Origin of the sequence: Noviherbaspirillum sp. L7-7A (assembly GCF_019052805.1) — a bacterium.
GTDB lineage: Bacteria > Pseudomonadota > Gammaproteobacteria > Burkholderiales > Burkholderiaceae_D > Noviherbaspirillum_A.
This window is the reverse complement of the sequence record NZ_JAHQRJ010000001.1, coordinates 1,945,427-2,405,137: the sequence shown is the minus strand read 5'-3', so window position 1 is coordinate 2,405,137 and position 459,711 is coordinate 1,945,427. Positions and strand designations below refer to the sequence as shown.

The following is a 459,711-nucleotide window of genomic DNA, read 5'->3' as shown; positions in this document are numbered from 1 at the left end:
AACATTCAAAACATTCTGACAGTCACCGAACATACGCAGCAGGGTACGCAGCAGACCGCGCAATCCATTCAGACGCTTTCCCAGCTGGCTGAAGAACTGAAGAATTCCGTATCCCGCTTCCGTGTCGCGTAGCGCCATGCCGACGGTGTCGCAGCCGGGCAATGCACCGTGCGCGGGCGCATCCGGGGCATCCAATGCAGGGGCGCGCATCGCTACCATTTGAAACCATGAGGCATTCATGAGCAGCCATTCTTCCAATCCGGGTGCCCTGGATCAATTCGATACCGGACCCTTGTCGTGGGTGATGGAAGAGATCCGCGCCAGCCTGACCCGCGCCAGCGCTCTGGCCCTTTCGGCCAAGGGGCAAGAGGCCGATGCCGGGTCCACGTCGCTGCGCCAGGCCGGCGCGTTATTGCATCAGGCGCGTGGCGCATTGCAGATCGTCGACATAGCCGGCGCACCGCAGCTGATCGAGGCCATGGAAGAGCTGCTGGCACGGACTGCCGAAGCCAACGCAGCGCCGGAAGGCAGCGGCCTCGCCGCAGTAGCCGCCGGCTGTCACGCGCTGATCGAATATCTGGATGAAGTGCTGGCCGGCGTGCCACCGCAAGCGCTCAAGCTGTATCCCTATTTTCGCGACCTGCAACGGGCACGCGGCATTAGCCGGGTACATCCTTCCGACCTGTATCTCCCCGACCTGACGATCAGGCCCCGGCTGCCTGCACCGGCGGTGCCTGCAAGCGCAGCGGACGTGGCGCAGTTGCGCCAGCGGTTCGAGAAGGCGTTGCTCCCCTTGCTCAAGAGTACCGAAGCGCAGGCCGAGAAGAGCAGCGCTGCGGCACTGGCCGAGGTGCTGGCCGATTTCGTGCGGCGTGCGCCGGGCAGGCTGGGGCAGGCTTACTGGTGGGTGCTGCATGGTTTCGCCGCCGGCGTGGCAGGCGGGGAGATCAGTCCCGCGGTCCATGTCAAACAGCTGTTCGGGCGCATCAACATGCAGTTGCGCAAGCTCGACGATGCGCCTTCCGAAACCAGCGAACGCCTGCTCAGGGATGCGCTGTTCTTCATTGCGGCAGCCCCGAACCCGTCACCGAAACTGCAGCAGATCCGCCAGGTGTATGGCCTTTCCGCCATCGACACTGATGATCTGGAAAAAGCCCGCTATGGCCTGGTTGACAGCGCCATCATGCGTGGCGCGAGGGAGCGGCTGCAGGCGGCCAAGGCGGCATGGGACCGTGTCGCTGCAGGCGATGCGCAGGCCGGCGAAACCTTCGCGCAGGACATCGCCGCCCTTGCCGGACTGGTGGCTGGCCTGCAATCGGCGTCTCTCGACGACTTGACCCACCAGGTGCAGCGCAGCACCGATCAGCACCGTACAACACAGGAAGAAGCTTTGGCACTGGATGTCGCCGCCAGCCTGCTCTTCCTGGAAAACGCATTGCGCCACGGCGCGCGCTCCAGTGCCAGCATGCATGCCACTGCCGCCAGCCTGGCTGCGCGCCTGGCGGCGCGGCTAGATGGCATTGCCCTGGCTGGCCAGGCGCAATGGCTCGACGAGTTTTCCCGCGATGCCCAGCAACGCGATACGGTCGCCGCGCTGGCGGATGAAATGCGCGGCAACCTGGGACAGGTGGAAAAGCTGCTGGATGAATTTTTCAGCAATTCCGCCAAGCGGACCGCGCTGGCGCCCATCGACGGCATCCTGCACCAGATCGAGGGCGGGTTGTCCATCCTGGACCTTGACCAGGCCGTGCTTGCGGTGCGCAGTGTGCGCGCGCGGGTAACGGAATTTGCCCTGCCCGAATTCGAAGGAGAGCCTGGCCGGCCGGAATTTCAGCAGGTGGCGCGTAATCTGGGATTGCTCAGTTTCTTCCTGGAGAGCTTGCGGGTGGATAGCGAGGCGGCGAAAAGCCGTTTCGTGTTCGACGCCGATAGCGGCCTGTTCAGAAACGTCACCGTTTCGCGAGGCCAGGGCAGGGAGGTTGATGTCGCTGCCGTAGCCGAGGCATCCGGCGCCGCCGTGCAGGCGGCCCAGCCTGTGCCGGCTGAATCGCCAGTTGACGATGCTCGCATGCCAGCTGCGTCCCTGGGAACGGAGGCCGCCGGCCTATCGGCGAGCGCGTTGTCAGAGCCGTCAGGTCATGACCATCCATCCCAGCCGGAAACAGAGACAGCCCCGTCTCCCTTCGTAGCTGAAGTCGCTGTTCCTGACGTGGAAACGCCAACTGCCGCAGCGATACCGATGGCGGCAGCCGTGATCGCAGAGGGCGAGGAACAGGGATTCACCGCCACCAGCCACCTGCCGGCATCTGAACCTTTTGCGACAAGCCAGGCGCCTGCGTCCGTTGCTACACCAGCACCGGCGGCCCAAACCACATCGGATGACGCGGTCGACGCCGAATTGCTCGACATCTTCCTCGGCGAAGCCGAGGAGGTACTGGAGAATGTTGCGGTCACTCTGCCGCTGCTGCGCATGGCGCCGCAGGATCAGGCCAGCCTGACCACCTTGCGTCGCGCTTTCCACACCCTCAAGGGCAGCGGCCGCATGGTTGGACTCAATGCATTCGGCGAAGCGGCATGGGGACTGGAAAAGACCCTGAACCTGGCCCTGTCGGACGGCACGCCCGCCAGCACCGACCTGTGCGACCTGATCGAACGGGCGCATGGGGAACTGGGTGCCTGGGTCCTTGAGCTGAAGGAAAACGGCACATCGGCGCGACGCCCTGACGCACTGGTATTCGCAGCGGAGGCAGTGCGCGACGGTGGGAAGTTGCCTGCCGAAGAAGCGATCGCATTGCCCGCGCCTGACGTGACAGCGCCGGTGTCGTCTTACCAGCCGGAGGCTGCCGCCGAGGCGCAGTACCCTCCCGAGACGCTGGAAAATGTCGACACGATTGGGTTGACTCTCGACGCCGTGCCTGCCCCGTACGCCGCGATCGAACATGTCGAACTGGATGCATTCAACGCCGAAGATCATGCAAGCAACGCAGATCAGGCAGATCAGGCAGACCAGGCAGATCATGTCGCGATCGCACAGCCTGAACTGATGGATTCCTTGTCTCCTGAGCTGCTGCAGGCGGATCCGGAAGAAGCAGTGCAAGCGCATGACGATCTGTTGCCTGACGCCGGGGAAATGCAGTTGCCCGAACTACCAGCACTGGACGACGCCGGTGTTTTGGCAATCCAAGCGTTGCCGGACGACGTCCGGGACCCGACGCTTCCCGGTCAGAACCCTGAGGCGATGCAGCCCACTGAATTGGAGATGCTTGACGACACGTTGCAAGCGCAGGAAGACCTCGCCGCCATTGACAATATCGCGCCGGCGGCTCCGGCCGAAACCGCGCCGATGGCGCAAGTGATCAGTTTCCCGGAAGTGCATCCGGTGGAAACCCGGCTGGACGACAGCATCAAGCGCATAGGCGATGTCGAAATCAGCGTGCCCCTGCATAATATCTATCTGGCCGAGACCGACGACCTGGTGCGGGTGCTGGCGCAGGATCTGTCCGAATGGCGCCATGAGGCCGGCCGCACCGTCAATACGGTTGCGGTTCATGCGGCGCATTCGCTGGCTGGCAGTTCGGCAACGGTCGGCTTTGTCCCCCTGCAGGAAGTGGCGTATGCGCTGGAACGGGTGCTCCAGGCACTGGCGCGCAAGCCGGTGCCCCTCAGCGTGCAGGAATTCGATGTCCTTGACGCTGCAGTCAGCGAGCTCAGGCAGATGCTGCGGCAGTTTGCATTGGGCGACATGCCGCCAGCCGCGCCGCACCAGGTCCGTATTCTCGAAGAGCTGCGCCAGCAGGTCATGGCCCGCGCCGCCACGGTGATCGCGGAGGTGCAATCCGCCTTGCCTGCGTTCATTGCCGAGGAAGTCATACAATCTCGCGATGCCGTTGTGGAAGCGAACGGGCTTGCCGAGCCGGATCCGGTTGACACAGCAGACGCAAGCGTTCCCGGCGCCAGGACGCGGCCGCTGGCGGGCTTTGGCAGCCAGGCGTCAGCCAGTGCCGACCTCGCCCCGGCGTCGGAAACCGGCGCAGCCGTCGAGCCTTCCGTCGACACCGGCCGCATGCCGCGCGATGAACTCGATCCGGATCTCCTGCCGGTGTTCCTGGAGGAGGCAAGCGAGCTGCTGCCCCAGGTCCAGTTGCTGTTGCGCGCCTGGCAGGCGGAGCCGGCATCCAGGGAGCCGGTGCAGGGCCTGCTGCGGCTGCTGCATACCGTCAAGGGCAGCGCCAGGATGGCTGGCGCAATGCGCCTCGGCCAGCAGATGCATGACATGGAAAGCCGGATCGAGCAGGTCAGCGCAGTCGGCATCCCGACGCCGGCCGTGTTCGAGGACCTGCTGGGCCGCTTCGATGTTGGCCTGTACCTGCATGACCAGTTGCAGAATCCGGAAGCCGGCAAGCTGGCGCCGGCTATGGTTCATGGCACGGTATCGAGCGCCGTCGTCGCCGAAGCGCCCGCCGAGAAGACCCATGCTTCCGCCAGCGCGCCGCTGTTGCGAGTGCGCGTGGACATCATCGACCGGCTCGTCAATCAGGCTGGCGAAGTGTCGATTTCCCGCTCGAGGGTGGAAAACGGCGTCGGCAGTCTCAATCAGTCGCTCTCCGAATTGACAGACAACGTGGCCCGCCTGCGTTCCCAACTGCGGGAGCTGGAAATCCAGGCGGAAAGCCAGATGGCTTCCCAAATGGCGCATTCGGCCGAGCGCGGATTCGATCCACTCGAATTCGACCGTTTCACCCGGCTGCAGGAACTGACCCGGATGATTACCGAAACCGTGAGCGACGTCTCCTCGGTGCAGCAGAACCTGGTGCGCGGCGTGGAACAGGCCAGTGCCGACCTGCAGCAGCAATCTCGCCTCACGCGCGACCTGCAGCAGGATCTGATGCGGGTGCGCATGGTGCAGTTCGGCAGCGTGGCCGAGCGGCTGTACCGGGTCACCCGCCAGGCGGCCAAGGAACTCGACAAGCGGGTCAACCTCGACATACGCGGCGCCGCCGTGGAAATCGACCGTGGCGTGCTGGAAAAGATGGCTGGTCCGTTCGAACACCTGCTGCGCAATGCCATCGTGCACGGCATCGAGGGCAGGGAAGAGCGGCTGGCGGCGGGCAAGAAGGAAATCGGCGAACTGACGGTGGAAATCCGCCAGGAAGGCAATGAAGTCGTCATCCAGTTTTCCGACGATGGCCGAGGACTCGACCTTGACCGGATCCGCGCCCGGGCCGAAGCCGCGGGCTTGCTGGAACCGAATGCCTCGCCCAGCGACGCCGAACTGCGGGAACTGGTCTTCCATCCCGGTTTCTCCACCGCCCAGGACGTGACCGAGCTGGCCGGACGCGGCATCGGCATGGACGTGGTGCGCTCCGAAGCCGCCGGTCTGGGCGGCCGCGTGGCGATTGACAGCCAGCCCGGCCAGGGCGCCACGTTCATGGTCAGACTGCCGCTGACGCTGGCGGTGACCCAGGTCGTGGTGCTGACCACGGGCGGCAATACCTATGCAGTGCCTTCGGTGCTGGTGGAGCAGGTGCAGCAGCTGAAGGCCGGCGCGCTGGCCGAGGCCTATGCCGAAGGCGCCGTTGCCTGGCGCGGCGAGCAGGTGCCGCTGTATTACCTGTCCGAGTTGCTGGGCGACAGCAAGGCGTCGCCGGTAACCCAGCAATATTCGCCCTTGCTGATCCTGAAAAGCGGCGAGAACCGGGTGGCGGTGCATGTGGACGATGTGCTGGGCAACCGCGAGGTGGTGGTCAAGAACGTCGGGCCGCAACTGGCGCGGATGGCCGGCGTTGCCGGCGCCACGGTGCTGGGCTCGGGCGACATCGTACTGATTCTCGACCCGGTGCCGCTGGCGCAGCGTCTGCTGGATGCAGCGCCACACTCCCGCCCGGGCGCAAGGCCGGCATCCGAGCAGTCATCCCATGCGCCGCACAGCCAGCCCATCGTGATGGTTGTGGATGATTCATTGACAGTGCGCCGCGTGACCCAGCGTTTTCTCGCGCGCGAAGGCTATCAGGTAATGCTGGCCAAGGACGGCGTGGATGCGCTGGAACAGTTGCAAACGGTCACGCCCGACCTGATGCTGGTGGATATCGAAATGCCGCGCATGGATGGCTTTGACCTGACCCGCAATGTGCGTGGCGACAGCCGCACCCGGCATATTCCGATCATCATGATCACCTCGCGCACCGCTACCAAGCATCGCAACTATGCTATGGACCTTGGCGTGAACGAGTATCTGGGCAAACCCTATCAGGAGGCCGACCTGCTGAAGTTCGTCCTTGCGTTCACCGGGCGCGAGATGCCGGCTGCCGCTGGGTAATGAACGGGGCCCAAGTGGGATACCTTCCTTGGTCGACCAATCGCGGAATGCCCCTTCGGGGTATTCCGCCCTACGCGCCATCCGTCTGGTAGGGTGCAATACCCAAAGGGTATTGCACCATTCGTCGCACACCGGAGTGGTCATGCCGGACACTTTCCTTGATTGACCAATCGCGGAATGCCCCTTCGGGGTATTCCGCCCTACGCCCTGCCTGAGGCTTCACATAGCGCGTAGCCTTTTCAGGCTGCCTCCGTCGCCTCCTTCTTCACCACCGCATAGCGTTGCAAGGTCAGTTCGCGCGCTTCCTCGTGGCGCACCGGCGGCATCGGGTAATGTTCGCCCAGCGTCACGCCAGCCTGCCGCAATGCCTCGGGCGTCGCCTTCCATGGCGCATGGATGTCCTTGGCGCTCAGCCTGGCCAGTTGCGGCAGCCAGCGACGGATGAAGGCGCCATCGGCATCGAATTTCTCGGATTGGGTGACCGGGTTGAAAATCCGGAACCAGGGCTGGGCGTCGCAGCCGGAAGACGCTGCCCATTGCCAGCCGCCATTGTTGGCGGAAAGGTCGAAATCGTTGAGCTTTTCAGCGAAATAGCGTTCGCCGCGACGGTAATCGATGCCCAGGTCCTTGATCAGGAAACAGGCGGCCACCATCCGCAGGCGGTTATGCATGAAGCCGGTGCGGTTGAGCTGCAACATGGCCGCATCCACCAGGGGATAGCCGGTGCGGCCCTCGCACCAGGCCTGATAAGTATGGTCGGCATGCGGTCCGGTCTCCCAGGAAATACGATCGTATTCCGGCTTGAAGGCATGCGTTGCCACATGCGGGAAATGGTGCAGGATGCTGAAGTAAAAATCGCGCCAGACCAGTTCCGACAGCCATACCGCCGCGCCCGGGCCGCCCTCGCCATTGTGCATCGCCTGCAGCGCGCGCCGTGCCAGCGCCCTGACCGACACGGTGCCGAAGCGCAGATGCACCGACAGATGCGAAGTGCCGCGCACGGCCGGAAAGTTGCGGGCAGTGTCGTAGTCGCGGATGCGGTCCATGAATTCGTCAACCAGGTCTTGCCCGCCGCTCATGCCGGCGGCAATGCCAAGGCTGGCCAGGTCGCTGGTTTCGAAACCGAGATCGGCAAGCGACGGCATGCCGGCCGGCGCCGCGGCCAGGCGGCGGTAGTCTGGCGCCGCTGCATATTTGTGCAGCAAGGGATGGTCCGCATGCGGATCGGCCGCCGCCATCAGGGTCTTCATCCAGGCATTCTTGTAGGGCGTGAAAACCGAGAATGGCCGGCCGGCCTGGGTCAGCACTTCCGATTTCTCGAAGATCACCTGGTCCTTGCAGAGTATCAGGCGTCGCCCCTCGGCCATCAGCGCGCCGGCGACCGCGGCATCCCGCGCCACCGCTGCCGGCTCATAGTCTTCATTGCTGAACACGGCTTCCACGCCCAGTTGCGCGGCCAGCCGCGGAATCTCGGTCGACGCATGGGCATGGCGCACGATCAGTCCGCCGCCGTGCAGGCGCAATTCGGCATCGAGTTCGGCCAGGCTTTGATGGATGAAATCGACCCGGCGGTCGGCCTTGTTGCCTTGCGCCTGCAACGGATCGAGAATTTCACGGTCGAAAATGAAAACGCAGTGCACGGTGGCGGACAGGCTCAGTGCCTCGTGCAGTGCGGCCTGATCGAAAGTGCGCAGGTCGCGCCGGAACCAGACGAGTGATGTATTGAATAAGCTCATGACGGGGAAAATGCGGAAGATAGAGCAGGGCGGCCAGGCCGCCCTGCAAAGAGTTGCCATGATGCCAGATCGGGCATCCGGCTGGGCAAAACTGATAAAATGCGCGGATTATGGCCAAGCAAAGCGATACTCCAGACCCCTCTTCCAGATCGCGCGGCACGGCACAGGCCCGCAGCGATGCAGCGTTCGCGGCCGAGCCCGGCCTGCATCTGGCCAATCACTTCCTGATCGCGATGCCGTCCATGCTCGACCCGATCTTCGGCGGCGCCGTGGTGTACATGTGCGAGCACAATGAAGACGGCGCGCTGGGCGTGATCATCAACAAGCCGACCGACATGATGATGCCGACGCTGTTCGAGCGCATCGACCTTTCCCTGGACATCGACGCCAGCCAGATGGCTGACAAGCCGGTGCTGTTCGGCGGCCCGGTCCAGGTCGAGCGCGGCTTCGTGCTGCATGCGCCGTTCGGCGACTTTTCCTCGATGATGAAAGTCACCGACGACATCGTGCTGACCACTTCCAAGGACGTGCTGGAAACCGTGGCCGCCACCGGCGGGCCGCGCCATCTGCTGGTCACGCTGGGCTGCGCCGGCTGGGGCGCCGGCCAGCTCGAAGAGGAAATCACCCGCAACGGCTGGCTGACGGTCAAGGCCGACCCGGCCGTCATTTTTGATCTGCCGGTGGAAGAGCGCTTTGCCGCCGCCCTGAAACTGCTGGGCATCGACCCGATGATGCTCAGCGGCGAGGCCGGGCATGCGTAATCGGCCGGGTACGGCGCCGCTGAGCACGGCGGCCGCGTGAAGACGGTGCTCGGCTTTGACTTCGGACTCAGGCGGATCGGCGTCGCGGTAGGCAATACCGGCCTGCGCCAGGCCCAGCCGTTGTCGATCATCGATGCGCCCACCAATGACGGCAAGTTCGCCGCGCTCGGCGCGCTGATCGCCGAATGGCAGCCGGCGCTGTGCGTGGTCGGCCTGCCCAGCCATCCGGACGGCGCCGAACATGAAATGACGGTGCGCTGCCGCCGCTTCGCCAACCAGATCAACGGCCGCTACGGCGTCGACACCGTGCTGATTGACGAGCGCTACTCGTCGGCGGTGCTGGCGCAGCGCCGCGGCGAGCGCATCGACGACCAGTCCGCCGCAATCATCCTGCAACAATACTTTGACGAATATGCCCCATCATGAACTCGACGCCGAGGCGCTGTACGCCGCGCTCGCCCGGCAGGTAAAAGACGCGCTGGCCAATGTGGACAAGGTGGCGCTGGTCGGCATCTATTCCGGCGGCGCCTGGCTGGCCGACCGGCTGGCCACGGAACTCGATGTCGATGGCCGCCTGGGCTATATCGACGTCTCCTTCTACCGCGACGACTATGCCGAAAAAGGCCTGCCGGCGGATGTGAAGCCCAGCCAGATTCCGTTCGACGTCGATGGCGCCACCATCCTGCTGGTCGACGACGTGCTCTACACCGGCCGCACCACGCGCGCGGCCATCAACGAGCTGTTCGACTATGGCCGCCCGGCGCGCATCATGCTCGCCGCGCTGGTGGACCGTGGCGAGCGCGAGCTGCCGATAGCCGCCGACTTTGTCGCCCACACCCTTGCGCTGGCCCCTGGCGAGCGTCTCGTACTGCAACGCGCCGACGACGGCAAACTTTCCTTCACCGTAGACCATGCATAATCCGCAACTGAACAAGAATGGCGAGCTGCAGCACCTCCTGACCATCGAAGGCCTGCCCAAGGCCATCGTCAACCAGATCCTCGATACCGCCTCTTCCTTCGTCGGCATCAGCGACCGCGAAGTCAAGAAGGTGCCGCTGATGCGCGGCAAGAGCGTCTTCAACCTGTTCTTCGAGAACTCGACCCGTACCCGCACCACCTTCGAGATCGCCTCCAAGCGCCTGTCGGCCGACGTGATCAACCTGAACATTTCGGCCTCCAGCGCCAGCAAGGGCGAGTCGCTGCTCGACACCATCGACAACCTGGCGGCGATGCATGCCGACATGTTCGTGGTGCGCCATGCGCAGTCGGGCGCGCCCTACCTGATCGCCAAGCACCTGACCGACACCGGCCGCTCCCACGTGCACGTGGTCAATGCCGGCGATGGCCGCCATGCCCATCCGACCCAGGGCCTGCTGGACATGTACACCATTCGGCACTACAAGAAGGACTTCAGCAACCTCACGGTCGCCATCGTCGGCGACATCCTGCACAGCCGGGTGGCGCGCTCGGACATCCATGCGCTGACCACGCTGGGCGTGCCGGAAGTGCGGGCCATCGGCCCGCGCACGCTGCTGCCCAGCGGCCTGGAGCAGCTTGGCGTGCGGGTCTTCACCGACATGCGCGAAGGCCTGAAGGATGTCGACGTGATCATCATGCTGCGCCTGCAGAACGAACGCATGAGCGGCGCGCTGCTGCCGTCCGCCCAGGAATATTTCAAGAGCTACGGCCTGACCACCGAGCGGCTGGCCATGGCCAAGCCGGACGCCATCGTGATGCATCCCGGCCCGATGAACCGCGGCGTGGAAATCGAGTCCGCCGTAGCGGACGGCGCGCAGGCGGTGATCCTGCCGCAGGTCACTTTCGGCATCGCGGTGCGGATGGCGGTGATGAGCATTCTCGCCGGCAATTGATGCCCGAACCGGCACACCTGAACAGCAGAGCAGAAGAACAGAAATCGCCAGGCATGCCTGGCCGCAGAACTAGGAACTTATGAAACTCCATATCAAGAATGGCCGGCTGATCGATCCGGCCAACGGTATAGACGCCAGCCGCGACCTCTACCTGGCCGATGGCAAGGTCGCCGCGGTCGGCTCCGCGCCGGCCGGTTTTCAGGCCGACCAGACCATCGATGCGCAGGGGCTGGTGGTGGCGCCCGGCCTGGTTGACCTGTCCGCGCGGCTGCGCGAACCCGGCTACGAGTACAAGGCCACGCTGGAATCCGAATTGCAGGCGGCAATCCAGGGCGGCGTGACCAGCCTAATCTGCCCGCCCGACACCGACCCGGTGCTGGACGAGCCCGGTTTGGTGGAAATGCTGCGCCACCGCGCCCGGAGCATGAACCAGGCCCATGTCTATCCACTTGGCGCGCTGACCGTCGGCCTGAAAGGCCAGTCGCTGACCGAAATGGCCGAGCTCACCGATGCCGGCTGCGTTGGCTTTTCCCAGGCCGATGAGCCGATACTCGATACCACGGTGCTGATGCGCGCAATGCAATATGCGCAGACCTTCGGCTACACCGTCTGGCTGCGTGCGCAGGACGCCCACCTGGGCCGTAACGGCATCGCCCACAGCGGCCCGATCGCCTCGCGCCTGGGCTTGTCCGGCGTGCCGGTGATGGCGGAAACCATTGCGCTGTATACGATCTTCGAACTGATGCGCTCGACCGGCGCCCGGGTCCACCTTTGCCGCATCTCCTCGGCCGCCGGCGTTGCGCTGGTGCGTACGGCAAAGAAGGAAGGCCTGCGACTGACTTGCGACGTATCCGCCCACCATGTGCACCTGACCGATGCCGACATCGGCTTTTTCGACTCGAATGCCCGCCTGACGCCGCCGCTGCGCTCCCAGCGCGACCGCGACGCACTGCGCCAGGGTTTGACGGATGGCACCATCGATGCCATCTGCTCGGACCATACGCCAGTCGACGACGACGAGAAGCTGCTGCCGTTCGGCGAGGCCTCTCCCGGCGCCACCGGGCTGGAACTGCTGCTGTCGCTGGCGCTGAAGTGGGCCGAGGAAGACGGCAAGGGCGATGGCTTGTCGCAAGCCATTGCCAAGATCAGTCCGGCACCGGCGCAGCTGGCCGGGCTGGCCGGCGGCCGGCTGGAGGCGGGCGCGCCAGCCGATCTCTGCATTTTCGATCCGGAAGCGCGCTGGACCGTGAAGGCCGGCGCGCTGGCCAGCCAGGGCAAGCACACGCCTTTCCTCGGCTATGAATTGCGCGGCCAGGTGCGGCATACCATCGTCGCCGGCCAGGTCGTGTTCAGCCGCGCATGATCACAGGCGGCCAGCCGGGAAAGGGCATGGCATGAGAATGCTGCACCTGGCGCGGGTGGTGCTGCACCTGCTGCAGGGACTGGCGACCTGTGCGCTGGTGTTCCCGCTGGCCGGCCCGGCGCTGCGCGAGCGCTGCATACGCAGCTGGTCGGGGAAACTGCTGGGGATTTGCGGCGTGCGGCTGTCGGTCAGCGGCTTGCTGTCGGATACGCCGGCGCTGATCGTCTGCAACCACGTATCCTGGCTGGACATCTTCGCCATCAACAGCTTGCGGCCCTGCCGCTTCGTTGCCAAGTCCGACATCCGTGACTGGCCGCTGGTCGGCTGGCTGTGCGAGCGTTCCGGCACGATTTTCATTGCCCGCGGCCGCCAGCGGGATGTTCGGCGGATTTTCCAGGGTTTGGTGAACAGCATCCACGCCGGCGAACGGGTGGCATTTTTTCCTGAAGGCACGGTGTCGCTGCAAGGCACGGTGCTGCCATTCCATGCCAACCTATTCGAAGCCGCGATCGATGCCGACGTGCCGGTGCAGCCCTACGCGCTGCGCTACCTGGACCGCCATGGGCAGCCGCATCCGGCAGTGGAATACGTGGGCGACACCACGTTCGTGCAAAGCATGCTGACCATCCTGCGCCATCGCGACATCCGCGCCGAATTGTTGCTGCTGCCGACGCTATCGAGCAATGGCGCCCACCGCCGCGAACTGGCTGCGGCGGCGCACGACGCGATCGCCGGTTCGCTGGGTGCGGAAAAGGCGTCCGCCTGAATCATGTTCGGCCTGGACTGGTCGGTCGGCCAACGATGCGCTAGCCCGGTTGCTGGTACTGCGGACAGTCGACCTGCACGATCTCCCTGTCCTCCAGGCATACTGCGGTCAACTTGCCGCCCCAGACGCAGCCGGTGTCGAGCGCAATGAAGTTGGGGCGTACCACCAGCCCCAGCGTGGACCAGTGCCCGGCCACGACAGTGACGTCGGCCGAACGCCGGCCCGGCACGTCAAACCACGGCATGAAGCCGGCCGGCGCTTCTCCCGCGCCATCCTTGGTATGGAAATCCATGGTGCCGTCGGCGCTGCAGAAGCGGATACGGGTCAGCGCGTTGACGATGCAGCGAAGGCGGTCGGCGCCTTGCAGGCTGTCGTCCCAGCGCGCCGGTTCATTGCCATACATGCCTCGCAGGAAATCCTGCCAATGCGGGCCGCGCAGGGCTGCTTCCACTTCCTGCGCCAGCAATAGTGCCTGATCGGCTGTCCATTGTGGCAGCAGGCCGGCATGCACCATCAAATAATTCCCCTCACGCAGCGCAAGCGGACGGTGCCGCAGCCAGTCAAGCAGCTCGGCGCAGTCGGGTGCTGACAGGATATCGTCGAGCGTATCGCCACGGCCGGGCTTGCGGATGCCGATTGACACGGCAAGCAGGTGCAGGTCGTGGTTGCCGAGCACCATCTCGGCCCGGTCACTCAACTCACGCACCAGCCTCAGCATGGCAAGGGATTGCGGGCCGCGGTTGACGGCATCGCCGACGAAAACGAGGCGGGCGTCGGGAGTGCGGGCTCGGAGCTTGTCGATCAGGTTGATGGCGCTTGCGTGGCAGCCCTGGATGTCGCCGATGGCGTAGGTGGTCATGAATAAGGAAGAGCCAGAAACGGCACAAGTTGAGCTAAATGCGATTTTATACAGCAACACTGAGCTAGATTTAGATTCATCTGGCCGAATCTATCATCTTCGTGTTGGTTGAATTGCAATCTACATAGCGTAAAATCCCTTGAATCTTGTGTTAGAAAAATTTCCAAAGGTTAATAATTATGATATTGGTCACAGGCGGAGCGGGCTTTATAGGATCTAACTTCGTACTCGACTGGCTGGCTGACAATGATGAAACCGTCGTCACTCTCGACAAACTGACTTACGCTGGCAATCTCAATAATCTTGCCTCCGTTCGCGACGACTCTCGTCATCTCTTCGTCCATGGGGATATTGGCGATGCCGACCTTGTGTCCAGCCTCCTAGCGCAGCACAAGCCGCGCGCAATCGCCCATTTTGCTGCTGAGAGCCACGTCGACCGGTCGATCCACGGCCCTGCGGCATTTATCGCCACCAACGTCAATGGCACCTTCAACTTGCTGGAGTCGACCCGCGCATACTGGGCGGCTTTACCTGAGAACGAGCGGGCTGCTTTCCGCTTTCTGCACGTGTCCACCGACGAGGTGTACGGATCGCTCTCTCCCGAGGATCCGCCATTCACCGAGACGACGGCATACCAGCCCAACAGTCCGTATTCGGCTTCCAAGGCTGCTTCAGACCATCTGGTGCGTGCCTATCATCACACCTATGGCCTGCCGACGCTTACCACCAACTGTTCCAATAACTACGGTCCCTATCACTTCCCGGAAAAGCTGATACCGCTGGTCATCGCCAATGCCCGCGCAGGCAAGCCACTGCCCATCTATGGCGACGGCCAGCAGATCCGCGACTGGCTTTACGTCGGCGACCATTGCGCCGCCATCCGCCGGGCGTTGGCTGACGGCCGTCCGGGCGAAACTTACAACATTGGCGGATGGAATGAAAAGGCCAATCTGGATGTGGTCGGGATGCTGTGCGACATCCTGGACGAACTGGCGCCGCGGTTACAAGGCGGCAGCTATCGTGAGCAAATCACCTATGTCGCCGACAGGCCCGGCCACGATCGGCGCTATGCAATCGATGCGCGCAAGATCGAACGCGAACTGGGCTGGAAGCCGGCCGAGACCTTTGAAACCGGCATACGCAGGACCGTGCAGTGGTATCTTGCCAATGAAGAATGGGTGCGGAACGTGCAGTCGGGCGACTACATGAAGTGGATGGAACGAAATTACAGCCAGCGGGACGCCGAAAGGAAAACAGCATGACAGCGCAATTGCAAGCCGCCCGTAAGGGCATCATCCTGGCCGGCGGCTCCGGCACCAGGCTGTACCCGGTGACGACGTCGGTGTCGAAGCAGTTGCTGCCAGTGTATGACAAGCCGATGATCTACTACCCGCTGGCGACCCTGATGCTGGCCGGGATACGGGACATCCTGGTCATTTCGACGCCCCAGGACACGCCACGCTTCGCCGAATTGCTGGGCGATGGCAGCCAGTGGGGGCTGTCCATCCAGTATGCGCAGCAGCCGTCTCCGGATGGACTGGCGCAGGCATTCATCATCGGGCGTCAGTTCATTGGCGGCGCGCCATCGGCGCTGATCCTCGGTGACAATATTTACTACGGACATGACTTCGAGCCCCAGTTGCGCAATGCCAACCTGAACCGGGACGGCTCGACCGTATTCGCGTATCACGTCACCGACCCTGAGCGTTACGGCGTCGTGGAGTTCGACGACCACCGGCGCGCGATCAGCATCGAGGAAAAGCCGCTCACCCCGAAATCCAATTACGCGGTGACGGGTCTGTATTTTTACGACACCAATGTGTGCGACATTGCCGCCGACATCAAGCCCTCGGCGCGCGGTGAACTGGAAATCACTGACGTCAACCGTACCTATCTGGAACGCAATGCGCTGAATGTCGAACTGCTGGGGCGCGGCATGGCTTGGCTTGATACCGGCACCCATGAATCGCTGCTGGACGCTTCTCACTTCATCGCCACAATCGAACGCCGGCAAGGCTTGAAAGTCTGCTGCCCGGAAGAGATCGCCTTCCGCCGTGGCTACATCGATGCGGCGCAACTCGAGCGGCTGGCCGAGCCTTTGAAGAAAAACGGCTACGGAAAATATCTGCTACAGCTCCTGAATAACAAAGTTTATTGATTACATCACATGCAAGTACATCATACCGATTTGCCCGACGTACTGATTGTCGAGCCCAAAGTGTTCGGCGATGATCGGGGTTTTTTTTATGAGAGTTTTAACCAGCGTCGTTTCCAGGAACTGACAGGCTCGAATCCGCAGTTCGTACAGGACAATCATTCCCGTTCCGCACGAAATGTACTGCGCGGCCTGCATTATCAGATCCGGCAGTCGCAGGGCAAGCTGGTACGGGTGGTGGCAGGAGAGGTATTCGATGTCGCAGTGGACATGAGGCGCACATCGAAGACTTTCGGCAAATGGACTGGCGTGGTCCTTTCCGCGGAAAACAAGCGGCAGATGTGGGTGCCGCCGGGCTTCGCCCACGGCTTCTTGGTGCTGAGCGAATCGGCTGAATTCCTTTACAAAACCACCGATTATTACGCACCGGAGCATGAGCGCGCGGTGCGCTGGGACGATCCCGATATCGGTATTGCATGGCCCTTGCAGGGTGCGCCGTTACTATCGGCGAAAGACGAGGCGGGGGTGTCTCTTGGTGAAGCGGAGACCTTTCCATGAAGATCCTGGTGACAGGCAAGAACGGGCAAGTGGGATATGAACTGGTGCGCAGCCTGCAGCCGCTGGGCGAGGTGATCGGCGTGGACCGCAGCGTGATGGACCTTGCGGATCTTGACCAGGTCCGGGACGTGATCCGCAGGATCAAGCCTGACCTAATCGTGAACTCCGCTGCATATACCGCAGTGGACAAGGCCGAGAGCGAACCGGAACTGGCGATGCGCATCAATGGTTTGGCGCCGGGCGTCATGGCGCAGGAAGTCGCGAGGCTGGGTGCCGCGATGGTCCACTATTCCACCGATTATGTCTTCGATGGTTCCAAGGATGGTCCTTACACCGAGGACGATATTCCTAACCCTTTGAATGTATATGGCCACACCAAACTCGCCGGAGAGCAGGCTGTCCTGGCTGCGGGCGCCTCTTGCCTGGTTTTTCGCACCAGCTGGGTGTACGGATTGCGTGGCAAGAACTTTTTGCTGACCATGCTGCGGCTGGCTGAAGAAGGGAAGCAACTGAACATTGTCAACGACCAAGTTGGCGCGCCCACTTGGAGCAGAAGTATTGCTGACACGACAGCATGCATTCTCGGCCAAGCGCGGCAAGCTCGCGGTTCGCAGCAATGGTGGCAGCAGCATTCAGGGATTTACCATCTTTCCGCGTTGAACCACATTACATGGTTTGGGTTTGCGTCGGAAATCTTCAATGGCATGGCTTCCCGTCCGACTCTGATGCCGATCCCATCGGCAGGCTACCCTACTCCAGCACAGCGGCCCAAGAACTCCACCTTGGATTGTCGGCGCCTGATACATACTTTCTGCGATTTACCTGACTGGCGTCTTGCGCTCAGCCTTTGCATGCAAAGATAAATCATAGAGGCAACTACGCTTCGGAAGCATGCGGTCACAACCTGACAGGCGATAAATCATAGGCGTTGCTGCTCTGGGCAGTTATAATAGCAAGTTTCCCTTGAGGCGATATGTGCATTATGGCATCGCATCTCTTCAGAGCGGTCCGTTGGACTCGCCTTCCTGTTTTTATATTTCAAAAAATCTTGCCAGTATTTTGCGGTACGAGGTGCAGAAATATTGAATGCAATGATCTTGCTGCAGTTCAGTTTAGTAATGCGTTTATTCGGGCAGTAAAGGCCGTTAATTTGAAATGAATCCTACCGTCTCTGCCTTGCTTGCTTTTTTGTGAACGCATGAAATTCTGTGCTAATAAATGTGATTGATGATGGAACAGAAATTGTTGTGGGGGAAGCTGATTGATGTAATGGAATCCAAGTCCGGAATTGATGTATTTCCTGAATTGGCATTCACTTTTTATCTGTTCACCAGGCGCCTGTACACTGAGCTTTGTAATAACGGAACAAGTGATGTTTTTTTCATGTCAAGAGAAGGTCAGCCTTTGCTTGAGATGTTCAAACGATATGCAAGGCATCGGCAAAAGATAGTCCCCAAGGAAACAAGGGTGCATTACCTGGAAGTATCCCGGCGTTCCACATTGCTTCCTTCCCTCAGGCCTTTGGAGAAAGAGGATTTTGAAACCCTCTTCCGCCAATATCGTTCCATTTCACTGTACGAATTTCTTTCCAGCCTTGGGTTGGGAGCACATGCCAATGATGTGGCTGCAATGCTCGGATCGGAAATGTCCGCAATCCAGTCCAGACTTGCAGATTTGCCGACCGATCCGGATTTCAAAAGGCTGATAGGCCATCCGGCTTTTCAACATTTGTATGAAACCGAGCGTTCCAGCAGGAAAGCGGCATTTGTTCAATATCTTTCCGACTTGGCGGGCGGCATCATTCCCAAGCGCCTTGCCATTGTTGATGTAGGCTGGAAGGGCACGATACAGGACAATCTGTTCAATCTCCTTTGTTGCGGGGATCCGCGTATTGTCGATCATATTGATGGTTATTACCTCGGCCTGGTCGCGCAGGGAAGCGTTCATCCTGATAACCGGAAGCGGGGCCTGGTTTTTTCATCCGTGGGCGAGCGGACCAAGCGATTTCATGTCTTCAATGAAAACCGTGCTTTGTTCGAGGTAATGCTTGCTGCCGATCACGGGTCGATTGTCTCCTATGCGAGCGGCAGGGAGGGTAAGGCATTTGCAATACGTGGATCTTTCGAAGAAGAAGAAATGGTCAGGAACAAAATCTGGCCAGTTCTGAACATCATTCTGGATCGATTTGACGAACTCCTAAGCATGAGTGAATTGCAGGAATTGTCAGATGAGCAGTTGCTGGAGATCGCGGCGGAATTGCATTTGCGGATGGTATTCAAGCCGACCGAGTCAGAGCGGAACTGGTTTGAATCCGTATTCCACGTGGAGAATTACGGATTTTTTGAAAATACCATGTTCGATGCGGCTGCTCAAAGGACAAGCCACGTCGCGAAATTGAAGTTCTGCATCGATCTTGTCAGGAAAAAAGGCAGGGCGCCCTTGGGATTTTGGCCTTACAAGACGCTTCAGGAAAAGGGTGGCAAATTGGTTGCTGGCGTGTATAGCTATCTTCGCCGGACCGCGCTTTAAAGATGGAAAAAAATTAATGAAAATCTGTTTTCTGGTTGGCTCGATGAATATAAGCGGCGGGACATACGTAATCGTCCAGCATGCCAGCTATCTGCAACGGGCCGGCCACCAGGTAACGCTAGCGGTGCAGGAACCTTTTAATGATGCGACCCTGCGCTGGCACGACGAGGCGCCTAAATTGCGTTGCCTGCCAATTGGCGAAGCAAAAGCCGAGACTTTCGATGTTGTTATCGCAACCTGGTGGAAAACTGCTCTTGAAATAGCGGACTTCGACGCCGGCCACTATGCCTATTTCGTTCAGTCGATAGAATCACGTTTTTACCCGGAATCAGAAGTGCCGCTACGTGCTCTGGTGGATTCCACCTACCGCCTGCCGCTGAACTTCGTCACAGAGGCGGTATGGATCAAATCACATCTAGGAAGCAAATTCGGCCAGTCGGCAGCGCTGGTGCGGAACGGCATCCGCAAGGATGTCTACACCACGGTTGGCAATACCGTCTCTGCCCGGCCGGCCGGATCGCAGCCGCGGGTGCTGGTGGAGGGGCATTTCGGGGTCAAGTTCAAGAACACGGCGCTCGCGATCAAACTGGCGAAGCAGGCCGGCGCAAAGGACATCTGGCTGTTGACCGGGTCGCCGCTGCAGTGGGTGCCTGGAGTGCCGCGCATATTTTCGCGCGTTCCGATGGTGAAGACTGCGGAAATCTATCGTTCATGCGACATCCTCATCAAACTCAGCACGGTGGAAGGGATGTTCGGGCCTCCGCTGGAAATGTTCCATTGCGGCGGCACCGCCGTGGTGTTTGACGTCAGCGGACATGATGAATATATCCGGAATCAGGAAAACGCAGTGGTCGTCCCGACTGGCAATCTGCGCGGCGTTGTCGATGAAGTGGCGGATCTGATCCGCAATACCGGGCGTCTGAATCGCTTGAAGGAAGGCGCGCTGGCCACAGCGGCGGACTGGCCTTCATGGGAGGCGTCTTCGATGGAATTTGCGACCTGGCTGGAATCGGATGCGCTTCGCGTTCCTGCTGACAGAAAGGGTATTGCGGGGATGAATGCTCAAGCTTTCAGTCGCTACGACATCGATGAAAAGGGACGCTTGCAGAACAATCCTGGCATCATCCGGCGTCACAAGCTGAGCGGACTGGCGGCCAAGCTGCCGCCCACCCTGCTAAGAAGGCTAAAGGCTTTCGAAGCAGCAGGGGAAATGATTTTTGGCGGTAACAAGGTGCATTGATGTACAAGCTCCGAACCGTGGACGTATGGGACACCCTGTTGCGCCGGGATTGCCATCCCGAGTGCATCAAGCTGTCGACAGCCCTGCACATTCATCTGCGCTTTTATCCGGAGCTGGCCGACCGGTACAGGGACCACTGGGAAATATATCGTTGCCGGCTTGATATCGAGTCATCGCTGGGAAGGGCGGCGCGCGCCCGGGGCGAAGATGATGAATATGCGATCGACAAGGTTGCGGCAGCCTGGTTGTCCCGGATTCTCAACCGCGAGCCGCGCCGTGCCGAGATTGATGACATCCTGGAATATGAGCTGCAGACTGAAATCGCTCGTTCATTCCCCGATGAGGACATCGTCCGCTTTCTGGAGCAGCACCAGGGGGAAAAGACAATTTTTCTCTCCGACTTTTACATGAGCGGCACGATGCTGCAGCGCCTGCTGCATAGCAAGGGCTTATCTGAGCTGGTTTCGGACGGGCTCAGTTCCTGCGACATTGGAAAGAACAAGCGGTCCGGTAATCTTTTTCATCATGTACTCGCGTCTTACGACATCCACCCGACCGAGCATTTTCATGTCGGCGATAACCAGCATTCCGATGTTGTCGCACCTCGGAATCTGGGCATTTCGGCTGAGCATTTCCTGCCTGAAAAGGCGCATGAGAAGCGCTTGGCGAGGGAGATGCTGTTTACCTCCCGCAATGTGCTGTTCGATCATGTCAGGCAAGAGACTCTGCTTGAAGCCAATGAGACGATCCATGACCTTTCCGAGGAGCAGGCCATTGCATTTCGTCTCGGCCTGGATGCTGCGCCCTTGTTTATAGGCTTCGCGCTGTACGTGGCTGAGCAGGCCTTGCTGACAAGGCAGCAGGAAATCTGCTTTCTGACCCGGGAAGGCGAGTTCTTTCATCAGGTGTACACGGCCCTGCATGATAAGGGCACGTATTTTGGTCATGCTCTGCCAAGGAGCTCTGTGCTTGAAGTCAGTCGGCTTTCCACCTTTGCCGCCTCAATGGAAACCGTATCGGTTGCTGAATTGCAGAGAATATGGCGGCTTTACCGTACACAAAAAGTAGGTGGCCTGTTCGCGACCCTGGGCTTGAAGTTGGAAGACTTCGCCGCCCTGCTTGCGAAGATCACGCTTTCGCCTGAAGACGTCATCGAAAAACCGGAATCGGATACGAGGCTTGCCCAACTCCTGTCGGCGCCGCAATTCCAGGCCGCGGCAAGCGCAGCGATTCAATCGAAGAAGCAGTTGCTGAAAGATTATATAGCGGCAAAGGGAGTTGTGGCTGGCGGCTCGGTAGGCCTGGTTGACATAGGTTGGCGCGGCACTATCCAGGACAATATCGCTCTTGTGTTTCCCGATACCGAATTTCACGGCTGTTATCTGGGACTGCGTCCCATGGTGAATCCTCAACCCCGGAATGTGACAAAGCACGCCTATTGCGTCGACGAGCGCAGCGATGCGAGTGCGGCGAACTATTTCGAGGCGTTCGCTGCGTTGGAAATGCTTTGCGGCTCACCCAACGGCAGTGTGGAAGGTTATGAGCGCAAGGGCGCGAGCATCGTCGCCAGCAGAAACGTGTCGGAACAGGAAAACCATTCCTACTTCAGCTTTACCAAGTTTTTTCAGCAAGGAGTGCTGGCGGCAGTCGGCGTCTGGCAACCGTATGTTGAACGGTATGCGATGTCTTCAAGCGATCTGCGGGAAACGGCACTGCATATCTGGAAACAGTTGGCCAGCACGCCTCCGGAGTCCATGGTGGACGCATTCGTCAATTCTCCGCAGCACGACGTGTTCGGATTTGGCGACTTCTATCATCGCAACAATGTGCCGTCATTGCGGACTATCGCTGCGGGCGTCATCAAGCGCAGAGCGCGTCGGGAAGTCATCGAGTTCGTGCAGCGTGTCCAATGGACTTCCGCCATTCGCGGCATGAAGGGTGTCGGACGAGCGCATCGCAGCGTGTTGACCTTGGTGTTCATGGCGGCCCACGTCGTCAAGAAAGTCAGGCGGCGGGCGCATATGCCTGGGAAGAAATAAGGTGCGGCAGGGCGCAAAAACCAACCATGCGCGATGGCGTCAAATGCCGCTTATTTTCGTCCCAGGGCACGCTCAAAGAAGGCGGCAAACTTCTCGGCTTTTATCTTCCAGTCCCAATCCTTGATCATTTCCAGATTCTCCTGCGACAGGGCTTGCAACTGGGCAGGCTCGGCAATCAGGGACTTCAGCACGGCTGCCACGGCATCGACCGAGCGTTCCTTCAAAATGAAACGGCTTTGCAGCGGCCCGAACGCTTGGGAAACGATGCCGACATCAGTGGATATTACGGGAACGCCGCATGCCATGGATTCGAGCACCGGATTGGGTGTGCCTTCGATCTTGGATGTGCAGACATAAACGTCGATATCGGCATAGTAAGCCGGCATCTCGGCGTGCGGAATGAAGCGTTCCTGTCTATCCGCAAAGTGGGCGCGTATGGGCAGGCCTTCCGCTCGCAATTTTTCGATTGCTGGCTTGAGTATGGTGTGAACGCCCTTGAAGTCTTCAATCTCGGAAGCCCATTTGCTATTGCCCACCCAGCCCACTACCAGTTCTCGTCCCGGCAATTCATCAAGACGGCCTAGCCTTGCAGGCTTGAACATGGTCAAGTCCACGCCGTCCTCCAGAACGGCAGACGGGGCCGGGTAACCTTTCGCCCCGGCGTAAATATCCCGCAATTTTTCCGACCCTACGCTATATCCAGCCAGCATCGAGTTGTAGAGAGACGCTCTTTCGGTCAGCTCGTCTTCTTCCAGCAGCAAATGGTCATAGATGCTGGTGGTGATTTTTTTGTTGATGATATAGCGCTTTTCAAAATCCGCGTACTGACTGCAAAACATTTCGGCCCAGCTGCGGTAATAAGGGGTGCCGATCAGGCGGAGATGCTCTCGCCAGAAGAAGTGGATCAGGTCGCAGTCCGCCGTCATCATCAGCACATGGTTGATGTTGTCTATCACATCCATCGGAATGATGGTGAAGTCATAGCGGTCCGACAGATACCTTTCCAGTTGCTGGGAAATGTTGGAGAAGGCCCAGCCATGAGTATCGATGATGAGGGCGATCTTTGGCTTCCCCTCCGACTGGGCCACGTTCGCATCGTACGGAGGCGCATGCTGGAATTCCAAGCTGAGCGCGTTATGCCGCGATGCTAGCCAGTGGTCAACGGCATCGCTCCAGATCCGGAAGCCATGCTTGTCTTCCATATGACGTGCGGACTCGCGCAGGAGATTCCGGGAAAAGCGTTCCTTTTCATAGTCCCGATCTACGTCGGAGCTTGGATTCGGATGGTCATGCACCAGCGCCAAAATGGATGATGAGCCTATCTTGTAACCCTGCTGGAAAAGCCGTACCGAAAAATCGATGTCCTCGAAGCCGATGAACATGGCTTCGTCATAGCCGCCGGCCTTTTCGAAAGTATGCCGATTGAACACGCAGGCACCGCCGAAAAGAAAGGTGGAAAGGAAGGCCTCACCATCTAGACTCTCGGGAATTTCCTGCTTGCATGCGCTGCCGGCCCCGATATGCAGTTCCCCGTGTTCGAAGCTGACGTAGAGATGGCCACCCCGGGCAAAAATGGTTTTTTCATCCGAGTCAAGCAAAGGCAAGCTCATGAAATGGCACCCAAGCCGAGCAAGATCATGCTGGATCTGGGGTAGGGGATTGCGGGTGAAATAGATGTCGTTGTCCAGGCACATCAGCCAGTCGGTACGGACATGTGGGATTGTACGGTTGCGGCCGCCGGCCACGCCATAATTCTTCCCCAGTTCAACCAGCCGCCAACGATAGCTTTGCTTTTCACACAGAGCGCGCAACTGGCTGGCTTCCTCGGCTGTAGAGCCGTTGTCCATAATGAGAACTTCGCCGGCAAAATTCGGCAGATGTTCTGAAATAGACTGAAGCAGACGGGCCGACAAGGTTGAGCGGTTCAGCGACAGGAAGCTGATGGTAAGGTTGGCGCCCCATTCACCGATATTGGGGCCGTCATTGCGCCAGGCGTCGCTTGCAAGCAGTGTATGGCCGACGTCAGACAAATAGACATTCTGCTGCAAGCCGTCAATGAATCCAAGCCGGCTCATCGGGCATTTCCCCTTATGAGATTGCGCACTGCTCGTGCCGCCCGGAGCAGTCCGGGCGGCACCATCCTGCGCAGTCGGACATAACGATTGTATACGATGTGCAGTTCGTGTTGTTCCAGTTCGGTCCACTGCTGTCTTTGCATGGCCAGTTCAGCTTGAGTGTCTTTCAACTGTATTCTGAGTTGATGGACTGTGTCATGCAGAAGCTTGTTTTCTGCGAGCGTAGCTCGGCGTAACAGGCCCTGCCTGCGTTGCTCACTTTCTAAATCCCGGCTTTTCAACTCAGCTTGCTTGACTTGCTCTTCCAAGTGGGCGACGCGGGAGGTTGTGGCATGCAACTCGTTCCTGACAGTTTCCTGTTCTGTGAAGTGGCCTTGAAAAACGCCTTTCTTGAATGCGTCCATGGACAGAGGCAGCAGAGCGGCAGTCTCGCTTATCGGCAAGGTTTGCTGGCCCCAGATACCGACGAAGTAGCTTGCATTTTCGTCTCGCGGGCCGGCGTCTGGCTCTGCCGGCACCAGTTGCGCCAATGACATCTCCTTGGTTTCCATCATCGACATTTGGCTGCAGGCCGCGCTTGCTTCTGGCACAGCACTTCGAACCGTGTTGAGAAAGCCAAAAGTTGGAGCGCCCAGCATCCAGGAAACAGCCGGGCCCAGTATGGATTCCGTCATTTCGCGAAACTCGTCGAAATGGTACTTCCTGAGGTGGTAAGGATTGCGTTCTCCCTCGGTCGGAAAATACCACCAGTCGTTTGGGCAACTGATGATGATTGTCCCTCCCGGGTTCAACAGGGAGCGCAGATTGCCAAGAAAGGTTTCGGGGCTCTGAAGATGCTCAATGGTCTCAAGAGAGACAATCAGGTCGAATCCCTTTCCTGCCAACAGCGACAGCAGGTCCTCGCCTGAGGAACGGAGGAACTCAATGCCGTCGCCTGCAAAATTGCGCCGAGCATTGGTCAGCGCTTCTTCGGAAATATCCACGCCATGAACTTCGGTAGCGCCCCAGTCTTTTAACATGCGACTTCCGTAGCCCTCGCCGCAAGCGATATCAAGCACCCGACGTTGGCTGCAATGGTTTTTTGCAAGCAAATAACGCGCAATATGAATGCTTGCTTCCAGTCCGTCGTAACGGCCGCCGCCGTTGAAACTCAATCTTTCCATATATCTCTTCTAAGTTAGTCCATGCGAATCGAATGCCATACCCTGGGCAAATTAACCAGTCCGACAGCATTGAAATCATCCACCACGCGGAATTCGCAGACGTCTTTTGCTTCGGCATGCACGATGAAACCGCCATCATCGTTAATGGCTACACGCCATTTGTAAAGACCTCCCAGCAAAGGAAGGCTGGGAAACTTGATGATGACTTCACCCGTCTTTCCTGCCACGTAGGGAGCAATGCCGTCCATTACGGTTGTGCTTCCGCAGATATAGAAATCGTCATGCCGGTACAGGTTAAAGACGAAGCTGATCCGACCGGGTATGAAGTCGGATGTGGCTTGGAAGCGCATCCTGAGATAGACATCCTGGCCGCAAACCACATCAGCGACCGGAGCCCCGGCCGCATCTAGCAGATCGGTTTCGACGATACGGTACAGGCTGTCAACCTGCGGCTGGGCTGTGCTTTCCATCGCGTTTCGCGGCGCGGATTTGGATACTGCCTCCGTCTCCGACACTGCGCTGGCCTCCGTTTCCGCGTCGCTGGCTTGTGCCAGTTCGACTTGTTCTTCCTGTCTTCCCGCGTCTGGCGCATTCGAAGTGAATTGCGCTACCGAACGCTCTGTATCGATCACATATTGGTCTATGACGCGGCCTGCCGGGCCAAACACCTTCTGTTGCCCATGTTCGAGATAAAGCGCACGCTGACAGACCGATTTCACCTGATACTGGTCGTGAGAAACAAACAGTATGGAGCATCCCGATTGGCGGATCTCATAGAACTTTGCAAGGCAGCGACGCTGGAAAGCGGCGTCGCCGACAGCCAGAATTTCGTCGACGATCAAGATATCCGGATCGACGTGAATGGCGACGGAAAATGCAAGACGAGCGAACATCCCGCTGGAATAATGTTTCACCGGGCTGTCGAGAAATTCGCCAATGTCAGCGAAAGCAGCGATCTTGTCGAAACGCTTGTCGATGTCCTCCTTACCCATTCCCAAGATGGTGCCGTTCAGATAAACGTTTTCCCGTCCTGTGAATTCCGGGTTGAAGCCCGATCCCAGTTCCAGCAATGCGGAAACCCTGCCTCGTTTCTGAACCTCTCCCAAAGTCGGCGTCACCGTGCCGCAAATAATTTGCAACAGGGTAGATTTGCCGGAGCCGTTGCGTCCAACAATGCCAACTGTTTCGCCCTTGCGTACGTCGAAATTAACGTCTCGTAGCGCCCAGAATTCTTCATGATATTTTCGGCGCGCGCCAAAAATCATCTGTTTCAGCCTGTCATAGGGGCGATCATAGATTTGATAGGCCTTGGAGACATTGCTGACGGAAATAGCGATATCAGAGGACATCTGCAAACCCTTTGCGCGTTTTTTGGAAGAACCAGAAACCCAGCCATGCCGTCAATCCGCCAGCGGCCATTGCAACGCACCATCCTGTCCAGGAAGGAGGAATGCCATAGATCAGGGAATTTCTGCCTTCTTCGATAATGAATGTGAGCGGGTTCAGCTTCAGGTAAATTTGATAGGCTGGCTGCAAAGTCGAAACTGGATAGAACACTGGGGAAAGGAACATCAGCACTGAAGTGAAGACGCCGGTGACCTGCCCAATATCGCGCGCATACACGCCAAAAGCGGAAAGAAACCAAGCAAAGCCCAAGGATCCCAATATCAATGGAAGCAGGATTGCAGGGAAAAAAACGGCCGTCCATGGCAGATTCTGGCTGATGGCCAGTTGTATCAAAATGAGAACGAACAGCCCTATTGCAGAATGAAATAATGCGGAGCCAACTGTGATGAAAGGGAGAGTTTCCAATGGAAAGACCACTTTTTTCACGTAATTGATATTTGATAAGATGAGTGTTGGCGCGCGATTAATGACTTCGCTAAAAAAACTGTGTATTAACATGCCGACGAAAAGGATAACGGCGAAAGATGCCTTGCTGTCATCCGCCTCGGTGCCCCAACGGGATTTGAATACCACCGAAAAAAAGAAGGTATAGACCGCGAGCATAAGCACAGGGTTGAAGAAAGACCATGCCAAGCCCATGATTGAACCCTTGTATCTCCCAAGGATTTCGCGCTTGGTCATTTGCATGATCAACTGCCGGTTTTGCCAAAAGCTTGCCACAGACTCTTTGGGCGAAGTTAAATGGCGTTTGTAATTGCTCATCTCGATCTTAGTTAATTTTTTACTGTTAAAAAGGGTTTGCGCAAAACATGTCATCCGACTTTTTTATCATCGGTCCATACAAAATTTTTTTCCAGATCATGCGAAATCGCATCGCCGATGGTTTTCTTGTTTGCGCGGGGAGTAAGCATATTTTTGAATGCCGAAAAAACGGCGATCAAAATGCAAACAATGCTGATTAAGTAGCCATAATAAAGGTAACGATAATCCGCGGCAGGCGTGATGAACAAGTGAGGGAGAATGAAAGCCCATGCGGATCCGCTAAAGAGCAGGATGAATATCTTGTTTTTTTCAAATGCGATTAGGGTAGCGGCTGCGGCGATCAGGCCGGCGAAATAAATCCATGGGAAAAACATCCATGGATGTTTTTCCGGCTGAGAGCCCAGCCAGTCGGAGAAATTATTTTTTACAAAGCTGAAATTATAGGAGTTTGCCACTGTGCCTGGAAACGCGACCATGGCCGGCGTATTTTCTCCCAGACGAAGTAACACGCCGAAGTTTTCGATGCGATGTGTCAAGTAAGCGCGCGGATTTGACTGGACTGCTTTCCACCACAGGCGACGTAGTTCCTGCAAATCTGCCTTGTCCGTGGTCGTGAGGTTGCCGGCGACATTATAGAAAAGAAGATTATTTCCTCCTGGAAAATACAATGACTTGAGCTTTTCTATATCTGTGCCAATATGCTTGCTTACGTAAGCGGGCATTTCATTGCGGCCGGTTTTGACCGAGATGGCAAGCAGGTCGTAGGTTTGCGTGTACTGAAATGGAGACGTCGAAATTATTTTCGAGTTCGGCACAATGACATAGGGCACCATAGCTGCCAGAGCAGTGAGCGCCAAGCAGATTGCAAACTGCCTGGGACGTGAATCTGTGCGAAGATTTTCAGTATAAATCCAGAACCCGAATAGAAAGGGAAGGACGACGATCCCGTTTGTTTTGACGCCGTACCCAAATGCTGCGAGAAGGAAAATGGCGACTTTTTCAATGATTCTTGGTTTGCGTCCCTGTGAAAATACGTAAGCCAGAATGCCCCATGCAAGCAGCATTGCGGATCCGAAAGCGATGTCTTTCCATATCTGACCAAGCGGGAATGCCACCCCCGGCCAGAAACCGGCGAGCGGAAACAAATAAGCTGCCCGGCCGAGTCGGTATCGGGCGGCCGCCGCAAACAAACCGAAGGCGCCCCAGTACATGAGAACGTTCTGAAGTAGAAACAGCCCTGGTCCTGCATATAACCTGTCCAAGCGCTGCCACCACCAAGCCATAAAGACGGGATGCCAGTCTGAAAATATGCCTCTTTGAGCATCCTGATATTGTGCGACTGAATCCGGGCTCATCCATCCCGGAAAGAAGGCAAGTAAGGATAGCAGTACGCCAAGAAAGACCAATGCCGTAATGGGCCATAGGCTAGGCGGCAGTCTGCGCAGGTAGCCTGGCTGGTTATATCTCCCCATGCAGGCCATGAACAGCGTGTGAAGCACTTTCAGGTTGCCTCTTACTGCACTGATTTTGGTTGGCACCTCTCCTCTGGGATAACGCCGTGCCGTGCCGATTTCGATGCATTTGAAGCCCATCTGGGGAGCACGATGGGAGAGATAAGCCAGCAATTCATATTCTTGAAATTCATCGCGAAACGGATTTATTGCGTGATCCAATAACAAGCGCTTGCTGTAGGCACGGAACCCCTGTGTCGTGTCGGTCCAGTGGAAGCCTGAACTCAAGGAAAGGAGAGGTGCATGGAGCAAACGGATAGCCAAGTTACGCGAAGCGGGAGTGTTTTCCGCTACGCCGCCCGAAATGAAGCGTGAAGCTTGCACAAAGTCGTAACCTGCATCCAATGCTGCAATAAATTGGGGAATTGCCGCCGGATCATCCTTGTCGTTGCCATCTATGGTCACGATGCCTTCGTATTTTTGGTCGAGAGCAAACGCATATGCACAGCGCAATTGCGCGCTCAGCTTGCCAGGGCCGGTCTTCACCAGCAATCCGCGGACTCCATATTGCATCAATGCGTTCAACTCCAGCGACCCATCCTTGCTGCCGCCGTCGACGATGATGATATCTGCCACTGCCTCGATGTTCAGGACCGCCATCCGGCTAAGCAGATTGCGAATGCGTTCTCCTTCGTTGATAACTGGTATGACGATGCAGCAAGGATGCTGCCTCCCCTGCCAAAGAGGTATCGTGTAGTTAGGAATTTGCCACTTGGAACGGTTATGCGGTGAAGCGTTGGTCATTTCGTTCATGTCATTATGCAATTCGTCAGGCTGTGCGGAGCGTAATGAGCGCCACACCCGCAATCACCAGAAAAATGCCGGCGCCGGTGGTCCAATGAAACGGCTCGCGAAATATCAGGATGGAAGATACAGCGACGGTCGCGATCGCGCCCGAAGTCAGGACCGGATGGGCTACGTTAAGAGGCAGGCGGGCCAGGGCAGCAGCGTAAAGCAGAAACGCTGCTCCATATAGACCCAGTCCAAGCCAGAACGGGAAGTTGGCAAGAGCCGCCATGGGATCGGCCAGTGAGGGAAACTTGCGAGGGGGCGTCATGGCTATTTTGATCAAGACGCTTGCTGACGCGTTTGCAGCGATACCCAGTATCAGTATCAACCACTTCATTGATTCACCCCGGCTTCAGGGCAGTAATTGCGGACGGCGGTGGAAAGCGCTCGCTCGATTGCGACCAAGTGAGGTTCCTGTTTGGCCGCAAGCATTTCGATTGACACTACGCATCCAGGAAGATGGCGCAGTAATGCCGCATGCATCTTCCGATGGTCCGTCAGCCCGTCACCCAAGGTTAGAAGATCAGGCTCGCTTGCATGGACATGACCGATGAGATGCGCGCTTTCAAGCAGCACTGCGTCAACATCTTCGCCATTTATAGTCAAGGCGCCAGTATCTAGTTGCATTCGAATCGCCGGGTGCGAAACCGCTTCGACGATTCGGGACGTTTCTTTGCTATCAGTCATGAAGTTGGCGCCGTAGCAAGGCGGATTGGGCTCCAGACAGATCGAAACGCCGGCGGACTTGGCAATAGCACCCAAGCGCTTGAAGAACTGGCAGGCGAGATCCATCGTCTCCTGGTCTGTCAGGCCGGCGCGGTCCCGATTTTTCGGCGATCCAAAAACGAGGCGTGTAGCGCCCAAGCCTGCTCCGATCCGGCAGACGGCTCCAAGGTGCGCAAGCATTGCCTGCTGAACCTGCTCGCTGCCAAAAACATTCAGTCCATTCGTGCCAAATAGCAAAGCCTGCATTCCGCTAATCTCGATGCCGCGGTCTGCCCACCAGTTCCTGACGCGCGCGATGTCTTCTTCGGTGGCGAGAAGCGGGTTAGGAAAATACTTGCCAGGTGCAACATCAATCGCATCGATGCCATGCCGGTAAAGTATTCCCGCTACCTGTTCGTCCTCTGCCGTGTCCCAAGCAATATTGGAAATGGCCAGCCTCATGTTGGAACTCCTGCCTGCGGCTTTACAAGCGGCGATTCAGATTGAGCGTAAGCCCTCACTGCCTGAATTGTTTCTCGGCTGTTGTATTGATAGCCCCCTTCGACGCCGAAAGCGGCAGCATGTCTGGAGCGCATATCGTAATATGCAGGCGTGCCGGCCAATTGCTGGTCGAAAGTCTTGCCGAAGCCCAATCGCGCCACTTCGGCCACACTGATTGGCGCAGCGGTCAGGTGAACCAGCTTCAGGCCTGCCTGCATCGCGATCTGGATGTCGCTCCACAGATTGACCATGGGATAAAACTGAAAAACGCCGCGGCTCTCGATGGCGTGCAAGTTGTTATCGTTCAAGAAATCGAAAATTACGTTCTTGCGCAAGCCAGGGCCAACCAAGCCGGGGAGCCGTACGATCAGGTGGTTGGGGAAATGTTTCTCGACAAATTTTTCCAACAACCGGCGATGCAGCCCATAAGCGTGCAGCCCGGCTTCTTCCACCGGCGTTTCTTCATCCACGCCAATTGCGTTCTTGAACACGTCGACTGTGCTGATCAGGATGAATGTACGGCAGTTGACAGTCCTTAAATGGCCGATCAGATCTTCAATATTTTTGCGGTCTGCCTGCGGTTCACGATTTGCGATCCATTTCTGGGCGGGCGCACCTGCACAGACGACCGTGTCGAATGTCCTGCCTGCGATATCGCCTATATTGGTGGAACGATACAGCGCATCGAACGCAGCCTGCCTCATCAGAGTGGCGCCAACAAATCCGGAATAGCCTATCAGTGCGTTTGCCATTTGTTTTTCAGGTGATGGTATGTTGACTGGATGTGAATTTCTCGGAATCCAGTTTTTCGAGAACATCGTAGATATTGTCAATTTTGCCGCCAAGAACCGAATAGCATCCCGGCAGACTAGTATGTTTTTCGAACAGAATGGGTCTGCCGTCATCCCCCTCGTTCTTGACGAGAACAGTCTTGATCTCGAACAGCGAGTCAATGTGCCGCGCTTTAAGGATTGCTGGAAGATAGCGGCTTACATCGCGCACCATTCTATCGGCGCGCGTCTGGCGTTCGTACCGGGCTAGTTTTTGGTACGGATCGGCGCCGTGCTCATCCATCCAATGGAGATGAGGCGTGTATCTGACATGGGACAGCGTGTGCAGTCCGCGAGCGGGAAAGGGCATCATGGAAAAGAAAGGACCATCCATAACGGTTATTCCCACGTCCTTCAAGGCTGTTGGCATTTGCATCAGAGCCATCTCAGTGATTTCATGCTTGAGCTTGGTATGACTGCCAGGAAAGCTTCCGCCGAACTGGTTCAGGCCGCTATAGGTGCAGTTGAACAAATATTGGCACGAGATCTGCACGGGATTGCTTGCCCGCGGCTGCATCGAGACGGTTAGGGTATTGTCTGGGCCCACCGCAATTGTCGTCACCCGTGTATCAAGTCGCTGCCGCACACCGCTTTCCTGCAATTCGCGCTTGGCCCACTCCGCCAGCTTCGTGGAATCGAATGCATATTCTTCAACCAGAAATACTTCTTCGATCAAGGCGGGCGCGAACATGTTCTTTAATGTCGGCGGCGCCGGCCTTAAGCTGGCGCCAATGTCGCGACAGAACCGCTCGAACTGCTTCCCAGTTACCTTGGAATTGCGACGGGCGATCGCATACAGTTTGGAAAAATCCTGTTTGACAGCGGCTGGCCACTGTTGAACGAAGCGGGGCAAGTTTATACGGCTCCGGTACGCGGTGGTGAAGCTGCGTGGATAGTGATAACCATTGTGCACTCGCGCTTGGTTGTTATAGGAGGCCCTCGTCAATATGGCTGACTCGCGCTCGACCAGAAGCACCCGTCTTAAACCGCGTTGCCTGGCGAGATAGATTGCAATTGCAGCGCCGTAAAACCCCCCGCCTATCACAACAGCATCGTAGAAGTCATCGCCATAAATCATGGAGCAAACCGCTTGTCAGTATGCGCCGGTAGCACGCTTGCCGTTGCATTTACTTCCTCAATGTTGAGTTTTTCGCGTCGGGTCATGCGTGCGCTGGTGAATTCCTGTCCCACATGATAGGCCGGCCCTTCGTTTGACAACGCCGCCATCTGGAGAATGTATTCGCCAAGCACCAGCAATACCAACGAGATGAGAAAGAACATGCCTGACTGCTGGAGGGAGAGGCTGATCCAGCCTGGTGCGACGTCTGGTTTCACCATGCCGACAATTACCACATATACCGAATAGAGCAGGTTGGCGCCCGCGCCAAACATCGAAAGCCATGTGACGAGCCTCATGGGAGCCCTAGTAGTCGACACCAGCAAGCGCATTCCACGATCGATGCTTTCTGAGATGCGCTTCACGTGCGCGACCCGAGGAGTTGCATCGTAATTGAGTATGGTTCGAGCGAATCCCCCGGTCGCCGGCAGGTAGCGATAAGTCAGCGCCGGTTGCGGGTGCTGAAGGATGAAGTTGACAATCCGTTTGCTTAGCAAGCGGTATTGGGGCGCTTCCTTGCCGAGGTCAATGCCGTTTGCCACCCTATAGATACGGTTGAATACTGAAAATGCCATGCGATACGCAAGAGTTTGCGCAGCTTTCTGGCCGTTCATGGCAAATACGACGTCCGAACCGCTGACGGCCTTGTCCAGCATGTCTGGAAGAAAGCCAATATTGTCCGTAAGCGGGTCCAAAACCGCAACAAAATCGCCGAGCGCATTTTCCATACCCACCCAGGCGCAGGTGTCGGCGTCGACCTCCTTCGTTAACGCGTAGACCTGAAGGTTCGGAAAACCGTTTTCTCCTGTAACTTCCTTCAAGACTGTAACGCTATGATCATCGGAGGCATTATCGACAACAATAATTTCGTAATCGCTGACGAGCGAAGAGATATTTGCCGTTACATCCTGCAACAGCATCTTTAAATTGTCAGCCTGGTTGCGAACGAGAATAATTACCGAAAGAAAAACTGGAAAGAACATTAACAAGTATTCCTCGACGCCTGCGATTCGCCGCTACGCCTGTGTTGGACAAAGTCCATCATTTTAATCGACCGCACAGAAACTTCTGCAAAAACGTCATTTGAGTTTTGAAAAAGACTTTCACGGCCGAGGCTCAGTCTCCGTATCCATTCTTATCCTGAGGTGGTGCTCAAGCCGTGAGTCGAGTGCAGCAACCGGCTTCAGGGTTGCTTCTTCCCAAGCAGCGATCGAAGTTTGAGCGTCAGGTAAGCTTGCGATGTGAAGAACTTAAACGCGCTTTTGACGTGCCAGCTCAGGAAGCGAAGATCACGATGGCTTTCCCGGCGCGCATCATGGATCGCATAGGTATCTGAAGTTACCAGAATTTCTATTCCCTTGAGGCGTGCGCGGGCACAAAAATCCACATCCTCGTAATAAAGGAAATACCGTTCCGATAGTCCGCCAAGATCTCTGTAGATGTCGCGCGGGATGACCATGAACATGCCGGCTATCCAGTCGGGGGATAGGAGATTCTCCTTCTTTGGTACAGAGCGCAGAGTGAGCTTAGCCCCGCATGCTTTTGCAACGGCTTTCTTAACCAGCATCCAAGGTGTTGGAAAAAATCTGGCGCTATCTTCCGGCTCTCGGTCCGGATTGAAGATCATCGGCGCGCACACTACGCCGGGTTGGACGCGCAAAATGTTCAGCAGGATATCGAATGGGTCGGATGGCAGCCTGATGTCAGGATTGAGAATGACAAAATTTTCCCCGCCGCTGCGTTGGAAGGCCAAGTTGTGATTCTCCGCGAAACCATGCGGGGTCGTGTTGAGAATAGTGATTAATGGCAGGGAGTGGCCCATCGCTTCTACCGGGTAACGATCTTCATCCGCGAGGTTCCAAGTGAGAATGACTTCTACGTCGTGCCTTCTCGCATCTGCCAAGTCTTTAAGCAGCAATGCAATCAAACGGCCATGCCCATGGCTGACAATGGAAATGGAGAAGCGAATGTGACGATCTGGCAACATCTATAAGATTATTCATTCATGGTCCCGCGGCACCAGCAGGGGCATCGAGATTTTATGGTGGCTCTATGTCTTGATCGAGTCGAGTCGGACCGCAGCGTACAATGACGCTCTCCTATCAATGTATGCGCGAAATTGAAAAAGATATTTGTCACGGGAGCAGCAGGATTTGTCGGTGCGGCATTGTGTACTGAAATGCAGCGCCGCACCATACCCTTTGTTCCAGCGGTACGCAAGGCGACATGCCAAGCAGAAAGGGCCACGGGTGATCTTGCCACTCCCATCAACTGGGAGCCGCTACTGGCCGACTGTCACGCAGTGATCCACCTCGCAGGGCGGGTACATCAGATGCGGGAGGCGAGTGTCGATCCGACCGCCCTGTACCGTAAAGTCAATATAGAGGCGACTGCGGCCCTGGCGCGTGCGGCTGCGCGTACAGGGGTAAGGCGATTTGTATTCGTCAGCACAATTAAGGTTAACGGCGAATTTACTTCGCTACGGCCATTCCGCAGCGATGATATTCCACAGCCCAGCGACGCTTATGCCCAATCGAAGTGGGAAGCGGAACTAATTTTGCAGGAGATCTGTTCAGCGACGGAAATGGAGCTCGTAATCGTAAGGCCTCCATTGGTATATGGGCCTGGCGTAAGAGCAAATTTCCTAACATTGATGAAATTAGTGCATTCGGGCATGCCACTTCCATTCGGCGCTGTACATAACTTGCGTAGCTTGGTTGCTGTAGAGAATCTCGTTGACTTTCTGCTTCTATGTGCATGCAGCCAAGCGGCAGCAAGTCATACATTTCTTGTGTCTGATCAGGACGATATCAGCACGCCAGACTTGATTCGCATGATCGCCAACGCAATGAACAGACCCGCTCACCTGTTGCCCGTCCCAGCGTCATGGTTGTCAACCATTGCTGCAATGATTGGCAAGAAAGAGGCAGCTGCGAGGATACTCGCTTCGCTGCAAGTGGATACAAGTTTGGCAAAGCATTTGCTGAACTGGACACCGGTTTTCAGCATCGACCAAAGTGTGCGACGTGCTGTTCAACACTTTCTCATAAACCGTTGAGATGAAACGTTCATTTGATCTATTCTTGGCATTTGCATTTTTCTTGCCTATCCTTTTCCCTTTGTGCGCTATCGCCCTTGCTGTAAAACTGACATCTCCCGGCCCGGCCTTCTACTGGTCCGACCGCGTCGGCCGGAAAAACCGCATCTTCCGCATGCCCAAGTTCCGCACTATGCGTACGGATACTCCCGCCGTCGCCACCCATCTGCTCGGCAATCCCGACCAGTTCCTCACCCCCATCGGTTCCTTCCTGCGCAAGACCAGCCTGGATGAACTTCCCCAGCTCTGGAGCATTCTGAAGGGCGACATGAGCTTCGTCGGGCCGCGGCCGGCGCTGTTTAACCAGTATGACCTGATCGAGTTGCGCACCCGCCACCATGTGGACGAGTTGCTTCCCGGGCTCACCGGTTGGGCGCAGATCAATGGTCGGGATGAACTGGCCATCCCTGACAAGGTAAAACTCGATGTCGAGTACTTGCAACGGCAATCCCTGCTGTTCGATCTCAATATCCTTTTCCTCACCTTCCTCAAAGTGGTGCGTCGCGAGGGCGTGACGCATTAGATAGCGAGTTTTGAATCAGGCTGGACAAATCGGCAAGCCTTTGCAGACAAGCAAAAGGCGGTGTGCCGATAAGTGCTATCTTGTGCTGCCCGGTGACTCCGGGTTCTTCCAGGCAGTCGACCGGCGTCGGTGACTTGTCCCGTGGTGTCGCTCATGGCGTAATCAAGCCGGTTCAGCATCTTGCATTGAACGCAGGAAAGGGCGTGTGCGGTGCATTTGCCTTGGTGAATGCACTGGATACGCAGCACTCATCATGATCAACAATACAACATCATTTCTAACCGGTTCCAGGCCGGAGATCGGCGAATTTCCGCCTGAACACGAAACTCCCGTGCGCCGCATTGCGGTTGTCATTCCAAGCTATAAGGTGACCCGCCATATTCTCGGCGTCATCGACTCGATTGGCCAGGAAGTGGCAGCCATCTACGTGGTCGACGACAAATGCCCCGACGGCAGTGGCGACCTGGTGACGGCGCAGTGCCGCGACAGCCGCGTGGTCGTGCTGCGGCATGAAGTGAATCAGGGCGTCGGCGGCGCAGTCATGACCGGCTACCGGGCGGCGGTGGCCGATGGCGCCGAGGTCATCGTCAAGATCGACGGCGATGGCCAGATGGACCCGAACATGATCTCGTCCTTCGTGCAGCCCATCCTGGATGGCGAGGCCGATTACACCAAGGGCAACCGCTTCTTCAATCTCGACGAGATCGGCAACATGCCGCCGGTGCGGATGTTCGGCAATGCGCTGCTGTCCCTGATGACCAAGCTGTCTTCTGGCTACTGGGATATCTTCGATCCCACCAATGGCTATACCGCGATCCACGCCAATATCGCCGGGCAATTGCCGTACGCAAAGATCAGCAAGCGCTATTTCTTCGAGACCGACATTCTGTTTCGCCTGAACACCCTGCGCGCCGTGGTGCAGGACGTGCCGATGGATGCCACCTATGGCGACGAGGTCAGCAACCTGAAGATCTCGAAGATCGTCGGGGAATTCATGGGCAAGCACATCCGGAATTTTGGCAAGCGGATTTTCTACAACTATTATTTGCGCGACATGTCGCTGGCTTCGCTGGAGTTGCCGCTGGGGGTGATTTCGCTGCTCTTCGGCCTGATTTATGGCGGCTTGCGCTGGGCCGGGTCGAGCGAGGCGGGCGTTGCCACGCCGGCTGGCACCGTGATGCTGTCAGCGTTGCCGGTCATTATGGGCATCCAGTTGATTCTTGCCTTTTTCTCGTACGATATTGCGGCCGTGCCGTCGCGGGCAGTGCATCGCAGCGCCAGGTTCGCGAGGAGGCGCTCGCGTGGTGCTTGATCAGCGGTTTCTCATCTATCTCGCTGGCGGTGCGCTGAGCGCGGCCATCGATGTCGGTATCTTCCAGGCACTTTTGACAGTTGGCGCCAGCTTGATTGTGGCCACGTCAACCGGCTTCTTCGTCTCGCTGGTGGTGAATTATCTGTTTCATGCAAGGTTTACCTTTACCACCAGCGCGCGCACCGCATCGTTCGGAAAATATCTGGTCGTTGTAGCTTTCAACTATTGCATTGCACTGGGCATGGTGACACTTGCGGCGTCCTTGATAGGTAGCCCGCTGGCAGGAAAAATTCTTTCATTGCCTGTGATTGCCGTGATTGGATTCTTTGCCGGGAAATACTGGATTTTCAAGTAAAGTGTCTTGAAGGAAATGGAAAGAGGCTGCAAAGCTCGTTTGTAGATTAATTAACAAAACCTGCGACTGATCAATTAATTCGAAGACCGATCATGGTCACAATGCTGCAAAGCGGCATGGCCGGGTAAAATGCTGTTTTTATTGCATAAACCGGCGTCGATGAGAGCCATTCTCGAATTATCCCGTTTCAAAAAGCAACTTCTGGCAGCCAGCATTGACGCGGTCATGCTACCGCTCACGCTTTTCTTTGCCATCTGGCTGCGTTACGACCATATCGACCCGTTGCTGATCAGGCAGTACGCCTGGCTGCTGCTGGCTGCGCCGCTGGTGTCTATCCCGATCTTCATTCGCATAGGACTGTACCGGGCCATGATCCGGTTTATCGATCCGAAAATCGTCTATGTGGTGGTGCTGGGCGTATCGCTGTCGCTGGTGGTGCTGGTCACGATGTCGGCCATCATCACCCGCCTGGAAGGCCTGTCGCGTGGCGTGTTCGGCATTTACTGGGTCAGCGCCATCCTGTACATGGTGGCGGGGCGGTTCATTGCGCGCGGCTACTTCATCCGGGCCATGGGGCCGCTGGACGGCACTCGGGTGGCGATCTATGGCGCCGGCAATGCCGGGGTTCAACTGGCCAGCGCATTGCGTATGGTGCCCGATTACACCCCGGTGGCCTTCATCGATGACAACCGCGATCTGCAGGGTGCCACCATTGCCGGCATCCGGGTTCATGGATCGGACAATCTGGAACGACTGATTGTCCGCCGCAGCATCAAGGAAGTGCTGGTGGCCATGCCCAGTCTGAGCCGGGCTCAGCAGAAGACCATCCTGAACCGGCTGGAACCGCTGAAGGTCAAGGTCAAGATTACGCCGCCGGTAGGCAGTTTGTTGTCCGGCCAGTTGCGCCTGCAGGATGTGCGCGACATCGAGATCGAGGACTTGCTGGGGCGTGACCCTGTTGCGCCGGACATGGGCCTGCTGGCTAGCTGCATTACCGGCAAGTCGGTGTTGGTGACGGGCGCGGGCGGCTCGATCGGCTCGGAACTGTGCCGCCAGATCGTGCGTTTGAAGCCCCGCCGCATGCTGCTGCTGGAAAGCGCGGAATTCAATCTCTACAGCATCGAGCAGGAGCTGCAGGGCATGCGCCAGTCGCTGGGCGTCGAACTGGAACTGATCCCTTTCCTGGGCTCAGTGCTGGACCAGCAGAAATGCACCCGCATGCTGCAGACCTTCAATGTCGACACTATTTACCACGCCGCTGCCTACAAGCATGTGCCGCTGGTGGAGCACAACCCGGTCGAGGGCATACGCAACAATGTATTCGGCACGCTGGCCATTGCGCGTGCAGCGGTCGATGCCCGGGTCGGCCGCTTCGTGCTGATTTCCACCGACAAGGCAGTGCGGCCGACCAATGTCATGGGCTGCACCAAGCGCATGGCCGAACTGATCCTGCAAGCCTTTGCACGCGAGCAAAAACATACCCGCTTCTGCATGGTACGGTTCGGCAACGTGCTTGGTTCCTCGGGTTCGGTGGTGCCGCTGTTTCATAGCCAGATCATGGCGGGCGGCCCGATTACCGTGACCCATCCTGAAATCACCCGCTACTTCATGACCATTTCGGAAGCCGCGCAGCTGGTGCTGCAGGCTGGCGCGATGGGCGAGGGCGGCGACGTGTTTGTTCTGGACATGGGCGAACCGGTTAAAATCATCGACCTTGCCAGGCGCATGATTCACCTGAGCGGCCATGAGGTCAAAAGCGATGCCACGCCGGAAGGCACGATCGAGATCCGGCAGATCGGCCTGCGGCCTGGTGAAAAGCTGTACGAGGAATTGCTGATCGGCGCCAATGCCCAGGGCACCGGGCATCCGCTGATCATGCGGGCGCAGGAAGCTGAGCTGGCATGGCCAGCGCTGCAGCGCATCCTGGACCGGCTCAATGAGGCATGCAACCGCTTCGACGTGGAGACCGTGCGCGAGTTACTGCTTGAAGCGGTGTCGGAATATGCGCCGCAATGCGGGATCGAGGATTTTATCTGGACCGCGCGCACTGCGCGCAACAAGCCGGAGGCGGCACGTATCCATGCCGTGAAATGAGTATTGCGCGATGGTTCCGTGCCGATTGCCACTGCTCCTGACAAGCGCGGCGCTGGCTGAAAAGCCGGCGCTTTTGCCAACCGAGACAACGAAAAGACAAGACAACATGCTCAATCTCTCTCCTTCCATTTTCAAGGCCTACGACATCCGCGGCATCATCGGCAAGACGCTGGACGAGTCCGTGGCGCGCCGCATCGGCCAGGCCTTTGGCACCGCCGTGCGGGCCAAGGGTGAAACCACGGTTGTCATCGGCCGCGACGGCCGCCTGTCCGGGCCGGGCCTGGCCGCGGCGCTGGCCGAAGGCCTGCAGGCCGCCGGCGTGGACGTGATCGACATCGGCGTGGTTGCCACGCCCATGGTCTACTTTGCTACCAGCACGCTGGATGCGCGCTCCGGCATCATGGTGACCGGCAGCCACAATCCGCCGGACTACAACGGCTTCAAGATGGTGCTGTCGGGCGAGGCAATCTATGGCGACGCCATCACCGCGCTGTACCGCACCATCGACACCAACGGCTATGCAAGCGGGCAGGGCAGCTACCGGCAACTGGATATCCGCAACGACTACCTGCAGCGCATCATCGGCGACATCAAGCTGGCGCGGCCGATGAAGATCGTCATCGATGCCGGCAACGGCGTGGCGGGCGCCTTCGCGGGCGACCTGTACCGCGGCCTGGGCTGCGAAGTCACCGAGCTGTTCTGCGAGGTCGACGGCAACTTCCCGAATCACCATCCGGACCCGGCGCACCTGGAAAACCTGGAAGACCTGATCCATGCGCTGAAGACCTCCGATGCCGAGCTGGGCCTGGCCTTCGACGGCGACGGCGACCGGCTGGGTGTGGTTACCAAGGATGGCCAGGTGATCTTTCCCGACCGCCAGCTGATGCTGTTTGCCAAGGACGTGCTGGCCCGCAATCCCGGCGAAAAGATTCTCTATGACGTCAAGTGCACCCGCCACCTGGCGAGCTGGGTCACGCAGAACGGCGGCGAGCCGCTGATGTGGAAGACCGGCCATTCGCTGGTCAAGGCCAAGATGCGCGAGACCGGCGCGCCGCTGGGTGGCGAGATGAGCGGCCACATCTTCTTCAAGGACCGCTGGTATGGCTTTGACGACGGCATGTATGCCGGCGCGCGCCTCCTGGAACTGATGAGCCGCGAGAGCAACCCGTCGGCGGTGCTGAACGCGCTGCCGCAGTCGACCAGCACGCCCGAGCTGCAACTGAAGCTCAACGAAGGCGAAAACTTCGCGCTGATCGAGAAGCTGCAGAAGGAAGCGCAGTTCCCCGGCGCCGACCAGGTCATCACCATCGACGGCCTGCGCGTGGAATATCCGGACGGCTTCGGCCTGGCGCGTTCGTCCAACACCACGCCGGTGGTGGTGATGCGCTTCGAGGCCGAGAACGATGCGGCGCTGGCGCGCATCCAGTCCGAGTTCAAGCGGGTGATCCAGGCTGCCAAGCCGGACGCCGTGCTGCCTTACTGACGCGTCGTCATGCATCTGGAAGCCCGGCGCGGCGCCGTCATGAAGATATTGATCGTGCGGGTTTCCTCGCTGGGCGACGTGGTGCACAACATGCCCATGGTGGCCGACCTGCGCCGCCATCTGCCCGATGCGCAGATCGACTGGGTGGTGGAAGAGGCCTATGTCAGCCTGGTGCGCCTGAACGACGGCGTGCGCAATGTGATCCCGGTTGCCTTGCGGCGCTGGCGCAAGAGCCTGGCCTCGGCCGCCACGCGTGCCGAGATCCGCGCCTTTCGGGCGGCCCTGCGCGAAACCGACTATGACCTGGTGTTCGACACCCAGGGCCTGTTCAAGACCGGCCTTCTGATGCGCATGGCGCGGCTGGCGCCGGACGGGCGTCGCATCGGCCTGGCCAATGCCACCGAAGGCTCGGGCTATGAGGCGGTGTCGCGGATCTTTCATACGGCCAGCATCGCCGTAGGCAGGCGTACCCATGCGGTGCAGCGTGCCCGCGAGGTGGCGGCCGGCGCGCTGGGCTACCAGGTCAGCGGGCCGGCCGACTTCAATCTGCAGGCGCCGGCGCTGCGGCCGGACTGGCTGCCGCGCGAGCCGTATGCGGTGTTCTTCCACGGCACCGCGCGCGAGGCCAAACAGTGGCCGCAGCAGAACTGGATCGCGCTGGGTGCATCCCTTGCCACGCAAGGGCTGGCCGTGCTGCTGCCGTGGGGCAGCCCTGCGGAACGCGAGGCGGCGCAAAGGATCGCGGCCGGCATTCCTGGCGCCCGGGTGCTGCCGGCGCTGCCGCTGATGGAAGCGGTGACGCTGGCCCAGCGCGCGACGCTGGCGGTGGGCGTCGACACTGGCCTGACCCATATCGCCGCGGCCTTCTGCCGGCCCACGGTGGAGCTGTATTGCAATTCGCAGCGCTGGAAGACCGAGGGTAACTGGTCGCCGCGCATCATCAATCTCGGCGACCAGGGCATGCCGCCCGGCGTAGAGGAAGTGGAAGCGGCGGCGCTGTCCCTGCTGGAACGCCAGGCCATTCGTCAGCCTGATACCGACCCGACACGGCATAATACGGCTGATGGAACAGCAAATCATTGATATCGACCGGCGCGACTGGGACGCCGGCTCCGAACCAGCCAACCCCGAATGGATCGCCGCGCTGGAAGCCGGCAAGGTGCTGCACTTCCCGCGGCTGCCGTTTGCATTGCAGCCGGGTGAAGAAGCCTATCTCACCCCCGACGTGCGCGACCCCAAGGTGCGCAACATCAGCCTCGACGCGGCCGGCAAGCTGAAGGGCACGGTGCTCGATGCCGCCGGCCAGGCCGGCATGGCCCGCATGGTCGGCCGCTTCCGGCAGCAGGCGCAGACCCTGGTGGCCCAGCTGCTGCCGGCCTATACCGGCAAGCTGCGCAGTGCGCCCACCAGCTTTCGCCCGTCGCAGGTCGAGACGCGGGCGCAGTCCTGGCGCGCCGACGACCGCCGCCTGCATGTCGATGCCTTCCCGTCGCGGCCCAATTACGGCGAGCGCATCCTGCGCGTGTTCACCAATGTCAATCCCGAGGGGCAGCCGCGGGTCTGGCGCGTGGGGGAGCCGTTCGAGGACGTTGCGCGGCACTTCCTGCCGCGCATGAAACCCTATTCGCCGCTGCAGGCGCGCCTGCTCCGCGCGCTGCATGTGACTAAGTCGCTGCGCAGCGAGTACGACCACCTGATGCTGCAGCTGCATGATGCGATGAAGTCGGACCTGAACTACCAGCGCGATGCGCGCCAGGTCACGATGCCGTTCGCGCCGGGCGCGGTCTGGGTCTGCTTTTCCGACCAGACCTCGCATGCGGTGATGTCCGGCCAGTACATGCTGGAGCAGACCTTTCATCTTCCCGCTGATGCCCAGTACGATCCGGCAGCCAGTCCCCTTGCCATCCTGACGCGGCTGACCGGCCGCACCCTTATCTGATGCGTCTGCTTTATTCGTTGTTGTGGTGGGTTGGCCTGCCGCTGGTATTGATGCGCCTGTGGTGGCGCGGCCGCAAGGAGCCGGGCTATCGCCGGCATATCGGCGAACGGCTGGGCTTTTACACGGATGCAGCGCCGGCGCCGGGCAACCAGCTGATCTGGCTGCATGCGGTATCGGTGGGCGAGACCCGCGCCGCCGAGCCGCTGATTGCCGCGCTGCTGGATGTCTATCCCGACCGCAGCCTGCTGATGACCCATATGACGCCCACCGGCCGCGCCACCGGGCGCGAGCTGTATGGCCATTACGGCGAGCGCTTCCACCAGGTCTATCTGCCCTATGACACCGGCTGGATGGTGAAGCGCTTCCTGAAGCATTTCGCGCCGCGCCTGTGCATCCTGATGGAGACCGAGGTCTGGCCCAACCTGATCGCCCAGTGCAATGCCCGCCATGTGCCGGTGGCGCTGGTCAATGCGCGGCTGTCGGCCCGTTCGCTGGCCCGTGCCGGTCGCTTCGGCGGCCTGCTGCAGAAGGCCGCGCAGGGCATTGCCTGCATCGCCGCCCAGACCGAGGCCGATGCCCAGCGGCTGCGCCAGGCCGGCGCCAACAGCGTGGAAGTCACCGGCAACATCAAGTTCGACGTCAGCCCGACGCCGGCCATGCTGGATGCGGGCGCGGCCATGCATGGCCGCTTCGGCAAGCGTCCGGTGCTGCTGTGCGCCAGCACGCGGGAAGGCGAGGAGGCGATGATCCTGGATGCGCTGGTGCAGACGGAAACCCCGCTGGGCGAGGCGCTGCTGGTGATCGTGCCGCGCCATCCGCAGCGCTTCGACGACGTGGCGCGCGAGATCGAGGCGCGCGGCCTGGCCTACCGGCGCCGTTCGTCCCTGGGATACGAGGTGCCGCCGGAAGTGCGGGTGGTGCTGGGCGACTCGATGGGCGAGATGTTTGCCTACTACGTCGCCGCCGACCTGGCCTTCATCGGCGGCAGCCTGGCGCCGCTGGGCGGGCAGAACCTGATCGAAGCCTGCGCCGTCGGCACCCCCGTGCTGATCGGCCCGCATACCTTCAACTTCAGCGCCGTCAGCGAAGACGCCATCACCGACGGCGCGGCCATCCGCGTTGACAGCGCCGCGGCCATGCTGCAGCAGGCGGCAGCGCTGCTGGCCGATGGCGACGCACGCAAGGCCATGGGCATGCGGGCCCGCGAATATGCGCTGCAGCACCGCGGCGCCACCGCCCGCACGGTATGGCTGCTGGCGCCCCTGCTGGGATAAAGACGATGGCGACCCGTATCTCCCACGACCCCCGTCCGCAGCCGCCCGAACAGCCGGGCGACGATGAATGCTGCCGCAGCGGCTGCGACCCGTGCATCTTCGATCTTTACCAGCAGGAGCTGCAGCGGTACCGGGAGAGCCTGGCGCAGTGGGAAGCGCGCCAGGCGGCAAGGCAAGGCAGCGAGGATACGGCGCAATAGACGGTGGCCGGGCCCGTGCTATATGCCCTGCACGGTTCGCCGCAAGCCCCTGGCCAGCAGCATCAGGATGACGCTTGCCGCAAGCGACAGCGCAATCATCAGCGTGAAGAAGCGCTCACTGCCGATGCGCTCGTAGTAGCTGCCCAGGTAACCGGCCATGTAGTTGCCGAAGAAGCTCGACAGCAGCCAGATGCCCATCATCATGGCGATGATCTTCCGTGGCGCGATCTTGCTGACAAAGGACAGCCCGATCGGGGACAGATAGATCTCGCCGACCGTGAAGAAGAACACGCAGGCAAACAGCCATAGCCAGTGCAGCTTCTGGCCGGCGGGCAGGCCCTGCATCAGTGCCAGCAGCAGCACGAAGCCCAGGCTCATGATCACGCAGCCCAGGCTCATCTTGACGATGCTGCCGGGTTCGCTGGCGCGGCGCGATTGCCATCCCCAGAAGCGGTTCAGGAACGGCGTCAGCACGAAGATCAGCAGGGGATTGAAGGACTGAAACCAGCTCGACGGCATTTCCCAGCCAAGGACATGCCAGTCGGCCTGCCGGTCCGCCAGCAGTTGCAGCGTATTGCCCTGCTGTTCATAGATGCCCCAGAAGATGACGGTCACGGTGCATACCGCGATGAGCGCAACCACGCGCCGCCATTCTTCGGCTGTGAGCCGTTCCGGCTTTGCTGCACCGGCATGGCTGCGCTGCGGGCGCGCTGGCAAGCTGGCGGGCGGCAGCTGATGCTGGCCGAAGTGGTACACCGCCAGCCCGATGCACATGCCGACGCCGGCCGCGCCGAAACCCCAGTGCCATCCCACCTTCTGGCCCAAGGTGCCGCAGACCAGCGGCGCGAGGAAGGCGCCCAGGTTCACGCCCATGTAGAAAATCATGTAGGCGCGGTCGCGCCGCATGTCGGTCGGGGCATAGAGATAGCCGACCTGGGTGGAGATATTGGGCTTGAAGAAGCCGTTGCCCACGATCAGGAACAGCAGCGCCAGCAGGAAGAAGCGCTCGCTGGCCATCAGGAAGTGGCCGATGCCCATCAACAGTGCGCCGTAATAGATTGATCTCTTCTGGCCGATGTACTGGTCGGCAAGCAGGCCACCGAACACCGGTGTCAGGTACACCAGCCCGGTGTAGAGGCCATAGATCTGGCTCGACAGCGCCTGATGGCTCAGGGGGCCGAACATGGCTTCGATACCGGATTTGAGCGTGGCAAAGCCTATCACTTCCGCACCCTGCTCGATTTGCGCAAGCAGGTGCTTGGTCATGTAGAGCACCAGCAGCGCCCGCATGCCGTAGTAAGAAAACCGCTCCCACATTTCGGTGAAGAACAGCACGAACAGGCCTTTGGGATGGCCGAAAAGGGTATCGGCGGTTGCCGGTGCTGCGGTAGCAGAGTGCTGCATGACATCTCCAATGAAACGAGAACGGCGATAGCTATGTAACGCGAGCAAACGGCTTTGCATCCGCAGGTATGCCTTGCGGTCTGTACTCCAGTACAACCGCGTTGCGCCACCTGCCAATGCACGGGCGGAACACGATCGCCTTTACTGCTTTCCAGTCCCGCCCTCAACTCACAGTTGCTGTATCTGAATTGCATCACGGTGCACGGCGTGCCGCATGCGTAAGGCGCGATTACTAAAGTACATGCAGCGCGGGCATTAGAACCACGGGCATCCGACCGATTTGTAACTTCAATAATCTCTGTCTGCCTTTATAGGAACCAGTCCTCTTTTGACGTGGCGGCCTCAAATATGAAGTGCAACACCTTTTCTTGTAAGGTGTGCCCATGCAGAAACCGACCATTTACCAGCAGCTTCAGCCTGAGGACCGAATTACCATTGCCACGATGAGACAGCGCGGCTTCAGTGTGCGGGCTATTGCCCGTACTCTGGAACGAGCGCCATCGACTATTGCTCGCGAGGTGGCTCGCAACACCAGTGCCGGGCAGAGCTATGGTTCCCACCATGCGCAATTGCGGGCGGTCGCTTGCCGGCGCAATGCTCGTGGCAGAGGCAAACTGGATGGGCAAACCGTGTGCTGGGGCGTGGTACGCACCATGCTCGGCTGGAAGTGGTCGCCGCAACAGATATCGGCTACCCTCAAGCGGGTCTTTCCTCACCAACGCGAGTTCCACGTGTCCCACGAAACGATCTATACCGCTATCTATGCCCATGCCCGGGGCGAACTGCGCCGCGAACTTATCGCCTGCCTGCGTCATGGCCACAGCACGCGCCTGCCACGCAGTCGCGGCACCGATCGCCGGGGGCAGATCCCGGACATGGTTAGCATCCACGTGCGCCCGCCGGAAGTCGAGGACCGCATCATGCCGGGCCACTGGGAAGGCGACCTCATCAAGGGCGCTGGCAACCAGTCCGCAGTCGGGGTGCTCGTTGAGCGCACAAGCCGTCTGGTGCTGCTGGCGCGCATGGAAGATGCGACTGCGGCCTCGGCATTGGCGGCCTTCACGGCCAAGCTCAATGCCATCAGTGCACCGCTGCGCCAGAGCCTGACCTATGACCAGGGAAAGGAAATGACTCGCCATGCCGACTTGGCGGCCAATACTGGCGTGCGCGTCTACTTCTGCGACCCGCATAGTCCCTGGCAGCGCGGTACTTGCGAGAACACCAACGGCCTGTTGCGCCAGTATCTGCCCAAGGGAACGGATCTGTCGGTCTATAGCCAGGAACAGCTCGATGCCATTGCTGACAGCGTCAATACGCGGCCACGCGCAACGCATAACTGGCTCTCGCCATTACAGGTTTATGCCGCCGCCTTGGCGAGTGCCCATCAACCTGATACGTCAATTCATTAACAGCCGTTGCACTTCAGACTTGAAACCGCCCGTTAATTAATATAGGGAATTTAACTTGATGCACCGATAAGAATGGAATGAAATAGGTGTTGGTGCATCACAATTTACAGTTCTCAATCATAGCAGCTGGTCGTGGCATTTTCTCTTGTGCCAACTGATATTTAAATCGAAATCCAGGAAAATAATGAATTCTTCGCCCGCTTCGATCCGAAATAATTTTTCGGTAAATACAAATAACCTTGCGCTTGATGCTCCGGAGGTCGATATGGACCGCGATTTGATCATGAGCAAAAAAACTCCACCGTTGCGAAAGCATCCATCTCAATATCGAAATTTTTATATAAAAGATTTTGAAAAATTATGCAGTGGTGCTGTCATGCCAACCGAGCGTCAATGTGATCGGCTTGTTGAATGGTGTATAGAAAACAATGAAAAAATGCCTTGGTATGGTGGCTGGAAAAAGGGCAGGCAATTTCTATAACAGTCGCGGAAAACCATCCCAACAGCATTCCTACACTCGCATATGTACTCTCCAGAAGTTCCATTATTTCGTGGATTGATCTTCAGAATCTGAAATTTACGGATGAATTGGCAAAAAAGCTTGGTGATGCGTTGAAAGAAAGGCCCAAACTAGCAACTATCGGATTATGCAGGATTGAATTTGACTCAAACGTCTTGGGATATTTAGTAGAGGCGCTGAAATTACAAAATGGACTAAGAGAGCTGAAAATATGTGAAAGTAAATTGGCTGATCAGGACATGCGTAGCTTGATATATGCGTTACCAGATCATAAAGAACTAAAATTGGACCTCCGTAATAATGAATTGGAGCCCGTAAATATTCAGGATCTTTTTTCGGCGTTGCAAGAAAAGGATAATGTCCGGCACTTAGCTTTCTGTGAGGAGGAGATTAATCAGAAAAGCATGCGGGCTATTGGTGATTATCTCAAAAAATGTTCAAACCTGAAAAACCTGATTTTTTATAAAAATAAATGTGCGCCTGAAGGCTGGCGTATTTTTGCGGATGCATTGACAGAAAATTGCAGCATGAGCGACGTGACTTGTGACTACAATAAATTTGGTTCCGACCTGGGGGCTGGTTTAAAAAATATTTTGAAGAATAATCGAACTATTTTAAAATTCCATTTCGTCGATAATGGTTTGGGGCCGAAGGATCTTGTGGAAATTTTCAGTGGACTTAAGGAAAACAGTCAATTGAAGAAAATTTACTTGTCCTACAGTAAATTTAATAAGGAGGCTGCACTCGCTCTTGTAAGCGTTTTGCAAAAAAACACAAGTTTGCACTACCTGTGTCTTTGTCACAGCGTCTTTGAATCCCCCGAGGTGGGAGAAATGTTGTGCAATGCCATGAGTGGCAACACAACAATCAAGGAGTTGTCTTTTTATGGCAGTGATTTAAGCCCAGAGCATCAGACGAGAATTGAAGACTTATACACGCGCAACCGCGCAGCCAAGCGTTCGATGGAGGAAGCTGCCTTCGTGTACAGTCGTATCCAGCCTTCCGTGGCGTTCCCGACAGAACTCGGCGCGTTGCTGGCCAACCATGTGTTAATGCTTTCCCGCAGCGAGACCGAATATGAATCGGTAACGACCGACGTGGCGCTGTCAATCCGGGCGCTCGAAACTGGCACACAACATGGCCAACAGTCAGGCGGCGCTTCGGAAAGCAGGACGCAGAAAGTGCCGGAGGGCTGCGTTCTGGTATAGAAGGACAGGCCTGTCACTATCCGCGTGATGTACACCATTGAGCCAAATGGCCATCTTCCATACGGTCACACGATGAGAGACGGCCATTTCTTAATGCATTCCGATCACGCTCCAACTGCGTTGGCATAGTGCCGCGTAGCGTGGCTATACACGCCGCATAAGATTTGCCAGGCGACTGGGACATGCTTTGGGCAGGAGTTATTCAAAGCGGTTTTCCGCTGATCCCAAAATCATATCCATGCACTGCAACGACGATGACGTGGATCATGCACCTTATCAAGCGCCGCGCCTGTCTAGTCGCACCGCCTACATCTCGCCCACCGCAACAATGAGACATCCATGCAGCCTACTTCCAGTCGCTTACGCAGTGGCCTGCCTGCCTGGCTATTACGCGTGGAAGGTCCATTTTTCCAAGGTATCTGTTGACGTGCCAATGCTATCCGGCCTGGGCAAACATGCGTCCGCCTGTGCCGCGCATGCCTTTCAAGCACAGCGGAACATCACTTGAGTAAGGGTTACCCAACGCTGCTTTTTGCTGATTGCGCAAATGTTATTTGGACTGTGCCCTGCTGCGGCGTGGACAAGAGCGCAATTACGCACCCGTCATGTCTCTTCCTAGCGCTTCTATCCCGCTCATCTTGAAAAGGAAATTTTATGCAACCTGCTTTTTCGCGCTCTCTTGGCCACGGTCAGCCTGGTTCAAGCTACGTAGGTGTAGTAAACAATGGCCCGCAAACGACGGTCGAACGGACCAGTGCTCCTGAACTGTCAAAGCCATGCCCAAGCTGTCCCAACAACATCAGCCATCAGGTATTCCAGAACTTTATCGAACAGGGCAAGGTGCCGGACGATCTGGCAGACGTCGTAAAACTCGGCATCTGGTGCATGCGCAACGGCGAACCCAAGGCATTGGCCCATCTGTTCGAGCATGGTCATATCAGCACAGCAAGCTTCAAGTTTGGACAGTGGAGCGATGCGGAAATCGGCGTGGTCATCGATGCGCTTCGCACCACGGTTTGCCTCACCAGGGTCAGTCTGGCTGGGAACAAGCTATCCTCGGCAAACATCGGGGAGTTGTGTGATGCATTGCAGTCCGGCATCGGGCTCAATTCCCTTGACCTAGACTACAACCACCTTGGCGAAGAAGCCGTAGCAACCCTCTCCAGCATGCTGGCTGCCAACACGAGCCTGACCGAACTTGATCTATCGAGTTGCGACCTCGACGGCGCAAGTGGCGTTATGCTGGGGCACGCCTTGAGCACCAACAGCACGTTGACCGCACTGAACCTGTTCTGCAATTCTTTGGGTACGGGCGGCGCGCAGGAAATATTGCTTGCCTTGAAGACCAACAAGGCGTTGCTTACCTTGAATCTCAGCGGCAATCAAATTGACCACGACATTGCGGAAACGATAAGCCAGTTGCTTAAGCAAAACAGCACGCTGACAGCACTTCACCTGACCAGCAACAAGATCGGCATGACGGACAAGTTTCGTCGCTCCCGAACAGTCGAGCACATAGTTGACGGATTCCAGTGCAATCCTGTGCTGCTACATCTGAGTCTTATGAATAACAACCTAGACTAGTTCATCGAACCCTCAATACCTTACCTGTTGGGCGGGCGGCTCGATGACCTCCAGCAGAGAAACCGTACGCTGGCTTCTCTTTCGATGCAGGACGGTGAGATGTTTGCGCAGTCATCTCTGCCGGTTGCTTTGCCCGCAGAAGTTGGACACGTGCTGTCCCGATACCTGATTCTCGTCTCCAAAAGTACGGAGCACTATGAGGACACCATCGTGGACGTGCATGCTGCACTTAATGCATGCGCCCGGGAAGCCGAAGCGGAGCGGGCAAGGCAAAATACGGCGCGTCGCCATAGGTTGCATGGGACGCTGGACTGGCATGCAGCCAGCTTCCCTGATTCGTCCAGTTCCGCGTATGCGCCGGGCTTGCCGTACGCGCCGATACCGGCGCCGTCGTTGCAGCAGCAGGGCACAGGCGATAATTCCTCTGCGGCGCAAAACGCAGCGAGCACCGCATCCGCGCCTGTCCCTGATTGCTGCAGGCTGGTTTGACTGGCAACCTTGCAGAGACCTGCTAGCCATCCTGTTCGAATGCTCGCGTCGTCTATCCAGCATGCGTAGTGACCATGCATGAATTGGCAGCCATAGCCGCCCGCTCATCCAGCCCATAAAAAAGCGCGCACCGGCCAAGCCTGATGCGCGCTGCATGAATCGTTGCCAGCCTAAGCCGGCAAGGTTTCACTCCACCGTCAACCCACCCCCCAGCGTGCGATACACATCCACCGCATTGGTCAGACGCAGCAGCCGGGTCTGCACCAGGTTCTGCTCGGCGGTGAACAGTTCGCGCTGCGCATCCAGCACATCGAGCGAACTCGATACGCCAGCCCGGAAGCGCTGGTCGGCCAGCTTCAGGCGGTCGGCCTGGGCTTCGCGCACCAGGCGCTGGGCTTCCACCTGCTCCTCCAGCGTGCCGCGGGCGACCAATGCGTCGGCCGCTTCGCGGAAGGCGGTCTGTATCGTGCGCTCGTAGTCGGTGACGGCGAGGTCGCGGCGCACGACGGCCAGATCCAGGTTGCCGCGGTTGCGGCCGGCATCGAAGATCGGCAGCGTCAGTTGCGGCGCGAACGACCACGACATCGTGCCCGAGTCGAACAGGCCCGACAGCGCGGTGCTGGCCGTGCCCAGCGCGGCGGTCAGCGAGATGCGCGGGAAGAAGGCCGCACGGGCCGCGCCGATGTTGGCATTGGCCGCCACCAGGCGCGACTCGGCGGCGCGGATGTCGGGCCGGTTGGCCAGCAGGTCCGACGGCAGGCCGGCCGGAATCGAGGTGACCACATTCTGCGACGACAGGTCGGCGCCGGCCGGCAGATTCTGCAGCGGCGCGCCCACCAGCAGGGTCAGCGCATTGCGGGCCTGGGCCTGCTGGCGCTGCAGCGTCAGCACAGATACCCGCGCCGACTGCACCAGGGTTTCCTGCAGCCGCAGATCCAGCGCGGACGAGGCGCCGACATCGAAGCGCTGTTTGGCCAGCTTGTAGCCTTCCTCGCGCGACTGCAGGGTGCGCTGCGCCAGCACCAGCTGCTCGCCGGCGCCGAGTTCGCTCAGGTAGGCCTTGGCGGTTTCGGCGATCAGGCTGATCTGGGCGGCGCGCTGGGCTTCCTCGGTAGCGAGGTAGGCGGCGAGCGCGGCTTCATTGAGGCTGCGCACCCGGCCGAAGAAGTCCAGCTCGAACGAGGCCAGGCTCAGGCCAACCTGGTACGCCGTGGTGTTGACGGCCCGGCCCACCGGCGACACATTGGCCGGCGTGCGGGTCCGGGTGCCGCTACCGACACCATTGAGGTTGGGCAGCAGGTCGGCCGACTGCACGTTGTACTGGGCGCGCGCTTCCTCGATGCGCAGCGCGGCGGTGCGCAGGTCGCGGTTGTTTTCCAATGCAGACGCAATCAGCGACTGCAGGCGCGCATCGGTGAAGAAGTCGCGCCAGCCGATGTCGACGGCGGCGCGCGCCGGCGTGAGGCCAGGCGCAGCCGCGGCATGCGGCGGAAAGGCTGGCGCCACCGGCGCTTGCGGCCGCACCAGTTCAGGCGTCAGCGAGCAGCCGGCCAGCACCGCCGCGGCAATGGCTGTAACAGCCAGGCGGGCAGGGGACGGGATCATAGTTGTTCCTCATGGGTATGGATGCGATGGGAGGCGTAGAACTCGCGCTGGCGCTTGCTGCCCTTGAACAGGCTGCGCACCACCACGAAGAACACCGGCACCAGGAAGACCGCCAGCACGGTGGCGGTGATCATGCCGCCCATCACGCCCGTGCCGATCGCGCGCTGGCTGGCCGAGCCGGCGCCGCTGGCGATCACCAGCGGCAGCACGCCCAGGATGAAGGCGAGCGAGGTCATGATGATGGGGCGGAAGCGCAGATGCACCGCTTCCAGCGTGGCGTCGATCAGGCTCATGCCTTCTGCCTGCAGGTCCTTGGCGAACTCGATGATCAGGATCGCGTTCTTGGCCGACAGGCCGATGATGGCGATCAGGCCGACCTTGAAGTAGACGTCGTTGGGCATGTCGCGCATGGTCGCACCCAGCAGCGCGCCCAGGAGGCCCAGCGGCACCACCAGGATCACCGCCAGCGGAATGCTGGTGCTTTCATACAGCGCGGCCAGCACCAGGAACACTGCCAGAAGCGACAGCGCAAACAGCGCCGGCGCCTGCGAGCCGGAGGTCTTTTCCTCCAGCGACTGGCCGGTCCATTCGTAGCCGAAGCCGGTCGGCAGCTGCGATGCCAGGCGCTCCATCTCGGCCAGCGCATCGCCGGTGCTGCGGCCGGGCGCGGCATTGCCGGCCAGCTTCATTGCCGGATAGCCGTTGTAGCGGTTCAGCTGCACCGGGCCGGTGTTCCAGGAGGTGCTGGAGAAGGCCGAGAACGGCACCATGTCGCCGGCGCTGTTCTTGGCATACAGCTGGCCGATGTCTTCCGGCTGCAGGCGATCCTCGGCATCGGCCTGGACGATTACCCGCTGCAGGCGGCCTGCGTTCGGGAAGTCGTTGATGTAGGACGAGCCGAAGGCGGTGGTCAGCGTGGCATTGATGTCGGCGAACGACACGCCCAGCGCATTGGCCTTGTCGCGGTCGACATTGACCCGCAGCTGCGGCGTGTCTTCCAGGCCTTCCGGACGCACGCCGGCCAGCACCTTGCTCTGCGCCGCCATGCCCAGCAGCTGGTTGCGCGCCGCCAGCAGCGCGTCGTGGCCGAGGCCGGCGCGGTCCTGCAGGCGGAAGGTGAAGCCGGTCGCGTTGCCCAGTTCGGGAATCGGCGGCGGGTTGACCGGGAAGATGATCGCGTCCTTGATCTGCGACAGCGCGCCGAAGGCGCGGCCGACGAAGGCATTGACCGAATGTTCCTCGCCCTTGCGCTCGTCCCAGTGCTTCAGCGGGGTGAAGGCAAGGCCCGCATTCTGGCCGCTGCCGGAGAACGAGAAGCCGCGCACCGCGACGATATGGGCCAGGTCCTTCTGCTTCATGTAGTAGTTCTCGACCTGCTCGATCACCTGCTCGGTGCGGGCGGCGGAGGCGCCCGGCGGCAGCTGGATGTTGGTGACCGCATAGCCCTGGTCCTCGGCCGGCAGGAAGGAAGTCGGCAGGCGCGCATAGAGCAGGCCGACGCACAGCAGGATCGCGCCATACACCAGCATGTAGCGGCCGGCCTTGGTCAGCATGCGGCGGACAAAGCCCTGGTAGCGGGTGGCGGTGCGGCCGAAGCCGCGGTTGAACCAGCCGAAGAAGCCGCGCTTCTCGACATGATGGCCTTTCTCCACCGGCTTCAGGATAGTGGCGCACAGCGCCGGCGTGAGCGTCAGCGCAAGCAGTGCCGAGAACATCATCGACGACACCATGGACACCGTGAACTGGCGGTAGATCGCGCCGACCGCGCCGCCGAAGAAGGCCATCGGGATGAACACCGCCACCAGCACCAGCGTGATGCCGATGATGGCGCCGGTGATCTGGCTCATGGCCTTGCGGGTGGCGTCGCGCGGCGACAGGCCTTCCTCGCTCATGATGCGCTCGACGTTCTCCACCACCACGATGGCGTCGTCGACCAGGATGCCGATCGCCAGCACCATGCCGAACATGGTCAGCACGTTGATGGAATAGCCGAAGGCGGCCATGGTGGCGAAGGTGCCCAAGAGCGCCACCGGCACCACGATGGTGGGGATCAGGGTGTAGCGGAAGTTCTGCAGGAACAGGTACATCACCAGGAACACCAGGATCACCGCCTCGACCAGGGTCTTGACCACTTCCTCGATCGAGATCTTGACGAAGGTCGAGGTGTCGTAGGGGATTTCATAGATCACGCCCTGCGGGAAGAACTTCGACAGCTCGGCCATCTTGGCTTTCACGAGGTCAGCGGTCTGCAGCGCGTTGGCCGTTGGCGACAGCTGCACGCCGATGGCGGCGGTGGGCTTGCCGTCGAGGCGGGCGGCGGTGGCATAGGCCTGGCCGCCGATCTCGATGGTGGCGACATCGCGCAGGCGCACGGTGGAGCCGTCCGGATTGGCGCGCAGCACGATCTGGCCGAACTGCTCGGGCGAGGTCAGCTGGCCGCTGACCACCACCTGCGCGGCGATCTGCTGCCGGTTGGGCGCGGGCAGGTCGCCCAGGGTGCCCGAGGCCACCTGCGCGTTCTGGGCGCGGATCGCATTGGAGACGTCGGCGGTGCTCAGCTTGTAGCCAACCAGCTTGGCCGGGTCGATCCAGATGCGCATTGCGCGCTCGGTGCCGAACAGCTGGGCCTGGCCCACGCCCGGCACGCGCCGGATTTCATTCAATACATTGCGCGACAGGTAGTCGCCCAGCGCGATCGGATCGAGCCGGCCGTCGGTGGAGGCCAGCGTGGTGAACAGCAGGAAGTTGGCGCGCGACTTGGTCACCTGCACGCCCTGCTGCTTCACCGACTCCGGCAGGCGCGGCTCGACCCGCTTCATGCGGTTCTGCACGTCCACCGCAGCCAGGTCCGGATTGGTGCCGGGCAGGAAGGTAGCGGTGACCTGGGTCTGGCCGTTGGACTGGCTCTGCGACTCGATGTACTGCAGGCCGTCGGCGCCATTCAGTTCCTGTTCGATCAGGCTGGTGACGCTTTCGTCCAGCGTCGCGGCGGAAGCGCCCGGATAGGTGGCGGTAATGACGATCTGCGGCGGCGCGATCGTCGGGTACTGGGAGATCGGCAGCGTGCGCATCGACAGCAGACCTGCCAGCATGATGAACAGCGCGATCACCCAGGCAAAGACCGGGCGGTCAATAAAAAACTTGGCCATGTGATGGCTTCCTTATTTCTGATTGGCGGCGGCTGCCGGGCCGGCAGGCGCGGCAGGGGCGGCGCCGGCGGCGGCAACCGGCGTGCCGGCCACACCGGCCGGCTTCCAGGGCACGCCCTTGGCCGGCGCGCCGGGCTTGACCTTCTGCAGGCCTTCGACGATGACGACATCGCCTTCCTTCAGGCCGTCGGTGACGATCCACTTGTCGCCCTGCACGCTGCCGGTCTTGATCGGGCGCGGCGCAACCTTGCCGTCGGCGATGGTCATCACCGAGGCGCCGTTGTTGTCGCGCTGGACCGCCTGCTGTGGCACCGTGATGGCCGACTCGGCCACCGCCTGCTCCAGCCTCGCCCGCACATACATGCCGGGCAGCAGGAAGCGTTCCGGATTGGGCACGATGGCGCGCAGCGTGATGGCGCCCGAACTCTGGTCCACCGCCAGGTCGGAGAACAGCAGCTTGCCGCTGCGCGGATAGGGCGTGCCGTCCTCCATCACCAGCGACACGCTGGCTTCGTCCTTGCCCACCGTCTTGAGCTTGCCGGCGGCAAGCGCCTGGCGCAGCCGCATCAGTTCGCTGGACGACTGGGTCAGGTTGACGTAGATCGGGTCGAGCTGCTGGATGGTGGCCAGCGGCGTGGCTTCGCCCTGGCCGACCAGCGCGCCTTCCGTGACCTGGGCGCGGCCGATGCGCCCGGAAATCGGCGCGGTGACGGTGGCATAGCCGAGGTTGAGGCTGGCGGTCTGCTGGGTGGCGCGGGCCGCTTCCAGGTCGGCCTGGGCCTGCTTCTGCGCGGCCAGCGCGTCGTCGTATTCCTGGCGGCTGATCGCATTGGTTTCCACCAGCGGCCGGTAGCGCTGCACCTTCAGGTTGGCCTGCGCCAGGTTGGCCTCGACACGGGAGCGTGCGGCCTGGGCGTTGGCCAGCGAAGCCTGCAGCGAAGCCGGATCGATGCGGAACAGCACCTCGCCTGCCTTGACGTCGCTGCCTTCGGTGAACAGGCGCTTCTGCACGATGCCGGGCACCCGGGCCCGGACCTGGGCGGTGCGGGTGGCTTCCAGCCGGCCCGGCAATTCATTGGTGATGGCGATGCGCTCGGCGGCGACGGTAACGACCGACACCTCGGGCGGCGGCATGGCCGCCGGCTGGGCCTGGGCATCGGCCTTCTTGTCGCCGCAGGCGCCAAGCGCCAGCAGCGCCAGGGAGGCGGCTGCCCAGGAGGAACGTTGGAAAGCTGTCATGGAAATCTCACACAAAAAGACCGCGCTGGCACACGGCGGGTTGTCATTGGAAACAGTGGATAGGGAATTCGGGTAACGGTGCGATGAACAGTGCTCGGTAACGAAAACCGTCAATGTGGCCGTCAAAGTCTGCTAGTATATATACATTCATGAATGTATGTATGACGCGCCGATGAAGTTTTTTGTTTTGCAATAGAAACTCATCAATAGTGCGTCTCCCACCGGACCATCATGGCCAGATCAACCAAGGAAGAAGCGCTGGAAACCCGCAACCGCATCCTCGATGCGGCCGAGGAAGTGTTCCATGCCAATGGCGTGTCGCGCACTTCGCTGGCGGACGTGGCACAGGCAGCCAGCGTCACCCGCGGCGCGATCTACTGGCATTTCAAGAACAAGGGCGACCTGTTCGACGCGATGTGCGAGCGGGTACGCCTGCCTATGGAGGAAATGGCGGCGGCCGGCCTCGACAACCGCGAAGAAGACCCGCTGGGGCAGTTGCGCAAGACCATCCTGTTCGTACTCAACGACGTGCGCCACAACCCGCATTCGCGCAAGGTGCTGGGCATCGTGTTTCACAAATGCGAATTCGTGGAAGCCGCCGGCCCCATCGTCGAGCGCCAGCAGGATGTGTTCCTCAAGGGACGCAGCGACCTGCGGCGCATCCTCGACAATGCGGTCGCCAGGGCACAGCTTCCCGCCGACCTCGACACCGAACTGGCCAGCATCATGATGCAGGCGCAGATCGACGGTCTGATCAATATCAGTCTTTTCACGCCGGACAGCGCCGACTTCGATGCCCATGCCGAACCCATGGTGGATGCGGCCATCGAGATGCTGCGCTGCGCGCCCTCGCTGCGCGCAAGCCGCAACCCGTAGCGCCTGCAGCAGTGCGGCCATGCCTGCTGCCGCCATCACGCCATTCTCCTTCTTTCCCTGTACTGCATTGCCTGGCCGGTGACATGCCGGCGCGCGCGGTTCGATACAGCCGCTTGAGCCTTCCCAAGGCGGTACCGGCGGCCAGGCCTTACTGTCGCTTTCCTTCATCGACCCCGAAGCAGGAAAGGCCGCCATGCATCAAGCAACCACGTTTTATTCCGATGGGCTGGACACCGTAGCCGAGTTTCTCGCCTGTTCCAGGCCCGCCGCCGACGGCATCGTCGCCGTCTACCACGATCAGCCCCAGTGGGACCATGCGATGCGCCAGCTGACGCGCTGGAGCCGCGGCCACGGGCTGGTCAGCGGCGACGAAACGGCGCTGCGCATCAGCGTCGGTACGAGCACATGGAATGGTCTGTACGCTGCCGCGCTCAGCATGGGCCGTGCTGCCACGCCGGATGCGCTCGGCATGGCGGTACGAGGCGCTGGCGGCATGCTGGCCGAGCTTTCAGCCGTGCCCCTGATGGCCGATGCCTTGCAGCCTTGCGACATCCACCCCCATCTGCGCAGCGCCGATCTGGGCGCGGGGCATGAGGATGGTCCGTGGCTGCAACTGGCCTGGCAGCCGCTGCAGAGGCTGTTGCTGCGCGACCGCCTGCTGGAACAGGAGGTCAAACGGCCACGCCCGACTGTCGAGACCATGCCGCAGAGCTGCGCAAATCTGGACGCCGATACGCTGGCGCATGGCTTCGTGCTGCAGGCGCCAGGTCAGCCGCCGCAGCTCGTTTGCGCGCCCGGCTGGCAGGATCGCATTGCGCAAGAAGTGGGCCGTCACTTCAAGGCATCAGTGCTTCTGCTGTTCAGGCTGATATTCCATGACGCCGGCCGGGGCTGGGGCTGGGAGGCCGATTCGGCGCAGTGCCGTGGCTTGTCCATGTTGATGGCGCAGGCCGAAGATGCCGGGCTGACCGATTTCAATGGCATGAGCGAAACCTGCATGTTGCTGACCGATGCTATCGACAAGACAGCCGCTGGCGACGCTCTGGAAGGCGATCTGTCGGCTGCCGTGCTGCTGTCCCATGCGGTAAGTAAGCTGGCGGCAATGTGGCCGCAGGAGATGCTGCATCTACGCCATCCGTCGGCCCGCTTGATGGCCGGATGGATGGCGCAGGTAGGTGACAAGGCCCAGGTGGCGCCGGATGCGCTGCTGGGGCCGGGCGTGAGCATCGGCAGTGGCAGCGTGGTGGAAAGCGGCGCCATCATTCATGGCGGCGCCGAAGTCGGTGCCGGCGTGCTGATCCCCGAGGGCGTTGTGGTGGCTCCTGGCGCCCGGGTCACGGTCCTGGCGCTGGAAGGGGTATCGCTGCCGCCCGGTACCGTGCTGTGCGGCAGCGCGCGCCTGCAGCGCGGAATGCGCGTGGGCAGGCAGGTCACTCTGGGCTCGAACGTGGAGATTGGCACCGGCGTTCATCTGCCTGACGGCATCGTGGTGGCCGACCTGGCGCGGGTACGGCGGATTTACCTCGGGCGGGGCGTCGTGATGGCGCCGGGCACTCGGATCGAAGGCAGCCTGTCCATAGGCAGCCGCAGCCGCATCGGCAACCATGTGTGCTTCGGTGCCGACGTCGAGGTCGGTGCCGAAGCAGAGATAGGCAACGGGGTCTATCTGCCGCGCGGCATCATGGTTGCCCCCGGCGCCAGGATAAGCCGCTGCAGCATCGCCGCCAGCACCAGCATACCGCCCGGCACCGTGCTGCATGGCGACCTGACGCTGCGCCGGAACTGCGTGGTTGGCATCGGCGTGGTGTTCGGCTACGGCGTCGATGTCGGCCCGGACGTCATCATTCCATCCGGCGTCACGTTGATGGCAAATGCGCGCGTCGAGCGCCTGCAACTGAACGGATGCCAGCTGCCGCACCAGACCATAATCGGTGGCAACCTGACGCTGGGGCGTCAGTGCCGGGTCGGGCGCAGTGTCGTGTTCGAAGGAGACAACCGGATCGGTCCGGCGGTGCAACTGCCAGCCGGCATCCATGTCGCCAGAGGTGCGCGCATCAACTACCTGAGGCTGCACGCGCCGCTTCCGCTTCCGCTTCGCACCGTCCTTCATGGCAATCTCATCGTCGGTCCGACTGCACGGATCGGGCGCGGCGTGATTCTGGGCGCGGACGTCACCGTGCGTGCCGCGATCCCGGATGGCATCTCGGTCGCCAGCGGCGCGGTGGTGCGCAAGTGCGATGTGGCCGGCGCGCTGCTGGGATGGGATACCCGCATCGAAGGCGATCTGTACCTTGCAAGCGGTGTCGAGCTTGGCGACCATACCCGGTTCGAGCACGGCGTGCGCATCAAGACCGCCTGCCGGGTTCCGGATGGCCTGGTATTTCGCGCCGGCGCCCGGGTGCGCTTCTTCGAACTGGCGCCTGACGTGACGCTCCCGCCCGGCACCCGGATCGGCGGAAGCCTGCGCCTCGCGCAGGGCGTGCGGGTCGGGGCGGGCGTCGAGTTCGGGAGCGATGTGGAGGTTGGGCCGGGCGTACGCATACCGGATGGCGCACGCATCGCCGATCAGGGACGCATCACTCAGCTTGACATTGCGTCGGACGCGCATCTGCCGAATTGCTTTCATCTGCACGGCAATGCCGTCATCGGCGCCGGTGCCTGCATTGGCGACAACGTGATGCTGGGGCGGGACGTGGCGATCGGTCCGGGCATCACGCTGCCGCCTGGCGTGATCCTGTGCGATGGCGCTCGCCTGACCGACCTGCGCCTGGGCGAGGGCGTGGTGCTGCCAGCCGGAACGCGCATCGGCGGCAACCTGCTCGTGCGGCGTGGCGCTGTGCTGGGCAGCGATGTTGAATTCGGTGCCGACGTGGAAATCGGACCGCATCTGCGCCTGCCGGAAGGCCTGCAAGTGGCGCCAGGCACTTGCGTGCGTGCGCTCTGTATCGCAGGCAATGTCCGGATACCCCCTGGCACACGGATACATGGCGACCTGTCGATCTCGAGCGGCGTGGAACTCGGCCAGCAAGTCATACTCGGTGCCGACATACGGCTTGGGCCAGGGGTGTCTATTCCCAATGGCGCCATTATCAGCAATGGCGCCTGCATAGACCGTCTGCGTATCGCCGGCAATGTCACGCTGGGCCGCGAGGTGGTATTTACCGGCAATGCAGTGATCCAGACCAGCGCCTGCATCGGTGATGGCGTGCTGCTGGGGAAGAGTGTGGTGATCGGGCCGCGCGTGCGTTTGCCTTATGGCGTAGCAGTGGCCGACGGCGCCCGGGTGCGCCGCTTCTGCATTGGGCCACGCGCCACGCTGCCGGCGATGTTCATTGTCGAAGGCAACCTGTGCCTGGGCCAGGGCGTTGTGGTCGGCCATGGCGCGCGCTTTGGTGCCGGCGTGCAGGTGGCGCCAGGTGCAGTGATCGACGACTATGCGGACATACCAGCAGGCACGCGGGTGCCGGCGCCGATACGCGCTGCGGGCAGCGTTGCGGTCGCACCGCCGCCTGATGCCAGCCTGCCTGTCTGGCAGGCCTATATGGCGCAGCTGTCGCTGAACAGACAGCAGCAGACGGCCCCGGCCGAAGCACGCTCGCCTGAGCCGGAGATGGTCCAGACAGCGGTAAGCGCATTCCCGTCAGCCGATGCCGAACCGGCGCAGGCGCCTGACGGTTTGCCAGGACCGGTGTCCGCGCCTATCCCGATACCGGTCGCCGCAGCCGCCTATCCGGCGCCTGCGCCGGGCTTCCGGCCGCTCTCGCCATTTGGCTGAATCCGCAACGGATGCAGGCGTCATCAGCAGGCTGCATTGCCCCATTGTGCATGTTGGATTCGATAGCAGAACGGCCTGCAAACTGGCCTTACCGGCCGTCGCCGTTTTCCTGCCATTGCGCCAGACGCGCTTGCCTTTGATGGGCAGGCGCAGCAGCATCGCAGTCCTGCCTTGCCTTATGTTGCGGTAGCGCCCGGGCGCAGGCCTGGGCTGGCACCTGTTGGTACCGCATCAGTCTTGCGTCTTACCCGACTTACCCGACTTGCCCGTATCGCCTTCCTTTCCCGCCTGCGACGCAGCGCGGCAGCCCGTGGCCGGCAACTAGCCCGCCGCGTCGATTGCCTTGATTGTTTGCCGATCGCTACGCCATGCGTGCATGCCTTTGCCGGATTCTTCCGATTGCCTTGCTGCTGCTTGCCTGCGTTATTGCCAGCCCCGGCCGGGCCGCCGAGCCGTCCGCCTGCGGGCCGGATGTCGTCGGCTCTCCCTGTGGCGAGGCGCAGGTCGCCGGGCTGCCCGCCACCGGCGGCGTGCCGCAGGGCGTGGGTAATCCAATCAATCTCATTACCGGCAACAAGCACCAGCGCGAGACCGACATGGCGGCGCTGCCCGGCGCGCTGGGCCTGGAACTGGTGCGCCACTACAACAGCGAGCTGGCGCGGCCTGGCATGCCGCTGTATGGCATCGGCCGCGGCTGGCAGTTTTCCTATGACACCCGGCTCTTCGTCCAGGGCCGCACGCTGCAGATCGTGCAGGCCGACGGCGCTCGTCGCACCTTTGCGCGCAGCGCGCTGCGCACCACGCTGTTTGCCAGCGCCAATCCGGCCGAGGGCATGGTGCGCGTCGCGCGCGACGACGATGTCCTGCATTACCGCTGGCGCTGGCCGGATGGCCGCGAACTCGGCTTCGACCACAACGGCCGGCTGCTGCGCATCATGCTGCCCGGCGGCGAGACATTAATGATCGAGCGCCTGGCCGATGGCCGCCTTGCCAGCGTCACCAATCCGCAGGGCCGCAGTCTCACCTTTCATTACCTGGCTCAAACAAGCTTCAAGCCAAGCCGGCTGAGCGCAGTCCGCCATGTGGATACGCCGGTCGGCCGCATCCTCTACGACTATGGCGATACTGCACCGGGCGGCGCGCGCCAACAGGCGGAAAACCTGCTCGCCGTCCATTTGCCGACCCACCACGAGCCTGGCAAGCTGCGCTCGCTCGACGGTCGCGGTGATCGTCCCTCCGACTACAGCCGCAGCAGCCTGCGAAGGCGCTATCACTACGAGGACCCGCGCTTTCCCGCGCTTCTGACGGGCATTTCCGTCTCCGGCGCCGGCAGTGACGACCGCCAGCTCGACCAGCGCATTGCCCGCTGGGCTTATGACCGCAACGGCCTGGCGGTGCTGTCGGCCAGCGGCAAGGCCGCGCAGGACGCGGCACCGGGCAACCGGCCGCATGGCGGCGCCGGCCTGATCATGCTGGATCGCCGCACACCCGGCCGCACCACGCTCACCGATGGCGATGGCCGTGTCACCGTCTACCGCCATGCCATCGTCAACGGCGCCTTTCGCCTGCTGGAAGCACGCGGCGCCGGCTGCGAGCGCTGCGGTCCGGTCAATCTTCGCTATGGCTATGACCGCCTCGGGCGGCTGCAGGAAGTCACCCGGCTGGATGCGCAGGGCGTGCCGGTCGAAGGCCGGCGCGAGGAGCATGATGCATGGGGCCGGATGTATGCCAGCAAGACAGTGCAGTATGTCCATGGCCGTGAGATCAGCCGCAGCCTGGTGCTGCGTCAGCTGTACCGGCCGGCTGGCATTGCGGCTGTCGGGGCCGCGACATCGCCTGCAACGACGCTGCCGGCCAGCCAGCATGGTCCCAGGCAGATCGCGATGCACAGTGTGCTGGCCGGGCAGGATCACAAGACCGTCATCGAGTACAACCAGCGGCAGCAGCCGCTGACAGTGACCGAAACCGGTTACCACCCGGTGGATGGCAGCATGCAGTCGCGTACGACTCGCTACCGTTATGCAGAGATCGCGGGGCGCAGCCTGCTGTCGGAAATCGACGGCCCGCTGCCCAACGGCCCGGCCGGCACGCCGGCCGACTCCGACATCACCCGCTATGAATGGGATGCCGGGGGTACCTACGTGCGCCGCGTCCGGCATCCGATGGGCGCCACCAGCGAGATGGAATACGACCCGCACACCGGCCGCCTCACCGTGCTGACGCTACGCTGGGAGCGCATGGTGCGGCAACTGCGCTATGCCTACGATCCGCTGGGGCAGGTCGAGCAAGTGCGGGAACGGGCGCTGGATGTGGATGGCGTCACGGTGCTGGCCGAACGGGAACTGGGGCTGCGCTGGAATGCGCTGGGCCGGCCGAGCGCGCTGGTGGAAGCCGATGGCAAGGTGCGGGAGCTGGATGACGGCGGGTTGGCCGGGGTGCGGGGCTCCATGGCATCCGCAACTGCCGCGATTTCCTCGACTTCCTCGACTTCTGCGGCCCCCACACCGTCCATGACGTCAGCAGCAATGCCACCTGCCGTCGCTGCCAGGGCGCTTGCGGCATCGCTGGCAGGCGCGGCGGCCAGCCCGGCCCTTGCCGTGCCTGGCATGTTGCCCCTTCCAGACCAGACCACCGTTCCGGTTGCCGCCACCGGTGCGCTCTGGCTGACCCGGTACGGCGACCCGCTTACCGCAGCCGCCCATGAAGCGCTGCGTTTCGATGCCAATGGCCGTTCCGCCGAACGCCGCATCGACGATTTCGGCCAGGTGGTGGCAATACGCAATCCCGGCCAGGGCTGGCAGCATGGCCGCTACGACGAAGCCGGCCGCCTGGTCGAGATCCGCGACGCCCGCGGCGCCGTCACGCTGGCCCGCTACGACGCCGCCGGCCGCCTGCTGCAGTTGGAGCGGACCATGCCGGGCGCGTTGCCGGAGCGGGTGGACATTGCCTGGCGCGGTCCCGAGCGTGTGACTGAAACCGTGCGCATCGCCGGCCAGCAGACGCATGCCACCCACTACCGCCACGCGCCCTGGGGCCAGGTCAGCCAGATGCAGGTGGAGATCGCCGGTGCCGGCAGCGGCGCGCCGGTCAGGATGAGCCTGCAGTCACGCTATGACAGCGCCGGCCGCCTGATCTCGCGCACCCTGCCGGGCGGCGAGCGCCTGGCCTGGCGCTACTACGCCAGCGCACCGTATCGCAGCCAGCAGGCGGCCATCGAGCAGATCCACTGGCCGGTATGGATGGATGGGCTGATGACCCGATTGCCTGAAACCTGGCTGGACCGCTGGCGCTTGAAAACCCGCATTGCGGTGTTTGCGCCGCGGGAAGCGGAACAAACGTTGGCGGCGGCATCGGGCGCGGCGGTGATGACGATGCCAGCGGGATTGCCTGCGGTGAGGGCAGGAGCGGCAGCAGCGGCCGGAGCGAGGGGAGCGGCGGGATCGGCCGGAGCGGGGGGAGCAGCAGGAGCGACCGGCAGGGCAACCGATGTCGAAACGGGCTTGAGCGCACAGGCGCCGGGCGCCGACCATGATGCAGCCGGCTTGCCGCACCGCCTGTCCGCCCCCGGGGGAGAACTACTGCTGCGCTGGAATGCCGCCAGCCAGCTGAGCGAGGTGGGTGCCGTTCCCGGTGCTGACCAGTCCGGATCGCAACCCGTCGCCCGCTACCGCTACGACGCCCGCGGGCGCCGCGCCAGCAAGCACACCGCTGCTGGCGATGAGTATTACCTGTACGAAGGCACCCAGCTGGTTGCTGCGGTAAAGATCAATCCGAAGGGCCGTCGCAGCCTGAACCAGTACCTGTACGAGGGTTATCGGGCAGTGGCCTGGCTGCGCGAGGGCGTCGCGCATGCGCTGCAAACCGACAGCCGCGGCGCACTGAGTGAAGTTCGCGCCCTGGCAGATGATGGCAAGCCGGCACAAACCCTGTGGCGCGCCGAGTTGGACGCCTGGGGCCATCGCCCGAACAGCGCGCCGTCCAGCCCGCACGACCCCAGGCTGCGCCTGGTGAACCAGTATGCCGACGATGAAACCGGCCTGTCCTATCACATCGCCCGCTACTACGACCCGTCGCAGGGTCGCTTCCTTAGTCCCGACCCGGCCGGCATCGCCGACACCCTTTCCGCCGACGTCCCGCCCGCGCTGCGACTGGACCTCACCGCCTACGTCGCCGGCCAACCTTGGCACTACATCGACCCCGACGGCGCCGCCCGCCTGATCTATTACGCCTTGACGACCGACGCCAAGGGTAAGCAGCTGGGCGTGACCCAGGGCTTCACCCGGGCTCGCTGGGCCTTCAGCATCGACGGCATCGAAGCTAAGGGCGACGGCGGCAGCGAGGCGATCAACCAGCTAATGGAAAAGTACGCGAAAAACCAGACGGGGCTGCTGTTCGACGGTAGTGGGGATTATTTAACGGGTGGGAAGAAAGCGGTGTCGTGGAATGGAGCGGCGGATGAAACGGTGGATGGGTTCAGGAAGCATTACGGGAAGCATCTGATTGGATTGCCAAATTTTACGATTGGGAATTTTAGTAATCGGGATGCGGCGTTGTTGGTGGCGGGGTTAGCCGGCAATAGCGAAGATGCGAAACTGTGCCCTAGTAAAAATATGCTTCTTCCTGCAATAAAGTTTGCTGCAGATGAAAATCCGATATCGCCTATTGAAAATAAGATTCCGCAGAGAATTTTGAATTGCGGTGATATATCGCTCAGCGGAAATGAAGTGGAGACAATAAGATTCAGAAAATTTTTAAGGCTAAATCAGGCGATTTCATTAAATGAAATAACTGAAGTTTATAAAGACTGTGCATCGAAAGGTTGCCCATCTAAAGCTGGTATATTTTTGAAAATTCCAAGTGAGTACAAGAATAGAATACCTGCTGCGTTCAGTCATCTTCAATTTGCACCAGAAACTTTTACTGAAATTATTACGGAAAATGTTCTTAATGATTCTGCGGTCAGAAAATACAAAATTAGCACAGTATTAATTGATAGAATATTCGATAGTAATACTAATAAGAGTGACATTAATTTGGCATCGACGCGTGCCAGATGGGCCTATGTATACGCTGATTGTTTGAGTGGTAAAAAAAGTCGTTATCTCTATAGAAATATGGATTGCCCTTCGGGATTGGACAGTTCAAAGCAATGGGAAGATTTAAAAGTGACTGTTAGAGAAGAGTTTTCCATGAAAACAGGTCTTGAAAGCGATGCTTGGAATTTTTTGGAAAAATTCGTCAATGGTGAACTTAAGTCAAAAGTAGATTATGTTAATGGAACTAATCCAAAGGAGCTGTTGGATTCACTTTCCTGGTATGCATGGAATACAGTTTCCAATGCAGAAACATGGTTTAGGAATCTTGTTAGTGATAATTCGGCCGGCGGAAAGATGGAGGCACTTGCTATTTTGTATTTTCAAATTCGGGAGCAGCAGTTAATAAATGACAAAGAGCATGGCCTTAAGTACAGTGAAGACGATCTCTATCCGTTGGCAAAAGAAAAACCCGCGGAAAACCAACTGAGTATAAATTTAGAGATGGCTCTGCGTCTCGCACGTAGACACAACGGCGGCGCTTGGTGGTCTAGCATTCAAAATTTAAAAAAGAACGATGCACATGATTACGTAAAGAAAATGGCTGGTTCTCCAGGCTTCGATGAATATGGCAATTACTCTTCGCTGCGGTGTGCCAGAAAGTCAGATATTAGTTTGAACAGTTTGCTTCTTTTGCCTTTAAATCTTGGTTGAATCATGAAGAAAATCTATATTTTTTTTCTAGGAATAGCTATTTTAAAAAGTTCAGTAGCAGCTGATTTTGGCAAACCACAGCAGCCTGATAAATTTAAAGAAGATTTTTTGTGGGTGAATGCTGGGAAATGCAATAGGCCATCGGCAAAGCCTATTCCACCAATATTTTTCCTCGATCCAGAAAAAAATAGGCATAAGATCTTTATGCGGCGTTGGCTTGATGCTGATGGTGATGGTATGTGTGAATTATATGATGTTGGTGAGATGGAGACATCAAAGTTCACTAGCAAAATTTATGGATATCCAATACGGATTTCAAAATACATCGGAGGGCGATGGAAAGTTTCGCCTATCATGACTGGAAGCTGGATACCGCTAATTTTACTGCATAAGGTTAGTGGAGAAAGAATGCAAGTGGATTATGTTTATGGGAATGCAGGTTACAGTGCCGCTGCGGGATTTGGTCCCGTCAATTGTGAAATTGCGAGAAAATATTTAGCCATAAGCTATATGCTTCTATTTCATTTTCCTGAATTCGGGAAAAATGATCCATTGACTGATCCTAAGGGATATTGGAATGATGTGATTTCTGGGTGGCTAAATGCAACATACACCGATCCATTGGAGCTTCGTCAGCTTGAATTGCCTATTGAATGCAGGAATCGTTATCGCTCGGTTGTGTCGGCCATAATTGAAGAACTTAGTCGGTAACAATTCGTTCTTTGCCGAAGAGAGCAGGGTTTGATGAAATTTTTATTTCTATATATTCTATTTTTTATTTCTTCGGATTGTAATGCTAGGCAAGAGGATTTTGATCGGGAAATCACAAGCCGCTTCGTTGTTGAGCCGGAATCTATATGTAAAAGAATCAAGGCTTCTGAGCCAAAAAGGCCAAATACCCCGTTTTCCTCGAGACGATACTATTTATCTATTGATGGGAAAGAAAACTGTCAAATCCTCGATGTATGGATTCAGCGGATTACAAATTTTTCGACTGACAATAGAAGAGAGATATACTCAATAATTCACCGTTTTGATGGTCACTTATGGTTCAAAAAATTTGGATTGGATGATAGGTCTTTGTTGAGAATAAAAGATAAAAAGACAGGTATTATCTATTTTTTTACTGAGTTAAATGAAGATCTTTTTTATAGAAAGGGAATAATCTACTTTTCCGGTGAGTGGGGAGATAATGACTGGAGAAAAATGAATGCAGGTTTGCAGTCATTGTATACATGTCAAAATGTTCCTGTTTTTGAATGCAAATTCATTCAAGCGGCTATAGAAAGAATTATTTGGCTCGAACTAGGCAAGGAGGCATCTTAAAAAGCAGCCATCGTAGCCTGGGTGGAGCGCTGCGAAATCTGTGCCCACCTACCAAAAACTGCAAATAACCTCAAAAGCCATGGTCCAATACCGTTGCAATTTCCTTCCCGGCGCCAGTTATTGCTTTAATGGCGCCTTGCTAAACCTGATTTTCTCTTTGCTGATTGAGCACATCGCAATCTTGGGCAAGGCATTGCAATCAGTGCGCGCCCAACGGCCCTTCATCTTGGATGCCGTTGTCGTCCTGCCTGTGTCGCGCGTGGTGCAGTGGACTTATTCCTCATTTCACCGGTTTGTGCGCCAGGTGATTTATCCGGTTGACTGGGGTGGCGGGGAGGCTTGGAGCGGAGGTTCTGGTGAGTGAGGCAGGGATGGCCCGCGTTTCGCCGCGCTCAACCCAGGTTACGGGTGCTGACCCCACAACCGGTCTGCATACCAGCTCTGGCTTCAAGCCCTTGAATGTCCGGACCGCCGACAACTTCTGGCACCGCCTGCGAGGGCTGATGTTCGCGCACCCTTTGGTCCCTGCGAACGCCTTGCTTCTGACCCGTTGCGCCAGCATTCATACCGCCTTCATACGGCAAACCATCGACGTTCTCTATCTCGACGCTCACGGCGTGGTCCTGCGCTGCGTCGCCAACATTCCCCCGTGGCGCGCCAGTGCCGCCCCCCGCGCAAAACATGTGCTGGAAATGGCCGCCGGCAGCATCACGCGACTGGGCATCACGCGTGGCCACCGCCTGGCCCATCCCTTTTTCAACAAGCAAGCCGCGCTACCCTCCCATCCCCAGCGCGGCGCCTCGATGACCGAGTTCATCATCGTCGCCCCGGTATTGCTGCTGGTCGGCCTGGCGCTACTTCAATACGCACTGCTGTTCTTTACCAAAAACCAGGTCAACCATGCCGGCTTCATGGCAGTGCGGGCAGGCAGCATGCACAATGCGACCGCCGAGTCCATCAGCGCGGCCTACCTGCGCCACCTGGCGCCGCTGTATGGCGGCGGAAGCAATGCCGGGGAAGTGGCGCAGGCGGCGGCGCGGGCGGCGGTCGACATGCAGGGTAACTTCCGCCTGGAGCTGATCAATCCCACCAAGGCCAGCTTCGATGACTTCAGCGAGCCGGAACTCAAGGAAAAGCACAATACCAATGCCCGCGTGCTGCCCAATTCGTCGCTGGCGCTGCGCAATCCCGCCATCATCAAGGCCAGCTCAGGACAAAACATCTTCGACGCCAATCTGCTCAAGGTGCGCATCACCCATGGCTACCGGCCGGGCGTGCCGCTGGTGGCCAAGGTGTTCGCCGGCGGTTTGCAGGCGGCCGACGATGGCAAGGACAGCTTTGTCAGCGCCTTGCTGGCCAAGGGCAGGGTGCCGGTGGTCACCGATATCACGCTACACATGAACAGCGATGCCTTCGAGTGGGCGAACCCAGTCTGGGTGTCGCCGGAAGGCAGCAGGTCAGCCGATCCCGCCGGGCCAGGCGGTTCCTCGAATCCACCCGCATCACAGCCGCCCACCTCGTCCGACCCGGCCGGCAACAAGGGCAGTGGCGATCCGCCGGCGCCACCCGCCAACGGCAACGATCAACCCGCGTCCGGCAATGACGACGCCAATACGCCAGGCAATGGCACGTCCGACAGCGGCACCGCCTGTGGCGGGGCGCCGTGCCCGGTTTGCAAGGCGGATGTGCCGGCGTCGGACGATCTGGACTTGCCGTCCGATGTGCTGTTCGACTTCGATCAGGCAACGCTGAAACCGGAGGGCAAGGAAGAACTGGACAGTTTGATCGAGGAAGCGAGAGCGTCAGTGGAGGATGGCGAGCGCATTGCCGGCCTGACCATCAGCGGCTATACCGATCAGCTCGGCAGCGATGCGGTCAATCTGAAGCTGTCGCAGGCGCGGGCGGAAGCGGTGCGGGATTACTTGAAGGCGAACGGTTTCCCGGACGTGCCGATCACGGTGCGCGGCATGGGCGCGGCCGATCCCAAGGTGCCGCTGTCAAGTTGCGCGGGCAGCGGTCAGGAGCAGCAGGATTGCCTGGCGCCAAACAGGCGGGTGGTGATAGGCGTGAGGCGGGCAGGGCAGGCCTGACGCCGAATTGTATCCATGACAGCGCCTGACACTGCAGATTTACTGCACCGCGGTTTCGGCCCTTTCGCCTGTGACATGGTCGGTAGTGAAACGGTCCAAGCACAAGAAGCGCTGATCGTGCCGATCGTGCCGAGCGCGTCGGCACTGGCCTATGGAGCGCCCGCGTACCGAACTAAGGCTCAGAGCGACTGCAGCAGCGCATTCACCTGCGCCAGATCTTCCTCGCGCAGCACGCCGGCCGCCGATTTCAGGCGCAGGCTGTTGACCAGGGTGTCATAGCGGGCACGCGCCAGGTCGCGCCGGGTGGCGTAGAGCTGCTGCTGCGCATTGAGCACGTCGATATTGATGCGCACGCCCACCTGGTAGCCAAGCCGGTTCGATTCCAGCGCCGACTGGCTCGACACTTCCGCCGCCTGCAGCGCCCGCACCTGGGCCAGGCCGCTGTTGATGCCCAGGAAAGCCTGGCGCGCCCCCTGTGTGGCAACGCGGCGGGCATTCTCGAGGTCAGCCCGGCTGCGCTCTTCCAGGGCGATGGACTCCCGCACGCGGCTGGTTACTGCAAAGCCCGAGAACAGCGGAATATTCCACTGCACGCCGATATTGCTGGTATTGGAAACGATGCCGGCCGCCTGGGTCGCCGCCGTGGGCAGCACGCCGCTCTGGTTCGAATGGGTGCGGCTGGCGACCAGGTCCAGCGTCGGATAATGACCGGCCCGGTTCTTGCTGATTTCGCGCCGCGCCACTTCCAGCGAGAGTTGCTGCGCCATCACGCCGTAGTTGCGGGTCTCGGCACTGTCTATCCATGGCTCCATGCGTTCCGGGTCCGGCTTGGGCAGCAGCAGGCCAGGCTTGAGCGTGGCCAGGTCGCCGGCCGGGCGGCCAATGATCTGCTGCAGCGCGCTGCGCTTGACTTCCAGGTCGTTCATGGCGGCCGACTCCTGCGCCTCGGCCAGGTCGTAGCGCGCCTGGGCTTCCTGGCTGTCGGTGATGGTGGCGGTGCCGACTTCGAAATTGCGCTTGGCCGAGGCCAGCTGCTCGGTGATCGCAACCTTCTGCGCCTGCACCGTGGCCAGCACATCCTGCGCCGCCAGCACGTCGAAATAGGCCTGCGCCACCCGCACGATCAGATCCTGCTGGGCCTGAGCGAACTGGGCTTCGCTCACCGCCGTCAGCAGCTTGCCCTGCTGGTAGGTTTCCCAGTTGGCCCAGCGCAGCAGCGGCTGCGCCAGCGACACCGTATAGCTGTTGACGGTGGCGCCGCTGTCGCGCCTGACATTAAGGCTGGAGATATCCACCGTGCCGTCGGTGCGCACATAGCTACCGGTGACGCCGACGGTGGGGAACAGTCCGGCCAGGCCCTGCGGCGCGCGTTCCGCGCCGGCCGTCAGCGCCGCCCGGGCGCTGGCAAACACCGCGTCATTCGCCAGCGCCTCCCGATAAACCTGCAACAGGTCGGCAGCCTGCGTCTGGCAGGCGAAGAGGGTGGTGGCAAACAGGGCGGCAAGGCGGGATAGGCGCATAGATTCTCCAGCGTGGATCTCAGTAAGTGGGCATGTTGTTGTCGACCTGCAGCGCCCAGGCATGGATGCCGCCGGTCAGGTTGGACACTTCGTAAAAGCCGTGCTGCTCCAGGAAATTGGCGACCTGCATGCTGCGCGCGCCATGGTGGCAGATGCAGACCACCGGCGCATCCTGCGGCAGTTCGGCCAGCCGCGCCGGCACCGTGCGCATCGGCATCTCGGTCGAGCCGGCGATCTGGCAGGTCTGGAATTCCCAGGGCTCCCGCACGTCCAGCAGCAGCGGCTTCTCGCGGGCCGGGTCGGCCAGCCATTGCGCCAGTTCAGGCGCGCTCAGATGTTGCATCGCTGGTCCTCAGAACTTGAAGTGGGAAGGGTGGGCCGCCTGGCGCAGCGGCGTGACGCTGGTTTCGAACAGGTTGCGGGTGTGGTAGCCGGTTTCCGAGGTGCGGGTGATCAGGCGGGCTTCCATCACCGGACGCTCGCCAATCACGCACAGCAGCCGGCCGCCAACCTTCAGCTGGCGCAGGAAGGCGTCGGGCAGCATGGGGAGCGAACCGGAAATGACGATCACGTCATACGGCGCGGTGAACTGGCCGCTGCCTTCCCAGCCGAACGCGCCATTGCCCAGCACCACGTCCACATTGCCCACGCCATAGTCGGCCAGGTTCCTTTCCGCCATTGCCTTCAGTTCGGGCGAGATTTCCACGGTCGTCACATGCAGCGCCCGGTGGGCCAGCAGCGCGGCCATGTATCCGGTGCCGGCGCCGATTTCCAGCACGGTTTCGTGCTTCCTGGGCGCGACTTCCTGCAGCACGCGCGCTTCGAACTTGGGCGGCAGCATGTTTTCGCCGCCCGGCAGCGGGATTTCGGTGTCCACGAAGGCCAGGCTGCGGACGGCCTCGGGGACGAAGGCTTCGCGCCTGACCACATGCAGCAGGTCCAGTATCTCCGTATCCAGGACGTCCCAGGTGCGGATCTGCTGTTCGATCATGTTGAAGCGGGCTTGCTCGATGTTCATGGGGAAGGCTCAGTATCAGGAATGGAAAAATGGCGCAATTTTATCAAAGCCCGTCATCGCGATGACCGGCTTGCGGCGCGACGATCGGCGCCGCACCCTGGCCGACCGTCCCGGCAGGGCGCCGCCGCCGCATGGCCCAGGCGGCGAAATCGTCGAGATAGGTATAAATCACCGGCACCACCACCAGGGTCAGGATGGACGAGGTGATGATGCCGCCGATCACTGCCTGGCCCATCGGCGCGCGCTGCTCCGAACCTTCCGAGAGGCCGAACGCCAGCGGCACCATGCCGAACACCATCGCCAGCGTGGTCATCAGGATGGGCCGCAGCCGCACATGGGCCGCTTCCAGCAGCGCCGCGCCGCGCTCCATGCCGGCCTGGCGCGCCTGGTTGGCAAAGTCCACCAGCAGGATCGCGTTCTTGGTCACCAGGCCCATCAGCATGATGAAGCCGATGATGGAGAACATGTTGAGCGTGGAGCGGAAGGACATCAGCGCCAGGAACACGCCGATCAGCGTTAGCGGCAGCGCCGACATGATGGCCACCGGCTGCAGGAAGCTGGCGAACTGCGAGGCCAGGATCATGTAGATGAAGATGATCGCCAGCGCCAGCGCCGACAGCGCATAGCCGAACGACTCCTTCATGTTCTTGGCGGCGCCGCCGATCTCGTAGCGGTAGCCGGGCGGCCAGTGCATCTCGTCCAGCGCCTGCTTGATGTCGGCATTGACCTGGCCGGCCGAGCGGCCGACTGCATTGGCCGAGATCTCGACTTCGCGGTTCAAGTTGCGCCGGTTGATCTGGTTGGCGCCGAGCGAGGGCGCCACGGTGGCGATCTGGCGCAGCGGCACCATGCGCGGCGAGCCGTCGGCGTTGAGCTGGGAGCTGGTCAGCATCAGGCGCGACAAGTCTTCGCTGCTCCCCCGGTCGGACGGCGCCAGGCGCACGGTGACGTCGTAGTTTTCATCGTCAGGGCCGCGCCAGCTGCTCGCGGCCTCGCCGGCCAGCAGCGGCCGCAGCGCATTGCCGATCTGCGCCACGCCCACGCCGAGATCGGCCCCGATGTCGCGCCGCGGCTGGATGGAAATGGTGGGCTTCTGCGCCTTCATGCTGGAATCGAGATCGACCACGCCCGGTATCTTGCGCAGCCGCTGCTGCACCTCGTCCGAGATGCGCGCCAGCTGCGTCAGGTCGTTGCCCAGGATGGAGAAACGCACCTGCTTGTTGTCGCCGCCGACGTCGTCGAGGCTGCCGACCAGGGTGACGGTAATGCCGGGAATGCCGGCCAGGCGCTGCCGCAGCGGCATGGTCAGCTGGGCCGCGCTGCGGCTGCGCTCGGCGCGCGGCTTCAGGCGCACGAAGGTGGTGGCGAAGTTCTTGCCGGCGGCATTGCCGGTATTGATCGTAGTGTACAGGTCCAGCACTTCCGGGAATTCGCGCAGCGCCGCTTCCACCTGGCGCGCCTTGGATTCGGTCAGCTCCAGCGACGAGCCGACCGGCGTGTAGAAGGCCACGCCGGTTTCGGAATAGTCGGCCTGCGGCACGAATTCGCTGCCGATCAGCCCGGAGGCGGGCAGCGCCAGGCCGGCGAAGAAGGTGACGATGGCCAGCACCAGGGTAGCCACGCGATGGCGCAATGACCATTTCAAGAGCACCTGGTAGAGGCGCGACAGTGACTGCACCCAGTCCTCGAACTTGCCGGTGACGCGGCCGATGGTGCGGTCGTAGAGGGTGCGCTTGCCGGCGCGGCCATGGGCATCGGGGTCGGGCCAGACCGAGGACAGCATCGGGTCCAGCGTGAAGGAAACGAACATCGAGATCAGCACCGCCGCCACCACCGTGATGCCGAACTGGTGGAAGAAGCGGCCGATGATGCCGCCCATGAAGCCCACCGGCAGGAACACCGCGACGATGGAGAAGGTGGTGGCCAGCACCGCCAGGCCGATCTCGGCCGTGCCTTCCAGCGCCGCCTGGCGATGGCTCTTGTAGCGGCCGTTGATGCGCATGCCGGCATGCCGCACGATGTTCTCCCGCACCACGATGGCGTCGTCGATCAGCAGGCCCACGCACAGCGACAGCGCCATCAGCGTGATCATGTTGATGGTGAAGCCGAAGGCATACATGAACAGGAAGGTGCCGATCAGCGCCACCGGCAGGGTGAGCCCGGTGATCACGGTGGAGCGCCAGGAGTTCAGAAACAGGAACACGATCAGGATGGTCAGCACCGCGCCCTCGATCAGGGTCTTGCGCACGTTCTCCACGCCCACCCGGATCTGGCGCGATCCGTCCTTGATCACTTCCAGCCGCACGCCGGGGTAGAGCGCGCGCATGGTCGGCGCCATCTCGGCCAGGGCCTGGCGCAGGCCATCCACCACCTCGATGGTGTTCTGGCCCTGCGCCTTCAGGATGTCCATGGCCAGGGTGCGGCGGCCGTTGTACAGTGCCAGCGTTTCCTGTTCCTGCTGGCTGTCCACCACCGTGGCCACCTGCGACAGCAGCACCGGCTGGCCGCCGCGGCGGGCCACGATGATGCGCTTGAATTCGCCCGGGTCGCCGATGCGGCCCTGCACCTGCACCACCTTTTCATTGTCGGCTGCGCGGATGGCGCCGGTCGGCAGTTCCTGGTTTTCATTGCGCACCGCGGCGATCACCTGGTCCACGCCCACGCCCATCGCTTCCATGTCGCCGGGCCGCACATAGATCTGGATTTCGCGCTTGACGCCGCCCACCAGCGTCACCGAGCCCACGCCGCGCACATTTTCCAGCCGCTTCCTCACCACCTGGTCGGCGATCGTGGTCAGCTCGCGCAGGTTGCGCTGGCTGCCTTCCTCGGCCGAGACCGAGATCGAGAAGATGGCCCGGTCGGCCGGGTCGTAGCGCATGATGCGCGGCTCCTTGACCTCCTTGCGGAAGGCCGGCTTGACCAGCGCCACCTTTTCCCTCACGTCCTGCGCCGCCTGCGCCGCGTCCACCGTCAGCAGGAAGCGGATGATCACCACTGAGTTGCCCTCGTAGGAACGCGAGGTCAGGCTGTCGATGCCGTTGATGGTGTTGACCACTTCCTCGATCTTGCGGGTGACGTCGGACTCCACCGATTCCGGCGATGCGCCCGGATACTCGGTCTGCACCACCACGATGGGGAAGGTGATGTCCGGGAACTGGTCGACCTGCAGCCGCTGATAGGAAAACAGGCCGAGGACGACGAAGGCCACCATCATCATGGTGGCCAGCACGGGATTGGCTATGCTGATGCGGGTAAACCACATGGTCGCCTCCCTCTAGCGCGCCGACGCGTCGATCGGGCCGGCGGCGGTCTGCAGCACCTTCACCGTCGCGCCGGTGGGCAGGTTGCCGAGATTGCGGCGCACCACCTGCGCGCCCGGCGCCAGGCCGCCGGTGATTTCCACCAGCACCGCGTCGCCGTCGCTGCCGGTGATGCCGGTCTGCACCGTCTTGCGTTCCAGCTTGTCGCCTTCGATCGCATAGACGAAGAAGGTGTCGCCATTGCCCTGCAGGGCCGACTGCGGCAGCGCCAGTACGCCGGATTTCTTCGACAGCGTCAGCCGCGCCTCGCCGAACATGCCGGAGCGCAGCAGGCTTTGCGGATTGTCCAGCTGCAGGTAAGCCATGATGGAGCGCGAGCCGGCCTGGGTCGCCGGATTGATCCTTGCCACCCGCGCCGGCATGGGCTGGGCCAGGCCTTCGACCTTGACCGCCACTTCCTGGCCGGGCGCGATGCTGAGAATGTCGCTGGTGGGCACCGCCACTTCCATTTCCATCTTCGACAGATCGACCACGTCCAGCAGCTTGCCGTCGACCGCGACCTTTTCGCCCGGCTGCACGCTGCGGCTGGCAACCAGGCCGGCAATCGGCGCGCGGATCACCGTATCGGCCAGCGCCTTCTTCGTGACCGCCAGCGCGCCCGCCGCGGCGTCGACATTGGCCAGCGCGATGTCGTACTGGCTGGCGGTGGTGTCGAATGCATTCTTGGAGATGAAGCCGCGCTCCAGCAGGGCCCGGTTGTTGTCGCGTGCCTTGATGGCGATGTCGAGCTGGCCGCGCGCCGCCACCAGTGCCGCTTCCGACTGCGCCTGCCGCGCCCAGTAGTCGCTTTCGTCCATGCGCACCAGCACCTGGCCGGCAGTCACCGCCTCGCCCTCGCGCACCAGCACTTCCCGCACTTCGCCCGCCACCCGGGCCTTCACCGCGGCCTGGTTGATGGCCCGCAGCGAACCCGTCACCGACAGCGTCTGCCGCAGGTCGCGCGGCGTGGCCGTCAGCAGGTCGGAGGCCAGGAACTGCAGTGGCGGCGCTTCGGTCCGCGCGCTGGCTTGCGTGCTGGCGGCAGCCTGCCGCGACTTGACGAAGCCGCGTGCGCCGACCGCTCCGAGCAGCAATACGATGGCAATGATCCAGAATGACCGGCGTCTGAGCATGACTATTCCGTCGGAGAGAGAGTGTGAGGGGAGGAAGGGAGCAGACCGTGCATCATCAGGTCGATGACGGTATCCAGGTAAGCGCCTACTGAAATTGGTTCAGGCCGACACAAATCGAACGAATGCCGCCACAGCATCAGCATCAGTATGGGCGACACAATCACCAGCCGCGCCTGCGCCGCGTCCACTTGCCGGAATTCGCCGCGCGCCATGCCGCGTTCCAGCATGCGCACGATCAGCGCGTCGCTGCGGGAAATGATTTCATCGTGATAGAACTGGGCGACTTCGGGGAAGTTGCCCGACTCGGCCATCATCAGCTTGGTCAGGCCGGCCAGCGGCGTATCGCCGATGCGCTGCCACCAGCCCAGAATGAATTCGCGCAGCAGGTTGGCGCTGTCACCGGCATAGCCATCGATGATCTGTTCCGCCTCGTCCAGCACCGGCACCAGGTTTTCCCGGACCACCGCCCGGAACAGTTCTTCCTTGCTGGCGAAGTAGAGGTACAGCGTGCCCTTGGACACGCCGGCGCGGGCTGCCACATCGTCGAGGCGGGTAGCCGCATAACCGCGTTCAACAAACAGCGTCAGCGCGGCAGCCAGCAGTTCCTGGGGCCGGGCATCCTTGCGACGCGTCCAGCGCGGTTTGTTTTTGAACGGGCATTGCATCTAGGCACTTCTTATAACTTACTGACGAGTCAGTAATGTAAGTGCCGTTCAGGTCAGCGTCAAGCGAAACTGTCGGTTACCGCCAGGGCTGTGGGCTCCGAGAATTGCATTGCGGTGGCATGCATCCGCACCGGCCCGATTGCGCAGGCGCCGTCGGGCGAAAACAAAAGACTTCCGCTAAATCTGATGCTGGCAGGCATGAGTGCGCTGGCTTCGTGCTCATCGTAATCTTCAATGCCGACCAGCATTGCGCGGTCAAGGCCATCATCCCGGGCGGTGTAACGCACCTGCACCTGGCCCTGCTGGTTGCGCGCGATGTCGTATACGGTGCGCAGATTCGGCATCGGCTCAACCCGGCGTTGGCCCACGTGTCCAAACAGGGAAAGGGCAGGATTGTATAGATAGGTCTGGCAGAGGAAGTTATGCAGCTGCGGTCCTGCCACGTGGAGTATGCGTTCGGGCAGGTCGCCGGTCTGGACAGCATCGACAAACTTGGCGAAATCCGGGTAGTCGCGGCATTGCCGCGATTGGCCGTCCGGAGTGATCAGATAATAACTGCCATGTTCAAGCTGCCGTTGCTGATGGGAGGGAAGGCGGCTGGGCCAGGTGTTGGTGAAATGCCGGGCTACATTTATTTTGCGTTGATCGACTATGCGTTCATCGCCGGGGCGCTCATCGAAGGCATGAATGTTCCGCGTTTCCTCCAGCAGGGTGCCTTGGGGCCGTAATGTCTCCACGCGGCCGCTGTTGTTGGGGAAATCGGTTTGCGGGTTGTACATCCTTTCAAACGGCATCCAGCGCATGCCTGTGTTCTGGACGCTGGTCGTGCTTACTGCCTTGCCTGAACATTCCTTTGCTTGCATCAGCTTCGCCATGCTCTCCGGCCTGGCCTGCAGCTTTGGCGGTGTCAGTTGTATGTGCGCATTCCCGTGCGTGACAACGTCATGCCATGCATAAGGCATTTCATCAAGTTTCTTGCCATCGATCTTCATGGGGCGCCTCTGACAAAATAAAAGAATGGACCGGTGGGTACCGCTCGGTCAAAGCTGGTTCCTTATTGGCTGGAACTTCTTGGCGGCGAGGGCTTGATGTCTCTTGCCTGTGTTCCAGGCATTGTCATCGTTGCGCCTGTAGACGTTGTTCCACGGTGCGCTTTACGGTTGTAAGGCTGTAAGGCTGTAAGGCGATGCCCTATGCGCAATGAGTGTATTGGCGTGTGACGAGATGTCTATACCCCTCACGATGGCAACGGTTCGAGTCTGCTCCGCTTTTTCAGTACAATCCCCCGATGACCCCCGCCATGTCCTGCCGTCCCGGCTGCGGTGCCTGCTGCACCGCGCCTTCCATCACTTCCGCCATTCCCGGCATGCCCGACGGCAAGCCGGCCGGCGTGCGTTGCATTCAGCTTGACGAGGCCAACGGCTGCCGTATCTTCGGCAGTCCGGCCCGGCCGGCGGTGTGCGCCAGCCTCAGGCCTTCCGTCGAGATGTGCGGCTCCAGCCGCGAACAGGCAATGGCTTGGCTGGACAGGCTGGAGAAGGAGACCATGGCATGAAGCGGCTGTTTTCCCTGCTGGCCTTGCTGGGCCTGCTGATGCTGGCGTCCTGCGCCGGCCTGATCGGCCCGCGCGACGTGGAAGTGCCGGTGTCACGCCTGCAGCAGGGCCTGGAGCCCCGGTTTCCGTATAACCAGCGTTACCTGGGCCTGTTCGATGTCACCGCGGTCAATCCGCGCCTGGCCATGCAGCCCGAGCTGAACCGGATTGCCACCAGCGTGGATCTGTCAGTAGCGCCGGTGCTGGCGCTGGGCAGGGGCATCCGCGGCAGCCTGACCCTGTCGGGCGTGCCGCGGGTGGACATGTCGCGCGGCGTGCTGCTGCTGGGCGACCCGCGGGTGGATGAATTGCGCATACCGGGGCTGGACCAGGCATTCGGCGGCCAGCTTGCCAATATCGCCAGTTTCCTGGCCGCGCAGCTGCTGGGCGACCTGCCGGTGTACAGCTTTTCGCCCGGCGACCTGCGCTATGCCGGCGTGCAGTTTGCGCCCCAGAAAATCGTCACTCAGCCGGATCGCCTCGTGGTAACCTTTGCGCCGGTCAACTGAACCGATCTGTCTCGGGGGCTACCTACCGAACCCGCCTGTATCATCCCGGCGGGTTTTCCTTTTTCAACGCGCAGGCTCCCGCAGCGCATCTTTTACCCAAGAAAAATACAAGCATGGATCTGGTATTACTTTTTAAAGCATTCATCATGGGCATCGTCGAGGGATTCACCGAATTCCTGCCGATCTCTTCCACAGGCCACCTGATTCTGACCGGCAGCCTGCTCAATTTCACCGGCGACAAGGTCAAGGTGTTCGAGATCGCCATCCAGGCCGGCGCGATGCTGGCCGTGATCTGGGAATACCGCGTGCGCATCGCAGCGGTGCTGACCGGCATGTTCAGCGAGCGCCGCGCGCAGCTGTTCGTGCTGAACCTGATCGTCGCCTTCGTGCCGGCAGCGATGCTGGGCTTTATCTTCAGCAAGAGCATCAAGGCGGTGCTGTTTGCGCCGGTGCCGGTGGCGCTGGCCTTCATCCTCGGCGGCTTCGTGATCCTCTGGGTTGAAAAGCGCCAGCGCGCTCAGGACCGGCCGGCCCGGGTCGAGTCGGTGGACGACATGACGGTGCTGGATGCCTTCAAGGTGGGCTGCGCCCAGGCCTTCGCGCTGATTCCGGGCACCAGCCGCTCCGGCGCCACCATCATCGGCGGCATGATGTTCGGCCTGTCGCGCAAGGCGGCCACCGAGTTTTCCTTCTTTCTGGCCATCCCGACCCTGCTGGCGGCCACGGTCTATTCGCTGTACAAGGAGCGCGCGCTGCTGTCGGCCGCCGATCTGCCAATGTTTACCGTGGGCACCATCGCCGCCTTCGGCTCGGCTTTCCTGTGCGTGCGCTGGCTGCTGCGCTATATCAGCACCCATGACTTCACCTTCTTTGCCTGGTACCGCATCGTCTTCGGCCTGTTCGTGCTGCTCAGCGCCTACAGCGGCTGGGTGGTGTGGGCCGACTAACCGGAAATAAGCGAAACACAGAACCATGTCCGACCTTCGCGAACGCGCACTCGACCTGCTGCAAACCATCTTTGGCTATCCGGCTTTCCGCGGCCAGCAGGCCGAGATCGTCGATACGCTGGCCAATGGCGGCGACGCGCTGGTGCTGATGCCGACCGGCGGCGGCAAGTCGCTGTGCTACCAGATTCCGGCGCTGCTGCGCGACGGCGTGGGCGTGGTGGTGTCGCCGCTGATCGCCTTGATGCAGGACCAGGTCGATGCGCTGGCCGAGGTCGGCGTGCGCGCCGCCTTTTTGAATTCCACCCAGAACTGGCAGCAGGCGTCCCGCATCGAGCAGCAGGTGCGCGACGGCGAGCTGGATCTGCTTTATGTCGCGCCGGAGCGTCTGCTCACGCCACGCTGCATGGAACTGCTGGAATCGTCGAAGATCGCGCTGTTCGCCATCGACGAGGCGCACTGCGTGTCGCAATGGGGCCATGACTTCCGGCCGGAATACATCCGCCTGTCCATCCTGCACGAGCGCTTCCCCAATGTGCCGCGCATTGCGCTCACTGCCACGGCCGACCAGCAGACCCGGGAGGAAATCGCGCGCCGGCTTCAGCTGCAGGATGGCCGCCAGTTCGTTTCCTCCTTCGACCGGCCCAATATCCGCTACCAGATCGTGGAAAAGGGCAACGGCCGCAAGCAGCTGCTCGACTTCATCGAGGCTGAGCATCCGGGCGAGGCCGGCGTGGTGTATTGCCTGTCGCGCAAGAAGGTGGAGGAGGTGGCCGAGTTCCTGAACCAGAACGGCCGCACCGCTCTGGCCTATCACGCCGGCATGGACCTGGACACCCGCACCAGCAACCAGGCCCGCTTCCTGCGCGAGGAAGGCATCGTGATGGTGGCCACGATTGCCTTCGGCATGGGCATCGACAAGCCCGACGTGCGCTTCGTCGCCCACCTCGACCTGCCCAAGAGCATCGAAGGCTATTACCAGGAAACCGGCCGCGCCGGCCGTGACGGCGCGCCGGCCAATGCCTGGATGGCCTATGGCCTGCAGGACGTGGTGCAGCAGCGCCGCATGATCGACGAGTCCGAGGCGGACGAGACCTACAAGCGCATCCAGAGCCAAAAGCTCGATGCGATGCTGGGCCTGTGCGAAACCATCGGCTGCCGCCGGGTGCGGCTCTTGAGCTATTTCGGCCAGGAGTCCGGGCCGTGCGGCAATTGCGACACCTGCCTGCATCCGCCGGTGTCGTACGACGCCACGGTGCCGGTGCAGAAGCTGCTGTCGGCCGTCTACCGGGTCGACCAGCGCTTCGGCGCCGGCCATGTGATGGATGTGCTGCGCGGCATCGATTCCGACAAGGTCAAGCAGTGGAAGCATGACCAGCTTTCGGTGTTCGGCGTCGGCTCCGAGACCGGCGAGGCGGAGTGGCGCGCCATCCTGCGCCAGGTAATCGCGCTGGGCCTCCTGACGGTGGACCATGACAGCTACAACGCGCTCAAGCTCACCGCCGAAGCCAAGCCGGTATTGCGCGGCGAGCGCCAGATCCAGCTGCGGCGCTATGAAAAGCCGGTCAAGCAGAAGCGCAGCGCGTCGGCCAAGCCCCGCGGCTATGTCGAGGCCGACCTGTCGCGCAGCGAGCAGCAGATCTTCGAGAAGCTGCGCTGGTGGCGGGTGGAAACGGCACGCGCCCACAATGTGCCGGCCTATGTGATCTTCCACGATGCCACCATGCGCGAGATCGCCAAGGCCAAGCCGCTGTCGCTGGACGACCTGCGCGGCGTCTCCGGCGTGGGCGAGAAGAAGCTGCAGACCTATGGCGAGGAAATCGTCGCGCTCATTGCCGAGCTGGTTTGAATTCGCATTCTCCCTGCCTGTCCCGGGCGCACAACGGCATGCATTGACACACACAGACACTGTTCCAGATCCGGTCAACTGTTCCATTCCGTGACAGTCGTTGATCGTATCGGCATCGCCCGTTCTTCAAGCCCCGGCCGGTTTTGCGTATGAACAAGGCTGCATAAGTCTGTCGCCCTGGCCTGGCTTGCTTTTTGCACATCACTCTGCGTTTTGCCCAAAGCGCGCCGTCGCTTGCCCGCCTTGCCCTGCGCGGCGCATCGCAGCGAAGCTTCCACCAGGAGGAGACCAGAGTGCAAAAGTCGCTACATATCGAGCCGGAGAAATGCACCGGCTGCCTGCAATGCGAAATGGCTTGCAGCTACGAGCATTACGGGATGTTCAACCCGTCCAAGTCCGTCATCAAGGTGTTCGAATTCCATGACACCGGCAAGAAAGTGCCTTACACCTGCACCCAGTGCGCCGAAGCCTGGTGCCTGCATGCCTGCCCGGTGGACGCCATCAAGCTCGACCTCTCCACTGGCGCCAAGCTGGTGTTCCAGGATATCTGCGTTGGCTGCAAGGTCTGCACCATCGCCTGCCCGTTCGGCACCGTGAACTATGTGCAGGACACCGGCAAGGTCCACAAGTGCGACCTGTGCGGCGGCGACCCGGCCTGCGCCGATGCCTGCCCGACCGGCGCCATCACCTATGTCGACGCTGACTGGACCGGCCTGGACCGCATGCGCCAGTGGGCCGACAAGCTCGGCAACAGCAACGCTACCGCACCCGCGGCCTGAATCAGCGAGGAGAGCACATCATGTCGTGGACTGGAAAAATACTGCGTGTCAACCTGACGGCCGGCACCTGTGTGGCCGAACCGCTGAAGATGGAATGGGCCAAGGAATACCTGGGCCAGCGCGGCCTGGCAACCAAATATTTTGTCGATGAAGTCGACCCGACTGTTGCGCCGCTGTCGGCCGAGAACAAGATCATCTGGGCCACCGGCCCGCTGACCGGCACCATGGCCTCCACGGGCGGCCGGTATTCCGTGATCACCAAGGGCGCGCTGACCGGCGCCATCGCCTGCTCGAATTCGGGCGGCTATTTCGGCGCCGAACTGAAGATGGCCGGCTGGGACATGATCATCTTCGAAGGCCGCGCCGCCAGCCCGGTCTACCTGTCGATCACCGATGACCATGCCGAGCTGCTGGATGCTTCCTGGCTGTGGGGCAAGTCGGTCTGGGAAACCGAGCCGGCGATCAAGACCCGCCACCAGGACCCGCTGATCCGCGTATCCACCATCGGCCGCGCCGGCGAGACCGGCTGCCTGTATGCCGCGGTGGTCAACGACCTGCACCGGGCCGCCGGCCGCTCCGGCGTGGGCACCGTGATGGGCAGCAAGAACCTGAAGGCCATCGCCGTGCGCGGCAAGAAGGGCGTGGGCAATATCCGCGATCCGCGCGCCTTCATGAAGGCCACCGTCGCCGCCAAGAAGGTCCTGGCCGACAATGCCGTCACCGGCCAGGGCCTGCCAACCTATGGCACCCAGGTGCTGATGAACGTGATCAACGAGATGGGCGCCATGCCCACCCGCAATCACCGCGAGGTGCAGTTCGAAGGCGCCAAGGACATTTCCGGCGAGGCCATGCACACCCCGCGCCCCACCGACGGCAAGAAGAACCTGGTGACCAACCAGGCCTGCTTCGGCTGCACCATCGCCTGCGGCCGCATTTCCAAGATCGACGAGAACCACTTCACGGTGCAGAACAAGCCGCAGTACTGGGGCGCTTCCGGCGGCCTGGAATACGAAGCGGCCTGGGCGCTGGGTTCGGCCAATGGCGTCAACGATCTCGAAGCGCTGACCTATGCCAACTTCATCTGCAACGAGCAGGGCATGGACCCGATCTCCTTCGGCGCCACCGTCGGCGCGGTGATGGAGCTGTATGAAATGGGCGTGCTGACCGCGGAGCAACTGGGCATTGATGCGAAGTTCGGCAGTGCCGAGGCGCTGACCCATTTCGTCGAAATCACCGCCAGGGGCGAGGGCTTCGGCGTGGAAATCGGGCAGGGTTCCAAGCGCCTGACCGCGAAGTACGGTTATCCGGACCTGTCGATGTCGGTCAAGGGCCAGGAATTCCCGGCCTACGACTCGCGCGGCATCCAGGGCATGGGCCTGGCCTATGCCACGTCCAACCGCGGCGCCTGCCACCTGCGCGGCTACACCGTGGCTTCGGAAGTGCTGGGCATACCGGTCAAGACCGATCCGCTGGTCACCGAGGGCAAGGCCGAGCTGGTCAAGGCCTTCCAGGACGCCACCGCGGTGTTCGACTCGGCCGGCGTGTGCGTCTTCACCACCTTCGCCTGGACCCTGGCCGACCTGCAGCCGCAGCTGCATGCCGCCTGCGACGAGTCGTTCACGATGGAAAAGCTGGGCGAGATCGGCGAGCGCATCTGGAACATGGAGCGCGACTTCAACAACCGCGCCGGCTTCACCAACCTCGACGACACGCTGCCCAAGCGCCTGCTGACCGAAGCCGCCCAGACCGGCCCGGCCAAGGGCCTGGTCAATGGCCTCGACAAGATGCTGCCGGAGTACTACCGCATCCGCGGCTGGAATGCGGAAGGCCAGCTGACCGAGGAAACCCGCAGCCGCCTGGCGCTGTAGGCCACGTCTTTCATGCAGGGCGGTGCGCCGCCGGCAATGCGCCGGCGCACCGCCTTGCCTGCTTACCGGAAACCATCATGAAACATCTGATCATAGGCAACGGTCCGGCTGGCGTGATCGCCGCCGAGACCATCGTCGGCCATGCGCCGCAGGACCAGGTCGTGCTGCTGGGCGACGAGCCCGAACCAAGCTATTCCCGCATGGCCATTCCCTATCTGCTGATGGGCAACATTACCGAGCAGGGCACCTACCTGCGCAAGGACCCGCAGCATTTCAGCAGCCGCGGCATCCGGCTGGAACACGGCCGCGCCAAAAGCATCGACACCGCGGCCAACATCGTCCACCTGGCCGACGGCCGCGGCCTCGCCTACGACAGGCTGCTGCTGGCCACCGGCTCGTCGCCGGTGGCGCCGCCGATTCCGGGCATGGACAGCCCCGGCGTGCACACCTGCTGGACCATGGAAGACGCGCGCCGCATCATGCAGCTGGCCCAACCCGGCGCGCGGGTGGTGCAGATGGGCGCCGGCTTCATCGGCTGCATCATCATGGAAGCGCTGGCCGCGCGCGGCGTGGATCTGTCCGTGATCGAAATGGGCGACCGCATGGTGCCGCGCATGATGGGCGCCGGCGCCGGCAACATGATCAAGGCCTGGTGCCAGCACAAGGGCATCAAGGTTTACACATCGACACGGGTCAACGCCATCGAGCCGGGCACGCCGCTGCGGGTGACCCTTTCCAGCGGCGAGGTGGTGGAAGCCGACCTGATCATTTCCGCCACGGGCGTCAAGCCGCAGATCGGCATTGCCAGGGACAGCGGCATCCATTGCAAGGACGGCATCCTGGTGGACGCCACCATGCAGTCCAGCGTGCCCGGCATCTATGCCGCCGGCGACTGCGCCGAGGCATTCGACCAGGCCACCGGCCACACCGTGGTATCGGCCATCCAGCCCAATGCCGCCGAGCAGGGCCGCTGCGCCGGCATGAACATGGTCGGGCGCGCGCTGCGCATGACCGATGTGCCGCAGATCAATGTGCTTGACACCCTGGGCCTGATCTCCACCTCGTTCGGACGCTGGGACGGCGTGCCCGGCGGCGAGCATGCCGAACTGATCGACGTGCCGGCGTTCCGCTTCCTGCGCCTGGAGTTCGAGGGCGACCGGCTGATCGGCTCCAATGCGGTCGGCCATACCCAGCATGCCGGCGTGCTGCGCGGCCTGATCTCGCAGAAGGTCAGGCTGGGCGCCTGGAAGGAAAGGCTGAAGGAAGATCCGACGCGGCTGATGGAAGCCTATATCGCCTGCGCCCAGCGGCAGGAAGTGTGGCGGCATGCAAGTTGAGTCCGTGGCATGAGGATCACCTTCAAGCTGTATGCGACCCTGTCGGACTACCTGCCGGCGGGGCAGCGCCATAACGCGGTGGAACTCGACATCGATCCGGCCACCACCATCGGCGACCTGATCGAGCGATTCAACCTGCCGAAGAAACTGGTGCATCTGGTGCTGGTCAACGGCGTCTATGTCGAGCCGTCGCAGCGCATGGCGCGTACGCTGGAAGCCGGCGACGCGCTGGCGATCTGGCCGCCGGTTGCGGGTGGATGACGGCCGACCACGAACTGTACCGGGAGATGGGCTGCACCCGGGATGAATTCCTGCGCTGGCTGCCCGGCGCAACCCGCAACGCGCCCATCATCAGCAATGGCGACCTGCATACGGTGCTGTCGGACCAGGGCACGGTGGAGATTGCCCTCAGCGAACTGCCGCCGCGGCGCATCGCCAGCATCACGCTGCCGGTGCTGGGCGTGCGATTCCGGTTCGTCTCGATGGAGGAGGCGCAGTGGTCGGCGTTTCTGAAGTATTTCGATCATTACACCCGGCGCGGGGGAGGCTAGGCGATGCAGCCTTCGAGCCTCCACGAGGCCGGAGCGGGGGCGTCAGGTAGTACAGGCTGAAGTTGTTTGTTACGCGTGCACCGTGCAATGCCCCTGCGGGGTATCGCACGGTGCGAAAGCGGCGCCTTGTCCGACCCAAGGATCACTGCCACGGCGCATTCAACGATGCAACGGCTTTTGTAGGGTGCAATACCCGAAGGGCATTGCACGGTGGTCGCAAACCGGAATGCCATTGTCGGCCGTTTTCCCTGATTGACCCATGGTGCAATGCCATGCGGTTCATCGAAGCATCAGCCCGCGCCCGATTTCTCATGAGCCCCGTTGCAGAGGCTTATCAAAATGAAATGGCGTGCCGCCATCGCCGTACAACTCCACGCGTTCCCAGGCCTTATTCATGTCCGGCTTCAGTGCCGTACGCATAACTTCGGATTCGGCATTGAATTGCGCCACCATGTCCCGCCAGCCGGCATGGAAAAATGTGTTGGGCAGGGTGTTGACGATGCGGCATAGCTCTTTGAGGATCGCTTCGCGTAATTGGTCAGGCAGCCCGGTCGCTGTTTTCACGCAGTGCAGACCTCTTCTAAACGAGAGCAGCCTGTCTTCTTCCTTCGGAAATTTTTTGTAATCGGCGGCCTTCAGCACTTCAAGGAGTGCCTCGGCAACCGTTTTGAATTCAAATTTGATGCCACCGTCGCCGTAAAAATCCAGGCGGGCCTTGACCTTATTCATGTCCGCTCTCAGTGCCAGCCGCATGGCCTCGGGTTCAGCATTGAATTGCGCCGCTATGTCCTGCCATCCGCCAGCAAGATAGTCGTTTGGAAGGGTGTTGACGATCCGGCATAGCTCCTTGAGGGCAGCGTAGCGGAATCTGTCAGGCAGGCCGTTCGTGCTTTGTACGTAGCTTAGATATTTTTTAAACGCGCCCAGCCTGGCTTTTGGGTCCGGGAAGTTTTTCGAAATGACTGCCTTCAGTTCCATGATGACTGCGTTCGCCAGAGGAATGCGCGACGCCTGGAAAAAGTCCTGGTTCACGCTGCGCACGCGGACGATGGGAGCGGAGCCGCTCGCGGCGACATGCTCGCAGATCCTGCTTGTAGAGACGATGGGCAGAGCGGAATAGCTTATGGGCGTACTGCTGGTCATCGGTTGCATAAGTTGCTCCATGATGTTGTTGGGGTGCCGTCAGTACCGGGGCGCGAATCATAGTTCAATCCTGCTGCCTGCTATGGCACTATCGTCTGCCAACCTGCACCAGGTCCAGGCAAGGACAAGGCGCGGACGGCAAGCCGGGCCGACAACTGATGATTGCTGCAGGAACCGGGCTAACCTTTTCATTACTTGTATTGGTTCAAGCCAGATCAACGGTTAAGCCAACACTGTCCTTTGATCGGCAACGCGTCAAGCAATCCAAACTCCAGTCAATTTTCCGAAGGACTTCCTGATGGAACCTTCAACCGCGGCTCGTATTTCCGGTGCGCAGCTAATGAGCACATGCCGCGGCGTCAGTCAGCCTCCGACAATCACCGCATCCCAGTGCGGAGCCCGGCATGAGCAACGGGGATAGGGAGCCTGGTGCCGGCGCATCGTCCACGCCAGCGGAAAGGGCCGGCGTGCATCTCGATGGCTTCATGGGCGGTGGCGTGCATGCTCGCAAACGCACGGTTGCCGAGCAAAATTGGGAAAAACCGATATCCGGATACCTGCTCGTTTCTTCCCATATGGACCATGCCGTTGCCGAGGCACGCTGCGATGAAATGTATGACGATCCCAGCGGCGCGATCGCCAACAAGCTCCTCCGCCAGGCTTTCGACCATTACCAGCAGGCTGCGGCGTCAGGCAATGCCCATGCCCAGTTCTGCGCGGGACTGTTGCATGAAGATCTTGATTCCGTTTATGGCAACAGCGAAGAAGACTGGGAAGACACGTTTTCGCTCGACATCAAATATGAAGCAAGAATGGCAATCCCGCTCTGCGAAAAAGCCGCTGCCCAGGGTCATACTGAAGCGCGATTCAGGTTGGGGATGCTTACCTGGATGACCTGATTGTGCCCCAAGCCCTGGATCAGGCTTTCACTTGGCTCTCTTCCGCCGCACAGGACGGACGTCGTGTCGCCGCTTGCCTGCTTGGTGAAATGTATCTGAAGAGTGAGGGCGTGCCGCAGGATTTTGCGAAGGCGCCCTCCTGGCTGGAGCAAGCGGCCGGGCAGGGAGGCATGTTCGCCTGCTACTGTCTTGCGAGGATGTACGGCGCAGAGCTGGGTGCGACCAGGGATGCCGCCCGCCGCGACTTCTGGCGGAACATGGCGGCCAGGGCAGATATCGACGAATGATGGATGCGGCGGGTGCCATCCGCCGCGCATCCGCCCGCCGCCGCTTTTCGCGTAAAATCGCGCGCTATTCCCTTTCCTTCCAGATAGCACGCACATGACCATCAAATCCGACAAGTGGATACGCCGCATGGCCGAACAGCACGGCATGATCGAACCCTTCGAGCCGGGCCAGGTGCGCACCGCGGCCAATGGTCAGAAGATCGTGTCCTACGGCACGTCTTCGTATGGCTACGACATCCGCTGCGCCGACGAATTCAAGATCTTCACCAACATCAACAGCACCATCGTCGACCCCAAGAATTTCGACGAGAACTCCTTCGTCGACATCAAGAGCGACGTCTGCATCATTCCGCCGAATTCCTTCGCGCTGGCCCGCACCATCGAATACTTCCGCATTCCGCGCAGCGTGCTCACCATCTGCCTGGGCAAGTCGACCTATGCCCGCTGCGGCATCATCGTCAACGTCACGCCCTTCGAGCCGGAATGGGAAGGCTACGTGACGCTGGAGTTTTCCAACACCACGCCGCTGCCGGCCAAGATCTATGCCGGCGAGGGCTGCGCCCAGGTGCTGTTCTTCGAAAGCGATGAAGTCTGCGAGACCTCCTACCGCGACCGCGGCGGCAAGTACCAGGGGCAGCGCGGCGTGACCCTGCCCAAGACCTGAGCCACACTACCATGCAGCAGGAATGCTGGGTCCTGCTGGACGACTGCAATGCCAGCGAACAGGCGCCGGTCTCGCGCCTGTATAGCGGCTATCGCGAGACCCTGGAATGCGCCGACGCCGCCGGCCTGAACGCCTGGGTGGCACAGGTCCGGCAGGCGCTGGAAGGCGGCCGCTTCGCCGTGCTGCTCTGCGATTACGAGCTGGGCGCCGGGCTGCACGGCATTGCCGCCCGGCCCGAAGCGGCGCAGCGGCCGGCTGCGCGGGCGCTGCTGTTTGCACAGTGCCGCAGGCTGTCGCGCCAGGAGGCCGACGACTGGCTGGCCGCGCAGGCCGGCGACGCGCCGGCCGGCATCGCCGCATTGAAGGCAGCTGAGGACGCGCAGCATTTCGCCGCCGCCATCGGCCGCATCCATGCCTGGCTGGAAGCGGGCGACGCCTACCAGATCAACCATACCTGGCGCTTCCATTTCGATGCCTGGGGCGAGCCCGCCGCCCTGTATCGGCGCCTGCGCGCGCGCCAGCCGGTGCCTTACGGCGCGCTGGCGCTGCTGCCCGACGGCGCCGCCGTGCTGTCGCTGTCGCCTGAACTGTTCATGCGGCAGGAAGGCCGCACACTCACCGCGCAGCCGATGAAGGGCACCGCGCCGGCCGCCGGCGACGCCGCGCTGGACGCCGTCACCGCAGCGCAGATGCAGGCCGATACCAAAACCCGGGCCGAGAACCTGATGATCGTCGACCTGCTTCGCAACGACTTCGGGCAGGTGGCCGAGACCGGCTCGGTGAAGGTGCCGGCGCTGTTCCAGGTCGACCGCTATGGCGCGGTGCTGCAGATGACCTCCACCGTCAGCGCCACGCGGCGCGCCGATGCCGGCTTTGCGCAAATTCTGTCGGCGCTGTATCCCTGCGGCTCGGTCACCGGGGCGCCGAAGCGGCGCGCCATGCAGATCATCCGCGAACTGGAAGACACGCCGCGTGGCATCTATACCGGCGCGATCGGCTGGCTCGATGCGTCCGGCGACTTCTGCCTGTCGGTGCCGATCCGCACCCTGGCGCTGGACGCGCCCCAGGGCGGCGTGCGCGCCGGCGTGCTGGGCGTGGGCGCGGGCATCGTGCATGACAGCGTGGCCGGGGACGAATATCAGGAGTGCCTGCAGAAGGCGCGCTTCCTGACTGGCCTGCCGCAGGAATTCACCCTGTTCGAAACCATGCATGCAACCCGTGATGATGGCTGCCGCCATCTGGAACGGCACCTGGCCCGGCTGGCTGCTTCTGCCCGCTATTTCGGCTTCGGCTGGGACGGGCAGGCACTGCGGGCGAAGATTGCCGCCGCCTGCGCCGGGCTCGGCGAGGGCGAGCATGCGCTGAAGCTGGTGCTGTCCTTTGCTGGCGAAGCGACGCTGGCGGCCAGCCCGCTGGCGCCCTGGCCGCAGCCGGTGAAGGTGCTGCTGGCGCCGCAGCCTACCGCTTCCGACGCCCTGTTCCTGCGCCACAAGACCAGCCTGCGCGAGCGCTACGACCAGGCCTGGCGCACAGCCCAGGAGCAGGGCGCATTCGACATGCTGTTCCACAACGAAAGGGGCGAGCTGACCGAAGGCGGACGCAGCAATGTGTTCCTCCTGCTGGATGGCCATTGGCTGACGCCGCCGCTGACGGCCGGCGTGCTGCCCGGCGTGATGCGCGGCGTGTTGCTGGATGATCCAGCCTGGGGGGCGCGCGAGGCGCGTTTAAGCATGGCGGACCTGCGGCGTGCCGAGCAGGTGTTGGTATGCAACGCATTGCGCGGTGCGCTGCGGGCGCGGGTTGTAAGCGAGGACGCGTAGGGTGCAATACCCGAGGGGCATTGCACGGCACTTGGTGGCAAAGCGGCGAAGGCCGCGCATCGACAGGGTTGGCGACGTGGAATGCCCCTTCGGGGCATTCCACCGTACGACCATTGCAAGACGGCGCCATATCATGCCTGCCGCGCCGCCGGACGCTATCATTGGCGGCGTCCCTCCTCTTTCGCATCACACTGCAAAGGAACCGTCATGCCTCCCATTACCCGTTCACGTCTTCATGCTCCGCTGCGCGCCACGGGCGTTCAGGCAGCGGGAAGCCTGGCGCTCGGCGCCGCGGCCGCCGGCGCGCTGGCGATCGGGGCATTGGCCATCGGCGCCCTCGCCATCGGCGCGCTGTCGGTCAACAAGGCCCGCATCCGCCGCCTGGAAATCGAGGAACTCGTGGTGAAAAAGCTCAGCGTGACCGGCTCCCTGGACCTGCCTGAACGGGCCTGAGGTCCTGAACGCCGGGACGCAACCTGCCGCTTGTGCAATCTCAAGGTCGCCATCCCAACCTGCCGTTAGGGTAGGGCAACGACTTTTCCAGCTGGTGCCATGCCCCATGCCGATGCCCTGAATCACGCCGACAGCGCCGAGAATGCCAGCCTGCCAGAGCCAGACTGGCAGGTCGCCGCGTCCGCGATGGCGCATGACGACCCCTTGCTGGCCTGCCTGCTGGCACTGGCGCGGCTGCATGAACGCCCGATCAGCGCGGCGGCGGTGCTGGCCGGCCTGCCCCTGGTGGACGGACGCCTGACGCCGGAACTGTTGGTGCGCGCCGCGCGCCGCTTCGGCCTGGATGCGGCGCTGTCGCGCCGGCCGCTGGACCAGGTCAGCGCCGGCATGCTGCCCGTGGTGCTGCTGCTCGATGGCCGCGATGCCTGCGTGCTGACCCGCCTCGAAGGCGACAGCGCGCACCTTATCCTGCCGCTGGAAGGCGCCGTGGAGATGCCGCTTGCGCTGCTGCGGCAACGGCATGCCGGCGTCGTGATCCTCGCCCGGCCGCTGGTGTCGGCCGACGCCCGCAGCCACGCCAGCGCGCCGCCGGCCCGCGCGCAGTGGCTGCGCGACGCGGTGCTGCCGCTGTGGCCGCTCTATGGCGAAGTGCTGGCGGCCTCATTGATGATCAACCTGTTCGCGCTGTGCATGCCGCTCTACTCGATGAATGTGTATGACCGGGTGGTGCCCAACCAGGCCGAGGCCACGCTGTGGGCGCTCTCCGCGGGCATGGCCATCGTGCTGGCGTTCGACTTCGGCATGCGCATGCTGCGCGGCTATTTCATCGACATCGCCGGCCGCCGCATTGACCTGCAGCTTTCCTCGCAGGTGTTCCAGCGGGTGCTGGACATGAAGATGGCGGCCCGGCCGCCGTCGGCGGGCGCCTTCGCCAACAACCTGCAGGAATTCGAAAGCGTGCGCGACTTCGCCACCTCCGCCACCATGGCCGCACTGGTGGACCTGCCGTTTGTCGCGCTGTTCCTGGCAGCGATGTTCTGGGTCGGCGGCAGCCTGGGCTGGATACCGGTGCTGGCCATTCCGGTCATTGTCGGCGTCGGCCTGCTGCTGCAATTGCCGCTGGCGCGGCTGGTGGCGAGCAGCAGCCGCCTCGCCGCGCAGCGCCAGGCCGTGCTGGTGGAAAGCCTGGTCGGCCTCGAAGCCATCAAGGCGGCCGGCGCCCAGGGCATGCTGCAGCGGCGCTGGGAAACCCTGGTCAGCCAGCTGGCGAGGATGGGCCTGCGGGCCAGGCTGCTGTCAGCCTGCGCAGTCAATTTCGCGCAGTTTGCACAGCAGGTGGCGTATCTGCTCGTGATTGTCTGCGGCGCGCTCCGGATTGCGGAGGACAGGCTGACGCTGGGCGGCCTGATCGCCTGCACCATCCTGGCCGGACGGGCGCTGGCGCCATGGTCGCAACTGGCCACGCTGCTGACCCGCTATCACCAGGCGCGCAACGCGCTCTATGCCACCGGCAAGGTGATGGCGCTGCCGGTGGAGCATGAGGCCGGCCGCCAGTTCCTGCAGCGCGGGGCTATCCGCGGCGAGATCGAACTGCGCAATGTGCGCTTTGCCTATCCCGGCCAGCAGGCCGAGGCGCTGGCCGGCGTGTCGCTGCGCATCGCCGCCGGCGAGCGTGTGGCCATCATCGGCCGCATCGGTTCGGGCAAGACCACGGTCGAGAAGCTGGTGATGGGCCTGTATGCGCCGGACGCCGGCGCGGTGCTGGTCGATGGCACCGACGTGCGCCAGCTCGACCCGGCGCTGCTGCGGCGCCAGATCGGCCATGTGCCGCAGGACATCAACCTATTTTACGGCAGCATCCGCGACAACATCGTGCTTGGCGAAAGCGGCGTGGACGAGGAGGCCATGCTGCGCGCGGCCGCCATCGGCGGCGTGGCCGACTTCGTCGCGGCGTCGGCCGAGGGCTATGACCAGCAGGTGGGCGAGCGCGGCGTCAATCTGTCTGGCGGCCAGCGCCAGGCGATCGCGATTGCCCGCGCCGAATTGCTGGCGCCGCCCGTCCTGCTGCTCGACGAGCCCAGCAGCGCGATGGATGCGCGCTCCGAGCAGCTATTCAAGGAACGGCTGGGCGCGCAACTGGCGGGGCGCACCCTGGTGCTGGTGTCGCACCGCGGCTCGCTGCTGTCATTGGTCGACCGGGTGCTGGTGATGGACCAGGGCCGCCTGGTGGCCGACGGGCCGCGCGACGCCGTCCTGGCCGCGCTGGCGGCGGGCAAGATCCATGTCGCGCGCTGAACAGAAGGCGCGCCCGGTGTCGGGCTGGGAACCGGTGACGGCAACGCTGCCCGAGCCGGTCAATGATGCCGACTATCTGCATGGCGTGGCCGGCATGCTGGCGCATGGCCCGCGCCGCATCACCCGCTGGGCGTTCTGGCTTGGCCTCCTGTTCTGGCTGGTGGCGCTGGCCTGGGCGGCCGTGGCGAAAGTGGATGAATTCACGGTAGCCGAGGGCAAGGTGATCCCGTCGTCGCGTGTGCAGCTGGTGCAGAACCTGGAAGGCGGCATCATCGCCGAGGTGCTGGTGAAGGAGGGCGACAGCGTGGCCAGGGAACAGCCGCTGCTGCGCATCGACAAGGTGCGCTTTGCGTCGCAGTCGGAAGAGGGCAGGGCCAAGGACCGGGCGCTGCTGGCGCGCATTGCCCGCCTGTCGGCCGAAGCCAACGGCCTGGCGTTCAGCGCGCCCGTGCAGCTTGCCGCCAGCCATCCGGCGCTGGTGGCGCAAGAGTCCTCCCTGTATGCCAGCCGGCAGCAGGCGCTGCGCGCCAATCTTGCTGTGCTGCGCCAGCAGCTGGGGCAGCGCGAACAGGAACTGGCCGAGAAGCGCGCGCGCCAGCAGCAGCTGCAGCAAAGCCATGCGCTGGTGACCCGCGAACTGGGCATGGTGCGGCCCATGGCCAATCAGGGCTACATCACCCAGCTCGACGCGGTGCGCCTGGAGCGCCAGGCCAACGATATCCAGGGCGAGCTCGACGCCGCCCGCCTGGCGCTGCCGCGCCTGGAAGCGGCCCTGCGCGAGGCGCGCGAGAAGGTCGATGAACTGGCATCGCGCTTTCGCGCCGATGCGATGAAGGAACTCAGCCTGGCGCGCGCCGAGCAGCAGGCGCTGGCCGCGGCCAACACCGAGCTGGAAGACCGGCTGCGCCGCACCGAGGTCAGGGCGCCGGTGGCCGGCGTGGTCAAGCAGCTCAAGGTGCATACCGTGGGCGGCGTGATCCAGCCCGGCATGGACCTGATGGAAATCGTGCCGCGCGAGGACACGCTGCTGGTCGAGGCGCGGGTGCGGCCAGCCGACATCGCCTTCCTGCGGGTCGGACAGGAGGCCACGGTCAAGCTCAGCGCCTACGACTTCACGATCTATGGCGGCTTTCCCGGCACGCTGGAGCATATCGGCGCCGACACGGTCATGCCGGAACGGCCGGGCGAGCGCGCGGAAAGCTATTACCCGGTGCAGGTGCGCACCCGCGGCAGCACGCCCACCGGCGCCAGCGCGGCACTGTCCATCATGCCCGGCATGGTCGCCAGCGTGGACATCCGCACCGGGCGCAAGACGGTATTGCACTACCTGCTCAAGCCGATCGTGAAGGTCAGGGACGGCATGTTGCGCGAACGCTAGCGCGTCTCTCTGATCGGCGCCAAACCTGGCGGCAGCGCGCTTGATCCATATCGTCATTGGTTTGCGCCGATGCTTTAGCGTCAGAAGATTGTGAAAGCATCCGGCGGCCTGCCCGCGGGGTGGAAGTTTGCGGGGATTTCAGCATGGCTACCATCAACGGCACCAATGGTGCGGACAACCTGGTCGGCACCACCACTGCCGACACCATCAGCGGGCGCAACGGCAATGACACACTGCGCGGCAACGGCGGCCGCGACACCCTGACCGGCGGCGCGGGCAACGACACCTTCGTCTACCTGGCTGTCACCGATTCGCCGGCCAGCGGCAACTGGGACCTGATCACCGACTTCACCCGCGGCGCCGACCGCATCGACCTGACTGCACTGCTGGGCACGACTGACCTGTTGTGGGGCGGCACCACGCCCACCGCCAACGGCGTCTGGTACACCGTCAACGGCACGACGATCTCGGTTTTCGTCGATACCAATGGCGCGCCGGCAACGGCTGAAATGCGGATCGACCTGCAGAACATGGCCAGCGGCACAGTGCTCACCGCCAGCGATTTTCTGGGGGTGGCGGCGCCGCCCAACACCGCGCCGGCATTCACTTCATCCAGTGCCTTCAACGTGGCGGAGAACGGCACGGCGGTCGGCACGGTGGCGGCCACCGATGCCGAGAGCCAGGCTTTGACCTACAGCCTTGTTGCAGGCGGCGATGCGGCGCTGTTCACGATCAATGCCACGACAGGCGCGCTCAGTTTTGCGGCAGTGCCCAACTTCGAGGCACCGGCGGATATTGGCGCCAACAACGTCTATAACCTCACGGTGCAGGCCAGCGACGGCACGTTGAACGCCACGCAGGCGATTGCAGTGACGGTGACCAATGTCAATGAAGCGCCGGCATTCACCTCGCCGCAGGCTTTCAGCATGCCCGAGAACGGCACGGCGGTGGGCGCGGTGGCGGCGACCGATCCGGAAGGGCAGGCACTGACCTACAGCCTCGTGGCGGGCGGCGATGCGGCGCTGTTCAACATCAATGCCACCACCGGCGCACTGAGCTTTGCGGCCGCGCCCAACTTCGAGGCGCCGGCCGACATTGGCGCCGACAACATCTACAACGTCACGGTGCGCGCCAGCGACGGCACGTTGAACACCACGCAGGCCGTTGCCGTCACCGTCACCGACGTGAACGAGAATCCGACCGGCGCGGCACCAGTGTTCTCCTCACCCACTGCGGCCTACAACGTGGCCGAGAACAGCACCACCGTCGCCACCATCACCGCCACCGATGCCGACAGCCCGACGCTGACCTACAGCATCGCCGGCGGCGCCGATGCCGCCCGCTTCGCCATCAACGCCACTACCGGCGCATTGCGTTTCGTGACCGCGCCGGACTTCGAGGCGGCCGCCGATGCGGGCGCCGACAATGTCTACAACGTCACGGTGCAGGCCAGCGACGGCGCGCTGAACGCCACGCAGGCCGTCGCAGTGACGGTGACGAATGTGGTCAATGAAGTGCTGACCGGCGACGCCAATGCCAACACGCTGGTGGGCGCCGGCGGCAACGACACCTTCACCGGCGCGGGCGGTGCCGACACCCTTACCGGCGGTGGCGGCAGCGACCTCTTCGTGTACCAGACCACGACCGAGTCCGCGCCCAATACCAACTGGCAAACGCCGCCGGATGCCACGGTAACGCGGACCTGGGACGTGATCACCGACTTCACCCAGGGCACGGACCGTATCGACCTGTCGGCCCTGCTGGGCCCGACCGACCTGGCCTGGGGCGGGCAGGCGGGCAACAGCAACACGGTGTGGTATGCCAAGTCGGGCACCAGCACCTTCATCTACGTGGATGCCGGCGGAGACGGCCAGCCGCCGCCGGAACTGATGATCGAGCTGCGCAACACCCAGGCGCTGGCGCCGGTGGCGACCGACTTCATCGGCGTGATCGGCGGCAGCCCGGCGGGCAGCAACACCGCGCCGACCTTCACGTCGCCAGCTGCATACACGGTGGCGGAGAACGGCACGGCGGTCGGCACGGTGGCGGCGACCGATGCCGAGAGCCAGGCCGTGACCTACAGCCTTGTTGCAGGCGGCGATGCGGCGCTGTTCACGATCAATGCCACGACAGGCGCACTCAGTTTTGCGGCAGCGCCCAACTTCGAGGCGCCGGCGGATATTGGCGCCAACAATGTCTATAACTTCACGGTGCAGGCCAGCGACGGCACGTTGAACGCCACGCAGGCGATTGCAGTGACGGTGACCAATGTCAATGAAGCGCCGGCATTCACCTCGCCGCAGGCTTTCAGCATGCCCGAGAACGGCACGGCGGTGGGCGCGGTAGCGGCGACCGATCCGGAAGGGCAGGCGCTGACCTACAGCCTCGTGGCGGATGGCGATGCGGCGCTGTTCAACATCAATGCCACCACCGGCGCACTGAGCTTTGCGGCCGCGCCCAACTTCGAGGCGCCGGCCGACATTGGTGCCGACAACATCTACAACGTCACCGTGCGCGCCAGCGACGGCACGCTCAACACCACGCAAGCCGTTGCCGTCACCGTCACCGACGTCAACGAGAATCCGACCGGTGCGGCGCCGGTATTTTCCTCGCCAAACGCGGCCTACAGCGTGGCCGAGAACAGCACCACCGTCGCCACCATCACCGCCACTGACGCCGATAGTCCGACGCTGACTTACAGCATTGCCGGCGGCGATGATGCGGCCCGCTTCGCCATTGACGCCAGCAGCGGCGCACTGCGCTTCGTGACCGCGCCGAATTTCGAGGCGCCGGCGGATGTCGGTGCCAACAATGTCTATAACGTCACCGTACAAGCCAGCGACGGCACCCTGAACGCCACGCAGGCGATTGCAGTCACGGTGACCAACGTCAACGAGGCGCCGGGGTTCACTTCGCCAGCTGCCTTCAGCATGGCCGAGAACGGCACGGCGGTGGGCACGGTAGCGGCGACCGATCCGGAAGGGCAGGCACTGACCTACAGCCTCGTGGCGGGCGGCGATGCGGCGCTGTTCAACATCAATGCCACGACAGGCGCATTGAGCTTTGCGGCCGCGCCCAACTTCGAGGCGCCGGCTGACATTGGCGCCGACAACATCTACAACGTCACGGTGCGCGCCAGCGACGGCACGTTGAACACCACGCAGGCCGTTGCCGTCACTGTCACCGACGTGAACGAGAATCCGACCGGCGCGGCACCAGTGTTCTCCTCACCCACTGCGGCCTACAACGTGGCCGAGAACAGCACCACCGTCGCCACCATCACCGCCACCGATGCCGACAGCCCGACGCTGACCTACAGCATCGCCGGCGGCGCCGATGCCGCCCGCTTCGCCATCAACGCCACTACCGGCGCATTGCGTTTCGTGACCGCGCCGGACTTCGAGGCGGCCGCCGATGCGGGCGCCGACAATGTCTACAACGTCACGGTGCAGGCCAGCGACGGCGCGCTGAACGCCACGCAGGCCGTCGCAGTGACGGTGACGAATGTGGTCAATGAAGTGCTGACCGGCGACGCCAATGCCAACACGCTGGTGGGCGCCGGCGGCAACGACACCTTCACCGGCGCGGGCGGTGCCGACACCCTTACCGGCGGTGGCGGCAGCGACCTCTTCGTGTACCAGACCACGACCGAGTCCGCGCCCAATACCAACTGGCAAACGCCGCCGGATGCCACGGTAACGCGGACCTGGGACGTGATCACCGACTTCACCCAGGGCACGGACCGTATCGACCTGTCGGCCCTGCTGGGCCCGACCGACCTGGCCTGGGGCGGGCAGGCGGGCAACAGCAACACGGTGTGGTATGCCAAGTCGGGCACCAGCACCTTCATCTACGTGGATGCCGGCGGAGACGGCCAGCCGCCGCCGGAACTGATGATCGAGCTGCGCAACACCCAGGCGCTGGCGCCGGTGGCGACCGACTTCATCGGCGTGATCGGCGGCAGCCCGGCGGGCAGCAACACCGCGCCGACCTTCACGTCGCCAGCTGCATACACGGTGGCGGAGAACGGCACGGCGGTCGGCACGGTGGCGGCGACCGATGCCGAGAGCCAGGCCGTGACCTACAGCCTTGTTGCAGGCGGCGATGCGGCGCTGTTCACGATCAATGCCACGACAGGCGCACTCAGTTTTGCGGCAGCGCCCAACTTCGAGGCGCCGGCGGATATTGGCGCCAACAATGTCTATAACTTCACGGTGCAGGCCAGCGACGGCACGTTGAACGCCACGCAGGCGATTGCAGTGACGGTGACCAATGTCAATGAAGCGCCGGCATTCACCTCGCCGCAGGCTTTCAGCATGCCCGAGAACGGCACGGCGGTGGGCGCGGTAGCGGCGACCGATCCGGAAGGGCAGGCGCTGACCTACAGCCTCGTGGCGGATGGCGATGCGGCGCTGTTCAACATCAATGCCACCACCGGCGCACTGAGCTTTGCGGCCGCGCCCAACTTCGAGGCGCCGGCCGACATTGGTGCCGACAACATCTACAACGTCACCGTGCGCGCCAGCGACGGCACGCTCAACACCACGCAAGCCGTTGCCGTCACCGTCACCGACGTCAACGAGAATCCGACCGGTGCGGCGCCGGTATTTTCCTCGCCAAACGCGGCCTACAGCGTGGCCGAGAACAGCACCACCGTCGCCACCATCGCCGCCACCGATGCCGACAGCCCGGCGCTGACCTACAGCATCGCCGGCGGCGCCGATGCCGCCCGTTTCGCCATTGATGCCAGCAGCGGCGCGCTGCGCTTCTTGACTGCGCCCGATTTTGAAGCCCCGACCGATGTCGGCGCCAACAATGTCTATAACGTCACCGTGCAGGCCAGCGACGGCGCGCTGAATGCCACGCAGGCAGTCGCGGTGACGGTGACCAATGTGGTGGTGGAACCCATTGCCGGCACCGCTGGCAACGACATCCTGAACGGCACCGCCGGCGCCGACATCTTCGATATCAGCGCCGGCGGCAACGACACGGTAACCGCAGGCGCCGGCAGCGACACTATCCTTGCCGGCGCCGCCTTTACTGCCACCGACCGCGTCGATGGCGGCTCGCCGGCCGATGACACGGTGGAAACCGACACTCTGGTGCTCAACGGCGACTACACGGCAGGCGTCACGCTGGCCGCAACTACCCTGCTCAATGTGGAAGAGGTCACGCTAAGCGCCGGCAACAGCTACAGCCTGACTTTCAACGACGCCAACGCAGTGGCAACCACCGTCACCGTCGATGGATCGGCCCTGGGCGCGGCCAATACCATGACCATCAATGCCAGCGCCGAGACGGAGTCGTCCTATACCATCAACGGCGGCGCCGGCAATGACGTGCTCACAGGCGGCGCCTGGTCGGATTATTTCGACATCAGCTTCGGCGGCAACGACATCGTTACCGGCAATGCCGGGCGCGACTCGGTATTCGCCGGCGCGGCAATGACCGCGGCCGACCAGTTCAATGGCGGCGCCGGCGTCGACACGCTGTACCTGAGCGGCGACTACAGCGCCGGCCTGACCTTTGGCGCCACCACCCTGGCTGGTGTCGAGGTCATCGTGGCGCAGGGCGGCAACAACTACAGCCTGACGCTGAACAACGCGATGCTGGCCGGTACCCAGCAGGCCAGCGTGGAAGGCTTCGGCCTGGGCAGCGCCAACAGCCTCACCGTGAACGCCTCGGCCGAGACCGACACCGGCACCGTCTATACCCTGAGCGGCGGCGCCGGCAATGACAATCTCACCGGCGGCGCCGGCAACGACGTGCTCAATGGCGGTGCCGGCAATGACATCCTGGTGGGTGGCGCGGGCAATGACATCCTCACCGGCGGCGCCGGCAACGATACGCTGACCGGCGGGCTGGGCAATGATGTCCATGACTACAACACGCTGAGCGATCGCGGTACCACCGGCGACATCATCACCGGCTTCAGCAAGACCGGCACGAATGGCGTCGACTCCCTGAACCTGCATGACCTGCTGCTCACCTTCACCGGCTTCAACGGCACCAATGCCTTCACCGGCGGCTATCTGCAGTTCGATACATCCTCGGGAGCCAATACGGTGGTGCGGGTCGACAGCACCGGCGGCGCCAACAGTTTCGTGACGCTGGCTACGCTGAACGGCACGCTGCTCCTGCAGTCCGACACCGCCAATTACGTGCTGTGAATGCAGCGCGCCCGGCGGGCTTCGGCCTGCCGGGCCTTCAACTCACGCCCGACGGCCCGGCCAGCACTGCCTTGACACGCCGCGCCAGTTCCTCGCGGCGATAGGGTTTGTTGATGATGTCGAACTCGGCATGCCCGGTTTCATTGCGTTCCAGCGCCGGGTCGGCATAGCCGGTGGTCAGCAGTATGCGCAGGCCCGGATGCTGCCGTTTCGCCTCGCGCGCCAGCATCACGCCATTCATGCCGCCGGGCATGATCAGGTCGGAAAACAGCATTGAAATGCTGGCTGTGCCCTGCAACGCCTTGAGGGCATCGGCCGGGCTGGTGACCACGATGCTGCGGTAGCCCAGGCTTTCCAGCATTGCCTGCGCCAGTTCGGCCACTTCCAGCCTGTCGTCCACCACCAGGATGGTTTGACCATCCCCGGCGTCCGCCTGGAAGGAAGGAGCGGAGGAAGGCGCGGCCAAGGCGTTTTCCGTGGCGGGAAAGTACAGCCGCACCGTGGTGCCGACGCCCACTTCGGAGTACAGGTAGACGGCGCCGCCGGACTGCTTGGCGAAGCCGTATACCATGGACAGGCCCAGCCCGGTGCCCTTGCCTTCCTCCTTGGTGGTGAAGAAGGGATCCATCACGCGGTTGAGCAGTTCCGGCGGGATGCCAGTGCCGGTGTCGGTCACGGCGATCGACACATGGCGGCCGGCGCGCAGGCCGGAGAAGGCATGCAGGTCTTCCTCGCCGATGACTTCATTGCGGGTGCGCAGCGTCAGCAGGCCGCCGCCCGGCATGGCGTCGCGCGCATTGAGCAGGACGTTGAGCAGGGCCACTTCCATCTGGGTCGGATCGACCTGGCAGTTCCAGAGGTCGGGCGCGGGCTCGGTGCGCAAGGTGATCTCGGTGCCCAGCGTGCGGCGCGCCAGGTCGGCCAGGTTCTCGGTCAGCGAGTTGAGATTGAGGGTGCGGCCATACAGCCGCTGCTTGCGCGCAAAGGCCAGCAGCCGCTGTGTCAGCACCGATGCCTTGGTGACGGCGCTGCGCACGCTGTCGACATGGCGGCGCATCTGGCCCCGGTCCGGATTGGGCGTGGTCAGGCTCAGGTCCATCATTTCGAGATAGCCGGCCATCACCTGCAGCAGATTGTTGAAGTCATGGGCGATGCCGCCGGTCAACTGGCCCAGCGCTTCCATCTTCTGGGCCTGCCCCAGGGCTTCCTCGGCATCGCGGCGCCGGCTGACATCGAGCTGGGATCCGAAGAAATAGACCAGCTCGCCATTGGCATCGAATACCGGCGAGACGAACAACGCATTCCAGAAGGTCGAGCCATTCTTGCGGTAATTCAGGATTTCCAGCGCGACGTCGCGCCGCTCCCTGATCGCCTGGCGCATCTCGGCCACGGTGGCGGGGTCGGTTTCCGGGCCCTGCAGGAAGCGGCAGTTGTTGCCCACCACTTCCTCCATCGAATAGCCTGTCATTTGCAGGAAGGCCGGATTGGCGAACACGACCGGGTTGTCGGGCTTGCGCGGGTCGGTCACGATCATTGGCATGCGGGTCTTTTCGACCGCAGCAAAAAAGATATCGCGTTCGCCCAGCGCATCGTTGGCTGATGCACTTGTCTGGCGTTGGCGCTGGGTTTCTGATGCAGGCATGGTATTAGGCGTCGCCAGTGGAGCCAGGCGTTCCTTGTCGCATGGCTTCTGATGAATTACCGTTCATAAATAATGCACTGTAGGCAGCTTTTCCATCGCTGTCTGTAAGCGCAGCGGCCGGATATGTGTAGGACTTTGACCTTGCAGGCGGGGCACCAGCGCACATGCGCGCCGGCCCGGTTTTGCCTGCCTGCGTCCGGATCAACATCGGGCGCCGCCGGATGTGGCATAGTCGGGCCGTTACCTCACTTCCTTTCGCCATGGACAGCATAGACCTCGATGTTTTGAAGACCTGCGGGCAGTGGATCGCGCAGGGCCGACCATGCCAGCTGGTGACGGTGATCCGCACCTGGGGATCCAGCCCGCGCCCGGAAGGCGCCACGCTTGCCTTGTCGGGCGACGGCCAGGTCATCGGTTCGGTCTCGGGCGGTTGCGTGGAAGACGACCTGATCGCCAGGGTACGGGCCGAGGGCATTACCCATACCCGGCCCGAGATCGTCACCTACGGCATCACTGCCGACGAAGCGCATCGCTTTGGCCTGCCCTGCGGCGGCACGATTGAGCTGGCGATCGAGCCGCTGTCGGCGAAGAGCCGCATCGGCGAATTGCTGGCGCAGCTCGGCAGGCACCAGCTGGTTGCGCGCCGGCTCGACCTTGCCACCGGCGACGTTACCCTGAGCCCGGCCAGCCCCGGCATGAGCATGCAGGTGTCGTCGGCGGCGCTAACGACGGTGCATGGGCCGCGCTGGCGGCTGCTCATCATTGGCGCCGGCCAGCTGTCGGCCTTCCTGGCGCAGATCGCCGTCGGCATGGAATACCAGGTAACCGTGTGCGACCCGCGCGAGGAATACCGCGGCAGCTGGAACGTGCCGGGCGTGGACGTGGTGCATGCGATGCCGGACGACCTGGTGCTGGAGATGCGCCTCGATGCCCGCAGCGCGGTGGTGGCATTGACGCATGACCCCAAGCTCGATGACCTGGCGCTGATGGAGGCGCTGAAGTCGCCTGCCTTCTATGTCGGCGCCATCGGCTCGCGCGCCAACAATGCCAAACGCCGCGAGCGGCTGAAACTGTTCGAAGTCAGCGATGAACAGCTGGCCCGGCTGCATGGCCCGATTGGCCTCTACATCGGCAGCAAGACGCCTGCCGAGATCGCCATTTCGATACTGGCCGAACTGACGGCGGTGAAGAATGGCGTACAGCTGCCGGCCGAAATGCAGGTCGAGGCCGCCAAGCGTGCCGCGCAGCAGACGCAGAGCGCGGCCTCCTGCGGCGTTACCGGATAGGTTTTTGCGCAGGCGGCGCATTGGGCACGTTGCGTCGATTGTGCCGCCGGCGGCATGCTGTTTCCCGCACGGACGGTCTTCACGCCATGGCGCTTCGTCCCAATCATTGCTGACTGTGCCCCATGCATGAAAGGATACCCCATGAGCAGCAAGACACTGCGGCGACAGCATGAAGCGCTGCGCGACGATATCGGCGACCTGGTCACGCGCCGCCCCTTGCCCGGCCCCAGACTGGACATGCGCCAGCTGGACCCCTTCCTGTTCCTCAATCATCACGGACCGCAGGTCTATGGTCGCAACAACCACGGCCTGCCGTTTGGCCCGCACCCGCATCGCGGTTTCGAAACCGTTACCTTCATCCTGCAGGGATCGCTGGCGCATCGCGACAGCGGCGGCCATGAAAGCGTGATCAACGAGGGCGGGGTGCAGTGGATGACGGCCGGCAGCGGCCTGATCCATGAGGAAGTGTCGCCGCGTGCCTTTCTGGAAAGCGGCGGGCCGCTGGAAATCCTGCAGCTGTGGGTCAACCTGCCGGCGCGGCTGAAGATGACGCAGCCGCGCTATACCGGCCTGCAGAAGGAGGCGATACCGGCGCTGCCCACCGAAGACGGTCGTGGCACGGTCAACCTGATCGCCGGAAGCTGGCATGGCCGGCAGGGACCGTTCGAGTCGCTGACAGGCGTGTTCATGAGCACAGTGAGCCTTGCCGCCGGCGGCAGCGTGCGCTTTGAAGGCCTGGCCGGGCGCAACGTGTTCCTGTATGTGGTGGGCGGAACGGTTCGCATCGGCAACGACAGCGCGCAGCAGCACCGTCTGCTGCAGCTGAGCGACGAGGGCGACACGGTCGACATCGCCGCCGAATCGGATGCGGCACTGCTGTTTGGCCATGCCGATCCCATCGGCGAGCCGGTGGTGGCGCATGGCCCGTTCGTGATGAACACCCGCGACGAGATCCAGCAGGCCGCCCGCGACTACATGGACGGCAAGTTCGGGGCAGCGCTATAGCGGGCGCTACGGAAAGGCAGCATTTTTGCGCGGCAGGCATGCGACTGGCAGGTATTGTCGTGCAGACCCCGTGCCAGCGCGCCGCCTGCCAGCCGCGATCAGGCCGCGATCCTGCCAGTCCGGTCGCACAGCAGACGCCTGCCCTGCTGGCTGCAGGTCGTCATGACCTTGCCGCCGGCGGTATAGGCCTTGTAGATCCATCCGGTGCCGACGCGTTCCATCAGCACGAAACCGAAGGTGCTGCTGTGGGTGATGCGTTCCAGCGTCACGCCCGGCGCCGGCGCCAGCGGCGGCAGGGGCGAAGGCAGGGACAGGCTGACATCGTCGCCGCCATTGCCGCTGATGATGGTGGCCGGATGGTCCGAAGCGAAGGTGAGCGCCTGCAAACTATGCACATGGCCATGCAGCGCAAGCTGTATGCCAGCCGGGTAGTAGGCAGAGCCGTTGACCTGCGCCATGGCGTCCTGCAGCGGCAGGTTGCCGCCGATGAGCCTGCCGTCATCCAGCATCTCGTAGCCCAGGACCGGATGATGGCTGGCGAAGAAGCTGCCACCGCGCACGCCGCCGGCTAGCCGGGCCACGCTCATCATCTGCAGCTGGTAGTTCAGCGGCTTCGGATCGTCCACCGGCAGCCTGGCCCATCCTGCATTCGCCGAGTCGAACACGATGAACTGGTTATCGCCGCCGAGCGGCACGGCATATGGCGGCGACAGATTGGCAACGGCATCGTTACGGGCATCATTGCAGCTGCGTGCGGGGGTATAGGGCTCGGGTGCCAGGAAACGGAACCAGCCCTGGCCGGCGCGTGCGCATTCCTCGTGATTGCCGCGCACCATCACCCAGGGCGCTGCCGCCATGAGAGGCGCGGCCGGCCTGAACAGATCCGCCTCCCACGCATCCCAGCCATAACCCCAGGGGCTGTCCTTGCAGCCGGCAAGGCCCTCCGGGCAGGCGGTTTCTCGGTAATGATAGTCGCCGACATGCAGCACCAAGTCGGGTTTCAGGCTGGCCGCGGTGGCGGCGATGCGTGACAGCGGCCATCGGTCGATGTTGTTGCAGTCCTGGAAGGCATTGTCCGACTTCCTCATGCGGCAGCCGGTATCGCCCAGGATGACGATGCGTTGCGGCTGCGCCTTGGGCAGGGGCAAGGGCTCGCCGCCAATGCTGGCGCTGACGGCATCTGCCGGCAGGGTCGCTTCGCAGGTAATCACCGGAAAGTCGGACGGCTTGGAATCATTGGGCTTGCTGGCGGTGGGACGCTGGGGCATGGTGCCGCTGCCTGCCCGCAACTGCATGCGAAAGCGGGCATTGCCAACGTTGATAGCGGGGCAGGTGTCGGAGGTGCTGATGGCACGGGCAATCGCCGTGCCGTTGGGACCGAGCACGACCCAGCTGTACTGCACATGGTCAGGCTTACTCGCCTCGTCATCTCCCGGAAGGCCGTTGCAGCCGGCGATGAGCATGGCAATGGCCAGCCCGATGAATTTTTGCATTGCTTGTCCTCGGTTGGGTCCGGCCCGGGCGAACGAAAAGGGGTGGCATGCTGAATGGAAGCCACGCGGGCAGTTTTCTGTCACTGCTGCCGCTGCCAGGGTTCATTTCCGTTTGCGGCACTGAAACCGGACCGCACGCGCCCGGCGGGACAAGCTCCGGGCCCGCAAAACGCAAAATTTCTGCCGCGCCGGGCGTGGCAAATCGACACCGCCGCGTGGCTGCCGGGCCTATTCTTCAAAAAGTTTATGTTAATGTTTCACGTCGTCAAAAAGACGCCGCAACGAACTCAAAACAATCCATGGCCGCGATGCCTGGCGCACGGGCGCCGCGAGCCTCACGGGAGACCAGGAGACAGCATGAAAATCCGCTTCAAGAAATTGGCCGCCATTGCCGGCATCACTGCCATCGGCATCCTCGCCACCAGCAGCAGCGCCTGGGCGCAGGCATTGGAAAAGCAGAAGGTATCCATCGCCGTTGGCGGCAAGAACCTTTTCTACTACCTGCCGCTGACCATTGCCGAGCAGCTCGGCTATTTCAAGGACGAGGGCCTGCAGGTGGAGATCAGCGACTTCGCCGGCGGCGCCAAGGCCCTGCAGGCTCTGGTGGGCGGCAGCGCCGACGTGGTGTCGGGCGCTTTCGAGCACACCATCAACATGCAGGCAAAGAACCAGATGATCACTGCCTTCGTGCTGCAGGGCAGGGCGCCGCAAATCGTGTTCGGCGTCTCCAACAAGACCATGCCCAACTACAAGTCCATCGCCGACCTGAAGGGCAAGAAGATCGGCGTGACCGCGCCCGGCTCGTCGACCAACATCGTGGCCAACTTCGTGCTGGCCAAGGGCGGCCTGAAACCCAGCGACGTTTCCTTCATCGGCGTGGGCACTTCGGCCGGCGCGCTGTCGGCGCTGCGTTCCGGCCAGATCGACGCGATCTCCAACCTCGATCCGGTCGTCACCATGCTGCAGCAGAAGAACGAGATCAAGGTGATCGCCGACACCCGCACCCTGAAGGACACCAATGAACTCTTCGGTGGACCGATGCCCGCCGCGACCCTCTACACCACGGAAGCCTTCCTGAAGAAGAACCCCAACACCTCGCAGGCGCTCACCAATGCGATGGTGCGCGCGCTGAAGTGGCTGCAGAAGGCCGGTCCGTCCGACATCGTCAAGGTGGTGCCGGAGAGCTATCAGCTGGGCGACCGCGCGCTGTATCTGGAAACCTTCACCAAGGTGCGCGAGGCACTGTCGCCCGATGGCCGCTTCCCGGAAGCCGGCGGCCAGACCGCGCTGAAAACCCTGAAGGCATTCGAGCCTGAGCTGGAAGGCAAGAACATCGACCTGTCCAAGACCTTCACCAACGAGCTGGTCGCCAAAGCGAATGCCAAGTACAAGTAGGCAGGGCCTGGCGCCGGCATTGCTGTTGAACGACATCAGCTGCACTTTCATTTCGAAGGAAAACCGGGCGCAGCGCTACACCGCGGTGGCCAACACCACGCTGGCCATTGCGCCCGGCGAGTTCGTCTCGGTGGTGGGGCCAACCGGTTGCGGCAAGTCCACCCTGCTCAACGTCGGCGCCGGCCTGCTGCAGCCGTCCTCCGGCGAGGTAAGCGTATTCGGCGAGCCGCTGGATGGCATCAACCGCCGTGCCGGCTACATGTTCCAGGCCGAAGCGCTGATGCCATGGCGCAGCGCGCTGGAAAACGTCATTGCCGGCCTGCAGTTCCGCGGCATGCCCGATACGGACGCCCGCGCGCTGGGCGAGCAATGGCTGGCGAGGGTAGGGCTGCAAGGCTTCGGCGACCGCTATCCCCACCAGCTGTCGGGTGGCATGCGCAAGCGGGTGGCGCTGGCGCAAACCCTGATCCTGGACCCGGACATCATCCTGATGGACGAGCCGTTCTCGGCGCTGGACATCCAGACCCGGCAGCTGATGGAAAACGAAGTGCTGGACCTGTGGAGCGCAAGGCGCAAGGCGGTGCTGTTCATCACCCATGACCTCGACGAGGCCATCGCGATGTCGGACCGGGTGGTGGTGCTGTCGGCCGGCCCGGCCACGCATCCGATCGGCGAATTCATCATCGACCTGCCGCGGCCGCGCGATGTCGCCGAAGTGCGGGCGCATCCGCGCTTTGTCGAGCTGCACAGCCAGATATGGGCCGTGCTGCGCGACGAGGTGCTGAAGGGCTATCAGCAACAGAAGAGGCTGGCGTAGAGCATGTGGAATATGATCAAGCCCAATCACAGGAACATGCGGGTATGGCAGTTCCTGGTGCTGGTGGCGGTGCTGCTGGTCTGGCACGTCGCCACCCGCAATCCGCAGGCCGCGTTCTTCTTCGGGGAACCATTGAAGGTGCTGGTGCGGATCTGGCAATGGTTTACGGTGGGCAGCGGCAAGCTCGAAGTGGGCACCGGCGACAACACCTGGTTCACGCTCAGTTTTCCGGCCGAGATCTATCCGCACCTGCTGGTCACCCTGACCGAAACCCTGCTGGCGTTTGTGATCGGCACCGCGCTGGCGCTGGTGGTGGGGTTGTGGCTGGCGCTGTCGCCGGTGGCCTCCGCCATACTCGACCCCTACATCAAGGCCGCCAACTCGATGCCGCGGGTGATCCTGGCGCCGATCTTCGCGATGTGGTTCGGCCTGGGTATCTGGTCCAAGGTGGCGCTGGCGGTAACGCTGGTGTTCTTCATCGTCTTCTTCAACGTCTACCAGGGGGTGAAGGAAGTCAGCCCGGTGGTGCTGGCCAATGCCAGGATGATGGGCGCCAATGCGCGCCAGCTGCTGCGCTCGGTGTATCTGCCCTCGGCCACCTCGTGGGTGTTTTCCAGCCTGCATACCTCCGTCGGCCTGGCCTTTGTGGGCGCCATCGTCGGCGAGTACCTGGGCTCGGCGCGAGGCGTGGGTTACCTGATCCTGCAGGCCGAAGGCACCTTCGACATCAATACGGTGTTTGCCGGCATTGTGGTGCTTACCCTGTTTGCGCTGGCGCTGGACGGGCTGGTGGGCGCGATCGAGAGGCGGCTGATGAAGTGGCAGCCGAAATCCGGTGAAACCGAAAGGCTGTAGCGCGGCGTCCGACCCAATGAAAAAGCCGCCCTGATGGCGGCTTTTTCCGGCGGCGGGCTGTTGACAGCCCGTATCGCGGCCTGGTGCTTATGCCAGGTAGGCAGCATAGCTGCAGGACTCGTCCGATTGCGCTTCACGGAAGTCGACCATGAACAGCACGGCAAAGAATGCAGCCAGTTTTGCCGGGATCTTTTTCGCTTCTTCGAACGGGACGTACAGGGAAGGCATTGTTGCGGTGGTCATTGCGATGGCTCCTGAAGGTGAAATTTTTCTATGACGGGAAGATAAGGCCAGCCACGCTGCAAATCCAATTGCAATCCCTGATGTGAGGTATCACTTCAATGAATGCCAGAAACTCTCTCATTCTTCGCAAGGATGGTAGTGCAGCGTTGGCCATGTAGCGCTGAGCGGCAAGCCGATGATCCTTTGTGGTGCGTCCGAGACATCGGGCCGTTATCCTGGTGACGTTTCAGACTCGCAATGGGCCTTCGCATGCGCCTTGCCATTGCACGAAAATTGCTGGACAAGACTGCAGCGAGCGACGGTGTGCCGCGGCGACTGTCCGTCGCTCGCCAAATACCGGTATAGTGCCGCCCGAAACAGCCAGCAGAACCGTCCCGGGCTGCAAGCAGCCCGCGGACCATCGATCAGGAAACCGCATGCCTACATCCACTTCAGCCTTTACCGAATCCGACCGTCGCCTAATGCGCGCCGCGCTCACCGTTGCCGAGCGCGCCAAGGCCGCCGGCCGCCATCCCTTCGGCGCCATCGTCGCCGATGAACAGGGCAATATCATTGCGGAGGCCGGCAACAATTCCATGCCGCCGCAGGGCGACCCGACCCAGCATGCCGAGCGCGTGGCCGCGGCGCTGGCGGCGCAAAAGCTGGCGCCGGAAGCGCTGGCCCGCTGCACCCTCTACACCAGTGCCGAACCGTGCGCAATGTGTGCCGGCGCCATCTACTGGTGCAACATTGGCCGCGTGGTATATGCCATGTCCGAGGAAAAGCTGCTGGAACTGACCGGCAGCCATCCGGAGAACCCGACCCTGGCGCTGCCTTGCCGGACCGTGTTCGCCAGCGGCCAGCGGCCGACCGAGGTCGTGGGCCCGCTGCCCGAGATGGAGCAGGAGGCGGCCGCTCCTCATATCGGCTTCTGGGAGTAGGCGATGGAAAACATGGATCCGGTACTGTGGAATGACTGGCATCCGGTTGCGGCCAGCGCCGGTCTTGCCGTCGGCGCCATGCAGCCGGTGCGGCTGATGGAGCAGGAGCTGGTGATCTGGCGCAGCGGCGATGGCGTGGTGCAGGCCTGGGACGACCGCTGCCCGCATCGCGGCGCGCGGCTCTCCCTTGGCTGGGTGAAGGATGACCGGCTGGTCTGCGCCTACCACGGCTGGCAATTCGATCATGCCGGCGCCTGCCGCCTGCAGCCGGCCCATCCGCAGGACACGCCGCCGCGCACCGCCTGCGCCACGCGTTTTCAGGCGAAGGAGGCCTATGGCATGGTCTGGGTCTGCCTGGGCGAGCCGGCACGCGCACTGCCGCCGTTTCCGGAGCATGGCAACGGCCAGTTGCGCCATGTGCTGTGCGGGCCTTACCCGGTGCATGCCTGCGGCCCGCGCATCATCGAAAACTTCCTCGACATGGCGCATTTCCCCTTCATTCACACCGGCATCCTGGGCGACCCGCAGTTCACCGAAGTGCCGGACTACCAGGTCGACCCCTATGACGACGGCCTGGGCGCGCAAGGCATGGAAGGCGTGATCGCCACCGGCTGCCGGGCCTACCAGCCGCAGGCCAACCTGCTGGCCGCCGACGGTGCGATGGTGGAGTACACCTATCGCGCGGTGCGCCCCCTCACGGCCATCCTGACCAAGCTGCCGCAGAGGCCGGATGGCCTGACCGAAGCCATCAGCCTGCATGTGCAGCCGCTGGACGAAGACCATGCCCATGCCTGGATCGTGCTGGCAATGCACAACGACAGTTCCAGCGACGACGAGCTGCGCGCCTTCCAGGACCGCATCTTTATGCAGGACTTGCAGATACTGGAGTCGCAGCGGCCGAAGAAGGTGCCGCTGGAGCCGGGCGTGGAAGTGCCGCAGCGGGCCGACCGGCTGTCGGCGGCGTATCGCCGCATGTTGAAGCGCATCGGGCTGCGGTACGGGGTGCTGTAAGCCGGGCAGGGCCGGTATCAGTCCTGCGCCTTGCGCGTCAGGCCCAGATAGGTGTCGATCACCTTGGGATCATTGGCCAGCTGCTGCGCAGGGCCTTCCAGCGCGATGTCGCCGGTCTCCAGCACATAGGCATAGTCCGCCACCTGCAGCGCCGCGCGCGCATTCTGCTCCACCAGCAGGATCGCCACGCCGGTTTCCTTCAGGCCGACGATGATATGGAAGATTTCCTTCACGATCAGCGGCGCCAGGCCCAGGCTGGGCTCGTCCAGCATCAGCAGGCGCGGCTTGGCCATCAGCGCGCGGCCTACCGCCAGCATCTGGCGCTCGCCGCCGGACAGGGTGCCGGCTTCCTGTTTGCGTCTTTCCTTCAGGCGCGGAAACAGGCGGTAGACCTCGTCGAGCTGGTCGTTGTAGTTGCTTTCGCGCGCCTTGTAGCGGCGGTAGCTGCCCAGCTGCAGATTGTCTTCCACGGTCATGCTGGCAAACAGCTCGCGCTTCTCGGGCACCAGGCACATGCCGCGCGCCACCCGCGACTCGATCGCCACGCCGGTCATGTCGTGGCCGTTCAGCATGACCCGGCCACGCGCCGCGCCGGCAGCCGGCAGCGCGCCGGCGATGGCGTTCAGCATGGTGGACTTGCCGGCGCCGTTGGGGCCGATTACGGTGACGATCTGGCCCGCGCCGACGGTCAGGCTGGCGCCATGCAGCGCCTCGACCTTGCCGTATCCCACATGCAGGTCGCTTACTTCCAGAATTGGTGTGCTCATTGTCTTTCCCGCCGCTTCAGTCGCTTCAGTCGCATCAGTCTATGCCGCCGAGGTAGGCTTCCAGCACCGCCGGGCTCTGCTGCACCTCGGCCGGCAGGCCTTCCGCGATCTTGGTGCCGAATTCCATCACCACCAGGCGGTCGGTCAGGTTCATCACGAAGTCCATGTCATGTTCCACCAGCAGGATGCTCATGCCCTCGGCCTTGAGCCTTTTCAGCAGCTCGGCCAGCGCCTGCTTTTCCTTGTAGCGCAGGCCGGCCGCCGGCTCGTCCAGCAGCAAGAGGGTAGGGTCGCAGCACAGCGCCCGCGCAATCTCCAGGATGCGCTGCTGGCCCAGCGCCAGGCTGCCGGCTTCCTCGTGCATCAGGTGGCCCAGGCCAACCCGCTTCAGCTGGTTGCTGGCTTCAAACAGCAGCGCCTGTTCCTCGGCCCGGTTGGCGCGCAGGATGCTGGTCGCGATGCCGGCCACGTCGCCGTGGGTGCCGCGCAGATGGCCGCCGATGGCGACGTTTTCCAGCACGCTCATGGTCGGCATCAGGCGCACATGCTGGAAGGTGCGGGCAATGCCGCGCCGCACGATCTCGCGCGAGGCCAGGCCATCGATGCGCTGCAGCTGGCCGCCGCTCCTGAAGCGGATCTCGCCGCGGGTGACGGGCAGCACGCCGGTCACCAGGTTGAACATGGTCGACTTGCCGGCGCCATTCGGCCCGATCAGGCCCATGATCTCGCCGGCCCGCACGTCGAACTGCATGTCATTGACCGCGACCAGGCCGCCAAACTCCTTGCGCGCCTTGTCTACTTCCAGCACCACTTCGCCGCCGGTCTGCTTCGCGCGCATCGGCAGCGCAGGCGCCGTGGCCGGCGCCACCGCCTGCGGCTTCTGCGGGAAGCGGCGGCGAATGAAGGGCCACAGGCCTTCGCGGGCGCGCTGCAGCAGCAGCACCATCAAAATGCCGAACACGATCACTTCAAAGTTGCCGCTGGCGCCCAAAAGCTTGGGCAGCAGCGACTGCAACTGGTCCTTCAGCACCGTCAGCACCGTGGCGCCCAGGATTGCGCCCCACAGGTGGCCGGCGCCGCCCACCACCGCCATGAACAGGTACTCGATGCCCTGGTTCAGGCCGAACGGCGTCGGATTCACCGCCCGCTGCATATGGGCATACAGCCAGCCCGAGATGCAGGCCAGGAGCGCGGCGATGACGAAGATCACGATCTTCATCCAGGCGGTGTTTACACCCATTGCCTCTGCCATCACGCCGCCGCCCTTGAGCGCGCGGATGGCGCGCCCTGGCCGCGAATTGAGCAGGTTCTGCAGTGCGACGACGGTGACGAGCACCACAAACCAGATCAGGTAGAACATTGCGCGGCCGCTGCCCAGGGCCATGCCGAACAGCTCGATCGGCGGCACGCCGTTCAGGCCGTCGTACTTGCCGAGGAAGTCCAGATTACCGAACAGGAAATACAGCGACAAACCCCAGGCGATGGTGCCCAGCGGCAGGAAGTGGCCGGACAGCCGCATCGTGATGGCGCCGATGAAGAAGGCCGCGCCGGCGGTCACCAGGAGGCCGGCCGCCAGGCCCACCCAGGGCGACAGGCCGAACTGGGTGGACAGGTAGGCGGTGGCATAGGCGCCCAGGCCGACGAAGGCCGCCTGGCCGAAGGAGGTCAGGCCGGCCACGCCGGTGAGCAGCACCAGGCCCAATGCGACGATGGAATAGAGGCCAATGTAATTGGCCAACGTGATCCAGAATTCCGGGGTGGGCAGCAGCGGCAGCGCCGCCATGATCAGGGCAAACAGCAGAAAAAACTTGTTCATTATTCTTCCTCCTCCTCGACATGCTTGGAGGTCAGCGAGCGCCACAGCAGCACCGGGATGATCAGGGTGAAGACGATCACTTCCTTCAGCGCGCTGGCCCAGAACGAGGAATAGGATTCGAGCAGGCCCACCATCACCGCGCCGGCGGCGGCGATCGGATAGCTGGCCAGGCCGCCGATGATGGCGCCGACAAAGCCCTTCAGGCCGATCAGGAAGCCGCTGTCGTAATAGACCGTTGTCAGCGGCGCGATCAGCACGCCGCACAGCGCGCCCATGGCAGCGGCCAGGGTGAAGGCCAGCCGGCCGGCCTGTGTGGTGCCGATGCCGACCAGGCGCGCGCCGAGGCGGTTGACCGCCGTGGCGCGCAGCGCCTTGCCCGACAGGGTGCGCTCGAAGTAGAGATACAGACTGACGATGAGCAGGATGGACACCGCGACGATCACCAGGCTCTGGCCGGAAATGGCCAGCGCGCCGATCTCGATGCGTGCATCGGAGAACGGCGTGGTGCGCGAGCCTTCGGCGCCGAACATCACCAGGCCCAGGCCTATCAATGCGAAGTGCGTGCCCACCGATACGATCAGGAGCACCAATGTGCTGGCCTCGGCCAGCGGCTGGAAGGCCAGCCGATAGACCATCGGCCCCATCGGGATCACGATGGCCAGCGCCAGCGCCACCTGGGCCAGCATTGGCGCCTGCGCCGCGGCCACCGCTTGGGTGACGACGTACAGCGCGATCGGGAAGGCGAGGAATTTCAATGCCGCTACAGGGATGCTGCGCGCCGCGCCATGACGGCGCTCGGCATTGCGCATCGTGCCAACCACTTCGACCAGGAAGCAGGCCACGCCCAGCGCCACCAGCAGCGTGGCCGAATGGGGAAAGCGGCTGGACTGCAGCGCGGCCACGGTCAGCGCGCCAAAGGCGACGAACTCGCCCTGCGGAATGAAGATCACGCGCGTGACCGAGAACACCAGCACCAGCGCCAGCGCCAGCAGCGCATAGATCGCCCCGCTGGTAATGCCGTCCTGGGCCAGGATGGCGGCGATTGATAAATCCATGTTTGATTCCCCGGATGGAGGACGTTAAAAAGGCGCGATTATAATCGCGCCCCGGTGATCACGATGCGAAACGGGATTACTTGGCGTCGCCGCCCAGCTTCCACTTGCCGTCGACGATCTGCACCATCACGCGCGAGCGCTGGTCGAAGCCCAGGTGGTCGGTCGGGCTCATGTTGAAGATGCCATGGGCGCCGGCGACTTCCTTGGTGTTTTCGATCGCATCGCGCAGGCCCTTGCGGAAGGCCGGCGTGCCCGGCTGGCCGGCCTTGAGCGCGGCCGGCACGGCATTGGCCAGCAGCGCGCCGGCGTCCCAGGCATGGCCGCCGAAGGTGGAGACGGTGCCTGCGCCATTGGCCTTTTCATACGCGGTCTTGTAAGCCAGCGCGGATTTTTTCACGGGGTTCGAATCAGGCAGCTGCTCGGCCACCAGGATCGGGCCGGATGGCAGCCAGGTGCCTTCGCAGTCCTTGCCGCAGACGCGCAGGAAGTCATTGTTGGCCACGCCGTGGGTCTGGTAGATCTTGCCCTTGTAGCCGCGCTCCTTCAGGGTTTTCTGCGGCAGCGCGGCCGGCGTGCCGGAGCCGGCGATCAGCACCGCGTCCGGATTGGCCGAGAGGATCTTCAGGATCTGGCCGGTGACGGAAGTGTCCGGACGGGCAAAGCGCTCGTTGGCCACCAGCTTGATCTTGCGCACGTCGGCCAGCTTGGAAATCTCGCGGTACCAGCCTTCGCCGTAGGCATCGGAAAAGCCGATGAAGCCCACGGTCTTGACGCCGTTGTCGGCCATGTGCGACAGGATGGCCGTGGTCATGTGGGAATCGTTCTGCGGCGTCTTGAACACCCAGCGGCGCTTGGCGTCCTGCGGCTCGATGATGGAAGCAGACGCGGCCATCGAGATCATCGGCGTCTCGGACTCTGCGGCGACGTCGGTCATGGCCAGCGAATTGGGGGTGACGGTGGAGCCGATCAGCAGGTCGACCTTGTCTTCGCTGACCAGCTTGCGGGCATTCTTCACCGCGGTGGTCGGGTCGGTCGCGTCGTCGAGCACGATGTATTCGACGGTCTTGCCGGCGATGGTCTTGGGCAGCAGCGAGATGGTGTTCTTTTCCGGGATGCCGAGCGAAGCGGCCGGGCCGGTGGCCGAGACGCTCACGCCGACCTTGATCTGGGCAGCGGCGGTGCCGGCATAGGCCAGGGCGATCAGGGCAGGCAGCAGGGCGGCGGCGAAGGTTTTTTTCATGTTGGGTCTCCGGATTGGGTATGCGGTTTGCGGGGTGGTCCCGTCGGTTGTTGGTTGCGTTGATCCTGGGTGGGCTGGGCGCCTGGGCCGAACGGCCGGCGGGTTGATGCTGGCTGTGACTCCGGGATTTTTGCTCGCCGAACTATAGCATTAAAGAGGGTGGGAAAGCCCGGTTTTGCCTCCGAGTAGAGAAGGCTGCGTAGCACGATCGGAAAGGAAAGGCGCATCAGCCGGCAGTGTCGTCAATCTTGTCAAGGCTCCGTATTGCGTGATCCTTCTTGGCTCTTCTGGTACCGAACCACTGGCAATGCAGCAGGCCGCAATAGCCCAACAGGTCTTTATCATCCCAAAAGGATCGAAATATGAGTGTGATGGACATCCGCTTTACCATGCAGGACGATTGCGTCGCTTTTTCCGATGTCGCAAGGTGTTACGCCAGCACGGGCTTTGGTTGCGTGGCCGACAATCTGCAAGACAGCGGCCTTGCGGCGGCTTTCCTGGCGCCCGGTAGCTACAGGTACTTCGCTCTGGACGGCGACAACAACCTCGTTGGTCTGGCACGGGTGCTTACCGATGGCGGAATGTGCTCATGGATTGCCGAATTGTGCGTTGCGCCGTCGTGGCGCAAACGCGGAATCGGAAGCAGGCTGATGGCGCTGGTGCTTGAAAAGTCCGGACACACGGATATCTACGCGGATGCGTTGACGGGAGAGGAGCGTTTCTTTGCCAAACATGGCGTAAAACCAAGGGCAAGCCTGGTTGCCTGCAGCCGGGCATTAAGGTAGAGCGGCAATTTGCCAGGGTAGGAACGGCGATGCGCCGCCACCGTGCACTGGCAAAAGCCTAGCAGCGTTTGACTGCCAGCCCGGCGTGGCCGACAACCATCGCTGCGCGATTTCAACGCATGCGGCGCGCCTACACCCCCAGGTACCGCGTCAGCGCCTCATGATCCTGCGCCAGCCCCGCCGACTCGCCCGCCAGCACGATGCGCCCCTTCTCCATCACCGCCGCCAGGTCCGTATTGGCCAGCACCATCCGGTAATTGCGGTCCACGATCAGCGTGCTGATGCCGGTCTCGCGTATCTGCCCGATCACGCGCCAGATTTCCTGCACGATCAGCGGCGCCAGGCCCTCGGTGGCTTCATCGAGGATCATCAGCGTCGGGTTGGTCATCAGCGCGCGGCCGATGGAGAGCATCTGCTGCTCGCCGCCCGAGAGCTGCGCGCCGCCGTTGTCCAGCCGCTCGGTCAGGCGCGGGAACAGCGACAGCACCCGGTCGTAGGTCCATGCGTTGCCGCCGTCCACGCCGGGCCGCGCGCTCATGATCAGGTTTTCCTTCACCGACAGGTTGGGGAAGATGCCGCGCCCTTCCGGCACGTAGCCGATGCCCAGCCGCGCCATCTTTTCCGGCGGCCAGCCGGTGACGTCGCGCCCGTTCCAGACCACCTTGCCGCCGGCCATGGGCACGTAGCCCATCAGCGAGCGGATCAGCGTGGTCTTGCCCATGCCGTTGCGGCCCAGCAGGCCCACGGCGCGGCCGGCGGGGATATGCAGGTCCACGCCCTGCAGGATGTGGCTGTCGCCGTAGTAGGTGTTGATTCCGGTGAGTTCTAGCATGGCGATATCAGTGGGCCTCGCCCAGGTAGGCGGTCTGGACGTCGGGATTGGTGCGGATGTTGTCGGGAATGTCGCTGGCGATGACTTCGCCGTTGACCATCACGGTGATCCTGTCGGCCACGCGGAACACCGCGTCCATGTCGTGCTCCACCAGCAGCACCGCATGGTCGCGCTTGAGGCGTTCCAGCAGCGACAGCATGCGCTCGGATTCCTCGGCGCCCATGCCGGCCAGCGGCTCGTCGAGCAGCAGCACCCGCGGGCGGGTCGCCAGGCACATCGCGATCTCCAGCTGGCGCTTCTGGCCATGGCTCATGCTGCCGGCCGGGCGGTCGGCAAAGGCCGCCAGCCCCGCCACTTCCAGCACCTCGTGCGCTATGCCCGTGCTGTGCGCGCAGTCGCGGGCCGACTGCCACAGGTGCCAGGGCCGCTGCAGCGCGGCCTGCGCGGTCAGGCGGCAGTTTTCCAGCACCGAGAACTGCGGGAAGATGGTGGTGCGCTGGTAGCTGCGGCCGATGCCGGCGCGCGAGCGCCTGGGCTGCGGCCAGGCGGTGGCATCCACGCCGTCGAACTTCAGCACGCCTTCGGACGCCGGGATCTCGCCGGAGAGCATGTTGATCAGGGTGGACTTGCCGGCGCCATTGGTGCCGATCACGGCATGCAGTTCGCCGATGTGCAGGTCGATCGACACATTGCGCACGGCGGTCAGCCCGCCGAAGCGGCGGGTCAGCGATCCGGCCTGCAGCAGGGGCGTGGCAGCGGTTTTTTCAGTGCGCATGATGCGACTCCGGTGAGCGTTTGAAACGGCGCGTCAGGCCGATCAGGCCCTGCGGCAAGAGGGCCACGAACAGGATCATGGTCAGGCCCAGCGTCAGCTGCCAGCGCTCGGCGAAGGCGCCGAAGATGGCCGACGATGCATAGAACTCCTTCAGCAGCACGAAGGCCACCGCGCCCAGCACCGCGCCGCGCAGGCTGCCCATGCCGCCCAGGATAATCATCATCAGCACGCCGCCCGACTCATGCCAGGACAGCAGCTCCGGATTGACCGCGCCATTCTTGGCCGCCATCAGGAAGCCGGCGACGCCGGCCAGCATCGCCGCCAGCACGAAGGCGGCCAGCTTGTAGAAATAGGTGTTGAAGCCCGCCGCGCGCATGCGCTGCTCATTGATGCGTATGCCGGCCAGCGCATGGCCGAAGCGCGAGCGCAGCACCGCGGCCAGCAGCGCATAGGTGCCGACCAGGCAGGCCAACGCCAGGTAGTACACGTGGCCGGACTTTTCCAGGTCGAGCAGCGTGATGCCGCCCAGTGCCAGCACCGGGCGCGAGGTCAGGAAAATGCCGTCGCTGCCGCCGCCGACCGGCGTGTCGTGGAACACGAAGTAGGCCATCTGCGCGAAGGCCAGCGTGACCATGATGAAGTACACGCCGCGGGTGCGCAGGCTGAGCGCGCCGGTGACCAGCGCATACAGCCCGGCCGCCAGCATGGATGCCGGCAGCAGCCAGAACACCGACGCGGCATTGTCGCCGGAGGCCAGCACCGTGACATAGGCGGCAATGCCGAAGAAGCCGGCATGGCCGAGGCTGACCAGGCCGGTGGTGCCGACCAGCAGTTCCAGGCTCAGCGCGAAGATGGCATAAACCATAATGCGCAGCACCAGGTCGGCGCTGTACGAGGACATGAAGGCGGGCAGGGCGGCCAGCAGCAGGGCGACCGCCAGCGGCAGCAGCGAGGCTTGCAGGCCGCGGCGCGAGGCGCGGGCCATGGGCAGGGAAAGTGGCGTGCTGTTCATGATCAGTAACCTTTGCTCTTCAGGCCTTCCGGCCGCCAGATCAGGATCAGCGCCATCAGCAGGTAGACGCTGATGCCGCTGTATTGCGCGAAAAACACCTTGCCGAAGGTGTCGACAAAGCCTACCAGCAGCGCGGCAATGAGGGCGCCGGAAATCGACCCGATGCCGCCGATCACCACCACCACGAAGCAGATGATCAGGATTTGCCCGCCCATGCCCGGATACACCGACGCGGCGGGCGCGGCGATCATGCCGGCGAGCGCGGCCAGCGCGACGCCGGCGGCGAACACGATGCGGTACAGCAGCCGGATATTGATGCCCAGCCCGCGCACCATGTCGCGGTTGCTGGCGCCGGCGCGGATCATCATGCCCAGGCGGGTGCGGTTGACCACGAAGTACAGCCCGATGGCGACGACGATGCAGGCCGCCGAGGCAAACAGGTTATAGACCGGATAGGTCATCATGCCGCCGAGCGAGATGCCGCCGGACAGCCAGGGCGGGGCGGTGACGCCATGCACGTCATTGCCGAACAACATGCTGCGCACTTCCTCGAACACCAGAATCAGCGCATAGGTCATCAGCACCTGCTGCAGGTGGTCGCGCTGGTACAGGTAGCTGAAGAACACCCATTCCAGCACGAAGCCCAGGATCACCGCCAGCACGATGCCGGCCAGCAGCTGCAGGATGAACTGGTCGCCGAACAGGGGCGCGAGGGCGAAGGCCATGTAGGCGCCGATCATGTAGAAGCTGCCGTGGGCAAGATTGATCACGCCCATGATGCCGAAGATCAGCGTCAGGCCGCTGGCGACCAGGAACAGCAGCAGGCCGTACTGAATGGCGTTGAGGCACTGGATGAGAAAAGTGGGGAGGTCCATGATGTTGATGGTTAGCTGTGAGTCAAATTGACAGTATTACCAGTGCCTCGAAAGTTTCATACGTCGTGGTTTCGTAGGGTGCAATACCCGAAGGGCATTGCACGGCCTTTCGCAAACCGGGATGACATTGTCGGCCGTCTTCCTTGATCGACGAATGGTGTAATGCCCCTGTCGGGGTATTACACCCTACCAAAATGGCAGTTGCAGTTGCAGTTGCAGTTACGCGCAGCGACCGTTGCCGTTGCCGTTGCCGTTGCTTTTTAACTCCCGTTGAGTGCGCCGTGTCAGCGGTGCCCGGAGCGGATAAGGTGCGGCGTCTGTCTGAGCGCAGCGCAGCGTAGCGAGTTTAGCCGCGCCCCGCTCCGGGTACCGCTGACACGGGAACCCCGCGCAGCGGGGCGCGATCACCGGGTCGCCTTTTTTTGGTTACTTTTTTTGGCGAAGCAAAAAAAGTAACCCGGCCGCCGGGACGGACTCCCGGCTTGTCTCCACGGCAGTGCAGCCGCATTGCGTCACCTGGCGAGGCACGGGCAGCACTGTCGTTGTCGTCTTTGACGTTCGTCGTTACGATGCGAACTGCGAACTTCAAAAGCAACTGCTGCTTCGCAGTGACGCCTTTACGCCGGGTGAAACAACGCCACTGCACTGTCGTCATGACCAGGCCGGGTGTTCGCCCCGGCAGGCGACCTACTTCTTTTGCTTCGCCAAAAGAAGTAGGCAAGAAAAGGCGACCCGGTGATCGCGCCCCGCTGCGCGGGGTCCCCGTGACGGCGATGCCTGAAGCGGGGCGCGGCTAAACTCGCTACGCTGCGCTTCGCTCAGACAGACGCCGCACCTTATCCGCTTCAGGCATCGCCGTCACGGCGCGCTCAACGGGACTTGAACTGCCACGTCAAAGGCAACGTCAAAGGCAACGGCAACGGCAACGGCAACGGCAACGGCAACGGCAACGGCAACGGCAACGGCAACGGCAACGGCAACGGCAACGGCAACGGCAACGGCAACGGCAACGGCAACGGCAACGGCAACGGCAACGGCAACTGTCGCTGCGCGCACTGCAAACGCACCCCACACATCAACCCCTTCGTAGGGTGCAATACCCGAAGGGCATTGCACGCTGGTCGCAAACTGGGATCGCATTCTCAGCCGACTTCCTTGGTTCACCATCCGTGGAATGCCCCTTCGGGGTATTCCACCCTACGACTGCCACTTCAAAAGCGACTGCAACTGTCGCTACGCGTACTTCAAAAACAACAGCGCCTGCAATGACATTTGCTACCTCTACAAGGCAACAGCCCGTGCCCACGGGCCGCCACCACCGCCATTACATCTTGCATCCCTTGGCCGGATCGGCAAGCGCCTTCACCGCCACGCCCTTGACCTCGTTCAGGTTGCCCTTCACCTGGCGCAGATACACATCCTGCACCGGATTATGCGCGGACGACAGCTTGAACTTGCCGCGCGGGCTGTCGATCTCTGCCTTCTCCATGCCAGCCACCAGCTTGTCCCGGTTCTTGATGTCGCCGCCGGCCGCCTTCAGGCCCGCCGCCAGCATCTGCGCTGCATCATAGCCCTGCACCGCATAGACGTCGGCATTGACCTTGTACGCCTTGGCAAAGGCCAGGCGGAAGGCGTTGTCGCGCGGGGTGTTGAGGTTGTCGGCATAGTGCAGCGTGGTGTACATGCCCTGCGCGGCCTCGCCCTGCGCTTCCAGCGTGCCGTCGGTCAGGAAGCCCGGGCCGTACAGCGGGGCGCTCTTCATCAGGCCGGCGGCTGCATAGTCCTTGACGAACTTCACCGCGCCGCCGCCGGCGAAGAAGGCATACACCGCGTCCGGCTTCTGCGCCGCGATCTGCGTCAGGAGCGCCTGGAATTCGACGTTGGGAAAGGGCAGGGTCAGCGCCTGGGTGACCTTGCCGCCGGCAGCCTCGAAGCCTTCGGTGAAGCCCTTCACCGATTCATTGCCGGCCGCATAGTTCCAGGTGATGGTGACCACCTTCTTGTGGCCGCGCTCGGCCGCGACCTTGCCCATCGCATAGGCCGGCTGCCAGTTGGAGAAGGAGCTGCGGAAGATATTCTTCGCGCACATCGGGCCGGTGACGACGTCGGCGCCGGCATTGGGCACGATCAGCAGCGTGTTCGACTCCTTCGCCGCCTTGGCCATGGTCTGCGCCACGCCGGAATGCACGGTGCCCACCAGCACGTCGACCTGGTCGCGCTTGATCAGCTTGTTGACGTTGTCGGCGGCCTTGGCCGGGTCGGATTCGTCATCGACCTTGAAGTACTGCACTTCCTGGCCGCCCAGCTTGCCGCCCTGCTCGGCGACATACAGCTTGAAACCGTTCTCGATCATCGTGCCGAGATTGGCGAAGGTGCCGGTGGCCGGCAGCATCAGGCCGACCTTGATCGGCGCGTTCTGCGCGTGGGCCTGGCTGCCCAGGGCAAGCACTGCGGCGGCGATGGCCAGGCGTACGGGCGTGAATGTGATCTGCATGATGTCTCCTGATAGGACGTTCTTGTTTGTTGTAAGAATGTGTGAATGCCGTTTGCCAGGCTTCCTCAGGCCAGGCCGCTGATGAATCTGCCAGCTTCCCTGCTCAACGCCGCCGGCTGGTCGCGGTGGGGCGAATGCCCGCATTGCGGCAGCACCAGCACCTCGGTCTGCGGCGCCTTGCGGGCAATGCCATGGACCTGTTCCAGCGTGCCGTATTCATCGTCCTTGCCCTGGATCGCCAGCACCGGGCAGCGGATGCGCGCCACCTCGGCCTCAATGTTCCAGTCGCGGAAGGCGGGGTCCAGCCAGATGTCGTTCCAGCCCCAGAAGGCCGAATCGACATCGGCGTGGTAGCGCGCCAGCCGCTCGCGCAGGCCCTGCGACAAATAGGCTTCGCGGGCCGCCGCAATGCTGGTCACGCTGATGTCCTCGACGAAGATATGCGGAGCGAGGACGATAACACCGCGCAGGTGTTCTGCAAAGCTTGCCGCATGCAAAAGCGCGATCGAGCCGCCGTCGCTATGGCCGAACAGCCAGGGCCGCTCGATGCCCAGCGCGCCGAGCAGCGCAGGCAGCACCTCCCGCGCCTGGCGGTGCATGAAGTCGGGCGCCCAGCGCTCGTGTTCCGGGCGCGGCGTCGACTCGCCATAGCCATAACGGGAATAGACCAGGCCGCGCAAGCCATGCCCGTCGCAGAAGCGCTGCGGGAAGTCCTTCCACATCGCCACCGAGCCCAGGCCCTCGTGCAGGAACACCACCACCGGCCGGCTCGCATCGCCGCTGCCGACCCACTGGTATTCCAGCGACAGCGGCCGGCCGCGCCAGTCCAGCTGCACGAAGGAAGAGGCGAGGGCGGGATTCTGCTCGGCCATCCTCATGCCTCCAGCGCGCGCAGCTTGAAGCGCTGTATCTTGCCGGTGGCGGTCTTGGGCAGGTCTTCCACGAAGATGATGTCGCGCGGGTACTTGTGCGGCGCCAGCCGGCCCTTGACGAAGGCCTTCAGCTCGGTGCACAGCGCGTCGTCGGCGGCCTGGCCGGCGCGCGGCACCACATAGGCCATGGTCTTGGTCAGGCCCTGTTCATCGGGCTTGCCCACCACCGCGCATTCCAGCACCGCCGGATGGGCAATCAGCGCCGACTCGACCTCGATCGGCGAGACATACTGCCCGCTGACCTTCAGCATGTCGTCGCTGCGGCCGGCATAGGTGTAGTAGCCCTCGGCATCCTGCACATACTTGTCGCCGCTCCTGACCCACTCGCCCTGGAAGGTGGCGCGGGTCTTGTCGCGGTTGGTCCAGTACATCAGCGCAGCGCTCGGGCCGCGAATGTACAGGTCGCCGACCTCGCCGACCGCAACCGGCTTGCCCTGTTCGTCGCGCAGTTCGATGTCATAGCCTTCCACCGGCTTGCCGGTGACGCCATAGCGCACGTCGCCGCTGCGGTTTGACAGGAAGATATGCAGCATCTCGGTCGAGCCCAGGCCATCGAGGATGTCGGCGCCGAAATGGTCGCGGAAGCGCTCGCCGACTTCGCGCGGCAGCATTTCGCCGGCCGAGGCGCAGATGCGCAGCGCCACCTGCTCGCGCGCCGGCAGCTCGGGCGAGGCCAGCATGCCAACATACAGCGTGGGCACGCCGGCGAACACCGTGGGCTTGTGCTGGACCAGGCGCCTGAAGACGGCCTGCGGCGTCGGCCGCTCGGCCATCAATATCGTGGTGGCGCCGACCGACAGCGGGAAGGTCAGGCCATTGCCCAGGCCATACGCGAAAAACAGCTTGGCCGCCGAGAACACCACGTCGTCCTCCCGCACGCCTAGCACCGGCTTGCCATACAGCTCGGCAGTCCAGTACAGGTTGGCATGGGAATGCACCGTGCCCTTGGGCCGGCCGGTCGATCCGGAGGAGTAGAGCCAGAAGGCAAAGCCGTCGGCATGGGTGTCGGCATGGCTGCCTTCGGGCAGCGGCCGGGCGTCGAACAGCGTGTTGAAGCCGATTGCGCCATCGGGCAGTGGCTGCGCATCGCCCGACACCACCAGCTGCGGCTGCCTGCCCGACTGGGCGATGGCGTCCTGCACCACTGGCAGCAAGCCGGCCGACGCCAGCACCACGCGTGCGCTGCAATGGCCCAGCATGTAGGCATAGTCGGCCGCCGGCAGCAGGGTGTTGACCGGCACCGGCACGACGCCGGCGTACATCGCGCCCAAGAGCGCCACCGGCATGTCGGTGGTGTCGTGCATGATCACCAGCACCCGTTCTTCGGGCCGCAGGCCAAGCGCCAGCAGGCCGGCCGCAAAGCGGCGCACCCGTTCGTCAAGTTCGCCGTAGCTCAGGGTTTCACGGTCATCGATATAGGCCGGCTTGCCGGCGCGGTCGCGGTTCACTTCCAGGATGTATTGCGCGAAATTGAACCGCTCGGGCGGCTGCTTGATGGTGTGCTGCATGGTGTCTCCTCCAGCGGCTGTAGTCTTGATGCGATGCCGCCGGCAGTTACCGGCGGCGCTGCGCCGGCAACGCGGCAATGCATGGGCGCAGCGGAATGGTCATGTTCAGGCCGCGGCGGTGAACTGGATCGAACCTTGCGGCAGCAGGTACAGAACCAGCGCCCGGCCTTCGGTCACGGTCGGGTGGTGGGCGCTGCCGGCTTCATAGACGCACCAGCCGGCAGGCTGGCCGTCGAAACGGGCGCCGGGCGTGAGCGGCATGATCAGGTCGATCTCGCCGTTCGGGTGGCTGTGATGCGGGCCGGCCAGGTCCTGCATGTCGACCACGTCCACCGAGAAACCGTGGGTGGCGTCGGTGGCCTTGAGTACCCGTCCGTACTTGATGCCGCCGCCTTCACGGTTGCAGAGCCAGCCTTCGGCGACGCCTGCCTGGCAGGCAGCGAACAGCGCTTCATAGGTATCGCTGCCGGGGCCGTGGTCGGCATTCAGATGGGCCTCGAGCGATGCATCGAGCGGCGCGCCGGCGATTTCCGACGTCAGACCGCTGACGAGTTGCTGGAACTGTTGAACATCCACGCAGGTTCTCCTCGGACAGCACTTCGCTTATAGTGAGTGCCTTTATTTTTGTTAAGATCGTAACTTATATTGCATCTAAAATTGAGTGTACATGCATTATCTTGCAACGGTCAATACCGCGAGTCATAATATAATTCATCGCAATAATGCGACTGGCCCTGGCGGGCTGCAATCAAGGGCAAAAACAGCATGACGGACTTATCCGACCCAATCAAGGACCCTTTCCTGATTACCCTGGGCGAGCGGCTCAAGACCCTGCGCGCCCGGCGCGGCATGACGCGCAAGGCGCTGGCCAGGCTGGCCGATGTGTCCGAGCGCCATCTGGCCAATGTGGAGTCGGGCGTAGGCAATGCATCCATCCAGTTCCTGCGGCAGCTGACCCTGGTGCTCAACTGCACGCTGGCCGAGATGATCGGCGACGAGACCGCTTCCTCGCCGGAATGGCTGATGATCCGCGAGATCCTGCGCGGCCGCTCCGAGGCCGAACTGGCCCAGGCGCGCGCCGCAATGACCGACCTGTTCGAGACGCCCACCAGCGAAAGCGCCCGTCGCCAGCGGGTGGCGCTGGTGGGCCTGCGAGGCGCCGGCAAGTCCACGCTGGGCCAGATGCTGGCCGACACCTGGATGGTGCCCTTCGTCGAACTGAACCGGCAGATCGAGGCGCTGGCCGGCTGCAGCATCGCCGAGATCCATGCGCTGTACGGCGCCAATGCCTATCGCCGCTATGAATACCGGGCGCTGGAAGACGCGATACGGCGCTTTCCCACCGCGGTGATCGCCACGCCCGGCGGCATCGTCTCCGACCCGGCGTCCTTCAACCTGCTGCTGTCGCACTGCTATACGGTCTGGCTCAAGGCCACGCCCGAGGAGCACATGGAGCGGGTGCTGGCGCAGGGCGACAAGCGTCCGATGTCGGGCAACCGGGAAGCGATGGACGACCTGAAGAACATCCTCGACAGCCGGGCGCAGTTCTATTCGAAGGCGGATCTGACCTTTGATACGAGCGACATCACGCAGGAAGCGGCGTTTGTCGGGTTGACGGAGCAGTTGCGCGGGAAGGCGCTGGCGGGGGAGAAGGGGGCGGCTTGAGGGGAACGCAAGGTACGTATCCAGTTACTCCCCCTGTAAGGCACCTGCTCCTTCGACATGGATGAGCGGTTGCATCAGTTGATATGGCGATGTTGCCGCTTTTCCATTGATCAGAATCACCTTGGGGAAAGCCTCTTGTGCCCTTATGCTGGCTCGCAGGCTGCGCGTACGGTCTCGGGGATAACTCAGCCAGAGATTCTTACCCACATTGATCCGGCACATGTGGTGCTGACAGGAGGCTCCCTTGTCTAATCGTCCATCTCTCAAGATCGCGCCGGGCACAAGGCCTCTGGAGATATTGGCCTTTCTACGCGCTGTCGAGCAGACGTCCGGTTTTTCGGGGGCGCGCAATCTGCGTGCCGTTGAAGAAACGGTTGTCGGAAAGGATGGGACTTGTCACAAGTTCACCGTTTTGTTTGTTCGGGCCGGACCAGAGTGTGTGCTTCAATGGCTGACCAATACCTGGAACCGGAAAGAGCAGCGTTTGCTGGCCGCTAAAGTCGTATTTGACGCCGTTCCACACTCTTCAGCAAAGGATCTGAAATCAGATCTGCAAAGCATTGCGGCGCCGATGTGTTTGTCCGTGGCGTCGGCCAAGTCAATGCTTGATCCACTCGCGTCCACTCTGGATGAACAGAAGCGGGCGCTCATTAATTTACGCAAGCGTGCCGTAGCACGCCTCTCCTCGCGAGAACATGTCAGTCGCGGTTTGTCGTTGCTGGAGAAATCGAATCTTTGCGCCCATTGGCTAATACGCTTGCCGCAATTTTTGCTGGGTAAGCCGGGCAAGGATGACAAGGCGCAGCATGAAGTCATCGCTGCATTTGCGCCGGTCGAGAAATTGATTTCGCTATTACTGAAGCAAAACCCAACTGTAATCCAGACGCTCGATAAGCAGCAGGCACAGGACCTTATCAGCGGTGTGCACAAGTTTGCAATGAATTGGAACATTAGCGTGCGCAACAAGCCGGTATCGCATGGCAGGCTCATCAGGGATTTTCCTGAACTCGCTGCGATTGACTGGCTGCTTGCTTCGTTCAGCGCGACCTGCCCCGATCCCTTTAGATAAGTCTTGAATGGAGACAGGTACGTCTTTGGAACCCCTGCGTTGAACATGTTAAGCATCAGGGCAAGCCGGTTTTTTTAGTTGCCAGCATTAGGTACTGAGGGATGTTTATATGCACTTCACTACATTGGAACTCTCCAGCGCCAGCGCGCGTTGCATAAGGGGCTTCATCGAAGACACCCGGGAAACCTATGGCGCTTCTAGTCTCAGAGCGCGCTACGTCGGGAAAACGGATGACCGCGGCCAGCGGACCAAGGTTTTGGTCCTGTTCGTGCGCACAGGGAAGGAAAACATTGTTGACCGAATGATCAACTTCTTTGACAAATCCGCTCAGAACCGTTTGGCTGTGGAGGAAATCAATAAACGTGTCCCTGGGATTCTTCAGAAAACATCAAATGCACAGGAAGGCCATACCCATTTGCCGGAAATGATGACGGTGGATGAGGCTGCGAAAAAGATGGAGGAGCGTGACACTCGCCGTCTCGTCACAATGCTGGAGATCGCGTCTACTGCCCTGAATGAAAAGGAAAATGGAAAAGCGTCCAGTCGCAGCATTGTTTTGAAGCGTGGGGGTGAAGGTATGCTGTTCCTTGCCAGCCAGGCTTACTATGAACATGACATGCGCTTGGTCCGTCAGCATCTTGGTGTGGGAACACACATTACCGAAGCCGATTTTGAATCGGGGTTCACTTGGTTTGCTCGGTTCGCATTACTTCTTACACAGTTGAGTTCCATAGGGACGGAAAGCCTATCTGCCGTCCAAAGGTCTGTTATCGATGAAGGCCTGAAGTTTTGCAGCTTGTGGCTCAGCGCAAGTACAAGATTAAAAGGTGACAAGGAAGCAGGGCATCCATCAGGTTTCCATTCATTGCAGGGGTGGGCCATAGGCGAGATACTCAAGATCGCCGCCCCCATGTTTGGAGATCAGTTTCCGGAACAGCAACTTCCAAATTCGTTCTACGGCTTGACCGATCTCAAGCCATCGATACTGAGGTAGATCCTTGCCAGAGAGATGGCACGTCTGAACACAATAACGAATTTCCAGCAGCGAGATATTCAAGCTTTTGCCTGACCGGCAGTTTCCTGGATCGGCCTGGCCGGCTCCCGAACTTACCTGCATTTAAATTCTTGACTCACCCCCATTGATGCAATATAGTGCGTTCACTACTTCGTTAATGCACCATATTGCTTTCAAGGATGACGTCATGAGCACTTCGCCGCAAGTCGATTATCAAACTTCCCCCGAGCAGTACAAGCACTGGACGCTGGCCTGCGATGGCCCGGTGGCGACGCTGACGATGAATGTGAACGAGGACGGCGGCCTGCGCGAAGGCTACAAACTGAAGCTCAATTCCTACGACCTGGGCGTCGATATCGAACTCAACGATGCCGTGCAGCGCATTCGCTTCGAGCATCCGGAAGTCAAGACGGTGGTGATCACCAGCGCCAGGGACCGCATCTTCTGCTCCGGCGCCAATATCTTCATGCTGGGCAAGTCCAGCCATGCCTGGAAAGTCAACTTCTGCAAATTCACCAATGAAACCCGCAACGGCCTGGAGGATTCCAGCCGCCATGAAGGGCTGAAGTTCATTGCCGCGGTCAATGGCGCCTGCGCCGGCGGCGGCTATGAGCTGGCGGCGGCCTGCGATGAAATCATTCTGGTGGATGACCGCTCCTCGTCGGTCAGCCTGCCGGAAGTGCCGCTGCTGGGCGTGCTGCCGGGCACCGGCGGCCTGACCCGTCTGACCGACAAAAGGAAAGTGCGCCACGACCATGCCGACATCTTCTGCACCACGTCCGAAGGCGTGCGCGGCCAGCGGGCGGTGGACTGGAAGCTGGTCGATGCGATCGCCAAGCCGGCCCAATTCAAGGAAGCCGTGCAGAAGCGCGCCCAGGAACTGGCGGCACTGAGCGACCGTCCGGCCGATGGCCGCGGCGTCAAGCTCACGCCGCTCAATCGCACCGTCGGCGAGAACGGCATCGACTACGAGCATGTGAGCGTGGCCATCGACCGCGCCGCCCGCAATGCAGTGCTGACGGTGCGCGGCCCGAAAGGCCCGCAGCCAACGACGGTTGCCGCCATCGAGGAAGCCGGCGTGCACTGGTGGCCGCTGCAGATGGCACGCGAACTCGACAATGCGATCCTGCACATGCGCACCAATGAACTCGACATCGGCACCTGGCTGCTCAAGACCGAGGGCGACGTGCAGGCCGTGCTGGAAGCCGATGCCGTGATGCTGGCCAACCAGTCGCACTGGCTGGTGCGCCAGACCATGGGCCTGATGCGCCGCACCTTTGCCCGTCTGGACGTGTCCTCCCGCTCGCTGTTTGCGCTGATCGAGGAAGGCTCCTGCTTCGCCGGCTCGCTGCTGGAAGTGGCGCTGTCGGCCGACCGCATCTACATGCTGGCGCTGCCGGACAGCCCGGAGAAGGCGCCGAAGATCGCAGCCTCCGAACTGAATTTCGGCCTGCTGCCCATGGTCACGCACCAGTCACGCCTGCAGCGCCGCTTCTATGACGACGAGGCCGCCATTGCGAAGGTGCGCGAGGCCCTGGGCCAGCCGCTCGACGCCGACCAGGCGATGGCGCTCGGCCTGATCACCTCCAACCCCGACGACATCGACTGGGCCGACGAAACCCGCATGGTGATCGAGGAGCGCGCCAGCATGTCGCCGGACGCCCTGACCGGCCTGGAAGCCAACCTGCGCTTCAACGGCCCGGAGACCATGGAGACCCGCATCTTCGGCCGCCTCACCGCCTGGCAGAACTGGATCTTCATCCGTCCGAACGCGGTGGGCGAGCTGGGCGCGCTGAAGGTCTACGGCAGCGGCAACAAGGCCCAGTTCGACATGAACCGCGTTTAACCGAATCAACAACCAGTACATCCGCAGCAGCCTCTCTTTAAAGGGAAATATTGTGAGCACAATCGACTACAGCGAAAAGATCCCGAACAACGTCAACCTGTCGGAAGACCGCACCCTGCAGCGCGCGCTGGAACACTGGCAGCCCAACTACCTGCAATGGTGGCGCGACATGGGGCCGGACGGCTCCAACGGTTTCGACGTCTATCTGCGCACCGCCATCAATGTGACCCCGGAAGGCTGGGCCAACTTCGACCATGTGAAGATGCCGGACTACCGCTGGGGCATCTTCCTGGCCCAGCAGGACGAAAACCGCAAGGTCAACTTCGGCGAGCACAAGGGCGAGTCGGCCTGGCAGGAAGTGCCGGGCGAGCACCGCGCCAACCTGCGCCGCATGATCGTGACGCAAGGCGACACCGAGCCGGCATCGGTCGAGCAGCAGCGCCACCTGGGCCTGACCGCGCCGTCCAACTATGACCTGCGCAACCTGTTCCAGATCAACGTGGAAGAGGGCCGCCACCTGTGGGCCATGGTCTACCTGCTGCACAAGTACTTCGGCCGCGACGGCCGCGAGGAAGCCGAAGCCCTGCTGCAGCGCAATTCCGGCGACCAGGACAATCCGCGCATCCTCGAAGCCTTCAACGAGGAAACGCCGGACTGGCTGGCCTTCTACATGTTCACCTACTTCACCGACCGCGACGGCAAGTTCCAGTTGAATGCGCTGTCGGAATCGGGCTTCGATCCGCTGTCGCGCACCTGCCGCTTCATGCTGACCGAGGAAGCGCATCACATGTTCGTGGGCGAGTCGGGCATTTCCCGCGTGCTCTCGCGCACCGCCGCCATCATGAAGCAGCATGGCATCGAGGACCCGGAAGAGGTCAGGAAGCATGGCGTGATCGACCTGCCGACCATACAGCGCTACCTGAACTTCCATTTCAGCGTGACCATCGACCTGTTCGGCGCCGACCAGTCGTCCAACGCGGCGACCTTCTACAGCACGGGCCTCAAGGGCCGCTATGAAGAGACCAAGCGCGACGACGACCATCTGCTGAAAAACAACCAGTACAAGATCCTCGACATCGCCAACGGCCAGCTGGTCGAGCGGGAAGTGCCGATGCTGAATGCCCTGAACGAAGTGCTGCGCGACGACTACATCCGCGACTCGGTGGCAGGCGTGGCGCGCTGGAACCGGGTGCTGGAAAAGGCCGGCCTGGCCTTCCGCCTGGTCACGCCGCACAAGGCATTCAACCGCCATATCGGCACCTTCGCCAGCCAGAAGATATCGCCGGACGGCCGCGTGATCTCAGAAGCCGAATGGGCGGCGAATGTGCGCAACTGGCTGCCCAGCGAGGAAGACCGGGCCTATGTCGCATCGCTGATGGGCCGCGTGGTCGAGCCGGGCAAGATGGCCAACTGGATCGCGCCGCCGCCGGTGGGCATCAACCGCCAGCCGGTCGATTTCGAGTACGTACGCTTCAATTAAGCAATGCACAGGCGCGCCTTTGGGCGCGCCTTTGATGGAATCAGCCCCATGAACGCTCCCGAACAGATTGTCCTGATCCGCCAGCACCTGATCGATCCCGAGGTCTGCATACGCTGCAACACCTGCGAAGAGACCTGCCCGATCGACGCGATCACCCATGACAGCCGCAACTACGTGGTCGACCCGGCGATCTGCAATGGCTGCAATGCCTGCATCTCGCCTTGCCCCACCGGCTCGATCGACCACTGGCGCACCCTGCCCAGGACCGCGGCCTACAGCCTGGAAGAACAATTCAGCTGGGACGAGCTGCCGGTTCAGCAGGAAGTGCCGGAAGACAGCGCTGTGGAAACGCCCGCCGAAACCGCGGTGGAGCAGGCGCTTGCCGACGGCATGCAGATCAATGCCGCGGTGTCGCCTACTTCGGCAATCGCGCCATGGTCGGCTGCCCATCCCTACATCAATCTCTACCTGAACAAGAACCCGGTGACGGCCACCGTCGCCGGCAATTACCGGCTCACGGCGGCCGACACCGAGAGCGACATCCATCACATCGTGCTGGATTTCGGCAACCAGTTCTTCCCGATACTGGAAGGCCAGTCGATCGGCATCATCCCGCCCGGCGTGGACGAGAACGGCAAGCCGCACTACATCCGCATGTACTCGGTGGCCAGCCCGCGCAGCGGCGAGCGCGAAGGCTACAACAACCTGTCGCTGACGGTAAAGCGTGTGGTGTCGGACCATGACGGCAAGGCGGTCAGAGGCGTCGGCTCCAATTACCTGTGCGACCTGCAGAAGGGCGAGCAGGTGCAGGTGACCGGCCCGTTCGGCGCCAACTACCTCATGCCCAACCATGCCGGCTCCAACATCCTGATGATCTGCACCGGCACCGGCTCGGCGCCGATGCGCGCCATGACCGAGCACCGTCGCCGCATGTTTGCCAAGGGCCAGCCGCTGGACGGCAAGCTGATGCTGTTCTTCGGCGCCAGGACGCCCGAGGAGCTGCCGTACTTCGGCCCGCTGCTCAAGTTGCCGCCGGCGTTCATCGACATGCACCTGGCCTTTTCGCGCCAGCCCGACCAGCCGCGCGCCTATGTGCAGGACAAGATACGCGAGGCCGGCGCGGCGGTGACGGCGCTGCTTGGCGGCGACACCTATGTCTACATCTGCGGCTTGAAGGGCATGGAGGCCGGCGTGATGGAGGCGCTGCGCGAAGCCTGCAGCGCGGCCGGCATGGACTGGGCTGCGGTGCATGCGAAGATGGTGAAGGAAGGGCGCTTCCACGTTGAAACCTATTGAACCCGAGGCGGCCAGCCGGTTCAGGCTGGGCTGCGCCTGCGTTCCGTCAACGGCAGCTGCAGCGCAGGCTTTCGGCGTTACGCCTCGAACGCGTCCCGCATCTTCCTGCTGATTTCCTGCTTCACCTTGAAGTAGTCCGCCCACGGGTCCTGCTTCAAGCTGGCCAGCCGCTGCCGCAGGTTCAGCACGGTGTAATGATCCGAGCGCAGGCTGCTGTCGGCCAGCTCGTCCCAATGCAGCGGCGTCGACACCGCCGCATGCGGCTTGGCACGGGTGGAATAGGCCGCCACCGCGGTCGCTTCCGACGCATTGCGCAGGTAATCGACGAAGATCCTGCCGCTACGCCTGGCCTTGCTCATGTTGGCGATGAAGCGGTCAGGCAGCACCTGCTCCAGCTGCGCCGCCACCGCTTTCGAGAACGCCTTGACCTCGTCCCATGTATGCCGCGGCGCCAGCGGCACCACCACATGCAGGCCCTTGCCGCCCGTCGTCTTGACGAAGCTGGTCAGGCCGATGTCCCGCAGCAGGGAGCGCACCAGCTGCGCGCCTTCCACCACCTGCTTCCATTCCAGGCCGGCATCCGGGTCGAGGTCGAAGATCATGCGGTCGGGCCGGTCCAGATGGCCTTCGCGGGCGCCCCAGGTATGCAGTTCCAGCACGCCCATCTGCACCAGGCTGATCAGGCCGGGCAGGGTGCCGGCGCTCATGTAGGTTGCGGTGGCGCCGCCGGTAGGCACCTCGATGCGGCCCACGCCTTCTGCCGTGGTCTCGTTCGCATGCTTCTGGAAGAAGCAGTGATGGCCCTGCGGGCAGCGCACGAGCGTCAGCGGCCGCTGCTTCAGGTGGGGCAGGATCCAGTCGGCGATGTCCTCGTAATAATGGGCCAGGTCCAGCTTGGTGACGCGGGCCTCGCTGAACAGTATCCGGGTCGCATGGCTGAGCCTGACGCCGGCGACTACCGCCTGGTCGGGCGCGGGCTTGTCGCGGCCTGCGCTGCGCTTGACGCGGGTGTTGGCTGGCGCGGCGTCGCCGGTTTCTTCCCGCGCATGCCGCTCCGCCTCTTCCACCGGCACCGGCCGCTCCTGGCGGATCTCGCCGGCGGGCTTGTCGCTGCGCATGCCCATGAAGGCGCCCTGGCGGATCAGGCCGTCATTGGTCCATTGCGCAAATTTCACTTCGGCGATCAGTTTGGGCTGCAGCCAGTGCAGGCCTGGGGTGCCGCGCTTTTTCGGCGGATCGCGGAAGGGCGGCGCGTCGGTGGCCAGATCGGTGAAGTCCTTGTGCAGGGCCCGCAGGGTGTCGGCATTGAAGCCGGTGCCCACCCGGCCCACATAGCGCAGGCTGCCATCGTCCTCGAACACGCCCAAAAGCAGCGCGCCGAACTTCTCGCGCTTGCCGGCCGGGTCGGTATAGCCGCCCACCACGAATTCCTGGCGCTGCTGGCACTTGACCTTGAGCCAGCTTTCAGTGCGGGTGGCGGCATAGGGCGCATCGGCGCGCTTGACCATGATGCCTTCCAGGCCATGCATGCAGGCATGCGAGAAAGCGTCGGCGACCTTGCCCTGCAGATGGTCGCTGTAGCGCACCGGGCCGGCCGGGTCGGCCTTTTCCAGCAGCGTGCGCAGCAGTTCCTTGCGCTGGGACAGCGGCATCGCGCGCAGGTCATAGCCGTTCAGGTAAGGCAGGTCGAACGCATAGTAGGCCAGGCGGCCGCGGTGCTGCGCCATGTTCTGCAGCATTTGAAAGCTGACATTGCCCTGTTCATCCAGCGCCACCACTTCGCCATCGAGCCAGGCAGTCTCGGCCGGCAATTGCGTTGCGGCTTCTGCAATGTCCGGCCACTTTGCGGTCCAGTCATTGCCGGCGCGGGTATAGAACACCGCCTTGCCCTTGTCGATGCGGCACAGGGCGCGGTAGCCGTCGAACTTGATCTCGGCCAGCCAGTCGTCGCCTTCCGGCGCGCGGTCGGTCAGCGTGGCCAGCTGCGGCTCCAGCATTGCCGGCAGCGGCGCCTTGACGCCCTGGCCGGTTTTGGCGGGACCGGCTCGCTTCGCCGCCTTGGGGGCGGCCGCGGAGCGGGCTTGTGCCTCGGCTTTCAGGGCTTTCCCGGTTTTCGCAGGGGCTGTTCGCGCCGCCTTGCCAACGCTCCTGCCAGACAACACGCTGTCGGGCAGCAGCTCCGTGACCTCGGCTTCCTTGCCTTCGCGCGCTGACTCATCGCGTTCCTTGACCAGCAGCCAGTTGTCCTTGTCCGAGCCCGGCCTGCGCATGCGCAGCAGGGCCCAGCCGCCAGAGAGCTTTTCGCCCTCCAGCCTGAACTTCAGGTGGCCCTTGCGATAGCCTTCGGCCGGGTCGCCGACCGGCGTCCAGCTGCCACGGTCCCATACGATCACTTCGCCGCCGCCGTATTCATGCGCCGGTATGGTGCCTTCGAAGCTGCCATACGAAACCGGGTGGTCTTCCACATGGACCGCCAGCCGCTTTTCCCTGGGGTCCAGGCTCGGGCCCCTGGGGATGGCCCAGCTCTTGAGCGTGCCGTCCAGCTCCAGCCGGAAGTCGTAGTGCAGCTTGCTGGCCGCATGCTTCTGGATCACGAAGGACAGCCTGGCGCCGGGTTGGGCCACTTCGCCGCGTGGTTCCGGCGTCTTGTTGAAGTCGCGCTTTGCGATGTACTTGTCCAGTGTCATGCGCGGGCCCGGGTTTTCCTGGCGGGTTCATGGTTTGCCGCCTTCTTGGCGGGCCCCTTCTTCGCAGGCGCCTTGCCGCGGCTGTTGACGCTTTCCCGCAGCAGCGCCATCAGGTCCACGATATTGTCGCCACGGGCCGGCGCTTCCTCTTCCTCTTCGGACGGCGTGATGAGCCTGGTCTGGTTGGCCTTGATCTTGCGCTGCACCAGCGCCAGCACGTCTTCGCGGTAGGTGTCGTGATATTGCTCGGGCTCGAAATCGCCGGCCATGCCCTTGACCAGGGCCAGCGCCATCTCGATTTCCTTTTCCTGCAGGGCCAGCTTCCGGCTATTGCTGCGCGGCAGTTCGAAGTCGTCGATTGCGCGGATCTCGTCGTTGTAGCGCAGCGTGTTCATCACGATCATGTCGCCCATGGGCAGCAGCGCGACCAGGTGCTGGCGGGCGCGTATCACCACCTGGGCAATGCCCATCATGCCGGAACGGGCCAGCGCCTCCCGCAGCAGTGCATAGACCTTTTCGCCGCCCTTGTCGGGCGTCAGGTAATAGGGATGCTCGAAATACACCACCGGCACCTCGGCCGCATCGACGAAGGTCATGATGTCCACCGTCTGGGTGGCTTCGACATTGGCGCGCCGCAGGTCTTCCGGCGACAGCACGACGAAATGGTCCTTCTCGTATTCGTAGCCCTTGACGATGTCGTCCCACTCGACTTCCTTGCCGGTGTCCTTGTTGATCCGCTTGTAGCCGATCGGCGCGAAGTCCCGCTTGTCCAGCATGGTGAGATCGAGTTCGTGGCCACGGTCTTCGGCGGAAAACATCTGCACCGGGATGTGAACCAGGCCGAAGCTGATCGCGCCTTTCCAAAGGCTTCTCTGCATGGCGTTCTCCTTGTTCTACTCTGCCCCATTTCAGGCTAGGGCAGGGCAGCCCGGGGCGCCATAGGACAATTTCTGAAAACAATGTAGGAATGACAAACGTTGCTGCAAAGGGAGGGAGACCGTGCAGCCCTGCGCAATACGCCAGCCGCATCAATCTGCGATACTTGCCGCCTCGCCATGCAACCCGCGTCCGCCATCCACGCATCATGACCGATCTGTCCCAGCCCGCCGCAGCCGAACGCCCCGCCTTCACCCATGCCCAGGTCCGCTCCATCATCATTGGCGTGCTGCTCGCCATCCTGATGGGCGCGCTGGACCAGACCATCATCTCGGTTGCCCTGCCGGTGCTGTCGGCCGAGCTGGGCGGCTTTGCCTGGCTGGCCTGGGTGGTATCGGGCTACCTTGTGGCGGTGGCGGTGATCACGCCGATCTACGGCAAGCTTGGCGACCTCTACGGCCGGCGGCTGATGCTGTCGGTGTCGATCGGCATCTTCCTGGCGGCTTCGGTCGTGTGTGCGCTGTCGACCTCGATGGCGATGCTGGTGATAGGGCGTGTGCTGCAGGGCATAGGCGGCGGCGGCCTGATCTCGATCTCGCAGGGCATCATCGCCGACGTGGTGTCGCCACGCGAACGCGGCCGCTACCAGGGCTACGTCAGCGGCACCTATGCGGTGGCCAGCGTCGCCGGGCCGCTGCTGGGCGGGCTGCTTACGCACTACCTGTCTTGGCGCTGGGTGTTCTGGATCAACCTGCCGCTCGGCCTGGCGGCATTCTTGGTATCGCGCCGGGCGCTGGCCACGCTGTCGCCACCGCGGGTGGAGCGCCGCATCGATTATCTCGGCGCGCTGCTGCTGTCGGTCGGCCTGACCGCGCTGCTGGTTGGCATCACCCGCATCGGCCAGGGCGTGTCCTGGGACGAAACGCGCAACCTGGCGCTGTTCGGCGGCGCGCTGGCCGTGCTGGCCGTCTTCCTGCGCCAGCAGGCGCTGGCCGCCGAGCCCATCCTGCCGCTCTATCTGTTTCGCATTCCCACGGTGGTGCTGTGCTGCGGCATCCTGTTTATTGCCTTCGCGCAGGTGGTCTCGCTGTCGGTGCTGATCCCGCTGCGCCTGCAGATGCTGACCGGCAGCGGCGCCGACGGCGCGGCGCTGCAGCTGGTGCCGCTGACGCTGGCCATTCCGCTGGGCGCCTACACCGGCGGCCAGCTGATGGCGCGCACCGGCCGCTTCCGGCCGCTGCAGCGCATTGGCGCGGCCATCGTGCCCTTTGGCATCGCCGGCCTGGGCCTGCTCGGGCCGGAACGGTACCTGCTCGGCGGCGTGCTGATGGTGGCCATCGGCGTGGGCATCGGCCTGCAGTTTCCGACCGCGCTGGTGGCGGTGCAAAGCGCGGTGGCGCGACGCGACATCGGCGTGGCCACGGCCACCGCGGCCTTCTCGCGTTCGCTGGGCGCGGCCATCAGCGTGGCGGTGCTGACGGCGATGCTGCTGTCGGCGCTGCAGGCCAGCGCGCCGGACCTGGCGGGCACGGTGGGCGGCGGCGAAATGATGAAGGACCTGGTCGGCGGCGCGCTGGCGAGGCTGTCCGGCGACGAGCGCCTGCGGGTGGCGGCGGCGGTCAGCCAGTCGTTCAGCCATATCTTCTTTATCAGCGCGGCCCTGTCGTGCTTCTCGTTTCTGTTTGCGTGGCGGCTGCCGGATACGGTGCTGGCCGGGCCTGGCGGGCATTGATGTGGCGTATCACGGGAGGCGTTGGCGGAGACGATCTTCCGGACAGATGTCATGCCACGGAGAGTTGCAGTTGCAGCTGCTTTTCAACTCCCGTTGAGCGCGCCGTGTCAGCGGTGCCCGGAGCGGATAAGGTGCGGCGTCTGTCTGAGCGAAGCGGAGCGTAGCGAGTTTAGCCGCGCCCCGCTCCGGGTACCGCTGCCACGGGCACCCCGCGCAGCGGGGCGCGATCACCGGGGCCGCCTTTTTTGGTTACTTTTTTGGCGGAGCAAAAAAGTAACCCGGCCGCCGGGACGGACTCCCGGCTTGTCTCCACGGCAGTGCAGCGGTGTTGCGTCACCCGGCAAGGCACGGGCAGCACTGTCGACGTTGACGTTGACGTTGACGTTTCTAAGCAAACTGCGAACTGCAAACGTCAAAGGCAACTGCTGCTTCGCAGTGACGTCTTTACGCCGGGTGAAACAAGCCCACTGCACTGTCGTCATGACCAGGCCGGGTGTTCGCCCCGGCAGGCGACCTACTTCTTTTGCTTCGCCAAAAGAAGTAGGCAAGAAAAGGCGACCCGGTGATCGCGCCCCGCTGCGCGTGGTCCCCGTGCCGGCGACGCCTGAAGCGGGGCGCGGCTAAACTCGCTACGCTGCGCTTCGCTCAGACAGACGCCGCACCTTATCCGCTTCAGGCATCGCCGTCACGGCGCGCTCAACGGGACTTAACGGCAACGGCTACTTCAAAAGCAACGGCAACGGCAACGGCAACGGCTCCTCCCGTCCCACCACGGTGCATACCGCTCCACAACCGTGCATCACGCCCCTAAATCCCCCTCCATTCCCCTGGCACAGCCCTTGCAACGGCAAAGGCAGGGTAGAAGCGGCTAGCGTTCCAGCCTCTGGAATGCGGGGCATTGCTCTTGCGGAGAGATCCGCGCGTCCATCGCTGGTGGGCGCTTGATATCGGGCCATCCTGAATTCAAGAGAGAGATGCAATGAATGCTGTGACACCCTTTTCCGCACGTCCCGCCCGGCCACATGGCTGCGGCTTTTCTTCCTTGCCCCTTCTCAGAAAGAAAACATCAACATGACTACGACGCCCTCATTCCGTCGGCTGCGGCATGCCGCCTGTGGCCTGCTGCTGACGCTTACCGCCGCAAGCGCCCTCGCTGCCGACAAGGTGACCTTCCTGACGTCCTGGTATGCGCAAGCCGAGCACGGCGGCTTTTACCAGGCGCTGGCCAAGGGCATCTATCAGAAGCATGGACTCGATGTAACCATCAAGATGGGCGGTCCCCAGGTCAATGGCATGCAGCTGCTCACCAGCGGCCAGGCCGATTTCCTGATGGGCTATGACCTGCAAGTGCTGAAGAGCGTGGAGCAGGGCCTGCCGGTGACCACCGTCGCCGCATCGTTTCAGACCGATCTGCAGGGCATGCTGACCCATGACGACGTCAATGGCCTGGCCGACCTGAAGAACAACAAGACCGTGCTGGTGTCGACCTCGGGCCGCACCACCTGGTGGCCGTGGCTCAAGAGCCGCTACAGCCTGACCGATGCGCAATCGCGCCCTTACACCTTCAACCTGCAGCCCTTCATGGCCGACGCCAATACCGCGCAGCAGGCCTATCCATCGTCCGAACCCTTCCAGGCAATGAAGGCCGGCGTGAAGTCGAAGTTCTTCCTGTTCGCCAATGACGGCTATCCGCCTTATGGCACCACCATCGTCACCATGAACAAGACGGTGCAGGACAAGCCGGATGTGGTGGCACGCTTCGTGAAAGCCAGCATGGAAGGCTGGAAGAGCTATATGGCCGACCCGGCCGCGGCCAACGTCCTGATCAAGCAGGAAAACCCGAACATGAAGGATGACCAGCTCGCCTTCGCAATGGAGAAGCTCAAGGAATACAACTTCGTGGGCGGCGGCGATGCGTCGAAGCAGGGCATAGGCACGATGTCGGACGCGCGCTGGAAGAAGACCTATGACTTCATGGTGGAGGCCGGCCTGCTCAAGGCCGAGGCCGACTGGAAGAAGGCCTATACCACCCAGTTCGTGAAAGACCTGAAGGTCATGCCGTAATGATGTAGCTGCATTAGTCCGGCGAAGGCGACCAACAACGGCGCGCCGGCCGGGGCGGGCAGGGCCCGCCAGCAAGAGGAGTGATGAAGATGTTGACCACCAAGCAGAAAGTGCTCAGGAAATTCTGGTACGCGATCATGCCGGTTGCGCACCTGCAGGATGGCCCCAGGCCATTCCGGCTGATGGGCGAGGATATCGTGCTGTTCCTGAAGGAAGACGGCAAGCCGGCCGCGCTGAAGGACCGCTGCTGCCACCGCACCGCGAAACTCTCCAAGGGCTTTGTCGAACACGGCAATATCGTCTGCGGCTACCACGGCTGGACCTATAACGGCGAAGGCGCCTGCGTGCGCATTCCGCAGAACCCCGACGGCAACATACCGCGCGGCGCCTGCGTGCCGTCCTATCGCTGCGAGGAAAAGTACGGCTATGCCTGGGTCGCGCTGGACGAGCCGCTGCAGCCGATACCCCACTTCCCGGAAGAGGGCGATCCGGCCTACCGCCGCATCCACCAGTTCTACCAGAAGTGGAACACCAGCCCGTTCCGCATGATGGAGAACTCCTTCGACAATTCCCATTTCAGCTTTGTGCACAAGGCCAATTTCGGGATGATCGACAAGCCGCTGCCATCGAAATACGAGTTCCGGCCGAACGAGTGGGGCTTCGAGGCCGAGACCCATGTGCCGATCCGCAATCCCGAGCAGAGCCACCGCATCACCGGCACCACCGAGCCTGTGACCGAGCGCCATCTGGTCAACCGCTGGTTCATGCCGTTCTCGCGCCGCTTCGGCTGCGTGTACCCGGCGTCGGGCCGCCATCACATCATCTACAACTGCGCCACGCCGATCGATGACGACACCATGATGCTGGCGCAATGGCTGTACCGCAACGACAGCGAGGAAGACTGCCCGACCCAGGAGCTCATCGATTGGGACCGTCCGATCACGGACGAGGACCGCGAGATCCTTGAAGCGACCGATCCCGATGCCTGCATGGATACCCGCCGGCGCCAGGAATTCCACATGGAGTCGGACAAGCCGGGCCTGCTGATGCGCAAGATGCTGCTGGAGCTGCTGCAGCGCGAAGGCGAAGAGGAAGTGTTCCGCGTGTCGACCCAGATACCGGTCAGGCAGTCCTAGGAGGCAGGCATGAAGCGTGAAGACATCTCCGGCGTCGCCACGGCGCCCAGGGCCGACAGCATGGACGACGATGTGCTGCTGCTGGCCAACCAGGTCGAGAAGACTTATCCGAACGGCACCCATGCGCTGGACCGGGTGCGCCTGAAAATACGGCGTGGCGAATTCGTGTCGCTGCTGGGCCCGTCCGGCTGCGGCAAGAGCACGCTTCTGAAGATGTATGCCGGCCTGGAGACGCCGTCGGCCGGCCAGATACGCTGGTGGGGCGGCAGCATGGCCACCGTGAATACGCCGGGCCGCACGCTGGCCATGGTGTTCCAGGAAGCCACGCTGATGCCCTGGGCGAGGGTGGAAGACAATGTCCGGCTGCCGCTGGACCTGGCCGGCGTGCCGCGCGCCGACAGCACGGCGCGCGTGGACGAGGCACTGGAGCTGGTGGGTCTGGCCAAGTTCGGCAAGTCCTATCCGCGCGAACTGTCCGGCGGGATGCAGATGCGCGCCTCGATTGCCCGCGCGCTGGCAACCCGGCCCAATCTGCTGCTGATGGACGAACCCTTCGGCGCCCTGGACGAGTTCACCCGCAACAAGCTCGATGCCGATCTGCGCCGCCTGTGGGCCGAGCGCGATATCACCGTCGTGTTCGTCACCCACAGCATCTACGAGGCGGTGTACCTGTCGAGCAAGGTGGTGGTGATGGCGGCGCGTCCGGGCCGCGTGATCGCCGAGGTGCCGATCGACGGGCCGCTGGTGCGCGACGAGGCGTTCCGCGTGTCGCCGCAATTCCTGGGCTATTGCCAGCAGCTGTCGGCGCTGCTGGTCGAAGCCAACCAGCTCTGACCATGGAGACCGCGATGACATCCCCATCTTCCGCGCCCGTCCCGGCGCGCCGGCCCCTGCTGGCCAATCCGCATGCGCAGCGCATCGTCGCGCCGCTGGTCGTGGGCGCGCTGTTGCTGCTGCTGTGGCAGGCGCTGTGCACCGCCTTCGAGGTGCCGGTCTACCTGGTGCCAACGCCATCGGCCATCTTCAGGACGCTAGTGGCGGACTGGCCGCTGCTGTTCGGCGCGCTGCTGGTCACGCTGCGCATCACCTTCCTGGCCTTCGCGCTGGCGGTGGTGCTGGGCGTGGCGGCCGCCTTCCTGTTCGTGCAGAACCGGCTGCTGGAAGCCAGCCTGTTTCCGTATGCGATCCTGCTGCAGGTCACGCCCATCGTGGCCATCGCGCCGCTGATCATCATCTGGGTCAAGACGCCGCTTCCGGCGCTGACCATTTGCGCCACGATGATGGCCCTGTTCCCCATCATTTCCAATACCGTGCTCGGCCTGCGCAGCGTCAACCCCGGCCTGCTGAACCTGTTCAGGCTCAACCGCGCCACCCGCTGGCAGACGCTGGTGCGGCTGCGCATTCCGAGCGCCTTGCCCAGCTTCTTCGGCGGCCTGCGGATCTCCTCCGGCCTGGCGCTGATCGGGGCGGTGGTGGCCGAGTTCGTCGCCGGCACCGGCGGCAGCGGCACCGGCCTTGCCTACCAGATCCTGCAGGCCGGCTTCGAGCTCAACATACCGCGGCTGTTTGCGGCGCTCCTGATGATTACCGTCACCGGCGTGCTGCTGTTTGGCCTGATGGTGACGCTGTCGCGGCTGGCGCTGTCGCGCTGGCATGAAAGCGAAATGGAGTAAGGATGCTGCATCCGCCGCGGCTGTATGTGTATCTCGACGCGGTCGCCCGCGCCGGCTCGATCCGCAAGGCGGCCGAGGTGCTGCATGTGGCGTCCACCGCGCTCAACCGCAAGATACTGGAAGCCGAGGAAGACCTGGGAACGCCGCTGTTCGAGCGGCTGCCGCGCGGCGTGCGCCTGACCGCCGCCGGCGAGGTGATGCTGTCCTTCGTGCGGCGCAGCCTGTCCGAGCTGGAATCGGCCACCAGCCAGGTCGAGCAACTGCGCGGCCTGATGCGCGGCGAGGTGCGGCTGGGCTGCGCGGAGTCGGTCGGCACCGACATCGTTCCGCGCATCGTCGCCGGCTGGCAGGCCAGGCATCCCGGCGTGCAGTTTCATTTGCAGGTGGGCGGCACCCAGAGCCTGATGGCGGCGCTGATGCAGGATGAAGTCGAGCTGGTGGTGGCGCATGACCCGCCGCCGCCGCCGCAGGTCAAGCTGCTTGCCGACATGGCGCAGCCGCTGCATGTGATGATGCGACCCGGCCATCCATTGGCGTCGCACCGCAGCCTGCGCCTGGCCGACTGCCAGGCGTATCCGGTTGCGCTGGGAGATATCTCTTTCGGCAGCCGCCGGCTGCTCGACACCCATATCGCGAGGTCAAGGTTGAAGCTGCGCGTGGTGGTCCAGTCCAGTTCGGTGGAAACCATCAAGGCATTCGCCCGCCATGGCGATGCGCTGTGCTTCCAGTTCGAAGCCGGCACCCGGCGCGACTGCGCGCTGGGGGAGCTGGTGAGCCGGCCCCTGAGCGATGCGGCGCTGGCCGGAAGCCGCCTGCAGCTGGTGGCGCGTGCCGGCCGTGCGCTGCCGGTGGCGGCGCTGACTTTTGCCGAAGCGCTCAGGCAGGCGCTGTTCGAGGAGGGTTAAAAGGGGTTTGTTCTGGCCACGTCAGTCGCGGCGCCGGCGCGCTACAGTATCCGGTTAAACCACAGCATCGACAGCCCGGCTGCCAGCAGCGCCAGGAAGGCCGCCACCGCCGAGAACAGCGCCGTGATCTCGGTCGATTTCTTTTCCATCACCAGCCGCGAGTTGAGCGACTTGTAAATGTTGGTCAGGTCGGTGGCATTGCCGGCATAGAAGTACTGGGCATGGGTGGTCTTGGCAATGTCCTTCAGCGCATCCTCGTCGAGTCGCACCCGCATCGACCAGCCTTCCTCGCCCAGGATCTCGCCATTGACCGTGCCCACGCCCACCGTGAAGATGCGCACGCCGCGCTCGGCCGCCATCTTGGCCGATTCCAGCGGGTCGGGGCCGGTGGTGGTCTGGCCGTCGGTGAGCAGGATGATCACCGCCGACGAATAGGAGCCGGGCGCCACCGGCTTGAATTCCTGCGCCGGCGCCTGAGCTTGCGCCACCTGCTTGTCCAGCGAGCGGGCGCCGCCTTCGCGCTTGGCCGGGCGCGGATTGTCCGACTGCAGGTCGAATTCGACTTCCGGAATCAGCGCCTTGAGCGACACCAGGATGCCGCTGCCAACCGCGGTGCCGCGCTGCAGCTGGAAGCGGTCGATTGCTGCCAGCAGGTCTTCCTTGACCCGGGTGGGCGCCTGCACCAGCGAGGCGGTGCCGGCAAAGGACACCACGCCGATGCGGGTGGTCTGCGGCTGGTCCTCGATGAAGGCGCGCGCCGCCGCCTGCGCGGCGGCGAGTCGATTGGGCTGCACGTCATTGGCGCGCATGCTGCCCGAGACGTCGATGGCCAGGATCACGGTCTCGTTCATCGACGGCAGCGTCACCACCGCCGCCGGACGGGCCACGGCCAGCAGCATCAGGATGAGGGACAGCAAAAACAGCAGCGGCGGTATGTGGCGCCGCATGCGCTGCGCCGGCCCCATCGCCTCCCTGACCATGGCCAGGCTGGCGTAGCGCACCGCCATGCGCTTCCTGCGCCGCAGCAGCCAGAAGTACAGGCCCAGCAGCAGCGGCACGAGCAGCAGCAGGAACAGCATTTCTGGCCACAGAAAAGTCATTTAATGCTCCAGATGTTTGGGCAGCACGCCGCCGGCCGAGAGGCTGCTGCGGCGGCGGCGCAGGTCGGCGAAGCGCAGCACCGCGTCCATCAGATGGTCTTCGGTGGACAATTCCAGCACGTCGACGCCGGCATGCGCAAAGGCAGTGCGCAGCGCATTCTCGCGGGCTTCGGCCAGCGCGGCGAAACGCTTGCGAAAGCCGCGGTCGTGGGTGTCGACGAACAGCTGCTCACCGCTTTCGGCGTCCTGCATCATCAGGAAACCCAGGTCGGGCAGGTCCTGCTCCAGCGGATCGTAGAGCCGCACCGCCAGCACCTCATGCCGCTGCGACAGCTGGGCCAGCGGCTTTTCCCAGCCGGGCGCGCTGATGAAGTCCGATATTACGAACAGCAGCGAGCGCCGGGCGATGGCATGGCCGGCGGACTGCAGCAAATCCTGCAGCCGGGTTTCCGCCGGCGGCGCCGATGCGGCGCGCCGTGCCGGCTGGCGGGTCTGTTCCGCCAGCGCCAGCATGCGGTGCAGGATGTGCAGCACATGGCGGCGCCCACTGCCGGCCGGGATCACCGCCTCGACCTTGCCGCTGTAAAGCACGGCGCCTACCCGGTTGCCATGCCGCGACAGCATGCGCGCCAGCACGCCCACCAGTTCGGTGGCAATCGCGCCTTTCTTGATGGCGCCGGAGCCGAAGTCGAGCGAGGAGGTCAGGTCCAGCAGGAACCAGGCGCTGGTCTCGCGCTCCTCGTTATAGACCCGCACATGCGGCGTCTGCAGCCGGGCGGTGACGTTCCAGTCGATATGGCGCACATCGTCGCTGTGCTGGTATTCCCGCAGGTCGGCGAGGTCCACGCCGTGGCCGCGGAACAGGGTGCGGTAGTCACCGTGCAGCAGGCCGTCCAGCCGTCGCAGCACGGTCCATTCCAGCCGCTGCAGCAGCGCTTCAGGCGTTGTTGTCGTAGCGGACATGGGCTTCGAGCGCGCGTTCCGGCGCCGGCAGGTGCTTCATGATGCGCTGGATCAGCACGTCGCTGTTGATGCCTTCCGACAGCGCCTGGTAGGACAGCGACAGCCGGTGCCGCAGCACGTCGGGCGCGATGTCGACCATGTCTTCCGGCAGCGCGTAGTTGCGGCCGCGCAGGAAGGCCAAGGCTCTTGCGCACTCCACCAGGCCGATGGTGGCGCGCGGGCTGGCGCCGTAGGTCAGGTAGGGCGCCACGTCGCGCACGCCCAGCTTTTCGGGTTCGCGGGTGGCGGCCACCAGCCGCACCGCATACTGGATCAGCGACGGGTCGACATAGCCGTTGCGGCATTGGCGCTGCAGCTCGGCCAGGTGCTCCATGCTGGTCACCGCCGCCACAGAGGGCGCCGGGCCGGTGACCCGGTTGGCGATGACGAATTCCTCTTCCTCGGTCGGATAGCCGACCAGGATCTTCATCATGAAGCGGTCGACCTGGGCTTCCGGCAGCGGATAGGTGCCTTCGGTCTCGATCGGATTCTGGGTCGCCATCACCAGGAAGGGCTGCGGCACCTTGTGGGTTTCGCCGGCGATGGTGACCTGGTACTCCTGCATGACCTCCAGCAGCGCGCTCTGCACCTTGGCCGGCGCGCGGTTGATCTCGTCGGCCAGCAGCAGGTGGGTAAACACCGGGCCGAAGGAGGTGGAGAATTCGCCGGTCTTCTGGTTGTAGATGCGGGTGCCCACCAGGTCGGCCGGCACCAGGTCGGGCGTGAACTGGATGCGCTTGAAATTGCCGCGCAGGGTGCGCGCCAGGGTCTTCACGGTCAGCGTCTTGGCCAGGCCAGGCACGCCTTCCACCAGCAGATGGCCCTGTGCCAGGATGGCCACCAGCACCCGCTCCAGGAAATGGTCCTGCCCCACCACCACTTTCTTGACTTCATAGAGCACCTGCTCCATCTGCCGCGATACATCGGTGCCGCCGGTCTGACGTTCTATCATGGGATTGTTCCGTTTGCGTTCAGAAGGGCGACATGCCGACTGCCGCCGCCGCGTTTTCGATCGGGACCGCGAAGCCGATGCCGATGAATACACCCTGGTCGCCAGGGTTGAGGATGGCGGTCACGATGCCAACCACCTCGCCGTCCATCGTCACCAGCGGTCCGCCGGAATTGCCGGGATTGGCGGCGGCGTCGAACTGGATCAGGTTGGACAGGATCTTGTTGCCTTCCGGCGAGCGGTACTCCCGCTTCAGGCCGGACACGATGCCGGCCGATACCGACGGGCCGATGCCGAACGGGAAGCCGACGGCAATCACATGGTCGCCCATCGCCAGGTCGCGGCTGGGGCGCAGGGTGGCGGCCACCAGGTCATCGGGGATGGTCTTGGCCTGCAGCACCGCAAGGTCGTTCTCGGGCTGCACATTCATCACACCGGCTTCCGAGACGCTGCCGTCGGCAAAGGTGATCTGCACCCGCTCGGCGCCGGCCACCACATGCAGGTTGGTCAGGATCACGCCCTTGTCCAGGATCACCACGCCGGTGCCCACGCCCTTGACCACGTCGCCTTCCTTGCCGTCGACATGGCCAAGCTGGCGTATGCGCACCACCGATGGATGGATAGCGCGGAAGGCGCGCGCTTCGGCCGATGGCATCACCTTTTCCTGCATGGTGTGCAGCACCGCGGCGTCGATGTCTTCCTGTTTCAGTTCGCGCGGCACCGGCCGGCTGGCGGTCCAGGCGATCATCAGCGCCAGGGTCAGCAGCGCCGAGCCCAGTACCAGCAGCAGTCGTTCGTGGCGCGCCAGCACGCTGCGCAGGCGATGCATGCGGCGCGGCTTGCTGTGGACTGACGTTGTGGGAGAAGGCGCTGGACTGGCAGCGGCGGCGGGGGAGGGCGTAGCAGGCTTGTGGCTGCCTTCCCTGGCCGGCTCGCCATCGGAGGGCGACGCAGGCTGTCTGGGAGGACTGCGGCGTGAGCTGCTGTAGAGCGGCGCTTTCTTCATCAGATCCTGTCCGGATAGTCTGATTAAAATGCAAACGGTCCGTCGAAGGTATCACTTATCGAACTTGTTTGCATCGGCAGTACGCCGATTTTTTTCATCGCTTGATTGTTCGCAAATACGAGTCGGTGACCGCCCTTTGAATGATTCCACGCAAGGCCGCACTGGCCTGCATGCCGAACTGTTCCAGGCCATGCCTATCTAAATTTATCAATCGATGAATAAAGGAGCAGATCATGGCAGACAGCACCCTGGACCCGGACTATCTCACCAGCGGCCCGGATCGCAGCCTGGGACGGGGCCACGGCACCGACGCGCTCGGTCCCAGCGATATTTCCGATAGCGGCAGCGACATGCAGGGGCCGGGCCTTTCACGCGATGTTGGCCTGGACATGGAAATGGGCACCACGTCCGATCCGGATGCGTCGATGGCCGGTGGCACCGCCGGTCCTGACGTCGGCGATGCCAACCTCGACAGCGATTCCGATTCGGGCGGCACCGGAGAGCGGGCGGCGGCATCGCGCGACAGCACCGAGGCCGATGGCAATGACATCGATACCGACCAGGTGGAAGACGTGGAAGCGATCGATCCCGGAGACGACGACGTCGACGCCGGAAGGTAGCAGGCCGTTCCCGCACAGCAGGCCGGATGGAAAGGAAAAAGCCCGCGTCGTTGGACGCGGGCTTTTTTTGTCTCCTCACCTTCAGGCAATGGATTTTTTTGTATGAAGCCCGCGCATTCTGCCTCATTTTGGTGAAACAGCCAACAATAAAAAAAGCCCGCGTTGCCTTGCGGCCGCGGGCTAACCCGTTCCCTTACAGGAAGGAGGAGACAGGGGCATCATAGCGCAGCTCAGGCAACTTGTATCCATGAAGAAATAAATTGCCGTGTAAAAACAACGAAAAGTTTCTCTGCGTCACATTTACATTGCTTCTAGGAAATCACTTTTATAATAGCGGATGTAATTAAAAGCTGACTTCTTGCTCTTATCTTCCTGGAAATTGTCACAAATGTATAAGTTTATTTTGTCCTTGACTGTTGTTGCTACCCTGCCGGTTACCGGATTCGCAATGGAACGCGACCTCTCGGTGTCAGCCGGTACCACCGGATTCGCGCTCCATGTCGCCACGCCGCTGAACGACAGGCTGAGTCTGCGCCTCGGCGCCAGCTTGCTTGACCACGACAAGTCCGAACGCACCCGCTCCGTCGACTACGATTTTCAGCTCAAGCTGCGCACCGTCGACATGCTGCTGGACTTCTACCCGACTGACCGTGGCTTCCGCCTGACCGGTGGCCTGATGTTCAATGGCAACCGGATCGATGCGGCCGGCCTGCCCAATGCCAGCGGCAGCTATGTGATCAATAACCGTCGTTACAGCGCGTCGGAAGCCGGACGGCTGGATGGTCGCATTGATTTCCGGAACCTGGCGCCCTACCTCGGCGTCGGCTGGGGCAAGGCGCCTCAGGCGGAAAGGGGTTGGGGCGTTGCGCTGGACGTTGGCGCGATGCTGCAGGGCAGGCCGCGCGTGGCGCTTGCCACCAGCGGATGCACTCTGCCGCAGCCGATGTGCGCACAATTGGCTGAGGACGTCAGCGTCGAGCGCGCCAGCCTCAGCGACAAGGTCGATAATTTCCGCGTCTACCCGGTTATCAGGGCCGGTGTCACCTATCGCTTCTGATAGCCCCTGAAAACGGCCTCCGGCATTGCTACCGTACGCATTTGCCGGAGGTCTTTCACTCTGCCTGGGGCTACTCTGCGCCATTGCAGTCAGGGCACCTCAACTACGCTCATCCGTATTGTTTCTCTCAAGACAATAATGCGTTGCTTGCCGCAGCATTTATCCGGCTGGCATCCTAACGTACACTTCTGCCTGTAACAGCGTCGTACCATTGCTTTGCCGCGTTGACGCCCTACGTGCGGCAAAGTATTGTTTCGCGGTTCCGGTTTCCATGTTTCGGCTATATTACTGCCTAGTCAATTAAAGCCGACATTGGAACATCCAGCTGGCATTTCCTGGCGAATCGTGCCGGGTTATCCGGTTCCTATCCGAATATTTCCACGAGTACAGCATGACGAGATTTACGCCAATGCGATCCGGCAGGATCAAGGCCGGGGCCGCCGCTGTGGCCGGCGCGCTGCTGCTGTCTTCCTGCGCTAGCTTCAATGGCATCGAAAGCAGCAGGCAGTTGCAGACGCCGTCCGAGCTTCCCGCCGGCGCCAGCCTGCCGGCCCAGGGCGGCGCCTGGCCGACCATGGACTGGGTGGCCCAGCTTGGCGGCGCTCCACTGCGCGCCCTGGTGGAAGAAGCGCTGACTGACAATCCCGGCCTGCAGGTCACGGCGGCGCGCCTGGCCTCGGCGCAGGCGGCTGTCGACTTGAGCCGCGCCAACCGCCTGCCCACCGTGGGCGCCGGCCTCAGCAGCACTTACCAGCGCTATACCGAAACCGGCCTGATTCCGCCGCCGCTGGCCGGCGAATACAAGGCCGACACCCAACTCGCACTGAATTTTTCCCATGAACTCGACTTCTGGGGCCGGCACGACGCTGAACTCCGCGCCGCGCTGGCGCAGGGCAGGGCGGTCGACGCCGAGCAGTACAGCGCGCGCCTGACGCTGACGGCCGCCATCAGCCGTGCCTGGCTGCAGCTGGCGCGCCAGAATGCGCAGCTGGAACTGACCAGGCAGCAGCTGGTGGCCCGTGAAAAGCTCGGCCGCCTGACGGCGCTGCGCTTCAAGGCCGGCCTGGACACCGAAAGCGAGAGCGAACAGACGCGCCAGCAGCTGGAAGGCTTGCGCGCCGAGATCGTGCAGTGGCAGGAGGCGATGGCGCTGACCCGCAACCAGCTGGCAGCGCTGATGGGCAAGGGGCCGGACCGCGGCCTGGCGATTGCCGCGCCGCCGCTGCCGCCCGAGTCGGCAACGGCCTTGCCCGACCAGCTCCCGCTGGGCCTGTTGGGCCGGCGCCCGGATATCGTGGCCAGCCGCTGGCGGGTCGAGGCGGCGCAGGGCGAGATCGCCAGCGCCAAGGCGCAGTTCTATCCGAACGTGAACCTGACCGCCTTTGCCGGCTTTTCCACGCTGTCGCTGGACCGCCTGCTCGAAGCCGGCAGCCGCATCGTCGGCATCGGCCCGGCGATCCGCCTGCCGGTGTTCGAAGGCGGCCGCCTGCGGGCGCAGCTCAAGGGACGAGTTGCCGGCTATGACAATGCCGTTGCCAGCTACAACCAGACGCTGGTGGATGCGCTGCGCGACGTGGCTGACCAGGTGCAGTCGCTGCGCGCAGCCGAGGCGCAGGGCGGCCATCAGCGTGCTGCCACCCAGGCCGCCAGCAATGCGCTGCGCCTGGCGCGCGAGCGCGAGCGGGTCGGTACCACCAACATGCTGCCAGTGCTGGCCAGCGAACTGGCGCTGATCGTGCAGCGCAAGGTCGAGCTGGAAAACCAGGCGCGCCGCGCCGACCTGCGCGTGAACCTGGTCCGGGCGCTGGGCGGCGGCTTCGACGCCGATGCCGCCGGCCTGGCCGCCGAACAATCCTCTTCTTCATCGAAATCCGCATCATGACCATGCAAAGTTCCCCTCCACAGGCATTGCCGGCCCCGGCCCGCAACGGCAAGCGCCGCGCTTTCCTGATTGGCTTCACCCTGCTGGTGCTGGCCGCGCTGGTGGCCTACGGCATCTGGTGGTTTGTCTTCGCCCGCCATTTCGAAAGTACTGACGACGCCTATGTCGCCGGCAATGTGGTGCAGGTTACGCCCCAGGTCGGCGGCACGGTGATCGCCATCCATGCCGACGACACCGAGCGGGTGGAAATGGGCAAGCCGCTGGTTGAACTCGATCCGGCCGACGCCAGGGTGGCGCTGGCCCAGGCCGAGGCGCAGCTGGCCCAGACCGTGCGCGAAACCCGCACGCTGTTCGTCAACACCGGCGCCCTTAACGCCAACATCTCGCTGCGCAGCACCGAGCTGGCGCGCGCCCGCGACGACCTGGCGCGCCGCACCCGCCTGACCGGCACCGGCGCCGTATCCGGCGAGGATATCGAGCATGCCCGCAATGCCGTCAAGGCGGCGGAGTCGGCGCTGCAAGCCGCGCGCGAGCAACTGGCATCGAACCAGGCGCTGACCAGCAGCACGCCTGTCGCGGAGAATCCCAACGTGCTGCGCGCCGCCGCGCAGGTGCGCTCCGCCTATCTCGCCTATGCCCGCACCAGGCTGCCGGCGCCCATCACCGGCTATGTGGCGCGGCGCTCGGTGCAGGTCGGCCAGCGTGTCGCGCCCGGCGCGCCGCTGTTGTCCATCGTGCCGCTGGATGCGCTGTGGGTGGATGCCAACTTCAAGGAAGGCCAGCTGGCGCAGATGCGCATCGGCCAGCCGGTGACCCTGCATTCCGACCTGTATGGCGATGACGTGGTCTATCACGGCCAGGTGGTGGGCCTGGCCGCCGGCACCGGCGCCGCGTTCGCCCTGCTGCCCGCGCAAAATGCCAGCGGCAACTGGATCAAGGTGGTGCAGCGTGTGCCCGTGCGCATCAGGCTCGACCCCAAGGAGCTGGCCGAGAAGCCGCTGCGCATCGGCCTGTCGATGGAAGTGAAGGTGGACATTGCCCGGGCCGAAGGCACCTCCCTGACCTCCAGCGGCGCAGCCCGCACCGCGCCGGCCTACGAGACCCGGGTATTCGATGCCGCCGACCGCGAGGCCGAGCAGGACATCGCCCGCATCATCGCCGACAACAGCGCGGCCGTGGCGAAGCGCTGAGATGGCCACCGCTCCCCGCGCCGCCCTGCCGCCGCTGAGCGGCACGCCGCTCGTCCTGGGCACGCTGGCGCTGTCGCTGGCGGTGTTCATGAACGTGCTCGACTCGTCGATTGCCAACGTATCCATCCCGGCCATCTCCGGCGACATGGGCGTGTCGCCGCAGCAGGGCACCTGGGTAATCACCTCGTTCGCGGTATCGAATGCAATCTCGGTGCCCCTGACCGGCTGGCTGACGATGCGCTTCGGCCAGGTGCGGCTGTTCATTACCTCCATTTTGCTGTTCGTGCTGGCTTCCTTCCTGTGCGGCGTTGCGCCCAGCATCGAGATCCTGATCGCCGCCCGCGTGCTGCAGGGCGCAGTGGCAGGGCCGATGATTCCGCTGTCGCAGTCGCTGCTCCTGGCCAGCTATCCGCCGGCCAGGAGCGGCATGGCGCTGGCGTTCTGGGGCATGACCACGCTGGTGGCGCCGATCATGGGGCCGCTGCTGGGCGGCTGGATCTCGGACAACTACACCTGGCCGTGGATCTTCTACATCAACATCCCGATCGGCCTGTTCGCGGCCTGGGCCAGCTGGTCCATCTACCACACCCGTGAATCGAAGACGGTCAGGCTGCCGATCGACAAGATCGGTCTCGCACTGCTGGTGATCTGGGTCGGCTCGCTGCAGCTGATGCTGGACAAGGGCAAGGAGCTGGACTGGTTCGCCTCGGGCGAGATCATCGTGCTGACCGCGGTGGCGCTGGTGGCCTTCGTCTACTTCATCATCTGGGAGCTGGGCGAGGAACATCCGGTGGTAGACCTGTCCCTGTTTGCCGGCCGCAATTTCAGCGGCGGCGTGGTGGCGATTTCGGTTGCCTATGGCCTGTTCTTCGGCAGCCTGGTGATCCTGCCGCTGTGGCTGCAGACGCAGATCGGCTACACCGCCACCGAGGCCGGCAAGGTGATGGCGCCGGTCGGCATCTTCGCCATCCTGCTCTCGCCGCTGGTGGGCAAGATGCTGCCCAAGGTGGACGCCCGCTTCGTTGCTTCTACCGCCTTCCTGATCTTCGCGCTGGTGTTCTTCCTGCGTTCGCGCTTCACGCCGGAAGTCGACACCATGACGCTGATGATCCCGACCGTGATCCAGGGCGCGGCGATGGCGATGTTCTTCATCCCGCTGACGTCCATCATCCTGTCGGGCCTGTCGCCGGAGCGCATCCCGGCGGCGGCCGGCCTGTCGAATTTCGTGCGCATCATGTTCGGCGGCATGGGCACCTCGCTCACCTCGACGCTGTGGGACAGCCGCAGCACGCTGCATCATGCGCAGCTGGCCGAGCACGCCGGGCCATCCAATCCAGCCTTCAGCCAGGCGGTGCAGGCAATGCAGGCCCAGGGCATGTCGGAGCAGGGCGCCTGGGCCGTGATCGAGCGCAGCCTGTCGGTGCAGGCCGGCACGCTGGGCGCGACCGATATCTTTTATATGTCGGCGATTCTGTTCATCCTGCTGATCGGGCTGGTGTGGATGACGCGGCCTGTGCGGTCGAAGACGCCGGTGGATGCGGGCGGGGCGCATTGAACGCAATACGTGGCTGAAATCAGGCTGCGCGGGGGTAGGGTGCTTTTGTTGTGGGGTATTGCACCATCATTGCGAACCGCAGACGTTCGGCGGCTAGCCATGATTTACGCACGTGCAATGCCCCTGCGGGGTATTGCACCCTGCGAGAGGCCAAGGTGCAAAGGCAAGTGCCGCCTTCGTAGCCTTCGTAGGGCGTAATACCCGAAGGGCATTACGCGGTGGGCGGCAGAGCGATCGCCTACCATCCGGGAGACCTCATCCAGTGCCCTGCAGGCATCCCGTCGAAATCCCATCCAGTCCGAAGCGCCACGTACGCTCAGCCCTGTCGCGCCGCTTCCATCAAGTTCCGCGCCAGCCCGTTGTGGCGCTCCACCAGCGGCCCCAGGTCCAGCGTGGCAAGCTGGCCTTCCTTCACCACCACGCGGCCATGGATGATGCTGCAATCCACGTTCGATGGCGTGCAGAACACCAGCGCCGCCACCGGGTCGTGCAGGGCGCCAGCATAGGCCGGCTGGTCAAGCCTGAACATCACCAGGTCGGCCGCCATACCCGGCGCCAGCGCGCCGATGTCGTCCCGTCCCAGCACCTTCGCGCCACCCAGCGTGGCCAGTTCCAGCGCCTGGCGTGCCGTCATGGCATCCGGGCCGAAGCCAACCCGTTGCAGCAGCATCGCCTGGCGCGCCTCGCCCAGCATGTGGGCGCCATCGTTGGAGGCGCTGCCATCCACGCCCAGGCCGACCGGCACGCCATGGTCCAGCATGCGCCGCACCGGCGCGATGCCGGAGGCCAGCCGCATGTTGGAGCAGGGGCAGTGCGCCACGCCGGTATGGGTGCGGGCGAACAGCTCGATGCCGGGCTGGTCGAGCTGCACGCAGTGGGCATGCCACACATCATGGCCGACCCAGCCGCAATCCTCGGCGTATTGCGCCGGCGTCATGCCGAATTTTTCCAGGCTGTAGGCGACGTCATTCACGTTTTCGGCCAGATGGGTATGCATGGCCACGCCATGGCTGCGCGCCAGCTCGGCCGATGTCTTCATCAGGTCGCGCGAGACCGAAAACGGCGAGCAGGGCGCGACCGCGATGCGCAGCATCGCGTGGCGGCCGGCATCATGCCAGGTTTCGATCAGGCGCTGGCTGTCCTTCAGGATGGCGTCTTCCTGTTCCACCACCGCGTCCGGTGGCAGGCCGCCCTTGCTCTGGCCCACGCTCATCGCGCCGCGGGTGGCATGGAAACGCATGCCGATCTGCTGCGCCGCTTCGATGCTGTCGTCCAGCCGGCAGTCGTTGGGATAAATATAGAGATGGTCGCTGCTGGTGGTGCAGCCCGACAGCATCAGCTCGGCCATCGCGGTCTGGGTCGATACCCTTATCATTTCGCCGGTCAGTCCTGCCCAGACCGGGTACAGCGCGCCCAGCCACTTGAACAGCTCGCCATCCTGCGCGTCGGGCACCACCCGCGTCAGGCTCTGGTACATATGGTGGTGGGTGTTGACCATGCCCGGCATCACCAGGAGGCCGCCGGCGTCGATGATCTCGTCGGCTTCGGCCGGCAACTCGGCGCTCGGGCCGACCTGCTCGATGACATGACCGCGGATGAAGACCGCGCCATCCGGTATTTCGCGGCGCGCCGCGTCCATGGTGACGAGCAGGCGGGCATTGCGCACCAGCAGGGTCTTGCCGGCGGTGTTAGGGGCGGGGAGTGGACTCATGATGACGGGAGACATTGTGGATAAAGCGGCTCAGGAAGCCGCGCGCGGCTGCAGTTCGCGGGCAACCGTGCCGATCAGGTCGCGCAGCCACTTGTGTTCGCTCGCATGGTGCACCCGGTCGTGCCAGAGCTGGTAGAAACGCATCGGTGGAAACTTCAGCGGCACGCTGTAGGTCTTCAGCGGCAGGTTCTGTTCATAGAAACGCAGGAACTGGCGGCCGGTGGTGAGCACGAGGTCGCTTTGCAGCAGCATGTAGGGCATCTGGCCGAAATAGGCCGACTCCACCACCACGTTGCGCCGCAGGTTGTGGCGTTCCAGGAAGGACTCGATCACGCCGTGATAGCCGGGCATCATCTGCGACGGCGCCACATGCGGCAGCGACAGGTAGTCTTCGACCGTCATTGCGTCCGGCGCGGTGCGGCGGGCATAGGCGCAGTCGGCGCGCATGATGCAGGCGATCGGGTCCTGGAACAGCTTGGCCAGATGCAGGTGCGCGGGCGGCTCGTCCCAGTTGGCGATCACGAGATCAAGGTCGCCGTCCGACAGCAGCCGGATATGGTCGATGTCGCGGCTGATGTTCATGATCACCACCCGGCTCTTGGGCGACTCGCGCCGCACCCTTGCCACCACGTTGGGCAGGAACTGGCTGTCCAGGTAGTCGGGCGCGGCGATGCGGAAGGTGCGTGCTTCCTCGCGCGCCTCGAACGGCAGCTTCTGCACGAACAGCCGCTCGGTCTCGTCGAGGATGCGCTTGGCCGGCTTCAACAGGCTCTCGCCATGCTGCGTCGGCACCATGCCGCGCGAGCCGCGCACCAGCAGCGGGTCGCCGGTCAGTTCGCGCAGCTTGCGCAGCGAGGCCGAGATCGACGGCTGCGGCTGGTTCAGCTTCAGCGCCACCCGCGATACATTCTTTTCCGACAGCAGCAGGTACAGGATGCGGATCAGGTGAATGTCGATGTGGGCGGGCAGGCGGGACATGGGGAACGGGCAGGCTGTTGACGCATTGCACCGGACTATACCGGAAGCGGCGGGGGCGGCGCCAGATTGCGCCGGCAACAGGCAGTGGGAAAACCCGTGGTGGGAGGCTTGCCATGCTTGCCGACGCGATTGCGCAAATCAATTGTCGCGCGGGCGAGGATGACCTTCTTGCAGCAAGGCGACCACGCCGCTGTGCCCAGCCCGGCTGGCATGCTGCTGCGCCGTATAGCCTTGGCGGCATTTGTGATGCAGGTTTGCCCCAAATTTCAGCAGCAGCTCGACGGTGGAAATTTTTCCATGCCTGGCGGCGAAAATGAGCGCGGTGCGGCCATAGGCATCGACATGCTGGACCGTTGCGCCGCGCTGCCTGAGGAGAATGACAACCGCGTCATGGCCATTGGCCGCGGCCAACGTGAGCGGCGCGTGCGTGCCGGGCGCGGCATCCGGCTTGGCGCCCTGTTCAAGCAGGTATTCGACCAGATCGGCATGGCCGTTCAATGCGGCGTGTCCCAGCGCAGAAAGGCCAAACCGGTCAGGCGCGTCAAGGCTGGCCTTGTGCTGAAGCAGCGTCTTGACGGTGGCAAGCCGGCCAAAGGCCGCAGCGGCATGCAGCGGCGTTTCGCCGCGGGCGGATGGCTGGTTGACATTGGCTCCCTTGTCGAGCAGCAGGTTGATCAGCGCCTCACTGTTCAAATGCGTCGTCATTTGATTCCCGCCGGATGCTGCGCTGGATTGATAGGTGGGCGCGCTGGCGGCCAGCCAGAGCGGTGTGCAATGGTTATTGCTTGCATGGTTGACCAGCGCGCCGCGTTCAAGCAGCAGGCTGGCAACATCGTCACGGCCATTGGCCGCAGCCAGGCACAAGGGCGTCATGCCATTGACGTTCTGTTGCTCGATATCGATGCTGCTCGCGGTGGGAAGCTTCTGCCATGCATGTATCAGGCTTTTGCCAACAGGAGGATTGTCATCGTCGTTTTCAGCAGACTGCATTTCCGATCCCATGCTGATGGACAGCGCGGCATCAGCTTTGCCGATCAGCCTGGAAACCATGCCCACGTGCCCATAGCAGGCTGCCAGCGCCAGCGCGGAATTGCCTTCCCTGTCAACTTCCGGCACTTTGATAACGGCGATGCTTGGCAGCAGCGGTCCAAACACCGGTATCCTGGCGAGCGCCGCCAGGATACCGGTTGTGGATTCGGCCGATTTCAGGAAGGCCTGTTCCGCCTTCTCCAGCAGATTGGTGATTGCCTCATGCCCATGCGCGATGGCTTCCAGCTTCGCGCTGCGTCCAGCCGCATTGACATGCAGGACATGGGCCTTTGCCTGCAGCAGTTCCCTGACGACGGCTTCGTGGCCATTGGCAGCCGCGAGGGTGAGCGCGGTGTCCTTTCTCTTGTTGGGCGTATTGACGTCATAGAGCTTGTTCGCGCGAACAGGCGTCAGCAATACCTTGAGGGTGTCCAGGTTGCCGTTTGCCGCCGCGATCACGATGCCGGAATTGCCTGCACGGTCCAGTAGCAGATGGGTTGCATGATGGTTGAAGAGGAGGTTCACCGTCCCGGCATCGGCCCTGGCGACAGCCCACAGCAGCGCATTCATGCCGTCGATGTCGCGGCGATGCAGATCGGCCCCCTGGTTCAACAAAAATTCCAGCATTTTCTGATGGCCGTTCAGTGCAGCCAGCATCAGCGCAGTGCGCCCTGCCTTGTCGACCTGGTTCAACAACTGCGCCATCGCCTGGCGTGCCCCTCGGCCGCCACTCTGTTTGCGGTGGTTGAGCAATGTCTGGACGACGTCCAGATGGCCATTGGCGGCCGCGAGGGTGAAGGCGCTGTGGCCGTCATCTGCCTGATGGTCAGGGTCGGCGCCGGCCGCCAGCAGGAATGCCACTCCCGCCTGATCGCCTTTTTTGGCACGGACGGCGAGCGCGCAACTGCCGGCCTTGTCGGGCAGGTCGACGCCGCGGTTCAGCAATTCCGTGGCGATGCTGGCGCTTTTGAACGCAACAGCGAGCGTCAGCAGTGTCTTGCCCCGCTTTCCGTTAGCCAGAAGGCTGGGCTTGTCGGCAATGAGCGCGCGCATGACAGGCAGCGAATCGAGCCGCACCGCCATTGTCAGCGCCGACTCGCGATCAGCCCTTTCCTGAATCGGGGATGCATCTGCGTGAAGCAGAACCGGAATGATGGCAAGTTGCAGCGACAACACGGCATGCATTAGCGGGCTTGTGTCGGTCAGGCTGATACCGTTGGCTTTGGCGCCGGCGCACAGCAGCAGGCGGACCATGGTTTCATCGCCGTTACGGACGGCATATCCCAGCAGGGTGATGTCGTGCCGGTCCGGGTTTTCGAAATCCAGGCCGCCGGTGGCCAGCATGCGCGCGGCCATGTCTGGTTTGCCCGCCACCACCGCGTTGGAAAGTGCTTCCTGGCGCTCGTGCTCGGACATGCTGTCGTAACACTGCGCTGCAAGCTGGTAACGGTAGAGATTGGACTTTTCCAATGACGTGGCGTTGTCGGGTTGGCTTTCGGATGCGCTCGACACGTCATCAAGCGCCAGCAAGATCTCGACAGCGACGCCGCGCGCGTTTCTGGCTGCCAGCATCAGCGCCGTCGCACCTTTGCGTGTCAGCGGGTCGGTCCTGGCGCCGCGCTCCAGCAGTGCCATCACCGCGCGGTCGCTTCCCTTGGAAGCTGCATGGTGCAGGGCGGTCCATCCATCCTCGTCGGTTTCGTTCAGGTCCGCATCCGGCAGGGCGTCATCGACCGTATCGTGCGTAAGCAGGCGATCGATCAGGGCGATGTCATCGCGTATTGCCGCTTCCATCAGCGGGCTAAGGCGCTTCTCGACCGGCGCGCTTGAATCACGGGAAGTGCAGGGCGTGGCGGACCTGGCCGATGGCGAGCGGGGCGAGGATGATCCGGATGCAGGTGCCTGACTTGCTGGCCTTCTCCTTGCAGCACTGACGGGTGTCGATGTGATGGGAACCGGAGGCGACGCGGGACGGCTGTACAGCGTTGGCGAGGCGGGCTCCTGCGTTGGCAGGTCGGCGTCGTCGGAGGAGGACCCATCATCCGAGTTGACATCAAGCCATGTGTAGCGGTCCGAATGATTGCCTCCTTCAATGCTGCTTCTGCATGAAATGCCTTCTGTGCCATCCATGTCCGTGCTTTCTTGAGTGATGAAACAAGGTACTGCGCGTGCAAGGCCCGAAAAACCTGTCAGGCCGGCCGGAAATAAGCGCGGTTTGTGGCTTGAAGGAAAGCGAAGTTCAGTCCTGGCACGGCGGCGCAGCCCAGGCTATCGACGGGGATGCCAGCCTGGAACGGCGGTAGTCGGGCGACTGCCGCAATGCGCTGGCAAAAGGGAAAATGGCACCGGCTGCAGCCGATGACGTCGCAAGCTGCTCGCCGTGCAGGTCAGCACGTGGCACGGACGCCGGCGCCGCTGGCCGGGCCTGCATGGGAGCCCATGCCGCGGCGGTAGGTGGGACGCTTGCGGTTTGCTAAACTTGCCGGCCCGACCAACGCCGTTCAAGGGCAAGTCACCTCATGGAAATCCTCGCGCTCGCCGCCACCCTCCTCGTTTTCATCCTTCTGCTGCGACGCAATCTTGCCTCCGGCAAGCGCGCCGACGCTGCGCTCAACGTGCTGCTGGCCAAGCACGTCTTTTCCAGGTCGTCGCCCGGCGACCGGGAAAGGATAGAGCTACATGCCCGGGAGCTGATGGCCGGGCGCGGACAGGCCTCGGAATTCATCGGCGAAGTGGACCGTTATGGCTGGTATGCGCTGGCCATGAAGGAGCTGGGAATAGCGCCAGGCGTGAAAGGCTTCAAGGACTGGAAAGCGATCGGCAATCCGTCCACCGCGATCAAGCCCGGCGATCCCCTGCTGCGCACCGCCGCTTATCTGTTGAAGAGCAAATGCGGCATTGATGTGCTGGTCGGCTGAGTTCCCGCATTGCCGGCAATCCCGGCATCATCCCTGTTCATGCATGAAACACGGCTGCGCGCACGTTGCGCGGCGCTTCTTGCAACGTCTCGTGTTCTTCCGAGGCTGTGGACTCAAATAAAAAGCCCCGCTTTGAGCGGGGCTTGCATGCCTTGCATGCCGGCATGGACGCCATTGGCGCCATGCCGGCAACAGGGGTGCATCAGAAGCGGTGGCGCACGCCAACTGCGAAGCTCTGCGCGTTGTCGTAGCTGGTGACCTTGTCGTTCATCAGGTAGGTGTACAGATCGGTGCGCTTGGACAGGTTGTAGTCGTAGCCGATGGTGTAGGTGGTGCGGCGCAGCTCGGAGAACAGGTCGCTGGTGCGACGGGTCTGGGCAACGGCTGCCAGGATCTTGCCAGCGCCGCCGGCCGGTACGGACAGGCCCAGGGTGCCGGTCTTGTCGCGCAGGTCTGCAACGTTGTGCTTGGACTGGTCGTAGGTGGCGAACAGCTTGGCCACGCCGAAGTCATATGCGCCGCCAACCAGCCACAGCTTCTGCTCGGTTGGGTTGATGGTGGTTGTGCTCGGGGTGAAGACGTTGGCACCGGTCAGGGTCACCGGCTTGACGACGCTTACACCATTATTCGTGTCAGTCGGGTTATTGACTTCCACATCATGATAGGCAGCGGTCAGGGACAGCGCGCCGTTGAAATACAGCACGTTGCCGCCGATGTTCTTCTTGCCAGCGGCGGCGGATGCCTCGCCCGGCTGGTAGTACAGATTAGCGGTCAGGCCGCCGAAGGACGGCGTGGTGTAGCGGATCGAATTGCTCCAGCCAGTGTCGCCGGCAAAGGAACCCGCCCAGCCGTTGGTCGGGACGGCCTTGTGCAGGATCAGCGGCGAGAAGGTAAAGGAGTCGCCAATCGGGTTGAACAGGAATGCCGGCAGGGTCACTGGGGAAATCATGCGGCCCAGGGTCAGCGCGCCGAAGTTGCCGGACAGCGCGACGTTGGCGTCGCGGGAGAACAGGGTGTCACCACCGAAACGGCCTTGCGTGCCGCTATCGAGCTGGAAGAACGCACCCAGCGTGAAGGAAGCCTTCAGGCCGCCACCCAGGTCTTCCACGCCCTTGAAACCAAGGTAGGAAGTCGACATGCCGCCGCTGCCCATTCTGGTAACGCGGCCAGTATCGCCGCTGTTCTTCATCGAGCCGACATACATGTCAGCGATGCCTTCGACATTGACGCTGGTTTGCGCCATGGCAGGGCTGGCAAAGGCCGCAGCAATGGCGGTGGACAGCAGCAGCTTGACGAGGGGGAATTTGGATTGCATGACTTCTCCGGGTTTATTACAGGTGGTTAAAAAATTCCGTTTGGAGCACGGAACGATAAAAAATCGAACTCGTGCCCTTTAAGCAAAACTGGTGCCATATGTTGATTACGGGTATTTTTTCATAGCCACGGATATCAGTCATGGATTTTTGCCACTGTCTGCACCGTGATCAGGCAAGGTATGCCGTCTTGTGGTGCAAACGAGACGAAATCATGCGCCGTCAGCTTTCTGGCCAGATTGTTGTTGAATAACAACTTGGCGATGGAGTCAGTCAGCCTTTGCCCCAGAGGAGAACGGAAGCCGCCGGCCGGCGGAATAGGTAGCCGCCACAGTCCGGTCATCGCCCAGCAATGCAAGAGCAAAAAGCAATTCTTCGAGCGATTCGCAGCGCTTGGTGCGGCGTGCCAGCAGTGGCGTGCATTGTGGATCCAATACAACAAAGTCGGCTTCGTTGCCGGGCCTGAAGCTGCCTATGGTGTCTTCCAGGCACAGGCTGCGGGCGCCGCCAAGGGTGGCGAGATAGAACATGCGCAGCGCCGGCAGGTAGGTGCCGCCCATGCGGGCGACCTTGTAGATCTCGTTCATGGTGCGCAGCATCGAGAACGAGGTGCCGCCGCCGACATCGGTGGCCAAGGACAGCCGCATGCGCGCGGCATCGGCGGCGGGGAAGTCGAACAGGCCGCTGCCCAGGAACAGGTTGGAGGTCGGGCAGAGCGCCGCCGCGGCGCCGGTTTCGGCCATGCGGGCACGGTCGGCATCGTCGAGGTAGATGCAGTGGCCGTACATGGCGCGTTCGCGCAGCAGGCCGTAGCGGTCATACACATCCAGGTAGCTGCGCGCCTGCGGATACAGCGTCTTCACCCAGGCGATCTCGTCGGCGTTCTCGGCGACGTGGCTCTGGATATAGGTGTCGGGATAGGCGCGCGCCAGGTCGCCGGTCAGTTCGAGCTGGGCTTCGGTCGAGGTCGGCGCAAAGCGCGGCGTGAGCGCATACAGCTGCCGGCCCTGCTTGTGCCAGCGCCGGATCAGCGCCTCGCTGTCGCGGGCGCCGCTCTCGGCGGTGTCGCACAGGAAGGCAGGCGCGTTGCGGTCCATCATCACCTTGCCGGCGATCATGCGCAGATTGCGCGCGCTGCTTTCGGTGAAGAAGGCATCCACCGATTCCGGATGCACGGTGCAGTAGACCATGGCGGTGGTAGTGCCGCTGCGGGCCAGTTCATCGAGGAAGAAGCGGGCGACGTCGCCGGCGTGTGCCGGGTCCTGGAACTTGCGCTCGGTAGGAAAGGTATAGGTTTCCAGCCAGGGCAAAAGGCCGGGCGCGGGCGAGGCGATCATGTCGCTCTGCGGATAATGGATATGGGTATCGATGAAGCCCGGCAAAATCAGCTTGCCGCGCAGGTCGTGCAACTGCGCACCGGCCGGCAGCGTGGCGGCCAGCGCGTCATAGTCGCCGGCGGCGAGCACGCGCTCGCCATCGACCACCAGCAGGCCGTCCTCATGCCAGTGATAGCTGTCGCCGGCGAAGGCCGGGTCGTCGTTGAAATGCAGCACGCTGCCGCGGTATGCCTGAATGGTGTCGCTCATGCCTGTTGCTTCTTTCCGTGTTCGGTCGCGCCGGCCGCGGCCTGGGCCTGCCAGAGCTGCAGCAGCTGTGCCGCGACCGCGATTGCTATGACCGCCGGCTCCTTGCCGGCGATGCCTGGTATGCCGATCGGACAGACCATGCCGGCCAGCCGCTCGTCCGTGATGCCGCGCTGGCGCAGCCGGCGTTCGAAGGAGATGCGCTTGGTCTTCGAGCCGATCAGGCCGAACCAGCCCGTGCGTTCGCGCCGCAGTATCGCCTCGGCCAGTGTCTGGTCCAGCGCATGGCTGTGGGTCATCACCAGAAAGCTGGCGTGCCCGGGCGCGGCCGCGACCAGCGCTTCCGGCGTATCGGTGGCTTCCATGCGGACGTTGGCCGGCAACTGCGCCGGAAACATGTCCTCGCGCTCGTCGACCCAGATGATCTGGCAGGGCAGGCCCGCCATGGCGCGTACGATGGCCGCGCCGACATGGCCGGCGCCGAACAGGTAGAGCTGCGCCGCTGGCGGGGCGCACACGTCCAGCAGCCAGCGCGCGCCCTGCGCATCGCTGATGAAGCGTGTCGGGCCGGCGTTGGCGGGGGCTGGCTCTAGCAAAGGCGGCGCGGGGCTGTCCAGCGGCACCCGCCGCAGGCAGGCCGCATTGCGCGCCAGCGCTTCGGCAATATTTTGGAAATGGCCGTGCCCGGCCGGCTCCACCCGCTCGAAGGCGAGAAAGGCGACGCCGCCGCAGCATTGCCCCAGCGTCGGCCCGAGCGGCAGGCGTTCCAGCCGGCGTTGCGCACCGGCTTCATCCGGCGCCTGCGCCAGCATCGCGCGCGCCATTCTTTCGGCCACGTATTCGAGATGGCCGCCGCCGATGGTGTCGTGCAGCCGGCTTGCCGTCACCAGCATCCTGGCGCCGGCTTCGCGCGGCACTGAGCCATCGGCATGCGCCACCGTCACCAGAATCGCCGGCGCCTGCTCCGCCAGCAGTGCGGAAAGCCAGATGGTCATGATGTCTTCCTTCTTTCCTCAAACGGCGGCGGCGCGCACCGCGTCCACCGCATCGAGGATCGCCTCGCTGGTGGCCGGCGCACGCAGCGGTGGGTTGACCTTGTTGCCGCCGACGCTGGCGATCGCGTCGCGGATGGCGAAGAACACCGAGAACGGCATCAAAAGCGGCGGTTCGCCTGTGGCCTTGGAGCGGTGGATGCTGTCGGTCACATTGCTGTTGCTGAAGAGACGCATCGAGAACGCTTCCGGGCAGTCGGACACGGCCGGGATCTTGTAGGTCGATGGCGCATGGGTCATGAGTTTACCGGCCTCGTTCCACCACAGTTCCTCGGTGGTCAGCCAGCCCATGCCCTGGATGAAGGCGCCTTCCACCTGGCCGACGTCGATGGCCGGGTTCAGCGAGTTGCCGGCGTCATACAGGCCATCGGCCCGCAGCAGCTTCCATTCGCCGGTCAGGGTATCGACCACCACTTCCGACACCGCCGCCGCATAGGCGTAATAGGAGAAGGGATGGCCTGTCATGGTCTTGCTGTCCCAGTGCAGGCCGGGCGTGGCATAGAAGCCGTCCGACCACAGCTGCACCCGCGCGAGGTAAGCCTGCGCCACGATCTCGACGAAGGGATAGACCTCGCCGTTCACATGCACCTGGTCTGCTGCGAAGCGCACTTCGCTGGCGGCGCCGCCGTAGCGGCCGCTGGCGAATTCGGCCAGCCGCTCGCGCACCTGGCGCGCCGCCGCCTGCGCCGCCTTGCCGTTCAAGTCGGCGCCGGTGGAGGCGGCGGTGGCGGAGGTGTTGGCGATCTTGCTGGTGTCGGTGGCGGTGGCGCGCACCCGGTTGAGCGTAATGCCCAGTTCATGCGCCACCACCTGCATCACCTTGGTGTTCAGGCCCTGGCCCATTTCGGTGCCGCCGTGGTTCACCAGCACCGAGCCATCGACATACACATGCACCAGCGCGCCGGCCTGGTTCAGGTGGCTGACGTTGAAGGCGATACCGAATTTCACCGGCGTGATCGCGATGCCCTTCTTCAGCACCGGGCTGGCGGCGTTGTAGGCGCACACCGCCTCGCGCCGGGCGCGGTACTGGCTGCTCGCTTCCAGCTCGGCCACCAGTTCATGGATCACGTTGTCCTCGACCTTCTGGCCGTAGGGCGTGACGTTGCGGCCCTCGGCATCGTTGCGGCCGTAGAAGTTGGCCTTGCGGACGTCGAGCGGATCGCGGCCCAGTTCGCGGGCAATGTCGTCGATCAGGTATTCGATGGCGATTGCGCCCTGCGGGCCGCCGAAGCCCCGGAAGGCGGTGTTGGACTGGGTATTGGTCTTGCCGCACATGGCGCGGATATCCACGTCCGACAGGTAATAGGCATTGTCGAAGTGGCAGACGGCGCGGGTGGCAACCGGCCCGGACAAATCGGCCGAGAAGCCGGCGCGGCTGACCATCTCGATCTTCGCGCCGAGGATGCGGCCGTCGTCGTCATAGCCCAGGTCGTATTCGTAGTAGAAGCAGTGCCGCTTGCCGGTGACCATCATGTCGTCGTCGCGGTCGGCGCGCAGCTTGACCGGGCGCTTCAGGCGGGCCGCGGCAATCGCGGCCGCGGTGGCCCACAGCGCCGACTGCGATTCCTTGCCGCCGAAGCCGCCGCCCATGCGCCGGCATTCCACCCGCACCTGGTGCGAGGACAGGCCCAGCGCATGGGCCACCACATGCAGCATCTCGGACGGATGCTGGGTCGAGCATTGCACCAGCATGCCGCGGTCTTCCTGCGGAATCGCATAGGCGATCTGGCCTTCGAGGTAGAACTGTTCCTGGCCGCCCACATGCAGCTCGCCGCGCAACCGGCGCGGCGCGGCCTGAAGCGCAGCCTGCGCGTCGCCGCGCCGCAGCTGCATCGGCGGCAGCACGAAGGACTGCGCATCGCGCGCGGCCTTGGGCGTCAAGATCGCTGGCAGCTCTTCATAGTCGACCATGCCCAGGCGGGCGGCGCGGCGGGCGCTGTCGTGGCTGTCGGCCACCACGAGGAACAGCGGCTGGCCGACATACTGCACCAGGCCGTCGGCCAGGATGGGGTCGTCATGGATGATGGGGCCGCAGTCATTGACCCCCGGGATGTCCTGCGCGGTCAGCACCGCCACCACGCCGGGCGCGCTGCGCACCTTGTCCAGGTCGATGGCGCGCACCCTGGCATGGGCCTTCTGCGACAGGCCCAGCGCGGCATGCAGCGTGCCCTGCAGCTCGGGCAGGTCGTCGGTGTAGCTGGCCTCGCCGGACACATGCAGCAGCGCGGATTCATGCGGATGGGCGCGGCCGACTTCGGCCCAGTCTGTGCCCTGCTTGACGCCCTGCTTGATGAAGGATTCGGTCTGGATATTCATGCTTGTGTCTCCGGTTGCACGGCGAAGGCATTGACGTCGGCATTGGCCAGCGGCGCATCGGGCCGGGTTTCGAGCCAGAAGCGGCGCAGCAGGTTCTTCGCCGTGCGGATGCGGTAGCTTGCCGAAGCGCGCATGTCGGTCAGCGGCGCATAGTCCTCGTCCATTGCGGCCATCGCGGCGGCAAGCGTGGCTTCAGTCCACGGCTGGCCGCGCATCGCGGACTCGGCCGCCGCAGCGCGTTTTGGCGTAGCCGCCATGCCGCCATAGGCGATGCGGATCTTCGCCACGCGCTCGCCGTCCAGCGTCAGCGCGAAAGCGGCGCAGACGGCGGAAATATCCTGGTCAAAGCGTTTGGACAGCTTGTAGGTGCGGAAGTGCAGGGCGCCCGTTGGATGTGCCTGCGGCAGCGGCAGCCGCACCGCGGCGACGAATTCGTCGGGCCGCATGTCTTTTTTCTGGTAGCCGAGATACAGGTCTTCCAGCGCCAGCGTGCGCTGCCCGGCAACGGAATGCAGCACCACCTGCGCGCCCAGCGCGATCAGCCAGGGCATGGAGTCGCCGATCGGCGAACCGTTGGCGACATTGCCGCCCAGGGTGCCGGCATTGCGGATGGGCAGCGAGGCGAAGCGCTGGCGCATCTCAGCCAGTTGCGGATAGTGTGCGCAGACCTTGCCGTACGCCTCGTCCAGCGTGACGCCGGCGCCGATTTCCAGGAAGCCGGCATCCTCGCTGATGCGCCTGAACTCCTCCACTTGGCCGAGATAGATGATGTGCGGCAGCTCGCGCATCTGCTTGGTGACCCAGAGGCCAACATCGGTGGAGCCGGCCAGCAGGGTGGCATGCGGGTGGGCGGCGCGCAGTTGCGCCAGTTCGTCCAGCGTGCGCGGCGCGTCGAAGCGGCGGCCGTCGAATTCATAGCGCAGCGGGGCGTCGCGGCGGAGGCCTCGCAGCGTGTCCGACAAGGCTGTTCGGTCGAAGCTGGCCGGCGGCAGTTCGGTCATGCGCCGCGCCGCATCGATGATGGGGCGGTAGCCGGTGCAGCGGCAAAGATTGCCGGACAGGGTGTCGTCGATCTCCTTGCGGCAGGGCGCGCCCTGCTGGCCGCCATCCTCGCGCTTCAGGTACAGGCCCCACAGCGACATCACAAAGCCCGGCGTGCAGAAGCCGCACTGGGAGCCGTGGCATTCCACCATGGCCTGCTGCACCGGGTGCAGGGCATCGTCGGCCTGCTTCAGGTCTTCGACCGTGAAAAGCGCCTTACCATCGAGGCTGGGCGTGAACTGGATGCAGGAATTGACCGCCTTCATCGTCAGCGTGTCGCCCTGCAGTTCGCCGATCACCACGGTACACGCACCACAATCGCCCTCGGCGCAGCCTTCCTTGGTGCCGGTGCAGTGCAGGTCTTCCCGTAGGTGCTGCAGCACGGTCTGGGTGGGCAGGGCGTCGTTAACGGTATGGGTTGCACCGCGGTAATAGAAACGGATGGGTTGTGACATGGCCGTGGGGTTTGATTGTTATGGGCGCAGCGTAGCACTGTGCGGGCGGGGGATTATATGCATTGGTGGATGTGCGATATACGTACTTTGGTATTTTCAGTTACCTGGTAACGAGAACGAGATGGGAACGCTACTTGCGGGGAGGGACAGGCACGATGCGTGCCAGAGGACGGCTAGAAGTCTACGCGGCAGAAGGATTGAAACTGGTCTTAGGCATTTTCGGGGAGCGTTCACCTCTTGGTGAGGTAAAGAAAATCGATTGTGGCACGGTTTGAGAGGTCAAAAAATTTCGCGCTAATTCAAATTCCTTCTACTGCACAGCTTCCTAGGCTTGGCAACGAGTATTTCTTCGCACATCCGCAATAGGATCTCATGATGGTTGGAAAGGAAAGGTATGCTGTTCTTCTATTTGTTTTTCTGAAATGTTTTGCTAGTAGCGGCCCAAAAAGATTGGCCCAATAAAACAGTGACTTAGATGCCAATAAGTTGCCAAGTGCCAGGGTATATAACTACTTTGCCATTGGTCTATTGGGACGCAAAATCTCAGGACAATTAAATCCTTCTTTAAGCTTACTTATTATCAATCCATCTTTTGGGAATGACTAGCTGGTACCTGTTTTCCGGAGTCCGAAGGAAGAATACTTCATCTTTTCCTTCGCCAATGGAGCGCTGGTCCATCGCTCCATCCTTCTTAATCCAAATGTCTGTAAATTTTAAGAAATGGAGGGATTGGTTTCTTGTCAGTAAATAAAGCGTCTATTTCCTCCAGAATTTCATCTTCAAATAGTGCCGCAAGACTAGGCGGGTTGTCGTTGGGAACATTTGTTGATATTTTGCAATCACGAATGAGTTTTCTGAAATCATTGAGAGCATTTGCGCTTTTTTTGGGCGGCTTTTCCGTTATTGCCGTCAAAAAATTCAATATTTCCTGTCCAAAACTAGGCATCTGATCTTGGTCAATTATGTGCATCTCTTCTTCTTTTAGTTGTTTGACAAATAATTCAAAGCCTTTTTGCTGGGGAGTCAAATTGGTTCTTGGTTTTATTGGTGTGGCCGAGGAATTCGTTGAGTCGGTGATTTTTTTTGTGGGAGATTTTTGGCTGCCGCTGGAATCTCTCGCTCGATTCGGATATGAAGGGATTATTTCAAGGCTTTGCTCTATTGCCTCTTGCTTCGCCCTTTTTTCTGCAGCCTTTATTGCTTTTGGATCCTTCGACAGGTATGCCTTATACTGGTAGTCTGGAATGTATTGCCCATCAATCATCTGTTTTGGGGTAAAGGCTGGAGCTGGAGCCTGTGGCCTGTTGTTTCCGAAATCGTTATCCATTTTAATCTCCTTGTTTGGAAAACAACTAGGTGACTGTCTGACTTATCCAAGTTCCTCGCCATGCGATCCGCGCACTCATGCCGTCCTCGCCAACGGCAAATTCACCAGCAGATTCTGCGGTTTGACCCGCAGCACATTTTCCTCATCCATCGCCGCCGCCAGATACACCGGCTGCCCGGCCATCTCCGGCCGCAGCAGGCTGCCATCCGCGAAATCCATCCGGAACAGCGAAAGAATCCGATGCTGTCGCGCCGCATCCAGCGTCTTTCCCTGATACAGGTCGTTCAAGATGCCGCTGGCCTGCGCATCCAGGCCGATATGCCAGGCCCAGTGCGCATCCTCGATCGCCCGCAGCGGCGTGACCGTCGCCTGCAGCTGGTAGAAATGGTGCAGCCACTGCTCCACCAGGCTGCAGAACGCTTTCAGGCCATCGCCGCCGAAGCGGAAATCGAGCACCGTGTCGAAGCGTTCGCTGCGCGACCAGTAGCGGTCGGCATTGCCGCGGTCCAGCACATCAAGCTCGACCCGGCGCGGCTTGATGCGGGCTTCGGCCAGCAAACGGCCGAGGTCGCCGTAATTGCCGCCGGTTTCATGCAGGCGCACCGTGTCGGCGTCGGCCAGCAGCACGGCGCCGTCGCGCAGCGACACCTTCTGCGCCCGGAAGAACAGCTCGGCCGCCCGCAGCCGCAGGGGATCGCCGCAGCCTTCCAGCATGCCGCGCAGCAGGGTTTGGGTCAGGCTGCGGATCAGCACCGGAGGCGCTGTCACTTCCGTGCGGAATAGTGCAAGGTAAGCCGCTTCCAGCGTCGGCGCGGCGGTCAGGCGCTCCCGCCACTCCAGCATCACCCGATAGTTGTCCACCGCGTCGGCATCCTGCAGCGTAGCCAGCTCGGCTTTGGTTACAGGCCGCAGCGGGTCGTCCAGCAGCGCGGCATGCAGCCGGCGCTCGGCCTCCAGCGATTCCTCCACCGGCGCCACTTCCGGCCGCTGCCAGGCAGCACGCAGGAATTCGGGTGTGAGAAGCAGGCGGTGGTCGGCGTCGCGGCGCAGCAGGGAATAGCCGCAGTCGGGCCAGAAATCATTGGTCATCAAGGGAGGCGCTCCATGTCGCGTGTCCGGTCGGCCACGCCAGCGGTCATCAGGGAACGCTATAGTATCGCGCCCTCGATTGCCGCGATACAATTCGCCGCCTACCGAACACTGGCCCATGCAACATGCCGGCGTGCGGCAAAAACCATAGGCCTAGACGCGCTAGCGCAGAACGCAGCCATGGACTGTCGGGCACAATCGGCGGGCTTGGTCTGACTCTTGCTTCCGGGCAGCAGGCAATTCCCGTCCATGACTGCACTACCATTACAACGAACACATGATGAATGCGCGTTTGACGCTGACTGGCATCACCAAGAAATATCCCTCCGTGGTGGCCAATGACGGCGTGAGCCTGACGGTGCAACCCGGCGAGATCCATGCGGTGCTGGGGGAAAACGGCGCCGGCAAGTCCACCCTGATGAAGATCATCTATGGCGCGGTCAAGCCCGATGCCGGCCAGGTGCTCTGGAATGGCAGCGAAGCGAGGATCGCCAATCCGGCCGCGGCCCGCCAGTTGGGCATCGCCATGGTGTTCCAGCATTTCTCGCTGTTCGACACCCTGACCGTGACGGAAAACATCGCGCTCGGCCTGCCGTCCGACACCAAGCTCGACACCCTGGCCGCCCGCATCACCGAAACCGCCAGCCAGTACGGCCTGGAACTGGAGCCGCAGCGCCATGTGCACACCCTGTCGGTGGGCGAGCGGCAGCGGGTGGAGATCGTCCGCGCGCTGCTGACCAGGCCGCAGTTGCTGATCCTGGACGAGCCGACCTCGGTGCTCACGCCCCAGGCGGTGGAAAAGCTGTTCGGCACGCTGCGCCAGCTGGCCTCGGAAGGCTGCAGCATTCTGTACATCAGCCACAAGCTCGACGAGATCCGCGCGCTGTGCCACACCTGCACCGTGATGCGCGGCGGCCGCGTGACAGGCGTGTGCGATCCGCGCCAGGAAACCGCGGCCAGCCTGTCGCGCATGATGATCGGTTCCGAGCTGCCGCATGTCGAAAGCCGCAGCCATACGCCCGGCGCTGCGCGGCTGGTGGTGAACCGGCTGTCGCTGGCGAAAAGCCATCCCTTCGCCACTGAGTTGCAGGACATTTCCTTCGAACTGCTGGCCGGCGAGATTCTCGGCGTGGCCGGCGTCTCGGGCAATGGCCAGCAGGAATTGCTGGCCGCGCTGTCGGGCGAGGACCCGCGCGCCGCCCATGACGCGATCCGCCTCGACGGCCGTCCGGTCGGGCGCTTCAATGCGGCCCGGCGGCGCGACCTGGGCCTGGGCTTCGTGCCGGAGGAAAGGCTGGGGCGCGGCGCGGTGCCTGAGATGTCGCTGGCGGCCAATGTGCTGCTGTCGCACCAGGGGCCGGCCACGGTGGGCATGGGCATGATCAAAAACGGTGCGATTGGCACAATGGCCGCTTCGATCATCGACCGTTTCCGGGTCAAGGCTGGCGGGCCGCAGTCCCTGGCCAAGAGCCTGTCGGGCGGCAACCTGCAAAAATTCATTGTTGGCCGCGAAGTGGTGCGCCAACCCAAGGTGCTGATCATCGCTCAGCCGACCTGGGGTGTGGACGTCGGCGCGGCCGCCCAGATCCGCTCGGAACTGATCGCCCTGCGCGACGCCGGCTGCGCGGTGCTGGTGATATCGGAAGAACTGGATGAACTGTTTGAAATATCGGACCGGCTCATGGTGATCGCCAAGGGCCGGATGCGCGCGCCAGTGCCGGCGCGCAGCGTGAGCCGCGAGCAGATCGGCTTGTGGATGAGCGGCATGGAGCAGGCGGAAACCGTGGCGGAGCGCAATCATGCTTAGGCTCGAACCGCGTCCCGCGCCGTCGCGCCTGATGTCGTGCGCCTCGCCGCTGCTGGCGGTGCTGCTGACCACGCTGTGCGGCGCCATCCTGTTTTCCCTGCTGGGCAAGAATCCGCTGGCCGGCCTGTCGGTATTCTTCTGGGAGCCGATCAAGAACCTGCGCGGCTGGACCGAGATCGGCGTCAAATGCACGCCGCTGATCCTGTGCGCCATCGGCTATGCGATCTGCTACCGCTCGTCGGTGATGTCGATCGGCGCCGAGGGCATGCTGGTGGCCGGCGCCATCGGCGGCGGCGGCATGGCGCTGCTGCTGGACAAGGGCGGCAATGGCGGCGCCGCGATGATCGCCATGATCGTGGTCGCCGGCATGCTGGCCGGCATGGCCTGGGCCGGTCTCACCGCCTTGCTCAAGGACCGCTTCAACACCAATGAAATCCTGGTCTCGCTGATGCTGGTATATGTCGCCCAGCTGCTGCTGAGCTACCTGGTGACCGGCCCCTGGAAAGATCCGATGGGCTTCAACTTCCCGCAGTCGAAGATGTTTTCCAGCGGCCTGCTGCTGCCGACCCTGGTGCCGACCACGCGCCTGAACCTGGGCTTCGTGTTCGCGCTGCTGGCGGTGCTGGCGGGCTGGGTATTCATGTCGAAAAGCTTTGCCGGCTTCCGGCTGCAGGTTGGCGGCATGGCGCCGGCCGCGGCGCGCTACGCCGGCTTCTCGCAGCGCAAGGCCTTGTGGATGACGCTGCTGATCAGCGGCGCGGCTGCGGGTCTGGCCGGCACGATCGAGGCGATCGGCCCGGTCGGCCAGCTGACGCCCTCGATGTCGCCCGGCTATGGCTTTGCCGCCATCATCGTCGCCTATGTCGGCCGGCTGCACCCGGTGGGCATCCTGTTTTCCAGCTTCATCATGGCGCTGTTCTACATCGGCGGCGAACTGGCGCAGTCGCGGCTGGGCTTGCCAAGCGCGATTACCGGCGTGTTCCAGGGCATGCTGCTGTTCTTCCTGCTGGGCGCCGACGTGCTGATCGGCTACCGCGTACGCCGGAGTAAATAGATGGATACCTTTCTGCTGTTGCTGGCCCCGGCACTGGCCGCCACCATCAATGCCGGCACGCCGCTGATGCTGGCCGCCTTTGGCCTCCTGGTCAATGAAAAGGCCGGCGTGCTGAACCTGGGCGCGGAGGGCATGATGCTGCTGGCCGCGATTGCCGGCTTTGCCGTCACCATCGCCACCGGCAGCGCCACGCTGGGCTTCGTGGCCGGCGCGCTGGGCGGCATGGCCGCGGCCGGCTTCTTCGCCGTGCTGGTGCTCTGGCTCAATACCAACCAGTACGCCACCGGCCTGGCGCTGTCGATCTTCGGCGCCGGCCTGTCGGCCTTTGTCGGCATACCGTACACCGGCCTGAGCCTGAAGACGTCCAGCATGGCGATTCCGGTGCTGTCCAAGATTCCCTTCATCGGTCCGGTGCTGTTCAACCATCACCCCATGGTCTATATCGCGCTCGTTCTTTGTGCATGGCTTGCCTGGTTTCTGAACCACAGCCGCACCGGTCTGGTGCTCCGGGCTGCCGGCGAGTCGCCGGAGTCGGCCCATGCGCTGGGGTACAACGTGCGCCGCATCCGCCTCTTGGCGGTGCTGTTCGGCGGCGCCTGCTGCGGCCTGGCCGGCGCCTACCTGGCGCTGGTCTATACCCCGATGTGGCAGGAGGGCATGACCGCCGGCAAGGGCTGGATCGCGCTGGCGCTGACCACCTTCGCCTGCTGGAAGCCATGGCGGGTGGTGGCTGGCGCGCTGCTGTTCGGCGGCGTCACCATCCTGCAGTTGAACCTGCAGGGCCTGGGCATTGCGGTGCCGTCGCAGATCATGGCGATGCTGCCCTATGTCGCCACCATCGTGGTGCTGGCCCTGATCTCGCGCAATCCTGACTGGATACGCCTGAATATCCCGGCATCGCTGGGCAAGAACTTCAATCCGAACGCGGCGTGAGTGTTTTGACACGATCTGGCGTAAAATTTGCTACCGGAAATATTCTGGTTTTTTTGTTTGACTCTCGCTCTTCACCTTGGGGAATTTTTTATGTTTGACCTGAAAAAACGCAGCACGCTCAAAGCCGGCCTGCTGGTGGTTGCATCGTCGATGATGCTGGCCGCCTGCGGCGAAAAGACCGAAACCAAGACGGCGGCCGCGCCCGCCGCCGCGCCTGCGCCGGCCGCTGCGCCTGCCAGCGGTCCGCTGAAAGTGGCTTTCGTGTACGTCGGCCCGGTGGGCGACGGCGGCTGGACCTTCGCCCATGACCAGGGCCGCAAGGCGGTCGAGGCTGCGTTTGGCGACAAGATCCAGACCACCTTCGTCGAGAAAGTGCCGGAAAGCTCGGACGCCGAGCGCGTCTTCCGTGACCTGGCCAGCCAGGGCAACAAGCTGATCTTCGGCACCACCTTCGGCTACATGGAGCCGATGCTGAAAGTGGCCAAGGATTTCCCGGATGTGAAGTTCGAGCACGCCACCGGCTACAAGACCGCGCCCAACATGGCCGTCTATGAAACCAAGACCTATGAAGGCGCCTACCTGGCGGGCGTCATCGCCGGCAAGACCACCAAGTCCAACAAGCTGGGCGTGGTGGCTTCCTTCCCGATTCCGGAAGTCATCCGCAACATCAATGCCTTCACCCTGGGCGCGCAGTCGGTCAATCCGAACGTCACCACCCGCGCGGTCTGGATTTCCTCCTGGTTCGACCCTGCCAAGGAGCGCGACGCCGCCATGACCATGATCGGCCAGGGCGTCGACGTGCTGATCCAGAACACTGACTCGCCGGCAACCCTGCAGGCTGCCGAAGAGAAGGGCGTCAACGCCTTCGGCTGGGATTCGGACATGTCTTCCTACGGCCCGAAAGCCCACCTGGGCTCGGCCATCATCGACTGGGCGCCCTACTACAAGCAGGCGGTCCAGTCCGCGCTGGACGGCAACTGGAAGAATGGCGAAACCTGGTGGGGCGTGAAGGAAAAGTCGATCAACCTGGTGAATGTGAATTCGTCGGTATCGGAAGAAGCCAAGGCCGCGATGGAAGCCAAGAAGGCGCAACTGGCTGAAGGCAAGGCTATTGTCTTCGCTGGCCCGCTGGTCGACCAGTCCGGCAAGGAAATGGTCCCGGCCGGCAAGGAAGCCGACGTCGGCATGCTCAAGGGCATGAATTTCTACGTCAAGGGCGTGGAAGGATCGATTCCGAAGTAAGGAAAGCTGCGCTCCTTGTCCGTGCCGTCCAGTGCAAGCTGGACGGCATTTTTTATGGAGGAGCCGAAGCCGGGTTACACGTCGTAGGGTGGAATACCCCGAAGGGGCATTCCACGAAACCGTCGCTCAAGGGCAATGTCCGATATTCCTGCCGGCATTAGCGACCACGTGTGATGCCCTTCGGGCATCACACCCTACGAAAAGCGGACAGCCAAACAAAAAGCCCCGCTGGATCAGCAAGGGCTTTTCGCATTCGCGCGGCTGGAAGCCGCGCTGACGAACAGTAATCCGCGGCTTACGCCAGATTCTTGTTCGCGAATTCCCAGTTCACCAGGTTCCAGAAGTTTTCCAGGAACTTGGGACGGGCATTGCGGTAGTCGATGTAGTAGGCATGCTCCCAGACGTCGCAGGTCAGCACCGGCTTGTCGCCGGTGGTCAGCGGCGTGCCGGCATTGGAGGTGTTGGCGATATCGACCGAGCCGTCAGCCTTGGCCACCAGCCAGGTCCAGCCGGAACCGAAGTTGCCGACGGCCGACTTGGTGAACTCTTCCTTGAACTTGTCGAACGAGCCCCACTTGGCGTTGATCGCATCGGCGACCTTGCCGGTCGGTGCGTTGCCGCCCTGTGGCGACAGGCAGTTCCAGAAGAAGGTGTGGTTCCAGACCTGCGCGGAATTGTTGAAGACGCCGCCCGAGGACTTGCGGATGATGTCTTCCAGCTGCATGTTTTCGTACTCGGTGCCCTTGATCAGGTTGTTCAGGTTGGTCACGTAGGCCTGGTGGTGCTTGCCATAGTGGTATTCCAGGGTTTCCTTGGACATGTGCGGCTGCAGGGCGTCCATCGGGTAGGGCAGGGGTGGCAGAGTGTGTTCCATGGTATGTCCTTATGGTTTTTGGGTTGAACGTAAATTTGCCAAAACAGCATTGTAAGGCGGATGGCCGTTGGCCGCACTGCCTGTGGAAATGCAACTCATTCGAGCGACGGCTGCACGCTCGACAGCGTCACGTCGGCGCTACCCTCGGCCAGCGTCATCGTCAGCCTTTCATGCGGATTCAGCCCGGCCGGCGACCGGATCACCGCGCCACCGCCATCGGTCACGATGGCATAGCCACGTTCCAGCGTGCGCTGCGGATTCAGCAATTCCAGCTGCGATGCCAGCGCCTGCAGGGCCTGCCGCCGCTGGCGCTGCTCGACACTGACGCGGGCATGCAGCCTGCGGCCCTGATCCTGCATCCGGCGCCGCGCGGCGGCCAGGTCGGGCAACTGCCCCTGGAGCCGGGTTTCAAGCTGCCGCACCGCGAAGCGCGCCATGTTCAGCGGCGTGCGGGTCGCATGGGCCAGCCGCAACTGCATGGCATTGAGCTTCAGGCGCTGATGTGCGGCATAGGTTGCCGGACTGACCAGCCGGTGCGATAGCCAGTCCAGGCTCTGGGAAGCGTCTGACAACCGGCGCCGCATTACACGCCGCATTTCCTGCGCCGTGCCTTCCAGCGACGCCAGCCAGTCCGCCCGGGGCGCGGCCGCCATCTCGGCCGCTGCGGTAGGCGTCGGCGCCCGCAGGTCGGCTGCGAAATCGGCGATCGTGAAATCGGTTTCATGGCCGACGCCGGAAATGACCGGCATCGTGCAACCGGCAATCGCCCTCGCTACCACCTCGTGGTTGAACGACCACAGGTCTTCCATGCTGCCGCCGCCACGGCAGACGAGCAGCACATCGCATTCGGCGCGCAGGGACGCCGTGGCGATCGCCTGGGCGATCTTCTGGGCCGAGCCTTCGCCCTGCACCGGCGCCGGATACAGCACCACGGCTACATGCGGCGCACGCCGCCGCAGCGTGGTCAGCACGTCGCGCAGGGCCGCCGCCTGCAGGCTGGTGACGATGCCGACCGTGCGCGCAAACAGCGGTATCGAGCGCTTGCGTGCCGGATCGAACAGGCCTTCCTCGGTCAGCCTGGCTTTCAGCTGCAGGAAGGCTTCATAGAGATTGCCAATGCCGGCGCGGCGTATCGCTTCCACGTTGAGCTGATAGTCGCCTCTTGGCGCGTACAGCGTTACCAGCGCCCGCACCTCGACCCGGTCGCCCTCGCGCGGCATGAAATCCGCATACTGGGCCCGGCCGCGGAACATCACCGCCCGCACCTGGGCCGCGCTGTCCTTGAGCGTGAAGTACCAGTGGCCGGAGGCGGCGCGGGTGAAATTGGAGATTTCGCCGGAAATCCAGCTGAGCGGAAAGTTGCGCTCCAGCATGCGGCCCACTGCCTGGTTCAGCGCCGAAACGGTCAGCACGGGAGGCGATGCCGACATCGGCTGCGCGGATTGCAGTTCGCTCATGCCCTTACCTTTCCACAGAAAAAAGCCTGAGACATCTGCCTGTCACAAATCATCCAAAAACTCCAGAACTTTATGTAAGTATTTGATTTTATTGGTTATATGGCTGTGCATGTTTCCTGAGCACACAAAAAAATGCCTTTGAAATCAAGCACTTTGCCAGCGCATCCCACGCTTGTTCACAATGTTATCCACAGCGCCTGTGCAAAACTTTCGGGCTTATTATTTTCCTGACAACAATGTCTGCGGAAACTTGCCCACGCAGGGACAACACGTTACATTCCTGCATCCAGCAATTTGCCCCCCAAAACTGAGGAGTTTTTTTTGTTCGCCATTATTCAAGCCGCCGGTTGGCCGATCTGGTTTTTGCTTATCGCTTCCCTGGTGGCGCTCACGCTGATCGTAGAAAGAACATTGTACTTGCGGCGCAACAGAATACTGCCGCCAACGCTGTTGCAGGAAGTGATACGGGTGTACCAGTCCGGAAAGATCAACAGGGAAGTCGTCGACAACCTGTCCCAGAATTCACCCCTTGGCCGCGTGCTGGCCGCCGGCCTGCGCAATGTGAATGCGCCGCGTGAGGTGATGAAGGAATCGATCGAGGAAGCCGGCCGCGGCGCCGCGCATGAACTGGAGCGTTTCCTGACCACGCTGGGCACTATCGCCAGCCTGGCGCCTTTGATGGGCCTGTTCGGCACCATTGTCGGCATGATCGAGATCTTTGGCGCGCAGGATGCCGCCGGCAGCAATCCGGCCCAACTGGCGCATGGCATTTCGGTGGCGCTCTACAACACCGGTTTCGGTCTTGCCATCGCGATGCCTGCCGTCGTCTTTTATCGGCACTTCCGTGCGCTGGTCGACAGCTTTATCGTCGATATGGAACAGCAGGCGGTGAAGTTCGTCGATATCGTGCACGATGCCCGCAAGTAAGCAGCCGCATTAGGAGCCGACCATGAATTTCCGCCGAGGCAAGGCTCGCGACGAGCCCGAAATCAACCTGATTCCTTTCATCGACGTCCTGCTGGTCATCCTGATCTTCCTGATGGTCACCACCACCTACAGCCGCTTCACCGCGCTGCAGGTGACGCTGCCCACGGCAGAGGCTGAAAAAGCCCAGCAGCGGCCGCCCGAAATTCACGTGGTGGTCGATGCCCAGGGGCGCTATGCGATCAACAATGTGCAGATCGCCTATCGCGACGTGGCCGGCCTGGCCGAAGACCTGCGCCGCGCCGCCTCGTCTGCGTCCGGTCCGGGCAAGCCGGACCCGGTGCTGATCATCAACGCCGACGCGCTGGCCACGCATCAGACCGTGATCAACATCATGGAAGCGGCCCGCATCGCCGGCCTGCCGCAGCTGACCTTCGCCGCCCAGTCGGGCGGCACGAAATAGGGCGGCCGTCCGGCCAGGCCGAGCACCGCGTGTCCACCCAGCCTGCCGGCCTGGCGCCGGTTCTGCAACGCATCTGGCAGGGCCGCGGTCCGGCAGCCTGGCTGCTGTTGCCGCTTGCCCTGCTGTTTGGCCTGCTGGCGAGCCTGCGCCGCTGGCTTTACCGGATCGGCTGGCTGAAAGCCGCCCGGCTGCCGGTGCCGGTGCTGGTGGTCGGGAATATCTTTGTCGGCGGCACCGGCAAGACGCCGCTGACGATCTGGCTGGCGCAGCAGTTGCGCAATGCCGGTTATCGGCCAGGGGTGTTATCGCGTGGCTACGGCGCCAATGTAGACGTGCCGCGCCTGGTCACTGCCGGCTCGCTGCCGGAAGAGGTAGGCGACGAGCCGCTGCTCATCGCCAGCCATGCAGGCTGTCCGATGGCGGTCGGGCGCAACCGCGCCGCCGCCGGCGCCATGCTGCTGCAGGCGCATCCCGAAGTCGACCTGCTGCTGCTGGACGACGGCCTGCAGCACTATGCGCTTGCGCGCGACGTGGAAATCATGCTGTTCGACGGCCGCGGCGCCGGCAATGGCTGGATGCTGCCGGCCGGACCATTGCGCGAGCCGCTGTCCCGTCGTCGTGACGTGACCGTCATCAACGGCGCCGGCAGCGCGCCCGGCGTTGCGCCGGATGCATTCCGCATGAGTCTCAGGGGCGACACGGCGGTGCAGCTCGCCCAACCCGCAAGGCGGATTTCGCTGGCGGAACTGGCCGGACAGCGCCCGGCCCCGCGCATCGCCGCCGCCGCCGGCATCGGCAACCCGGAGCGCTATTTCGGCATGCTGGAAGCAGCCGGCCTGCGCTTTTCTCGCCTGCCGCTGCCCGACCACTATGAATTCCATGACAATCCCTTTGCCGGACTGAATGCCGATGTCATCCTGATCACAGAGAAGGATGCAGTAAAATGTCGCCACTCTGAGCCCCTCAGGAACGACCCACGGCTATGGTTCGTGCCGGTCGAGGCCGTCATCGATGTCGCGCTGGCCGACACTATTGTGGAGAAATTACGTGGATTCCCGACTGATAGACATCCTGGTTTGCCCCATCTGCAAACGCCCGCTGGATTATGACAAGAAGGCGCAGGAGCTGATCTGCCGGCCCGACAAGCTGGCGTATCCGATACGGGACGGCATTCCCATCATGTGGCCGGACGAGGCGCGCGACCTGCAGGCGGCAACCCTGGTGCCGTCCGGGCCGGGTCAGCAGGCTTCCAACCATGCCGACTAGGCAGGGCATGGCTTTTACCGTCATTATCCCGGCCCGCCTCGCCTCGACCCGCCTGCCCAACAAGCCGTTGGCCGACCTCGGCGGCAAGCCCATGGTGGTGCGCGTGGCCGAGCGTGCCGCGCTGTCCGGCGCCGCCCGGGTGATCGTCGCGACCGACCATGCCGACATCCTGGCCGCCTGCCGCGAGCATGGCGTGTCCGCCCACCTGACGCGTTCCGATCATCCTTCCGGCACCGACCGAATCGCTGAAGTGGCCGCCGCCATCGGCCTGCCAGCCGATGCCGTGGTGGTAAATGTCCAGGGCGACGAGCCGCTGATCGACCCGCAACTGGTTGCCGCAACCGCCGGCCTGATCAGCGCCGCCGTGCCCATGGCCACTGCCGCCCATCCGATTTCAGCGATGGAAGACGTGTTCAATCCCAACGTGGTGAAAGTCGCGCTCGACCGGAACCAGCGCGCGCTGTATTTCTCGCGTGCCGCCATTCCCTGGCACCGTGACGGCTTTGCTCAATCGACGACAACACTGCCTGCCGGCTATCGGCCACTGCGGCATATCGGCCTGTATGCTTATTCCCAGGCTTTCCTGCAGGCTTATCCCGGCCTGGCCCTGTCGCCGCTGGAACAGATCGAAGCGCTGGAGCAGCTGCGCGTGTTGTGGCATGGCTACCCGATCGCCGTCCATTTGACCGATCATGCGCCCGCCGCCGGAGTCGACACGCCTGAAGACCTGGCCCGGGTGCGTCGCCACTATGACGACAACTGCGCTGCGTCATAGCGGAAAACGATGCAAATGCTGCCGTAGTTGCAAGGTTCTGTGGTAAGTTTCGTGCAAAGTTAATATGGTAAAAGAGACTACCACGGCGTCGCAGGCCGGCCGCCGCAACAGATTTCAAAACTCGTTAGGAAAGATTCATGCGCCTCATCCTCCTGGGAGCGCCTGGTGCCGGTAAGGGCACGCAGGCGACCTTTATCAAAGAGAAGTTCAACATCCCCCAGATTTCCACCGGCGACATGCTCCGCGCAGCGGTCAAGGCAGGCACGCCAATGGGATTGGCTGCCAAGAAAGTAATGGACGCGGGTGGTCTGGTGTCGGACGACATCATCATCGGTCTGGTCAAGGACAGGCTGAAGGAGGCGGACTGCCGGAATGGCTACCTGTTCGACGGCTTTCCACGCACCATTCCACAGGCCGATGCAATGAAGGAAGCAGGCGTGGCGATCGACTACGTGCTGGAAATCGATGTGCCCGACAGCGCCATCATCGAACGCATGAGCGGCCGCCGCGTGCATCCGGCATCCGGCCGCACCTATCACGTCAAGTTCAACCCGCCCAAGGCCGAAGGCCGGGACGACGTTACTGGCGAAGAACTGATACAGCGCGATGACGACCACGAGGACACCGTCAAAAAGCGCCTGGCGGTCTACCACGAGCAAACCGAAGTGCTGGTTGGCTACTACAACAAATGGGCAGAGTCCGGCCAGCCGGGCGCGCCCAAATATCGCAGGATAGAAGGCGTCGGACCGGTCGAGGAAATCCGGGACCGGGCCTTCGCTGCACTGGCGAATTAAATATCAGCAAGGCGGACCAGGTGTCCGCCTTGTTTTTTGCGGCTTTGCCACCGCATGCAGCACAGACTCGGCCAGCCCAGGCACTCCACAAGAACAGGGCAGCGCATAAGTTTCGGTAGCAGGCGTCCACTCATAGCGGCGTCACGGTCCTTGCAACTTTGTCGTGAAATAACAATGGAGGAGTCAACATGGCAGCAGCTTTGGGATTCGCCGTCTTGTGCGGCCTGATCGCGGTGATTTACGGCTTGATGTCGCGTGCATGGATCTTGCGGCAGGACGCGGGCAATGCCCGCATGCAGGATATATCGGCGGCAATCCAGCAGGGCGCCGCCGCCTACCTGGCGCGGCAATATCGCACGATCGGCATTGTCGGCGTGATCCTGTTTCTGCTGATTGCCTTCATTCCCGGCCTCGGCCTGATCACCGCCGTGGGCTTCCTGATCGGCGCGCTGCTGTCGGGCGCCTGCGGCTTCATCGGCATGAATGTGTCGGTGCGGGCCAATGTACGCACCGCCCAGGCTGCCAGCGTCGGCATCCACGAGGCGCTGAATGTGGCTTTCAAGGGCGGTGCGATCACCGGCATGCTGGTAGTCGGCCTCGGCCTGCTGGGCGTGACGCTCTTCTACTGGGTGCTGATCGCCAGCGCGCCGCACGGCGCTGGTTTCACGGTGTCGCAGCATGACATCATCAAACCGCTGATCGGCCTGGCTTTTGGCGCTTCGCTGATCTCCATCTTTGCCCGCCTGGGCGGCGGCATCTTTACCAAGGGCGCCGACGTCGGCGCCGACCTCGTGGGCAAGGTCGAAGCCGGCATTCCTGAGGACGATCCGCGCAACCCGGCCGTGATTGCCGATAATGTCGGCGACAACGTCGGCGACTGCGCCGGCATGGCGGCCGACCTGTTCGAAACCTATGTCGTCACGCTGATCGCCACCATGCTGCTCGGCACCTTGATGCTCAATGGCCTGGAGACGCAGGCGGCGCTCTATCCGCTCCTGCTGGGCGCGGTGTCCATCCTGGCTTCCATTGTCGGCTGCTCGCGGGTGAAATATCTGCCAGGCAAGAAAATCATGTCGGCGCTCTATGTCGGCCTGTGGATTTCAGCCGTGCTGTCGCTGATCGGCTTCGGTATCGTCACCTGGCTGGTCATGCCGCCGGAACTGCGGGTGCCAATGATGGGATCCGCCGTGGTGGGCATCGTGCTGACCGGGCTGATGGTCTACATCACCGAGTACTACACCGGCACCGAGTACAAGCCGGTCAAGCATATCGCCGCCGCTTCCACGACCGGGCACGGCACCAACATCATCGCCGGACTGGGCGTGTCGATGAAGTCCACCGCCTATCCGGTGCTGGCGGTCTGTGCCGCCATCGTGGTCTCGTACACCCTGGGCGGCCTGTACGGCATTGCCATCGCGGCAACCTCCATGCTGTCGATGGCCGGCATCATCGTCGCGCTCGATGCCTATGGGCCGATCACCGACAATGCCGGCGGCATTGCAGAGATGTCCGGCATGCCGGAGGAAGTGCGGGCCGTCACCGATCCGCTGGATGCGGTGGGCAACACCACCAAGGCCGTCACCAAGGGCTATGCGATCGGCTCGGCCGGCCTGGCCGCGCTGGTGCTGTTTGCCGACTACACCCATGCGCTCGACAGCGCCGGCATTTCGGTCGCCTTCGACCTGTCCGACCCGGCTGTCATCGTCGGCCTGTTCATCGGCGGCCTGGTGCCCTACCTGTTCGGAGCGATGGCGATGGAGGCGGTCGGCAGGGCGGCCGGCGCGGTGGTGGTCGAGGTGCGGCGCCAGTTCCGCGACATCCCCGGCATCATGGACGGCTCCGGCCGGCCGGAATACGACAAGGCGGTGGACATGCTCACATCGGCCGCGATCAAGGAAATGGTGCTGCCCTCGCTCTTGCCGGTGATCGTGCCCATCCTGGTTGGCATGCTGCTGGGACCGGCGGCGCTGGGCGGTGTGCTGATGGGCGCAATCGTCACCGGCATCTTTGTCGCGATCTCCATGACCACTGGCGGCGGCGCCTGGGACAATGCCAAGAAGTACATCGAGGAAGGCAATCATGGCGGCAAGGGTTCGGAGGCGCACAAGGCTGCCGTCACCGGCGATACCGTGGGCGATCCCTACAAGGACACCGCCGGCCCGGCAATCAATCCGCTGATCAAGATCATCAACATCGTGGCACTGCTGATCGTGCCGCTGCTGCCGGTGACGGTAGTGGAAACCAGCGCCGCAAGGCCGGTGGCCGCGCCACATGCTCTTGCAGTAACTGCCCAGCCGGGCTTGCCGCGTTGACGGTAATGCTGCCTTAAGCCGGCAGCCTTAAATCGAAGCGCACCGCCAGCAGCCGCATCACGCAGGTCACCGCGATGCCGGCGCTGACGGTGAGGCTTTCCGGCGCATTGATCTTGTCCAGCAGCAGCGCCACCCAGCAGCCAAAGAACGCACAGGTTGCATACAGCTGGCCACGCCGCAGCACCAGCGGAATTTCATTGCACAGCACATCCCGCAGCACGCCGCCGAAAATGCCGGTGATCACGCCCATCATCACGCAGACGAACAGGGGCATGCCGGCATCTTCGGCAATGGACGTGCCGAGCACGCTGAACAGGCCCAGGCCGAGCGCATCCGCCACCAGTATGAATTTTTCCGCGCGGCCCGAACTCAGGTGACGAGTGAATGGCGTGATCACCAGCGCCAGCGCAAAGATCAACAGCACATATTCCTGGCGTTCCACCCAGAACAGCGGGCGCTGGTCCAGCAAGAGGTCGCGCAGCGTGCCACCGCCGAAGGCAGTGATGAAACCGACGGTAAAAATGCCCACCATGTCCATTTCACGGCGCCGGGCTTCGATGAAACCCGACATGGCAAAGGCGACGATGCCCAAGACCTCGATTGCCTGAAGCAGGGTGCTGAGATTGACCTGAATGGTGAGTGCCATGCTGTTTCCGGAATGCCAGGGTTGCGATGGCGTGCATTATAAAAGTCGTTACCTATGATCTTGGTGGCTAATTTCCGCATCGTTTCATTTCTCCGTTGCATTTTTTGTTATTCAAATAAAAATCGCTACAATCCGCTGGTTGACGTTAACGTCAATCGTGCAGGTAATCCAACCTGTTCCATCCCCAGAGAGGACAAGATGCAGATTCAGGAGAACGTATTCATCATCACCGGCGGCGCTTCAGGGCTGGGCGCCGCCACCGCGCGGATGATTGTGGAAAATGGCGGCAAGGTTGTCCTGGCCGACGTGCAGGTGGAAGCCGGTGAAAAACTGGCGGCTGAGCTGAATGGCAAATTCGTGCGTTGCGACGTCACTTCGGAAGCCGACGGCAAGGCCGTGGTGGAAGCGGCGCTGGCAATGGGCAGGCTGTGTGGCCTGGTTAACTGCGCTGGCGTGGCCCCGGCCGTCAAGACGGTGGGCAAGGATGGCCCGCACCCGCTGGAAGTCTTTCAACGCACGGTGAATATCAATCTGGTTGGCACCTTCAATATGTCGCGCCTTGCCGCGGATGCGATGGCCAAACAGGAAGCCAGTGCCGAGGGTGAGCGCGGCGTGATCATCAATACCGCTTCGGTGGCTGCCTACGATGGCCAGATCGGCCAGGCGGCCTATGCATCGTCCAAGGCCGCAGTCGCTGGCCTGACCCTGCCCATGGCGCGCGACCTGTCCCGCAATGGCATCCGGGTGATGACCATCGCGCCAGGCATCTTCGAAACGCCGATGCTCCTGGGCATGCCGCAGGAAGTGCAGGACGCGCTGGGCCGCATGGTGCCATTCCCGCCGCGCCTGGGCCGCCCGCATGAATATGCGCACCTCGCCAGGACCATCATCGAAAACACGATGCTCAACGGCGAGACGATAAGGCTGGATGGCGCTATCCGCATGCAGCCCAAGTGATCCTGCTTAGCTGTCTGGCAACGTCGTCCCGTCCTGTCAGGGCGCTGCTGCTGGCCGCGCTGCTGGGCAGCTGCGCCTCGCCCGACGGCTGGCCTGGCCGCGACGCCAGTCTGATGGCGCCGGAAGCTGCGTCGGGCTATGTCGACAAGCCGGGATGGTATGCGCGCAGCTTCATGGTGTCGGCCGCCAATCCGTTGGCGGTCGATGCCGGCTACGAGATCCTCAGGCAGGGCGGCTCGGCGGTGGATGCCGCCATTGCGGTGCAGATGGTGCTCGGCCTGGTCGAGCCGCAGTCATCCGGCCTGGGCGGCGGCAGCCTGATGCTGCATTTCGACGGCAGGCAGCTGCGCGCGCTCGATGGCCGTGAAACCGCCCCGGCCGCCGCCGACGAAAGATTATTCCAGGATGCCGGCGGCAAGCCTGTGCCTTATTTTGACGGACTGATCGGCGGGCGCTCGGTCGGCGTCCCCGGCATGCTGCGCATGCTTGAACGGGCGCACCAGCAGCATGGAAAACTGCCCTGGGAAACATTGTTTGCGCCGGCAATCAGGATGGCGGAGCAGGGCTTCGAGGTTAGCCCGAGGCTTGCCAAACTGCTGCGCGAGGACCCTTATCTCAGGCAGGATCCGACTGCGGCAGCGTATTTCTATGATCAGTATGGCCAACCGTGGCCAGCCGGCCACCTGTTGAGAAATCCCGCGTTGGCGGCGGTGATGCGGCGTGTCGCCACGGAAGGCGCGGATGCCTTTTACAAGGGCGACATCGCGCGTGACATGGTCAGCAAGGTGAGACTGCATCCGCGCAATCCGGGAAGCCTCAGCGCGGAGGATATTGCAGGCTACCAGGCCAGGGAGCGTGAACCACTCTGTACCAGCTATCGCATCTGGCGCGTCTGCGGCATGCCGCCGCCGTCCTCCGGCGGACTGGCCGTTGCCCAGATACTGGGCATACTGGAAACCACGAATATTGCCAGCCTCGCGCCCGACAGCGCTGGCCTGAATGCCCAGGCAGTCCACCTGTTCAGCGAAGCGGGCCGGCTTGCCTATGCAGACCGCAGCCGCTATGTGGCCGATCCGGACTTCACGCCAATTCCCGGCGGCGTTGCGTCGTTGCTTACCAAACGCTACCTGGCGCAACGCGCCGCCCTGATCGGCGAGCGCTCCATGGGCACGGCGCTGCCCGGCAAGCCGGAAGGCACGCAGGTGGCCTGGGGCGATGATGCCTCGCCTGAGTTACCCTCGACCACCCATATTTCCATCGTTGACCGGGATGGCCAGGCGGTTGCCATGACCTCGACAGTGGAAAGCGCGTTCGGATCGCGCCAGATGGTGCATGGCTTCCTGCTCAATAATGAACTGACTGATTTTTCCTACGCATCGGCGGATGACGCCGGCCCGGTTGCCAACCGGGTGCAGGGCGGTAAGCGACCACGTAGTTCAATGGCTCCTACTATGGTGTTCGATCGCTCATCAGGGAAATTGCTGTTGCTGGTGGGATCCCCAGGAGGGGGCTATATCATCAATTATGTTGCTAAAACCCTGGTCGGCGTGCTGGACTGGCGCCTGGATGTCCAGCATGCGATCAGTCTCCCGAACTTTGGCAGCCGGAATGGCCCCACGGAACTGGAACGCGGCCGGTTTTCCAGCGACTTCATCAGTTTGCTGAAGCAAAAAGACCATCAGATCAGGCTCGATGAACAGACTTCCGGCCTGCAGGCAATCATGCGTGTGACCCGGAATGGCGAGGAAGTCTGGTTCGGCGGCGCCGACCCACGTCGTGAAGGTGTGGCGCGCGGCGATTGAAGCCTGATGTGGATGCCTGCCTGAAATTCACGACAGAGCCGTTTTCAGATGATCCATGTGCGCAGTTCGCTCAGGTCGAACCATCTCCAGTTGCTTCCTACAAACTGTACGGGTAACCTTGAAGCCGGTTCTTCCCACCTGTCCGCCTGCGCAAAACCTAACATGCCCTTGTTTTCAATGAGAATTTTTATTCGCCAAGTAGTGACCCTGCTTTTTGGCATGTTGCTCGCATCGGGTGTTGCAGCACGTACAAGCCAGGGTGGCGATGTGGTTTTCGTTTCCGAACTGCCTGCCGAAGCACGTCACACGCTACAACTGATCAGGCAGGGTGGGCCATTTCCACATGACAAAGATGGAGCGGTATTTGGCAATTATGAAAGGCTTTTGCCAAAACAAAACCGGGGGTATTATCGTGAATTTACCGTAACGACCCCAGGTGCGCGAAACCGTGGTGCCAGACGCATCATTGCTGGTGGGGAATTAAATAGTCCACGGGAGTTCTATTACACAGAAGACCATTACGCGTCATTCCGACGCATTCAAGAGTGAGAAGTGAATATTTATACCCTTATGGTTCCGGAGAAAGGTCCGCAGTTGATGCCAGAAGCGCCAGCAGAAGCGAGCTTGTTCCAGACCGTTCCACCGAACGTGGTGCAGTCGATCCGTGCTTTCCGTGTCACTGAACTTCAGGCGGAGGCGGCCAGGCTGGGCCAGCATTTTCTCTATGCCTATTGCGGCGATGCAACAACGAAGCAGCAAGTACTGACAACAATTGCCGAGGCATTCCATTTTCCACGGCATTTTGGCAAGAATTTCGATGCCTTGTCCGACTGCCTGACCAGTCTTGTGTACAAGGCAGGTCGCCAATTCGGATTTCTTGTTGTTTTGGAGCAGCTGCCCAATACGCAAAAATTTGACCGCGAGGCGCGTGAAACCCTGCTCGACGTGTTTCGTGATGCAGCGGATTTCTGGGCTGAAAAGAAAGTGCCTTTCCGGGTTTTCTACTCTTTCCAGTAAAGTTTTCCCGACTTCGCCCGGTGAGCCGAGCGCGAAATGCGCGCAGGTCGTCATGTACAATGCGCGCCATGAAAAGTATCGTCATTCTTATTTCCGGACGCGGCAGCAATATGGAAGCCATCGTGCAGGCCGCACGGAAGGGAAACTGGCCGGTCCGTATTGCCGCGATCATCAGCAACCGGCCTGATGCGCCGGGCCTGGCATATGCCCGGCAACATCAGATTCCTGCCGTAACTGTCCCGAGCAGAAATTATCCTGACCGAAATTCGTTTGATCGTGCACTGAAGCATGAAATTGACCGTTTTTCGCCAGATTTCGTGGTGTTGGCCGGTTTCATGCGGATATTGACTGCCGAATTTGTCGCACATTATGCAGGGCGCATGTTCAATATCCATCCGTCCCTGCTACCGAGCTTTCCTGGATTGCATACCCACCGACAGGCGCTGGAAGCAGGTGTCAAGCTCCATGGCGCTACCGTCCATTTCGTGACTGCCGAGCTTGATCATGGGCCTATTGTTGCCCAGGAAGCGGTACCGGTTTTTCCTGATGACACCGAAGAAACCCTGGCGGCGCGCGTGCTGGAGGTGGAGCATCGTCTCTACCCCGCAGCGTTGCTGGATGCGGTTGAAGGACGGCTTTCCATCAGCAATGGCTGCGTGCGCGTTGCCCCCAAACTCGAAAACCATTTGACCTTGAAAGAATCCGCATGAGGCTGCCTCCCGCCCTGATCGGCCATACCGAGGAAGTCCTGCGGGAAATCCTTCGTTTTACTGCACCGGCCGACAACACCCTATCCCGTTATTTTCGGGATCATCCCCGACTCGGCAGCCGCGAGCGCGGCGTGATTGCCGAGGCAGTCTACGGACTGCTGCGCAACAAGCTGGTCTACACCAGTTTTGCTGAATCGGGCCAAGGTCCGAGCATGCGCCGGCTGGCCTTGCTGGGCCTTGCCGATGCAGCTGGAGCAGACGCGCTGGGCGGCCTGTCTCCAGAGGAAACCGATTGGCTGGATCGGGTGATGCAAATCGACCGCAACATGCTGCCGGCTGCCTTGCGTGCAAACTTGCCGCAGTGGCTGTATGACCGCTTGCTTCTGCGTTTCGGGGAGGAAGAAGCGCAGAAGCTGGTGCAGACCCTGAATACCCCGGCGCCGCTGGACCTGCGCGTCAACAGCATCAAGGCCAGCCGGGAGCAGGTAATTGCCGAGCTGGCTGAAGCGCCGATTCTGGCCGAGCCGACGCCTTACGCGCCGCTCGCATTGCGGGTGCGGAAAAAGCCGGCACTGCAGAATCTGCCCCTGTTCAAGACTGGCGCGATTGAAGTGCAGGACGAAGGCAGCCAGATTCTGGCGCAGATACTGGGCGCGCGCCGCGGTGAAATGGTGGTGGATTTTTGCGCCGGCGCTGGCGGCAAGACACTTGCGCTGGGTGCGATCATGCGCAACACCGGTCGGCTGTATGCATTTGATATCTCCGAAAAACGCCTGGCGAAATTGAAGCCCCGGATGGCGCGCAGCGGTCTCTCGAATGTGCACCCGGTTGTTATCGCGCATGAGAACGACGCCAAGGTCAAGCGTCTCGCAGGGAAGATAGATCGCGTACTCGTTGATGCGCCTTGTAGCGGGCTGGGCACCTTGCGCCGCAATCCGGACGTGAAATGGCGCCTGAGACCCGAATCCATCACTGAACTCAATGCCAAGCAAATTTCGATTCTGGAAGGCGCCGCGCGCCTGGTGAAAGCCGGCGGCCGCCTTGTGTATGCAACTTGCAGCATCATGGAAGAGGAAAACGAGTCCATCGTCCGCCAGTTCCTGGAAAAGAATACATCGTTCCAACTTGTTCCCATGCAACAAGTGTTGGATGAGCAAAAAATCCCATTGGAAATGGGAGATTTCCTGAAACTGCTTCCCCATCTGCACCAGACTGACGGCTTTTTCGCTGCCGTGCTAGAACGAAACAAGTAGCCTCGTTACTTCAAGAATGCGCTCAGTTGACCCCTTCCAATTTGCCGGGTACGCTCAGCGCCATCCTTAATCGTTCCCTGCAGAAATAGATGACGCTTTCGTTTTCCTGGCTTGATCTATGGTCAGAAGTGCGTATTGCCAGCTTTATTTGGCAGGCGGTGACGATTGCCGCTTCCATTCTTCTTTCCCTCCTGGTTTCTCGAGTGGTAGTGCATTGGGGCTCTGCACAGAGTCGAACGGGGATTGTGGAGGATAACCAGTCCCGTTTAGTCCTTCCCATGTTGTGGCCCATAGCTGCCTTTGCCATTCTGGCGGCATCCCGCATGGCGTTTCTCAAATGGCAGGCAGCGCCTTTATTGACGCTTGCCCTGCCAGTCGTGGGCTCCCTAGCGCTCGTACGGCTTGTGTTCTATCTGCTGCGACGCGTGTTCATGCGCAACGGAAATGCTGGCGGCTTGCTGCTTGCCTTCGAAAAGGTGTTTGCCGCGCTTGTCTGGCTAGGTCTTGCGGTACACCTGACAGGCCTGTGGCCCGACCTGATCGCCTATCTTGAACATACTTCTATTCCAACCGGACGCCACCAGACCTCGTTGCTGGTGATTATTCAGGCCATTGCATCGATTGGCGCCACGCTTATCCTTGCATTATGGCTAGGCGCTGTGCTGGAAGAGCGACTGATGAAAGTCGGCACCATCCATTCCTCAGCCCGCCTGGTGATGGCCAGAGCCGGACGAGCAAGTCTCATTCTTGTTGCCATTTTGCTCAGTCTTTCGCTTGCCGGAATCGATTTAACTGTACTTTCCGTGTTTGGCGGTGCGCTTGGTGTCGGTATAGGCCTTGGTTTACAGAAGATCGTCAGCAGTTATGTATCAGGGTTCGTTATCCTGCTTGAACGAAGTATGGCAGTGGGCGATATGGTGTCCGTCGCAACTTTTTACGGGCAGGTAACGCAGATCAATACCCGCTACACGGTGATCCGTAGTCTGGATGGAATAGAGACGGTGGTGCCAAACGATATTCTTATCTCAGGCGCAGTACAGAATCATTCGCTGAGTGACCGGAAGCTCAGGGTGGCTACCCAGGTAACGGTAGCCTATGAAACAGATGTAGAGAGTATCCTGCCCAAACTGATTGATGCTGTTCGCGGAATACCCCGCATATGCCAGGACCCGGCACCACATGCCTTGCTGACGGGTTTTGGCCTGAACGGCCTGGAACTGGAATTGGGATTCTGGATAGAAGACCCGGAAAACGGAAAAGGCAATTTGTTGTCCCTCGTTAACCGGTCAATTTGGCGGGTTTTAAACGAAGAAAACATAAGAATTCCCTATTCACAACATGAGATCAGGATGGCAACCGGTGCGCCACAATCAACTCTCCCCCCAGAACTTTCATCCATAAAGCAATAAAGCGCGTAAAATACCGGACAAAATTCAATAAATGCGGCTAATCCAGACCCCGGATCATGACCGCCAGGGATGAAAACCTCCCGCCCATCAACTTTGGAGCCTGAATGATTCTGAATGCAGTTTTGGACTTTCTGTCGAATGGCCTGACCCGTGCCAGCGCATGGCAAATCGTCATCTATACCCTCGTCGTTACGCATATAACGATTGCCGGCGTGACGATTTACCTGCACCGCAGCCAGGCGCACCGCGCACTCGACTTGCATGCTATCCCCAGCCATTTTTTCCGTTTCTGGCTCTGGATGACTACGGGCATGGTCACCAAGGAATGGGCGGCAATTCACCGCAAGCATCACGCCAAATGTGAAACCGAGGAGGATCCGCACAGCCCTGTAACCCGTGGCATCAAGAAGGTGTTGCTCGAAGGCGCCGAGCTGTACCGCGCGGAATCAAAAAATCATCAGACCATGGAGAAGTACGGCCATGGCACCCCTGACGACTGGATTGAACGCAACCTCTACACCAAGCACAGTGCGCTTGGCATTGTTCTGATGCTCTTCATCGACCTTGCCCTGTTTGGCATCGTTGGCCTGTCTGTCTGGGCAGTGCAGATGCTGTGGATTCCCGTAACCGCCGCCGGCATCATCAATGGCATCGGGCACTACTGGGGCTACCGCAACTATGACTGCAATGATGCGGCTACCAATATCTTCCCGATCGGTATCCTGATTGGCGGTGAGGAACTGCACAACAACCACCATACCTTCGGTACCTCGGCGAAGTTGTCGTCGAAGTGGTACGAGTTCGATATTGGCTGGATGTATATCCGGATTCTGGAAACCTTCGGTCTGGCAACCGTGAAAAAGGTGGCGCCGGCGCCGAAATTCGACAGCGGCAAGCGTGTCGCAGACCTGGCCACGTTGCAATCCATCGTATCCAACCGCTATGACGTGATGGCGAAGTACACCAAGTCCATCCGTCTTACCTGGCGCGAAGAAATTGTCCAGATCCGCAGCAAGACCGAAATGGGTAGCGATGCATTGCGCCGCTCGCGCAAGCTGCTGCAAAAGGAGCCTGCCAAGCTGGAAGCGCCGCAGCGTCAGCAGCTGAGTGAGTTGCTTGCACATAGCAAGGCGCTGAAGACCATGCATGACATGCGTGCCGAATTGAGTGCCCTCTGGGAGCGGTCGCATTCCACCAGTGACCAGCTGCTGCACCATCTGCAGGACTGGTGCCGCCGCGCCGAATCGTCCGGCATCCGTTCGCTGCAGGAGTTTTCGCTACGGTTGCGCAGCTATGCCTGAGTAGCACTGGAAAGCACTGCATTAGAAAAGCCCGGTTCGCCGGGCTTTTTAATTTTCGTGTGATTTTAAAAAAAATTTAACAGGAAGCTGGATACGCAGGCGAAAAAAAACCCGCAAGCCATTGCGGGTTTTTTTATGGATGCCAGATCGATTACTTGATCTTGGTTTCCTTGTATGCAACATGCTTGCGGGCCTTGGGATCGAACTTCATGATCTCCATCTTTTCCGGCATGGTGCGCTTGTTCTTGGTCGTGGTGTAGAAGTGACCCGTGCCTGCAGTCGATTCCAGCTTGATTTTGTCGCGGCCTTTGGTAGCCATGATGATTCCTTTACTGTGGGATTAGACTTTTTCGCCACGGGCGCGCATATCGGCCAGAACGGCATCAATGCCGATCTTGTCGATGATACGCAGGCCAGCGTTGGACAGGCGCAGGGAAACCCAACGGTTTTCCGACTCCACGAAAATGCGACGGTTCTGCAGGTTAGGCAGAAAGCGGCGCTTGGTCTTGTTGTTTGCATGGGAAACGTTGTTGCCGACCATCGGCTTCTTCCCGGTGACTTGGCATTGACGTGCCATGTTTCACTCCTTCAAATATTTCCGAAATTGGAAAAAACGAGAGTATATCGAAAAAAAGTCGAATATTCAACGACTTGCGAAAAACAATTGTTTCTCATTTATTCTTCAATATTTAACATTGCAGCAGATCGCTTTTTACAGATCCCCATGCTCTACGAAAGAGTAAATCTGGCGACCTGCGACAATGAGATGGTCGAGTACCCGTACCTCCATCAGGCCCAGGGCGTCGTTCAGCAGATGCGTGATTTCGTGGTCCTGGCTGCTCGGTAGAGCTTCGCCAGAAGGGTGGTTATGGGCCAGGATGCAGGCAGCTGCATTGCAATGCAAAGCCGCCCGTACCACTTCACGGGGATGTACTTGAGCCCGCGTCAAGGTGCCACGAAACAATTCCTCGCACGCAATGACGCAGTGTTTCGTATCCAGAAAAATCACAGTAAAGCTTTCATATGGAAGTGTGGCCAGACGCAACTGCAAATAATGCCGAACAGCCAGGCTGCTGGTCAGGGCAGAACCATGCTTGATTTCTTCCAGTGTCGTGCGGCGCGCCAATTCCAGTACTGCCTGCAACTGGGCAAATTTCGCCGGACCCAGTCCCGGAAGCTTGCAGAATTCATGCACGGCAGCATTGCAGAGCGCATGTAGCGACCCAAAGTGCAGCAGCATGCGCTGGGCCAGCTCAACGGCGGAGCAACCCGGAAGGCCTGTGCGGAGAAAGATCGCCAGCAGTTCTGCATCGGACAGGGTGTGGGCGCCGAGCGCAATCAGTCTTTCCCGTGGCCGCAGTGCTTCCGGCCAGTCAGCAATTCCCATGTTTTGACTTTCATGCAGGGGTGCTTCGATCGGTGCAATCGCCACGAGTCGGCGCGAGTGGCTGCGGTGGCTTAAAATGGCGGATTATTTTGTCTGGCGGAAGCTCATGGAAAATTTAACACAGCCAGTCGTGGGCCCAGGAGCCTATCTGACGCTGCATTATCGACTCGCGTCGCAGGATGGCAACGACATCGTTACTACCTTCAACGGGAATCCAGCCACCCTGCAACTCGGCACGGGCCAGCTTGCGCCATTTCTGGAAGAACGCCTGATCGGCCTGGCCGATGGTGCCGAGCAAAGCTTTACGCTGGCGCCGTCCGAAGCATTTGGCGACCGTAATCCGGAACTGCTGCAGCGGGTTTCCCGCGCTACGCTTGCTGAAAACTCCCAGCTCGGCGAGGAATACAAGGCAGGGGACGTGGTTGAATTCGCGGCACCGGGCGGTGGCCGCTTTGCCGGGGTGCTGCTTGAAATCAATGCTGATGATGCGCTTTTCGATTTCAATCACCCGCTGGCGGGCCAGACGCTGCGCTTTGACGTACGCATCATCGGCATACTCTAGCGTTGGCGGCAGCGGACAGCGCGTTTTTAACGGATCAGGGAATAGATACAGTGATGGAACAGGAAATTCTGCTTGCACAGCCACGCGGCTTTTGTGCTGGCGTCGACCGGGCAATTGAAATCGTGGAACGGGCGCTGGCGCAATTCGGTGCGCCTATTTATGTGCGCCACGAGATCGTGCATAACGCCTATGTGGTCGATGACCTGCGCCGCAAGGGGGCCATTTTCATAGAGCAGCTTGCTGACGTTCCTCCTGGAAATACGCTTGTGTTTTCCGCTCATGGCGTACCGCGTTCAGTACAGGAAGAAGCCGCGCAGCGTGGCCTTACCGTCTTCGATGCGACTTGCCCGCTTGTCACCAAGGTACACGTCGAAGTGGCCAAGATGCGGCGGGAAGGCAGGGAAATCATCATGATCGGCCATGCCGGCCATCCTGAAGTGGAAGGCACCATGGGGCAGGCCGAGGAAGGCATGTACCTTGTTGAAGCCGCCGAAGACGTCGACCGCCTTCAGGTGCGCGATCCTGATCTGCTGGCCTATGTGACGCAGACAACGCTGTCAGTGGATGACACCGCCGACGTGATCGCCGCGCTCAAGCGCCGTTTCCCCCATATAGCCGAGCCCAAGAAAGGCGACATCTGCTACGCCACCACCAACCGCCAGGAGGCCGTGAAATTCATGGCGCCGCAGGTGGATCTGGTGATTGTCGTAGGTAGCCCGAACAGCTCGAACTCGAACCGCCTGCGCGAGGTCGCGCAAAAGAAAGGGACGGCGGCTTACATGGTGGATAATGCGGCGCAAATCGATCCAGCCTGGCTGGACGGTACAAGGCGCATCGGCGTGACGGCTGGCGCATCTGCACCGCAAGTCCTGGTAGATGCAGTTATTGCACAATTGAAGTTATTCGGTGCGCGCAGCGTGCGCGTATTGGAAGGAGTGGAAGAGAATGTGACGTTTCCCTTGCCCAAGGGTTTGAATGGCGTGCCTGAACCAAGTTGACGTGGCTTGGCACTGATTCAGAAGCGCGCCATGACCGGTTGTCGTTCTGGCGTAAAAAAATAACTAATTGAGCATGGCGGGCCATGGAAATCTTCCTGCAACAAATCGTCAACGGCCTGGTGCTGGGCAGCATGTATGCGCTGATCGCTTTGGGCTACACAATGGTGTACGGCGTTCTCAACCTGATCAATTTTGCCCATGGCGAGGTACTGATGATCGGTGCGATGTCGGGCCTGACCATATTGAAGCTGGTGCACAGCGCCGCCCCGGGCCTCCCTGGCGTGGTCAAGCTGATCATCGCCATCCTTGGCGCGATTCCAGTCTGTATCGTCGTTAATATTCTGATCGAGCGTGTCGCTTACCGGCGGCTGCGCAATGCGCCGCGGCTGGCGCCCCTGATTACGGCAATCGGCGTTTCGATCCTGCTGCAAACGATCGCGATGATGGTCTGGGGACGTAATCCGCTGCCTTTTCCTCAGGTGATGCCTTCCGAGTCGCTGAACCTGATGGGTGCGCTGATTACGCCGACGCAAGTCATGTTGCTGGTGCTGGCGGCGCTGTCAATGTTGTTGCTGGTGCTGCTGGTGGAAAAGACCAAGATGGGCCGCGCAATGCGGGCCACGGCCGAAAATCCCCGCATTGCCGGGTTGATGGGCGTGGACGCCAACCGTGTCATCGTCGTCACCTTCGCGGTTGGTGCGGCGCTCGCGGCAGTGGCTGGCGTGATGTGGGGGGCGAATTATTCCTCGGCCCAGTTTGCAATGGGCTTCGTGCCCGGACTGAAGGCGTTTTCGGCCGCCGTGCTAGGCGGCATCGGCAATATCTATGGCGCCATGCTGGGCGGTATCCTGCTCGGGCTGATCGAAAGCCTGGGCGCCGGCTATATCGGCGAACTCACCGGCGGGTTTTTGGGCAGTAACTACCAGGATATTTTTGCCTTCATCGTCTTGATCATCGTGCTCACGCTGCGTCCTTCCGGGCTGATGGGCGAGCGCGTTGCCGATCGCGCCTGACCGGAACATCATCCTATGGCATATATCACTCATCCGCGCGCGACGCGCAGCCGCGCCAGCCTGATCGTGCTGGCCGTTATCGTATTGGCGTTCCCGTTCATCGCGTCCAACTTTGGCAATTCCTGGGTCCGCATCATCGACCTCGCGCTGCTCTACATCATGCTGGCGCTGGGCCTGAATATCGTGGTTGGCTTCGCCGGCCTGCTCGATCTCGGCTATATCGCTTTCTATGCGCTCGGCGCCTACCTGACCGGGCTGATGGCTTCGCCACAGTTTGCTACCCTGCTCGAGTCTCTGGTGAACCAGTACCAGCCGCTGGGCGAGGCGGCGATTGCCTTTTTCGGGCCGGAGGTGGCGCAGCAGGGCATTCATCTGTCCTTGTGGGTGATTCTGCCAATGGCGGCATTGCTGGCCGGTGTCTTCGGCGCGCTGCTGGGAGCGCCTACACTGAAACTGCGCGGCGATTACCTGGCCATTGTGACGCTGGGCTTTGGCGAGATCATCCGGATTTTCATGAACAACCTCAATGGCCCGGTCAACATCACCAATGGGCCGCAGGGTATCAACCTGATCGACCCGGTGCGCATCTTCGGCGTCTCGCTGGGCGGCGAAGCGGGGTCAGGCGCCATGGTGAAGATAGGCAGCTTTTCGATGCCCTCGGTGAATGCCTATTATTTTCTGTTCCTGGCGCTTTGCCTGGCGATCGTCTTCGTTTCCTATCGCCTGCATGACTCCCGTCTGGGCCGGGCCTGGATTGCCATTCGCGAGGATGAAATTGCGGCCAAGGCGATGGGCATCAATACCCGCAACGTCAAGCTGCTTGCCTTTGCGATGGGCGCTTCCTTCGGCGGCGTTGCGGGCGGCCTGTTTGCTGCATTTCAGGGCTTCGTCTCACCCGAGTCGTTTTCCCTGACTGAATCGATTGCCGTGCTGGCCATGGTGGTGCTGGGCGGCATGGGTCATATACCGGGCGTGGTGCTCGGCGGCGTGATTCTGGCGGCCCTGCCGGAAGTGCTGCGGCATACCGTGGAACCGGTGCAGCATGCGCTGTTCGGCAAGGTGCTGGTTGATGCGGAAATCCTGCGGCAGCTGCTGTATGGCCTGGCGATGGTGGGGATCATGCTGACTCGCCCGGCAGGCCTGTGGCCCGCGCCGCGGCATGAAGATCGTCCCGAAGCCGATGTTGACAAGCCTGCGCCCAGTACCGGCGTCGCGCCGGTATAAGGGGGCAAGCCATGGAAAACAGCTTGCTTCACATTAGCGGCGCCACCAAGCGCTTCGGCGGCCTGCAAGCCTTGTCCGGCGTGGACATGCGCATTGCCAAGGGGCAGATCTATGGCCTGATCGGTCCCAATGGCGCCGGCAAGACCACCTTTTTCAACGTGCTGACGGGGTTGTACCAGCCCGATGGCGGCAGTTTCGAACTCGACGGCAAGCCGTATTCACCGTCGGCGCCGCATGAGGTCGCCAGGGCCGGCATTGCCCGCACGTTTCAGAACATCCGCCTGTTTGGCGAAATGAGCGCGCTGGAAAACGTGATGGTCGGACGCCATGTCCGCACACGCCAGGGCGTGCTGGGCGCGGTGCTGCGGCATCGGGCTGCGCGGGAAGAGGAGGCGGCGATCCGTCAGCGTGCGCAGGAACTGCTCGATTTTGTCGGCATCGGCGCCTTCGCCCGCCGTACCGCCCGCCATCTGTCGTATGGCGACCAGCGCCGTCTGGAAATCGCGCGGGCGCTGGCTACCGATCCGTTGCTGCTGGCGCTGGACGAACCTGCCGCCGGCATGAATGCCACCGAAAAACTGGGCCTGCGTGAGCTGCTGCTGAAGATAAAGGCCGATGGCCGCACGATCTTGCTGATCGAGCATGACGTCAAGCTGGTGATGGGCCTGTGCGACCGCATTACCGTGCTGGACTACGGCAAGCCCATTGCCGAAGGCACGCCAGCGGAAGTACAAAAAAACCCTGCAGTGATCGAAGCCTATCTGGGAGGATCGCATGAAGGGCCATGTATAGCCGGTTCTTGTTCTTATTAAATTTTACTTCTTATTTCAATTACTAATATTACTTATCTTAATATTAAATTCTCATTTATTCTCCATTAACTTTTACCTTCTATTATTCCCATTTTCATGTCCATCAACTTTTTTTATTTTTTTAATTTTTTTTTTTTTTTTTTTTTTTTTTTTTTTTTTTTTTATTTTTTTTTTTTATTTTTTTTTTTTTTTTTTTTTTTTTTTCTTTTTTTTTTTTTTTTTTATTTTTTTTTTTTTTTTTTTTTTTTTTTTTTTTTTTTTTTTTTTTTTTTTTTTTTTTTTCTCTTTTTTTTTTTTTTTTTTTTTTTTTGTTTTTTTTTTTTTAAACACACACATTTGGGGGGGGGGGGGGGGGGGGGGGGGTGGGGGGGGGGAAGCCGTCGATGGGACTGTCACCCATCATGGTGGAGCGCATCTTTGAAGTGGTGCGCAATGTTGCTGCCCAGGGCGTGACGATCCTTCTGGTGGAACAGAATGCGCGGCTGGCACTGCAGGCCGCGCATCGTGGCTATGTGATGGAATCGGGCCTGATCACGATGAGCGGCCCGGCGCAGGCCATGCTGGATGACCCGAAGGTGCGCCAGGCCTATCTGGGCGAGGAATAAGCTGCCTTCTCAGGCGCGTCGCCAGAACGCCCATTTCGACAGCAAACGCTCGCTCGCGCTGCGGGCATCGGTCAGCGCGCCTGCCGGCATCAGCTTCAGGAGGGCAGGAATGCCAAAGGCAAGAATGGTGGCATCGTCCAGCCAGCCCAGTACGGGCAGCGCATCGGGCACGAGGTCGATCGGGCTCAGCAGGTAGACCGCCAGCAGGCCGGCGCCCAGCTTGACCGCCAGCGGCGTGGCCGGATGGCGGCAGGCAAACCACAGGATGGTGACTTCACGGCCGGCCAGCCGGGCCAGACGGCGCAAACGATTGAACATGTCAGATACTCCTTGGAAAGTCGCCCACGGCTGCTTGCCGCGCTGCCCTGTATCTGGGGGCGCTGCCGTGATTTAAAGAGGCCGATGCATCGATTTAATCGTTAAGTGGTGAATTGGGCGAAATACATATCAGAGTGGCATAATCCACGCACTATTAAAAAAGGAGCCAACATGGAGTACACCTTCACGCCGCCTGCCCAGGCTGTCGTTCCAGTTGCCGGAAGCACCCAGATGTTCCCGGTTCACCGCGTTTATTGTGTCGGCCGCAATTATGTTGAGCATGCCAAGGAGATGGGCCACACCGGTCGCGAAGCGCCTTTCTTCTTCCTGAAGCCCGCCGGTGCGCTGCTGCCGGTTGCCGCCGGCGCCACCGGCGAAATGCCCTATCCGGCAATGACATCCGACCTGCACCATGAAATCGAACTGGTGGTTGCCATCGGCAAGGCCGGACGCGACATTCCCGCAGCGCAGGCGGGCGACTATATCTGGGGCTATGCCGTTGGCCTGGACATGACCCGCCGCGACCTGCAGGGCGAGGCCAAGAAGCTGGGCCGTCCGTGGGATACCGGCAAGGGTTTTGACAAGTCGGCGCCGATCGCACCGCTGCATCCGGTAGCTGAAACCGGCCTGCTGGAAAAGGGCAATATCCGCCTTGACGTCAATGGCGCTGCGCGCCAGAACAGCGACGTCAGCAAGCTGATCTGGAACGTTGCCGAAACTATCGAGCACCTGTCGCGCTACTTCGAACTGCAGCCTGGCGATCTGATCTTCACCGGTACGCCTGAAGGCGTGGCAGCGGTGCAGAAGGGCGATCTGCTGGAAGGCAGCGTCGAGGGACTGACCCCTCTGTGCGTCAAGGTGATCTGATGAGTCTGAAGCTCTATACGTATTTCCGCAGTTCGGCGTCGTTCAGGGTGCGCATTGCGCTGAACCTGAAGGGCCTGGATGTGGATATGGTGCCGATTCATCTGGTCAGGCAGGGCGGCGAGCAGCTGACCGAGGAATTCCGGCGCATCAATCCGGAAGCGCTGGTGCCGGCGCTGGTGGACGAAGAGGATGAAAACGGCAGCCAGGTGCTGACGCAATCCCTGGCCATCATGGAATACCTGGACGAGATGTATCCGGAGCCGCCGCTGTTGCCGGCCGCGCCGCTCGACCGGGCCTATGTACGCAGCATTGCGCTGGCGATCGCCTGCGACATTCATCCGCTGAACAACCTGCGGGTGTTGCGCTACCTGGTGCGCGATCTGAGAGTCAGCGAGGAAGACAAGAATGCCTGGTATCGCCACTGGTGCGAACAGGGCCTTGCAGCGCTGGAGGCCAAGATCAACGCCGACGGCCGCGCCGGCAAGTTCTGCTTCGGCGACACGCCCACGCTGGCTGACTGCTGCCTGGTGCCGCAGATCTTCAATGCAAGGCGGCTTGACTGCGACCTGTCTGGCATGCCGACCCTGCTGCGCATTACGGAAAACTGCGCAAAGGTGGATGCATTCGCGCAGGCGGAGCCTTCAAGGCAGCCGGACGCGGAGTAAGGCTTCGTTCCATTCCAGGCTGCAGCCCGCAGCGTGCATGAGTTAAAAAAAACCGCTGCAACGGGAATCCGTCGCAGCGGTTTTTATTTCACAGATTGCCGAACCGGCTCAATAGCGATAAACCCTGCCGTTGTCTATCCGTACCCGGTTGCCGATGTTCATGTCGCCGATCGATTCCTGGGTGAAGGTCTGGTAGGTGCCATTGTCCAGCCGCACGCCGATCTGATAGGCGGTCCCGCCCTGGCGGTTGCGTTGCTCGACCTGGTTGCCCACTACGGCGCCGCCCACTGCGCCTGCGGCGGTGGCTACCGCGCGGCCAGTGCCGCCACCGACCTGGTTGCCCAGAATGCCGCCAGCCAGTGCGCCAATGACCGTACCCGCATTGATGCCGCTATTGCCGCCAGCGGTGTTGACCACCTGGATCGAGTCCACCACGCCGTAGCTGGTGTAATAACCTTGCTGGCCCGCCGGAGCAGGATAGGGGGACGACGCTGCCGGCGGATAGCCGGGGGATGCGCAGCCCGCCAGGAAGGTGGAAGCGGCAAGGGCCGATGCGATGATGATGCGATTTGTTTTCATATGACCTCCTGATATTGTGATCACAGCCTAATCCTGGTTGGTCGCGGGGGTCTGTACGGCATCGAACAGAATCGGACAGGGCCATTGCGGACCAGGTTGGCTGCGTGGCGGCGTCAAGCCAGTTCCGATTCTATGCGGCCTGATCAGTGTGTTGCCAAGCTTGTTACAGCTGATTACCTTCGGCGCCATCCCCATTGCGTTAGCCGGCCTGCCCGGTTTCTTTGCTTCACTCTTGCCGAATTCTTGCTGTAAATTGAGCCGATACGTTTCATCGCTTCCCGTTTTTCGTCTGGATCCCGGATTGTAGATAAGCAAGACAGGCAATACCTATCATGATGACTGACTTCGACTGGCCCATACCGCCGCACTTCCAACTTGCCACTGACGCCATCGGCCCCGAGCCGGCGATGCTGGCCATGCACGATGGCCAGCGCGCGGCGGGAACGCTGGTGCGGCTGGATCCCGGGCACGGCCTCATTGAATTCCTGATGCAGAAGTCGCTGCTCGCCAGCCAGATCGGGTTCCGCGAATTCAAGAGCTTGCGCCTGACGCGCCCGATTGCGCTCAAGCCGCTGCCACTGGACCAGGGCGATCAGTTCGACCCGGCCAGCATTTCCTTGCGCAAGCGTTGCATCGTCAATTTCAAGGATGGCGACAGCCTGATTTCGGAAACCATCGGCTACGTCGAGCATCCGTTTGGCCTGTTCCTCTTCCTGTGCAGCTATGGCGACGATGTGCTGCGCTGGTTCATTCCGGCTGGCGCGATCGCCAGCTATCAGATCGGCGAGCAGCTCGGCCAGTTGCTGGTGGAAGGCAAGCTGGTAAGCCAGGATGCAGTCGATCTTGGCCTGCAAAAGCAGGAAGCCCTGCGTTCCCAGAAGCTGGGAGACTATCTGCAGAAGCAGCATATCGTCAGCCAGGAGCAGGTTGAAAAGGCATTGCAGCAGCAGAAGGAGATGCCGCATATCAGGCTGGGCGAGGCGCTCCTGCAGGAAGGACTGATCTCCCTTGCGCAGCTGGAAGAGGCGCTGAGCCTCCAGACGCGCGATCGCAAGACGCACCTCGGTGAGATTCTGGTCGAAATGGAAGTCGTCAAGCGCGACACCCTGCGCCGGGTGCTGGCCCAGAAGCTGGGCATTCCGCTGGTCAGCCTGCGCAAGTTCGATTTCGACCTGAACCTGATCAAGTCGGTGCCAGCCGACCTGGTGCGCAAGCACCAGATCATGCCGCTCTACCGTACCGAGACCCGCATGGTGGTCGCGCTGGAAAACCCGCTTGCCATCGAAGGCCTGCAGGCGCTCGGCTTCTACACCAAGCTGAAGATCGACCCCGTGATGGCGTCGGCGGACGACCTCAGTGGCGCCATCCGGAAGTTCTACGGAAGCCAGGGCAGCCGGGAAAGCATGGAAGACCTGGTGTTCGAGCTGGGCGGCACCGACCTTGTCACGCCCGCAAGCCTCATCAGCGTGATGGACGATGTGTCGGAGTCGGACAATACGCTGGTGCGGCTGGTCAACAAGATCATCATGGATGCCTACGAGGATGGCGCGTCGGACATTCATATCGAAACCATGAAAGGCAATCGGCCCACACGGGTGCGCTTTCGCAAGGAAGGCGTCATGTCCCACTATTCCGACATTCCCGCCAACTTCCGCAATGCGCTGGTGTCGCGGCTGAAAATCATGAGTCGCCTGGATATTTCCGAGAAGCGGCGCTCGCAGGATGGCAAGATCGATTTTTCCCAGTTCGGCCCGGCCCGCATCGAACTCCGTGTGCTGACCATGCCGACGACCGAAGGCCTGGAAGATGTGGTAATGCGCATCCTGAGCGCGCCCAGGGTGGTGTCGCTGGACGGCCTCGGCCTGTCGCCTCATGCGCTGGAAGGCATACGCAAGATCGCGGCGCGGCCCCATGGCCTGCTGTTCGTCTGCGGTCCGACCGGCTCCGGCAAGACCACGACGCTGCATTCCATCCTGGCGCACATCAACACGCCGGAACGCAAGATCTGGACGGTCGAGGACCCGGTTGAAATCACCCAGGAAGGCCTGCGGCAGGTGCAGGTTCAACCGCGGATCGACTGGACTTTCGCCGCCGTGCTGCGCAGTTTCCTCCGCGCCGACCCCGACGTGATCATGGTCGGTGAAACCCGCGACGTCGAAACCGCGCGCACGGTGATCGAAGCCTCGCTGACAGGTCACCTGGTCTTTTCAACCATGCATACCAACAGCGCCGCTGAAAGTGTCGTGCGGCTGCTCGACCTTGGCCTGGACCCGTTCAATTTCGGCGATGCCCTGCTGGGCGTGGTCGGCCAGCGCCTGACCCGCCGCCTGTGCGCCTCCTGCCGCATCGCCCACACCGCTTCAGACGACGAACTGGCGATGCTGGCCTATGAATACTGCCTCGATACCAGGCTGGCGCCCGACAAGGTGCTGGCCGGCTGGCATGCAAGCCATGCCGGCAAGGATGGCAAGCTCACGCTTTACCGCGCCCATGGCTGTGAGGAATGCAGCGGCAGCGGTTACAAGGGTCGGTTGGGCATTCACGAGCTGTTGATCAACAGCGTCACGATCAAGCGCATGATCCTGAACCGGGCGAGCGTGGCCGAGCTGACGGCGCAGGCAATGGAGGAGGGCATGACGACGCTGCGCCAGGACGGCATTGCCAAGATCCTGCAGGGCTATACCGACTGGGAGCAGGTGCGCGCCCTGACGAGCTAGCTTCGTGCGCCTGTGCTGCAGACCTGCGGGCGCAGGCTCTGCCGGCAGCTATCCCACCCGCTCTTCGCGGATGCGCCAGGCGCCGTCACGGCGGATCAGCATCAGGGTTTTCTGGTCGGTCGAGCGCAGCTTGTCGGAACTGAAGTGCTGCGTGAACTGCACGGTTGCCCGGTCGCCATTGAGCGTCACTTTGGCCGCTTCCACCTTGACGGTGATGTGCTGCTTGCTGGTGATGCGTTCGGTACGCTCGGCGGCCCATTTCCCGTGGCTCATGCCGCGCGGCGTCACAAAGTCGCTGCTGTAGGCGGCGAGGTAGCCATTCACATCGCGCGCGCTCCAGGCATTGGCCCATGCCTTGATTGCATCAAGGACAGCAGCCTGCTCGGAATTGCTGGCCGGAGCAGTCTGCTCGGTGGTGGATTTCTGCGCCGCCCCCTTGTCCTGAGCCGGCCTGGCAACGGCTGCCGTATTGTCCGCCATGGCCAGCGCGCCTTTTACAGGAAGGGCAACCGGCTTGACCACGCCTCCCGCCGACTGGACATTGCCGCGCAGGGCCGCTACCTTGGCCCTGGCATTGGCGTTGCCATCGAGCTTGGCTGCTTTCTCGTAAGCCTGGCTGGCCAGCTCAATATAGATATCGCCCAGATTTTCGAAGGCCATGCCGTAGCCGGGATTGTTGGCGGTCGCCTTGTCCAGCGCAATGCGCGCGCTTTCATACTGGCCGTTTGCGGCATACAGCACCGCCAGGTTGTTATAGGGTTCAGGAAGATCCGGATAGTCTTCGGTGAGCTTGAGCAGAAGTGTGATGGCCTCGGGCGTTTTGCCCTGTTGCGCAAGGATGATGGCTTTGTTGAAGCGCATCTTGGCGTTCCCGGGATTGAGCATCAGCAGGCCTTCCACCCTCCTCAGTGCCTCGGCAAGCTGCCCGCTTTGCATGAGCCGGGTAATGTCCGCCTGCTCATCGACCGGGCCGGCCTGGAGATTGCCGGCAATGACACCGGCGAGCAGAATGGCTGCGCCGGACCGGATACCGTGACGCCGGCACCGCTTGAGGAGGTGGGAAATTACCATGGTTTATTCAAGGTAGATGATGGAGGGAAACCATATGGTACATCGGCGCATGAACTGTTCAATGGAAGTCCAGTGCCATTGCCGAAATCTCGTCGGTTTTTACCGTTTCAAGCGCTATGCCAATGGCACGAACTATCTCGCGGTAAGTGGAAAAGTCGAACGGCTGCGGCGCCAGCAACAATCCTCTCAGGTAGGGCAGCAGGGCATTACTGTCTTTCAGCGCATCGATCATTGGATGCACATCGGGGAAGTCCGCAATGGTCCGACGCTCCTGCGCCCCCGCGCTCCAATGGCTGACTTCCGCCGGAAACCAGGCCTGGAGTTGCGCCTTGACCGCTTGAATGCGGTCATCGTCTTCCAGAGTCCGGTACAGCGTCAGTAGATACAGGCCAGGCGCCGGGGAGAGCATGTCCTCGCGTTCCATATAGGGCTGCAGCAAGTCCGCTGCCCGTTTCGGATTGTGTTCGGCCATCCAGGCCTCCGCCGCCAGCAACATGTCGGCCACCTGCATGGCATGGCTCTGCGCAGGGCCATCCACCATGACCTGCACCGCCATCTCGGCAGTTGCCGGCGCCTGGTCACGCAGCCCGTCTATTTGCTGTTCGATCAGCTGCCATGATGCCGGCATGTCAACCGCGTCCGGCGGCGTGGTCGCTACCGGCAACTCATGCGGATGCGCGCCCCAGTCGAATGCGGCGGGCTGGATGGCCGCTGTCGCCGCTGTCGCCATAATCCCGGCTGGCGGTGGTTCCCGGAGCGGTGCGGCAGGAGCGGAATGCAAGCGGTCTTCACTGGCCGGTGCCGTGCCTCTGGCTGCATTCGTTTCCGGCATCACCGTATCGAATGGCATGGCAAGCATCGCCAGTTCGTCATGATGACGACGCTGGTCCTGACGGCGGCGCCACAGCAGCCAGCCGCTGGCTATCATGCCAACGAGCGCCAGCGTTGCCAGCACGCTTGCCCAAAGCGCCGGGATCATGTCCCGCCGTTCCGCTTCCATGGCCTTGCGTTCATCGTCCATCTGACGCCTGGCCTCCAGCGCGTCCTGCCGGGCTGTTTTCATCGCAAGTTGCGCATCCCGCAACTGAGCCTGGGCGTTGGCGGTAGGATTCTCTCCGCGCAGCAATGCCGCCACGCGCTGCTGGTCTGCGCGCAGCGCCGCCAGCCTGGCAGGGTCGTTTTCCACGCGCGGCTCGGACAGGCTGGTTGCATGGCGCAAAACCAGGCTGGCGCGCACCTGTTCAATTTCCGCATCGCCGGTGGCCAGCGTCAGCGTGCTCTTGCCTGCAACTGGTGTTTTCGGCGGGGAGGGCGTGGCGCTCCTGCGTTGCGCGATGGTGGCAGACGGCGCGGCAACTGCCGGTTTCGCAGTTCGGGCTTTCACCGGGGCTGGCTGTGTCGTATCTGGCTGCCTGGTGCTGCGCTGTCCGGTTTCGCTGGCATGCGGAGCGAACAACTGCGCAACCGGTACCGGATCGAGCAGTACCTGGTATTCACGCCTGACTGCGCTGGCGCAACCGATTTCCACCGTGATGCTGACCACCGGCTCCGCAATGCTTTCACGGCCGTTGATGCGTATGCTCGCATTGGCTCCGCTTCCGGTTACCGCAGCGGATGGCCTGGAAAGCACATTGCCATCCAGGGCCTGCACGCGCGCCTTCAGGCAGTTGGCAGCCAGCTCTTCCGTGGCAATGCCATATACCGGAACCGTGGCCTGCAGCGGATTGCCAAGGCCGGACTGCACCGTGAGCGGCCCAAGTCCCAGCGCCTGCGCAGGAACGCTGGAAGCAGCCAGAGCGCACAGCAGTAGCCTTTGCACAGGCCGTGGTGTTGCAAGATGCTTCATGATTGTTGAGCCGATTGACGGATTTTCGACCGAAAGATGAACAATAAAGGATGGCGGAAGGTGACATATCCTCGAACAGAGGAGTTTCCGTATGTTAATTCCTCGGCTGTCGCCGAAGCACCACAGGCTTGCCCATTGCGATCGCGGCGCTGTCCCTCCAGAGTCGTTTTGCGGCAGTCCGCAAGCCGAAGGTTTGATCGAATCTAAACAACGCAATGCGCCATACGAACCAATCGGCCAGGCGCAATGTCATCCGGTGATACCGGCCCACAGTCCGTACGGTCGCGCCTTGGCCGACACGGTCCGGCAGCCGGCTTCGCAGACGGCTCCACGAGCCTCATTCAGGAGAACGATGATGGTAAACAGACTTGTTACAGTAGCGGCCCTGGCCGTTGGCGGCATGTTGTTGTCCAAGCGGATGGGCAAATCGCGCGGATCCGGCATGCTTTCTTCCACATCCGAATCGATCGATGTGAATGTGCCCGTGCGCACGGCCTATAACCAGTGGACCCAGTTCGAAGACTTTCCGAAGTTCATGGACAGCGTTCATGAAATCCGCCAGATAGACGACACCCATCTTCACTGGCGCGCCGACGTCGCCGGCAAGCCGGAGGAATGGGATGCCGAGATCACGGAACAGATTCCGGACAAGCGCATCGCCTGGCGCAGTACCGGCGGCGTGAAGAATGCCGGCGTGGTGACCTTCCACAAGATTTCCGACAATGTCACCCGCATCATGCTGCAGATGGACTACGACCCGCAAACCATGGATGAAAAGATAGGCGACGCGCTTGGGCTGGTGAAAATGCAGCTTAAAGGTAACCTGAAGCGGTTCAAGGAAATGCTGGAAAGCCGCGGCCAGGAAACCGGTGCCTGGCGTGGCAAGGTGACGGAACATTGATCGGCGTAACCCGGTGTTGGCCCACGGCGCGTCGTTGCCCCTGCCGACGGCGCGCCATGCCTGGCAAGCTAGATAGTCCAGATACCATCGGCGATTGGCCATGAATGAAGCGCCAAGCGCCGTACTTCATGGCGCAGTCTTGTGAGGCTGAATGAGACAGCCGGAAAGCGGGATGGAAAGCCAGGCACTGGTGCCGGAGAGGGCTGCTGCATTGAAACTTGGTCCCGCCGACAGGAATCGAACCTGTATCTAGCGCTTAGGAGGCACTCGTTCTATCCATTGAACTACGGCGAGACGCGGGTAAGAAAGCGCTGGGCGCTGAATTACGCCCGAGATTATAGCTGACATTGCGGCAATCTCCAGTCCCGCCGACACAGGCGGTACAATGCGGCCTCCGATCACCCCCTCTCTGGAACACCATGGCAGTCATTTCCCTTTCCAATGCCCAGCTGGCATTCGGTCACGTCGCATTGCTGGATCATGCGGAATTCTCCCTGGAACCGGCTGAACGGGTAGGGCTGATTGGCCGTAACGGCACCGGCAAGTCCTCGCTGCTGAAGATCATCGCCGGCACGTCCAAACTGGACGATGGCCTGATGGTGATGCAGCAGGGCCTGAAAATCGCCTACGTGGAACAGGAGCCGCAGTTCTCGCCTGACATGTCGGTGTTCGATGCCGTCGCGGCCGGGCTGGGCGACCTGCCTGGCCTGCTGGCCGAATACGATCACCTGACCACCCAGTTCGGCGGCGACAACGATGACGCGCTGATGGAGCGCATGCATGAAATCCAGATGCGCCTCGATGCCGCCGATGCCTGGACATTGAACAACCGCGTCGAAACCACGCTGGACCGGCTCAACCTGGAGAAATCTTCCCTGATGGGCACGCTGTCAGGCGGCATGCAGAAACGGGTTGCGCTTGCCTGCGCCCTGGTCAGCGCACCGGATGTGCTGCTGCTGGACGAGCCGACCAACCATCTCGATTTCACCTCCATCATGTGGCTGGAAGGCCTGCTGCGCGACTTCCGTGGCAGCGTGCTCTTCATCACCCATGACCGCAGCTTCCTGGACAATGTCGCCACTCGCATCATCGAACTGGACCGCGGCCGCCTGCTGTCCTTTCCCGGCAACTTCAGCACCTACCAGAACCGCAAGGCGGAACTGCTGGAAAACGAGGAAGTGGAGAACGCCAAGTTCGACAAGTTCCTGGCACAAGAAGAGGTCTGGATACGCAAGGGCGTGCAGGCCCGCCGTACCCGCGATGAGGGCCGGGTGCGACGCCTGGAGCAGTTGCGCCTGCAGCGCAGCGCGCGGCGGGAGCAGCAAGGCCAGGTCAAGCTGGACGTGGCAACCGGCGACCGCTCCGGCAAGATCGTCGCGGAACTGGTCGAGGTCAACAAGGCTTTTGGCGACAGGGTCATCGTCGACAACTTCAGCGCCACCATCCTGCGCGGCGACAAGGTTGGACTGATCGGGCCGAATGGCGCCGGCAAGACCACGCTGCTGAAGCTGATCCTCGGCGAGGAGCAGGCGGACAGCGGCACGATACGCCAGGGTGCCCGCCTGCAGGTGGCATATTTCGACCAGATGCGCGCCCAGCTCAATGAGGAAGCCAGCCTGGCCGACACCATCGCACCGGGCAGCGACTGGGTGGAAATCAACGGGCAGCGCAAGCATGTGATGACCTACCTGAACGACTTCCTGTTCGTCCCCGAGCGTGCCCGTTCGCCGGTCAAGTCGCTGTCGGGCGGCGAGCGCAACCGGCTGCTGCTGGCCCGGCTGTTCGCCAAGCCGGCCAATGTGCTGGTGCTGGACGAACCTACCAACGACCTCGACATCGATACTCTGGAGCTGCTGGAAGAACTGCTGGAGGAATACAACGGCACGGTATTCCTGGTCAGCCACGACCGGATGTTCCTGGATAACGTCGTCACCCAGGTGATCGTGGCAGAGGGTGAAGGCAACTGGAAGGAATACATTGGCGGCTATACCGATTGGGAGCGTGTGCGCGCCGTACCCGAGCCGCGTGCCACGGCGCCCAAGGCCGAGGCCAGGGCACAGCCCAGGGAAAAGCCGTCCGCGCCGGCACCTGCGCCCAAGGCAAAAAGGCTCAGTTCCAAGGAACAGCGTGAACTGGACGAATTGCCGGCCCTGATTGCGGCGCTGGAAGCCGAACAGAAGTCGATCACGGAAAAGCTGGCCGATCCCAACCTGTATCGCGAGCAGCCGGCGGAGGTCAAGAAGCTCAACGAGCGCTACGCGCAACTCGACGAGCAATTGATGGCCAGCCTGGAAAAATGGGAAGCGATCGAAGCCAGAAGCAAGGCCTGATGCCGATGGGGCAGGGCCCGGTGCGCGCCTGATTCAGTTCAGGCGCCGCGCCGCTTCCTTCAGGAAAGGCAGCATCTGGCGCAGCATCGCCGCGTCCTGGGCATGCGGCCTTTGCGCCAGATAGTCTTCGATATCCTTCAGCGCAGCCTGCGGGCACTCCAGATTGGCATACGCCATGCCGCGGTCGCGCCGTTCCGCCAGGTCATCGGGTAGCAGGATCACCAGCCGCTGCTGCACGCCCAGCGCCAGTTCCCACTCGGCGCGCTCGAAGTACAGCGCCTTCAGGTTGCGCAGCATGCGCACCAGGATTTCCCGCGGACGGGCTTCGTGGAGATAAGCCGACAGCGCGCTGTCCCGGTCCGGGCTCTGCGCAAGATAGGGCTCCAGCCGTTCTTCCAGTTCCTCGCGTGACAGGCTGGCGCCGGTGAGCGGATCAAGCACGATATCGCCGGACTGCACCGACAGCTTCATCAGGAAATGTCCCGGAAAGGAAATGCCCTTGATGTCCAGGCCGATCTGGTGCGCCAGTTCCATGTAAAGCACCGCCAGGGAAATCGGGATGCCGCGCCGGGAGTCGAGCACCCGGTTCAGGTAACTGTTCGACGGATCGTAATAGTCGTTGACGTTGCCGGCAAATCCCAGCTCCTGGTAGAAGAAATGGTTGAGCAGCCGCAGCTTCTGTACCGGCGAGGTATCCGAAGGCAGCCTGCGGCGCAGGCGGGCCGCCATGGTATCGACCTGCAGCTGGGTAGCCGCCAGGTCCAGTTGCGGATCGGCATCCTGGGCAATGGATAAGGCCGCCTCAAATAGCGGAATCGTGTTGTCCTGCTGCACCAGCGCCGCGAAGAAATCGAGATTCTTGATCATGGTGGTGTGACCGTGGACTGATGCTGGCGTTGCACGAATCGGACCGACATTCCTCAACGCGCAATGCGTTTGAAGTCGGAAAAGCGGAATCCGGTCAGTAACAGCGCGCCGAAATACACCGCGCCGCCCACCGCCATCACCAGAAACAATGCGGCCATGCGCAGCAGAGGATGGGCCTGCATGGCAATCCAGTCGAAATGCCCGGCAACCCACATCGTTGTTCCCGCCAGAAGGAACAGGGCGCCGGCCAGCCGGGCCAGGAACAGGCCCCAACCCGCCTTTGCCTGGTAAATGCCGCGGCGCCGCAGCCCGAGGAAGAGAAAGGCGGCATTCAGACAGGCACCCAGGCCGATCGACAACGCCAGCCCGGCGTGTGCGATCCAAGGCACAAACACTACGTTCATCAATTGTGTCGCTATCAGAACGCCGATAGCGATCTTCACCGGCGTGCGGATGTCCTGGCGTGCATAGAAGCCCGGCGCGAGTATCTTGACGACGATCAGGCCGATCAGGCCTACGCCATAGGCGATCAGCGCGCGGCCAGTCATGTGGACTGACTGCACATCGAATTTGCCGTAGTGGAACAGCGTCGTCGTGATCGGCTCCGACAGGGAGGCCAGCGCAACCGCGGCTGGCAGGGCCAGCAGGAAGGTCAGACGCAGGCCCCAGTCGAGCAGCGCGGAGTATTCTGCCGTGTCGCGATCCGCATGGGCCTTGGAAAGGCTGGGCAGCAGGATGGTGCCCAGCGCCACACCCAGCAGGCCGGTCGGCAATTCCATCAGCCTGTCGGCATACGACAGCCAGGAAACGCTGCCGTTTTCCAGATGGGACGCGATGTTGGTGTTGATGATGAGGCTGATCTGGGCCACCGACACGGCAAAGGTGGCCGGCACCATCTGCCGCAGCACCCGCCGCACGCCCGCATCGGACAGGGCAATGCGCGGATTCCATGACAGCCGTGGCAGCATGCCTATCCTGATAAGCGGAGGAATCTGTATCGCCAGTTGCAGCACGCCGCCGATAAAAACGGCAATCGCCAGCGCGTACACCGGCTGATCAAGCAAGGGCGCGAGGAACAGGGCGGCTGCGATGAAGCTCAGATTCAGCAGGACAGGGGTGAATGCCGCCACCTTGAACTGCCGCCAGGTGTTCAGAATGCCGCCCGCCAGCGCCACCAGCGACATGAAGACAATGTAGGGGAACATGATGCGGGTCATCGTCACCGCGGCCGAGAAGGCATCGGGATCGGACTTCAGGCCCGTGGCCATCAGGTACACCACCGCCGGCGAAGCCAGAATGCCGAGCGCACAGGTGGCAAGCAGGGTCCAGAGCAGGATGGTCGCCACATGGTCGACCAGGCTGCGGGTGGCCGCCTCGCCTTTCTGGTTCTTGTATTCGGCCAGGATCGGGACGAAGGCCTGGGAAAACGCGCCTTCCGCGAACAGCCGGCGCAGCAGATTGGGAATCCGGAAGGCAACGAAGAATGCGTCGGTGTACGAGGAGGCGCCAAATGCGCGGGCAATCAGAAACTCGCGGATCAGGCCGGTTACCCGGGACACCATGGTCATGCCTGACACCGCGGCAAGGGTTCTATGCAAATTCATGGCCGGCATTATAGCCCGGCAGGGGTTGCAACCCAGGCAAGTCCACGGTATTGTGCCGGCTCGAAGCGCATAGTGCTTTACCGCCCGGTGCAAAACGGTTTATAATCTGAGGCTTTATTGAATTGGTTTCGCAACTGGTAGGTGTTGCGAACGCAACCGACCACGTTTAGGGAATTTCATGGCAAATACCGCACAAGCACGCAAGCGTGCTCGTCAAGCAGTCAAGCAGAACGCACACAACTCCAGCCAGCGCTCGACGCTGCGTACCGCCATCAAGGCAGTTCGCAAAGCGATCGAAGGCGGCGACAAGTCCGCAGCGACCCAAGTTTTCCAGTCCTCGATTTCGATCATCGATCGCATCGCCGACAAGAAAATCATCCACAAGAACAAGGCAGCTCGTCACAAGAGCCGTCTGTCCGCTGCCCTGAAAGCACTGGCCTAAATAGCCTCCGGTCAGTCATCGACTGGCCAGAAGCCGCAGCGCCAGAAAACCCCGTCAGTTCTGAACTGACGGGGTTTTTGTGTTTCTTTATCGGAAAAGGCGGCTTGCTCGGCTGCTTTGGCAACTGCTTATTGGCGCGCCTTCGGCAGGCCGGCGATCACGGTACCCGGCTTGATATTCTTCTGCGCAAACCATCCCTTGTTCATTTCCAGCGCATAGCTTGCCTGGCTGCTGGCGCAATGGGAATTGGTGGTTTGCGGCTGCATGTCTTCGATGTTGATGATCTTGCCGCCCTCGTCAATAAAGGCCACCGATAGCGGCACCAGGGTATTTTTCATCCACATGCAGACCTGGGCAGGCCGATTGAACAAAAACACCATGCCGGCATTGGGCGCCAGTTTTTCCCGGAACATCAGGCCTTGCTGGCGCTGTGCCTCCGTGGCTGCTACTTCTGCCTGTATGACATACATGCCGGCAGTCAGGGATACCACAGGAAATTGCGGTTCTGCATAAGCACTGCCCAGCGGCAGGAGGGCAGTCGCCAGAATCGAAACTAGTGTCGAAATTTTCATGCGCAGCAGTGTAAACCAAAAAAAGGCAGACCGAGTCTGCCTTTCCTGACGAATTCCGCTTGGATTACTTCGATGCTGCCATTTCGGAAGTTTTTGCCTTTTTCGATTTCTTTGCCTTCTTGGCTTTCTTCGTGGTTGGTGCCGCGGCGGGCGCGGCTGGCGTTGCTGGCGTTGCAGCAGCGGCTGGCGCAGCTGGCGTTGCCGGGGTGGCCGGTGCAGCGGTGTGTGCTGCGGCGAAAGCGGAAAGCGAGAACAGACCTGCGACGACTGCGGCTATCAGTTTTTTCATTTTCTATCCTTCAGTGCGGTATCTGGTTTGATTATTGGAAGATTCTTGCGAATCACTGGGAGTAACGCATCATCGTGGCAATGGTTGACAGGCATTAAACAAATAATCAAAAGAAATAAATTGCGTTCCGATGCGGATGTGCGCCGACTTGCTATCATGCACTGCCCTCATTTCCGCCGTGACCCATGTCCCGCATTGCTCTGACCGGATTCCTCCTTGCCGCTACCTTGATACTCGCAGGCCATGGCCGTGTCGCTCTGGCAGCACCCTTCCTGCCGCAGGCCGACGACCAGGTTCTGGAAAACCTGCCATTGCGTCCGAACGATCCGGTTGCGCGTGAAATGCGCCAGTTGCGGGAACAACTGCGCGCCGATCCTCGCAACGTCGCCATTGCCACCGCGCTGGCCAGCCGGTATTACGGCCTTGTGGGGGAAGAGGGCGATCCACGCTACCTCGGTTATGCCCAGGCGGCGCTGGCGCCCTGGTGGGACATGCCTGAGCCACCGGTGGAAGTCCAGGTACTGCGGGCGGGCCTGGCCCAGTTCCGGCATGACTTTGATGGCGCGCTGAATGATCTGGGCAGCGTTTTGCGACGCGATCCAGACCACGCCCAGGCACGCGCCCTGCGCGCCACCATTCACATCGTGCAGGCCCGCTATCAGGAAGCCAGTGCCGACTGCCTGCGCCTGCGCGGCGTTACCAGCGAACTGATTGCCGTCGGTTGCACCGCGATGGTGGATGCCCTGACCGGCAAGCTCGACAGCGCTCATGACCGGCTGGCCGATACCCTGGCCGCCCATCCGGAAGCGACAGCCGCGGAGAAGCTCTGGGTATTAATCCGCCTGGCCGAAATGGCGCAGCGGCAGGATCGTCCCCTGGCTGCCGAGTCCTATTTCCGCCAGGCGCTTGGTCTTGGCATCACCGATACCTTTCTCCTTGCTGCCTATGCCGATTTCCTGCTGGACCATAAACGCTATGGTGAAGTGGTCGCCATGCTGAAGGACAGGACGCCATCGGACGGACTGCTGTTGCGCCTGGTGCTGGCGGAAACCCGGCTCAATCTGCCGGTCGCCGAGGCGCATGCCGGCACACTGGCCGCGCGCTACGAGGCTGCCCAGCTGCGCGGCGACACGGTGCACCAGCAGGAAGAGGCGCGGTTCCGTCTCCAGATCTATCACGATGAAAAGAATGCCCTTGTTCTCGCCCGGGAGAACTGGAAGGTGCAGAAAGAGCCGCGCGACGCCCGCATCCTGCTCGAAGCGGCCCTGGCCGCCAGGTCTCCGGCTGCCGCCGCACCGGTCGTTCAATGGCTGAAGGAGAGCCGGATCGAGGATGCGCGGCTGCGTGATCTTGCCAGGCAGCTCGGCGAGGTGCGTCGATGATACGGCTGCTCATCGGGCTGGCGTTTTTCCTGTGGTCGATTTGCGCGCACGCGCACAAGCCCAGCGACAGCTATCTGTCCCTGTCGGTAAAAGAAGATGTGGTGACCGGCCAATGGGATATCGCCCTGCGTGACCTGGACTTTGGCATCGGTCTCGATACCGATGCCAACGGCGCCATTACCTGGGGCGAGCTGCGCTCTCGTCAGACCGAGATTGAAGCCTATGCCTTGTCGAAGCTGCAAATTTCCAGTGCCGGATCGTCATGTCCCGTGCAGCCAGGCCCGCTGCTGGTCGACAACCACACCGACGGTGCCTATGCCGTGCTGCAGTTCAAGGCGCAATGCGCGGCACTGCGGGAAAGCCTGCAGGTACGCTACCGACTGTTCTTCGATATCGACCCGCAGCACAAGGGCTTGCTACGTCTGCAATACCAGGGGGCTTCGAGCACCGGCATCTTCAGTCCCGACAAGGCTGACCAGCAGTTTTCCCTCAGTGCGCCAAGCCGGATGCAGCAGTTCCTCGATTATCTGCGCGAAGGCATCTGGCATATCTGGATCGGTTACGACCATATCCTGTTCCTGCTTGCGCTGCTGTTGCCGGCGGTTGCGGTGCGCGAGGCAGGTGCCTGGAAGCCGGTGTCGGCATTCCGGCCGGCATTCTGGAATGTGCTGCGCATCGTCACTGCCTTTACCGTCGCGCATTCCATCACGCTGACCCTGGCCACGCTGGGCGTGGTCAGCCTGCCGTCGCGCTGGGTGGAGTCCACGATCGCCGCATCGGTGGTGATTGCAGCCCTGAATAATGTGTTTCCCCTGTTCCGCGAGCGGCGCTGGGTGATGGCATTTCTCTTTGGCCTGATCCATGGTTTCGGCTTTGCCAGCGTGCTGTCCGACCTGGGGCTGCCGCAGGATGCGCTGGCGCTGGCACTGGTCGGCTTCAATGTGGGCGTCGAGGTCGGACAACTTGCAATCGTCGCTGTCTTTCTGCCATTGATTTATGTGTTGCGCCGAAGCTGGCTGTACCGCAGGCTCCTGCTGCTTGGCGGATCGGTTGTGATTGCCGTCCTTGCCTCCATCTGGCTGGTCGAGCGTGCCGCAAATATTCGCCTGTTGAGTTTTTGAAAGCGTTTCGCCAGCAGGTGCTGTGCGCACTTGGTTAGGAGGCGTCAAGGACGCCGCATCTCGAGCGGCGAGACTTCCATCCATTCCCCTGGCAGCAGCGGATGGCTGGCAAGCGCGTAAGGGCCGATGGCTATGCGTATCAGGCGCAAGGTTGGCAGGCCAACTGCTGCAGTCATCCGGCGCACCTGCCGGTTCTTTCCTTCCGTCAGGGTCAGTGCAAGCCAGTTCGCCGGTATGCCGGCCCTCGCCCGGATGGGCGGCGTGCGTGGCCACAGCCAGGCTGGTTGCTCAATCCTTACTGCCTGACAAGGCAGGGTAATGAAGTCGCCCAGGTCAAGCGGCGCGCGCAGCCGCTGCAGTGCCTCGTCGGTCACGACTCCCTCCACCTGCGCCAGGTAGGTCTTGGCCAGCTTTTGCATCGGATGACTGATGTCATGCTGCAGACGACCGTCGTCGGTCAACAGCACCAGGCCCTCACTGTCGGCGTCCAGGCGGCCGGCGGGGTAGATGCCGGGAATCGCCAGGTGATCCGCCAGGGTCGGTCGGGTGGCGTGGGCGGAAAACTGGCACATGACCTGGAAGGGCTTGTTGAACAGGATAAGAGGCATGGGGAAAGGATGGCGGCAGCGATGTACGACACCGGATTGTACTGGGCTCGCAGGCAGAGGTTGCATCTACTGGTCGGCCGCACCAACGGTGTAGAGTAGAATTGTGATGCTTAATGCAACACAGGTCCTACGTCTTATATAGGAACGGCTTGAAACCAGTCAGGACGTCGAAGCAAATTCAGCCTCCAAGCTGCAGGCATGTTCCTCTATCTGAAATCATTTTTTCCTAGGCCTTCCTTCCGGAGACAACGATGTATCAGCATATACAAGTGCCTGCAGAGGGCAGCAAGATTACCGTCAACGCAGATTTTTCCCTCACGGTCCCAAGCAATCCCATCATTCCCTACATCGAGGGCGATGGCACCGGCGTGGATATTTCCCCGGTCATGATCAAGGTGGTTGATGCCGCCGTCGCCAAGGCTTACGGCGGCCAGCGCAAGATCAGCTGGATGGAGATTTACGCCGGCGAAAAATCGACCAGCGTCTATGGTCCCGATGTCTGGTTGCCTGAAGAAACCCTGGAAGCCGTCAAGGACTATGTGGTCTCGATCAAGGGACCGCTGACCACGCCGGTGGGTGGCGGCATTCGCTCGCTCAACGTCGCGTTGCGCCAGGAACTCGATCTCTATGTGTGCCTGCGCCCGGTGCGCTACTTCAAGGGCGTGCCCTCGCCGGTGCGCGAGCCGGAAAAAACCGACATGGTGATCTTCCGTGAAAATTCGGAGGACATCTATGCAGGCATCGAATGGGCGGAAGGCTCGGACGGCGCCAAAAAGCTGATCAATTTCCTGGTCAATGAAATGGGCGTGAAAAAGATCCGCTTCCCGGAAAGTTCAGGCATAGGCATCAAGCCCGTCTCGCGCGAAGGCACGGAAAGGCTGGTGCGCAAGGCGATCCAGTATGCGATCGACAATGACAAGCCTTCCGTCACGATCGTCCACAAGGGCAACATCATGAAGTACACCGAGGGTGGCTTCCGAGACTGGGGATATGCGCTGGCGCAGCGCGAGTTTGGCGCCGGGATGATCGATGGCGGCCCGTGGTGCAGGTTCAAGAATCCAAGGACGGGCAAGGAAATCATCATCAAGGATTCGATTGCCGATGCATTCCTTCAGCAAATCTTGCTGCGCCCGAATGAGTACAGCGTGATTGCGACCCTGAACCTGAATGGCGACTACATTTCCGACGCGCTGGCTGCCCAGGTTGGCGGTATTGGCATTGCGCCCGGTGCAAACATGTCCGATTCGGTGGCGATGTTTGAAGCAACCCACGGCACTGCGCCAAAGTATGCCGGCAAGGACTATGTCAATCCGGGTTCGCTGATCCTGTCGGCCGAGATGATGCTGCGTCACATGGGCTGGGTGGAAGCTGCCGACCTGATCATCGCCTCGATGGAAAAGGCTATCAGCTCCAAGAGGGTCACATATGACTTTGCGCGCCTGATGGAAGGGGCGAGCCAGGTATCCTGTTCCGGCTTCGGCGATGTGATGATCGAAAGCATGTAAGGCGCTTGCACGCCTGACGAAAAAGCCGGATCGCATCCGGCTTTTTTTGTTTATGGCTCAGCACGATCGAACACATCTGCTCCGGCGCGTATACAGACAAAAAAAATCCCCGCTGCGCGGGGATTTTAATGCTGTCCGTTCGGATCTCAGGAAGCAGACTGGATGTTCGAAGCTTGCTTGCCTTTTGGGCCCTGCGTGACGTCGAAATTCACTTTTTGACCTTCTTTGAGAGTCTTGAAACCACTCATGTTGATTGCGGAAAAGTGTGCAAACAGATCTTCGCCGCCGTCATCAGGAGTAATAAAGCCAAAACCTTTGGAATCATTGAACCACTTAACGGTACCAGTTGCCATAAAAGCGTCTTTCAAATATTAACAATCACACGAGCCGTAAAAGCAGAAGCTTCATGCAACGCTGCCCCCTCTTATAACCTGCTCACTTCGATCAATAATGCTTGATTGCATTAATTGATAATCTACATTGTTCGCGGAAATTTTAAAAAAGTCAAGTTTTTTGCCATTGTGCCAAAAGTCTGAAAATCGACGCGAACTTCCCTTGATTTTGAGCATTCGAACGTCATCTGCGCTTCAACAAGAAAGGGCGTAATATCGATGCCTATATCAATGACCATCGGCTTGCCAGTACGGGCGCTGACATGAAGGCAGTAGAAGAAACGCATGGCAACCAAGGACCAAAACGATACTGTAATAGAGCGCAAGGAGCAGCAGGAAAAGCTCCAACCGCCGCCGATGTATCAAGTATTATTGTTGAACGACGATTACACCCCCATGGAATTCGTCGTAGCGATCATCCAGGAGTACTTCAACAAGGATCGTGAAACGGCGACGCAAATCATGCTCAAGGTTCATCGAGATGGTAAAGGCATGTGTGGCGTGTATCCCAAGGATATCGCCAGCACTAAAGTGGAACTGGTTTTAACGCACGCGCGCAAGGCAGGGCACCCTCTGCAATGCGTGATGGAGGAAGCATGATTGCTCAGGAATTGGAAGTAAGTTTGCACATGGCATTTGTCGAGGCCCGACAGGCCCGGCACGAATTTATTACGGTAGAGCATCTGCTGTTGGCACTGCTCGATAATCCGTCAGCGGCAGAAGTGATGCGGGCCTGCGCGGTCAACATCGAAGATCTTCGCAAGACGCTGACAAATTTCATCAATGACAATACGCCGACCGTGCCTGGTTCGAGCGAGGTTGATACCCAGCCTACGCTTGGTTTCCAGCGCGTGATCCAGCGCGCCATCATGCACGTGCAATCGGCATCGAATGGCAAGAAGGAAGTGACCGGCGCCAATGTGCTGGTGGCGATCTTCGGTGAAAAGGATTCGCACGCGGTGTATTACCTGCACCAGCAGGGCGTGACCCGACTGGACGTGGTGAACTTCATTTCGCATGGCGTGCGCAAGGACAGCCAGGCGGAATCGCAGAAGGCGCCCGAGGGTTCGGAAGAAGCACAGACCGAAGCCCAGCAGAAGGAAAGCCCTCTCGATCAGTTCACGCAGAATCTGAACAAGCTGGCTGCCGAAGGCAAGATCGATCCGCTGATCGGTCGCGAGTCCGAAGTGGAACGCGTGATCCAGACACTCTGCCGCCGGCGCAAGAACAACCCGCTGCTGGTGGGCGAGGCTGGCGTTGGCAAGACCGCCATCGCGGAGGGCCTGGCATGGCGCGTGGTGCAGGGCGAAGTGCCGGAAATCCTGCAGAATGCCGTGGTCTACTCGCTGGACATGGGCGCGCTGCTGGCTGGCACCAAGTACCGCGGCGACTTCGAGCAGCGCCTGAAGTCGGTCCTCAAGCAATTGAAGGACAACCCGAACGGCATTTTGTTCGTCGACGAGATCCACACCATCATCGGTGCGGGATCGGCATCGGGCGGCACGTTGGATGCATCGAACCTGCTGAAGCCGGCATTGTCGAGCGGACAGCTGAAGTGCATCGGCGCGACCACCTACACCGAGTTCCGTGGCGTGTTCGAGAAGGATCATGCGCTGTCGCGTCGCTTCCAGAAGATCGATGTGAACGAGCCGACGGTCGAGCAGACCATCCAGATCCTGCGTGGCCTGAAGTCGCGCTTCGAGGAGCATCACGGCGTGAAGTATTCAGCGTCGGCGCTGACCTCGGCGGCGGAACTGGCTGCACGCTTCATCAATGACCGTCACCTGCCCGACAAGGCAATCGACGTGATCGACGAAGCGGGCGCGGCGCAGCGCATCCTGCCGAAGTCCAAGCAAAAGAAAACGATCGGCAAGTCTGACATCGAGGACATCATCTCGAAGATCGCGCGGATTCCACCGCAGTCGGTCAACCAGGATGACCGTACCAAGCTGCAGACCATCGATCGCGATCTGAAGAATGTGGTGTTCGGCCAGGATCCGGCGATCGAGGCGCTGGCATCTGCCATCAAGATGGCGCGTGCCGGCCTGGGCAAGACCGACAAGCCTATCGGTTCCTTCCTGTTCTCCGGCCCGACCGGCGTCGGCAAGACCGAGGTGGCCAAGCAGCTGGCTTTCATCCTGGGCATCGAGCTGATCCGCTTCGACATGTCGGAGTACATGGAGCGGCATGCGGTGAGCCGTCTGATTGGCGCGCCGCCGGGCTATGTCGGCTTCGACCAGGGTGGCCTGCTGACCGAGGCGATCACCAAGAAGCCGCATGCGGTGCTGCTGCTGGACGAGATCGAGAAGGCGCATCCGGATATCTTCAATATCCTGCTGCAGGTGATGGATCATGGCACGCTGACGGACAACAACGGCCGCAAGGCTGACTTCCGCAACGTGATCATCATCATGACCACCAATGCCGGCGCGGAAAGCCTGCAGAAGCGGACCATCGGCTTCACCGAGAAGAAGGAAGCCGGCGACGAGATGGCGGATATCAAGCGGATGTTTACACCGGAATTCCGTAACCGTCTCGATTCCATCATCAGCTTCCGCGCGCTGGACGAGGAAATCATCCTGCGTGTGGTCGACAAGTTCCTGATGCAGCTGGAAGAGCAGTTGCACGAGAAGAAGGTGGAAGCGGTGTTCTCGGACAGCCTGCGCAAGTTCCTGGGACGCAAGGGCTTCGATCCGCTGATGGGTGCGCGGCCGATGTCACGCCTGATTCAGGACATGATCCGCAAGGCGCTGGCCGACGAACTGCTGTTCGGCAAGCTGGTGGAAGGCGGACGCGTGACCGTGGATCTGGACGAGAACGAGCAGATCAAGCTCGAATTCGTCGAGGGCGATGTGCCGCCGGCAGCGTCGACGCCGGAAGCGGTGGAAGTCGAATAGGCCTTTAGAGAGCAGTATCGAAAAAGCCCGGACTGGCAACAGTCCGGGCTTTTTATTTGGTCGCTCGTCATGGAAGGCAGACGATCGGAAGGGCGCAGCGCAGGAAGCGCCGCGCCCGACAGTTCAGGGTAGCAGTGGCTGGCGCTGTGCCTGCTTGGTCTTCACGTCCTGCAGGATCTTGTCCATGACCGACAGGCGATAGGATGTGGCGGGATGCAGCGCGGTGTAACCGTTGAGGACGCTGGGCGGATACTGGGACGCAAGCCGCTCCCAGAAGCGCGGCGCCTGGTCGATGTTGTAGCCGGCCCGCGCCAGCATGTAGAGCGCCAGGGTGTCGGAGGCGGCGTCCATGGTCTGCGGCATCGGCTTCATGCCGGACAGGCCGGCCATGCTCGCCATGTCGGGCCGGATCCGGATCAGGTTGTCGATGATGGCGCCGGCGGTCGCCGTGGTGCGCTGGACACGCGCATGATTGAGCGAGTTGTGCGCCATTTCCTTGGCCAGCACATAGGCCAGTTCATTGTCGCTGGCGGCGAAGTTCATCATGCCGCGGGTGATCATTACTCGCCGGCCGTCGTTATAGGCATTGACGTTGTCCGCATTGCCAAGCTCTATGCTGTAGGCGCAGGCACGGGTGAAGGGCACGTTTACCTGGACCGGCTGGCCATTGCGCAGCATGGTCAGCCTGGCCGATGCGTTCCGGGTGATCAGCGGCGCCAGCATGGTGGCGGCCTGGCGCTCCGTGCCCGGGCCGGGCGGCACTGGCTTGCCTTCCACCATGTCGAGCTTGTCGCCGAGGCGGATGCCGGCGCGGGCCGCGCCGCTGCCGTTGAGCACGCCCATCACCTGCAGCCTGTCGTCCATGCCGTACAGCTGCTGCGCGGCTTCACTGAGCTCGTCGGAAAAGGAATAGCGGTTCTTGGCGGTGAAGCCGAGCAGGTTGCGGGCATTGCCCTTGCACAGTTCGGTGTTGTTGACCAGCAGCGGTGCGGCGACCCGGTACAGGCGGTCCTGCTGGCCGACAATGTTGCGCAGCATGGCCTGCTGCGGCGTGGGCGCGGCAGGCGCGACGGCCGTAGGCGCCGGCGGCATGTCCTGCTGGGGCAGGCGCGGCATGCCGGGTGCGGGCGTGTTCAGCGGCACCTGGCTGGCGCAGCCGGCCAGCAAGAGCATGGGCAGCGCCGCCAGGCGGGCCTGACGGCCGATGCGGTGGAGCAGAGAGATGGGTTTCATTGCCATGAATGACTCCTCAGTGTTTCCCGGTGCTGCCGAAACCGCCGGCGCCGCGTTCGCTCAGGTCGAAGGTCTCGACCACGTTCAGTTCGACCTGCAGCACCGGCACGATGACCAGCTGCGCCAGGCGTTCCATCGGTTGCAGCACGAATTCGGTCTGGCCGCGGTTCCAGGTGGAGACCATCAGCTCGCCCTGGTAGTCCGAGTCGATCAGGCCGACCAGGTTGCCCAGCACGATGCCGTGCTTGTGGCCCAGGCCGCTGCGCGGAAGAATCATGGCGGCATAAGCCGGGTCGCCGATATGGATGGCCAGGCCGGTGGGAACAAGATGGGTGCTGCCGGGCACGATGGTCAGCGGCTCGCGCAGGGCGGCACGCAGGTCCAGGCCGGCGCTGCCGCCGGTGGCGTAGGCGGGCAGCACCTCCTTCATGCGCGGGTCGAGAATTTTGACGTCGAGTTTTTTCATGGCTTTCGGTGATGGGGAAACCGGCAGCCCGCTGCATCATGCGCCGGGTCAGGCGCGCAGTCGACTGGCGATTTCACTGATTAACTGTCGTGCGAGATGCAGCTTGTCTGCCGCGGGCATTGCGGTGTGTCCGTGCTGGTCGAACAGCACCAGTTCATTGCGGTCGCTGCCAAAGGTGCTGGGACCGATATTGCCGACCAGGAGCGGTATGCCTTTCCTCTCGCGCTTGGCCCGGCCGTACTCCAGCAAATTGTCTGATTCGGCAGCGAAGCCGACACAATACGGCTTATTTGCCAAAGCGGCAACCGAGGCAAGGATGTCGGGATTCTGCTCGAACACCAGCGCCGGCATGTCGCCGCTGCCGTCCTTTTTCAGTTTCCGCGCGCTGGCGTTGGCAACGCGCCAGTCGGCCACCGCGGCCACGGCAATGAACACATCCTGGCCGGGTACCTGCGCCATCACGGCGTCATGCATCTGCTGAGCGGTCAGCACGTCGATGCGCCTGACGCCGTACGGCGTAGCCAGGCCGGTAGGCCCGGACACCAGCAGCACTTCGGCGCCGGCCTCGCGGGCGGCCCGGGCAATCGCATAGCCCATCTTGCCCGAGGACAGGTTGGTGATGCCGCGCACCGGGTCGATCGGCTCGAAGGTCGGGCCGGCGGTGATCAGCACCTGCTTGCCTGCCAGGGTTTTCGGGACGAACGATGCGATGATCTCTTCCAGCAGCTGTTCCGGCTCCAGCATGCGGCCCATGCCTACCTCGCCGCAGGCCTGTTCGCCGGCGGCCGGGCCAAGGACGGCGATGCCGTCGGCCTTCAGCTGCGCGGCATTGCGGCGGGTGGCCGGGTTCTGCCACATCTCGACATTCATCGCCGGGGCCACCAGCAGCGGCATGCTGGCCGGGCGGGCGATGCATAGCGTGGAGAGCAGGTCGTCGCAGGCGCCATGCGCCAGCTTGAACATGAAGTCGGTCGAACAGGGCGCGATCACGATGGCGTCGGCGTCGCGGGTCAGGTCGATGTGGGCCATGTTGTTGGGAATGCGCGCATCCCACTGGTCGAAGAAGACCGGCTTGCCGGACACGGCCTGCATCGTCACCGGCGTGATGAACTGGGTGGCGGCCTGGGTCATTGCCACCTGCACCGAGGCGCCGGCCTTGACCAGGGCGCGGGTCAGCTCGGCGGACTTGTAGCAGGCGATGCCGCCGGTCAGGCCGAGAACGATTTTCTTGCCGTCGAGTTCCATGAACATGCTCCGTGCGTGGCAGTGCCTAGCGGTTGACGCGGCGCAGCTCGTCAATGATAAACATCGCCGCGCCGATGCATATTGCGCTGTCTGCAATGTTGAACGCGGGCCAGTGCCAGCCGGCGACATGGACATCGAGGAAGTCGATCACATGGCCGTAGGCGATGCGGTCGATCAGGTTGCCGATCGCGCCGCCCAGCACCAGCGCCAGTGCCCAGCAGAACAGGCGCTGGCCGGCATGGCGCTTCAAGAGATAGATGATGAAGGCGGCGGCGGCAATGGCGATGCCGGAAAACAGGTAGCGCTGCCAGCCGCCCTCGGCGGCCAGGAAGCTGAAGGCGGCGCCCTTGTTATAGGCCAGCACCAGGTTGAAGAAGGAGGTCACCGGCTTGCTCTGGCCGTAGCTGAACATCTGGGTGATCATGATCTTGGTCAGCTGGTCGAGCAGCACCACCAGCGCGGCGATGCACAGCCATGGCGTGATGCCGGCGGCGGGTTTGGGGGCGAAAACGGTTTTCTTGATGGTGGCCATGGGAGGTCGCTGTCAGGACGGTTGGACGGTTGGAAGGGCGGGCGGCGCGTTGCGCCGCCCGCGTTGACGGATGCCGCTGCCGGTATTGCGGCTCAGGCGCAGCGGCGCGCTTCGCCGGGGCCGTACAGATTGGAGACGCAGCGGCCGCAGATGCCGGGATAGCGGGCGTCGGCGTTCACGTCCTTCCGGTAGTGCCAGCAGCGCTCGCACTTTTCCGCATCCGACGGCGTGACCTTGACGCCGGTCTGGCCGTCGGCAGCCGGGCTGACCCGGGCGGCCGAGGTGATCAGCACGAACTTCAGGTCCTCGCCCAGGCTTTCCAGCAATGCCTGGCGCTCTTCATCGGCGGTGATTTCCACCTCCGCCTGCAGCGAGGAGCCGATCGCGCCGGATACCCGCACTTCTTCCAGTTCCTTGGTGACTTCGGCCCGCACTTCGCGGATGCGGCTGTACTTGTCCAGCAGCGCCGCGCCGTCTTCCACATGCGGCAGCAGGTGGAAGGTCTGGGTGAAGATGGTTTCGCCGCTGGCGGCATACGCTTCCTCGCCGGCGAAATAGGACCAGGCTTCCTCGGCGGTGAAGGACAGGATGGGCGCCATCAGACGCAGCAGCGCGTGGGTGATGTGCCAGATCGCGGTCTGGGCCGAGCGGCGGATCGCGGAATCGGCGCCGGCGGTGTAGAGCCTGTCCTTCAGGATGTCGAGATAGAAGCCGCCCAGGTCTTCCGAGCAGTACATCTGCAGCTTGCCGGTCACCGGATGGAATTCATAGGCCTGGAGGTGGGCCAGGATCTCGTCCTGCAGCTGCTGCATGCGGGCGATCGCATAGCGGTCCACCTCCAGCATGTCGGCCACCGGCACCGCATGCTCAGCCGGGTTGAAGTCGGCGGTGTTGGCCAGCAGGAAGCGCAGGGTGTTGCGGATGCGGCGATAGCTTTCCACCACGCGCTTCAGGATTTCGTCGGAGATCGACAGTTCGCCGGAGTAGTCGGTGGCGGCCACCCACAGGCGCAGGATTTCCGCGCCCAGCGAGTCCGATACCTTTTGCGGCGCCACCACGTTGCCCTTGGACTTGGACATCTTCTTGCCTTCGCCATCGACCACGAAGCCGTGGGTCAGCAGCGCCTTGTACGGTGCGCGGCCATTGAGCATGGACGAGGTCAGCAGCGAGGAGTGGAACCAGCCGCGGTGCTGGTCCGAACCTTCCAGATAGAGGTCGGCCGGGAAGTCGGACTGCTGGCGGTGCGAGCCGCGCAGCACGGTCTGGTGGGTGGTGCCGGAATCGAACCAGACGTCGAGCGTGTCGCGGTTCTTCACGTACATCTCAGCCTCGTCGCCCAGCAGCTCGCGCGGATCGAGCGCATGCCAGGCTTCGATGCCTTGCTGCTCGACCAGTTTTGCCACCGCTTCCAGCAGCTCGGGCGTGCGCGGATGCAGCTGGCCGCTTTCCTTGTGGACGAAGAAAGCCATCGGCACGCCCCACTGGCGCTGGCGCGACAGGGTCCAGTCCGGCCGGTTGGCTATCATGCCGTGCAGCCTGGCCTTGCCCCAGCTCGGGAAGAAGGCGGTTTCCTCGATGCCGCGCAGCGCGGCCTCGCGCAGGGTTTCGCCGCCCGCCTTGGGCGCCACGTCCATGCCGGCGAACCATTGCGAGGTGGCGCGGTAGATGATGGGCGTCTTGTGGCGCCAGCAGTGCATGTAGCTGTGGTCGAACATCACCAGCTTGAACAGCGAGCCGGCCGCTTCCAGCGCGCCGCAGATCGGCTTGGAGGCTTCCCAGATCGTCATGCCGCCGAACAGCGGCAGCCAGGAAGCGTAGCGGCCGTCGCCCATCACCGGGTTGATGATGTCGTCGTCCTTCATGCCATGCGCCTTGCAGGACAGGAAGTCGTCGACGCCATAGGCGGGCGAGGAGTGGACGATGCCGGTGCCGGCGTCCAGGGTCACATAGTCGCCGAGATAGATGGGCGAGAGCCGGTCGTAGCCGGCGTCGGCCGTGGCCAGCGGATGGCGGAAGGCGATGCCCGACAGCGCCGCCCCGGCGCAGGTGGCGATCACGCGGCCGGACAGGCCGTAGCGCGCCAGGCAGTCGTCGACCAGGTCGGCGGCCAGGAGCAGCAGCAGCGGCTCGCCGTTGCGCTCGGTCTGCACCAGGGCATAGCTGAATTCCGGATGCACGTTCAGCGCCTGGTTGGCCGGGATGGTCCAGGGCGTGGTGGTCCAGATCACCGCATAGCCCTTGTCGGTCGGCAGGGCCGACAGGTTGAAGGCGGTGGCGAGGCGGTCGTGCTGGGCGAAGGCGAAGCCGACATCGATGGCCGGGTCGCGCTTGTCCTGGTATTCGACTTCCGCCTCGGCCAGCGCCGATCCGCAGTCGAAGCACCAGTTCACCGGCTTCAGGCCACGGTACACATAACCCTTTTCCAGGATGGCGCCGAGCGCGCGGATCTCGTCGGCCTCATTGCTGAAGTTCATGGTCTTGTAGGGGTTGTCCCATTCGCCCAGCACGCCCAGGCGGATGAAGTCCTTCTTCTGGCGCTCGATCTGCTCGGCTGCATAGGCGCGCGACTTGGCCAGCACTTCGGCGGTGGGCAGGCCCTTGCCATACTGCTTCTCGATCTGGATCTCGATCGGCATGCCGTGGCAGTCCCAGCCCGGCACGTACTGCGCGTCGAAGCCGGCCAGCTGGCGCGACTTGACGATCATGTCCTTCAGGATCTTGTTGACCGCGTGGCCGATGTGGATGTCGCCGTTGGCATAGGGCGGGCCGTCATGCAGGATGAACTTCTCGCGCTGTTTCGACGCTTCCCGGATCTTTTCGTAGACCTTGCGCTCCTGCCACTGCTTGACCCACTGGGGTTCGCGCTTGGCGAGGTCGCCGCGCATCGGGAAGGGCGTCTCGGGCATGTTGACCGGATAACGGCTTTGCGGCTTGCTGGCTGGTTTGCTGGGCTTGTTGTCTGACATGGAATGGCTTTGCTGGAATCGGTGACTTGTCGGTATGCCCGGTGGCGTGGCCGCCAGGCGCAATCGGGTACGGCGCTCTTGGGCAGCGTCAAATTCGGTCGGTGGCGGACACGGCGCCGCTGTTGTGCTGGCGGAACCAGGCGCGGGCTTGTTCTTCATCGTTGCGGATGGCGGCGGTCAGCGCCGCCAGGCCGTCGTATTTCTCTTCGTCGCGCAGCTTGGCCAGGAATTCGACCCGGATCAGCTTGCCGTAGCACTGCTGGTTGTAGTCGAAGAGATGGGTTTCCAGCAGCACCCGGCCGCTGTCGTCCACAGTCGGGCGCACGCCCAGGCTGGCCACGGCCGGCAGCGGCTGCGGCGCCAGGCCGTGCACCTGCACCACGAAAATGCCCGACAGGGCGGGGCGGCGATGGGCGATGCGCAGGTTCAGCGTCGGAAAGCCCAGGGTGCGGCCCAGTTTCTGGCCGTGGATCACATGGCCGGACACGGTGTAGCCATGGCCGAGCAGCTGGCGCGCATGGTCGAAGTCGGCCGCGGCCAGCGCTGCGCGGATGGCCGAGGAAGAGATGCGGCTGCCGTCATTGCTCACGGTGGGCAGCGCCTCGACCTCGAAGCCATGGCGGCGGCCGGCTTCCATCAGCGTGGCCATGTTGCCGGCGCGGCGCGCACCGTAGCAAAAGTCTTCGCCGACGATCAGCCATTTCACATGCAGGCCCTCGACCAGCACGCGGCTGACGAACTCATCGGGCGTCAGCGCCGCGAAATGCGCATTGAAGTGTTCGACGATGACCCGGTCGACGCCGGCATTGGCCAGCGACTGCAGCTTGTCGCGCAGGCTGGCGATGCGGGTCGGCGCCTTGGACAGGTCGCCGGCGCGCTGGGCGAAATATTCCCGTGGATGCGGTTCGAACGTCATCACCGCAGTTTCCAGGTTGCGCAGGTCCGCCGCTTCGCGCAGACGCGCCAGCAGGGCCTGGTGGCCGCGATGCACGCCGTCGAAGTTGCCGATGGTAAGCGCGCAGGGCGCGCGCGATTCGGCATTGGGAAGTCCGCGAAATACCTTCATGGGGAGAAGCCGGGTCGGGAGTCGGTCGAAAAACCTTGGATTATACGGGCAAACCTTTGCCTTTCCGTATCAGGCGCCCGTACAGGACTTTTCATGGCATGCGCTGGCGGTAATATTTTTCAAGCAATTCAAACACTTGCGGGTAGACGCGCCGCAGCGGCGCGGGTCTTGCGAAAAATGCCTCGGAAGCAACCGCGAAGAATTCCGCCGGCGCCTCGCTGCCGTAGGGGTCCATCGGCAACGATTGCGCAAGTTCGGCGTACAGGTCCAGGTGATCTTCGTTTTCGTCGTCGAAATCAGGCGGCAGCTGGCGTTCCAGCGCGTCGACCCGGGCGCAGAAGTCGTCATAGGCAGCAGAAAAGGCAGCTTTCCAGTGCGCCGGGTCGATGCCCGCATGGAACTGCGCAAGAAACGGCGGGCAGCCGTTGGCGCCGCCGCTGCCCATGTCGATCTTGTGCACGAATTCATGGATCACCAGATTGCCGCCGTCGTCCCACAGATGGTCTTCCTGCGCATCTTCCCAGGACAGCACCACGGCGCCGCCGGCATCCAGCGCCTCGCCGGCCATGGCTGATTCCCATTCATGCACCACGCCGGCTTCGTCGACCTCGCTGTGGCGCACCACGAAGGCGGCGGGATAGACGATCACGCCGGCCATGTCGTCATAAAGGTCCAGGGTCAGGTTGAGCACCGGCAGGCAGGCCTGGGCGGCAATGCGCAGCGCCACCTCATCGCCGACCTCGAAGCCGCCGGCGCCGCTGACGGCGTGGGTGTCGAGGAAGCGCGCCGCCAGGGATTTCAGGCGCGCCAGTTCGCCTGCATCGAGTCGATGCAGGAAAGGCATGCCCTGCACCGCCTGCTGCCATTGCGCTTCATCGATCTCCGGCACGGCGCGGCGGAACAGGCGGTTGAGCAGCTTCACGATGGTTGCCGCATTAGATCGCGCCCCAGACTGCGTTCAGCGCCGCCAGCGCGGCAAGGCCAGCGGTCTCGGTACGCAACACCCGCGGACCCATGCCCAGGGCGAGCGCGCCATGGTCGAGCGCGGCCTTTTCCTCGGCGTCGGAAAAGCCGCCTTCCGGGCCGACCATCAGCGTCACCGCCTGCGGCGGATGGTGGCGCGCCCAGTCCGACAGCGGCTGTTCGGCGCGCGGCGACAGCAGGATGCGCTTGTGCAGGTCATGCTGGCCGATCCAGGCGCCAAAGTCGCCGACCTCGGCCAGGTGCGGCAGCCGGTTGCGGCCGCACTGCTCGGCGGCGGCGGTGATGATGCCTTGCCAGTGCGCCGTCTTTTTTGCCGCCCGGTCGGCGGAGAGCCGCACCACGCAGCGCTGCGCGGCCAGCGGCTGCAGCGCGGTGGCGCCCAGTTCCACCGCCTTTTCGATGATCCAGTCCATCTTGCTGCCCTCGGGCAGCGCCTGGGCCAGGGTGACTGCATACGGCAGTTCCGCTTCCTGCGGCGAAAACAGCTTGATTTCCACCTGCGCCCGCCTGCGGTCCAGGTTTTCCAGGGTGGCGTGGTATTCGCCGCCCTGGCCGTTGAACAGGGTGATCCGGTCGCCCGGCGCCAGCCGCAGCACATGCAGATGATGCGCGACATGATCGGGCAGGGCGACGATGGCGCCTTCGGTCAGGGCATCGGGAAAGTAGAAGCGGGGCATGGTTGATCCGTTAGGGTGGGCGGCTGATTTTAGGCCAGGCCGGGTGTCCTGTCATCAAGCCGGTCGGCGGCCTGTGCCGTCCGGTTTGGTATTGAGCGACATCGGTGCTTGTCGTGCTGGCAACAGCTGGGAACTACGATTAACGCCCGGCAGTCTGCTAGAATGTGCGGCTTTGCAGCAATGCCTGCAGTAATGTCCCAAACCGCCTCCGCGTCTCGTCCACTACCCGAATCCATCATGACTTCCACCCCTTCCACCAACAGAATGGCCAATGCAATTCGCGCGCTGGCAATGGATGCCGTTCAAAAAGCCAACTCCGGCCATCCCGGCATGCCAATGGGCATGGCCGAGATCGCGGTCGCATTGTGGGCGCGACACTATCGCCACAACCCGGCCAATCCGCGCTGGATCAACCGCGACCGCTTCGTGCTGTCCAATGGCCACGGCTCGATGCTGCTGTATGCGCTGCTGCACCTGACCGGCCATGAACTGGCTATGGACGAGATCCGCAACTTCCGCCAGTTGCATTCGAAGACGCCGGGCCATCCGGAATACGAGATCACGCCGGGCGTGGAAACCAGCACCGGCCCGCTGGGCCAGGGCATTACCAATGCAGTCGGCATGGCGCTGGCCGAGAAGCTCTTGGCGGCGCACTTCAACCGTCCGGGCCTGGACATCATCGACCATCACACCTATGTGTTCGCCGGCGACGGCTGCCTGATGGAAGGCATTTCCCACGAAGCCTGCTCGCTGGCCGGCACCCTGGGCCTGTCCAAGCTGGTGGTGCTGTACGACGACAACGGCATCTCGATCGACGGCAAGGTGGAAGGCTGGTTTACCGACGACACGCCCAAGCGCTTCGAAGCCTATGGCTGGAATGTAATCCGCGCCGTCGACGGCCATGACGTGGACGCGGTCGACGCGGCGATCCGCCAGGCGCGCGACGCCGGCAAGCCGACCCTGATCTGCTGCCGCACCGTGATCGGCAAGGGCGCGCCGACGCTGCAGGGCAGCGACAAGGTGCACGGCGCCGCGCTGGGCGACAAGGAAATCGCCCTGACCCGCGAAGCGCTGGGCTGGTCCGATCAGCCCTTCGAGATTCCGGCCGATGTCTATGCCGATTGGGATGCCCGTGAGAGCGGCGCCCGCGTCGAGGGCGACTGGAACAACCTGTTCGGCCTGTACCGGGAAAAATATCCGCAGGAAGCGGCCGAACTGCAGCGCCGCATGAAGGGCGAACTGCCGGCCGGCTTCGACGAGACCGTGCGCAATTACATCGCCAGCTGCGTCGAGAAGCAGGAAACCATCGCCACCCGCAAGGCCAGCCAGAATGCGATCCAGGCGCTGGCGCAGGTGCTGCCGGAATTCCTGGGCGGCTCGGCCGACCTGACCGGCTCCAACCTGACCAACTGGAAGGAATCGGTGCCGGTGCGCTATAACCAGCCGGGCAACCACATCAACTACGGCGTGCGCGAGTTTGGCATGAGCGCCATCATGAACGGCATCACGCTGCATGGCGGCTTCATCCCGTTCGGCGCGACCTTCCTGACCTTCTCGGACTACAGCCGCAATGCATTGCGCATGGCCGCGCTGATGAAGATCCGCACGCTGTTCGTCTTCACCCACGACTCCATCGGCCTGGGCGAAGACGGCCCGACCCACCAGTCGGTCGAGCATATCTCCAGCCTGCGCCTGATCCCCAACCTGGACAACTGGCGCCCGTGCGACACCGTGGAATCGGCGGTGGCATGGGCCGAGTCGGTGCGCCGCAAGAACGGTCCGTCCACCCTGATCTTCTCGCGCCAGAACCTGCCGTTCATGCAGCGCAATGAAGGCCAGGTCGCCGACATCGCCCGCGGCGGCTATGTGCTGCGCGACGCGCCGGACGCGAAAGCCATCATCATCGCCACCGGCTCCGAGGTGGAGCTGGCAATCAAGGCCGCCGACGCGCTGGCCCAGCAGGGCGTTGCGGTGCGCGTGGTCTCCATGCCCTGCACGGATGTCTTCGACCGCCAGGACGCCGCCTACAAGGCCAGCGTGTTGACCAAAGGCATACCTCGTGTTGCTGTCGAAGCCGGCGTCTCCGACTTCTGGTACAAGTATGTCGGCCTCGAAGGCGCTGTTGTCGGAATTGACACATTTGGCGAGTCCGCCCCGGCTGGCGTGCTGTTCAAGCACTTCGGCTTCACCCCGGAAAAGGTGGCGGACGCGGTGAAGATGGTGCTGGCCTGAGTCCTGCGCCGGCTGGCCTGCGTGGCGACTTCAGGAAGCCATGAGACGGCGTCACGACGCCAGGTCACGAATTCGGTTTGCTTAACTATGTTTGGAGAGTAGAAATGACGATCAAGGTTGCAATCAACGGCTATGGCCGTATCGGCCGCAATGTGCTGCGCGCTCACTATGAAGGCGGTAAGAAGAACGACATCCAGATCGTCGCCATCAACGACCTGGGCGATGCCAAGTCGAATGCGCACCTGACCCGCTACGACACCGCGCACGGCAAGTTCCCCGGCACCGTGGAAGTCGATGGCGACTTCATGGTCGTCAATGGCGACCGCATCCGCGTGTTCGCGCAGCGCAATCCGGCCGAGATCCCATGGGGCGAGCTGGGCGTAGACGTGGTGCTGGAGTGCACCGGCTTCTTCACCACCAAGGAAAAGGCATCGGCCCACCTGAAGGGCGGCGCCAAGAAGGTGATCATCTCCGCGCCGGGCGGCAAGGATGTCGACGCCACCATCGTGTACGGCGTGAACCACTCGGTGCTGAAGGCTTCCGACACCGTGATTTCCAACGCATCCTGCACCACCAACTGCCTGGCGCCGCTGGTCCAGCCGCTGAACGACAAGATCGGCCTGGAAAACGGCCTGATGACCACGGTGCATGCCTACACCAACGACCAGGTGCTGACCGACGTGATGCATGAAGACCTGCGCCGCGCCCGTTCCGCGACCCAGAGCATGATCCCGACCAAGACCGGCGCCGCCGCCGCGGTCGGCCTGGTGCTGCCGGAACTGAACGGCAAGCTGGACGGCTACGCGATCCGCGTCCCGACCATCAACGTCTCCATCGTCGACCTGTCCTTCATCGCCAAGCGCGACACCACCGTCGATGAAATCAACAGCATCATGAAGGAAGCATCGGAAGGCGCGCTGAAAGGCATCCTGACCTACAACACCGAGCCGCTGGTGTCGGTCGACTTCAACCACAATCCGGCATCGTCCAACTTCGACGCCACCCTGACCAAGGTGTCCGGCCGTCTGGTGAAGGTGTCTTCCTGGTATGACAACGAGTGGGGCTTCTCCAACCGCATGCTCGATACCACGGTTGCATTGATGAACGCGAAGTAATCTTCGGTCTTTCCGGTGAAGAAACGCCCCGCGCTGCGGGGCGTTTTTGTTTCCGGTCCCTCAAAGCTGGGTGCGCTTTTGTCCGCAGGCAAGATCAACGATGGCGCTTGTGCGATAGTGACAGGCAATCCACTGCCAATGCCGATCCCCAATTGCCGATCCCCCAGCCCATGCGCTCCTGCCTGTCTTCCATGCTGTTCGCCGGGCTGTGCTGCCTGGCCGCCTTGCCCGCCGCCGCACACGAGTTCTGGCTGCAGGCCCGACCGTCCATGCCTGCCGCCGGCGGGGTGAGCGAAGTGACGCTGCGGGTCGGCGAGAACTTCGATGGCGAGCTCACGCCTTTCGTCGACGAACGCACGGCCGCCCTGCGGCATTACGCCGCCGGCGCAGTGACTGACCTGGCCACGCGCCTGCCGCGCCGCACTGCATTGCCCACGCTGGCCTTGCCCATCCCGGCCGGCACCAGCCTGATTGCGTTCGACAGCCAGCCGATTACCTTTTCCCTGTCCGCTGATAAATTCCACGCCTACCTGCATGACGAAGGTCTGGACCATGTGATCGAGCAGCGCAAGGCGGCCGGCAAGGACGCCACGCCCGGCCGTGAACGCTACCGGCGCCATGTGAAAACCCTGCTGCGCGCAGGCGCCGTGCCGGACGGCACCTATGCGCTGCGCACCGGGCAGCGCATGGAAATCACACCGCTGTCGGACCCGTTCGCAGCCGCTCCCGGCGCCACGCTGCGCCTGAAGCTGACCTTCGACGGCAAGCCGCTATCGGACGTGCTGGTCAAGGGATGGCATCGGCACCGGGACCAGTCGCAACTGCTGATCATCCGGGCGCGCACCGATGCAGAGGGCGAGGTGGGCCTCAGCCTGCCGTATGCCGGCGAATGGATGGTCAGCGCGGTTCACATGCAGGCGGCCGAGGGCACGGCGAATGCCGACTGGGACAGCTTCTGGGGCAACCTGACCTTCACCCTGCCGGGCGCGCAGTAGGGCCTTCGCCGCCTGCTTCACGATGCTGTCGGCGCCGGCTCCATGCCCATGGTCGACAGCAGATGCTCGGAGTACTGCGGCATGACCAGCTGGCCATGCTCGTCCGTGACCGCCTCGATCAGGATGAACGGCGGCTGCGAATACACCATGCCGAACACGGTGGCAAAGGCGGCATCGGCGGCGTCGCGGCCGGTTCCCAGGCGCACCAGGCCCATCGGTGCCGAGACGCCGCTCGGGTCGAACAGGTACCAGCGCCCGGAAAGCATGACCTCGACATAGGCATGGAAGTCGGTGGGGCCGAGCGCCGGGTCGGCGCCATAGTCGATGCCGGAGACGAAGCGCGCCGGGATGTTGAGGGCGCGGCACAAGGCGATCATCAGATGCGCAAAGTCGCGGCAGACGCCGCCGCGCTCGATGATGGTATCCATTGCCGACGTGCTGCCGTCGGAGCTGCCGCTGCGAAAGCTCACATGGCTGCGCACCCACTGCTGGATCGCCCATACCCTGGAGTAGCCGCGCGGCAGGCCGCCAAACTCGGCGGTTGCGAACTTCTGCAGCCGGTCCGACTGGCAGTAGCGGCTGGGCAGGATATAGGGCAGGGCTTCCAGCGGCAGGTCGGCGATGGTCATTTCCTGCAGTTCCTGCGGCATGGCGCGATGGTGATCGATGTCGACCACGGCGTCATAGCGTATCGTGAGCGCCCCACGGGCCGCCTTCAGGCGCAGCAGGCGGGCGCCGAGGCGGCGGTCGACGTGGCTGTCCGGCTGTAGCGGCTGGCTGATGTGCAGCGACTCGGAGACGACGTGCTGGTGCGCGGTGCGCGATGCCTCGATGTTGAAAATAAAGTCCGCGCTGCTGTCGACGATGTCGTAAGCCAGCACGATCGAAAATTTCATCCTGACCATGTGTTTCCCGTTTGCCTTTCGAACCCGACTGTGCGCCGCTGCATGGCGCGGGTCGGTACGCCAGAGCACTTTTGATGAGCCAGGAAGCGGGGATGCCGGCACGCGTGATCAGGCGCAAGGCCGCGCCAGGCATGCGTGATAGCATTTTTGTTCCATTTCAGCGCGGAGACCGTCATGCATCGAGCCCCTGTGCCGCATCCGGACCATGAACCGATGGAGGAAGACGATTCCATTCCGGTTCCGGGGGTTCCCGCTCCCGACGACGAGCCGGTACCTGACCACAATCCCCAGCTGCGCATGATCGCCCAGGAGGACTGAATGACAGGAAACATCCTGCAAAGCGGCACCCACATCGCCCGCACCGATACCAAGCAGATGCCTGACGGCACCTACGAAGCCCAGGTATTCGTGCGACTGAGCCGCGAGCCGGAAAGCGCCGAGACCTTCATTCCGGCCGGCATCCATCCCGACGAACCGTCGGCCTTGCAGGCAGCCCAGGCACGCGCGCAGCGGGCGCTGGACGAGCATGAATTCTAGCCCCGCACGCGCCTGATCATCATCCGCATATACCGTCCGCAGTCCTTGAGCGGCCGCAAGCAACGCTTGCCGGAGGCAGGCTTTCCCTCTTACTCAACCCCTTACAGGAACCACCATGGCAGCAGTGACCTATACCAAGCAGGACTGGAAAGCGGAAGCCGACATACAGCGGCTGCCCGATGGCACCTACCAGGGCGTCGTGCTGCTGACCCGGATGGGCAGCCCGGGCGCCGACAGCGCGCCCCAGACCGTCAACAGCGTGTCGGAAACCCCCGAGGAAGCGCTGGAAGAAGCCAAGGCGCTGGCCCACCGGCTGCTGGCCGATGTCGGCGGCGGCTAAGTCTGCACACGGCCGGGCCCGCTAGGTCGTCAAGCCGCTAAGCCGCTAAGCCGCCCTCCTGGCGCGGCGTTCTATGACCCGCAGGTACCACAAAAGGCCAATGGCCACCAGCCCCAGGCTGGCGCTGTTGCCGAGCCAGAAGCCGGCCGCGCCGCGCACCGCCGCGGGCGCGATGCCCAGCGGGTCCAGGCCCATCAGGTAGCCGCCGCACAGGCCCACGCCCCACAGCGCAACGGCATAGATCACGGTGGGCACCACCGCGACCTTGTAGGCCCGCAGCACGAAGGCTGTGGTCACCTGCACCGAGTCGAACAGCTGGTAGAACGCTATGAACAGGAACAGCGGCATCGCAGCCGCGATCACCGCCTCGTCCGGCGTGTAGGCCCGGATGATGAAGCCGCGGAACAGCCACACCAGCACGCCCACGGTGACCGAAGCCAGGGCGGCCAGCCGGATGCCGGCATGGCCGATGCGCCTGGCCTCGTCCAGCTGCCTGGCGCCCAGCGCCTGCGCCACCAGCGTGCCGGTGGCATTGGCAATCGACAGTGGCAGCATGTAGAGCACGGTGCCGAAGTTGGCCGTGACCTGATGGCTGGCGACCGCGTTGGTGCCGATGCGGGCAATGAACAGCGCCATGAAGGTGTAGGCAGTCACTTCGATCAGGTAGGACAGGCCCATCGGTATGCCCAGCTTCAGGAAGGCGCGCTGCGCCGCCCAGTGCGGCCACTCGAAGCCTGCGCCGAACAGCCTGAACTGGTCGTAGAAGCGGTCGCGCCGCAGCAATGCCAGGCCGGCCAGTACCGCGATCCAGGCGGCAATCGCGGTGGCGACCGCGCAGCCCGGCCCGCCCATGGCCGGCAGGCCGAGGCCGCCGAAGATGAACAGCAGGTTCAGCGGAATCTTCAGCAGCAGGGTGCCGACCTGGATCACCATCACCATCCTCGGCCGGGCCAGCGCGGTGTTGAGCGAACCGTAAATGCGGAAGGCCAGCGTGGCCGGCAGCGCCAGCGCCAGGATGCGCAGATACAGGGTGACCTTGTCGGCCACTTCCGGCGTTGCCTGGGCCAGGGCCAGCAGCGGCTGCGGGAACAGCAGCAGCGTCAGTCCGACCAGGCACAGGAACAGCGCCAGCCACAGGCTCTGCCTGATTTCAGAGCCGATGCGCTCATGCTTTCTGGCGCCATACAGCTGGCCGATGATGGGAGACACCGCCTGCAGCACGCCGGACAGGCCGACGAAGGAGCTGACATAGATCGATGCGCCCACCGCCAGCGCGGCCAGGTCGGCGGAGGAAAAGCGCGATGTCATCGCGGTGTCGATCACGCCGTTGGCAATGACCGCCAGTTGCCCGATCAGCAGCGGCCAGGCCAGGGCGCCGATGCGGCGGGTGCGGCCGGCTGGCACTGCAATCATTGTTTCACGCGCCGGTAGAGGCGGAACCGTTCGTCGCGGTCGGAGGGCCGGCGTCCTTCCCACAGCAATGCCAGGCGGCCATCCTCGTCCTTTTTCATCAGCGGGTCGCTGCCGCGGTCCTGCAGCAGCAGGTAGGCGCAGTCGTGCTTGTCGAAACGGGCGAACTCGACGCCGCCGAAATAGGCAAAGGAAGCGCGCTGCGCCGCGCCGACATTGGTGTCGACGCAGTAATCGGCGGATGGCAGCCTGGCCCCGATCTGCTTGGCCACGCCGGCATAGCTCTTGCCATAGTTGAGCCATGGCAGCCACAGCGTCATCAGCAGCAGCCAGCACAGGATCACGCCGCCGGACGACAGCACCACGGCGCGCCACAGCACCGACGGATGGCGCGCGATGCGCCAGCGGATCACCAGAATCCAGGCAATGGTGGCGGCAGCGGCGATCAGGAAGGCCAGCAGATTGAATTCGGGCTTGAAGCCGGGCGCCAGCTTCAGCGCATTGTGCGCCAGGCGTGGCGGCCAGCCGGTCTGCTTGGCGATCCAGCCTATCCAGATGAAGGCGGCGCATGTCGACAGCGTCATCATCGCGAACCAGTCGACCGCATTGATGGCACCGCGCTTCATGGTCGGCAGGCCGAATGCGGCCAGGATGGACAGCGGCGGCAGCAGCGGCAGCAGGAAGCTTTCCTCGCCATGCGGATGCAGCAGCACCAGCAGGATGAAGGCGATGATCAGGCCCAGCGGCAGCGTGATGTGCAGCGCGCCGCGCTGCTTGCGCCATGCATACACGGCCCAGGCGGCGAAAGGCCAGGCAGGCCAGGCGAACCAGGGAATGTACTTGAAGAAGTAGACGGTGCTCTCCAGCGATGGCAGCGCCAGCTGCGCCGCATTCCACTGCAGCCAGGCCGGCGTGGGATTGCCGCCGAACGGCTGCATCAGCGCATTGAGCAGCGGCCAGATGCTGGCGGTGGCAAAGCCCAGCGGCAGCGTCACCAGCGCCAGCCGCTGCAGCAGCCGGTCGCCGTGCCTTGGCGACACCAGCACCAGCGCGCTCCAGAACGCCATCGGCACCAGCCAGCCGCGGGTGAGAACCAGGAGGCCCAGCGTCACGCCCAGCACCATGGCCGAGCGCAGCGACTGCGACTCGAACAGCCGCACCGCGGAATAGATCGCAAAGCCGATCATGGAGACCTGCAGCGCTTCGGCGGTGGTTTCATGGCTGCGCAGCAGCAGGCCAAGGCAGGCGAGATAGATCAGCAGCGCGCCATCGGCCAGCGTGCGGCCGTAGTCGCGCGCTTCCGGCTGGCCGCCGAAGGCCAGCCGCAGCGGCTGGGTCTCGCTACGCCGGCCCAGCAGGTAAGTGGAATACCAGACCGACAGCGCGCCGATGATGAAAAAACCGATGGTGGAAATACGGGCTGCCAGCGCATCGCCCAGCAGCCAGCCGAACAGGCGGATGAACAGCGCGCCCAGCCAGAAGGCCAGCGGCCCTTCGCCCGGCGCCGGCAGCCCGGCCACATGCGGCCACAGCCAGTCCTGCCAAGTGCCGCGCGCCATGGTCCACATGATGCCGAAACCGGCGGCATCGTCGCTCTTCCACGGATCGCGCCGGATCAGGCCGGGCAGGATGTAGAGCAGGCACAGGGCGATCACGCCCCAGCGCGGCAGGGCAAGCGTGGCGGAAGCGGGTAGGCGGACAGGCTTCATGGATTCCTGGGCTGTTCGGCGGTCATAACAAAAAAGGCAGCCGAAGCTGCCTTTGTGGCCTGGGCAGCGTGATTACTCTGCCACTGCGGTCTTGGAACCGACCTTGCCGAATTTCTGACGGAATTTCTCGACGCGGCCAGCGGTGTCGACGATCTTGTGCTTGCCGGTGAAGAAGGGGTGCGACTCGGAGGATACCTCGATCTTGATCAGCGGGTAGTCCTTGCCTTCGTGATTGATCGTTTCACGGCTGGACATCGTGGAACGGGTGATGAATTTGGTGTCGGCGGAAACGTCGTGGAACACGACTTCGCGATAATTCGGGTGAATGCCTGCTTTCATGTTTGCCTCGGTAGGTTGGGTAGCCAATCGTCACTTCGTCGGTCTGCCTGCTTCTTGACCCGATTGTCGATCACTTGCCGGAAAATGGAGGCCGGATTATACCCTAAATTGGCGGCCTGTCTTGCAGGCCGCCAATTCGGTGTGCCGGCGCGTGACAAAGGGCGCTGACCCGCAGCGCACCCTCGTTCTGATGCGTCAGGAACCGCCGCGCCGCATCATGTCGAAGAACTCGGCATTGTTCTTCGTGCCCTTCATCTTGTCGAGGATGAACTCCATCGCCTCGATCTCGTCCATGCTGTAGAGCAGCTTGCGCAGCACCCAGATCTTCTGCAGCTGGTCGGGCTTGATCAACAGTTCCTCGCGGCGGGTGCCGGACTTGTTCAAGTTGATGGCCGGGTAGACGCGCTTCTCGGCCAGGCGGCGCTCCAGGTGCACTTCCATGTTGCCGGTGCCCTTGAATTCCTCGTAGATCACGTCGTCCATGCGGCTGCCGGTCTCGATCAGCGCGGTGGCGATGATGGTCAGCGAGCCGCCTTCCTCGATGTTGCGGGCCGCGCCGAAGAAACGCTTCGGGCGCTGCAGTGCATTGGCGTCCACGCCGCCGGTCAGCACCTTGCCCGATGCCGGGATCACGGTGTTGTAGGCGCGCGCCAGGCGGGTGATGGAGTCGAGCAGGATTACTACGTCCTTCTTCATCTCGACCAGGCGCTTGGCTTTTTCCAGCACCATCTCGGCGACCTGCACGTGGCGCGTGGCCGGTTCGTCGAAGGTGGAGGCCACCACTTCGCCGCGCACCGAGCGCTGCATTTCCGTCACTTCCTCGGGACGTTCGTCGATCAGCAGCACGATCAGCACGATGTCGGGATGGTTGGCCGTGATCGCATGCGCGATGTGCTGCAGCATCACCGACTTGCCCGACTTGGGCGAGGCCACCAGCAGGCCGCGCTGGCCCTTGCCGATCGGCGCGATCATGTCGATGATGCGGCCGGTGGTGTTTTCCTCGCCGCGCATCTCGCGCTCGAGCATCAGCGGCTTGTTCGGATGCAGCGGCGTCAGGTTCTCGAACAGGATCTTGTGCTTGGACGCTTCCGGCGATTCGCCGTTGACCTTGTCGACCTTGACCAGCGCAAAGTAGCGTTCGCCATCCTTGGGCGTGCGCACTTCGCCTTCGATCGAGTCGCCGGTGTGCAGGTTGAATCGGCGGATCTGCGAGGGCGAGATATAGATGTCGTCGGTCGAGGCCATGTAGCTGGCGTCGGGCGAGCGCAGGAAGCCGAAGCCGTCCGGCAGCACTTCGAGGGCGCCGTCGCCGAAAATCTGTTCGCCGGATTTGGCGCGCTTCTTCAGGATCGCGAACATCAGCTCCTGCTTGCGCAGGCGGGCGGCATTGTCGATGTCCAGGCCGATTGCCATTTCGAGCAGGGCAGAGACGTGCAACGCCTTGAGTTCAGATAAATGCATGTGTATGTGTCCCGGGATGGGAAGGTAAAAGGTGGGGGAGGGAACAGCGTGGGATAGTCGTTAAACACAGCGGCGCGAGGGCGCCGCTGCGGCTAGTGCTTGTCTCAGATGTTGCTATCGATGAAGGACGTCAGCTGGCCCTTGCCGAGCGCGCCGACCTTCTGTGCGGCGACCACGCCGTTCTTGAACAGGATCAGGGTCGGGATGCCGCGGATGCCGAACTGGGCAGGCACTGCCTGGTTGGCGTCGACGTCCATCTTGGCGATCTGGATCTTGCCGTCGTATTCCTTGGCGACTTCTTCCAGGATGGGGGCGATCATCTTGCAGGGGCCGCACCATTCGGCCCAGAAATCGACCAGAACCGGCTTGTCGGATTTGAGCACGTCGGCGTCAAAGGACGAGTCAGAGATATGTTTAATGTTTTCGCTCATGGTTTCCTCAAGGTGAGGGGATATCAGGGGTTAACGCTGCAGTATGGATGCCGAGTCTGCTCCGGGCCTGTGCTGCATGCTGCCGGTATGCCTTAAGCAGTTGCGGACGAGGTATGCAAATTCAAGTTCAAAGCGGGGTGGCAAGAGGTGCTGCGGCGGGATTTCGGGGAATCATAACCGATTTTCAAGAAATGTGGGACAAGGCTACTGGTTTTGCCCGGGGCTCGCATAAAATGCTTTCCCGTCCGCCATCCCCCGCTATCCATCCCATGTCCCTGGCTACCCTGTCGATTCCCGCTGATGCCGCATTCTGGCCGCATGTTGCCCGGGCGCTCATTGCGCATTCGCAAACAGTGTTGCAGCACAGGGTCAGTCCGCTGGATATGTCCGGATTAAGGGTGCTCGCGCCCGGCTTTGCCCATGCGCGGCTGCTGCAGCGGGCACTGGCGCAGGAACTTGGCGACGCCTGCATTCCGCCAAGGATAGGCACGCTGTCGGCATGGGTCGACCTGCTGCCGCCGGACCCATTGCGGCCGGCGCCCGGTGGCGGCAGCGAGCGCCTGATGGCGCTGTATGGCGAGTTGCGCCAGCATGCCTGGCTCAAGAAGCTGTTCAGCGCGCGCCGCAACACCGACCTGCTGCCGCTGGCCGAAACCCTCCTGACCCTGTTCGACGAATTGAGCCGCAGCCTGCTGCCTTCGGTGCGGCACAGCGCGGAAGCCGCCGACAATCTCTGGCATGCGGCGCTGGCGCAGCTGCCGCCGTCGGCGCGCACCCTGCTGTCGGACGAAGGGCAGATGGTGTGGACGCTGTGGAAGACGCAGCTCGACGGCAACGACGCCTGCGCCGAACGCTTTGCGCGCATGCTGCAGATCGCCGGGCAGGCAAGGGAGCCGCTGGTGTGGATTGCTTCCTGCGAGCCGGACGCCTACGAGCTTGCCTTCCTCGATGCCTATGCCGAGCGGCAGCCGGTGCTGCTCCTGCAGCCCGACTGGCGCGCCGGCGCGGTGCTGCCGGCCTGCGCCGCCGCCTGGCCCGAGATGGTGGAAGCCGGCGCCGGTGCGCATGACGGCGGCGATGCCGGCGGGGAGGCGCCCGCTCCGCAGCCGCTGCCCGGCGCGGCGCTGCTGGCCGCCGCCAGCATGGAGCAGGAAGCCGTCAGCGGCGCGCGCACCGTGCTTGCCTGGCTGGCAGAGGGTCGCCGCCACATCGCCATCATTGCCCAGGACAGGGTGGTGGCGCGCCGCATCCGCGCATTGCTGGAACGGGCCGATGTGCTGGTGACCGACGAAACCGGCTGGAAGCTTTCCACCACCCGCGCCGCGGCGTCGCTGGCGGCATGGTTCGACGTGGTGGCCGGCCGTGCCGAAACCGCCGCGCTGCTGGACCTGCTGAAGTCGCCCTTCATGCTGGCCGGCCTGGACGACAAGCCCGGCCTGGTGCTGGACATCGAGCTGGCGCTGCGCGCGGCCAATGTCGCAGGCGGCTGGGAAGCCGTGCGCGGCGCATTGCGCGCGGTGCCGCAGGGGCTGGCGCTGGTGCAGCAGTGGCAGCAGCTGGCGCAACGCTTTTCCGGCCGCAGGAGCCTGGCGGAATGGGTTGCCTGCACCGACGCCATCCTGCGCGACCTCGGCATGCGCGCCGCGCTGGAAGCCGATGCCGCCGGCGCACAGGTGGTGGCGATGCTGGACCAGCTGGCCTCGGAATCGTCGCGGGTGGCGCCGGCGTTTTCCTTTGGCGAATGGCGCGCGCTGGTCGGCCTGCAGATGGAAGCCACCGACTTCCTCGCGCCCGCGGTGGATGACCGGGTGCTCATGCTGCCCCTGGCCGGCGCCCGCCTGCGCAGCTTCGATGCGGTGCTGATGGTGGGCGCCGATGCCCGGCACCTGCCATCGGCCCACAATGAAACCCTGTTCTTCGCCAGCGCCGTGCGGCGCGAACTGGGCCTTCCCACCCGCGAGAGCCGGCAGCGCCAGCAGATGCGCGACTTCGCCAGCCTGCTGCATGCCAATCCGGACGTGGTGCTGTCCTGGCAGGCGCAGCATGATGGCGAGCCCAATCCGGTGAGCGTCTGGATCGAGCGGCTGCAGCTGTGCCTGGCGCGCGCCGGCTGCGCACCGCTGCGCAAGCACCTGGTGGAAAGCCCGCCGCATACACTGCGCGCAGCGCCGCCGGCGCGGCCGACGCCGTCGGCGCCGCAACTGCTGCCGCAGCGCCTGTCGGCCAGTGGCTACAACGCCTTCGTCGCCTGTCCTTACCAGTTCTTCGCCAGCCGCATGCTGAACCTGTCGGGCCTCGACGAATTTTCCGACATGCCGGAAAAGCGCGACTATGGCGACTGGCTGCACCAGGTGCTGCATGCCTATCACAGCGCCGTGGCGGCCGGCGCAGTGCCGCCCGAGCAGCGCGAGGCCCTGCTGCGGTCCTGCTCCGAGCAGGTGTTTGGCGACGTCCTGGCGCGCAACAGCGCAGCCATCGCCTACTACGCGCGCTGGCAGAAGGCGCTGCCGGCCTACCTGGCCTGGGCTGGCGAGCGCGAGGCGCAGGGCTGGCAATTCTTGTTCGGCGAGCAGCGCTTCGAGCGCACGCTGAGCTGGCCGGGCGGCAGCATCACGCTGCACGGCCGCGTCGACCGCATCGACTGCAATGCCGATGGCGAGCGCGCCGTGCTTGACTATAAAACCCGCGACGCCGCCAGCCTGCGCGCAAAGCTGAAGCTGGGCGAGGACCACCAGCTGGCCTTCTATGGCCTGCTGTCGGATGCGCCGATCGCCAGCGCCAGCTATGTGGCGCTGGAGCCCAGCCGCGACCGTGCCGGCGACGCCGAGGCGCCGCGCTATGCCGAGTCGCAGGAAGCGCTGATGGCCCATATCGTGGCCAGCATGCAGGCTATCGCCGGCGGCGCGCCGCTGCCTGCCAACGGCGTCGAAACCATTTGCCAGTACTGCGACGTGCGCGGACTGTGCCGCAAGGGAGCATGGTGATGGCGGCGCGTGCCTATGAAATCAATGGCGATGCGGTCGATGCCGCGCGCTTCGTCGCCGTCGCCTGCGACCCGGCGCGCTCGGTAGCGGTGGAGGCCTGCGCCGGCAGCGGCAAGACCTGGCTGCTGGTTGCGCGCATGCTGCGGCTGCTGCTGGCCGGCGCCGAGCCGGCCGGCCTGCTGGCCATTACCTTTACCCGCAAGGCGGCACAGGAAATGCGCGAGCGCCTGATGCTGCTTCTGCGCGACCTGGCGCTGCTGCCCGAGGCCGCGGTGCGGGCGCTGCTGCTTGAGCGCGGCGTGCCGGAACAGGCTCTGCCGCAGGCCATGCCGCTGGCGCGCAGCCTGTACGAGCGGGTGCTGGCCAGTCCGCAGTCGCTGTCGATCGACACCTTTCACAGCTGGTTCGCGCGGCTGCTGCAACTGGCGCCGCTGAGTTCTGGCGTGCCGCATGGCTATGCGCTGGCCGACAACAGCGGCGAACTGATGACCGAGGCCTACAACGGCCTGATGCAGTCGCTCGACGAGCCGGAACTCGCGCCGGTGCGGCAGGCGCTGCTGGCGCTGTACGAGCAGCTCGGCGACTGGACCACCAGGCGCCTGCTCGATGCCTTCGTCGACAAGCGCGCCGAATGGTGGGCCGCCAACCAGGCCGGCCGGCCGCTGCAATGGCTGCGCGAGCTGTGCTGCGCCGACCAGCCCGATGCCCGCCTGTCGGTGTGGGAGGATGAAGCGCTGCAGCAGGGCATCTGGCAGATCGCCGCCCTGCTGGGCCAGGGCGCCAAGCGCAATCAGGAACGCGCGATGCTGATCGAGGAAGCGATGAGCAGCGGTCCGTCGATTCCGGCCTTCGAACAGCTGCTGGCCCAGTTCTGCGATGACAAGGGCGCGCCCAAGGGCAATGACCACAAGCGCGGCAAGCTGCTGGCCGCCATCCAGAATGATCTGGGCGAGCATGGCGTGGCATTGTTCGAAGCGGTGCTGGGCGCGCTGTCGTCGGCGCTATGGACGCTGCAGCGGCGCAGCTGCGAGGCGCTGGTGCTGGCGATGAACGGGGCGCTGTTTACCGTTGGCGCCGCCTACCTCGAGCGTTACCAGGCACTGAAGGCCGAGCGCCGCGTGCTGGACTTCTCCGACCTGGAATGGCAGGCCTGGAGGCTACTGAACAATGAGGAGCATGCGGCCTATCTGCAAAGCCGGCTCGACGCCCGTTACAGCCATATCCTGCTGGATGAATTCCAGGACACCAACCCGCTGCAATGGAGCATCGTGCGGGCCTGGCTGGCGGCCTATGGCGGCGATGCGGCGCAGCCCAGCGTCTTCATCGTCGGCGACCCCAAGCAGTCGATCTACCGCTTCCGCCGCGCCGAGCCGCGCGTGTTCGCGGCTGCCACCGCGCTGCTGGCGGCCAATGGCGCCGATGTGCTGCGCACCAACCAGACGCGGCGCAACGGCGAGGCCATCGTCGCGCTGCTCAATGAAAGCCTGGGCACCAATCCGATCTATGCGCCGCAGACCACCCTGTCGGGACGGGACGGCATGGCATGGCGGCTGCCGCTGGTGGAAGCGCCCGCCGCCGCGCCAGCCACGCAGCCTGAAAGCCTGGCGCTGCGCGATCCGCTGACCATGCCGCGCGCCGAGGAAGAGGATGCGCGCCGGCTGGAGGAAGGGCGCATGGTGGCGCGCGCCATCATCGAAGGCATGCAGGCCATCGACAGCACCAGCTGGTCGGACGTGATGCTGCTGGTGAAGAAGCGCACCAACCTGGCGGCCTATGAAAGCGCCCTGCGCGAAGCCGGCATTCCCTTCCTGTCCGACCGGCGCGGCGGCCTGCTGCAATCGCTGGAAGTGGCCGACCTGATCGCGTTGCTGGGTTTCCTGATCACGCCCGGCGACAACCGGGCCCTGGCCCATGTGCTGAAGAGCCCCATCATCGGCGCCCACGACAATGACCTGATCGCGCTGGCGCAGCGCGAGGAAGGCAACTGGTGGCGCCGGCTGCAGGCGCTGGCGCTGGAAGGCGCGAGCCCGGCGCTGGCGCGCGCGGCGCACCTGCTCTCACACTGGCTGCAGATCGCGCCGCGGCTGCCGGTGCATGACCTGCTCGACCGCATCCTGCACGAGGGCGAGCTGGTGGCGCGCTATGCGCAGGCGGCGCAGCCGCTGACGCGCGGCAAGGTGCTGGGCAATATCGAGGCCTTCACCGCGCTGGCGCTGAACCTGGACGCGGGCCGCTATCCGAGCCTGCCGCGTTTCATCGATGCGCTGCGGGTGCTGCAGAACGGGCTGGACAACGAGGCGCCCGACGAGGCCAGCGTCGACGCCGCCGTGGATGCGGTGCGCATCATGACCATCCACAGCGCCAAGGGGCTGGAGGCGCGCATCGTCGTGATGCTCGACGCCAATCACAGCGAGCCGGCGCGCGACGACGTGGGCATCCTGTGCGACTGGCCGCAGGATGCCGACACGCCGCGCCATTTTTCGGCCTTTGCCCGCGCCGACGAGCGCGGCGCCGCGCGCGACCATCTCTTCCAGGAGGAGCAGGGCTTTCGCGAGCAGGAAGACTGGAATCTGCTGTATGTCGCGGCGACCCGCGCCAAGGACCTGCTGATCGTCAGCGGCGTGGCCGGCCGCCGCGGCGCCGGCGCGGATGGCGTGGTGGGCGGCAGCTGGTACCAGCGCCTTGGCGCGGCGCCGCTGATGGAGCCGGGCAGCGGCAGGGCTGCCGCCATGCTGGGTGGCCAGCGGGAATTCTCCCTCGACCTGTTTGCGCCTGCCGCCATGCCGGGCATGCCGCCGGCCGAGGCGCCGGCCGAGTTCTCCAGCGCCGCAATCGACGAGGGCGTGGCATTGCACGGCCTGCTGGAACGCCTGACGGAATGCCGCGCCTGGCCGCTCGCCCTGCCGCCGGCGGACATGGTGGCGCGCTGGCTGGGCTGCAGCGCCGCGCTGGCCGGCGTGGCGCGCAAGCATGCCGAAACCATCCTGTCGCAGCCCGCCTTGCAGCGCTTCTTCGACCCCGCCATGCACCGCGAAGGGCGCAACGAAATGGACGTCATCGTCGGCGGCCGCCTGCTGCGGCTGGACCGGGTGGTGCTGTTCGACGACGAGGTCTGGATACTCGACTACAAGCGCGCCTTCCTCGACGTCGAGCGCGAAAAGTATGCGCAGCAACTCGCGCAATACCGGGCGGCGCTGGGTGCGGTCTTTCCCGCACTGCGCCTGCGATCGGCGCTGATCACGGTCGACGGGCAGTTGTGGGAGCTGGGCGCCTGAGCGGCACAAGGCGGTGTTGCCCTACCGGGCCGTTTCCCCGCGGCGTGGCCGCCGTCCCGCTACGGCGCGGCTCCCGGGACAGGGCTTTCCCGGCGTTGACTGATCTCAAGCGACAGGCCGGCGTTTGCCCTTACTTTAAGGGCACTTCCTTCATCGCGCGGGCCTGGCCATGCACTTGCTCGATCTCACCATGTTCTATCCCGCGATCACGGGCGGGGTCGGCACCTACCTGGGCGCGAAGGCGCGCTGGCTGGCGCGCCATACGCCGATCCGGCACACGATCGTCGCGCCGATGTCGCCGCGCGCGCCGCGCGCGGCCAATGTGACGCCGATCGCAGGCTTTCCGCTGCCCGGCAGCCATGGCTACCGGCTGCCCCTGTCGATGCGCCAGGCGCGTCGGGTGGTGGAACGGCTGCATCCTGACCTGATCGAATGCAGCGACCCATACCAGTGCGCATGGAGCAGCCTGCACGCCGGCCGCCACCTCGGCGTGCCGGTGGTGGGCTTCTATCATTCCGATCTGCCCTCGCTGGTGGGCCAGCGTTTCGGCCAGCCTGCGCGCCGGCTGGCCACCCGCTATGTCGCGCGCCTGTACCGCCAGTTCGACCTGGTGCTCGCGCCCAGCATGGTGATGGTGGAGCGTCTGCGCGACCTGGGCATACAGCGCGCGATGCGCCAGCCGCTGGGCGTGGACACCGAAGTGTTCAACCCGCGCCGCGCCGCGCCCAAGCTGCGCGAGCATCTGGGGCTGCCGGGCAACGCGCGCCTTCTGGTCTATGCCGGGCGCTTCACCCGCGAGAAACACCTGCCGCTGCTGCTGGAAGCGATGCGCCGCCTCGGCGCGCCATTTCATCTGCTGCTCATCGGCAGTGGGCCGCGCCTGGCGCCAATGGAGCGGGTGATCCAGTTTCCCTTTCAGAGCGAGCCGGGCGTGCTGGCCAGCCTGATCGGCGCCTGCGACATGCTGGTGCATCCCGGCGACCAGGAAACCTTCGGCATGGTGCTGCTCGAAGCCATGGCCTGCGGCGTGCCGGTGCTGGCAATGGCGGCCGGCGCCGTGCCCGAACTGGTGGATGCCGACTGCGGCATGCTGGTTGCGCCGCGCAGCGTCGAGGCGCTGACACAGGGCATTGCCGACCTGGCGCGGCGCGACCTGCGCGCCATGGGACAGTGCGGCCGCAACCGCATGCTGCGGCAGTATGACTGGGATGTCGTCATGCCCCAGCTGGTGCAGCATTACAGCAGGCTGCTGGCGGATGAGCGGCGCGGGCGGCATGCGCTCGAAAACGGTTATGCCATCCGCTGAGTTTCAGGGGCATCTGTGCGTGTCCATCCACGATGTCGCGCCCGCGACCTGGGAGCTGTGCGAACGCCTGCTGGCTGCGGTCAGCGCGGTGGCCAACGTCCCCCTGACCCTCCTGGTGGTGCCCGCCTATCATGGCGACAGCCGCGACCTGCCATGGTATGACCGCGAGCTGGCGTGCCGCCTGGCGCTGGGGGACGAACTGGCGCTGCACGGCTATGTGCATCTCGACCAGGGCCCGCCGCCACGCAGCTTGCGACAGCGTTATGCGCGCCACATCTATACCAAAGGCGAGGGTGAATTCGCGGCGCTGACGGAGCAGGAAGCGGCGCGCCGGCTGGCACTGGGCCGGCAGTGGTTCGCCTGCCGCGGCTGGCCGCTGCAGGGCTTCGTGCCGCCGGCCTGGCTGCTGGGCGAGGGCGGCTGGCGCGCGCTGCGCGCATCCGGCCTGCTCTACGCCACGACCTGGCGGCACTTTCATTTTCTGCAGGACGCGGCCCCCGTGGAGGCGCCCAGCCTCGTCTACAGCAGCCGCAATGCCTGGGGCAGGGCACTGTCGCGCCAGGCGGTCTCGTGGGCTGGCATAGGCCAGCGCAACGCGCCGCTGGCGCGGCTGTCGCTGCATCCGCGCGATGCGCTCGACGCGCGCACCGTGCGCCATTTCCAGCGCTTGCTGGAAAGCCTGCTGGCATACCGCCTCCCTGCAACCAAGGCAGCCTTTGCGTGTTATTGGCTCGACAGGGTGGCCAGGCCTGCGGTCGGCGAGATCGCCATCTGACGCACGGCGACGGAATCTATTGACGTTGCTTTGGCGCCGCAACTATAGTTGCGGGATGACTTCAGAATTCGACCAACTTTCCGACAAGATCAACCAGCTGGTGCAACTGGTGCAGTCGCTGCGTCAGCAAAATGCCACATTGCATCAGCAGATCGACGCACTCAACGCCAGCAACGCCGCTCTCGCCGCGCGCATGAACGAAGCGCACGACCGCGTCGTCGCCGTGCTAGAGCAGTTGCCCGCGCCCGAGGCCGAGCAGCCGCAAGCGTCCGACCAGCCCGAGGGCGAGAAAGCCGCATGAGCCAGTTAAACGTGATGATCATGGGCCAGTCGTTTGCCCTGACCTGCAAGGAAGGCGAGGAGGGCGCGCTGCTGCAGGCGGTGCGCTACCTCGATCAACGCATGTCGGCCATACGCGACGCCGGCCGGATCAAGGGCAACGACCGGATCGCCGTCATTGCCGCGCTCGGCATGGCAGCCGAATTGCTGGCCACGCGCGCGCCGCAGGGGCCGCTTGCAGGCCAGAGCATGGCAGAAGTGAAACAGAAACTGGGCGCCATGCATGCCGTGCTGGACGCGGCCCTTGCGTCCAAATAAACACTTCCGGATTTCGGCCCAAAAGGTTTGACATGCAGCCCGATTCGCGTAGACTTAGCCACTCCTGCCGTGTTCGCGATTGCCATAAAATCCTTGAACCATTTATGTGCATAGGTTGCGGAAAATTGTTTGACGGGTGTGAGCGTCGCTAGTCCGATGAACCCGAAGTTGAACTGACTGTGACCACCTTGAACCTCTTGGTTCGGGATGCCGGCAAAGCGGCACAGGCGGGGCTTTATACCGGAAACGGCTGCATGAAAATGCAGCCGTTTTTTTCGTTCTTCTTTTTTGCTTCCTTTTCAACGCCGCCCAGGAACAGCCAACGATGTCCTACTGGTTGATGAAGTCCGAACCCGATGAGGTCAGCATTGATGACGCACTTGCCGCGCCGGGCTGCGTGGTGCCCTGGACTGGCGTGCGTAATTACCAGGCCCGCAACTTCATGCGCGATGCAATGAAGGTGGGCGATGGCGTGCTGTTCTATCATTCCGGCTGCGCACAACCGGGCATCGTTGGCATTGCCGAAGTGGCAAGCAGCGCCTATCCCGATCCGACGCAATTCGATCCCGCCAGCCATTACTACGACCCGAAGGCCACGCCGCAGGAGCCGCGCTGGCAAATGGTGGATGTGCGCGTGCTGTGCAAGACGAGGCTGCTGCCGCTGGCCGAAATGCGGGGCGATCCCGCGCTGGCCGAACTGATGATGCTGCGGCGTGGAAGCCGCCTTTCCATTACACCTGTCACCGCTTCCGACTGGCGTCACATCCTGACCCTGCTGGGATAGCCGCTTGCAGGCAGCCCGATTCCGACGAACGTTCGTGCGGGTTATCGGGATCCTTTCCATCCATTCCGGAACTCATCTGGAGTCTGCCTGGCGCACATGATGCCGCGCCGCGTGGGCAACAGACCACACTGGCATGCCTTGTTGGCGGCCACACTCCGGAGCCATCATGGAATCAATGTTTTTCAAGCGACTGTTATTCGTTCTCTGCACGATGCTCGCCACGATGGCCGCCATCGCCGCGCCCCAGGCAACAGCACCATGGAACCAGCAGGTCCGCTTCAACTTCGTCAACGGCACCAATGGCCAGTTTGCAGACAACCAGATCCACTGGGCCATCGTCGGACGCCGATGGGACAAGGATGGCAAGCATCCGTTCGTGTACGTCGACGCCAACGGCAGTCTGGTGGACATGCGCATCGACGACAACGGCGCGCTGACCAAGAACGGCCAGCGGTACACCAATTACTTCCATACGCTGGCTGAAAAAAATTCGGTCACGGTGCCACTGATCGATTCCGCACGCATCCTTTTCAGCGTTGGACCCACGCCGATCTACATCCAGGTGAACAAGGATGTCAACGGCGAACTGGCCTATGCGGGCGCCAATATCGAGAACAAGGACGATCCCAATCTGGACGTGACCTTTGACTTTGTTGAAATGGCGATTCCGCCCAAGGATGGCATCTACATCAATACCACCCGGGTCGATCACTTTGGTTTTCCGATCCGGCTGCGGCTGCAGGGCGCGGATGGCTATGATCAGGAAGTCGGGGAAGTGGCAGGCCTGTCACGCGACAAGATCTTTGCCGACTTCAGCAGCATCGAGCCTGCCGAGTTTCGCAGCCTGGTGCATGCACCGTATCGCATCATCGCGCCTGCCCATGGCACTTTCCGGGATGGCGAGAAGGATGCGCACTACCTGGATCGCTACATCGACGAGGTGTGGGAAAAGTACCGGCTAGAAGCCCTGACGTTCACCAACAAGCAGGGCACCTTCACCGGCCGCGTCGGCAGTGATGGCGTGTTCCGTTTCACGGAAGCCAAGGACGCCAATAAGGACATGTACCGGATCAAGCGCAAGCCAAGCACCATGGAAGCCCTGCTGGGCAATGGCGTTCTTGATGATGCCACTGATACCAACGGCGATGCTGTCAGGATAGACAGGCAGTTGCAGATCCAGGCGCAACTGTGCGCCGCCCTGAATCGCCATGTCGCCGAAACGCCGGAAAAGTGGAGCGATGCGGCGTCTTATTACCCCGCCGACAAGCCGTCCAATGCCTACTCAAAGTTCTGGCATGACCGCAGCATCAGGGCACTCAGCTACGGCTTTGCCTATGATGATGTATGGGATGCCAGCCCGTCGCTGCACACCGCGTCGCCCACCGCCGCGACGATCACGATAGGCTGGTAAGGCCTTGGCGCAGCCGTCACGCAAAGCGGCTGCGCAGCAGATTCTTCTGCACCTTGCCCATGGTGTTGCGCGGCAGCTCGTCGATCACATGCACCTGCTTGGGCACCTTGAAGTTGGCAATCGTCTGCTTGAGGCTGGCAATGATGCCGGCTTCATCGAGGACGACGCCGGAAGCGGGATCTGGCACGACGACCGCCACCACCGCTTCGCCAAAGTCCGCATGCGGCACGCCGATCACGGCTGATTCCAGCACGCCATCCATCCCATCGATCACGGCCTCGACTTCCTTGGGATAGACGTTGTAGCCGCCCGAAATAATCAGGTCCTTGCTGCGCCCGACGATCCACAGATAGCCGTTTGCATCGAACTTGCCGACGTCGCCGGTCCTGAAGTAACCGTCGGCGGTGAATTCTTCCGCGGTCTTTTCCGGCATGCGCCAGTAGCCCTTGAACACATTAGGACCGCGCACCTGCATGTCGCCGATCTCGTCGATTGCACAGGCCTGGCCATCCTTGCCGACCGTGCGTATCGCTACGCCCGGCAAGGGCATGCCGACCGAGCCGGGAATGCGCTTGCCGTCATAGGGATTCGAACTCAGCATCGCGGTTTCGCTCATGCCGTAGCGTTCCAGGATCGTGTGGCCGGTGCGCTCGCGGAATGCATCAAAGGTCGCTGGCAGCAGCGGCGCCGAGCCGGAGATGAACAGCCGGATGTTGGACGATGCCGCGCTGTCGAAGGCGGCATCGTCCAGCAGGCGGGTGTAGTAGGTCGGCACGCCCATGAACACGGTCGCGCGCGGCAGCTGGCGCACGACTTCGGCGCCGTCAAACTTCGGCAGGAAGATCATCTTGCTGCCATTGACCAGCGCGCCATTGCAGGCGACGAACAGGCCATGAATATGGAACAGCGGCAGCGCATGCAGCAGCACGTCATCGGCCTGCCAGCGCCAGTAGTCGCGCAGCACCAGTGCATTCGATGCCAGGTTGCCGTGGCTGAGCATCGCGCCCTTGCTGCGGCCTGTCGTGCCCGAGGTATAGAGAATGGCTGCCAGCTGGTCGGCATCGCGTGGCACGGTGTCGAAACGGTCTGCGCAGGCGGCCGCGCTGTCGAGCAGGCTGCCGCTGTTGCGGCCGTCGCGCAATTCATCGAGGGTAAATACATGCATGGTGCCGGCCTGGCGTGCCAGGGGCTGCACCCAGTCGAGATTGCCGGGCGAGCAGACCACCACCGATGGGGCGGCATCCTGCAGGAAGTACTCGATCTCGGACGCCCGATAGGCGGTATTCAGAGGCAGGTAGATCAGGCCGGCGCGCAACGTCGCCAGATACAGCATCACCGCCTCCGGCGATTTTTCCACCTGAACCGCCACCCGCGCATCGGCCGGCAGGTCGAGGCTAGCCAGCAGGTTGGCGATGCGGGCGCTGGCGCGCTCCATGTCGTCCCAGCTGTACTGCCGGCCGCAGCCGGTTTCGATGCAGCAGGATGCGCGGTTCTCGGGAAAGCGTGACTGGAACAGGTCGTAAAGATTGGCGTTCATGCGGAGGTAGGGGACAAAGTCAGACAGGCGAGGGCGCGGTGCTGCCCTGGCGGCGATAGGCAATGACAAGCAGGATCAGGCCCAGAACGATCATGGGCAGCGACAGCATCTGGCCGGCAGAAATCGTGAAGCCGGCGAAATGCACTTCGTAGTCAGGCGTGCGGAAGTACTCGGTGAAGAAGCGGGCGCAGCCGTAGCCCAGCGCAAACACGCCCGAGACCGCCAGCCGCGGCCGCGGCTTGCGCGCGTACAGCCATAGCACGATGAACAGCAATACGCCGTCGACCAGCGCCTGATAGATCGGCGACGGATGGCGCGGCAGCTGGTCGACATTGGGCCAGATCATGGCCCAGGGCAGCGTCGCGTCGGCAACCCGGCCGGGCAGCTCGGCATTGATGAAGTTGCCGATGCGGCCGGCCGCATAACCCAGCGGCACCAATGGCGCGATGAAGTCCATGATGTCCATCAGGCGCCGGCCATGACGCCGGCCCCAGACCGCCATTGCCACCATCACGCCCAGGAAGCCGCCGTGAAAGGACATGCCGCCTTTCCAGACCGCGAAGATTTCCAGCGGATGGCTGAAGTAGTAGGCCGGGTTGTAGAACAGCACCTCGCCCAGCCGGCCGCCGACCACGACGCCAAGCACGCCGTAGAACAGCATGTCGTCCAGATGCTCGGGCTTCCATCCGACGGCGGCAATGTGCGGCTGCCTGATGCGCAGCCGGCCCAGCCCGATGAACAGCGCAAAGGCCAGCAGGTACATCAGGCCATACCAGCGGATCGCAAGCGGGCCGATCGCAATCGCGACCGGGTCGGGCATCGGGTGTATCAGCATAAGGGAGTCTTTCCGAGCAGTTCTAAAAAAGCGTGCAGCACCGGCGACGCATTGTCGCGGCGCCAGGCGAGTCCGGTTTCAATCAGTGCCGTCTTGCCCGCCAGCTGGCGGTAGGCCACGCCCGGCCGTTTTAAATTGGACACAGATTGTGGCACAAGAGCGATGCCCATGCCGGCCGAAACAAGGCCGACGATGGTTTGCATCTGTATCGCTTCCTGGCCGATGCGCGGCGGCAGCCCGGCCTCGCGGTAGCAATCGAGGATGGCGTCGTGAAAGGCAGGCGCAATGCGGCGCGGGAAAATGATCAGCGGCATGTCGGCCACGGCGCGCAGCGTCAGCGGCCCGGCGCCATCGGGCGCGCCCATCTCCTGGGGCACCGCCAGCACCAGCGGTTCGGAGAAAACGGGGCGATACGACAGCATGTCCTTCATCCGGTCGGGGAGGGGGGGAATCAGCAGGCCCACATCGATTGCGCCCTGTTCCAGCGCATCGAGCTGCAGGTCGCTGGTGGCTTCGCGCAGCTCGATCTGCACTTGCGGATAGGCGGTGCGAAAGCGGTGCAGGAAAGGCGGCAGCACGCTGTAGTCGGCGGTCGAGACGAAGGCAAGGGACAGGCGGCCGGATTCGCCGGCGGCGGCGCGGCGGGCAAGGTCGGGCAGGGCCTGCACATCCTGCAGCAACTGGCGCACATGCGGCAGCAGGGCCGCGCCGGCCGGGGTCAGCGTCACGCTGCGGCTGGTGCGGGCAAACAGCGGCGTACCCAGCAGCGCTTCGAGCGCCTGGATGCTCTGCGACAGCGGCGGCTGCGTCATGTGCAGGCGTTGCGCCGCACGGCCGAAATGCATTTCCTCGGCAACCGCCAGGAAATGGCGCAACTGGCGCAGTTCCAGGTTCATTGATATGCAAAAGAGATTGATCGAGGGTGAATGATATATTTGACAGCGCACCGCAGGCAAGGCAAGGTAGCGGCTCACTTTCCGGAGGCACTATGGCATTCAATCGCCGCTCAAAAAACGTTACCCAGGGCGTGGCCCGCAGCCCCAACCGTTCGATGTACTACGCGATGGGCTATGAAAAGGCTGACTTCGACAAGCCCATGATCGGCATTGCGAATGGCCACTCCACCATCACACCCTGCAATTCCGGCCTGCAGAAGCTGGCCGACATCGCCATCAAGGCGGTCAAGGACGCAGGCGCCAATCCCCAGGTGTTCGGCACGCCGACCATCTCCGACGGCATGTCCATGGGCACCGAAGGCATGAAGTATTCGCTGATTTCGCGCGAAGTCATTGCCGACTGCATTGAAACCGTGGTCAATGGCCAGTGGATGGATGGCTGCGTGGTCATCGGCGGCTGCGACAAGAATATGCCGGGCGGCATGATAGGCATGCTGCGCACCAACGTGCCCAGCATCTATGTGTATGGCGGCACCATCAAGCCGGGCAACTGGAAGGGCAAGGACTTGACCATCGTCTCGGCCTTCGAAGCCGTCGGCGAATTCACCGCGGGCCGCATGTCGCAGGAAGACTTCGACGGCATCGAGCGCAATGCCTGCCCGTCGTCCGGCTCCTGCGGCGGCATGTACACCGCCAACACCATGTCGTCCTCGTTCGAGGCGCTGGGCATGGCGCTGATGTATTCCTCCACCATGGCCAATCCGGACGATGAAAAGGTCGGCTCCGCCGCCGAGTCGGCGCGGGTGCTGGTCGAGGCGGTCAAGCGCGACCTGAAGCCGCGCGACATCGTCACCAAGAAGGCGATCGAGAATGCGGTTGCCGTGATCATGGCAACCGGCGGTTCGACCAACGCGGTGCTGCACTACCTGGCCATCGCCGACGTGGCCGGCGTCGAATGGTCGCTGGACGACTTCGAGCGCATGCGCAAGAAGGTGCCGGTGATCTGCGACCTGAAGCCGTCCGGCAAATATGTGGCGACCGACCTGCACAAGGCCGGCGGCATTCCGCAGGTCATGAAGGTGCTGCTCAAGGCTGGCCTGCTGCACGGCGACTGCATCACCATCACCGGCCGCACGCTGGCCGAGGAACTGGCCGACGTGCCCGATGTGCCGCGCGCCGACCAGGACGTGATCCGCACCATCGACCGCGCGCTGTACGACGAGGGCCATCTGGCCATCCTGAAAGGCAATCTGGCCATTGAAGGCGCCGTGGCCAAGATCACCGGCCTGAAGAATCCGGTCATCACCGGCCCGGCACGGGTATTCGATGATGAACCTTCCGCCATGGATGCGATCCTGGGCGACAAGATCCAGGCGGGCGATGTGCTGATCCTGCGCTATCTCGGCCCGAAGGGCGGACCGGGCATGCCGGAGATGCTGGCGCCTACGTCGGCGCTGATCGGCAAGGGCCTCGGCGAATCGGTCGGCCTGATCACCGACGGCCGCTTCTCGGGCGGCACCTGGGGCATGGTGGTTGGCCATGTGGCGCCGGAAGCCTTCGTGGGCGGCACCATCGCCCTGGTCAAGGAAGGCGATTCGGTGACCATCGATGCGCATGCGCTGCTGATTCAGCTCAATGTGACGGAAGAGGAAATCGCCCGTCGCCGCGCGGAGTGGAAGCAGCCTGCGCCGCGCTATACCCGTGGCGTGCTGGCGAAGTTCTCCGCGCTGGCCGCGCCGGCGAGCAAGGGCGCCATCACGGGCTGATGCAGTATTGCCGGGCTTGCTTCCGGCATCAACCAAAAACGCTTCCGGCGCCTGGGATCAGGCGCCGGAAGCGTTTTTTGTGCGCGGCTTGCAGGGTGCAATACCCCGCAGGGGCATTGCACCGCTTTTCGATCGAGGAGGCGGGTGGCTATGCCGTTCGGGTTTGCGACGCGCGTAATGCCCTTCGGGTATTACGCCCTACGAGCCACGCACCTTTACGATTGATGCAGCCTTCCGACGCAACTGCAACAGGCCGCGCACATCACGGAAAACTGCGTCACGCCATGCCGACCAAGTTCATTTTTTCCTGAAGGTGGAGTCGACCCGCTTGCGCCTGGTTTCGTCGGACTGGTCATGGGCGCGGCGCTTGTCGAGGCCGAACATTTTTTCAATGTATTCGAACCAGAGGAAGGCGACGACGAAAAGGGCGCCGATCCACCACCACGACAGCTCGGCGACAGGCCCGATTTCAAGGAAACGCAGCACACTGAGGGCCGCGATGAGGATGATCAACAGCATGGAAACTCCTTTGCGGCAGCTTATTGTTAAACTCTGTAACGGTCAACAAGGGGGCTTGGGCCGTGTGATAATGTAGCCCCGCAACAATAACCTATATGGATACCCAGGAGAATCGAATGAAAGCTCTGTTGTTCATCGGCCTTGCCGCCAGCGCACTGGCATCGAATGCCGCCATGGCAAATGCCGACCTGGCGAAAGCGAAAAATTGCATGGCCTGCCATGCGGTGGCCAACAAGGTGGTGGGTCCGGCCTTCAAGGATGTGGCTGCCAAATATGCCGGCCAGAAGGATGCTGAGGACAAGCTGGTCCAGAAGGTCCTGAAGGGCGGCGGCGGCGTCTGGGGCCCGGTTCCAATGCCGGCCAACACCCAGGTGACCGAAGCTGAGGCGCATACCCTGGTGAAGTGGATTCTGGCGCAGAAGTAAGCTTGAGGGAATGATAAAAACGCCGGCTTGAAGCCGGCGTTTTTCATTTGCGGATCGGATTGCCGCGATGGGCCTTACTTGACGACGGCGATCTTTTCCTTCTTGCCGCCTTTGAAGGTGAACAGCGTCAAAGTGCCTTCCTTGATGTCGCCCTTGCTGTCGAAGGTGATCGGGCCGGTGACGCCGTCATAGCTGACCTTGGCCAGTTCAGGCAGGTACTTTGCCGGCTCGGCCGAATTGGCCTTCTGCATGGCGGTCGCCATGGTCATCACCGCATCGTAGACATACGGCGCATACAGCTGCACATCGATGTTGAAGCGCTTCTTGTAGCGTTCGATGAATTGCGCCATGTCCTTTTCCTTGGCGCCGGTGACGCCGCCGGCCTCGGCGCAGACCACTTGGCTGTCGCTCAAGCCGTCCCCGGCCAGCTTCGGCAGTTCGGTGGTGCAGATGCCATCGCCGCCCATGAACTTGGCATTGATGCCCAGCTGCTTCATCTGGCGCAGCATCGGGCCGCCAACGTTGTCCATGCCGCCGAAGAAGACGATGTCCGGGTTCTTGCCCTTGATGGCGGTCAGGATGGCATTGAAGTCGGTGGCCTTGTCGGTGGTGTACTGCTGGGTGATCTGCACGCCGGGCAGGGCGGCCTTGGCGCCCTTGACGAACTCGCTGGCCACGCCCTGGCCGTAGGCGGTACGGTCGTCGATGACGGCAATGTTCTTGGCCTTCAGGGTCTCGATCGCATACTTGCCCAGCGTGCCGCCAAGCTGGCCGTCATTGGCCACCACGCGAAAGGCGGTCTTGTAGCCCTGCTTGGTGTATTGCGGATTGGTGGCCGAAGGCGAGATCTGCGGGATGCCTGCATCGTGATAGATGCGGGAAGCGGGAATGGTCGTGCCCGAGTTCAGGTGGCCTATCACGCCGTTGACCTTGGCGTCGACCAGCTTCTGCGCCACCGCGGTGCCCTGCTTGGGATCGGCGGCGTCGTCTTCATTGACCAGTTCAAACTTGACCTTCTTGCCGCCTATGGTCACGCCCTTGGCATTGAGGTCTTCGACAGCCAGGATGGCGCCGTTGGCATTGTCGCGGCCATAGTGCGCCTGTCCGCCCGACATGGGCGCCACATGGCCCAGACGGATCACGGTTTCCTGTGCAAGCGCGGAACCGGAGAGCAGGGCGACGGCGGCTGCGACGGGAAGCATTTTTGGAATGAACTGCATGGATTTCCTCCTGAGGATTGAAGTCTTCAATGGTTGCCGCAATGCCGGAGACAGGGTGTCGTGTATCCCCGGCGGTATCCTGGTGCCGCGTCATTATGCAGCTTTCTGCTGATTTTCTGAAAGCTCGAATTGCCGGTCCTGGCGCGCTTTGCAAAAAGCTGCAGTCGGTTGTTGAACATGCCGCAGTGAAACGAATGATTCCCGAATCGAATGCGTTGCCAGATGCGACAACGCCGGCTTCAGGCCGGCGTTTTGTTTGTCTGTATTACCTTTTACCTGACAACGGCGATCCTTTCCTTCCTGCCGCCCTTGTAGGTGAACAGGACCAGCGCTCGGTCCCTGATATCGCCGTTGGCATCAAAGGCGATCGGGCCGGTAATGCCGTCGTAGCTGATCCCGGCCAGTTCGGGCAGGTACTTCGCCGGCTCGGCCGAGTCGGCCTTCTGCATGGCGGCCACCATGGTCATCACCGCGTCATAGACATAAGGTGCATACTGGCGCACGTCCATATCGAATCGCTTCCTGTAGCGTCCGTTGAACTGCGCCATGCTCTTTGCACTGGTTTCGCTGACGCCGGCCTCGAGGCAGATCACCTGGTTGTCGATCAGCGCGTCGCCCGCCAGTTCAGGCAGCCCGGTGGTGCAGATGGCATCGCTGCCCATGAATTTGGCATTGATGCGCAACTGCTTCATCTGGCGCAGCATGGGGCCGCCGACGTTGTCGGTGCCGCCAAAAAAAATGATGTCCGGATGCTTGCCCTTGATGGTGGTGAGCAGGGCGGTGAAGTCGGTGGCCTTGTCGGTGGTGTACTCCTGGCTGATCTGGACGCTAGGCAGGGCTGCCCTGGCGCCCTTGATGAACTCGCTGGACACGCCCTGGCCGTAGGCGGTACGGTCGTCGATGACGGCGATGTTTCTGGCCTTCAGAGTCTCGATTGCATACCTGCCCAGCTTGCCGCCGAGTTGGCCGTCGTTCGCTACAAGACGGAACGTGGTGTCGTAGCCCTGGTGGGTGTATTTCGGATTGGTGGCCGTAGCCGTGATCTGCGGAATGCGTGCGTCGTGATAAATACGCGAGGCGGGAATGGTGGTGCCGGAATTGAGATGGCCGATCACGCCGTTGACCTTGGCATCGACCAGCTTGTACGCCGCCGCCGTGCCTTGCTTGGGATCGGCGGCATCGTCTTCATTCAGCAATTCAAACCTGACCTTTTTGCCGCCTATGGTGATGCCCTTTGCATTCAGATCCTCAACAGCGAGGATGGCGCCGTTGGCATTGTCCCGGCCGTAATGCGACTGCTCGCCGGACATCGGCGCCACATGGCCCAGACGGACTACGGTTTCCTGCGCAAGCGCGGCGCCGCAGAGGAGTGCGATGACGGTTGCGACAAAACCTTTTCTTGACATGAACTGCATGATGGATTTGCTCCTGGAGATTGAGGTGGCCGACCTTTGCCACGACGCTCTGGCCTGGTGCCGGGCCAGCGATCGCCTGCTGGCATCGCTGTGGCATTGGCGTGAAGTTCGGCCTTGTGGCAATGTCCCTGTTTCGTCACCTGCCGTCGCGTCTTGTTCGACCACGACGCCCGTCCGGAACCGTTGCTGAAAGTATGTGCCTGCGGAAGGATGCCGGCTGTGACGATTGCAGCCATGCACGGTTGCTGCAACCGGCGCCCAGGCAGTAGACTTGCACGGGCGTCTTCCCTTCATTCACCGCGGCAGTGCCTGCATCCGTCGGTCCATACACACATCGCCATGCCCATATCCCGCTCGCTAGACAAGGTCGACCGCAAGATCCTCAACCTTCTGCAGAAGGACAACCAGATACCGACCAGGGAACTGGCCGACAAGGTGCATGTATCGCAGCCGACCTGCCTGCGCCGGGTGCGCGATCTGCGCGAGGCCGGCATCATCAGCGCCGATGTCGCGCTGGTGGACCCGTTCGCGATCGGCTACGGCATGATGGCCTTTCTTGAGGTGTCGCTGAACAACCAGTCGGATGAGCAGATGAAGGAGTTCGAGGCCCGCATGAACCGCGAGGCCGAGGTGCTGCAATGCTATTTCGTGTCGGGGGATTACGACTACTTCCTGGTGGTGCACGTACTGGACATGGATGCGTATTACCAGTTCGTGCGCAGGGCCATTTCGGGTTCGGGCAATGTGCGGCATTTCCAGTCGCGCTTCCCGATGAAGCGCGCCAAGTTCGTCACCCGCATTGCATTCGATGAAAAGGCGGCCGAAGTGCAGGTCAGGGCGGAACGCTAGAAAAGCCAGGGGCGCCACATCGGCGCCCCTGCTGTGCAGCCTGCGGCGATGCCCGATGCGTCAGGCGCTTGCCACCTGCTTGCCCGGGAAGGCGGCGCCACGCGGGCGTTCCATGCCGGTGAAGGCAAAGTCCACCTCGGGCTGGCGGCCCGATACGATCTCGGCGATGGCGCGTCCCGAGCCGCAGCCCATGGTCCAGCCCAGCGTGCCGTGGCCGGTGTTGAGGAACAGGTTGCCGTAGCGGCTCTTGCCCACATACGGCACGTTGGACGGCGTCAGCGGGCGCAGGCCCGTCCAGTAAGCCGGGTTGTCGTAGTCGCAGGCATCCGCGAACAGCTCGCGGGTGCGGCGGGTGATGGCTTCGCAGCGGGTGGTGTTGAGTTCGCGGGTGTAGCCGTTGAGCTCGCAGGTGCCGGCCACCCGCAGCCGGTCGCCCAGTCGCGACACCACCAGCTTGTAGCCGTCGTCGGTCAGCGAGACCGAAGGCGCGGCGGCCGGGTTGGTCACCTTGTAGGTTGCCGAGTAGCCCTTGCCTGGATAGATCATCAGGTCGATGCCCAGCGGCTTCAGCAGAGCCTCGCTGAAGCTGCCCATCGCCATCACATAGGCATCTGCGCGCAGGGTCCGGTGCACCCCGTGTTCGTCGATCACTTCCACGCCGGTGATGCGTGCGGAAGCGCCGGCGCCTTCGGTCAGCAGCCGGGTCACGGTGGTGTTGAAGCGGAATGCCACGCCAGCCTGTTCGGCGCGGGCGGCCAAGCCCGTGGTGAACTTGTAGACGTCGCCCGACTCATCGGTGGCGGTGTAGTCGCCGCCGACGATGCGCTCGCGCGAGGCGGCCAGCGCGGGCTCGATGCGCACGACCTCGTCGGCATCGATGGACTGACGCGGACAGCCAAGGTCGCGCATCAGCTTGGCGGCGCGCAGCGACTCGTCGAAGTCGCGCTGCTCGGTATAGAAATGCAGGATGCCGCGGGTCAGGTGGTCGTAGTCGATGCCGGTTTCGGCGCGCACCGCCTGCAGCGTCTGGCGGCTGTATTCGCAGAGGGCGACGATCTGGCGGATGTTGTGGTCGGTGCGGGCGGCCGTGCATTCGCGCAGGAATTGCAGGCCCCAGCGCCATTGCAGCCATTCCGGGCGCAGCCGGAACAGCAGCGGCGCATCTTCCCGGCCCAGCCATTTCAGCACCTTCATCGGCGCGGCCGGATTGGCCCAGGGTTCGGCGTGCGACACCGAGATCTGGCAGCCGTTGGCGAAGCTGGTCTCCTGCGCGGCGCCGGGCTGGCGCTCGATCACGGTGACGTCATGACCGGCCTGGCGCAGAAACCACGCGGATGCCGTCCCGATAATGCCCGAACCCAGAACCATGACCTTCATTTCGCTCTCCCCGATGCGATGCAATTCAATAACCAGAATTGTAAGAAATTCCAGTTTTTTTGAGCGAACAAAGCGAAGCCGAAATTTTCGGAATTCCTGCTTCGGAGTGCAAATCTTGTTTATAAAAACAAAAATCCGCCAGAATTTTTTATTTTTTAGAAGATTGCAGACGGGTAATTTCCTGCGCCACCGCCCGCGACACCACGTCTTCCAGCGTCTTGTGCAGGCTTAGCCGCAGGCTGGCCGCCAGACCTTCTACAGCCTGTTCAACCACGCCCGTCAGGCCGGCGCGGATGCGTTCCTCCAGCATGGCATCGGTGCGCGACAGCAGTTGCCCCAGAATGCGTTCCCGCACCCGTCGTTCCATGCGCTGCCATTCCTCGTCATCCATGGATGAGGGCTGGGTTTCCGCCCGCGCCGGCCCGGCGATGGGCGGCGCTGCGGGTCCCGGTACAGCACGCGGGGCAAGCGCTGCAGGCGCTGCCGCTGCGGCCGGCTTGAGCGGGATCGGATATGCAGGCGCGGATTGCGGTTGTGGCTGGGCAAACGCCGGTTCGGGCGTAGCCTGGGGCTGGGGCGATGTGGCGGGTGCGGCAGCCGGCGGCGCCAGTGCTGGTTCCTGCGCCGGCGCCTCATGCGGCACGGCTGCCTGCGCTTCTTCGGCATCGAGGATGCCTGCCGCCTGCTGCTCCGCCTCCGAAAGCGGTTCGACCAGTTCAGGCGGGCCGCTCAGTTCCATGTCCGCATCGTTGATCACCTCGGTCAGCATCGGGATGCCGGCGTCGCGCGGGGGTGTGCTCATGCTTTATCGGCGTCGTAATGGGTTAGGGGATAGCCGCGCTGCTGGTAATGGCGATAGCGTTCGCGGCCGGCCAGGCGGTCGGCATCTTCCGAGGAAACGATCTCGAACATGCGCTCGAAGCGGGCGAAGTGGGCCGGCGGCTGCTGCGACAGGTTCACCAGTATCTGATGATGCGGCAGGTCGTCCGTCTCCGCGCCCGCTTCCATCAGAAGGATGGGCGTCTGCCCGGCCAGCGGGCTGTCGGCGCTTACATGCGGCAGGAAGTCGAGGTCGGAAAAGGTCCAGAGGCTTTCATCGAGCTGGCGCAGCTGGTCGGCATCGGCGGCCAGCATCACCACACGCAGGTTCTGCGACCGCGCCTTGCGCACCAGCCGGCAGGCATAGGCCACCTTGTCCGGCACATTGCTGTGGAAGTCGATACGGGTCATGGCGATTGCCTGGCTCAAAACCGGAATCCCGGTGGCGCCTTGCCGGCTGGCGGCGCCGCTTCGGCCGGGAGGCGGGCCGGCTCACGGTTCTGGGCGGCCGGCGGGGCCGCAGGCGCCGCCGGTTCGGCCTGCGTTGGCGCCGCGGCCTGGGGCGGCGGATTGCGCCAGCTTGCAGGCAGCTGGCTGGTTTGCGGATAGCCTGCCGCCGACAATGCCCTGTTCCAGGCGCCTTCCTCGAAACCCTGTTCCCTTGCCTTGCCGACGGTCAGCAAGGGCAGGCGGGCTTCGCCGCCGACGGCAGCCAGGGCGGCAATGTCCTCATTGCTGCTGACGGTCTTCTCGGTATAGGGAACGCCGCGCCTGGCCAGCAGGTTGCGCGCCGTGAAGCAGGGCGGGCACTTGTCGGAGGTGTACAGCGTCACCGGATGCGCCTTCACCACCAGCGCCAGTTCATAGGGCAGCGCGGTGCCGCTGACCGACGCCGCCGGCGCCTTGCGGGTATCGACCGGCTGGGCCCTGGCGGTGGGCGTGTCGCTGTAGGTGACGCGTCCGTCGGGACCGACCGACTTGTACAGTTCGGCCCGGGCCAGCGTGGCGCAGGCCAGCAGGGCGATCGGCAGCAGTTTGGTGTTTCTGGTCATCGACATTCTCCTGGCTGGCAGCGTCAGGCGGTCATGCCGCTGTGCCGCAGCAGCGCATCGATTTCCGGTTCGCGGCCACGGAAGGCCTTGAACGATTCCAGCGCCGGGCGCGAACCGCCAACCGACAGGATCTCCGCCAGGAAGCGGCGTCCGGCTTCGGCCAGGTGCTCCTCGTCGCCGCTGCCGCTGGCTTCCTCGAAGGCGCTGTAGGCGTCGGCGGACAGCACCTCGGCCCACTTGTAGCTGTAGTAGCCGGCCGCATAACCGCCAGCGAAGATATGGCCGAAGGAATTCTGGAAGCGGTTGAAGGAAGGCGGAATCATCACCGCGAAGCGGCGGCGCACATCGTCCAGCACGTCCTGCACGCTGCGCTGGCCGCGCGGGTCGTAGTCGTAGTGCAGATGCATGTCGAACAGCGAGAACTCGACCTGGCGCAGCATCTGCAGGCCGGACTGGAAGTTCTTGGCCGCGGTCATCTTGTCGAACAATGCGCGCGGCAGCGGCGCTCCAGTGTCGATATGGGCGCTCATGTCCTGCACCACATCCCATTCCCAGCAGAAGTTTTCCATGAACTGGGAAGGCAGCTCGACCGCGTCCCACTCCACGCCGGAGATGCCGGACACGCCCAGCTCATCCACCTGGGTCAGCATGTGATGCAGGCCGTGGCCGAATTCATGGAACAGGGTGTTGACTTCATCGTGGGTGAACAGCGCCGGCCGTGCCTTGCCGTCGATTACCGCCGGCTCGGTGAAATTGCAGGTGAGGTAGGCGACCGGCGTCTGCACCGCTTCGCCGGCCAGGCGCCGGCCGCGGGCGTCGTTCATCCAGGCGCCGCCGCGCTTGCCGGTGCGGGCATACAAGTCGAGGTAGAACTGGCCCAGCAGGCGGCCGTCGCGTTCGATGCGGAAGAAGCTGACATCCTTGTGCCAGACCGGCGCGCTGTCCGGCGAAATCTTCACCGAAAACAGCTTTTCGATCAGGCGGAACAGGCCGTCCACCACCTTGTGTTCCGGGAAGTACTGCTTGACCTCCTGCTCGGAAAACGCGTACCGCTTCTGGCGCAGCTTTTCCGAGGCATAGGCCAGGTCCCAGGCTTCGAGCTGTTCTATGCCCAGTTCCGCTTTGGCGAAGGCGCGCACTTCCTCCAGGTCCTTTTCGGCGAAGGGACGGGCGCGCTGCGCCAGGTCTTCCAGGAAGCCGATCACCTGCTGCGGCGTTTCGGCCATCTTGGGCACAAGCGACACTTCGGCATAGTTGTTGTAGCCCAGCAGCCGGGCTTCTTCCTGGCGCAGCTGCAGCAGTTCGCTGATGAGGGCGGTGTTGTCCCACTCCGGCTTCGCGCCCAGTTCGGATGCCTTGGTGGCGTTGTCGCGGTAGATGGTCTCGCGCAGCGCGCGGTCGTCCGCATACTGCAGCACCGGGAAATAGGAGGGGAAATGCAGGGTGAAGCGGTAGCCCGGCTTGCCGGCCTTCTCGGCGGAGGCGCGGGCGGCCTGGCGCACGTCGTCGGGCAGGCCGGACAGGCGTGCTTCGTCCTCGACGATCAATTCGTAGGCATTGGTGGCGTCGAGCACGTTTTCCGAAAACTTGGTCGCCAGTTCCGCCTGGCGTTCCTGGATCTCGGCAAAGCGCGCCTTCCTGTCGTCCGGCAGGTCGGCGCCGCCCAGATGGAAGTCGCGCAGCGCGTTGTCGATGATCTTCTTGCGCGCCGGCGTCAGCGTGGCGAATTCGGCACTGTTCTTCAGGGACTTGTACTTTTCAAACAGCGCCGGATTCTGCGCCAGCGCGGTCCAGAACTCGGTGACCCTGGGCTGATTCTCGTTGTAGACGGCGCGCAGTTCCGGCGTGTCCACCACGGCGTTCAGATGCCCGACCACGCCCCATGCCCGGCCCAGCTTCTCGGTTGCCTGTTCCAGCGGTTCCACGAAATTGGTCCAGCTGGCCGGCTCGGTTTCCGCTTCCAGCCGCGCCACTACCTCGCGGCATTCATTCAGCAGGCTGTCGATGGCGGGGGTGACGAATTCCGGCGCGAAGGTGTCGAAGCGCGGCAGGTCGGAAAAGTCGAGCAGGGGATTGGTCTGTGCATTCATGGGTCAGGTTCTCTCGGCGGCTTCTATGGTGTTTACCAGCAGCATGGTGATGGTCATCGGGCCGACCCCGCCCGGCACGGGCGTGATCCAGCCGGCGACTTCCTTGGCGTTTTCAAAATCGACGTCTCCGCACAATTTACCGTTGTCGTCCCGGTTCATGCCAACGTCGATGACGACCGCTCCCGGTTTGATCATGTCGGCGGTGACGATGTTGCGCTTGCCGGTGGCCACCACCAGGATGTCGGCCTGGCGGGTATGCAGGCCCAGGTCGCGGGTCTTGGAGTTGCAGATGGTGACCGTGGCGCCCGCCTGCAAGAGCAGCATCGCCTGCGGCTTGCCGACGATGTTGGATGCGCCCACCACCACCGCATGGGCGCCGCGCACCGGGTAGTCGATCGACTCCAGCATCTTCATCACGCCATAGGGCGTGCAGGGACGAAACATCGGCTGGCCCGTCATCAGCAGGCCGGCGTTGCTGATATGAAAGCCGTCGACATCCTTTTCCGGCGCGATCGCTTCCAGCACCTTGTGCGAGTCGATATGGGCCGGCAGCGGCAGCTGGACCAGGATGCCGTTGATCTTCGGATCGGCGTTCAGCGCGGCGATGCGTTCCAGCAGCTGCGCCTCCGACAGCGTGGCGTCGTATTTCTCCAGCACGGAATACAGCCCATTGTCCTCGCACGCTTTCACCTTGTTGCGTACATAGACCTGGGAGGCCGGATTGTCGCCCACCAGCACCACGGCCAGGCCCGGCTGGCGTCCTTGCGCGCTCAGCGCGGCGGCGCGGCGCGCGACGTCGGTGCGCAGTTGTTGGGATAGCAGGGTGCCATTGATGATTTGTGCGGACATGATGAAGGGAGGATTGCGGTTGGAAAACAGGATTATACGGGCGCTTGCCGCTCCGGATGCACGAGGAAACCGATGTTGCGCTGCACACTAAATCCCACATTATGAAAACTCATATCGTAGTTTGAAATTTCAAATTTCGCTGATAAAATGCGCGGGTTGTTCATCCCACAAGTCACGCCTGTAACAAACCCACGCCCGCGATGTCTAAACCAATCCGGCAAAGATAGGAGACGCACGATGTCTGCCCAGCTCGACCAGGTAATGGCGCAAGCCGCCAACGATCCCGATGTAATGGAAACAAAAGAATGGCTCGACGCGCTCGAAGCCGTTATCGAAAACGAAGGCCCGGAGCGCGCCCACTACCTGATGGAGCGCATGGTCGACCTGGCCCGCAGGCGCGGCGCCCACATCCCGTTTTCCAGCAATACCGCCTACGTCAATACCATCCCCGCGCATCTGACGGTGCACTGCCCCGGCAACCTCGAATATGAAGAGCGCCTGCGTTCCTGGATGCGCTGGAACGCCATGGCCATGGTGGTCAAGGCCAACCGCGCCGACGGCGACCTCGGCGGCCACATCTCCAGCTTTGCCTCGCTGGCCAACATGCTGGGCATCGGCTTCAACCATTTCTGGCATGCGCCGACCGCGGACCATGGCGGCGACCTGCTGTACCTGCAGGGCCATTCCTCGCCCGGCATCTATGCCCGCTCCTACCTGGAAGGCCGGCTGTCGGACGACCAGCTGCTGAACTTCCGGCGCGAAGTCGAGGGCAAGGGTCTTTCCTCCTATCCGCATCCGAAGCTGATGCCGGACTACTGGCAGTTCCCGACCGTCTCCATGGGCCTGGGCCCGCTGATGGCGATCTACCAGGCGCGTTTCCTGAAGTACCTGCATGCCCGCGGCCTGGCCAACACCGAGAACCGCAAGGTCTGGGTCTTCTGCGGCGACGGCGAGATGGACGAGCCGGAATCGATGGGCGCCATCGGCATGGCCGGCCGCGAGATGCTGGACAACCTGATCATGGTGGTCAACTGCAACCTGCAGCGCCTGGACGGCCCGGTGCGTGGCAACGGCAAGATCATCCAGGAACTGGAAGCCGACTTCCGCGGCGCCGGCTGGAACGTGATCAAGGTGATCTGGGGTCCGGGCTGGGACGACCTGCTGCGCCGCGACAAGGACGGCATCCTGCAGAAGGTGATGATGGAAACCGTCGACGGCGAGTACCAGAACTACAAGGCCAAGGACGGCGCCTATGTGCGCAAGCATTTCTTCGGCAAGCATCCCAAGCTGCTGGAGATGGTCGCCAACATGAGCGACGACGACATCTGGCGCCTGACCCGCGGCGGGCATGACCCGCACAAGATCTATGCCGGCTTCAAGGCCGCTGTCGAGAACAAGGGCACGCCGACCGTGCTGCTGGTCAAGACCGTCAAGGGCTTTGGCATGGGCAAGTCGGGCGAGGCGCGCAATACCGCGCACCAGACCAAGAAGCTCGACGACCAGGCGATCCGCGAAATGCGCGACCGCTTCAACATTCCCATTCCGGACGACAAGCTGGCCGAGGTGCCGTTCTTCAAGCCGGCCGACGATGCGCCGGAAATGGTGTACCTGCACGAGCGCCGCAAGGCCCTGGGCGGTTACCTGCCGCAGCGCCGCGTGAAGGCCGACGAAACCCTGCCGGTGCCGCCGCTGGAAGCCTTCAAGGCCGTGCTCGACCCGACCGCCGAAGGCCGCGAAATCTCCACCACCCAGGCCTATGTGCGGGTGCTGACGGTGCTGCTGCGCGACGCCAACCTGGGCAAGCGCGTGGTGCCCATCCTGGTCGACGAGGCGCGCACCTTCGGCATGGAAGGCCTGTTCCGCCAGATCGGCATCTTCAACCAGCGCGGCCAGCTCTACGAGCCGGTCGACAAGGACCAGGTCAGCTACTACCGCGAGGACAAGGCCGGCCAGATCCTGCAGGAAGGCATCAACGAGGCGGGCGCCATGAGTTCGTGGATCGCGGCGGCGACGTCGTACTCCACCAACAACACGGTGATGATCCCGTTCTACACCTTCTACTCGATGTTTGGCCTGCAGCGCATCGGCGACCTGGCATGGGCCGCCGGCGACATGCGCGCCCGTGGCTTCCTGCTGGGCGGCACCGCCGGCCGCACCACGTTGAACGGCGAAGGCCTGCAGCACGAGGACGGCCACAGCCAGGTGCTGGCGTCGACCATCCCGAACTGCATGTCCTACGACCCGACCTTCGCCCATGAAGTGGCGGTGATCATGCATGACGGCCTGCGCCGCATGATCGAGAACCAGGAAGACGTGTTCTACTACATCACCCTGATGAACGAGAACTACGCGCATCCGGGCCTGAAGCCGGGCCAGGAAGAGGGCATCCTGAAGGGCCTGTACCTGCTGCAGGAGGGCGGCAAGGATTCCAAGCACCGCGTGCAGCTGATGGGCTCCGGCACCATCCTGCGCGAAGTCATCGCCGCCAGCGAACTGCTGCGCAATGACTGGGGCATCGAGTCCGACGTGTGGTCGGCGCCCTCGTTCAACCTGCTGGCGCGCGATGGCGCCGAGGTCGAGCGCTGGAACATGCTGCATCCGTCCGAGCCGGCGCGCCTGTCGCACCTGGCCCAGTGCCTGGCGCCGACCTCCGGCCCGATCGTGGTGTCGACCGACTACATGAAGGTGTTCGCCGAGCAGGTGCGCGGCTATGTGCCGAAAGGCCGCAGCTACAAGGTGCTGGGCACCGACGGCTTCGGCCGCTCGGATTCCCGCGCCAAGCTGCGCGAGTTCTTCGAGGTCAACCGCTACTATGTCGTGGTTGCCGCGCTGAAGTCGCTGGCCGATGAAGGCGTGCTGTCCTCGGGCGTCGTCACCCAGGCCATCGAGAAGTACGGCATCAATCCGAACAAGCCGAATCCGGTCACAGTGTAAACAAGACTAACGAATCCCCTGTCATGCCCAATCGGGTCCGGGAATCGCAAGCAGCACGGCAGCCATGCCGCGGTGCTTCCTTTCCCGGACTTTTTTTGGAATGCGGCGGACATAAAACGGAGCTAGAACAATGAGCATGGTGGAAGTCAAAGTCCCGGATATCGGCGATTTCAAGGAAGTCGAAGTCATTGAAGTGCTGGTCAAGCCAGGCGACACGGTGGCGGTGGACCAGTCGCTGATCACGGTCGAGTCGGACAAGGCCAGCATGGAGATCCCGTCCAGCCAGGCTGGCGTGGTCAAGGAACTGAAGGTCAAGCTGGGCGACAAGGTGGCCGAAGGCACGCTGGTGCTGATGCTGGAAACCGAGGGCGCGGCGGCAGCGCCGGCTGTGCCGGCACCCGCGCCTGCAGCAGCCGCGCCAGCACCTGCACCCGCAGCCGCGCCGGCAGCCCCGGCACCGGTGGCAGGGCCGGCGCCCGCAGCACCCGCCTCCGCGCCTGTGCCGGCACCCGCAGCACCGGCAGCGCCGGTTGCCGCGGCCAACGGCATCAAGCCGCATGCATCGCCATCGATTCGCAAGTTCGCCCGTGAACTGGGCGTGGACCTGACCCAGGTCAAGGGCAGCGGACCCAAAGGCCGCATCACCCAGCAGGACGTGCAGGGCTATGTGAAGGGCGCGATCGCCGGCGGCGCAGCTGCGGCCGCCGCACCCGCCCCGGCTGCCAAGGGCAGCGGCGTGGGCCTGGACCTGCTGCCATGGCCGTCGCTGGACTTTACCAAGTTCGGCGCCACCGAGCTGCAGCCGCTGTCGCGCATCAAGAAGATCAGCGGACCGAACCTGCACCGCAACTGGGTCATGATTCCGCATGTGACCCAGTACGACCAGGCCGACATCACCGAGCTGGAGGAATTCCGCAAGTCGGCCAATGCCGCGATGGCCAAGTCGGGCGTGAAGCTGACCATGCTGGCGTTCGTGATCAAGGCATCGGTGGCCGCGCTGAAGAAATTCCCGGTCTTCAATTCATCATTGGATGCCAAGGGCGAGAACCTGATCCTGAAGCAGTACTACCACATCGGCTTCGCCGCGGACACGCCCAATGGCCTGGTGGTGCCGGTGGTGAAGGATGCCGACAAGAAGGGCGTTGCCCAGATCGCCCAGGAAATGGGCGAGCTGTCGGCCCAGGCCCGCGACGGCAAGCTGAAGCCAGCCGACATGCAGGGCGCCAGCTTCACCATCTCGTCGCTCGGCGGCATCGGCGGCACGGCGTTTACGCCCATCATCAATGCGCCGGAAGTGGCGATCCTGGGCTTGTCCAAGTCCGAGTTCAAGCCGGTCTGGGACGGCAAGCAGTTCGTGCCGCGCCTGATGATGCCGACCTCGCTGTCGTATGACCACCGCGTGATCGATGGCGCGATGGCTGCCCGCTTCACGGTCTATCTGTCCGAAGTGCTGGGCGACATGCGCAAGACGCTGCTGTAATGGGCAGGGCGGTCGTCCCTGGCCGCCCGTCGTTGGGAGATCCGCCATGACCACCTGTGTCGTCGTCAGAAAGAATGGAGAGGTTGCGATTGCCGCCGATTCGCTGGTGACGTTCGGCGACACCCGGCTGCCCGGCAATTACGAGGCCAACAGCAAGATCTTCCAGGTCGGCGAGTCCTGGGTCACGCTGGCCGGCACCACCGCCCATTTCCCGGTCATGCGCAAGGTGCTGACCGAGATGGGCGAGGACTGCCGGCTGGGCAGCAAGGACCAGGTATTCGAGACCTATACCCGGGTGCACAACATCCTGAAGGAGAAGTACTTCCTCAACACCCGGGAGGACGAGGACGACCCGTATGAATCGTCGCAGCTGATCTCGCTGATCGCCAATCCGCATGGCATCTTCGGCGTCTATTCGTACCGCGAGGTGTTTGCCTTCGACCGTTTCTGGGGCATAGGCAGCGGCCGCAACTTCGCGCTGGGCGCGATGCATGCGGTCTACGACAGCCTGGAGTCGGCGCGGCGGATTGCCGAAGTGGGCGTTGCCGCCGGCATCGAGTTCGACAAGAATTCGGCCGGGCCCATGCAGATCCACAGTATCGCGATGCAATGAAACACCCATCCTCCCGCTTTGTCCCTGCAGGGAGCTATAACAATTCCCCGGCGCGCGCCACACGGGCGGCCCGGGCAGAACATGGAGCTAAGTTATGAGCCTGGTTGAAGTCAAGGTTCCCGACATCGGGGATTTCAAGGAAGTGGAAGTGATCGAGGTGCTGGTCAAGCCGGGTGACCGGATTGCGGTGGACCAGTCGCTGGTGACGGTGGAATCCGACAAGGCCAGCATGGAAATTCCGTCCAGCCAGGCCGGCGTGATCAGGGAAATGAAGGTCAAGCTCGGCGACAAGGTGGCGGAAGGTTCGCTGCTGCTGATGCTGGAAACGGAAGGCGAAGCGCAGCAGGCGGCGCCGGCTGCCGCTGCGCCCGCTGCCGCACCAGCACCTGCTGCTGCGCCGGCGCCTGCCGCTGCCCCCGCACTTGCTGCGGCCGCCCCGGTTGCAACCGGCGGCATCATCAATGTCGAGGTACCCGACATTGGCGACTTCAAGGAAGTGGAAGTGATCGAGGTGCTGGTCAAGCCGGGCGACACCGTCAGCGTCGACCAGTCGCTGATCACGGTGGAATCGGACAAGGCCAGCATGGAAATCCCGTCCAGCCATGCCGGCGTGGTGAAGGAGCTGAAGGTCAAGCTGGGCGACAAGGTGTCCAAGGGTTCGCCATTGCTGGTGCTGGAAGGGCAGGGTGCCGCTGCGGCGCCTGCGCCGGCCGCAGCGCCTGCTGCCGCCCCCGCCGCTGCCGCGCCGGTGCAGGCGCCGACCGCCGCCAGTTTCAGCGGCCAGGCCGATATCGAATGCGAGACTCTGGTACTGGGCGCCGGCCCTGGCGGCTACACCGCCGCCTTCCGCGCCGCCGACCTTGGCCAGAAAGTGGTGCTGGTGGAGCGCTATGCGTCGCTGGGCGGCGTCTGCCTGAACGTGGGCTGCATCCCGTCCAAGGCGCTGCTGCATGCGGCCAAGGTCATCACCGAGGCCGAGGAGATGTCGCACTTCGGCGTGAAGATGTCCGCGCCCGAGATCGACCTCGACGGCCTGCGCGGCTGGAAGGACAGCGTGGTCAAGAAGCTGACCGGCGGCCTGTCGGGCCTGGCGCGCGCGCGCAAGGTGCAGGTGGTGCATGGCAAGGCGGCCTTCTCGTCGGCCAATACGCTGACGGTGGAAACCGCCGAAGGCAGCAAGACCATCGCCTTCAGGAATGCGATCATCGCGGCCGGCTCGTCGGTTGCGCGCATCCCCGGCTTCCCGTATGACGATCCGCGCGTGATTGACTCCACCGGCGCGCTGGAGCTGCGCCAGATCCCCAAGCGCATGCTGGTGATCGGCGGCGGCATCATCGGCCTGGAAATGGCGTGCGTGTATGACGCGCTGGGCACGAAGATCACCGTGGTGGAATTCGCCGACGGCCTGATCCCGGCCGCCGACCGCGACATCGTCAAGCCGCTGCAGAAGCGCATCGAGAAGCGCTACGAGGGCATCTACCTCAAGACCAAGGTCACAAAGCTGGAAGCGCGCGAAGACGGCCTGCTGGCCACCTTCGAAGGCGCCAACGCGCCGGCCGAGCCGCAGCTCTACGACATGGTGCTGATGGCAGTGGGCCGCCGCCCGAACGGCCGCGACATTGGCGCGGAGAAGGCTGGCGTGATCGTCAACGAGCGCGGCTTCATCCCGGTTGACCGCCAGCAGCGCACCAACGTCGGCCACATCTATGCGATCGGGGACATCTGCGGCGACCCGATGCTGGCCCACAAGGCCACCAACGAGGCCAAGGTGGCTGCGGAAGTCATAGGCGGCCACAAGGTCGAGTTCGACCCGATGACCATCCCGTCGGTCGCCTACACCGACCCCGAAGTGGCATGGATGGGCCTGACCGAGAACGACGCCAAGTCGCAGGGCATCCCCTATGAGAAAGCCAATTTCCCCTGGGCCGCCTCCGGCCGCGCGCTGGCCATGGGCCGCGACGACGGCATGACCAAACTGCTGTGGGACCCGGAAACCAGGCGCATCATCGGCGCCGGCATTGTCGGCGTGAATGCGGGCGAGTTGTTGGCCGAGACCGTGCTGGCGATGGAAATGGGCGCGGACCTGGAAGACCTGGCGCTGACCATCCATGCGCATCCGACGCTGTCGGAGACGCCGATGTTCGCGGCGGAGATGGGGTTGGGGGTGATTACGGATCTGTACGTGCCGAAGAAGAAGTAAGGCGGGGTTTCCTATTGAAGCGGGCATGGACGCGCAAGCGTCCATGCCCGTTTTTCATTTGACATCGGCGCATGGCGCCGGGTTGGTGAGCAAGGCTTGGCGTTTTATAAAAAGCTCGCCAAAAGATGTACTGGCGATCACTAGCGGCGTGCTGATTGGCCCATCGCCCGTGGATAAAAATCTGTTTTTCAGGAGGAACGCTTTTTCACAGGAATTTGGCTCTGTTGCAGAAATAAAGTAAGGGACGAGTTAACCTTGCTGTAGATGGATTTATGGCATAGCGACCGTAATTGGCGTGCCAAGGCGCGTAAAGCGATTCAGCACAGCGGCACGGACCTGTAATTCAGCGACTTGCCGATCAAAGTCACGGGCCATGATGCGTTCGCCAAGTAGCTTGAAGCAGCGCATCTTAGTCTCGACCAAACTTCGTCGGTGATAGCCACTCCATTTCTTCCAGATCGTTCGGCCCAGTCGGCGTGTCGCTCGTAGAATCTCATTTCGTGCCGTGGCACCAATGCGATTCATCTTCCATAGCTTGGCATTTTTCCGGATCGGGATTATGGCATCGGCCTGACGTCGTGCGATGGCTTCATGGCAGCCCTTCGTATCGTAAGCGCCATCACCACTGACGCTGGCGAGCAGCTCTTCTGGAGGAATCTGACCCAATAGGTTGGGCAACATAGGCGCATCGCCGATACTGTTGTCCGTCACTTCCATCGCGCGAATCTCGAGTGTGGAAGCATCAATGCCAAGATGGACTTTGCGCCATTGGCGGCGGTAATCAGCGCCATGCTTCCTGGTCTTCCATTCGCCTTCGCCCAGCATCTTGATGCCGGTGCTATCGACCAGCAGGTGCAGGCCGGTCGTGGTGGGCATGACTTCGATGGCAACGCGCAATTTCTTTTGCCGGCGGCTTATCGTGCTGTAGTCGGGGACGGGCCAGTCGAGGCCTGTCAATTGCAGCAAGCTTTGCGTCATGCCCATGGCCTGGCGTAGCGGCAAGCTGAACAGGCATTTGATACTCAGACAGAACTGAATGGCTTCGTCACTAAAGGTTGGACTTCGTCCACGCTTACCGTTTGCCTGGCCGTGCCAGTTCATAGTGGGATCGAGCCAGATCAGCAGAGAGCCACGCGCCTTTAATGCCGCGTTATAGGCTTTCCAGTTCGTCGTTTGGTACTTCCGAGCAGCGGGTTTCATGCACCCAGCCTACCCGAATTGCTGCCAATGCGCTTGGCTGCCCGATTTGCGCAACAAAGCCGTTCTGATGATGAAGTATCGGTGTGAATTTCTCCGAGCTTCATGAGTCGATACGTTCAAAGGCATTTTTGCAATTTTTGAATGGAAGTGTTCCGGGCGTTCTATGTACTTAAGCAATTCCAAGCCGGTGGTCGATTGCCAGCGGCCTGGAATTCAACTTACCCCTGTTTTTCCACCTTTTCCAGCACCTCCGCCAGCATCGCGATCATCTGGTCAATCTCCTCCGTGCTCACATTCAGCGCCGGCATGAAGCGCAGCAGATCCGGCCGTGGCGAATTAAGCAGCAAGCCCACCGGCTCCATGTCGCGCGCCAGCTCGACGATCTGCGGGCCGATAGCACGGCCCAGCTTCAGCGCCCGCAGCAAACCCTTGCCGCGCTCGCCTGCCAGGCCGAAGCGGTCGGTCAGCTTCAGCAGTTCGCCGCGAAGGTAATCGCCTTTCTCGCGCACGCCAGGCAGGAAGCCCGGCTCCAGAAGGGCCTTCAGCACCGCGCCGCCCACCGCCGTCATCAGCGGATTGCCGTTGTAGGTGCCGCCCTGGTCGCCCGGCTCGAAGCAGGCGACTTCTTCCTTGCACAGCATGGCCGATAGCGGCACGCCGCCGCCAATGCCCTTGCCCAGGGTCATGATGTCGGGCTCGATGCCGGAAAGCTGGTAGGCAAACAGCTCGCCAGTCCTGCCCATGCCGCTCTGCACTTCGTCGACGATCAGCAGCAGCTTGCGCTCCTTCGTCAGCTTCCTCAGCGCCTGCATGAATTCGCGGCTGGCGGGGATCACGCCGCCTTCGCCCTGCACCGGTTCCAGCATCACCGCCACGGTACGGTCGGTAATGAGGTTTTCGACGGTGGCGATGTCGTTCAGGTCGGCCTTGTGGAAGCCCGATACCTGTGGCGCGAAGATCTTGTCCCAGCCTGGCTTGCCGCTGGCCGACATGGTCGCCAGGGTGCGGCCGTGGAAGCTGTGATCGAAGGTGATGATCTCGTGGCGGCTCTCGCCTTTTTCATTGGGCGTCTTCTGGCCCCACTTGCGCGCCAGCTTGATCGCGCTTTCATTGGCTTCGGCGCCGCTGTTGGCGAAGAACACGCGGTCGAAGCAGGAGTTGGCGGTGAGTGCCGAAGCCAGCGACACCATCGGCTCGTTGTAGAAGGCGGGCGAGGGGTTGATCAGCTTCTTCGCCTGCGCGGTCAGCGCATCCTGTACGCATTGCGGCGAATGGCCCAGGCAGTTCACCGCCCAGCCCTGCAGGTAATCGAGGTAGCGCTTGCCGGTATGGTCGGTCAGCCACATGCCCTGGCCTTCGGTGAAGACCAGCGGCGGGCGGTTGGTGATGTAGAGCAGCGCGTCGGTGTCGTACTGGCTGAATTCCATTTGATGACTCCTGTTCAAAAAAAAAGCCACAGGGCTGACCTGTGGCTTGGTGACTGACTGACATTCACGCGCACGGCTTCCCGGGTTCAGGATGCGGGATGCGGCGTCGCGAGGCGGTCAGTGAATTTGGCATGCCGGCGATAGTATGATTTTTATCGCAGCGCGTCAAACGACCCGCATCGCCGGCTTGCGCAATCACGGTGCGGCCAGGTCGGCTTCCGAGGTGAAGGCGTCGGCATAGAATTCGTCGGCCGGCAGCTTGCACTGCGCGGTGAAGTCATTCTGGGCCGCATTCACCATGGCCGGCGCGCCGCAGGCATAGACCTGGTAACCGGACAGGTCGGGCAGGTCTTCGATCACGGCGCGATGCACGAAGCCGGTGCGGCCCTGCCAGTTGTCCTCGGGTTTGGCATCCGATATCACCGGCACGTAGCGGAAGTTGGGCAGGGTCTCGGCCCACTCGCGGCACAGCGCATCCATGTACAGGTCGCCCGGCCGGCGGCCGCCCCAGTACAGGGTGATCGGACGCGTCATCTTGTTGTGCTGCGCCTGTTCCACCATGGCCTTGATCGGCGCGAACCCGGTGCCGGAAGCCAGCATCACGATGGGCTTGCTGCTGTCCTCGCGCAGGAAGAAGGTGCCCAGCGGGCCTTCGAAGCGCAGGATGTCGCGCTCCTTCATCGTGTTGAATACATGGTCGGTGAAGACGCCGCCCGGCAGATGGCGGATGTGGAGCGTCAGGTGCTCGTCCAGGTGCGGCGCATTGGCCATGCTGTAGCTGCGGCGGCGGCCATCCTTCAGGATGAATTCGATGAACTGGCCGGCGCGGTACTGCAGCCGCTCGTTGGCCGGCAGCTGCAGCGACAGCACGATCACATCGTCGGTGACGCGGTCTATCTTAGCCACCCGGGTCGGCATTTTCTTGATCGGGAATTCGCCGATGCCCAGCACCTCGCGCGCCTCGATCACCAGGTCGCTGTGCGGCACGGCGCAGCAGAACAGGGCGAAGCCGCGCGCCTCGTCGGCCACCGGCAGCGCCCGTTCCTGGTGGGCCCGATGGCTGACCTCGCCCGAAACCAGCTTGCCGCGGCAGCTGCCGCAGGCGCCGTTCTTGCAGCCGTAGGGCAGGCCGACGCCGGCGCGGATGGCGGCGGCCAGCACGGTTTCGTCTTCGTCGCAGCTGAATTGGCGGCCGCTGGGCTCTACCGTTACTTGGAAAGTCATACAATCCCGCAAATGAAAAAATTGTCCATGAATAAGATCGGCAAGCCACGGCTGCTGATCATTGGTTGCGGCGACGTCGGCATGCGGCTGTTGCCGCTGGTGCGCGACCGCTTTCGGGTCTATGCGGCGACCAGCCAGCCGGCGCGTCATGCCGAACTGCGCGCGGCCGGCGCCGTGCCGCTGACGGCAAACCTGGATCAGCCGGCGACGCTGGCGCGTCTGGCGCGGCTGGCCAGTCATGTCATTCACCTGGCGCCGCCGCCCGCCGCGGGCGCCATTGACAGCCGCACCCGCAATCTGGCCGCCATTTTACCCCAGGGTACCAGCCTGGTTTATGTGAGTACCACCGGGGTCTATGGCGACTGCGGCGGCGCGGTGTTCGATGAAACCCGGCCGGTGCGGCCGGCCAATCCGCGCGCGGTGCGCAGGGTGGATGCCGAGCGCGTGCTGCGGCGCTGGGCGAAAAGATCAGGCGGGCGGTTGGCAATATTGAGAGTGCCGGGCATCTATGCCCATGACCGGCTGCCGCTGGAGCGGCTGCACAAGGGCACGCCGGCGCTGGTGGCCGAGGACGATGTCTACACCAACCATATCCACGCCGACGACCTGGCGCGGCTGATTTTGCTGGCGCTGTTTCGCGGCGCGCCGTCGCGCCTCTATCACGCCGTGGACGACAGCGACATGCGCATGGCCGAGTATTTCGATGCGGTGGCCGACGCCTGCCAGCTGCCGCGGCCGCCGCGCCTGCCGCGCGCCCAGTTGCGCGAGGCGGTGTCGCCGATGATGCTGTCCTTCATGTCGGAGTCGCGCCGCCTGCGCAACGACCGCATCATGCAGGAACTGGGCATGCGGCTGCATTATCCGACGGTGCAATCGGCGCTGGCAGCGCTGCCAGCGCCGGCGCACCAGGGCTGACCCCGACGCGTTTTACTGGGTGATTTCCAGCACCGTCACCTCGCCATCCGCCGCATTCCAGCTGCGCCCGGCAAGGCGCTCGCCGTTGAACTCGGCCTGGACTGCGCGTGGCGCGGTTTCCTGCAGCAGCAGCTTGCTGCTGGCCAGCATGCCGCCGTGGGGCGGCAGGCCGGCGGGCGCGCGGCCATCCAGCAGCATGCGGTCGCGGCCGGCGTCGAGGTAGCCGCGCGGCCGGGTCAGGATCACGATCTGCTTCGCTGCACGGTCGGCTTCGGCGATACGCTCCGGCCGCAGGATCACGATGTCGCTGGAGCGCGGAAAGCCGCTGCGGTAGACGTGGGTGGTCGCATAGCCCGGCGCGCCGATCACGAACTCGTAGGGCCTGTTGGCCTGCGCCCGGAACGGGCCCCACTTGCCGTCGGCGGCGATGGTCTGCACATGCAGCGGCTGGCCGATGCGCGCGCCGGCATCCGGGCCATCCGGCTGCACTGCATACACTTCCAGCTTCGCCCCGGGCAGCGGGAGATTGTTGGCGAAGTTGCCGGATTTCGCATCCAGCGGGTCGATGCCGGAGCCGGTCACCATGCCGGACAACTGCACCTGCGACTCGGGCGCAATGTCCAGGCGAACCGGCGCGTGTCCGGTGATGAAGCGGTAGGTCGCCTCGAATGCCGGTGCGCTGTACGAGGTTTCACGGTGGTCGATGCCGGGGACGACCACATTGCGCGCGCCCTTCAGTTCCGGCCCGGCGTAGTCGACGCCGGTGGGTTTGCCGGTGCTTGCCGGCCAGCCGGCGTCGGGCTGGGCATATTTGTCGTTGTTGTCCGAGCGTATCGTCATCCAGCGCACCGGGCCGGCGACTTCGTCGCCGGCGGCGTTCTTCGGCGCGTTCAGGCCGGTCAGGAAAGAGCCGGTGCCGGCGAATTCATTGCCTTCGCGCTCACCGGCGCGCGACCACACGCCATGGTTGGGCGTGCCGCCGAGGATCGCATGGGAGACGGCCACCGTGCCGGTCTGCTGCATGCTGGTCTGGATGTAATTGCGGATCGCATTGCCGCCGCGGGAGTTGCCCACCAAAACCACCTTGCTGGCGCCGGTCTGGCGCAGCACCTGGTCGATTTCCTTCTTCAGGTAATCGCGGTGCTCGGCGGTGGAGGTACGGCCGGGCTGCGGCTTGCCGTCGTCGTCGCGCGCCAGCGGGTAGGGCAGGTTGATCGCATGCAGGTGCGAGCGCGGCCAGCCATTGCTCTCGAAACGCCAGTAGGTGGTTTGCCAGAGCGCGGCGCTGTCGCCATTGCCGTGCACGAAGACGATGGGCGGCGTGGCATCGGCGGTGGTATTGGTGTCGCCCTGGCTGGCGCAGCCTGCCATCAGCGCGGCCGCAAACAGGGGAAGAGTTAGGACAGGCTTCATTGGGTCTCCTTAATTTTTGTCAAAAGCAAGCAGTGCAGGACACTACAGGATTGCGGCCACGTCCGCCAACGGGCCCGTCATAGATTCTGCGAGGGAGAGTTGAATTGAAGAAAGCGGCAGGATGCGCGGCTCGGCTGTAAAAATTACACGGCTTTACCGGCAGGCCACGTTGTTGCAGGCATCCATACGCCAATTGCTGCCTGCGCAGCGGCATGGTATCGAATTTGCATTGGCCGTGCCCGCATCGGGCCGGGCACAAACGCCGGGCCGTCCTATCCAGACAGGCGCCATACCATGCAAAACGATGCCTCCGACCCTGAAAGGTCGTTCGACGAGCTTTCCCGCGCAGCCCTGACGCGGCGCGGCTTCATCCAGACCGCGGTGGCCACCATAGGCGGGCTGGCCACGCCGCTGGGAGGCGCCGAGGCGGCTCCGGCGCGGCCAGCCAACGCAACGCCGGCGGCGGCGGCCGCCGTGCCGGTGCTGCTGCGCATCAACGGCCGCGAACACCGGCTGAACCTGGAGCCGCGGGTCACCCTGCTGGACGCGCTGCGGGAAGTGGTGGGGCTGACCGGCGCCAAGAAAGGCTGCGACCGTGGCCAGTGCGGCGCCTGCACCGTGCTGGTGGAAGGACGCCGCATCAATGCCTGCCTGACGCTGGCCATCATGCATGAAGGCCAGGAAGTCACCACCATCGAAGGACTGGGGCAGCAAGGCGCGCTGCATCCGCTGCAGGCGGCCTTCATCGAGCGCGACGCCTTCCAGTGCGGCTACTGCACGCCGGGCCAGATCTGCTCGGCCGCCGGCCTGCTCAACGAAGCTGCCGCGAATGCCGCCAGCGCCGTCACGAAAGATGTGCGCCAAATACCGATCGCACTGGACGCACAGGAAATCCGCGAGCGCATGAGCGGCAATCTCTGCCGCTGCGGCGCTTACCCGAATATCGTTGCGGCGGTGCAGGACGTCGCCAGCGTCAAACGCTAGCCCGAAGGCCATCATGCATCCCTTTTCCTATGAACGTCCGGCCGATGTGGCGCAGGCAGTCGCGCTGGCCCAGCAGCCGGGCGCCCGCTTCATCGGCGGCGGCACCAATCTGCTGGACCTGATGAAGAACGGCGTCGAGACGCCGCAGCGCCTGATCGATGTCAGCCGCCTGCCGCTGGCGGCCATCACCGAGCTGCCGCAGGGCGGCCTGCGCATCGGCGCACTGGCCCGCAACAGCGATACCGCCAACCATCCGCTGGTGCGGCAGCGCTATCCGCTTCTGTCGCAGGCCTTCCTGTCGGGCGCCTCGCCGCAGCTGCGCAACATGGCGACCGTGGGCGGCAATCTGCTGCAGCGCACCCGCTGCTACTACTTCTACGACACCGCGTTCGACAAGTGCAACAAGCGCCAGCCCGGATCGGGCTGCGCCGCCCGCGAAGGCTACAACCGCATCCATGCCATCCTCGGCGCCAACGAGCAGTGCATCGCGACTAACCCGTCCGACATGAGCGTGGCGCTGGCTGCGCTGGACGCGGTGGTGCAGGTGCGCGGGCCAAATGGCGAGCGCGCCATCGCCATGACCGACTTTCATACGCTGCCCGGCGACACGCCGCAGCGCGACAGCGTGCTGCAGCCCGGCGAACTGATCCTTGGCGTGGACCTGCCGCCGGCCATGCATGCAGACCACAGCCATTACCTGAAGGTGCGCGACCGCGCCAGCTATGCCTTCGCGCTGGTGTCGGTGGCGGCGGCGCTGCGGATGGAAAACGAGGTGGTGCGCGAGGCCCGCATCGCGCTTGGCGGGGTGGCGCACAAGCCCTGGCGCGCGCGCGAGGCCGAGGCCCTCCTGGTGGGCCAGGCATTGACCGCGGAGGTGCTCGACCAGTGCGCGGCGGCGGCGCTGGCCGGCGCCAAAGGCTATGAGCACAACGCTTTCAAGATCGCGCTCGCCCAGCGGGCCATCACACGCGCATTGCGCAAGGCGGGGCAGACAGCATGACTTCCACAGGACAGCCACTCAATCGCGTCGATGGCGTACGCAAGGTCACGGGCACGGCTACCTTTTCGGCCGAGCACAAGATACCGCGGCTGGCGCATGCGGTGATGGTGATGAGCACCATTGCCAACGGCCGCATCAGCGCGGTCGACAGCCTTGAGGCGGAACGCATGCCCGGCGTGATCGCGGTGCTGACGCACAAGAACGCGCCGCGCCTGCCGTCGGCCGGCAAGGCCGCCGCCGGCCAGCCGCCGGCGGGAAGGGTGCTCAACCTGCTGCAGGACGACCGGGTGCACTACAACAACCAGCCGGTGGCCCTGGTGGTGGCCGAAACGCTGGAACAGGCCGCCGACGCGGCGCGCCATGTACGTTTCAGCTACCACGCTGAACAGGCAACCCTGGACTTTGAAAAGGCCAAGCTGCAGCCGGTCGATCCGAAGAAGGCCAAGGACGGCCCGGCCGACACCAGCCGCGGCAATCTCGATGCCGGCATCGCCGCGGCGGCGGCGCAGATCGACGTGGCCTATCGCACGCCGATGGAGCATCACAATCCGATGGAGCCGCATGCCACCATCGCGGTCTGGGAAGGCGAGCACCTGACGCTGTACGACTCGACCCAGTACGTCACCGGCGACCGCAACGCCGTGGCCAAGACGCTGGGCATCGCGCCTGACAAGGTGCGCGTGGTCTGCCCTTATGTGGGCGGCGGCTTCGGCTGCAAGGGCTCGACCTGGTCGCATGTGGTGCTGGCGGCAATGGCCGCGCGCCGCGCCGGCCGCCCGGTGAAGCTGGTGCTGGACCGGCCGCAGATGTTCGGCCCGGTGGGCGGGCGGCCCAACACCGAGCAGCGCATGCTGCTGGCCGCCGGACGCGATGGCGCGCTGACGGCAGTACGCCACAATGTGCTGGCCAGCACCTCGTTCCAGGAAGACTGGCTGGAAACCGCCGCGCTTGTCACCCGCATGATGTACGAGTCGCCCAACCAGCAGACCACGCACCGCCTGGCCCGGCTCAACATCGGCACGCCGACCTTCATGCGCGCACCCGGCGAGGCCACTGGCAGCTTCGCGCTCGAATGCGCGATGGACGAGCTTGCATATGAAATGAAGGTCGACCCGATCGACCTGCGCATGCGCAATTACGCGCAGCGCGACCCGGAAAAGGACAAGCCGTGGTCCAGCAATGCGCTGCGCGAATGCTATCGGGTCGGCGCCGAGCGCTTCGGCTGGGCCAGGCGCGATCCGCGTCCGCTGTCCATGCGCGACGGCAGCACCCTGATCGGCATGGGCATGGCCAGCGCGACCTATCCGGCCAATCGCTCCGCCGCCAAGGCCAGCGCGCGCCTGCTGCCCGACGGCAGCGCGGTGGTGAGTTCCGGCACCCAGGACCTTGGCACCGGCACCTATACCGTGATGACCCAGGTGGCCGCCGATGCATTGGGCCTGGCGCCGGACAAGGTGCGTTTCGAACTCGGCGACTCGGCGCTGCCCCAGGCACCGGTATCGGGCGGCTCGCAGTCCGTGGCCAGCGTTTCGCCGGCGGTGCAGGCGGCCTGCGCGGCCCTGCGCGACAAGCTGGTCGGCCTGGCGCTGGCCGACCGCAGGTCGCCACTGGCCGGCGCCAGCCCGGACGACGTCGGCATGGACAACGGCTGGCTGTTCCTGCGTTCGTCGACGGACCGGCGCGAACCCTATGCCGCCATCCTCGCCCGCAACGGCGGGCGGGCGCTCGAAGCCAGCGGCGAGGCCAGGGCCGGCAGCGAGAAGGAGGCGTATTCGATGCATTCCTTCGGCGCCGTGTTTGCCGAAGTCCATGTGGATGCCGACCTCGGCGAAGTCCGGGTGCCGCGCATCACCGCGGCCTATGGCGTGGGCCAGCTGCTCAATGCCAAGACCGGCCACAGCCAGCTGATGGGCGGCATCGTCTGGGGCGTGGGCATGGCCCTGATGGAAGCCACCGAATACGACCTGCGCTATGGCCGCGCGGTCAATGCCAACCTGGCTGAATACCATGTGCCGGTGAATGCCGACATCGGCGCAATCGACATCGTGGTGGTGCCGGAAAAGGATGCGCATATCAATCCGCTGGGCGCCAAGGGCATCGGCGAGATCGGCATCACGGGCGTGGCGGCAGCGATTGCCAACGCCGTCTATCACGCCACCGGCAAGCGGGTGCGGGACCTGCCGATCACGCTGGACAAGCTGCTCTGACGAGGTTGTCAGAAGCCTGAGCAGCTTTAGCAGGCTGTTAAAAAATGAATTGCAGGCGCCACGCACCTATGGAGTTTGCTTATTTATTCAGTAAAAGCAGCCAGTTTTGCACAAATGTTAAGCAGATTCATTGTGCTGCAATACATGCGAAAGCGTTTTTCAACAGCCTGTTAGCTGGACTTTGTCCATTTTTGAGGGAAAGGAGGTAAGCCCGAAGGGGCCTATCATGGTGTAACCACTCCTGCACGAGAGGTCATCATGAAATCGTTTCCCTTCGAGCTTACTCAGCTCAGTCTATTATTCCGCCCTATGTTTTCCAAGGTCGTCTGGCCGTCGGTGCAGCTATTGCTGGCTGGCGCCATTTTGGCGGTGGGCACGCGCACCGTCACTGCGGTGCTGCACGTCATGGGGCATTCTGAAGAGCAGCAATTTCAGAAGTTCCATCGCATCCTCAACCGGGTTAAATGGTCGCCTCTGGCGGCAAGCCGGCGCCTTCTGCTAGCCTTGATGGAGGCATTTGTTCCGCACGGACCGCTGGTCATGGCCCTCGATGACACAATTGAGCGACGCCAAGGCGCCCGGATTGCGGCCAAAGGTATCTATCGGGATCCGGTCCGCTCCAGTCACAGCCATTTCGTTAAAGCCAGCGGCTTGCGATGGCTATGCCTGATGCTGATTGCTCCGATTCCTTGGGCCCACCGTGATTGGGCCTTGCCATTCTGCACCGCACTTACGCCATCAGAACGCTATTACCATGAACGTGGCCGGCGCCCCAGCAAACTGACGGACCGTGCACGGCAAATGCTGTTCATGGTCAAACGCTGGCTGCCGCAGCGAGACATCGTGATCGTCGCTGACAGCAGCTTCGCTGCTATCGACTTGCTGGCGGCTGTGTCACCGCAAGTCTGTGTCATTACGCGCTTGCGGTTGGATGCCGCTTTATATGAGCCGGCTGCGCCGCGCCGGGCCAATAAAGTCGGCCGCCCACGGCGCAAAGGCGTGCGCCTCCCGACGCTGCAGACAGTATTGGCAAATCCCAGGACAATGTGGCAGACGGTCACGGTCACACGCTGGTATAGCCAAGGAGAACGGAATGTCCAAGTGGCCTCTGGCACGGCACTCTGGTATCACACGGGCAAGCCAGTTGTGCCATTGCGATGGGTACTGGTACGTGACCCACAGCGTCGATTCAAACCCCAGGCGTTTCTCTGTACCAATCAGAAAGCATCACCCGACCAAATCCTGAATTGGTTCGTCAAGCGCTGGCAGGTGGAAGTGACCTTTGAGGAAGCACGTGCCCACCTGGGTATGGAAACACAACGCCAATGGTCTGCGCGAGCCATTGCTCGCACCACGCCGGTGATCCTGGCGCTGTATTCCATTGTTGCCTTACTGGCGAAGCAACGAATCAAGGAACAACCGATCATTCTGCGACATGCCGCTTGGTATAAGAAGGAGGTCGCAACATTCTCCGACACGATCGCTCTGGTGCGTCGGTGGTTCTGGTGCAAACAGGCTTTATCAACATCAGAAGGCCCGTCTGAGATGATAAAAATCCCGCTACCTCTATTCGACCGCTTGACCGAGACGCTCAGTTACGCCGCCTGAAGGGATAAAGTCCAGGTTAGAAGTTGTTACAAAAAGCCCAAAGGGGCTCTGTTAACTTATTGGCGATTCTGTTGACCTTTCCGGTTGTGACAGTGGGGGCTAAGGAGATGGGAAAGCCCATCGTTGATGACGAATTGCGGGCACTAATTGAGCCACTTCTGCTGCCTCGGAAACCGAGGTGCTTCAAGTATCCTGGTCGGATGCCCATATCGGACCGTGCAGCGCTAACGGGTATCCTATTCGTGCTCAGAAGCGGCATTCGCTGGAGCGAGCTAACCGTTGAAATGGGCTGCGGTTCGGGCGTAAGCTGCTGGCGTCGACGCGACTGGCAGCAAGCCGGCGTATGGGAGCAGTTGCATATCCTACTGCTGTTGAAATTGCGCGCTGCTGATCGCATCGATTTTTCTCGCGTCATCGTCGGTTCTTCTCCCATTCGTGCTGTTGGGACGGGTCTAAAACAGGTCCGAACCCCACTGATCGTGCGCAACCAGACTCCAAGCACCATCCCGCCACCGATGCCAATGGCGCATTGCTCGCCGCAATCCTGACTGGTGCCAATCGCAACGACGTCACCCAGCTTGAACCGCTGGTCGCTGCGATTCCTCCCATCGCGAGCCGCCGCGGCCGCGCACTCCAGAAGCCGCAACGCGTTTATGCAGATCGCGGCTATGACCACGACAAATATCGCCGACTGCTTCACGCCAACGGTATTGCTACAGCGATTGCTCGCCGGGACCAACCCCATAGTAGTGGCCTTGGCAAAATTCGATGGGTCGTCGAGCGGACACATGCTTGGTTATACGCCAATCGTCGTCTTCGTGTTCGCCATGAACGGCGGGCCGACATCCACGAAGCCCTCTTACAAATCGCTTTTTGCCTGATATGCTGGCGCACACTCAAATGGTCATTTTGAAACAGCTTCTTAGCTGGACTTTATCCCTTCAGGCGGCGTAACTGAGCGTCTCGGTCAAGCGGTCGAATAGAGGTAGCGGGATTTTTATCATCTCAGACGGGCCTTCTGATGTTGATAAAGCCTGTTTGCACCAGAACCACCGACGCACCAGAGCGATCGTGTCGGAGAATGTTGCGACCTCCTTCTTATACCAAGCGGCATGTCGCAGAATGATCGGTTGTTCCTTGATTCGTTGCTTCGCCAGTAAGGCAACAATGGAATACAGCGCCAGGATCACCGGCGTGGTGCGAGCAATGGCTCGCGCAGACCATTGGCGTTGTGTTTCCATACCCAGGTGGGCACGTGCTTCCTCAAAGGTCACTTCCACCTGCCAGCGCTTGACGAACCAATTCAGGATTTGGTCGGGTGATGCTTTCTGATTGGTACAGAGAAACGCCTGGGGTTTGAATCGACGCTGTGGGTCACGTACCAGTACCCATCGCAATGGCACAACTGGCTTGCCCGTGTGATACCAGAGTGCCGTGCCAGAGGCCACTTGGACATTCCGTTCTCCTTGGCTATACCAGCGTGTGACCGTGACCGTCTGCCACATTGTCCTGGGATTTGCCAATACTGTCTGCAGCGTCGGGAGGCGCACGCCTTTGCGCCGTGGGCGGCCGACTTTATTGGCCCGGCGCGGCGCAGCCGGCTCATATAAAGCGGCATCCAACCGCAAGCGCGTAATGACACAGACTTGCGGTGACACAGCCGCCAGCAAGTCGATAGCAGCGAAGCTGCTGTCAGCGACGATCACGATGTCTCGCTGCGGCAGCCAGCGTTTGACCATGAACAGCATTTGCCGTGCACGGTCCGTCAGTTTGCTGGGGCGCCGGCCACGTTCATGGTAATAGCGTTCTGATGGCGTAAGTGCGGTGCAGAATGGCAAGGCCCAATCACGGTGGGCCCAAGGAATCGGAGCAATCAGCATCAGGCATAGCCATCGCAAGCCGCTGGCTTTAACGAAATGGCTGTGACTGGAGCGGACCGGATCCCGATAGATACCTTTGGCCGCAATCCGGGCGCCTTGGCGTCGCTCAATTGTGTCATCGAGGGCCATGACCAGCGGTCCGTGCGGAACAAATGCCTCCATCAAGGCTAGCAGAAGGCGCCGGCTTGCCGCCAGAGGCGACCATTTAACCCGGTTGAGGATGCGATGGAACTTCTGAAATTGCTGCTCTTCAGAATGCCCCATGACGTGCAGCACCGCAGTGACGGTGCGCGTGCCCACCGCCAAAATGGCGCCAGCCAGCAATAGCTGCACCGACGGCCAGACGACCTTGGAAAACATAGGGCGGAATAATAGACTGAGCTGAGTAAGCTCGAAGGGAAACGATTTCATGATGACCTCTCGTGCAGGAGTGGTTACACCATGATAGGCCCCTTCGGGCTTACCTCCTTTCCCTCAAAAATGGACAAAGTCCAGCTTAGGCATTGATCATGATGACGGGGTGCAGCATCAGCAACAGGCGCTGCAGCCGCAGGGCCTGCTCGAGCATTACGGACAGATTTTCGGCATAGGCATGTACTGTCAGATGTTCAAGTAAATCCGATCGTGACAATACAATCTGCATTTGCTCGTCTAGACCGAACACCCCTTGGTTTTGCAACAATGTGTAGTGATTTATTTCGAGTATTGTGCCCAGCACGAATTCTTGCGTGATGGTTGGAAAGCCAGATATGCACGAAATCCATACATCGGTGACAACCGCATTATCGCTGTCATTAAGTGCGCTAACTACAGGAAAACCCGGCTCGAAAAACAACTCGAAGGAACGCGGGGTGCTTAACGAAAGACGACAATCATGCCGTTCCATATCGAGGATGAAGGCATGGAAAAGATCAGACATATAGGCCGGCTTCCAAAGCTGAAACAGCCCGCGTTGTGGTTTCCGCACGCGCGAAGATGGTCGCGCTGTCCATCAACGCCCCGAGCCGAGCGCTCAGTCTTGCCAACGCCGCGGGGATATCGCCGCAGTTTGCCTGGTTTAGCGGAACAGATTGAAATGCCGCCATTCTGCCGTTTGTGTCCACCCGGCTAAAGCAAGTCTGTGAGCCCAAGCGCATTGTGTAATTTCGTTGCAGCATAAAAATGCTCATTGCGTATTCATCCAGAGCCACATTGCCTTGGATGGTCAATGGGCGCTCAATGCCGAGGATGCAGCGCTTGTTGTCAGCATGCAGACGCAGTATTACTGTGCTGCCATCGTTTCCAACAAAGCGGACTGTGGCTTCTTCGAGCGGCGCGGTGGCTGCTTCAATATCCCATTGCTTCGCTAGCAGTTGGACAAGCTGGTTGAATTGCTCGTGCACGTTCATGTTGTCGCTGTTTCGTTAGGCAATGCCTCGGCACTTGCTGACAGCCGCTTGCGTGCAAGAGCATCGAATGCCGCTTCGAGCGTAAGCTGTTTGTCGGACTTACTGCTGGGCCAGCCTGACTTACGGTTGATAAATGCCCTCAAGCTGGCCTCGTCAATATGAGCAGACGCTTCTTCCATCGAGTCGAATGTCAAACATATCGCCCTGTCATTGTCGAGTAAGCCATTGGCACGTATCTGCTCGAAAAACCGCACTTCAGCTTCTAATTGCGCGGCCTTGATCTGCGCTCGCGATGCATTGAAACTGGCAAGGCTAAGCTCGCCGTTGTAGACGATATACGCATTAAGCCCAGCTTCGTGAACACGCAAGTTGTCTGGTTTCGTTACGCTTGCAATATAACTGGGATTGATGCCTGAAATTTCGATAAGCCTGTCTTCCATAGGAGCCGAATCGCTTGCCAACTTGGCAGGGGTAGAGCTAAGCAATTGTGCGGTCGTGCCGTTATCGTCGAAAGACAAGACCATGGTCTGAGCAAAACTCACTGCACGTTGCATCTGTTCTTTCATATCCTCTGATATAAGGCCATTGTTCTGCTTTTTCCCGCCGTGCGCATAGTCGTTAAGCAAATGAGACGGCACATTGGTGCCGACACCCCCGTCAACTACGGTCTTGCTTTTCCCTTGAAGGATCAGGTTGACCGGTGCGATAAGCTTGGGAATCGCCATTGACGCACGCATTGCACTTGCAATAGGCAAATGTGGCGTCGTTTGTGCATCGAAGATCTCCAGCTTCTTGTCAGTTTCGTTGAACCCGGTAAGCACCAATAGTTTGAAATGTGCAGGGTCGAACTGATGCAGCAGGGCCAGATCGCTGAACGTGACTTGATAACTTTTGTGTGTTTGGAGCTCTGCGTCGAGCTTCAAAAGCAGTTCCTTCTGTTCGGCGGGCAAGGGAGACTGGTTGATTAGTAGAGAAGTAAAATGAGCTCGTACATTCTCGCGCAAGACTTGCTGAAACGTCCGCAATAATTTTTTGGCTGGCTTGTTGGCGATGCTATTAAGCACGCTGGAACCCAGGCCGCTGTATGTGTCAATGGCAAGCTCTGTCCCATACTGGCCGTTTTCCATCAAACCTAGAGCAATCGGGGACGAGATTGTGGAGTTACATCCACCTGATGCGTCTGATTCTTCGGCGTCGCCCAATTGGTCCTTCATGTCGAGTCCTTTCGTCAGCTGCGCAAAGCGCTCCGCGCTGATCCCCGTGGCTAGACAAGCGGCCGTAAGCGCACCCGCGGATGTGCCGGCAATACTCCTCAAATCCCTAGTCAATCCGCAAGTTTCCAGAACGTTCAGAACGGCCACATAGCTTTGTCCCCTAACGCCGCCGCCCTTGAATACCAAGTTTGAGATCGGTGGAGCGGGCATGAGAATGCATATCTTCTGGTCGCTGTTTGAAAAAATTTGGAGCGGATGCTGTGCGACGAAGGTCTGGCGTAGCTCCAACAATTTTTTTTGAGCGTTAAGGTGGGCTCGGCCAATATCTGCCCCCGTCAAAAGCGGCGTGCGCTGAAAATCTTCGGTGAGCTTGAGCAGCGCACAATGGACATGACCGATTTCTTTTTGATTTAGTCTTAATTCGCGTGCAAGCGAATTTGCCTGCCTCGACAGATATTCATCATAGCGTTCCAGGTACGCCGCAAGGCGCGTCTGCGACTTCACCACTGCGTCGCTCAGTTCATCCGCAGATGGACTGAAATGCATCTTAGATTGGGGGTGTAAACCGGTGGTGTTTGAGGTGAGCTGATTTTTAAGGGCGACATCAACAATCATTTCCCAACCCGGAAGCGAACCATTGTCTGGCGTTTTACTCCGGTATTGGCTCCATCTGTCTAATTGATCCATGCACTATGCCCCTGTTTAAACCAAAAAATTGCTGCCCCATCAGTTCGCACAAAAGATGTTGCAGAGCATGTTGATTGTGTGTCGTTAATAGAACTTAAGTTTCTTAATCGCACGCCAAACGAGTGGCGGCACCCGCTTTTCAGAGGCTAAGGCACTTGTATCACGGGCGGTGTCTATTGCATGTCACGTAAAAGAATGCAGGATCGATACGCAGAGTTCAGGCTTCAAGAGACTGAGCAAGAGGCTGGGATGGGATGAGTCCATCGTGGCTGAGCAGCACTAAGGAGAGGCAGCGCGCTGGGCATCTGCCAGAGTTGCGAGGCGGCTGAAGAGCTCAGCGCCAGTCGGCCAATCCGTTTAAAATACTGTACTTGCAAACAGTAATTCTGCTGCCATTTGGGGTAAACACATGGATTTACGGCTTTTCCACCGGCCTGGAACAGACTTGTTGGAATGGCATGGTCCACTCCCCCATTCCTTTCCCAGACGAACAAGTCCTTAAGGTCGGCTGGTTACTTCATCAATTTTGTCTGGCATGAGCGTACGCTATGGAACTAACTGACAAGCTGGAGATTTTGGCCGACGCCGCCAAGTACGACGCCTCCTGCGCCAGCAGCGGCGCCGCGCAGCGTTCGTCCCGGGGCAAGGATGGCCTGGGCGCCACCAACGGCACCGGCATCTGCCACAGCTACACGCCCGACGGCCGCTGCGTGTCGCTGCTGAAGATCCTGCTGACCAATTTCTGCCTGTACGACTGCCAGTACTGCGTCAACCGCCGCAGCAGCAATGTGCCGCGCGCCCGCTTCTCGCCGCAGGAAGTGATCCGGCTGACCATCGACTTCTACCTGCGCAATTACATTGACGGCCTGTTCCTCAGTTCCGGCATCATCCAGTCGCCGGACTACACCATGGAGCAGCTGATCCTGGTGGCGAAAACCCTGCGCCAGCAGCACCAGTTCCGCGGCTACATTCACCTGAAGACCATTCCCGACGCCGCGCCCGAACTGATCGAGGAAGCGGGGCGCTGGGCCGACCGGTTGAGCGTCAACATCGAGCTGCCGACCGACCGCGGCATCGAGACGCTGGCGCCGGAAAAGAGCATGCACACCATCAAGTTTGCGATGGGCTCGATCCGCCGCCGCATCGACGAGAAGGCCGAAGAGCCGAAGGCGCCGGCGTTTTCTCCTGCCGGGCAGAGCACCCAGATGATCGTCGGCGCCGATGCCACTGACGACAGCACCATCCTCAACACCGCGCAGACCCTGTACAGCGCCTACCGGCTGCGGCGGGTGTACTACTCGGCCTTCAGTCCGATTCCGCAAAGCCCCAGCGGCCTGCCGCAGCGCCCGCCGCCGATGATGCGCGAGCACCGGCTGTACCAGGCAGATTTCCTGATGCGCGGCTACGGCTTCCAGGCTGCCGAGCTGCTGGACGGGCCGGGCAACCTGCCGCTGGACATCGACCCGAAGCTGGCCTGGGCGCTGTCGCACCGCGAACTGTTTCCCCTGGACCTGAATGTGGCCGAGCCGCAGATGATTGCCCGCGTGCCCGGCATCGGCCTGCGCAATGCCAAGCGCATCGCCGAACTGCGGCGCAGCCGGCGCGTGCGCTACGCCGACCTGGCGCGGCTGCGCTGCAGCATGGAAAAGCTCAAGCCCTTCATCATCACCGCGGACTACCGGCCGCAGCGCGACACGCTGCCGTCGGACGCGCTGCGCCGCATGATGTCGGAAGCGCCGCAGCAGATGAGCCTGTTTCCCGCCCTGCAGGAAGCGGCTTGAGCAGGCGCGTCGCGGTCGGCTCGTTCGACGAGTGGCGCAAGGCGGCGCGCACGCTGCTGGCGCAGGCTGTGCCGCCGCATGATGTTGACTGGGTGGCGCCGGGCGAGGTCGATCTGTTCGGCAACGATGCGCTGGCCCCGGCCCCGGCCAGCACGCCCAACGCTTCCCTGCGCATCTCGTCCGGTCTCCTGAGCATGCTGGAGGCGGCTTCCTGCTTTCGCGCCTCTGACCGCTGGGCGCTGCTCTACCGGATCCTGTGGCGCAGCCAGCAGGGCGACGCCGCGGTGCTGTCGGCAGCCGACCAGGATGGCGCCCGGCTGCATGCGATGGTCAAGGCGGTGCGGCGCGAGCAGCACAAGATGCATGCCTTCCTGCGCTTCCGGGAACGCGACCAACAAGCCGGCGATCCGCGCTTCATTGCCTGGTTCGAGCCGGCGCATGATGTGCTGTACCAGGCCGCCGGCCATTTCGCCAAGCGCATGGGACGCGCCAGCTGGCTCATCGTCACGCCGGACGGCACCGCCGCGTCGGACGGCGAATCGCTGCGCTTCGGGCCGGCGCCCGAGGGACGGCCGGCCGAGGTGGACATCGATGACCAGGGCGAGGCGCTGTGGCTGGCGTATTACCGCAGCATCTACAATCCGTCCCGCCTCAATACCGGCGCGATGGAAATGCACATGCCGGTGCGCTACTGGAAAAATTTGCCGGAAGGGCGGCTGATACCGGGGCTGATCAGCAGCGCCAGCGCCGGCGGCCGTCGCGTCGGCCAGGCGCAGGCGGTGGGCGACCGGCCGGGCGCGCTGGTGCAGGTCGATGCGCGACAGGCCATGCCGGCGCGCGCGCTGCCGTCCGAGCTGGCGCAGTGCCGCCGCTGCGAATTGTGGCGCAATGCCACGCAGGCAGTGCCGGGCGCCGGCCCCGCCCATGCAGCGTTGATGCTGGTGGGCGAGCAGCCTGGCGACCAGGAAGACCTGGCCGGCCTGCCGTTCGCCGGCCCTGCCGGCAAGGTGCTGGACGATGCGATGCGCCAGGCCGGCATCGAACGGCAGTCGGCCTATCTCACCAATGCGGTCAAGCATTTCAAATGGGAGCCGCGCGGCAAGCGGCGCATCCACAAGACGCCTGCGCAGCGGGAAGTCGATGCCTGCAATCCCTGGCTCAAAAAGGAACTGGCCGACGTGGCGCCCGAGGTCGTGGTCGCCCTCGGCAGCACGGCATTGCGCGCACTGACCGGTCGCACCGATCTGGCCCTGTCGAAGGTGCAGGGACAGGCGCTGCGCCTGGGCGAACGCTGGCTGGTGCCAACCTGGCACCCCTCCTACGTGCTGCGCCTGCCCGGCGAACAGGAGCAGGCGGCGGCATTCAATGCGATGCGGGAGGCGCTGCAACTGGCGAAAAGCCTGTTGCCGGGGCAAGCAGAGCCGGCCTGAAAGCAAGGCCGCTGTTATGATGGCTGGCATTGCGCCAAGTCATCATTTTCTGGCGTACCACTTGATGGCTTGGCGGAGGAAAAATGTTTGGCAGCGCGATGCATGAAACGCGGATCTGCTGGTGTGGCATGGCGGAACGGGGTCGCCCGTGAAGGCGCGCGCCTATCTGGCCGTGATGGCGCTCGCGGTGCTGGTGCCCATCGTGCTGTTTTCCACCATCGCGCTGTCCATGCTGCTGCAGGCCGAGCGCGATGCGGCATTGCGCAGCCTGCAGGAAACGTCGCGCGCCACTGCATTGGCGGTGGAACAGGAACTGAGTATGGCGGAGGCGAAAGCGAAATTCCTCGCCTCGGCCGAGAGCCTGATCAGGGGCGACCTGCAAGCCTTTCACCAGCGCGCCAGCGACGTCAATCAGGATGGCACATCCTGGACCGTGCTATTCGACGAGGAAGGCCAGCAGCTGGTCAATACCCTGGTGCCGTATGGTACCGACCTGCCGCGGCGCGGCCGCCCCGAGCTGGGGCGCGAAGTGCTGCGCACCGGCCAGACCCGTATATCGAACCTGACCAGGGGCAATGTGGTCGGGGCGCAGGTGGTGACGCTGGAGGTGCCGGTGATCCTGGATGACAAGCGCCGCTATGTGCTGAATCAGGCTTTCCTTCCCAGCCAGCTGAGCAAGCAGCTCAGCCGCGGCAAGATACCGCAGCATTACATCATCGGCCTGTTCGACCGCGATGGCCTCTCCATTGCACGCTCCCACCGCGCCGAGGAGCTGGTGGGCAAGCCGGTTCGCAAGGAACTGTTCGAAGGGTCGCGCCGCTCGCCGGAAGGCGTGCTGCAGCATGACACCCGCGAAGGCATCAAGGTCTATGACGCCTATACCCGGCTGGCTATTTCAGGCTGGACGGTGGCGGTTGGCATTCCGGTTCACATTATCGAAGCGTCCGCCCGTCGTGCCGTGCTGGTGGCGTCGCTGGGCCTTGCCGCAGCCATTCTGTGCGCCCTCGGCCTGGCGCTATTCTTCAGCCGCCGCATGGCGCTGTCGATCGACAGCGCCGCCGATTCCGCGGCTGCGCTGGGCCGCGGTGAAATGCCGCAGCCGTTCGCGTCCGGCGTGCTCGAGTTCGACCGGCTGCACACGGCGCTGGATGCCGCCGGCCTGCTGCTGGAAGAGGAACGGCAGTCGCGTGAGCGGGTAGAGCGGGAAAGGGAGCGACTGTTCGTGAGCGAACAGGAAGCGCGCCGCCTGGCGGAGGAACAGAACCGCGCCAAGGATGAATTCCTTGCCATGCTCAGCCATGAACTGCGCAATCCGCTTGCCGCCATCAGCAATTCCATCGCGCTCCTGGAGCATCCGGCGGTGCCGGCCGAAACCGCCGAGCGGGCGCGTGTCATCATCAAGCGCCAGAGCCGGCATCTCGCGCGTATCGTCGATGATTTGCTCGACCTCGGGCGCCTGATGAATGGCAAGGTATCGCTGATGCGGCACAGGCTGGACCTGGCCGAGGCGGTGCGTGACTGCGTGCAGTCGCTGCAGACGACCGGGCGCGTCGAGCAGCATCGGATCGATATCCATGCGGTGCCCAGCTGGATCGAGGCCGACCCGACCCGTATCGAACAGATCCTTTCCAACCTGATTGGCAATGCCCTGAAATACACGCCTGCCGGCGGCAGCATCACGGTCGACGTCGCCAATGCCGGCAATGCGGCGTTGCTGACTGTCAGCGACAACGGTGTCGGCATGCCGCCGGAACTGGTGGAGCGGGTGTTTGACGTGTTCGTGCAAGGCAGCGGCACCCTGGACCGCGCCCAGGGCGGCCTGGGCATCGGCCTGGCCCTGGTGCGCCAGCTGGTCAGGCTGCATGGCGGCGAGGTCAGCGCAGCCAGCCCGGGCCCGGGGCAGGGCAGCACGTTTGTCGTGCGCCTGCCGCTGGCGCACGTGGAGCAGCCGCTGCCGGTACAATAGCGGCTTCCCCGCGGCAAGCCCTTTCCATGAACCAGCCCCCAGCCAATCGTCCCGACACCCCGTGCGTCGCCATCTGTTCCACCCTGTTCGACGAAGTCTGCCGCGGCTGCGGCCGCACCGTGTCTGAAGTGGCGAACTGGGTGTTCATGAGCGAGGAAGAAAAGAACGTGGTGTGGGAACGCATCATCCGTGAAGGCTATCCGCGCCGCTAGAGCACTTTTGGCCCGAGCAACTTCTCGATCGGCCCAATTCTGCCCGCCGCTGCGTTGCGGCTCATCGCCGCGCCTTTTTGGCGCAAGATCTCCCGCGTCTGGCTTAAGTCAGCCAGGCCAGAGCGCGTCAGGACGCCATGTTCTGGCGGTCCAAGCCGGTCAGGGCAGCGCCGCCTTTGGACAAACGCGCACCGGGATCGTAATCCGCAACTCGGTGCCCTGGTCTGGAACGCTGATGATCTGCAGGCTGCCGTCCAGCATCCGCAGCCGTTCCCGCATTCCCTGCAAGCCAAAGGTGGTCGGCGTGCGCATGCGGTTCGGGCTCATGCCCACGCCATCGTCCGCAATGCGCATCTGGAACTGGCTGGCGTCCCGGTCAAGCTCGACCTCCACGCGGCTGGCCTGGGCATGGCGCAGCACATTGGTCAGTGATTCCTGAAGTATCCGGAACAAGGCGGTGGCGCTGCGGTCATCCAGGCCATCATCGAAATCGCTGCGCCTGGCCAATAGCGCGCAATCAAGGCCGCTGCGGCGCCGAAACTCATGGACCTGCCATTCAATGGCCGCCTGCAATCCCAGGTCCAGTACCGGTGGACGCAGGTCATTGATGATGCTGCGCACGCTGCGTATGGTGGAATCGATCTGGTTCAGCGCCATGCGGGTCTTTTCGTTCAGCCGGGGATGCCGGCTGCCGGTGCGGGCGTTGAGCATGCAGGCGTCGATGCGCAGCGCCAGCAGGTTCTGGCCGAGCTCATCATGGATTTCACGGGCAATGCGCTTGCGCTCTTCTTCCTTGATGATCTCCTGGTGCGAGGCGAGCTGCTGTAGCAGCAGTTTCGAATGGCGCAGTTCCTCGGCTTGCCGCGATAGCCGTTTCTGCAGATGGAACAGGTCGACGAATACCTTTACCTTCGCGGCCAGCACCTCGGGCACGATGGGCGAGCCGATGTAGTCCACCGCTCCGGCGGTGTAGCCCAGCGCGCGGTCGACATCGGACTGGGCTTCGGCGGTAATGAAAATGACCGGCGTATGCGCCGAGCGCGGCCTGCCATGGATCAGCGCCGCGGTCTCGAAGCCGTCCAGCCCCGGCATGCGCACGTCAAGCAGGATCAGGGCAAAGTCCTGCTTCAGCAGCAGGCGCAGCGCATCGTGTCCGGAGGCCATTTCCGTGGCATGCAGTCCCAGGCCGTGAATCACCGCGCCGATTGCCCTGCGCTTGGCGGCATTGTCATCGACCACCAGCACCGATGCCACGCCATCCGTTACATGTTCGTCGTTCATTGCGTCCTCAACGATGCAGGCGGCGCCGCATCAGTGCCAGCAATTCATCGATATCGACCGGCTTGCTGACGTAATCGCTGGCGCCTGCCGCCAGGCACTTGTCGCGGTCGCCCTTCATCGCCTTGGCGGTCAGGGCAATGACGGGCAGGGCGTCGAAGTCCGCATGGCGGCGTATTTCACGCATGGTGTCGAAGCCATCCATGTCCGGCATCATGATGTCCATCAGTATGATGTCGCAGGCCTTTTGCTCGTGCAGCAGGTCGATTGCCTGGCGGCCGTTTTCGGCTGAACAGACAGCCATGCCATGGTGTTCCAGCATGCCGGTGAGCGCGAAGACGTTGCGGATGTCATCGTCCACAATAAGCACGGTGCGACCGGTTAATGCGTGGCTGCCCTGGTGCAGCGCGGTGATGCGCTGCTGCTGCACCTGGCTCATCGCAGAGACGTCGCGATGCAGGAGCAGCGCGCTGTCATCCAGCAGCCTGTCTTCCGTGTGAACGCAGCGTATTGATGCTTGCCGTTCTGCAGCGACCAGGGCCTGGCGGTCCTTCGACGGCAGGCCCTGCGGCATATAGATCAGCAGGGGCGACTGGCGATTGATGCCTTTTTGCCGCGCCGCATGAAGTGCCAGCGCCGGGCCCGCATCGGCGCCTGCCAGATGCAGCGCAATGCAGTCGGTGCGGCGCCGCAGGACAGTTGGCAGCCGCGACAGCCTGGAGACTTTCACCAGCACATCGTCACCAGCCAGCAAGTTGCGCAGCCGGTCAAGCATCGCTTCCTCTTCGCTGACCAGGAGCAGGCGGCGCCGATGACGTGCGGCCTTGCGCAACATGGCAGGCACAATAACGTGCATGCCGCCGGCAGGCGGCGGACTGCTGCAGGACAGGGCGCCGCCCTGCAATGCCCGTGCCGCATCGCAGGGCGCGCATACCACATGCACTGGCAGGTGGCGGATCGAGGGGTCGCGTTTGATGGCCGCCAGCAGGCGCCAGCCATCCATATCAGGGAGCTGCGCATCCAGCACGATGGCGCATGGCCTGTGCCGCTTCAGCAAGCTCAGTGCATCGGCGCCGCATTGCGCAACCAGGCCGCGGCAACCGTGCGCATGGGCTGAGGAGAGAAAGGCAGCGCCAGACTCTTTTGCCGTACCGATGAGCAGCAGGATACGGTCGCTCGGGGCGAGCCGATCGCGGTCATCTCTGTCGACCGGCAAGGTGGCAGCCAGCCTCGGTACCGCCGCTGCCCTGATGCCGCTCTCGCTTCCGGGTGCAGGGCGTGGAGGTGGCTCCAGCGGTATGTAGAGTGCAAAGCTGCTGCCTTTGCCCGGCTCGCTGAAAAGGAGCCGCAGTTCCCCGTGCATCAGCCGCGCCAGATCGGTGCTGATCGACAGTCCCAGGCCAGTGCCACCGTAACGGCGGGAGGTGCCGGTGTCTGCCTGCCGGAATGCCTCGAAGATCAGCTCCTGCTGCTGGGGGGCCACGCCAATCCCGGTGTCGCTTACTTCGAATGCAATGACCATGCCGGCCGCGTCCAATCCAGGCTGCCCGGCACGCCAGCCCCCGGACACTGGCCTGATTGCCAAGGTTACGCTGCCATGCTCGGTGAACTTGAAGGCATTGGACAACAGGTTGCGCACCACCTGCAGCAGGCGTGTTTCGTCAGTACGGATGGTCGCTGGAAGAAAGGGTGAACAGGTAACCGAGAATTCCAGCCGCCGGTTCTGCGCTACCGGAGTGAACATGCGCAGCACTTGCTCCTCCAGCGTGCTGAACGAGACCTCACGCTGTTCCAGCACGACAGTGCCCGACTCGATCTTGGCAAGGTCAAGGATCTCATTGATCATGCCAAGCAGATCGCCGCCCGCGCTGTAGATGGTTTCGGCATATTCGACCTGCCGCGGCGTGAGGTTGCCTTCGGCATTCTCGCTGAGTTGCCGCGCCAGTATCAGCAGGCTGTTGAGGGGAGTGCGCAGCTCATGGGACATGTTGGAGAGAAACTCGGACTTGTAGCGCGAACTCAGCATCAGCTGCTCGGCCTTTTCTTCCAGCGACATGCGCGTCATTTCCACTTCGTGGTTCTTCGCTTCCATCGCTGCTTTCTGCCGCTCGAGCAGAACTGCCTTTTCGTGAAGCTCGGCATTGCTCTTGCTTAACGCCTCTTGCTGGCTCTGCAGCTCCTGCGCCAGGGACTGGGCCTGCCGCAGCAGGTTTTCAGTCCGGGTAGACGCCGCGATGGTATGCAGCACGATGCCGGTCGATTCGGCGAGCTGGGTCAGGAAGCTGCGCTGTATTGCGGTGAAGATTGAGAAGGAAGCCAGTTCCAGCACGGCTCTCACCTGGCCCTCGAACAGGATGGGCTGAATCAGCAGGCATGATGGAGCAGCCGCGCCGATGCCCGTGCTCACCGTCAGATAATCGGGCGGCACGTCGGTGATCAGAAGCGGCTTGCGATCCAGTGCGCATTGACCGATCAGACCCTCGCCGATGCGCCATTCCGGCTTGACGTTCAGTGCCGCTGCATAGGTCGCATGCAGGCGCAGACTGGGTTGCTCAAGGTGGACTTCATCCATCAGATAGAACAACCCATGCTGGAGATTGATCTGTGGCGCCAGCTCCGACATCAGCATGCTGGCCACGGCTGCCACGCTGCGTTGTCCCTGCAGCTGCTGTGTGAGTCGGGCAACATTGGTCTTGAGCCAATCCTGTTCCGCATTGCGCCGATTGCTTTCCCGCAGGCTCTGGATCAGGGCGTTGATGTTGTCACGCAGTTGCGCCAGTTCGCCGCTGGCCGGCATCCGCAAGTCGACGCTGAAGTCGCCATTGGCCATGGCCGATGTGACTGCCGACATGGTGCGCACCTGGCTGGTCAGGCGCATCACCAGATTGTTGACCTGGTCGCTCAGGTCGTGCCAGACGCCGTTCAGTTCGGGCTGCGCCGCCTGGCTGCCCAGACGACCTTCGACGCCGACTTCATGCGTGATGCGGCCTATCTCAGACGTCAGCTTCGCCAGCTGCGCTCGCATCCTGTTGATGCGCTCCGCGAGATGCAGCAACGGCCCATGCAACGGTTGGCCATTCACTTCCAGTGGCATGGGTTGATCGAGCCTGCCTTCAGCGATGTCATTGACGACCCGGTCGAATGCCTGCAGGACGCAGCCGGCGGCATTGAGCCATCGGTTGATTTCCATTGTGAGCTTTTGCGCGCTCGCATCCTGTGCCGGCGGCATCCGCGCCGACAGGTCGCCGTTGCAGAACGCGGCAAGCGTTGTCAGCAATAGCCGTTCGCACGGCTTTTCGTAGTGCTCGGAGAGGCTCGAGAATAGCGGTTCCATGGCAACCTCCATCGCTGAGTGGCTTGCTCGAAAAATAAGCGTTCGGCGGGCATTTTAACCAAAAGTATCAATTGATGTATTTCTTCCGGTAAAAGAAGGGCAAGTCGCTGCGCAAGCCTTGAACAAAACGGCGGCATGCGTGATTTCCGGGCAAGCTGGCAGACCGATCCGTTATGATTGTTTGACGTAGCCGGCACGGCATGCCGCATGTCAACGCCGGCCAGCCATTTTTGACGCGGGAAATCCTGAAGAAAGGCAGACATGTTTGCAGCGGTTGACCTGGGTTCCAACAGTTTTCGCCTGCATGTGGGCCATTACGACGGCAAAACCATACGCATCATCAAGAGCGCGCGCGAACCGATCCGGCTGGGCGCCGGACTGGACAAAAACGGCATGCTCACGCCGCAGGCCATGCGCGTGGCCACCGAGTCGCTGGCCCGGTTCGCCACCGTGCTCGCCGCCTACCAGCTCGATGCGGTGCGCGTGGTTGCCACCAATACCCTGCGTATCGCAGGCAATTCCGCCGACTTCCTGCCGCTGGCGGAAAAGGCAATCGGCTATCCGGTCGAAATCATTTCCGGCGAGGAGGAAGGCAGGCTGATCTACCTCGGCGTCGCCTGCGCGCTGGACAATCCCGGCGAGCGGCGCCTGGTGCTCGATATCGGCGGCGGCTCGACCGAAGTCATCGTCGGCAAGGGTCTCGACATCCTCGCGGTCGAATCCTTCAGCACCGGCACGGTCCGGCAGAGCGACGGCTTCTTCATCGATGGCCGCATCGACGATGCGCATTTCGACGCGGCCATCATTTCGGCGCGCGGCTATTTCGAGGACGCGGTGCCGCTCTACAAGAACCACGTCTGGGACATGGCCTATGGCTCCTCGGGAACGCTGCGCTCGATTTCCGAGGCCATTGCCAGAAACGGCCTGGGCGACGGCACGCTGACCCTGCCCAGCCTGAATGCGCTGCGCCAGCGCCTGATCGGCTTTGGCCATGTCGATGCCATCCAGCTGGCCGGCATGAAGCCGGACCGGGCGCCGGTGCTGGTGGGCGGCCTGGCGATCCTGATCGCCGTGATGCAGGAAATGGACATCAGCAAGATGCTGCCGATCGAAGCGGGGCTGCGCCTGGGCGTGATGTGGGACATGCAACTGCGCGCCACCCGGCACGACAGACGCGAACAATCGGTACGCGCCTTCCTGCAGCGCTTCCAGGTCGATGAAACCCGTGCCAACCGCACCGCCGATATCGCCAGCACGCTGTATGCGCGCTTAAAGCCGGGCAATGATGCCTACACCCGGCCGGTGTACTGGAGCGGGCTGCTGCACGAGGTCGGCATGCTGGTCTCCCACAGCGGCTTTCACAAGCATGGCGCCTACATGATAGAAAACGCCGATCTGTCCGGCTTCACCAACCGCGAGCAGCGGCTGATGAGCCAGTTGATCCTCGGGCAGAAAGGCAACCTGAAGAAGCTCGACCGGATGCTGCTCGACCCTGACTTCGTGCGGGCGGTGCTGGCGCTGCGGCTGGCCATCGTGTTCATGCACGCGCGCATCGAGGGTTCGCTGCAGCAGGTGGGTCTGCGCATCAGGAATCGCATCGAACTGGAGTTTCCACGCGCTTGGCTGGATGCCCATCCGACCCTGGCCTTCTGGCTGCAGAAGGAACGCGACTACTGGAAGGACGTCGGCACCGAGCTTCAAGTCCGGCATGCAGCCTGAGTCATGGCACGGCCCGCTCATCCCATGCTGATCCTGCAGGCGCGCGGGAGCAGCGCCTGATGCGGCTGTCCGCAACGCCGCCTTCGGCGCAACTGACCCGCATGCGCCGCATCGCCACCGGGCTGCTGATCCTGATGGCGCTGACCTTCGTGGCGGCGCGCCTGCTGCAGCCGCGCTATCCATGGCTGTCTTTTGTGGTGGCGTTTTCCGAAGCGGCCATGGTCGGCGCACTGGCCGACTGGTTTGCCGTGACCGCCCTGTTCCGGCATCCGCTGGGCCTGCCAATCCCGCATACGGCCATCGTGCCCAACAACAAGGACAGGATAGGCAGCAGCGTTGCCGACTTTCTCGAACATAACTTCATGACACGCGAGGTATTGACGGAGGAATTGCGGCATATCGACTTTGCCGGCGCCGCCGCGCATTGGCTGGCGGAGCCGGCCAACAGCCGCGCCGTATCGCTGCAGATTGCGCATGGCGTGCCCGGCCTGATGCGCATGATGGAAGACCGCGACATGGCCGGCTTCCTGCAGGCCACGCTGGCCTCGGGCCTGAAGAATGTGCGCTTCGCGCCGCTGCTGGCCGAAGTGTTCGAGGTGCTGATCGCCGACCGGCGGCATCAGATGCTGTTCGATCACCTGATCGGCATGGCGGCCGATGCGCTGGAGCGCAACCGCGATTTCATCCGTCAGAAGATCCATGAAAAGAGCCCGCGCTGGATGCCGCGCATCATCGACGACAAGCTGTTCGAGAAGATCGTGGGCGAGTCGCAGAACATCCTGGACGAGATGCGCCAGCCCGATAGCGAGTGGCGCGAGCGCTTCCATCGCAGCGCCGAGGCATTCATCGACAGGCTGAGGACATCGCCCGAACATGAGGCGCGCATCGCCGGCATCGTGGCGCAGACGCTGCAGCATCCGCTATTCAGGGATTACACCCATACCGTCTGGGGCAATGTGCGCGAGCGCCTGCTGGCCGACGTGGAGAGGCCGGACTCCCGCATCGCCTCCCAGCTGGAGAAGGCACTGGCCGGCCTGGGCGCGGCGCTGGGCCGGGATGCGCTGGTGCGCGACAAGCTCAACGGCTGGATCAGGGATTTTTCCGCCACCGCGATTTCAAGCCGGCGCCATCTGATTGCCGGGTTGATCAAGAGGGTGATCCAGAAATGGGATGCAAAGACCGTGTCGGACAAGTTCGAGTCCTATGTGGGCAAGGACCTGCAATACATCCGGATCAACGGCACGCTGGTCGGCGGCCTGGTGGGACTGCTGCTGCACCTGGTATCGCTGGCGCTGTAATGCCTGGGACTGCGTGAACGCTACCTGGCACACAGGTCGGGCGTCATCACGGCCTTCAGGTAGACCTGCGGCTGCCCCCCGCGCTCGCGCATGGCCAGCCACCATATGGCACCCTTGCGCACCGTCCAGTCGGCTTCCACGCCATGCAGCAGTAAAGCGGCCAGCCGGCCCAGCGTGGGCTGGTGCCCGACCAGCAGCACCGGCTCGCGCGCCAGCGGCCAGTTCACCAGCTGCAGCATGCGCTGCGGCTGGCCGTCGATGCCAAGGTCGGCATGGATGCGGAACTTGCGGCCCAGGGCGTCGGCGGTCTGCACCGTGCGCCTGGCGGGGCTGCACAGGATGCGGCAGCCGGAAGGCAGGTTGCGGTCCAGCCAGCCGGCCATTTTCATTGCCTGCCTGCGCCCCTTGGCGGTGAGTTCGCGCCCGGCATCAGGCGCGTCCGGCAGGCCATCCTCCGCTTCGGCATGACGCCACAGGATCAGGTCCATGCTTGTCCTCCCTTTCAGGCCATCTTCCCCAGGGTTTGCATCAGATAGTCCTGCGCGCTGAACGCCGCCTGCTTGCCGCGCGGCTTGCGCCGGGTGTAGCGGCCGTCCGGGCCCAGCTCCCATGCATTGGTATTGTCTTTCAGGTAGGGGTCCAGGCCTTCCTGCAGCACGCGCCGCTTTAGCGCCCGGTCGAGCACCGGAAACGCGACTTCGATGCGGCGGAAAAGGTTGCGGCTCATCCAGTCGGCGCTGGACAGATACACATCGTGCTTCAGGTCATTGCGGAAGTAGAAGATGCGGCTGTGCTCCAGGAAGCGGCCAATGATGGAGCGCACCCGGATGTTTTCCGACAGGCCCGGCACGCCCGGCTGCAGCGAGCAGGCGCCGCGCACGATCAGGTCGATCTTCACGCCATCAGAGGAAGCCGCGTACAGCGCCCGGATCACCGATTCGTCGACCAGCGCATTCATCTTGGCGATGATGCGGCCATGCCGTCCGAGGCGGGCAATCCGCGCTTCGTTGCGTATGGCCCGCAGAAATTCCCGCTGCAGGTCGAATGGCGCCAGCCACAGCTGCTGCAGCCTGGTCGGCTTGGTCAGGCTGGTCAGGTGGATGAACACCTCATTGACTTCCGCCGTCAGCAGCGGATTGGCGGTCAGCAGGCCGAAGTCGGTATAGAGCTTGGTCGTGGTCGGATGATAATTGCCGGTGCCGAGGTGGGCGTAGAGCCGCAGCTCGCCTTCCTCGCGGCGTATCACCAGCGCCAGCTTGGCATGGGTCTTCAGGCCCACCACGCCATAGACCACCTGGGCGCCGACCCGCTCCAGGCGGTCGGCCCAGTTGATATTGGCTTCCTCGTCGAAACGCGCCATCAGCTCGACGATCACGGTGACTTCCTTGCCGCGCTGCGCGGCCAGGATCAGCGACTCCATCAGCAGGGAGTTCATGCCGGTGCGGTATATCGTCTGCTTGATCGCCACCACATTCGGGTCATGCGCGGCGCAGCGGATGAATTCCACCACCGGCAGGAAGGACTGGAAGGGATGGTGCAGCAGCATGTCGCGCTGGCGCAGCACGGCGAACATGTCGGCATTGTCCAGGGTCGGCGGATAGGCGGGCGTGAAGGGCGCAAAGCGCAGGCCCGGCTTGTCAACCGCATCGGCCAGCGCCAGGAGGCGCGTCATGTTGACCGGGCCGTCCACCGCGTACAGCCGGCTGGGCGGAATGGAGAACTGTTCCAGCAGGAAATTCGACAGGGAAGGGAGGCAGTTGCGCGCCACTTCCAGCCGCACCGCGAAACCGAAATGGCGTGACTGCAATTCGCTCTGCAGCGCCTGGCGCAGGTTCTTGACCTCTTCCTCGTCGACCCACAGGTCGCTGTCCCGGGTAACGCGGAATTGTGAATACGACAGCACCTCGCGGTCGGTGAAGAGGTCGGAGATATGGGCATGGATCACCGAGGAGAGCAGGCAGAACGACATGCCGCCGTCCTGCGACAGCTCGTCCGGCAGCCGTATCACCCGTGGCAGCACCCGCGGCGCCTTCAGGATCGCGATCGCGGTGCCGCGCCCGAATGCATCCTTGCCCGACAGCTCGACGATGAAATTGAGGCTCTTGTTGACCACCTGCGGGAATGGATGCGCCGGGTCCAGGCCGATCGGCGTGAGCAGCGGCCTGACCTCGCGGTCGAAATAGGACTTGACCCAGGCCCGCTGGGCTTCATTGCGATCCTGGTCCCGCAGCAGGTGTATGCCCTGGCGCGACAGCTCGGGCAGGATTTCCTCGTTGAGTATCCTGTACTGCCTCTCGACGATGTCATGCGACTCGACGCTGGTCTGCGTGAAGTCGGCGCCCGGCACCGACGCTTCCGGCGTATGGCCGTCCATGCGCGCCAGCAGGCTGGCGATGCGCACCTCGAAGAACTCGTCCATATTGCTGCTGACGATGCACAGGTAGCGCAGCCGTTCCAGCAGGGGCAGCCGCTGATCTCCGGCCTGCGCCAGAACCCGCCGGTTGAAGGCAAGTTGTGACAGCTCCCGGTTCAGGTAGTTTTCCGTCCCCGGCTGCTGCTTCGTCCTCAGATCGGCGGGTTTTGGTTTTCGTTTCATGGCTGGCCGGTCGAGTTGCATTTGTCCTAATGTAATGAAGCAATATTACGTGTTCATGACACGTTTGCCATGCGATCTGTCCAATGTCATGTTTGTTACGGAGCGTCATAAACCTGTCATATTTGTCCGCTAGAGTGCGCGCTGTCCTGAATACATCTGCAAGGAGCATCATGAGACTTCAGCAACTCATCCGCGGCGGCCTGCTGGCCATTGTGTGCGCACTGCCATTCTCCGCTACCGCGGCCGACATCACCGGCGCTGGCGCGACCTTCCCCTATCCCATTTATGCAAAATGGGCCGAGTCCTACAAGAAAGCCACCGGGAACGGCATGAACTACCAGTCGATCGGCTCCGGCGGCGGCATCAAGCAGATCAAGGCCAGGACGGTGGACTTCGGCGCCTCCGACATGCCGTTGCCAGCGGCTGAGCTGGAGAAGTCGGGCCTGGTGCAGTTTCCGGCGGTGATGGGCGGCGTGGTTCCGGTTTTGAACCTTAACGGTGTCAAGCCCGGTCAGCTGAAGATGAACGGCGCCGTTCTTGGCGCGATCTACATGGGCAAGATCACCAAGTGGAATGCGCCCGAGATTGCCGCGCTGAACCAGGGCGTGACACTGCCTTCGGTTGACATCACGGTGGTGCATCGCGCCGACGGCTCGGGCACCACGTTCCTGTGGACTGACTACCTGTCCAAGGTCAATCCCGAATTCAAGAGTGCGATCGGTTCCGGCACCGCCGTGAAATGGCCGGTGGGCGTGGGCGGCAAGGGCAACGAAGGCGTTGCGGCCAATGTGCAGCGGGTCAAGGGCGCAATCGGCTATGTGGAATATGCCTATGCGAAAAAGAACAACATCACCCATGCGCAACTGCAGAACCGCGATGGCCAGTTCGTGCAGCCGGATGACGAGACCTTCAAGGCCGCCGCCGCTGGCGCCGACTGGGCCAGGACGCCGGGCATGGCGCTGGTGCTGACCGACCAGGCGGGCAAGAACACGTGGCCAGTGACGGGCGCCTCGTTCATCCTGATGCAGAAGGCGCAGGACGACCCCGGCAAGGCGCGCGAAGTGCTGAAGTTCTTCGACTGGGCGTTCAGGGAGGGCGGCGCAATGGCGGCCGACCTCGATTATGTGGCGCTGCCGGCACCGGTGGTGAAGCTGGTGCAGGAAGGCTGGAAGGCGCAGATCAAGGACGCATCCGGCAAGGCTGTCTGGTAAGTTTTTCCAACCAGGCTGGCGTTGGCACTGCAACGCCGCCGCACCAGGATGATCGACGCCATGAGCGCAAATAGCCCCACACTGCACGATACCGCGCTGGATCCCGCGGCCGGCATCGATGCCGCCGAGCGCGCGCTGGCCGGCATCATGCGCCGCCAGCGCATCCAGGATTTCTTCTTCCACAAGGTCACCCTCGGCTTTGCGATGCTGGTGCTGCTGATGCTGGTCGGCATCATCGTCTCGCTGATCATCGGCGCGATTCCGGCATTCCGCGAGTTTGGTCCCGGTTTCATCACCACCGTCGAATGGGACCCGGTCAATGACCAGTACGGCGCCCTGATCGCCATTGCCGGCACCCTGATCACTTCCTTCATTGCCTTGCTGGTGGCCTTCCCGGTCAGCTTCGGCATTGCGCTGTTCCTGACCGAGATATGTCCGGCATGGCTCAAGCGGCCGCTCGGCACCGCGGTGGAACTGCTGGCCGGCGTGCCCAGCATTATCTACGGCATGTGGGGGCTGTTCGTGTTCGCCCCCTTCTTTGCCGACCACGTGCAGCCCTTGCTGAAGGCGACCCTGGGCCAGCTGCCGGTCGTGGGCCAGCTGTTCAGCGGCCCCACCATGGGCATCGGCATGCTGACCGCAGGCTTCATCCTTGCCATCATGATCATTCCCTTCATCGCCTCGGTCATGCGCGATGTGTTCGACGTGGTGCCTGCGGTGCTGAAGGAATCGGCCTATGCACTGGGCTGCACCCGCTGGGAAGTGGTGCGCAAGGTGGTATTGCCCTATACCCGCATCGGCGTGGTCGGCGGCGTGATGCTGGGCCTGGGCCGCGCGCTCGGCGAAACCATGGCGATCACCTTCGTCATCGGCAATGCGCACAAGCTGTCCTGGTCGCTGTTCGCCGCCGGCAACAGCATCGCGTCGACACTGGCCAACGAGTTCGCCGAAGCGGATGCGCCGCTGCATGTGTCCTCGCTGTTCGCGCTGGGCCTGATCCTGTTCGTGATTACCTTCATCGTGCTGGCAGCCGCCAAGATCATGCTGCTGACGATGCAGAAAAGAGAGGGCACCAAATGATGCAGGACGCAAGAAACCCGGTTTATCGCAAGCGGCTGCTGAGGCACCGCATCGGTATCGCACTCTCGGTGCTGGCCATGGCCTTCGGCATTTTCTTCCTGCTGTGGATACTGGTTACGCTGATCATCAATAGCTTCAGCGCCATCAGCGGCGCGATGTTTGCGGAAAGCACGCCGGCGCCGGGCAGCGAGGGTGGCGGCCTGCTCAATGCCATCGTCGGCAGCCTGATGATGGTGGGCATGGCCACGCTGGTGTCGACGCCGATCGGCATCCTGGCCGGCATCTACCTTGCCGAATACGGCGAGGAAAGCCGCTTCGCGCAGATCACGCGCTTCGTCACCGACATCATGCTGTCGGCGCCGTCCATCGTGATCGGCCTGTTCGTCTACGCAATCTATGTCGCCAACATCCGGCATTTTTCCGGCTGGGCCGGCAGCTTCGCCATCGCGCTGATCGCCATTCCGGTGGTGGTGCGCACCACCGACAACATGCTCAATCTGGTGCCCACCAGCCTGCGCGAGGCCGCGTTCGCGCTGGGCGCGCCGCGCTGGAAGGTCGCCACCACGGTGCGCCTGCGCGCGGTGAAGGCCGGCGTCATCACCGGCGTGCTGCTGGCCGTGGCGCGCATCTCCGGCGAAACCGCGCCGCTCCTGTTCACCGCCCTGAACAACCAGTTCTTCAGCACCAACATGAACGCGCCCATGGCCAACCTGCCGGTGGTGATCTACCAGTTCGCGATGAGCCCCTATGACAACTGGCGCGCGCTGGCCTGGGGCGGGGCGCTCCTGATCACCTTTAGCGTGCTCGGCCTGAACATCCTGTCGCGCACCGTGTTCCGCCCGAAAACGCATCAATAACCGTTGATAGACGATAGCCATGATGAGCAATCCAACCGCAGCAGCAATCCATGCGCCCGGTCCCAAGGCCACGATAGAAATCAGCAATTTGAATTTCTTCTACGGCGGCTTCCAGGGCCTGAAGAACATCAACTTGCGCATCCATGACAAGAAGGTCACCGCCTTCATCGGCCCGTCGGGCTGCGGCAAGTCCACCTTGCTGCGCACCCTGAACCGCATGTACGACCTCTATCCGGGCCAGCGCGCCGAAGGACAGATCGTGTATAACGGCCGCAATATCCTCGAGCCGGGGCTGGATGTGAACATGCTGCGGGCACGGGTCGGCATGGTGTTCCAGAAGCCGACGCCGTTCCCGATGTCGGTCTACGATAACATCGCCTTTGGCGTGCGGCTGTATGAAAACCTGTCGCGCGGCGAGATGGATGAGCGGGTGGAATGGGCGCTGAACAAGGCCGCGCTCTGGACCGAGGTCAAGGACAAGCTCAACAAGAGCGGCCTGTCGCTGTCTGGCGGCCAGCAGCAGCGGCTGTGCATCGCGCGCGGCGTCGCGGTCAAGCCGGAAGTGCTGCTGCTGGATGAGCCAACCTCGGCCCTGGACCCGATCTCCACCGCCAAGATCGAGGAACTGATCAGCGAGCTGAAAGGGGAATACACGATTGCCATCGTGACCCATAACATGCAGCAGGCGGCACGCTGCTCGGACTACACTGCCTACATGTATCTGGGCGAACTGGTGGAGTTCGGCGAAACCGACCAGATCTTCATGAATCCGGGGCGCCGCGAGACCCAGGACTACATCACCGGCCGCTTTGGCTGATGCGCTAACAGACAGCAGAACAAGGAGAACACCATGCCAAGCGAGCATTCTTCCAAGCAGTATGACCTTGACCTGGAGCAGATCCGTTCCAAGGTGCTGCTCATGGGCGGCCTGGTCGAAAGCCAGTTCCATGATGCGCTGGAATGCTTCCGTCATGGCGACACCGATCGCGCCGGCCGCGTGATGCAGGCCGACGAGCAGGTGAACCGGCTGGAAGTGTCGCTGGACGACGCCTGCAGCCACCTGATCGTGCGCCGCCAGCCGGCCGCCAACGACCTGCGCACCGTGATGGCCACGATCAAGGTCATTACCGACCTGGAGCGCATAGGCGACGAGGCAACCAAGATCGCCCGCGCCGCGCGCAGCATGCAGGAGCGCGGCGTGGTGTCCATCAATCATTATGAAACCGTGCGCGTGATCGCCGACTCGGCCGGTGCGCTGCTGCATGATGCGCTGGACAGCTTCGCCCGGCTCGATGCCCAGCAGGCCACCCGGCTGATTGCCCAGGACAAGGCGGTCGACCATGAATTCCGCTCCATCATGCGCAACCTGATCACCTTCATGATGGAAGACCCGCGCACCATCTCCAGCGCGCTGGAAACCCTGTGGGTGGCCAAGGCGGTGGAGCGCATCGGCGACCATGCAAAGAACATTGCCGAGTATGTGATCTACGTGGTGGAGGGCAAGGACATCCGCCACACCGACTACGCCACTGCCTCCCAGTCAGCGCAAGGGTGATGCGGATGGCAGTGGACAACCCGGAAATTCTGATCGTCGAGGACGAGCCGGCCATCGTCGAGCTGGTGCGATACACCTTGCGCGACAGCGGCTGGAATGCAGCCGCGGTCGACACCGCCGGCGGCGCCTGGGACTACCTCCAGCAGCGCACGCCGCAACTGCTGCTGCTGGACTGGATGCTGCCCGACCAGTCCGGCCTGCGCCTGCTTTCGCGGCTGCGCGCCGACCGCAATTTCTCCAGCCTGCCGGTGATCATGCTCACCGCCAAGAGCATGGAGGAGGACAAGATCGCCGGCCTGAACCAGGGCGCGGACGATTACATCACCAAGCCGTTTTCGCCGCGCGAGCTGGCGGCCAGGGTCAAGGCGCTGCTGCGGCGCAAGGCGCCCGAGCATGCGCAAACCCTGATGCGCGCCGGCCCGGTGACGCTGGACCCGGTCAGCTGTACCGTGAGCCTGAACGAGACCCGCATCGACATCGGCCATGCGGAATACAAGCTGCTCAAGTTCTTCATGGCCCATCCGGAGCGCGTGTTCTCGCGCAGCCAGTTGCTGGACCGGGTGTGGGGCGATCATGCGGTGATAGAGGAGCGCACGGTCGATGTGCATGTGCTGCGTCTGCGCAAGGCATTGAAAGAGGCCGAGTCGCTGATCAGGACGGTGCGCAGCGTGGGCTACATGCTGTCGGAGAAATAGGGATGCGCCGGCCACGATGAGTCCGAAGATGCTGTTCTGGGTGCCGACCCTGCTGCGCCTTGCGCTGATCCTGCTTGCCGCGGTGGTGCCCGGCTATTTTTTCGGGAAGACCGTGGGTTTGGTTGCGGCGCTGATTGCAGTCTGTGCGCTGGTCATTCTGCAGCTGAGCTACCTGTGGCGGCTGTCGCTGTGGCTGGACAACCCGGACAGCCGCCTATCCGATGCGTCGGGCATCTGGACCGACATCTTTTCCAGGCTCTACAAGCTGCGCCGGGAAGACGAGCACAACCGCCATCAGCTCAACGAGTGGCTGACTCGGTTCCGGCAGGCGATGAGCCTGTTGCCGGATGGCGTGGTGATCATGGACGACGTGCTATTCCTGGAGTGGTGCAATCCGGCCGCCGAACAGCACCTTGGCCTGTCCAACGAGCGCGACAAGGGCATGCGCGTGACCAACCTGATCCGCAGCCCGCACTTCATCGACTACCTGATCCTCGGCCGCTATGAACAGCCGCTGACGCTGTCGCTGCGGGAACGCAAGCTGATCGTCCATATCATCCCGTTTGAAAACCGGCGCCAGATCCTGGTGACGCATGACGCCACCGAGTCCGAGCGCATCGAGCGCATGCGGCGCGACTTCATTGCCAATGCATCGCATGAGCTGCGCACGCCGCTGACGGTGATCAACGGCTTCCTGGAAATCGCCCAGGCCGATGCCGGCCTCGACAAGGAAACCCGGCAGGCCCATCTGAAGCTGATGGCGGAGCAGGGCAGGCGCATGCAGAACCTGGTGGAAGACATGCTTGCGCTGACCCGGCTGGAGTCGGTCGAATACCCGCTAAGGCCCGAGCCGGTGCGCATGGCGGCGCTGATGGAGCAGGTGTATCAGGAGGCGCAGGCATTGTCCGGGGGGCGTCATGCGATCACGCTGGAAACGGACGGGCCGGACATCAGCGGCAGCCTTGAGGAGTTGCGCAGCGCCTTTGGCAACCTGGCATCGAATGCGGTGCGTTATACGCCGGATGGCGGACGCATCGAGCTGAGCTGGCGGATGGGGGAGGACGGGCCGCGGTTCGCCGTGTCCGACAGCGGCATCGGCATACGGCCGGAACACATAGGCCGCCTGACCGAGCGTTTCTACCGCGTCGACAAGAGCCGGTCGCGGGAAACCCGCGGCACCGGCCTTGGCCTTGCGATCGTCAAGCATGTGCTGCTGCGCCATGGCGCCCAACTTGACATCGATTCGACGCCGGATCAGGGCAGCACCTTCACCGCGCGTTTTCCAATGCGCAGCGCCATTGTCGCTACGCCGCAGCTGGAAACCAGCGACTAGGACGCTGCAGTGCAGCAGTGCAGCAGTGCAGCAGCGTAGAGGAGCTCACTTGTAGCCGGCCTTGTCGAGGATCTTCTGTGCAGTTGCCTGGTTCTTGCCCATTGCGGCAACCGGCACATTTTCCATCTTGAACTTGCCCAGCGCGTCCAGGGCCGGATTCTTTACCACGGCAGACTGCACCGCCGGCCATTCATTGTTGCCGTTGGCGAAGTAGGCCTGCGCCTCGTCGCTGGACAGGTATTCAAGGAACTTTACCGCGGCTTCGCGATGCGGCGCATTGCGCGCCACGCCGCCGCCGGACACGTTCACATGGGTGCCCGAGCTTTCCTGGTTCGGCCAGACAAAGCCGATCTTGTTGACCATGTCCTTGTCTTCCGGCTTGGTCGAACGCAGCATGCGCACATAGTAGTAAGTATTGGCCAGCGCCACGCCGCATTCGCCGGTGGCCACGCCCTTGATCTGGTCGGTGTCGCCGCCGCGTGGCGGGCGGGCAAAGTTGTTGACCATGCCCTTGGCCCAGGTCTCGGTTGCCGCTTCGCCGTTACGCTCGATCATGGCGCCTATCATGGACAGCATGTAGGGATGCGAGCCGGAGCGGGTGCATACCTTGCCCTTGTTCTTCGGGTCAGCCAGGGATTCGTAGGTCGACACATCCTTCTTCTCGACGGCAACCTTGTTGTAGACGATGATGCGGGCGCGCGTGGAAAAACCAAACCATTCCGGTCCCTTGCCTTCATCAGACGCGCGCAGGTTGGCGGGAATGCGTGACTCCAGTACAGCCGACTTGACCGGCTGGAACAGGCCATCCGCTTCCGCCCGCCACAGACGGGCTGCATCCACCATCAGGATCACGTCCGCCGGGCTGTTCTTGCCTTCGCTCTTCAGGCGCTCCAGCAACTGGTTATCGTCCGCCTCGATCCGGTTGATCTTGATGCCGGTCTGCTTGGTGAAGTTCTCATACAGCAGTTCATCAGTCTGATAGTGACGTGCCGAATACAGATTCAGCACGTTTTCCTGGGCAAAGCTGGCATGGGTGACGGCAAGCGAGGCAGCGATCAGGGTCAGGCGGAAGGCAAGTTTCATCACGTAGGCATCCTGGCAAGTTAATAAAGTTAAAACCCGGGCAAGTATAGCAAAATGGGTGCAAATGTGAATCATTCTCAATTGGCGCATGCGCTTTTCAACGGGAACTTCCGCTACAATCCGTGGTTCGTTTTTCCCTCAAGCCAAGTTTCCTTATGCTAACGTTTTTAAAGCGCCTGCTTCCAGGCGTTCTCGTCCTGCTGACCGCCTGTGGCACGACCAAGACCCCTGCACCTGAACCTGTCGCCACGCCGCAGACGCCACCGGCCGCGCTGCACCCGGTGCGCATCGGCCTGGCGCTTGGCGGCGGCGCCGCCCGCGGTTTCGCGCATATCGGCGTCATCAAGGCGCTGGAAGCCCAGGGCATCGTGCCCGACATCGTGGTTGGCACCAGCGCCGGCAGCGTGGTCGGTGCACTGTATGCCGCTGGCAATAACGGCTTCAAGCTCAATCGCATGGCGCTCGAGATGGACGAGGCGGCCATTTCCGACTGGGCCGTGCCGCTGTTTGCCAAGAGCCCCGGCGTGCTGAAAGGGGAAGCGATCCAGCGCTATATCAATCGCGCTGTGCGCAATGCGCCCATAGAGAAATTCCCGATTTCCTTCGGCGCCGTCGCAACCGACCTGCAGAATGGCAAGCCCATCCTGTTTCAGCGTGGCAATGCAGGCATGGCGGTGCGGGCATCGTCATCTGTGCCAGGCGTGTTCCAGCCAGTAAAGATCGGCGATAAAAGTTATGTCGATGGCGGCCTGGTCGCTCCGGTGCCGGTGCGTTACGCCCGTGAAATGGGCGCCGACTTTGTCATCGCCGTCAATATCTCGGCCGATCCGGATGCCCAGCCTTCCACCAGCAGCCTGGACGTGGTGCTGCAAACATTTGCCATCATGGGGCAGACCATCAACCGGCTGGAAATGAAGGATGCGGACATCGTGATCACGCCCAGTCTGGGCGCGATGAAGGGCAGCGATTTCAGCGGAAGGAATCTGGCGATTCTGGCCGGGGAGCAGGCCGCGGCCAGCGTGATGCCAGAATTGCGGGCCAAACTGAAAATGAAACGGGAAGGAACAGCGACGATCAGTTCTGCTCGGGATCGTTGATCCTGCGGGCGCCGTTGAAGCGCTTCTTCCAGTAGCTCAGATCCATGCTTTCAATCCGGATGGAACTGCCGGCGGCGGGCGAATGAACAAATTTGTTGTCGCCCAGATAGATGCCCACATGGGAGAAGCCGCGGCGCAGCGTGTTGTAGAACACCAGGTCGCCTGGCCGCAGGTCGTTCTTGTCGACATTGTCGCCGACGCGGCTTATTTCCTCGGCGGTCCGCGGTAGTTCGGCGCCCCAGGCCTGCTTGAACACGTAACGCACCAGACCGCTGCAGTCGAGGCCGTTTTCCGGATTGTTGCCGCCGTACTTGTAGCGAATGCCGATCATCGACATTGCACGGATCGCGAGGTCGCCAGCGCGGTCAGTGATGTTATGCAGCGCATGCAGCGCCGCATTGCGCTCGGCGGGCACCGACTCCGTGCTCCAGGCCATGGGCGTGACGGCAAACGTCGCCGCCAGCAGGGCTGGCGCAAGCAGCAAAGTGGAAAATTTTGATCGTTTGACTGTCATTCTTCCTGCCTTGTACCATGCAAGGCGTCGAATGTAAGCGAAGCCGATGGGGATTGTCAAAGATAAATTGCAGTAAAGTAATTAAATGTTTCGGCCAGTGGGAGGCAATGTTGTCTGATAATTCACAAAAAATATCGCATGGAAAGTTGCGCGCGCTCATTGCGGACGACTCGCGCATCGTGCGGGCCACACTGACAAAACACCTCGGAGACCTGTTCGAGTTTTCCGAAGCGCATGATGGCGAAGAGGCCTGGGACAGTTTGCTGCGCGACGAGGACATCGCCTTGCTCATCACCGACCTGACCATGCCCCGGCTCGACGGCTACGGCCTGTTGCGGCGCATGCGCGCTTCCAAGGCGCAGCGGCTGCGCGACATGCCTGTCGTGGTGGTTTCGGGCGCCGACGAGATGGAAGAGCGCCGGCTGGCCAGGGAGGCCGGCGCCACCGACCTGATTACCAAGGGCATGGCCACCATGAAGCTGGTTTCACGGCTGGACTTGCTGGCACAACTGGTTATTGCGCAGCGGGAACACGAGGCTGCCGCGGATCACGGTGCCGCATCGGGTCAGGCAGCGTCCACCGTGTCCCCTTATGTTCTCCAGTCAGGCGCCGAGCGGCGTCTGGGCTACGCCATCCGCCAGCAGGAAAACTTTGCCTTGCTTAGCCTGAGCCTGGCCTTGCCGGAAGGCGTCGATCATGCCGGCTTGCGGCGCGACCTGGAAGCGATGTTGCGGCAGACGCTGCGCCAGACCGATGCGGTCGCACGGACAGGCAATGCCGACTTCACCATCGTCACCAGCAATGTCGAGCCGGCTTCTCTGCCCGGCTTTGCCGGCCGGCTGTGTCGCGCTGCAATCGAGGCGGTCAGCGAGCGCCATGGTGCTGGCGCGGTGGTGTGCTGCGGCAATGCCAGCCTTGCGGAATATGCGGGCCGGCAGCCGCCGTCGCTGCATGAGTTATGGGATGCCGCGCGCCGGCGCGCCATGGCCGGTCTTGCCAGCGGAAAGTCGGGCGTCGCCGGACCTGAAGAAGAATCCGCCGCCAGCGCCGGATAACATCGTACAATCGTGCTTTTTTAAAGGAGCAGAGATGCAGTCCAAGCAAGTGTTGACCCTCGAAGAAGTCCGAAAAATAGCAGCAGCCGCGGAAGCGGAAGCCCTGGCCAACAACTGGGCAGTGACGATTTCGGTCGTCGACGACGGCGGCAACCTGTTGTGGCTGCAGCGCCTGGACAATGCGGCTCCGATTTCCGCACATATCGCCCCTTCCAAGGCCCGCACCGCCGCCCTTGGACGCCGTGAGACCAAGGTCTACGAAGACATGATCAACAACGGCCGCTTCTCCTTCATCACCGCTCCCAATCTCGACGGCTTGCTCGAAGGCGGTGTTCCCATCATGATCGGCGGACAGTGCGTCGGCGCAGTGGGCGTGTCGGGCGTCAAGTCGTCCGAAGATGTGCAGATCGCCAAGGCGGGCATCGCCGCACTGAACGCTTGAAACGTCGCGGCGGCAAGCCGCAAATCGTGTTCCGGCGCGCCACGGGCGCGCCGTAAAACAGGCAAAGCCATTTGCCTGTGAGGATCGTTACGCGCTATAATCGCCGGGTTTAGCCAAAATATTTTCCGCCGTAGCGCCTACCTTCCACCCAGTTCCGAAACCAGCCCTTGCATGTGCTTCGCGTCGTCACGCGGAGCAGCGTGCAGGCGGTGTTCAGGCCCAGCGCAGCGGCGGTAACCATCTCAGGAGTTACCCTTGCCGCCATTTTTCCAGGGCCAACCAGTACCGGCCATCCTTGCGCTCGCAGACGGCTCGATTTTCCGGGGCGTGTCGATCGGCGCTTCCGGCCAGACCATAGGCGAAGTCGTGTTCAACACCGCGATGACCGGCTATCAGGAAATCATCACCGACCCCAGCTACAACAGCCAGATCGTCACGCTGACCTACCCGCATATCGGCAACACCGGCGTCAACCCGGAAGATAACGAGTCCAGCCGCATCCACGCCGCCGGCCTGATCATCCGCGACCTGCCGCTGCGCGTATCCAATTTCCGCTCCACCCAGTCCCTGTCGGACTTCCTGAAATCACAGAACGTGGTCGGCATTGCCGGCATCGACACCCGCCGCCTGACGCGCCTGCTGCGCGAAAAGGGCGCGCAGAACGGCGCCATCCTGGCCGGCGCCGACGCCACCGTCGAAGACGCGCTGGCGCTGGCCCGTTCCTTCCCCGGCCTGGCCGGCATGGACCTGGCCAAGGTCGTGTCGACCAAGAAATCCTATGTCTGGACCGAAACCGAATGGAAGCTGGGCGAGGGCGCCGGCAAGCAGGAAGCGCCGAAGTACCACGTGGTTGCCTTCGACTACGGCGTCAAGTTCAACATCCTGCGCATGCTCGCCGAGCGCGGCTGCAAGGTCACCGTGCTGCCCGCCCAGGCCACTGCGGAAGAGGCCATGGCGCTGAAGCCGGACGGCATTTTCCTGTCCAACGGCCCCGGCGACCCGGAGCCCTGCGACTATGCGATCAAGGCCAGCAAGGAACTGATCGAGCGCGGCATCCCGACCTTCGGCATCTGCCTTGGCCATCAGCTGATGGCGCTGGCATCCGGTGCCAAGACCCTGAAGATGAAGTTCGGCCACCATGGCGCCAACCATCCGGTCCAGGACCTCGACAGCGGCAAGGTGATGATTACCTCCCAGAACCACGGCTTCGCAGTCGATCAGGCAACCCTGCCGGCCAACTGCCGCGTCACGCATGTATCGCTGTTCGACAACTCGCTGCAGGGCTTCGAGCGCACCGACAAGCCAGCCTTCTGCTTCCAGGGCCATCCCGAAGCGTCGCCCGGTCCGATGGACATTGCCCCCTTGTTTGATCGCTTCGTTGCGATGATGGAGAAACTGAAACATGCCTAAGCGCAACGACATTAAAAGCATCCTGATCATAGGCGCCGGCCCGATCGTCATCGGCCAGGCTTGCGAATTCGACTATTCCGGCGCACAGGCCTGCAAGGCGCTGCGCGAAGAGGGTTACCGCGTCATTCTGGTCAACAGCAATCCGGCGACCATCATGACCGACCCGGAAATGGCCGACGTCACCTACATCGAGCCGATCACCTGGCAGATGGTGGAGCGCATCATCGACAAGGAGCGTCCCGACGCGATCCTGCCGACCATGGGCGGCCAGACTGCGCTGAACTGCGCGCTGGACCTGCATCGCCACGGCGTGCTCGGCAAATACAAGTGCGAACTGATCGGCGCGTCGCCGGAAGCCATCGACAAGGCGGAAGACCGTTCCAAGTTCAAGCAGGCCATGACCAAGATCGGCCTGGGTTCCGCCCGTTCCGGCATTGCCCACAGCCTGGACGAGGCCTGGACGGTGCAGAAGGATGTCGGCTTCCCGGTCATCATCCGCCCGTCCTTCACCATGGGCGGCAGCGGCGGCGGCATTGCCTACAATGCCGAGGAATTCGAAGCCATCTGCAAGCGCGGCCTGGAAGCCTCGCCGACCAATGAACTGTTGATCGAAGAATCCCTGATCGGCTGGAAAGAGTACGAGATGGAAGTGGTTCGCGACAAGGCGGACAACTGCATCATCGTCTGCTCCATCGAAAACCTGGATCCGATGGGCGTGCATACCGGCGACTCCATTACCGTGGCGCCGGCGCAAACCCTGACCGACAAGGAATACCAGATCATGCGTAACGCCTCGCTGGCGGTGCTGCGTGAAATCGGCGTCGACACCGGCGGCTCCAACGTGCAGTTCTCGATCAATCCGAAAGATGGCCGGATGATCGTGATCGAAATGAATCCGCGCGTGTCCCGTTCCTCGGCGCTGGCATCGAAGGCAACCGGTTTCCCGATCGCCAAGGTCGCTGCCAAGCTGGCGGTCGGCTTCACGCTCGACGAGCTGCGTAACGAAATCACCGGCGGCGCGACCCCGGCGTCGTTCGAGCCCAGCATCGATTACGTGGTCACCAAGATCCCGCGCTTTGCGTTCGAGAAATTCCCGCAGGCCGACAACCACCTGACCACCCAGATGAAATCGGTGGGCGAGGTGATGGCTATTGGCCGCACCTTCCAGGAATCCTTCCAGAAAGCGCTGCGCGGCCTGGAAGTCGGCGTCGATGGCATGAATGAAAAGACCACCGACCGCGAAGTGATCGAGGAAGAGCTTGGCGAGCCTGGCCCGGACCGCATCTGGTACGTCGGCGACGCCTTCGCCCAGGGCTTCACCCTGGAAGAAGTGCAACAGCTGACCCATATCGACCCATGGTTCCTGGCTCAGATCAAGGAAATCGTCGACATCGAACTGTGGCTGGAAACCCAGACGCTGGAAGGCCTGAGCAAGGATGTGCTGTTCCAGCTCAAGCGCAAGGGCTTCGCCGACCGCCGCCTGGCCAAGCTGCTGAAGACCACCGACAAGGCCGTGCGCGAGAAGCGTCGCGCGCTCAATATCCGTCCGGTCTACAAGCGCGTCGACACCTGCGCCGGCGAGTTCGACACCGATACCGCCTACATGTACTCGACCTATGAGGAAGAGTGCGAATCGCGTCCGACCGACCGCAAGAAGATCATGGTGCTCGGTGGCGGCCCCAACCGCATCGGCCAGGGCATCGAGTTCGACTATTGCTGCGTGCACGCGGCGCTGGCAATGCGCGAGGATGGTTATGAAACCATCATGGTCAACTGCAACCCGGAAACCGTGTCGACCGACTATGACACCTCCGACCGCCTGTACTTCGAGCCGCTGACGCTGGAAGACGTGCTGGAAATCGTCGACAAGGAAAAGCCCTACGGCGTGATCGTTCAGTACGGCGGCCAGACGCCGCTGAAACTGGCGCTGGACCTGGAGGCCAATGGCGTGCCCATCGTCGGCACCTCGCCCGACATGATCGACGCAGCCGAAGACCGTGAGCGTTTCCAGAAGCTGCTGCAGGACCTGGAGCTGCGCCAGCCGCCCAACCGCACTGCGCGCACCGAGGAAGACGCGCTGCGCCTGGCGCAGGAAATCGGTTACCCGCTGGTGGTTCGCCCGTCCTACGTGCTGGGCGGCCGCGCGATGGAAATCGTGCATGAACAGCGCGACCTCGAGCGCTACATGCGCGAAGCGGTCAAGGTCTCGCATGATTCGCCGGTGCTGCTGGACCGCTTCCTGAACGATGCCATCGAAGTGGACGTCGACTGCCTGTCCGACGGCAAGCGCACCTTCATCGGCGGCGTGATGGAGCACATCGAGCAGGCCGGCGTGCACTCGGGCGACTCCGCCTGCTCGCTGCCGCCTTACTCGCTGTCGCAAGCCACCATCGATGAACTGAAGCGCCAGACCGCGCTGATGGCCAAGGGCCTGAACGTGGTCGGCCTGATGAATGTGCAGTTCGCGATCCAGCAAAAGGAAGTCGACGGACAGATGCAGGATGTGGTGTATGTGCTGGAAGTCAACCCGCGCGCATCCCGCACTGTGCCTTATGTGTCCAAGGCGACGGGCCTGCAACTGGCCAAGATCGCGGCGCGCTGCATGGTCGGCCAGTCGCTCGACAGCCAGGGTATCATGAACGAAGTGGTGCCGCCTTACTTCAGCGTCAAGGAAGCGGTATTCCCGTTCGTGAAATTCCCGGGCGTGGATACCATCCTCGGACCGGAAATGAAGTCGACCGGCGAAGTCATGGGCGTGGGCAAGACCTTCGGCGAGGCCTTTGTGAAGTCGCAGATGGGCGCCAGCATCCGCCTGCCGAGTTCCGGCAAGGTGTTCCTGAGCGTGAAGGCGAGCGACAAGCCGCGCGCAGTGCAGGTGGCGCGTGACCTGGTCAACATCGGTTTCTCCATCGTTGCGACCAAGGGAACGGCAGCGGCCATCAGCGCCGCCGGCATTCCGGTCGACGTGGTTAACAAGGTGGCCGAAGGCCGTCCGCACATCGTTGACATGATCAAGAATCAGGAAATCGCTCTGGTGGTCAACACGGTCGAGGAAAAGCGCAATGCGATCACCGATTCCCGCGCAATCCGCACGTCCGCGCTGGCAGCGAGGGTGACCACCTACACCACGATTGCCGGTGCCGAAGCCGCAGTCGAGGGCATGGCGCATCTGGATGAACTGCATGCCTATGATTTACAAGGGCTGCATAACACCTTAAACTAACCCATCGATTCAATCCCGGGCCACAGAGGCCACAACGCACAGCATTCCCCGGTTCGCCGGGGAATCGTCTTTGTGGCCTCTGTGGTTTTCATTTCTATACGTCAAAATATGAGCTCAGTTCCAATCACGAAACACGGCGCAGAACTTCTGAAGGAAGAACTGGCCCGCCTGAAGTCCAAGGACCGTCCCGCTGTCATCAACGCCATCGCAGAAGCCAGGGCGCAAGGCGACCTGTCCGAAAACGCTGAATATGATGCCGCCAAGGAGCGGCAGAGCTTTATCGAAGGACGCATTGCCGACCTGGAAGGCAAGCTGAGCGCCGCGCAAATCATCGACCCGGCATTGCTGGATGCGGATGGCCGTATCGTGTTCGGTTCGACAGTGCGTCTGGAAGATCTGGAGAGCGGGGAAGAGGTGACTTATCAGATCGTCGGCGTCGACGAAGCTGACCTGAAGGACAAGAAGGTATCCATTACTTCGCCTATCGCTCGTGCGCTGATCGGCAAGTCGGCTGGCGATGTGGTGGAAGTGCAGGCGCCTGCCGGCATCCGCGAATATGAAGTTCTGGAAGTACGCTATATATAACAGTGGTGAGCGCCGCGCATGTATCGGCGGCGCTTTCTAGGATCACCGCTCAATTTCCGCCGAGCGACGATTTTTTCTGGCTTGTCTGGCGCGCCTTGGCGCGCTTGATGTTGCCGCCGGCGGTTACACGTTCATTTCCTTTGAGAAGAACACGCGTGACAGAAGGGCGCTTGGTGCCACTGGCGCTGGGTTTGACGATTGTCACCTCGCGCATGCCCCGGCCCTTTTTCTCCTGACGCTGTTTTTCTTCTTCCTTCCTTGGACGGAACAACACCAGCAGCTTGCCAATATGCTGTACCGGCGCTGCGCCAAGTTCCGAGCAAATGGTTTCATACATGCCGACGCGCGCCTCACGGTCGTCGCCGAATACCCTGACCTTGATCAGGCCATGCGCATTCAATGCAGCGTCAATTTCCTTCGTGACTGCCGGCGTCAGACCGGCTTCCCCGATGAGTACGACTGGGTTGAGTCCGTGGGCCTGTGAGCGCAGTTCGCTACGCTCTGCGGGGGTGAGTTTCAGCATAAAAATCCTTTAAAAGCAGTATTCTACGCGAATGGCAAAGAACAAATTAAACAAAAACTGGCTGCACGATCACATAAACGACCCCTATGTGAAGCTGGCCCAGAAAGAAGGCTATCGCGCGCGCGCCGCATATAAGCTCAAGGAGATCGATGAAAGTGAAAAGCTGATCCGTCCCGGCCAGATCATTGTCGACCTCGGCAGCACACCAGGCAGCTGGTCGCAATATGTCCGCCAGAAACTGTCGGGCGCTGAAAATGGGGGCATTAACGGCACCATTATCGGTCTCGATATGCTGCCAATGGAGCCTATTGCGGATGTCCATTTCATCCTGGGCGACTTCCGCGAGGAAAGTGTCCTGGCGAAACTCGAGGTCATACTCGCCGGCAGAAAGGTGGACCTGGTGCTTTCCGATATGGCGCCTAACCTGTCAGGCATCGCAATTGCAGACGCCGCGAGAGTGGAACACATTATCGATCTGGCAATCGAGTTTGCTCGTGCACACATGAAACCTTCCGGCTCCTTGCTCGTCAAATGTTTCAATGGCACCGGTTTCAGTCAACTGGTCGAAAAGTTCAGACAGGAATTCAAAACCGTCATCCAGAAGAAGCCGAAAGCCAGCCGCGATAAATCGTCAGAAATCTTCTTGCTTGGTAAATCGTTAAAAAACCCGCTTTAAACCGCTAAATCGCTTCTTTTAGTCCTTGATTAAGCAGATATTCGGCCTGATATCTTGCCTAGTAAGCGGCCTTTAATGCGGGTAGAATTTGCGGACGCATAGAGGGCCAATCTGAGTCCAAGGAGTTCTAGTGAACAACATGTTTTCCAAAGCCGCCATCTGGGTGGTGATCGCGCTGGTCCTATTTACTGTTTTCAAACAGTTCGACGATCGCGGCCTGGCTGGCGGGGCAACGCCGATTCCTTACTCGGATTTCCTTGATGAGGTAAAGGCCAAGCGCATCAAGGAAGCGACCATTGAAGATCGCACCATCATTGCGACCACGTCCGACGGCAAGAAGATCAAGGCCACCGTCACCAATCTTGATCGCGGTCTGATTGGTGATCTGGTCAACAATGACGTCAAATTCGACGTCAAGCAGCCTGAACCGCCTTCCTTCCTGTCGCAGGTCTTCATCTCCTGGTTCCCGATGCTGTTGCTTATCGGCGTATGGGTATTTTTCATGCGCCAGATGCAGGGCGGTGGCAAGGGCGGTGCATTTTCCTTTGGCAAATCCAAGGCGCGGATGCTGGATGAAAACAGCAATGCAGTTACTTTCGCCGATGTTGCCGGTTGCGACGAAGCCAAGGAAGAAGTGCAGGAACTGGTTGATTTCCTGCGTGATCCGACCAAGTTCCAGAAGCTCGGCGGTCGTATCCCACGTGGTGTGCTGATGGTTGGCCCACCGGGTACTGGTAAGACGCTTCTCGCGCGAGCCATTGCCGGTGAAGCTAAGGTTCCGTTCTTCACCATTTCCGGCTCCGATTTTGTGGAAATGTTCGTTGGTGTAGGCGCCTCCCGCGTTCGTGACATGTTCGAGAACGCAAAGAAGCATTCTCCCTGCATCATCTTCATCGATGAAATCGACGCAGTTGGTCGTCATCGCGGTGCCGGCATGGGTGGTGGAAACGACGAGCGTGAACAGACATTGAACCAGTTGCTGGTTGAAATGGATGGCTTCGAAGCGAATGCTGGCGTAATCGTCATTGCCGCCACCAACCGCGCAGACGTGCTGGACAAGGCCCTGCTGCGTCCTGGTCGTTTCGACAGGCAGGTGGTTGTCGGTCTGCCCGATATCCGTGGCCGAGAGCAGATTCTCTATGTTCACATGCGCAAGGTGCCAATCGCGCCTGACGTCAAGGCTGACCTGCTGGCCCGTGGTACACCTGGATTTTCCGGCGCTGACCTGGCCAACCTGGTCAATGAGGCCGCGCTGTTTGCAGCCCGTCGGAGCAAGCGCCTGGTGGAAATGCAGGACTTCGAGGATGCCAAGGACAAGATCGTGATGGGTCCGGAGCGCAAGTCTGCAGTAATGCGTGAGGAAGAACGGCGCAACACCGCTTTCCACGAGTCGGGCCATGCAGTAGTCGCAAAACTTCTGCCGAAAGCCGATCCGGTGCATAAGGTCACCATCATGCCGCGTGGCTTTGCCCTTGGCCTTACCTGGCAACTGCCTGAGCATGATCGCGTGAACATGTACAAGGACAAGATGCTCGAGGAAATTGCCATCCTGTTCGCCGGCCGTATTGCCGAAGAAATCTTCATGCATCAAATGTCAACCGGCGCATCGAACGACTTCGAGCGGGCAACCAAGTTGGCACGTGCGATGGTGACGCGTTATGGCATGTCCGAAACGCTGGGTACCATGGTGTACGAGGATGCCGAGCAGGACAATTATTTTGGCCGTATGTCAGCCAAGACGGTATCGGAAGCAACGCAACAGAAGGTTGACCAGGAGATTCGCAGTATTCTGGACCAGCAATATGCCTTGTCGCGTCGGTTGCTTGAAGAAAACAAGGCTAAGGTCGAGTTAATGGCCAATACATTGCTCGATTGGGAAACCATCGATGCGGATCAGATCAACGACATCATGGAAGGCCGTGAACCACGTCCCCCGAAAGCTGGTATCCCTGTCAAGAAGCCAACGGATAGCGGTGGCGGCGTAGCGCCGACCGCTACAGCACCGGCTTGAGTTACCTCTAAAACTTGTTGCCTTAAAACTGTTGAGATAGGAGGTGGGGAGTAAAATCCTCACCTTTGTTTTTTTGTGGAAAGCCATGCGAGGAACCATGCATTGCGGGCGTTATGACTTGTCTTTTAACCAAGCCTTACGTCCTTTGGTAATGGGAATCCTTAACATTACCCCTGACTCTTTTTCTGACGGCGGCGCATTTCAACGGCTGGAAAGCGCTATTGATCGTGCAGAACAGATGATTGCTGAAGGTGCGGACATCATCGACATAGGTGCCGAGTCGACACGTCCAGGTGTCATGCCATTGCCGGATGGGGAAGAATTGAATCGACTGCTGCCAGTGCTTTACGCCCTGCGCGACTGCGGCAGGCCGATTTCGGTAGACACTCGTAACCCGAAGGTTATGCGTGAAGCTCTGCTGGCTGGCGCGGACATGATTAACGATGTGAACGGCTTTCGTACGCCTGATGCAGTGGAAGCAGTGGCTGAAAGTGATTGCGGACTGTGCGTCATGCACATGCAGAACAATCCGGAAGACATGCAGATCGCACCACATTATGAAAACGTGGTGGAAGAAGTCGGTGTTTTTCTGCGGTCGGCAGCCTCTCGACTGCAAGAGCATGGCGTGAGCCGTCAGCGAATCTGCATTGATCCAGGGTTCGGATTCGGAAAAAATCTTGAACATAACCTGGGCCTTTTCAGAAATCTTGCTTTCATTAAGGAAGAATTGGACATGCCCCTCCTGGTCGGGGTTTCTCGTAAATCCATGATAGGGCAGCTCACCGGTAAGCCAGTTCAGGAACGACTGGCGGGAAGCGTGGCAGCGGCCTTGTGCGCTGCGGCGCGTGGCGCAGATATTGTGCGTGTACATGATGTGGCTGCAACAGTCGATGCACTCAAGGTTTGGCGCGCGCTGACGTAATTTCTGGAAGTTAACTTGGGTTATTTATGAAAAGAAAATATTTTGGCACCGATGGTGTGCGCGGTTTGGTTGGGCAGGCACCAATTACAGCGGATTTTGTCATGCGTCTCGGTTATGCCGCAGGCAAGGTTTTGGCGCAAGCGAAAGCGTCAACCGGCCGTCCAGTCGTTTTGATAGGCAAGGACACCCGCATTTCCGGCTATATGCTGGAAGCCGCGCTTGAGGCCGGTTTTGCTGCGGCCGGTGTTGATGTGATGCTTGGCGGGCCACTGCCAACGCCCGCTGTCGCCTATCTGACGAGAGCGCTACGTCTTTCCGCCGGCGTGGTTATTTCCGCCTCGCATAACCCATTCCATGACAATGGCATCAAATTTTTCTCCGCAAACGGAAACAAATTGCCTGATGAAGTAGAACTCGCCATCGAGGCCGAATTAGAAGAACCGATGGGATGCGTTTCCTCGGAAAAACTTGGTCGCGCTAAGCGCCTTGATGATGCCAGAGGACGCTACATCGAATTCTGCAAGAGTACCTTCCCTAACGAGCTGGACCTGCGGGGCCTGAAGCTTGTCGTCGATTGTGCGCATGGCGCTGCCTACCATATCGCACCTGACGTATTTCATGAGCTGGGCGCAGAAGTGGTTGCGATTGGCAACCAGCCTAATGGCTTGAACATCAATGACAAGCACGGCGCAACCGCGCCGCAAAACCTGGCAAAGGCAGTGCGCGAACATGAGGCGGACATTGGCATTGCTCTGGACGGGGATGCTGATCGCCTGTTGATGGTCGATAATACGGGCCGCATATATAACGGTGATGAACTGCTTTACATCATGGTCAAGGATCGCATGGCGACCGGCCATATTCCTGGTGTAGTAGGCACTCTGATGACGAATATGGCATTGGAAGTCGCGTTCAAACGGATGGGAGTTAGTTTTGCACGCGCTAAAGTAGGCGACCGCTATGTTCTGGAAGTACTGCAGGAAAAGGGATGGCAAATTGGCGGCGAGGGTTCTGGCCACCTGCTTTTCCTGGATAAACATACGACTGGTGATGGTATCGTCTCTGCCTTGCAGGTGCTGTCTGCACTCAAGCGCTGCGGTAATTCCCTGGCTGCATGTACTGCAGATATCGACATGTATCCACAAAGCCTGATCAATGTGAAGGTGCAGCCTGGATTCGACTGGCAAAAGAACGATGCCATTCTGTTGGAGAAAGAACGGGTGGAGGGCGAGTTGGGCGATGAAGGCAGGGTACTAATTCGCCCGTCCGGCACAGAGCCCTTGATCCGCGTAATGGTCGAGGCCAAATATGCAGAAGCAGCTGAAAAAATGGCGAAACGCATCGCTAGCCGCGTCCCGTTCTGAAAAAGAGATTTCAACGGGAAATTGACCGACTGCGTTTGATGTTGTATAGTTTCGCTTCTCGGAGTGTGGCGCAGCCCGGTAGCGCACCTGGTTTGGGACCAGGGGGTCCAAGGTTCGAATCCTTGTACTCCGACCAGTAATATGAACGGGCTGTCTTTGGACAGCCCGTTTTCAATTCTAGCTGCATTACAACGCCGTTCTTGCTGCCCATAGCTCAGTTGGATAGAGCATCGGCCTTCTAAGCCGAGGGTCGGGGGTTCGAATCCCTCTGGGCAGGCCAGCCCGCAGTGTGCTATTCCTCTATACTGATCAATTCCCGCCTCCCACGTGCTTTCTTGGAAGCACGCCACTCTGTGCTGCAATCATTGCTTCTGGTGACTCAGTATGGAGGCCACAAAGCTTTTTGTTCATTTCATTGAGCTTTATACACTTCCCACTTTTCAATTAATGAAAGCTTTGCCGACCCATATCTGTCGGTTGAATGCAATTCGTCGTTCAATTGTAATAAGCAATTTTTTGGAAACCATGATGCGGTTTATCGCGTCAGTATTGGCTTATTTTAAAATGCTGATAGTCCGATAAATTGGTCAGTTTAAAAACCATTTAATCTCAAGCTATTTCTACAAATTTGATAGAACAAATATGTGGTTTTAAATTTCCTTTTATCTAAAATGCACGGGAATGTAAATTTTTTAATGTGGCTGTATTTTTTCGTTCGATTTTTAAGAAATGGCCGCGCTGCTTTATTATTCAAGATGGCAGCAATGATTTTATAAAGTATTTTTTTTGCTTGTGTTTGCCGGAAAGATTAGCGGAACGTTGTGCGCTATGTCTTGCACCTGTAACAGGTTCCCAAGATGCACTGCACTGCGTGCCCCATCAACACATGTAAAACCGTAATGCCCCGGGGAAGCAGAATTTTCCACCTTCTCATCGATGTTTTTGCCACGGGTAACGCCGTCAACTGCACCTTTCAGGAAGAGTGCTTCTAACAGTTTTGCAAATTGTTTCTCATCGCAGCTTGGGCCTTTCCCAGCGGCAGACATAATAAATTCCCCCATTGCAATCGCGCCAAGATTTGAGTTCCATGCGATAACTTGATGCGCAGCCGGAATTACAGCCTGCATTTCCTCCCCATTGAGCGCTTTTGGAATACCTTTTATGTTACCCATTCCGGCTTCATTGCCACCGTCACCGACGCTGATCGTATTTAGACCTCGTGCGTTTGCCAGATCAGCAATGCTATCCAATGCGGCGTTGAAGTCGCTAATTTCTATTCCGCGCATATTAAGATATTTGCCATCCTTATTCCGTCCGGGCACTTCGGTGTGTACGACAGCGTCAGGCTGATGCCTGTCAAGTACGTTTTCCCATAAACCGGAAGGTGCTTGGCTACTGGCCCTGACTTCTTCAATTACCACATTTTTTAGGCATGCCGCGTCGAGCACAGATAACTGCGTCCTCACTAAACGGGCATTGTGTTGGTCCGCGACCAACACAACATATTTGTCGGCGCGAAAACATGCATAGGCAAGAAGAGCCGTTCCCAGAGGGCCATCTGTTTCCGGCATGTTTTCCGCCACATTAAAGCCGGTACAAAGCAAGACTCTGTTGGCCTGAAGTAAGGCGTGAACAGCTGTATTAAAGTTTCCTGCCCCTGAATGACGTACAAAATTCCCGATGCCACGTGCCTGGAACGACATGAGCAGAGGTGTTATCAAATTCATTCGGTTCCATGTCGCTTTGGAGAATACTTGTTTAGATTGCTCTATGTTTACGAACAGTGGAGGAGAGAAGTTTGGAAGCGGCGTTGTGCCCTGAGTCCTTGCGCGGATATTAAGCAAATTAAGGTGGCGATTGGAATAATTAACTTTTGGCTGTTCTAGATTCGTGTTTTTTTCTTCTATTAAATTACGTCGGGATAAATAAGATCTTTTGCGGTTCTTTATGCCTTTCCTATTTGCAGACGATAACAACTGGTCCTGCGTAGGGTGTAAGGTTTTGGCCGAAATTGTTCGTAGCATTATTATCCCCATGGATTGTCATTCAATAGTGGAAAGAAAATTCACTCGTCAGGAGTAAGGAATGCGGTTGTCATACGTTGATGCCGGGTCTGCAGCATCAACGTCAAAAAGAAAACAATTTTCTCGCCATGCCAGTGCTCGCTGCGCATAATAAGAAAATTGTTCAGCGAGCATTTTCCCTGTTGCTTCGGCGAGTTGAATGATTATCACCAAGATGACATGCCCGGTATGAGGAGATAAGGAAAAGCTGGCTTTGGTGGTGGCGAATTGCAGGTAGTTTTCCTTTAACAGGTTGTCATACACTGCATTAATCTGATGTCCCGGGGGAAGACCAAAATCGATATAGCAATAGATGGCTTCTGGCGTAATATGATTCTGGTGAATGATGGCACACTCCACCTCATCGACATTGAACGACGTACCCTCTGCAATGGCGTCAGGTTCTTCCAGGCCAGTGAGAGCACAAAATTCGTCAATCAATTGCCGAAATTCCTGTTCCATCGATTTTCCTAAAACCGGTGAGAAAACGAAACAAATGATGCTCGGGTCTGATCATTAGTGCTTTGGAGGCAAGCTTTTTCAGCTTTTTGAACGATTACGGGCGCATAAGTTACTGCCACTCCGACAAGGTTCATGGAATTTTGATGAGTCGAGAGGAATTAAATGCGGAATTCCGAGAAGATGTTCTTTGTATGAACTGTCTTGCCGGAGTTCGGCCATCAAGATGATGATGGTCTTGTGCAGTGACAGGATGAAGAATTCGTTTTACTTAGTTTGGCACTCAGCGTCGAAACGCTCAGCTTTTCGGCGTGCATGACGTTTCAGTGTTTCAGATTTCTCCGAAACCAGATGGCTGGACAGCGCTGCGTCTTCAGCGCTCCATTTCTTTTCCAGACCAAGCAGGGTGCAACGCTTCTTTACTGCAGTTGTGATCTTTTCTTGATCAGCTTTTTGTCGACGCCGTTCTTTCAATGAATGCTCTTCTTCTTTTTCGATGATAGCAAGCTGCTTTCTGTTGTCTTGGGCAAGCCGTCTGGCGGCTGCCGGGTCTGAACCTGCCGGCGGCGGCGGCAGCTCCACCCGCTTAGCAGCACAGGGAATGTCGGTGTAAAGCATCCCTCCGGGTGTGTCGCATTTGTATATCGCCAAGGCAGGTGCTGCAACAATCATCATCGACAACAGCATTAGCCTTGACCGCATAGTTACCTCACTTGTGCGTTTATAAGACCTTTCCCGGGTTCATCAGCTGAAGCGGGTCCAGTGCCTGCTTGATCGTGCGCATCAGGCGCATTTCGACGTCGGATTTATACTGCTTTATTTCCTCGCGCTTTAATGCACCCAAGCCATGCTCGGCGGAAATTGAACCGTTGTAACTGTGGACGCTGTCATGCACGACCTGATTGACTTCATGCTGGCGGTCGATGAATTCATCCGCTGGTACACCAACTGGCGGCGAGACGTTGTAGTGCAGGTTCCCGTCTCCCAGATGGCCAAATGTAACCATTCGGATACCTGGAAATCGCTCGGCCAGCAGGGCATCGGTTTCACGTATGAATTCGCCAATGCGGGAAATCGGCACCGAAACATCATGCTTGATATTCTTGCCTTCGTCGGCTTGCGCCAAGGTAATGTGCTCACGCAAATCCCACAGCGCACGCGATTGGGCAATCGAACCTGCTACCACTGCATCCTGTATGACATCTTCTTCCAGCGCGCTGGTGATAAGCGATTCCAGCGTTTCCATTGCATGCTCTTCGGATTCGCTATCTGACAATTCAAGCAGCACATACTGTGGATAGGGTTGCGGAAACGGAAGCTGCATTTGTGGGTAGTGTTTCGCAACAAGTTCCAGGCAAAACTGGGACATCAGTTCGAAGCCCGTCAGGGTGGGGCCGCAGCGCTGCTGCGCCAGAGTCAGCAAGGCAAGGGCGTTATCGGTAGTCTGCATGGCGGCCAGCGCCGTCAGCTGCGCCTTTGGTTGCGGAAACATCTTGATCACCGCGCCCGTGATGATGCCTAGCGTTCCTTCCGCGCCGATGAACAGGTCGCGCAGGTCGTAGCCAGTGTTGTCCTTGCGCAATCCGCGCAGGCCATTCCATATTTCTCCCTGTGGCGTGACCACTTCCAGGCCAAGGCACAGCTCGCGGGTATTGCCGTAACGCAGAACGCCGGTGCCGCCGGCATTGGTCGACAGGTTGCCGCCTATCGTGCAACTGCCTTCGGCTCCCAGCGAGAGCGGAAACAGGCGGCCGGCCTCGGCTGCTGCATTCTGAATCTGGGCAAGGATGCAGCCAGCATCCACCGTCATGGTGTTGTTGATGGCGTCCACCGCCCGAATGCGGTTCATGCGGCCAAGGGAGATCACGACTTCACGACCGCTGTCGTCGGGCACGCTGCCCAGCACCAGGCCGGTATTGCCGCCTTGCGGCACCACCGGCACCCGTGCTTCGCCGCATAGCTTTACCAGGGCAGCGACTTCCTCCACCGACCCGGGCCGCAATATGGCTTGCGCGCGGCCGGTGAAGCGGCGGCGCCAGTCGGTAAGGTAAGGGGCCATGTCGGCCTCATTGGTAATGACATAAGGCGCACCGACGGCGGCGCGGCACAGATCGAGAAAATTATTCATTCACGGATTCCGAAGCTTTTTTGATGACCTGCCGGGCCAGCATCTTTGCCGACTTTTTATACGGGCGCAGATAGAGCAGGCTGCAGAGGAAAAAAATGCCGACCAGGGCAATCTCGCCATAGGCCAGCCACGCGGAAATGCCGGTGTCGGTATAGGCGCGCACCGATCCTTCGGCCAGATAGATCAATATCAGCATTGACGACCACTGCAGCGTATAGATGTCACGCTTGATGATGCCGCGCAATGGCAGCAGCAAAGGGATGATCTTGAGCACCAGCCAGGAGCCGCCGGGACGCAGCGGCGCCAGCACCGTCTCCCATAGCGCGCAAAGAATGATCAGCACAACCAGGCTGCCTACTGCGCCGAAGTAAAAGCCTTTCTGGGCGGGACTTTGCATCATGCGCCTCGTATTTTCAACGCGGTGAGCGCCAGGCGGCGGCCGAGTGCGATCGTCAGGGTACGGCTATCCTCGCCGATCTGGCGATCGCCATTCAGGCCTGCCCAGTGACTGGCGCCATAGGGCGTGCCGCCGCCGGCAGTGGTCATCAGTTCAGGATGGGTGTAAGGCAGGCCCAGCATCAGCATGCCGTGATGCATGAGCGGCAGCATCATCGACAGCAGGGTGGATTCCTGGCCGCCATGCAGGCTGCCCGTTGAGGTAAATACACATGCGGGCTTGTCGACCAGCGTGCCTGCCAGCCATTCGGCGCTGGTGCCATCCCAGAAATATTTCATGGCCGACGCCATGTTGCCGAAACGTGTAGGCGAGCCCAGGGCCAGGCCGTCGCATTCGCGCAGGTCATCGAGTTCGACATAGGGCGGGCCATGGTCGGGTATGGCGGGTGCACTGGCCTGGGTGACCGTCGAGACCGCCGGCACGGTGCGCAGCCGGGCTTCGCAGCCTGCGACGCTGTCGATGCCCTGACAGATCAGGTCGGCCATCTTGCGGGTTGCGCCATGACGGGAATAGTAGAGAACCAACAGGGTAAGCGTGCGCTGAGTCATGCTTGGTATTATAGGGCGCTTTGGCTATAACAAAATCGCACAGCGCATGCTCTCGGATGATCAATCCCTCTTCGCCGGATTCGCCAATGTGCAGGTACGTGACCTGCTGCGCTTTGCCGGCCGCCGCCTGCAGGAAGAACGCCTGCCCCAGGTGGCCGGCAGCCTGACCTTCACCACGGTGCTGGCGCTGGTGCCGGTGCTGACCATTGCGTTGGCCGTCTTCACCACGTTTCCGTTGTTCGACACCTTCCGCCGCGCGCTGGAAAGCTATTTCCTGCGCAGCCTGATTCCGGGCGGGATCGCCAATACCATCCTGAACTACCTGAACCAGTTCGCCAGCCAGGCAACCCGGCTGTCTGCCGTGGGTGCGGTGGCCCTGATTGCCACCGCGGTGGCCATGGTCGGCACGGTGGACCGCACCTTCAACCGGATCTGGCGGGTCCGGACCAAGCGGCCGTTCGCGCAGCGGGTGCTGACCTACTGGGCAGTCATCACGCTGGGGCCGTTGCTGATCGGCGTGTCCATTTCGCTGACAGGGTACCTGTTTGCCGCTACCAATGGCGTTGTGTTCAGGGTGCCGCTGATGGGCGCTCTGGCCTATACCCTAGTGTCGCTTTCACTCAATGCTGGCGCTTTCACGCTGCTGTACATGGTAGTGCCGAACCGCCTGATCGACTGGCGCGATGCCGCCTGCGGCGGCGTGCTGGCGGCAATTGCATTTGAATTGTCCAAGCGGCTCTTTGCTGTGTTCGTCGCCAGCTTCCCTACTTATACCGTGCTGTATGGCACGCTGGCCGCCATGCCGCTGTTTTTGGTGTGGGTCTATCTTGGCTGGCTCATTACCCTGATGGGCGCGACGCTGGCGGCGGCCTTGCCGGTGGTACGTTACGAGCGCTGGTGGCACGTGCCACAACCCGGCAGCGAGTTCATCGATGCGCTCGCCCTGCTGGGCGTGCTGTATCAGGCCAGGCATGGCGAGTCGGCTGCGGTATCGGCGGCGACGTTGCGCATGCGCACCCGCATTGGCTTCGAAGAGTCGGAACGGCTGCTGCAGCAGATGCTGGAAGCCGGCTGGGTCGGGCGCATACGGCAGGAAGCGGTGCGCCGCCGCGTGCAGTTCGGCAAGCGGCAGAACGAAGGGCTGGACAGCTGGACTTTGCTCGGCAACCCGGATCAGTTACGGCTGGCCGATGTCTACCGGCTGTTCGTCTTCACTGCGACTGACGGCATGCCGCTGTCGCAGGCGGTAGAGGATGCAGTGGAGCAGGGGCTGCAGCAGACGCTGTCAGATTATTTTCGCCGGCATCCCCTTCCTGTTCCTGTCTAAGCTGGCTGTTTTTCGCTGGCAAAACCGTATAGCGCGTCCAGCACTGCATCCGGCTGCTCTGCCATCAATGAGTGGCCAGCGGCCGGTACGGTGACGGTGCGCGCATGCGCTAACGCCTGCTTCAGTGCGGCGGTGGCCTTCGGCGGCGTCATCATGTCGCGCTGGCCCAGCAGGAGCAGGGTGGGGCAGCTGACTTTTTGCGCAGCCGCTTCGCCATGCGCGTAGTTGTTGCACACCGAAAAGTCGGTATGGAACAGGTGTTCGGGCCCACGCTGCGCCATGCGCTGCATCAGCCGCCGCGAACCTTCCATTACCGAGAAGCCTGGCCCCGGGCTGGAGGGCTTGGCTGACATGGTCGAGTGCGACCAGATGTTGACCATGTCGATGGCACGCTGCTCCTCTTCCCAGGCCGCGCTCAAAAGCGCATCGGAGACCTTCATCGGATAGGCAGTGCCAACCAGCGCCAGCTTGCTGACCCTGCCTGGTGCGGCACCCGCGGTTTCCAGGGCGGCCAGCGAGCCCATGCTATGCCCGATCAGCATGGCCTTGTCGATGCCGGCGGCGTCGAGCAGCGCCAGCAGCCAGGCGCTGATCTCTTCAATGCTGCCCAGAGCCGGGCCGGCGCTGCGGCCATGGCCTGGCAGATCGACGGCCAGCACGTTGTAACCGTGGTGCGCAAAGTAACGGGTCTGCAAGCCCCATACCGAATGGTCAGACTGCGCGCCGTGGATGAACACGACGTTGGGCTGGGCCGGATTGAAGGTCTTGCCGCCGGTGTAGCAGTAGGCATTCTTTCCCTGTATCTGAAGGTTCATCTCAGCGTCCTTTCTGCGCAGCCTTCAGGCCGCGTGACAAGTCTTCGATCAGGTCGTCGGCATCTTCCAGGCCGACCGACAGGCGCATCGTGCCTTCCGTAATGCCGGAGGCGGCGAGCTGCTCGGCGGGTACCCGGAAATGGGTAGTGGAGGCAGGATGAATCACCAGCGACTTGGCGTCGCCGACATTGGCCAGGTGAGAAAAGATGGTCAGCGCCTCGACAAAGCGGCGACCTGCTGCGCGGTCGCCGCGAATGCTGAAGGAAAACACGGCGCCGCAGCCGCGCGGCAGGAGCCGCTTTGCAAGCGCATGGTCCGGGTGTGACGGCAGTTCAGGATAGGACACGGATTCCACCGCCGGATGGGCAGCCAGGAATTCCACCACGCGGCGGGCATTGGCCACATGCTTTTCCATGCGCAGCGGCAGGGTCTCTATGCCCTGCAGGATGGCAAAGGCATTGTGCGGGCTCATCACCGCGCCGAAGTCGCGCAGGCCCTCGCGCCGGGCGCGCAGCGCGAACGGCGCCACCGTCGACTCCTCGGAAAACACCATGCCGTGGAAACCATCATAGGGCTCGCACAGTTCCGGGAAGTTGCCGGTGCGGTCATGCGCTGCCTGCCAGTCAAAGGTGCCGCCGTCGACCAGCAGGCCGCCAACCGCGGTGCCGTGTCCGCACAGGAATTTGGTGGCGGAATGGAAGAGCAGATCGGCCCCATGGTCGAAGGGCTTGAGCAGCCAGGGGGTGGTGAAGGTGGAGTCCACCATCAGTGGCAAATGGTGTTCATGGGCGACCTCGGCAACCCGGGGAATGTCCAGCACATCCAGGCCGGGATTGCCCAGGGTCTCGCCGAACAGCACCTTGGTGTTTGGCCGGATGGCATTGCGCCAGGCGTCGATATCGCGCGGGTCGACGAAGGTGGTGGCTATGCCGAAGCGCTTCATCGTGTAGCCCAGCAGGTTCTGCGAGCCGCCGTACAGCGCACGCGATGCCACCACATGCGCGCCGGCGCCGGCGATGGTGGCCAGTCCCAGATGCATCGCCGCCTGGCCGCTGGCCACCGCGATGCCGGCCACGCCGCCTTCCAGCGCAGCGATGCGTTCTTCCAGTACCGCATTGGTCGGGTTGGAGATGCGTGAATAGACATGGCCGGCGCGCTCCATGTTGAACAGCGCGGCGGCATGGTCGGAGTCCTTGAAGACGTAGGACGTGGTCAGGTAGATCGGGGTGGCGCGGGCGCCGGTGGCGGGGTCGGGCGCGGCGCCGGCATGCAGCGCCAGCGTGTCGAAGCCGGGGTATCTGGGGTCGCTCATGGCTGGTCTCTCTCCTTGATTATTGCCGGGCATCGTAGCAGTTGCCGCACGGGCGTGCGCTGGATTTTTCAGGACGGTTACGCTACATTGCGGAAGGCAAAACAATAACGGTTGGGGCGGACATGAAAGTTTCAGAGATTTTAAAGGTCAAGGGCGACATCCTCTATACCGTTACACCGGAAACCCCATTGCAGCAGGCCATCGCCACCATGGCGGAAAAGGACATCGGCTCCCTGGTCGTGATGGAGTTCGGCGAACTGGTCGGCATGCTGACCTTCCGCGAAGTGGTCAAGGCGGTGCATGCCAACGAAGGCGTGGTGGGCAACGGCACGGTCAGGCGGCATATGGATGATCACCCGATCACGATCACGCCCGATACCGATATCAACGAAGTGCGCCGCCTGATGCTGGAGCGCCATGCCCGCTATGTGCCGGTGGTGAATGCCAAGACCCTGCTCGGCGTGATTTCCTTCTATGACGTGGCCAAGGCGGTGTTCGAGGCGCAGAGCTTCGAGAACAGGATGCTGAAGGCCTATATCCGCGACTGGCCCAACGAGGGGGACGAGTAGGCCGTCGCATGCAGATCCAAGCCGTTCATCGCGTTTGCCGCATGAACGGCTTTTTTTATGGCCGCGGCCAAGGAGACAGCCGTCGCGGTTTGCCGCAGAACAGACAAGGAGACTTATGCATATCGCCATCATCGGCGCCGGGCTTGCCGGCTTGAGTTGCGCGCGCGAGCTTCTGGCCGCCCGCCATACCGTGACGATCTATGAAAAGCATCCCGATGTGGGTGGCCGCACCCGCACCTGTGAAACCGAGGTTGGCGGCCTGGATTTCGGCGCCCAGTACTTCACTGCCCAGAGCGATGCCTTCCAGAAGCGGGTGGCCGCCTGGCGCAAGGCGGGCTGGGTGGCGCCCTGGGGCGGCAAGCTGGCGCGCCTGGAAGACGGCAAGGCGCAATCGGCTGGCCGCGCCCAGCAGCGGCTGGTGGGCGTGCCGGGCATGGGCTCGCTGGCCGGCCAGCTTGCGCTGGGCGCCGATGTGCGCCTGGAACAGCGGGTCAATGCGATCGAAGCCCATGGCGAGAAGTGGCTGCTGTCGGTGGAAGCCGATACCGTGCCGGTTCCGGCCACCGCCGGGCCGTTCGATGCGGTGATACTCGCTATCCCGTCCCACCAGGCCGCCCTGCTGCTGGAACCGGCGCCCGAACTGGCGGCCAAGGCCGCTGCCATGCAGATGGCGCCGTGCTGGTCGCTGATGATGGCATTCCAGGACACGCTGGGCCTGGACTATGACGGCGCCTGGGTGCAGGGCGGGCGGCTGGGCTGGATTGCACGCGACGCCTCCAAGCCGCAGCGCCGGCCGGGCGAGCACTGGATCGCCCATTCCACGCCGGAATGGGCTACCGAGCACCTGATGGAGGATCCGGAACGTGCCCGCGAGAAGCTGCTCAAGGCCTTTCACGAGATCACCGGTTCGGCCGTGCAGCCCGTGTATTCGGCGGTGCATCGCTGGCCGTATGCACAGGCGCTGCAACCGCTGCCGGGCTTGTTCGAGTGGGACGAAGCACGCCGGATCGGCCTCTGCGGCGACTGGTTCGACTGCGGGCTCGAGGGCGGAGGGCGCATCGAAAACGCCTGCCTGAGCGGAACGGCGCTTGCCAACGCGATCGCTTGAGTTAGACTCCGGTTTTTGCTTTCCTGCCGGCATGGATCGTGCCGGCAGATTTCCTTTTATCCCAGACCATGCAAAAGAACAGCCAGTTCGCCCTGCTGCGCCAGCGCCGCTTCGCGCCTTTCTTCTGGACCCAGTTCCTGGGCGCATTCAACGACAATGTCTTCAAGACCGCGCTGCTGACCATCATCACCTATGAAGCTGCAAGCTGGACCACGGCCGATGTCGGCCTGCTCAACAACCTGATCCCTGGTCTCTTCATCCTGCCTTTCCTGCTGTTTTCCGCGACTGCCGGGCAACTGGCCGACAAGTTCGAGAAGTCCATGCTGACGCGCTACGTCAAGCTGCTGGAAATCGCGATCATGCTGCTGGCCGCGGTAGGCTGGGTGACCCACAGCCTGTGGCTGCTGGTGGCCGCGGTGGTGGGCATGGGTTTGCATTCCACGCTGTTCGGGCCGGTGAAATACGCCTACCTGCCGCAGCAGTTGAAGGCCGAGGAACTGGTGGGCGGCAATGGCGTGATCGAGATGGGCACCTTCGTCGGTATCCTGCTGGGCGAAGTGCTGGGCGCGGTGCTGGTGCTGCACAAGCCCTGGGGCGTGGAACTGGTGGCCGGCGGCACCATCGCCATTGCGATCCTCGGATGGCTGACCAGCCGCGCGATACCGCTGACGCCGCCGCCCGCGCCGAACCTGCGCATCAACTGGAATCCGCTAACGGAAACCGTACGCAACATCGCTTACACCCGTCAGAACCGTACGGTGTTCCTGTCGGTGCTGGGCAATTCCTGGTTCTGGTTTTACGGCGCCATCATGCTGGCCCAGTTTCCGCTGTATGCAAAGAATTACCTGCATGGCGACCATGGCGTGTTCGTGCTGCTGCTGACCGTCTTCTCCCTCGGCATCGGCGCCGGCTCGCTGCTGTGCGAGCGGCTCTCCGGCCACAAGGTGGAAATCGGCCTGGTGCCGTTCGGCTCGATCGGCCTGTCCCTGTTCGGCTTCGACCTGTTCCTGGCCAGCCTGTCGTATGTAAATACCGAGCTGGTCGGGGTATCGGGCTTCCTCGCGCAGCAGGGCAGCTGGCGCATCCTGTTCGACTGCGTGATGATCGGGGTTTTCGGCGGCTTCTACATCGTGCCCCTGTTCGCGCTGATCCAGACCCGCTGCGACCCGGCGCATCTGTCGCGCACGATTGCCGGCATGAACATCATGAATGCGCTGTTCATGGTGACGGCCGCGCTGGTAGCCATGCTGCTGCTGGGCGCGGGCCTGTCGATACCGCAGATTTTCATGGCCACCGCGCTGATGAATGCCGTAGTGGCGATCTACATCTTCCTGCTGGTGCCGGAATTCCTGATGCGCTTCTTCGCCTGGATGCTGATCCATACCATCCACCGGGTGCATGCCGTCGACACCGACCGCATTCCGGAATACGGCCCGGCTGTGCTGGTGTGCAACCACGTCAGCTATGTCGATGCGCTGGTGATCGCCGCGGCCAGCCCGCGCCCGATCCGCTTCGTGATGGACCACCGCATCTTTGCCATTCCCCTGGTGTCGTGGGTATTCCGGGCCGCCAAGGCGATACCGATTGCGCCGGCGAAGGAGGATGCGCAACTGATGCAACAGGCCTACGACCGCATCGCCGCAGCTTTGGAGGAAGGCGAGCTGGTCTGCATTTTCCCCGAAGGCAAACTGACCCGCGACGGCGAGATCGATGCCTTCCGCAGCGGCGTGCAGCACATCGTCGCCCGCACGCCGGTGCCGGTGATCCCGATGGCGCTGCGCGGCCTGTGGGGCAGCCTGCTGACCCGCAGCGACGGCAATCCGTTCGAGCGGTCCTTCCGGCGTGGACCGTGGTCCAGGCTGTCGCTGTCGGTGGGCGAGCCGCTCGCGCCTGCGCAGGCGACGCCGGACGCATTGCGACAGCAGGTCATGAGCCTGCGCGGCGACTGGAAATAGCCGTAGAGCGGTGGAGAGACCGGCAAACGCCCGGCGCTTGCCGGGCATCGTCGGCGCGCTGGTAAAATCACGCCTTTCCGCTCAACCCTTCCTCTGGCGACATCATGGCTGGCAATACCTTCGGCACGCTCTTTACCGTTACCACCTTCGGCGAATCCCATGGCCCGGCAATCGGCTGCGTGGTGGATGGCTGCCCGCCCGGCCTGGCGCTGACGGTGGATGACATCCAGCCCGAACTCGATCGCAGAAAGCCCGGCACCTCGCGCCACGTCACCCAGCGCAAGGAGCCGGACACGGTGGAAATCCTGTCGGGCGTGTACGAAGGCAAGACCACCGGCACGCCGATCGCGCTGATGATCCGCAACCAGGACCAGCGCAGCCATGACTACGGCAACATCGTCGAAACCTTCCGCCCCGGCCATGCCGACTACACCTACTGGCACAAATACGGCATCCGCGACCCGCGCGGCGGCGGCCGTTCCTCCGCCCGTCTGACCGCGCCGGTGGTGGGCGCGGCGGCGATTGCGAAGAAATGGCTGCAGCAGCAGTACGGCACCGTGTTCAAGGGCTGCATGAGCCAGCTGGGCGAGATCGCGATTCCCTTCGTCGGCTGGGAGCATGTGCCGGAGAATCCCTTCTTTGCCGCCAACCCGGACGTGATTCCGGAACTGGAAGCCTATATGGATGCGCTGCGCAAGGCCGGCGACTCCTGCGGCGCGCGCATCGACGTGGTGGCCCAGAACGTGCCGGTCGGCCTGGGCGAACCCATCTACGACAAGCTCGACGCCGACATCGCCTACGCAATGATGGGCATCAACGCGGTCAAGGGCGTGGAGATCGGCGCGGGCTTTCGCTCGGTGGCGCAGAAGGGCACCGAGCACGGCGACGAGCTCACGCCGGCCGGCTTTGCCAGCAACCATGCCGGCGGCGTGCTGGGCGGCATTTCGACGGGCCAGGACATCACGGTTTCCATCGCCATCAAGCCCACGTCCAGCATCCGTACCGCGCGCAACTCGATCGACAAGGCCGGCAATCCGGTCATGGTGGAGACTTTTGGCCGCCATGATCCCTGCGTGGGCATCCGCGCCACGCCGATCGCCGAGGCAATGCTGGCGCTGGTGCTGATGGACCATGCGCTGCGGCATCGCGCGCAATGCGGCGATGTCGCGGTGGATGCGCCGCGCATCCCCGGCCATATCGCTTCCTGATCCCGCCTTCACGCCCTGCGGCGCCCGCGCAGCCTCATGTCCAGCCGCCTTCCCGCTGCGGACCAGGCCGGCACCGCCTGGCCGCGCCAGGCATTTCCGTTTGCGCTGTTCCTGTTCGCCTATTACGGCTATGTCGGCGTGTTCTCGCCCTATGCCAGCCTGTTCTTCGCGCACCAGGGCATGAGCGCGCCGCAGATCGGCGTGCTGATGTCGATGATGCAGGTCATGCGCATCTTCGGCCCGGCGGCCTGGGGCTGGCTGGCCGACGCTAGCCAGCGCCGTGTGCTGGTGCTGCGCATGACCGCAGCCGGCGCGGTGGTGGCGTGCAGCGGCCTGCTGTTCGGGCAGGGCTTCGCCTGGTATTTCGCGGTGATGGTGGCCATCAACACCTTCACCAGTGCCCAGGGGCCGTTGTCCGAGGCGCTGATGCTTTCCAGCATGCGCGGCGACCTGACGCACTACGGCAAGCTGCGCCTGTGGGGCTCGATCGGCTTCATCGCGGCGGTGACGCTGGCCGGCGAATTGCTGGACCGGTTTGGCATCGTCAACATGCCCTGGGTGGCGCTGGGCCTGCTCTCCCTGGTGTTGTGTGCCAGCCTGTGCATGCGTGAAGGCGCTTATGTGGCGCCTGACAAGGATGCGCCATCGGTCACGCAGCTGATGCGCCGTCCCGAGGTGATGGCCTTCTTCGCCTCCACCTTCCTGATGATTGCCGCGCATGCCGCGCTGTATGTGTTTTATTCGCTTTACCTGTCCAGCCTGGGTTACAGCAATACCCTGATCGGCCTGATGTGGTCGCTCGGGGTGGTGGCGGAAATCGTGTTCTTTTACTACCAGGCGCCGATCTTCCGCCGGCTCGGCGCCAGGGTGCTGATGCTGGGTTGCCTGCTGGCGGCCGTGCTGCGCTTCCTGCTGATCGGCTTCGGCGCAGACTCGCTGGCGCTGCTGGTGCTGGCCCAAGTGCTGCACGCCGCCACCTTCGGCACCCATCATTCGGCGTCGGTTGCGATGCTGCAGCGCTGGTTCAGCGGGCCGCTGCAGGCGCAGGGGCAGGCGCTGTACATCAGCATTTCCTACGGCCTTGGCGGCACGCTGGGCGGCCTGGCGCTGTCGGCCGCATGGGATGCCTGGGGTGCGCGCTCGGTGTTCGTGCTGGCGGCCGTCGCGTCGCTGGCGGCGACCTTTGCGGCCGCGCTCTGCTTCCGCTTTCTGCATCGGAGCGGGCGAGCAGCGGCCTGACAGGGGTTTCCGGCGTCCGAAGGCAGGTTTGCGCCACTCTGGGATATGGCATAATCGCAGACTAATTTTTGACGAAACCTGCGCGCTGCGCGCCTTCCCGACCATGGCTCAAACTCTGTACGACAAACTCTGGGATTCCCACGTCGTTGATACCGGCGATGACGGCACCACCCTGCTGTATATCGACCGCCACCTGCTGCACGAAGTCACCAGCCCGCAGGCATTCGAAGGCCTGAAGCTGGCCGGACGCCAGCCGTGGCGGCGTTCCGCCAACCTGATGGTGGCCGATCATAATGTTCCGACAACGGATCGCACGGAAGGCATTGCCGACCCGATCTCGCGCCTGCAGGTCGAGACGCTGGACCACAATGCCAGCGAATACAAGCTGACCTACTTCAGCATGCGCGACCGGCGCCAGGGCATCGTCCACGTGATCGGGCCGGAGCAGGGCGCGACCCTGCCGGGCATGACGGTGGTCTGCGGCGATTCCCATACCTCCACCCACGGCGCATTCGGCGCGCTGGCCCATGGCATCGGCACTTCCGAGGTCGAGCATGTGCTGGCCACGCAATGCCTCTTGGGCAAGAAGTCCAAGGCCATGCTGGTGCAGGTCGACGGCGCATTGCCGGCCGGCGTCACCGCCAAGGACATCGTGCTGGCCATCATCGGCAAGATCGGCACCGCCGGCGGCACCGGCTACGCCATCGAATTTGGCGGCTCGACGATACGCGCGCTGTCGATGGAAGGCCGGATGACGGTGTGCAACATGGCCATCGAGGCAGGCGCCCGGGCCGGCATGGTCGCGGTGGACCAGACCACGATCGACTACGTGAAAGGTCGCCCGTTCTCGCCGGTGGGCCCGCACTGGGACCGCGCCGTCGAATACTGGCGCACCCTGCATTCCGACCCGGGCGCGCGCTTTGACCTGGTGGTCACGCTGAACGCCGCCGAGATCAAGCCGCAGGTCACCTGGGGCACCTCGCCCGAGATGGTGGTGCCGGTCGACGGCCGGGTGCCGGACCCTGACAAGGAAAAGGATGCCGTCAAGCGCGACGCGATCGAAAAGGCGCTGGTCTACATGGCCCTGAAGCCCAACACCGCAATCGAGGATATCCGCATCGACAAGGTGTTCATCGGTTCCTGCACCAACTCCCGCATCGAAGACCTGCGCGCCGCCGCCGCCGTGGTGCGCGGCAAGTTCCGCGCTTCCAACGTGAAGCTGGCGATGGTGGTGCCGGGCTCGGGCCTGGTCAAGGAACAGGCCGAGCGCGAAGGCCTGGACCGCATCTTCCGCGACGCCGGCTTCGAATGGCGCGAGCCGGGCTGCTCGATGTGCCTGGCGATGAATGCCGACCGGCTGGAGCCGGGCGAGCGCTGCGCCTCCACCTCGAACCGCAACTTCGAAGGCCGGCAGGGCGCCGGCGGCCGCACCCACTTGGTCAGCCCGGCAATGGCCGCCGCTGCCGGCGTGGCGGGCCATTTCGTCGACGTGCGCGCGCTGTAACGGCGCACTGTAACTGGATAGGAAGCGATACCCCATGAACAAATTCACCCTGCTCGAAGGCCTGGTGGCGCCCCTGGACCGCGCCAACGTCGACACCGACGCCATCATCCCCAAGCAATTCCTGAAGTCCATCAAGCGCACCGGCTTCGGCCCCAACCTTTTCGACGAATGGCGTTACCTGGATCATGGCGAACCCGGCATGGACAACAGCAAGCGTCCGCTGAACCCGGATTTCGTGCTGAACCAGCCGCGCTACCAGGGCGCTTCCATCCTGCTGGCCCGCAAGAACTTCGGCTGCGGCTCCTCGCGCGAGCATGCGCCGTGGGCGCTGGAGCAGTACGGCTTCCGCGCCGTGATCGCGCCCAGCTTCGCCGATATCTTCTTCAACAACTGCTACAAGAACGGCCTGTTGCCCATCGCGCTGACGGAAGCGCAGGTCGACCAGCTGTTCAATGAAGTCAAGGCCTTTCCCGGCTACAAGCTGGTGGTCGACCTGGAAAAGCAGACGGTCGCCACCAGCAATGGCAGCGCGGTATTCCCGTTCGAGATCGACGCCTTCCGCAAGTTCTGCATGCTCAATGGCCTGGACGACATCGGCCTGACGCTCCAGAAGGCCGACAAGATCCGCGTCTTCGAGGAACGCCACCTGGCGGCCCAGCCCTGGCTGGCCAACACCATCTGAACCTACAGGAAAGAAAAGAATGAAAATAGCAGTCCTGCCGGGCGACGGCATCGGTCCGGAAATCATCGAACAGGCAGTGCGCGTGCTGCAGTCGCTGGACGAGAAATTCGAGCTGGAAACCGCGCCGGTCGGCGGCGCCGGCTACGAGGCGCACGGCCATCCGCTGCCGGATGGCACGCTGAAGCTGGCGCAGGAAGCCGACGCGGTGCTGTTCGGCGCGGTCGGCGACTGGAAGTACGACACGCTGGACCGTCCGCTGCGTCCGGAGCAGGCCATCCTGGGGCTGCGCAAGAACCTGAAGCTGTTCGCCAACCTGCGTCCGGCGATCCTGTACCCCGAACTGGCCGGCGCATCGACGCTGAAGCCGGAAGTGGTGTCGGGCCTGGACATCCTGATCATCCGCGAACTGACCGGCGACATCTATTTCGGCCAGCCGCGCGGCGTGCGCGCCGCACCCGACGGCCCGTTCAAGGGCGAGCGCGAAGGCTTCGACACCATGCGCTATGCCGAGTCGGAAATCCGCCGCATCGCCCATGTGGGCTTCCAGGCGGCGCAAAAGCGCGGCAAGCGCCTGACCAGCGTGGACAAGGCCAATGTGCTGGAAACCTTCCAGTTCTGGAAAGACATCGTGACCGACGTCCACAAGGAATATCCGGACGTGGCCCTGGATCACATGTATGTCGACAACGCAGCGATGCAGCTGGTGCGCGCGCCCAAGAAATTCGACGTGATCGTCACTGGCAACATGTTCGGCGACATCCTGTCCGACGCCGCCGCCATGCTGACCGGCTCGATCGGCATGCTGCCGTCGGCCTCGCTGGACGCGGCGAACAAGGGCCTGTACGAGCCGTCGCACGGCTCGGCGCCCGACATTGCCGGCAAGGGCGTGGCCAATCCGCTCGCTACCATCCTGTCGGCCGCGATGATGCTGCGCTATTCGCTGAACAAGCCGGAACAGGCCGACCGCATCGAGAACGCGGTGAAGAAGGTGCTGGCGGCCGGGCTGCGCACGCCCGATATTTATGAAGAAGGCACGACCCGCGTTGGCACCCGTGAAATGGGCGACGCGGTGGTGAAGGCGCTGGCTTCCTGAGCCGGCGTCAATTTAATGACATCCAGGGAAAGATGATGAAACTCGTAGGCTTGGTAGGTTGGCGTGGCATGGTCGGTTCGGTCCTGATGCAGCGCATGCAGGAAGAGGGCGACTTCGCCCATATCGAACCGGTGTTCTTTTCAACGTCGAATGCGGGCGGGCGCGCGCCCGCGCAGGCGAAAAACGAGACTGCGCTGAAAGACGCCAACGATATCGAAGCGCTGAAGAAGTGCGACATCATCCTGACCTGCCAGGGCGGCGACTACACCAGCGAGGTATTCCCCAAGCTGCGCGCAGCCGGCTGGAACGGCTACTGGATCGATGCCGCCTCGACGCTGCGCATGAATGACGACGCCATCATCGTGCTCGATCCGGTCAACCTGGACGTGATCAAGAATGCGCTGAAGCGCGGCGTGAAGAACTATATCGGCGGCAACTGCACCGTGTCCTGCATGCTGATGGGCCTGGGCGGCCTGTTCCAGCATGACCTGGTGGAATGGATCACCTCCATGACCTACCAGGCCGCATCCGGCGGCGGCGCGCAGCACATGCGCGAACTGCTGACCCAGTTCGGCTCCATCAATGCCGAAGTCAGGTCGCTGCTGGACGACCCGGCATCGGCCATCCTGGAAATCGACCGCAAGGTGCTGGCCAAGCAGCATTCGATGAGCGCTGAAGAGACCAAGCAGTTCGGCGTGCCGCTGGGCGGCAACCTGATTCCCTGGATCGACAAGGACCTCGGCAATGGCGTGTCCAGGGAAGAGTGGAAGGGCGGCGCCGAGACCAACAAGATCCTGGGCCGCGGCGCGTCGTTCGGTGCCGAAGCGCGTTCGGCGATTCCGGTCGACGGCCTGTGCGTGCGCATCGGCGCGATGCGCTGCCATTCCCAGGCGCTGACCATCAAGCTGAAGAAGGATGTGCCGCTGGACGAGATCAACGACATCCTGGCCAGCAACAACCAGTGGGCGAAGGTGGTGCCGAATACCCGCGAAGCGTCGATGAGGGACCTGACGCCCGCCGCGGTCACCGGCAGCCTGACGATTCCGGTCGGCCGCCTGCGCAAGATGCAGATGGGGAATGACTACCTGTCGGCCTTCACGGTAGGCGACCAGTTGCTGTGGGGCGCCGCCGAACCGCTGCGCCGCATGCTGCGTATCGTGCTGGAAGCTTGACAAGCGCAGCCCCAGGTCGTAGATTATGTTGCCTTAGTGCAACGTTAGCCCGTCAAATTACCGTTTTCACGGACCTTGACGGGTTTGCTTTATCCGGCGTGCCGGGCCTTGCTTGCAAGCGCCAGCATGCCGGTGATAAGGTGAAACTTCCCGATCGTAGCCTTTATGGCGCATGCCGGCCCAGCCGGATGTGCCGCGGAACAAGTCCCTATGCCCAAGAAAACCACTGAAAAGATGTCCGGAAAATCGTCCTCCATTGCACGCAGGGCGCTAGGCGCGGCGGTGGTTTCCGCTGCCATGTTGGGCAGCGCCGGCGCCGGCGCCGCGGGCTTGGGCCAGTTGACCGTGCTGTCCGCCCTGGGCCAGCCGCTCCAGGCGGAAATCGAACTGACATCGGTTAGCAAGGAAGAGGCCGGCAATATATCGGTCAGGCTGGCGCCGGCAGCGGCATTCCGGCAGGCCAATATCGAATTCAACCCGTCTTTGGCGAACCTGCGCTTCGCCGTTGAACAGCGCGGCAATCGCCAGGTTGTTCGTATTACTTCATCGCAGCCGATGAACGAGCCGTTCGTTGATGTGCTGCTGGAAGTCAGCAGCAACGGCACCCGTCTGCTGCGCGAATACGTGGTGTTGCTGGACCCGGTCGGCAGCCGCCGCGCCCAGCCCGCCGAAACCGCTCCCGCCGCCCCGGCTGCAGCGGCAGCCGCGCCAGCGTCCCGCCAGCAAGCCAGCCGCGCCGCGCCGCCCCCCGCGCAAACGACCGAAACCGCTCCCGGCGGCGACAGCTATCCGGTAAAGCGCGGCGATACGCTGGCCGCAATCGCCGGCCAGGTCAAGCCGGAAGGCGTGTCGCTCGACCAGATGCTGGTGGCGCTGCAACGTGCCAATCCGAATGCCTTCGTTGGCAACAACATCAACCGCCTGCGCACGGGGCAGATCCTGTCCGTGCCCAGCGCCGAAGCCGCCCGCAGCGTCAGCAATGGCGAAGCGCGGCGCATCGTGGTGGCGCAGTCGGCCGATTTCAATAATTACCGCAACCGCCTGGCCAGCCAGGTGGCCGGCAGCGCCACCGGCCAGGGCGAGGGCGGCCAGCTCGCTTCGGGCAAGGTGACTTCCCGCGTCGAGGAACAGCGCAATACGGCGGGCGAATCGCGTGACCGTCTCCAGGTGTCGCGCTCCGGTGCGCCGGCCTCGAGTGCGGATGCCGAGGAGCGGATCGCCCAGGAAAAGGCGCTGGCCGAAGCCAATTCACGCGTCAAGGAACTGGAAAAGACGGTCGGCGACCTGCAGCGGCTGCTGGAAATCAAGAACCGTGATCTCGCCGCCCGCCAGAATCAGGCGGCAGCGCCTGCTGCAGGAGATAAGCCGGTGGCGGCGAACGACAAGCCGGCTGCCGCAGTGGCCAGCGCCGCGCCGGCCGCAACCGCCAGCGCAGCGCCGCCGGCAGCAGAGGCCAGCACGCCGCCGGCCGCGACTGCGCCGACCCCTACAGCAACGCCAACGCCAGCGGCTGACAATGCCGCCGCAGCCGCACCTGCCGCGCAAGCGGCCAAGCCGGCACCGAAACCCGCCATTCCAGCACCGCCGCCTCCGCCCGAGCCAGGCATGCTGGAAGAACTGGCCGGCAACCCGGCTGTGCTCGGCGGATCAGCGCTGGTGCTGGCCCTGCTGGCTGCACTGGGCATCACCCGTTCGCGCAAGGCAAAGCAGGCAAAGGCTGCTAACGGCGGCAGCAGCATCATGCCAACTTCGACGCTGAAGACCAATTCCCTGTTCGGCGCCGCCGGTGGGCAGAGCGTGGATACCAACAACAGCGTCTTCAATTCGAATTTCTCGCCATCGGCCAGCCAGCTTGACACCAATGAAGTGGACCCGGTTGCCGAGGCCGATGTCTACATCGCCTACGGCCGCGATGCCCAGGCCGAGGAAATCCTGAAGGAAGCCCTGCGCACCCAGCCGGATCGCGCCGCGGTGCGTGGCAAGCTGCTGGAGATCTATGCCGCCCGCAAGGACCTGCGTGCGTTCGAAGCCACTGCCACCGAGCTGTTCAGCCTGACCAAGGGCGAGGGCGAGGAATGGGCGCAGGCGGCTACCCTGGGCCTGTCGCTCGATCCGGCCAATCCGCTGTATGCATCGGCGCGCAAGCCATCGGATGCCCCGGACGCGGGGGTAGGCGCTGCCGTAGCCGCCGGTGCAGGGCTTGCCGCGGGTGCCGCGGCATCCGCTGCCAACGAGTCGCACGGCAACGAGATCGATTTCGATGCGCTGCTCAACACAACCCAGCAGTCGCATCGGGACGAACCACTGGTTGCCAGCGAAAAGGCCGGCACCGAGGCGACCGAACAGCAGCTTGCGGCGCCAGACCTGACCGAAGCGCCACTGGCAGCCGACCAAACGCCGGTCGCTCCGGCACTTCCTGATGTCCACAGCGACGACGTGCCTGATTTGCATCCTGCTCCCGCCGCCAGCCCGACAGCCCAGCCCGAAGCCGCATCGGCCAGCCCGGAGCCTGCTTCCAACCTGCTGGACTTCGATTTCGACCTCGACAGCTTCGGCAAGGCGCCGCTACCCACGCCGCCGGCAGCACAATCGGACGAGGAGCCAGCCGAAGCGGCGCCTGCCAACTCGCGCCTGATGGATTTCAAGCTCGACGACCTCGACCTGCCGAAACCGGATGCCGCACCGGCCAGCGCCACGCCCAGCCTGGATGACGATGAATTCCCGCCGCTGGAACTCGATGTGCCGGCCAGGCCCGCTGCAAATGCAACGACTGCCATCCATGACGAGTCGGCGCCGATGGATTTCGATCTGTCCGGCATCAGTCTGGATCTCGACCCGCATGGCGGCACCGATGCCGCGCTGCAGGACGTGCCTACCCTGGGCGAAACCTCGTATTCCAATACGGCCGAGATGGCGACCAAGCTCGACCTGGCATCGGCCTACCAGGAAATCGGCGACCGCGAGGGCGCCCGGGAACTGCTGGAAGAAGTCATCAAGGGCGGCGACAGCGAGCAGAGCGAAAAGGCCAAGGTCCTGCTGGCCAAGCTCGACTAACCCTTCCTTGCTTCTTCAGAAACGGGCGCAGCGCTGCTGTCGCCCGTTTTGTCATTATCAAGACCTCGACACAACGGACTTACATTGAAACGCATTGCAATCGGCATTCAATACGACGGCACGCCCTGGCAGGGCTGGCAAACCCAGCCGCACGGGCAGACCGTGCAGGACATGCTGCAGGCCGCCGGCAAACAGTTTACCCAGCGCGACCTCGATATCCAGTGCGCCGGCCGCACCGACGCGGGCGTGCATGCGATTGAACAGGTCGCCCATTTCGACACTGACATCGACCGGCCGTCGCAGTCATGGGTGCGCGGCCTGAACAGTTTCCTGCATCCGTCCATCGCGGTGCTCTGGGCGCAGGATGTGACGACGGAGGCCGATGCCGAGGCATTCCATGCCCGGTTTTCCGCCCGTCGCCGCACTTATCATTACTACCTTTACAACAGCCAGGTCCGCTCGCCGCTGTTGCATGCGCGCGCCGGCTGGGTATTCCGCCCACTGGATGCTGCTGCAATGCACCGTGCCGCGCAGGCGCTGATCGGCGACCTGGATTTCTCGGCATTCCGGGCCTCCCAGTGCCAGGCGAATTCGCCGGTGCGCACCATGCATGCGATCGACATCGAGCGCCAGGGCGAGCTGATCCGTTTCACGCTGACGGCCAATGCCTTCCTGCATCACATGGTGCGCAATATCGTCGGCTCGCTGATCTATGTGGGCATCGGCAGCCGCCCGGAGAGCTGGATTGCGGAACTGCTGGACAGCCGCGACCGCACCCTGGCGGCGCCGACCTTCATGCCACAGGGCCTGTATCTTGCGAAGATCGATTACGGCCCCAACTGGAATTTGCCCGCGCACGCCATTTCCAACCCGGTATTCGCCCTATGACCTTCAATCCCATGCAGCAGCGTACCCGCATCAAGCTATGCGGCCTGCGCCATCCGCAGGATGTCGCCGATGCGGTCAGCGCCGGCGCCGATGCGATTGGCCTGGTGTTCTATCCGCCCAGCCCGCGCAGCGTGTCATTGCAGCAGGCAGCCGTGCTGGCGGCGGCAACGCCGCCCTTCATTGCCACTGTCGGCCTGTTCGTCAATCCCGGCGAGGAGGAGGTGCGGCAGGCCAGCGCGGCGGCCAGGTTGTCGCTGCTGCAGTTCCATGGCGATGAAACGCCGGAACAGTGCCATGCGCTGGCGGCCGCAGTGAATCTGCCGTTTCTGAAGGCATTTCGGGTGCGTCCCGATACGACGGCCGCCGATTTGCTAGAATACGACTCCATTTGTCGCGCCGGCGGCGACCGTTATTCGGCTCTGTTGCTGGATACCTGGGTCGATGCCTACGGCGGCGGCGGAAAGGTTTTCGATTGGTCTCTCATCCCAGAAGAACTCGCGCCTCGGGTCGTTTTAAGTGGTGGCTTGAGCGTACAAAACGCGACTGAGGCGGTGTTGCGCGTTCGTCCCTACGCGGTCGATGTCAGCAGCGGCATCGAACGCGAAAAAGGCGTCAAGGACGGCGGCATGATGCGCGCTTTCACGGCAGCAGTGCGCGCCGGCGACGCCCGTCTCCAACAGGCACACCCCGAAGGAACAGCATGACTACCCAAACCAGCAATGCCCAGGAACTGGGCCAGTACAACCTGCCCGATGCGCGCGGCCACTTCGGCCCGTATGGCGGCAGCTTCGTCTCCGAAACACTGACCCACGCGCTGACCGAGCTGCGCGAGGCTTATGCGTACTATCAGAAAGACCCGGAATTCCTGGCGGAATTCAACTACGAGCTGAAGCACTTCGTCGGCCGTCCCAGCCCGATCTACCACGCCAAGCGCTGGTCTGAACTGGCCGGCGGCGCCCAGATCTATTTCAAGCGCGAAGACCTGAACCATACCGGCGCCCACAAGATCAATAACGTGATCGGCCAGGCGTTGCTGGCCAAGCGCATGGGCAAGCCGCGCGTGATCGCGGAAACCGGCGCCGGCCAGCATGGCGTGGCCACCGCCACCATCTGCGCCCGCTTTGGCTTGGAATGCGTGGTCTACATGGGCAGCGAAGACACCCGTCGCCAGATCCAGAACCTGTACCGCATGGAATTGCTGGGCGCAAAGGTGGTGCCGGTGGAGTCGGGCTCCAAGACCCTGAAGGACGCGCTCAATGAAGCCATGCGCGACTGGGTCACCAACATCGAAAACACTTTCTACATCATCGGCACCGTGGCCGGCCCGCATCCGTATCCGATGATGGTGCGCGACTTCCAGTCGGTGATCGGGGAGGAATGCCTGACCCAGATGCCGGAGATGATTGGCCGCCAGCCGGACTACGTGGTGGCCTGCATCGGCGGCGGCTCCAATGCAATGGGCATCTTCCATCCCTACATTCCTTACCCGGACGTGCAGCTGATCGGCGTGGAAGCGGCCGGCAACGGCATCGAGACCGGCAAGCATTCGGCGTCGCTGCTGGCCGGCACGCCGGGCGTGCTGCACGGCAACCGTACCTATCTGCTGCAGGATGCGAACGGCCAGATCATCGAGACCCATTCGGTCTCGGCCGGCCTGGACTATCCGGGCGTCGGCCCCGAGCATGCCTGGCTGAAGGACATCGGCCGCGCCCAGTACGTGTCGATCACCGATGATGAAGCGATCGAGGCTTTCCACAGGAGCTGCCGCATCGAAGGCATCATTCCGGCGCTGGAATCGAGCCATGCGCTTGCCTATGCCGCCAAGCTGGCCGCGACGCTGCCCAAGGACAAGAGCATCCTGGTCAACCTGTCCGGACGCGGCGACAAGGATATGCATACCGTCGCCGAACGCACCAAGCGCGCCCTGTGACAGCAGACGGGACTTGCGGCGCGCAGCAGCTGGCGCCGCGGGTCCCGGTCCCGGCAGCAAACTCGACTAATTTCCCAGCCGGCCTGCGCCGGCTGCATCACAAATACAGGCCATGTCCCGCATTGAACCCACCTTCGCCGCGCTGGCGGCACAAAAAAGAACCGCGCTGATCACCTTCATCACCGCCGGCGATCCGGCGCCCGAACTGACGGTGCCGCTGATGCACTCCCTAGTTGCCGGCGGCGTCGACGTGCTGGAGCTGGGCGTCCCGTTTTCCGATCCGATGGCCGAGGGCCCGGTGATCCAGCGCGCCAGCGAGCGTGCCCTGAAGCATGGCGTCGGCACCGGCGACGTGCTCGGCTATGTGCGTGAATTTCGCCGCAGCAACACCACCACGCCGGTGGTGCTGATGGGGTACGCCAACCCGATCGAGCGCATGGGCCAGGAAGCCTTTGTCAAGGCAGCGCGCGAGGCCGGCGTCGACGGCACCATCGTGGTCGACTATCCGCCCGAAGAGTGCGAGGAATTCGCCCGCCTGATGAAGGAAAACGGCATGGATACCATCTTCCTGCTGGCGCCCACGTCCACCGACGAGCGCATCCGCCAGGTAGCCAAGGTCGGCGGCGGCTTCAGCTATTACGTCTCGCTCAAGGGCGTGACCGGCGCTGGCAATATCGACATCGACGAGGTCAGCCGCCGGATCGAACATATCCGCCGCGACGTGAAGCTGCCCATCGGCGTTGGCTTCGGCATCCGTGACGCCGCCACCGCCTGCGCCATCGCTTCGGTGGCGGATGGCGTGGTGATCGGCAGCCGCATCATCCAGGAAATGGAAAGTGCGCCGCAGGACGAGGCGGTGGCGGTTGCCCACGCCTTTGTCGCCACGATCCGCCAGGCGCTCGACGAACAGAGCGCGGCCGCCGGCCGGTCGGTGTAATATTGCCGCCTTGTGCGCGGCCGGCGCCGCGTCCATGGGGCATCCCAAGAACAGCACAATATTGAAAAAGAGGTCGCCATGAGCTGGCTAGAGAAACTGCTACCCCCGCGCATACAACGTTCCGGCACGGCCAACCGCAAGTCGGTGCCGGAAGGACTCTGGGTCAAGTGCCCGTCCTGCGAGGCGGTGCTGTACCGCACCGACCTGGAGTCGAATATTCACGTCTGCCCCAAGTGCAGCCATCACCTGCGCATCCGCGCCCGCGAGCGCCTGGACGCGCTGCTCGACGCCGAAGGCCGCTATGAAATCGGCCATGAAGCGCTGCCGGTCGATACCCTGAAATTCAAGGACAGCAAGAAATATCCGGAACGCCTGAAGTCGGCCATGGAAGCCACCGGCGAAACCGATGCCCTGGTCGTGCTGGGCGGCGCCATCATGTCGCTGCCGGTGGTGATTGCCTGCTTCGAATTCGAATTCATGGGCGGCTCGATGGGCTCGGTCGTGGGCGAGCGCTTCGTGCGCGGCGCCCAGATGGCGCTCGAACAGAAGGTGCCCTTCATCTGTATTACCGCCACTGGCGGCGCCCGCATGCAGGAAGGCCTGCTGTCGCTGATGCAGATGGCCAAGACCACCGCCATGCTGACCAAGCTGTCGGAAAAGCGTCTGCCCTTCATTTCGGTGCTGACAGATCCGACCATGGGCGGCGTGTCGGCCTCGTTTGCCTTCATGGGCGACGTCGTGATTGCCGAGCCGAAGGCGCTGATCGGCTTCGCCGGCCCGCGCGTGATCGAGAATACGGTGCGGGAAAAGCTGCCGGAAGGCTTCCAGCGCGCGGAATTCCTGGTGCAGAAGGGCGCGGTGGACATGATCGTCGACCGCCGCAAGATGCGCGAGGAAATCGCCCGCCTGCTGGCGCTGCTGCAGAACCAGTCGGCCGACGTCCTCGCGTAAGCGGCCGACTTCCTCCCCATGGCCCGGACCTGTCGCAGGTCCGGGCCTTTTCAATTGCCCATCCGTCTCCAGATAGCCTGTCATGAACAATCCCAACCTGCCCACCACGCTCCCCGACTGGCTGAGCCGCCTTGAAGCCATGCATCCCAAAGCGATCGACATGGGTCTCGAGCGGGTAGCGCAAGTGCGCGACACCCTTGGCCTGCGCTTCGACTGCCCGGTCATTACCGTGGGCGGCACCAATGGCAAGGGGTCGACCTGCGCGATGCTGGAAGCCATTCTGCTGCAGGCAGGCTATCGCGTCGGGCTCTACACATCGCCGCACCTGGTGCATTTCAATGAGCGGGCACGCGTGAATGGCGAGATCGTCGATGATGCGGCCATGGTCGAGCAGTTCGAGGCGGTCGAGACTGCCCGCGGCGAGGTGTCGCTGACCTACTTCGAATTCACCACGCTGGCGATACTGCGCCTGTTCGCCCAGGCTGGCCTGGATGTCGTGATCCTGGAAGTCGGGCTGGGCGGGCGGCTCGATGCAGTCAATGTGATCGATGCCGATGTGGCCATCGTCACCAGCGTCGACATCGACCATACCGAATACCTGGGCGTGACGCGCGAGCAGATCGGCTTTGAAAAAGCCGGCATTTTCCGCAGCGGCCGTCCGGCGATCTGCAGCGACCCGGTGCCGCCGGAGTCGCTGAAGAAGCATGCGGAAGACATCGGCGCCGACCTCTGGCTGCTGGGCAGGGATTTCAACTATTCCGGCGACAAGCAGCAGTGGAATTACGGTGGCCGGAGCATGCGCCGCAATGCACTCGGCTATCCCGGACTGCGCGGCGCCAACCAGTTGCTCAACGCCTGCGCCGCGCTGGCCGCGCTGGAAGCGCTGCGTGACCGCCTGCCGCTCGGCGCCCAGGAAGTGCGCAGCGGACTGGCCATGGTGGAGTTGCCGGGACGCTTCCAGGTATTGCCTGGCAGACCGACCGTGGTGCTGGATGTTGCGCATAATCCACATGCGGCAGGCGCGCTGGCCCAGAATCTCGGCAATATGGGTTTCCATCCTTACACCTTCGCCGTGTTTGGTGCGATGAGCGACAAGGATATCGACGGCATCATCGCGCACATGAAACCGCATATCGACCATTGGTGCGTGACCGATTTACCTCTGCCAAGAGCCGCCAGTGCGAGCAGCATCGCCGAAAAATTGTCGGAAGCCGGTGTGCAGGGCGCCGGGGCGCCGGATGCCGAACACAGCATCCTGACATTTGCCAGCCCGGAAGAAGCCTATGCAAATGCGAGAAGCAGGGCAGGGGAGAATGATAGAATTGCGGTTTTCGGATCTTTCCTTACAGTAGCAGGCGTGATAGCCGCACGTAAATCCGAATATCACTGACAAATTCAGCATCAATCGCATGGGCTTGCTCTCATTCCTTCGCAAAAACAAGCAGGAATCCCGTTCCGACAGCACATTTCAATCGCGTGCCGAGGAGGATTCCGACGCCGTGCGCAGCCGCGGCAAGCGCAGCAGGACAGGCAAGGAACGCGGCAGGGCCTCTGACCCGGTGCTTCCCGAGAAGAAACGTGCCCGTCGGCGCCTGGTTGGTGCCGTGGCGCTGGTGCTGGCCGCCGTAGTCGGCCTGCCGATGATTCTCGACTCCGAGCCCAAGCCGGTCACCGACGACATTGCCATCGACATTCCTTCCAAGGACAAGCGCAGCCAGGCTGGCGCCGTGCAAACGCCCCCGGTGGCGACCGCGCCCAAGCTGCCCAGCAACGCCGGCCTGGACAAGGACGAGGAAGTGATCGACCCGGCAAGCCTGCCTACGCCAAGCGAAGCGGCGCCATCCACCGCGGCGCGCTCGGAAATGCCGCAGCTGGTCAAGCCTGAACCCAAGCCCCGTGCCGAGCCGCGCGCCGAGACGCCGCGCCCGCCCAAGCCCGAAGGCAAGAACGAAGCCAAGCCCGAGCGCAAAACCGAACTGGCGCATGCCAAGCCCGAGTCCAAGCCGGCGCCGCACGCCGCCGAGAAGGTGGACGAGGCCAGCCGCGCCAAGGCCATTCTGGAAGGCCGCGCGGAGCCAAAACCGGAAGCGAAGAAGGATTCCGGCCGTTTTGTGGTGCAGGTCGCGGCACTTGCCACGCAGGACAAGGTCGATGAATTACAGGGCAAATTGCGTTCAGCCGGTATTTCTTCCTTTACACAGAAAGTATCGACGGATGGCGGCAGCCGTACCCGTATCCGGGTTGGCCCTTTCAGCAGCAAGGAAGAGGCCGACCGGGTGCGGGCCAAGCTGTCGAAGATCGGCCTTGCTGGCACCCTGGTGCCGGCCTGATGCAGGCTAGCGGGCGGCGTGACGATTTTTGACTACCTGACCATTTTCATTCTGGTCGCGTCGGTCATCATCAGCACCATGCGCGGTGTGGTGCGCGAGGTGCTGTCGCTGGCGAGCTGGGTGGCGGCGTTTGTGGTGGCGAACATGTACGGGGAAATTCTGGCGCAGTGGTTGCCAGCGGCCGTGCCGGGTGCGCTGACCCGGCTCATCATTGCCTTCGTCGTCCTGTTCATCGGCACCCGGCTGCTGATGGGCTTGCTGATCCTGATGTGCGAGGCGCTGATCAAGGCCGGTGGCCTTTCCTTCGTTGACCACGGCCTCGGAAGCGTATTTGGATTTGCGCGCGGCATGCTGATCGTGCTGGTGGCGGTGTTGATATGCGGCATGACCGCCATTCCGCAGCAGCCTTTCTGGAAAGATGCGATCCTTAGCCCCTTTGCCGAATCCGCGGCACGCAGCGTCAAGCCTTTCCTGCCTGGGGAATTTGCCCGGCATGTACAGTTTTGAATTGTCTTAGTTAGGAGTTCCACCATGTGTGGCATTGCAGGCGTCGTCTCCCAAAGCCCCGTCAACCAGCTGATCTACGATGCATTGCTGCTGCTGCAGCACCGCGGTCAGGATGCGGCGGGCATCGCGACCAATCAGGGCAACAAGTTTTACATGCACAAGGCAAACGGCATGGTGCGCGACGTGTTCCGCACCCGCAACATGCGCTCGCTGCCAGGCAATATGGGCATCGGCCAATGCCGTTATCCCACCGCCGGTTCGTCCAGCGAAGAGGAAGCCCAGCCTTTCTACGTGAATGCGCCGTTCGGCATCACCCTGGCCCATAACGGCAACCTGACCAACTGGGAACAGCTCAAGATCGAGATGTTCCGCAACGACCGCCGGCACATCAATACCAGTTCCGACTCGGAAGTGCTGCTCAACGTGCTGGCCCATGAAATCCAGCAGGCAACGCTGGGCTATTCGCTGGATCCGTCGGCGCTGTTCAAGGCGGTGGCATCGCTGCACAAGCGCGTGCGCGGTTCCTACGCGGTGGTGGCGCAGATTGCCGGCTTCGGCATGCTGGCCTTCCGCGATCCTTTCGGCATCCGTCCGCTGTGCCTGGGCGTGAATGAAACCGACGCCGGCACCGAGTACCTGGTGGCCAGCGAGTCGGTTGCGCTGGAAGGACTGGGCTTTCGCTTCGTGCGCGACGTGGCGCCAGGGGAGGCGATTTTCATCGACATCGACGGCAACCTGGTCAGCCAGCAGTGCGCGGAAAACCCGGTGCTCAATCCCTGCGCCTTCGAATTCGTCTACCTGGCCCGTCCGGACTCGGTCATCGACGGCGCCTCGGTCTACCATTCCCGCCTGAAGATGGGCGAGTACCTGGCCGACAAGATCCGTCGCCAGTTCAGCGCCGGCGATATCGACGTGGTAATGCCCATCCCGGATTCCTCCCGTCCGTCCACCATCGAACTGGCCCTGAAGCTCAACCTCGATTACCGCGAGGGCTTCATCAAGAACCGCTATATCGGCCGCACCTTCCTGATGCCGGGGCAGGCGATCCGCCGCAAGTCGGTGCGCCAGAAGCTCAATGCAATCGGCTCCGAATTCAAGGGCAAGAGCGTGCTGCTGGTCGACGATTCCATCGTGCGCGGCACCACCAGCCGCGAGATCGTGCAGATGGCGCGCGACGCCGGCGCCCGCCGCGTGATCTTCGCTTCCGCCGCGCCGCCGGTGATTTTCCCGAACGTGTACGGCATCGACATGCCGACCCGCAGCGAACTGATCGCCTATGGCCGCTCGGAAGAGGAAGTCTGCCGTGAAATCACCGCCGACGCGCTGGTGTACCAGGACCTGGAAGCGCTGAAGCGCTCGATTTCCGACGCCAATCCCGCCATCAAGGGCTTCGAGGCTTCCTGCTTCGACGGCAACTACATCACCGGCGACATTTCCCGCGCCTATCTCGACCGCATCGAAACCGCGCGCGGCAATGTACAGCCGTCCAACGAAGACATGGTGCGTTCCCAGCTGAACCTGTCGCTGGCGCCGGCCGACTGAGTCTCATGCCCGTGGCCGCTTGACAGCGGCCACGCGGCGCAACCCGCTTTCGCGAATCTGCATACTGATGAACCAGAACGACAAACCGCAGTACGGCTTCACCACCGCCATCCTGCATGGCGACCGCCAGAAGCCGATCGAGCATGGCTCCCTGCACAAGCCTATCCATACCTCGGTGGCCTTTGGCTACAAGGATGCGCGCGAACTGGCGGCCGTTTTCCAGGGAAGGCAGCCTGGCTACCGCTATGGCCGCCAGGGCAATCCCACCGTGTCGGCGCTGGAAGACAAGATCACCAGGATGGAAAACGGCTACGCCACCATCTGTTTCTCTACCGGCATGGCAGCCATCGGCGCGGTGGCGCAAGCGTTGCTGCGGGAGGGCGATCATGTGGTCTCATCGGCTTTCCTGTTCGGTAATACCAACAGCCTCTGGCAGACCGTCGGCGCGCAGGGCGTATCGGTGTCCATGGTGGATGCCACCGATGTAGCCAATGTCGAAGCGGTGCTGACGCCGGCCACCAGGCTGGTGTTTGTCGAGACCATTGCCAACCCGCGCACCCAGATCGCGGATCTGGCGCGCATCGGCACGCTGTGCCGCGAGCGCGGCATCCTGTTCATCGTCGATAACACCATGACCTCGCCCTACCTGTTCCAGCCCAAGGGGGTTGGCGCGGGGCTGGTGGTCAATGCACTGACCAAGTCCATCGCCGGGCACGGCATTGCCCTGGGCGGCAGCCTGACCGATACCGGCGTGTATGACTGGACCCGCTATCCGCATATCGCCGACAACTACCGGAAGTTTCCACCGGTGCAGTGGGGCATGGCGCAGGTCCGTGCCAAGGCGCTGCGCGACTTCGGCGGCACGCTCGGCCCGGAAGCGGCCCACCATATCGCGGTCGGTGCGGAAACCATGGCATTGCGGCTGGAGCGGGAGTGCAGCAACGCACTGTCGCTAGCCGAGATGCTGGACGCGGACGAGCGCGTGGCGGCGGTGCATTATCCGGGGCTGAAGTCGCATCCCCAGCATGCGCTGGCCAGCGAGCTGTTCCGCGCCTATGGCAGCCTGCTGAGTTTTGAGTTGAAGGATGGCATCGACTGCTTCGACTTCCTGAACCGGCTGCGTCTTGCCATCCCGGCCAGCAATCTGGGCGACACCCGCACCCTGGTGATTCCGGTGGCCCACACCATCTTCTATGAAATGGGTCCCGAGCGGCGTGCCAGCATGGGCATCGCCGAGTCCCTGATCCGGGTGTCGGTCGGCATCGAGGACAATGCCGACCTGCTGCACGACTTCCGCCAGGCGCTCGCCGGGTAGAGTGTTATAACAGGCTCAGGGCACGATCTTCTGGGCCTGTTCCCGCTCCAGCCACTTCACCGTGTGGCTGGGCACGAAATTCTCCAGCAGGTCCAGCAGCGCCGGCGCCTCCGGCGCATGCATCAGCAGCCGGGCATGGTCGGGCCGCACGAAGCCCTGCGCGACCAGATGGCTGGCAAAGCCGGCCAGGCCGTCATAGAAACCATCGACATTCAGCAGGCCGATCGGCTTTTCATGCAGGCCGAGCTGTGCCCAGGTCGTGACCTCGAACAATTCTTCCAGCGTGCCAAAGCCACCCGGCATCGCGATGAACCCGTCCGACAGCTCGGCCATCATGGCCTTGCGTTCATGCATGTCCTTCACCACATGCAGTTCGGTCAGGCCATGGTGGCCGACCTCGCGCTTCATCAGCGCCTGAGGAATCACGCCGGTGGCCCTGCCGCCGCCCTGCATCACGGCATCCGCGATGGCGCCCATCAGGCCCACATTGCCGCCACCGTATACCAGCCCGATATCGCGCCTGACGAGTTCCTGCCCGAGTGCGCGCGCAGCCTGCGCATAGCGCTCGGAGGCGCCCATCGCGGAGCCGCAATAGACGCAGAGTGATCTGATTTTTTTCATTGGAACGAAACCTGCTGAATGAGTTGAATAAGTTAAGTGAGTTGAATGAGTTGATTCGAATCGAATTCATCGGCTTGCGCTGAACAGCTCACCTGGGACGCTTCGAGTATTCCTCGACCAGCTTCAGGAACAGCGCATGCGTATCGCCCCTAAGATACGGTCCAATCAGTGACAGAACCTGGTAGCAGCCGCGCATCAGGGCTTCCGCCATCACCTGCTGCTCGGTGTACCGGCGCGGATTGAGCACGTATTCATACGACATCCAGTAACTCGCCACCACCACGATGTTCGATGCCAGCGCGTCGATTTCCATATCGCTTGCCTGCAGCGCGCCGTCGCTGCGCAAGCCCTCGCAAAGCTGCCGCGCGACCAGGATCTTGTGCTTGTAGATTTCCTTGAACTGCAGTTCGAGCTTGCGGTTGCGCGAGAGCAGGTCCGACAGGTCGCGATAGAAAAAACGGTAGCGCCAGTGCAGCTCGAAAATCAGGTGCAGGTAGAGCCAGACGTCCTCGATGGTCGGGCGGCGGTCAGCCGGCACCGACAGCATGCGGATGATCTCGCCTTCGAACTGGGCAAAAATCGAGTCGACGATGTCGTCCTTGTTGCGGAAGTGGTAGTACAGGTTGCCAGGCGAAATGCCCATTTCCTCGGCAATGATGGTCGTGGTGATGTTCGGTTCGCCGAACTCATTGAACAAGCGCAGCGATAGTTCCAGTATCCGTTCGCGGGTGCGGCGTGGCGCTTTTGCTTGCATTGGCGGGGAAGGGGGCGTGAACTGTCGGGTGGGGGGCTAGGATAGCATTGAAGCCGGCATTCCCGAAGCAGGAGCGCCGGCTCATGACCTGCTCCCGCGCCTCACTCGGGCAACACCACCTTGTCGAGAATATGGATCACGCCGTTATCGGCCGCCACGTCGCTCTCGATCACATTGGCCTGATCGACCGTTACCTTGCCATTGTCCGACTTGACCGTAACGAAGTCCCCCTGCGTAGTCTTGATCTGGCCCGGCTTGACTTCGGTGACCAGCATCTTGCCGGGCACGACATGGTGCGCCAGTACGGCGGCCAGCTTGACCTTATCCCTGGACAGTGCTTCCCAGCTGCCTGCGGGCAGCTTTGAAAATGCCTCGTCGCTGGGAGCAAATACGGTATAGGGGCCGGTTCCCTTCAGCGTTTCATTGAATCCGGCGGACTTGACAGCAGCCGAGAAAATCTTGAGATTGGTTGCCGAAGCCGCCTTGTCCATCAGGTCGGCTGCGCTGCTGGCCGCACTGAACGCCAGCAGCAGCATCGTTGCCAAATATTTGAAAATGTTCTTCATTGCAGTTCCTTTAAGGCTATGCCCGATACGCCGTGCTGCATGCACGGAAGCATCAAGGCTCTTCCATATGGTTGCCATACAATCGAAAAGTTTCAATTGCAACCCGGCCATGCCATGGCATTCCCGCCATGCGCAAAGGGGGAACACACTTTCATGGAAATAAATCAAACCGTCAGGACATGCATCATTGCCATTGCCTGGGCATGGCTGGCAGGCATTGCCTGTCTGTTTCTTTCATTGCAGTTCAGTCCGCCGCGCTTTTCATTCGATGCCATGGGCGGCGCGCTGTGGACGTCGGTGAGGTCCAGCCTGCTCTACGTGCTGCCGCCATTGCTGGCGCTGACAGTGTGGCGGCTGCGGCGCAGAAAGCTCGACGCAGCGATTGCGGTGCTGATCGCCTGCCTGTGGATGCTGCTGACGGTGGGATGGTGGGCGATACACTTCAATCCGTTTCCGTGGATGGCGACCCTGCGCAACATGTTGCTGCTGCTGCCGTCGATTCTCGTGCCCTGCCTGATCTTCTGGCGCCTGCTTGCCCGAAGCGTTCCGTAAGGACGTTCAACCGGCAGGGGCTTGCCTGATGGCTGCAATGACTTCCTTCAGCACGCCCGGATGCATGCCCAGGGCAACATGGCCAACGCCATTGAACTCGATATTGACGGCACCGGGAAGGCATGAGGACAACTGCGGCGACACGATATTGTCCTGATGGGAGTAGAGCGAGATGAACAGGCTGCGCGCGGCAGGATCTTCGCAGCGTTCAAGGCGCGCCAGCCAGGCGCTGCAACGGCCTTCGGCGGCGCTGCCATTCCAGCGCATCTGGCGCGAATTATGGCCGGCGCCGAAACGGGCGAGACCGGTACCGCGGTGCGGCGTTCCCAGGGTGATCACACGCGCCACCCGCGCCGCGCCGTGGTCGCGCAGGTAGGCGCGTGCAACAAGGCCACCCATGCTATGGCCGACGATGATCAGTTTCTGCCGTCCGGTCTTGCGGCAGATTTCCTCGATGCGGGCATGCAGCGCAGGCACGAACTGGTCAATGCCGGCAAATACCGGTTCGAGGTCGATCGTGTAATGGCTGATGTCTGCCCGGCGCAATGCCCGGCTCATGAAATGCCAGTAACCGCTGTTGCATCCGTAACCATGGACCAGCAGCACCGGCGGCAGGTTTGCCTTGCCCTGCCATTCGCGGAACGTGCAAAAGCCCATGGTCCAGGAGGAAGTGACCATGGAAGCGCAGTACTCGGTCAGGAACAGGCGGAGCGCCGCAAGGCGGCCGACTCTGTGGTGATCCGGTGTTTCGCTGCGGTACAGCCAGGCCAGTCCGAAATTGTTTGCGGTGATCGCCATTCTCACCAGCAGCACCGCGCCGATTGCCAGCAGCGCGGCCAACACGTGGTTGTCCATGCCGAATCGTCTGGTTGCGAGCAGGTAGAGCGCTGCTGCGATCAGCAGCTGGGCGGACAGCAGGATACGCGTGGCGCGGATGACCATATCTGAGCAGGGTTTGGTTGGAGTCGGACTGGAATGCTGCGCCCTGCGCCCGCTCACCAGCGCGGATGCTCAGGCTGCCTTTGCGCGCTTGCGTTTGCCCAGCGTCACGGGCAGCCTTACCAGGCGTGTGCCGGCGATCCTGTCATGCAGGAACTGACGTTGCGGATCGAGGAAGGCCAGCATGGCCCAGATGGCGGCATTGGCACACGGAATCAAGACCAGCATCCAGCCTTTGGCGCCGACCAGCCATGCCACGACCAGGCCGGGCAGAAACCACATCCATGCCAGCGCATAACGCAGCACCGCATGCCAGAAGCCGACCGGGCCACCGGCGGCGCGCTCGAGGCGAATGCGCCAGGTTTTCATCGCCAGTGTCTGTCCGCCATGCGACCAGAACCAGGCAAAGTAAACGGCAAGCACAATGAACAGCCAGATTTCCATCGCGCCCCGCAGATACAGCGCATGGCGCTGCTGGGTCATGGTCGAGAACAGCCAGCCGGCAATGAAAAGCACGCCAAACAGCAGCATTGCCTCATAAAGCATGCAGGCAAGGCGAACGCGCAGGGAAGGTGTCGCGGAAGGTTCCAAAGCCGGGGTTTATTTTGAAATGGACGGCAAAAGCGGAGGTTGCTGCTCCTGTGCCTGTTGGGCAGGCTGCGGCACTGCAGGCTGCGCGGGTTTCTTCTGCGCGTCAGGCTGCCTCAGCACTGCCTTGGAGGGCGGCACCAGCTTGCCATTGTCCTGCGCCGCAGGCGGCAGAACGGTCACCCGCTTTCTGGCAAGTGCTTCTTCCGCAAGCTTGTTCTTCTGCTCATCCGAGAGCTGCTGGTACTTTTCCCACTGCTCGTTTTTCTGCTCGGGTTCCAGTTTCTTCACGCGCGAATAGCTCTCGCGGGCTACACGGCGCTCTTCCGGACTGAGCTTGGCCCACTCGCGCATCCGTTCCTGCATGCGTGCCTGCTGGTCCGGTGTGAGGCTGGAATAATGCCTGGTGAGCTCTATCCATTTCTTCTTGCGGGCCGCATCGATCTTGTCCCAGTCGGCAGCCAGCGGGCTGAGTGCCTGCTGCTGCTCCGGATTCAGATCTTGCCAGAGCGGCCTGGCGACCGGCGCGGGCTTTGGCGGTGCTGCGGTTTTCAGAAGCGTGACGGAAGGCTGCGCACCGATGCTGTTCGAATGGGCGGCCAGCGGCAAGGCAAGCGCGCAGGCCAGAAGAGCAGGGGTATAGCGCAGCAAACCGGTCATCCTAGTCGCCCCGCCTGGCCAGGAAGGCATTGAAGCCGTGGTCGAGATAGGCATTCAGCGGCAATTCATCCGACAGAACCATGGCATCGATTTCCGCCAGTTCGCTGATCCGGTGCTGCTTCTCGGCCTGGTACATGCCAACCAGGCTGGCCAACACGACCACGACCGGCAGCGCTACCGACAGACGGCTGAGCCAGGAAAACGGATTGGCAAAGAATCCGCCAGCCGTGCCCTGTGCCGTTGCCGGCACGGAGGCCAGTACACGGATGGGCATATCGGCTTTCTTGCGCGCCAGCGCCGCCTGGCGGGCGGCTGCGAGGCGGCTGGTGGTGGAGGCAGGCAGGTGTTCGAGGTTCTGGTTCAGCGCGTGCCGCACCTTGTACGCGAAGTTGATTTCTTCCATGTTCATAAACGTATTCCTTTGGCTTTCAGGGCGTGAGCAAGGGCGTGTGTGGCTCGCGAGCAGTGCGTTTTCACGCTACCTTCGGAACATCCCATGATCGCGGCGGTTTCCGCGACGTCCATATCCTGCCAATAACGTAAAAGAAACGCTTCGCGTTGACGTCCGGGCAGTTTTTGTACTTCAGCGTCGATTGCCTGCAGCACCTGGTCGCGCGATACCTTGTCCTCGCTGGACTCGGCCGCTTGGGTGCCTTCCTCGGCTTCGTAATTTTCCAGCAGGTCGAACGGCTCGTTGTCGTCGCTGTTGCCGCGCAGGCCCGAAAACAGGGTGACCCACGTGCCCCTGACTTTTTCGCTACGGAAATAGTCGTGTATGGTGTTTTGCAGGATGCGCTGGAACAGCAGCGGCAGTTCGGCCGCCGGCTTGTCGCCATATTTTTCCGCCAGCTTGATCATGGCGTCCTGGACGATGTCCAGCGCCGCTTCGTCCTTGCGCACCGCGAACGCCGCCTGCTTGAAGGCGCGGCGTTCGACGCTTTCAAGAAAGTCGGAGAGTTCTTTGTCGGAGGCCATTCAGTGCGGCACGTTCTTGTTTTTTTGCGGAAGTATCGGGAGGCACAGCGCCTTCGGCAGACTGATGCGGATTGGCAATGCTGCGCATGCTAGCAAAAAAGCCCCGGATTGTGCGTATTTTTACGTCAGAATCAGGCAAAGTTACCTGATTTTCGAACAATTTATCTTGACCAATAGTGCATAAGGAAGTACGGTATCGTTCCCTCGTAACTCGAGGTCGTTTCATGTCTTTCGGCGCGCGACCCATGATGATGCCGCCGACTTAGGCACGCTTCTTTTGAAAGCTGTTTGCTCTAACCCGCGCCACAAGCGCGATGAATCCGTACCAGAACGCAGCACCTCCGGCTGAACGAGTGGCGTTTAGCGTCGATTTGAACCGCATACAACCCTGCGCAACGAACCGGCGTGACCGCACAAGAAAGGGATGCCCCAGGACTGCCTTCATGTCGGTTTCGCCAGGAGAGAGCATCCGATCAATCTCCAATGGACCTTGAAAGGACTAGTATGACCCAGGAACTTACCGGCGCAGACATCGTTGTCCGCTGCCTCGCCGAAGAGGGCGTCGAACACGTATTCGGCTATCCCGGCGGCGCTGTGCTCTACATCTACGACGCCATCTTCAAGCAGGACAAATTCCAGCACATCCTGGTGCGCCACGAACAGGCCGCCATCCATGCCGCTGACGCCTATTCCCGCAGCTCCAACAAGGTCGGCGTCGCCATCGTCACTTCCGGCCCGGGCGTGACCAATGCCGTGACCGGCCTGGCAACCGCCTACATGGATTCGATCCCGATGGTGATCATTTCCGGGCAGGTGCCGTCCACCGCGATCGGCCAGGACGCCTTTCAGGAATGCGACACCGTCGGCATTACCCGCCCCTGCGTCAAGCACAACTTCCTGGTGAAGGATGTGAAGGACCTGGCGACGACGATGAAGAAGGCCTTCTACATCGCCACCACGGGCCGTCCCGGCCCGGTGCTGGTCGATATCCCGAAGGACATCAGCATGCACACCTGCGCCTACGAGTATCCGAAGGAACTCGAGATGCGCTCGTACAAGCCGGTGGACAAGGGCCATGCCGGCCAGATCCGCAAGGCGATGCAGCTGCTGCTGTCGGCCGAACGTCCGATGATCTACACCGGCGGCGGCGTGATTCTCGCCAATGCCTCGCCTGAACTGAACAAGCTGGTCGACCGCCTCGGCTATCCCTGCACCAACACGCTGATGGGCTTGGGCGCATACCGCGCCTCGAGCGACAAGTTCGTCGGCATGCCGGGCATGCACGGCACCTATGAAGCCAACATGGCCATGCAGCACTGCGACGTGCTGATCGCCATCGGCGCCCGTTTCGACGACCGCGTGATCGGCAACCCCAAGCACTTTGCCTCGCATCCGCGCAAGATCATCCATATCGACATCGACCCATCGTCGATTTCCAAGCGGGTAAAGGTCGATATTCCCATTGTCGGCAACGTCAAGGATGTGCTGCAGGAATTGCTGACGCAGCTCGACGCCGCCGAGGCGCAGTCGGTGCGTCCGAATCCCGCCGCGCTGGCCAGCTGGTGGGTGCAGATCAACCAGTGGCGCGAGCGTGACTGCCTGAAATACCCGACCTCGCGCGAAGTCATCAAGCCGCAGTCGGTGGTGCAGAAGGTGTGGGAAGTCACCAATGGCGACGCCTTCATCACGTCCGACGTCGGCCAGCACCAGATGTGGGCGGCGCAGTACTACAACTTCGACAAGCCGCGTCGCTGGATCAATTCCGGCGGCCTGGGCACCATGGGCGTTGGCCTGCCGTACGCCATGGGCGTGCAGATGGCCAACCCGGACGCGACCGTTGCCTGCATCACCGGCGAAGCATCGATCCAGATGTGCATCCAGGAACTGGCAACCTGCAAGCAATACCACCTGACTCCCAAGATCATCCTGCTCAACAACCGCTTCCTGGGCATGGTCCGGCAATGGCAGCAGATCGACTACGGTTCGCGCTATTCCGAGTCCTACATGGATTCGCTGCCCGACTTCAGCAAGCTGGCCGAGTCGTTTGGCCACGTCGGCATGAAGATCGAGAACCCGAACGATGTCGACGGCGCACTGCGCGAGGCGTTCGCGATGAAGGACAGGCTGGTGTTCATGAACTTCATCACGGATCAGACCGAGAATGTCTGGCCCATGGTCAAGGCGGGCAAGGGCCTGACTGAAATGCTGCTGGGTTCGGAGGATCTGTAATGCGCCATATCATTTCTGTACTGCTGGAAAATGAAGCCGGTGCCCTGTCCCGCGTGGTTGGCCTCTTTTCGGCCCGCGGCTACAACATTGAAACCCTGACGGTTGCGCCGACCGAGGATGCAACGCTGTCGCGCATGACCATCGTTACCTCCGGATCGGACGATGTGATCGAGCAGATCACCAAGCACCTGAACCGGCTGATCGAAGTCGTCAAGGTGGTCGATCTGACCGAAGGCTCGCACATCGAGCGCGAGCTGATGCTCATCAAGGTGCGGGCAGTGGGCAAGGAACGTGAAGAGATGAAGCGCACCGCGGACATCTTCCGCGGCCGCATCATCGACGTCACTGAAAAGACCTACACCATTGAACTGACCGGCGCCAAGAGCAAGCTCGATGCCTTCATCGACTCCATCGATCGCAGCGCCATCCTTGAAACCGTGCGCACCGGCGGCTCCGGCATCGGCCGCGGCGAACGCATCCTCAAAGTTTAACCAGCCACACACTACCCATATCTTAGGAAGATCATGAAAGTTTTCTACGACAAAGACTGCGACCTGTCCCTGATCAAGGGCAAGAACGTTGCCATCATCGGCTACGGCTCCCAGGGTCATGCGCACGCGCAAAACCTCAACGACTCCGGCTGCAAGGTCACCGTTGGCCTGCGCCGCGGCGGCGCTTCCTGGAACAAGGTACAGGCTGCAGGCCTGAACGTGGCTGAAGTCAACGAGGCAGTCCAGGCTGCCGACGTGATCATGATCCTGCTGCCGGACGAGAACATCGCCCAGGTCTACAACGAGAACGTCGCGCCCTACGCCAAGGAAGGCGCCGTGCTGGCCTTTGCCCACGGCTTCAACGTGCACTACGGCCAGGTCGTGCCGCGCGCCGACCTCGACGTGATCATGATCGCGCCGAAGGCACCCGGCCACACCGTGCGTTCGACCTATGCCCAGGGCGGCGGCGTGCCGCACCTGATCGCCGTCTACCAGGACAAGTCCGGCAATGCCCGCGACATCGCGCTGTCCTATGCAATGGCCAACGGCGGCGGCCGCGCCGGCATCATCGAGACCAACTTCCGCGAAGAAACCGAGACCGACCTGTTCGGCGAGCAAGCGGTCCTGTGCGGCGGCACCGTCGAACTGATCAAGGCCGGTTTCGAGACCCTGGTGGAAGCCGGTTATGCACCGGAAATGGCTTACTTCGAATGCCTGCACGAACTCAAGCTGATCGTCGACCTGATCTATGAAGGCGGCATCGCCAACATGAACTACTCGATCTCCAACAACGCAGAGTACGGCGAATACGTCACCGGACCGCGCGTGGTGACCGAAGACACCAAGAACGCGATGCGCCAGTGCCTGAAGGACATCCAGACCGGCGAATATGCCAAGAGCTTCATCCTGGAAAACAAGGCCGGCGCGCCGACCCTGATTTCCCGTCGTCGCCTGACCGCCGAGCATCAGATCGAAGAAGTCGGCGCCAAGCTGCGCGCGATGATGCCGTGGATCGCGAAGAACAAGCTGGTGGATCAGTCCAAGAACTAATCGGTTTCATCGCCTACAAAAAGCTGTGCGTCCGCGCAGCTTTTTTTTCGTCCATTTTTTTATCAGGGAGTGACCATGAAGAGACACGCCATGCTGATGTGGCTGGGCGCCAGCCTGCTGTGCAGCGCCGCCCTGGCGCAGGCCCCGGCCCCGCAGCCGGCGCAGACCAGCGGCACGCTGGTCATCGTGCCGGCATCGGGCGAGGTCCGCCATGCCAATGATGAAGCGGTGCTGACATTGATGGTGGAGGAGCAGGACAAGGACAAGGCCGCCGCCGCGTCGCGCGTGAACCAGAAAATGAAGCAGGGCGCCGACATCGTGAAGCGGCAGGATCCCGCCGCCATCCTGCAGACCCGCGGCTATTACACCTACCCGGTCTATCCCGAGGGGCAGCCGCAGCCAAGGCCCGCCGGCGCCAGGCTGCAGCCGGTTGGCTGGCGGGTAGGGCAGTACCTGGACGTGACCACCACCAACCTGGCTGGCTTGCCGGCCACCGTGGCGGCAAGCCAGAAGGTGCTGGCGCTCAATGGCCTGCGCTTTGGCCTCTCGGCTGCCACCGCAAGGAAACTCGACCAGGAACGCATCGCCGCCACCTATCTCAACCTGAACGAGCGCATAGCCGCCATTGCCAGGGCGATGGGGCGCAATCAGGCCGATGCCACGCTCGATACGCTCGACTTCGAAGGCTCAGGCAACTACCTGCAGCAGGATGCGGCACCGAAGGCCATGCGTGCTGCCGCAGTTCAGGAAATGCAGGCCGTGGAAGAGCCGAGCTTCGAGCCGGGCGAAACCACGCTGCAGATGCGGGCGGTGGGCAAGGTGCGCTTTCGTTGAGCCTGCGGGCGTTACTTTTGAGCAGCCCTCGTCTAGAATAGCGGCGCTTCTTTATAATCCAGCTTTTGCCCGCCGGAACGCTATCTTCCTCTGAGTCTGCCCTGCCAGTCTGTCTAGCGGGCGCCCGATGCGGCCGCGACAAAACGCTCGCATCACATTAAAACGGAATCGCTATGGCTACATTCAACCGGCGCAAGCCCAAAGGCAATGTCACGCAGTTTCCCAAGGCGCCGCGCTCCCTGCGGCATGGGCTGCGTCGCGCGCCGCCCGAGGCAGCCACAGCCGACGATGTCGTCATCCGGCGCCGGCGCGGCATCTATCTGCTGCCCAATGCCTTCACCACGGCGGCATTGTTCTTCGGCTTCTACGCCATCGTCATGGCCATGAACCTGAAGTTCGATCAGGCCGCCATCGGCATCTTTGCCGCAATGGTGCTGGACGCTGTCGATGGCCGCGTCGCGCGCCTGACCAATACCCAGAGCGAATTCGGCGCGCAATATGACAGCCTGGCCGACATGGTGTCCTTCGGTGCCGCGCCGGCGCTGGTCATGTATGAGTGGTCGCTGCGCGGCCTTGGCAAATGGGGCTGGCTGGCCGCCTTTGTCTACTGCGCCGGCGCTGCCTTGCGGCTGGCGCGTTTCAACACCAACATCGCGGTGGTCGACAAGCGTTATTTCCAGGGACTGCCCAGCCCGGCCGCAGCGGCGCTGGTGGCCGGCTTCATCTGGCTGATGGATGACCTGCGTTTCGTCGGCAACCAGCTGACCTGGGCGGCGTGGGGCATCACCCTGTTCGCCGGCCTGACCATGGTGACCAATGTGCCGTTCTACAGTTTCAAGGATGTCAATTTCCGCAAGTCCGTGCCCTTTATCGCGGTATTCCTGATCGTGCTGATATTTGTTGCAATTTCCAGCGATCCGCCCAAGGTACTGTTCGGCCTGTTCATTCTTTACGGGCTGTCGGGCTACATCATCTTCTTCTGGCGCCTGCTCAAGGGCAAGCCGGTCAGCATCGTGCAGACCAAGCCGGAACATGACGGCGCCGAATAGCGGGGCTACACTTCATTCCTTCATCGACCGCAGCAGTCATCTATCGACATCAACAGGAGAGCAGCCATGGCCGCCAACCCAGAAAAACTGATCATATTCGACACCACGCTGCGTGACGGCGAGCAGTCGCCAGGCGCGTCGATGACCAAGGATGAAAAGATCCGCATCGCCCGCCAGCTCGAGCGGCTGAAGGTGGATGTGATCGAAGCCGGCTTCGCCGCTTCCTCGCAAGGCGATTTCGAAGCGATCAAGGCGATCGCCGGCGTGATCAAGGATTCCACTGTCTGCTCCTTATCCCGTGCCAATGACCGCGACATTTCCCGCGCGGCCGAGGCGCTGGCCGCCGCGTCGCGCAAGCGCATCCACACCTTCATCGCCACCTCGGCGCTGCACATGGAAAAGAAGCTGCGCATGACGCCAGACCAGGTGCATGAGCAGGCCAGGCTGGCGGTGCGCTTTGCGCGCCAGTTCACGGATGATGTCGAATTCAGCCCCGAAGACGGCAGCCGCTCCGACATGGATTTCCTGTGCCGGGTGATCGAATCTGTCATCAGCGAAGGCGCCACGACCATCAACTTCGCCGATACCGTCGGCTATGGCGTACCCGAGCTGTACGGCAACATGATCCGCACGCTGCGCGAGCGGATTCCGAATTCCGACAAGGCGATCTGGTCGGTGCATTGCCATAACGACCTCGGCATGGCGGTCGCCAATTCGCTGGCCGGCGTGATGATAGGCGGCGCGCGCCAGGTCGAGTGCACCATCAATGGCCTGGGCGAGCGTGCCGGCAATACGGCGCTGGAGGAAATCGTGATGGCGGTGCGTACCCGGCGCGACCATTTCAATCTGGAAGTCGGCGTCGATGCCAGCCAGATCGTGCCGACCTCCAAGCTGGTGTCGCAGATCACCGGCTTCGCGGTGCAGCCCAACAAGTCGGTGGTGGGCGCCAACGCCTTCGCCCACGCATCCGGCATCCACCAGGACGGCATCCTGAAGGCGCGCGATACCTATGAAATCATGCGCGCCGAAGACGTAGGCTGGAGCGCCAACAAGATCGTGCTGGGCAAGCTGTCCGGCCGCAATGCCTTCAAGCAGCGCCTGGAAGAGCTGGGCATCAAGCTCGACTCGGAAGCCGAAGTCAATGCCGCCTTCAGCCGCTTCAAGGAACTGGCAGACCGCAAGTCCGATATCTTCGACGAAGACATCATGGCGCTGGTGTCGGACGAGCAGCAGTCGCATGAAAACGAGTATTACCGGTATGTATCGCTGTCCCAGCATTCCGAAACCGGCGAGCGGCCCACCGCGCGCGTGGTGTTCTCGGTCGATGGCCGCGAAGTCAGCTGCGAAGGGCAGGGCAATGGCCCGGTCGACGCCATCGTCAATGCCATCGAATCCAATACGCGGAGCGGCGCCGAACTGCTGCTGTTCTCGGTCAATGCCATCACCACCGGCACCCAGTCGCAGGGCGAGGTAACGATGCGGCTGTCCAAGTCGGGCCGCATCGTCAACGGCGTCGGCGCCGATCTCGACATCGTGGTGGCCTCGGCCAAGGCCTACTTGTCCGCGCTCAACAAGCTGCATTCCAAGACCGAGAAGCTCAACCCGCAGCTTTGATCAAATCGGCGCGGAGGCGGTAAGACAGCATGGCTGTCTTCGGCGCCTCCGTATTCCGTGCTAAGGTTGTTGCGAATTTGTTACGTGGTCCGGCATTTACAGGACCTCCCTTGTTCGCAACTCGCCAGCCGGACGGTCGTGCCGGCTGCAATGGCAGCTTATGACCCATATCGTTATCCTGGGCTGTGGTTTCGGTGGCCTGGAAGCCGCGCGCGGACTGGCGCGCGCCGACGTCCGCATCACCCTGATCGATCGCAGCAATCACCATCTTTTCCAACCCCTGCTTTACCAGGTCGCGACCGCCGGCCTGTCCGGCCCGGCCATTGCCGCGCCGATCCGGCATATCCTGGCCCGGCAGCGCAACCTGACCACCCTGATGGCCACGGTCACTGCAGTCGACGTGCCGCGGCGCATGGTGCTGCTGGCCGACGGCGGCGCCATCCCCTATGACTACCTGATCGTCGCCACCGGCTCGACCCATAGTTACTTCGGCAACGACCAGTGGGCGGAGGTGGCGCCGGGCCTGAAAACCCTGGGCGACGCATTCGAGATCCGGCGCCGCATCCTGATGAGCTTCGAACATGCCGAACGCGAGCCGGAAGAGCAGGCCAGAGCACCATGGCTGACCTTCGTGGTGGTCGGCGCGGGCGCTACCGGCGTGGAAATGGCCGGCACCATGACCGAGATCGGCCAGTACACCCTGAACGGCGAATTCCGCCGCATCGACTCCAGGAAGGCCCGTGTGGTGCTGATCGAAGGGAGCGACCGGGTACTGCCGCCTTATCCGCCTGACCTGTCGGAAAAGGCCAGGAAGCAGCTCGAGCATCTGGGCGTGGAAGTGCGCACCGGCTGCCGCGTGACGGCCATCGACAGGGACGGCGTCACCTTCACCAGCGCCAATGGCGAGGAAAGGCTGAACGCGAAGACGGTGATCTGGTCTGCCGGTGTTGCGGCGTCCCCGATAGGCAAGACGCTGGGCGTGGAGCTGGACCGGTCCGGTCGCGTTCCTGTCGGCCCGGACCTGACCATTGCAGGCCATCCTGAGGTCTACGTGATCGGCGATCTGGCCGCGGCGAAGTCCGGGGGGCAGCCGGTGCCGGGCGTCTCGCCGGCGGCCAAGCAGATGGGCCGCACGGCCGCCCGCAACATCCTGCTGCACATGCGCGGCAAGCCGCCGGAAACCTTTTGCTACAAGGACTATGGCGCGCTGGCCACCATCGGCAGGAAGTCAGCGGTAGCCAAGGTGGGCAACATCAAGTTCTCGGGCTTGCCGGCCTGGCTGTTCTGGTTGTTCGTGCATGTCTATTTCCTGATCGGCTTTCGCAGCCGGCTGATGGTGCTGACCGACTGGGCCTGGGCCTATTTCACCTTCAAGCGCAATGCCAGGCTGGTGGTGGGAACGGATGACGAGCCCGATGCGCTTGAGGGCGGGGCGGTCGGGCGTCGCGGAAGAGCCAGCCGTGAGGCATAGCAGCGGGCTTGCGCTGTTGCCATTACAATCAGTTTCCTTTTCAACCCAGTCTGACAGACTTTTTTGATGGACCTTTCATGCGCGCTATAGAAATCACCCAGCCCGGAGCCCCGGAAGTCCTGCAACTGTGCGACCGACCCATGCCGGTGGCCAAGCCAGGCGAAGTCATCATCAAGGTGCATGCTGCCGGCATCAACCGTCCCGATGTCTTTCAGCGCACCGGCAACTATCCTGTGCCGCCTGGCGCATCCGACCTGCCCGGCCTGGAAGTGGCTGGCGAGATTGTCGATGGCGACCTTGGCAGCAGCGGTTTTTCCAAGGGCGACATGGTTTGCGCGCTGGTGCAGGGTGGCGGCTACGCGGAGTACTGCGCCGCGCCGGTGGAGCAGTGTCTTCCGGTGCCCAAGGGCCTGTCGGCGATTGAAGCAGCCTCGCTGCCGGAAACCTTTTTCACCGTCTGGAGCAATGTATTCGATCGCGGCAACCTGAGCGAGGGCGAAACCCTGCTGGTACAGGGCGGCACATCCGGCATTGGCGTCACCGCAATCCAGCTCGCCACCGCGATGGGCCGCAGGGTGTTCGCCACCGCCGGGTCGGACGACAAGTGCCGCGCCTGCGAAAGCCTGGGCGCCGAGCGCGGCATCAATTACCGCAGCGAGGACTTTGTCGAAATCGTGAAGGCGGCGACCGGCGGCAAGGGCGTGGACGTGGTGCTGGACATGGTTGCCGGCGATTACCTGCCACGCGAAGTCAGCTGCCTGGCTGATGACGGCCGCATTGTGATCATTGCGCTGCTCGGGGGCGCAAAAGCCAACGTCAGTCTCGGCGACATACTGCGCCGGCGCCTCACCATCACCGGCTCGACCCTGCGGCCGCGCCCGGTCGCGTTCAAGGCGGCCATCGCCGCAAAGCTCAGGCAAAACGTCTGGCCGTTGCTGGAGTCGGGCAAGATCAAGCCGGTGATCTACAAGACTTTCCCGCTGGCGGAGGCGGCCCAGGCGCATGCGCTGATGGAGTCGAGCACGCATGTGGGCAAGATCATGCTGGAAGTGATTTGAAGGGCTGATAGGTGATCATGCTGGTAGTTGCTGCGAACCGCCATGCCGTTCAGGTTACGAACCAGCCCCTTTCACTTTCGACAGCACAAAGGCAGCCGAAAATGGCTGCCTTTGTCCTTAATGACCTATGGCGGATAAGCACCTGGGCAAAAAAACGTTTGAATCACTTGCCAGAGCCAGCCTGTCGGTTCGATATACCAGGCTTATCAATGAGCAGCCCAGTTCAAGGGCTGCTCCAACTTCTGTTCCTTCTCGTCCCTCCGATACGGCCTCAACAAGTATTGCGCCCTCAAAGCCAAAATTACGCACCGTCGTAGAGGCTTGTCCACCCGCCAGCATGAAAGGCCTGCTTGGACTTTATCAGGGCAACATAAGAATGTTTCAGAGCCCGTTCTGGCTTGTGGAAGAACAGCGGCGCCTTTCCGGGAAAAGTGGATACGATCCGGCCGGTGAAAAACGCATTGCTGCCGGTAATTCCCTGCTTGACTTGTGCCGTTTCGTGGAAATTCTGCTCAATAAGATCAGTCAGGAGAAGTACTCGCCAACTGCCGCCAGAACCGCGAATAAGCTTGGAGAAAAGTTTGCCGGGATATGGAGCGATCTGTACCTTGCGGTCCATCACATGAGGGACGATTGCAAACGCTCAGGCGCTCTTGTTCGCCATGCCGGGATGGAACTATTGGATCTGGGTGTCGAACTCGAAGATGGACATTCCTATCCGGATGTCTGGGCTCAAAAGCTGGTGTCGCGATTGGAAGTGCTTTCTGCCGGGATCGCGGACGCCTATGAGCTGCTGGGTCGAATTCCCAAGAACAGCAAAGAAAAAGGCAAGTCGATCAAGAATGTTCTTTCACCCGATGTCTCTATCGCAAAAAGAAGCGAGGCCGAGAAGAGGCTGGTGACTTTCAATAGTTCCAATGATGCAAATGCGGGGATACCCCGCGAAATCGCGGTCATCTGTGATGCCGTCAATGAGTTGCTAATGAAACTTGGCCGATCCGACACGGGCAGTTCCGAGACAATAGGGATGCTTAAATTATGCGCAGCACGCTTGAAAAGCATACTCTCGTCGTCCTATTCATTAAAAAGGTGGGAGCTTGAGCTGCATCGGGCGCATTACATTTTCAGGCAAGCAGCAAGGCAATTGTCAATAGATCAGGAAAAGGGCAGTCAGGACACTGTTGATGTGCCAAAAAACTTGCCTTACGACAGAATGACCGCCTATATAGGCGACAGGTTTGAAGATACGGTCGAACACATACTGCGGGGGGTAGACACGGGTTATGCGCGTCATAACTTTACTATCAGGAAGCAAAGCGTGCGAACGAACTCAAGAGGCGTCTTGCGGTCGCTGATAACCAGCCCGGCTCGAAAGAATGGGATGGCAAGCGACACATTCAATAAAACGCATTTGGTGCCCGCTGAAGAAGGCCGGGGTGCAAATGTGCAGAATCAGACGGGAAACAAATCAGCGCCGGTATCAGCCATTACTTCGCCGCCAGCGAGCACTGGCGCCAGTACTGCACTTTCCAAAGCAGCCATCAACTTAGAGAGCAAGATCGACGAGGGCAAAAATAGGCCTGCCAGGGCCAAGGAAGAGCGGGGTGTTGCGCGGCAAGAGGGGTCTACTCAGGATGCCACTGCGCGGCGCCAGCCTGGCGCCCGGGCTGCAGTCATGGGCGTCTACTGGCGGGAATTCCAGGACCTGTCTCAGCAGCAGCGCGTGGAAAAGAAGCGCGATTAACACGCGCTGTCATTGCTTCAATACAATTCAAACACCTCACTCGTTTGACCGGGTTACGCCCTCGGGCTAAAATGATGGGTTCTCAAAAATCCAAAATTCTATGCGTCGCAAACTGATCACCGGAAACTGGAAGATGAATGGCGGCCTGGCGTCGAATGCCGCCTTGCTCTCTGCAGTCAAGTCCGAACTCGGGCAGCCATCATGCCAGGTTGCTGTGTGCGCGCCTGCGCCTTACCTGGCTCAATGCCAGCAATTGCTCTCCGGTACGCAGGTTGCCTGGGGAGCGCAGGACGTGTCCGCCCATGATGCCGGCGCTTACACCGGCGAAGTCTCCGCAGCAATGGTCAAGGATTTCGACTGTGCTTATGTCATCGTCGGCCACTCCGAACGTCGTGCCTACCATGGGGAAAGCGATGAGACGGTTGGCCGCAAGGCCGCGCGTGCGATCGCGGCTGGCTTGATTCCTATTGCCTGTGTTGGCGAAACCCTGGCCGAGCGGGAAGCAGGGCAGACCGAACAGGTGGTGCAGCGGCAGCTCGACGCAGTGCTTGCGCAGCTCGCCGGCAACGATCTGGCGAAACTGGTCGTGGCATATGAGCCGGTCTGGGCGATCGGCACCGGTAAAACCGCGACGCCGCAGATGGCCCAGGATGTACACGCCTTTCTCCGTGGCCGGATTGCTGCCCGCGACGCGCAGGCTGCATCAGGCATCCAGATTCTTTATGGCGGAAGCATGAAGCCTGACAATGCTGCCGAACTGCTTGCGATGTCAGATATCGATGGCGGCCTGATTGGCGGCGCGGCGCTGAAGGCGACCGATTTTCTCGCGATCGTGCGTGCCGCGGCTTAACGCTTTACTTCTCTTGTACTGGAATTTGCAATGAATACCTTATTTACCATCATCGTCGTGATCCAGGTGCTGTCGGCGCTGACGATTATTGGCCTGGTTCTGCTGCAGCATGGCAAGGGCGCCGACATGGGCGCTGCATTTGGCTCCGGGGCGTCGGGCAGCCTGTTCGGTGCGACCGGTTCGTCGAACTTCCTGTCCAAGTCGACCGGCCTGGCTGCGGCAATCTTCTTTGGTGCGACGCTGGCGCTTGCTTTCCTCGGCAACCGGCCCGCTTCGGTCACCGGCGGCGTGATGGATAATCTACCTGCCAACACCGCGCCAGCCACAGCGCCGGCTGCCCCCGCGCCGGCACCGGCCGCGCCTGCCCAGGGTCAGGGCCAATCCGGCCAGATTCCAAAATAGTTTTGGTTTTATGCTTGTCCGATGCGCAACTGTGCATTGAATAAAGAGTCCGGACAGGTTAAAATGCAGGGCTTGCCGACGTGGTGAAATTGGTAGACACGCTATCTTGAGGGGGTAGTGGCGAAAGCTGTGCGAGTTCGAGTCTCGCCGTCGGCACCACAATAATAAAGCCAGCTAGGGAGACCCCAAGCTGGCTTTTTCTCGAGAATGTTGTTTAGTTCGCATGCTCTTCATGGCGGCTGGGGCATTCTAGGCTGGACTTTCATCATACGGCGACCCATCGTGAACCTCGAAAACTACTTCCCCGTACTCCTGTTTATTCTCGTCGGCATTGGTGTCGGCGTCGCGCCCCAGGTGCTGGGCCGCCTGCTGGGTCCGCACCGGCCCGATGTGCAAAAGAACTCTCCCTACGAATGCGGCTTCGAGGCGTTCGAGGATGCGCGCATGAAGTTCGACGTGCGCTACTACCTGGTTGCAATTTTATTCATCCTGTTTGACCTGGAAACTGCTTTCTTCTTCCCGTGGGGCGTAGCCATGCGCGACCTGGGCTGGGCCGGATTCGTCACGATGCTGGTGTTCATCGTCGAATTCGTGGTCGGCTTCTGGTACATCTGGAAGAAGGGCGCTCTGGATTGGGAATAAGCCATGTCTATTGAAGGTGTAATGAATGAAGGCTTCGTCACCACGACGGCTGACAAGCTGATCAACTGGACCCGTACCGGGTCCATGTGGCCAATGACCTTCGGTCTGGCCTGCTGCGCGGTTGAAATGATGCATGCCGGCGCGTCACGCTACGATCTCGACCGTTTCGGCGTGGTGTTCCGCCCGTCGCCGCGTCAGTCCGACGTGATGATCGTTGCCGGCACGCTGTGCAACAAGATGGCGCCTGCGCTGCGCAAGGTGTACGACCAGATGGCCGAGCCGCGCTGGGTGATCTCGATGGGTTCCTGCGCCAACGGCGGTGGCTACTACCACTATTCGTATTCGGTCGTGCGCGGTTGCGACCGCATCGTGCCGGTCGATATCTATGTTCCCGGCTGCCCGCCGACAGCGGAAGCGCTGCTGTACGGCATCATGCAGCTGCAGAACAAGATCAAGCGCACCAATACCATCGCCCGCTAACGGCGCCCAGACGCTTATATGACGACCAAACTAGAAACGCTGGAAGCCGGGCTGCGCAACGCGCTCGGCGACAATCTGCATGCCCTGACTGTCGCGCTTGGTGAAGTCACCATCGTGGTCAAGGCAGCCAACTACCTGTCCGTGATGCGCGTGCTGCGCGACCATTCCGAGCTGCGCTTTGAAGAGCTGATCGACCTGTGCGGCGTCGACTACTCGACCTATGGCGATGGCGCCTATGACGGCCCGCGCTTCGCCGTGGTGAGTCACCTGCTGTCGCTGACTCATAACTGGCGTCTGCGCGTGCGGGTGTTCGCGCCCGACGACGACATGCCGCTGGTGGCCTCCCTGGTGGATATCTGGCCCGCCGCCAACTGGTACGAGCGCGAGGCGTTCGACTTCTATGGCATCCTGTTCGACGGTCACAACGACCTGCGGCGCATCCTGACCGACTACGGCTTCATCGGCCATCCGTTCCGCAAGGACTTCCCGGTGACCGGCTATGTCGAGATGCGCTACGACCCCGAGCAGAAGCGCGTGATTTATCAGCCGGTGACGATTGAGCCGCGTGAAAATGTGCCGCGCGTCATCCGCGAGGAAAATTACGGGATCAAATAATCATGGCTGAAATCAAGAACTACACCCTGAACTTCGGTCCGCAGCATCCGGCCGCGCACGGCGTGCTGCGCCTGGTGCTGGAGCTGGACGGCGAAGTCATCCAGCGCGCGGACCCGCATATCGGCCTGCTGCATCGTGCCACCGAAAAGCTGGCGGAGCAGAAGACCTATCTGCAATCGGTGCCGTACATGGATCGTCTCGATTACGTGTCGATGATGTGCAATGAGCACGCCTACGTGATGGCCATCGAAAAGATGCTGGGCATAGAAGTGCCGCTGCGCGCGCAGTACATCCGCGTCATGTTCGATGAAATCACCCGCCTGCTCAACCACCTGCTGTGGCTGGGCGCCCACGCGCTGGACGTGGGTGCAATGGGCGTGTTCCTGTATGCCTTCCGCGAACGCGAAGACCTGATGGACTGCTACGAGGCGGTGTCGGGCGCGCGCATGCATGCGGCCTACTACCGTCCGGGCGGCGTCTATCGCGACCTGCCGGATGCCATGCCGAAGTACGCGGCATCGGTGATCCGTAATGAGAAGGCGATCCGCCAGCTCAATGAAAACCGCCAGGGCTCGCTGCTCGACTTCATCGAGGACTTCACCAACCGCTTTCCGGGTTATGTCGATGAATACGAAACCCTGCTGACCGACAATCGTATCTGGAAGCAGCGCCTGGTCGGTATCGGCGTGGTCTCCCCGGAGCGCGCCAAGGCCATGGGCTTTACCGGCCCGATGCTGCGTGGCTCGGGCATCGAATGGGATCTGCGCCGCAAGCAGCCCTATGAGGTCTACGACCTGCTGGACTTCGACATCCCCCTGGGCACCAACGGCGACTGCTACGACCGCTACCTGGTGCGCGTGGAAGAGATGCGCCAGTCCAACCGCATCATCAAGCAATGCATCGAGTGGCTGCGCAACAATCCCGGCCCGGTGATGGTAGACAACCACAAGGTGGCGCCGCCGCCGCGGGTGGACATGAAGTCCAACATGGAAGAGCTGATTCACCACTTCAAGCTGTTCACCGAAGGCTTCCATGTGCCTGCCGGCGAAGCCTATGCGGCGGTCGAGCATCCGAAGGGCGAGTTCGGCATCTACATGATTTCCGACGGCGCCAACAAGCCGTATCGCCTGAAGATCCGCGCGCCGGGCTTCCCGCACCTGCAGGGCCTCAATGAAATGGCCAAGGGCCACATGATCGCGGACGCGGTCACCATCATCGGCACCCAGGACATCGTTTTCGGCGAGATTGACAGATAAGGTCGTGCGCTTCAAGGATGGGGCGCAACGATATTCGAGGCAAACACAATGGTGTTATCAGAGCAAGCGTACAAAAAGATCGATCGCGAGATCGCCAAGTTCCCGGCTGACCAGAAACAGTCCGCGGTGATGGCCGCGCTGGCGATTGCGCAGGACGAGGCCGGCTGGCTGTCGCCCGAAGTCATGGAAGCCGTGGCTGCCTATCTCGACATGGCGCCGATCGCCGTGCAGGAAGTCGCGACCTTCTACATGATGTACAACCTCAACCCGGTTGGCAAAAGCAAGATCACGATCTGCACCAACCTGCCGTGCGCGCTGTCCGGCGGTGAAAAGGCGGCGCACTATCTCAAGCAAAAGCTGGGCATCGACTACCGTGAAACGACCGAAGACGGCAATTTCACGCTGATGGAAGGCGAGTGCATGGGCGCCTGTGGCGACGCGCCGGTTCTGCTGGTGAACAACAAGCGCATGTGCAGCCTGATGTCGGATGAGAAGATCGATGCGCTGCTGGAGGAACTGAAGAAATGACCAGCCTGCATACCCGTCATATCAAGCCGCTGATCCTGGCCGGCCTGGATGGCTCCAACTGGCACCTGAAGGATTACGTCGCGCGCGGCGGCTATGAGTCGCTGCGCCGCATCCTGACCGAAGGCATCACGCCCGAGCAGGTAATCGCCGAACTGAAGGCTTCCTCGCTGCGTGGACGCGGCGGCGCCGGCTTTCCGACCGGGCTTAAGTGGAGCTTCATGCCGCGTCAGTTCCCGGGCCAGAAGTACCTGGTCTGCAACACCGACGAAGGCGAGCCGGGCACCTTCAAGGACCGCGACATCATCCGCTACAACCCGCATGCGCTGATCGAGGGCATGGCCATTGGCGCCTATGCGATGGGCATCACCGTGGGCTACAACTATATCCACGGCGAGATCTGGGCCGACTACGAGCGCTTCGAGGAAGCGATCGAGGAAGCGCGCGTCGAAGGCTTCCTGGGCGACGGCATCATGGGCAGCCAGTTCAACTTCCAGCTGCATGCCTTCCACGGCTATGGTGCGTACATCTGCGGCGAGGAAACCGCGCTGCTGGAGTCGCTCGAGGGCAAGAAGGGCCAGCCGCGCTTCAAGCCGCCGTTCCCGGCCAGCTTCGGCCTGTACGGCAAGCCAACCACCATCAACAACACCGAGACCTTTGCCGCGGTGCCTTTCGTGATGAAGATGGGCGGCGAGGCGTATGCCGCGCTGGGCAAGCCCAACAACGGCGGCACCAAGATCTTCTCGATGTCGGGCGACATCGCCCGTCCGGGCAACTATGAAGTCCCGCTGGGCACGCCATTCGCGACCCTGCTGGAACTGGCCGGCGGCATGCGCGACGGCAAGAAGATCAAGGCCGTGATTCCGGGCGGATCGTCGATGCCGGTGCTGACCGGTGACGTGATGATGGCCACCGACATGGACTATGACTCGATCGCCAAGGCCGGCTCGATGCTGGGCTCGGGCGCCGTCATCGTGATGGACGAAACCCGCTGCATGGTGCGCTCGCTGCTGCGCCTGTCCTACTTCTATTACGAGGAATCCTGCGGCCAGTGCACGCCGTGCCGCGAAGGCACCGGCTGGCTGTACCGCATGGTGCACCGGATCGAGCATGGCCAGGGTCGTCCGGAAGACATCGACATGCTCAACTCGGTGGCCGACAACATCCAGGGCCGCACCATCTGCGCGCTGGGCGATGCCGCTGCGATGCCGGTCAGGGCAATGATCAAGAATTTCCGGGAAGAGTTCGAATATCACATTGAGCACAAGCGGTGCCTGGTTCCGGCCTATCTGTAAGCCAGGAACAGGCCGTAAGGCTCCGGTGCGCGAAACGCACGCTACGGGAAAAAGATAACCATGGTTGAAATCGAAATAGACGGCAAGAAAGTGGAAGTGCAGGAAGGCAGCATGGTGATGGAAGCTGCCAACAAGATCGGCACTTACATTCCGCATTTCTGCTATCACAAGAAACTGTCCATCGCGGCGAACTGCCGCATGTGCCTGGTGGAAGTCGAGAAGGCGCCTAAGCCGCTGCCGGCCTGCGCCACGCCTGTCACCAACGGCATGATCGTGCGCTCGCACAGCGAGAAGGCAATCAAGGCCCAGAAGGGCGTGATGGAATTCCTGCTGATCAATCACCCGCTGGATTGCCCGATCTGCGATCAGGGCGGCGAGTGCCAGTTGCAGGATCTGGCTGTCGGCTATGGCAGCTCCAATTCGCGGTATGCGGAAGAGAAGAGGGTGGTGGTCCCCAAGGATGCCGGCCCGCTGATCTCGATGCGCGAGATGGCACGCTGCATCCACTGCACCCGCTGCGTGCGCTTCGGCCAGGAAGTGGCCGGTGTGATGGAGTTCGGCATGCTCAACCGCGGCGAACACGCGGAGATCACGTCCTTCGTCGGCAAGACGGTAGATTCCGAACTGTCGGGCAACATGATCGACCTCTGCCCGGTCGGCGCACTGACCTCCAAGCCGTTCCGCTACAGCGCCCGCACCTGGGAGCTGTCGCGTCGCAAGTCGGTCAGCCCGCATGACGGCCTGGGCTCCAACCTGATCGTTCAGGTCAAGGGCGGCGAGGTAAAGCGCGTGCTGCCGCTGGAAAACGAAGAGGTCAACGAGTGCTGGCTGTCCGACCGCGACCGTTTCTCCTATGCGGGCCTGAATGTCGAGGAGCGCCTGACGCGCCCGATGATCAAGCAGGACGGCAAGTGGATGGAAACCGACTGGCAGACCGCCCTCGAATATGTTGCGCATGGCCTGCTCAACATCCGCCACGAGCATGGCGCCGACGCGATTGCCGCCCTGGCCACGCCCAATTCCACGCTGGAAGAGCTGGCGCTGCTGAAGAAGCTGGTCAATGGCATCGGCTCGGATAACGTCGACTTCCGCCTGCGCCAGTCCGACTTCGCGCTCAGCGGCGAAGTCGCTCCCTGGCTGGGCATGTCGATCGCCGAATTCGCCGAACTCAAGCGTGTGTTCGTGATCGGCTCCTTCCTGCGCAAGGACCATCCGCTGCTGACGGCCCGTCTGCGTGCCGCCACCAAGAATGGCGCCAAGATCGGCATCCTGCATGGCAGCGATGACGACCTGCTGATGCCGGTTGCCGCCAAGATAATCGTCGCGCCGTCCGCCTGGCTGTCGGCCCTGTCCGAAATCATGGCAGCCGTGTCGGTGGCCAAAACGGTGGCACTGCCGGCTGGCTTCGATAATATCGAGCCTTCCGAGAATGCGAAGCTGATCGCCGCCAGCCTGCTGTCGGGGGAGCCGCGCGGCATTTTCCTGGGCAATGCCGCCGCAAACCATCCGCAGGCATCGCAACTGCATGCGGCCGCGCAATGGCTGGCGGAGCAGACCGGCGCACACTTCGGTTACCTGACCGAGGCGGCCAACACCGTCGGCGGCCACCTGCTGCAGGCCTATCCGGCCAAGGGCGGCAATGCGCAGCAGATGCTGTCGTCGCCGCGCAAGGCCTACCTGCTGCTCAATGCCGAGCCGGAACTCGACTGCTACGACCCCCAACTGGCGCGTCGCGCGCTGGACCAGGCCGAGATGGTGGTGTCGATGTCGGCCTACCGCCAGGGACTGGACTATGCCGACGTGCTGCTGCCGATCTCGCCCTTCAGCGAGACGGCGGGCACCTACGTGAACTGCGAAGGCCGCGCGCAAAGCTTCAACGGCACCGTCAAGCCGCTCGGCGAAACCCGTCCGGCATGGAAGGTGCTGCGCGTGCTGGGCAACCTGCTGGACCTGGAGGGCTTCAACTACGAGACATCGGAAGAGATCCGCAACCAGGTGCTGGGCATGGACGCCAATGCCAAGGAAATCCAGGGCGACCTGCGTCCCCGCCTGAGCAACAAGGCCAGCCTTGCGCCGCAAGCCGGCAAGGCGCCGGCAGGCGATGCGCTGGAACGACTGGCGCCCGTGCCGATCTACAGCACGGACGCCGTCGTGCGCCGCTCGCCGCCGCTGCAGCAGACCAATGACGCAAAGGCGCCTGTCGCCACCATCTCGACCGCGCTGGCCGAGAAGCTGGCCGTGATCGCCGGCGATCCGGTGCGCGTCAGCCAGGGCAACGCGAGCGTGGTGCTGAATGTCGCGATCGATGCCCGCCTGCCGCAGAACGTGGTGCGTGTCGCCACCGCGCGTGCCGAGACCCAGATGCTGGGCGGCATGTTCGGCGAAATCCGTGTGGAGAAAGCGTAATGGATCAAATGCTGCTGAATCTGCAGACCACCGGACAAGGCTTCTTCGGCGCCGTCTGGCCGCTGGTCTGGAACCTAGTCAAGATCGTGCTGATCGTGCTGCCCATCATGGGCTGCGTGGCCTACCTGACCCTGTGGGAACGGAAGATGATCGGCTGGATGCACGTGCGTATCGGCCCGAACCGCGTCGGCCCGGCCGGCCTGCTGCAGCCTATCGCTGACGCGCTGAAGCTGCTGCTAAAGGAAATCATCGTGCCGGCCCGCGCCAGCAAGGCGCTGTTCGTGATCGCGCCGATCATGACCATCATGCCGGCGCTGGCCGCGTGGGCGGTCGTGCCCTTCGGCCCGGAAGTGGCGCTGGCCAATGTGAATGCCGGCCTGCTGCTGGTGATGGCGATCACCTCGATGGAAGTCTATGGCGTGATCATCGCCGGCTGGGCATCGAACTCGAAGTACGCCTTCCTCGGCGCGATGCGCGCATCGGCCCAGATGGTGTCGTATGAAATCGCGATGGGCTTCGTGCTGGTCATCGTGCTGATGGTGTCGGGCAGCCTGAACTTCACCGAGATCGTGATGCAGCAGACCACCGGCCGCATGGCATCGATCGGCCTGAACTTCCTGTCCTGGAACTGGCTGCCGCTGCTGCCGATGTTCGGCGTCTATATCATCTCCGGCATCGCCGAGACCAACCGCCATCCTTTCGACGTGGTGGAAGGCGAGTCGGAAATCGTCGCCGGCCACATGGTGGAATACTCCGGCATGTCGTTTGCGATGTTCTTCCTCGCCGAATACGCGAACATGATCCTGATCTCGGCCCTGGCGTCGCTGATGTTCCTGGGCGGCTGGGATGCCCCGTTCGGCGTGGCGCCGTTCACCTGGGTTCCTGGCTGGATCTGGCTTGGCATCAAGACCTTCCTGGTGGTATCAATCTTCATCTGGGTACGCGCATCCTTCCCGCGCTACCGCTATGACCAGATCATGCGCCTGGGCTGGAAAGTGTTCATCCCGCTGACGCTGGCGTATCTGCTGATCGTCGCGATCTGGATCCAGTCTCCCTGGAATATCTGGAACTAATGGAAAAGGCTGAATAAGACATGGAAGCCATCAAGGATTTTTTCGGCAGCCTCATGCTGCGCGAGCTGTTCAAGGGCCTGGCCCTGACCGGCCGCTATATGTTCGCTCGCAAGATCACCGTGCAATTCCCGGAAGAGAAGACGCCGCTGTCGCCGCGCTTCCGCGGCCTGCATGCACTGCGCCGTTATCCCAACGGCGAGGAGCGTTGCATTGCCTGCAAGCTGTGCGAAGCGGTCTGCCCCGCAATGGCCATCTCGATCGAGTCCGACGAGCGTGAAGACGGCACCCGCCGCACCACGCGCTATGACATCGACCTGACCAAGTGCATTTTCTGCGGTTTCTGTGAAGAGTCCTGCCCGGTGGACTCCATCGTCGAGACCAATATGCTGGAGTACCACGGTGAGAAACGGGGCGACCTGTACTACACCAAGGAAATGCTGCTGGCCATTGGCGACCGTTACGAGAAAGACATCGCCGCCAACCGCGCCGCCGACGCCGCTTACCGTTGATTTGATTAATTCGCTGCAGAACCGGCCTTTCCCGGGCCGGTCGAGGGCGATCATTGTGGTCCATTATGGAATTTAAAACTGCGCTGTTCTACGTGTTCTCGGCCGTCCTCGTGGTGGCTGCGACCCGCGTCATCACGGATCGCAACCCGGTGCATGCCGCCCTGTACCTGGTGCTTTCCTTCTTTTCGGCCGCCGCCATCTGGATGCTGCTGAAAGCGGAATTCCTCGCCATCGTCCTGGTGCTGGTCTATGTCGGCGCGGTGATGGTGCTGTTCCTGTTCGTGGTCATGATGCTCGATATCGACATGGACAAGCTGCGGCAGGGCTTCTGGAGCTACTTCCCGTTTGCGGCCACGATAGGCGTGATCATCGTGCTGGAAATGGCGGCGGTACTGTTCCGCGGCTTCCTGACGCTGGACCCGCGCGTGCCGGCGGCCTCCGCCAACATCGGCAACACCCGCGAGCTCGGCAAGCTGATCTATACCCAGTATGTGTACGGCTTCGAGATCGCCGCTGTGATCCTGCTGGTTGCCATCGTTGCCGCCGTGGCGCTGACCATGCGCCGTCGCAAGGACAGCAAGTATTTCGATCCGGCCGACGCGGTCAAGGTCAAGAGCACCGACCGTCTGCGCATCATCAGCATGAAATCCGAAACCGAGCGCGTTGCCGCGCCTGCAGAGGCTGACGCCGCTTCCGCGTCCGCCCCGCAAAAACAATAAGGGCCGCACTGTGACTCTGACTCTTGCTCATTACCTGATCCTCGGCGCGATCCTGTTTTCGATCTCCGTCGTCGGTATTTTCCTCAACCGCAAGAACATCATCATCCTGCTGATGGCGATTGAACTGATGCTGCTTGCGGTGAACATGAATTTCATCGCGTTCTCGCATTATCTCGGCGATGCCGCCGGACAGATCTTCGTTTTCTTCATCCTCACTGTGGCCGCTGCGGAATCCGCAATCGGCCTGGCGATCCTTGTTGTGCTGTTCCGCAATCTCGACACCATCAACGTCGAAGATCTGGACACGCTCAAGGGCTAATAACAAATAAACGATAAGGTTCATCATGGCGGGGCAACTCAACCCACAACTCCTTCTGGCCGTACCTCTGGCGCCGCTCGCGGGATCGGCCATTGCCGGCCTCTTCGGCACCAAGTTCTTCGGCAACAAGATAGGGCGGGGCGCTTCCCACAGCGTCACCATCCTGGGCGTGCTGATCGCGCTGATCATCTCGGTGCAGACGCTGCTGGCAGTGCTGGATGGCGCGACCTACAACGGCACGCTGTACAACTGGATGACGGTCGGCGGCATCAAGCTGGAAATCGGCTTCATGGTCGACAGCCTGACCGCAATGATGATGTGCGTCGTGACCTTCGTGTCGCTGATGGTGCATATCTATACCATCGGCTACATGCAGGAAGATCCGGGCTATAACCGCTTCTTCTCGTATATCTCGCTGTTCACCTTCTCCATGCTGATGCTCGTCATGAGCAACAACTTCCTGCAGCTGTTCTTCGGCTGGGAAGCGGTGGGCCTGGTGTCGTATCTGCTGATCGGTTTCTGGTACACCAAGCCGACCGCGATCTACGCCAACATGAAGGCATTCCTGGTCAACCGCGTCGGCGACTTCGGCTTCATCCTGGGCATCGGCCTGCTGCTCGCATTCGCCGGCTCGATGAACTACACCGAAGTCTTCGCCAAGCGCGAGGCGCTGGCCCAACTGACCATGCCCGGTTCGAGCTGGATGCTGCTGACCGTTGCCTGCATTTGCCTGTTCATCGGCGCAATGGGCAAGTCGGCCCAGTTCCCGCTGCATGTGTGGCTGCCCGACTCGATGGAAGGCCCGACCCCGATCTCGGCCCTGATCCACGCCGCCACCATGGTGACCGCCGGCATCTTCATGGTCGCCCGCATGTCGCCGCTGTTCGAGCTGTCGGACACCGCCTTGTCCTTCGTGCTGGTGATCGGCTCGATCACTGCGCTGTTCATGGGTTTCCTTGGCATCATCCAGAATGACATCAAGCGGGTGGTGGCGTATTCCACGCTGTCCCAGCTGGGCTACATGACGGTTGCGCTGGGCGCCTCCGCCTACCAGGTCGGCGTGTTCCACCTGATGACCCATGCCTTCTTCAAGGCGCTGCTGTTCCTTGCCGCCGGCGCTGTCATCATCAGCATGCACCACGACCAGGACATCCGTAACATGGGCGGCCTGCGCAAGTACCTGCCCATCACCTGGATCACCTCGCTGCTGGGCTCGCTGGCCCTGATCGGCACGCCGTTCTTCTCGGGCTTCTACTCCAAGGACAGCATCATCGAAGCGGTAGCTGCGACCCATCTTCCGGGCGCGGGCTTTGCCTACTTCTCGGTGCTGGCCGGCGTGTTTGTTACTGCCTTCTATTCCTTCCGCATGTACTTCCTCGTGTTCCACGGCGAGGAGCGTTTCGGCAAGGCCCATCATGGCCATGACGATCACCACGACCATCACGCGGCGCACCACACGTCGGACGACATCCACGGCCATGAGGTCGAGGAAGAGGCCGGCCACGAGGAGCACCATGGCCTGGCGCCGGGCGAGAAGCCGGTCGAAGCGCCGCTGGTGGTCACGCTGCCGTTGATCCTGCTGGCCATTCCGTCCGTCATCATCGGCTACCTGGCCATCGGCCCGATGCTGCATGGCGACTTCTTCAAGGGCGTGATCTTCGTCGGTGAAAACCACCATGCGATGGAAGAGCTGGGCCACGAATTCCACGGCGCGATGGCAATGGCCGTGCATGGCTTCACCAGCCTGCCGTTCTGGCTGGCGCTGGCCGGCGTGGTGACTGCCTACTACTGCTACATGATCAATCCGCGCGTGCCGGCCTGGTTCTACAGCAAGTTCCATGGCATCTACACGCTGCTCGACAACAAGTACTACATGGACCGCATCAATGAAGTGGTGTTCGCCGGCGGCGCACGCGGCCTGGGCCGCGGCCTGTGGAATGTCGGCGACCGCGCCCTGATCGACGGGCTGCTGGTCAATGGCAGCGCGCGCGTGGTGGGCTGGTTCTCGGTGATTTCCCGGGCCTTCCAGACCGGTTACATCTACCACTACGCATTCACGATGATCCTCGGCATAGCGCTCTATCTGGGCTATCTGCTGCTGGCCAACTACATGAAATAACGTCGCGCTTCCAGAAAAACAAACATGATGCAGTCAACACTTCCTCTACTCAGTCTGGCGATCTGGTTGCCGATTCTTTTTGGCCTGCTGGTGCTGGCCGTTGGCAACGACAACAAACCGGGCGCGTCGCGCATGCTGGCCTTGGTCGGCTCCGTGATCAGCCTCCTGCCGACGCTGGCGATCGTCTCCGGCTTCGACAAGGCCGCGCACGGCATGCAGTTCGTCGAGCGCGCCGCCTGGATCAAGACCTTCAACATCTTCTATGCGCTGGGCATCGATGGCATCTCGCTGTGGTTCGTGCCGCTGACGGCCTTCATCACGATCATCGTCGTGATCGCCGGCTGGCAGGTGATCGAGAAGAAGGTGTCGCAATACATGGGCGCCTTCCTGATCCTTTCCGGCGCAATGATCGGCGTATTCTGCGCGCTGGACGGCCTGCTGTTCTATGTGTTCTTCGAAGCGACGCTGATTCCGATGTTCATCATCATCGGCGTCTGGGGCGGCAGCAACCGGATGTATGCGGCGGTCAAGTTTTTCCTGTACACCTTCCTCGGCTCGCTGCTGATGCTGGTGGCAATCATCTACCTGTACTTCAAGGCCGGCAATAGCTTCGATATCCTGGCCTGGCATGCGCTGCCGCTGCCGCTGGCCGTACAGATCCCAATCTTCCTGGCCTTCATGATGGCCTTTGCGGTAAAGGTCCCGATGTGGCCGGTGCATACCTGGCTGCCGGATGCCCACGTCGAGGCGCCGACCGGCGGTTCGGTGGTGCTGGCTGCCATCATGCTGAAGCTCGGCGGCTACGGCTTCCTGCGCTTCTCGCTGCCGGTCACCCCGGACGCCAGCCACTACCTGGCGCCGCTGGTGATGTCGCTGTCGCTGATCGCGGTCATCTACATCGGCCTGGTTGCGATGGTGCAGGCCGACATGAAGAAGCTGGTGGCGTATTCGTCGATTGCCCACATGGGCTTCGTCACGCTGGGCTGCTTCCTCTTCAACGACATGGGCGCGCAGGGCGCGATCATGCAGATGATTTCGCATGGCTTCGTGTCCGGCGCAATGTTCCTCTGCATCGGCGTGCTGTACGACCGCATGCACACCAGGCAGATCGCCGAATACGGCGGCGTCGTCAACACCATGCCGCGCTTTGCCGCCTTCTTCGTGCTGTTCTCGCTGGCCAATGCCGGCCTGCCGGCAACCTCGGGCTTCATTGGCGAGTTCATGGTGATCCTGGCCTCGGTCCAGTTCAATTTCTGGATTGGCGTGCTGGCCGGTACCGCCCTGATCCTGGGCGCGGCCTATTCGCTGTGGCTGGTCAAGCGGGTGGTGTTTGGCAATATCGGCAACAAGCATGTCGCCGAATTGCAGGACCTGAGCGGCCGGGAATTCATGATGCTGGGCGTGCTGGCCATCGCAGTGATCGTCATGGGCGTCTATCCGGCGCCGATCGGCGACACGCTGCAGACCTCGGTGACGGACCTGCTCAAGCATGTGGCCGTGAGCAAGGTGCCTTGAGGCCCGGCGCATGAGGCCATCAAGGCAAAATCTTTTTTACCCTGTCGCACGGCGGCAGGGGCAAGTTATCGGTGGCATGCGGCACGCTGCATGCCACCAGCAATAGAACCGGCGCAATCAAAGCGGAAACCATGAACAACCTGAATCTCGCACCGTTGTACCCCGAAATTTTTCTGGTGGTCGCGACGTCCGTCATCCTGCTGATCGACATGTTCCTGAGCGATGCCAGGCGCAATCTCACCTACCTGCTGTCGCTCGGCGCGCTCGCCGTGTGTGCGGCGCTGACGCTGGTGGACTTCAATCACGGCGCTACGCAGTACACCTTCGGCAACATGTTCGTGTCGGACCCGATGTCCAACCTGCTGAAGCTGTTTTCCTACCTGGCAGTGGGCCTGACGCTGATCTATTCGCGCCAGTACACCACCGACCGCAACATGGTGACGGTCAATACCGGCGGCGAATTCTACGTGCTGGCCCTGTTCTCGCTGGTTGGCCAGATGGTGATGCTGTCGGCAAACAATTTCCTTATCATCTATCTCGGCCTCGAGCTGATGTCGCTGTCGCTGTACGCGCTGGTGGCGCTGCGCCGCGACCATACGGCATCCACCGAAGCGGCGATGAAGTATTTCGTGCTGGGGGCGCTGGCCTCCGGCTTCCTGTTGTACGGCATCTCGATGCTGTATGGCGCGACCGGCTCGCTCGACCTGGCGGAAGTGGCGCGCATCACCGCATCCGGCACCGTCAACCGCATGGTGCTGGTGTTCGGCGTCGTGTTCGTCGTCGCCGGCCTGGCATTCAAGCTGGGCGCTGCGCCGTTCCACATGTGGGTGCCTGACGTCTACCAAGGTGCGCCAACGTCGGTGACGCTGCTGCTGGGCGGCGCGCCCAAGCTGGCGGCTTTCGCCATTTGCATGCGTTTGCTGGTGGAAGGCCTGTGGACGTTGGCGGTGGACTGGCAGCAGATGCTGACCGTGATGGCCGTGGTCTCCATGGCGATCGGCAACATCACCGCGATCGCGCAAACCAATCTCAAGCGCATGCTTGCCTATTCGACGATCTCGCAGATGGGCTTCATGCTGCTGGGCCTGCTGTCCGGCGTGTATGCCGGCAGCGATGCCAATGCCGCTGCCAATGCCTACAGCTCGTCGATGTTCTACGCGATCACCTATGTGCTCACCACGCTGGGCACCTTCGGCGTGATCATGCTGCTGTCGCGGGCCGGTTTCGAAGCAGACAACCTGGAAGACTTCAAGGGCCTGAACCAGCGCAGCCCATGGTTCGCCGCGGTGATGATGGTGCTGCTGCTGTCGCTGGCAGGCGTGCCGCCGATGATGGGCTTCTATGCCAAGCTGGCCGTGCTGCAGTCGGTGCTGGGCGCAGGCATGCTCTGGCTGGCCATCGTGGCCGTGCTGTTCTCGCTGGTTGGCGCGTATTACTACCTGCGCATCATCAAGCTGATGTATTTCGATGACGCGACCGACAATACCCGCATCGTTGCCAACGGCGACATGCGTATCGCGCTGAGCCTGAACGGCGTGGCCGTGGTGGTGCTGGGCCTGCTGCCCGGTCCGCTGATGGCCGCCTGCGGCGCTGCCATCCTGCGTACGCTCGCTTCCTGATGCCGGCTTTCTCCCGCTAGATGGACGTTTCCCTCTCCAGCTGGCTGGTGATCCTCCTGGCCGCGCTGGCGGCCAACCTGCCTTTCCTCAGCGAGCGCGTGTTCGGCCTGATTCCCTGGCGCAGCGCAGTCAAGCCGTTCTGGCTGCGCCTGCTGGAGATGTTCTGCCTGTATGCGGCGGTTGGCCTGCTGGCTTTCCTGCTTGAGTCGCGCATGGGCAACCGTTTTCCGCAGCGCTGGGAATTCTTTGCAGTCACCGGCTGTCTGTTCATTGTGCTGGCCTATCCCGGCTTCGTGTATCGTTACCTGCGACGCCGCCAGGGCTGACCGCCGCTTCGCGAAAGGACCATCATGGACAAGCACCTGAAAGAAACCCGGGTCGACAGCTCGACCGTATATGACGGCGATTTTCTGAAAGTCCAGAAAGACAAGGTCATGCTGCCCAACGGCGCCCACTCCGAGCGTGAATACATCCGGCATCCGGGCGCGGTGGTGATCCTGCCGGTGCTGGACGATGGCAGCATCCTGATCGAGCGCCAGTACCGTTATCCGCTGGACCAGGTTTTCTACGAATTCCCGGCCGGGAAAATCGATCCGGGCGAGGATCATCTGGAATGCGCCAAGCGCGAGCTGAAGGAAGAAACCGGCTACACCGCGAGCGACTGGCAGTTCGTGTGCACGATACACAATGCCATCGCCTATTCCGACGAGCATCTCGAAATCTTCCTTGCGCGTGGGCTGGTTGCGGGCGAGAGTGCGCTGGATGACGGCGAGTTCCTGGAAACCATGACCGTGTCCGTCGATCAGCTGCTGCAATGGGTCAGGGAAGGGAAGGTCACCGATGTGAAGACGGTAATCGGTTCCTTCTGGCTGGAGAAAATCCTTTCGGGCGCCTGGCCAATGAAGTAGCGGTTTCAGCGCTGCGCGGCCGCCACAGGCCGAAATCCCTGGTGATAAAAAAAGCCGCTTGTCGCGGCTTTTTCGTTCTTACATGTTCGGATAGTTTGGTCCGCCGCCGCCTTCCGGCGTCACCCAGACGATGTTCTGGGTCGGGTCCTTGATATCGCAGGTCTTGCAGTGCACGCAGTTCTGCGCATTGATCTGCAGCCTTTCCTTGCCCTCGTCGCTGGTCACGTACTCGTACACACCCGCCGGGCAGTAGCGCTGCTCCGGGCCGGCATAGATATGCAGGTTGATGTCGACCGGCACGCTCGGGTCCTTCAGTGTCAGGTGCACCGGCTGGTCTTCGGCATGGTTGGTGTTGGAGATGAACACCGAGGACAACCGGTCGAAGGTCAGCTTGCCGTCCGGTTTCGGATAGACGATGGGCTTGAACTCGGCTGCCGGCCGCAGGTACTCGTGGTCCGGCTTCTTGTGGCGCAGCGTCCATGGCGCCTTGCCGCGGAACAGCACCTGGTCGATGCCGACCATCAGCGTGCCGGTGTACAGGCCTTGTCCCATGAAGGGCTTGAAGTTCCGCGCCTTGTGCAGCTCGTCATACAGCCAGCTGTTGCGGAAGGCTTCCGGATAGGCGGTCAGTTCATCGTGCTGGCGATCGGCGCCCAGCGCTTCGAATGCGGCTTCGGCGGCCATCATGCCAGTCTTCATCGCGGCATGGCTGCCCTTGATGCGGCTGGCATTGAGGAAGCCGGCATCGCATCCCAGCAGCACGCCGCCCGGGAAGGTCAGCTTGGGCAAGGACTGCAGCCCGCCGGCGGTAATGGCGCGCGCGCCGTAGGAAATGCGCTTGCCGCCTTCGAAGAACTTGCGGATTTCCGGATGCGTCTTGTAGCGCTGGAATTCCTCGTACGGCGACAGGTAGGGATTGGAGTAGGACAGGCCCACCACATAGCCGACCGCAACCTGGTTGTTTTCCAGGTGGTAGAGGAAGGAGCCGCCGTAGGTGGTCGCATCCAGCGGCCAGCCTGCCGTGTGAATCACCAGGCCAGGCTTGTGCATCTTCGGATCGATTTCCCACAGTTCCTTGATGCCGATGCCATAGGTCTGCGGATCGCGGCCGGCATTGAGGTCGAAGCGCTGCATCAGCTGCTTGCCCAGATGGCCGCGCGAGCCTTCGGCAAACAGGGTGTACTTCGCATGCAGCTCCATGCCGAGCTGGAAGGCATCGGTGGGCTTGCCTTCACGGTCCACGCCCATGTTGCCGGTGGCAACGCCCTTGACCGAGCCATCGTCGTTGTACAGGATCTCCGCGGCCGGAAAGCCCGGGAAGACTTCCACGCCCAGGGCTTCAGCCTGCTGGCCCAGCCAGCGCGTCACATTGGCCAGCGACACGACGTAATTGCCATGGTTCTTGAAGCAGGCCGGCAGCATCCATTCCGGGGTGGTGCGGGCCTTCTTTTCGGTCAGGAACATGAAGCGGTCTTCGCTGACCGGAGTGTTCAGGGGCGCGCCCAGTTCGCGCCAGTTGGGGAACAGCTCGTTCATGGCGATCGGGTCCATCACCGCGCCCGACAGGATGTGCGCACCGACCTCGCCGCCTTTCTCCAGCACGCAGACCGAGACCTCGCGGCCGTTTTTCTCTGCCAATTGCTTCAGGCGAATAGCTGCCGACAGGCCGCCGGGTCCGCCGCCGACGATCACGACGTCATAGTCCATCGCTTCGCGCGGACCGTATTGTTCAAGAATGCTCTGGTTCTCCGTCATGGTCTCGTTACCTTTACTTTATTTTCGAACGTGCGTGCTAATTGTCCGGGATTTTGCGTCAGAATACTAGACGCGCGCCTCTAAACGCCCGCCATTCATGTAATCTTAGCGGCTTGGCCAGCGCCAGCGTCAAGGTAAAACAATTCAAGGAGAAAATTGTGGGGATAGAACTCAATTTCGAAGGCAAGGTTGCAATGGTCACCGGCGCGTCGAGCGGCCTGGGTGCACGCTTTGCGAAAGTACTTGCCCAGGGGGGAGCGCAGGTGGTCCTGGCGTCGCGCCGCATCGAGCGCCTGAAGGAACTGCGGGCCGAGATCGAGGCCGATGGCGGTGCTGCCCATGTCGTGAGCCTGGACGTGACGGACTATGCCAGCATCAAGGCCGCGATTGCGCATGCAGAGACCGAAGCCGGCCCGATCGATATCCTGGTCAACAACTCCGGCGTTTCCACCACGCAGCGCCTGATCGACGTCACGCCTGACGACTATGCCTATGTGATGGATACCAATCAGCGCGGCGCCTTTTTCGTCGCGCAGGAAGCGGCCAAGCGCATGATCGCGCGCGCCAAGGGCGACCCGAAAAAGCAGCACCGCATCATCAACATCGCCTCCGTGGCCGGCCTGCGGGTGCTGCCGCAGATCGGCATCTACTGCGTCAGCAAGGCGGCCGTGGTGCACATGACCAAGTCGATGGCGGTGGAATGGGGCCGCTACAACATCAACGTCAACGCCATCTGCCCCGGCTATATCAGCACCGAGATCAATGCCGAGCATTTCCAGTCGGAGCAGGGCAAGGCGCTGGTCAACATGCTGCCGAGAAAGCGCGTCGGCGAGCCGCAGGACCTCGACGGCCTGCTGCTGCTGCTGGCATCCGATGAAGCCCACTTCATCAACGGCGCGATCATGACCGCCGACGACGGCATGAGCGCGTCCTGAGCATGGCAGAGCGCACGCTCGTGCATGTGGCCCGCATGCCGATACGCTGGGGCGACATGGACATGATGGGCCATGTCAACAACGCCAAGTACTTCACCTATATCGAGACGGCTCGCATCGACTGGTTTACCAGCATTGCCTGTTCTCCCAACCCGGAAGGCGAGGGGCCGGTGCTGATCAATGCCAGCTGCACCTTTCTCAAGCAGCTTGAATATCCGGGCGAGATCGAGATACGGACCTTCGTCGGCGCCTTCGGCCGCACCAGCTTCGACACCTTCCACGAGATCCGGCGGGTCGATCAGCCGGACGTGCTGGCAGCCGAAGGTGCGGCCAAGGTGGTCTGGGTGGACTTCAGGGCAGGCAAGTCGACGCCGATTTCCCCGAAACTGCGGGCTATCCTGTCACGCCCGCTGCAGGCCGAATAGCCAGTAATCAGGCGTTCACAATACGGTTGCCTCGGCCGCCGCCGGGTTGCCTGGCGGCGCCTGGCGCGCCACGCCCAGCAGGCGATTGACCAGTTCGCTGGAAGTGGCGGCGGCGAACTTGCGCATCAGCCGGGCACGATGCATCTCGACCGTGCGCGGGCTCAGGCCGACCTGGCGCGCGATCAGCTTGCTGGTCTTGCCTTCCACCAGCAGGGCCGCGATCTCCCGCTCGCGCGGCGTCAGCTCGGCGGTGACGGGCCGCTTGGCGCTCAGGTCGTCGAAGGTCCAAATGCCTGCCGCATGGGCATCCTGCGGCACCAGCGCGCTGCCCGATACATGGCACCAGAACAGCTCCTGGTTCGCGCGCTTCATGATGCGTTCATCGGAGTAACGGCCGCAGGCATTCATGATGGGCACGATGCGCGCGCCGGTGCGCTCGAATTCATCCGGCGAAGGGTAGAGCACCGAGAACGACTTGCCATTCAGCTCGCCCTGGGCATAGCCAAACATCCGGTCCAGCGCGCGGTTGCTGGCCTGGATCACGCGGTTATGGGAAACACACATGCCCACCGGGGCATGCATGAATATGGTCTCGAAGTCGATGGCAACGCCTTGTCTCATGGGGTGATACGCTCTTTATCCGCGATGAAGTTCGTACTTCTACGGTATTGTGCTGCGGTATACGGCAATCTATTCTTCGGGTTGCATCATAAATGACCGCATTTCTTATTGGAATCCGGTCTACTTTACACAAAGGGACGCTATGAAGAAAGTTTATCCCGATGCGGCATCCGCGCTTGCCGACATCGTCAAGGACGGGCAGACCATCGCCGTGGGCGGCTTTGGCCTGTGCGGCATACCCGAGGCACTGATCGCAGCGCTGCGCGACTCGGGCGTCAAGGACCTGACCGCCATCTCCAACAATGCCGGCGTGGACAACTTCGGTCTTGGCCAGCTGCTCGCGACGCGCCAGATCAAGAAGATGATCGCGTCCTATGTTGGTGAAAACAAGGAGTTCGAGCGCCAGTACCTGGCAGGCGAACTGGAACTGGAATTCACGCCGCAAGGAACCCTGGCCGAGAAACTGCGCGCCGGCGGCTCCGGCATCCCGGCCTTCTTTACCAAAACCGGCGTCGGCACCATCGTGGCTGAAGGCAAGGACGTGCGCGAGTTCGATGGCGAGCAATACGTGCTGGAGCGCTCCCTGGTGGCGGATGTGTCCCTGGTGAAAGCCTACATGGCCGACAAGGCCGGCAACCTGGTGTACAACAAGACTGCGCGCAACTTCAATCCCAACGTCGCGATGGCCGGCAAGATCACGGTGGTGGAAGTCGAGAAGCTGGTCGAGGTTGGCGAGATCGACCCAGACCATGTGCATACGCCCAGCATTTTCGTGCATCGCATCGTCGTCAATGCGAGCCCGGAAAAACGAATCGAGCAACGCACGGTGCGTGCTAAATAATCGGGAGACAGATCATGGCATGGACTCGTGAAGAAATGGCCGCGCGCGCGGCCCAGGAATTGCAGGACGGTTTTTACGTCAACCTCGGCATTGGCTTGCCCACCATGGTGGCCAACTATGTGCCGCAAAACATGGAAGTCTGGCTGCAATCGGAAAACGGCCTGCTGGGCATTGGCCCTTTCCCGACTGAGGAGACGATCGATCCCGATCTGATCAATGCCGGCAAGCAAACCGTGACGGCATTGCCGGGCGCTTCGTATTTCCCCTCCGCCGATTCGTTCGCGATGATCCGCGGCGGCAAGGTCAACATCGCCATTCTGGGTGCGATGCAGGTCTCCGAGCATGGCGACCTGGCGAACTGGATGATCCCCGGCAAGATGGTCAAGGGCATGGGCGGCGCGATGGACCTGGTTGCAGGCGTCAGGCGGGTGGTGGTGCTGATGGAGCATGTAGCCAAGGCCAAGGACGCCAGCACGTCACACAAGATCCTGAAGAAGTGCGACCTGCCGCTGACCGGCGTCAGCGTGGTGGACCGCATCATCACCGACCTCGGCGTGATCGATGTCTCCGAGCAGGGTCTGAAGCTGGTGGAGCTGGCGCCTGGCGTCACTGTCGACGAGATCGTTGCCAAGACCGGCGCGCCGCTCGATACCTCGGCCGTTGCCTGATCGGCAGGCATCAATAAGAACGGCGCCTTGGATAAGGCGCCGTTTTTTATTTCAGTCCTGAAGCGATTTATTGTGCCACCCAGCCGCCATCCATATTCCACGCCACGCCGCGCACCTGGCTGGCCGCTTCGCTGCACATGAATACCGCCAGTGCGCCCAGCTGTTCCGGTGTAACGAATTCGCCCGACGGCTGCTTTTCCGCCAGCAGCATGCGCTTGGCTTCCTCATTGGAAACGCCATGCTCGGCTGCACGGGCATCCACCTGCTTCTGCACCAGGGGCGTCAGCACCCAGCCGGGGCAGATCGCATTGCAGGTAATGCCGGTCTGCGCGGTTTCGAGCGCGGTGGCCTTGGTCAGGCCGACCAGCCCATGCTTGGCCGCGACATAGGCGGACTTCTGCGCCGATGCCACCAGGCCGTGCGCCGAGGCCACGTTGATGATGCGGCCCCAGTTCTGTTCCTTCATGCGCGACAAGGCCAGGCGGGTGGTGTGGAAGGCGGAAGTCAGGTTGATTGCAATCACCGCGTCCCACTTGTCCACGGGGAAATCCTCGATGTTGGCGACATGCTGAATGCCTGCGTTGTTGACGACGATATCGACGCCGCCAAACTGCTCCACGGCGCTGCGCATCATCAGTTCGATTTCGGTGGGCTGCGACATGTCCGCATTGTGATAGGAGGTCTTGATGCCGAATTCCTTGGCCACGTCCGCCTGCAGCTTGGTGATGGCCGTGGCGTCGCCAAAGCCATTGAACATGATGTTTGCGCCTTGCGCCCCCAGCGCGCGCGCAATGCCCAGGCCGATACCGGACGTGGAACCGGTTACCAGGGCGGTCTTGCCTTTCAGAGTGGTGCCTTGCATGGAGTCCCCTATCGCCAGGATTGATGAAATGTAAAGAAGTTATCGGATTCTAAGCGGAACGCTTAGTAAAATACAGGTTTCGCATGCCAGTACTTCTACGGTAAATCCCCATGACTATCCCTCCCGCTCCCGGTCCAGGCTATCCCCCGATCAAGTATGTGCAATGCATTTCGCCAGGCGGTCTGCACCGCATGGCGTACAAGGAATGGGGCGACCCGCGCAATCGCAATGTGCTGGTCTGCGTGCATGGCGTAACCCGTGTCTCCGACGACTTCGATGCGCTCGCGCGCGAACTGAGCGATGTCTACCGCGTCGTATGTCCCGATGTGGTTGGCCGCGGCCGTTCCGGCTGGCTGCGCAATCCCACCTATTACCTGCTGCCGCAATATGTCTCCGACATGGTGACGCTGCTGGCGCGGCTCGATGCGGACAGCGTCGACTGGGTCGGCACCTCCATGGGCGGGCTGATCGGCATGGGCCTGGCCGGGCTGGAGGGCAATCCGATACGCCGCTTGGTGTTGAACGATATTGGCCCCACCTTGAACCATGCGGCGCTGGAGCGCATCGGCGCCTACATCGGCGAGCAAATGCAGTTCGATACATTTGAGGAAGGCGAGCAATACATACGCAACATCACTGCAACTTTCGGTCCTCATGCCGACCATGAATGGAGGAAGCTGGCGGCCGACGTGCTGCGCCAGGACGCGGAGGGAAAATGGATCAGGCATTATGATCCGCAACTTGCGCTGCCATTCAGGAGCAGCACGGTGGAAGCCACCGCCCAGGCGGAAGCCATGCTGTGGGCGGCCTATGATGCGATACGCTGTCCCACCTTGCTGCTGCGCGGCGCTGAGTCGGATCTGCTGACGGCAGAAACGGCGCGGGAAATGGCGAACCGCGGGCCGAAAGCACGTTTGGTCGAGTTTGCTGGCGTCGGCCATGCGCCCAGCCTGATGCATGGCGACCAGATCGCGGTCGTGCAGAAATTCCTGCTCGATTGAGTTGCGACAAATTGGAATAAACGATGGATATCAAGAGAATGCATGTGGGGCCGCGGCTGTCCGAGGCAGCCATCCATAACGGCGTGGTCTATCTCGCCGGCCAGATCGCCGAGGATGCCACCCAGAATATCGAAGGCCAGACGCGCGAAGTGCTCGGGCATGTTGACCGGCTGCTGGCCGAAGCCGGAAGCGACAAGAGCCGCATCCTGATGTGCCAGATCTATCTGGCCGACATCAAGGACATCGTGGCGATGAACGTCATCTGGGATGCATGGGTGCCGGCTGGCCATACGCCGCCGCGCGCCACGGTGCAGGCCTTGCTGGCGCGGCCCGAACTGCTGATCGAAGTCGTGGTCACAGCGGCCGCATAGGAGTATCCGGGTTCATGGTATCGATTTCGACTGCGAGCGACGAGGCGTCGGTGCAACTGGTTGCCGGCCTGTCCGAGGCCGATGCAAAGCGCGTACTGAATGCGCTGGAATTCGTTCGTCCGCTGTATTCCGGAAACCCGGTGGCGACAGGGCAGGACGCCTTCGTGTTTTCGGAAAGCGTCGCCGTGACGCTGGCCTCGCTGAAGACCGATGCCGAGACCAGAATCGCCGGCCTGCTGTTCGAGCTTCCCATCATCGATGCGAAGGCCGCGGAACAGATCGAGGAACGCTTTGGCGTGGAGATCGCCGGCCTGGTCGATCACATACGGCAGTTGATGCGGCTGCATGAAATGACCTTCGGGCAGCACAAGGCGGTTTTCGACCGCAGCGACAAGGCCAGCAGCCAGCAGGCAACGGCCCAGGTCGAGACCCTGCGCAAGATGCTTCTGGCCATGGCCTCCGACATGCGGGTGGTGCTGGTGCGCCTGGCCTCGCGCCTGACCACGCTGCGCTATTTCGCCGACAACAAGCTGCAGAACGAACGCACCTGCCAGTACGCACGCGAGACGTTCGACCTGTATGCGCCGCTGGCAAACCGGCTCGGCGTATGGCAACTGAAATGGGAACTGGAAGACCTGTCGTTCCGTTTCCTGGAGCCGCAGACCTACAAGCGCATCGCCAGCATGCTCGAAGAGAAGCGCCTGGGACGCGAGCAGTTCGTCAACTCGGCGATCGCACGGCTGAAGTCGGAACTGGCTGCGGCCGGCATCAAGGCCGAGGTCACGGGCCGGCCCAAGCACATCTACAGCATCTGGAACAAGATGCGCGGCAAGTCGCTCGAGTTTTCCGAGCTCTACGACGTGCGCGCATTCCGTGTAATCGTTGACGACATCAAGACTTGCTATGCGGTGCTGGGGATCGTGCATAACATCTGGGCGCCGATTCCCAAGGAGTTCGACGACTATATCTCCCGGCCCAAGGCCAATGGTTATCGTTCGCTGCATACCGTGGTGCTGGCCGAGGATGGCAGGCCGCTGGAAGTGCAGGTGCGTACCAGCGAGATGCATCACTTTGCCGAATACGGCGTTGCCGCGCACTGGCGCTACAAGGAAAGCCCGGGTTCGGCAGGGGAAAGATACGACGCCAAGATTGCCTGGCTGCGCCAGCTGCTGGCATGGAAGTCGGAGGTGGTGGACGCCGTCGTCGGCCAGGAGGAAGTGCGGCGCGACTGGGTGGAAAAGCTCAAGGCAGCCGCGCTGGATGACCGCATCTATGTGCTCACGCCCCAGGCGCGCGTGATCGAGCTGCCCAGCGGCGCCACGCCGATCGACTTCGCCTATCACCTGCACAGCGATGTCGGCCATCGCTGCCGCGGCGCCAAGGTCGATGGCGCGATGGTGCCCCTGAACACTGCGCTGAAGAATGGACAGACCGTGGAAATCATCACCGCCAAGGGCGAGGTCGCCGCTTCGGGTGCGGCCGGTCCGTCGCGGGACTGGCTGAGCGCCGATTATGCGGTGAGCTCGCGCACCCGGGCCAAGATACGCGCCTGGTTCAATGCCATCGACCAGCAGGAAACCCTCAACAGCGGCCGCTCCCAGGTGGAAAAGACCCTGCAGCGCGAGGGCAAGACCTCGGTCAATCTGGAAGACCTTGCGCACAAGCTGGGCTTTGCCAAGCTGGACGACTTCTTCCTCGCCATCGGCAAGGAAACCTTCAGCCTGCGCCAGGTGGAGCAGGCGCTGCATGCGGAGGACGGCAAGGCCGGGAAGCCGGTCAATCCCGATGACGCCGTGGTGCCGCGAAAGAGCAGGGCGTCCAGCGTGACCCAGGGCGCCAAATCCGGCGTGCTGGTGGTGGGCACGGAAGGCTTGCTGACCCAGCTGGCACGCTGCTGCAAGCCGGCGCCGCCGGACGAGATCATCGGCTTCGTCACGCGCGGCAAGGGCGTCTCCATTCACCGTGCCGCCTGCAAGAATTTCGCGGCGATGGAGGCGGCAGCGCCGGAGAGGGTGATCGCCACGGAATGGGGGCTGCCGGCTGCGGAGACGGTTTATCCGGTCGACCTGTTCATTCTGGCCAGCGACCGCCAGGGCCTGTTGCGCGACATCTCGGAAATCCTGCTGCGCGAAAAAATCAATGTGATTGGCGTCAGCACCCAGAGCAACAAGGGCCAGGCGCGCATGGCATTCACCGCCGAGATCACCTCCACCTCCCAGCTGCAAAGGGCATTGCAGATCATCCGCGACGTCAACGGTGTGCAGGAAGCCAGGCGGAATTGAAGAAGTTTGAAATGACCCTTGGCAAATCCGGTTCATGCCCCTATAATCCTGCTTCCTCAGGCGCGTAGCTCAGCTGGTTAGAGCACTACCTTGACATGGTAGGGGTCGTTGGTTCGAGTCCAATCGTGCCTACCAATGGATTTTGATCTTCAGATGTAACGAGGGTTAAAAATCATTGGTTCTGGAAAAAGCACCGTCGCAAGACGGTGCTTTTTTTTCGTCCCGTTCCGCCTTCCTGTTCTTTCATTCCCCGATTTCAAGCCGTCCTCTTCTCTAGCGCAGCGCAACCTTGCTGAAGTTGCACATTTTGATGTGCATCATTACGCTGCATACCGTGCGTTGAATACCATTTCCTCAGGATGGGCCTGGCAGGGCTGCCGGCTGCTATCCACCGCGAGGGCAAAAAGATGGCATCGACAATGAAACAATTCCTGCTGTGCCTGATGGCCTGCATGCCGATCGCAGCAATTGCTGATGGCGTCGCAGCGTCCCACTCAGGCTCGGGAAACACTTACCTGGCTGGCGGCGAAGTCAGGGTCACTCAGGCAGTCACGGCTGACCTTTACGCAGCCGGAGGGTCGGTGTCGGTGGCGCAATCAGTGGCCGAGGATGCCACGCTGGCGGGCGGCAAAATCGATGTGACAGCGCCGGTGGGGCAGGACTTGCGTGTCACCGGCGGCAAGATCCATGTCGACGCCAGGGTCGGCGGCGACTTGGCGGCAGCGGGCGGCAATGTCAGTATTTCCCCGGCCAGCCGTATCGGAGGCGATGTGATGCTGGCGGGTGGCGATGTGCGTTTTGCCGGTCAGGCCATGAAGGACATCAAGCTGGCTGGCGGCAAGCTCGTGCTGGCAGGCGAGGTCAAGGGCAATGCCCGTCTCTATGGCCAGGATATCCGGCTCGAGCCCGGAGCGAGGATAGTGGGTGACCTGGTTTATGCCAGCGAGAATCCGCTCTCTGACGAGGAGCTGGCGCTGGTTGCGGGCAAAGTCAGGCGGGAAGATGATGCGCCAGGCCGCCATCGCAACACCGGCGGTGGCTGGATGCATCCCGTATTTTTCATCAGCATGCTGGCCTGCGGTTCCATCCTGTTCCTTGTGTTCCCAAATGCGGTGAAGGGCGCGGAAGAGACCATGCGGCATACGCCGCTGAAAAGCCTGGCGCTCGGCTTGGTTCTGCTGTTTGCATTGCCGCCCGTAGCCATCCTTTTCGTGGTGACCTTGATCGGCATCCCGATCGGCTTTGGATTGATGCTGTTGTATCCGCTGCTGCTGTTGCTGGGCTATCTGTGCGCGGCCTTGTTCGTTGGCCATGCAGTCGCGCAGGCGCTGAAGCAGTCGGGCAAGACCGGCATGACTTGGCAGATCGGCTTTCTGGCATTGGCGCTGCTGCTCTTCAGCGTGGCCGCCCGCATCCCGATGCTGGGTGGCATGCTGGTTTTTCTGGTGGCTCTGATGGGTACGGGCGCTCTGGTTCAGTGGCTCTATCGGCGTTACCGGGGCAGGGCGTCCGGTGCGGAAGTGGCGCTTTGAGTCTGGAAATCCGGCGGTGAGTCTGGTAAGCTCGCCCCTTATTCCGAATTCTGTTTATGTAAGAGCGAGAAAGGCAATCCGGTTATGACACCGCGAACTACCCCGCAGCAAGTCCAGGAGCGACGCTAGTCGGGATCTTTTTCGTCTTACTTATTGAAAAAGCGCGGCTGGTCCGCGTTTTTTTTCGTCCAGATTTTTTATCTTCCACATCGCAGCACACCGGCCAAGCCGGATATGGAGAGCACAATGATTGCAGTCAGACTTCCCGATGGTTCGCAGCGCCAGTTCGAATCCCCGGTGACCGTGGCGCAGGTCGCCGCCAGCATAGGTGCAGGCCTGGCCAAGGCGGCCCTGGCCGGCAAGGTGGATGGCAAGGTGGTGGATACGTCCCACCTGATCGACCACGACGCCGACCTCGCCATCATCACGGACAAGGATCCGGAGGGCATCGATGTGATACGCCATTCGACTGCACACCTGCTGGCGTATGCCGTCAAGGAGCTGTTTCCCGATGCGCAGGTCACCATCGGGCCGGTGATCGAGAATGGCTTTTACTATGACTTTTCCTACAAGCGTCCATTCACCCCGGAGGACCTGCAGGCCATCGAAAGGAAAATGGCGGAACTGGCCAAGCGCGACGAGCCTGTGACGCGCTCGGTGCTGCCGCGCGACGAGGCGGTCGCCTATTTCAAGTCCATCGGCGAGGCCTACAAGGCCGAGATCATTGCCTCCATCCCTGCCAACGAGGACGTCTCGCTGTATGCGGAAGGGAAGTTCACTGACCTGTGCCGCGGTCCGCACGTGCCGTCCACCGGCAAGCTCAAGGTGTTCAAGCTAATGAAGCTGGCCGGCGCCTACTGGCGCGGCGATTCCAAGAACGAGATGCTGCAGCGTATCTACGGCACCGCCTGGGGCAGGAAGGAAGACCAGGAAGCCTATCTGCACATGCTGGAGGAAGCCGAGAAGCGCGACCATCGCAAGCTCGGTCGTCAGCTGGACCTGTTCCATTTCCAGGACGAGGCGCCGGGCCTGATTTTCTGGCATCCGAAGGGTTGGACCATCTGGCAGCAGGTCGAGCAGTACATGCGCTCGGTCTACCAGGACAACGGCTTCCAGGAAGTGAAGGGGCCGCAGATTCTCGATCGCAGCCTGTGGGAAAAGTCCGGCCACTGGGAAAACTACAAGGAAAACATGTTCACGACCGAGTCGGAGAACCGTTCCTACGCCTTAAAGCCTATGAATTGCCCGGGACACGTGCAGATCTTCAAGTCCAACATGCACTCCTACCGCGAGCTGCCGTTGCGCTATGGCGAATTCGGCCAGTGCCACCGCAATGAGCCATCCGGTTCCCTGCACGGCATGATGCGGGTACGCGGCTTTACCCAGGACGACGGCCACATCTTCTGCACCGAAGACCAGATCCTGGACGAGTGCGTCAATGCCACTGCGCTGTTGCAGAAGGTGTACAGGGATTTCGGCTTCAATGAAATCATCTACAAGGTGGCAACGCGCCCTGAGAAGCGGGTCGGTTCGGACGAGGCATGGGACAAGGCGGAGGCGGCGCTGATCGAATCGCTGAAGCGTTCCGGATGCGAATTCGAAATCGCGCCGGGCGAAGGCGCGTTCTATGGCCCGAAAATCGAATACACGCTGAAGGATGCCATTGGCCGGATGTGGCAATGCGGTACGATCCAGGTCGATTTCTCGATGCCGGTACGGCTGGAAGCGGAATATGTTGCCGAAGACAACACCCGCAAGGTGCCTGTCATGCTGCACCGGGCTATCCTTGGTTCGCTGGAACGTTTCATCGGCATGCTGATCGAAAACCACGCCGGGGCCTTGCCCTTGTGGCTTGCGCCGGTGCAGGTGGTGGTTCTCAATATTTCCGATGCCCAGGCGGACTATGCCCGTGAAGTAACACAAGCCTTGAAAAAACAAGGGTTTAGGGTGAATTCGGATTTGCGTAACGAGAAAATAACCTATAAAATACGCGAGCATTCCGTCCAAAAATTGCCGTACATCATAGTGGTGGGCGACAAGGAACGGGATTCGAATACGGTGGCCGTGCGTGCGCGTGGCAACGTCGATCTGGGCAGCATGCCAGTCGACGCGCTGGTGGAAAGACTCTCCCGAGACCTCGAAACCAAAGCCTGAGCGGGGAACCCGCTGCGCAAAAGCACGGCTTAATCATTTGATTTTCAAAGGAAACTACAATAGCTACTGACAAGTCGCATCGCATTAATGGCGAAATCAATGCGCCCGAACTGCGCCTGAGTGGCGTAGACAACGAACCGATCGGTATCGTTAGCCTGGCCGAAGCTTTCCGTCTTGCCGAAGAGAAGAACGTTGACCTGGTGGAGATTGCGCCCAACGCCACTCCGCCGGTCGCGCGTCTGATGGACTACGGCAAGTTCAAGTACCAGGAACAGAAACGGGCGCATGAAGCGAAGCTGAAGCAGAAAGTCATTTCGGTCAAGGAAGTCAAATTTCGCCCGGGTACGGACGATGGCGATTACAACATCAAGGTTCGTAATCTGATCAAGTTCCTGGATGAAGGCGACAAGACCAAGATTACCCTGCGTTTCCGTGGCCGTGAAATGGCCCACCAGGAAATCGGCATGCGCATGCTGGAGCGTCTGAAGTCCGATCTGGAGCCGTATGGCCAGGTCGAGCAGTGGCCCAAGATGGAAGGCCGTCAGATGATCATGGTGCTGGCGCCCAAAAAGAAGAAGTAGCTGTTGCAGTAGCCAAAAATTTCGCGGGCCGCTTCATGCAGGCGGCCCGCTTAATAACGTCAACCTTCAGGTTGCCGTAAAACAAGTGAGAGCAGGCATCAAAGTGCAGCCACAGGCTGCCACCTGCAATCATGTTAAAAAATGGAGCTGTCCATAAGGACAGGTATTGCTATGCCAAAAATGAAAACGAAAAGCAGCGCCAAGAAGCGCTTTCGTGTACGTCCAGGTGGAACCGTCAAGCGCGGCCAGGCGTTCAAGCGTCACATCCTGACCAAGAAAACCACCAAGACCAAACGTCAACTGCGCGGTGCCGCAGACGTCCATGCCACAAACATGGTGTCCGTACGCGCAATGATGCCGTTCGCTTAACCTCACATTTAAGGAGTAACCATGCCTAGAGTAAAACGTGGGGTCACAGCACGGGCCCGTCATAAGAAAGTTCTCGATCAAGCCAAAGGCTACCGCGGCCGCCGCAGCAAGGTTTACCGCGTAGCCAAGCAGGCAGTCATGCGCGCAGGCCAGTACGCCTACCGTGACCGTCGCAACAAGAAGCGCGTATTCCGCGCACTGTGGATCACCCGTATCAACGCGGCTTCGCGTTCGCACGGCCTGACCTACAGCGTCTTCATGAATGGTCTGAAGCGCGCTGCCATCGAGCTGGACCGTAAAGTCCTGGCCGACATGGCTGTGACCGACAAGCCGGCATTTGCCGCTATCGTCAATCAGGTGAAAGCCGCGATCGCTGCTTAATTGTTGGCATCCATCATTGCTTGCAGATGATGGCAGGAGCGGGGCACAGGTGTACACCTTTGCCCCGCTTTGTTTGGCGGCTACATGGTCGTTTTCAACCGGCTGTCTCTTTCGGCTTCAATCAGAAAGCGGAAATACCGCATGACTTCCTTAGAACAACTCGTAACGCAGGCGCAGGCTGATTTCGCCGCCGCGCCGGATGCCGCGGCACTGGAAAATGCCAAGGCAAAATATCTCGGAAAAACCGGCCAGATCACCGAGCAGATGAAGGGCTTGGGCAAGCTGGCGCCGGATGAGCGACGCGCCCAGGGTGCCGTGATCAATGCAGCCAAGGAACAAATCGAGTCGGCGCTGACCGCTCGCCGCGACGCACTGGCCGATGCCCAGTTGCAGGCGCGGCTGAACGCGGAAGCGATCGACGTCACCCTGCCTGGCCGCGGACGCGGCAAGGGCAGCATCCATCCGGTAATGCGCACCTGGCAGCGGGTGGAAGAAATTTTCGGCTCGATTGGCTTCGATGTCGCCGATGGCCCCGAAATCGAGACCGACTGGACCAACTTCACCGCACTGAACAGCCCGGAAAATCATCCCGCGCGTTCGATGCAGGACACATTCTATGTGGATGGCAAGGACAGCCAGGGCAAGCCGCTGCTGCTGCGCACCCACACCAGTCCGATGCAGGTGCGTTACGCCCGCATGAACAAGCCGCCGATCAAGGTCATCGCGCCGGGCAGGACATACCGCGTCGACAGCGACGCCACCCATTCGCCGATGTTCCACCAGGTCGAAGGCCTGTGGATAGACGAGAACATCAGCTTTGCCGACCTGAAGGGCGTTTATCTGAATTTCGTTCGGGCCTTCTTCGAGACCGACGACTTGCAGGTGCGTTTCCGCCCGTCCTATTTCCCGTTTACCGAACCATCGGCCGAGATCGATATTGCCTTCGGCAGCGGGCCGCTGAAAGGCCGCTGGCTGGAAGTGTCCGGCGCAGGCCAGGTGCACCCGAGCGTGGTGCGCAACATGGGCCTGGACCCGGATCGCCACATCGGTTTTGCCTTCGGTTCCGGCCTGGAGCGGCTGACCATGCTGCGCTATGGCATCAACGACCTGCGCCTGTTCTATGAAGGCGATCTGCGCTTCCTGAAACAATTTAATTAAGACACGGTTTCCTATGCAATTCTCCGAAAGCTGGCTGCGCACGATGGCCGATCCGGGCATGACCTCGGATGAGCTGTCCCATCTACTGACGATGTCCGGTCTCGAAGTGGAAGAGGTGGAGGCTGTTGCACCGCCATTTTCCAACGTGGTGGTGAGCAAGGTGCTGGAGGTGGCACGCCACCCGAATGCAGACCGGCTCAATGTCTGCCAGGTCGACGCCGGTACCGGCACACTGCTCAATATCGTCTGCGGCGCACCCAATGTGCGGCCCGGCATGAAGGTGCCTTGCGCAATGGCTGGCGCCGTCCTGCCGCCGGGCGACGATGGCAAGCCGTTCGAAATCCGCGTCGGTCAGTTGCGTGGCGTGGAATCGCAGGGCATGTTGTGTTCGGCACGCGAACTGAAGCTGTCCGAGGATCATGCCGGCCTGCTGGAATTGCCGGACGACGCGCCGGTCGGACAGAATTTCCGTGATTACTATCAGTTGAATGACCTGCGTTTCACGATCAAGCTGACGCCAAACAAGGCTGATTGCCTGTCGGTGCTGGGCGTGGCACGGGAAGTGTCTGCGCTGACCGGCGTGAGCCTGCGCGAGCCGACCTTCAAGCCGGTGGCGGTAACGTCCGATGAAAAGCTGCCGGTGACAATCTCGGCGCCAGATTTGTGCGGCCGGTTTTCGGGAAGAATCATTTGCGGCCTGAATGCACGGGCAGCCACGCCGGACTGGATGAAGCGCCGGCTCGAGCGCAGCGGTCAGCGTCCGATTTCCGCCCTGGTGGACATCTCCAACTATGTGATGCTGGAACTCGGCCGTCCAAGCCATGTGTTCGATCTGGACAAGATCCATGGCGGGCTGGAGGTGCGCTGGGGGCGCAAGGGCGAAAGTCTGAAACTGCTGAACGGCAATACCGTCGATGTGGATGAATGGGTCGGTGTCATTGCCGATGACAAGGAAATCGAATCGCTGGCAGGCATCATGGGCGGTGATTCGACAGCTGTGTCGTTGGACACCCGGAATATTTATCTGGAAGCCGCTTTCTGGCATCCGCAGGCAATACAGGGCCGCGCCCGCCGCTACAATTTTTCCACCGATGCGGCCCATCGCTTCGAGCGTGGCGTCGACTATGCAACCACGGTCGAACATCTGGAACGGATCACCGCACTGATCGTTGAAATCTGTGGCCAGCAGGGCAGTACCGTGGTTGGTCCCGTCGATGATCATGTCGTCAACCTGCCCAAGCGCGCACCGGTCGCGGTGCGCACCGAGCGCGCCCGCAAGGTCATCGGGGTGCCGCTAGACGATCAGCAAATTGCCGACATCTTCAACCGCCTGAAGCTGCCTTACACCCAGGAAGCAGGCGTGTTCCACGTAACGCCGCCCTCGTATCGCTTCGATATCGAAATCGAGGAAGACCTGATCGAGGAAATCGCCCGGGTGTACGGTTTCGAAAACATTCCGGCGCTGCCGCCGGTAGCTGCGAATGAAATACGCATTGCTCCCGAAAATACGCGTTCGCTGTTCGGCATCCGGCAACAACTGGCGGATCTGGATTACCAGGAAGTCATCAATTTCAGTTTTGTCGAGGAAGCCTGGGAAAAGGATTTTGCCGACAATGCTGCGCCGATCCGTCTGCTGAACCCGATCGCCAGCCAGATGAGCGTCATGCGCTCGACGCTGATCGGTAGCCTGGTTGCGAATGTACGCTATAACCTGAACCGCAAAATCAACCGTGTTCGCGTGTTTGAAGTCGGTGCGATCTTCAAGCGTGATGAGCAGGTGCAGGACGGTCCGTTGTCCGTCGCCGGCTACGCGCAGCCGAAAAAAGTGGCGGCAATTGCATACGGCCAAACGGTGGAAGAGCAGTGGAGCCAGCCAGCCCGCAATGTCGACTATTTCGATGTCAAGGCAGACCTGGAAGCGCTGTTCGCGCCCGGGACGCTGCGCTTTGCCAAGGCTACCCATCCGGCCCTGCATCCCGGACGTTCGGCAAATGTCATGCTTGATGGCAAGGTAATCGGCTGCCTCGGCGAACTGCATCCGCGCTGGCAGCAGAAGTACGATCTACCGCTTGCGCCGGTACTGTTCGAAGTCGATGCGAGTGCGTTGCAGCAGCGTGCGGTACCGTCCTATCAGGAAATTTCGAAGTTCCCGGCTGTGACGCGCGACATTGCTTTGTTAGTAAAAAACCACATACAGGCGCAGGACCTGCTGGATGCCTTCGATGCGGAACGGCAGGCTGGCACGGATGGCGGAATTGTGCAAGCCATTGTTTTGTTTGATGAATATCGCGGCAAAGGACTGGAAAATGACGAAAAAAGCCTTGCTTTCCGGTTCACGTTGCAAGATACTCAAGCGACCCTGAACGACAACAATGTGGACGCGGCCATGGCTCGTTTCATCGAGGCTGCCCACCAAAAATATGGTGCCGCACTGCGCACTTGAGGCAGGTGGGGATAACTGAAATGAATGACGTGAACTCAGCCGAATTTCAATCCGTATTAGCCGCTGACCTGAACCGTGCGATGATCGAAGCGCAAGCCCGGTCCCAGCTGGAAAAAGATCTTCCGACGCTGACCAAAGCCGAGCTCGCTGAAATGCTGTTCGAACAGGTGGGCCTGAACAAACGTGAAGCCAAGGACATGGTCGAAACCTTTTTCGACGAGATCCGCAATGCGCTCGAGCGGGGCGAACTGGTGAAGCTGTCCGGCTTCGGCAACTTCCAGCTCCGCGACAAGCCGCAGCGTCCGGGCCGCAATCCCAAGACAGGAGAAGAGATACCGATCACCGCAAGGCGCGTCGTTACCTTTCATGCGAGCCAGAAGCTCAAGAGCATGGTGGAACTCGCCAGCCGCAAGCCCATCACTCGTGCCGCCTGACTGACTGCCCATGACAGAGCGTAACAGCAAGCCAGAACTGATCGAACTGCCACCCATCCCTGCCAAGCGCTATTTCACGATAGGCGAGGTCAGCGAACTGTGCGGCGTCAAGCCGCACGTGTTGCGCTACTGGGAGCAGGAATTCACCCAGCTGAAGCCGGTAAAGCGGCGTGGCAACCGGCGCTACTACCAGCATCACGAAGTGCTGCTGATCCGGCGCATCCGGGAACTGCTTTACGAGCAGGGCTTCACCATCAGCGGCGCCCGCAACAAGCTGGGCAATCGCCTGGCCGAGCATGGCGCGATCGAGGAGGAGCCGGTTGCGCCGCCCGAGCCGCAGGTCGACCTGCTGGCAATCCGCAACGAACTGGTCGACATTCTGCGGCTGTTGCGGCCCAGCGCCTGATACCCCTGGCAAAAAAGCAATTCAGGACGGTAGCGCTTCCAGCGCCGCGGCAACCTGCTGCGGCGTATCCGGCGCGCCCATGATGCGCGCGACGTCGAGCGCGGTCAGGCCGCCGGCATCGCGGGCGTCCGCCCGGGCGCCCTTGCACAGCAGGAGATCCACCACCTCGCAGCGGTTGAACATCGCCGCCATCATCAGGGCAGTGCGTCCGCCCGGCATCGCGCCTTCCACATCCGCGCCCCGTTCCAGCAACAGCGCTACCATCGCTGCATCGCCCTTGTATGCCGCGCCGGCCAGCGGCGCCTGGCCCTGGTCGTTGCACAGAGCGGGATCGGCGCCGAAATCGAGCAACAGCCGGGCCGTGTCCAGATGGCCGTGATAGCTGGCCAGCATCAGCAGGCTGTCGCCCTTGTGGTTGCGCAGGTTGGCCGGCAAACCCTGTTCCAGCAGGGGATGCAGGCGCTGCGTGTCGCCTGCACGCACCAGATCGAAGACTTTCTGCGCAAATTCAATGGTTTCCGCGTCCGGCACGGGCCGACTGGCGTCCTGGCTGATGTCCTCTTGCATCGGTTTTCTCCTCAAACTGTGGACCGCTCAAGCCATGTGCCGGTGGCGGATCATGGCCGCCAGCCGGCCTGGCCTAGCGCTTATTTTGCGCCAGCGGTTTCCTGCTGCGCCGGCTCTTCCGTCTTGCCGCTGGTATAAGTCGCCGGCGTGCGGCGCTGATGCGGCACCGGCTTGCCGGGCAGCGGCGGCAGTGCGGTGGCGCGGGCCAGGTCGATGCCGGCGACTTCGGCGACACGCCGGCCGTAGTCTTCGTCGCAATGCCACAGATGCCATACCATGCGCAGCTGTATCGGCTCCGGGCATTGTTTCAGGTCGCCGCCGATGTTGGCAATCAGGTCTTCCCGTTCCCAGTCCTCGAAGCTGCGGTAACGATCGCCCGCTTGCCGGTAGTCGTCTGCGGTACGCGATGTGGCGTAGCGGCCCAGGTGACCTTCCACCCACTGGTGATATTCCTTGGCCGGCCTGGGCGCTTCCTGCAAGCCGCCCAGGGAACTGGGTTCGTAGTTGATGTGCCTGTTGCCGCCACTCGGATCGACCTGGTAGGCCATCTGGCCGTCGCGCTGGTTGGTATGGGCGCGGGCCTTTTCCTGCGGCGCGTTGATCGGCAATTGCAGGTAATTCGGCCCGACACGATAGCGCTGGGTATCGGAGTAGGACAGGGTGCGTCCCTGCAGCATCTTGTCGTCCGAAAAGTCGATGCCGTCGACCAGCACGCCGGTGCCGAACGCGGACTGCTCGGTTTCAGCAAAGAAGTTGTCGGGATTACGGTCCAGCACCATGCGCCCGACCGGCAGCAGCGGGAACTGCTCTTCCGGCCAGCGCTTGGTATCGTCCAGCGGATCGAACGCCAGTTCCGGATGGTCGCCGTCGGCCATGATCTGCACGCAGAATTCCCATTCCGGATAGTCGCCGCGCTCGATGGCGTCATACAGGTCCTTGGTGGCATGGCCGACATCCTGCGCCTGGATTTCCGCGGCCTGCGCCGTGGTCAGGTTGCGCACGCCTTGTTTTGGCTGCCAATGGAACTTGACGAGATGCGCCACACCCTTGTCGTTCACCAGCTTGTAGGTGTTGACGCCCGATCCTTCCATTTCCCGATAATTGGCCGGAATGCCCCACGGGCTCTTGACCCAGGTGACCATGTGCAGGGCTTCCGGCGTTTGCGAGACGAAGTCGTAGAAGCGCCACGGCTCCTGCCGGTTGGTAACGGGGTCGGGCTTGAAGGCATGGATCATGTCCGGGAACTTGATCGCATCGCGGATGAAAAACACCTTCAGGTTGTTGCCGACCAGATCCCAGTTGCCATCCACGGTCTTGAGCTTGACTGCAAAGCCGCGCGGGTCGCGCGCGGTTTCCGGGGAATCCTTGCTGCCGATGACGGTGGAAAACCGCACGAAGACGGGCGTGCGCACACCGGTTTCATTGAGCACTTTCGCCCGGGTGTATTTGGATGCCGGCTCATTGCCGATCCTGCCATAGGCTTCGAAATAGCCGTGCGCGCCCGTGCCGCGGGCGTGCACCACGCGTTCGGGGATGCGTTCGCGGTCGAAATGCGTGATCTTTTCAATGAACTGATAGTTTTCCAGCGTGGCGGGGCCGCGTTCGCCAACGGAGCGTAATGATTGGTTATCGCTGACTGGATGCCCTTGGCGGGTGGTCAATGTGGGTCGTTTCTCGTCCATGACGGTCCTTTCTGATATCAACGCAGCATCACTGGCCGCTGTCGAATAATAAATTAATGCTATTCAAAATTTGAAATTGATAGTTTAAATTCGCTTAATAGCTTTGTTGAGAAGCTTCGCGTGGCCCGACTGCGTTAACTGATGAGTCTTTAATCCCGGCCGGTTAAATTCGCAACGCGGTGCGTTACGCGTGGACCAAAACCTCGTAAAGAGGTTTCACTTGACAGCAGCTTGTTTGCTCCCGTAAGGTTCGGGCATGTCTTTCGCTCACCGACCCGTCTTTTCGTTCAGCCTGCGTGACAGCCTAGCGCTGTCGCTACGACTACGCCTACCGCTTTAAGCGCAGGCAAGTCAGGCCGGCATCCCGGCCCCAGGCAATCAGAACGAAGGTCCACGAGCATGCATTCCCAGCGATACGCATCAAATTCTTCCCTCCGCATCCAGTCCCTGCCAGGCGTGCTTTTGTGCGCATTTGCAGCGCTACAGCTACCGATCGGTTGCCTGGCCTCGCGTTGAGTGGCAGTCCGGCAGCCTTCCCGCCACATCCAGAACTCCCGTTTGCTCGTTTGTCTATTTGCACCATGCCGCGTCTGCGGCGCCCACTATCCGACAAGGAATTGCCATGATGCTCGCCAGCCCAGCCACCAAATACCGTCCTTTCGCATCTGTAGCCCTCACTAACCGAACCTGGCCGGACAAGGTCATCACGACGCCGCCCATCTGGATGAGCACCGATCTGCGCGATGGCAATCAGGCGCTGATCGAGCCGATGAGCCCGGCAAAGAAGATGCAATTCTTCGACATGCTGATCAAGACCGGTTTGAAGGAAATCGAAGTGGGCTTTCCGTCGGCTTCGCAAACAGACTTCGACTTCGTGCGCATGCTGATCGAGGAAAACCACATTCCCGACGATGTCACGATCATTGTGCTCACCCAGTCGCGGGAAGAGCTGATCCGGCGCACCGTGGAATCGGTGCGTGGTGCCAGGCGCGCAGTCGTGCATCTGTATAACTCGACAGCACCGGCTTTCCGCCGGGTGGTGTTCAACCTGCCGCGCGAGGAAATCCGTGAAATCGCCGTCAGCGGCGCACGCCTGGTACGGCACTTGATCAGCGACATGCCGGAAACCGAATGGGGCTTTGAGTACACGCCAGAATCGTTCAGCCAGACCGAACTCGATTTCGCCAAGGAAGTGTGCGACGCGGTCAGCGCCATCTGGGAACCGACACCCCAGCGCAAGATGATCATCAACCTGCCGGCGACTGTGGAAAGCAGCACCCCGAACATCTATGCCGATCAGGTGGAGTGGATGCACCGCAATCTCGAACGACGCGATGCCATCATCCTGAGCGTTCACCCGCACAATGACCGCGGCACGGCTGTTGCTGCAGCCGAACTGGCCGTGATGGCCGGCGCCCAGCGGGTGGAGGGATGCCTGTTCGGCAATGGCGAGCGTACCGGCAATGTGGACCTGGTGACGCTGGCGCTGAATCTCTATACCCAGGGCGTGCATCCGGGGCTGGATTTCTCCGATATCGATGCCGTGCGCCAGTGCGTGGAGGAATGCAATCAGCTGCCGGTGCATCCGCGCCATCCCTACGTGGGCGACCTGGTCTACACCGCCTTTTCAGGCTCGCACCAGGACGCCATCAAGAAGGGGTTCGCGCAGCAGAAGCCGGAGGAAATCTGGGATGTGCCGTATCTGCCGATCGACCCGGCCGACCTTGGCCGCAGCTACGACGCCGTGATTCGCGTCAACAGCCAGTCGGGCAAGGGCGGGATGTCGTATCTGCTGGAGCAGGAGCACGGCCTGGCCTTGCCGCGCCGCCTGCAGATCGAGTTCAGCCGGGTGGTGCAGGCCGCGGCCGACACGACCGGCAAGGAAGTGACCGCCGGTGAAATCTACCGCATTTTCCGCGCTGAATATCTGGAGCAGCAGACGCCGTATGCCTACCGCAGCCACAGGATGAGCGAAGACACGACGCAGGAATGCCCGGTGCAGATTGCGGTGGCAATGGAGCAGGGCGGCGTGGCGCGGGAGCAGACCGGCGCCGGCAATGGCCCGATCGACGCTTTCGTTGCCGCGCTCGGCCTCGATATCCGCGTAATGGACTACCACGAGCATGCGATTGGCGCAGGCGCCAATGCGCAGGCGGCAAGCTATGTGGAACTGCGCGTAGGCGATGGCCCGACCATGTTCGGTGTGGGCATCGATGCCAATATCGTCACCGCATCGTTCAAGGCCGTAATGAGCGCAGTCAACCGGGACGTGGCGCGCAAGGCTTCCTGATTGGCAGGTTTCAGCGCGTGCGCAGCTTGAGCATCAGGGCGTCGGTCTGCAACTGGGCCGCGCTTTGCAGACCTTGCTGCCATGCGGCATTCAGTTGATTGACTGATTGCCGCATCATCCTAAAGGCAGTCGATGCGGCCTCGGATGGCGTTGCCGCGCGTTGCCGGGTTGCCTCGATGCAGACAAGGAGTTCTTCCAGGGCGGGGCGGTGACGCCGGGGTGCCTCGTCGACCGCCTGACGCAGCAACTGGCGGCGGAAGGTCTCGAAGGCGCCCGGGTCTTCCTGATAGAGGCGGGATAGCGTGTCAAAGTCCGGCAGTCTGGCGTCTGTACCCATCACGACCTCGGTATGTTGTATTAATGATAATTTAATATAGTACCTGAAGTTGCTTTTTACGCAATATCAATAGAATAAACGGCGTGTATCGAACCCTTTATTAAGTTTGTTAGCGAACAGACATCTATCCCATCTGCTTCTATGCTGAAATTTTTCAGACGGAGAATTGCGATGAGGATATCTATCATTTCCGTATCGAAACAATGGGCTTGCACCGCGCTGATAACGGTCGGTGTGTTGAGCGGCGTTGCAGGCGCAAGCCAGGCCGCAGACCAGAATGCAACTATCGAGAAAGAGCGCACTGACTGCATGAGCGGCAATAGCCAGCAGGACAGGGCTACCTGCATGCGGGAGGCGGGCGCAGCAAAGCAGGAGTCGCAGCGCGGCAAGCTGCGCGACAGCGGTGATTACCAGACCAATGCGAGCAAGCGCTGCGACTCCTTGCCCGCGGCGGAAAAAGCCGATTGCGAACGGCGCGCGAATGGCGAGGGAAGCGTCAGCGGCAGCGTGGGCAGCGGCGGTGTGGTGCGGGAACTGGTCACGCCGGTGCCGTCCGGGCAGAGTGGGAGCAAATAAGCCAGTAAGCGAGGAAGCCGGTGGACAAGCAGGCAGGCAAGCAGGCAAGCAGGCAAGCAGGCAAGCAAGCGCCAGGGCGAGTGGACGTCATTGTGGCGGCAAGCTGCTGGCGGTAATTCTTACATGGCCCTAATGCTAGCTCCCTGGGCACTGGTACGTCCCTCTGCAAGTCGAAAGACCCATCACGCAGCAACTGTTGATGGAAGCAAAAATGTAAGGTTCTGCATCATTTGATCGGTCGTTGCTGTTTGGCATGTATATTGGTCGGCAATTCATCAAGGAGCCAGACATGAAAACGATACTCAGCGCCGCCGCTTTAATGATTGCCACCACCAGCGCCGCCTTTATTGCGGCGCCGGCCCAGGCTCAGGTCAACCTCAATATCATCATCGGCGACGCGCCGCCGCCGCCGCGTTATGAAGTGGTGCCCTCCGGACGGCCGGGCTATCTGTGGGCGCCAGGCTTCTGGCGCTGGGATGGCCGCCGGCATGCCTGGCAGGACGGGCATTGGGAACGGGTACGCCAGGGTGAAGTCTACGTGCGGCCCGAGTGGGTGCGCGTGGACAATGGCTGGCGCCTGAGGGAAGGCGGCTGGCGGCGCGATGCGCAGCCGTATTACGAGTCGCATGAACGCCATGAGCATCATGAGCGTCATGAACACGGCCGGGAAGAACGGCGTGGCGGCTTCTGTCCGCCGGGACAGGCAAAGAAAGGCAACTGCTGAGGAGAGCGCCAGAGTGGCGTGGATGATTGTCTGCGCCTGCGCATGGCCGGCTCGTCAGCAGCGGTATATTGTTTCAACATGCAAAGGAGGACGTCGTCATGCCATCGGAGTACTACACCCGCCGCGTCGGCAAACGCCTGACCTATCTGATCGCCTATGACAAGGGCGAATATTTTATCGAGCGAGACGGCCAGATGAAAAAGGCCGTTCCGGATGCCGTTGCCACAGGCATCGACCCCGACGAGGCAACGCCCAGCCTCATGCGGCGCCTTGCGATCGGTGATATCGAAAGCCTGAACGGCATGGACGAGTAAATCAGCGCAGTCAGTATTGCCTGGCGCGAGAGGCGTGGCGTTTCTGAACGCCGCGCCTTTTCTCTTCTGGCGCCTCTTTCTCAAGGTGTCTGGCGGCATGGCGCCTTCCTGGCAGGCCCGGCATCGCGAAACAACTCGATACAAAGCAGACAATGCTGACATTTCCTTGATACAAGCGCTGGGCATCATGCATTCCTGTGCATGGCACAACCCTAAACCGTTGAAAGGAATTCTCATGAAACATCTGCGCGCCACACTCGTCTCCGGTCTCATGGCTGCCGGCCTTGCCTGCGCCGTCCAGGCCGCGCCGCCAATGCCCGCCGGTCCGGCGTCCGATCATGGCGGCATGCATGGCATGGAACATGGCGCCGAGCACCATCGCGAAGCCATGGCGCGCCGCCAGGCCGTGCTGCATGACAAGCTCAAGCTGACCGGCAGCCAGGAGGCTGCCTGGACAACCTATATCGAGGCAACCAAGCCGCCGCAAGCGGAAGGCCGGCCGGGTCGCCCTGACCGCGCCGAATGGGAAAAGCTGTCCGCGCCGGAACGCATGGAAAAAATGCTGGCCATGATGAAAGAGCGGGAAGCCCGCATGACGACGCACCTGGCAGCGATGAAAACCTTCTACGCCACGCTATCGCCGCTGCAGCAGCAGATCTTCAATGACAACGTGGGCGGTCGCATGCATGGCCGCCATGGCGGCCGCGGTTAGGGCTGAGGCTCAGCCTGTCGCCTCGCAGGATGGAACGACCCGGCGGATCCCCGCTCAGGCGCCTGGCTGGCGCAGCACCAGCCAGGCAAGCGCTGCCGCTACCGCCAGGAAGGGCAGGGAGTAGGCATGGAATACGATCCATGCACGGCGGTCCGGCGTCATGCGCAACGCGATGATGTTGGCAAGCGAACCCATCATGAAGCCGAAGCCGCCGACATTGACGCCATAGGCGATCACTTTCCAGTCAGGGCTGTACTGGGCCAGGAGGATGGCCGCCGGCACGTTGCTGATGACCTGTGAAGCCAGGATGGAGGTGGCATACAAATGCCAGGCAATGTCCAGGTCGATGGCGCCGATCAGGCTCTTCACGGTCGGCAGCGCGCCCAGCAGCCGCAGGTCGATGAACATCAGCACGAATACCAGCAGCAGCCCCCAGTCAATGCGCATCAGCACGCCGCGGCGCGCAATCAGCAGAGGCGTAAGTACCAGCAGCGCTGCCAGCGGACGATGCATGTCAGTCAGCACCAGAAACGGCAGGTAGAGCGCCAGCGACAGCACAAGCTGCAGCCGGTCGGTCTTCGCCGCAGCCCGGCGCTGCGGGAAATGCAGGGCGCGGCCGGAAAAGGACAGCAGCGTCAGCAGCAGCAGGGGCGTCAGCAGCAGCAAAGTCAACGGCAACATCGTCCATGCGAACTGGGCGAAGCTGGTATGGGACAATTGCCACAGGAACAGGTTTTGCGGATTGCCCACCGGCGTCAGGACCGAGCCCGCATTGGCGGCGAGCGCCTCGAACACGATCAGCCGGGTCAGCGGCACCCCGGTATCCCTGAGCGTCAGGGTCAAAGGAACAACTACGAACAAGGCAACGTCATTGGTCAGCACGGTGGCCAGCGCCGCGGTCGACAGCACCAGAAACAGTGCCAGCAGCCGTTCGCTCGACATCAGGGCCACCAGCCGTCGCGCCAGATGCGGCAGCCAGCCGCTCAGTTCAATACCCTTGGTCAGAATCAGCAGGCCCAGCAGGGTGCCGACGGTACGCCAGTCCACCAGCGATGGGTAGGCACCTAGCCGTTCAGGCGCGGCCAGCGTCAGCGCCACCAATGCCAGCAGCAAAATGCGCAGCAGCATGTCGCCGGCAAGGCCCCTGGCCAGGGCCTGCAGCGGCGAGAGGGACGGCGCCGCCGGAACGCCGTCAGCCATTATTCCTGACCCATTCGACCGACCAGGCACGGGCATGCTCGATGGCCGCGGCCCGGTTCTGGAAAGGCACTTCAGGCGTGAAGTGGGTGGTTCCCATGTCGGCACTGTCGGCATAACGCGTTATCTGCACGCTGGCATGAAAGCGGCCGTCCTGCAGCGGCACGGCAATGCACCGCAGCAGGTAGCCCTGATTGGCGAAGGTTTTTTCGGCCTTTATCACGGTTGGATGGTTGATATCTTGGAAGGAGGCTGGATTATAGCCTTGTGCAATCATGCGCCCAGGCCTGCTGCCGCGAATTGCGTCAATCGAAACTTCATCAATAAAATCAATGGTATAGGATGAAATTTGATGAGTTATCCACAGTATTGTCCACTAGAAATGTGGGTAAGCCAGGATTCAACGCAAGGGAAAACGCGCCTCCAGCACGATCCTGACGGCAAAACTGCGCGCGGTTTCCCGCACATCCTTCAGGGTGGTCTGGGCTGCAGTCATGCCGCCCAGCAGGTTGGCAGTGGCATTGAGCAGGTCCTGGTATCGGTCCTGGCAGGCCGACATTGCGGCGTCGGCGATGTCGGCCACCAGGGCATCCGACTTGACGTAACGGCTTGCATAAACATTCATGCAGCGAAAGTAGGTGCCATAGGCCTCATCCTGTGCGGTCTGGCGGTCGGCACCCTGGCCATGCGCGCCAAGGGCGGGGAAAACGAAAGCTAAAGCGATCCAGTATTTTTTCATGATGGGTATGGTCGGAATGAACGGCGAAGTTTGCCACGAATTGCATGGCGGGGCAGCGTATGCGGACCTGGCGGTGAAAAGACTATTCAGTTTTGCTGAAGCAGGACGTTAAAGGACATACGCCAGCCAACTATGTAACTTCCTTACGGAACCGATCCATGCCCTCTTTCCCTCAGCGTCTCCAGCAGTCCGTCGGCGCCCGCATTTCCGTTGTCATCTTCTTGCTGGCGACACTGATCTTTACGCTGTATGCCTGGGCGCTTGCCTATTCCAGCGCGGAGGATGTGGAGCGCCGCGCGGTCGAGTTCGCAACCGAGAAAAGCCGCTCCGTGGTCGACATGACCGCCATGTTCGCCCATGCCTCCGCCAGCGCCACGATGCGCTTCGCAAGAATGCTGGAGACGGGATTTCCTGGCCAGTTTGCCCTGGACGAAAGCCGTGCCGTGGAAATCGGCGGCCGCAAGGTGGCGATGCTGAAGAACGGCGACAACGATATCAACCTCAATTTCACGGTTGTCGACCGCTTTACCGCGCAGAGCGGCGTGTCGGCCACGGTATTTGCGAAGCAGGGCGACGACTTTGTCCGCGTGTCGACATCCGTCAAGAAGGAGAATGGCGAGCGCGCGGTGGGCACGGTGCTGGACCGTGGTCATCCGGGCTATGCGCCCCTGTTGGCCGGACAGCGCTATGCGGGACTGGCAACCCTGTTCGGCAAGCAGTACATGACCCAGTACGACCCGGTGCGCAATGCCGCCGGGCAGGTGGTGGGCGTGCTGTATGTGGGCGTGGATATCGATGCCGAGATTGCCGCGCTGAAGGAGCGCATCAGGTCGGTGAAGCTCGGCGACACCGGCTATTTCTATGTGCTCGATGCCAAGCAGGGCAAGGACTTCGGACGCATGCTGGTGCATCCGTCGCTGGAAGGTAAAAACGTGCTGGACATCAAGTCGGCCGACGGGCGTGAGCTGTTCAGGGAAATCCTCGAGCGCAAGCAGGGCGATGCCCGCTACCTGTGGCAGGACAAGGAAGGCGAGGCCGCAAGGGAAAAGTTCGCTGCGTTCGCCCATGAGAAGGGCTGGAACTGGGTGGTGGTAGGCAGCGCCTATGTCGATGACATGACCCGTGAAGTCAGGGCGCTGCGCAATCGCTATGCCCTGTTCGGCGTTGCCGCGGTGCTGGTGCTGGTGGGACTGCTGTACTTCTTCATCCGCCGCGCCGTCACATTGCCGCTGGCGCGCGTCACCGCCGCGGCGCAGCGGCTGGCTACCGGGGACCTCACCGCCTCCCTGCAAACCGGCCGCAGCGATGAGATCGGGCAGCTGATGCAGGCCATGAACGGCACGGGCCAGGGGCTGACCGAGGTGGTGCGACAGGTCAGGACGGGCGCTGGCCAGATCGCCGCGGCTTCGGGCGAGATCGCGACCGGCAATCTGGACTTGTCCGAGCGCACCGAGCGCCAGGCCGGTTCGCTGCGCGACACCGCGGCGGCGATGAACCAGCTGACCGCCGCCGTGCAGCAGAACAGCAGCGACGCCGACCAGGCCCAGCGCCTGGCCGCCGGCGCGGCCGACGTCGCTGCCCGCGGCGGCGTGGCGGTGGGTGAAGTGGTGCAGACCATGGAGGAAATCAGCCAGGCGTCGCGTCGCATGGCCGACATCATCGGCGTCATCGACGGCATTGCCTTCCAGACCAATATCCTGGCGCTGAACGCTGCCGTGGAAGCGGCGCGGGCCGGCGAGCAGGGCCGCGGATTTGCCGTGGTGGCGGGCGAGGTCAGGGTGCTGGCGCAACGCAGCGCCGCCGCCGCGCAGGAAATCAAGGCATTGATCGATGCGTCAGCCGGCAAGGTCGAGGCCGGCGGCGTTCAGGTGCGTCGCGCTGGCGCAACAATGGACGAAGTGGTCAGCGGCGTCCAGGAACTGAGCGCCCTGATGGCCGGCATCAGCCAGGCAAGCCGCGATCAGAGCGAGGGCATTGCCAGGGTCGACAGCATGGTCAGCCAGATGGACGACGTCACCCAGCAGAATGCCGCCATGGTGGAGCAGGCAGCCGCCGCTGCCGCTTCCCTGCAGGAACAGGCGGCGACGCTGGTGGGCATGGTCGACACCTTCAAGGTGACATAAAAGCGTCGCAAATATTTCCATATGGAAGCAAAAATTCCGAAATGCTGAGACAATGCGGTTTTAATTTCCATTAGGCATTATGTCGGTCGGACCCGTCCAGCCAGTTTTCCCCGCGCGACGCTCTGGTGCCAGGCGTGCATACGCAATCGTGGCTGCCCTCGTGTTGTGCTGCCTTCTCCTGCTCGGCCTGATCGGCTGGCGCGGCTGGTCTTCCCATGAGCGCCGTTCCGACGAGGCGCGGCAGAATGCGGCCGTGCTGGCGCAGGCAGCGGCGCGCCAGGCGGACGATGCGGTAATGACGGTCGATCTGGCGCTGCTGGCCGTGGTGCGCGAGGCGGAAACAGCCCTGGACCGTGCCGATTTCTTTGGCGACCTGGCCGAATTCCTGGCCGACCGCGCGGCGACACTGCCGCAGGTAGGCGGGCTGTTTGTCTTCAGCGAGGAGGGCGATTGGGTCGCCAACTCCCTGCGCAGTCTGCCGAAGGACGCCAACAATGCCGACCGCGCCTACTTCATTTATCACCGCGACCATCCCGGCGGCGAAATCCATATCGGCCGGCCGCTGAAAAGCCGGGTCAGCGGCGAATGGGTGCTGACGCTGTCGCGCCGGATATCCCGGCCGGATGGCAGCTTTGCTGGCGTGGCGCTGGCGACCGTGCCGGTGTCCTATCTGCAGTCGTTCTACCAGCAACTCGACGCGGGCGGCGGCGACATTGCCTTGCTGCGCGATGACGGCGCCACCCTGGCCCGTCATCCCTTCATGGAAACGGCCCTGGGCGCGAGCCAGGCCGGTTCCGAGCTGTTCCAGGCCTACCAGGCCAAACCCGTTGAAGGCGCGGCGCGTGCGTCATCCGTGCTGGATGGCGTGGAGCGTGAATATGCCTACCGCCGCTCCGACCGTTATCCGCTCCTGGCGCTGGCCGGCGTGCCGCGCGCAGCCTGGTTTGCGCCCTGGAAGGAAGACGCGCTGCTGCACGGCGCGGCAGTGCTCGGGCTGGTGCTGCTGGCGGGCCTGGGCGGCGCGGGGTATCTGCGCCAGTGGCGGCGCGGCCTGTACCTGGAGCAGAGGCTGCGCGCCAGCGAACGCCGGCTGTCCGACCTCGCCGACAATCTGCCGCTTCTGGCCATGCGCCTGGATGCCGCGCACTGCGTGCACTTCTGCAACAGTGCCGGACGCGCCTGGTTCGCCGTGTCGCCGCATCAGGCGCGGCGCCTGCCTCTGGCCGAAATCGTTGGCGGCGCATTGTATGAGCAGTGGCGGCCGATGCTGGACCGGGCGCTGGCCGGCGAGCGGGTGGAGTTCGAATGCGTGGCGGTCATGGCAGGCCGGGCGCTCGACCTGCGCATGGTCTGCATGCCCGATCGCCCGCATGATGCGGCGGTGCAGGGCGTGGTCGTGCTGGGCCGCGACATTACCGCGCAGAAGGCGGGCGAGCGGCGGATCCATACCATTGCCGACAATACGCCGGCGCAGATTGCCTTCATCGACACCGAACTGCGTTTTGCCTACGCCAATGGCCGCGGCGATGCGGCAACCGGCATCGATATCGGCCAGATGCTGGGCCAGACCATGGAAGAAGCCTATGGCGCTGCCATTTACGCAATGCTGGAAGCGCATGCACGGGTCGCGCTGGCTGGCGAGCGGGTGGAATTTGACTACAGTGTCGAGCAGGGTGGCGAACGGCGGGTGCTGCATGCCAGCTATGTGCCCGAGCGAGATGGCGCCGGCAGGGTGACCGGTTTCTATTCCCTGACCAATGATGTGACCGCCTTCAAGGAGGCGGAACAGAAACTGGCGCGACTGGCCCGTTTCGACGCTCTGACCGGTCTGCCGAATCGCAGCTACCTCACCGAGCGCCTGGGCGAAGCACTGCAGCGCAGCGACCGCAACGGCCGCGTGGTGGCATTGCTGCGCATCGAGATCGACCGCTTCGACGAACTCAGCGACAGTCTGGGTCATCAGGGCAGCGACAGCCTGCAGAAGGAACTGGCCGCCCGGCTCTCGCGCAACTGCCGCTCCACCGACATGGTGGCGCGCCTGGGCAGTGATGAGTTCGTGGTGCTGATGGAAGGGCTGGCGCAGGCCGATGAAAGCCGCATCGTGGCCGACAAGGTGATGGAAGCGCTGCGCCAGCCATTCCTGCTCGATGGCGCGCTGCACCAGGTGGCGGCGACGGTCGGCATCGCGCTGCGCCAGGGCGACGCCACGGGCGCCGACGCCTTGCTCCGCCAGGCAGGCGCCGCATTGCGTTGCGCTCGTGAAACGGGCCGCCAGGCAGCGTAATTCGCCGGGCCTGCGTCCTTGCTCTCTAGGGATACTGGCGCAGATAGGCCAGCAAGTCGGCAATCTGGTTGTCGCTGCTGATACCCCAGAAGCGCATCTTGTTGCCTGGCACCGTGTCGCCGGGCGACTTCAGGAATGTCTTCAGGTTCTTTTCGGACCACACCAGGGTGGCATTCTTCATCGCCGGCGAATAGGCATAGCCCTCAACGCTGCCCGCGCGCCGGCCGATGACGCCATTGAGTTGCGGGCCAAAGCCGTTGCGGGCGGACGGGCCGACCTGGTGACAGGAAGCGCACCGCGCAAAGAGCGCGCGGCCTTTCTCGGGATCGCCTGTGGCAAGGGCAGGGGACGCCTGCAGCGTCAGGGCCAGGACGGGAAGCAGGAGAAGAAGCAGCGGTCTCGGTATTTTCAGCGGTTTCAATGTTTTCAATGCTTTGAACATGGTCATCTGAAGCAGGCAATTGACATTCTTCCAAGTCATTGTAGGTGAGAATTAGTTCGATTAACGTAACTACTAAACGTTATTCGGCCGGCGTGGGCTGACGTAGTCGTGCTATGTTTGCGGCTTGCCATTGCTCATGTTCGCCGCCATGCCCATCCTCACGCCTTCCGGTCTTTCTGCGCGACGCCTGCTGCTCGGCAGTCTGCTTGCCGCTTGCCTGATGATCCAGGCCGGCTGCGGCGCCATCCAGGCCGCGAGCAGCGGCGACGCCGGGCAACCGTGGAAGGTCAGCGACCGGCGCCATGTTCCATTCAGCGAGCTGGCGGGCCAGGCGCGCGCGGCCGATATCGTGCTGCTGGGCGAGACCCATGACAATCCGGCCCACCATGCCACGCAGCGGCGCCTGCTTGAATCCCTGGCCGACAGAAAGCCTGCGCTGGTGATGGAGCAGTTCGACCTCGAGCAGCAGGCCAGCCTGGATACGATCCTGCGCTCCGGCGGCACCCGGCAGGAAAAGCTGCAGGCGTTGAAAACATTAATGAAGCCGGGCTGGGAGTGGCCTGGTTACGAGGGCCTGCTGGCCACGGCGCTGGAACGCGGCCTGCCGGTGCTGGCGGCCAATATCTCGCGGGAAGCGCTGCGCGAGGTCAGCCGCAACGGCGTCGCCGCGCTGGGCGATGGCGCCTCGGCCCAGCTCGGGCTCGATACCGGCTGGAGCGCCGCGCAGCAGGCCAGCCTGCGCCAGGATGTCGTGGCTGCGCATTGCGGCATGCTGCCCGAGGCGGCCGTGGGCGCCATGGTCAATGCCCAGCGAGTGCGGGACGCCATCATGGCCGACCGCCTGCTGTCGGCGCCGGGCAGCGCGGTCGCGATTCTGGGCCGCGGCCACGTCAGGCAGGACCTGGCGGTGCCGGTCTACCTCAGGCAGCGCGCGCCGCAGAAAAAGGTGCTGTCGGTGGCGCTGGCCGAAGGCGAGCTGGACCCGGAGGCGCCACAGCCATATGACTATGTGATTCCGGCAAAGGCCGTCAGCCGCGCCGAGGATCCCTGCGCCGAACTGGCGGCGCAGAAGCCGGGGCCGGCGGCACGCTGACCGGCTGTTCAGTCGCTGAGTTAACGGTAGTTTGTTAAAGACGGAGATGAAGGTTGATTCCGTCGTTCCCAATAAGGAATTTCACCAAAGCAGCCAGTTCGGCAGGCGGGGGCTTGGCGAAGCAGGCATGCCAGCAGCGCGTGAGCCAGTGCAGCGGTGTCAACCATGCCCGTACCGAACGCAGCAGGCGGGGCCAGCGACATCGCATTGGCAGACGGACGGCTTGGCTTTTTTTTCCGCACCGGGGAAGTGTCCGGATTGTGCAGTCGCGCTTGCTGCGCTTCCTGCCACCAGCAAAAAGCAAAGGCACAGCACACTAGCACCCAGTGGCGGCGAATCGCCCGGTCACTGCGCACCATGAAGTCTGCCCAGCCAAGCTGATCCTTCATTTGCTTGTAGCCTTGCTCAACCCAGTGCCGCAGGCCGTACAACCGCACCACTTCTGCCAAAGGAGCCGCCTTGAGCGGCAGGTTGGTCGTCAGGTACCAGGTCGACGGCTCCGGTAACGTGCTGCGGTCGGTAGTGGCGCAAATGGCGCGCACCGGCTTGCCAGGGCCATACCCCAGGAAGGTCAGTTCCGCAGCCCACCATTGTTCGACATGGCCGTCCCGGAAGTGGCGCGTCACCTTGTGCCAGTCGCGTGAATGCAGTTCCTCGATCGCTTCGTCGAAGGAGTGGGCAACATCGGCAGGTGCCCAACCACGTCCTACTGTGCCGCGGTGTGACAGCACAAAGGGCAGGCGGCGTTGCCGCAACGTTGCCACGAGTTCGCGATGGTCGCCGTAAAAGCAGTCGGCCACAATGGCCTTGAAGGCAATGCCAGCAGCCAATGCCCGCTCCACCAAAGCCAGGGCAATTTGTGGCTTGCTACGGAAGGCAGGATCTTTCTTGCCGTCTTCCAGTCGGCTTTCCGGGGTGTACGGGGCGACATGCAGAGGATAATACCGCTGCTCATTGGCCCATAAGGTCGTGACCGCGACGATGCCGTTATCGACCTTGCCAACCGAACCCAGGTACTGACGTGCTACATGGTCGGTGGCATAGCCATCCTTACGGTCGCCAGTGTCATCAATGACAAGAACCCCATCAGCATCACTTGCTGTAAGCGGATCGTCCCCCAGCAACTGCAATGTCCGCATCGTGATGAGGTCGGCATCCCAACAGGACTCGGAGAGGAAGAACTGCAGTTGCTGTACGGGCGCTGTCTGCGCCTCGACGAGCGGCTCGGCACCGGCTAATGCCGTGAGCGTCTTGGGCCGGTCGCGCGGTGCCAGCAGACCAGCAAGATAAGTGCGAAAGTGATGACGTTGCGCCAGCGAATGAAACAAGGGATCGAAGTGCGTTGCGTAATCTTCGAGTGGACCGGGTGCTGGCGGGCAAGGACGGCGGGCAGTCATGGCAGCATACCTCCTGCCACCAGCCTAGACCATCAGTCCACTCCTTTCAACAAACTACCGTTAAAGCGCTTTCGGCCGGACCAGCCTCATGCTGCAGGCCCCGGTGCGGCGCACACGGCATTGGGCTTCGTTGCCATGCCATCAAGGTCGTAGGGCGGAATACCCCGAAGGGGCATTCCGCCATTCGTCGACCAGGAAAGGTCCTTGGAATGATCTTTCCGGTATGCGACCTACGGTGCAATGCCCTTCGGGTATTGCACTCTACGGATCGCCGGCTTTTTGCGAGTGACGCTGGAATGAGCAGGCAAAGCGTCATGGAAGACGTAGGGCGTAATACCCCGAAGGGGCATTACGCGCAACCGCCACGGTCGCCACGCCAGCCCGGCGCTTGCAACGGCAGAGGCCGTGGAATGCCCCTTCGGGGTACTCCACCCTACCATAGCTGCCCGTTCACCATAGTCTGTGATGAACATCAAGCGTAGCCTGGGTGAAGCGCAGCGCAACCCGGGATTGCCCCGTTATGCAATAGATGCCTCCCGGGCTTTCCTGGCTCATTCTCGAACCCTGCCTTTTCCATCTCGCTGGCACAGCGGCTGGCTTCACCGGTGGATGGCCCGGGTTGCGCTGCGCTTCACCCAGGCTACGGACGGCATGCCTGCCCTGGTGGCCTTGCACAGGACCGCCTGCGGCACCGTGTTCCGCCAGCGCCTGGCTGCGGCTGGAAAGCCAACCAGGCTCGTCCATGTCGCCTTTGGCGTGCTGCAGTTACGGCAAGCCGATCCAACATGACATGGGCTTGACTGGCATGACAGTATCTACCGCGGTGCGGCTCTTCCAATGGCAGTCTCGCCTGGCCGGCTGATGCCAGTCACGCTGGAAACGCGCTAATGAGCCTTGATCAGCCTTCATCAGCCGCCCGGCCGTCAATAGCGCCGGACACGGAAATCATGGCGGGGCACGATGGTGGTCGAGGCAATCAGCATCGACAGCCCGAGGATCAGCTGCGTCAGCAGATAGGCGGGCAGCGGCCAGATCTGGCTGCCGGGCGGCGCGGTGCCGGTGGCGGCGCTGATGACCGGCGCGGCCCATTCCGCTTCCGGCGTCACATCCAGCAGCACGTCGCCGTCGGCGGTGGTATGCAGATAGATCTCGCCGCCGGCTTCGAGGTTGAAGCAGATGCCCTGGCCCTGGCCGGAGCCCAAGGCCATGCTGTCAGGCCGGCCCAGGGTGCGCTGCAGGTCGCGGTTGTAGTTTTCTATCCAGCCTTCCACATCGCCGCTGGTTTCCAGATGGATCCAGGGCCGGGTAATGGGCGGCGGCGCGTCGTCGAAATCATCCATGGCTTGTCGGTGCTCGTTCATCAGTGAAACGGGCCGACATGGTAGCGCATGCCGGCCCGTTCAATGCATGGCGCGTGCCGTTCAGGCCGGCGTCGCCATCTGCTGCGGTATTGCGCTCTGCGCCTTGAGCACGTCGCCGATGGCGCCGAACAGCTGGTCGATCTGGGCCCGGTCGATGATCAGCGGCGGCGACAGCGCGATGATGTCGCCGGTGGTGCGGATCAGCACGCCCTTGTCCCAGAAGCACTTCAGGAACACGTCGAAGGCGCGCGCGGTCGGCTTGCCGGGCACCGGTTCCAGTTCGATGCCGCAGATCAGGCCGAGGTTGCGGATGTCCTTGACCCAGGGCAGGCCGCGCAGGCTGTGCGCCGCTTCCTCGAAATACGGCGCCATCGCGGCGGCCCGCTCGAAGATCTGCTCGTCGCGGTAGACATCCATGGTGGCCAGCATCGCCGCCGACGCCAGCGGATGGCCGCTGTAGGTATAGCCGTGATAGAACTCGATGCTGTCCTGCGGCGCGGCGCGCATGAAGTCGTCGTGGATATCCTGGCGCACGATGACCGCGCCCATCGGCACGGCCGCATTGGTCAGGCCCTTGGCGCAGGTGATCATGTCCGGCACCACGCCGAAATAATCGGCCGCGAACGGCGCGCCCAGGCGGCCGAAGCCGGTGATGACTTCATCGAAGATCAGCAGGATGCCGTGCTTGTCGCAGATGGCGCGCAGCTTTTGCAGATAGCCCTTGGGCGGCAGGATCACGCCGGTCGAGCCCTGCACCGGCTCCACGATCAGCGCGGCCACCGTGGACGGGTCGTGCAGGGCCAGCAGGCGCTGCTCGAATTCGTCGGCGATCTCGGCGCCATGGTCGGGCAGGCCGCGGCTGAAGGCATTGCGGGCGATGTCCAGCGGATGGCGCAGATGGTCCACGCCGGCCAGGGTCGGGCCGAAATGCTTGCGGTTGCCGGCGATGCCGCCCACCGCGATGCCGCCGAAGCCCACGCCGTGGTAGGCGCGCTCGCGGCCGATCAGGCGGGTGCGCAGCGAGTCGCCGCGCATGCGCTGCCAGGCCACGGCGATTTTCAGGGCGGTGTCGACCGCTTCCGAGCCGTCGTTGCAGAAAAATACCCGGTTCAGGCCTTCCGGCGCGATCGCGGCCAGCGCGCTGGCCGATTGGAAGGCGCCCGGATGGCCCATCTGGAACATCGGCGCGAAATCCATCTCGCCTGCCTGGCGCCGGATCGCTTCGGTGATCCTGGGATGGCCATGGCCGGCATTGACGCACCACAGGCCGGCGGTGCCGTCCAGGATCTGGCGGCCGTCGTCGCTGGTGTAATGCATGCCGGACGCCGACACCAGCATGCGCGGCTTGTTCTTGAACTGCCGGTTGGCGGTGAAAGGCATCCAGAGGTGTTCGGTAGTCAGGTCTGCGGGCATGTCGGCTCCCTGTTGAAAAAGAAGAATCCTGCCATGGTAGCCGTTGTTCGGCTATGCGGTGGAGTAAGCTTGCATCCTGATGGGAAATCTTCCGCTGCCGCACGGGCCTGGCATGGTCCGCTGGCCTCGGAGGCCGCTTATGCATGAGTTAAACTGTCTCCGTTTGTAAAAACCGCTCATGAAAACCGGACGACGATATATCGTTACGCACAAGCAACTCGATCCTTCGTTTGTCCACACCGCCTCTTCCAGGAACAAGAAATGACCCCGAGAATTTCCTTGGCTGCATTGCTGCTCGCCAGTGCCTTTTCCAGCCTCGCCATCTCTGCCCATGCGCAGGACTATCGCTACGACAACCGCTATAGCCAGGACTACCGCACGCCGCCGCCGGCCTATGTCGCCCAGCCGGCGCCGGCAGGTCCGCCGCCGATGGTGTTCCAGGACAATGCCCGCGTCACCCGGGTAACGCCGCGCATCGAGCAGGTCAGCATGCCGCAGGAAGAGTGCCATATGGAGGTGGAGCGGGTAGCGCCGCCGCCGCAGACTGCGCAGGGACAAAACATCGGTGGCGCCATCATCGGCGGCCTCGCAGGCGGTCTGCTGGGCAACCAGGTCGGCGGCGGCAATGGCCGGACGGCGGCAACGGCAATCGGCGCGGTCGGCGGCGCGCTGGTCGGCCAGAATGTGGCTGGCAACATGAACGGCAGCCAGTTGCCGCCCGGTCCGATCGAGCGCCAGGTACGGCGCTGCAATGTCGTCAACCGGGTGGTCGAACGCAGTGCCGGCTACGACATCACGTATGTCTACAACGGCCGCACTTACAACACCGTGATGCCGAGCGATCCCGGCACCAGCCTGCGGGTCAACGTGTCGGTCAGCCCGGCCTATTAATCTGATTTGACTGCCATCCCATGCTGAAAAGCCTTACCCGCCTCTGGCTCTCCGGCGTCAAGCAGGCGGCCAAGGCGCAACGCAGCCAGCAGCGCAAGCTGCTCAAGAGCCTGCTGCCCAAGCCGCCTGCCAAGGCCAGGCGCAAGCCGGTAAAGGCGGCCGTCACCAGCCTGACGCCGCCCAAGGCACCGCGCAAGGCGGCGGCCCCGGTCCCAACCGCTGCCGGTATCCGCCTGCCGGGCAAATGGATGGCTTTCTACTATTCCTCGCTGGCTGACGGCGGCAAGTTGCCGGCCCGGCGCATGCCTTACTGGCTTTACATACCGGCCAATGCGCCGGTCGGGCCGCTGCCGCTGGTGGTAATGCTGCATGGCTGCGAACAATCGGCCGAGCAGTTTGCGCGCGGCACCCGGATGAACGCGCTGGCGGAGCAGAAGGGCTTTGCGGTGGCCTATCCCCAGCAGTCGCTGCGCGGCCATCCGAACCGCTGCTGGCACTGGTACGAACGCACCACCCAGGACGGCGGCGACGATGTGCGCCTGATTGCCGGCATCATCGACAAGGTCTGCGCCGCTTATCCGATCGACCGTGGCCGCGTCTACGCCGCCGGGCTGTCGGCCGGCGCCGGCATGGCCAACATCCTGGCGCTGCGCCACCCGGACAAGATCGCCGCGGTCGGCCTGCATTCCGGCCCGGTTTTCGGCGCGGGGCACAGCACGACCGGCGCCTACGGCGTAATGCAACTGGGCGCCTCGCATCTGGCCGAACATGCCATACGAACCCTGCTGGAAGGCGCGGCCAGCTTTCCGGTGATGCCGGCCATTCTGATCCAGGGCAGGGAAGACCGTGTCGTGCGGCGCATCAATCAGGACCAGCTCGAGGCGCAGTTCCGCCTGATCAACCGGCTCGGTGCGGACAGCGCCGAGCCGCCGGTGGACAAGCCGGCCCGCACCTCGGGACGGCGCCAGTCGCATGCCTATCGCATCCGCGACTACCGGCACGGACGCCGGATCCTGCTGCGGGTGTGCGACGTTGCCCAGCTCGACCATGCGTGGAGCGGCGGCGACTGTAGCCTGAAATACAATGCCTGCGCCGGCCCGGATGCGAGCCGCATGATGTGGGATTTTTTTTCGCGCCATCGTCGCTGAATCCCAACGAAGCAGGCTTGCGAAAGGCGACTATCGGCCGCATACTGGTTTTTCATACAGTTGAGCCGTCATCATCTTGTCCAAGTCCGCTCCCCCCCGCCTTGCATTTGTCGATCTGGAAACCACCGGCGGCACCGCTACCACCGACCGCATCACCGAAGTCGGCATCATCGAAGTCGATGAAGACGGGCAGGTGCGCCAGTGGAGCAGTCTGGTCAATCCGGAAATGCCGATTCCGGCCTTCATCCAGTCGCTGACCGGCATCAGCAACGAGATGGTGGCGCAAGCGCCCACCTTCGCCGAGCTGGCTGACGACATACAGGCCCGGCTGGCCGACCGCATCTTCATTGCCCACAACGCCCGGTTCGACCACGGATTCCTGAAGAATGAATTCCGCCGCACCGGCCATGAATTCCGGCCGCCGGTACTGTGCACGGTGCGCCTGTCGCGCAAGCTGTTTCCGGGATTTGCCCGCCACAACCTCGATTCCATCGTCGAACGCCACCGGCTGGAAGTCACGCAGCGCCACCGCGCCCTGGGCGACGCCCAGCTGATCTGGCAATTCTGGCAAAAGCTGCCGGAAAGCCATGCGCCGGAGGTGATCGAGGAAGCGGTGTCGCGGCTCCTGACGCGGCCGACGCTGCCGTCGCGGCTGGACGCGCTGCAGATGGACAGCGTGCCTTCGAGCCACGGCGTCTACCTGTTCTATGGCGAGAATGATTTGCCGCTGTATATCGGCAAGGCCAACAATCTGCGGCGCCGCATCCTGTCCCATTTCAGCACCGACCATGCGCTGCCCAAGGAACTGGCGATCAGCCAGCAGGTCGAGCGCATCGACTGGCTGCATGCCAGCGGCGAACTGGGCGCGCTGCTGCGCGAGGCAGCCCTGGTCAAGAAGCTCAAGCCGGCCCATAACGTGAAGCTGCGCGCCAACGAGGAGATCTGCTCCTGGCGGCTCATCGAGCGCAACGGCAGCCTGCGGCTGGCGCTGGCAAACATCAATGATCTGTTCTTCGGCCATGACCCGGCGCTGTATGGCCTCTACACCAGCAAACGCAAGGCTACCGATGCGATGAAAGCCATCGCCGACGCGCACAAGCTGTGCCATGTCACCCTGGGGCTGGAAAAGCCGCGCGGCGGCAAGGCCTGCTTCGCCAGCCAGGTCAAGAAGTGCATGGGCGTGTGCGCCGGGCGCGAGCCGGTGGAAGAGCACAATGCCCGGGTGCTGGAGGCGCTGGCCGGCATGCGGCTGCAGCCCTGGCCTTATGCCGGACCAATTGGCATTCTCGAAGGCGATAACCTGCATGTGGTGGACGGCTGGGCTTATCTCGGCACCGTCCATATCCATGATGACCCGCGCATTCTTACCCGGCGCGGCCAGCAGCCTTTCGATCGGGATGTGTATCAGTTACTCAACAAGAAACTTGGGGGTCTTGGCGACCGCGTGCGCCTGCTTGTTCCGTGAGAGCCTTGGTTTACTCAGAGCAGCTGGGGTGGGGAGCGCTACCACCCATCGTCCGGAATTTTCATTCTTGCTGGCGCCCGTCGCAGCTGGTTATGGTCTTGTCGCCGGCTCCAGCATGTGGAGGTTTTTGACGGACGCGCATGCATGCTCGCAGCGCGTCAGGCTTTCACCAGAAATACATGAATTGCCCCAAAAAAATTGTTTTATTGAAATAATTTTCGGTATTATTGTAATAATGCAATAAACCGTAATAAGTCCTGTAGCGATTTGGCCTTGCCCGTCGAAAAGTGCCGGCATAGCTTTTTTATGCAATGGCGTCAGTGACGGAATTTTGGCTTAATTGCCTTTCAGTATGAATTTGGCGTTTCCGTATGCGATCAGGTGACCAGAGCAGAGGCGGGCATTGATGGTGAAGGTAGGCATGAAGACGGCTTTGCGGCGCGTGCGCCTGTCCACGGAAATTGGGCAGGCCTGGTTTCGACTGGCGTCCGCGATCCTGGCGCTTGGCGGTTTTGCGCTCGCCCGCCTGTGGCAGGTCGGCCCGGGCCTGAACGAAATCACGATCCTGACCGGCTGCTATGCTGCCTTCTCGGCAATCTGGGTGCAGGTTGTTACCCGCGGGCTGTTGCCCGGGAAGGTCAGGCGCATAGCCAGCATCCTGCTCGACCAATTGACCTTTGCCGCCGGCATTGTCGTCGGCAACGCCTACTGCGCGCCGCTGATCTGGATGCCCGTCAGCATTGCGCTGGGCAATGGCCTGCGCTTCGGTCGCCGCTATACCCGCTTGTCGGTCTATATCGGCGCCGCCTCCACCGCGCTGGCGGTCATGCTTTCCCCTTACTGGCTGGGGCAGCCCGGCCTGGCGCTGGGCCTGGTGCTGTCGATCCTGATCGTGCCGCTGTATGCCTCGGCGCTGAATGCACGCATGGCCAGGGCCAAGCGGACGCTGGAGCGGCGGGCAGCACGTTTCGAACTCGCTTCCATGACGGATTCGGTCACCGGCGCCCTGAACCGGCATGGTTTCATGAACGTGCTCAACGAGCGCGCCGGGGCAATGCGTTCGACGCGCGGCTCGGGGGCGCTGATGCTGCTGGACCTGGACGGTTTCAAGGCCGTCAACGACGCCTGCGGCCATGCCGCCGGCGACATGGTGCTGGTCGATACAGTCAGCCGCCTGAGCCGCTGCTTTCGCGCCAGCGACAGGGTGGCGCGCATAGGCGGCGATGAATTCGCAGTGTTGCTGGTGGATATCAAGGACCAGGCGCAGGTGGAACAACTGGCCGCGCTGGCATTGTCTGCCATTGCCGACATCCGCATCGAACAGGACCCCAGCCTGTGCCTGAGCGCCAGCATCGGCATCTGCATGCTGCCGCATCCGCAGGCGCAGAGCCTGGAAGCCATGCTGCATCTGGCCGACAGCCTCATGTACGAGGCCAAGAAAAGCGGCAAGAACCGCTTCCGTATTTCCGGCCCCGGCTATGAGCGGGCCGTGGTCGCGGCCTGAATGGCATCGCGGCGCTCCTGACGAATTGCGCAAAAGTGGCCGGTGTGGCCCATGCTAGCATCGCCGCTTTGTGCATAACCGGGGAGGACAAGAATGGCAACTGTGCGAATTTCGCCTACGGAAGTTCAGGTTGACGACGTGATCTATCGCTATGCGAGCGCCAGCCAGGCCGACGCATTCGAGGCTTGCGTGGCTGCGGTGGATGTCGCGCATTGCGTAACCGATCATCCGCCGCAAGCGACCCGCAAGGTCGATGAGGGGGAGGCCGGCGCCAGCACCAGCACCTGATGCCTGGCCTTGCCTGCCAGGCAAAACCTGTCGTGAAGCTGCCCGCCGCATGCCGGCGGGCAGGCAACCAGCCCAGGCCCGCCGCAGCTTTCCAGTGACAAGTCGCTTTCCGACGCAATCAGCCTGGTCAGGCCACAGGCGGGAAACAAGTGGCACTGGCGGTGTCGCCAGCCTGTTCCGTAAATCCCCACCTCCACGCTTCCCGGCGTCGCGCCAGCAGACTGCCATCCGCACCGCCTGCGCCACATTGCATCCCCTGCCGGACGTAGCGGGAAGACAGATCGGCGCATCGGCCGCAGGAAATGCTGTCCATTCCATTCCATTGCTTCCGCAAAGATGAAGCGCAACCGCATTGCCCGGCAAAACATTTGAAGCAAACCGAAGCCAGCAAGATGGGACGGCAGCACTCTCGCCAAGTTATTTCTCTCCAAGAACTTTGAATCGGCAAAAAATCAGGTTATGCTGTTTGTTGCTTTAAGGAAAAATAACAAAGCAGCTGGAAAAGCTGCGCGATCAAAGGCATAGCTGGAGACCCCAGGCGGTGAATAATCAGGAAACAGACGAACTCAGAAGCGCCCTGGCGCAACTGCGGTTTTTGAAGGGAAACATGCGCCATGTACTGGCTTGGCCGCTGCTATGCCTTTGCATAGCGGCCCTTGCCTGGGTGCTGACCCTGTCGCATCTGGCATCTGAGGAAAGGCGCGTGCATGACACCGCCATTCTCGATGCCCAGGCGCTGGCCAAGTCCTATGCAGAGCAACTGTCGCGCTCGGTCGAGCAGATTGACCAGATCACGCTCAATCTGGCGTATCACTGGCGGCGCAGCGGCGGCGCGATGCGGCTGGAAGACCAGGCCGGGCAGGGGCTTTTCCCCGATCATCCCGATCTGTCGATCGCCATTTATGATCGGACCGGCAAGCTGCTCACCAGTCTTCTGGAGGCGCAGGGCCGCGTCACGATCGCGGACCGGAAGTATTTCCAGGCTCACCGCGACGGCCAGATAAGCGGCCTGCACATTGAAAGCGTCGAACGCAGCCGCATGACCGGCAAGCCCACCGTGATCTTCAGCCGCGCGTTGAAGGATGACGCAGGACGCTTCGACGGCCTGCTGTATGTCGCCGTGCCGCCGGCGTTTCTGGCCTCGTTCTATGACAAGGCAGCGCAGGGCGCCAATGATGCCATGGCTGTCGTCTCCAGCCAGGGTGATCTCATTGCCGTCAAGACCGGCAGCAATCTGGCCGGCCCCGGCACGCTGGCGCGGCGTCCGGCGGTTTTTGCCGCCGCACAGGGTAGCCGTCTTGTGGACGGCAAGGAATTCATCGACCAGCGCGCGCGCATCGTGGCCTGGGACCGCCTGGCGCGTTATCCGCTGGTGTCGGTGGTGGCGCTGTCGCAGGAGGACATCTATCTGCCGTTCCGGGCGCAGAAGCGCAATTACATCGGCATGGCCACCAGCGCCAGCCTGCTGCTGCTGGTCGCGGCAGCGCTGGGCAGCGTGCTGTCCGGCCGCCTGGTCTGGCGCAAGCATCAGGCGGCTGCCATCGCCGACACCTACCGGCTGGCGATCGAGGGCGCGCGCGAAGGCTTCTTCATGGCTCGCGCGCTGTATGGCAGGAAGCGCAACATCACCGACTTCGTGCTGGAGAACTGCAATGAGCAGGGTGCGCGGATGCTGGGCTTTCGCAGAAGCGATCTGCTGGATGTGCGTTTCTCGCAGATCTATCGGGGCAGGCAGCTGGCCAAGGTGATGTCCATCTTCGTTAACGCCATGCAGGCCGGTTTTCGCGAGGACGAGTTCAGGCAGGTCCAAAAGGGCCGCATCAACTGGATGCACCGGCGGCTGGTGCGCTCTGGCGACGGCGTGGCCATCACGCTGCGCGACATCAGCGAGGCCAAGGCCCATGAGCAGGCGCTGGAAGTGCTGGGCAACACCGATGCCCTGACGTCGCTGAACAACCGCCACTGGCTGACCGGCTACCTGCCGGCGGCGCTGTCCGATGCGCGCCGCCACGAGGCCAGGCTGGCAGTGCTGTATCTCGATCTGGATGACTTCAAGGACGTCAACAACACCATGGGGCACGATGCCGGCGACGATGTGCTATGCCAGGCAGGGCAGCGGATCCAGTCGGTGCTGAGGCCGGGCGACCATGTGGTGCGCCTGGGCGGCGATGAATTCACGGTGCTGTTGTCCCAGGTCGATGCCAGGGACGATGCGGTCCGTGTCGCGGCCCGCATACTGGACGTGCTGGAGGCGCCGTTCCAGGTGCGGGGCGGGTTCGCGCCGAAGGTGCGGGCATCGGTGGGCATCAGCATCTATCCGGAAGACGGCGGCAGCGCGGAAGCCCTCCTGAAGCACGCTGACACCGCCATGTATGCCGCCAAGAATGAGGGCAAGGCCCGCTATGCCTTCTATACGCCGGCGCTGACCGAGGAGATCGTGCGCCGGGTCAGCAATGAATCGGCGTTGCGGCGCGCCATCGAAGAGCGGCAGTTCGTGCTGCACTACCAGCCGCGCGTCAATGCCGCCAGCGGGGAATTGCTGAGCATGGAAGCACTGGTGCGCTGGGCGCATCCGGAGCGCGGCCTTGTGCCGCCGCTGGAATTCATTCCGCTGGCCGAGCAGACCGGACTCATCGTCGACATTGGCAGGCTGGTCATCGAGCAGGCCTGTGCCCAGATTGCGGCCTGGCAGGCGCGGCGGCTGCGGGTGGTGCCGGTGTCGGTGAATGTCTCGCCGGCGCAATTTGCCCAGTCCAGCCTGAAGGAGATCATTGCGGCAGCGATCAAATGCCATGGCATCGCGCCGTCGCTGCTGGAGATCGAGATCACCGAGTCCTGCATGATGCAGGATAGCGACCGGGTCGCTGAGGACATTGCCGCGGTCAAGGCGCTGGGCGTGCGGATCTCGGTGGACGACTTCGGCACCGGTTATTCCTCGCTCTCCCAACTGCAGCGGCTCGATCTGGATGTATTGAAGGTGGACCGCGCCTTCACCAAGGCGCTGGATGGCGGCAAGCAGGGCGAGGCATTCTTCATGACCATCGTGTCGATGGCCCATATCCTGGACATGCAGGTCGTGGCGGAAGGGGTGGAAACCCTGGAGCAGCTGAGGATATTGCAAACCCTGGGCTGTAACGAGGTACAGGGCTATTTCATTTCACGCCCGGTACCTGCGGTGCAGGCCGAGGCATTCCTGACGCAGCGTTATTTCGCGTTGCAGGCGCAGCCTTCGCTGCAGCCGGCCTGAAGCGTCAAGCCGGACTGTTACTACTCCTTGCCCAGTTCCGGCTGCAACGGCTTGACCTGCAGCGCCGAGGCGCGCGCCTTGCGGTCCCGCGCCACTTCGACACAGGCGGCGACCATGCCGACAGGCAGGTACAGCAAGGCGCCACAGAGGAACAACACAGCCGCGGCAATATAGCCGGCAAGCATGACTGAGCAGGTGATGACGTTTTTCATAGGGTAAATATTGATGGAAGGCAGGCAGCGTGTTGCTGCGATTTAACAAAGCTATTGTGCCACTAATAAATTTCCTTTGATAAATTTTTTGACGTTCACAAGAGGGAATTGGGGAATGCTTGCCATGAGTGGGAATGGCGCGCCACAAAACCGGTCCAAGCGACATGGGCAAGACTGTTTTGCATGGAAGGAGCGCATCATGACCCAGACCACCGAGTACAAGGGCTACAGGCTCACGGCAAGCGCGGAGCAGCGGGACGGAAAGTGGTACGGCGCCTATGTCCGCGAAAAGGATGGCGATGTGTTTCGCAGCGAGATGAGCGTGATCGAGTCCGGCTCGCAAGATTCAGCGGAAACCCAGTTGCTGGATGCGGCGCGCGAGCATATCAGCCGTTTGGATAAATAGACGGTTATCGTTCGGTGAAAATGTGGTCTGCGGCTGGCAAAGGCGCAGCGCCTGAACTGGCGGCCATCGAAACAAAAAGCCCGGCTGTTAACCGGGCTGTTCGCTTGAATTTCTTGGGGTGGCCGATGGGACTCGAACCCACGACGACAGGAATCACAATCCTGGACTCTACCAACTGAGCTACGGCCACCATTGATGCTGTTCTCTCGGCTGTTGCTTTCAAGACAGGCCGCAATTATACAAACAACAGCCCCCTCATGCAAATCTAATCCGGCCTTTCTGCAATTCTTTTCGCGGCGATCGTCAAATGCAGCAATTTGCGCATTGCCGTGCTCAGGCTGCTGGCGCTGCCGGTGGTCCATGCGGCAATCGATGCCGGCGTTGGCAACGGCGGGGACAGCAAACCTTGTTCCGCCAGCACCTTTCCCAACTGGCGGGCCACGGCGTCGCCGGTATCGATGATGGCAAGGCTGGCTGCGCCGGCTTCCCTGGCAGCCGATTCGATCTGCGCCACAAGGAAGGGGTAGTGGGTACAGCCCAGCACTAAGGCGTCGGCGCCGGCGGCAATCAGCGGACCGACGAAGCGTCTTACCAGTTCCATGGTGGCCGGGGAGCGCAATTCCCCTTTCTCCACCTGGTCGGCCAGGCCGGGGCAGGGCTGGCCGATGAAGCGAACGCCGCTGGATTCGGCGATCTGCGCTTCCAGCGCCAGGAAGCGACGGCTGGCCAGGGTGCGCTCGGTGGCGAGCACGCCTACCATGCCGGTTCTGGTCTGCAGCGCGGCGGGCTTCAACCCAGGTTCCACGCCGACCACCGGCAGCGTCGGATAGCGCCTGCGGATCTCGACGATGGCGCCGGCCGTGGCCGTGTTGCAGGCAATGACCAGCGCCTTGACGCCCTGCGCCACCAGGAAGTCGGCCATCGCCACCGTGCGTGCGAGCACCGCGGCCTCGTCCTTGCCGCCATACGGCGCAAAGGCTGAGTCGGCGGCGTAGATCAGCGCCTCGTGCGGCAGCAGGCGGCGCACATGGCGCAGCACTGACAGGCCGCCGAGCCCGGAATCAAAAATGCCCACCGGGGCATGGACCGCGGTGGGCATGTCAGACACGGTAGGCACGCAAGGGTCAGCCAACCGATACCGGGATGCGGCTGATGCTGCTGTCCTTGGCGATGCGCTCCTGCCATTCCTTGGGGCCAGTGTTGTGCACCGAGATGCCATTGGAATCGACCGCCACCGTGACCGGCATGTCGCGCACATCGAACTCATAGATGGCTTCCATGCCGAGGTCCTCGAAGCCGATGACCTTCGCGTCCTTGATCGCCTTGGACACCAGGTAAGCCGCGCCGCCCACCGCCATCAGGTAAGCCGACTTGTGCTTCTTGATCGACTCGATCGCCACCGGGCCGCGCTCGGCCTTGCCGATCATCGAGATCAGGCCGGTCTGCTCCAGCATCATGTCGGTGAACTTGTCCATCCGGGTGGCGGTGGTCGGGCCCGCCGGTCCGACCGCTTCGTCGCGCACCGCATCGACCGGGCCGACGTAGTAGATCACCCGGTTGGTGAAGTCCACCGGCAGCTTCTCGCCCTTGGCCAGCATGTCCTGGATGCGCTTGTGGGCGGCATCGCGGCCGGTCAGCATCTTGCCGTTCAACAGCAGCGTCTGGCCCGGCTTCCAGGAAGCGACTTCCTCTTTGGTCAGGGTGTTGAGGTCGATGCGTTTGGACTTCTCGGTGTCCGGCGTCCAGCGCACTTCCGGCCATTCCGACAGCGCTGGCGGCTCGATGTAGCTGGGGCCGGAACCGTCGAGCACGAAATGGGCATGGCGGGTTGCCGCGCAGTTCGGGATCATCGCCACCGGCTTGGATGCCGCATGGGTCGGGTACATGTTGATCTTCACGTCCAGCACCGTGGTCAGGCCGCCCAGGCCCTGTGCGCCGATGCCTAAAGCGTTGACCTTCTGGAACAGCTCGATGCGCAGTTCCTCGGTCTTGTTCTGCGGGCCGCGCTTCAGGAGCTCATACATGTCGATGTCTTCCATCAGCGACTCCTTGGCCATCAGCATCGCTTTCTCGGCGCTGCCGCCGATGCCAATGCCCAGCATGCCGGGCGGGCACCAGCCGGCGCCCATGGTCGGCACGGTCTTGAGCACCCAGTCGACAAGCGAATCGGACGGGTTGAGCATCACGAACTTGGTCTTGTTCTCCGAGCCGCCGCCCTTGGCCGCCACCTGCACGTCGAGCTTGTCGCCCGGCACCACTTCCATGTGGATCACGGCCGGCGTGTTGTCCTTGGTGTTCTTGCGCTCGAACTGCGGGTCGGCCACGATGGAGGCGCGCAGCATGTTGTCGGGGTTGTTGTAGCCGCGGCGCACGCCTTCGTTGACGGCGTCATGGATCGAGCCGGAGAAGCCCTCGAAGCGCACGTCCATGCCGATCTTCAGGAACACGTTGACGATGCCGGTGTCCTGGCAGATCGGCCGCTTGCCTTCGGCGCACATCTTGGAGTTGGTCAGAATCTGGGCGATCGCGTCCTTGGCGGCCGGGCTCTGCTCGGACTCGTAGGCGCGCGCCAGGTGCTGGATGTAATCGACCGGATGGTAGTAGCTGATGTATTGCAGCGCAGCGGCTACGGATTCGATCAGGTCTTCTTGCTTGATGATGGTAGTCATGTGAGCGTCTTTGAGGTCAGTGATTGTCGCGGTCGGCATTGGCTGTCATTGACATGATGCGGTCGCTGTAGGCAATCGCCAGCGCCGAGATCAGGAACACCAGGTGGATGCCGGTCTGTGCAAGCAGGGTCTTCTCGTCATAGGCCCTGGCGTTAATGAAGGTCTTCAACAAGTGAATGGACGAGATACCGATGATGGCCGTGCCGAGCTTGACCTTCAGCACGGTGGCGTTAACGTGGGACAGCCATTCGGGCTGGTCCGGATGTTGCTCAAGATTCATGCGTGAGACGAAAGTCTCGTAGCCGCCAACGATCACCATGATCAGGAGATTGGAAATCATGACCACATCGATCAGTCCCAGCACTACCAGCATGATGGTGGTTTCGGTCAGCTTGGAAGGCCGCGGCGCGCCGTCCACGGTGACGGCGTCGAGAATGTGCGCCAGCGAGTCGGCATTGCCCAGCACTGCGCCGATCAGGTCGGAAAGCTCCACCCAGAAATGATAGACATACACACACTGCGCGAGGATCAGGCCGAGGTACAGCGGCAGTTGCAGCCAGCGGCTCATGAAGATGAAGCTGGCAAGCGGACCGATGGGTTTGGCGACCTGTTTCTCGGAATTCTGGGACATCGTCATTGTGATCTTGGCTTGTATCAAATTGGCGCATCTGTGCCGCCGGCATTCTACACTGCAACAGCACGCGCGGTCTGCGGCTTTGCCCCGGGAATAAAGGCCCGACATTATGCATCAGACAATGTAAGGAACGAGTAAGTCCTTGCGTCTATCGTGAGCAGCAACTTTCCATTTAATTAATGCAGGAGACAAGCATGGCAGACATCGAATCTTTAAAGCAGGAAAGCCGGGTCTTTAATCCGCCGGCAGAGCTGGCCAGCCAGGCCGCGATTTCCGGCATGGACGCATACCGCGCCCTGTGCGACGAAGCCGAGCGCGACTACGAAGGTTTCTGGGGCCGGCTGGCGCGCGAGAACCTGAGCTGGAAGCAGCCCTTCACCAAGGTGCTGGACGAGTCGGATGCGCCTTTCTACAAATGGTTCGGCGACGGCAAGCTCAATGTTTCCTATAACTGCCTCGACCGCAACCTGGAAAACGGCAATGCCGACAAGACCGCGGTGATCTTCGAAGCCGACGGCGGCGAAGTCACCCGCCTGACCTACCGCGAGCTGCATGGCCGCGTCTGCCGGTTTGCCAATGGCCTGAAGTCGCTGGGCATCAAGAAGGGCGACCGGGTCGTGATCTACATGCCGATGTCGATCGAGGGCGTGGTGGCGATGCAGGCCTGCGCCCGCATCGGCGCGACCCACTCGGTGGTGTTCGGCGGCTTTTCCGCCAAGTCGCTGCAGGAGCGCATCATCGACGCCGGCGCTGTGGCCGTGATCACCGCCGACGAGCAGGTGCGCGGCGGCAAGCAACTGCCCCTGAAAGCCATCGTCGACGATGCCTTCGCACTAGGCGGCTGCGAGGCGGTGCGCAATGTGGTCGTCTACCAGCGCACCAAGGGAAAGATCAACTGGACCGAAGGGCGCGACCTGTGGATGCATGAACTGGTGGCGCAGCAGCAGGACAGCTGCGAGCCGGAATGGGTGGAGAGCGAGCATCCGCTGTTTATTCTCTATACCTCTGGTTCCACCGGCACGCCCAAGGGCGTGCAGCATTCATCGGCCGGCTACCTGCTATGGGCCGCGCTGACGATGAAGTGGACCTTCGACATCAAGCCGCAGGACGTGTTCTGGTGCACCGCCGACATCGGCTGGGTGACGGGCCACAGCTACATCACCTATGGCCCGCTGGCCGTGGGCGCGACCGAGATCATCTTCGAAGGCGTGCCGACCTTCCCGAATGCCGGCCGTTTCTGGGACATGATCGCGCGCCACAAGGTCTCGATCTTCTACACCGCGCCGACCGCGATCCGCTCGCTGATCAAGGCGGCGGATGCCGAACCGGCGGTGCATCCGGACCGCTACGACCTGTCTTCGCTGCGCCTGCTGGGCTCGGTGGGCGAGCCGATCAATCCGGAAGCCTGGATGTGGTACTACAAGAACGTCGGCCACGAGAAGTGCCCGATCGTCGACACCTTCTGGCAGACCGAGACAGGCGGCCACATGATCACGCCGCTGCCGGGCGCAACGCCTATGGTGCCGGGTTCCTGCACGCTGCCGCTGCCAGGCATCATGACGGCCATCGTCGACGAGACCGGGCAGGACCTGCCGAACGGGCAGGGCGGCATCCTGGTGGTGAAGCGTCCGTGGCCGTCGATGATCCGCACCATCTGGAACGATCCGGCGCGCTTCAGGAAGAGCTACTTCCCCGAGGAACTGGGTGGCAAGACTTACCTGGCCGGAGACGGCGCGATCCGCAACAAGGACAATGGCTACTTCACCATCACCGGCCGCATCGACGATGTGCTGAATGTTTCCGGCCATCGCATGGGCACGATGGAAATTGAATCGGCGCTGGTGGCGCATCCGCTGGTAGCCGAAGCCGCCGTGGTCGGCAAGCCGGACGAAACCACCGGCGAATCGATCTGCGCCTTTGTGGTGCTGAAGCGTCCGCGCCCGGTGGGCGACGAAGCCAAGCAGATCGCCAAGGAGCTGCGCGACTGGGTAGGCAAGGAAATCGGCCCGATCGCCAAGCCCAAGGAGCTGCGCTTTGGCGACAACCTGCCCAAGACCCGTTCCGGCAAGATCATGCGCCGCCTGCTGCGCGTGCTGGCCAAGGGCGAGGAAATCACCCAGGACGTCTCGACCCTGGAGAACCCGGCCATCCTCGACCAACTCAAGCACGCTATTTAAGAAGGCGCGCCATCCGAGCCGCCGTGCCTGGCGCACGGCGGCTTTTTTGTGGTCGCGAATGGTCGCAAAGTGAAAATTCCCGGCTCCCAAACCATGATTTCCGCGCGATGCAAAAAGACGTGTGTTTCTGGGAAATTTTGCTATAATCTGCGCCTTCGTCGGGTAGCGCCGGCCGCGCCGCGCTACCGCCAGATGCAGGAGAGATGGATGAGTGGTTTAAGTCGCACGCCTGGAAAGCGTGTATAGGTTCATAGCCTATCGGGGGTTCGAATCCCCCTCTCTCCGCCAGGGACATAAAATCGTTATAAATCAACGAATTAGCTCTTAGGAAACGGTAAAGGACCACACCCCTTTACCACACCCTAAGAAGCGACTAGCGAGGCTCCAGAGATGGAGCCTTTTGTGTTTGGAAAACTAAGTCCTAATATATTTCGAGCTTAACCTTGCTGCCTGCTCGAATGCTTTCTCTAATGAAACTCTGTACTTTTTGTACATTTCATTATGAACAGAAGTGTCGTGGGTGTTTAGCCACTGTCTGCGGTCTTTTAATTGACTGACCCGCTGCTCCGTGAAATACAGGACTAGCGGAAGCGCTGTTTCTACCACGCCCGATAAAGCAGGGCCTAATTCAGGGAAATACAGCCTTTGCTGCATCATTGCTTTATCTAAAGGCGATGGCACGTCATGGGATTCATCGCTATAGACAAGCTTATTGCGCTTCTCATCGAGCCAATCAGAATGTTCGTAAAGACTCTGAACAAAGACCTCAAGTTTTTCCCGCATTAACTTTGCGTGTTCCCGTTTCCCATTTAAGCGGTAAGTCACGACTTGGCTTAGGATACCGCCGATGATCGCAAGAAAGGCTCCAGAAACAACAGGGACAATTTTAAGCAACTCTGATGACAAAGCTAAGGTTTCAACTTGGGCAGGCATGGTCAGAAATGGAAACGGCAAAGCCTCAGTATCGCCTATAACTTTTCCATCTATAAATGTTTTGTTGAAAAAATCTGAAAGCCCACCTCGTGATAAGGGCGTGGGCCTTTCCCCCCTATGGGGGCCGCTGGTCTACCTAGGGATGATCCGGGGCTAGTACCCTTCCATGTCTCTCTCAGTGACGTTGTAGCGCACAGCAAGGGCTACCAAGGCTACAGTTCCTGTGATTATCGCGATGCAAAGCATGGGCACCTCCATTGAGTGGCTCCAGCGTAACGAATCGACATGACATTGGTATTACGCTAACACAACTATCCTTGCGGCTACCGTCTCAAATCTTACAAGTTATAAGACAGCCAAGATTGCTCACTTGCATCGTCTTAAAAGTTGTCTCATAATGAAGTCTCACATCACCTTAGATGTTCTGAGACAGGGAGACAACAATGAAGATTGGCTACGCACGAGTAAGCACGACAGGTCAGAGCTACGAGATCCAGGAAGAGAAGCTCAAGGAGGCTGGCTGTGAGAAGGTGCTGGCTGAGAAGCTCTCTGGGAAGTCCACAGACAACCGTAAGGCCCTACAGACCCTCATTGAGTTCGTCCGTGAGGGTGATACCGTCATGGTTACCAAACTCGACAGGCTAGCCCGTAGCGTCTCTGATGCTGTGAAGATCGTAGAGGCTCTCGAAGTCAAGGGAGTAGACTTTGTAGTGCTCGACAATGCCAGCATCGATACTCGTACACCTCAAGGAAAAATGGTCTTCCACATCCTGGCAGCAGTCGGAGAGATGGAGCGGAGCCTGATCAACGAGAGGACCGCAGAGGGCCGGGAGAAGGCTATGGCTGAGGGTGTGAAGTTTGGTCGGAAGGAGGCTCTCAGTGAGGCCCAAGTGCAGCAACTGAGGGAAGAGGCTAAGACGTTCACAGGCAGCAAGACAGAGCTGGGGAAGAAGTATGGGATCTCCAGGGCCACTGTCTATAGGCTTCTCCCTGAGTTAGCCTAAGTCATTGTTCCATAAGCGGAATAGTTGAAAAAGATCATGCTTATATTGATTGAAATCAAGGTTCCATTCTGTTAACTTGTTTCCTGTAGTAAATCATTCATAACCGATAACTCCAGGGAACAGCATCATGTTTTTCAAGTTTGGCAGACAGCAGGCATGGATTGAAACCACCAAGAACACCGAGTGGAAACCCGTGGTGGAGAC

At 62.1% G+C, this 459,711-nt stretch carries 397 protein-coding genes, 7 tRNA genes, 1 other RNA gene and 1 pseudogene (1 of these 406 running past the window's edge); 256 read left to right on the top strand and 150 right to left on the bottom strand.

The window, feature by feature from the left end; translation table 11 throughout:
- Positions 1-132 carry the 3' end of a methyl-accepting chemotaxis protein gene (locus KTQ42_RS10875; protein WP_217345519.1) on the top strand. The gene continues 2,151 nt to the left of window position 1, outside the view, so only the last 132 of its 2,283 coding nucleotides appear in the window; its start codon lies beyond the left edge, outside the window; its stop codon occupies positions 130-132.
- A 106-nt stretch (positions 133-238) separates the two neighbouring features.
- Positions 239-6,316, top strand: coding sequence for an Hpt domain-containing protein (locus tag KTQ42_RS23955; RefSeq protein ID WP_249222716.1), 6,078 nt, complete (start codon positions 239-241; stop codon positions 6,314-6,316).
- 239 nt (positions 6,317-6,555) lie between these two features.
- On the opposite strand, the gene KTQ42_RS10860 is transcribed toward KTQ42_RS23955, so the two are convergent.
- Positions 6,556-8,052, bottom strand: coding sequence for a deoxyribodipyrimidine photo-lyase (locus KTQ42_RS10860; RefSeq protein WP_217345518.1), 1,497 nt, complete (start codon positions 8,050-8,052; stop codon positions 6,556-6,558).
- Between the two features lie 233 nt (positions 8,053-8,285).
- Here KTQ42_RS10860 and KTQ42_RS10855 point away from each other — a divergent pair, with 233 nt between their 5' ends.
- The 6 genes from KTQ42_RS10855 (at position 8,286) to KTQ42_RS10830 (ending at position 12,813) form a co-directional block, all read left to right on the top strand.
- Positions 8,286-8,813 carry a YqgE/AlgH family protein gene (locus KTQ42_RS10855; protein WP_249222912.1) on the top strand — a complete coding sequence of 176 codons (528 nt, stop codon included), beginning with the start codon at positions 8,286-8,288 and terminating at the stop codon, positions 8,811-8,813.
- 36 nt (positions 8,814-8,849) lie between these two features.
- The gene (gene ruvX, locus KTQ42_RS10850) at positions 8,850-9,239 is read left to right on the top strand and encodes a Holliday junction resolvase RuvX (RefSeq protein ID WP_217345516.1); all 390 of its coding nucleotides are present in this window, start codon (positions 8,850-8,852) and stop codon (positions 9,237-9,239) included.
- On the top strand, positions 9,226-9,732 hold the full coding sequence (gene pyrR, locus KTQ42_RS10845; protein ID WP_217345515.1) for a bifunctional pyr operon transcriptional regulator/uracil phosphoribosyltransferase PyrR: 507 nt from the start codon (positions 9,226-9,228) through the stop codon (positions 9,730-9,732). Before ruvX ends, pyrR begins: the two co-directional genes overlap by 14 nt.
- A complete protein-coding gene (locus KTQ42_RS10840) occupies positions 9,725-10,684 on the top strand; it encodes an aspartate carbamoyltransferase catalytic subunit (protein WP_217345514.1) in 960 nt (319 codons plus the stop codon). The genes pyrR and KTQ42_RS10840 overlap by 8 nt, the downstream gene beginning before the upstream one ends.
- A gap of 79 nt (positions 10,685-10,763) precedes the next feature.
- Positions 10,764-12,047: a dihydroorotase gene (locus KTQ42_RS10835; protein ID WP_217345513.1), complete on the top strand. Its 1,284-nt coding sequence runs from the start codon at positions 10,764-10,766 to the stop codon at positions 12,045-12,047.
- 31 nt (positions 12,048-12,078) lie between these two features.
- Complete coding sequence (locus KTQ42_RS10830) at positions 12,079-12,813, top strand: 1-acyl-sn-glycerol-3-phosphate acyltransferase (protein ID WP_217345512.1); 735 nt, start codon at positions 12,079-12,081, stop codon at positions 12,811-12,813.
- Between the two features lie 40 nt (positions 12,814-12,853).
- Here the strand turns inward: KTQ42_RS10830 and KTQ42_RS10825 are convergent, their stop codons facing one another.
- Positions 12,854-13,672: a symmetrical bis(5'-nucleosyl)-tetraphosphatase gene (locus tag KTQ42_RS10825; protein WP_217345511.1), complete on the bottom strand. Its 819-nt coding sequence runs from the start codon at positions 13,670-13,672 to the stop codon at positions 12,854-12,856.
- Positions 13,673-13,851: 179 nt separating this feature from the next.
- Here KTQ42_RS10825 and rfbB point away from each other — a divergent pair, with 179 nt between their 5' ends.
- From rfbB to KTQ42_RS10790, 7 genes are all read left to right on the top strand, one after another.
- Positions 13,852-14,934 carry a dTDP-glucose 4,6-dehydratase gene (gene rfbB, locus KTQ42_RS10820; protein ID WP_217345510.1) on the top strand — a complete coding sequence of 361 codons (1,083 nt, stop codon included), beginning with the start codon at positions 13,852-13,854 and terminating at the stop codon, positions 14,932-14,934.
- Entirely contained in the window at positions 14,931-15,830 is a 900-nt protein-coding gene (gene rfbA / locus KTQ42_RS10815; RefSeq protein WP_217345509.1) for a glucose-1-phosphate thymidylyltransferase RfbA, read from the top strand. The genes rfbB and rfbA overlap by 4 nt, the downstream gene beginning before the upstream one ends.
- Before the next feature lie 9 nt (positions 15,831-15,839).
- The gene (rfbC, locus tag KTQ42_RS10810) at positions 15,840-16,385 is read left to right on the top strand and encodes a dTDP-4-dehydrorhamnose 3,5-epimerase (protein WP_217345508.1); all 546 of its coding nucleotides are present in this window, start codon (positions 15,840-15,842) and stop codon (positions 16,383-16,385) included.
- The gene (rfbD, locus tag KTQ42_RS10805; RefSeq protein ID WP_217345507.1) at positions 16,382-17,248 is read left to right on the top strand and encodes a dTDP-4-dehydrorhamnose reductase; all 867 of its coding nucleotides are present in this window, start codon (positions 16,382-16,384) and stop codon (positions 17,246-17,248) included. Before rfbC ends, rfbD begins: the two co-directional genes overlap by 4 nt.
- Before the next feature lie 364 nt (positions 17,249-17,612).
- Positions 17,613-18,914, top strand: a complete 1,302-nt coding sequence (locus KTQ42_RS10800) for a hypothetical protein (RefSeq protein ID WP_217345506.1) — start codon at positions 17,613-17,615, stop codon at positions 18,912-18,914.
- A 16-nt stretch (positions 18,915-18,930) separates the two neighbouring features.
- Positions 18,931-20,154: a glycosyltransferase gene (locus KTQ42_RS10795; RefSeq protein ID WP_217345505.1), complete on the top strand. Its 1,224-nt coding sequence runs from the start codon at positions 18,931-18,933 to the stop codon at positions 20,152-20,154.
- Positions 20,154-22,193: a hypothetical protein gene (locus tag KTQ42_RS10790; protein ID WP_217345504.1), complete on the top strand. Its 2,040-nt coding sequence runs from the start codon at positions 20,154-20,156 to the stop codon at positions 22,191-22,193. The genes KTQ42_RS10795 and KTQ42_RS10790 overlap by 1 nt, the downstream gene beginning before the upstream one ends.
- Positions 22,194-22,243: 50 nt before the next feature.
- Here the strand turns inward: KTQ42_RS10790 and KTQ42_RS10785 are convergent, their stop codons facing one another.
- The 11 genes from KTQ42_RS10785 to KTQ42_RS10735 form a co-directional block, all read right to left on the bottom strand.
- Complete coding sequence (locus tag KTQ42_RS10785) at positions 22,244-24,268, bottom strand: glycosyltransferase (protein WP_217345503.1); 2,025 nt, start codon at positions 24,266-24,268, stop codon at positions 22,244-22,246.
- Entirely contained in the window at positions 24,265-25,431 is a 1,167-nt protein-coding gene (locus KTQ42_RS10780) for a class I SAM-dependent methyltransferase (protein ID WP_217345502.1), read from the bottom strand. Before KTQ42_RS10780 ends, KTQ42_RS10785 begins: the two co-directional genes overlap by 4 nt.
- Positions 25,432-25,445: 14 nt before the next feature.
- On the bottom strand, positions 25,446-26,780 hold the full coding sequence (locus KTQ42_RS10775) for an ABC transporter ATP-binding protein (RefSeq protein ID WP_217345501.1): 1,335 nt from the start codon (positions 26,778-26,780) through the stop codon (positions 25,446-25,448).
- The gene (locus KTQ42_RS10770) at positions 26,770-27,600 is read right to left on the bottom strand and encodes an ABC transporter permease (RefSeq protein ID WP_217345500.1); all 831 of its coding nucleotides are present in this window, start codon (positions 27,598-27,600) and stop codon (positions 26,770-26,772) included. The genes KTQ42_RS10775 and KTQ42_RS10770 overlap by 11 nt, the downstream gene beginning before the upstream one ends.
- A gap of 50 nt (positions 27,601-27,650) precedes the next feature.
- Entirely contained in the window at positions 27,651-29,864 is a 2,214-nt protein-coding gene (locus KTQ42_RS10765) for a glycosyltransferase family 2 protein (RefSeq protein ID WP_217345499.1), read from the bottom strand.
- 16 nt (positions 29,865-29,880) lie between these two features.
- Positions 29,881-30,183: an EamA family transporter gene (locus tag KTQ42_RS10760; protein WP_249222715.1), complete on the bottom strand. Its 303-nt coding sequence runs from the start codon at positions 30,181-30,183 to the stop codon at positions 29,881-29,883.
- Positions 30,184-30,233: 50 nt separating this feature from the next.
- Positions 30,234-31,067, bottom strand: coding sequence for a sugar phosphate isomerase/epimerase family protein (locus KTQ42_RS10755; RefSeq protein WP_217345497.1), 834 nt, complete (start codon positions 31,065-31,067; stop codon positions 30,234-30,236).
- On the bottom strand, positions 31,064-31,858 hold the full coding sequence (locus tag KTQ42_RS10750) for a pyridine nucleotide transhydrogenase (RefSeq protein WP_217345496.1): 795 nt from the start codon (positions 31,856-31,858) through the stop codon (positions 31,064-31,066). The genes KTQ42_RS10755 and KTQ42_RS10750 overlap by 4 nt, the downstream gene beginning before the upstream one ends.
- 7 nt (positions 31,859-31,865) lie before the next feature.
- Complete coding sequence (locus KTQ42_RS10745; protein ID WP_217345495.1) at positions 31,866-33,014, bottom strand: FAD-dependent oxidoreductase; 1,149 nt, start codon at positions 33,012-33,014, stop codon at positions 31,866-31,868.
- Positions 33,011-34,036, bottom strand: a complete 1,026-nt coding sequence (locus tag KTQ42_RS10740; protein ID WP_217345494.1) for a glycosyltransferase — start codon at positions 34,034-34,036, stop codon at positions 33,011-33,013. The genes KTQ42_RS10745 and KTQ42_RS10740 overlap by 4 nt, the downstream gene beginning before the upstream one ends.
- Before the next feature lie 200 nt (positions 34,037-34,236).
- Positions 34,237-35,040 carry a hypothetical protein gene (locus KTQ42_RS10735; protein WP_217345493.1) on the bottom strand — a complete coding sequence of 268 codons (804 nt, stop codon included), beginning with the start codon at positions 35,038-35,040 and terminating at the stop codon, positions 34,237-34,239.
- A gap of 132 nt (positions 35,041-35,172) precedes the next feature.
- Here KTQ42_RS10735 and KTQ42_RS10730 point away from each other — a divergent pair, with 132 nt between their 5' ends.
- From KTQ42_RS10730 to KTQ42_RS10685, 10 genes are all read left to right on the top strand, one after another.
- Positions 35,173-36,111, top strand: coding sequence for an NAD-dependent epimerase/dehydratase family protein (locus KTQ42_RS10730; RefSeq protein ID WP_217345492.1), 939 nt, complete (start codon positions 35,173-35,175; stop codon positions 36,109-36,111).
- Between the two features lies 1 nt (position 36,112).
- The gene (locus KTQ42_RS10725; protein ID WP_217345491.1) at positions 36,113-36,673 is read left to right on the top strand and encodes a sugar transferase; all 561 of its coding nucleotides are present in this window, start codon (positions 36,113-36,115) and stop codon (positions 36,671-36,673) included.
- Between the two features lie 331 nt (positions 36,674-37,004).
- Positions 37,005-37,985, top strand: coding sequence for a glycosyltransferase family 2 protein (locus KTQ42_RS10720; RefSeq protein ID WP_349292138.1), 981 nt, complete (start codon positions 37,005-37,007; stop codon positions 37,983-37,985).
- Positions 37,975-38,340, top strand: a complete 366-nt coding sequence (locus KTQ42_RS10715) for a GtrA family protein (RefSeq protein WP_349292137.1) — start codon at positions 37,975-37,977, stop codon at positions 38,338-38,340. Before KTQ42_RS10720 ends, KTQ42_RS10715 begins: the two co-directional genes overlap by 11 nt.
- Before the next feature lie 225 nt (positions 38,341-38,565).
- Complete coding sequence (locus tag KTQ42_RS10710) at positions 38,566-40,434, top strand: nucleoside-diphosphate sugar epimerase/dehydratase (protein ID WP_349292136.1); 1,869 nt, start codon at positions 38,566-38,568, stop codon at positions 40,432-40,434.
- Positions 40,435-40,540: 106 nt separating this feature from the next.
- Positions 40,541-41,917 (top strand): phosphomannomutase/phosphoglucomutase, encoded by a 1,377-nt coding sequence (locus KTQ42_RS10705; protein WP_217345488.1) that lies wholly within the window; start codon positions 40,541-40,543, stop codon positions 41,915-41,917.
- 39 nt (positions 41,918-41,956) lie between these two features.
- Positions 41,957-43,000: a lipopolysaccharide heptosyltransferase I gene (waaC, locus tag KTQ42_RS10700; protein ID WP_217345487.1), complete on the top strand. Its 1,044-nt coding sequence runs from the start codon at positions 41,957-41,959 to the stop codon at positions 42,998-43,000.
- Positions 42,981-43,856 (top strand): Kdo hydroxylase family protein, encoded by an 876-nt coding sequence (locus tag KTQ42_RS10695; RefSeq protein WP_217345486.1) that lies wholly within the window; start codon positions 42,981-42,983, stop codon positions 43,854-43,856. Before waaC ends, KTQ42_RS10695 begins: the two co-directional genes overlap by 20 nt.
- On the top strand, positions 43,856-45,130 hold the full coding sequence (gene waaA / locus KTQ42_RS10690) for a lipid IV(A) 3-deoxy-D-manno-octulosonic acid transferase (RefSeq protein ID WP_217345485.1): 1,275 nt from the start codon (positions 43,856-43,858) through the stop codon (positions 45,128-45,130). Before KTQ42_RS10695 ends, waaA begins: the two co-directional genes overlap by 1 nt.
- A gap of 5 nt (positions 45,131-45,135) precedes the next feature.
- Positions 45,136-45,330, top strand: coding sequence for an oxidoreductase-like domain-containing protein (locus KTQ42_RS10685; protein ID WP_217345484.1), 195 nt, complete (start codon positions 45,136-45,138; stop codon positions 45,328-45,330).
- Between the two features lie 18 nt (positions 45,331-45,348).
- Here KTQ42_RS10685 and KTQ42_RS10680 read toward each other — a convergent pair whose 3' ends face one another.
- A complete protein-coding gene (locus KTQ42_RS10680; RefSeq protein ID WP_217345483.1) occupies positions 45,349-46,734 on the bottom strand; it encodes a peptide MFS transporter in 1,386 nt (461 codons plus the stop codon).
- 383 nt (positions 46,735-47,117) lie between these two features.
- Here KTQ42_RS10680 and KTQ42_RS10675 point away from each other — a divergent pair, with 383 nt between their 5' ends.
- From KTQ42_RS10675 to KTQ42_RS10660, 4 genes are all read left to right on the top strand, one after another.
- The gene (locus tag KTQ42_RS10675; RefSeq protein WP_217344525.1) at positions 47,118-48,143 is read left to right on the top strand and encodes an IS30 family transposase; all 1,026 of its coding nucleotides are present in this window, start codon (positions 47,118-47,120) and stop codon (positions 48,141-48,143) included.
- A 184-nt stretch (positions 48,144-48,327) separates the two neighbouring features.
- The gene (locus KTQ42_RS10670) at positions 48,328-48,624 is read left to right on the top strand and encodes a hypothetical protein (protein ID WP_217345482.1); all 297 of its coding nucleotides are present in this window, start codon (positions 48,328-48,330) and stop codon (positions 48,622-48,624) included.
- On the top strand, positions 48,585-49,871 hold the full coding sequence (locus tag KTQ42_RS10665; protein ID WP_217345481.1) for a hypothetical protein: 1,287 nt from the start codon (positions 48,585-48,587) through the stop codon (positions 49,869-49,871). Before KTQ42_RS10670 ends, KTQ42_RS10665 begins: the two co-directional genes overlap by 40 nt.
- A 654-nt stretch (positions 49,872-50,525) precedes the next feature.
- The gene (locus KTQ42_RS10660) at positions 50,526-51,455 is read left to right on the top strand and encodes a hypothetical protein (RefSeq protein ID WP_217345480.1); all 930 of its coding nucleotides are present in this window, start codon (positions 50,526-50,528) and stop codon (positions 51,453-51,455) included.
- 675 nt (positions 51,456-52,130) lie between these two features.
- On the opposite strand, the gene KTQ42_RS10655 is transcribed toward KTQ42_RS10660, so the two are convergent.
- Genes KTQ42_RS10655 through KTQ42_RS10645 form a run of 3 tightly spaced genes read right to left on the bottom strand, consistent with a single transcriptional unit; the run spans position 52,131 to position 57,937 of the window.
- Complete coding sequence (locus KTQ42_RS10655) at positions 52,131-53,549, bottom strand: efflux transporter outer membrane subunit (RefSeq protein ID WP_217345479.1); 1,419 nt, start codon at positions 53,547-53,549, stop codon at positions 52,131-52,133.
- Positions 53,546-56,698, bottom strand: coding sequence for an efflux RND transporter permease subunit (locus KTQ42_RS10650; protein ID WP_217345478.1), 3,153 nt, complete (start codon positions 56,696-56,698; stop codon positions 53,546-53,548). Before KTQ42_RS10650 ends, KTQ42_RS10655 begins: the two co-directional genes overlap by 4 nt.
- A 12-nt stretch (positions 56,699-56,710) precedes the next feature.
- On the bottom strand, positions 56,711-57,937 hold the full coding sequence (locus tag KTQ42_RS10645) for an efflux RND transporter periplasmic adaptor subunit (protein WP_217345477.1): 1,227 nt from the start codon (positions 57,935-57,937) through the stop codon (positions 56,711-56,713).
- Between the two features lie 231 nt (positions 57,938-58,168).
- On the opposite strand from KTQ42_RS10645, the gene KTQ42_RS10640 reads away from it, so the two are divergent.
- The 7 genes from KTQ42_RS10640 to KTQ42_RS10610 all read left to right on the top strand — a co-directional run bounded on the left by KTQ42_RS10640 (position 58,169) and on the right by KTQ42_RS10610 (position 71,751).
- Positions 58,169-58,813 (top strand): TetR family transcriptional regulator, encoded by a 645-nt coding sequence (locus tag KTQ42_RS10640; protein ID WP_217345476.1) that lies wholly within the window; start codon positions 58,169-58,171, stop codon positions 58,811-58,813.
- A 193-nt stretch (positions 58,814-59,006) separates the two neighbouring features.
- Positions 59,007-62,588, top strand: coding sequence for a hypothetical protein (locus KTQ42_RS10635; protein WP_217345475.1), 3,582 nt, complete (start codon positions 59,007-59,009; stop codon positions 62,586-62,588).
- A 347-nt stretch (positions 62,589-62,935) separates the two neighbouring features.
- On the top strand, positions 62,936-68,335 hold the full coding sequence (locus KTQ42_RS10630; RefSeq protein ID WP_217345474.1) for a DUF6531 domain-containing protein: 5,400 nt from the start codon (positions 62,936-62,938) through the stop codon (positions 68,333-68,335).
- Positions 68,336-68,338: 3 nt separating this feature from the next.
- Positions 68,339-69,046 carry a hypothetical protein gene (locus KTQ42_RS10625; protein ID WP_217345473.1) on the top strand — a complete coding sequence of 236 codons (708 nt, stop codon included), beginning with the start codon at positions 68,339-68,341 and terminating at the stop codon, positions 69,044-69,046.
- A gap of 33 nt (positions 69,047-69,079) precedes the next feature.
- Positions 69,080-69,661, top strand: coding sequence for a hypothetical protein (locus KTQ42_RS10620; protein WP_217345472.1), 582 nt, complete (start codon positions 69,080-69,082; stop codon positions 69,659-69,661).
- Between the two features lie 40 nt (positions 69,662-69,701).
- Entirely contained in the window at positions 69,702-70,025 is a 324-nt protein-coding gene (locus KTQ42_RS10615; RefSeq protein WP_217345471.1) for a hypothetical protein, read from the top strand.
- 7 nt (positions 70,026-70,032) lie between these two features.
- Entirely contained in the window at positions 70,033-71,751 is a 1,719-nt protein-coding gene (locus tag KTQ42_RS10610) for an OmpA family protein (RefSeq protein WP_283093299.1), read from the top strand.
- 179 nt (positions 71,752-71,930) lie between these two features.
- Here KTQ42_RS10610 and KTQ42_RS10605 read toward each other — a convergent pair whose 3' ends face one another.
- Genes KTQ42_RS10605 through KTQ42_RS10575 form a run of 7 tightly spaced genes read right to left on the bottom strand, consistent with a single transcriptional unit; the run spans position 71,931 to position 80,378 of the window.
- Positions 71,931-73,271 carry a TolC family outer membrane protein gene (locus KTQ42_RS10605; RefSeq protein WP_217345469.1) on the bottom strand — a complete coding sequence of 447 codons (1,341 nt, stop codon included), beginning with the start codon at positions 73,269-73,271 and terminating at the stop codon, positions 71,931-71,933.
- 19 nt (positions 73,272-73,290) lie between these two features.
- Positions 73,291-73,614, bottom strand: coding sequence for a rhodanese-like domain-containing protein (locus KTQ42_RS10600; RefSeq protein WP_217345468.1), 324 nt, complete (start codon positions 73,612-73,614; stop codon positions 73,291-73,293).
- A gap of 9 nt (positions 73,615-73,623) precedes the next feature.
- On the bottom strand, positions 73,624-74,289 hold the full coding sequence (locus tag KTQ42_RS10595; protein ID WP_217345467.1) for a protein-L-isoaspartate O-methyltransferase: 666 nt from the start codon (positions 74,287-74,289) through the stop codon (positions 73,624-73,626).
- Between the two features lie 43 nt (positions 74,290-74,332).
- Positions 74,333-77,551: an efflux RND transporter permease subunit gene (locus tag KTQ42_RS10590; protein ID WP_217345466.1), complete on the bottom strand. Its 3,219-nt coding sequence runs from the start codon at positions 77,549-77,551 to the stop codon at positions 74,333-74,335.
- 12 nt (positions 77,552-77,563) lie between these two features.
- On the bottom strand, positions 77,564-78,721 hold the full coding sequence (locus KTQ42_RS10585; protein WP_217345465.1) for an efflux RND transporter periplasmic adaptor subunit: 1,158 nt from the start codon (positions 78,719-78,721) through the stop codon (positions 77,564-77,566).
- Between the two features lie 2 nt (positions 78,722-78,723).
- Complete coding sequence (locus tag KTQ42_RS10580; protein WP_217345464.1) at positions 78,724-79,386, bottom strand: TetR/AcrR family transcriptional regulator; 663 nt, start codon at positions 79,384-79,386, stop codon at positions 78,724-78,726.
- 59 nt (positions 79,387-79,445) lie between these two features.
- Positions 79,446-80,378 carry a hypothetical protein gene (locus KTQ42_RS10575; RefSeq protein ID WP_217345463.1) on the bottom strand — a complete coding sequence of 311 codons (933 nt, stop codon included), beginning with the start codon at positions 80,376-80,378 and terminating at the stop codon, positions 79,446-79,448.
- A 308-nt stretch (positions 80,379-80,686) separates the two neighbouring features.
- Here KTQ42_RS10575 and KTQ42_RS10570 point away from each other — a divergent pair, with 308 nt between their 5' ends.
- The 9 genes from KTQ42_RS10570 (at position 80,687) to KTQ42_RS10530 (ending at position 88,817) form a co-directional block, all read left to right on the top strand.
- Positions 80,687-80,941, top strand: coding sequence for a YkgJ family cysteine cluster protein (locus KTQ42_RS10570; protein WP_217345462.1), 255 nt, complete (start codon positions 80,687-80,689; stop codon positions 80,939-80,941).
- A complete protein-coding gene (locus KTQ42_RS10565) occupies positions 80,938-81,489 on the top strand; it encodes a DUF1439 domain-containing protein (protein ID WP_217345461.1) in 552 nt (183 codons plus the stop codon). The genes KTQ42_RS10570 and KTQ42_RS10565 overlap by 4 nt, the downstream gene beginning before the upstream one ends.
- Before the next feature lie 113 nt (positions 81,490-81,602).
- Positions 81,603-82,436 carry an undecaprenyl-diphosphate phosphatase gene (locus KTQ42_RS10560; RefSeq protein ID WP_217345460.1) on the top strand — a complete coding sequence of 278 codons (834 nt, stop codon included), beginning with the start codon at positions 81,603-81,605 and terminating at the stop codon, positions 82,434-82,436.
- A 25-nt stretch (positions 82,437-82,461) separates the two neighbouring features.
- The gene (gene recQ, locus KTQ42_RS10555) at positions 82,462-84,282 is read left to right on the top strand and encodes a DNA helicase RecQ (protein ID WP_217345459.1); all 1,821 of its coding nucleotides are present in this window, start codon (positions 82,462-82,464) and stop codon (positions 84,280-84,282) included.
- Positions 84,283-84,575: 293 nt separating this feature from the next.
- Positions 84,576-85,061 (top strand): 4Fe-4S dicluster domain-containing protein, encoded by a 486-nt coding sequence (locus KTQ42_RS10550; RefSeq protein ID WP_217345458.1) that lies wholly within the window; start codon positions 84,576-84,578, stop codon positions 85,059-85,061.
- 20 nt (positions 85,062-85,081) lie between these two features.
- Positions 85,082-86,929 carry an aldehyde ferredoxin oxidoreductase family protein gene (locus KTQ42_RS10545; protein WP_217345457.1) on the top strand — a complete coding sequence of 616 codons (1,848 nt, stop codon included), beginning with the start codon at positions 85,082-85,084 and terminating at the stop codon, positions 86,927-86,929.
- Positions 86,930-87,006: 77 nt separating this feature from the next.
- Entirely contained in the window at positions 87,007-88,266 is a 1,260-nt protein-coding gene (locus KTQ42_RS10540) for an FAD-dependent oxidoreductase (protein WP_217345456.1), read from the top strand.
- A 9-nt stretch (positions 88,267-88,275) separates the two neighbouring features.
- Positions 88,276-88,527 carry a MoaD/ThiS family protein gene (locus tag KTQ42_RS10535; RefSeq protein ID WP_217345455.1) on the top strand — a complete coding sequence of 84 codons (252 nt, stop codon included), beginning with the start codon at positions 88,276-88,278 and terminating at the stop codon, positions 88,525-88,527.
- Positions 88,524-88,817 (top strand): hypothetical protein, encoded by a 294-nt coding sequence (locus tag KTQ42_RS10530; protein WP_217345454.1) that lies wholly within the window; start codon positions 88,524-88,526, stop codon positions 88,815-88,817. Before KTQ42_RS10535 ends, KTQ42_RS10530 begins: the two co-directional genes overlap by 4 nt.
- Positions 88,818-89,126: 309 nt before the next feature.
- Here the strand turns inward: KTQ42_RS10530 and KTQ42_RS10525 are convergent, their stop codons facing one another.
- Positions 89,127-89,969 carry a hypothetical protein gene (locus KTQ42_RS10525; RefSeq protein WP_217345453.1) on the bottom strand — a complete coding sequence of 281 codons (843 nt, stop codon included), beginning with the start codon at positions 89,967-89,969 and terminating at the stop codon, positions 89,127-89,129.
- Between the two features lie 395 nt (positions 89,970-90,364).
- On the opposite strand from KTQ42_RS10525, the gene KTQ42_RS10520 reads away from it, so the two are divergent.
- The 8 genes from KTQ42_RS10520 to KTQ42_RS10485 all read left to right on the top strand — a co-directional run bounded on the left by KTQ42_RS10520 (position 90,365) and on the right by KTQ42_RS10485 (position 103,926).
- Positions 90,365-90,859, top strand: a complete 495-nt coding sequence (locus KTQ42_RS10520; RefSeq protein WP_217345452.1) for a hypothetical protein — start codon at positions 90,365-90,367, stop codon at positions 90,857-90,859.
- A 2-nt stretch (positions 90,860-90,861) separates the two neighbouring features.
- Entirely contained in the window at positions 90,862-91,146 is a 285-nt protein-coding gene (locus KTQ42_RS10515; RefSeq protein WP_349292135.1) for a hypothetical protein, read from the top strand.
- A 94-nt stretch (positions 91,147-91,240) separates the two neighbouring features.
- Positions 91,241-91,810 (top strand): dCTP deaminase, encoded by a 570-nt coding sequence (gene dcd / locus KTQ42_RS10510; protein ID WP_194715837.1) that lies wholly within the window; start codon positions 91,241-91,243, stop codon positions 91,808-91,810.
- Positions 91,811-91,821: 11 nt separating this feature from the next.
- Entirely contained in the window at positions 91,822-93,630 is a 1,809-nt protein-coding gene (locus KTQ42_RS10505) for a chorismate-binding protein (protein WP_217345450.1), read from the top strand.
- A gap of 207 nt (positions 93,631-93,837) precedes the next feature.
- Positions 93,838-94,083, top strand: coding sequence for a hypothetical protein (locus KTQ42_RS10500; RefSeq protein ID WP_217345449.1), 246 nt, complete (start codon positions 93,838-93,840; stop codon positions 94,081-94,083).
- A 186-nt stretch (positions 94,084-94,269) separates the two neighbouring features.
- Positions 94,270-96,378: a type I secretion system permease/ATPase gene (locus tag KTQ42_RS10495; RefSeq protein WP_217346907.1), complete on the top strand. Its 2,109-nt coding sequence runs from the start codon at positions 94,270-94,272 to the stop codon at positions 96,376-96,378.
- Entirely contained in the window at positions 96,365-97,756 is a 1,392-nt protein-coding gene (locus KTQ42_RS10490; protein ID WP_217345448.1) for an HlyD family type I secretion periplasmic adaptor subunit, read from the top strand. Before KTQ42_RS10495 ends, KTQ42_RS10490 begins: the two co-directional genes overlap by 14 nt.
- 143 nt (positions 97,757-97,899) lie before the next feature.
- Positions 97,900-103,926, top strand: coding sequence for a cadherin domain-containing protein (locus tag KTQ42_RS10485; protein WP_217345447.1), 6,027 nt, complete (start codon positions 97,900-97,902; stop codon positions 103,924-103,926).
- A 37-nt stretch (positions 103,927-103,963) separates the two neighbouring features.
- Here KTQ42_RS10485 and KTQ42_RS10480 read toward each other — a convergent pair whose 3' ends face one another.
- Positions 103,964-105,568 carry a histidine kinase famiy protein gene (locus KTQ42_RS10480; protein WP_217345446.1) on the bottom strand — a complete coding sequence of 535 codons (1,605 nt, stop codon included), beginning with the start codon at positions 105,566-105,568 and terminating at the stop codon, positions 103,964-103,966.
- A gap of 260 nt (positions 105,569-105,828) precedes the next feature.
- Here KTQ42_RS10480 and KTQ42_RS10475 point away from each other — a divergent pair, with 260 nt between their 5' ends.
- Both KTQ42_RS10475 and KTQ42_RS10470 read left to right on the top strand, forming a co-directional pair.
- Complete coding sequence (locus tag KTQ42_RS10475; protein ID WP_217345445.1) at positions 105,829-106,854, top strand: XdhC family protein; 1,026 nt, start codon at positions 105,829-105,831, stop codon at positions 106,852-106,854.
- Positions 106,855-106,995: 141 nt separating this feature from the next.
- On the top strand, positions 106,996-107,859 hold the full coding sequence (locus tag KTQ42_RS10470) for a pirin family protein (RefSeq protein WP_217345444.1): 864 nt from the start codon (positions 106,996-106,998) through the stop codon (positions 107,857-107,859).
- A gap of 98 nt (positions 107,860-107,957) precedes the next feature.
- Here KTQ42_RS10470 and KTQ42_RS10465 read toward each other — a convergent pair whose 3' ends face one another.
- On the bottom strand, positions 107,958-109,352 hold the full coding sequence (locus tag KTQ42_RS10465) for a metallophosphoesterase (protein WP_249222713.1): 1,395 nt from the start codon (positions 109,350-109,352) through the stop codon (positions 107,958-107,960).
- 357 nt (positions 109,353-109,709) lie between these two features.
- Between KTQ42_RS10465 and KTQ42_RS10460 the strand changes: the two genes are divergently transcribed.
- From KTQ42_RS10460 to KTQ42_RS10450, 3 genes are read left to right on the top strand one after another with little or no spacing between them, the layout of a single operon-like run.
- The gene (locus tag KTQ42_RS10460) at positions 109,710-110,747 is read left to right on the top strand and encodes an ABC transporter substrate-binding protein (protein ID WP_217345443.1); all 1,038 of its coding nucleotides are present in this window, start codon (positions 109,710-109,712) and stop codon (positions 110,745-110,747) included.
- On the top strand, positions 110,731-111,564 hold the full coding sequence (locus tag KTQ42_RS10455; RefSeq protein WP_217345442.1) for an ABC transporter ATP-binding protein: 834 nt from the start codon (positions 110,731-110,733) through the stop codon (positions 111,562-111,564). The genes KTQ42_RS10460 and KTQ42_RS10455 overlap by 17 nt, the downstream gene beginning before the upstream one ends.
- Positions 111,565-111,567: 3 nt before the next feature.
- The gene (locus KTQ42_RS10450; RefSeq protein WP_217345441.1) at positions 111,568-112,419 is read left to right on the top strand and encodes an ABC transporter permease; all 852 of its coding nucleotides are present in this window, start codon (positions 111,568-111,570) and stop codon (positions 112,417-112,419) included.
- 87 nt (positions 112,420-112,506) lie between these two features.
- Here KTQ42_RS10450 and KTQ42_RS10445 read toward each other — a convergent pair whose 3' ends face one another.
- Positions 112,507-112,662 (bottom strand): hypothetical protein, encoded by a 156-nt coding sequence (locus tag KTQ42_RS10445; protein WP_217345440.1) that lies wholly within the window; start codon positions 112,660-112,662, stop codon positions 112,507-112,509.
- Positions 112,663-113,078: 416 nt separating this feature from the next.
- On the opposite strand from KTQ42_RS10445, the gene KTQ42_RS10440 reads away from it, so the two are divergent.
- Positions 113,079-113,582, top strand: a complete 504-nt coding sequence (locus KTQ42_RS10440; protein ID WP_217345439.1) for a nucleoside deaminase — start codon at positions 113,079-113,081, stop codon at positions 113,580-113,582.
- A gap of 12 nt (positions 113,583-113,594) precedes the next feature.
- Positions 113,595-114,593, top strand: a complete 999-nt coding sequence (locus KTQ42_RS10435; RefSeq protein ID WP_217345438.1) for an aromatic ring-hydroxylating dioxygenase subunit alpha — start codon at positions 113,595-113,597, stop codon at positions 114,591-114,593.
- A 17-nt stretch (positions 114,594-114,610) separates the two neighbouring features.
- On the opposite strand, the gene KTQ42_RS10430 is transcribed toward KTQ42_RS10435, so the two are convergent.
- The 4 genes from KTQ42_RS10430 to KTQ42_RS10415 form a co-directional block, all read right to left on the bottom strand.
- Positions 114,611-115,360, bottom strand: a complete 750-nt coding sequence (locus KTQ42_RS10430) for an ABC transporter ATP-binding protein (RefSeq protein WP_217345437.1) — start codon at positions 115,358-115,360, stop codon at positions 114,611-114,613.
- 34 nt (positions 115,361-115,394) lie between these two features.
- Positions 115,395-117,176, bottom strand: coding sequence for a branched-chain amino acid ABC transporter ATP-binding protein/permease (locus KTQ42_RS10425; protein WP_217345436.1), 1,782 nt, complete (start codon positions 117,174-117,176; stop codon positions 115,395-115,397).
- Positions 117,176-118,231 (bottom strand): branched-chain amino acid ABC transporter permease, encoded by a 1,056-nt coding sequence (locus tag KTQ42_RS10420; protein WP_217345435.1) that lies wholly within the window; start codon positions 118,229-118,231, stop codon positions 117,176-117,178. Before KTQ42_RS10420 ends, KTQ42_RS10425 begins: the two co-directional genes overlap by 1 nt.
- 76 nt (positions 118,232-118,307) lie before the next feature.
- The gene (locus KTQ42_RS10415; protein ID WP_217345434.1) at positions 118,308-119,471 is read right to left on the bottom strand and encodes an ABC transporter substrate-binding protein; all 1,164 of its coding nucleotides are present in this window, start codon (positions 119,469-119,471) and stop codon (positions 118,308-118,310) included.
- A 362-nt stretch (positions 119,472-119,833) separates the two neighbouring features.
- Here KTQ42_RS10415 and KTQ42_RS10410 point away from each other — a divergent pair, with 362 nt between their 5' ends.
- A complete protein-coding gene (locus tag KTQ42_RS10410; RefSeq protein ID WP_217345433.1) occupies positions 119,834-120,256 on the top strand; it encodes a GNAT family N-acetyltransferase in 423 nt (140 codons plus the stop codon).
- A 130-nt stretch (positions 120,257-120,386) separates the two neighbouring features.
- On the opposite strand, the gene KTQ42_RS10405 is transcribed toward KTQ42_RS10410, so the two are convergent.
- The 4 genes from KTQ42_RS10405 to KTQ42_RS10390 are packed head-to-tail and all read right to left on the bottom strand — an operon-like array spanning position 120,387 to position 123,750.
- Positions 120,387-121,088, bottom strand: coding sequence for an ABC transporter ATP-binding protein (locus tag KTQ42_RS10405; protein WP_217345432.1), 702 nt, complete (start codon positions 121,086-121,088; stop codon positions 120,387-120,389).
- 7 nt (positions 121,089-121,095) lie between these two features.
- Positions 121,096-121,863 (bottom strand): ABC transporter ATP-binding protein, encoded by a 768-nt coding sequence (locus tag KTQ42_RS10400; protein ID WP_217345431.1) that lies wholly within the window; start codon positions 121,861-121,863, stop codon positions 121,096-121,098.
- On the bottom strand, positions 121,853-122,875 hold the full coding sequence (locus tag KTQ42_RS10395; RefSeq protein ID WP_249222712.1) for a branched-chain amino acid ABC transporter permease: 1,023 nt from the start codon (positions 122,873-122,875) through the stop codon (positions 121,853-121,855). The genes KTQ42_RS10400 and KTQ42_RS10395 overlap by 11 nt, the downstream gene beginning before the upstream one ends.
- A gap of 2 nt (positions 122,876-122,877) precedes the next feature.
- Complete coding sequence (locus tag KTQ42_RS10390; RefSeq protein ID WP_194712353.1) at positions 122,878-123,750, bottom strand: branched-chain amino acid ABC transporter permease; 873 nt, start codon at positions 123,748-123,750, stop codon at positions 122,878-122,880.
- Positions 123,751-124,629: 879 nt separating this feature from the next.
- On the opposite strand from KTQ42_RS10390, the gene KTQ42_RS10385 reads away from it, so the two are divergent.
- A complete protein-coding gene (locus KTQ42_RS10385) occupies positions 124,630-125,019 on the top strand; it encodes a hypothetical protein (RefSeq protein WP_217345430.1) in 390 nt (129 codons plus the stop codon).
- Between the two features lie 55 nt (positions 125,020-125,074).
- Here the strand turns inward: KTQ42_RS10385 and KTQ42_RS10380 are convergent, their stop codons facing one another.
- From KTQ42_RS10380 to KTQ42_RS10365, 4 genes are all read right to left on the bottom strand, one after another.
- Positions 125,075-126,244 carry an ABC transporter substrate-binding protein gene (locus KTQ42_RS10380; RefSeq protein ID WP_217345429.1) on the bottom strand — a complete coding sequence of 390 codons (1,170 nt, stop codon included), beginning with the start codon at positions 126,242-126,244 and terminating at the stop codon, positions 125,075-125,077.
- 65 nt (positions 126,245-126,309) lie between these two features.
- Positions 126,310-127,116, bottom strand: coding sequence for an alpha/beta hydrolase (locus KTQ42_RS10375; RefSeq protein ID WP_217345428.1), 807 nt, complete (start codon positions 127,114-127,116; stop codon positions 126,310-126,312).
- A 2-nt stretch (positions 127,117-127,118) separates the two neighbouring features.
- The gene (locus KTQ42_RS10370) at positions 127,119-128,684 is read right to left on the bottom strand and encodes a benzoate-CoA ligase family protein (RefSeq protein WP_217345427.1); all 1,566 of its coding nucleotides are present in this window, start codon (positions 128,682-128,684) and stop codon (positions 127,119-127,121) included.
- Between the two features lie 105 nt (positions 128,685-128,789).
- Positions 128,790-129,260 (bottom strand): DUF4863 family protein, encoded by a 471-nt coding sequence (locus tag KTQ42_RS10365; RefSeq protein WP_217345426.1) that lies wholly within the window; start codon positions 129,258-129,260, stop codon positions 128,790-128,792.
- A 189-nt stretch (positions 129,261-129,449) separates the two neighbouring features.
- On the opposite strand from KTQ42_RS10365, the gene KTQ42_RS10360 reads away from it, so the two are divergent.
- From KTQ42_RS10360 to boxA, 6 genes are all read left to right on the top strand, one after another.
- The gene (locus tag KTQ42_RS10360; RefSeq protein WP_217345425.1) at positions 129,450-130,349 is read left to right on the top strand and encodes a helix-turn-helix transcriptional regulator; all 900 of its coding nucleotides are present in this window, start codon (positions 129,450-129,452) and stop codon (positions 130,347-130,349) included.
- Between the two features lie 244 nt (positions 130,350-130,593).
- On the top strand, positions 130,594-131,418 hold the full coding sequence (locus KTQ42_RS10355) for a hypothetical protein (protein ID WP_217345424.1): 825 nt from the start codon (positions 130,594-130,596) through the stop codon (positions 131,416-131,418).
- Between the two features lie 109 nt (positions 131,419-131,527).
- A complete protein-coding gene (locus KTQ42_RS10350) occupies positions 131,528-132,412 on the top strand; it encodes a hypothetical protein (protein ID WP_217345423.1) in 885 nt (294 codons plus the stop codon).
- A gap of 208 nt (positions 132,413-132,620) precedes the next feature.
- Positions 132,621-134,279, top strand: a complete 1,659-nt coding sequence (boxC, locus tag KTQ42_RS10345; RefSeq protein WP_217345422.1) for a 2,3-epoxybenzoyl-CoA dihydrolase — start codon at positions 132,621-132,623, stop codon at positions 134,277-134,279.
- Positions 134,280-134,331: 52 nt separating this feature from the next.
- Positions 134,332-135,759, top strand: a complete 1,428-nt coding sequence (boxB, locus tag KTQ42_RS10340; protein WP_217345421.1) for a benzoyl-CoA 2,3-epoxidase subunit BoxB — start codon at positions 134,332-134,334, stop codon at positions 135,757-135,759.
- Positions 135,760-135,807: 48 nt separating this feature from the next.
- On the top strand, positions 135,808-137,055 hold the full coding sequence (boxA, locus tag KTQ42_RS10335; protein ID WP_217345420.1) for a benzoyl-CoA 2,3-epoxidase subunit BoxA: 1,248 nt from the start codon (positions 135,808-135,810) through the stop codon (positions 137,053-137,055).
- A 77-nt stretch (positions 137,056-137,132) separates the two neighbouring features.
- Here boxA and ligD read toward each other — a convergent pair whose 3' ends face one another.
- Positions 137,133-139,742, bottom strand: coding sequence for a DNA ligase D (ligD, locus tag KTQ42_RS10330; protein ID WP_217345419.1), 2,610 nt, complete (start codon positions 139,740-139,742; stop codon positions 137,133-137,135).
- Positions 139,739-140,620, bottom strand: coding sequence for a Ku protein (locus KTQ42_RS10325; RefSeq protein ID WP_217345418.1), 882 nt, complete (start codon positions 140,618-140,620; stop codon positions 139,739-139,741). The genes ligD and KTQ42_RS10325 overlap by 4 nt, the downstream gene beginning before the upstream one ends.
- A 206-nt stretch (positions 140,621-140,826) precedes the next feature.
- Between KTQ42_RS10325 and KTQ42_RS10320 the strand changes: the two genes are divergently transcribed.
- The 6 genes from KTQ42_RS10320 to KTQ42_RS10295 all read left to right on the top strand — a co-directional run bounded on the left by KTQ42_RS10320 (position 140,827) and on the right by KTQ42_RS10295 (position 148,128).
- Positions 140,827-142,350: an MDR family MFS transporter gene (locus KTQ42_RS10320; RefSeq protein ID WP_217345417.1), complete on the top strand. Its 1,524-nt coding sequence runs from the start codon at positions 140,827-140,829 to the stop codon at positions 142,348-142,350.
- A gap of 1,071 nt (positions 142,351-143,421) precedes the next feature.
- On the top strand, positions 143,422-144,414 hold the full coding sequence (locus tag KTQ42_RS10315) for an ABC transporter substrate-binding protein (protein WP_217345416.1): 993 nt from the start codon (positions 143,422-143,424) through the stop codon (positions 144,412-144,414).
- A gap of 89 nt (positions 144,415-144,503) precedes the next feature.
- A complete protein-coding gene (locus tag KTQ42_RS10310) occupies positions 144,504-145,550 on the top strand; it encodes an aromatic ring-hydroxylating dioxygenase subunit alpha (protein ID WP_217345415.1) in 1,047 nt (348 codons plus the stop codon).
- Positions 145,551-145,610: 60 nt separating this feature from the next.
- Positions 145,611-146,384 carry an ABC transporter ATP-binding protein gene (locus KTQ42_RS10305; protein ID WP_249222908.1) on the top strand — a complete coding sequence of 258 codons (774 nt, stop codon included), beginning with the start codon at positions 145,611-145,613 and terminating at the stop codon, positions 146,382-146,384.
- 14 nt (positions 146,385-146,398) lie between these two features.
- Positions 146,399-147,223 (top strand): ABC transporter permease, encoded by an 825-nt coding sequence (locus tag KTQ42_RS10300; protein WP_217345413.1) that lies wholly within the window; start codon positions 146,399-146,401, stop codon positions 147,221-147,223.
- A gap of 2 nt (positions 147,224-147,225) precedes the next feature.
- The gene (locus KTQ42_RS10295; protein ID WP_217345412.1) at positions 147,226-148,128 is read left to right on the top strand and encodes a LysR substrate-binding domain-containing protein; all 903 of its coding nucleotides are present in this window, start codon (positions 147,226-147,228) and stop codon (positions 148,126-148,128) included.
- Between the two features lie 41 nt (positions 148,129-148,169).
- On the opposite strand, the gene KTQ42_RS10290 is transcribed toward KTQ42_RS10295, so the two are convergent.
- Genes KTQ42_RS10290 through KTQ42_RS10275 form a run of 4 tightly spaced genes read right to left on the bottom strand, consistent with a single transcriptional unit; the run spans position 148,170 to position 152,185 of the window.
- The gene (locus tag KTQ42_RS10290; protein ID WP_217345411.1) at positions 148,170-149,228 is read right to left on the bottom strand and encodes a VWA domain-containing protein; all 1,059 of its coding nucleotides are present in this window, start codon (positions 149,226-149,228) and stop codon (positions 148,170-148,172) included.
- Positions 149,229-150,191 carry a DUF58 domain-containing protein gene (locus tag KTQ42_RS10285; protein WP_217345410.1) on the bottom strand — a complete coding sequence of 321 codons (963 nt, stop codon included), beginning with the start codon at positions 150,189-150,191 and terminating at the stop codon, positions 149,229-149,231.
- Positions 150,166-151,182 carry a MoxR family ATPase gene (locus KTQ42_RS10280; protein ID WP_249222711.1) on the bottom strand — a complete coding sequence of 339 codons (1,017 nt, stop codon included), beginning with the start codon at positions 151,180-151,182 and terminating at the stop codon, positions 150,166-150,168. Before KTQ42_RS10280 ends, KTQ42_RS10285 begins: the two co-directional genes overlap by 26 nt.
- Positions 151,183-151,201: 19 nt before the next feature.
- Positions 151,202-152,185: a trypsin-like peptidase domain-containing protein gene (locus KTQ42_RS10275; protein ID WP_217345409.1), complete on the bottom strand. Its 984-nt coding sequence runs from the start codon at positions 152,183-152,185 to the stop codon at positions 151,202-151,204.
- A 233-nt stretch (positions 152,186-152,418) separates the two neighbouring features.
- Between KTQ42_RS10275 and KTQ42_RS10270 the strand changes: the two genes are divergently transcribed.
- The 5 genes from KTQ42_RS10270 to KTQ42_RS10250 all read left to right on the top strand — a co-directional run bounded on the left by KTQ42_RS10270 (position 152,419) and on the right by KTQ42_RS10250 (position 158,489).
- Complete coding sequence (locus tag KTQ42_RS10270; RefSeq protein WP_217345408.1) at positions 152,419-152,805, top strand: hypothetical protein; 387 nt, start codon at positions 152,419-152,421, stop codon at positions 152,803-152,805.
- Positions 152,806-153,253: 448 nt separating this feature from the next.
- Positions 153,254-153,862: a hypothetical protein gene (locus KTQ42_RS10265; RefSeq protein WP_217345407.1), complete on the top strand. Its 609-nt coding sequence runs from the start codon at positions 153,254-153,256 to the stop codon at positions 153,860-153,862.
- 391 nt (positions 153,863-154,253) lie between these two features.
- Entirely contained in the window at positions 154,254-155,744 is a 1,491-nt protein-coding gene (locus tag KTQ42_RS10260; RefSeq protein ID WP_217345406.1) for an efflux transporter outer membrane subunit, read from the top strand.
- Between the two features lie 2 nt (positions 155,745-155,746).
- Positions 155,747-156,934 carry an HlyD family efflux transporter periplasmic adaptor subunit gene (locus KTQ42_RS10255; RefSeq protein ID WP_217345405.1) on the top strand — a complete coding sequence of 396 codons (1,188 nt, stop codon included), beginning with the start codon at positions 155,747-155,749 and terminating at the stop codon, positions 156,932-156,934.
- A gap of 1 nt (position 156,935) precedes the next feature.
- Positions 156,936-158,489 (top strand): DHA2 family efflux MFS transporter permease subunit, encoded by a 1,554-nt coding sequence (locus KTQ42_RS10250; RefSeq protein ID WP_217345404.1) that lies wholly within the window; start codon positions 156,936-156,938, stop codon positions 158,487-158,489.
- Between the two features lie 316 nt (positions 158,490-158,805).
- On the opposite strand, the gene KTQ42_RS10245 is transcribed toward KTQ42_RS10250, so the two are convergent.
- From KTQ42_RS10245 to KTQ42_RS10235, 3 genes are all read right to left on the bottom strand, one after another.
- The gene (locus KTQ42_RS10245; RefSeq protein WP_217345403.1) at positions 158,806-160,200 is read right to left on the bottom strand and encodes an 8-oxoguanine deaminase; all 1,395 of its coding nucleotides are present in this window, start codon (positions 160,198-160,200) and stop codon (positions 158,806-158,808) included.
- 30 nt (positions 160,201-160,230) lie between these two features.
- The gene (locus tag KTQ42_RS10240; RefSeq protein WP_217345402.1) at positions 160,231-161,178 is read right to left on the bottom strand and encodes a LysR family transcriptional regulator; all 948 of its coding nucleotides are present in this window, start codon (positions 161,176-161,178) and stop codon (positions 160,231-160,233) included.
- A gap of 138 nt (positions 161,179-161,316) precedes the next feature.
- Complete coding sequence (locus KTQ42_RS10235; RefSeq protein WP_217345401.1) at positions 161,317-164,001, bottom strand: ankyrin repeat domain-containing protein; 2,685 nt, start codon at positions 163,999-164,001, stop codon at positions 161,317-161,319.
- Here KTQ42_RS10235 and KTQ42_RS10230 point away from each other — a divergent pair.
- Both KTQ42_RS10230 and KTQ42_RS10225 read left to right on the top strand, forming a co-directional pair.
- Entirely contained in the window at positions 163,976-164,113 is a 138-nt protein-coding gene (locus KTQ42_RS10230) for a hypothetical protein (RefSeq protein ID WP_217345400.1), read from the top strand. The two genes, KTQ42_RS10235 and KTQ42_RS10230, sit on opposite strands and share 26 nt — an antisense overlap.
- Before the next feature lie 613 nt (positions 164,114-164,726).
- Positions 164,727-165,125 (top strand): hypothetical protein, encoded by a 399-nt coding sequence (locus KTQ42_RS10225; RefSeq protein ID WP_217345399.1) that lies wholly within the window; start codon positions 164,727-164,729, stop codon positions 165,123-165,125.
- 202 nt (positions 165,126-165,327) lie between these two features.
- On the opposite strand, the gene KTQ42_RS10220 is transcribed toward KTQ42_RS10225, so the two are convergent.
- The 7 genes from KTQ42_RS10220 to KTQ42_RS10190 form a co-directional block, all read right to left on the bottom strand.
- The gene (locus KTQ42_RS10220; protein ID WP_217345398.1) at positions 165,328-166,440 is read right to left on the bottom strand and encodes a porin; all 1,113 of its coding nucleotides are present in this window, start codon (positions 166,438-166,440) and stop codon (positions 165,328-165,330) included.
- Positions 166,441-166,707: 267 nt separating this feature from the next.
- Positions 166,708-168,024, bottom strand: coding sequence for a guanine deaminase (guaD, locus tag KTQ42_RS10215; RefSeq protein WP_217345397.1), 1,317 nt, complete (start codon positions 168,022-168,024; stop codon positions 166,708-166,710).
- Complete coding sequence (gene xdhC / locus KTQ42_RS10210) at positions 168,021-169,016, bottom strand: xanthine dehydrogenase accessory protein XdhC (protein ID WP_217345396.1); 996 nt, start codon at positions 169,014-169,016, stop codon at positions 168,021-168,023. Before xdhC ends, guaD begins: the two co-directional genes overlap by 4 nt.
- Before the next feature lie 18 nt (positions 169,017-169,034).
- Entirely contained in the window at positions 169,035-171,389 is a 2,355-nt protein-coding gene (gene xdhB / locus KTQ42_RS10205; protein WP_217345395.1) for a xanthine dehydrogenase molybdopterin binding subunit, read from the bottom strand.
- Entirely contained in the window at positions 171,386-172,885 is a 1,500-nt protein-coding gene (xdhA, locus tag KTQ42_RS10200) for a xanthine dehydrogenase small subunit (RefSeq protein ID WP_217345394.1), read from the bottom strand. The genes xdhB and xdhA overlap by 4 nt, the downstream gene beginning before the upstream one ends.
- A 691-nt stretch (positions 172,886-173,576) precedes the next feature.
- Entirely contained in the window at positions 173,577-174,212 is a 636-nt protein-coding gene (locus tag KTQ42_RS10195; RefSeq protein WP_217345393.1) for a hypothetical protein, read from the bottom strand.
- 75 nt (positions 174,213-174,287) lie between these two features.
- The gene (locus KTQ42_RS10190) at positions 174,288-175,301 is read right to left on the bottom strand and encodes a DUF6352 family protein (protein ID WP_217346903.1); all 1,014 of its coding nucleotides are present in this window, start codon (positions 175,299-175,301) and stop codon (positions 174,288-174,290) included.
- A gap of 280 nt (positions 175,302-175,581) precedes the next feature.
- Here KTQ42_RS10190 and KTQ42_RS10185 point away from each other — a divergent pair, with 280 nt between their 5' ends.
- From KTQ42_RS10185 to KTQ42_RS10170, 4 genes are all read left to right on the top strand, one after another.
- Complete coding sequence (locus KTQ42_RS10185) at positions 175,582-177,108, top strand: ABC transporter ATP-binding protein (RefSeq protein WP_217346902.1); 1,527 nt, start codon at positions 175,582-175,584, stop codon at positions 177,106-177,108.
- Positions 177,101-178,162, top strand: a complete 1,062-nt coding sequence (locus KTQ42_RS10180; protein WP_217345392.1) for an ABC transporter permease — start codon at positions 177,101-177,103, stop codon at positions 178,160-178,162. The genes KTQ42_RS10185 and KTQ42_RS10180 overlap by 8 nt, the downstream gene beginning before the upstream one ends.
- Positions 178,163-178,174: 12 nt before the next feature.
- On the top strand, positions 178,175-179,095 hold the full coding sequence (locus tag KTQ42_RS10175; RefSeq protein WP_217346901.1) for an ABC transporter permease: 921 nt from the start codon (positions 178,175-178,177) through the stop codon (positions 179,093-179,095).
- A 90-nt stretch (positions 179,096-179,185) separates the two neighbouring features.
- A complete protein-coding gene (locus KTQ42_RS10170; RefSeq protein ID WP_217345391.1) occupies positions 179,186-180,337 on the top strand; it encodes a BMP family ABC transporter substrate-binding protein in 1,152 nt (383 codons plus the stop codon).
- 295 nt (positions 180,338-180,632) lie between these two features.
- Here KTQ42_RS10170 and KTQ42_RS10165 read toward each other — a convergent pair whose 3' ends face one another.
- Together KTQ42_RS10165 and xseA are read right to left on the bottom strand one after the other, a co-directional pair.
- On the bottom strand, positions 180,633-181,211 hold the full coding sequence (locus tag KTQ42_RS10165) for a Fe-Mn family superoxide dismutase (RefSeq protein WP_217345390.1): 579 nt from the start codon (positions 181,209-181,211) through the stop codon (positions 180,633-180,635).
- A 95-nt stretch (positions 181,212-181,306) separates the two neighbouring features.
- Positions 181,307-182,668 carry an exodeoxyribonuclease VII large subunit gene (xseA, locus tag KTQ42_RS10160; RefSeq protein WP_217345389.1) on the bottom strand — a complete coding sequence of 454 codons (1,362 nt, stop codon included), beginning with the start codon at positions 182,666-182,668 and terminating at the stop codon, positions 181,307-181,309.
- Between the two features lie 321 nt (positions 182,669-182,989).
- On the opposite strand from xseA, the gene KTQ42_RS10155 reads away from it, so the two are divergent.
- The 7 genes from KTQ42_RS10155 to KTQ42_RS10125 all read left to right on the top strand — a co-directional run bounded on the left by KTQ42_RS10155 (position 182,990) and on the right by KTQ42_RS10125 (position 189,202).
- Positions 182,990-183,595, top strand: a complete 606-nt coding sequence (locus KTQ42_RS10155; protein WP_217345388.1) for a MotA/TolQ/ExbB proton channel family protein — start codon at positions 182,990-182,992, stop codon at positions 183,593-183,595.
- 22 nt (positions 183,596-183,617) lie between these two features.
- Positions 183,618-184,055 (top strand): biopolymer transporter ExbD, encoded by a 438-nt coding sequence (locus KTQ42_RS10150; RefSeq protein WP_217345387.1) that lies wholly within the window; start codon positions 183,618-183,620, stop codon positions 184,053-184,055.
- A 29-nt stretch (positions 184,056-184,084) separates the two neighbouring features.
- Positions 184,085-185,164: a tetraacyldisaccharide 4'-kinase gene (lpxK, locus tag KTQ42_RS10145; RefSeq protein WP_217345386.1), complete on the top strand. Its 1,080-nt coding sequence runs from the start codon at positions 184,085-184,087 to the stop codon at positions 185,162-185,164.
- On the top strand, positions 185,103-185,321 hold the full coding sequence (locus tag KTQ42_RS10140) for a Trm112 family protein (protein ID WP_217345385.1): 219 nt from the start codon (positions 185,103-185,105) through the stop codon (positions 185,319-185,321). Before lpxK ends, KTQ42_RS10140 begins: the two co-directional genes overlap by 62 nt.
- Before the next feature lie 7 nt (positions 185,322-185,328).
- Positions 185,329-186,096: a 3-deoxy-manno-octulosonate cytidylyltransferase gene (gene kdsB, locus KTQ42_RS10135; protein ID WP_217346900.1), complete on the top strand. Its 768-nt coding sequence runs from the start codon at positions 185,329-185,331 to the stop codon at positions 186,094-186,096.
- A 137-nt stretch (positions 186,097-186,233) separates the two neighbouring features.
- Complete coding sequence (gene adk, locus KTQ42_RS10130; RefSeq protein WP_217345384.1) at positions 186,234-186,890, top strand: adenylate kinase; 657 nt, start codon at positions 186,234-186,236, stop codon at positions 186,888-186,890.
- A gap of 188 nt (positions 186,891-187,078) precedes the next feature.
- The gene (locus KTQ42_RS10125) at positions 187,079-189,202 is read left to right on the top strand and encodes a sodium-translocating pyrophosphatase (RefSeq protein ID WP_217345383.1); all 2,124 of its coding nucleotides are present in this window, start codon (positions 187,079-187,081) and stop codon (positions 189,200-189,202) included.
- A gap of 13 nt (positions 189,203-189,215) precedes the next feature.
- Here KTQ42_RS10125 and KTQ42_RS10120 read toward each other — a convergent pair whose 3' ends face one another.
- Positions 189,216-189,848, bottom strand: coding sequence for a trimeric intracellular cation channel family protein (locus tag KTQ42_RS10120; protein ID WP_194712311.1), 633 nt, complete (start codon positions 189,846-189,848; stop codon positions 189,216-189,218).
- Between the two features lie 198 nt (positions 189,849-190,046).
- Between KTQ42_RS10120 and KTQ42_RS10115 the strand changes: the two genes are divergently transcribed.
- The 8 genes from KTQ42_RS10115 to KTQ42_RS10080 all read left to right on the top strand — a co-directional run bounded on the left by KTQ42_RS10115 (position 190,047) and on the right by KTQ42_RS10080 (position 198,297).
- The gene (locus KTQ42_RS10115; RefSeq protein WP_217345382.1) at positions 190,047-190,805 is read left to right on the top strand and encodes a 3-hydroxyacyl-CoA dehydrogenase; all 759 of its coding nucleotides are present in this window, start codon (positions 190,047-190,049) and stop codon (positions 190,803-190,805) included.
- A 59-nt stretch (positions 190,806-190,864) separates the two neighbouring features.
- Positions 190,865-192,607, top strand: coding sequence for a gamma-glutamyltransferase (gene ggt / locus KTQ42_RS10110; protein WP_249222906.1), 1,743 nt, complete (start codon positions 190,865-190,867; stop codon positions 192,605-192,607).
- Positions 192,608-192,769: 162 nt separating this feature from the next.
- On the top strand, positions 192,770-193,156 hold the full coding sequence (locus tag KTQ42_RS10105) for a ribonuclease (RefSeq protein ID WP_249222709.1): 387 nt from the start codon (positions 192,770-192,772) through the stop codon (positions 193,154-193,156).
- Between the two features lie 9 nt (positions 193,157-193,165).
- Positions 193,166-193,624 (top strand): barstar family protein, encoded by a 459-nt coding sequence (locus KTQ42_RS10100; protein ID WP_349292167.1) that lies wholly within the window; start codon positions 193,166-193,168, stop codon positions 193,622-193,624.
- A gap of 68 nt (positions 193,625-193,692) precedes the next feature.
- Positions 193,693-194,334 carry a phosphoribosylglycinamide formyltransferase gene (purN, locus tag KTQ42_RS10095; protein ID WP_217345381.1) on the top strand — a complete coding sequence of 214 codons (642 nt, stop codon included), beginning with the start codon at positions 193,693-193,695 and terminating at the stop codon, positions 194,332-194,334.
- Complete coding sequence (locus KTQ42_RS10090; protein WP_217345380.1) at positions 194,331-195,587, top strand: RsmB/NOP family class I SAM-dependent RNA methyltransferase; 1,257 nt, start codon at positions 194,331-194,333, stop codon at positions 195,585-195,587. The genes purN and KTQ42_RS10090 overlap by 4 nt, the downstream gene beginning before the upstream one ends.
- Positions 195,588-195,676: 89 nt before the next feature.
- A complete protein-coding gene (locus tag KTQ42_RS10085; RefSeq protein ID WP_217345379.1) occupies positions 195,677-196,996 on the top strand; it encodes a mechanosensitive ion channel domain-containing protein in 1,320 nt (439 codons plus the stop codon).
- 104 nt (positions 196,997-197,100) lie between these two features.
- A complete protein-coding gene (locus KTQ42_RS10080; RefSeq protein ID WP_217345378.1) occupies positions 197,101-198,297 on the top strand; it encodes an acyl-CoA desaturase in 1,197 nt (398 codons plus the stop codon).
- A gap of 151 nt (positions 198,298-198,448) precedes the next feature.
- Here KTQ42_RS10080 and rpmG read toward each other — a convergent pair whose 3' ends face one another.
- The 3 genes from rpmG to radC form a co-directional block, all read right to left on the bottom strand.
- A complete protein-coding gene (rpmG, locus tag KTQ42_RS10075) occupies positions 198,449-198,616 on the bottom strand; it encodes a 50S ribosomal protein L33 (protein WP_194712305.1) in 168 nt (55 codons plus the stop codon).
- Positions 198,617-198,637: 21 nt separating this feature from the next.
- Positions 198,638-198,874, bottom strand: coding sequence for a 50S ribosomal protein L28 (gene rpmB, locus KTQ42_RS10070; protein ID WP_194712304.1), 237 nt, complete (start codon positions 198,872-198,874; stop codon positions 198,638-198,640).
- Between the two features lie 135 nt (positions 198,875-199,009).
- Complete coding sequence (gene radC, locus KTQ42_RS10065; RefSeq protein ID WP_217345377.1) at positions 199,010-199,684, bottom strand: DNA repair protein RadC; 675 nt, start codon at positions 199,682-199,684, stop codon at positions 199,010-199,012.
- A gap of 106 nt (positions 199,685-199,790) precedes the next feature.
- On the opposite strand from radC, the gene KTQ42_RS10060 reads away from it, so the two are divergent.
- The 5 genes from KTQ42_RS10060 to KTQ42_RS10040 all read left to right on the top strand — a co-directional run bounded on the left by KTQ42_RS10060 (position 199,791) and on the right by KTQ42_RS10040 (position 204,293).
- Entirely contained in the window at positions 199,791-200,246 is a 456-nt protein-coding gene (locus tag KTQ42_RS10060) for a peptidylprolyl isomerase (RefSeq protein ID WP_217346896.1), read from the top strand.
- A gap of 53 nt (positions 200,247-200,299) precedes the next feature.
- Positions 200,300-201,244, top strand: a complete 945-nt coding sequence (ispH, locus tag KTQ42_RS10055; protein WP_217345376.1) for a 4-hydroxy-3-methylbut-2-enyl diphosphate reductase — start codon at positions 200,300-200,302, stop codon at positions 201,242-201,244.
- Between the two features lie 83 nt (positions 201,245-201,327).
- Positions 201,328-202,257 carry a branched-chain amino acid ABC transporter permease gene (locus KTQ42_RS10050; RefSeq protein WP_217345375.1) on the top strand — a complete coding sequence of 310 codons (930 nt, stop codon included), beginning with the start codon at positions 201,328-201,330 and terminating at the stop codon, positions 202,255-202,257.
- Between the two features lie 15 nt (positions 202,258-202,272).
- Positions 202,273-203,481 carry an ABC transporter ATP-binding protein gene (locus KTQ42_RS10045; RefSeq protein ID WP_217345374.1) on the top strand — a complete coding sequence of 403 codons (1,209 nt, stop codon included), beginning with the start codon at positions 202,273-202,275 and terminating at the stop codon, positions 203,479-203,481.
- Between the two features lie 11 nt (positions 203,482-203,492).
- Positions 203,493-204,293, top strand: coding sequence for an ABC transporter ATP-binding protein (locus KTQ42_RS10040; RefSeq protein WP_217345373.1), 801 nt, complete (start codon positions 203,493-203,495; stop codon positions 204,291-204,293).
- A 174-nt stretch (positions 204,294-204,467) separates the two neighbouring features.
- On the opposite strand, the gene KTQ42_RS10035 is transcribed toward KTQ42_RS10040, so the two are convergent.
- Entirely contained in the window at positions 204,468-204,623 is a 156-nt protein-coding gene (locus KTQ42_RS10035; protein WP_217345372.1) for a hypothetical protein, read from the bottom strand.
- Positions 204,624-204,667: 44 nt separating this feature from the next.
- Here KTQ42_RS10035 and KTQ42_RS10030 point away from each other — a divergent pair.
- Positions 204,668-204,898 (top strand): annotated as a pseudogene (locus KTQ42_RS10030) (ABC transporter ATP-binding protein); the annotation flags it as partial.
- 9 nt (positions 204,899-204,907) lie between these two features.
- Here KTQ42_RS10030 and KTQ42_RS10025 read toward each other — a convergent pair.
- Positions 204,908-205,216, bottom strand: a complete 309-nt coding sequence (locus tag KTQ42_RS10025) for a YkvA family protein (RefSeq protein WP_217345371.1) — start codon at positions 205,214-205,216, stop codon at positions 204,908-204,910.
- 171 nt (positions 205,217-205,387) lie between these two features.
- Here KTQ42_RS10025 and KTQ42_RS10020 point away from each other — a divergent pair, with 171 nt between their 5' ends.
- Together KTQ42_RS10020 and maiA are read left to right on the top strand one after the other, a co-directional pair.
- Positions 205,388-206,083, top strand: a complete 696-nt coding sequence (locus KTQ42_RS10020; protein ID WP_217345370.1) for a fumarylacetoacetate hydrolase family protein — start codon at positions 205,388-205,390, stop codon at positions 206,081-206,083.
- 5 nt (positions 206,084-206,088) lie between these two features.
- Positions 206,089-206,748, top strand: a complete 660-nt coding sequence (maiA, locus tag KTQ42_RS10015) for a maleylacetoacetate isomerase (protein ID WP_217346895.1) — start codon at positions 206,089-206,091, stop codon at positions 206,746-206,748.
- Between the two features lie 108 nt (positions 206,749-206,856).
- On the opposite strand, the gene KTQ42_RS10010 is transcribed toward maiA, so the two are convergent.
- On the bottom strand, positions 206,857-207,327 hold the full coding sequence (locus KTQ42_RS10010; RefSeq protein ID WP_217345369.1) for a glycine zipper 2TM domain-containing protein: 471 nt from the start codon (positions 207,325-207,327) through the stop codon (positions 206,857-206,859).
- Between the two features lie 332 nt (positions 207,328-207,659).
- Between KTQ42_RS10010 and KTQ42_RS10005 the strand changes: the two genes are divergently transcribed.
- Positions 207,660-210,044 carry an ATPase, T2SS/T4P/T4SS family gene (locus tag KTQ42_RS10005; protein WP_217345368.1) on the top strand — a complete coding sequence of 795 codons (2,385 nt, stop codon included), beginning with the start codon at positions 207,660-207,662 and terminating at the stop codon, positions 210,042-210,044.
- A gap of 48 nt (positions 210,045-210,092) precedes the next feature.
- Here KTQ42_RS10005 and KTQ42_RS10000 read toward each other — a convergent pair whose 3' ends face one another.
- Both KTQ42_RS10000 and KTQ42_RS09995 read right to left on the bottom strand, forming a co-directional pair.
- The gene (locus KTQ42_RS10000) at positions 210,093-211,115 is read right to left on the bottom strand and encodes a tetratricopeptide repeat protein (RefSeq protein WP_217345367.1); all 1,023 of its coding nucleotides are present in this window, start codon (positions 211,113-211,115) and stop codon (positions 210,093-210,095) included.
- A gap of 58 nt (positions 211,116-211,173) precedes the next feature.
- A complete protein-coding gene (locus KTQ42_RS09995) occupies positions 211,174-212,961 on the bottom strand; it encodes a hypothetical protein (protein WP_217345366.1) in 1,788 nt (595 codons plus the stop codon).
- 442 nt (positions 212,962-213,403) lie between these two features.
- Here KTQ42_RS09995 and KTQ42_RS09990 point away from each other — a divergent pair, with 442 nt between their 5' ends.
- Positions 213,404-213,862 (top strand): SRPBCC family protein, encoded by a 459-nt coding sequence (locus tag KTQ42_RS09990; protein WP_249222708.1) that lies wholly within the window; start codon positions 213,404-213,406, stop codon positions 213,860-213,862.
- Between the two features lie 219 nt (positions 213,863-214,081).
- On the opposite strand, the gene KTQ42_RS09985 is transcribed toward KTQ42_RS09990, so the two are convergent.
- Positions 214,082-214,156, bottom strand: a tRNA-Arg gene (locus KTQ42_RS09985).
- Positions 214,157-214,281: 125 nt separating this feature from the next.
- Between KTQ42_RS09985 and KTQ42_RS09980 the strand changes: the two genes are divergently transcribed.
- Positions 214,282-216,192: an ATP-binding cassette domain-containing protein gene (locus tag KTQ42_RS09980; protein WP_217345365.1), complete on the top strand. Its 1,911-nt coding sequence runs from the start codon at positions 214,282-214,284 to the stop codon at positions 216,190-216,192.
- Positions 216,193-216,225: 33 nt separating this feature from the next.
- Here KTQ42_RS09980 and KTQ42_RS09975 read toward each other — a convergent pair whose 3' ends face one another.
- Both KTQ42_RS09975 and murJ read right to left on the bottom strand, forming a co-directional pair.
- Positions 216,226-217,059, bottom strand: coding sequence for a tetratricopeptide repeat protein (locus tag KTQ42_RS09975; RefSeq protein WP_217345364.1), 834 nt, complete (start codon positions 217,057-217,059; stop codon positions 216,226-216,228).
- 53 nt (positions 217,060-217,112) lie between these two features.
- Entirely contained in the window at positions 217,113-218,663 is a 1,551-nt protein-coding gene (gene murJ / locus KTQ42_RS09970) for a murein biosynthesis integral membrane protein MurJ (RefSeq protein ID WP_217345363.1), read from the bottom strand.
- 178 nt (positions 218,664-218,841) lie between these two features.
- On the opposite strand from murJ, the gene rpsT reads away from it, so the two are divergent.
- Entirely contained in the window at positions 218,842-219,105 is a 264-nt protein-coding gene (rpsT, locus tag KTQ42_RS09965; RefSeq protein ID WP_194712287.1) for a 30S ribosomal protein S20, read from the top strand.
- Between the two features lie 128 nt (positions 219,106-219,233).
- Here the strand turns inward: rpsT and KTQ42_RS09960 are convergent, their stop codons facing one another.
- Both KTQ42_RS09960 and KTQ42_RS23950 read right to left on the bottom strand, forming a co-directional pair.
- Positions 219,234-219,677, bottom strand: coding sequence for a DUF192 domain-containing protein (locus tag KTQ42_RS09960; RefSeq protein ID WP_217345362.1), 444 nt, complete (start codon positions 219,675-219,677; stop codon positions 219,234-219,236).
- 64 nt (positions 219,678-219,741) lie between these two features.
- Entirely contained in the window at positions 219,742-219,966 is a 225-nt protein-coding gene (locus KTQ42_RS23950; protein ID WP_249222707.1) for a hypothetical protein, read from the bottom strand.
- Positions 219,967-220,151: 185 nt separating this feature from the next.
- Here KTQ42_RS23950 and KTQ42_RS09950 point away from each other — a divergent pair, with 185 nt between their 5' ends.
- Positions 220,152-221,348, top strand: a complete 1,197-nt coding sequence (locus tag KTQ42_RS09950) for a hypothetical protein (protein WP_249222706.1) — start codon at positions 220,152-220,154, stop codon at positions 221,346-221,348.
- Complete coding sequence (locus KTQ42_RS09945; protein ID WP_217345360.1) at positions 221,345-222,469, top strand: HupE/UreJ family protein; 1,125 nt, start codon at positions 221,345-221,347, stop codon at positions 222,467-222,469. The genes KTQ42_RS09950 and KTQ42_RS09945 overlap by 4 nt, the downstream gene beginning before the upstream one ends.
- A 44-nt stretch (positions 222,470-222,513) precedes the next feature.
- Here KTQ42_RS09945 and KTQ42_RS09940 read toward each other — a convergent pair whose 3' ends face one another.
- Positions 222,514-223,077: a pseudouridine synthase gene (locus KTQ42_RS09940; protein ID WP_217345359.1), complete on the bottom strand. Its 564-nt coding sequence runs from the start codon at positions 223,075-223,077 to the stop codon at positions 222,514-222,516.
- A gap of 251 nt (positions 223,078-223,328) precedes the next feature.
- Here KTQ42_RS09940 and icd point away from each other — a divergent pair, with 251 nt between their 5' ends.
- Entirely contained in the window at positions 223,329-224,582 is a 1,254-nt protein-coding gene (icd, locus tag KTQ42_RS09935; protein WP_217345358.1) for an NADP-dependent isocitrate dehydrogenase, read from the top strand.
- Positions 224,583-224,728: 146 nt separating this feature from the next.
- Here icd and KTQ42_RS09930 read toward each other — a convergent pair whose 3' ends face one another.
- Positions 224,729-224,935 carry a cold-shock protein gene (locus tag KTQ42_RS09930; protein ID WP_217345357.1) on the bottom strand — a complete coding sequence of 69 codons (207 nt, stop codon included), beginning with the start codon at positions 224,933-224,935 and terminating at the stop codon, positions 224,729-224,731.
- A 324-nt stretch (positions 224,936-225,259) separates the two neighbouring features.
- Here KTQ42_RS09930 and clpS point away from each other — a divergent pair, with 324 nt between their 5' ends.
- Together clpS and clpA are read left to right on the top strand one after the other, a co-directional pair.
- A complete protein-coding gene (gene clpS, locus KTQ42_RS09925; RefSeq protein WP_194712279.1) occupies positions 225,260-225,574 on the top strand; it encodes an ATP-dependent Clp protease adapter ClpS in 315 nt (104 codons plus the stop codon).
- Entirely contained in the window at positions 225,571-227,871 is a 2,301-nt protein-coding gene (clpA, locus tag KTQ42_RS09920) for an ATP-dependent Clp protease ATP-binding subunit ClpA (protein ID WP_217345356.1), read from the top strand. The genes clpS and clpA overlap by 4 nt, the downstream gene beginning before the upstream one ends.
- Positions 227,872-227,994: 123 nt before the next feature.
- On the opposite strand, the gene KTQ42_RS09915 is transcribed toward clpA, so the two are convergent.
- The 8 genes from KTQ42_RS09915 to KTQ42_RS09880 form a co-directional block, all read right to left on the bottom strand.
- Complete coding sequence (locus tag KTQ42_RS09915) at positions 227,995-229,110, bottom strand: M48 family metallopeptidase (RefSeq protein WP_217345355.1); 1,116 nt, start codon at positions 229,108-229,110, stop codon at positions 227,995-227,997.
- Between the two features lie 10 nt (positions 229,111-229,120).
- The gene (dut, locus tag KTQ42_RS09910; RefSeq protein WP_217345354.1) at positions 229,121-229,570 is read right to left on the bottom strand and encodes a dUTP diphosphatase; all 450 of its coding nucleotides are present in this window, start codon (positions 229,568-229,570) and stop codon (positions 229,121-229,123) included.
- Between the two features lie 48 nt (positions 229,571-229,618).
- Positions 229,619-230,815 carry a bifunctional phosphopantothenoylcysteine decarboxylase/phosphopantothenate--cysteine ligase CoaBC gene (gene coaBC / locus KTQ42_RS09905; RefSeq protein ID WP_217345353.1) on the bottom strand — a complete coding sequence of 399 codons (1,197 nt, stop codon included), beginning with the start codon at positions 230,813-230,815 and terminating at the stop codon, positions 229,619-229,621.
- Between the two features lie 25 nt (positions 230,816-230,840).
- A complete protein-coding gene (gene lspA / locus KTQ42_RS09900; protein ID WP_217345352.1) occupies positions 230,841-231,347 on the bottom strand; it encodes a signal peptidase II in 507 nt (168 codons plus the stop codon).
- Between the two features lie 92 nt (positions 231,348-231,439).
- The gene (gene ileS, locus KTQ42_RS09895) at positions 231,440-234,313 is read right to left on the bottom strand and encodes an isoleucine--tRNA ligase (protein WP_217345351.1); all 2,874 of its coding nucleotides are present in this window, start codon (positions 234,311-234,313) and stop codon (positions 231,440-231,442) included.
- A gap of 88 nt (positions 234,314-234,401) precedes the next feature.
- Positions 234,402-235,379, bottom strand: a complete 978-nt coding sequence (locus KTQ42_RS09890) for a bifunctional riboflavin kinase/FAD synthetase (RefSeq protein ID WP_217345350.1) — start codon at positions 235,377-235,379, stop codon at positions 234,402-234,404.
- Positions 235,380-235,470: 91 nt separating this feature from the next.
- Positions 235,471-236,301 carry a M90 family metallopeptidase gene (locus KTQ42_RS09885; RefSeq protein WP_349292134.1) on the bottom strand — a complete coding sequence of 277 codons (831 nt, stop codon included), beginning with the start codon at positions 236,299-236,301 and terminating at the stop codon, positions 235,471-235,473.
- A gap of 13 nt (positions 236,302-236,314) precedes the next feature.
- Positions 236,315-237,040: a 16S rRNA (uracil(1498)-N(3))-methyltransferase gene (locus KTQ42_RS09880; RefSeq protein WP_217345349.1), complete on the bottom strand. Its 726-nt coding sequence runs from the start codon at positions 237,038-237,040 to the stop codon at positions 236,315-236,317.
- A 237-nt stretch (positions 237,041-237,277) separates the two neighbouring features.
- Here KTQ42_RS09880 and tkt point away from each other — a divergent pair, with 237 nt between their 5' ends.
- The 3 genes from tkt to KTQ42_RS09865 all read left to right on the top strand — a co-directional run bounded on the left by tkt (position 237,278) and on the right by KTQ42_RS09865 (position 241,382).
- Positions 237,278-239,272 (top strand): transketolase, encoded by a 1,995-nt coding sequence (tkt, locus tag KTQ42_RS09875; RefSeq protein ID WP_217345348.1) that lies wholly within the window; start codon positions 237,278-237,280, stop codon positions 239,270-239,272.
- A 104-nt stretch (positions 239,273-239,376) separates the two neighbouring features.
- The gene (gene gap, locus KTQ42_RS09870; RefSeq protein ID WP_194712269.1) at positions 239,377-240,387 is read left to right on the top strand and encodes a type I glyceraldehyde-3-phosphate dehydrogenase; all 1,011 of its coding nucleotides are present in this window, start codon (positions 239,377-239,379) and stop codon (positions 240,385-240,387) included.
- Positions 240,388-240,539: 152 nt separating this feature from the next.
- Positions 240,540-241,382, top strand: a complete 843-nt coding sequence (locus tag KTQ42_RS09865) for a DUF4198 domain-containing protein (RefSeq protein WP_217345347.1) — start codon at positions 240,540-240,542, stop codon at positions 241,380-241,382.
- A gap of 17 nt (positions 241,383-241,399) precedes the next feature.
- On the opposite strand, the gene KTQ42_RS09860 is transcribed toward KTQ42_RS09865, so the two are convergent.
- A complete protein-coding gene (locus tag KTQ42_RS09860) occupies positions 241,400-242,287 on the bottom strand; it encodes a transglutaminase family protein (protein WP_217345346.1) in 888 nt (295 codons plus the stop codon).
- A gap of 174 nt (positions 242,288-242,461) precedes the next feature.
- On the opposite strand from KTQ42_RS09860, the gene KTQ42_RS09855 reads away from it, so the two are divergent.
- The 3 genes from KTQ42_RS09855 (at position 242,462) to KTQ42_RS09845 (ending at position 243,164) form a co-directional block, all read left to right on the top strand.
- Positions 242,462-242,605 carry a hypothetical protein gene (locus tag KTQ42_RS09855; RefSeq protein ID WP_217345345.1) on the top strand — a complete coding sequence of 48 codons (144 nt, stop codon included), beginning with the start codon at positions 242,462-242,464 and terminating at the stop codon, positions 242,603-242,605.
- Positions 242,606-242,824, top strand: a complete 219-nt coding sequence (locus KTQ42_RS09850; RefSeq protein ID WP_217345344.1) for a hypothetical protein — start codon at positions 242,606-242,608, stop codon at positions 242,822-242,824.
- A 115-nt stretch (positions 242,825-242,939) separates the two neighbouring features.
- On the top strand, positions 242,940-243,164 hold the full coding sequence (locus KTQ42_RS09845) for a hypothetical protein (protein WP_217345343.1): 225 nt from the start codon (positions 242,940-242,942) through the stop codon (positions 243,162-243,164).
- A 45-nt stretch (positions 243,165-243,209) separates the two neighbouring features.
- Here KTQ42_RS09845 and KTQ42_RS09840 read toward each other — a convergent pair whose 3' ends face one another.
- The 5 genes from KTQ42_RS09840 to trxA all read right to left on the bottom strand — a co-directional run bounded on the left by KTQ42_RS09840 (position 243,210) and on the right by trxA (position 248,514).
- Positions 243,210-244,577 (bottom strand): MATE family efflux transporter, encoded by a 1,368-nt coding sequence (locus tag KTQ42_RS09840; protein WP_217345342.1) that lies wholly within the window; start codon positions 244,575-244,577, stop codon positions 243,210-243,212.
- On the bottom strand, positions 244,574-246,283 hold the full coding sequence (locus KTQ42_RS09835; protein ID WP_217345341.1) for a glycosyltransferase family 39 protein: 1,710 nt from the start codon (positions 246,281-246,283) through the stop codon (positions 244,574-244,576). The genes KTQ42_RS09840 and KTQ42_RS09835 overlap by 4 nt, the downstream gene beginning before the upstream one ends.
- A 72-nt stretch (positions 246,284-246,355) precedes the next feature.
- Complete coding sequence (locus tag KTQ42_RS09830) at positions 246,356-246,622, bottom strand: type B 50S ribosomal protein L31 (RefSeq protein ID WP_217345340.1); 267 nt, start codon at positions 246,620-246,622, stop codon at positions 246,356-246,358.
- Positions 246,623-246,817: 195 nt separating this feature from the next.
- On the bottom strand, positions 246,818-248,083 hold the full coding sequence (rho, locus tag KTQ42_RS09825) for a transcription termination factor Rho (RefSeq protein WP_194712261.1): 1,266 nt from the start codon (positions 248,081-248,083) through the stop codon (positions 246,818-246,820).
- A gap of 104 nt (positions 248,084-248,187) precedes the next feature.
- Positions 248,188-248,514 carry a thioredoxin TrxA gene (trxA, locus tag KTQ42_RS09820; RefSeq protein ID WP_217345339.1) on the bottom strand — a complete coding sequence of 109 codons (327 nt, stop codon included), beginning with the start codon at positions 248,512-248,514 and terminating at the stop codon, positions 248,188-248,190.
- Positions 248,515-248,783: 269 nt separating this feature from the next.
- Between trxA and KTQ42_RS09815 the strand changes: the two genes are divergently transcribed.
- The 9 genes from KTQ42_RS09815 to KTQ42_RS09775 all read left to right on the top strand — a co-directional run bounded on the left by KTQ42_RS09815 (position 248,784) and on the right by KTQ42_RS09775 (position 259,646).
- Complete coding sequence (locus KTQ42_RS09815; protein ID WP_217345338.1) at positions 248,784-251,498, top strand: PD-(D/E)XK nuclease family protein; 2,715 nt, start codon at positions 248,784-248,786, stop codon at positions 251,496-251,498.
- The gene (locus tag KTQ42_RS09810; RefSeq protein ID WP_217345337.1) at positions 251,498-254,773 is read left to right on the top strand and encodes a UvrD-helicase domain-containing protein; all 3,276 of its coding nucleotides are present in this window, start codon (positions 251,498-251,500) and stop codon (positions 254,771-254,773) included. Before KTQ42_RS09815 ends, KTQ42_RS09810 begins: the two co-directional genes overlap by 1 nt.
- A 169-nt stretch (positions 254,774-254,942) precedes the next feature.
- On the top strand, positions 254,943-256,079 hold the full coding sequence (locus KTQ42_RS09805) for a glycosyltransferase family 1 protein (protein ID WP_217345336.1): 1,137 nt from the start codon (positions 254,943-254,945) through the stop codon (positions 256,077-256,079).
- Positions 256,066-256,854, top strand: a complete 789-nt coding sequence (locus tag KTQ42_RS09800; RefSeq protein WP_217345335.1) for a polysaccharide deacetylase family protein — start codon at positions 256,066-256,068, stop codon at positions 256,852-256,854. The genes KTQ42_RS09805 and KTQ42_RS09800 overlap by 14 nt, the downstream gene beginning before the upstream one ends.
- Before the next feature lie 55 nt (positions 256,855-256,909).
- A complete protein-coding gene (locus KTQ42_RS09795; protein ID WP_217345334.1) occupies positions 256,910-257,155 on the top strand; it encodes a DUF904 domain-containing protein in 246 nt (81 codons plus the stop codon).
- Positions 257,152-257,451: a cell division protein ZapA gene (locus KTQ42_RS09790; RefSeq protein WP_194712254.1), complete on the top strand. Its 300-nt coding sequence runs from the start codon at positions 257,152-257,154 to the stop codon at positions 257,449-257,451. Before KTQ42_RS09795 ends, KTQ42_RS09790 begins: the two co-directional genes overlap by 4 nt.
- A 58-nt stretch (positions 257,452-257,509) precedes the next feature.
- Positions 257,510-257,689, top strand: a non-coding RNA gene (ssrS, locus tag KTQ42_RS09785) — 6S RNA.
- Between the two features lie 87 nt (positions 257,690-257,776).
- Complete coding sequence (locus tag KTQ42_RS09780; protein WP_217345333.1) at positions 257,777-258,235, top strand: EVE domain-containing protein; 459 nt, start codon at positions 257,777-257,779, stop codon at positions 258,233-258,235.
- Between the two features lie 166 nt (positions 258,236-258,401).
- On the top strand, positions 258,402-259,646 hold the full coding sequence (locus tag KTQ42_RS09775; RefSeq protein ID WP_217345332.1) for a glycoside hydrolase family 64 protein: 1,245 nt from the start codon (positions 258,402-258,404) through the stop codon (positions 259,644-259,646).
- A 16-nt stretch (positions 259,647-259,662) separates the two neighbouring features.
- Here the strand turns inward: KTQ42_RS09775 and KTQ42_RS09770 are convergent, their stop codons facing one another.
- Genes KTQ42_RS09770 through KTQ42_RS09760 form a run of 3 tightly spaced genes read right to left on the bottom strand, consistent with a single transcriptional unit; the run spans position 259,663 to position 262,914 of the window.
- Positions 259,663-261,183, bottom strand: coding sequence for a malonyl-CoA synthase (locus tag KTQ42_RS09770; protein WP_217345331.1), 1,521 nt, complete (start codon positions 261,181-261,183; stop codon positions 259,663-259,665).
- Between the two features lie 19 nt (positions 261,184-261,202).
- The gene (gene lgt, locus KTQ42_RS09765) at positions 261,203-262,018 is read right to left on the bottom strand and encodes a prolipoprotein diacylglyceryl transferase (protein WP_217345330.1); all 816 of its coding nucleotides are present in this window, start codon (positions 262,016-262,018) and stop codon (positions 261,203-261,205) included.
- Positions 262,012-262,914, bottom strand: a complete 903-nt coding sequence (locus KTQ42_RS09760) for a LysR substrate-binding domain-containing protein (protein WP_217345329.1) — start codon at positions 262,912-262,914, stop codon at positions 262,012-262,014. Before KTQ42_RS09760 ends, lgt begins: the two co-directional genes overlap by 7 nt.
- Before the next feature lie 92 nt (positions 262,915-263,006).
- On the opposite strand from KTQ42_RS09760, the gene ilvD reads away from it, so the two are divergent.
- Entirely contained in the window at positions 263,007-264,680 is a 1,674-nt protein-coding gene (gene ilvD / locus KTQ42_RS09755) for a dihydroxy-acid dehydratase (RefSeq protein ID WP_217345328.1), read from the top strand.
- A 297-nt stretch (positions 264,681-264,977) separates the two neighbouring features.
- On the opposite strand, the gene KTQ42_RS09750 is transcribed toward ilvD, so the two are convergent.
- Complete coding sequence (locus tag KTQ42_RS09750) at positions 264,978-265,199, bottom strand: TIGR04438 family Trp-rich protein (protein ID WP_217345327.1); 222 nt, start codon at positions 265,197-265,199, stop codon at positions 264,978-264,980.
- Between the two features lie 116 nt (positions 265,200-265,315).
- Between KTQ42_RS09750 and KTQ42_RS09745 the strand changes: the two genes are divergently transcribed.
- On the top strand, positions 265,316-265,624 hold the full coding sequence (locus KTQ42_RS09745) for a c-type cytochrome (protein ID WP_194712247.1): 309 nt from the start codon (positions 265,316-265,318) through the stop codon (positions 265,622-265,624).
- 74 nt (positions 265,625-265,698) lie between these two features.
- Here the strand turns inward: KTQ42_RS09745 and KTQ42_RS09740 are convergent, their stop codons facing one another.
- Together KTQ42_RS09740 and KTQ42_RS09735 are read right to left on the bottom strand one after the other, a co-directional pair.
- Positions 265,699-266,844 (bottom strand): branched-chain amino acid ABC transporter substrate-binding protein, encoded by a 1,146-nt coding sequence (locus KTQ42_RS09740; protein WP_217345326.1) that lies wholly within the window; start codon positions 266,842-266,844, stop codon positions 265,699-265,701.
- A 272-nt stretch (positions 266,845-267,116) separates the two neighbouring features.
- Entirely contained in the window at positions 267,117-268,259 is a 1,143-nt protein-coding gene (locus KTQ42_RS09735) for a branched-chain amino acid ABC transporter substrate-binding protein (RefSeq protein ID WP_217345325.1), read from the bottom strand.
- 339 nt (positions 268,260-268,598) lie between these two features.
- On the opposite strand from KTQ42_RS09735, the gene KTQ42_RS09730 reads away from it, so the two are divergent.
- The gene (locus KTQ42_RS09730; protein ID WP_217345324.1) at positions 268,599-269,108 is read left to right on the top strand and encodes an Lrp/AsnC family transcriptional regulator; all 510 of its coding nucleotides are present in this window, start codon (positions 268,599-268,601) and stop codon (positions 269,106-269,108) included.
- 60 nt (positions 269,109-269,168) lie between these two features.
- Here KTQ42_RS09730 and KTQ42_RS09725 read toward each other — a convergent pair whose 3' ends face one another.
- The 6 genes from KTQ42_RS09725 to folD all read right to left on the bottom strand — a co-directional run bounded on the left by KTQ42_RS09725 (position 269,169) and on the right by folD (position 275,295).
- The gene (locus KTQ42_RS09725; RefSeq protein WP_217345323.1) at positions 269,169-270,485 is read right to left on the bottom strand and encodes a D-amino acid dehydrogenase; all 1,317 of its coding nucleotides are present in this window, start codon (positions 270,483-270,485) and stop codon (positions 269,169-269,171) included.
- 148 nt (positions 270,486-270,633) lie between these two features.
- Positions 270,634-271,287, bottom strand: a complete 654-nt coding sequence (locus KTQ42_RS09720; protein ID WP_217345322.1) for a hypothetical protein — start codon at positions 271,285-271,287, stop codon at positions 270,634-270,636.
- Positions 271,284-271,715, bottom strand: coding sequence for a DNA polymerase III subunit chi (locus KTQ42_RS09715; RefSeq protein WP_217345321.1), 432 nt, complete (start codon positions 271,713-271,715; stop codon positions 271,284-271,286). The genes KTQ42_RS09720 and KTQ42_RS09715 overlap by 4 nt, the downstream gene beginning before the upstream one ends.
- Before the next feature lie 14 nt (positions 271,716-271,729).
- Positions 271,730-272,356 (bottom strand): glutaredoxin family protein, encoded by a 627-nt coding sequence (locus KTQ42_RS09710; protein WP_217345320.1) that lies wholly within the window; start codon positions 272,354-272,356, stop codon positions 271,730-271,732.
- Positions 272,357-272,379: 23 nt separating this feature from the next.
- Positions 272,380-274,446, bottom strand: coding sequence for a M3 family metallopeptidase (locus tag KTQ42_RS09705; protein ID WP_217345319.1), 2,067 nt, complete (start codon positions 274,444-274,446; stop codon positions 272,380-272,382).
- Positions 274,447-274,449: 3 nt separating this feature from the next.
- Complete coding sequence (gene folD / locus KTQ42_RS09700) at positions 274,450-275,295, bottom strand: bifunctional methylenetetrahydrofolate dehydrogenase/methenyltetrahydrofolate cyclohydrolase FolD (RefSeq protein WP_217345318.1); 846 nt, start codon at positions 275,293-275,295, stop codon at positions 274,450-274,452.
- A gap of 237 nt (positions 275,296-275,532) precedes the next feature.
- On the opposite strand from folD, the gene aceE reads away from it, so the two are divergent.
- From aceE to KTQ42_RS09675, 5 genes are all read left to right on the top strand, one after another.
- Positions 275,533-278,229 carry a pyruvate dehydrogenase (acetyl-transferring), homodimeric type gene (aceE, locus tag KTQ42_RS09695; RefSeq protein ID WP_217345317.1) on the top strand — a complete coding sequence of 899 codons (2,697 nt, stop codon included), beginning with the start codon at positions 275,533-275,535 and terminating at the stop codon, positions 278,227-278,229.
- Between the two features lie 130 nt (positions 278,230-278,359).
- Complete coding sequence (gene aceF / locus KTQ42_RS09690; RefSeq protein WP_217345316.1) at positions 278,360-279,709, top strand: dihydrolipoyllysine-residue acetyltransferase; 1,350 nt, start codon at positions 278,360-278,362, stop codon at positions 279,707-279,709.
- Between the two features lie 46 nt (positions 279,710-279,755).
- Entirely contained in the window at positions 279,756-280,322 is a 567-nt protein-coding gene (locus KTQ42_RS09685) for an MFS transporter (protein WP_217345315.1), read from the top strand.
- A 94-nt stretch (positions 280,323-280,416) separates the two neighbouring features.
- A complete protein-coding gene (gene lpdA, locus KTQ42_RS24245; protein ID WP_217345314.1) occupies positions 280,417-282,522 on the top strand; it encodes a dihydrolipoyl dehydrogenase in 2,106 nt (701 codons plus the stop codon).
- A 25-nt stretch (positions 282,523-282,547) separates the two neighbouring features.
- On the top strand, positions 282,548-282,763 hold the full coding sequence (locus KTQ42_RS09675) for a hypothetical protein (protein ID WP_217345313.1): 216 nt from the start codon (positions 282,548-282,550) through the stop codon (positions 282,761-282,763).
- Between the two features lie 29 nt (positions 282,764-282,792).
- On the opposite strand, the gene KTQ42_RS09670 is transcribed toward KTQ42_RS09675, so the two are convergent.
- From KTQ42_RS09670 to KTQ42_RS09660, 3 genes are all read right to left on the bottom strand, one after another.
- The gene (locus tag KTQ42_RS09670) at positions 282,793-283,722 is read right to left on the bottom strand and encodes an IS5 family transposase (protein WP_217345312.1); all 930 of its coding nucleotides are present in this window, start codon (positions 283,720-283,722) and stop codon (positions 282,793-282,795) included.
- 218 nt (positions 283,723-283,940) lie between these two features.
- Positions 283,941-285,149, bottom strand: coding sequence for an acetylornithine transaminase (locus KTQ42_RS09665; protein WP_217345311.1), 1,209 nt, complete (start codon positions 285,147-285,149; stop codon positions 283,941-283,943).
- Between the two features lie 195 nt (positions 285,150-285,344).
- Positions 285,345-286,373, bottom strand: coding sequence for a CDP-6-deoxy-delta-3,4-glucoseen reductase (locus tag KTQ42_RS09660; protein WP_217345310.1), 1,029 nt, complete (start codon positions 286,371-286,373; stop codon positions 285,345-285,347).
- A 27-nt stretch (positions 286,374-286,400) separates the two neighbouring features.
- Between KTQ42_RS09660 and KTQ42_RS09655 the strand changes: the two genes are divergently transcribed.
- Positions 286,401-287,288 carry an SDR family oxidoreductase gene (locus KTQ42_RS09655; RefSeq protein ID WP_217345309.1) on the top strand — a complete coding sequence of 296 codons (888 nt, stop codon included), beginning with the start codon at positions 286,401-286,403 and terminating at the stop codon, positions 287,286-287,288.
- Between the two features lie 12 nt (positions 287,289-287,300).
- Here the strand turns inward: KTQ42_RS09655 and KTQ42_RS09650 are convergent, their stop codons facing one another.
- Positions 287,301-288,701 (bottom strand): alpha/beta fold hydrolase, encoded by a 1,401-nt coding sequence (locus KTQ42_RS09650; RefSeq protein WP_217345308.1) that lies wholly within the window; start codon positions 288,699-288,701, stop codon positions 287,301-287,303.
- A gap of 294 nt (positions 288,702-288,995) precedes the next feature.
- Here KTQ42_RS09650 and KTQ42_RS09645 point away from each other — a divergent pair, with 294 nt between their 5' ends.
- The 5 genes from KTQ42_RS09645 (at position 288,996) to KTQ42_RS09625 (ending at position 295,413) form a co-directional block, all read left to right on the top strand.
- Entirely contained in the window at positions 288,996-289,685 is a 690-nt protein-coding gene (locus KTQ42_RS09645; protein WP_217345307.1) for a 2Fe-2S iron-sulfur cluster-binding protein, read from the top strand.
- A gap of 13 nt (positions 289,686-289,698) precedes the next feature.
- A complete protein-coding gene (locus KTQ42_RS09640; RefSeq protein WP_217345306.1) occupies positions 289,699-290,685 on the top strand; it encodes a xanthine dehydrogenase family protein subunit M in 987 nt (328 codons plus the stop codon).
- Complete coding sequence (locus KTQ42_RS09635; protein WP_217345305.1) at positions 290,682-292,892, top strand: xanthine dehydrogenase family protein molybdopterin-binding subunit; 2,211 nt, start codon at positions 290,682-290,684, stop codon at positions 292,890-292,892. The genes KTQ42_RS09640 and KTQ42_RS09635 overlap by 4 nt, the downstream gene beginning before the upstream one ends.
- A 258-nt stretch (positions 292,893-293,150) precedes the next feature.
- Positions 293,151-294,500, top strand: a complete 1,350-nt coding sequence (locus tag KTQ42_RS09630) for a transposase (protein WP_249222705.1) — start codon at positions 293,151-293,153, stop codon at positions 294,498-294,500.
- Between the two features lie 107 nt (positions 294,501-294,607).
- Positions 294,608-295,413, top strand: a protein-coding gene (locus KTQ42_RS09625) for an IS5 family transposase (protein WP_217345304.1) whose coding sequence is annotated in 2 segments (ribosomal slippage) — positions 294,608-294,947 and positions 294,947-295,413 — 807 coding nt in all. Because the reading frame shifts where the segments join, the coding sequence is not laid out codon by codon here.
- A 28-nt stretch (positions 295,414-295,441) separates the two neighbouring features.
- Here KTQ42_RS09625 and KTQ42_RS09620 read toward each other — a convergent pair.
- From KTQ42_RS09620 to KTQ42_RS09605, 4 genes are all read right to left on the bottom strand, one after another.
- Entirely contained in the window at positions 295,442-296,791 is a 1,350-nt protein-coding gene (locus KTQ42_RS09620) for a transposase (protein WP_249222705.1), read from the bottom strand.
- Between the two features lie 85 nt (positions 296,792-296,876).
- On the bottom strand, positions 296,877-297,299 hold the full coding sequence (locus KTQ42_RS09615; protein WP_217345303.1) for a hypothetical protein: 423 nt from the start codon (positions 297,297-297,299) through the stop codon (positions 296,877-296,879).
- Positions 297,292-297,768, bottom strand: coding sequence for a hypothetical protein (locus KTQ42_RS09610; protein ID WP_217345302.1), 477 nt, complete (start codon positions 297,766-297,768; stop codon positions 297,292-297,294). The genes KTQ42_RS09615 and KTQ42_RS09610 overlap by 8 nt, the downstream gene beginning before the upstream one ends.
- Positions 297,765-299,669 (bottom strand): patatin-like phospholipase family protein, encoded by a 1,905-nt coding sequence (locus KTQ42_RS09605; protein WP_217345301.1) that lies wholly within the window; start codon positions 299,667-299,669, stop codon positions 297,765-297,767. Before KTQ42_RS09605 ends, KTQ42_RS09610 begins: the two co-directional genes overlap by 4 nt.
- 548 nt (positions 299,670-300,217) lie before the next feature.
- On the opposite strand from KTQ42_RS09605, the gene KTQ42_RS09600 reads away from it, so the two are divergent.
- From KTQ42_RS09600 to KTQ42_RS09585, 4 genes are all read left to right on the top strand, one after another.
- A complete protein-coding gene (locus tag KTQ42_RS09600) occupies positions 300,218-301,450 on the top strand; it encodes a putative DNA modification/repair radical SAM protein (protein WP_217345300.1) in 1,233 nt (410 codons plus the stop codon).
- Positions 301,447-302,880 carry a UdgX family uracil-DNA binding protein gene (locus tag KTQ42_RS09595; protein ID WP_217345299.1) on the top strand — a complete coding sequence of 478 codons (1,434 nt, stop codon included), beginning with the start codon at positions 301,447-301,449 and terminating at the stop codon, positions 302,878-302,880. The genes KTQ42_RS09600 and KTQ42_RS09595 overlap by 4 nt, the downstream gene beginning before the upstream one ends.
- 148 nt (positions 302,881-303,028) lie before the next feature.
- On the top strand, positions 303,029-304,846 hold the full coding sequence (locus KTQ42_RS24345) for a sensor histidine kinase (protein ID WP_217345298.1): 1,818 nt from the start codon (positions 303,029-303,031) through the stop codon (positions 304,844-304,846).
- A gap of 26 nt (positions 304,847-304,872) precedes the next feature.
- On the top strand, positions 304,873-305,058 hold the full coding sequence (locus KTQ42_RS09585; protein ID WP_217345297.1) for a DUF1289 domain-containing protein: 186 nt from the start codon (positions 304,873-304,875) through the stop codon (positions 305,056-305,058).
- 159 nt (positions 305,059-305,217) lie between these two features.
- Here the strand turns inward: KTQ42_RS09585 and KTQ42_RS09580 are convergent, their stop codons facing one another.
- Together KTQ42_RS09580 and KTQ42_RS09575 are read right to left on the bottom strand one after the other, a co-directional pair.
- Positions 305,218-306,339: a response regulator gene (locus KTQ42_RS09580; protein ID WP_217345296.1), complete on the bottom strand. Its 1,122-nt coding sequence runs from the start codon at positions 306,337-306,339 to the stop codon at positions 305,218-305,220.
- 7 nt (positions 306,340-306,346) lie between these two features.
- Positions 306,347-309,670: a response regulator gene (locus tag KTQ42_RS09575; RefSeq protein WP_217345295.1), complete on the bottom strand. Its 3,324-nt coding sequence runs from the start codon at positions 309,668-309,670 to the stop codon at positions 306,347-306,349.
- Positions 309,671-309,931: 261 nt separating this feature from the next.
- Here KTQ42_RS09575 and KTQ42_RS09570 point away from each other — a divergent pair, with 261 nt between their 5' ends.
- Together KTQ42_RS09570 and KTQ42_RS09565 are read left to right on the top strand one after the other, a co-directional pair.
- Positions 309,932-311,389: a Ppx/GppA phosphatase family protein gene (locus KTQ42_RS09570; protein ID WP_217345294.1), complete on the top strand. Its 1,458-nt coding sequence runs from the start codon at positions 309,932-309,934 to the stop codon at positions 311,387-311,389.
- Between the two features lie 59 nt (positions 311,390-311,448).
- The gene (locus KTQ42_RS09565) at positions 311,449-312,687 is read left to right on the top strand and encodes a DUF445 family protein (RefSeq protein ID WP_249222704.1); all 1,239 of its coding nucleotides are present in this window, start codon (positions 311,449-311,451) and stop codon (positions 312,685-312,687) included.
- A gap of 20 nt (positions 312,688-312,707) precedes the next feature.
- On the opposite strand, the gene KTQ42_RS09560 is transcribed toward KTQ42_RS09565, so the two are convergent.
- Positions 312,708-313,175 carry a histidine phosphatase family protein gene (locus KTQ42_RS09560; RefSeq protein WP_217345293.1) on the bottom strand — a complete coding sequence of 156 codons (468 nt, stop codon included), beginning with the start codon at positions 313,173-313,175 and terminating at the stop codon, positions 312,708-312,710.
- Positions 313,176-313,189: 14 nt separating this feature from the next.
- A complete protein-coding gene (gene ppk1 / locus KTQ42_RS09555) occupies positions 313,190-315,283 on the bottom strand; it encodes a polyphosphate kinase 1 (protein WP_217345292.1) in 2,094 nt (697 codons plus the stop codon).
- 170 nt (positions 315,284-315,453) lie between these two features.
- Here ppk1 and pstS point away from each other — a divergent pair, with 170 nt between their 5' ends.
- The 7 genes from pstS (at position 315,454) to phoR (ending at position 322,014) form a co-directional block, all read left to right on the top strand.
- On the top strand, positions 315,454-316,494 hold the full coding sequence (pstS, locus tag KTQ42_RS09550; protein WP_217345291.1) for a phosphate ABC transporter substrate-binding protein PstS: 1,041 nt from the start codon (positions 315,454-315,456) through the stop codon (positions 316,492-316,494).
- 147 nt (positions 316,495-316,641) lie between these two features.
- The gene (pstC, locus tag KTQ42_RS09545; RefSeq protein ID WP_249222903.1) at positions 316,642-317,574 is read left to right on the top strand and encodes a phosphate ABC transporter permease subunit PstC; all 933 of its coding nucleotides are present in this window, start codon (positions 316,642-316,644) and stop codon (positions 317,572-317,574) included.
- Positions 317,571-318,431 carry a phosphate ABC transporter permease PstA gene (pstA, locus tag KTQ42_RS09540; RefSeq protein WP_217345289.1) on the top strand — a complete coding sequence of 287 codons (861 nt, stop codon included), beginning with the start codon at positions 317,571-317,573 and terminating at the stop codon, positions 318,429-318,431. The genes pstC and pstA overlap by 4 nt, the downstream gene beginning before the upstream one ends.
- Positions 318,432-318,450: 19 nt before the next feature.
- Positions 318,451-319,248 carry a phosphate ABC transporter ATP-binding protein PstB gene (gene pstB, locus KTQ42_RS09535; protein ID WP_249222703.1) on the top strand — a complete coding sequence of 266 codons (798 nt, stop codon included), beginning with the start codon at positions 318,451-318,453 and terminating at the stop codon, positions 319,246-319,248.
- A gap of 33 nt (positions 319,249-319,281) precedes the next feature.
- Positions 319,282-319,986, top strand: a complete 705-nt coding sequence (gene phoU / locus KTQ42_RS09530) for a phosphate signaling complex protein PhoU (protein WP_217345288.1) — start codon at positions 319,282-319,284, stop codon at positions 319,984-319,986.
- 5 nt (positions 319,987-319,991) lie between these two features.
- Complete coding sequence (locus KTQ42_RS09525; RefSeq protein WP_217345287.1) at positions 319,992-320,681, top strand: response regulator; 690 nt, start codon at positions 319,992-319,994, stop codon at positions 320,679-320,681.
- Positions 320,682-320,697: 16 nt separating this feature from the next.
- Positions 320,698-322,014 (top strand): phosphate regulon sensor histidine kinase PhoR, encoded by a 1,317-nt coding sequence (gene phoR, locus KTQ42_RS09520; RefSeq protein ID WP_217345286.1) that lies wholly within the window; start codon positions 320,698-320,700, stop codon positions 322,012-322,014.
- A gap of 45 nt (positions 322,015-322,059) precedes the next feature.
- On the opposite strand, the gene KTQ42_RS09515 is transcribed toward phoR, so the two are convergent.
- Positions 322,060-323,097, bottom strand: coding sequence for a Fe(3+) ABC transporter substrate-binding protein (locus KTQ42_RS09515; RefSeq protein ID WP_217345285.1), 1,038 nt, complete (start codon positions 323,095-323,097; stop codon positions 322,060-322,062).
- A 155-nt stretch (positions 323,098-323,252) separates the two neighbouring features.
- Here KTQ42_RS09515 and KTQ42_RS09510 point away from each other — a divergent pair, with 155 nt between their 5' ends.
- Positions 323,253-324,194, top strand: coding sequence for a patatin-like phospholipase family protein (locus KTQ42_RS09510; protein WP_217345284.1), 942 nt, complete (start codon positions 323,253-323,255; stop codon positions 324,192-324,194).
- Here KTQ42_RS09510 and KTQ42_RS09505 read toward each other — a convergent pair.
- Entirely contained in the window at positions 324,172-324,630 is a 459-nt protein-coding gene (locus KTQ42_RS09505; protein WP_249222902.1) for a C40 family peptidase, read from the bottom strand. The genes KTQ42_RS09510 and KTQ42_RS09505 overlap by 23 nt on opposite strands.
- A 224-nt stretch (positions 324,631-324,854) precedes the next feature.
- Here KTQ42_RS09505 and KTQ42_RS09500 point away from each other — a divergent pair, with 224 nt between their 5' ends.
- The 5 genes from KTQ42_RS09500 to greA all read left to right on the top strand — a co-directional run bounded on the left by KTQ42_RS09500 (position 324,855) and on the right by greA (position 331,423).
- Entirely contained in the window at positions 324,855-325,763 is a 909-nt protein-coding gene (locus tag KTQ42_RS09500) for a response regulator (RefSeq protein ID WP_217345282.1), read from the top strand.
- Positions 325,764-325,797: 34 nt separating this feature from the next.
- The gene (locus tag KTQ42_RS09495; RefSeq protein ID WP_194714009.1) at positions 325,798-326,205 is read left to right on the top strand and encodes a heme-binding protein; all 408 of its coding nucleotides are present in this window, start codon (positions 325,798-325,800) and stop codon (positions 326,203-326,205) included.
- A 255-nt stretch (positions 326,206-326,460) separates the two neighbouring features.
- Positions 326,461-327,615: a glutamine-hydrolyzing carbamoyl-phosphate synthase small subunit gene (carA, locus tag KTQ42_RS09490; RefSeq protein ID WP_217345281.1), complete on the top strand. Its 1,155-nt coding sequence runs from the start codon at positions 326,461-326,463 to the stop codon at positions 327,613-327,615.
- A complete protein-coding gene (gene carB / locus KTQ42_RS09485) occupies positions 327,608-330,838 on the top strand; it encodes a carbamoyl-phosphate synthase large subunit (RefSeq protein ID WP_217345280.1) in 3,231 nt (1,076 codons plus the stop codon). The genes carA and carB overlap by 8 nt, the downstream gene beginning before the upstream one ends.
- A 108-nt stretch (positions 330,839-330,946) precedes the next feature.
- Entirely contained in the window at positions 330,947-331,423 is a 477-nt protein-coding gene (gene greA, locus KTQ42_RS09480; protein ID WP_194714012.1) for a transcription elongation factor GreA, read from the top strand.
- Positions 331,424-331,472: 49 nt separating this feature from the next.
- Here the strand turns inward: greA and yhbY are convergent, their stop codons facing one another.
- Positions 331,473-331,946, bottom strand: a complete 474-nt coding sequence (gene yhbY / locus KTQ42_RS09475) for a ribosome assembly RNA-binding protein YhbY (protein ID WP_217345279.1) — start codon at positions 331,944-331,946, stop codon at positions 331,473-331,475.
- 31 nt (positions 331,947-331,977) lie between these two features.
- Here yhbY and KTQ42_RS09470 point away from each other — a divergent pair, with 31 nt between their 5' ends.
- From KTQ42_RS09470 to KTQ42_RS09445, 6 genes are all read left to right on the top strand, one after another.
- A complete protein-coding gene (locus tag KTQ42_RS09470) occupies positions 331,978-332,622 on the top strand; it encodes an RlmE family RNA methyltransferase (RefSeq protein WP_217345278.1) in 645 nt (214 codons plus the stop codon).
- A gap of 130 nt (positions 332,623-332,752) precedes the next feature.
- Positions 332,753-334,633, top strand: coding sequence for an ATP-dependent zinc metalloprotease FtsH (ftsH, locus tag KTQ42_RS09465; protein ID WP_217345277.1), 1,881 nt, complete (start codon positions 332,753-332,755; stop codon positions 334,631-334,633).
- An 85-nt stretch (positions 334,634-334,718) separates the two neighbouring features.
- Positions 334,719-335,555, top strand: coding sequence for a dihydropteroate synthase (folP, locus tag KTQ42_RS09460; protein ID WP_217346888.1), 837 nt, complete (start codon positions 334,719-334,721; stop codon positions 335,553-335,555).
- Positions 335,556-335,581: 26 nt separating this feature from the next.
- Positions 335,582-336,919, top strand: coding sequence for a phosphoglucosamine mutase (gene glmM / locus KTQ42_RS09455; RefSeq protein WP_217345276.1), 1,338 nt, complete (start codon positions 335,582-335,584; stop codon positions 336,917-336,919).
- A gap of 59 nt (positions 336,920-336,978) precedes the next feature.
- Positions 336,979-337,055 (top strand) — tRNA-Pro (locus KTQ42_RS09450).
- 67 nt (positions 337,056-337,122) lie between these two features.
- A tRNA-Arg gene (locus tag KTQ42_RS09445) sits at positions 337,123-337,199 on the top strand.
- Between the two features lie 490 nt (positions 337,200-337,689).
- Here KTQ42_RS09445 and KTQ42_RS09440 read toward each other — a convergent pair.
- The 6 genes from KTQ42_RS09440 to wrbA form a co-directional block, all read right to left on the bottom strand.
- Positions 337,690-338,955, bottom strand: coding sequence for a glutamate cyclase domain-containing protein (locus tag KTQ42_RS09440; protein ID WP_217345275.1), 1,266 nt, complete (start codon positions 338,953-338,955; stop codon positions 337,690-337,692).
- A 36-nt stretch (positions 338,956-338,991) separates the two neighbouring features.
- A complete protein-coding gene (locus KTQ42_RS09435) occupies positions 338,992-339,444 on the bottom strand; it encodes a CesT family type III secretion system chaperone (RefSeq protein WP_217345274.1) in 453 nt (150 codons plus the stop codon).
- 264 nt (positions 339,445-339,708) lie between these two features.
- Complete coding sequence (locus tag KTQ42_RS09430) at positions 339,709-340,122, bottom strand: hypothetical protein (RefSeq protein WP_217345273.1); 414 nt, start codon at positions 340,120-340,122, stop codon at positions 339,709-339,711.
- A gap of 40 nt (positions 340,123-340,162) precedes the next feature.
- The gene (locus KTQ42_RS09425) at positions 340,163-341,569 is read right to left on the bottom strand and encodes an FAD-binding oxidoreductase (protein WP_217345272.1); all 1,407 of its coding nucleotides are present in this window, start codon (positions 341,567-341,569) and stop codon (positions 340,163-340,165) included.
- Entirely contained in the window at positions 341,562-341,966 is a 405-nt protein-coding gene (locus tag KTQ42_RS09420; RefSeq protein WP_217346887.1) for a DUF2069 domain-containing protein, read from the bottom strand. Before KTQ42_RS09420 ends, KTQ42_RS09425 begins: the two co-directional genes overlap by 8 nt.
- Entirely contained in the window at positions 341,966-342,574 is a 609-nt protein-coding gene (gene wrbA, locus KTQ42_RS09415) for an NAD(P)H:quinone oxidoreductase (RefSeq protein ID WP_217345271.1), read from the bottom strand. The genes KTQ42_RS09420 and wrbA overlap by 1 nt, the downstream gene beginning before the upstream one ends.
- 46 nt (positions 342,575-342,620) lie before the next feature.
- Between wrbA and KTQ42_RS09410 the strand changes: the two genes are divergently transcribed.
- Entirely contained in the window at positions 342,621-343,901 is a 1,281-nt protein-coding gene (locus KTQ42_RS09410) for a YihY family inner membrane protein (protein ID WP_217345270.1), read from the top strand.
- Here KTQ42_RS09410 and KTQ42_RS09405 read toward each other — a convergent pair.
- Positions 343,898-344,716, bottom strand: coding sequence for an alpha/beta hydrolase (locus KTQ42_RS09405; protein WP_217345269.1), 819 nt, complete (start codon positions 344,714-344,716; stop codon positions 343,898-343,900). The genes KTQ42_RS09410 and KTQ42_RS09405 overlap by 4 nt on opposite strands.
- A gap of 1 nt (position 344,717) precedes the next feature.
- Complete coding sequence (locus KTQ42_RS09400; RefSeq protein WP_217345268.1) at positions 344,718-346,028, bottom strand: O-acetylhomoserine aminocarboxypropyltransferase; 1,311 nt, start codon at positions 346,026-346,028, stop codon at positions 344,718-344,720.
- A gap of 122 nt (positions 346,029-346,150) precedes the next feature.
- On the opposite strand from KTQ42_RS09400, the gene KTQ42_RS09395 reads away from it, so the two are divergent.
- The 20 genes from KTQ42_RS09395 (at position 346,151) to KTQ42_RS09300 (ending at position 370,012) form a co-directional block, all read left to right on the top strand.
- Positions 346,151-346,597, top strand: coding sequence for a CBS domain-containing protein (locus KTQ42_RS09395; RefSeq protein ID WP_217345267.1), 447 nt, complete (start codon positions 346,151-346,153; stop codon positions 346,595-346,597).
- Between the two features lie 115 nt (positions 346,598-346,712).
- Positions 346,713-347,705 (top strand): FAD-dependent oxidoreductase, encoded by a 993-nt coding sequence (locus tag KTQ42_RS09390; protein WP_217345266.1) that lies wholly within the window; start codon positions 346,713-346,715, stop codon positions 347,703-347,705.
- A 68-nt stretch (positions 347,706-347,773) separates the two neighbouring features.
- Positions 347,774-349,660: an MFS transporter gene (locus KTQ42_RS09385; RefSeq protein ID WP_217345265.1), complete on the top strand. Its 1,887-nt coding sequence runs from the start codon at positions 347,774-347,776 to the stop codon at positions 349,658-349,660.
- Positions 349,661-349,764: 104 nt separating this feature from the next.
- Positions 349,765-350,868 carry a chorismate synthase gene (gene aroC / locus KTQ42_RS09380; protein ID WP_217345264.1) on the top strand — a complete coding sequence of 368 codons (1,104 nt, stop codon included), beginning with the start codon at positions 349,765-349,767 and terminating at the stop codon, positions 350,866-350,868.
- A gap of 36 nt (positions 350,869-350,904) precedes the next feature.
- Complete coding sequence (locus KTQ42_RS09375; protein ID WP_217345263.1) at positions 350,905-352,107, top strand: MFS transporter; 1,203 nt, start codon at positions 350,905-350,907, stop codon at positions 352,105-352,107.
- Between the two features lie 103 nt (positions 352,108-352,210).
- Entirely contained in the window at positions 352,211-353,611 is a 1,401-nt protein-coding gene (gene leuC / locus KTQ42_RS09370; protein ID WP_217345262.1) for a 3-isopropylmalate dehydratase large subunit, read from the top strand.
- A gap of 34 nt (positions 353,612-353,645) precedes the next feature.
- Positions 353,646-354,293, top strand: a complete 648-nt coding sequence (gene leuD / locus KTQ42_RS09365; RefSeq protein WP_217345261.1) for a 3-isopropylmalate dehydratase small subunit — start codon at positions 353,646-353,648, stop codon at positions 354,291-354,293.
- A 19-nt stretch (positions 354,294-354,312) separates the two neighbouring features.
- Entirely contained in the window at positions 354,313-355,386 is a 1,074-nt protein-coding gene (leuB, locus tag KTQ42_RS09360) for a 3-isopropylmalate dehydrogenase (protein ID WP_217345260.1), read from the top strand.
- A gap of 35 nt (positions 355,387-355,421) precedes the next feature.
- The gene (gene asd / locus KTQ42_RS09355) at positions 355,422-356,558 is read left to right on the top strand and encodes an aspartate-semialdehyde dehydrogenase (RefSeq protein WP_217346886.1); all 1,137 of its coding nucleotides are present in this window, start codon (positions 355,422-355,424) and stop codon (positions 356,556-356,558) included.
- Positions 356,559-356,768: 210 nt separating this feature from the next.
- Complete coding sequence (locus KTQ42_RS09350; RefSeq protein WP_249222701.1) at positions 356,769-359,612, top strand: FimV/HubP family polar landmark protein; 2,844 nt, start codon at positions 356,769-356,771, stop codon at positions 359,610-359,612.
- Between the two features lie 84 nt (positions 359,613-359,696).
- Positions 359,697-360,500, top strand: a complete 804-nt coding sequence (truA, locus tag KTQ42_RS09345) for a tRNA pseudouridine(38-40) synthase TruA (RefSeq protein WP_217345259.1) — start codon at positions 359,697-359,699, stop codon at positions 360,498-360,500.
- Positions 360,497-361,204 (top strand): phosphoribosylanthranilate isomerase, encoded by a 708-nt coding sequence (locus tag KTQ42_RS09340; RefSeq protein ID WP_249222700.1) that lies wholly within the window; start codon positions 360,497-360,499, stop codon positions 361,202-361,204. The genes truA and KTQ42_RS09340 overlap by 4 nt, the downstream gene beginning before the upstream one ends.
- Positions 361,201-362,430 carry a tryptophan synthase subunit beta gene (gene trpB / locus KTQ42_RS09335; RefSeq protein ID WP_217345258.1) on the top strand — a complete coding sequence of 410 codons (1,230 nt, stop codon included), beginning with the start codon at positions 361,201-361,203 and terminating at the stop codon, positions 362,428-362,430. The genes KTQ42_RS09340 and trpB overlap by 4 nt, the downstream gene beginning before the upstream one ends.
- Before the next feature lie 112 nt (positions 362,431-362,542).
- Positions 362,543-363,367 carry a tryptophan synthase subunit alpha gene (gene trpA, locus KTQ42_RS09330; protein ID WP_217345257.1) on the top strand — a complete coding sequence of 275 codons (825 nt, stop codon included), beginning with the start codon at positions 362,543-362,545 and terminating at the stop codon, positions 363,365-363,367.
- Between the two features lie 78 nt (positions 363,368-363,445).
- Positions 363,446-364,318 carry an acetyl-CoA carboxylase, carboxyltransferase subunit beta gene (gene accD, locus KTQ42_RS09325; RefSeq protein WP_217345256.1) on the top strand — a complete coding sequence of 291 codons (873 nt, stop codon included), beginning with the start codon at positions 363,446-363,448 and terminating at the stop codon, positions 364,316-364,318.
- 82 nt (positions 364,319-364,400) lie between these two features.
- Positions 364,401-365,708, top strand: a complete 1,308-nt coding sequence (gene folC / locus KTQ42_RS09320) for a bifunctional tetrahydrofolate synthase/dihydrofolate synthase (protein ID WP_217345255.1) — start codon at positions 364,401-364,403, stop codon at positions 365,706-365,708.
- A gap of 19 nt (positions 365,709-365,727) precedes the next feature.
- The gene (locus KTQ42_RS09315) at positions 365,728-366,648 is read left to right on the top strand and encodes an SPOR domain-containing protein (RefSeq protein ID WP_217345254.1); all 921 of its coding nucleotides are present in this window, start codon (positions 365,728-365,730) and stop codon (positions 366,646-366,648) included.
- Positions 366,649-366,666: 18 nt separating this feature from the next.
- Positions 366,667-367,155 (top strand): CvpA family protein, encoded by a 489-nt coding sequence (locus tag KTQ42_RS09310; RefSeq protein WP_217345253.1) that lies wholly within the window; start codon positions 366,667-366,669, stop codon positions 367,153-367,155.
- Between the two features lie 24 nt (positions 367,156-367,179).
- Positions 367,180-368,697, top strand: coding sequence for an amidophosphoribosyltransferase (purF, locus tag KTQ42_RS09305; protein WP_217345252.1), 1,518 nt, complete (start codon positions 367,180-367,182; stop codon positions 368,695-368,697).
- A 67-nt stretch (positions 368,698-368,764) separates the two neighbouring features.
- Positions 368,765-370,012: a cystathionine gamma-synthase family protein gene (locus tag KTQ42_RS09300; protein ID WP_217345251.1), complete on the top strand. Its 1,248-nt coding sequence runs from the start codon at positions 368,765-368,767 to the stop codon at positions 370,010-370,012.
- A 15-nt stretch (positions 370,013-370,027) separates the two neighbouring features.
- On the opposite strand, the gene KTQ42_RS09295 is transcribed toward KTQ42_RS09300, so the two are convergent.
- The 3 genes from KTQ42_RS09295 to KTQ42_RS09285 form a co-directional block, all read right to left on the bottom strand.
- Entirely contained in the window at positions 370,028-370,624 is a 597-nt protein-coding gene (locus KTQ42_RS09295) for a TIGR00730 family Rossman fold protein (RefSeq protein WP_217346883.1), read from the bottom strand.
- A gap of 97 nt (positions 370,625-370,721) precedes the next feature.
- Positions 370,722-371,387 (bottom strand): TetR/AcrR family transcriptional regulator, encoded by a 666-nt coding sequence (locus KTQ42_RS09290; RefSeq protein ID WP_217345250.1) that lies wholly within the window; start codon positions 371,385-371,387, stop codon positions 370,722-370,724.
- A 101-nt stretch (positions 371,388-371,488) separates the two neighbouring features.
- Positions 371,489-372,064 (bottom strand): fasciclin domain-containing protein, encoded by a 576-nt coding sequence (locus KTQ42_RS09285; RefSeq protein WP_249222697.1) that lies wholly within the window; start codon positions 372,062-372,064, stop codon positions 371,489-371,491.
- Positions 372,065-372,106: 42 nt separating this feature from the next.
- Here KTQ42_RS09285 and KTQ42_RS09280 point away from each other — a divergent pair, with 42 nt between their 5' ends.
- Positions 372,107-372,505 (top strand): hypothetical protein, encoded by a 399-nt coding sequence (locus KTQ42_RS09280; protein ID WP_217345249.1) that lies wholly within the window; start codon positions 372,107-372,109, stop codon positions 372,503-372,505.
- Between the two features lie 6 nt (positions 372,506-372,511).
- On the opposite strand, the gene KTQ42_RS09275 is transcribed toward KTQ42_RS09280, so the two are convergent.
- From KTQ42_RS09275 to KTQ42_RS09255, 5 genes are all read right to left on the bottom strand, one after another.
- Entirely contained in the window at positions 372,512-373,447 is a 936-nt protein-coding gene (locus tag KTQ42_RS09275) for an alpha/beta fold hydrolase (protein ID WP_217345248.1), read from the bottom strand.
- 69 nt (positions 373,448-373,516) lie between these two features.
- A complete protein-coding gene (locus tag KTQ42_RS09270) occupies positions 373,517-374,011 on the bottom strand; it encodes an RDD family protein (protein WP_283093294.1) in 495 nt (164 codons plus the stop codon).
- Positions 374,012-374,044: 33 nt separating this feature from the next.
- Positions 374,045-374,692, bottom strand: a complete 648-nt coding sequence (locus KTQ42_RS09265) for a DUF3106 domain-containing protein (protein WP_217345246.1) — start codon at positions 374,690-374,692, stop codon at positions 374,045-374,047.
- Between the two features lies 1 nt (position 374,693).
- A complete protein-coding gene (locus tag KTQ42_RS09260; RefSeq protein ID WP_217345245.1) occupies positions 374,694-375,101 on the bottom strand; it encodes a DUF3619 family protein in 408 nt (135 codons plus the stop codon).
- Positions 375,098-375,667 carry an RNA polymerase sigma factor gene (locus KTQ42_RS09255; RefSeq protein ID WP_217345244.1) on the bottom strand — a complete coding sequence of 190 codons (570 nt, stop codon included), beginning with the start codon at positions 375,665-375,667 and terminating at the stop codon, positions 375,098-375,100. The genes KTQ42_RS09260 and KTQ42_RS09255 overlap by 4 nt, the downstream gene beginning before the upstream one ends.
- 504 nt (positions 375,668-376,171) lie before the next feature.
- Here KTQ42_RS09255 and KTQ42_RS09250 point away from each other — a divergent pair.
- The 28 genes from KTQ42_RS09250 (at position 376,172) to KTQ42_RS09115 (ending at position 404,459) form a co-directional block, all read left to right on the top strand.
- Entirely contained in the window at positions 376,172-377,896 is a 1,725-nt protein-coding gene (locus KTQ42_RS09250; RefSeq protein ID WP_217345243.1) for an acetolactate synthase 3 catalytic subunit, read from the top strand.
- Positions 377,896-378,387 (top strand): acetolactate synthase small subunit, encoded by a 492-nt coding sequence (gene ilvN, locus KTQ42_RS09245; RefSeq protein WP_194714051.1) that lies wholly within the window; start codon positions 377,896-377,898, stop codon positions 378,385-378,387. The genes KTQ42_RS09250 and ilvN overlap by 1 nt, the downstream gene beginning before the upstream one ends.
- 33 nt (positions 378,388-378,420) lie before the next feature.
- Positions 378,421-379,437: a ketol-acid reductoisomerase gene (gene ilvC, locus KTQ42_RS09240; RefSeq protein ID WP_217345242.1), complete on the top strand. Its 1,017-nt coding sequence runs from the start codon at positions 378,421-378,423 to the stop codon at positions 379,435-379,437.
- A gap of 75 nt (positions 379,438-379,512) precedes the next feature.
- Positions 379,513-380,271, top strand: a complete 759-nt coding sequence (locus tag KTQ42_RS09235) for an SIMPL domain-containing protein (protein ID WP_217345241.1) — start codon at positions 379,513-379,515, stop codon at positions 380,269-380,271.
- Positions 380,272-380,444: 173 nt separating this feature from the next.
- Positions 380,445-381,320 (top strand): CDP-diacylglycerol--serine O-phosphatidyltransferase, encoded by an 876-nt coding sequence (gene pssA / locus KTQ42_RS09230; protein ID WP_217345240.1) that lies wholly within the window; start codon positions 380,445-380,447, stop codon positions 381,318-381,320.
- Positions 381,321-381,386: 66 nt separating this feature from the next.
- Positions 381,387-382,934, top strand: a complete 1,548-nt coding sequence (locus KTQ42_RS09225) for a 2-isopropylmalate synthase (RefSeq protein WP_217345239.1) — start codon at positions 381,387-381,389, stop codon at positions 382,932-382,934.
- Between the two features lie 160 nt (positions 382,935-383,094).
- Positions 383,095-384,405 carry an NAD(P)/FAD-dependent oxidoreductase gene (locus KTQ42_RS09220; RefSeq protein WP_217345238.1) on the top strand — a complete coding sequence of 437 codons (1,311 nt, stop codon included), beginning with the start codon at positions 383,095-383,097 and terminating at the stop codon, positions 384,403-384,405.
- Positions 384,406-384,482: 77 nt separating this feature from the next.
- Positions 384,483-385,463: an NAD(P)H-quinone oxidoreductase gene (locus KTQ42_RS09215; RefSeq protein WP_217345237.1), complete on the top strand. Its 981-nt coding sequence runs from the start codon at positions 384,483-384,485 to the stop codon at positions 385,461-385,463.
- A 337-nt stretch (positions 385,464-385,800) separates the two neighbouring features.
- Positions 385,801-387,207, top strand: coding sequence for a hypothetical protein (locus KTQ42_RS09210; protein WP_217345236.1), 1,407 nt, complete (start codon positions 385,801-385,803; stop codon positions 387,205-387,207).
- A gap of 100 nt (positions 387,208-387,307) precedes the next feature.
- Positions 387,308-388,057: a triose-phosphate isomerase gene (gene tpiA, locus KTQ42_RS09205; protein WP_217345235.1), complete on the top strand. Its 750-nt coding sequence runs from the start codon at positions 387,308-387,310 to the stop codon at positions 388,055-388,057.
- A 30-nt stretch (positions 388,058-388,087) separates the two neighbouring features.
- The gene (gene secG, locus KTQ42_RS09200; protein ID WP_217345234.1) at positions 388,088-388,459 is read left to right on the top strand and encodes a preprotein translocase subunit SecG; all 372 of its coding nucleotides are present in this window, start codon (positions 388,088-388,090) and stop codon (positions 388,457-388,459) included.
- A 74-nt stretch (positions 388,460-388,533) separates the two neighbouring features.
- Positions 388,534-388,618, top strand: a tRNA-Leu gene (locus KTQ42_RS09195).
- Between the two features lie 123 nt (positions 388,619-388,741).
- Positions 388,742-389,101, top strand: a complete 360-nt coding sequence (locus KTQ42_RS09190) for an NADH-quinone oxidoreductase subunit A (protein ID WP_194714160.1) — start codon at positions 388,742-388,744, stop codon at positions 389,099-389,101.
- Positions 389,102-389,104: 3 nt separating this feature from the next.
- A complete protein-coding gene (locus KTQ42_RS09185) occupies positions 389,105-389,581 on the top strand; it encodes an NADH-quinone oxidoreductase subunit B (protein WP_194714161.1) in 477 nt (158 codons plus the stop codon).
- Positions 389,582-389,599: 18 nt separating this feature from the next.
- A complete protein-coding gene (locus KTQ42_RS09180) occupies positions 389,600-390,196 on the top strand; it encodes an NADH-quinone oxidoreductase subunit C (RefSeq protein ID WP_217345233.1) in 597 nt (198 codons plus the stop codon).
- A 2-nt stretch (positions 390,197-390,198) separates the two neighbouring features.
- On the top strand, positions 390,199-391,452 hold the full coding sequence (locus KTQ42_RS09175) for an NADH-quinone oxidoreductase subunit D (RefSeq protein WP_217345232.1): 1,254 nt from the start codon (positions 390,199-390,201) through the stop codon (positions 391,450-391,452).
- Positions 391,453-391,500: 48 nt separating this feature from the next.
- Positions 391,501-391,980, top strand: coding sequence for an NADH-quinone oxidoreductase subunit NuoE (gene nuoE, locus KTQ42_RS09170; RefSeq protein WP_194714164.1), 480 nt, complete (start codon positions 391,501-391,503; stop codon positions 391,978-391,980).
- The gene (gene nuoF / locus KTQ42_RS09165; protein WP_217345231.1) at positions 391,977-393,272 is read left to right on the top strand and encodes an NADH-quinone oxidoreductase subunit NuoF; all 1,296 of its coding nucleotides are present in this window, start codon (positions 391,977-391,979) and stop codon (positions 393,270-393,272) included. Before nuoE ends, nuoF begins: the two co-directional genes overlap by 4 nt.
- 60 nt (positions 393,273-393,332) lie before the next feature.
- A complete protein-coding gene (gene nuoG / locus KTQ42_RS09160; RefSeq protein WP_217345230.1) occupies positions 393,333-395,678 on the top strand; it encodes an NADH-quinone oxidoreductase subunit NuoG in 2,346 nt (781 codons plus the stop codon).
- Complete coding sequence (nuoH, locus tag KTQ42_RS09155) at positions 395,678-396,751, top strand: NADH-quinone oxidoreductase subunit NuoH (protein WP_217345229.1); 1,074 nt, start codon at positions 395,678-395,680, stop codon at positions 396,749-396,751. The genes nuoG and nuoH overlap by 1 nt, the downstream gene beginning before the upstream one ends.
- Before the next feature lie 20 nt (positions 396,752-396,771).
- Entirely contained in the window at positions 396,772-397,260 is a 489-nt protein-coding gene (nuoI, locus tag KTQ42_RS09150; RefSeq protein WP_194714168.1) for an NADH-quinone oxidoreductase subunit NuoI, read from the top strand.
- Between the two features lie 65 nt (positions 397,261-397,325).
- Entirely contained in the window at positions 397,326-397,979 is a 654-nt protein-coding gene (locus KTQ42_RS09145; protein WP_217345228.1) for an NADH-quinone oxidoreductase subunit J, read from the top strand.
- A gap of 10 nt (positions 397,980-397,989) precedes the next feature.
- The gene (gene nuoK, locus KTQ42_RS09140) at positions 397,990-398,298 is read left to right on the top strand and encodes an NADH-quinone oxidoreductase subunit NuoK (RefSeq protein ID WP_217345227.1); all 309 of its coding nucleotides are present in this window, start codon (positions 397,990-397,992) and stop codon (positions 398,296-398,298) included.
- Positions 398,299-398,323: 25 nt separating this feature from the next.
- On the top strand, positions 398,324-400,417 hold the full coding sequence (gene nuoL / locus KTQ42_RS09135) for an NADH-quinone oxidoreductase subunit L (protein ID WP_217345226.1): 2,094 nt from the start codon (positions 398,324-398,326) through the stop codon (positions 400,415-400,417).
- Between the two features lie 24 nt (positions 400,418-400,441).
- A complete protein-coding gene (locus KTQ42_RS09130; RefSeq protein ID WP_217345225.1) occupies positions 400,442-401,932 on the top strand; it encodes an NADH-quinone oxidoreductase subunit M in 1,491 nt (496 codons plus the stop codon).
- 131 nt (positions 401,933-402,063) lie between these two features.
- Complete coding sequence (gene nuoN, locus KTQ42_RS09125) at positions 402,064-403,551, top strand: NADH-quinone oxidoreductase subunit NuoN (protein ID WP_217345224.1); 1,488 nt, start codon at positions 402,064-402,066, stop codon at positions 403,549-403,551.
- Between the two features lie 20 nt (positions 403,552-403,571).
- Positions 403,572-403,877 (top strand): DUF2818 family protein, encoded by a 306-nt coding sequence (locus KTQ42_RS09120; protein ID WP_217345223.1) that lies wholly within the window; start codon positions 403,572-403,574, stop codon positions 403,875-403,877.
- 24 nt (positions 403,878-403,901) lie between these two features.
- Positions 403,902-404,459: an NUDIX hydrolase gene (locus KTQ42_RS09115; RefSeq protein WP_217345222.1), complete on the top strand. Its 558-nt coding sequence runs from the start codon at positions 403,902-403,904 to the stop codon at positions 404,457-404,459.
- 78 nt (positions 404,460-404,537) lie between these two features.
- Here the strand turns inward: KTQ42_RS09115 and KTQ42_RS09110 are convergent, their stop codons facing one another.
- Positions 404,538-406,214: an electron transfer flavoprotein-ubiquinone oxidoreductase gene (locus KTQ42_RS09110; RefSeq protein ID WP_217345221.1), complete on the bottom strand. Its 1,677-nt coding sequence runs from the start codon at positions 406,212-406,214 to the stop codon at positions 404,538-404,540.
- Positions 406,215-406,372: 158 nt separating this feature from the next.
- On the opposite strand from KTQ42_RS09110, the gene KTQ42_RS09105 reads away from it, so the two are divergent.
- On the top strand, positions 406,373-407,149 hold the full coding sequence (locus KTQ42_RS09105) for an SDR family oxidoreductase (protein WP_194714175.1): 777 nt from the start codon (positions 406,373-406,375) through the stop codon (positions 407,147-407,149).
- Positions 407,150-407,151: 2 nt separating this feature from the next.
- Positions 407,152-407,574 (top strand): thioesterase family protein, encoded by a 423-nt coding sequence (locus KTQ42_RS09100; protein ID WP_217345220.1) that lies wholly within the window; start codon positions 407,152-407,154, stop codon positions 407,572-407,574.
- 15 nt (positions 407,575-407,589) lie between these two features.
- Here the strand turns inward: KTQ42_RS09100 and KTQ42_RS09095 are convergent, their stop codons facing one another.
- The gene (locus tag KTQ42_RS09095; protein ID WP_217345219.1) at positions 407,590-408,195 is read right to left on the bottom strand and encodes a LuxR C-terminal-related transcriptional regulator; all 606 of its coding nucleotides are present in this window, start codon (positions 408,193-408,195) and stop codon (positions 407,590-407,592) included.
- Between the two features lie 142 nt (positions 408,196-408,337).
- Here KTQ42_RS09095 and KTQ42_RS09090 point away from each other — a divergent pair, with 142 nt between their 5' ends.
- Both KTQ42_RS09090 and KTQ42_RS09085 read left to right on the top strand, forming a co-directional pair.
- Positions 408,338-409,036 carry a CoA transferase subunit A gene (locus KTQ42_RS09090; protein WP_217345218.1) on the top strand — a complete coding sequence of 233 codons (699 nt, stop codon included), beginning with the start codon at positions 408,338-408,340 and terminating at the stop codon, positions 409,034-409,036.
- 14 nt (positions 409,037-409,050) lie between these two features.
- Positions 409,051-409,704: a CoA transferase subunit B gene (locus KTQ42_RS09085; protein WP_217345217.1), complete on the top strand. Its 654-nt coding sequence runs from the start codon at positions 409,051-409,053 to the stop codon at positions 409,702-409,704.
- Between the two features lie 67 nt (positions 409,705-409,771).
- On the opposite strand, the gene KTQ42_RS09080 is transcribed toward KTQ42_RS09085, so the two are convergent.
- Entirely contained in the window at positions 409,772-410,566 is a 795-nt protein-coding gene (locus tag KTQ42_RS09080) for a 3-hydroxybutyrate dehydrogenase (protein ID WP_217345216.1), read from the bottom strand.
- A gap of 110 nt (positions 410,567-410,676) precedes the next feature.
- Between KTQ42_RS09080 and KTQ42_RS09075 the strand changes: the two genes are divergently transcribed.
- The 13 genes from KTQ42_RS09075 (at position 410,677) to KTQ42_RS09015 (ending at position 423,678) form a co-directional block, all read left to right on the top strand.
- Positions 410,677-411,567, top strand: a complete 891-nt coding sequence (locus KTQ42_RS09075; protein ID WP_249222696.1) for an alpha/beta hydrolase — start codon at positions 410,677-410,679, stop codon at positions 411,565-411,567.
- Between the two features lie 23 nt (positions 411,568-411,590).
- On the top strand, positions 411,591-411,938 hold the full coding sequence (locus tag KTQ42_RS09070) for a RidA family protein (protein ID WP_217345215.1): 348 nt from the start codon (positions 411,591-411,593) through the stop codon (positions 411,936-411,938).
- 14 nt (positions 411,939-411,952) lie between these two features.
- Positions 411,953-414,220, top strand: a complete 2,268-nt coding sequence (locus tag KTQ42_RS09065) for a bifunctional (p)ppGpp synthetase/guanosine-3',5'-bis(diphosphate) 3'-pyrophosphohydrolase (protein WP_217345214.1) — start codon at positions 411,953-411,955, stop codon at positions 414,218-414,220.
- A 58-nt stretch (positions 414,221-414,278) separates the two neighbouring features.
- Positions 414,279-414,355 (top strand) — tRNA-Val (locus tag KTQ42_RS09060).
- 284 nt (positions 414,356-414,639) lie between these two features.
- Positions 414,640-415,752 carry a hypothetical protein gene (locus tag KTQ42_RS09055; RefSeq protein WP_217345213.1) on the top strand — a complete coding sequence of 371 codons (1,113 nt, stop codon included), beginning with the start codon at positions 414,640-414,642 and terminating at the stop codon, positions 415,750-415,752.
- Between the two features lie 246 nt (positions 415,753-415,998).
- Positions 415,999-417,906 carry a threonine--tRNA ligase gene (gene thrS, locus KTQ42_RS09050; RefSeq protein ID WP_217345212.1) on the top strand — a complete coding sequence of 636 codons (1,908 nt, stop codon included), beginning with the start codon at positions 415,999-416,001 and terminating at the stop codon, positions 417,904-417,906.
- Positions 417,907-417,965: 59 nt separating this feature from the next.
- Entirely contained in the window at positions 417,966-418,487 is a 522-nt protein-coding gene (gene infC, locus KTQ42_RS09045; RefSeq protein ID WP_217346880.1) for a translation initiation factor IF-3, read from the top strand.
- Positions 418,488-418,658: 171 nt separating this feature from the next.
- Positions 418,659-418,856 carry a 50S ribosomal protein L35 gene (rpmI, locus tag KTQ42_RS09040; protein ID WP_194714235.1) on the top strand — a complete coding sequence of 66 codons (198 nt, stop codon included), beginning with the start codon at positions 418,659-418,661 and terminating at the stop codon, positions 418,854-418,856.
- A gap of 21 nt (positions 418,857-418,877) precedes the next feature.
- Positions 418,878-419,237, top strand: a complete 360-nt coding sequence (rplT, locus tag KTQ42_RS09035; protein WP_194714186.1) for a 50S ribosomal protein L20 — start codon at positions 418,878-418,880, stop codon at positions 419,235-419,237.
- 141 nt (positions 419,238-419,378) lie between these two features.
- The gene (gene pheS / locus KTQ42_RS09030) at positions 419,379-420,395 is read left to right on the top strand and encodes a phenylalanine--tRNA ligase subunit alpha (RefSeq protein ID WP_217345211.1); all 1,017 of its coding nucleotides are present in this window, start codon (positions 419,379-419,381) and stop codon (positions 420,393-420,395) included.
- 13 nt (positions 420,396-420,408) lie between these two features.
- A complete protein-coding gene (gene pheT / locus KTQ42_RS09025; protein WP_217345210.1) occupies positions 420,409-422,838 on the top strand; it encodes a phenylalanine--tRNA ligase subunit beta in 2,430 nt (809 codons plus the stop codon).
- 20 nt (positions 422,839-422,858) lie between these two features.
- Positions 422,859-423,272: an integration host factor subunit alpha gene (locus tag KTQ42_RS09020; RefSeq protein ID WP_194714188.1), complete on the top strand. Its 414-nt coding sequence runs from the start codon at positions 422,859-422,861 to the stop codon at positions 423,270-423,272.
- A 10-nt stretch (positions 423,273-423,282) separates the two neighbouring features.
- Entirely contained in the window at positions 423,283-423,678 is a 396-nt protein-coding gene (locus KTQ42_RS09015) for a MerR family transcriptional regulator (RefSeq protein ID WP_217345209.1), read from the top strand.
- Positions 423,679-423,699: 21 nt separating this feature from the next.
- Here the strand turns inward: KTQ42_RS09015 and KTQ42_RS09010 are convergent, their stop codons facing one another.
- Together KTQ42_RS09010 and KTQ42_RS09005 are read right to left on the bottom strand one after the other, a co-directional pair.
- Entirely contained in the window at positions 423,700-424,245 is a 546-nt protein-coding gene (locus KTQ42_RS09010; protein WP_217345208.1) for an ankyrin repeat domain-containing protein, read from the bottom strand.
- An 80-nt stretch (positions 424,246-424,325) separates the two neighbouring features.
- Complete coding sequence (locus KTQ42_RS09005; RefSeq protein ID WP_217345207.1) at positions 424,326-425,927, bottom strand: catalase; 1,602 nt, start codon at positions 425,925-425,927, stop codon at positions 424,326-424,328.
- 622 nt (positions 425,928-426,549) lie between these two features.
- On the opposite strand from KTQ42_RS09005, the gene leuA reads away from it, so the two are divergent.
- A complete protein-coding gene (gene leuA / locus KTQ42_RS09000; RefSeq protein ID WP_217345206.1) occupies positions 426,550-428,217 on the top strand; it encodes a 2-isopropylmalate synthase in 1,668 nt (555 codons plus the stop codon).
- 10 nt (positions 428,218-428,227) lie between these two features.
- Here leuA and KTQ42_RS08995 read toward each other — a convergent pair whose 3' ends face one another.
- A complete protein-coding gene (locus KTQ42_RS08995) occupies positions 428,228-428,554 on the bottom strand; it encodes a DUF3135 domain-containing protein (RefSeq protein WP_217345205.1) in 327 nt (108 codons plus the stop codon).
- Between the two features lie 171 nt (positions 428,555-428,725).
- Here KTQ42_RS08995 and KTQ42_RS08990 point away from each other — a divergent pair, with 171 nt between their 5' ends.
- The 4 genes from KTQ42_RS08990 (at position 428,726) to KTQ42_RS08975 (ending at position 430,880) form a co-directional block, all read left to right on the top strand.
- On the top strand, positions 428,726-429,130 hold the full coding sequence (locus tag KTQ42_RS08990) for a hypothetical protein (protein ID WP_217345204.1): 405 nt from the start codon (positions 428,726-428,728) through the stop codon (positions 429,128-429,130).
- A gap of 289 nt (positions 429,131-429,419) precedes the next feature.
- Entirely contained in the window at positions 429,420-429,854 is a 435-nt protein-coding gene (locus tag KTQ42_RS08985) for a YXWGXW repeat-containing protein (protein ID WP_217345203.1), read from the top strand.
- 98 nt (positions 429,855-429,952) lie between these two features.
- Positions 429,953-430,168, top strand: a complete 216-nt coding sequence (locus tag KTQ42_RS08980; RefSeq protein ID WP_217345202.1) for a hypothetical protein — start codon at positions 429,953-429,955, stop codon at positions 430,166-430,168.
- 235 nt (positions 430,169-430,403) lie between these two features.
- Entirely contained in the window at positions 430,404-430,880 is a 477-nt protein-coding gene (locus KTQ42_RS08975) for a Spy/CpxP family protein refolding chaperone (RefSeq protein ID WP_217345201.1), read from the top strand.
- 54 nt (positions 430,881-430,934) lie between these two features.
- On the opposite strand, the gene KTQ42_RS08970 is transcribed toward KTQ42_RS08975, so the two are convergent.
- The 3 genes from KTQ42_RS08970 to KTQ42_RS08960 form a co-directional block, all read right to left on the bottom strand.
- Positions 430,935-432,080, bottom strand: a complete 1,146-nt coding sequence (locus KTQ42_RS08970) for an SLC13 family permease (RefSeq protein WP_217345200.1) — start codon at positions 432,078-432,080, stop codon at positions 430,935-430,937.
- Positions 432,073-432,300 carry a hypothetical protein gene (locus tag KTQ42_RS08965; protein WP_217345199.1) on the bottom strand — a complete coding sequence of 76 codons (228 nt, stop codon included), beginning with the start codon at positions 432,298-432,300 and terminating at the stop codon, positions 432,073-432,075. Before KTQ42_RS08965 ends, KTQ42_RS08970 begins: the two co-directional genes overlap by 8 nt.
- A 177-nt stretch (positions 432,301-432,477) precedes the next feature.
- Complete coding sequence (locus KTQ42_RS08960; protein ID WP_217345198.1) at positions 432,478-432,816, bottom strand: hypothetical protein; 339 nt, start codon at positions 432,814-432,816, stop codon at positions 432,478-432,480.
- Between the two features lie 158 nt (positions 432,817-432,974).
- Between KTQ42_RS08960 and KTQ42_RS08955 the strand changes: the two genes are divergently transcribed.
- Both KTQ42_RS08955 and KTQ42_RS23925 read left to right on the top strand, forming a co-directional pair.
- Entirely contained in the window at positions 432,975-434,939 is a 1,965-nt protein-coding gene (locus tag KTQ42_RS08955; RefSeq protein ID WP_217345197.1) for a methyl-accepting chemotaxis protein, read from the top strand.
- A 148-nt stretch (positions 434,940-435,087) separates the two neighbouring features.
- Positions 435,088-437,223, top strand: coding sequence for a diguanylate cyclase (locus KTQ42_RS23925; RefSeq protein WP_217345196.1), 2,136 nt, complete (start codon positions 435,088-435,090; stop codon positions 437,221-437,223).
- 25 nt (positions 437,224-437,248) lie between these two features.
- On the opposite strand, the gene KTQ42_RS08945 is transcribed toward KTQ42_RS23925, so the two are convergent.
- Entirely contained in the window at positions 437,249-437,593 is a 345-nt protein-coding gene (locus tag KTQ42_RS08945; RefSeq protein ID WP_249222899.1) for a cytochrome c family protein, read from the bottom strand.
- A gap of 208 nt (positions 437,594-437,801) precedes the next feature.
- On the opposite strand from KTQ42_RS08945, the gene KTQ42_RS08940 reads away from it, so the two are divergent.
- Positions 437,802-438,758, top strand: coding sequence for a ChaN family lipoprotein (locus tag KTQ42_RS08940; RefSeq protein ID WP_217345194.1), 957 nt, complete (start codon positions 437,802-437,804; stop codon positions 438,756-438,758).
- A 20-nt stretch (positions 438,759-438,778) separates the two neighbouring features.
- Here the strand turns inward: KTQ42_RS08940 and KTQ42_RS08935 are convergent, their stop codons facing one another.
- The 3 genes from KTQ42_RS08935 to KTQ42_RS08925 form a co-directional block, all read right to left on the bottom strand.
- Positions 438,779-440,155, bottom strand: a complete 1,377-nt coding sequence (locus KTQ42_RS08935) for an IS701 family transposase (RefSeq protein ID WP_217345193.1) — start codon at positions 440,153-440,155, stop codon at positions 438,779-438,781.
- Positions 440,156-441,078: 923 nt separating this feature from the next.
- Entirely contained in the window at positions 441,079-441,495 is a 417-nt protein-coding gene (locus KTQ42_RS08930) for a hypothetical protein (RefSeq protein WP_217345192.1), read from the bottom strand.
- Between the two features lie 81 nt (positions 441,496-441,576).
- The gene (locus KTQ42_RS08925) at positions 441,577-442,929 is read right to left on the bottom strand and encodes an aspartate aminotransferase family protein (RefSeq protein WP_217345191.1); all 1,353 of its coding nucleotides are present in this window, start codon (positions 442,927-442,929) and stop codon (positions 441,577-441,579) included.
- A gap of 261 nt (positions 442,930-443,190) precedes the next feature.
- Here KTQ42_RS08925 and KTQ42_RS08920 point away from each other — a divergent pair, with 261 nt between their 5' ends.
- From KTQ42_RS08920 to KTQ42_RS24340, 6 genes are all read left to right on the top strand, one after another.
- Entirely contained in the window at positions 443,191-443,820 is a 630-nt protein-coding gene (locus KTQ42_RS08920; RefSeq protein ID WP_249222695.1) for a glycine zipper 2TM domain-containing protein, read from the top strand.
- Between the two features lie 20 nt (positions 443,821-443,840).
- Positions 443,841-444,968 carry a PHB depolymerase family esterase gene (locus tag KTQ42_RS08915; protein WP_217345190.1) on the top strand — a complete coding sequence of 376 codons (1,128 nt, stop codon included), beginning with the start codon at positions 443,841-443,843 and terminating at the stop codon, positions 444,966-444,968.
- Between the two features lie 76 nt (positions 444,969-445,044).
- Positions 445,045-446,433, top strand: coding sequence for a 3'-5' exonuclease family protein (locus KTQ42_RS08910; protein ID WP_249222694.1), 1,389 nt, complete (start codon positions 445,045-445,047; stop codon positions 446,431-446,433).
- Between the two features lie 421 nt (positions 446,434-446,854).
- On the top strand, positions 446,855-447,937 hold the full coding sequence (locus tag KTQ42_RS08905) for a sensor domain-containing diguanylate cyclase (protein ID WP_217345189.1): 1,083 nt from the start codon (positions 446,855-446,857) through the stop codon (positions 447,935-447,937).
- 93 nt (positions 447,938-448,030) lie between these two features.
- The gene (locus KTQ42_RS08900; protein WP_217345188.1) at positions 448,031-448,225 is read left to right on the top strand and encodes a hypothetical protein; all 195 of its coding nucleotides are present in this window, start codon (positions 448,031-448,033) and stop codon (positions 448,223-448,225) included.
- A 703-nt stretch (positions 448,226-448,928) separates the two neighbouring features.
- Positions 448,929-451,472 carry an EAL domain-containing protein gene (locus KTQ42_RS24340; protein ID WP_217345187.1) on the top strand — a complete coding sequence of 848 codons (2,544 nt, stop codon included), beginning with the start codon at positions 448,929-448,931 and terminating at the stop codon, positions 451,470-451,472.
- 20 nt (positions 451,473-451,492) lie between these two features.
- On the opposite strand, the gene KTQ42_RS08890 is transcribed toward KTQ42_RS24340, so the two are convergent.
- Entirely contained in the window at positions 451,493-451,684 is a 192-nt protein-coding gene (locus KTQ42_RS08890) for a hypothetical protein (protein WP_217345186.1), read from the bottom strand.
- Between the two features lie 199 nt (positions 451,685-451,883).
- On the opposite strand from KTQ42_RS08890, the gene KTQ42_RS08885 reads away from it, so the two are divergent.
- Positions 451,884-452,090, top strand: coding sequence for a hypothetical protein (locus KTQ42_RS08885; protein WP_217345185.1), 207 nt, complete (start codon positions 451,884-451,886; stop codon positions 452,088-452,090).
- Between the two features lie 114 nt (positions 452,091-452,204).
- Here the strand turns inward: KTQ42_RS08885 and KTQ42_RS08880 are convergent.
- The 4 genes from KTQ42_RS08880 to KTQ42_RS08865 form a co-directional block, all read right to left on the bottom strand.
- Positions 452,205-452,280: transfer RNA gene (locus KTQ42_RS08880), tRNA-His, on the bottom strand.
- A gap of 75 nt (positions 452,281-452,355) precedes the next feature.
- The gene (murI, locus tag KTQ42_RS08875) at positions 452,356-453,207 is read right to left on the bottom strand and encodes a glutamate racemase (RefSeq protein ID WP_349292133.1); all 852 of its coding nucleotides are present in this window, start codon (positions 453,205-453,207) and stop codon (positions 452,356-452,358) included.
- 7 nt (positions 453,208-453,214) lie between these two features.
- The gene (locus tag KTQ42_RS08870; protein WP_217345184.1) at positions 453,215-454,759 is read right to left on the bottom strand and encodes a fumarate hydratase; all 1,545 of its coding nucleotides are present in this window, start codon (positions 454,757-454,759) and stop codon (positions 453,215-453,217) included.
- A gap of 16 nt (positions 454,760-454,775) precedes the next feature.
- Positions 454,776-455,390 carry a TIGR00645 family protein gene (locus KTQ42_RS08865; RefSeq protein ID WP_217345183.1) on the bottom strand — a complete coding sequence of 205 codons (615 nt, stop codon included), beginning with the start codon at positions 455,388-455,390 and terminating at the stop codon, positions 454,776-454,778.
- A 197-nt stretch (positions 455,391-455,587) separates the two neighbouring features.
- Between KTQ42_RS08865 and acs the strand changes: the two genes are divergently transcribed.
- Both acs and KTQ42_RS08855 read left to right on the top strand, forming a co-directional pair.
- Complete coding sequence (acs, locus tag KTQ42_RS08860) at positions 455,588-457,570, top strand: acetate--CoA ligase (protein WP_217345182.1); 1,983 nt, start codon at positions 455,588-455,590, stop codon at positions 457,568-457,570.
- Between the two features lie 197 nt (positions 457,571-457,767).
- A tRNA-Ser gene (locus tag KTQ42_RS08855) sits at positions 457,768-457,858 on the top strand.
- Between the two features lie 126 nt (positions 457,859-457,984).
- On the opposite strand, the gene KTQ42_RS08850 is transcribed toward KTQ42_RS08855, so the two are convergent.
- Entirely contained in the window at positions 457,985-458,503 is a 519-nt protein-coding gene (locus KTQ42_RS08850) for a hypothetical protein (protein WP_217345181.1), read from the bottom strand.
- A 443-nt stretch (positions 458,504-458,946) separates the two neighbouring features.
- On the opposite strand from KTQ42_RS08850, the gene KTQ42_RS08845 reads away from it, so the two are divergent.
- The gene (locus tag KTQ42_RS08845; protein ID WP_217345180.1) at positions 458,947-459,507 is read left to right on the top strand and encodes a recombinase family protein; all 561 of its coding nucleotides are present in this window, start codon (positions 458,947-458,949) and stop codon (positions 459,505-459,507) included.
- Positions 459,508-459,711: the final 204 nt, after the last annotated feature.

Bases quoted from the DNA above. Each gene is read 5' to 3' on its own strand.
- KTQ42_RS10455 (WP_217345442.1), top strand. From the start codon at position 110,731: ATGCCAAGTACAAGTAGGCAGGGCCTGGCGCCGGCATTGCTGTTGAAC.
- KTQ42_RS09235 (WP_217345241.1), top strand. From the start codon at position 379,513: ATGAAGAGACACGCCATGCTGATGTGGCTGGGCGCCAGCCTGCTGTGC.
- KTQ42_RS09290 (WP_217345250.1), bottom strand. From the start codon at position 371,387: ATGCAAGCAAAAGCGCCACGCCGCACCCGCGAACGGATACTGGAACTA.
- KTQ42_RS10115 (WP_217345382.1), top strand. From the start codon at position 190,047: ATGCAGATTCAGGAGAACGTATTCATCATCACCGGCGGCGCTTCAGGG.
- ilvD (WP_217345328.1), top strand. From the start codon at position 263,007: ATGGCATTCAATCGCCGCTCAAAAAACGTTACCCAGGGCGTGGCCCGC.
- KTQ42_RS10620 (WP_217345472.1), top strand. From the start codon at position 69,080: ATGAAATTTTTATTTCTATATATTCTATTTTTTATTTCTTCGGATTGT.
- KTQ42_RS10400 (WP_217345431.1), bottom strand. From the start codon at position 121,863: ATGCGCACTGAAAAAACCGCTGCCACGCCCCTGCTGCAGGCCGGATCG.
- xseA (WP_217345389.1), bottom strand. From the start codon at position 182,668: ATGAGCGAACTGCAATCCGCGCAGCCGATGTCGGCATCGCCTCCCGTG.
- KTQ42_RS10830 (WP_217345512.1), top strand. From the start codon at position 12,079: ATGAGAATGCTGCACCTGGCGCGGGTGGTGCTGCACCTGCTGCAGGGA.
- KTQ42_RS10675 (WP_217344525.1), top strand. From the start codon at position 47,118: ATGCAGAAACCGACCATTTACCAGCAGCTTCAGCCTGAGGACCGAATT.
- KTQ42_RS09805 (WP_217345336.1), top strand. From the start codon at position 254,943: ATGCACTTGCTCGATCTCACCATGTTCTATCCCGCGATCACGGGCGGG.
- KTQ42_RS09390 (WP_217345266.1), top strand. From the start codon at position 346,713: ATGCATATCGCCATCATCGGCGCCGGGCTTGCCGGCTTGAGTTGCGCG.
- KTQ42_RS08995 (WP_217345205.1), bottom strand. From the start codon at position 428,554: ATGGGTACAGACGCCAGACTGCCGGACTTTGACACGCTATCCCGCCTC.
- KTQ42_RS09990 (WP_249222708.1), top strand. From the start codon at position 213,404: ATGCTTTCTTCCACATCCGAATCGATCGATGTGAATGTGCCCGTGCGC.
- KTQ42_RS09260 (WP_217345245.1), bottom strand. From the start codon at position 375,101: ATGAACATGGAAGAAATCAACTTCGCGTACAAGGTGCGGCACGCGCTG.
- KTQ42_RS10750 (WP_217345496.1), bottom strand. From the start codon at position 31,858: ATGGCAAACGCACTGATAGGCTATTCCGGATTTGTTGGCGCCACTCTG.
- boxC (WP_217345422.1), top strand. From the start codon at position 132,621: ATGAGCACTTCGCCGCAAGTCGATTATCAAACTTCCCCCGAGCAGTAC.
- xdhA (WP_217345394.1), bottom strand. From the start codon at position 172,885: ATGTCACAACCCATCCGTTTCTATTACCGCGGTGCAACCCATACCGTT.
- KTQ42_RS09710 (WP_217345320.1), bottom strand. From the start codon at position 272,356: ATGACCAGAAACACCAAACTGCTGCCGATCGCCCTGCTGGCCTGCGCC.
- KTQ42_RS10450 (WP_217345441.1), top strand. From the start codon at position 111,568: ATGTGGAATATGATCAAGCCCAATCACAGGAACATGCGGGTATGGCAG.
- KTQ42_RS09760 (WP_217345329.1), bottom strand. From the start codon at position 262,914: ATGAACCTGGAACTGCGCCAGTTGCGCCATTTCCTGGCGGTTGCCGAG.
- KTQ42_RS10320 (WP_217345417.1), top strand. From the start codon at position 140,827: ATGACCGATCTGTCCCAGCCCGCCGCAGCCGAACGCCCCGCCTTCACC.
- clpA (WP_217345356.1), top strand. From the start codon at position 225,571: ATGATTGCTCAGGAATTGGAAGTAAGTTTGCACATGGCATTTGTCGAG.
- leuB (WP_217345260.1), top strand. From the start codon at position 354,313: ATGAAAATAGCAGTCCTGCCGGGCGACGGCATCGGTCCGGAAATCATC.
- KTQ42_RS09650 (WP_217345308.1), bottom strand. From the start codon at position 288,701: ATGAAGCCTGTCCTAACTCTTCCCCTGTTTGCGGCCGCGCTGATGGCA.
- KTQ42_RS10005 (WP_217345368.1), top strand. From the start codon at position 207,660: ATGATGACTGACTTCGACTGGCCCATACCGCCGCACTTCCAACTTGCC.
- KTQ42_RS08990 (WP_217345204.1), top strand. From the start codon at position 428,726: ATGAGGATATCTATCATTTCCGTATCGAAACAATGGGCTTGCACCGCG.
- KTQ42_RS09495 (WP_194714009.1), top strand. From the start codon at position 325,798: ATGCAGTCCAAGCAAGTGTTGACCCTCGAAGAAGTCCGAAAAATAGCA.
- KTQ42_RS09115 (WP_217345222.1), top strand. From the start codon at position 403,902: ATGGACAAGCACCTGAAAGAAACCCGGGTCGACAGCTCGACCGTATAT.
- icd (WP_217345358.1), top strand. From the start codon at position 223,329: ATGTATCAGCATATACAAGTGCCTGCAGAGGGCAGCAAGATTACCGTC.
- KTQ42_RS09995 (WP_217345366.1), bottom strand. From the start codon at position 212,961: ATGAAGCATCTTGCAACACCACGGCCTGTGCAAAGGCTACTGCTGTGC.
- pstA (WP_217345289.1), top strand. From the start codon at position 317,571: ATGATGCAGGACGCAAGAAACCCGGTTTATCGCAAGCGGCTGCTGAGG.
- KTQ42_RS09275 (WP_217345248.1), bottom strand. From the start codon at position 373,447: ATGGTCATCCGCGCCACGCGTATCCTGCTGTCCGCCCAGCTGCTGATC.
- trpB (WP_217345258.1), top strand. From the start codon at position 361,201: ATGACTACCCAAACCAGCAATGCCCAGGAACTGGGCCAGTACAACCTG.
- pssA (WP_217345240.1), top strand. From the start codon at position 380,445: ATGGCTACATTCAACCGGCGCAAGCCCAAAGGCAATGTCACGCAGTTT.
- KTQ42_RS08960 (WP_217345198.1), bottom strand. From the start codon at position 432,816: ATGAAAAAATACTGGATCGCTTTAGCTTTCGTTTTCCCCGCCCTTGGC.
- pheS (WP_217345211.1), top strand. From the start codon at position 419,379: ATGACTTCCTTAGAACAACTCGTAACGCAGGCGCAGGCTGATTTCGCC.
- KTQ42_RS10560 (WP_217345460.1), top strand. From the start codon at position 81,603: ATGGATCTGGTATTACTTTTTAAAGCATTCATCATGGGCATCGTCGAG.
- dcd (WP_194715837.1), top strand. From the start codon at position 91,241: ATGACCATCAAATCCGACAAGTGGATACGCCGCATGGCCGAACAGCAC.
- KTQ42_RS10790 (WP_217345504.1), top strand. From the start codon at position 20,154: ATGTACAAGCTCCGAACCGTGGACGTATGGGACACCCTGTTGCGCCGG.
- KTQ42_RS10360 (WP_217345425.1), top strand. From the start codon at position 129,450: ATGACGGACTTATCCGACCCAATCAAGGACCCTTTCCTGATTACCCTG.
- KTQ42_RS10495 (WP_217346907.1), top strand. From the start codon at position 94,270: ATGGCGCATGACGACCCCTTGCTGGCCTGCCTGCTGGCACTGGCGCGG.
- KTQ42_RS10085 (WP_217345379.1), top strand. From the start codon at position 195,677: ATGACGCTTTCGTTTTCCTGGCTTGATCTATGGTCAGAAGTGCGTATT.
- KTQ42_RS09795 (WP_217345334.1), top strand. From the start codon at position 256,910: ATGACTTCAGAATTCGACCAACTTTCCGACAAGATCAACCAGCTGGTG.
- KTQ42_RS09880 (WP_217345349.1), bottom strand. From the start codon at position 237,040: ATGCCCCGCTTCTACTTTCCCGATGCCCTGACCGAAGGCGCCATCGTC.
- KTQ42_RS08940 (WP_217345194.1), top strand. From the start codon at position 437,802: ATGTTCGCCGCCATGCCCATCCTCACGCCTTCCGGTCTTTCTGCGCGA.
- KTQ42_RS09725 (WP_217345323.1), bottom strand. From the start codon at position 270,485: ATGAAGGTCATGGTTCTGGGTTCGGGCATTATCGGGACGGCATCCGCG.
- KTQ42_RS10185 (WP_217346902.1), top strand. From the start codon at position 175,582: ATGAATGCGCGTTTGACGCTGACTGGCATCACCAAGAAATATCCCTCC.
- KTQ42_RS10425 (WP_217345436.1), bottom strand. From the start codon at position 117,176: ATGAACAAGTTTTTTCTGCTGTTTGCCCTGATCATGGCGGCGCTGCCG.
- ileS (WP_217345351.1), bottom strand. From the start codon at position 234,313: ATGTCAGACAACAAGCCCAGCAAACCAGCCAGCAAGCCGCAAAGCCGT.
- KTQ42_RS09065 (WP_217345214.1), top strand. From the start codon at position 411,953: ATGGTATCGATTTCGACTGCGAGCGACGAGGCGTCGGTGCAACTGGTT.
- KTQ42_RS09315 (WP_217345254.1), top strand. From the start codon at position 365,728: ATGGGCTTGCTCTCATTCCTTCGCAAAAACAAGCAGGAATCCCGTTCC.
- KTQ42_RS09570 (WP_217345294.1), top strand. From the start codon at position 309,932: ATGTTTGCAGCGGTTGACCTGGGTTCCAACAGTTTTCGCCTGCATGTG.
- KTQ42_RS10050 (WP_217345375.1), top strand. From the start codon at position 201,328: ATGGAAATCTTCCTGCAACAAATCGTCAACGGCCTGGTGCTGGGCAGC.
- KTQ42_RS10795 (WP_217345505.1), top strand. From the start codon at position 18,931: ATGAAAATCTGTTTTCTGGTTGGCTCGATGAATATAAGCGGCGGGACA.
- KTQ42_RS10855 (WP_249222912.1), top strand. From the start codon at position 8,286: ATGCCGTCCATGCTCGACCCGATCTTCGGCGGCGCCGTGGTGTACATG.
- KTQ42_RS10375 (WP_217345428.1), bottom strand. From the start codon at position 127,116: ATGGCCGAGCAGAATCCCGCCCTCGCCTCTTCCTTCGTGCAGCTGGAC.
- KTQ42_RS08980 (WP_217345202.1), top strand. From the start codon at position 429,953: ATGCCATCGGAGTACTACACCCGCCGCGTCGGCAAACGCCTGACCTAT.
- KTQ42_RS09775 (WP_217345332.1), top strand. From the start codon at position 258,402: ATGGAATCAATGTTTTTCAAGCGACTGTTATTCGTTCTCTGCACGATG.
- KTQ42_RS09410 (WP_217345270.1), top strand. From the start codon at position 342,621: ATGCTCTCGGATGATCAATCCCTCTTCGCCGGATTCGCCAATGTGCAG.
- KTQ42_RS10770 (WP_217345500.1), bottom strand. From the start codon at position 27,600: ATGAGCAATTACAAACGCCATTTAACTTCGCCCAAAGAGTCTGTGGCA.
- phoU (WP_217345288.1), top strand. From the start codon at position 319,282: ATGCCAAGCGAGCATTCTTCCAAGCAGTATGACCTTGACCTGGAGCAG.
- KTQ42_RS10040 (WP_217345373.1), top strand. From the start codon at position 203,493: ATGGAAAACAGCTTGCTTCACATTAGCGGCGCCACCAAGCGCTTCGGC.
- murJ (WP_217345363.1), bottom strand. From the start codon at position 218,663: ATGAATTTGCATAGAACCCTTGCCGCGGTGTCAGGCATGACCATGGTG.
- KTQ42_RS10300 (WP_217345413.1), top strand. From the start codon at position 146,399: ATGACATCCCCATCTTCCGCGCCCGTCCCGGCGCGCCGGCCCCTGCTG.
- trxA (WP_217345339.1), bottom strand. From the start codon at position 248,514: ATGAGCGAAAACATTAAACATATCTCTGACTCGTCCTTTGACGCCGAC.
- KTQ42_RS09660 (WP_217345310.1), bottom strand. From the start codon at position 286,373: ATGACTTTCCAAGTAACGGTAGAGCCCAGCGGCCGCCAATTCAGCTGC.
- KTQ42_RS09630 (WP_249222705.1), top strand. From the start codon at position 293,151: ATGAAATCGTTTCCCTTCGAGCTTACTCAGCTCAGTCTATTATTCCGC.
- KTQ42_RS09075 (WP_249222696.1), top strand. From the start codon at position 410,677: ATGACTATCCCTCCCGCTCCCGGTCCAGGCTATCCCCCGATCAAGTAT.
- KTQ42_RS08955 (WP_217345197.1), top strand. From the start codon at position 432,975: ATGCCCTCTTTCCCTCAGCGTCTCCAGCAGTCCGTCGGCGCCCGCATT.
- KTQ42_RS09440 (WP_217345275.1), bottom strand. From the start codon at position 338,955: ATGGGGATAATAATGCTACGAACAATTTCGGCCAAAACCTTACACCCT.
- KTQ42_RS10480 (WP_217345446.1), bottom strand. From the start codon at position 105,568: ATGCCTGCATCAGAAACCCAGCGCCAACGCCAGACAAGTGCATCAGCC.
- KTQ42_RS10225 (WP_217345399.1), top strand. From the start codon at position 164,727: ATGGAAATCCTCGCGCTCGCCGCCACCCTCCTCGTTTTCATCCTTCTG.
- KTQ42_RS08905 (WP_217345189.1), top strand. From the start codon at position 446,855: ATGAAGACGGCTTTGCGGCGCGTGCGCCTGTCCACGGAAATTGGGCAG.
- KTQ42_RS09470 (WP_217345278.1), top strand. From the start codon at position 331,978: ATGGCAAAGAACAAATTAAACAAAAACTGGCTGCACGATCACATAAAC.
- trpA (WP_217345257.1), top strand. From the start codon at position 362,543: ATGTCCCGCATTGAACCCACCTTCGCCGCGCTGGCGGCACAAAAAAGA.
- KTQ42_RS10545 (WP_217345457.1), top strand. From the start codon at position 85,082: ATGTCGTGGACTGGAAAAATACTGCGTGTCAACCTGACGGCCGGCACC.
- KTQ42_RS10860 (WP_217345518.1), bottom strand. From the start codon at position 8,052: ATGAGCTTATTCAATACATCACTCGTCTGGTTCCGGCGCGACCTGCGC.
- KTQ42_RS08930 (WP_217345192.1), bottom strand. From the start codon at position 441,495: ATGGATGATTTCGACGACGCGCCGCCGCCCATTACCCGGCCCTGGATC.
- boxA (WP_217345420.1), top strand. From the start codon at position 135,808: ATGAACGCTCCCGAACAGATTGTCCTGATCCGCCAGCACCTGATCGAT.
- thrS (WP_217345212.1), top strand. From the start codon at position 415,999: ATGATTGCAGTCAGACTTCCCGATGGTTCGCAGCGCCAGTTCGAATCC.
- KTQ42_RS10405 (WP_217345432.1), bottom strand. From the start codon at position 121,088: ATGCTAGAACTCACCGGAATCAACACCTACTACGGCGACAGCCACATC.
- KTQ42_RS10235 (WP_217345401.1), bottom strand. From the start codon at position 164,001: ATGGAAGCGGCAATACGCGATGACATCGCCCTGATCGATCGCCTGCTT.
- KTQ42_RS10420 (WP_217345435.1), bottom strand. From the start codon at position 118,231: ATGGATTTATCAATCGCCGCCATCCTGGCCCAGGACGGCATTACCAGC.
- KTQ42_RS10570 (WP_217345462.1), top strand. From the start codon at position 80,687: ATGTCCTGCCGTCCCGGCTGCGGTGCCTGCTGCACCGCGCCTTCCATC.
- KTQ42_RS09830 (WP_217345340.1), bottom strand. From the start codon at position 246,622: ATGAAAGCAGGCATTCACCCGAATTATCGCGAAGTCGTGTTCCACGAC.
- xdhC (WP_217345396.1), bottom strand. From the start codon at position 169,016: ATGACCATCTGGCTTTCCGCACTGCTGGCGGAGCAGGCGCCGGCGATT.
- KTQ42_RS09890 (WP_217345350.1), bottom strand. From the start codon at position 235,379: ATGAAGGTATTTCGCGGACTTCCCAATGCCGAATCGCGCGCGCCCTGC.
- KTQ42_RS10060 (WP_217346896.1), top strand. From the start codon at position 199,791: ATGGAAAATTTAACACAGCCAGTCGTGGGCCCAGGAGCCTATCTGACG.
- KTQ42_RS09840 (WP_217345342.1), bottom strand. From the start codon at position 244,577: ATGATTGCAGTGCCAGCCGGCCGCACCCGCCGCATCGGCGCCCTGGCC.
- KTQ42_RS09085 (WP_217345217.1), top strand. From the start codon at position 409,051: ATGGCATGGACTCGTGAAGAAATGGCCGCGCGCGCGGCCCAGGAATTG.
- KTQ42_RS09940 (WP_217345359.1), bottom strand. From the start codon at position 223,077: ATGCCTCTTATCCTGTTCAACAAGCCCTTCCAGGTCATGTGCCAGTTT.
- ispH (WP_217345376.1), top strand. From the start codon at position 200,300: ATGGAACAGGAAATTCTGCTTGCACAGCCACGCGGCTTTTGTGCTGGC.
- KTQ42_RS09255 (WP_217345244.1), bottom strand. From the start codon at position 375,667: ATGGCCTCCGACAAAGAACTCTCCGACTTTCTTGAAAGCGTCGAACGC.
- KTQ42_RS09790 (WP_194712254.1), top strand. From the start codon at position 257,152: ATGAGCCAGTTAAACGTGATGATCATGGGCCAGTCGTTTGCCCTGACC.
- KTQ42_RS09640 (WP_217345306.1), top strand. From the start codon at position 289,699: ATGCATCCCTTTTCCTATGAACGTCCGGCCGATGTGGCGCAGGCAGTC.
- KTQ42_RS09285 (WP_249222697.1), bottom strand. From the start codon at position 372,064: ATGGCCGGGTTGCAATTGAAACTTTTCGATTGTATGGCAACCATATGG.
- aceF (WP_217345316.1), top strand. From the start codon at position 278,360: ATGAGCATGGTGGAAGTCAAAGTCCCGGATATCGGCGATTTCAAGGAA.
- pstB (WP_249222703.1), top strand. From the start codon at position 318,451: ATGATGAGCAATCCAACCGCAGCAGCAATCCATGCGCCCGGTCCCAAG.
- KTQ42_RS10285 (WP_217345410.1), bottom strand. From the start codon at position 150,191: ATGTCCGCTACGACAACAACGCCTGAAGCGCTGCTGCAGCGGCTGGAA.
- KTQ42_RS10710 (WP_349292136.1), top strand. From the start codon at position 38,566: ATGCTACCGCTCACGCTTTTCTTTGCCATCTGGCTGCGTTACGACCAT.
- lpdA (WP_217345314.1), top strand. From the start codon at position 280,417: ATGAGCCTGGTTGAAGTCAAGGTTCCCGACATCGGGGATTTCAAGGAA.
- KTQ42_RS10610 (WP_283093299.1), top strand. From the start codon at position 70,033: ATGGCCCGCGTTTCGCCGCGCTCAACCCAGGTTACGGGTGCTGACCCC.
- phoR (WP_217345286.1), top strand. From the start codon at position 320,698: ATGAGTCCGAAGATGCTGTTCTGGGTGCCGACCCTGCTGCGCCTTGCG.
- KTQ42_RS09815 (WP_217345338.1), top strand. From the start codon at position 248,784: ATGTCCCTGGCTACCCTGTCGATTCCCGCTGATGCCGCATTCTGGCCG.
- KTQ42_RS10395 (WP_249222712.1), bottom strand. From the start codon at position 122,875: ATGAACAGCACGCCACTTTCCCTGCCCATGGCCCGCGCCTCGCGCCGC.
- rpmG (WP_194712305.1), bottom strand. From the start codon at position 198,616: ATGGCTACCAAAGGCCGCGACAAAATCAAGCTGGAATCGACTGCAGGC.
- KTQ42_RS09300 (WP_217345251.1), top strand. From the start codon at position 368,765: ATGAACCAGAACGACAAACCGCAGTACGGCTTCACCACCGCCATCCTG.
- KTQ42_RS10635 (WP_217345475.1), top strand. From the start codon at position 59,007: ATGCATCAAGCAACCACGTTTTATTCCGATGGGCTGGACACCGTAGCC.
- KTQ42_RS10725 (WP_217345491.1), top strand. From the start codon at position 36,113: ATGAAACGTTCATTTGATCTATTCTTGGCATTTGCATTTTTCTTGCCT.
- pheT (WP_217345210.1), top strand. From the start codon at position 420,409: ATGCAATTCTCCGAAAGCTGGCTGCGCACGATGGCCGATCCGGGCATG.
- KTQ42_RS10580 (WP_217345464.1), bottom strand. From the start codon at position 79,386: ATGCAATGCCCGTTCAAAAACAAACCGCGCTGGACGCGTCGCAAGGAT.
- KTQ42_RS09950 (WP_249222706.1), top strand. From the start codon at position 220,152: ATGTCCCGCATTGCTCTGACCGGATTCCTCCTTGCCGCTACCTTGATA.
- KTQ42_RS09220 (WP_217345238.1), top strand. From the start codon at position 383,095: ATGACCCATATCGTTATCCTGGGCTGTGGTTTCGGTGGCCTGGAAGCC.
- KTQ42_RS10240 (WP_217345402.1), bottom strand. From the start codon at position 161,178: ATGTCCCGCCTGCCCGCCCACATCGACATTCACCTGATCCGCATCCTG.
- KTQ42_RS10410 (WP_217345433.1), top strand. From the start codon at position 119,834: ATGAGTGTGATGGACATCCGCTTTACCATGCAGGACGATTGCGTCGCT.
- KTQ42_RS10520 (WP_217345452.1), top strand. From the start codon at position 90,365: ATGAGCAACGGGGATAGGGAGCCTGGTGCCGGCGCATCGTCCACGCCA.
- KTQ42_RS09510 (WP_217345284.1), top strand. From the start codon at position 323,253: ATGCTAACGTTTTTAAAGCGCCTGCTTCCAGGCGTTCTCGTCCTGCTG.
- KTQ42_RS10600 (WP_217345468.1), bottom strand. From the start codon at position 73,614: ATGCAACATCTGAGCGCGCCTGAACTGGCGCAATGGCTGGCCGACCCG.
- KTQ42_RS09945 (WP_217345360.1), top strand. From the start codon at position 221,345: ATGATACGGCTGCTCATCGGGCTGGCGTTTTTCCTGTGGTCGATTTGC.
- KTQ42_RS10105 (WP_249222709.1), top strand. From the start codon at position 192,770: ATGCCCTTGTTTTCAATGAGAATTTTTATTCGCCAAGTAGTGACCCTG.
- leuC (WP_217345262.1), top strand. From the start codon at position 352,211: ATGGCTCAAACTCTGTACGACAAACTCTGGGATTCCCACGTCGTTGAT.
- KTQ42_RS09515 (WP_217345285.1), bottom strand. From the start codon at position 323,097: ATGAAACTTGCCTTCCGCCTGACCCTGATCGCTGCCTCGCTTGCCGTC.
- pstS (WP_217345291.1), top strand. From the start codon at position 315,454: ATGAGACTTCAGCAACTCATCCGCGGCGGCCTGCTGGCCATTGTGTGC.
- KTQ42_RS09505 (WP_249222902.1), bottom strand. From the start codon at position 324,630: ATGGCCTGGAGCACGGAGTCGGTGCCCGCCGAGCGCAATGCGGCGCTG.
- KTQ42_RS10595 (WP_217345467.1), bottom strand. From the start codon at position 74,289: ATGAACATCGAGCAAGCCCGCTTCAACATGATCGAACAGCAGATCCGC.
- KTQ42_RS10445 (WP_217345440.1), bottom strand. From the start codon at position 112,662: ATGACCACCGCAACAATGCCTTCCCTGTACGTCCCGTTCGAAGAAGCG.
- KTQ42_RS10660 (WP_217345480.1), top strand. From the start codon at position 50,526: ATGCAACCTGCTTTTTCGCGCTCTCTTGGCCACGGTCAGCCTGGTTCA.
- KTQ42_RS10120 (WP_194712311.1), bottom strand. From the start codon at position 189,848: ATGGCACTCACCATTCAGGTCAATCTCAGCACCCTGCTTCAGGCAATC.
- KTQ42_RS10305 (WP_249222908.1), top strand. From the start codon at position 145,611: ATGGACGACGATGTGCTGCTGCTGGCCAACCAGGTCGAGAAGACTTAT.
- KTQ42_RS10125 (WP_217345383.1), top strand. From the start codon at position 187,079: ATGGCAGCAGCTTTGGGATTCGCCGTCTTGTGCGGCCTGATCGCGGTG.
- waaC (WP_217345487.1), top strand. From the start codon at position 41,957: ATGAAGATATTGATCGTGCGGGTTTCCTCGCTGGGCGACGTGGTGCAC.
- asd (WP_217346886.1), top strand. From the start codon at position 355,422: ATGAAACTCGTAGGCTTGGTAGGTTGGCGTGGCATGGTCGGTTCGGTC.
- KTQ42_RS10470 (WP_217345444.1), top strand. From the start codon at position 106,996: ATGAGCAGCAAGACACTGCGGCGACAGCATGAAGCGCTGCGCGACGAT.
- nuoN (WP_217345224.1), top strand. From the start codon at position 402,064: ATGAACAACCTGAATCTCGCACCGTTGTACCCCGAAATTTTTCTGGTG.
- lgt (WP_217345330.1), bottom strand. From the start codon at position 262,018: ATGCTGATACACCCGATGCCCGACCCGGTCGCGATTGCGATCGGCCCG.
- KTQ42_RS10230 (WP_217345400.1), top strand. From the start codon at position 163,976: ATGTCATCGCGTATTGCCGCTTCCATCAGCGGGCTAAGGCGCTTCTCG.
- KTQ42_RS10530 (WP_217345454.1), top strand. From the start codon at position 88,524: ATGACGGCCGACCACGAACTGTACCGGGAGATGGGCTGCACCCGGGAT.
- KTQ42_RS09745 (WP_194712247.1), top strand. From the start codon at position 265,316: ATGAAAGCTCTGTTGTTCATCGGCCTTGCCGCCAGCGCACTGGCATCG.
- KTQ42_RS09090 (WP_217345218.1), top strand. From the start codon at position 408,338: ATGAAGAAAGTTTATCCCGATGCGGCATCCGCGCTTGCCGACATCGTC.
- KTQ42_RS09015 (WP_217345209.1), top strand. From the start codon at position 423,283: ATGACAGAGCGTAACAGCAAGCCAGAACTGATCGAACTGCCACCCATC.
- KTQ42_RS09375 (WP_217345263.1), top strand. From the start codon at position 350,905: ATGTCCAGCCGCCTTCCCGCTGCGGACCAGGCCGGCACCGCCTGGCCG.
- KTQ42_RS09720 (WP_217345322.1), bottom strand. From the start codon at position 271,287: ATGAGCACACCCCCGCGCGACGCCGGCATCCCGATGCTGACCGAGGTG.
- KTQ42_RS10735 (WP_217345493.1), bottom strand. From the start codon at position 35,040: ATGTTGCCAGATCGTCACATTCGCTTCTCCATTTCCATTGTCAGCCAT.
- KTQ42_RS10255 (WP_217345405.1), top strand. From the start codon at position 155,747: ATGCAAAGTTCCCCTCCACAGGCATTGCCGGCCCCGGCCCGCAACGGC.
- KTQ42_RS08925 (WP_217345191.1), bottom strand. From the start codon at position 442,929: ATGCCCGCAGACCTGACTACCGAACACCTCTGGATGCCTTTCACCGCC.
- ilvC (WP_217345242.1), top strand. From the start codon at position 378,421: ATGAAAGTTTTCTACGACAAAGACTGCGACCTGTCCCTGATCAAGGGC.
- KTQ42_RS10485 (WP_217345447.1), top strand. From the start codon at position 97,900: ATGGCTACCATCAACGGCACCAATGGTGCGGACAACCTGGTCGGCACC.
- KTQ42_RS10380 (WP_217345429.1), bottom strand. From the start codon at position 126,244: ATGCAGATCACATTCACGCCCGTACGCCTGGCCATCGCCGCCGCAGTG.
- aroC (WP_217345264.1), top strand. From the start codon at position 349,765: ATGGCTGGCAATACCTTCGGCACGCTCTTTACCGTTACCACCTTCGGC.
- KTQ42_RS10195 (WP_217345393.1), bottom strand. From the start codon at position 174,212: ATGGATAACGATTTCGGAAACAACAGGCCACAGGCTCCAGCTCCAGCC.
- KTQ42_RS10705 (WP_217345488.1), top strand. From the start codon at position 40,541: ATGCTCAATCTCTCTCCTTCCATTTTCAAGGCCTACGACATCCGCGGC.
- KTQ42_RS09635 (WP_217345305.1), top strand. From the start codon at position 290,682: ATGACTTCCACAGGACAGCCACTCAATCGCGTCGATGGCGTACGCAAG.
- KTQ42_RS10290 (WP_217345411.1), bottom strand. From the start codon at position 149,228: ATGACTTTTCTGTGGCCAGAAATGCTGTTCCTGCTGCTGCTCGTGCCG.
- KTQ42_RS10670 (WP_217345482.1), top strand. From the start codon at position 48,328: ATGAATTCTTCGCCCGCTTCGATCCGAAATAATTTTTCGGTAAATACA.
- KTQ42_RS09615 (WP_217345303.1), bottom strand. From the start codon at position 297,299: ATGTCTGATCTTTTCCATGCCTTCATCCTCGATATGGAACGGCATGAT.
- coaBC (WP_217345353.1), bottom strand. From the start codon at position 230,815: ATGGAACTCGACGGCAAGAAAATCGTTCTCGGCCTGACCGGCGGCATC.
- KTQ42_RS10275 (WP_217345409.1), bottom strand. From the start codon at position 152,185: ATGAAGAAAGCGCCGCTCTACAGCAGCTCACGCCGCAGTCCTCCCAGA.
- glmM (WP_217345276.1), top strand. From the start codon at position 335,582: ATGAAAAGAAAATATTTTGGCACCGATGGTGTGCGCGGTTTGGTTGGG.
- KTQ42_RS10685 (WP_217345484.1), top strand. From the start codon at position 45,136: ATGGCGACCCGTATCTCCCACGACCCCCGTCCGCAGCCGCCCGAACAG.
- secG (WP_217345234.1), top strand. From the start codon at position 388,088: ATGAATACCTTATTTACCATCATCGTCGTGATCCAGGTGCTGTCGGCG.
- gap (WP_194712269.1), top strand. From the start codon at position 239,377: ATGACGATCAAGGTTGCAATCAACGGCTATGGCCGTATCGGCCGCAAT.
- rho (WP_194712261.1), bottom strand. From the start codon at position 248,083: ATGCATTTATCTGAACTCAAGGCGTTGCACGTCTCTGCCCTGCTCGAA.
- KTQ42_RS10605 (WP_217345469.1), bottom strand. From the start codon at position 73,271: ATGCGCCTATCCCGCCTTGCCGCCCTGTTTGCCACCACCCTCTTCGCC.
- KTQ42_RS10625 (WP_217345473.1), top strand. From the start codon at position 68,339: ATGAAGAAAATCTATATTTTTTTTCTAGGAATAGCTATTTTAAAAAGT.
- KTQ42_RS10460 (WP_217345443.1), top strand. From the start codon at position 109,710: ATGAAAATCCGCTTCAAGAAATTGGCCGCCATTGCCGGCATCACTGCC.
- KTQ42_RS09850 (WP_217345344.1), top strand. From the start codon at position 242,606: ATGACAGGAAACATCCTGCAAAGCGGCACCCACATCGCCCGCACCGAT.
- KTQ42_RS09735 (WP_217345325.1), bottom strand. From the start codon at position 268,259: ATGCAGTTCATGTCAAGAAAAGGTTTTGTCGCAACCGTCATCGCACTC.
- KTQ42_RS10250 (WP_217345404.1), top strand. From the start codon at position 156,936: ATGGCCACCGCTCCCCGCGCCGCCCTGCCGCCGCTGAGCGGCACGCCG.
- KTQ42_RS09265 (WP_217345246.1), bottom strand. From the start codon at position 374,692: ATGACCGGTTTGCTGCGCTATACCCCTGCTCTTCTGGCCTGCGCGCTT.
- KTQ42_RS09420 (WP_217346887.1), bottom strand. From the start codon at position 341,966: ATGCAAAGTCCCGCCCAGAAAGGCTTTTACTTCGGCGCAGTAGGCAGC.
- clpS (WP_194712279.1), top strand. From the start codon at position 225,260: ATGGCAACCAAGGACCAAAACGATACTGTAATAGAGCGCAAGGAGCAG.
- ligD (WP_217345419.1), bottom strand. From the start codon at position 139,742: ATGACACTGGACAAGTACATCGCAAAGCGCGACTTCAACAAGACGCCG.
- KTQ42_RS10835 (WP_217345513.1), top strand. From the start codon at position 10,764: ATGAAACTCCATATCAAGAATGGCCGGCTGATCGATCCGGCCAACGGT.
- KTQ42_RS10655 (WP_217345479.1), bottom strand. From the start codon at position 53,549: ATGATCCCGTCCCCTGCCCGCCTGGCTGTTACAGCCATTGCCGCGGCG.
- KTQ42_RS10740 (WP_217345494.1), bottom strand. From the start codon at position 34,036: ATGTTCTTTCCAGTTTTTCTTTCGGTAATTATTCTCGTTCGCAACCAG.
- KTQ42_RS09340 (WP_249222700.1), top strand. From the start codon at position 360,497: ATGACCTTCAATCCCATGCAGCAGCGTACCCGCATCAAGCTATGCGGC.
- KTQ42_RS09915 (WP_217345355.1), bottom strand. From the start codon at position 229,110: ATGGCAATGAAACCCATCTCTCTGCTCCACCGCATCGGCCGTCAGGCC.
- KTQ42_RS09225 (WP_217345239.1), top strand. From the start codon at position 381,387: ATGGCCGCCAACCCAGAAAAACTGATCATATTCGACACCACGCTGCGT.
- KTQ42_RS10540 (WP_217345456.1), top strand. From the start codon at position 87,007: ATGAAACATCTGATCATAGGCAACGGTCCGGCTGGCGTGATCGCCGCC.
- pyrR (WP_217345515.1), top strand. From the start codon at position 9,226: ATGCCCCATCATGAACTCGACGCCGAGGCGCTGTACGCCGCGCTCGCC.
- KTQ42_RS10785 (WP_217345503.1), bottom strand. From the start codon at position 24,268: ATGAGCCGGCTTGGATTCATTGACGGCTTGCAGCAGAATGTCTATTTG.
- KTQ42_RS10190 (WP_217346903.1), bottom strand. From the start codon at position 175,301: ATGACCAATGATTTCTGGCCCGACTGCGGCTATTCCCTGCTGCGCCGC.
- KTQ42_RS09575 (WP_217345295.1), bottom strand. From the start codon at position 309,670: ATGGAACCGCTATTCTCGAGCCTCTCCGAGCACTACGAAAAGCCGTGC.
- KTQ42_RS10260 (WP_217345406.1), top strand. From the start codon at position 154,254: ATGACGAGATTTACGCCAATGCGATCCGGCAGGATCAAGGCCGGGGCC.
- KTQ42_RS09930 (WP_217345357.1), bottom strand. From the start codon at position 224,935: ATGGCAACTGGTACCGTTAAGTGGTTCAATGATTCCAAAGGTTTTGGC.
- xdhB (WP_217345395.1), bottom strand. From the start codon at position 171,389: ATGAATATCCAGACCGAATCCTTCATCAAGCAGGGCGTCAAGCAGGGC.
- KTQ42_RS08985 (WP_217345203.1), top strand. From the start codon at position 429,420: ATGAAAACGATACTCAGCGCCGCCGCTTTAATGATTGCCACCACCAGC.
- KTQ42_RS09675 (WP_217345313.1), top strand. From the start codon at position 282,548: ATGGACGCGCAAGCGTCCATGCCCGTTTTTCATTTGACATCGGCGCAT.
- KTQ42_RS09645 (WP_217345307.1), top strand. From the start codon at position 288,996: ATGCAAAACGATGCCTCCGACCCTGAAAGGTCGTTCGACGAGCTTTCC.
- KTQ42_RS08920 (WP_249222695.1), top strand. From the start codon at position 443,191: ATGACCCCGAGAATTTCCTTGGCTGCATTGCTGCTCGCCAGTGCCTTT.
- KTQ42_RS09095 (WP_217345219.1), bottom strand. From the start codon at position 408,195: ATGAGACAAGGCGTTGCCATCGACTTCGAGACCATATTCATGCATGCC.
- KTQ42_RS10490 (WP_217345448.1), top strand. From the start codon at position 96,365: ATGTCGCGCGCTGAACAGAAGGCGCGCCCGGTGTCGGGCTGGGAACCG.
- KTQ42_RS08975 (WP_217345201.1), top strand. From the start codon at position 430,404: ATGAAACATCTGCGCGCCACACTCGTCTCCGGTCTCATGGCTGCCGGC.
- KTQ42_RS10465 (WP_249222713.1), bottom strand. From the start codon at position 109,352: ATGCAAAAATTCATCGGGCTGGCCATTGCCATGCTCATCGCCGGCTGC.
- KTQ42_RS10825 (WP_217345511.1), bottom strand. From the start codon at position 13,672: ATGACCACCTACGCCATCGGCGACATCCAGGGCTGCCACGCAAGCGCC.
- leuD (WP_217345261.1), top strand. From the start codon at position 353,646: ATGAACAAATTCACCCTGCTCGAAGGCCTGGTGGCGCCCCTGGACCGC.
- KTQ42_RS09405 (WP_217345269.1), bottom strand. From the start codon at position 344,716: ATGAACCTTCAGATACAGGGAAAGAATGCCTACTGCTACACCGGCGGC.
- KTQ42_RS10645 (WP_217345477.1), bottom strand. From the start codon at position 57,937: ATGACAGCTTTCCAACGTTCCTCCTGGGCAGCCGCCTCCCTGGCGCTG.
- KTQ42_RS08935 (WP_217345193.1), bottom strand. From the start codon at position 440,155: ATGACTGCCCGCCGTCCTTGCCCGCCAGCACCCGGTCCACTCGAAGAT.
- KTQ42_RS10150 (WP_217345387.1), top strand. From the start codon at position 183,618: ATGAATTTCCGCCGAGGCAAGGCTCGCGACGAGCCCGAAATCAACCTG.
- KTQ42_RS09670 (WP_217345312.1), bottom strand. From the start codon at position 283,722: ATGAAACCCGCTGCTCGGAAGTACCAAACGACGAACTGGAAAGCCTAT.
- KTQ42_RS23950 (WP_249222707.1), bottom strand. From the start codon at position 219,966: ATGAAAAAACTGATAGCCGCAGTCGTCGCAGGTCTGTTCTCGCTTTCC.
- wrbA (WP_217345271.1), bottom strand. From the start codon at position 342,574: ATGACTCAGCGCACGCTTACCCTGTTGGTTCTCTACTATTCCCGTCAT.
- rpmB (WP_194712304.1), bottom strand. From the start codon at position 198,874: ATGGCACGTCAATGCCAAGTCACCGGGAAGAAGCCGATGGTCGGCAAC.
- KTQ42_RS08845 (WP_217345180.1), top strand. From the start codon at position 458,947: ATGAAGATTGGCTACGCACGAGTAAGCACGACAGGTCAGAGCTACGAG.
- KTQ42_RS10245 (WP_217345403.1), bottom strand. From the start codon at position 160,200: ATGAGTCCACTCCCCGCCCCTAACACCGCCGGCAAGACCCTGCTGGTG.
- KTQ42_RS10680 (WP_217345483.1), bottom strand. From the start codon at position 46,734: ATGCAGCACTCTGCTACCGCAGCACCGGCAACCGCCGATACCCTTTTC.
- KTQ42_RS10500 (WP_217345449.1), top strand. From the start codon at position 93,838: ATGCCTCCCATTACCCGTTCACGTCTTCATGCTCCGCTGCGCGCCACG.
- KTQ42_RS10535 (WP_217345455.1), top strand. From the start codon at position 88,276: ATGAGGATCACCTTCAAGCTGTATGCGACCCTGTCGGACTACCTGCCG.
- KTQ42_RS09250 (WP_217345243.1), top strand. From the start codon at position 376,172: ATGACCCAGGAACTTACCGGCGCAGACATCGTTGTCCGCTGCCTCGCC.
- KTQ42_RS10310 (WP_217345415.1), top strand. From the start codon at position 144,504: ATGTTGACCACCAAGCAGAAAGTGCTCAGGAAATTCTGGTACGCGATC.
- KTQ42_RS09960 (WP_217345362.1), bottom strand. From the start codon at position 219,677: ATGAAAATTTCGACACTAGTTTCGATTCTGGCGACTGCCCTCCTGCCG.
- KTQ42_RS08900 (WP_217345188.1), top strand. From the start codon at position 448,031: ATGGCAACTGTGCGAATTTCGCCTACGGAAGTTCAGGTTGACGACGTG.
- KTQ42_RS09810 (WP_217345337.1), top strand. From the start codon at position 251,498: ATGGCGGCGCGTGCCTATGAAATCAATGGCGATGCGGTCGATGCCGCG.
- folD (WP_217345318.1), bottom strand. From the start codon at position 275,295: ATGTCCGCACAAATCATCAATGGCACCCTGCTATCCCAACAACTGCGC.
- KTQ42_RS10745 (WP_217345495.1), bottom strand. From the start codon at position 33,014: ATGATTTATGGCGATGACTTCTACGATGCTGTTGTGATAGGCGGGGGG.
- tpiA (WP_217345235.1), top strand. From the start codon at position 387,308: ATGCGTCGCAAACTGATCACCGGAAACTGGAAGATGAATGGCGGCCTG.
- nuoF (WP_217345231.1), top strand. From the start codon at position 391,977: ATGACCAGCCTGCATACCCGTCATATCAAGCCGCTGATCCTGGCCGGC.
- KTQ42_RS09400 (WP_217345268.1), bottom strand. From the start codon at position 346,028: ATGAGCGACCCCAGATACCCCGGCTTCGACACGCTGGCGCTGCATGCC.
- rfbD (WP_217345507.1), top strand. From the start codon at position 16,382: ATGAAGATCCTGGTGACAGGCAAGAACGGGCAAGTGGGATATGAACTG.
- KTQ42_RS09655 (WP_217345309.1), top strand. From the start codon at position 286,401: ATGAATAAGATCGGCAAGCCACGGCTGCTGATCATTGGTTGCGGCGAC.
- rfbA (WP_217345509.1), top strand. From the start codon at position 14,931: ATGACAGCGCAATTGCAAGCCGCCCGTAAGGGCATCATCCTGGCCGGC.
- KTQ42_RS10765 (WP_217345499.1), bottom strand. From the start codon at position 29,864: ATGAACGAAATGACCAACGCTTCACCGCATAACCGTTCCAAGTGGCAA.
- KTQ42_RS09010 (WP_217345208.1), bottom strand. From the start codon at position 424,245: ATGCAAGAGGACATCAGCCAGGACGCCAGTCGGCCCGTGCCGGACGCG.
- KTQ42_RS09980 (WP_217345365.1), top strand. From the start codon at position 214,282: ATGGCAGTCATTTCCCTTTCCAATGCCCAGCTGGCATTCGGTCACGTC.
- KTQ42_RS10565 (WP_217345461.1), top strand. From the start codon at position 80,938: ATGAAGCGGCTGTTTTCCCTGCTGGCCTTGCTGGGCCTGCTGATGCTG.
- KTQ42_RS09855 (WP_217345345.1), top strand. From the start codon at position 242,462: ATGCATCGAGCCCCTGTGCCGCATCCGGACCATGAACCGATGGAGGAA.
- KTQ42_RS09975 (WP_217345364.1), bottom strand. From the start codon at position 217,059: ATGATCAAGAATCTCGATTTCTTCGCGGCGCTGGTGCAGCAGGACAAC.
- KTQ42_RS10840 (WP_217345514.1), top strand. From the start codon at position 9,725: ATGCATAATCCGCAACTGAACAAGAATGGCGAGCTGCAGCACCTCCTG.
- KTQ42_RS10415 (WP_217345434.1), bottom strand. From the start codon at position 119,471: ATGAAAAAAACCTTCGCCGCCGCCCTGCTGCCTGCCCTGATCGCCCTG.
- KTQ42_RS10170 (WP_217345391.1), top strand. From the start codon at position 179,186: ATGTTTGACCTGAAAAAACGCAGCACGCTCAAAGCCGGCCTGCTGGTG.
- KTQ42_RS09185 (WP_194714161.1), top strand. From the start codon at position 389,105: ATGTCTATTGAAGGTGTAATGAATGAAGGCTTCGTCACCACGACGGCT.
- rfbC (WP_217345508.1), top strand. From the start codon at position 15,840: ATGCAAGTACATCATACCGATTTGCCCGACGTACTGATTGTCGAGCCC.
- KTQ42_RS09525 (WP_217345287.1), top strand. From the start codon at position 319,992: ATGGCAGTGGACAACCCGGAAATTCTGATCGTCGAGGACGAGCCGGCC.
- lspA (WP_217345352.1), bottom strand. From the start codon at position 231,347: ATGGCCACCATCAAGAAAACCGTTTTCGCCCCCAAACCCGCCGCCGGC.
- rpsT (WP_194712287.1), top strand. From the start codon at position 218,842: ATGGCAAATACCGCACAAGCACGCAAGCGTGCTCGTCAAGCAGTCAAG.
- nuoG (WP_217345230.1), top strand. From the start codon at position 393,333: ATGGTTGAAATCGAAATAGACGGCAAGAAAGTGGAAGTGCAGGAAGGC.
- KTQ42_RS10430 (WP_217345437.1), bottom strand. From the start codon at position 115,360: ATGAGCACACCAATTCTGGAAGTAAGCGACCTGCATGTGGGATACGGC.
- KTQ42_RS10755 (WP_217345497.1), bottom strand. From the start codon at position 31,067: ATGAGGCTGGCCATTTCCAATATTGCTTGGGACACGGCAGAGGACGAA.
- KTQ42_RS09280 (WP_217345249.1), top strand. From the start codon at position 372,107: ATGGAAATAAATCAAACCGTCAGGACATGCATCATTGCCATTGCCTGG.
- aceE (WP_217345317.1), top strand. From the start codon at position 275,533: ATGTCTGCCCAGCTCGACCAGGTAATGGCGCAAGCCGCCAACGATCCC.
- KTQ42_RS09600 (WP_217345300.1), top strand. From the start codon at position 300,218: ATGGAACTAACTGACAAGCTGGAGATTTTGGCCGACGCCGCCAAGTAC.
- yhbY (WP_217345279.1), bottom strand. From the start codon at position 331,946: ATGCTGAAACTCACCCCCGCAGAGCGTAGCGAACTGCGCTCACAGGCC.
- KTQ42_RS09020 (WP_194714188.1), top strand. From the start codon at position 422,859: ATGAATGACGTGAACTCAGCCGAATTTCAATCCGTATTAGCCGCTGAC.
- KTQ42_RS09130 (WP_217345225.1), top strand. From the start codon at position 400,442: ATGATGCAGTCAACACTTCCTCTACTCAGTCTGGCGATCTGGTTGCCG.
- KTQ42_RS09585 (WP_217345297.1), top strand. From the start codon at position 304,873: ATGAACCAGCCCCCAGCCAATCGTCCCGACACCCCGTGCGTCGCCATC.
- nuoI (WP_194714168.1), top strand. From the start codon at position 396,772: ATGGAAGCCATCAAGGATTTTTTCGGCAGCCTCATGCTGCGCGAGCTG.
- KTQ42_RS09715 (WP_217345321.1), bottom strand. From the start codon at position 271,715: ATGACCCGTATCGACTTCCACAGCAATGTGCCGGACAAGGTGGCCTAT.
- KTQ42_RS08890 (WP_217345186.1), bottom strand. From the start codon at position 451,684: ATGAAAAACGTCATCACCTGCTCAGTCATGCTTGCCGGCTATATTGCC.
- nuoL (WP_217345226.1), top strand. From the start codon at position 398,324: ATGGCGGGGCAACTCAACCCACAACTCCTTCTGGCCGTACCTCTGGCG.
- KTQ42_RS09435 (WP_217345274.1), bottom strand. From the start codon at position 339,444: ATGGAACAGGAATTTCGGCAATTGATTGACGAATTTTGTGCTCTCACT.
- KTQ42_RS10650 (WP_217345478.1), bottom strand. From the start codon at position 56,698: ATGGCCAAGTTTTTTATTGACCGCCCGGTCTTTGCCTGGGTGATCGCG.
- KTQ42_RS09560 (WP_217345293.1), bottom strand. From the start codon at position 313,175: ATGGACCTGATCCTGTGGCGTCATGCCGAAGCGGAGGATGGCCTGCCG.
- KTQ42_RS10585 (WP_217345465.1), bottom strand. From the start codon at position 78,721: ATGCTCAGACGCCGGTCATTCTGGATCATTGCCATCGTATTGCTGCTC.
- KTQ42_RS10390 (WP_194712353.1), bottom strand. From the start codon at position 123,750: ATGGACCTCCCCACTTTTCTCATCCAGTGCCTCAACGCCATTCAGTAC.
- radC (WP_217345377.1), bottom strand. From the start codon at position 199,684: ATGGGAATTGCTGACTGGCCGGAAGCACTGCGGCCACGGGAAAGACTG.
- nuoE (WP_194714164.1), top strand. From the start codon at position 391,501: ATGGTGTTATCAGAGCAAGCGTACAAAAAGATCGATCGCGAGATCGCC.
- ppk1 (WP_217345292.1), bottom strand. From the start codon at position 315,283: ATGAAACGAAAACCAAAACCCGCCGATCTGAGGACGAAGCAGCAGCCG.
- KTQ42_RS10325 (WP_217345418.1), bottom strand. From the start codon at position 140,620: ATGCAGAGAAGCCTTTGGAAAGGCGCGATCAGCTTCGGCCTGGTTCAC.
- KTQ42_RS09110 (WP_217345221.1), bottom strand. From the start codon at position 406,214: ATGACGGAGAACCAGAGCATTCTTGAACAATACGGTCCGCGCGAAGCG.
- KTQ42_RS09395 (WP_217345267.1), top strand. From the start codon at position 346,151: ATGAAAGTTTCAGAGATTTTAAAGGTCAAGGGCGACATCCTCTATACC.
- KTQ42_RS09385 (WP_217345265.1), top strand. From the start codon at position 347,774: ATGCAAAAGAACAGCCAGTTCGCCCTGCTGCGCCAGCGCCGCTTCGCG.
- KTQ42_RS10350 (WP_217345423.1), top strand. From the start codon at position 131,528: ATGCACTTCACTACATTGGAACTCTCCAGCGCCAGCGCGCGTTGCATA.
- adk (WP_217345384.1), top strand. From the start codon at position 186,234: ATGCGCCTCATCCTCCTGGGAGCGCCTGGTGCCGGTAAGGGCACGCAG.
- KTQ42_RS08970 (WP_217345200.1), bottom strand. From the start codon at position 432,080: ATGGCTGACGGCGTTCCGGCGGCGCCGTCCCTCTCGCCGCTGCAGGCC.
- purN (WP_217345381.1), top strand. From the start codon at position 193,693: ATGAAAAGTATCGTCATTCTTATTTCCGGACGCGGCAGCAATATGGAA.
- KTQ42_RS09770 (WP_217345331.1), bottom strand. From the start codon at position 261,183: ATGAACGCCAATCTTTACGACCTGTTCCAGTCACGCTTTCCCGAGAAC.
- KTQ42_RS10575 (WP_217345463.1), bottom strand. From the start codon at position 80,378: ATGAAGATCGATGGCAAGAAACTTGATGAAATGCCTTATGCATGGCAT.
- folC (WP_217345255.1), top strand. From the start codon at position 364,401: ATGAACAATCCCAACCTGCCCACCACGCTCCCCGACTGGCTGAGCCGC.
- KTQ42_RS09215 (WP_217345237.1), top strand. From the start codon at position 384,483: ATGCGCGCTATAGAAATCACCCAGCCCGGAGCCCCGGAAGTCCTGCAA.
- KTQ42_RS10280 (WP_249222711.1), bottom strand. From the start codon at position 151,182: ATGATAGAACGTCAGACCGGCGGCACCGATGTATCGCGGCAGATGGAG.
- KTQ42_RS10775 (WP_217345501.1), bottom strand. From the start codon at position 26,780: ATGTCCTCTGATATCGCTATTTCCGTCAGCAATGTCTCCAAGGCCTAT.
- KTQ42_RS09350 (WP_249222701.1), top strand. From the start codon at position 356,769: ATGCCCAAGAAAACCACTGAAAAGATGTCCGGAAAATCGTCCTCCATT.
- KTQ42_RS09180 (WP_217345233.1), top strand. From the start codon at position 389,600: ATGACGACCAAACTAGAAACGCTGGAAGCCGGGCTGCGCAACGCGCTC.
- KTQ42_RS08915 (WP_217345190.1), top strand. From the start codon at position 443,841: ATGCTGAAAAGCCTTACCCGCCTCTGGCTCTCCGGCGTCAAGCAGGCG.
- KTQ42_RS10220 (WP_217345398.1), bottom strand. From the start codon at position 166,440: ATGCAATCCAAATTCCCCCTCGTCAAGCTGCTGCTGTCCACCGCCATT.
- greA (WP_194714012.1), top strand. From the start codon at position 330,947: ATGAGCTCAGTTCCAATCACGAAACACGGCGCAGAACTTCTGAAGGAA.
- KTQ42_RS10505 (WP_217345450.1), top strand. From the start codon at position 91,822: ATGCAGCAGGAATGCTGGGTCCTGCTGGACGACTGCAATGCCAGCGAA.
- KTQ42_RS09145 (WP_217345228.1), top strand. From the start codon at position 397,326: ATGGAATTTAAAACTGCGCTGTTCTACGTGTTCTCGGCCGTCCTCGTG.
- KTQ42_RS09005 (WP_217345207.1), bottom strand. From the start codon at position 425,927: ATGGACGAGAAACGACCCACATTGACCACCCGCCAAGGGCATCCAGTC.
- KTQ42_RS10010 (WP_217345369.1), bottom strand. From the start codon at position 207,327: ATGAAAACAAATCGCATCATCATCGCATCGGCCCTTGCCGCTTCCACC.
- KTQ42_RS10370 (WP_217345427.1), bottom strand. From the start codon at position 128,684: ATGCAGCACACCATCAAGCAGCCGCCCGAGCGGTTCAATTTCGCGCAA.
- rfbB (WP_217345510.1), top strand. From the start codon at position 13,852: ATGATATTGGTCACAGGCGGAGCGGGCTTTATAGGATCTAACTTCGTA.
- ilvN (WP_194714051.1), top strand. From the start codon at position 377,896: ATGCGCCATATCATTTCTGTACTGCTGGAAAATGAAGCCGGTGCCCTG.
- KTQ42_RS09100 (WP_217345220.1), top strand. From the start codon at position 407,152: ATGGCAGAGCGCACGCTCGTGCATGTGGCCCGCATGCCGATACGCTGG.
- KTQ42_RS08870 (WP_217345184.1), bottom strand. From the start codon at position 454,759: ATGACTACCATCATCAAGCAAGAAGACCTGATCGAATCCGTAGCCGCT.
- KTQ42_RS10020 (WP_217345370.1), top strand. From the start codon at position 205,388: ATGGAGTACACCTTCACGCCGCCTGCCCAGGCTGTCGTTCCAGTTGCC.
- KTQ42_RS09070 (WP_217345215.1), top strand. From the start codon at position 411,591: ATGGATATCAAGAGAATGCATGTGGGGCCGCGGCTGTCCGAGGCAGCC.
- KTQ42_RS09685 (WP_217345315.1), top strand. From the start codon at position 279,756: ATGACCACCTGTGTCGTCGTCAGAAAGAATGGAGAGGTTGCGATTGCC.
- KTQ42_RS23955 (WP_249222716.1), top strand. From the start codon at position 239: ATGAGCAGCCATTCTTCCAATCCGGGTGCCCTGGATCAATTCGATACC.
- KTQ42_RS09730 (WP_217345324.1), top strand. From the start codon at position 268,599: ATGCCCATATCCCGCTCGCTAGACAAGGTCGACCGCAAGATCCTCAAC.
- guaD (WP_217345397.1), bottom strand. From the start codon at position 168,024: ATGAGCGACACCATTCAGGCATACCGCGGCAGCGTGCTGCATTTCAAC.
- KTQ42_RS08850 (WP_217345181.1), bottom strand. From the start codon at position 458,503: ATGCCTGCCCAAGTTGAAACCTTAGCTTTGTCATCAGAGTTGCTTAAA.
- KTQ42_RS09580 (WP_217345296.1), bottom strand. From the start codon at position 306,339: ATGAACGACGAACATGTAACGGATGGCGTGGCATCGGTGCTGGTGGTC.
- purF (WP_217345252.1), top strand. From the start codon at position 367,180: ATGTGTGGCATTGCAGGCGTCGTCTCCCAAAGCCCCGTCAACCAGCTG.
- rpmI (WP_194714235.1), top strand. From the start codon at position 418,659: ATGCCAAAAATGAAAACGAAAAGCAGCGCCAAGAAGCGCTTTCGTGTA.
- KTQ42_RS10080 (WP_217345378.1), top strand. From the start codon at position 197,101: ATGATTCTGAATGCAGTTTTGGACTTTCTGTCGAATGGCCTGACCCGT.
- acs (WP_217345182.1), top strand. From the start codon at position 455,588: ATGGCAGACATCGAATCTTTAAAGCAGGAAAGCCGGGTCTTTAATCCG.
- KTQ42_RS10165 (WP_217345390.1), bottom strand. From the start codon at position 181,211: ATGGAACACACTCTGCCACCCCTGCCCTACCCGATGGACGCCCTGCAG.
- KTQ42_RS10800 (WP_217345506.1), top strand. From the start codon at position 17,613: ATGATGGAACAGAAATTGTTGTGGGGGAAGCTGATTGATGTAATGGAA.
- KTQ42_RS09175 (WP_217345232.1), top strand. From the start codon at position 390,199: ATGGCTGAAATCAAGAACTACACCCTGAACTTCGGTCCGCAGCATCCG.
- KTQ42_RS09740 (WP_217345326.1), bottom strand. From the start codon at position 266,844: ATGCAGTTCATTCCAAAAATGCTTCCCGTCGCAGCCGCCGTCGCCCTG.
- recQ (WP_217345459.1), top strand. From the start codon at position 82,462: ATGTCCGACCTTCGCGAACGCGCACTCGACCTGCTGCAAACCATCTTT.
- leuA (WP_217345206.1), top strand. From the start codon at position 426,550: ATGATGCTCGCCAGCCCAGCCACCAAATACCGTCCTTTCGCATCTGTA.
- KTQ42_RS10640 (WP_217345476.1), top strand. From the start codon at position 58,169: ATGGCCAGATCAACCAAGGAAGAAGCGCTGGAAACCCGCAACCGCATC.
- KTQ42_RS10435 (WP_217345438.1), top strand. From the start codon at position 113,595: ATGGATCCGGTACTGTGGAATGACTGGCATCCGGTTGCGGCCAGCGCC.
- KTQ42_RS10315 (WP_217345416.1), top strand. From the start codon at position 143,422: ATGACTACGACGCCCTCATTCCGTCGGCTGCGGCATGCCGCCTGTGGC.
- KTQ42_RS10000 (WP_217345367.1), bottom strand. From the start codon at position 211,115: ATGGTAATTTCCCACCTCCTCAAGCGGTGCCGGCGTCACGGTATCCGG.
- KTQ42_RS09780 (WP_217345333.1), top strand. From the start codon at position 257,777: ATGTCCTACTGGTTGATGAAGTCCGAACCCGATGAGGTCAGCATTGAT.
- tkt (WP_217345348.1), top strand. From the start codon at position 237,278: ATGACTTCCACCCCTTCCACCAACAGAATGGCCAATGCAATTCGCGCG.
- KTQ42_RS08885 (WP_217345185.1), top strand. From the start codon at position 451,884: ATGACCCAGACCACCGAGTACAAGGGCTACAGGCTCACGGCAAGCGCG.
- KTQ42_RS10590 (WP_217345466.1), bottom strand. From the start codon at position 77,551: ATGTGGTTTACCCGCATCAGCATAGCCAATCCCGTGCTGGCCACCATG.
- KTQ42_RS09665 (WP_217345311.1), bottom strand. From the start codon at position 285,149: ATGGAATTCAGCCAGTACGACACCGACGCGCTGCTCTACATCACCAAC.
- pstC (WP_249222903.1), top strand. From the start codon at position 316,642: ATGCGCCGCCAGCGCATCCAGGATTTCTTCTTCCACAAGGTCACCCTC.
- KTQ42_RS09860 (WP_217345346.1), bottom strand. From the start codon at position 242,287: ATGGTCAGGATGAAATTTTCGATCGTGCTGGCTTACGACATCGTCGAC.
- KTQ42_RS10180 (WP_217345392.1), top strand. From the start codon at position 177,101: ATGCTTAGGCTCGAACCGCGTCCCGCGCCGTCGCGCCTGATGTCGTGC.
- kdsB (WP_217346900.1), top strand. From the start codon at position 185,329: ATGGCTTTTACCGTCATTATCCCGGCCCGCCTCGCCTCGACCCGCCTG.
- KTQ42_RS09055 (WP_217345213.1), top strand. From the start codon at position 414,640: ATGAAACAATTCCTGCTGTGCCTGATGGCCTGCATGCCGATCGCAGCA.
- KTQ42_RS10265 (WP_217345407.1), top strand. From the start codon at position 153,254: ATGGAACGCGACCTCTCGGTGTCAGCCGGTACCACCGGATTCGCGCTC.
- rplT (WP_194714186.1), top strand. From the start codon at position 418,878: ATGCCTAGAGTAAAACGTGGGGTCACAGCACGGGCCCGTCATAAGAAA.
- carB (WP_217345280.1), top strand. From the start codon at position 327,608: ATGCCTAAGCGCAACGACATTAAAAGCATCCTGATCATAGGCGCCGGC.
- KTQ42_RS09620 (WP_249222705.1), bottom strand. From the start codon at position 296,791: ATGAAATCGTTTCCCTTCGAGCTTACTCAGCTCAGTCTATTATTCCGC.
- KTQ42_RS09705 (WP_217345319.1), bottom strand. From the start codon at position 274,446: ATGAATGCACAGACCAATCCCCTGCTCGACTTTTCCGACCTGCCGCGC.
- KTQ42_RS10090 (WP_217345380.1), top strand. From the start codon at position 194,331: ATGAGGCTGCCTCCCGCCCTGATCGGCCATACCGAGGAAGTCCTGCGG.
- KTQ42_RS09610 (WP_217345302.1), bottom strand. From the start codon at position 297,768: ATGAACGTGCACGAGCAATTCAACCAGCTTGTCCAACTGCTAGCGAAG.
- KTQ42_RS09605 (WP_217345301.1), bottom strand. From the start codon at position 299,669: ATGGATCAATTAGACAGATGGAGCCAATACCGGAGTAAAACGCCAGAC.
- accD (WP_217345256.1), top strand. From the start codon at position 363,446: ATGAGCTGGCTAGAGAAACTGCTACCCCCGCGCATACAACGTTCCGGC.
- KTQ42_RS09080 (WP_217345216.1), bottom strand. From the start codon at position 410,566: ATGCAAGGCACCACTCTGAAAGGCAAGACCGCCCTGGTAACCGGTTCC.
- KTQ42_RS09750 (WP_217345327.1), bottom strand. From the start codon at position 265,199: ATGCTGTTGATCATCCTCATCGCGGCCCTCAGTGTGCTGCGTTTCCTT.
- KTQ42_RS10025 (WP_217345371.1), bottom strand. From the start codon at position 205,216: ATGTTCAATCGTTTGCGCCGTCTGGCCCGGCTGGCCGGCCGTGAAGTC.
- KTQ42_RS09425 (WP_217345272.1), bottom strand. From the start codon at position 341,569: ATGAATAATTTTCTCGATCTGTGCCGCGCCGCCGTCGGTGCGCCTTAT.
- KTQ42_RS10475 (WP_217345445.1), top strand. From the start codon at position 105,829: ATGGACAGCATAGACCTCGATGTTTTGAAGACCTGCGGGCAGTGGATC.
- KTQ42_RS09835 (WP_217345341.1), bottom strand. From the start codon at position 246,283: ATGAAGCCTGTCCGCCTACCCGCTTCCGCCACGCTTGCCCTGCCGCGC.
- KTQ42_RS10440 (WP_217345439.1), top strand. From the start codon at position 113,079: ATGCCTACATCCACTTCAGCCTTTACCGAATCCGACCGTCGCCTAATG.
- KTQ42_RS10525 (WP_217345453.1), bottom strand. From the start codon at position 89,969: ATGCAACCGATGACCAGCAGTACGCCCATAAGCTATTCCGCTCTGCCC.
- KTQ42_RS09565 (WP_249222704.1), top strand. From the start codon at position 311,449: ATGCGGCTGTCCGCAACGCCGCCTTCGGCGCAACTGACCCGCATGCGC.
- KTQ42_RS09845 (WP_217345343.1), top strand. From the start codon at position 242,940: ATGGCAGCAGTGACCTATACCAAGCAGGACTGGAAAGCGGAAGCCGAC.
- KTQ42_RS10295 (WP_217345412.1), top strand. From the start codon at position 147,226: ATGCTGCATCCGCCGCGGCTGTATGTGTATCTCGACGCGGTCGCCCGC.
- KTQ42_RS10270 (WP_217345408.1), top strand. From the start codon at position 152,419: ATGGCAGACAGCACCCTGGACCCGGACTATCTCACCAGCGGCCCGGAT.
- waaA (WP_217345485.1), top strand. From the start codon at position 43,856: ATGCGTCTGCTTTATTCGTTGTTGTGGTGGGTTGGCCTGCCGCTGGTA.
- nuoH (WP_217345229.1), top strand. From the start codon at position 395,678: ATGGATCAAATGCTGCTGAATCTGCAGACCACCGGACAAGGCTTCTTC.
- KTQ42_RS09800 (WP_217345335.1), top strand. From the start codon at position 256,066: ATGCCATCCGCTGAGTTTCAGGGGCATCTGTGCGTGTCCATCCACGAT.
- KTQ42_RS09120 (WP_217345223.1), top strand. From the start codon at position 403,572: ATGGACGTTTCCCTCTCCAGCTGGCTGGTGATCCTCCTGGCCGCGCTG.
- KTQ42_RS10780 (WP_217345502.1), bottom strand. From the start codon at position 25,431: ATGGAAAGATTGAGTTTCAACGGCGGCGGCCGTTACGACGGACTGGAA.
- KTQ42_RS09210 (WP_217345236.1), top strand. From the start codon at position 385,801: ATGAAAGGCCTGCTTGGACTTTATCAGGGCAACATAAGAATGTTTCAG.
- KTQ42_RS10045 (WP_217345374.1), top strand. From the start codon at position 202,273: ATGGCATATATCACTCATCCGCGCGCGACGCGCAGCCGCGCCAGCCTG.
- KTQ42_RS08865 (WP_217345183.1), bottom strand. From the start codon at position 455,390: ATGTCCCAGAATTCCGAGAAACAGGTCGCCAAACCCATCGGTCCGCTT.
- KTQ42_RS10695 (WP_217345486.1), top strand. From the start codon at position 42,981: ATGGAACAGCAAATCATTGATATCGACCGGCGCGACTGGGACGCCGGC.
- folP (WP_217346888.1), top strand. From the start codon at position 334,719: ATGCGAGGAACCATGCATTGCGGGCGTTATGACTTGTCTTTTAACCAA.
- dut (WP_217345354.1), bottom strand. From the start codon at position 229,570: ATGAAAAAACTCGACGTCAAAATTCTCGACCCGCGCATGAAGGAGGTG.